At 41.9% G+C, this 461,373-nt stretch carries 334 protein-coding genes, 4 tRNA genes, 3 rRNA genes and 10 pseudogenes (2 of these 351 cut by a window edge); 168 read left to right on the top strand and 183 right to left on the bottom strand.

Features of this window, described 5'->3' with window-relative positions; all coding sequences use genetic code 11:
• From J5A56_RS07420 to J5A56_RS07445, 6 genes are all read left to right on the top strand, one after another.
• Window positions 1–430 carry the 3' portion of a YitT family protein gene (locus J5A56_RS07420; RefSeq protein ID WP_021670580.1) on the top strand. It extends 557 nt beyond the left edge of the window, so only the last 430 of its 987 coding nucleotides appear in the window; the start codon falls outside the window, past its left edge; the stop codon is at window positions 428–430.
• Window positions 431–597: 167 nt separating this feature from the next.
• Window positions 598–1,182: a non-canonical purine NTP diphosphatase gene (locus tag J5A56_RS07425; protein ID WP_021670581.1), complete on the top strand. Its 585-nt coding sequence runs from the start codon at window positions 598–600 to the stop codon at window positions 1,180–1,182.
• 334 nt (window positions 1,183–1,516) lie between these two features.
• Window positions 1,517–2,425 (top strand): glycosyltransferase family 2 protein, encoded by a 909-nt coding sequence (locus tag J5A56_RS07430; RefSeq protein WP_036918472.1) that lies wholly within the window; start codon window positions 1,517–1,519, stop codon window positions 2,423–2,425.
• A complete protein-coding gene (locus tag J5A56_RS07435; RefSeq protein WP_021670584.1) occupies window positions 2,422–4,446 on the top strand; it encodes a hypothetical protein in 2,025 nt (674 codons plus the stop codon). The genes J5A56_RS07430 and J5A56_RS07435 overlap by 4 nt, the downstream gene beginning before the upstream one ends.
• Before the next feature lie 8 nt (window positions 4,447–4,454).
• On the top strand, window positions 4,455–5,849 hold the full coding sequence (locus J5A56_RS07440; protein ID WP_021670585.1) for a hypothetical protein: 1,395 nt from the start codon (window positions 4,455–4,457) through the stop codon (window positions 5,847–5,849).
• On the top strand, window positions 5,846–6,853 hold the full coding sequence (locus tag J5A56_RS07445) for an acyltransferase family protein (protein ID WP_021670586.1): 1,008 nt from the start codon (window positions 5,846–5,848) through the stop codon (window positions 6,851–6,853). The genes J5A56_RS07440 and J5A56_RS07445 overlap by 4 nt, the downstream gene beginning before the upstream one ends.
• Before the next feature lie 67 nt (window positions 6,854–6,920).
• Here J5A56_RS07445 and J5A56_RS07450 read toward each other — a convergent pair whose 3' ends face one another.
• From J5A56_RS07450 to polA, 5 genes and pseudogenes are all read right to left on the bottom strand, one after another.
• Window positions 6,921–7,859, bottom strand: coding sequence for a glycosyltransferase family 2 protein (locus J5A56_RS07450; RefSeq protein ID WP_021670587.1), 939 nt, complete (start codon window positions 7,857–7,859; stop codon window positions 6,921–6,923).
• A complete protein-coding gene (locus J5A56_RS07455; RefSeq protein WP_021670588.1) occupies window positions 7,852–8,058 on the bottom strand; it encodes a hypothetical protein in 207 nt (68 codons plus the stop codon). The genes J5A56_RS07450 and J5A56_RS07455 overlap by 8 nt, the downstream gene beginning before the upstream one ends.
• A gap of 442 nt (window positions 8,059–8,500) precedes the next feature.
• A pseudogene (locus tag J5A56_RS07460) lies at window positions 8,501–10,545 on the bottom strand (Ig-like domain-containing protein).
• Between the two features lie 75 nt (window positions 10,546–10,620).
• Complete coding sequence (locus tag J5A56_RS07465) at window positions 10,621–12,132, bottom strand: GH3 auxin-responsive promoter family protein (protein WP_021670590.1); 1,512 nt, start codon at window positions 12,130–12,132, stop codon at window positions 10,621–10,623.
• Window positions 12,133–12,669: 537 nt separating this feature from the next.
• Window positions 12,670–15,432 carry a DNA polymerase I gene (gene polA, locus J5A56_RS07470; RefSeq protein WP_021670591.1) on the bottom strand — a complete coding sequence of 921 codons (2,763 nt, stop codon included), beginning with the start codon at window positions 15,430–15,432 and terminating at the stop codon, window positions 12,670–12,672.
• A 93-nt stretch (window positions 15,433–15,525) separates the two neighbouring features.
• On the opposite strand from polA, the gene J5A56_RS07475 reads away from it, so the two are divergent.
• Window positions 15,526–16,506: a polyprenyl synthetase family protein gene (locus J5A56_RS07475; RefSeq protein ID WP_021670592.1), complete on the top strand. Its 981-nt coding sequence runs from the start codon at window positions 15,526–15,528 to the stop codon at window positions 16,504–16,506.
• 715 nt (window positions 16,507–17,221) lie between these two features.
• Here the strand turns inward: J5A56_RS07475 and deoC are convergent.
• From deoC to J5A56_RS13500, 8 genes and pseudogenes are all read right to left on the bottom strand, one after another.
• Window positions 17,222–18,169: a deoxyribose-phosphate aldolase gene (gene deoC, locus J5A56_RS07480; RefSeq protein WP_021670593.1), complete on the bottom strand. Its 948-nt coding sequence runs from the start codon at window positions 18,167–18,169 to the stop codon at window positions 17,222–17,224.
• Between the two features lie 200 nt (window positions 18,170–18,369).
• A pseudogene (locus tag J5A56_RS07485) lies at window positions 18,370–18,692 on the bottom strand (nucleotide pyrophosphohydrolase).
• A gap of 129 nt (window positions 18,693–18,821) precedes the next feature.
• On the bottom strand, window positions 18,822–19,274 hold the full coding sequence (dtd, locus tag J5A56_RS07490) for a D-aminoacyl-tRNA deacylase (RefSeq protein ID WP_021670595.1): 453 nt from the start codon (window positions 19,272–19,274) through the stop codon (window positions 18,822–18,824).
• 31 nt (window positions 19,275–19,305) lie between these two features.
• The gene (uvrC, locus tag J5A56_RS07495; RefSeq protein WP_036918478.1) at window positions 19,306–21,141 is read right to left on the bottom strand and encodes an excinuclease ABC subunit UvrC; all 1,836 of its coding nucleotides are present in this window, start codon (window positions 21,139–21,141) and stop codon (window positions 19,306–19,308) included.
• Between the two features lie 304 nt (window positions 21,142–21,445).
• Window positions 21,446–21,976, bottom strand: a complete 531-nt coding sequence (locus J5A56_RS07500; protein WP_021670597.1) for an adenine phosphoribosyltransferase — start codon at window positions 21,974–21,976, stop codon at window positions 21,446–21,448.
• Window positions 21,977–22,093: 117 nt separating this feature from the next.
• Entirely contained in the window at window positions 22,094–23,965 is a 1,872-nt protein-coding gene (mnmG, locus tag J5A56_RS07505) for a tRNA uridine-5-carboxymethylaminomethyl(34) synthesis enzyme MnmG (protein WP_021670598.1), read from the bottom strand.
• Between the two features lie 276 nt (window positions 23,966–24,241).
• On the bottom strand, window positions 24,242–24,742 hold the full coding sequence (locus J5A56_RS13495) for a transporter (RefSeq protein ID WP_231370782.1): 501 nt from the start codon (window positions 24,740–24,742) through the stop codon (window positions 24,242–24,244).
• Complete coding sequence (locus tag J5A56_RS13500; RefSeq protein WP_021670600.1) at window positions 24,693–24,983, bottom strand: hypothetical protein; 291 nt, start codon at window positions 24,981–24,983, stop codon at window positions 24,693–24,695. Before J5A56_RS13500 ends, J5A56_RS13495 begins: the two co-directional genes overlap by 50 nt.
• Before the next feature lie 493 nt (window positions 24,984–25,476).
• On the opposite strand from J5A56_RS13500, the gene J5A56_RS07515 reads away from it, so the two are divergent.
• Window positions 25,477–26,706 carry an MFS transporter gene (locus J5A56_RS07515; RefSeq protein ID WP_021670601.1) on the top strand — a complete coding sequence of 410 codons (1,230 nt, stop codon included), beginning with the start codon at window positions 25,477–25,479 and terminating at the stop codon, window positions 26,704–26,706.
• 310 nt (window positions 26,707–27,016) lie between these two features.
• The gene (locus tag J5A56_RS07520) at window positions 27,017–29,602 is read left to right on the top strand and encodes a beta-N-acetylglucosaminidase domain-containing protein (protein WP_021670602.1); all 2,586 of its coding nucleotides are present in this window, start codon (window positions 27,017–27,019) and stop codon (window positions 29,600–29,602) included.
• A 158-nt stretch (window positions 29,603–29,760) separates the two neighbouring features.
• Here J5A56_RS07520 and J5A56_RS07525 read toward each other — a convergent pair whose 3' ends face one another.
• Window positions 29,761–30,309, bottom strand: coding sequence for a hypothetical protein (locus J5A56_RS07525; protein WP_021670603.1), 549 nt, complete (start codon window positions 30,307–30,309; stop codon window positions 29,761–29,763).
• 532 nt (window positions 30,310–30,841) lie between these two features.
• Between J5A56_RS07525 and J5A56_RS07530 the strand changes: the two genes are divergently transcribed.
• Complete coding sequence (locus tag J5A56_RS07530; RefSeq protein ID WP_211815584.1) at window positions 30,842–32,722, top strand: IS1634 family transposase; 1,881 nt, start codon at window positions 30,842–30,844, stop codon at window positions 32,720–32,722.
• A 378-nt stretch (window positions 32,723–33,100) separates the two neighbouring features.
• Here J5A56_RS07530 and J5A56_RS07535 read toward each other — a convergent pair whose 3' ends face one another.
• The 3 genes from J5A56_RS07535 to J5A56_RS07545 form a co-directional block, all read right to left on the bottom strand.
• Window positions 33,101–33,619, bottom strand: a complete 519-nt coding sequence (locus tag J5A56_RS07535; RefSeq protein WP_021672447.1) for a TIGR00730 family Rossman fold protein — start codon at window positions 33,617–33,619, stop codon at window positions 33,101–33,103.
• Between the two features lie 12 nt (window positions 33,620–33,631).
• Window positions 33,632–34,822 carry an FprA family A-type flavoprotein gene (locus tag J5A56_RS07540; RefSeq protein WP_021672448.1) on the bottom strand — a complete coding sequence of 397 codons (1,191 nt, stop codon included), beginning with the start codon at window positions 34,820–34,822 and terminating at the stop codon, window positions 33,632–33,634.
• Window positions 34,823–34,903: 81 nt separating this feature from the next.
• On the bottom strand, window positions 34,904–35,842 hold the full coding sequence (locus tag J5A56_RS07545) for a carbohydrate kinase family protein (protein ID WP_036920142.1): 939 nt from the start codon (window positions 35,840–35,842) through the stop codon (window positions 34,904–34,906).
• 140 nt (window positions 35,843–35,982) lie between these two features.
• Between J5A56_RS07545 and J5A56_RS07550 the strand changes: the two genes are divergently transcribed.
• Window positions 35,983–37,224: a M16 family metallopeptidase gene (locus tag J5A56_RS07550; protein WP_021672450.1), complete on the top strand. Its 1,242-nt coding sequence runs from the start codon at window positions 35,983–35,985 to the stop codon at window positions 37,222–37,224.
• Between the two features lie 110 nt (window positions 37,225–37,334).
• A complete protein-coding gene (locus J5A56_RS07555) occupies window positions 37,335–38,606 on the top strand; it encodes an NAD(P)/FAD-dependent oxidoreductase (protein WP_021672451.1) in 1,272 nt (423 codons plus the stop codon).
• A gap of 783 nt (window positions 38,607–39,389) precedes the next feature.
• Here the strand turns inward: J5A56_RS07555 and J5A56_RS07560 are convergent.
• The 7 genes from J5A56_RS07560 to pnp all read right to left on the bottom strand — a co-directional run bounded on the left by J5A56_RS07560 (window position 39,390) and on the right by pnp (window position 49,810).
• On the bottom strand, window positions 39,390–41,528 hold the full coding sequence (locus J5A56_RS07560; RefSeq protein ID WP_021672452.1) for a glycoside hydrolase family 97 protein: 2,139 nt from the start codon (window positions 41,526–41,528) through the stop codon (window positions 39,390–39,392).
• 764 nt (window positions 41,529–42,292) lie between these two features.
• The gene (locus tag J5A56_RS07565) at window positions 42,293–42,754 is read right to left on the bottom strand and encodes a copper resistance protein NlpE N-terminal domain-containing protein (protein ID WP_036920164.1); all 462 of its coding nucleotides are present in this window, start codon (window positions 42,752–42,754) and stop codon (window positions 42,293–42,295) included.
• A gap of 113 nt (window positions 42,755–42,867) precedes the next feature.
• A complete protein-coding gene (locus tag J5A56_RS07570) occupies window positions 42,868–43,347 on the bottom strand; it encodes a DUF4625 domain-containing protein (RefSeq protein WP_021672456.1) in 480 nt (159 codons plus the stop codon).
• Window positions 43,348–43,530: 183 nt separating this feature from the next.
• Window positions 43,531–44,268, bottom strand: a complete 738-nt coding sequence (locus J5A56_RS07575; RefSeq protein ID WP_021672457.1) for a DUF4625 domain-containing protein — start codon at window positions 44,266–44,268, stop codon at window positions 43,531–43,533.
• A 196-nt stretch (window positions 44,269–44,464) separates the two neighbouring features.
• On the bottom strand, window positions 44,465–46,621 hold the full coding sequence (locus J5A56_RS07580; protein WP_036920144.1) for a TonB-dependent receptor: 2,157 nt from the start codon (window positions 46,619–46,621) through the stop codon (window positions 44,465–44,467).
• A gap of 324 nt (window positions 46,622–46,945) precedes the next feature.
• Complete coding sequence (locus J5A56_RS07585) at window positions 46,946–47,284, bottom strand: hypothetical protein (protein WP_021672459.1); 339 nt, start codon at window positions 47,282–47,284, stop codon at window positions 46,946–46,948.
• 270 nt (window positions 47,285–47,554) lie between these two features.
• Window positions 47,555–49,810: a polyribonucleotide nucleotidyltransferase gene (gene pnp, locus J5A56_RS07590; protein ID WP_021672461.1), complete on the bottom strand. Its 2,256-nt coding sequence runs from the start codon at window positions 49,808–49,810 to the stop codon at window positions 47,555–47,557.
• 1,368 nt (window positions 49,811–51,178) lie between these two features.
• Here pnp and J5A56_RS07595 point away from each other — a divergent pair.
• A complete protein-coding gene (locus J5A56_RS07595; protein WP_021672462.1) occupies window positions 51,179–53,101 on the top strand; it encodes a DEAD/DEAH box helicase in 1,923 nt (640 codons plus the stop codon).
• A 783-nt stretch (window positions 53,102–53,884) separates the two neighbouring features.
• Here J5A56_RS07595 and J5A56_RS07600 read toward each other — a convergent pair.
• From J5A56_RS07600 to J5A56_RS07610, 3 genes are all read right to left on the bottom strand, one after another.
• Complete coding sequence (locus J5A56_RS07600) at window positions 53,885–56,008, bottom strand: S46 family peptidase (RefSeq protein ID WP_021672464.1); 2,124 nt, start codon at window positions 56,006–56,008, stop codon at window positions 53,885–53,887.
• Window positions 56,009–56,037: 29 nt separating this feature from the next.
• A complete protein-coding gene (locus J5A56_RS07605) occupies window positions 56,038–57,489 on the bottom strand; it encodes an oligosaccharide flippase family protein (RefSeq protein WP_021672465.1) in 1,452 nt (483 codons plus the stop codon).
• A gap of 90 nt (window positions 57,490–57,579) precedes the next feature.
• Window positions 57,580–58,806, bottom strand: a complete 1,227-nt coding sequence (locus J5A56_RS07610; RefSeq protein WP_021672466.1) for a nucleoside recognition domain-containing protein — start codon at window positions 58,804–58,806, stop codon at window positions 57,580–57,582.
• Window positions 58,807–59,232: 426 nt separating this feature from the next.
• On the opposite strand from J5A56_RS07610, the gene J5A56_RS07615 reads away from it, so the two are divergent.
• Entirely contained in the window at window positions 59,233–59,667 is a 435-nt protein-coding gene (locus tag J5A56_RS07615) for a hypothetical protein (RefSeq protein WP_021672467.1), read from the top strand.
• Between the two features lie 463 nt (window positions 59,668–60,130).
• On the opposite strand, the gene J5A56_RS07620 is transcribed toward J5A56_RS07615, so the two are convergent.
• From J5A56_RS07620 to J5A56_RS07645, 6 genes are all read right to left on the bottom strand, one after another.
• The gene (locus J5A56_RS07620) at window positions 60,131–61,147 is read right to left on the bottom strand and encodes a M28 family peptidase (RefSeq protein ID WP_036920146.1); all 1,017 of its coding nucleotides are present in this window, start codon (window positions 61,145–61,147) and stop codon (window positions 60,131–60,133) included.
• A 65-nt stretch (window positions 61,148–61,212) separates the two neighbouring features.
• Window positions 61,213–63,075 (bottom strand): gamma-glutamyl-gamma-aminobutyrate hydrolase family protein, encoded by a 1,863-nt coding sequence (locus J5A56_RS07625; RefSeq protein ID WP_021672469.1) that lies wholly within the window; start codon window positions 63,073–63,075, stop codon window positions 61,213–61,215.
• A 40-nt stretch (window positions 63,076–63,115) separates the two neighbouring features.
• Window positions 63,116–63,583, bottom strand: coding sequence for an Lrp/AsnC family transcriptional regulator (locus J5A56_RS07630; RefSeq protein WP_021672470.1), 468 nt, complete (start codon window positions 63,581–63,583; stop codon window positions 63,116–63,118).
• A gap of 170 nt (window positions 63,584–63,753) precedes the next feature.
• Window positions 63,754–64,755, bottom strand: coding sequence for an FKBP-type peptidyl-prolyl cis-trans isomerase (locus J5A56_RS07635; RefSeq protein ID WP_021672471.1), 1,002 nt, complete (start codon window positions 64,753–64,755; stop codon window positions 63,754–63,756).
• Between the two features lie 295 nt (window positions 64,756–65,050).
• On the bottom strand, window positions 65,051–65,956 hold the full coding sequence (locus J5A56_RS07640) for an FKBP-type peptidyl-prolyl cis-trans isomerase (protein ID WP_021672472.1): 906 nt from the start codon (window positions 65,954–65,956) through the stop codon (window positions 65,051–65,053).
• Window positions 65,957–66,046: 90 nt separating this feature from the next.
• Complete coding sequence (locus J5A56_RS07645; protein ID WP_021672473.1) at window positions 66,047–66,652, bottom strand: FKBP-type peptidyl-prolyl cis-trans isomerase; 606 nt, start codon at window positions 66,650–66,652, stop codon at window positions 66,047–66,049.
• Window positions 66,653–66,907: 255 nt separating this feature from the next.
• On the opposite strand from J5A56_RS07645, the gene J5A56_RS07650 reads away from it, so the two are divergent.
• Both J5A56_RS07650 and J5A56_RS07655 read left to right on the top strand, forming a co-directional pair.
• Window positions 66,908–67,600, top strand: a complete 693-nt coding sequence (locus tag J5A56_RS07650; protein WP_021672474.1) for an SIR2 family NAD-dependent protein deacylase — start codon at window positions 66,908–66,910, stop codon at window positions 67,598–67,600.
• 135 nt (window positions 67,601–67,735) lie between these two features.
• Window positions 67,736–68,350 (top strand): glutathione peroxidase, encoded by a 615-nt coding sequence (locus J5A56_RS07655; RefSeq protein WP_036920166.1) that lies wholly within the window; start codon window positions 67,736–67,738, stop codon window positions 68,348–68,350.
• Between the two features lie 117 nt (window positions 68,351–68,467).
• On the opposite strand, the gene J5A56_RS07660 is transcribed toward J5A56_RS07655, so the two are convergent.
• Window positions 68,468–69,403: a YitT family protein gene (locus J5A56_RS07660; protein ID WP_021672476.1), complete on the bottom strand. Its 936-nt coding sequence runs from the start codon at window positions 69,401–69,403 to the stop codon at window positions 68,468–68,470.
• 260 nt (window positions 69,404–69,663) lie between these two features.
• On the opposite strand from J5A56_RS07660, the gene ruvB reads away from it, so the two are divergent.
• Complete coding sequence (ruvB, locus tag J5A56_RS07665; RefSeq protein WP_021672478.1) at window positions 69,664–70,698, top strand: Holliday junction branch migration DNA helicase RuvB; 1,035 nt, start codon at window positions 69,664–69,666, stop codon at window positions 70,696–70,698.
• Between the two features lie 523 nt (window positions 70,699–71,221).
• The gene (locus J5A56_RS07670; protein WP_021672479.1) at window positions 71,222–72,247 is read left to right on the top strand and encodes an acyltransferase family protein; all 1,026 of its coding nucleotides are present in this window, start codon (window positions 71,222–71,224) and stop codon (window positions 72,245–72,247) included.
• 90 nt (window positions 72,248–72,337) lie between these two features.
• Here J5A56_RS07670 and yfcE read toward each other — a convergent pair whose 3' ends face one another.
• Window positions 72,338–72,877 (bottom strand): phosphodiesterase, encoded by a 540-nt coding sequence (gene yfcE / locus J5A56_RS07675; protein ID WP_021672480.1) that lies wholly within the window; start codon window positions 72,875–72,877, stop codon window positions 72,338–72,340.
• A gap of 359 nt (window positions 72,878–73,236) precedes the next feature.
• On the opposite strand from yfcE, the gene J5A56_RS07680 reads away from it, so the two are divergent.
• The 4 genes from J5A56_RS07680 (at window position 73,237) to J5A56_RS07695 (ending at window position 79,847) form a co-directional block, all read left to right on the top strand.
• The gene (locus J5A56_RS07680; protein ID WP_036920168.1) at window positions 73,237–76,425 is read left to right on the top strand and encodes a SusC/RagA family TonB-linked outer membrane protein; all 3,189 of its coding nucleotides are present in this window, start codon (window positions 73,237–73,239) and stop codon (window positions 76,423–76,425) included.
• 29 nt (window positions 76,426–76,454) lie between these two features.
• Complete coding sequence (locus tag J5A56_RS07685) at window positions 76,455–78,215, top strand: RagB/SusD family nutrient uptake outer membrane protein (protein WP_021672482.1); 1,761 nt, start codon at window positions 76,455–76,457, stop codon at window positions 78,213–78,215.
• Between the two features lie 100 nt (window positions 78,216–78,315).
• Entirely contained in the window at window positions 78,316–79,245 is a 930-nt protein-coding gene (locus J5A56_RS07690) for a DUF7017 domain-containing protein (RefSeq protein ID WP_036920170.1), read from the top strand.
• Window positions 79,246–79,313: 68 nt separating this feature from the next.
• Window positions 79,314–79,847 carry a hypothetical protein gene (locus J5A56_RS07695; protein WP_021672484.1) on the top strand — a complete coding sequence of 178 codons (534 nt, stop codon included), beginning with the start codon at window positions 79,314–79,316 and terminating at the stop codon, window positions 79,845–79,847.
• A 609-nt stretch (window positions 79,848–80,456) separates the two neighbouring features.
• On the opposite strand, the gene aspA is transcribed toward J5A56_RS07695, so the two are convergent.
• Complete coding sequence (gene aspA / locus J5A56_RS07700; protein ID WP_021672485.1) at window positions 80,457–81,869, bottom strand: aspartate ammonia-lyase; 1,413 nt, start codon at window positions 81,867–81,869, stop codon at window positions 80,457–80,459.
• A 118-nt stretch (window positions 81,870–81,987) separates the two neighbouring features.
• Window positions 81,988–83,193: a porin gene (locus J5A56_RS07705; RefSeq protein WP_021672486.1), complete on the bottom strand. Its 1,206-nt coding sequence runs from the start codon at window positions 83,191–83,193 to the stop codon at window positions 81,988–81,990.
• Window positions 83,194–83,748: 555 nt separating this feature from the next.
• Here J5A56_RS07705 and J5A56_RS07710 point away from each other — a divergent pair.
• Window positions 83,749–84,384, top strand: a complete 636-nt coding sequence (locus tag J5A56_RS07710) for a DUF4294 domain-containing protein (protein WP_021672487.1) — start codon at window positions 83,749–83,751, stop codon at window positions 84,382–84,384.
• A gap of 279 nt (window positions 84,385–84,663) precedes the next feature.
• Here J5A56_RS07710 and J5A56_RS07715 read toward each other — a convergent pair whose 3' ends face one another.
• The 3 genes from J5A56_RS07715 to dapB form a co-directional block, all read right to left on the bottom strand.
• The gene (locus tag J5A56_RS07715) at window positions 84,664–85,359 is read right to left on the bottom strand and encodes a WbqC family protein (protein ID WP_021672488.1); all 696 of its coding nucleotides are present in this window, start codon (window positions 85,357–85,359) and stop codon (window positions 84,664–84,666) included.
• A gap of 125 nt (window positions 85,360–85,484) precedes the next feature.
• Window positions 85,485–87,014 carry a signal peptidase I gene (gene lepB / locus J5A56_RS07720; protein ID WP_021672489.1) on the bottom strand — a complete coding sequence of 510 codons (1,530 nt, stop codon included), beginning with the start codon at window positions 87,012–87,014 and terminating at the stop codon, window positions 85,485–85,487.
• Between the two features lie 161 nt (window positions 87,015–87,175).
• Window positions 87,176–87,931: a 4-hydroxy-tetrahydrodipicolinate reductase gene (gene dapB / locus J5A56_RS07725; RefSeq protein WP_021672490.1), complete on the bottom strand. Its 756-nt coding sequence runs from the start codon at window positions 87,929–87,931 to the stop codon at window positions 87,176–87,178.
• Between the two features lie 364 nt (window positions 87,932–88,295).
• Here dapB and J5A56_RS07730 point away from each other — a divergent pair, with 364 nt between their 5' ends.
• The 12 genes from J5A56_RS07730 (at window position 88,296) to ybeY (ending at window position 95,622) form a co-directional block, all read left to right on the top strand.
• Entirely contained in the window at window positions 88,296–89,606 is a 1,311-nt protein-coding gene (locus J5A56_RS07730; protein ID WP_021672491.1) for a DUF2851 family protein, read from the top strand.
• Window positions 89,607–89,687: 81 nt separating this feature from the next.
• Complete coding sequence (locus J5A56_RS07735) at window positions 89,688–90,095, top strand: acyl-CoA thioesterase (protein ID WP_021672492.1); 408 nt, start codon at window positions 89,688–89,690, stop codon at window positions 90,093–90,095.
• Window positions 90,096–90,168: 73 nt separating this feature from the next.
• Window positions 90,169–91,287 (top strand): DNA-processing protein DprA, encoded by a 1,119-nt coding sequence (gene dprA / locus J5A56_RS07740; protein ID WP_021672493.1) that lies wholly within the window; start codon window positions 90,169–90,171, stop codon window positions 91,285–91,287.
• A gap of 172 nt (window positions 91,288–91,459) precedes the next feature.
• Window positions 91,460–91,972 carry a DUF4252 domain-containing protein gene (locus J5A56_RS07745; protein ID WP_021672494.1) on the top strand — a complete coding sequence of 171 codons (513 nt, stop codon included), beginning with the start codon at window positions 91,460–91,462 and terminating at the stop codon, window positions 91,970–91,972.
• 13 nt (window positions 91,973–91,985) lie between these two features.
• A complete protein-coding gene (locus J5A56_RS07750; protein ID WP_021672495.1) occupies window positions 91,986–92,474 on the top strand; it encodes a DUF4252 domain-containing protein in 489 nt (162 codons plus the stop codon).
• 61 nt (window positions 92,475–92,535) lie between these two features.
• Complete coding sequence (locus J5A56_RS07755) at window positions 92,536–93,045, top strand: RNA polymerase sigma factor (protein ID WP_021672496.1); 510 nt, start codon at window positions 92,536–92,538, stop codon at window positions 93,043–93,045.
• Entirely contained in the window at window positions 93,032–93,514 is a 483-nt protein-coding gene (locus J5A56_RS07760; protein WP_021672497.1) for a hypothetical protein, read from the top strand. Before J5A56_RS07755 ends, J5A56_RS07760 begins: the two co-directional genes overlap by 14 nt.
• Before the next feature lie 3 nt (window positions 93,515–93,517).
• Window positions 93,518–93,976 (top strand): DUF4252 domain-containing protein, encoded by a 459-nt coding sequence (locus J5A56_RS07765; protein ID WP_021672498.1) that lies wholly within the window; start codon window positions 93,518–93,520, stop codon window positions 93,974–93,976.
• A 66-nt stretch (window positions 93,977–94,042) separates the two neighbouring features.
• On the top strand, window positions 94,043–94,291 hold the full coding sequence (locus tag J5A56_RS07770) for a hypothetical protein (protein WP_021672499.1): 249 nt from the start codon (window positions 94,043–94,045) through the stop codon (window positions 94,289–94,291).
• Complete coding sequence (locus J5A56_RS07775) at window positions 94,288–94,701, top strand: type II toxin-antitoxin system VapC family toxin (RefSeq protein ID WP_021672500.1); 414 nt, start codon at window positions 94,288–94,290, stop codon at window positions 94,699–94,701. Before J5A56_RS07770 ends, J5A56_RS07775 begins: the two co-directional genes overlap by 4 nt.
• Entirely contained in the window at window positions 94,698–95,144 is a 447-nt protein-coding gene (gene coaD, locus J5A56_RS07780) for a pantetheine-phosphate adenylyltransferase (protein WP_021672501.1), read from the top strand. Before J5A56_RS07775 ends, coaD begins: the two co-directional genes overlap by 4 nt.
• A 46-nt stretch (window positions 95,145–95,190) precedes the next feature.
• The gene (ybeY, locus tag J5A56_RS07785) at window positions 95,191–95,622 is read left to right on the top strand and encodes an rRNA maturation RNase YbeY (RefSeq protein ID WP_021672502.1); all 432 of its coding nucleotides are present in this window, start codon (window positions 95,191–95,193) and stop codon (window positions 95,620–95,622) included.
• Between the two features lie 325 nt (window positions 95,623–95,947).
• Here the strand turns inward: ybeY and J5A56_RS07790 are convergent, their stop codons facing one another.
• Complete coding sequence (locus J5A56_RS07790; protein WP_021672505.1) at window positions 95,948–96,139, bottom strand: hypothetical protein; 192 nt, start codon at window positions 96,137–96,139, stop codon at window positions 95,948–95,950.
• A 14-nt stretch (window positions 96,140–96,153) separates the two neighbouring features.
• On the bottom strand, window positions 96,154–99,786 hold the full coding sequence (locus tag J5A56_RS07795; RefSeq protein WP_231370824.1) for a hypothetical protein: 3,633 nt from the start codon (window positions 99,784–99,786) through the stop codon (window positions 96,154–96,156).
• A 1,381-nt stretch (window positions 99,787–101,167) separates the two neighbouring features.
• Here J5A56_RS07795 and J5A56_RS07800 point away from each other — a divergent pair.
• Genes J5A56_RS07800 through J5A56_RS07810 form a run of 3 tightly spaced genes read left to right on the top strand, consistent with a single transcriptional unit; the run spans window position 101,168 to window position 104,310 of the window.
• Window positions 101,168–102,088, top strand: a complete 921-nt coding sequence (locus tag J5A56_RS07800) for a helix-turn-helix transcriptional regulator (protein WP_231370825.1) — start codon at window positions 101,168–101,170, stop codon at window positions 102,086–102,088.
• A 9-nt stretch (window positions 102,089–102,097) separates the two neighbouring features.
• Window positions 102,098–103,219 carry a helix-turn-helix domain-containing protein gene (locus tag J5A56_RS07805; protein WP_021672509.1) on the top strand — a complete coding sequence of 374 codons (1,122 nt, stop codon included), beginning with the start codon at window positions 102,098–102,100 and terminating at the stop codon, window positions 103,217–103,219.
• Window positions 103,216–104,310 (top strand): helix-turn-helix domain-containing protein, encoded by a 1,095-nt coding sequence (locus J5A56_RS07810; RefSeq protein WP_021672510.1) that lies wholly within the window; start codon window positions 103,216–103,218, stop codon window positions 104,308–104,310. The genes J5A56_RS07805 and J5A56_RS07810 overlap by 4 nt, the downstream gene beginning before the upstream one ends.
• Before the next feature lie 655 nt (window positions 104,311–104,965).
• Here the strand turns inward: J5A56_RS07810 and J5A56_RS07815 are convergent.
• Window positions 104,966–107,545, bottom strand: coding sequence for a TonB-dependent receptor (locus tag J5A56_RS07815; RefSeq protein WP_021672511.1), 2,580 nt, complete (start codon window positions 107,543–107,545; stop codon window positions 104,966–104,968).
• A gap of 4 nt (window positions 107,546–107,549) precedes the next feature.
• Window positions 107,550–108,410, bottom strand: a complete 861-nt coding sequence (locus J5A56_RS07820; protein WP_021672512.1) for a GLPGLI family protein — start codon at window positions 108,408–108,410, stop codon at window positions 107,550–107,552.
• A 669-nt stretch (window positions 108,411–109,079) separates the two neighbouring features.
• Between J5A56_RS07820 and J5A56_RS07825 the strand changes: the two genes are divergently transcribed.
• From J5A56_RS07825 to J5A56_RS07850, 6 genes are all read left to right on the top strand, one after another.
• On the top strand, window positions 109,080–110,279 hold the full coding sequence (locus J5A56_RS07825) for a serine/threonine protein kinase (protein WP_021672513.1): 1,200 nt from the start codon (window positions 109,080–109,082) through the stop codon (window positions 110,277–110,279).
• Between the two features lie 251 nt (window positions 110,280–110,530).
• Window positions 110,531–111,262, top strand: coding sequence for a M15 family metallopeptidase (locus J5A56_RS07830; RefSeq protein WP_021672515.1), 732 nt, complete (start codon window positions 110,531–110,533; stop codon window positions 111,260–111,262).
• Window positions 111,263–111,387: 125 nt separating this feature from the next.
• Window positions 111,388–112,707: a class I SAM-dependent methyltransferase gene (locus J5A56_RS07835; protein ID WP_021672516.1), complete on the top strand. Its 1,320-nt coding sequence runs from the start codon at window positions 111,388–111,390 to the stop codon at window positions 112,705–112,707.
• Window positions 112,708–113,034: 327 nt separating this feature from the next.
• The gene (locus J5A56_RS07840) at window positions 113,035–114,183 is read left to right on the top strand and encodes a hypothetical protein (protein WP_021672517.1); all 1,149 of its coding nucleotides are present in this window, start codon (window positions 113,035–113,037) and stop codon (window positions 114,181–114,183) included.
• Window positions 114,184–114,325: 142 nt separating this feature from the next.
• Entirely contained in the window at window positions 114,326–116,287 is a 1,962-nt protein-coding gene (locus J5A56_RS07845) for a DNA topoisomerase IV subunit B (RefSeq protein WP_036920159.1), read from the top strand.
• Between the two features lie 317 nt (window positions 116,288–116,604).
• Window positions 116,605–118,173 carry a S41 family peptidase gene (locus J5A56_RS07850; protein WP_021672519.1) on the top strand — a complete coding sequence of 523 codons (1,569 nt, stop codon included), beginning with the start codon at window positions 116,605–116,607 and terminating at the stop codon, window positions 118,171–118,173.
• Between the two features lie 769 nt (window positions 118,174–118,942).
• Here J5A56_RS07850 and J5A56_RS07855 read toward each other — a convergent pair.
• The 4 genes from J5A56_RS07855 to J5A56_RS07870 form a co-directional block, all read right to left on the bottom strand.
• On the bottom strand, window positions 118,943–119,701 hold the full coding sequence (locus J5A56_RS07855; RefSeq protein ID WP_021672520.1) for a succinate dehydrogenase/fumarate reductase iron-sulfur subunit: 759 nt from the start codon (window positions 119,699–119,701) through the stop codon (window positions 118,943–118,945).
• A gap of 47 nt (window positions 119,702–119,748) precedes the next feature.
• Window positions 119,749–120,102, bottom strand: coding sequence for a four helix bundle protein (locus J5A56_RS07860; protein ID WP_021672521.1), 354 nt, complete (start codon window positions 120,100–120,102; stop codon window positions 119,749–119,751).
• 111 nt (window positions 120,103–120,213) lie between these two features.
• On the bottom strand, window positions 120,214–122,196 hold the full coding sequence (locus tag J5A56_RS07865; RefSeq protein WP_021672522.1) for a fumarate reductase/succinate dehydrogenase flavoprotein subunit: 1,983 nt from the start codon (window positions 122,194–122,196) through the stop codon (window positions 120,214–120,216).
• A gap of 38 nt (window positions 122,197–122,234) precedes the next feature.
• Window positions 122,235–122,921, bottom strand: coding sequence for a succinate dehydrogenase cytochrome B subunit, b558 family (locus J5A56_RS07870; protein WP_021672523.1), 687 nt, complete (start codon window positions 122,919–122,921; stop codon window positions 122,235–122,237).
• Between the two features lie 1,239 nt (window positions 122,922–124,160).
• Here J5A56_RS07870 and J5A56_RS07875 point away from each other — a divergent pair.
• Complete coding sequence (locus J5A56_RS07875) at window positions 124,161–125,315, top strand: TlpA disulfide reductase family protein (protein ID WP_021672525.1); 1,155 nt, start codon at window positions 124,161–124,163, stop codon at window positions 125,313–125,315.
• Between the two features lie 157 nt (window positions 125,316–125,472).
• Here the strand turns inward: J5A56_RS07875 and J5A56_RS07880 are convergent, their stop codons facing one another.
• From J5A56_RS07880 to rplM, 13 genes are all read right to left on the bottom strand, one after another.
• Window positions 125,473–126,561: a DNA/RNA non-specific endonuclease gene (locus tag J5A56_RS07880; RefSeq protein WP_021672526.1), complete on the bottom strand. Its 1,089-nt coding sequence runs from the start codon at window positions 126,559–126,561 to the stop codon at window positions 125,473–125,475.
• Window positions 126,562–126,574: 13 nt separating this feature from the next.
• Complete coding sequence (locus J5A56_RS07885; RefSeq protein ID WP_021672527.1) at window positions 126,575–126,781, bottom strand: hypothetical protein; 207 nt, start codon at window positions 126,779–126,781, stop codon at window positions 126,575–126,577.
• A 16-nt stretch (window positions 126,782–126,797) separates the two neighbouring features.
• Complete coding sequence (locus J5A56_RS07890) at window positions 126,798–128,126, bottom strand: hypothetical protein (protein WP_021672528.1); 1,329 nt, start codon at window positions 128,124–128,126, stop codon at window positions 126,798–126,800.
• A gap of 71 nt (window positions 128,127–128,197) precedes the next feature.
• On the bottom strand, window positions 128,198–129,655 hold the full coding sequence (locus J5A56_RS07895; protein ID WP_211815557.1) for an IS4 family transposase: 1,458 nt from the start codon (window positions 129,653–129,655) through the stop codon (window positions 128,198–128,200).
• A gap of 109 nt (window positions 129,656–129,764) precedes the next feature.
• The gene (locus tag J5A56_RS07900) at window positions 129,765–130,226 is read right to left on the bottom strand and encodes a hypothetical protein (protein ID WP_021671646.1); all 462 of its coding nucleotides are present in this window, start codon (window positions 130,224–130,226) and stop codon (window positions 129,765–129,767) included.
• Window positions 130,227–130,558: 332 nt separating this feature from the next.
• Entirely contained in the window at window positions 130,559–131,062 is a 504-nt protein-coding gene (ispF, locus tag J5A56_RS07905) for a 2-C-methyl-D-erythritol 2,4-cyclodiphosphate synthase (protein ID WP_036919571.1), read from the bottom strand.
• Window positions 131,063–131,250: 188 nt separating this feature from the next.
• Window positions 131,251–132,417 (bottom strand): type IX secretion system outer membrane channel protein PorV, encoded by a 1,167-nt coding sequence (gene porV / locus J5A56_RS07910; protein ID WP_021671644.1) that lies wholly within the window; start codon window positions 132,415–132,417, stop codon window positions 131,251–131,253.
• 60 nt (window positions 132,418–132,477) lie between these two features.
• Window positions 132,478–136,077: a type IX secretion system sortase PorU gene (porU, locus tag J5A56_RS07915; protein WP_021671643.1), complete on the bottom strand. Its 3,600-nt coding sequence runs from the start codon at window positions 136,075–136,077 to the stop codon at window positions 132,478–132,480.
• An 82-nt stretch (window positions 136,078–136,159) separates the two neighbouring features.
• Window positions 136,160–136,777 carry a fumarylacetoacetate hydrolase family protein gene (locus J5A56_RS07920; RefSeq protein ID WP_021671642.1) on the bottom strand — a complete coding sequence of 206 codons (618 nt, stop codon included), beginning with the start codon at window positions 136,775–136,777 and terminating at the stop codon, window positions 136,160–136,162.
• Between the two features lie 143 nt (window positions 136,778–136,920).
• A complete protein-coding gene (tsf, locus tag J5A56_RS07925) occupies window positions 136,921–137,919 on the bottom strand; it encodes a translation elongation factor Ts (RefSeq protein ID WP_021671641.1) in 999 nt (332 codons plus the stop codon).
• A gap of 124 nt (window positions 137,920–138,043) precedes the next feature.
• Window positions 138,044–138,859, bottom strand: a complete 816-nt coding sequence (gene rpsB, locus J5A56_RS07930; RefSeq protein WP_021671640.1) for a 30S ribosomal protein S2 — start codon at window positions 138,857–138,859, stop codon at window positions 138,044–138,046.
• Window positions 138,860–139,145: 286 nt separating this feature from the next.
• Window positions 139,146–139,532 carry a 30S ribosomal protein S9 gene (gene rpsI / locus J5A56_RS07935; protein WP_021671639.1) on the bottom strand — a complete coding sequence of 129 codons (387 nt, stop codon included), beginning with the start codon at window positions 139,530–139,532 and terminating at the stop codon, window positions 139,146–139,148.
• Between the two features lie 11 nt (window positions 139,533–139,543).
• Entirely contained in the window at window positions 139,544–140,008 is a 465-nt protein-coding gene (gene rplM, locus J5A56_RS07940) for a 50S ribosomal protein L13 (protein WP_021671638.1), read from the bottom strand.
• Window positions 140,009–140,532: 524 nt separating this feature from the next.
• Between rplM and J5A56_RS07945 the strand changes: the two genes are divergently transcribed.
• From J5A56_RS07945 to J5A56_RS07970, 6 genes are all read left to right on the top strand, one after another.
• Window positions 140,533–141,630, top strand: a complete 1,098-nt coding sequence (locus tag J5A56_RS07945) for a lactonase family protein (RefSeq protein ID WP_021671637.1) — start codon at window positions 140,533–140,535, stop codon at window positions 141,628–141,630.
• A gap of 628 nt (window positions 141,631–142,258) precedes the next feature.
• Window positions 142,259–144,898 carry a substrate-binding domain-containing protein gene (locus J5A56_RS07950; RefSeq protein ID WP_036919563.1) on the top strand — a complete coding sequence of 880 codons (2,640 nt, stop codon included), beginning with the start codon at window positions 142,259–142,261 and terminating at the stop codon, window positions 144,896–144,898.
• A 195-nt stretch (window positions 144,899–145,093) separates the two neighbouring features.
• On the top strand, window positions 145,094–147,406 hold the full coding sequence (locus J5A56_RS07955) for a TonB-dependent receptor (RefSeq protein WP_021671635.1): 2,313 nt from the start codon (window positions 145,094–145,096) through the stop codon (window positions 147,404–147,406).
• Between the two features lie 305 nt (window positions 147,407–147,711).
• Complete coding sequence (locus tag J5A56_RS07960; RefSeq protein WP_036919560.1) at window positions 147,712–149,607, top strand: GH32 C-terminal domain-containing protein; 1,896 nt, start codon at window positions 147,712–147,714, stop codon at window positions 149,605–149,607.
• Window positions 149,608–149,919: 312 nt separating this feature from the next.
• Window positions 149,920–151,080 (top strand): MFS transporter, encoded by a 1,161-nt coding sequence (locus J5A56_RS07965; protein ID WP_021671633.1) that lies wholly within the window; start codon window positions 149,920–149,922, stop codon window positions 151,078–151,080.
• 7 nt (window positions 151,081–151,087) lie between these two features.
• Window positions 151,088–151,969: a carbohydrate kinase family protein gene (locus J5A56_RS07970; RefSeq protein ID WP_021671632.1), complete on the top strand. Its 882-nt coding sequence runs from the start codon at window positions 151,088–151,090 to the stop codon at window positions 151,967–151,969.
• A 372-nt stretch (window positions 151,970–152,341) separates the two neighbouring features.
• Here the strand turns inward: J5A56_RS07970 and J5A56_RS07975 are convergent, their stop codons facing one another.
• Window positions 152,342–152,560, bottom strand: a complete 219-nt coding sequence (locus J5A56_RS07975) for a hypothetical protein (RefSeq protein WP_036919556.1) — start codon at window positions 152,558–152,560, stop codon at window positions 152,342–152,344.
• Window positions 152,561–152,576: 16 nt separating this feature from the next.
• The gene (locus J5A56_RS07980) at window positions 152,577–154,541 is read right to left on the bottom strand and encodes a leucine-rich repeat domain-containing protein (protein ID WP_021671630.1); all 1,965 of its coding nucleotides are present in this window, start codon (window positions 154,539–154,541) and stop codon (window positions 152,577–152,579) included.
• A gap of 402 nt (window positions 154,542–154,943) precedes the next feature.
• Between J5A56_RS07980 and J5A56_RS07985 the strand changes: the two genes are divergently transcribed.
• Window positions 154,944–156,485 (top strand): arylsulfatase, encoded by a 1,542-nt coding sequence (locus tag J5A56_RS07985; RefSeq protein ID WP_021671629.1) that lies wholly within the window; start codon window positions 154,944–154,946, stop codon window positions 156,483–156,485.
• Between the two features lie 30 nt (window positions 156,486–156,515).
• Window positions 156,516–158,195, top strand: coding sequence for a sulfatase family protein (locus J5A56_RS07990; protein ID WP_021671628.1), 1,680 nt, complete (start codon window positions 156,516–156,518; stop codon window positions 158,193–158,195).
• Between the two features lie 479 nt (window positions 158,196–158,674).
• Here J5A56_RS07990 and J5A56_RS07995 read toward each other — a convergent pair whose 3' ends face one another.
• Window positions 158,675–159,499 (bottom strand): alpha/beta hydrolase, encoded by an 825-nt coding sequence (locus J5A56_RS07995; protein ID WP_021671626.1) that lies wholly within the window; start codon window positions 159,497–159,499, stop codon window positions 158,675–158,677.
• 324 nt (window positions 159,500–159,823) lie between these two features.
• Here J5A56_RS07995 and J5A56_RS08000 point away from each other — a divergent pair, with 324 nt between their 5' ends.
• The 9 genes from J5A56_RS08000 to J5A56_RS08040 all read left to right on the top strand — a co-directional run bounded on the left by J5A56_RS08000 (window position 159,824) and on the right by J5A56_RS08040 (window position 170,108).
• Complete coding sequence (locus tag J5A56_RS08000) at window positions 159,824–160,360, top strand: NUDIX domain-containing protein (RefSeq protein WP_021671625.1); 537 nt, start codon at window positions 159,824–159,826, stop codon at window positions 160,358–160,360.
• A 78-nt stretch (window positions 160,361–160,438) separates the two neighbouring features.
• Complete coding sequence (gene topA, locus J5A56_RS08005; RefSeq protein WP_021671624.1) at window positions 160,439–162,775, top strand: type I DNA topoisomerase; 2,337 nt, start codon at window positions 160,439–160,441, stop codon at window positions 162,773–162,775.
• A 94-nt stretch (window positions 162,776–162,869) separates the two neighbouring features.
• Window positions 162,870–163,445 carry a shikimate kinase gene (locus J5A56_RS08010; RefSeq protein ID WP_081691277.1) on the top strand — a complete coding sequence of 192 codons (576 nt, stop codon included), beginning with the start codon at window positions 162,870–162,872 and terminating at the stop codon, window positions 163,443–163,445.
• A gap of 88 nt (window positions 163,446–163,533) precedes the next feature.
• Window positions 163,534–165,426, top strand: coding sequence for a biosynthetic arginine decarboxylase (gene speA / locus J5A56_RS08015; protein ID WP_021671622.1), 1,893 nt, complete (start codon window positions 163,534–163,536; stop codon window positions 165,424–165,426).
• Between the two features lie 487 nt (window positions 165,427–165,913).
• A complete protein-coding gene (locus tag J5A56_RS08020) occupies window positions 165,914–166,426 on the top strand; it encodes an RNA polymerase sigma factor (protein ID WP_021671620.1) in 513 nt (170 codons plus the stop codon).
• Window positions 166,416–166,895: a hypothetical protein gene (locus J5A56_RS08025; protein ID WP_021671619.1), complete on the top strand. Its 480-nt coding sequence runs from the start codon at window positions 166,416–166,418 to the stop codon at window positions 166,893–166,895. Before J5A56_RS08020 ends, J5A56_RS08025 begins: the two co-directional genes overlap by 11 nt.
• Window positions 166,896–167,455: 560 nt before the next feature.
• Window positions 167,456–168,730: a glycosyltransferase family 4 protein gene (locus J5A56_RS08030; protein WP_021671617.1), complete on the top strand. Its 1,275-nt coding sequence runs from the start codon at window positions 167,456–167,458 to the stop codon at window positions 168,728–168,730.
• Window positions 168,727–169,506, top strand: a complete 780-nt coding sequence (locus J5A56_RS08035) for a glycosyltransferase family 2 protein (protein WP_021671616.1) — start codon at window positions 168,727–168,729, stop codon at window positions 169,504–169,506. The genes J5A56_RS08030 and J5A56_RS08035 overlap by 4 nt, the downstream gene beginning before the upstream one ends.
• A 158-nt stretch (window positions 169,507–169,664) precedes the next feature.
• Window positions 169,665–170,108, top strand: coding sequence for a hypothetical protein (locus J5A56_RS08040; RefSeq protein WP_021671615.1), 444 nt, complete (start codon window positions 169,665–169,667; stop codon window positions 170,106–170,108).
• A gap of 253 nt (window positions 170,109–170,361) precedes the next feature.
• Here J5A56_RS08040 and J5A56_RS08045 read toward each other — a convergent pair whose 3' ends face one another.
• Window positions 170,362–172,242 (bottom strand): IS1634 family transposase, encoded by a 1,881-nt coding sequence (locus J5A56_RS08045; protein ID WP_211815511.1) that lies wholly within the window; start codon window positions 172,240–172,242, stop codon window positions 170,362–170,364.
• Window positions 172,243–172,573: 331 nt separating this feature from the next.
• Between J5A56_RS08045 and J5A56_RS08050 the strand changes: the two genes are divergently transcribed.
• Window positions 172,574–173,791 carry an anaerobic sulfatase-maturation protein gene (locus J5A56_RS08050; RefSeq protein ID WP_021671162.1) on the top strand — a complete coding sequence of 406 codons (1,218 nt, stop codon included), beginning with the start codon at window positions 172,574–172,576 and terminating at the stop codon, window positions 173,789–173,791.
• A gap of 130 nt (window positions 173,792–173,921) precedes the next feature.
• On the opposite strand, the gene J5A56_RS08055 is transcribed toward J5A56_RS08050, so the two are convergent.
• The 4 genes and pseudogenes from J5A56_RS08055 to J5A56_RS08070 all read right to left on the bottom strand — a co-directional run bounded on the left by J5A56_RS08055 (window position 173,922) and on the right by J5A56_RS08070 (window position 179,101).
• Window positions 173,922–174,926 carry a peptidoglycan DD-metalloendopeptidase family protein gene (locus J5A56_RS08055; RefSeq protein ID WP_021671163.1) on the bottom strand — a complete coding sequence of 335 codons (1,005 nt, stop codon included), beginning with the start codon at window positions 174,924–174,926 and terminating at the stop codon, window positions 173,922–173,924.
• A gap of 275 nt (window positions 174,927–175,201) precedes the next feature.
• Window positions 175,202–177,298, bottom strand: a complete 2,097-nt coding sequence (gene recG / locus J5A56_RS08060; RefSeq protein ID WP_021671164.1) for an ATP-dependent DNA helicase RecG — start codon at window positions 177,296–177,298, stop codon at window positions 175,202–175,204.
• A gap of 519 nt (window positions 177,299–177,817) precedes the next feature.
• Window positions 177,818–178,452: pseudogene (locus J5A56_RS08065) on the bottom strand (2-C-methyl-D-erythritol 4-phosphate cytidylyltransferase).
• A gap of 79 nt (window positions 178,453–178,531) precedes the next feature.
• On the bottom strand, window positions 178,532–179,101 hold the full coding sequence (locus tag J5A56_RS08070; RefSeq protein ID WP_021671166.1) for a DJ-1 family glyoxalase III: 570 nt from the start codon (window positions 179,099–179,101) through the stop codon (window positions 178,532–178,534).
• Between the two features lie 134 nt (window positions 179,102–179,235).
• Here J5A56_RS08070 and J5A56_RS08075 point away from each other — a divergent pair, with 134 nt between their 5' ends.
• From J5A56_RS08075 to J5A56_RS08100, 6 genes are all read left to right on the top strand, one after another.
• The gene (locus J5A56_RS08075) at window positions 179,236–180,126 is read left to right on the top strand and encodes an NAD kinase (protein ID WP_021671167.1); all 891 of its coding nucleotides are present in this window, start codon (window positions 179,236–179,238) and stop codon (window positions 180,124–180,126) included.
• 147 nt (window positions 180,127–180,273) lie between these two features.
• On the top strand, window positions 180,274–181,953 hold the full coding sequence (locus J5A56_RS08080) for an ABC transporter ATP-binding protein (protein WP_021671168.1): 1,680 nt from the start codon (window positions 180,274–180,276) through the stop codon (window positions 181,951–181,953).
• 128 nt (window positions 181,954–182,081) lie between these two features.
• Window positions 182,082–183,011: a redoxin domain-containing protein gene (locus tag J5A56_RS08085; protein ID WP_021671169.1), complete on the top strand. Its 930-nt coding sequence runs from the start codon at window positions 182,082–182,084 to the stop codon at window positions 183,009–183,011.
• A 378-nt stretch (window positions 183,012–183,389) separates the two neighbouring features.
• A complete protein-coding gene (locus J5A56_RS08090; protein ID WP_021671170.1) occupies window positions 183,390–183,887 on the top strand; it encodes a hypothetical protein in 498 nt (165 codons plus the stop codon).
• A 307-nt stretch (window positions 183,888–184,194) separates the two neighbouring features.
• Entirely contained in the window at window positions 184,195–185,643 is a 1,449-nt protein-coding gene (locus J5A56_RS08095) for a hypothetical protein (protein WP_036919124.1), read from the top strand.
• A 13-nt stretch (window positions 185,644–185,656) separates the two neighbouring features.
• Window positions 185,657–186,184, top strand: coding sequence for a DUF6646 family protein (locus tag J5A56_RS08100; RefSeq protein WP_036919128.1), 528 nt, complete (start codon window positions 185,657–185,659; stop codon window positions 186,182–186,184).
• Window positions 186,185–186,286: 102 nt separating this feature from the next.
• Here J5A56_RS08100 and J5A56_RS08105 read toward each other — a convergent pair whose 3' ends face one another.
• The 5 genes from J5A56_RS08105 to J5A56_RS08125 form a co-directional block, all read right to left on the bottom strand.
• Entirely contained in the window at window positions 186,287–188,266 is a 1,980-nt protein-coding gene (locus tag J5A56_RS08105; protein WP_021671173.1) for a glycoside hydrolase family 13 protein, read from the bottom strand.
• 151 nt (window positions 188,267–188,417) lie between these two features.
• Window positions 188,418–190,331 (bottom strand): type I pullulanase, encoded by a 1,914-nt coding sequence (gene pulA, locus J5A56_RS08110; protein ID WP_021671174.1) that lies wholly within the window; start codon window positions 190,329–190,331, stop codon window positions 188,418–188,420.
• A 205-nt stretch (window positions 190,332–190,536) separates the two neighbouring features.
• Window positions 190,537–193,230, bottom strand: coding sequence for a 4-alpha-glucanotransferase (locus tag J5A56_RS08115; RefSeq protein ID WP_021671176.1), 2,694 nt, complete (start codon window positions 193,228–193,230; stop codon window positions 190,537–190,539).
• A 703-nt stretch (window positions 193,231–193,933) separates the two neighbouring features.
• Entirely contained in the window at window positions 193,934–195,268 is a 1,335-nt protein-coding gene (locus J5A56_RS08120) for an SLC45 family MFS transporter (RefSeq protein ID WP_021671178.1), read from the bottom strand.
• Window positions 195,269–195,436: 168 nt separating this feature from the next.
• Window positions 195,437–196,462, bottom strand: coding sequence for a LacI family DNA-binding transcriptional regulator (locus J5A56_RS08125; RefSeq protein ID WP_021671179.1), 1,026 nt, complete (start codon window positions 196,460–196,462; stop codon window positions 195,437–195,439).
• Between the two features lie 281 nt (window positions 196,463–196,743).
• Between J5A56_RS08125 and J5A56_RS08130 the strand changes: the two genes are divergently transcribed.
• The 6 genes from J5A56_RS08130 (at window position 196,744) to J5A56_RS08155 (ending at window position 207,103) form a co-directional block, all read left to right on the top strand.
• On the top strand, window positions 196,744–199,809 hold the full coding sequence (locus J5A56_RS08130) for a SusC/RagA family TonB-linked outer membrane protein (RefSeq protein WP_021671180.1): 3,066 nt from the start codon (window positions 196,744–196,746) through the stop codon (window positions 199,807–199,809).
• A gap of 21 nt (window positions 199,810–199,830) precedes the next feature.
• The gene (locus J5A56_RS08135; RefSeq protein WP_021671181.1) at window positions 199,831–201,459 is read left to right on the top strand and encodes a RagB/SusD family nutrient uptake outer membrane protein; all 1,629 of its coding nucleotides are present in this window, start codon (window positions 199,831–199,833) and stop codon (window positions 201,457–201,459) included.
• Window positions 201,460–201,738: 279 nt separating this feature from the next.
• On the top strand, window positions 201,739–202,920 hold the full coding sequence (locus J5A56_RS08140; protein WP_021671182.1) for a SusE domain-containing protein: 1,182 nt from the start codon (window positions 201,739–201,741) through the stop codon (window positions 202,918–202,920).
• An 82-nt stretch (window positions 202,921–203,002) separates the two neighbouring features.
• Window positions 203,003–204,010, top strand: a complete 1,008-nt coding sequence (locus J5A56_RS08145) for an Outer membrane protein SusF domain-containing protein (RefSeq protein WP_036919174.1) — start codon at window positions 203,003–203,005, stop codon at window positions 204,008–204,010.
• A gap of 285 nt (window positions 204,011–204,295) precedes the next feature.
• Complete coding sequence (locus tag J5A56_RS08150) at window positions 204,296–206,344, top strand: alpha-amylase family glycosyl hydrolase (RefSeq protein WP_021671184.1); 2,049 nt, start codon at window positions 204,296–204,298, stop codon at window positions 206,342–206,344.
• Window positions 206,345–206,734: 390 nt separating this feature from the next.
• Window positions 206,735–207,103, top strand: coding sequence for a desulfoferrodoxin family protein (locus J5A56_RS08155; protein WP_021671186.1), 369 nt, complete (start codon window positions 206,735–206,737; stop codon window positions 207,101–207,103).
• A 716-nt stretch (window positions 207,104–207,819) separates the two neighbouring features.
• Here the strand turns inward: J5A56_RS08155 and J5A56_RS08160 are convergent.
• The gene (locus J5A56_RS08160) at window positions 207,820–209,373 is read right to left on the bottom strand and encodes a thiol-activated cytolysin family protein (RefSeq protein ID WP_021671188.1); all 1,554 of its coding nucleotides are present in this window, start codon (window positions 209,371–209,373) and stop codon (window positions 207,820–207,822) included.
• Between the two features lie 648 nt (window positions 209,374–210,021).
• Window positions 210,022–210,095 (bottom strand) — tRNA-Asn (locus J5A56_RS08165).
• 195 nt (window positions 210,096–210,290) lie between these two features.
• Between J5A56_RS08165 and J5A56_RS08170 the strand changes: the two genes are divergently transcribed.
• The 11 genes from J5A56_RS08170 to J5A56_RS08220 all read left to right on the top strand — a co-directional run bounded on the left by J5A56_RS08170 (window position 210,291) and on the right by J5A56_RS08220 (window position 223,834).
• Complete coding sequence (locus J5A56_RS08170; RefSeq protein WP_021671189.1) at window positions 210,291–212,039, top strand: S41 family peptidase; 1,749 nt, start codon at window positions 210,291–210,293, stop codon at window positions 212,037–212,039.
• 526 nt (window positions 212,040–212,565) lie between these two features.
• Window positions 212,566–212,793 (top strand): hypothetical protein, encoded by a 228-nt coding sequence (locus tag J5A56_RS08175; protein ID WP_021671191.1) that lies wholly within the window; start codon window positions 212,566–212,568, stop codon window positions 212,791–212,793.
• Between the two features lie 129 nt (window positions 212,794–212,922).
• Window positions 212,923–213,285: a DUF2335 domain-containing protein gene (locus J5A56_RS08180; protein ID WP_021671192.1), complete on the top strand. Its 363-nt coding sequence runs from the start codon at window positions 212,923–212,925 to the stop codon at window positions 213,283–213,285.
• Window positions 213,286–213,441: 156 nt separating this feature from the next.
• The gene (gene rimP / locus J5A56_RS08185; RefSeq protein ID WP_021671193.1) at window positions 213,442–213,909 is read left to right on the top strand and encodes a ribosome assembly cofactor RimP; all 468 of its coding nucleotides are present in this window, start codon (window positions 213,442–213,444) and stop codon (window positions 213,907–213,909) included.
• A 4-nt stretch (window positions 213,910–213,913) separates the two neighbouring features.
• The gene (gene nusA, locus J5A56_RS08190; protein WP_021671194.1) at window positions 213,914–215,179 is read left to right on the top strand and encodes a transcription termination factor NusA; all 1,266 of its coding nucleotides are present in this window, start codon (window positions 213,914–213,916) and stop codon (window positions 215,177–215,179) included.
• A gap of 136 nt (window positions 215,180–215,315) precedes the next feature.
• Window positions 215,316–218,168, top strand: coding sequence for a translation initiation factor IF-2 (gene infB / locus J5A56_RS08195; protein ID WP_036919133.1), 2,853 nt, complete (start codon window positions 215,316–215,318; stop codon window positions 218,166–218,168).
• A gap of 340 nt (window positions 218,169–218,508) precedes the next feature.
• Entirely contained in the window at window positions 218,509–219,954 is a 1,446-nt protein-coding gene (gene sufB / locus J5A56_RS08200) for a Fe-S cluster assembly protein SufB (protein WP_021671196.1), read from the top strand.
• 63 nt (window positions 219,955–220,017) lie between these two features.
• Window positions 220,018–220,377 carry a hypothetical protein gene (locus J5A56_RS08205; protein WP_249112161.1) on the top strand — a complete coding sequence of 120 codons (360 nt, stop codon included), beginning with the start codon at window positions 220,018–220,020 and terminating at the stop codon, window positions 220,375–220,377.
• Between the two features lie 12 nt (window positions 220,378–220,389).
• Complete coding sequence (sufC, locus tag J5A56_RS08210; RefSeq protein ID WP_021671198.1) at window positions 220,390–221,148, top strand: Fe-S cluster assembly ATPase SufC; 759 nt, start codon at window positions 220,390–220,392, stop codon at window positions 221,146–221,148.
• A 64-nt stretch (window positions 221,149–221,212) separates the two neighbouring features.
• Window positions 221,213–222,556 (top strand): Fe-S cluster assembly protein SufD, encoded by a 1,344-nt coding sequence (gene sufD / locus J5A56_RS08215; RefSeq protein ID WP_021671199.1) that lies wholly within the window; start codon window positions 221,213–221,215, stop codon window positions 222,554–222,556.
• Window positions 222,557–222,616: 60 nt separating this feature from the next.
• A complete protein-coding gene (locus tag J5A56_RS08220) occupies window positions 222,617–223,834 on the top strand; it encodes an aminotransferase class V-fold PLP-dependent enzyme (RefSeq protein ID WP_021671200.1) in 1,218 nt (405 codons plus the stop codon).
• A gap of 83 nt (window positions 223,835–223,917) precedes the next feature.
• Here the strand turns inward: J5A56_RS08220 and J5A56_RS08225 are convergent, their stop codons facing one another.
• Window positions 223,918–224,199 (bottom strand): hypothetical protein, encoded by a 282-nt coding sequence (locus tag J5A56_RS08225; RefSeq protein WP_021671201.1) that lies wholly within the window; start codon window positions 224,197–224,199, stop codon window positions 223,918–223,920.
• 169 nt (window positions 224,200–224,368) lie between these two features.
• On the opposite strand from J5A56_RS08225, the gene J5A56_RS08230 reads away from it, so the two are divergent.
• The 6 genes from J5A56_RS08230 to J5A56_RS08255 all read left to right on the top strand — a co-directional run bounded on the left by J5A56_RS08230 (window position 224,369) and on the right by J5A56_RS08255 (window position 234,318).
• Window positions 224,369–224,971: a ribonuclease HII gene (locus J5A56_RS08230; protein ID WP_021671202.1), complete on the top strand. Its 603-nt coding sequence runs from the start codon at window positions 224,369–224,371 to the stop codon at window positions 224,969–224,971.
• A gap of 851 nt (window positions 224,972–225,822) precedes the next feature.
• On the top strand, window positions 225,823–229,098 hold the full coding sequence (locus J5A56_RS08235) for a SusC/RagA family TonB-linked outer membrane protein (protein WP_021671203.1): 3,276 nt from the start codon (window positions 225,823–225,825) through the stop codon (window positions 229,096–229,098).
• A gap of 47 nt (window positions 229,099–229,145) precedes the next feature.
• Entirely contained in the window at window positions 229,146–230,813 is a 1,668-nt protein-coding gene (locus tag J5A56_RS08240; protein WP_021671204.1) for a RagB/SusD family nutrient uptake outer membrane protein, read from the top strand.
• 30 nt (window positions 230,814–230,843) lie between these two features.
• The gene (locus J5A56_RS08245) at window positions 230,844–231,599 is read left to right on the top strand and encodes a hypothetical protein (RefSeq protein WP_021671205.1); all 756 of its coding nucleotides are present in this window, start codon (window positions 230,844–230,846) and stop codon (window positions 231,597–231,599) included.
• A gap of 514 nt (window positions 231,600–232,113) precedes the next feature.
• On the top strand, window positions 232,114–233,025 hold the full coding sequence (locus J5A56_RS08250; protein ID WP_021671206.1) for a helix-turn-helix transcriptional regulator: 912 nt from the start codon (window positions 232,114–232,116) through the stop codon (window positions 233,023–233,025).
• Between the two features lie 105 nt (window positions 233,026–233,130).
• Window positions 233,131–234,318, top strand: coding sequence for an SGNH/GDSL hydrolase family protein (locus J5A56_RS08255; RefSeq protein WP_021671207.1), 1,188 nt, complete (start codon window positions 233,131–233,133; stop codon window positions 234,316–234,318).
• A 121-nt stretch (window positions 234,319–234,439) separates the two neighbouring features.
• On the opposite strand, the gene J5A56_RS08260 is transcribed toward J5A56_RS08255, so the two are convergent.
• A complete protein-coding gene (locus J5A56_RS08260) occupies window positions 234,440–236,629 on the bottom strand; it encodes an alpha-galactosidase (RefSeq protein ID WP_021671208.1) in 2,190 nt (729 codons plus the stop codon).
• Between the two features lie 60 nt (window positions 236,630–236,689).
• Window positions 236,690–237,916 carry a hypothetical protein gene (locus J5A56_RS08265; protein WP_021671209.1) on the bottom strand — a complete coding sequence of 409 codons (1,227 nt, stop codon included), beginning with the start codon at window positions 237,914–237,916 and terminating at the stop codon, window positions 236,690–236,692.
• A gap of 409 nt (window positions 237,917–238,325) precedes the next feature.
• Here J5A56_RS08265 and J5A56_RS08270 point away from each other — a divergent pair, with 409 nt between their 5' ends.
• From J5A56_RS08270 to J5A56_RS08305, 8 genes are all read left to right on the top strand, one after another.
• Window positions 238,326–238,790: an energy transducer TonB gene (locus tag J5A56_RS08270; protein WP_021671211.1), complete on the top strand. Its 465-nt coding sequence runs from the start codon at window positions 238,326–238,328 to the stop codon at window positions 238,788–238,790.
• 12 nt (window positions 238,791–238,802) lie between these two features.
• On the top strand, window positions 238,803–239,285 hold the full coding sequence (locus tag J5A56_RS08275; RefSeq protein ID WP_021671212.1) for an energy transducer TonB: 483 nt from the start codon (window positions 238,803–238,805) through the stop codon (window positions 239,283–239,285).
• Window positions 239,286–239,668: 383 nt separating this feature from the next.
• Entirely contained in the window at window positions 239,669–240,022 is a 354-nt protein-coding gene (locus J5A56_RS13930; protein WP_363236809.1) for an energy transducer TonB, read from the top strand.
• Between the two features lie 306 nt (window positions 240,023–240,328).
• Window positions 240,329–241,846, top strand: coding sequence for a 2,3-bisphosphoglycerate-independent phosphoglycerate mutase (gene gpmI / locus J5A56_RS08285; RefSeq protein WP_021671215.1), 1,518 nt, complete (start codon window positions 240,329–240,331; stop codon window positions 241,844–241,846).
• Between the two features lie 148 nt (window positions 241,847–241,994).
• Window positions 241,995–242,300, top strand: coding sequence for a hypothetical protein (locus J5A56_RS08290; RefSeq protein WP_021671216.1), 306 nt, complete (start codon window positions 241,995–241,997; stop codon window positions 242,298–242,300).
• 163 nt (window positions 242,301–242,463) lie between these two features.
• Entirely contained in the window at window positions 242,464–243,129 is a 666-nt protein-coding gene (locus J5A56_RS08295; RefSeq protein ID WP_021671217.1) for a uracil-DNA glycosylase, read from the top strand.
• A 15-nt stretch (window positions 243,130–243,144) separates the two neighbouring features.
• Window positions 243,145–243,846 carry a uracil-DNA glycosylase gene (gene ung / locus J5A56_RS08300; RefSeq protein ID WP_021671218.1) on the top strand — a complete coding sequence of 234 codons (702 nt, stop codon included), beginning with the start codon at window positions 243,145–243,147 and terminating at the stop codon, window positions 243,844–243,846.
• 296 nt (window positions 243,847–244,142) lie between these two features.
• Complete coding sequence (locus J5A56_RS08305) at window positions 244,143–244,733, top strand: DUF3109 family protein (protein WP_021671219.1); 591 nt, start codon at window positions 244,143–244,145, stop codon at window positions 244,731–244,733.
• A gap of 52 nt (window positions 244,734–244,785) precedes the next feature.
• Here the strand turns inward: J5A56_RS08305 and J5A56_RS08310 are convergent, their stop codons facing one another.
• The 3 genes from J5A56_RS08310 to rpsT form a co-directional block, all read right to left on the bottom strand.
• On the bottom strand, window positions 244,786–245,670 hold the full coding sequence (locus J5A56_RS08310; RefSeq protein WP_021671220.1) for a helix-turn-helix domain-containing protein: 885 nt from the start codon (window positions 245,668–245,670) through the stop codon (window positions 244,786–244,788).
• Window positions 245,671–245,886: 216 nt separating this feature from the next.
• On the bottom strand, window positions 245,887–247,860 hold the full coding sequence (gyrB, locus tag J5A56_RS08315; protein ID WP_021671221.1) for a DNA topoisomerase (ATP-hydrolyzing) subunit B: 1,974 nt from the start codon (window positions 247,858–247,860) through the stop codon (window positions 245,887–245,889).
• Between the two features lie 340 nt (window positions 247,861–248,200).
• Window positions 248,201–248,455, bottom strand: coding sequence for a 30S ribosomal protein S20 (gene rpsT / locus J5A56_RS08320; protein ID WP_021671222.1), 255 nt, complete (start codon window positions 248,453–248,455; stop codon window positions 248,201–248,203).
• Between the two features lie 210 nt (window positions 248,456–248,665).
• Between rpsT and recO the strand changes: the two genes are divergently transcribed.
• The 3 genes from recO (at window position 248,666) to J5A56_RS08335 (ending at window position 251,347) form a co-directional block, all read left to right on the top strand.
• On the top strand, window positions 248,666–249,391 hold the full coding sequence (gene recO, locus J5A56_RS08325) for a DNA repair protein RecO (RefSeq protein WP_021671223.1): 726 nt from the start codon (window positions 248,666–248,668) through the stop codon (window positions 249,389–249,391).
• 133 nt (window positions 249,392–249,524) lie between these two features.
• Complete coding sequence (locus J5A56_RS08330) at window positions 249,525–250,571, top strand: YeiH family protein (protein WP_021671224.1); 1,047 nt, start codon at window positions 249,525–249,527, stop codon at window positions 250,569–250,571.
• Window positions 250,572–250,855: 284 nt separating this feature from the next.
• A complete protein-coding gene (locus J5A56_RS08335) occupies window positions 250,856–251,347 on the top strand; it encodes a hypothetical protein (RefSeq protein ID WP_021671225.1) in 492 nt (163 codons plus the stop codon).
• Between the two features lie 424 nt (window positions 251,348–251,771).
• Here the strand turns inward: J5A56_RS08335 and J5A56_RS08340 are convergent, their stop codons facing one another.
• The 14 genes and pseudogenes from J5A56_RS08340 to mraZ all read right to left on the bottom strand — a co-directional run bounded on the left by J5A56_RS08340 (window position 251,772) and on the right by mraZ (window position 269,911).
• Entirely contained in the window at window positions 251,772–252,452 is a 681-nt protein-coding gene (locus J5A56_RS08340) for a DUF4468 domain-containing protein (RefSeq protein ID WP_036919186.1), read from the bottom strand.
• Window positions 252,453–253,465: 1,013 nt separating this feature from the next.
• Window positions 253,466–254,791, bottom strand: coding sequence for a cell division protein FtsZ (ftsZ, locus tag J5A56_RS08345; RefSeq protein WP_021671228.1), 1,326 nt, complete (start codon window positions 254,789–254,791; stop codon window positions 253,466–253,468).
• 59 nt (window positions 254,792–254,850) lie between these two features.
• Window positions 254,851–256,302, bottom strand: a complete 1,452-nt coding sequence (gene ftsA, locus J5A56_RS08350; protein ID WP_021671229.1) for a cell division protein FtsA — start codon at window positions 256,300–256,302, stop codon at window positions 254,851–254,853.
• 51 nt (window positions 256,303–256,353) lie between these two features.
• Window positions 256,354–257,290 (bottom strand): annotated as a pseudogene (locus tag J5A56_RS08355) (cell division protein FtsQ).
• Between the two features lie 43 nt (window positions 257,291–257,333).
• Complete coding sequence (gene murC, locus J5A56_RS08360) at window positions 257,334–258,710, bottom strand: UDP-N-acetylmuramate--L-alanine ligase (protein WP_021671231.1); 1,377 nt, start codon at window positions 258,708–258,710, stop codon at window positions 257,334–257,336.
• Window positions 258,711–258,799: 89 nt separating this feature from the next.
• Entirely contained in the window at window positions 258,800–259,906 is a 1,107-nt protein-coding gene (gene murG / locus J5A56_RS08365) for an undecaprenyldiphospho-muramoylpentapeptide beta-N-acetylglucosaminyltransferase (protein ID WP_036919147.1), read from the bottom strand.
• An 84-nt stretch (window positions 259,907–259,990) separates the two neighbouring features.
• The gene (locus J5A56_RS08370; RefSeq protein WP_021671233.1) at window positions 259,991–261,277 is read right to left on the bottom strand and encodes an FtsW/RodA/SpoVE family cell cycle protein; all 1,287 of its coding nucleotides are present in this window, start codon (window positions 261,275–261,277) and stop codon (window positions 259,991–259,993) included.
• Between the two features lie 75 nt (window positions 261,278–261,352).
• On the bottom strand, window positions 261,353–262,687 hold the full coding sequence (gene murD, locus J5A56_RS08375) for a UDP-N-acetylmuramoyl-L-alanine--D-glutamate ligase (RefSeq protein WP_211815597.1): 1,335 nt from the start codon (window positions 262,685–262,687) through the stop codon (window positions 261,353–261,355).
• Window positions 262,688–262,856: 169 nt separating this feature from the next.
• Complete coding sequence (locus J5A56_RS08380) at window positions 262,857–264,128, bottom strand: phospho-N-acetylmuramoyl-pentapeptide-transferase (RefSeq protein WP_036919150.1); 1,272 nt, start codon at window positions 264,126–264,128, stop codon at window positions 262,857–262,859.
• Window positions 264,129–264,186: 58 nt separating this feature from the next.
• Window positions 264,187–265,644 carry a UDP-N-acetylmuramoyl-L-alanyl-D-glutamate--2,6-diaminopimelate ligase gene (locus tag J5A56_RS08385; RefSeq protein ID WP_021671236.1) on the bottom strand — a complete coding sequence of 486 codons (1,458 nt, stop codon included), beginning with the start codon at window positions 265,642–265,644 and terminating at the stop codon, window positions 264,187–264,189.
• Between the two features lie 65 nt (window positions 265,645–265,709).
• Window positions 265,710–267,869: a penicillin-binding protein gene (locus J5A56_RS08390; RefSeq protein WP_021671237.1), complete on the bottom strand. Its 2,160-nt coding sequence runs from the start codon at window positions 267,867–267,869 to the stop codon at window positions 265,710–265,712.
• A gap of 3 nt (window positions 267,870–267,872) precedes the next feature.
• Window positions 267,873–268,466 (bottom strand): FtsL-like putative cell division protein, encoded by a 594-nt coding sequence (locus tag J5A56_RS13760; protein ID WP_021671238.1) that lies wholly within the window; start codon window positions 268,464–268,466, stop codon window positions 267,873–267,875.
• Window positions 268,467–269,402 (bottom strand): annotated as a pseudogene (gene rsmH, locus J5A56_RS08395) (16S rRNA (cytosine(1402)-N(4))-methyltransferase RsmH); the annotation flags it as partial.
• Between the two features lie 23 nt (window positions 269,403–269,425).
• Entirely contained in the window at window positions 269,426–269,911 is a 486-nt protein-coding gene (gene mraZ, locus J5A56_RS08400; protein WP_021671240.1) for a division/cell wall cluster transcriptional repressor MraZ, read from the bottom strand.
• A 746-nt stretch (window positions 269,912–270,657) separates the two neighbouring features.
• On the opposite strand from mraZ, the gene J5A56_RS08405 reads away from it, so the two are divergent.
• The 3 genes from J5A56_RS08405 to J5A56_RS08415 all read left to right on the top strand — a co-directional run bounded on the left by J5A56_RS08405 (window position 270,658) and on the right by J5A56_RS08415 (window position 274,998).
• Window positions 270,658–271,485, top strand: coding sequence for an acyltransferase (locus tag J5A56_RS08405; RefSeq protein WP_021671241.1), 828 nt, complete (start codon window positions 270,658–270,660; stop codon window positions 271,483–271,485).
• A gap of 80 nt (window positions 271,486–271,565) precedes the next feature.
• Window positions 271,566–272,564 carry a GNAT family N-acetyltransferase gene (locus tag J5A56_RS08410; protein ID WP_021671242.1) on the top strand — a complete coding sequence of 333 codons (999 nt, stop codon included), beginning with the start codon at window positions 271,566–271,568 and terminating at the stop codon, window positions 272,562–272,564.
• A gap of 244 nt (window positions 272,565–272,808) precedes the next feature.
• Window positions 272,809–274,998 (top strand): glutamine synthetase III, encoded by a 2,190-nt coding sequence (locus J5A56_RS08415; protein ID WP_021671243.1) that lies wholly within the window; start codon window positions 272,809–272,811, stop codon window positions 274,996–274,998.
• 1,074 nt (window positions 274,999–276,072) lie between these two features.
• Here the strand turns inward: J5A56_RS08415 and J5A56_RS08420 are convergent.
• The 5 genes from J5A56_RS08420 to J5A56_RS08440 form a co-directional block, all read right to left on the bottom strand.
• Entirely contained in the window at window positions 276,073–277,173 is a 1,101-nt protein-coding gene (locus tag J5A56_RS08420) for a helix-turn-helix domain-containing protein (protein ID WP_021671244.1), read from the bottom strand.
• 225 nt (window positions 277,174–277,398) lie between these two features.
• Window positions 277,399–279,555, bottom strand: coding sequence for a helix-turn-helix domain-containing protein (locus J5A56_RS08425; RefSeq protein ID WP_021671245.1), 2,157 nt, complete (start codon window positions 279,553–279,555; stop codon window positions 277,399–277,401).
• A 792-nt stretch (window positions 279,556–280,347) separates the two neighbouring features.
• The gene (locus J5A56_RS08430) at window positions 280,348–281,259 is read right to left on the bottom strand and encodes a TIGR02757 family protein (protein ID WP_021671246.1); all 912 of its coding nucleotides are present in this window, start codon (window positions 281,257–281,259) and stop codon (window positions 280,348–280,350) included.
• 129 nt (window positions 281,260–281,388) lie between these two features.
• Window positions 281,389–281,844 (bottom strand): thioredoxin-dependent thiol peroxidase, encoded by a 456-nt coding sequence (gene bcp / locus J5A56_RS08435; protein ID WP_021671247.1) that lies wholly within the window; start codon window positions 281,842–281,844, stop codon window positions 281,389–281,391.
• Window positions 281,845–282,989: 1,145 nt separating this feature from the next.
• Entirely contained in the window at window positions 282,990–285,017 is a 2,028-nt protein-coding gene (locus J5A56_RS08440; protein ID WP_021671249.1) for a M13 family metallopeptidase, read from the bottom strand.
• A gap of 765 nt (window positions 285,018–285,782) precedes the next feature.
• Here J5A56_RS08440 and J5A56_RS08445 point away from each other — a divergent pair.
• Window positions 285,783–286,958 (top strand): ATP-binding protein, encoded by a 1,176-nt coding sequence (locus J5A56_RS08445; protein ID WP_021671251.1) that lies wholly within the window; start codon window positions 285,783–285,785, stop codon window positions 286,956–286,958.
• 138 nt (window positions 286,959–287,096) lie between these two features.
• Here J5A56_RS08445 and J5A56_RS08450 read toward each other — a convergent pair whose 3' ends face one another.
• The 5 genes from J5A56_RS08450 to J5A56_RS08465 all read right to left on the bottom strand — a co-directional run bounded on the left by J5A56_RS08450 (window position 287,097) and on the right by J5A56_RS08465 (window position 292,748).
• A complete protein-coding gene (locus J5A56_RS08450; protein ID WP_349251579.1) occupies window positions 287,097–288,992 on the bottom strand; it encodes a DUF2339 domain-containing protein in 1,896 nt (631 codons plus the stop codon).
• Window positions 288,950–289,483 carry a hypothetical protein gene (locus tag J5A56_RS13510; protein ID WP_249112163.1) on the bottom strand — a complete coding sequence of 178 codons (534 nt, stop codon included), beginning with the start codon at window positions 289,481–289,483 and terminating at the stop codon, window positions 288,950–288,952. Before J5A56_RS13510 ends, J5A56_RS08450 begins: the two co-directional genes overlap by 43 nt.
• 518 nt (window positions 289,484–290,001) lie before the next feature.
• Entirely contained in the window at window positions 290,002–291,051 is a 1,050-nt protein-coding gene (locus tag J5A56_RS08455) for an NAD-dependent epimerase/dehydratase family protein (RefSeq protein ID WP_036919192.1), read from the bottom strand.
• 88 nt (window positions 291,052–291,139) lie between these two features.
• On the bottom strand, window positions 291,140–291,874 hold the full coding sequence (locus J5A56_RS08460; protein WP_036919157.1) for an IspD/TarI family cytidylyltransferase: 735 nt from the start codon (window positions 291,872–291,874) through the stop codon (window positions 291,140–291,142).
• A 43-nt stretch (window positions 291,875–291,917) separates the two neighbouring features.
• Complete coding sequence (locus J5A56_RS08465) at window positions 291,918–292,748, bottom strand: LicD family protein (RefSeq protein ID WP_021671255.1); 831 nt, start codon at window positions 292,746–292,748, stop codon at window positions 291,918–291,920.
• A 338-nt stretch (window positions 292,749–293,086) separates the two neighbouring features.
• Between J5A56_RS08465 and J5A56_RS08470 the strand changes: the two genes are divergently transcribed.
• The 4 genes from J5A56_RS08470 to J5A56_RS08485 all read left to right on the top strand — a co-directional run bounded on the left by J5A56_RS08470 (window position 293,087) and on the right by J5A56_RS08485 (window position 296,746).
• Complete coding sequence (locus tag J5A56_RS08470) at window positions 293,087–293,656, top strand: hypothetical protein (protein ID WP_249112165.1); 570 nt, start codon at window positions 293,087–293,089, stop codon at window positions 293,654–293,656.
• 178 nt (window positions 293,657–293,834) lie between these two features.
• A complete protein-coding gene (locus J5A56_RS08475) occupies window positions 293,835–295,277 on the top strand; it encodes a lipopolysaccharide biosynthesis protein (RefSeq protein WP_021671257.1) in 1,443 nt (480 codons plus the stop codon).
• A gap of 60 nt (window positions 295,278–295,337) precedes the next feature.
• A complete protein-coding gene (locus J5A56_RS08480; RefSeq protein ID WP_021671258.1) occupies window positions 295,338–295,895 on the top strand; it encodes a serine acetyltransferase in 558 nt (185 codons plus the stop codon).
• Window positions 295,896–295,924: 29 nt separating this feature from the next.
• Window positions 295,925–296,746: a glycosyltransferase family 2 protein gene (locus J5A56_RS08485; protein ID WP_021671259.1), complete on the top strand. Its 822-nt coding sequence runs from the start codon at window positions 295,925–295,927 to the stop codon at window positions 296,744–296,746.
• A 101-nt stretch (window positions 296,747–296,847) separates the two neighbouring features.
• Here J5A56_RS08485 and J5A56_RS08490 read toward each other — a convergent pair whose 3' ends face one another.
• From J5A56_RS08490 to J5A56_RS08540, 11 genes are all read right to left on the bottom strand, one after another.
• Window positions 296,848–298,212, bottom strand: coding sequence for a DUF6080 domain-containing protein (locus J5A56_RS08490; protein ID WP_021671260.1), 1,365 nt, complete (start codon window positions 298,210–298,212; stop codon window positions 296,848–296,850).
• An 8-nt stretch (window positions 298,213–298,220) separates the two neighbouring features.
• On the bottom strand, window positions 298,221–299,573 hold the full coding sequence (locus J5A56_RS08495; RefSeq protein WP_021671261.1) for a DUF6080 domain-containing protein: 1,353 nt from the start codon (window positions 299,571–299,573) through the stop codon (window positions 298,221–298,223).
• A gap of 382 nt (window positions 299,574–299,955) precedes the next feature.
• Entirely contained in the window at window positions 299,956–300,345 is a 390-nt protein-coding gene (locus J5A56_RS08500) for a GtrA family protein (RefSeq protein ID WP_021671263.1), read from the bottom strand.
• An 8-nt stretch (window positions 300,346–300,353) separates the two neighbouring features.
• Window positions 300,354–300,953, bottom strand: a complete 600-nt coding sequence (locus J5A56_RS08505) for an HAD family hydrolase (protein WP_021671264.1) — start codon at window positions 300,951–300,953, stop codon at window positions 300,354–300,356.
• A gap of 3 nt (window positions 300,954–300,956) precedes the next feature.
• Window positions 300,957–301,847: a decaprenyl-phosphate phosphoribosyltransferase gene (locus J5A56_RS08510; RefSeq protein WP_021671265.1), complete on the bottom strand. Its 891-nt coding sequence runs from the start codon at window positions 301,845–301,847 to the stop codon at window positions 300,957–300,959.
• Window positions 301,844–302,869 (bottom strand): acyltransferase family protein, encoded by a 1,026-nt coding sequence (locus tag J5A56_RS08515; protein ID WP_021671266.1) that lies wholly within the window; start codon window positions 302,867–302,869, stop codon window positions 301,844–301,846. Before J5A56_RS08515 ends, J5A56_RS08510 begins: the two co-directional genes overlap by 4 nt.
• Before the next feature lie 36 nt (window positions 302,870–302,905).
• Window positions 302,906–303,991, bottom strand: coding sequence for an acyltransferase family protein (locus J5A56_RS08520; RefSeq protein WP_036919164.1), 1,086 nt, complete (start codon window positions 303,989–303,991; stop codon window positions 302,906–302,908).
• A 170-nt stretch (window positions 303,992–304,161) separates the two neighbouring features.
• Entirely contained in the window at window positions 304,162–306,015 is a 1,854-nt protein-coding gene (locus J5A56_RS08525) for a phosphoethanolamine transferase (protein ID WP_021671268.1), read from the bottom strand.
• 333 nt (window positions 306,016–306,348) lie between these two features.
• Window positions 306,349–306,975, bottom strand: a complete 627-nt coding sequence (nadD, locus tag J5A56_RS08530) for a nicotinate (nicotinamide) nucleotide adenylyltransferase (RefSeq protein ID WP_021671270.1) — start codon at window positions 306,973–306,975, stop codon at window positions 306,349–306,351.
• A gap of 165 nt (window positions 306,976–307,140) precedes the next feature.
• Window positions 307,141–308,244 carry a guanylate kinase gene (gene gmk / locus J5A56_RS08535; protein WP_021671271.1) on the bottom strand — a complete coding sequence of 368 codons (1,104 nt, stop codon included), beginning with the start codon at window positions 308,242–308,244 and terminating at the stop codon, window positions 307,141–307,143.
• Window positions 308,245–308,425: 181 nt separating this feature from the next.
• Complete coding sequence (locus J5A56_RS08540; RefSeq protein WP_036919170.1) at window positions 308,426–309,304, bottom strand: YicC/YloC family endoribonuclease; 879 nt, start codon at window positions 309,302–309,304, stop codon at window positions 308,426–308,428.
• Between the two features lie 90 nt (window positions 309,305–309,394).
• Between J5A56_RS08540 and tsaB the strand changes: the two genes are divergently transcribed.
• The 6 genes from tsaB (at window position 309,395) to rseP (ending at window position 315,415) form a co-directional block, all read left to right on the top strand.
• The gene (gene tsaB / locus J5A56_RS08545) at window positions 309,395–310,087 is read left to right on the top strand and encodes a tRNA (adenosine(37)-N6)-threonylcarbamoyltransferase complex dimerization subunit type 1 TsaB (RefSeq protein WP_021671273.1); all 693 of its coding nucleotides are present in this window, start codon (window positions 309,395–309,397) and stop codon (window positions 310,085–310,087) included.
• Between the two features lie 56 nt (window positions 310,088–310,143).
• Window positions 310,144–310,743, top strand: a complete 600-nt coding sequence (locus J5A56_RS08550; RefSeq protein ID WP_021671274.1) for a DUF4290 domain-containing protein — start codon at window positions 310,144–310,146, stop codon at window positions 310,741–310,743.
• Between the two features lie 11 nt (window positions 310,744–310,754).
• Window positions 310,755–312,068: a UDP-N-acetylglucosamine 1-carboxyvinyltransferase gene (gene murA / locus J5A56_RS08555; protein ID WP_021671275.1), complete on the top strand. Its 1,314-nt coding sequence runs from the start codon at window positions 310,755–310,757 to the stop codon at window positions 312,066–312,068.
• Window positions 312,069–312,295: 227 nt separating this feature from the next.
• Window positions 312,296–312,817: a ribosome maturation factor RimM gene (gene rimM / locus J5A56_RS08560; protein ID WP_021671276.1), complete on the top strand. Its 522-nt coding sequence runs from the start codon at window positions 312,296–312,298 to the stop codon at window positions 312,815–312,817.
• 25 nt (window positions 312,818–312,842) lie between these two features.
• Window positions 312,843–314,000, top strand: coding sequence for a 1-deoxy-D-xylulose-5-phosphate reductoisomerase (locus J5A56_RS08565; protein WP_021671277.1), 1,158 nt, complete (start codon window positions 312,843–312,845; stop codon window positions 313,998–314,000).
• Between the two features lie 14 nt (window positions 314,001–314,014).
• Complete coding sequence (rseP, locus tag J5A56_RS08570; protein ID WP_021671278.1) at window positions 314,015–315,415, top strand: RIP metalloprotease RseP; 1,401 nt, start codon at window positions 314,015–314,017, stop codon at window positions 315,413–315,415.
• A 286-nt stretch (window positions 315,416–315,701) separates the two neighbouring features.
• On the opposite strand, the gene J5A56_RS08575 is transcribed toward rseP, so the two are convergent.
• From J5A56_RS08575 to purL, 3 genes are all read right to left on the bottom strand, one after another.
• Window positions 315,702–316,277, bottom strand: coding sequence for a chromate transporter (locus J5A56_RS08575; RefSeq protein WP_021671279.1), 576 nt, complete (start codon window positions 316,275–316,277; stop codon window positions 315,702–315,704).
• A 203-nt stretch (window positions 316,278–316,480) separates the two neighbouring features.
• On the bottom strand, window positions 316,481–317,095 hold the full coding sequence (locus J5A56_RS08585) for a chromate transporter (protein WP_036919198.1): 615 nt from the start codon (window positions 317,093–317,095) through the stop codon (window positions 316,481–316,483).
• 169 nt (window positions 317,096–317,264) lie between these two features.
• Window positions 317,265–321,011, bottom strand: coding sequence for a phosphoribosylformylglycinamidine synthase (purL, locus tag J5A56_RS08590; RefSeq protein ID WP_021671281.1), 3,747 nt, complete (start codon window positions 321,009–321,011; stop codon window positions 317,265–317,267).
• Between the two features lie 932 nt (window positions 321,012–321,943).
• On the opposite strand from purL, the gene J5A56_RS08595 reads away from it, so the two are divergent.
• The 11 genes from J5A56_RS08595 to J5A56_RS08645 all read left to right on the top strand — a co-directional run bounded on the left by J5A56_RS08595 (window position 321,944) and on the right by J5A56_RS08645 (window position 334,369).
• Window positions 321,944–323,128, top strand: coding sequence for a hypothetical protein (locus J5A56_RS08595; protein ID WP_211815585.1), 1,185 nt, complete (start codon window positions 321,944–321,946; stop codon window positions 323,126–323,128).
• A gap of 29 nt (window positions 323,129–323,157) precedes the next feature.
• On the top strand, window positions 323,158–323,553 hold the full coding sequence (locus tag J5A56_RS08600; protein ID WP_211815586.1) for a hypothetical protein: 396 nt from the start codon (window positions 323,158–323,160) through the stop codon (window positions 323,551–323,553).
• 307 nt (window positions 323,554–323,860) lie between these two features.
• Window positions 323,861–325,471 carry a leucine-rich repeat domain-containing protein gene (locus J5A56_RS08605; RefSeq protein ID WP_211815587.1) on the top strand — a complete coding sequence of 537 codons (1,611 nt, stop codon included), beginning with the start codon at window positions 323,861–323,863 and terminating at the stop codon, window positions 325,469–325,471.
• A gap of 402 nt (window positions 325,472–325,873) precedes the next feature.
• The gene (locus tag J5A56_RS08610) at window positions 325,874–326,734 is read left to right on the top strand and encodes an OmpA family protein (RefSeq protein ID WP_021673061.1); all 861 of its coding nucleotides are present in this window, start codon (window positions 325,874–325,876) and stop codon (window positions 326,732–326,734) included.
• Window positions 326,735–327,513: 779 nt separating this feature from the next.
• A 16S ribosomal RNA gene (locus J5A56_RS08615) occupies window positions 327,514–329,044 on the top strand.
• A 203-nt stretch (window positions 329,045–329,247) separates the two neighbouring features.
• Window positions 329,248–329,321 (top strand) — tRNA-Ile (locus tag J5A56_RS08620).
• Window positions 329,322–329,384: 63 nt separating this feature from the next.
• Window positions 329,385–329,458: transfer RNA gene (locus J5A56_RS08625), tRNA-Ala, on the top strand.
• Window positions 329,459–329,648: 190 nt separating this feature from the next.
• Window positions 329,649–332,550: ribosomal RNA gene (locus tag J5A56_RS08630) — 23S ribosomal RNA — on the top strand.
• Between the two features lie 216 nt (window positions 332,551–332,766).
• Window positions 332,767–332,879, top strand: a 5S ribosomal RNA gene (gene rrf, locus J5A56_RS08635).
• The 16S, 23S and 5S rRNA genes sit together here with 2 tRNA genes alongside, the layout of an rRNA operon.
• A gap of 174 nt (window positions 332,880–333,053) precedes the next feature.
• Window positions 333,054–333,452, top strand: a complete 399-nt coding sequence (locus tag J5A56_RS08640) for an ISAon1 family transposase N-terminal region protein (protein WP_021671329.1) — start codon at window positions 333,054–333,056, stop codon at window positions 333,450–333,452.
• Between the two features lie 8 nt (window positions 333,453–333,460).
• Window positions 333,461–334,369 (top strand): ISAon1 family transposase, encoded by a 909-nt coding sequence (locus tag J5A56_RS08645; RefSeq protein ID WP_432757719.1) that lies wholly within the window; start codon window positions 333,461–333,463, stop codon window positions 334,367–334,369.
• A 288-nt stretch (window positions 334,370–334,657) separates the two neighbouring features.
• On the opposite strand, the gene trpS is transcribed toward J5A56_RS08645, so the two are convergent.
• From trpS to gltX, 4 genes are read right to left on the bottom strand one after another with little or no spacing between them, the layout of a single operon-like run.
• A complete protein-coding gene (gene trpS / locus J5A56_RS08650) occupies window positions 334,658–335,746 on the bottom strand; it encodes a tryptophan--tRNA ligase (RefSeq protein ID WP_036919283.1) in 1,089 nt (362 codons plus the stop codon).
• Window positions 335,747–335,783: 37 nt separating this feature from the next.
• The gene (locus J5A56_RS08655) at window positions 335,784–336,272 is read right to left on the bottom strand and encodes a hypothetical protein (RefSeq protein ID WP_021671332.1); all 489 of its coding nucleotides are present in this window, start codon (window positions 336,270–336,272) and stop codon (window positions 335,784–335,786) included.
• Window positions 336,269–337,504, bottom strand: a complete 1,236-nt coding sequence (locus J5A56_RS08660; RefSeq protein ID WP_021671333.1) for a 3-deoxy-D-manno-octulosonic acid transferase — start codon at window positions 337,502–337,504, stop codon at window positions 336,269–336,271. The genes J5A56_RS08655 and J5A56_RS08660 overlap by 4 nt, the downstream gene beginning before the upstream one ends.
• Window positions 337,505–337,537: 33 nt before the next feature.
• On the bottom strand, window positions 337,538–339,055 hold the full coding sequence (gltX, locus tag J5A56_RS08665; RefSeq protein ID WP_036919286.1) for a glutamate--tRNA ligase: 1,518 nt from the start codon (window positions 339,053–339,055) through the stop codon (window positions 337,538–337,540).
• 142 nt (window positions 339,056–339,197) lie between these two features.
• Between gltX and J5A56_RS08670 the strand changes: the two genes are divergently transcribed.
• From J5A56_RS08670 to J5A56_RS08680, 3 genes are all read left to right on the top strand, one after another.
• Window positions 339,198–341,249, top strand: coding sequence for an HD family phosphohydrolase (locus J5A56_RS08670; protein WP_021671335.1), 2,052 nt, complete (start codon window positions 339,198–339,200; stop codon window positions 341,247–341,249).
• 628 nt (window positions 341,250–341,877) lie between these two features.
• Entirely contained in the window at window positions 341,878–343,563 is a 1,686-nt protein-coding gene (locus J5A56_RS08675; protein ID WP_036919289.1) for a membrane protein, read from the top strand.
• Between the two features lie 394 nt (window positions 343,564–343,957).
• Window positions 343,958–344,371: a hypothetical protein gene (locus J5A56_RS08680; RefSeq protein ID WP_231370797.1), complete on the top strand. Its 414-nt coding sequence runs from the start codon at window positions 343,958–343,960 to the stop codon at window positions 344,369–344,371.
• A 364-nt stretch (window positions 344,372–344,735) separates the two neighbouring features.
• Here the strand turns inward: J5A56_RS08680 and priA are convergent, their stop codons facing one another.
• On the bottom strand, window positions 344,736–347,042 hold the full coding sequence (priA, locus tag J5A56_RS08685) for a replication restart helicase PriA (protein ID WP_021671339.1): 2,307 nt from the start codon (window positions 347,040–347,042) through the stop codon (window positions 344,736–344,738).
• Between the two features lie 283 nt (window positions 347,043–347,325).
• On the opposite strand from priA, the gene J5A56_RS08690 reads away from it, so the two are divergent.
• The gene (locus J5A56_RS08690; protein ID WP_021671872.1) at window positions 347,326–348,987 is read left to right on the top strand and encodes an IS1182 family transposase; all 1,662 of its coding nucleotides are present in this window, start codon (window positions 347,326–347,328) and stop codon (window positions 348,985–348,987) included.
• A 105-nt stretch (window positions 348,988–349,092) separates the two neighbouring features.
• Here the strand turns inward: J5A56_RS08690 and J5A56_RS08695 are convergent, their stop codons facing one another.
• From J5A56_RS08695 to J5A56_RS08735, 9 genes and pseudogenes are all read right to left on the bottom strand, one after another.
• Window positions 349,093–349,722: a porin family protein gene (locus J5A56_RS08695; protein ID WP_036919858.1), complete on the bottom strand. Its 630-nt coding sequence runs from the start codon at window positions 349,720–349,722 to the stop codon at window positions 349,093–349,095.
• A gap of 259 nt (window positions 349,723–349,981) precedes the next feature.
• Entirely contained in the window at window positions 349,982–351,025 is a 1,044-nt protein-coding gene (gldN, locus tag J5A56_RS08700) for a gliding motility protein GldN (RefSeq protein WP_021671870.1), read from the bottom strand.
• Between the two features lie 118 nt (window positions 351,026–351,143).
• Complete coding sequence (gene gldM, locus J5A56_RS08705) at window positions 351,144–352,733, bottom strand: gliding motility protein GldM (RefSeq protein ID WP_021671869.1); 1,590 nt, start codon at window positions 352,731–352,733, stop codon at window positions 351,144–351,146.
• 63 nt (window positions 352,734–352,796) lie between these two features.
• Window positions 352,797–353,594: a gliding motility protein GldL gene (gene gldL, locus J5A56_RS08710; RefSeq protein WP_021671868.1), complete on the bottom strand. Its 798-nt coding sequence runs from the start codon at window positions 353,592–353,594 to the stop codon at window positions 352,797–352,799.
• Window positions 353,595–355,076 carry an SUMF1/EgtB/PvdO family nonheme iron enzyme gene (locus J5A56_RS08715; protein WP_211815589.1) on the bottom strand — a complete coding sequence of 494 codons (1,482 nt, stop codon included), beginning with the start codon at window positions 355,074–355,076 and terminating at the stop codon, window positions 353,595–353,597. It abuts the gene before it with no gap.
• Window positions 355,077–355,085: 9 nt separating this feature from the next.
• Window positions 355,086–356,024 (bottom strand): PorP/SprF family type IX secretion system membrane protein, encoded by a 939-nt coding sequence (locus J5A56_RS08720; protein WP_036919844.1) that lies wholly within the window; start codon window positions 356,022–356,024, stop codon window positions 355,086–355,088.
• 577 nt (window positions 356,025–356,601) lie between these two features.
• Window positions 356,602–356,823: a DUF2795 domain-containing protein gene (locus J5A56_RS08725; RefSeq protein WP_004337463.1), complete on the bottom strand. Its 222-nt coding sequence runs from the start codon at window positions 356,821–356,823 to the stop codon at window positions 356,602–356,604.
• 52 nt (window positions 356,824–356,875) lie between these two features.
• A pseudogene (locus tag J5A56_RS08730) lies at window positions 356,876–357,450 on the bottom strand (cob(I)yrinic acid a,c-diamide adenosyltransferase).
• 37 nt (window positions 357,451–357,487) lie between these two features.
• A complete protein-coding gene (locus J5A56_RS08735) occupies window positions 357,488–358,096 on the bottom strand; it encodes a hypothetical protein (protein ID WP_021671862.1) in 609 nt (202 codons plus the stop codon).
• A 356-nt stretch (window positions 358,097–358,452) separates the two neighbouring features.
• Here J5A56_RS08735 and J5A56_RS08740 point away from each other — a divergent pair, with 356 nt between their 5' ends.
• From J5A56_RS08740 to J5A56_RS08760, 5 genes are all read left to right on the top strand, one after another.
• A complete protein-coding gene (locus J5A56_RS08740) occupies window positions 358,453–358,764 on the top strand; it encodes a T9SS type A sorting domain-containing protein (RefSeq protein ID WP_021671861.1) in 312 nt (103 codons plus the stop codon).
• A gap of 43 nt (window positions 358,765–358,807) precedes the next feature.
• Window positions 358,808–359,356 (top strand): RNA polymerase sigma factor, encoded by a 549-nt coding sequence (locus J5A56_RS08745; protein ID WP_021671860.1) that lies wholly within the window; start codon window positions 358,808–358,810, stop codon window positions 359,354–359,356.
• A 67-nt stretch (window positions 359,357–359,423) separates the two neighbouring features.
• Window positions 359,424–359,816, top strand: a complete 393-nt coding sequence (locus J5A56_RS08750; protein WP_021671859.1) for a hypothetical protein — start codon at window positions 359,424–359,426, stop codon at window positions 359,814–359,816.
• 19 nt (window positions 359,817–359,835) lie between these two features.
• The gene (locus J5A56_RS08755; protein ID WP_036919856.1) at window positions 359,836–360,261 is read left to right on the top strand and encodes a hypothetical protein; all 426 of its coding nucleotides are present in this window, start codon (window positions 359,836–359,838) and stop codon (window positions 360,259–360,261) included.
• A gap of 303 nt (window positions 360,262–360,564) precedes the next feature.
• Window positions 360,565–362,085 (top strand): glycoside hydrolase family 10 protein, encoded by a 1,521-nt coding sequence (locus J5A56_RS08760; protein WP_021671857.1) that lies wholly within the window; start codon window positions 360,565–360,567, stop codon window positions 362,083–362,085.
• An 88-nt stretch (window positions 362,086–362,173) separates the two neighbouring features.
• Here the strand turns inward: J5A56_RS08760 and J5A56_RS08765 are convergent, their stop codons facing one another.
• The 3 genes from J5A56_RS08765 to J5A56_RS08775 form a co-directional block, all read right to left on the bottom strand.
• Window positions 362,174–363,286, bottom strand: a complete 1,113-nt coding sequence (locus tag J5A56_RS08765) for a glycosyl transferase (RefSeq protein WP_036919839.1) — start codon at window positions 363,284–363,286, stop codon at window positions 362,174–362,176.
• Window positions 363,287–363,978: 692 nt separating this feature from the next.
• The gene (locus J5A56_RS08770; protein WP_021671853.1) at window positions 363,979–364,965 is read right to left on the bottom strand and encodes a glycosyltransferase family 2 protein; all 987 of its coding nucleotides are present in this window, start codon (window positions 364,963–364,965) and stop codon (window positions 363,979–363,981) included.
• Window positions 364,914–365,810: a glycosyltransferase family 2 protein gene (locus tag J5A56_RS08775; protein ID WP_021671852.1), complete on the bottom strand. Its 897-nt coding sequence runs from the start codon at window positions 365,808–365,810 to the stop codon at window positions 364,914–364,916. Before J5A56_RS08775 ends, J5A56_RS08770 begins: the two co-directional genes overlap by 52 nt.
• A gap of 56 nt (window positions 365,811–365,866) precedes the next feature.
• On the opposite strand from J5A56_RS08775, the gene J5A56_RS08780 reads away from it, so the two are divergent.
• Entirely contained in the window at window positions 365,867–367,372 is a 1,506-nt protein-coding gene (locus J5A56_RS08780) for an oligosaccharide flippase family protein (RefSeq protein ID WP_036919851.1), read from the top strand.
• Window positions 367,359–368,339, top strand: coding sequence for a glycosyltransferase family 2 protein (locus tag J5A56_RS08785; RefSeq protein WP_021671850.1), 981 nt, complete (start codon window positions 367,359–367,361; stop codon window positions 368,337–368,339). Before J5A56_RS08780 ends, J5A56_RS08785 begins: the two co-directional genes overlap by 14 nt.
• Before the next feature lie 372 nt (window positions 368,340–368,711).
• Here J5A56_RS08785 and J5A56_RS08790 read toward each other — a convergent pair whose 3' ends face one another.
• On the bottom strand, window positions 368,712–369,275 hold the full coding sequence (locus J5A56_RS08790; protein WP_021671849.1) for a pilus assembly protein N-terminal domain-containing protein: 564 nt from the start codon (window positions 369,273–369,275) through the stop codon (window positions 368,712–368,714).
• Between the two features lie 912 nt (window positions 369,276–370,187).
• Here J5A56_RS08790 and J5A56_RS08795 point away from each other — a divergent pair.
• The 15 genes from J5A56_RS08795 (at window position 370,188) to J5A56_RS08865 (ending at window position 389,042) form a co-directional block, all read left to right on the top strand.
• Entirely contained in the window at window positions 370,188–370,781 is a 594-nt protein-coding gene (locus J5A56_RS08795) for a TetR/AcrR family transcriptional regulator (protein ID WP_036919847.1), read from the top strand.
• 7 nt (window positions 370,782–370,788) lie between these two features.
• Window positions 370,789–373,203, top strand: a complete 2,415-nt coding sequence (locus tag J5A56_RS08800) for a TonB-dependent receptor (protein ID WP_021671846.1) — start codon at window positions 370,789–370,791, stop codon at window positions 373,201–373,203.
• Window positions 373,204–373,229: 26 nt separating this feature from the next.
• Complete coding sequence (locus tag J5A56_RS08805) at window positions 373,230–374,420, top strand: YncE family protein (RefSeq protein ID WP_021671845.1); 1,191 nt, start codon at window positions 373,230–373,232, stop codon at window positions 374,418–374,420.
• A gap of 330 nt (window positions 374,421–374,750) precedes the next feature.
• Complete coding sequence (pfkA, locus tag J5A56_RS08810) at window positions 374,751–375,728, top strand: 6-phosphofructokinase (protein ID WP_013265475.1); 978 nt, start codon at window positions 374,751–374,753, stop codon at window positions 375,726–375,728.
• 62 nt (window positions 375,729–375,790) lie between these two features.
• Window positions 375,791–377,314 (top strand): F0F1 ATP synthase subunit beta, encoded by a 1,524-nt coding sequence (gene atpD, locus J5A56_RS08815; RefSeq protein WP_021671844.1) that lies wholly within the window; start codon window positions 375,791–375,793, stop codon window positions 377,312–377,314.
• A 39-nt stretch (window positions 377,315–377,353) separates the two neighbouring features.
• Window positions 377,354–377,593: a F0F1 ATP synthase subunit epsilon gene (locus tag J5A56_RS08820; RefSeq protein WP_004360672.1), complete on the top strand. Its 240-nt coding sequence runs from the start codon at window positions 377,354–377,356 to the stop codon at window positions 377,591–377,593.
• Window positions 377,594–377,623: 30 nt separating this feature from the next.
• On the top strand, window positions 377,624–378,034 hold the full coding sequence (locus J5A56_RS08825; protein WP_004360674.1) for a hypothetical protein: 411 nt from the start codon (window positions 377,624–377,626) through the stop codon (window positions 378,032–378,034).
• A gap of 3 nt (window positions 378,035–378,037) precedes the next feature.
• A complete protein-coding gene (atpB, locus tag J5A56_RS08830; RefSeq protein WP_021671843.1) occupies window positions 378,038–379,135 on the top strand; it encodes a F0F1 ATP synthase subunit A in 1,098 nt (365 codons plus the stop codon).
• Window positions 379,136–379,220: 85 nt separating this feature from the next.
• Window positions 379,221–379,460, top strand: coding sequence for an ATP synthase F0 subunit C (atpE, locus tag J5A56_RS08835; protein ID WP_004360677.1), 240 nt, complete (start codon window positions 379,221–379,223; stop codon window positions 379,458–379,460).
• Between the two features lie 52 nt (window positions 379,461–379,512).
• Entirely contained in the window at window positions 379,513–380,025 is a 513-nt protein-coding gene (gene atpF / locus J5A56_RS08840; RefSeq protein WP_004360679.1) for a F0F1 ATP synthase subunit B, read from the top strand.
• A gap of 6 nt (window positions 380,026–380,031) precedes the next feature.
• Entirely contained in the window at window positions 380,032–380,568 is a 537-nt protein-coding gene (locus J5A56_RS08845) for a F0F1 ATP synthase subunit delta (protein ID WP_004360681.1), read from the top strand.
• Between the two features lie 13 nt (window positions 380,569–380,581).
• Window positions 380,582–382,165 carry a F0F1 ATP synthase subunit alpha gene (gene atpA / locus J5A56_RS08850; protein WP_004360683.1) on the top strand — a complete coding sequence of 528 codons (1,584 nt, stop codon included), beginning with the start codon at window positions 380,582–380,584 and terminating at the stop codon, window positions 382,163–382,165.
• A gap of 12 nt (window positions 382,166–382,177) precedes the next feature.
• Window positions 382,178–383,155, top strand: a complete 978-nt coding sequence (locus J5A56_RS08855) for a F0F1 ATP synthase subunit gamma (protein WP_021671842.1) — start codon at window positions 382,178–382,180, stop codon at window positions 383,153–383,155.
• Between the two features lie 298 nt (window positions 383,156–383,453).
• Window positions 383,454–387,485, top strand: a complete 4,032-nt coding sequence (locus J5A56_RS08860) for a glycoside hydrolase family 2 TIM barrel-domain containing protein (protein WP_021671841.1) — start codon at window positions 383,454–383,456, stop codon at window positions 387,483–387,485.
• 294 nt (window positions 387,486–387,779) lie between these two features.
• Window positions 387,780–389,042, top strand: coding sequence for an ATP-binding protein (locus tag J5A56_RS08865; protein WP_021671840.1), 1,263 nt, complete (start codon window positions 387,780–387,782; stop codon window positions 389,040–389,042).
• A gap of 189 nt (window positions 389,043–389,231) precedes the next feature.
• On the opposite strand, the gene J5A56_RS08870 is transcribed toward J5A56_RS08865, so the two are convergent.
• Window positions 389,232–389,543, bottom strand: a complete 312-nt coding sequence (locus J5A56_RS08870; protein ID WP_021671839.1) for a hypothetical protein — start codon at window positions 389,541–389,543, stop codon at window positions 389,232–389,234.
• Window positions 389,537–389,989, bottom strand: a complete 453-nt coding sequence (locus tag J5A56_RS08875) for a cupin domain-containing protein (protein ID WP_021671838.1) — start codon at window positions 389,987–389,989, stop codon at window positions 389,537–389,539. Before J5A56_RS08875 ends, J5A56_RS08870 begins: the two co-directional genes overlap by 7 nt.
• Before the next feature lie 229 nt (window positions 389,990–390,218).
• Between J5A56_RS08875 and J5A56_RS08880 the strand changes: the two genes are divergently transcribed.
• From J5A56_RS08880 to J5A56_RS08890, 3 genes are all read left to right on the top strand, one after another.
• Window positions 390,219–390,587, top strand: a complete 369-nt coding sequence (locus J5A56_RS08880; RefSeq protein WP_021671837.1) for a winged helix-turn-helix transcriptional regulator — start codon at window positions 390,219–390,221, stop codon at window positions 390,585–390,587.
• Window positions 390,588–391,134: 547 nt separating this feature from the next.
• Complete coding sequence (locus J5A56_RS08885) at window positions 391,135–393,015, top strand: IS1634 family transposase (RefSeq protein ID WP_211815591.1); 1,881 nt, start codon at window positions 391,135–391,137, stop codon at window positions 393,013–393,015.
• A 170-nt stretch (window positions 393,016–393,185) separates the two neighbouring features.
• Complete coding sequence (locus tag J5A56_RS08890; protein ID WP_021670915.1) at window positions 393,186–393,926, top strand: hypothetical protein; 741 nt, start codon at window positions 393,186–393,188, stop codon at window positions 393,924–393,926.
• 240 nt (window positions 393,927–394,166) lie between these two features.
• On the opposite strand, the gene J5A56_RS08895 is transcribed toward J5A56_RS08890, so the two are convergent.
• From J5A56_RS08895 to J5A56_RS08910, 4 genes are all read right to left on the bottom strand, one after another.
• Entirely contained in the window at window positions 394,167–395,075 is a 909-nt protein-coding gene (locus tag J5A56_RS08895; protein ID WP_021670916.1) for a hypothetical protein, read from the bottom strand.
• Window positions 395,076–396,017, bottom strand: a complete 942-nt coding sequence (locus tag J5A56_RS08900; RefSeq protein WP_021670917.1) for a DUF6175 family protein — start codon at window positions 396,015–396,017, stop codon at window positions 395,076–395,078.
• A gap of 124 nt (window positions 396,018–396,141) precedes the next feature.
• A complete protein-coding gene (locus J5A56_RS08905) occupies window positions 396,142–396,639 on the bottom strand; it encodes a hypothetical protein (protein WP_021670918.1) in 498 nt (165 codons plus the stop codon).
• 131 nt (window positions 396,640–396,770) lie between these two features.
• Entirely contained in the window at window positions 396,771–398,129 is a 1,359-nt protein-coding gene (locus J5A56_RS08910; RefSeq protein WP_021670919.1) for a hypothetical protein, read from the bottom strand.
• Between the two features lie 374 nt (window positions 398,130–398,503).
• Between J5A56_RS08910 and J5A56_RS08915 the strand changes: the two are divergent.
• Window positions 398,504–399,957: pseudogene (locus J5A56_RS08915) on the top strand (IS4 family transposase).
• Between the two features lie 294 nt (window positions 399,958–400,251).
• Here J5A56_RS08915 and rmuC read toward each other — a convergent pair.
• The 5 genes and pseudogenes from rmuC to J5A56_RS08940 form a co-directional block, all read right to left on the bottom strand.
• Window positions 400,252–401,583, bottom strand: a complete 1,332-nt coding sequence (rmuC, locus tag J5A56_RS08920; RefSeq protein WP_021670923.1) for a DNA recombination protein RmuC — start codon at window positions 401,581–401,583, stop codon at window positions 400,252–400,254.
• 126 nt (window positions 401,584–401,709) lie between these two features.
• Window positions 401,710–402,090 (bottom strand): GxxExxY protein, encoded by a 381-nt coding sequence (locus J5A56_RS08925; RefSeq protein ID WP_021670924.1) that lies wholly within the window; start codon window positions 402,088–402,090, stop codon window positions 401,710–401,712.
• Window positions 402,091–402,271: 181 nt separating this feature from the next.
• The gene (locus tag J5A56_RS08930; RefSeq protein WP_021670925.1) at window positions 402,272–404,752 is read right to left on the bottom strand and encodes a bifunctional UDP-N-acetylmuramoyl-tripeptide:D-alanyl-D-alanine ligase/alanine racemase; all 2,481 of its coding nucleotides are present in this window, start codon (window positions 404,750–404,752) and stop codon (window positions 402,272–402,274) included.
• Between the two features lie 83 nt (window positions 404,753–404,835).
• Window positions 404,836–405,266: pseudogene (locus tag J5A56_RS08935) on the bottom strand (Fur family transcriptional regulator).
• Between the two features lie 11 nt (window positions 405,267–405,277).
• The gene (locus tag J5A56_RS08940; protein WP_021670927.1) at window positions 405,278–406,090 is read right to left on the bottom strand and encodes a GSCFA domain-containing protein; all 813 of its coding nucleotides are present in this window, start codon (window positions 406,088–406,090) and stop codon (window positions 405,278–405,280) included.
• Between the two features lie 110 nt (window positions 406,091–406,200).
• Here J5A56_RS08940 and J5A56_RS08945 point away from each other — a divergent pair, with 110 nt between their 5' ends.
• Window positions 406,201–406,626 carry an NUDIX domain-containing protein gene (locus J5A56_RS08945; protein ID WP_021670928.1) on the top strand — a complete coding sequence of 142 codons (426 nt, stop codon included), beginning with the start codon at window positions 406,201–406,203 and terminating at the stop codon, window positions 406,624–406,626.
• Window positions 406,627–407,930: 1,304 nt separating this feature from the next.
• On the opposite strand, the gene J5A56_RS08950 is transcribed toward J5A56_RS08945, so the two are convergent.
• Together J5A56_RS08950 and J5A56_RS08955 are read right to left on the bottom strand one after the other, a co-directional pair.
• Window positions 407,931–410,138, bottom strand: coding sequence for a sodium-translocating pyrophosphatase (locus tag J5A56_RS08950; protein ID WP_021670931.1), 2,208 nt, complete (start codon window positions 410,136–410,138; stop codon window positions 407,931–407,933).
• Window positions 410,139–410,898: 760 nt separating this feature from the next.
• Window positions 410,899–411,630 (bottom strand): nitroreductase family protein, encoded by a 732-nt coding sequence (locus J5A56_RS08955; protein ID WP_021670932.1) that lies wholly within the window; start codon window positions 411,628–411,630, stop codon window positions 410,899–410,901.
• A gap of 96 nt (window positions 411,631–411,726) precedes the next feature.
• Between J5A56_RS08955 and J5A56_RS08960 the strand changes: the two genes are divergently transcribed.
• From J5A56_RS08960 to dnaA, 5 genes are all read left to right on the top strand, one after another.
• Window positions 411,727–414,327, top strand: a complete 2,601-nt coding sequence (locus J5A56_RS08960; RefSeq protein WP_021670933.1) for an adenosylcobalamin-dependent ribonucleoside-diphosphate reductase — start codon at window positions 411,727–411,729, stop codon at window positions 414,325–414,327.
• Window positions 414,328–414,399: 72 nt separating this feature from the next.
• Window positions 414,400–414,783 carry a dihydroneopterin aldolase gene (folB, locus tag J5A56_RS08965; protein ID WP_036918857.1) on the top strand — a complete coding sequence of 128 codons (384 nt, stop codon included), beginning with the start codon at window positions 414,400–414,402 and terminating at the stop codon, window positions 414,781–414,783.
• A gap of 52 nt (window positions 414,784–414,835) precedes the next feature.
• Window positions 414,836–416,167 carry an N-acetylmuramoyl-L-alanine amidase family protein gene (locus J5A56_RS08970; protein WP_036918859.1) on the top strand — a complete coding sequence of 444 codons (1,332 nt, stop codon included), beginning with the start codon at window positions 414,836–414,838 and terminating at the stop codon, window positions 416,165–416,167.
• Between the two features lie 11 nt (window positions 416,168–416,178).
• Window positions 416,179–417,159: an MlaD family protein gene (locus tag J5A56_RS08975; RefSeq protein WP_021670936.1), complete on the top strand. Its 981-nt coding sequence runs from the start codon at window positions 416,179–416,181 to the stop codon at window positions 417,157–417,159.
• Between the two features lie 373 nt (window positions 417,160–417,532).
• A complete protein-coding gene (dnaA, locus tag J5A56_RS08980) occupies window positions 417,533–418,939 on the top strand; it encodes a chromosomal replication initiator protein DnaA (protein WP_021670938.1) in 1,407 nt (468 codons plus the stop codon).
• A gap of 393 nt (window positions 418,940–419,332) precedes the next feature.
• Here dnaA and J5A56_RS08985 read toward each other — a convergent pair whose 3' ends face one another.
• Both J5A56_RS08985 and J5A56_RS08990 read right to left on the bottom strand, forming a co-directional pair.
• Entirely contained in the window at window positions 419,333–419,782 is a 450-nt protein-coding gene (locus J5A56_RS08985) for a lipocalin-like domain-containing protein (RefSeq protein WP_021670940.1), read from the bottom strand.
• Between the two features lie 32 nt (window positions 419,783–419,814).
• Window positions 419,815–421,410: a capsule assembly Wzi family protein gene (locus J5A56_RS08990; RefSeq protein WP_036918864.1), complete on the bottom strand. Its 1,596-nt coding sequence runs from the start codon at window positions 421,408–421,410 to the stop codon at window positions 419,815–419,817.
• Between the two features lie 273 nt (window positions 421,411–421,683).
• Here J5A56_RS08990 and J5A56_RS08995 point away from each other — a divergent pair, with 273 nt between their 5' ends.
• From J5A56_RS08995 to J5A56_RS09005, 3 genes are all read left to right on the top strand, one after another.
• A complete protein-coding gene (locus tag J5A56_RS08995) occupies window positions 421,684–421,857 on the top strand; it encodes a hypothetical protein (RefSeq protein WP_155945333.1) in 174 nt (57 codons plus the stop codon).
• A gap of 215 nt (window positions 421,858–422,072) precedes the next feature.
• Window positions 422,073–423,014 carry an HAD-IA family hydrolase gene (locus J5A56_RS09000; protein ID WP_021670944.1) on the top strand — a complete coding sequence of 314 codons (942 nt, stop codon included), beginning with the start codon at window positions 422,073–422,075 and terminating at the stop codon, window positions 423,012–423,014.
• A gap of 102 nt (window positions 423,015–423,116) precedes the next feature.
• Window positions 423,117–423,189: transfer RNA gene (locus J5A56_RS09005), tRNA-Met, on the top strand.
• Window positions 423,190–423,365: 176 nt separating this feature from the next.
• On the opposite strand, the gene tnpC is transcribed toward J5A56_RS09005, so the two are convergent.
• The 10 genes from tnpC to J5A56_RS09055 all read right to left on the bottom strand — a co-directional run bounded on the left by tnpC (window position 423,366) and on the right by J5A56_RS09055 (window position 438,974).
• Complete coding sequence (gene tnpC, locus J5A56_RS09010; RefSeq protein WP_249112168.1) at window positions 423,366–425,045, bottom strand: IS66 family transposase; 1,680 nt, start codon at window positions 425,043–425,045, stop codon at window positions 423,366–423,368.
• A gap of 63 nt (window positions 425,046–425,108) precedes the next feature.
• The gene (gene tnpB, locus J5A56_RS09015; protein ID WP_211807225.1) at window positions 425,109–425,453 is read right to left on the bottom strand and encodes an IS66 family insertion sequence element accessory protein TnpB; all 345 of its coding nucleotides are present in this window, start codon (window positions 425,451–425,453) and stop codon (window positions 425,109–425,111) included.
• 317 nt (window positions 425,454–425,770) lie between these two features.
• Window positions 425,771–427,384, bottom strand: a complete 1,614-nt coding sequence (locus J5A56_RS09020; protein ID WP_021670751.1) for a RagB/SusD family nutrient uptake outer membrane protein — start codon at window positions 427,382–427,384, stop codon at window positions 425,771–425,773.
• Window positions 427,385–427,406: 22 nt separating this feature from the next.
• Window positions 427,407–430,523, bottom strand: coding sequence for a SusC/RagA family TonB-linked outer membrane protein (locus J5A56_RS09025; RefSeq protein WP_369751782.1), 3,117 nt, complete (start codon window positions 430,521–430,523; stop codon window positions 427,407–427,409).
• Window positions 430,524–431,541: 1,018 nt separating this feature from the next.
• Entirely contained in the window at window positions 431,542–431,988 is a 447-nt protein-coding gene (gene rpiB, locus J5A56_RS09030; protein ID WP_036918666.1) for a ribose 5-phosphate isomerase B, read from the bottom strand.
• A gap of 64 nt (window positions 431,989–432,052) precedes the next feature.
• The gene (locus J5A56_RS09035; protein WP_021670747.1) at window positions 432,053–434,068 is read right to left on the bottom strand and encodes a transketolase family protein; all 2,016 of its coding nucleotides are present in this window, start codon (window positions 434,066–434,068) and stop codon (window positions 432,053–432,055) included.
• Window positions 434,069–434,431: 363 nt separating this feature from the next.
• Window positions 434,432–435,100: an NUDIX hydrolase gene (locus J5A56_RS09040; protein WP_021670745.1), complete on the bottom strand. Its 669-nt coding sequence runs from the start codon at window positions 435,098–435,100 to the stop codon at window positions 434,432–434,434.
• Between the two features lie 201 nt (window positions 435,101–435,301).
• Window positions 435,302–436,462, bottom strand: a complete 1,161-nt coding sequence (galK, locus tag J5A56_RS09045) for a galactokinase (RefSeq protein ID WP_036918662.1) — start codon at window positions 436,460–436,462, stop codon at window positions 435,302–435,304.
• A gap of 90 nt (window positions 436,463–436,552) precedes the next feature.
• Window positions 436,553–437,836 (bottom strand): MFS transporter, encoded by a 1,284-nt coding sequence (locus tag J5A56_RS09050; RefSeq protein WP_021670743.1) that lies wholly within the window; start codon window positions 437,834–437,836, stop codon window positions 436,553–436,555.
• A gap of 46 nt (window positions 437,837–437,882) precedes the next feature.
• Complete coding sequence (locus tag J5A56_RS09055; protein WP_021670742.1) at window positions 437,883–438,974, bottom strand: aldose epimerase family protein; 1,092 nt, start codon at window positions 438,972–438,974, stop codon at window positions 437,883–437,885.
• A gap of 1,145 nt (window positions 438,975–440,119) precedes the next feature.
• Here J5A56_RS09055 and J5A56_RS09060 point away from each other — a divergent pair.
• Window positions 440,120–440,989 (top strand): hypothetical protein, encoded by an 870-nt coding sequence (locus J5A56_RS09060; protein WP_036919869.1) that lies wholly within the window; start codon window positions 440,120–440,122, stop codon window positions 440,987–440,989.
• A 262-nt stretch (window positions 440,990–441,251) separates the two neighbouring features.
• Here J5A56_RS09060 and J5A56_RS09065 read toward each other — a convergent pair whose 3' ends face one another.
• The 20 genes and pseudogenes from J5A56_RS09065 to J5A56_RS09160 form a co-directional block, all read right to left on the bottom strand.
• Entirely contained in the window at window positions 441,252–442,556 is a 1,305-nt protein-coding gene (locus J5A56_RS09065) for a class I adenylate-forming enzyme family protein (RefSeq protein ID WP_021671878.1), read from the bottom strand.
• Entirely contained in the window at window positions 442,546–442,776 is a 231-nt protein-coding gene (locus tag J5A56_RS09070) for an acyl carrier protein (RefSeq protein WP_021671879.1), read from the bottom strand. Before J5A56_RS09070 ends, J5A56_RS09065 begins: the two co-directional genes overlap by 11 nt.
• 295 nt (window positions 442,777–443,071) lie before the next feature.
• A pseudogene (locus J5A56_RS09075) lies at window positions 443,072–446,595 on the bottom strand (1-acyl-sn-glycerol-3-phosphate acyltransferase).
• 1 nt (window position 446,596) lies between these two features.
• Window positions 446,597–447,721, bottom strand: coding sequence for a 1-acyl-sn-glycerol-3-phosphate acyltransferase (locus tag J5A56_RS09080; RefSeq protein WP_021671882.1), 1,125 nt, complete (start codon window positions 447,719–447,721; stop codon window positions 446,597–446,599).
• Window positions 447,722–447,854: 133 nt separating this feature from the next.
• On the bottom strand, window positions 447,855–448,724 hold the full coding sequence (locus J5A56_RS09085) for an alpha/beta hydrolase (protein WP_036919871.1): 870 nt from the start codon (window positions 448,722–448,724) through the stop codon (window positions 447,855–447,857).
• Window positions 448,721–450,219 (bottom strand): annotated as a pseudogene (locus J5A56_RS09090) (phytoene desaturase family protein). The gene J5A56_RS09085 and the pseudogene J5A56_RS09090 overlap by 4 nt, the downstream one beginning before the upstream one ends.
• Window positions 450,216–451,718 (bottom strand): phytoene desaturase family protein, encoded by a 1,503-nt coding sequence (locus tag J5A56_RS09095; protein ID WP_021671885.1) that lies wholly within the window; start codon window positions 451,716–451,718, stop codon window positions 450,216–450,218. Before J5A56_RS09095 ends, J5A56_RS09090 begins: the two are co-directional and overlap by 4 nt.
• Entirely contained in the window at window positions 451,715–453,205 is a 1,491-nt protein-coding gene (locus J5A56_RS09100; protein ID WP_021671886.1) for a glycosyltransferase, read from the bottom strand. Before J5A56_RS09100 ends, J5A56_RS09095 begins: the two co-directional genes overlap by 4 nt.
• Entirely contained in the window at window positions 453,202–453,597 is a 396-nt protein-coding gene (locus J5A56_RS09105) for a hypothetical protein (protein WP_021671887.1), read from the bottom strand. The genes J5A56_RS09100 and J5A56_RS09105 overlap by 4 nt, the downstream gene beginning before the upstream one ends.
• A complete protein-coding gene (locus J5A56_RS09110) occupies window positions 453,581–454,060 on the bottom strand; it encodes a hypothetical protein (RefSeq protein WP_021671888.1) in 480 nt (159 codons plus the stop codon). Before J5A56_RS09110 ends, J5A56_RS09105 begins: the two co-directional genes overlap by 17 nt.
• Window positions 454,035–454,658 carry a LolA family protein gene (locus J5A56_RS09115; protein WP_021671889.1) on the bottom strand — a complete coding sequence of 208 codons (624 nt, stop codon included), beginning with the start codon at window positions 454,656–454,658 and terminating at the stop codon, window positions 454,035–454,037. Before J5A56_RS09115 ends, J5A56_RS09110 begins: the two co-directional genes overlap by 26 nt.
• Before the next feature lie 13 nt (window positions 454,659–454,671).
• The gene (locus tag J5A56_RS09120) at window positions 454,672–455,025 is read right to left on the bottom strand and encodes an EamA family transporter (protein ID WP_021671890.1); all 354 of its coding nucleotides are present in this window, start codon (window positions 455,023–455,025) and stop codon (window positions 454,672–454,674) included.
• A complete protein-coding gene (locus tag J5A56_RS09125; protein WP_036919901.1) occupies window positions 455,013–456,797 on the bottom strand; it encodes a beta-ketoacyl-[acyl-carrier-protein] synthase family protein in 1,785 nt (594 codons plus the stop codon). Before J5A56_RS09125 ends, J5A56_RS09120 begins: the two co-directional genes overlap by 13 nt.
• A gap of 30 nt (window positions 456,798–456,827) precedes the next feature.
• Window positions 456,828–457,097, bottom strand: a complete 270-nt coding sequence (locus J5A56_RS09130) for a phosphopantetheine-binding protein (protein ID WP_255326127.1) — start codon at window positions 457,095–457,097, stop codon at window positions 456,828–456,830.
• A 38-nt stretch (window positions 457,098–457,135) separates the two neighbouring features.
• Window positions 457,136–458,854: a beta-ketoacyl synthase N-terminal-like domain-containing protein gene (locus J5A56_RS09135; protein ID WP_021671893.1), complete on the bottom strand. Its 1,719-nt coding sequence runs from the start codon at window positions 458,852–458,854 to the stop codon at window positions 457,136–457,138.
• 29 nt (window positions 458,855–458,883) lie between these two features.
• Entirely contained in the window at window positions 458,884–459,309 is a 426-nt protein-coding gene (locus J5A56_RS09140) for an acyl-CoA thioesterase (protein ID WP_021671894.1), read from the bottom strand.
• 27 nt (window positions 459,310–459,336) lie between these two features.
• Window positions 459,337–459,831 (bottom strand): hypothetical protein, encoded by a 495-nt coding sequence (locus tag J5A56_RS09145; protein ID WP_021671895.1) that lies wholly within the window; start codon window positions 459,829–459,831, stop codon window positions 459,337–459,339.
• Entirely contained in the window at window positions 459,815–460,654 is an 840-nt protein-coding gene (locus J5A56_RS09150; RefSeq protein WP_021671896.1) for a hypothetical protein, read from the bottom strand. The genes J5A56_RS09145 and J5A56_RS09150 overlap by 17 nt, the downstream gene beginning before the upstream one ends.
• A 22-nt stretch (window positions 460,655–460,676) precedes the next feature.
• Window positions 460,677–460,919, bottom strand: a complete 243-nt coding sequence (locus J5A56_RS09155) for an acyl carrier protein (RefSeq protein WP_021671897.1) — start codon at window positions 460,917–460,919, stop codon at window positions 460,677–460,679.
• A 20-nt stretch (window positions 460,920–460,939) separates the two neighbouring features.
• Window positions 460,940–461,373 carry the 3' end of a methyltransferase gene (locus J5A56_RS09160; RefSeq protein WP_021671898.1) on the bottom strand. It continues 661 nt past the right edge of the window, so the window shows 434 of its 1,095 coding nt (coding positions 662–1,095); its start codon lies beyond the right edge, outside the window; its stop codon occupies window positions 460,940–460,942.

The following is a 461,373-nucleotide window of genomic DNA, read 5'->3' on the forward strand; positions in this document are numbered from 1 at the left end:
TATCATGGAACGCTTGCATAAGATGGTCTTTGGTTACTGTACGATGTTCATTGAGTGTTTTATGTTAGACCACGTGATGAATATGAGACGTGAGTCAGTACAGTTCATGATCTTCTCTTGGAAACATGAGGAAATAGCCAATGCCATTGTTGAAGAGACCGACCATGCACTGACTATCCTTGATGGACACGGCTGGTACACGGGCAATGAGATGAAAGTTATCTGCTTGTTAGCTAAGCGTAACGAGAGTAAGACTATCTTCCGCATCATTAAGATGGTTGACCCTACCGCCTTTGTGAGTCAAAGTTCGGTGATTGGTGTCTATGGTGAAGGCTTTGATCAGATAAAGATTAAAGCTAAAAAGGAGATGAAAAAGCAGGAAAAGAAGCTGGCGGAAGCTATGAATATGCCTGCGAATGAACAGAAATAAATAGGCTGTAGAGCTGTGTTCCAGCCGCTAATTAGCAGGGACGCACGGCTCGTGTGCCCACTGGCGATAAGCTTTTAAGGACATACGAACCGTGCGTTCTTGTTGTAGGAATAGTGCTTAGGGCTTTCAAACATGGCTTTTTAGCATTCTAAAAACGTTTTATAGAGATGAAAATAGTATTCGCAACAAATAATAAACATAAGCTCGAGGAAATCAAGGACATCCTTGGAAAGGACTTTGAAATCGTTTCTTTGGCTGAGATTGGTTGTCATGAGGATATCCCTGAGACTGGGGCAACACTGGAGGAGAATGCACGTCAGAAGTCTTCTTACGTCGTTGAATACTACAATCAGAACTGTTTTGCTGACGATACAGGACTTGAAGTGGAGGCACTCGGTGGTGAGCCGGGGGTGCGTTCGGCACGTTATGCGGAGGGAACTGACCACGATAGCGAGGCTAATATGCGTAAGCTCTTGGCAAACTTAGAAGGTCAAAGCAATCGCAAGGCATGTTTCCGTACCGTTATCTCCCTTATCATTGATGGTGAAGAGCATCAGTTTGAGGGTAAAGTAGAGGGTAGAATTGCTACAGAGAAGCATGGTACAGAGGGCTTCGGATACGACCCTATCTTCATTCCAGAGGGCTATGACAAGAGCTTTGCAGAGCTTGGTGAGGAGATAAAGAACCAGATTTCCCATCGTGCAAGAGCTGTGAAGAAGTTGTCGGAATACTTGGGAAGACTGAAAGGATAAAAGAGTAAAAAGGTTAAAGGGGCTTTTTAATAGAGAAAGAGGTAATAAAGTAAAAGCGTTAAAGCCCTCTTTTCAACTTTAATAAATACTCTTTTCCGAATTATTTTCATGAAAATAAATATTTCTTTTCATGAAGAAAAATATTTCTTTTCACGAAAAAAAGAATTTCTTTTCATGAAAATAATTTGAAGAAAGTAGCCCCCCAATACTGCCAGTACGCTGATATAATGACTGAAAAGGGCTGTGTTAACCAGCTTGATAAGCATAAGTTTAAAGCAAAGTAGCTTACTTGTTGCCTGTTTGACATAAAGAATATAACTATTTAATATCTGCTATGTTGTCTATTCTTCTTCCTGTTTATAACTGCAGTTGTGTAGCTTTGGTGACAGAGTTACAGCGGCAGTGCGTGGAATGTAAGGCAGACTTTGAAATCATAGTGGCTGATGATGGCTCGTTATCGGGTGCTATTGGTATGAATACAGCTTGTCAGCATCTTATAGATGAGAACAAGGTAATTGAGCATTTGAAGGGTGTTCGTTATATTGTCAGAGAGAAGAACGTCGGGCGTTCGGCTATTCGCAACTTCCTTGTGTCGCAGTCGAAGGGGGAAAAGATACTCTTTATTGATGGCGATTTGTCCTTGGATAATCCTTCTTTTATTCACAACTATCTGCAAACAGAAGCAGATGTAGTGGTGGGAGGAATCGCCATTGGGGGTAATCCAGACCGTTGGAAAGGTAATCTCAGATACCGTTATGAACGACAAAGTGAGGTTATCAACACTGTTGAGAGCCGTCAAAGTCAGCCTTATCAGCACTTAGCAACGAATCTACTTGTGCGCCGTTCTGTTTTAGGAGAGCAGCCCTACGATGAGAACATTAGCCATTATGGTTATGAAGATGTACTCTTGGGTAAGCGTTTCCAGCAGCAACAAGTTGTTGTAAAGCATATAGATAACCCCGTACTTTTCTGTGATTTTGAGGACAACTCCAGTTACCTTGCCAAGACAGAAGAAGCTTTGCGCACTCTATTTGCCTTCAGAAAGGAGCTGAAAGGCTACTCTCGTTTGCTTGATAAAGCTGAACAGATTGAGCGTTTACACCTCTCTCCCCTCTTTGTAATCGCCTATAAGCTACTATCTTCTCCTATAAAGAATTGCCTCTTAGGCAATAAACCGATAGTTTTTTGGTTTAATGTGTATAAACTGTTGTATTATTTACATTACACAAAGAACGCTATATGACAATTAAAAGATATTTCCTATCGTTGATTCTATTGCTTTCTGTTGTTGCCTCTACCCTTGCTGGTGGTGTTGGAACATGGAAGAATTATCTTGCTTACAGTGATGTACAATGGGTTGAAGAAGGAGGTAACAAGTTGTATGTACTTGCTTCCAATAGCCTTTATACCTATAACAAGAACGATCAAAGTATAAAGACCTACGATAAAGTCAATGGTTTGAGCGATTCGGATATCCGTTTCATTGCTTGGAATAAGACAGTTCGTCGGTTGGTTATCCTCTATTCGAATAATAATATCGACCTGCTGGACGATAGAGGTAATGTAACAAATGTGCCAGATTACTATTTAAAGACAACAATGGCAGACAAAACCGTCAATGGTATTGATATGTCTGGCGTCTATTGTTATCTCTCTACAGTTTTTGGACTTGTAAAACTCAATGTTGCTAAAGCAGAGATAAGCGATAGTTATAACCTCTCTTTCCCTGTTAATTATAGCTATATTGAGGGCGGTTATATCTATGCTGCCAGCCAAAGTAACGGACTATATCGTGCTGCGTTGTCTGCTAATCTCCTCGATAGAAACAATTGGACGAGCGTTGGAACTTATGTAGAGCGTCCAAGAACAGCCGATGCAGCTCTATTGGCACAGGCTAAAACGCTTAATCCTGGCGGTCCAAAACGCAACACCTTTGTGTGGACTACCTTCCTTAATAACCGTCTTTATGGTACCGGAGGGAACTTTAACCCTACTGCTAATAACTGGGAAAATCCAGGCATTGTACAGGTGTTAGAGGGTGATGATTGGGACTTCTTTGAAGACAATCTTTCTACTCGTACGGGTTATCCTTATATAGGAACAAAGGCGGTAGCAATAGATCCTCGCAATAGCAATCATGTGTATGTAGGAGCACGAACAGGTCTCTATGAGTTTATGTCTGGTAAGATGGTAGCCTCCTATAACAAGGATAATAGTATCCTTCAAGGAGCCATAGACAGAGGCAGAGAATTAGGTAATGATTATGTACTTGTCTATGGATTGGCATACGATAGAGAGGGTAACCTATGGGTACTCAATAACCAAACGAAGAAAGAAAACCTTATTCGTGTGTCGAAAGATGGGCAGATGACATCCTTTAGTAAGCCTGAACTGATGAAAGATGGTGTAGGACTCTCAGGCTTGTCACAGATGCGTTTGGACAGTCGTGACCTCCTTTGGTTTTGTAATGACCACTGGATTCAGCCGGGATTGTTCTCTTATGACCCTAAGAACGATAAACTTAACGCCTATACTCGCTTTGTGAATGAGGATGGTTCTAATGTAGATATTACCGCTGTTCACTGCTGGGCAGAGGACTTAGACCATAATATTTGGGTGGGAACAACGGCTGGTCCGATGCTTCTTCAGCGAACTCAAATGAACGAACAGGAGAACTATCGTTTTGTACAAGTTAAGGTTCCGCGTAACGATGGAACCAATCTTGCAGACTATCTTCTCGCTGGTCTTGATATTACTGCTATGGCAGTTGATGGCGGAGGGCGCAAGTGGTTTGGTACAAAGGGCAATGGTGTCTACCTAATTAGTGCGGATAATATGAAACAGTTGCAGCACTTTGTCACCACTAACAGTCACCTATTGTCGAACAACATTCAGTCTATCTCTATCAATCATGCCACTGGTGAGGTGTTCTTTGCTACTGACAAAGGACTCTGTTCATATATGAGTGATGCCACAAAGGCAGTAGATTCGCCTAATGATGAGACCACATACGCTTATCCAAATCCTGTAAAACCGGGTTATACAGGACCTATTACGATTGTTGGTTTATCGCTGAATGTCAATGTGAAGATTGTAACAACAAATGGAGTTCTTGTCGCTGAAGGTACCAGCAATGGTGGTACTTTCGTTTGGAATGGCAAGGATAAGAACGGAAAACGTGTTGCATCAGGCGTTTATATGGTACAGACTGCCGATGAAAACGGTGATAATGGCACGGTTTGTAAGGTTGCTGTAGTTAATTAATTGAGACTATGAAGACAGAGGTATGGCGTAATCCAATCTTTTGGATACTACTAACAGCTCCGTTGGCACTGCTGTTACTGTGTCAACTTCAGCCTACCTTTGATGATTGGACCTACTATACCGTACCACAGACAGAGCCTCTTACGCTTCAAAATCTGCTTCCAGACGGCAATTACTGGCGCCCTTTTGATGTACTCTTCGGTCATCTTCTCGGAATTAATTACCGACTTTTTCCCTTCTTAAACCATCTTTTTATCCTATTAGGACATATCCTGAATACATTGTTGGTCTATAAGATTCTGCAATGGTTCAGGGTAAGTACGTTGTCACGTAACCTATCTGTCGTTTTCTTTTATTTGTCGTCAGGCACTTTGGGAACGGTCTTGAATATTGATTCCCTGAACCAAATCTATTCGCTTTTATGGGGACTTCTTGCCCTATATAGCTACATTAGCCTGTCTGGATATCGAAAGTTTATACTGTGGTTGTTATGCTCTTTGCTATCAGTCTTTGCCAAAGAGTCAGGCTACATTTGGTTTGTTTGCCCGCCATTTATAGTATGGAGTATAGGAAAAGAACGTTTTAACCATGTTTTAAAGCACCTTCTTTGTGGATGTTCGTTGTTTGTTCTCTATCTTGTTTTCCGTATTCTACTGACAGACAGCTTCCATCTTGAGCATAACGTCTATATGGATTTCACCCTAACACGACTGCTACGCAATCTCGCTTTATTATTGGGAATGACCTTCTACCCTATCGATTACGCCAGTCTTATCCATCCACAGCACCGCCACCTTGCTGTTGTTGTTATCACAGGGCTTCTTCCCCTACCCTTTCTTTGGCTTCTACTGCGTTCCTATAGGTTGCAGAAACCGTTTTTGATATTGCTTTTATCCTTTTTTGTTGGGGCTTTTGTCAATCTTATGACAGTCTTCACATTGATGCATTGTTATGCAGTTTTGCCCTTTGTGACACTGATGATTGCCCTACTTTGTGAACGTATAAAGAATAAACGAGTACTGATAGCTTCGGCATTGCTTTATCTTTTGACGGCTACCTTCACCCTACTCCATCACGCTTACGCTTCTTTTCTATCGGGGAAAGTGGGCGAACAGATGGCAAAGAATATCGTCAGTCAATGCGACCGACCTGTTAATAAAGTAATGTTGATACACTTAGATAAAGGCGAAACGAAGTATTCTTCTTTCTGGGTGATCCCTTTTGAGGCTTTCGGATGGGGTTATTCCGTTCTACAACAGACAGGCTATCAATGGCCTAAGACCATTCTTAACGAAGAAATAACAGATAGCAATCAGTTGAAATCCTTGCTTCCAAAGGCAGAGAAAGCCGGCTGTGATGGTGTATGGTATGCTGACGGCGAACAAGTAAAACGTATAAAATGAAGCAAAAGATAGCTGAAATATCCTTTCTCCATGTGTTTGCTATCCTTTTGGTAGTCATAGGACACTCCTTCTTTCAGATGGAGAGTCCGATTGTTGATTGGATTTATCAGTTCCACGTACCCCTTTTCTTCTTCGTATCCGGCTATCTTTTTAATGTATCAGTAAAGGGAAAACAGATACAACCTCATATCTTCCTACGTCATAAAGCAGTGCGGCTATTACTCCCCTACTTTGCTTTGAGTACGCTGCTCTTTGTTCCAAAGGTTCTATTATCGCAGTTTATGGTACGTCCGATACATACTAATTGGGGTGAGTATGTGTCGATGCTTATCTATCCTTACCGTAATGTAAATGGCTCCTATTGGTTTCTGCCCACCTTGTTCTTGCTTTTCGTATTTGCAGTGATAGTCCTTTTTCTTTCACAGCGAGTACAACGTAGAATGTCCTTTACTATTTCCAGCCTTTTACTCTTCCTACTTGCTTTGTCAAATATTCTCCTTCCTTTTTCCCATGATACGCTTTTCAATATCATTGGTGCAATCCATTACGCCTTTTACTTTGCCTTAGGTTATTTCGTGTTCAACTTTCGTTTGATGCGCTTTCTCGATAAGGAGAAAACAATTCTTTTAGTTTTTCTATTTACGTTATCTATATCTTTTATCGGTCTATACGTAAATAAAAGTCCTCTGATGAGTTTATTCTTTGCTGTGGATGGTATTCTTATGTCAGTTGCTTTGGCGCGCTTATACGTAATTTATGGGCTTCATTTTTTCCATCACCTCTCCCCTGCTTCTTATACTATCTATCTTTATCATGGAATCTTTCAGGCATTAAGTATTCAAATACTGATGCGCTTTACCCATTTCAGTACTGTTTTTTATATGTTTCTCGCAATTCTAACAGGTGTTTATGGTCCTTTCTTCATCTATAAGCTGCTTTACAGCTATCGTAACAGCCGATTGAGACGATGCTTGGCAATGATTTCTGGGTTTAAAATCTCATAGCAGAAAGCTGCCGATGTTGTCTTATATTGGAAATGACAAATCTTGATATGGGATACTCTCCTACCCTTTATCCTCCCCTATGTATCTGTTTTGAGAACTGGGTGTACAATCGGCGGAACCTGCGATTAAGTAGGAATAGAAAAAGTTTCTGTTTGGTTGTGAAGGTAATACCTTCTTTTTTCATATCTGCTTGAAGTCCAGTATAAAACGGATGTTGAACCCATTTCTTACGAGGCTCACACAAAGAAACTGCCAAGAGATTGGCTATTCGGTCCGTAATGGTATCTGTAAGAAACTCTTCTTGTAGTTCGATTGGTATAGCTTTCATACGTAAGCTGTTGAGTAGATGGCAATAAGCAGCTGTCCAATGGTAGTTATGGCTCGTATGTTCAGTCCCTTTACGGTAGAGGTTTTCCTTAATGATAGCAACAGGTCGTTCTGTATGGAAAATCATCCGCAGCCAATAAATATAGTCTTCGCCCATCTCTAACTCCTTGGGTAGGTCGAAAACAGACGGGGTGAGTAATTCCTTTCTGAACAGACTGCCCCAAGGAACGCCAATCGTACCTTCTGCGAGCACCGTAAGATGTTGGAAAGTATGAATATCTATAGTCTCGCTTTCTTGAATAGGGAGAGACTGTCCGTTACCAAAGATAATATCTGTTTCGTTGTCAATACGTTCTGAAAAACGTGAAAGTGCATAAGGTTCCAGTTCGTCATCAGCGTCAACGAAAGTTATCCACTCGCCTTTTGCTATCTTTACACCCTCGTATCTGGCGGCTGTCCGACCTTTGTTCTGTTGGTGAATGATGGTAACGTTAGCGTGACTGGTGTATTCATCGCAGATAACGCCACTTTTGTCAGGGCTACCATCGTCCACTAAAATCAACTCAAACTCTGGATAAGATTGTTTTAAAACACTTTGTACACATGCACGAAGTGTGTCTTCTGCGTTATAAACTGGTATGATTACAGAAATCAAATGAAGAGTCTTTTCTTTATCCATAGTTCATGTAATTTCCTACAAAGATAGTTCTTTTTGCATAAAAAACATTGTTTTCATGTATTTTTTTCCTTTCATCTTCTATCTCTACAAGTCCTTTTCTTTTGTCTATTTCCCATCCTTTTGAATTGTGTTTATCTTCTGTTTTATTAGGTATAAGCCTTTGATAACATTTATAACCACCATTTCCGAAGGTTCTCAATCTTACTTTCGAGTATGAAAAGAATGTTTTGTAGAATCATATGATAGTATCTTTACAACCCTTTTTTGTCAACAAGTAAGACCCTTTTCAATCATCTTTTGTATTCCACTCATATCTCCGCACCATTGGTGTTAAGCCTCCGCACATATTGTGCGAAGCCTCCACACGATTGGTGCTAAGCCTCCGCACGATGTGTAGTTATCAATAACAGATGAACAAAAGAGGGTAAATGAGGTTTATAGTTATCATTATCTTAGGACAAAATAAGGTACGAATGAAGAGTATATAGGGAGGTTTGTTATATCGGACAATAATAAATTGAGGTAACGAAAACGCCCTCGTCAATCCTAATCCTTAATATGGTAGGGGATAGACGAGAGCGTTTATCGTATTGATAGTCTTTTCTAAGGCTATGCGCCTTGCGTTTTACTTCTTTTCGTTTCTACTTACCAAGGTTGAGGAAGTCGGTAGGTAGTGGAATGTCAAGACTGCGAGCGCGTTCGGCATTACGTCTCTTTATCTTGCGTTGTGCATCAGCTTTTTGCTTTGTTATGGCTGCTGGCTTCTGCTTGTAGAGTGGGAGTTGACGTGGATTCCATGTTCCCTGCACATCACGTTTTGCCTTACACTCGATAGCCTTCGGGTAATAATACACGGCTTCGGGCTGTCGTTGGGTTGCATAATCACCCGTATCCCACTTCCCATTGTCGTTCTCGTCAACGATAAGTCGGAGGTAGTAGTTGCCTGGCTTTACGTAGTGGAAGGTTGCTTGGTTGTTCTTTGCGTACACTTCTTTCACTGGTTTGTCGCTTTCATTGAGTAATTGCAGCAGACAGTTCTTGCCAGTCATATTCTGTAAAGTCATCGTCAGCGTACTATATTCGTCCATTGATGGGATGCGGATACCCTGCTTATACTTTGCAGAAACCTTACCATAGATGTCTGTAAAGGCTGCAGAATCGACCTCAAGACTGTATTCATGTCCCGGATCCCACGTACTCACCAGCTTCAAAGAACGAGGTTTCCCGGTTCAGCACCAAACGTATACTTCGCTCGATACCATAGTGAGTCTATCTTTTCATAGAGATGTATCTTGGAGGTATCTGTCTTAGCAATTGGGGTAGGGAGTTCGAATATTGGGTTTTGGTCAGGATCCATTTGCGAAGAAACATTGTATCTGACTTCCAAAGGAGTGACAGGCATCTCCGTTTCGAAGTCTTTTCCACGTTCTTTAGCCTTCTCCTGCTTCTTTTTCCATTTGTCGTATTCCTCTTGCTGTTGCTTTAAACGCTTTGCGTATGGTACCTTTGAGAGTATTTCCAGCGTATCTGTTTTAGGGACGAGATTACCCATACTGTCCGTCATGTTATAAATCATCTGCATACGCAGTGTGTCTTGGTTGATGAGGGCAGTATCACGAAGCCAATAAATGATAGTGTCTTGATTCAGACTTGGCTCTGTTATGAACGCATCTTTAGCGTTGAAATTGAGTCCTTTTATCTGTGGAAGGTCGGCATCACCATAGCTAAAGAAGAGCGTAAAGTGATTAGGATTCTTGCGTTCAGACTTTAGGAAGAAACGGTCTGTCTGCGTAGCTGTAAAGGAATTCAGTACCACATCATCTGGGAGGAAGTGGGTGTAAGGCACCTGTTTGATATCCTTGATATGCAAGGAGTCAATCCATAGCGTGTCTTGTCGTATGTCTGGCTTCCATGACGGCATGATGATTTCGGGCGTGAAAGCCAACTTCTCGCTCTTCTGATTGTACATATAGTTACCGTCCATGTCCTGTAGTGCATAGATACGATAGTCACCCTTGGCAACACCTCGTATGCTGAAATGACCACGACTGTCGGTGCGTGAGACACGAAGCATAGGTTGTTTCTGGAAAGCTGTATCGTTCTGATTGCTGTAAAGACCCACGAGAATACCCTTTACTGGCTCTAAATTCTCAGCTTCTAATACATAACCAGCTACTTCAAGTGTATCAATATGGTCGCCAGTAGAGAAACTGTAGGTGTAGTTTCCTAATGGGTTACCTTCGTTGTTGTCAGTGATAGCATCAGAGAAGTCAATTGTATAGGTCGTATTTGGTTGCAACTTGTCTTGCAAAGTCACTGTAATGCGCTTACCTGTGGCTTTGATTTCAGGGGCTTCAATCTGTGGGGGAGAGACGACAACCTTCTCTGATGCGTTCTCTAACTTTATGAATTCGCTGAAATAGATATTAACCTTCTTGCTGTTTACATCTGTTGCTCGCTCAGAAGGAGAGGCTGCTAACACTTTTGGGGGAGTCTCATCATACCATCCACCATCTGGTTGTCCCATCTTTGCACAGGACACAAGGAGGAAAAGCAATAGGGAAGAAAGATAAAACGGTAAGGCATTTGATTGGTAAAACGCCGAAAGGCAATAGCTAACCTTAGCTAAAAAGTCATCCTTTCCTCCCATTACTCCTTGGCAATATCTTTGTCTTATCTTCTTCATATCGCTGTTTTACTTTTTTACTCTTTTACTTTTTGATCCTTTAGAAGTGTTTTGTTCTTTTCCCGTCTTCCGTTTTTACTGGTTCATACTCAGCAATTCTTCAAGGTTGTTACGGCTGTTTGAAAGGCGTGGAATCTTGTGTTGACCACCGAGTTTTCCCTTAATCTTAAGCCAGTCGTTGAAAAGATTCTTGCGTGCAACGATGATTTCGAGGGGCTGAAGGGTAATGTCATGGAAGCGTTTTGCCTCATAGTCAGAGTTGACTTCTTGCAGTTTGTCATCGAAGACTTTAGCAAACTCCTCAAGTGAAGATGGTTCCTTTGCAAACTCAATGAGCCACTGATGACGACACTTAGCCTTTGCATCCATATACATTGGGGCTGCGGTGTAGTCAGATATCTGTGCACCAGTAGCCTTGCAGGCAGCATCAAGTCCCTTTTCGGCATTGTCCATAATTAGCTCCTCACCAAAGGCATTGATGAAGTATTTGGTTCTACCCGTGATAACAAACTTATAAGGATTGGTCGAAGTGAATTGTACTGTGTCGCCAATCTCATATCTCCAAAGTCCGCAAGCAGTACTGATAAGCATCGCATAGTTGCGACCGATCTCTACGCCTGACAATGGAACGATGTTTGGATGTTCGCTCTCAAATTCGTCCATAGGTAGGAATTCGTAGAAGACTCCATAGTCGAGCATGAGTGACATACTGCTGTCTGTCGGGTCGTCTTGTATTCCAAAGAAGCCCTCAGAAGCGTTGTAAGTCTCCATATAATTCATTCCCTGCTTGGTGATGAGCTGTTCATACTGCTCGCGATAAGGCGTAAAGGGAATACCACCGTGGAAGAATACCTCCAGATTAGGCCATACCTCCTCCAAATGTTTCTTACCACTTAGTTCCATTACACGCACCAATACAGAGAGCATCCATGATGGAACACCCGATATATTAGTGATATTCTGGTTCAGTGTTTCGTGTGCAATTCGATCGCGTTTTACCTCAAAGTCGCTCAGAAGAGCAGTCTCTTTCTTAGGTACACGGCACAAGTTTACGAGTGGATTGATATTCTCGATGAGGATGGCACTAAGGTCACCAACAAGCGAGTTATACAAATTATAATTCGGAGAATGGCTACCACCTAAGATGAGGCCTTTGCCATTGAAGAGGCGACTTTCAGGATGATTGCTAAGGTAGTAGGCGATAACGTCCTTTCCACCTTGATAATGAATTGTCTGCAATCCCTCGTGAGAAATAGGAATAAACTTACTCTTATCGTTGGTTGTACCTGATGATTTAGCATACCATCTTACCTGTCCCGGCCACAGAATATTACGTTCTCCGTGACGCATACGATCGATGTCGCTCTTTAGTTCTTCGTAGGTATTGACAGGTATGTTCTGTACAAAATCCTCATATGACTTAATCGTTGAGAATAGGTGTTTACGACCATATTCGGTGTCTTTTGCCCGCTCAACGAGGTATTGCATGACTTCCCGCTGGATAGTCTCTCCATCCGTGACGTAGCGCTCAAGCTCCCTGCGGCGCGGCTGGAAGTACAATTTGTTTACTATCTTAGTAAGACTCATTCAAATTTCTCTGGTTGATTAAATTGCAAAATTACGCCAAAAAAGCTAAATGAATAACCTTTTTCTATATTTTAACACTGCTTCTAAGCCGTTGAAAAGCCTGATATCAGTATTCTCTACATGATAAATGAGGGTGTTTTATGTCCCTCTCTCAATATCTATTTTCAACTCTTTTCTAAATTATTTTCATGAAAATAAATATTTCTTGTCGTGAAAATAAATATTTCTTTTCATGAAAATAATTCTTTTTCTTCATGAAAATATTTCGGTGAGAAGGGTAGGGTAGTTGTTTACTCATACTTTTTACTAACTTTGCAGCTCATTTCTTCGATTTCTATTTGCCGTTATTAGCCTCTTTATTTATGCTTTATAAAGTTGGAATCTACCCCCGTTTTCATACTCTTTATTTAATTATAGTCTATTTAATATTAAATTATAGTCTATAAATTAATTACCAGTAGATTTTCTATCTATCCTTATCCCTCTTTTATTTGCACTCCCCTCCCTTCGGAGGGGTAGGGGGAGGCTTCTTCTTTTTTAATGTGCTTCCAACCAGTTCTTACCCCATCCAGCATCAGCTGTCAAAGGAACATTCAGCGGATAGGCATTCTGCATCTCCTCAATAACAATGCGTTCCACCTGTTCGCGCTCCTCTGGATAGACAGAGAAGTTAAGTTCGTCATGCACTTGAAGAATCATCTTAGAGCGGATACCTTCTTTCTTGAAGCGTTCCCAGATACGAACCATTGCCACCTTGATAATATCAGCCTCTGTTCCTTGTATCGGAGCATTGATAGCATTACGCTCAGCAAAACCGCGCACAGTGGCGTTACGGCTGTTGATATCAGCGAGATAGCGGCGGCGATGGAAGAGTGTTTCTGCGTAACCCTTGGCTCTTGCCTCCTCTTTCGCTTGTTCCATGTAGGCTTGTACCTTAGGGAAGGTACGGAAATAGCCTTCTATCAGCTCTTTTGCCTCACTATTTGGAATGTCCATGCGCTGGGCAAGTCCGTAGGTAGTAATACCATATATAATACCGAAATTGGCTTGTTTAGCCTTCTTTCGCTGCGCATCAGTCACCTTATCTATATCCTCATGCCATATCTTTGCAGCTGTTGCACGGTGGATATCATGACCTTCACGGAACGCCTCCATCATGTTCTCATCTTCAGAGAGGTGTGCCATAATACGTAACTCTATCTGACTATAATCTGCAGAGAAGAACAAGCAGCCCTCTTCTGGTATGAAGCACTTACGTATCTCCTTGCCATCATCCGTACGCACAGGGATATTCTGCAGGTTAGGGTCACTCGAAGAGAGTCGACCAGTGGCTGTCAGTGCCTGATTAAACGATGTGTGGATATGTCCTGTACGTGGATTAATCAGCTTTGGAAGAGCATCGATATAGGTACTGAGAAGCTTTTTCATACCTCTGTAATTGAGTATGTTACGTACGATAGGATTCTTGCTTTCAAGGCTTTGCAATACCTCCTCGCTCGTAACATATTGTCCTGTCTTCGTCTTCTTAGGCTTATCAAGAATCTGCATTTTGCCAAAGAGGATATCACCCACTTGTTTTGGACTTGATATATTGAATTCTTCTCCTGCCTCTTTGTATATTTCCTGTTCGTATTGTTTCATACGCTCAGTGAATATCTTTGACGTATCTTGCAGTGCTTCAGTGTCTAAGCACACACCATTTAGCTCCATATCAGCTAATACACGCACCAAAGGCATCTCAATATTCCAGAAGAGTTCTTCCACTCCAAGCTCCTTCAAACGTGGCTCAAGTACGTTTTTCAGACGTAAGGTGATGTCAGCATCCTCGGCAGCATACTCATAGATATCAGTAGGGGAGAGGTCGCGCATATTCTTCTGCTTCTTTCCCTTAGGACCAAGCAGTTCTTCAATGTGGATTGTTTGATAGCCGAGTAAGGTTTCAGCCATGTAGTCCATATTATGATGTAACTCTGGCTGAATGAGGTAGTGAGCAATCATTGTGTCGAACATCTTACCTTGTAGCGTTACGCCATATCTGCTCAACACTTCGTAATCATATTTTATGTTCTGCCCAATTTTCATTATTTTGTCGCTTTCGTACAATGGTTTGAAAATTTGGACATATTTGATCGCCTCCTCATTGTTGGCAGGGATGGGAACATAAAAAGCCTTGTTTTCTTCGACAGAGAAGCTCAAACCAACCAATTCAGCACTAATTGCATCCGTGGAAGTGGTTTCTGTATCTATACTTACGTACTCTTTTGTAATAAAAAAGTCATAAAGTTTGTGTAATTCCTCCTCATTCTCAACGAGTTTGTATTCATGTTGGGTCGTTTTTATGCTCTCAAATTTCGCATTTTTCGGCTCATCTGACTCGTTGGTCGCGTTTTCTGCAAATAAATCAAGCTGATTATTGTCTGTTTTTGGTTTTACTTCACTTTTGTTAAGAAACTTGTTAATAAGTGTCTTAAACTCTAATTCTTCAAATATCGCACGCAATTTGGTTTCGTCAGGTTCCTCAATTTTGAGTTCATCTAATTCAAGATTCATTGGAACATCTGTTCGAATCGTTGCGAGGAACTTTGACATTTTAATATCTTCAACGGCATTCTCAACTTTCTCTCGTAGTTTACCTTTTATCTCTTCAGTGTGTTGAAGCATGTTATCAATGGAGCCAAACTGATTGATTAGTTTGGCAGCCGTCTTCTCACCAACACCGGGACAACCGGGAAAGTTATCTGCTGAGTCGCCCATCAATGCCAAAAGATCGATGACTTGGGCTGGGGTAGGGATACCATATTTTGCTTCTACTTCCTTTTCTCCTAATGTTTCGTAGCCGCCTCCAAAGCGAGGACGATACATAAAGACGTTTGGACCAATCAGCTGACCATAGTCTTTGTCAGGTGTAAGCATAAAAGTATCGATTCCATCGGCACCAAAGCGCGTTGCTACTGTACCGATAATATCGTCTGCTTCGAAGCCATCTACCTGCAAAATTGGAATGCGCATAGCCTCAAGTACTTGCTTGATAAGCGGCACAGAAAGCTTGATATCTTCTGGTGTTTCCTCGCGTTGTGCCTTATATTCAGGGAATACGTCATGACGAAAAGTCTTTCCATGATCGAAAGCAACGCCAATATGTGTAGGCTTCTCCTTTGTAAGCACCTCGTTCAGTGTGTTGCAAAAGCCCATAACAGCAGACGTATTGAGTCCTTTAGAGTTGATTCGTGGACTTTTGATGAATGCGTAGTATGAACGATAGATGAGCGCATAAGCGTCAATAAGGAAGAGTTTTGCCATATCTAATTATTCTATTTTTAGCTGTAAAATTACTAATTTTCTTCCATAATCTCCGATAAAATGAGTAAATTTGTATCAAATTTATAGTCAATAATGGATACTCTTTCACTCATAAAACAACCGATTGAGACAGAATTAGTCGATTTCATCGACCTTTTTAATCATGCTCTTGACCACGAAGACGGCTTGTTGCGTACGGTTTTGAATCATATCAAGCAGCGAGCTGGAAAGCGTATGCGCCCTATTCTTATCCTCTTGATGGCTAAGAACTTCGGTAAAGTCTCTCAGGCAACACAACATGCCGCTGTCGGACTGGAGCTTTTACATACTGCTTCACTTGTTCACGATGATGTCGTTGACGAGGCGGATGCACGAAGAGGACAGGCGAGTGTGAATGCTGACTATGATAATAAGGTAGCGGTTTTGGTGGGTGATTACGTGCTTTCAACTGCTTTGCTTCATGTTAGTTACACTCATTCTGAGGTTATTGTACGCTGTTTGGCAGAATTAGGTCGTACTTTGAGTGATGGTGAGATTCTCCAGTTATCAAATATCCAAAGTAAGGAAATTAACGAAGAGGTATATTATAAGATTATCGAACGTAAGACAGCTGCGCTTTTTGAATCATGTGCTGCTATTGGCGCAGAGTCGGCTAATGCAAATGAAGAGGAGGTTGAAGCAGCAAGACTCTTTGGTAAAAATCTCGGAATTGTATTCCAGATTCGTGATGATATTTTTGATTATTACGACTCTGAGGCAGAGATTGGTAAGCCGACGGGCAATGATATGGCTGAAGGAAAACTTACTTTGCCAATTATTTATGCGTTGAATTCGACGAAAAATGAAGAAATGCTTGCTCTTGCTCATAAGGTGAAGGCGCATGAGGTGACACGCGAAGAAATCGATAAATTGGTTGAATTTGCTAAGGTTAGCGGTGGTATAGAATATGCGGAACGCCGTATGTGGGACTTCCACGCTGAAGCGCAGACTTTCCTTGATAAGTATGTTAAGGATGAAAGCATCCGTTCTTCTCTCCAGACTTACCTTGATTATGTAATTAAAAGGAAGAAGTAATTACGTTAAAACATTTCTAAAAATGCCCTTTTCATCGTAAGATTGATTAATTCTTATGGTGATAATAACAGTTTCTCTTTATGATGATGGGTTATACATCTCATAAAGGGAAATTCTTTTTATGCCTTTTATTGTGTTATTGTATGCCTAAGTCGTGCATTGGTATTCGTATATATGATACGTGTTAAGGCTTAACACCAATGGTGTGGAGGCTTAGCACGTGTTGTGCGGAGGCTTAGCACTTATTTTATTATGGGTGTTTTATTCTACAATATGCTACTTGCAGATAGTTACATGTACTTATAATGATGTTATTTGACCATATGTAAATTTTGATAAAGTTGTTAAGTGAATATTTTATGTTTTATCTTATGTGTTTTACTAATTGTTCATGTGGGTAAAAGAGATTTTTACTTGTATTTGTTTAGCTCATATTTGTTTTTTTTCTTCGTGTTTGTTTTATATTAGTAAATGCTTTTTTTGATCTCTTTTAATGATTTGTTTTTATAATATAGTCTATATATAGTTGTATAATAGTCTATATTATGAGATTTGCTTATATTTATCTTCTTTTGCAAGTATGTCTTAAAGTTGAATTATTTCATGTACAGATACTATAAAGGGACATACAACATGTATGCCCCTTATTAGTTTATTCTTGTTTCATTTTATCACCATCAGCATTTTTATTTTATGCTGATGGTGATTGAAAAGTTTAGAAGAATTTGGTCTCTGTACCAATGATTTCACTTAGCAAGAGGTTGGTAAGACGGCTGGTACCCATACGGAACCAGTAGTTTGTGAGCCATTTCTCGCCTAAAACCTCCTTAACAATGGTATAGTAGATTACTGCATCCATTACAGTATTGATGCCGCCAGCAGGTTTTAAACCAATCTGAATACCTGTCTTTTCATAGTATTCCTTGATAGCCTGGCACATAACATAGACAGATTCTGGAGTTGCGCTAATCTTTTCTTTACCTGTACTTGTCTTAATATAGTCAGCACCTGCGTACATAGAGAGTAGGGAAGCGGTTTTTATTGCACTTGCACTGCCAAGATCGCCCGTCTCAAGGATGACCTTCATAGGTACATCACTACATACCTGCTTTAGCTCGTTAATGGTGTCGCAAACCCCTTCATAGTCACCTGAAAGGAACTTACCCACTGGCATAACGATGTCTATATGGGTTGCTCCGTCCTTAATTGCGAGTGCTGTTTCAATTGTTTTTACCTCTAAGAAGGTCTGAGATGAAGGAAAGTTGCCCGTTACGTTTGTAATGTCAACGCCGTCAACTTCAAGGCTGTCCGCCATTAGTTTGGTGAAACAAGGATAGGCGCAGAGGGCTGCAACGTGTGGTAAATCAGGATACTCGCTGTCAAATCGGTTTACTTTCTCGACCATTTCAAGAACCTTTTCTTCGGTGTCTGTTGTGCTAAGTGTAGTTAGCTCAACGCTACCTAAGAGAAATTTCTTCACTTCAAGATTGTCGTTTTCTGATACTTTCTCTGCAATAATCTTTGTTACGGCAGCCTTAACTTCCTCATCAGTGATGTTGAGGTTGTACTGTGATAATGCTTGTTCGTACTCGCTCTTTTCAACGATTCCAACGCGTTTTTGCGCTTGAATGTCCTTTGATACTGTGTCTTTAATTGTTCCCATGATTTGTTTTAATTATATTGTTTGTTATTGTTTACATATTAAGTAAGGGTGGGGGAGAAGCACTTTTTTGTTTGAAGCACTTTTTCTTGTCCTTCTCTCAGTTTGAATCATAGCTTTATTGATTTTGAATTTAGTCTTACTTTTCTCCTCAAAAAGCCTGCGTTTTGTAATTATAGTCTATTTTGTTTGATTAAATAGGCTTATTTTAATTTCGGATTGTTTCTATGTCTATTTTTGTCACGCTTAGTTTTCTTGTCAAAACTCTTTTGTAGTTCGTCTGTAAGATTGACTCCAGTTTGGTTGGCAAGACAGAGTAGAACCCACAGGACATCAGCCATTTCTTCTCCTAAGTTGGGCTTTTCACCTTCTTTAAAGCTCTGGTCTCCATATGTGCGAGCTATCACACGAGCCAATTCGCCTACTTCTTCTGTGAGACATGCCATATTGGTTAGCTCGCTGAAGTAGCGCACTCCATATTCTTTTACCCATTGTCAACGGCTTGTTGTGCTTCTTCTATTGTCATATTTTGTATTTTACTTAATTTGTCTAATTGTGTAATATTATCGATTTCATCGTTGTTTTTATGGCATATCATATCTCCATTTGCTCATTTTCGTTCTGCACAGGAAGTGGAATTAGTAGCTTGTAGATTCTACTCCTTGTTTTTCGTGTCCATACAAATGGTGACAGGACCATTGTTTAGTAGTTCTACTTTCATGTCAGCACCAAACTCTCCTGTTTCTATTGGTTTACCCATAGCATCGCTTAAAGCATCACAGAAGTGATTGTAAAGAGGAATAGAAAGCTCGTGTGGAGCTGCATGAATCCAACTTGGACGGTTTCCTTTCTTGTAGCTTGCCATAAGTGTGAACTGTGAAACAACAAGAATGTCACCATTAACATCCATGATGCTACGGTTCATTACGCCCATTTCATCATCGAAAATGCGTAGAGTAATAATCTTCTTTACCAACCAGTTAATATCTTCTTCAGTATCGTCTTTACCAATACCGAGCAAGATTAGATAACCATTTCCTATGGAGGACTTCATTTGTTTATTGATAGTAACAGAAGCCTGGCTAACACGTTGAATTACTATTCTCATATCGCAAATATACAATTTTTATTTTGATTATCTACTTTTCTGTGTGGAAAAAATTAAAGATGATGGTAGCTTTGCTTGTTCCCACTATCTTTGTAAGTTCTTGTACATCAGTTTCTTTTATTCTCTTTACGCTTTTCAATGCCTTCAACAGTGCATCCTTTGTCTTTGGTCCAATTCCTTTTATGTTATCTAACTCGCTGTTTAGCTGTGATTTAGAACGTTTGTCTCGATGAAAAGAAATAGCAAAACGATGCACTTCGTCCTGTATTTGGGTTAGGACTTTGAAGAGCTCGCCCTTGATGTCGAGTGCTATTGTCTGCTGAGGGAAGCCGAACAGGAGTTCGTTTGTGCGGTGACGGTCGTCTTTGGCGAGTCCTGCAATAGGAATGTTGAGGTGGAGCTCGTCTTCAATGACCTCTCTCACAACCTCCATTTGCCCCTTTCCACCGTCGGTAATGATGAGATCGGGTAGGGTAGTTCCTTCTTCTTGCATACGACTGTAACGGCGTCTTACAACCTCTTGCATGGACGCATAGTCATCAGGACCTACCACTGTCTTGATGTTGTATTTGCGATAATCCTTCTTAGAAGGTTTCATTCCTTTATATACTATGCAACCAGCGACAGCGTCAGAACCTGAGATATTCGAGTTGTCGAAGCACTCTATGTGATAAGGGAGCTTCGATAACTTCAGCTTATCTTGGAGTTCTCGCATTAAACGCGTCTGTTTTTGCTCAGGATTTAGCTTTTCTGTCTGTTTTAATCGGTCGAACTTATATTGCTTAGCATTCATCTCAGAGAGTTCCAACAGATGATGCTTATCTCCACGTTGTGGTATGAAGAATTCTGCACCTTTTATTTTAAAGTCAAGTTCAAAAGGTACGATAATTTCTTTTGCGGTACTTTTAAAGCGTTCACGTATCTCTGGAATAGCCTCATTTAGTAACTCTTCATCGGATTCATCGAGCTTTCTTTTGTATTCATAAGTAAAGCTTTGATTGATTGCACCATTAGTTACATGGATATAGTTAATAAACGCATTCTTTCTTGTATCATCACTTACAATAGTGAAAACATCAACATCTGTAATCGTATGGCTTACGATTTCGCTCTTTGCTGCGAAGTTATCGAGGGCTAAATAACGTTGTTTACATAATTCCGCTTCCTCAAATCGCAATTCCTCCGCATATTTCTCCATTTCTTGTTTTAGGAGTTTCTGTACATCACGTGTATTTCCTTTTAATACTTCCCGTGCTTGTTTGATAGCTTCTTGATAATCTTCATAACTCTGTTTATTTATACACGGTGCTCCACAGTTATGTAAATGGTATTCTAAGCAAGGTTTATACTTACCCTGTTCGATACCTTCTTTCGTAATAGGGAAGCGACAAGTGCGCGGTTTATATACCTTCTTTATAATATCAAGAATCGCATACATACTTCCAATATGGCTATATGGACCATAAAACGAACCAAAACGTTTGTTGATAGTACGTGTTTTGAATATACGTGGGAAATACTCATTCGTTACGCAAATACTTGGGTAAGTCTTACCATCTTTGAGCAATACGTTGTATTTAGGTTTATATTGCTTGATAAGTTGGTTCTCTATTAGAAGTGCATCTTCTTCTGTTTTGACCACAGAATATGAAATATCATGAATCTTAGAAACCAACACCTTTGTTTTGAATCGGTCTACTTCTTTATGGAAATAGGACGACACACGGCGCTTAAGGTTCTTCGCCTTACCCACATAGATGATTGTTTTCTCATTATCATAGAACTGATAGGTGCCTGGCTTCTCTGGCATATTGAGAACAATGTTCTTAAGGTAGGCTATTCGCTTCAAGTTTTCTTCTTTATTCATTTTGCGTAACTCCTTTGTATAAAGGGCTTTTAAAGCGTTTTGTTTCACGTGGAACACGAACGGTGCTTCACGTTGGCACATAAGGTGCTTCACGTTGGCACATATGGTGCTAAGGCTTGGCACGATAGTTAGTGACCAAATCTTGGTGTCGTAGTGACGGTTTACAAGCCTCGATGATGTACTTTTAAAGAAAAGAGGAGCGACCCTTTGTGTGGGTTACTCCTCTTCTTTTTATTTTCATTTCGTTTCCTCTTTTCCATATAAAAAGGGTGGGGAGGAAAGATTTTTGTTACAGTCTTGCTGGTTAGAATTGGAGTAAAGAAGTAATTTCAATATCCTTATCGAACTGGTCACGACTGTTAGGAAATTCCGAATGGAGTTCGATAATGAAGTTACAATACACCTTTTTAGGATTGAACTTCTTAACAAGGTCACATGCAGCTTTCATCGTTCCACCAGTTGCAAGGAGGTCATCATGGAGCAAAACAACGTCGTTCTCGTTGATAGCATCCTTGTGAATCTCAATAGTGTCTACGCCATATTCCTTCTGATAACTTTCTTGAATGGTCTCACAAGGAAGCTTACCTGGTTTACGGCAAAGTACGATACCAGCACCCAAACGAGTGGCAACGGCAGAGGACATGACGAAGCCACGACTCTCAATACCAACAATCTTAGTTACACCCTTGTCTTTGTAAAGTTCAACCATTTCGTCAGTAATTTCCTGAAGTGCTTCAGGTGACTTGAATAGGGTTGTCACATCACGGAAGTTAACTCCTTTAATAGGCCAATCTGGGATACATCTCAGGTTGTCTAATAATAGTTTTTTGTTCATTTTCAGCTTGTTATGTAATTTTGTTTTAATCTATTGTTTCACGTGAAACGAGGTGCTTTTGAATTTCTGAAACAGCCTTTTTTGTTCACATTTTAGGTCTCTTCAAATCTAAGAAAGTTATCTTCCCATGAGGACAAGCAGCACATTAATGTCACTTGGACTCACTCCAGGAATGCGACTTGCCTGTGCGAGCGTCTCTGGTTGAATCTGTTCTAACTTCTGTCGACACTCTGTTGAGAGGTCGTGCAGCTCACTGTAATTGAAGTGTCCTTTGATTTTAATATCCTCAAGACGACGCATCTTTTCAGCGAATACACGCTCTCGGTCGATATAGCCTTTGTATTTTAGCTTGATTTCAGCTGCTTCAGCAATCTCTTCTTTGCGGTTAGGCGAAGCCTCAATCGCCTCTTTAAGGCTTGGAATAACAGCTGAAAGATTCTCGAAGTTAACCTGTGGACGTGCAACAAGGTCAACTATCTTCGTTGTTCCCTTGATAGGAGATGTACCCAAATGCTCCAAGAAACCGTTTACAACATCAGGCTTAACCGAAGTGTTGTTGCAGAAATCAAGAATACGGTTGATATTCTCCTTCTTTTGCATCCACCAGTCGTAGCGCTCCCTTTTGGCTATACCTATATTATAAGCACGCTCCGTCAGTCGTGCATCTGCATCATCTTGGCGCAAGAGAATACGGTATTCCGCACGCGAAGTAAACATACGGTAAGGCTCATCAACACCCTTCGTTGTAAGGTCATCAATCAACACACCGATATAACTTTCGTCTCTGTTCATTACAAAAGGCTCTTTGCCAGCACAGAGTAGGGCAGCATTAATACCCGCCACTAAGCCTTGTCCGCCCGCTTCTTCGTATCCCGTTGTACCATTTACCTGCCCAGCAAAGAACAAACCCTCGATGACTTTCGACTCCAACGACTGCTTTAGCTGTGTTGGATCAAAGTAGTCATACTCGATAGCATAGCCAGGGCGATAGATTTTAGCGTCACGCAGGGCAGGAATCTTATGTATAGCATCCAACTGTACCTCCCAAGGCATACTTGAAGAAAAGCCATTCAGATACATTTCATTTGTTTCTACGCCCTCTGGTTCGAGGAAGAGTGGGTGGCTATTCTTGTCAGGGAAGGTGACGAGTTTCGTCTCAATCGAAGGGCAGTAGCGTGGACCTGTACTCTGAATCTGCCCATTGAATAGGGGAGAGTCAGCCACTCCACGTCGCAACACCTCATGTGCTTCCGCGTTCGTGTTACACGTCCAGCAAGGCAACTGTGGTAGATGGCGATGCGGACCATAGAAAGAGAACTGATGATAGTCCGTCTCTCCCGGTTGAGGTTCCATCTCATCAAAGTGGACCGAACGGCGGTCAATGCGCACAGGCGTACCCGTCTTCATGCGATCAGCACGAATACCATGGCGCGTAATGCTCTCTGTAAAGTTGTGAACAGCAGGCTCTGCGCATCGTCCACCCTCCACCTTTCGCTTACCGATATGCATCAGTCCGTTGAGGAAGGTTCCCGCAGTGATAACCACTGTACGTGCGTAGATGTCAATACCCCATATCGTTTTGATACCCAATACCTTACTATTCTCTACTAACAATTCGTCAGCTTGATCCTGAAAGATGTCAAGGTTATCCGTATGGTCGAGTATTGTGCGCCATTCCCAGATAAATCTGCCACGGTCGCACTGCGCTCGTGGACTCCAAACAGCAGGTCCCTTTGAGCGGTTCAGCATACGAAACTGAATCGCTGTAGCATCGGTTACTAATCCCATGTACCCCCCAAGAGCATCTATCTCTCTGACTATCTGTCCCTTAGCTATACCTCCAACGGCAGGGTTACAGCTCATCTGACCGATTTTATTCATATCCATTGTTACCAAACAAGTGTTTGCACCCATGTTGGCAGCTGCTGTAGCAGCCTCACAACCTGCGTGTCCACCGCCGATAACAAGTACATCATACTTGAATTTCATCGTCTTTTTACAAAAGTATAGGGGCACAATACCCCTAATTTATAACGATACAAAATTAAGAAATAAAATCGAATTATACCTATATAATAGATAGAAAAGTGGTTCTTCCGTTAAATGCGTAGAGTGTTAATAGAATGAGATTAATCCACATACATGGTATGATTACCCCCAATGAGATGGTTTTACAAAGGGGGATAAACAACATGATAAATGTAATTAGGTGAGACATATTTAACGGAAGAACTAAAAGAGTTCCTCTCTCAATTTCCCTTTCTTTTAGTTCAGTAGCCACGCAATGCCCAAACCAATATTACTATATCGTGAGAACTCGTTGAAAGATATGTCGTAGAAAGTGTTTAAGTGCAGTCGTGGTGAAACCTTATAATCCACTCCGACTTCACTCATAAAGTTGAAGTGGCTGTCTTGTCCTGGTTTAGCCCAATCGTCCTGTCGTTTTGAGTTATATCTATTATAGCTCTCAACGAAGAAACTCCATTTCTCTGATGGTTGATAAGTGAGGTTAGCACCAAAGAAAAGGTCAGGACTCTCAGTGTCTCCGTTCCATTCTCCTCCCAAGTCATAGCCTAAGGTGAACTTACTACTCAGCTCGTTCTCGAACAAGAGGTGAGCTTGAAAGCCCAAATGCTTGGGCAGATAGTGTGCGTTACTACCGCCAGGGATGAGCATCGTACCCATAAAAGTAACCTTAGGAAGTATCTTCCCACCCTCATAAACCTTGATTTTCGTACCAATAGCGGCATTCGCAATACCCCCCAAAATTCCCTTCAGGCGTATGAGTTATACATTCATCAATCTGTAGTCTTACCTCTGCTTGTGGATTCAGTCCAAGACGAAACATAGATGTATTGATTGTGAAAGTACGTGCGTGTTCACCGTTTCTTTTGTCCCATTCAAGTCCGATACCCGTTTCCCAGTCAATCTTTCCTTGTGGCATAATCCCGACACCTGTCGTAGCACCAGGGGCATCTGGCGAATAATCTTCAGTGTCTTGTGCCATTGAATGAACGGAAACGAACGTAAGGAAAGATAGGCAAAAAGTTCTCCTTAAACCACTTCTAAGATAGGCTATCATAGTCTTCTTACTTGTTGATAATGTTTTAGTTTGTTTTATTGTGGATTACAGTCCCTTATCCGTAATATTATCTTTTTACGCTCATCTTCAAATAGGGGAATGTCATATCAGCTACAAAGATACGCATTAATCGTTTGAAAAAGCGTATTTTATGGTTAAAGTCTTCTTTATCTGCCAAAACCAATGGCGTTTTGCTATCTTTTTTACGACTAATAGCTATCCATTCTGTCCCTTTCTATCATCGTACTGATACTCCGCACATATTGTGCTAACGGCTCGCACGTGTGGTGCGGAGGCTCCACACCCTATAAAGAGAGACTTGTGTCAATAGATGAAATTCAACTTGTAAAAAGCAGTTGATGCTTCATAGTTATACAAGTTTGCATTCTTTGTTTATGAAGATAATATGTACCTTTGCATGTTCGGAGATAAAAACAGACCAATGAAGCTAAGTAATAAGATAGAAGAAGGAAACGAGGAACGTACAGCCTTAGGCATTCTGCTCACGATAAGTTTTTGTCATCTGTTAGATGACACAATGCATTCGATGCTCCCAGCAATTTATCCGATGTTGAAAGATGAGTTTGGATTATCCTTCTTTCAAGTCGGAATCATAACGTTGGTACTACAGTTAACCTCTTCCATCATCCAACCCTTCGTCGGACTTTATGCTGATAAGCATCATGGTTGGTGGCAGTTGCCTGTGAGTATGGTGTTCACGCTTATAGGAATCTTTATGCTTTCGTATGCCGATAGTTTCCTCGTCATCTTATTATCTGTATCATTGTTCGGATTAGGCTCTTCTATTTTCCATCCGCAGGGGTCGCAAGTAGCACAGCAAGCCTCTGGTGGTCGCAATGGTTTAGCACAAAGTATTTTCCAGGTAGGAGGCAATGGCGGCTTTGCAGCAGGACCATTGTTTGCAGCCCTGATAGTGATACCAGTCGGCTTGAGTGGTGTACGCTGGTTTGCGTTTATAGCCCTTCTTTTAGCCGTTATACTGATTTATATAGGAAAATGGCATGTAAAACAATTAAAGGTCGTTCGTAAACGGAGTAGGGCAAGATGGACAACAGCAAAGGCATATACACGTAATCAGATTTATGGATTTGTATTTATCCTCTTCGTATTGATGTTCTCCAAGAACTTTTATACAGAGAGTATGGTTAGCTATTTCACCTTCTTTCTGATAGAGAAGTTTGGGGTATCTATTCAAACTTCCCAACTCTGCCTATTTGTTTTCTTAGCAGCAGAAGTTGTCGGAACCCTTCTTGGAGGCTGGATAGGCGACCGCTACGGACGTAAATACGTGATATGGTTCTCTATCTTTGGGGCAGCACCCTTCACAATCATGCTCCCATATGTGGGTAGTCTTGTTGGAACAATCATCTTGTCAGCCATCATCGGACTCATTATAGCATCAGCCTTTTCAGCAATATTGGTTTATGCAACCGACCTCATGCCTAATCATGTAGGTACGATAGCCGGAATCTTCTATGGACTTTCATTTGGTCTTGGTGGACTTGGAAGTACCTTCTTCGGTTGGTTAGCCGATCAGACGAGTATTCTCTTTGTCTTTAAAGTAAGCACATTACTCCCATTGTTAGGTATTATAGCCGTCTATTTGCCAAAGATGAAGCGTGAGTAAGCTGCATGTTTGCTTAGCCTTCGCTTTTAATAAATTCACTTTGGCAACAATGTGAGGGCTATCTTAGGCAATGAAAAAAGCAAAGAATAGTTTGGAAAGGCTATAGTTAGAGGTTCATTCTTTAGCTAAAGAAATCCCTATTCTTTGCTTTTTGCTATCAGTTAATGGGTGAAATTCATTTTAATTCCTTATCTTTGCAAGTAGAATCCCTTTTCTTTAGAAAGGGAAGCAATCATATTACTATTTAATCCTCGGCTTGTTTAATACGAAAGTATATGGGCAGGTCGGATACCAAATATTAAAAACCTACATGAAACAAAAGAAACTTTTAGTGACCTTCGCTTTGGGCATGTGTGCCCTTACGGCAGCTCATGCACAGGATAATGACTTCGATTTAGGCAGTCAGCGTTCGGAAGTGCAGTTAGTTAATCCTGTTCCTGGTAAGAAGATTGACCATCAGGGACTCGTTATTAATCCTACACCACGTTACGTGAAACTGACAGGTGAGGGAACAGTAGACATCAGTGGTGGTGTTAAACTTGACCAACCGCAGCCTGCTCGTAAGCAGAGTTGGGACTATTGGACTGACCTGAACTTCCTTTCTCGTGCTGATAAGGGTCTTCCAATGAAGATACAATTAGTAAAGATACCAGTGGTTATGGATAAGAATGGTCAGAGTGGTGCTACTGCTGACGGTGCCTACACACTGAAAATTACTAAGAAGGGAATCACACTTCAGGCTGCTAATGACTTAGGAGTGTTCTATGGCATACAGACTTTGCGCCAGATTATGGAGAATCCATCCGTAGAAGGCGGTAAGAAACTTCCTTGTTTGGAAATCAATGATGCACCGGTATTTGCCTATCGTGGTGTTGTTGAGGGCTTCTATGGTACACCATGGTCACACGCTGTGCGCCTTTCGTTGATTGACTTCTACGGTAAGTACAAGATGAATACTTATATCTATGGACCAAAGGACGACCCTTATCACAGTTCTCCTAACTGGCGTCTGCCTTATCCAGAGAATGAGATGAAGGACATCAAGGAACTTGTTGCAGCCTGCAAGAAGAACCGTGTAGACTTCGTTTGGGCTATTCATCCAGGTAAGGATATCAAGTGGAACGAGGAAGACTATCAGAATCTTATGCACAAACTTGACCTCATGTATCAAGCTGGTGTGAAGTCATTTGCTATCTTCTTTGATGATATTTCAGGCGAGGGAACCAACCCTAACCGACAAGTTGAGTTGTTGAATCGTTTGACAAAGGAGTTTGTAAAGGCGAAGGGCGACGTTGCTCCGCTGATTATTTGTCCTACAGACTATTCTAAGTTGTGGGCAAAGGCAGACGAGAACGGACCATTGAGCATCTATGGTAAGACCCTCGACCCATCTGTACGTGTGTTCTGGACAGGCGATGTTGTTTGTAGCGATGTGACAAAGAGTACACTCGATTGGGTCGACAGTCGCATCAAGCGTCCTGCTTTCTTCTGGTGGAACTATGCCGTAACAGACTATGTTCGCAACCTTGTATTGCAAGGCCCTGTTTATGGTTTAGATACATCACTCACCGAGAAGGATATGTGTGGACTCGTCAGCAACCCAATGGAGCATGGAGAAGCTTCAAAACTCTCTCTCTATAGTGTAGCTGATTATACATGGAATCCATCTGATTATAACCCAATCGACAGTTGGGAACGTGGCTTGGAAGTAATGATGCCACGTGCAAAGGGTGCTTACCGCACCTTTGCTATCCATTCTGCCGACACAGAGACAGGCTATCGTCGTGACGAATCTTGGGAAACAGAGACCTTCCGTTTAGCTGAATATACAAAGGAAAAGCGTGATAAACTCTATCAGGAGTTTGAACGTGTGGCTAAAGCACCTGCTGAGATTGAGGCTGGTTGCACTGATAATCTCTTGATAAAGGAGCTAAAACCTTGGCTGACAGAGTTTGCTAAGTTAGGCGAACGTGGTAAGAATGCTATCGAATTGATGGACCTCTATCGTAGTGGTGATAACTTGAAGTTCTGGAGTAAGTATGTTAAGAGCCGTATGTCTGCGGAAGATAAGAAAGCTTACGAGGCTCATAAGTCGGGTACTATGAAGTTACAGCCATTCTATGACTTCGCTATGGACGACCTCGGTGATGCCTTCTATGAGAAGCTTTCAGGCGAAAAGGCATTCACACTACGTGGTATCGGTTCTTATAAGAATCTTAAAACTACCCAAGCTGGTTTGATGTTCGATGGCGACAGCATAACACATTACACCTCTGGTGAAGCTCAGAAGGCTGGTGACTGGATGGGTGTTGCCCTCCCTGAACCAATGGCAGTACGTGAGGTGCATATCCTTCAGGGACGTAACTCTACTGATGATTGCGACTTCTACGACCATGCAGCACTTGAATATTCTGTTGACGGCAAGACATGGAATACCATGTTGGGCGACATGAAGAACCAATATGATATCCTTTGGCAGGGCGAACCAGTGCAAGCACGTTATATTCGTTTGCGTCGTCTCGACTCAGACCGTAAGAACTGGGCTTCTATTCGTTCGTTCGTAGTGGTACCTGCTGGTGCAGCTTCGCTTGAGTTTGAGAATTCTAAGGCTGGAGCAAGCGATGTTCTTCTTGCGTTCGATCATCAGCCTGGTACATCTTTCAAGAATACAGGTGCTGTTTCATTCGAGGTTCCAAATGGTATGACTTCTTACACCTTCATGCTTTCATTGCCAGAGGGCGGTTCTGTCCGCGTTTGCCAGTATGATAAGCGTAACAAGCTAAAGGCTGAATTCACTTCTAATAAGCCTTTCTTCACTGTTGATATGGCAAAGAAAGTAACGCGTATGGAGCTGATTGGCAATGCAGAAGTATTTGAGATTATTCCGAAGAAGTAAGTTGTTGGTTGACGAGTTGACGAGTCTACAAGTAGACAAGTTGCTTGTTAAAAGACAACAATAAATAGAAATAGGGACAAACGATGGCGTTTGTCCCTATTGTTTGTGATATGGTTGAGTGAATGATAAACTGAGAAATAAGACGATTAAGACTGAATTCATTTCTTTACGTTAAAGGTTAACACTGAACCTTTCTTCAAGGTAACTGTGCGATTGGAATTGTCACTAAACATAGGAATGTCCTTGGTGCAAGTCAAAGTTAGGATTTCTCCAGTCTTAGTCTTCTTATATTGATGCTTCAAGTTTTTGATATGTGAATCACAGGCACCATAAAAATCGTTTATATGATAATCTTCTTTATTGATAGTCAGACATAATACGTCAGCATAAGCATAGGTACTGTATTGTACGCTTACGCCGTTAAAATGAGCGTTATAAATCTTAAAGAATTTGTCGCATACGTCATCTTCGTCAGGTTTAACAGTGAAGAAGTATGCTTCTGGAGCTTTACCCTTGACGGCGATTGTCTTGCCCACAACGATATGGAGGTTGGCATAAGCGTCCATAGGTAGACGCTTTTTGGTTCCACATTTGTTGAACATTGAATTCAAAAAAGCTGGTTTGCTCTTGTAGTCCAAGTTGTTATCTTGTGCGTTGGCAGCTATGCAGGACAATGTAAGTAATAAGCTTAAAATAATCTTTTTCATTGCTTAATTCTTTAATGCTGATACATTCATTCATTAGAATTCTGTGAATGTTTGAATTCAATAAATGTTTTTTTTGTTTTTGTTTGTGAATAATAGCTGTTTTGTTGCTGTTCTTGTAAAGTAACATTGATATTGCTGCAAATGTAGATAATAGTTTTTAAATAAACAAACGTTGGATAGATTTTAGATAGGTTGACTTAGTTTTCGGTACTTTCTAACAACAAGTTGCCTCCACTTTGGTAACATTCTACAAGGTGTTTAGCCCTCCGCACCATTGGTGTTAACGCTCCGCACTATTGGTGCTTACCAATCGCACGGCATGTGCTAGGTAACAATACATCGACTTAAGACGGGAAGAAAGGGTCTTAACCCAAGTTTAACTGGCAAAAATATTTTTCATAAATATTCGGGATGTTTTGTGTAGTATCAATTTTATAAATGATTGATAATCAAGCATAGGGTATTGTAACGAGGTGTAAAATCCGATTTGTAGGACACCGTCATATCAAAATTATTTTGTTACTTTGCACTCATGCACGCAAATGTACAGACACGATTCAACCCTGCAACAGGCGACATGGCTCCTTATTATCGCATCAAGGAGTCATATCGTGACGTGCAGGGTCATGTACATTCGCTAATTTTGTTGAACATCGGTTTTGAACCTTCACTTACTGCCGTACAGGTTCGAAAAATTGCATACGCACTTACCGAACGCTTCAAAAACAGAAGTACACCCTCGCTTTTCAAGGAACATCTTGACGGACTTACTCCTATTGAACAGGCAAAGGCTGACGAATGGTGGAGCCGTATGGAGAAAGAAGGTGGAATCGATAGGTTTAACAAGGAAGAGCAGAAGTCGCTGAGAAAATATGAGAACTACGTTGACCTTGAGACGGCAAAATATACTGACGCAAGGAATGTCGGTGCTGAGTGGCTCTGCAAGCAGACGATAGACAAGCTGCAATTAGAGGGTTTCCTGCGCAGAAATGGCTGGACGGAGAATACGATACACACGGCTTTGTCAGCATTGATAGTTCGCACAGTATATGCAGTTTCTGAACGTTCGTCTTATTATTATTTGCGCGATAACTCAGCTGCTGGTGAACTTTATAGTGGAGTTCCTGGCTGGACACCAGGAATCAATTCTCTGTATAAAGTCACTGACAAATTATATGAACTAAAGGAACAGTTAGAGCGTCATCTGTGCAACGTTACTGACGACCTCTTTAAGATAGACAACAAGTTGATGCTCTTCGACTTAACCAACTTCTATTTCGAGGGCAGCAAGCGTAACAGCAACAAGGCCAAGTTCGGCCGGTCAAAAGAAAAACGCTCTGACTGTAAGCTACTTGTACTTGCACTATGTATCAATAAAGAAGGTTTTATACGTTATTCTTCTATCTTGGAGGGTAATACAGCAGACCCCAAGTCTCTGCCCGATATGATTGACACGCTGGCAAAGAGGAAGCCATCACGGACAAAGGATACGCTCGTTGTCATGGATGCAGGTGTTGCCACGGAAGAGAACTTGGAGCTGATTAAAAGAAAAGGTTACAATTATCTCTGCGTATCTCGTACGAAAATGAAGGACTATACACTCAGTGATGATAACAGGAGTGTTACGGTAATGGATGCCCGTCGGCAGAAGATAACGCTGAAAGAGGTTAAGACAGAGGATGACAAGGATTATTATCTCGAAATAACATCTCCTTCGAAAGCTATGACAGAGTCGTCCATGAACAGGGTCTGGAGAGAGCGTTTTGAGATGGAACTGCAGAGAATAAACGATGGAATCTCCAAGAAAGGTGGAACGAAAACCTTTGAAAAGGTTGTTGAACGTACAGGACGTGCCATACAGAAGTACCCATCTATAGCGAAGTTCTATCAGATGAGCTACATAAAAGATGAGAAGAAACCCAAGCAGATGCTGCGCATAGACTGGGAGATAAAAGACCTCTCGGCAATGGAATCTGGTCACGGAGTATACTTCCTTCGCAGCAATGTCAGGGCACTTGATGAGCGCGTGACATGGGAATACTACAATCTCATTCGTGAGATAGAATGCACGAACAGGCAACTAAAGAATGATCTCAACCTCCGTCCTATCTATCATCAGAAAGATGAGAGAAGCGACGCACACCTCTTCTTCGGTTTATTAGCCTATTGGGTGGTAAACACCATCCGTTGTCAATTAAAACGAGAAGGAGAATCCTGTTACTGGACCGAGATTGTACGACGTATGAGCACCCAGAAGCTCGTCACAACAAAAGGGAAGAATCCATTAGGTGAGAACATCGAGATGCGCCAATGTAGTAGTCCTTCGAAGCAAGCAAAACAGATATACGATAAGCTGAACTTAAAACACTCACCATACAAAAAGAATAAAATTTGTAGGACACAGAGCCCATAAGAAAAACGAGGAAAGTACGGTCACTGCAAGAAATAGGCGAAAGTGGGGGTTAAACTTGGGTTAATGACAAATAGTAATACGCTAATGCTTAACTAATATGGGAATGGTTTACCAGACAGTGCTAATCTTTTTATTCCACTTTACTGATGAATTAAAATTATGATACAACGCTGAAAGTTTTCGTTTAATTTTCGTGGTATGTGCAACTTCTATTTTCGCATTCTTACTTGCTTTGTAGACTAAGTGGAGTGTAAAATAGCCGTAAGGTATTGTAAACGTATTCATTTTTGTTGTAGAATATGAAATGAACACGTTTATTGCCTATTATTGCTTTCTTTTGTATTATAAAGTATCTGTAAAATAAATTTTGAAAAATGATTATCTATTAAAGTCGTCGATACTCTTTATCTCTATATAATCGTGGTATTCACCACGTATCATACCTTTTTGCTGGTGGTCATTTAGTAGGGTTATTAGACTATCCCAAAAACCTTTTACATTGCAGAGTGTGACCTTCTTGTGGTGATAACCAATAGTAGCAGCTGATGCAACAGTAAAGACTTCGTCAATTGTTCCAATACCTCCAGGTAGTGCATAGAACTCATCAGAACGTTCCATCATGATTGCTTTACGATCCGATAGGTCTTCACAAGGGATTTCTACGTCAACATAATCACTCACCCTGCGTCCTTCTTCCATAATGCGAGGAATGACTCCGACAGTGCGTCCGCCTGCTTCATGCACCGCCTTACCGATACATTCCATCAGACCGCTATTGCCCCCACCATAGACAAGGGTGTGACCATTCGCCCCAATCCATCGTCCCAACACTTCCGCAGCACGGAAGTAGTCGGGATCAATGTTATTGTTTGCCGAACAAAATACTGCTATATTCATTCTGTTCTATTACTATTCTCCTAAGAGTTTAGCTGCCATTTCGCGTCCTAAGCGGTTGCACTCTTCTTTAATCTCAGGAGTGAGTGCCTGTTTCATCTCTACAGGTTCGCCTACCTTCTCGAAGTGGAGGTGATTTTCATTCCATTCACCGATGGCTGCAACAGCTTTTGAAGCCCATGAATAAGAACCGAACCAACCAATAAGGTGATTCTTGATATCGCGGTTAGCAACCTCCTGCAAGAGTACATCCATCTCATGATAGAGTCCTGCATTATAAGTAGGAGCACCAACAATCAAGCCGCGGAAGCGGAAGATGTCCTGGAGAATATAACTATGATGAGTCTTAGAAACGTTGTATAGGCGGATGTTCTTTACACCAGCAAGAGACGCTGAACGTGCAATCTGTTCTGCCATACGCTCAGTATTGCCATACATTGTACCATAGCAAATAACCAAACCTGGCTCTGTCTCATACTTAGACATACGGTCGTAGAGTCCAACAACCTTGTCAACATACTTGTGCCATACTGGTCCATGAGTAGAGCAGATATAGTCGATATGGATACCAGCAAGCTTCTTCAATGCGTTCTGAACAGGTGTTCCGTACTTCCCAACAATGTTAGAATAGTAACGAACCATCTCCAACCAGCACCAATCTGTATCAATTTCCTGATCGATGAATCCGCCATTTAATGCACCAAAACAGCCGAAAGCATCGCCTGTAAAGAGGTGAGAAAGCTCGCCTTTACAAAGTGTCATCATCGTTTCTGGCCAGTGAACCATTGGAGTCATAAAGAACTGCAGGGTATGATTACCTAAACTCAACTCTTCGCCATTTTTGACTTCGATAGTATTCTCCTTAACGCCATAGAAACCAGACATCATATCAAAGGTCTTCTTATTGCCAAGAACCTGAATGTTAGGATAATATTTACGGAGCAAGGCAAGTGAACCAGAGTGGTCAGGCTCCATGTGATTGATGACCAGGTAATCAATCTGTCGGTCACCCAACACCTCACGTAGTTTCTCTATAAATTGTGTAAAGAAGTCAACTTCAACTGTATCGATAAGGCAAACCTTCTCATCGTCAATAAGATAAGAATTATAGCTAACGCCATTAGGCAGCGGCCATAATCCCTCAAAGAGGTTCTTGTTACGGTCGTTAACTCCTACGTAATAAACTTTATCAGCAATTTCTATCATTTTATTTTTATTTTTTTAGTTTCTTTTTAAAGCTAATTGGGCTTATTAGGCTAATTGGGCTTATTAGGTAAATAAGACTAATTATAAAGCCCCCTCTTTCATCTTCTCACCAAACTCTTTGCTTACATAGTTGAAGATGTCCTTGCAGCAATCTGCAGAAAACGCCAACGCATAGTGGATGAGTTTATCCCACTGCTCCTCTGACAAACCTTTTTCGAGATCAGCGTGAGTAATTCCGTACTTCAACATACCGAAGATGAAACCAGCATTAAAGTTGTCACCAGCACCTATTGTACTGACAACATCTGTGTCAAGTACTGGATATGACTTCTTTATTTCCTTTCCACAGCGCACTTCTACAGGCTGACTACCCTGCGTATAGATGAATTGCTTACAATAGAAGGATATCTCTGCATTATAAACCTTGTCAGCATCTTCCTTCTTGTATATTGTAGCAAAGTCCTCGTGACTTCCACGAACGATATCAGCATAATCAAGGTTCTCAATTAGATTAGGCGTAATCCTGATAACCTCATCCTTATGCGCAGGACGGAAATTAACATCATAGTAGATGATTGCGCCATGTGAACGAGCATAGTCAAGCAGCCCTACTACTTGCGGACGAATTACTGGATTCACCGCATAGAAGGAACTAAAAAGCACGATATCATCGGGTTGTATATCAGGAAAGGTAAATTCTAACTGGTCGTGAGGATGATCTTTATAGAAGATATATTCAGCATCATTCTTCTCATTGAGAAAAGCCAATGAAACAGGTGATTTAGAGTCAGGAAAGGTTGAAACATTGTCAGCATTCACACCATTGTTCTTTAAGAAATCAATAATATATTTCCCGACATGGTCATTACCAGCTTCTGATATGAACGACGCATTGACACCGCAGCGTCCTAATGAAGTAATAGCATTAAAGGTAGAACCTCCTGGAACTGCCTCAACTGGTTTATTATCCTTAAAGATGATGTCTAAAACGGTTTCACCTATACCTATAACTTTTCGCATTTTATTGTGAATTATGTTGTGTCTCACTTTAGTTGTGCAAATGTACTGAAATTTAGGCGTATTACAAAATGAAATGAGTTCTTTTTTCTTTTCCATTAAAGTCTATTACTTTTCATTCTTTTTTCTTAATTTTGCACTCTATGACAAGATATCAAACTGCAGTTTTAGAGAATGGACTACGTATCATAGCCCTTCCAACGACCTCACCAGTGGTCTATTGTGGCTATCAAGTCAACGTCGGGACAGCCAACGAACTACCTAACGAGGAAGGGATAGCTCATTTCTGTGAGCACGTTACTTTTAAGGGTACCACTCGGCGCACGGCAATAGATGTAATCCAATGTCTTGAACAAGTGGGTGGTGACCTCAATGCTTTTACAACAAAGACCGATACGGTTTATTATTCAGTCATTCTGAAGGACCATCTCCCACGTGCGATAGACCTTCTGACGGATATTGTTTTCCATAGCACCTACCCACAAAAGGAGATTAACAAAGAGGTGGAAGTAATCTGTGACGAGATAGAATCTTATAACGATAGCCCAGCAGAATTGATTTATGACGAATTTGAGAATATCATCTTCCGAGGACATCCTTTAGGGCATAGTATTCTTGGCACAGCAGAACGTGTTAGAAACTTCACTACAAAGGATGCACTCCGCTTCACTCAGAAATACTATAACCCGATGAATTCGGTGTTTTTTGTTTATGGAGATATAGGTTTCGACCATCTCATTAGCCTATTAGAGAAAGAAAACAACTCAAAGGTAAAGATGAAAGGTGAAACCGAAAAGCCTGTAGAAACAGCCCTTCCTCCATTGAAAGAATATCAGCCTCAAATAGTAAAGATTGACAAACAAACCCATCAGGCTCACGTAATGATTGGTAATCGTGCTTACAGTATCCACGACAAACGACGTATGGCACTCTACTTGCTCAATAACATCTTAGGCGGACCAGGGATGAGTGCCCGCCTCAACCTTGCACTGCGCGAACGTAGAGGACTTGTTTATACGGTAGACAGTTCAATGGTAAGCTATCCTTCAACAGGTATTTGGGGAATTTACTTTGGCTGTGATGCTGATGATTTAGACGAATGTATGCAACTTGTACGTGTTGAACTCGACCGTTTCATGTCCGTTCCTTTGACGGCTGACGAGTTATCAGTAGCCAAGCAACAGATAAAAGGACAGATCGGCATAGCTTGTGATAACCGTGAAAACCTCGCATTAGACTTTGGTAAAGGTTTCCTACACTATGGTTGGAAGAAAGATATCACTGCACTTTATCGCAATATTGATGCCATTACGGCTGAAGAGATACAAGCGGTTGCTGGCGAACTCTTCCCAGAAGAGCGACTTACAAAGTTGATTTACATATAATTGACATTGCTCTTTTCGTTTAGAAAAGTGCTTTTGGCACGATTATTTCTATAACAGTCAATAGAGACTAACATACAAACGTATAACAAATAATAAAGATAGATAGGATAATGAAAGCGAACATTGAACGCACAGAAAAAAAGAGAATCGTCATCGTTGGTGGTGGACTGGGAGGCATAGAATTGGCTTTCAAGTTAGTAGGTGGTGATTATCAAGTTGTATTGGTTGATAAAAACAACTATCACCAGTTCCCTCCACTAATTTATCAGGTTGCATCAGGTGGTCTTGAACCGAGTAGTATCTCCTTTCCTTTCCGTCGACTATTCCAGGGACGGAAGGATTTCTTCTTCCGTATGGCAGAGGTAAAGTCGGTGGATTCGGTTAAAAAGACCATCAACACGACGGTAGGCGAGATTGAATACGACTATCTTGTATTGGCTTTTGGTGCAAAGACAAACTTCTTCGGCAACAAGGACATTGAGGCTACCACACTCCCGATGAAATCGGTCAGTGAGGCAATGCGACTCCGTAACACCATTCTGCGTAATTTAGAACTTGCGCTGACAGAGGAAGACCCAGTACGCAAACAAGCCTTGATGAATATTGTCGTTGTAGGAGGTGGTGCATCAGGCGTGGAGATTTCTGGTGCTGTGGCTGAGATGAAGAAGAATATCATAGCCCGTGATTACCCTGACCTTGACTCTTCACAAATGCATATCTATCTTGTGAATGCAGGCGACCGCCTTCTTGCGAGTATGGACCCTATTTCGTCAAAGCGTGCAGAACGCGACCTAAAAGAGTTACACGTACATATCCGCCAACCACAGTTTGCAACAGAATATAAAGATGGTATACTGAAGACAAGTGCTGGCTTGGAGATTCCTTCACAGACGGTTATATGGGTGAGTGGTATTTGTGCAAACGCTATCGAAGGTCTTCCTGCGGAGAGCATCGGACATGGAGGTAGACTGCTGACCGACCGCTTCTGTCGGGTGAAAGGCGTTAAAGATATCTATGCTATTGGCGATTTGAGTCTTGTTGAAGGCGATGAAGAATACCCACTCGGTCATCCACAGTTGGCACAAGTAGCAATGCAGCAGGCAAAGACCGTTGCAAAGAACTTCAAAGCCATTTCTAAAGGTAAGGAATCAAAGCCTTTTAGATATAAGAATCTCGGTGTAATGGCAACAATTGGGCGCAACCATGCTGTTGCAGAAATCTCTGGAAAGAAGTTCGGTGGCTTCCCAGCTTGGGCACTGTGGCTCGTTGTTCACCTTCGTTCTATCCTCGGCGTGAAGAACAAGACGTTTATTCTGCTCAACTGGGTATGGAACTATATTAATTATAAGCAGAGTCTGCGTTTGATACTGAAAGCAAAATAAATTAGCTGTCCCCCCACAAGCGAACAGTCTCTACGCTCCTCCTCTATTGGTTTGTGTATATTCGCCAATAGAGGAGTTGCATTTAATAGACTAAAATAGACTATTATTATTTTATTTACAGTCTAATTACACTTCAATCAATCACTTTCCGTCATTTACTTCACCATCAACTTTACACTTACATATCAAAAGCATTAAGACCTAAAATACGCTGATAATAATTTGAAAAATCATTACACTTTCTCAAGAAAAAGTCCTATAAAAACAGTCCCCAGTAAGCATAAATAGCAAATTTGCAACTAACACGTTATCAATAAGTTACAAGAGACTCTTGCAAAAGGTGCTTAATTAGACTTCAAAAGGGCGTTAGTAAGGGTCTTAAAGGGCATCTTTTGCAAGCCAATTGGGCATCTTTTCAAAGTCAAAAGAGCGTATATAGGTTTTATGTGGTACGAAAATATTTTACATATTCTAATCGAAAAAGGAGCAAATTACTTTTAGAAAATACAAAACCTTATTATGAATAGATAGGAAGTTGTCAGTCTTTTCAGTTCACTTGTCTTTTTGTTTATCCTCCGATACGTCTATCATTAATTAAAAAGAACATTTTATATCTGTTATAAGCCTATAAAAGTAGGTACAACGCTTCATAGCAAGGACAAAAAGACCGCAGAGAATCGTAAGCTACTATTCAGCGGATATAACCCTCTGACATTATGAGCCGTTACGCTTCTCTGCGGTATTATATCTTATTTTTAGCTAATACCAATAAAAAAAACTAATTTAAAGTGCTTTCAAGCTGATGGCAAAACCACCTCCGCGAACCTGCTGGAGCTTGAGGACATCGCCCTTCTTGACAGTACGCTTCGTAATGGTATATCCCTTTGGATTCTTTTCGTAATCGGCATCCTTAGCGTCAGCATAGATGGTTGCCTCATACTTACGACCCTTGTCGAGGAAGTCGAGTTTGAGAACACTGAGGTGTGGTGCAATACCAGTCTTTCCACCAACAAACCAGTTATTAGTACCCTTTGCCTTACGCGCAACAGTCACGTAGCGTGCTGGTTCCGCCTCAAGATAACGGCTATCATCCCAGTCGCAAGCTACATCCTTAATGAATTGGAAAGCATCGTTATACTTTTGATAGTTCTCTGGAAGGTCGGCTGCCATCTGAAGTGGGCTATACATGGTTAGATAGAGTGCCAACTGTCCAACGAGAGTTGTGTGTACATAGCTCTTATTATCACACCATGTTGAGAGCTGAGTCTCAAGAATACCAGGGGTATAATCCATTGGTCCGCCCTGAAGACGAGTAAATGGAAGGATAACAGTGTGGTTAGGATCACTACCACCGAATGCTTCATACTCTGTTCCACGTGCTGACTCATTACCAACAAGGTTAGGCCATGTACGACAAAGGCCTGTAGGGCGAGTTGCTTCATGACCGTTTACCATGATGTGATGCTTAGCAGCTTCTTTGACAACGTGCAGATAGTGATTGTTCATTGACTGTGAATAATGGTGGTCGCCACGTGGAATAATATCGCCAACATAGCCTGTCTTCACCGCATCATAACCATATTTATTCATCAATTGGAAGGCTTTTTCCATGTGACGCTCATAATTTTGGGTGCTTGAGGAAGTCTCATGGTGCATCATCAACTTCACTCCCTTAGAGTGAGCATACTCATTCAAGCCTTTAATATCAAAGTCAGGATAAGGGGTAACGAAGTCGAATACGTAGTTCTTCCAATGACCAAACCAGTCTTCCCAACCAATATTCCAACCCTCAACCAACACCTGGTCTAAGCCGTTTGCAGCTGCAAAGTCGATGTATTTCTTCACGTTAGCAGTGTTGGCTGCGTGACGTCCGTTTGGTTTTGCATGTGCATAATCTGTCTCACCAAGCTTAACAGAACTGAACTCATCCGTATAAGCCCAAGACTTAGCACCAGCAATCATCTCCCACCAAACACCACAGTACTTTGTCGGATGAATCCATGAGGTATCTTCAATCTTACATGGTTCGTTGAGATTGAGGATGAGATTATTGGCAAGCATATCACGTGCATCATCGCTCACCATCACCGTACGCCAAGGTGTTTCGCAAGGCGTCTGCATGAAACCCTTTAAACCTGTAGCATCAGGAGTAAGCCATGACTCAAAGGTCATTGTTTTGTCGTCAAGATTTAGGTGCATTGTAGCATAGTTTGCACATGCTGCTTCATGAATGTTAATGTAAAGGCCATCAGTAGACTTCATCTGCAAAGAAGTTTGTACACCAGTATCTGAGAATACAGCAACTGATGAGTTATCCCAGTTTACAGCATCATGGAAACGCTTGCGAATCTCAGAAAGCTTTGACTCCTGTGTTTCCTGCTCTTGTGTATCATAGTCTCCAGGAAGCCACCATGCGGTGTGATCGCCTGCCATAGCAAACTGGGTATGTTCCTCCTTTATAATAAAGTAGTTCAGTTCTGGCTGCTGTGGGAATTCATAACGAAGCCCCATTCCATCGTCATAAACACGGAAACGGATAACAATGTTACGCTTGCTGCTTGGCTGATTGAGGTCTACTTCCAATTCGTTATAATGGTTACGAATGGTGGCAGTTTCACCCCAAACAGGTTTCCAAGTCTCATCGAAAGTTGTTGTCTTGGTACCTGTCTTCTCGAAACCGTCCATAAGGCTGGTTTCTTCCATGCCTTTGCTGGCATGTTTGTTCTTGGCCAATTCCAAACCCAAGTGCGAAGGCTTTACAACAGCCTTACCCTTATAAATCATCTCATAAGTAGGAATACCGTTTCCCGTTAGTGAGAAAGACACGGCAATATTACCATTCGGAGACTTTACAGTCTGTCCGTTGGCAACGCTTGCCCATCCCATTAGTAGCCCAATAAGAGCAATATTAGTTTTCTTCATTGTTTTGTTAAAGTATAATATGGTTATTATTTTATGCCTAAAGATTATCAGCGTTAATATTCTCTTTCATGCAAAGATAACAAAAAGCGTAAAAGACTATCCAATAGTAGCAAAAAAATAGATTACGACTTTCTATCAGTAAATAAAGACTTGAGTGATGGGTGTTGGGTGATAATGATTACTTGTGTTGGGTGTTGGGTGTTGGGCGTTGGGTGTTGGGTGTTGGGTGTTGAATATTGGGTGTTGAATATTGGGTGTTGAATATTGGGTGTTGAATATTGGGTGATAATGTTTACCTATGTACGCTCTCTTTCTGTGTGTGGGGGGTATTATATCGGAGACTTACTTTATCGCTCCAGATATCAGGAGGACCAGAAAAGAAATTATACCAATTAGCTGATTCGTTTTACTGTGTAATCCATAAATTTAATTTTCCTGTCACTCCTATCATTTACAGCTAACACTTAACTTATTGTATTACAGCAAGATGTGCGAAATGTTAAAAATGACAGCAACATAAAACAAAACTTTATGTTGTTATATGTGATAATATCTTTCTTATTTGGGACTATTATTCCAAAGATTAGAAGGGTTTTTTATAATTTGCTTTTAGTGTACCTATTTCCACAACTTTTACTTATTGGGTAGATATCAATGCGTACGAATGCTTATAGAAGATTACTATCATAAACGCAAAAAGGACTTGCACAAGGCATATAAACCTTGGCAAGCCTCTTTATATTCATGTTTTTTACAGATTCTCCTTACTTCAACTTCAAGTCGTAGTTCATATCCTTTGTATTAACTGCTGGCTCCTCGAAGTCAGAGTTAACAAGACGAAGTGTAGAATCGTTTACTACGAGGAAGTTGGTCTTATTATCCTTACCCAACTCGAACTGGTAGTAGGTATTCTTCTTACCCTTAACGTCCTTCTCTACAACCTGATATTTACCTGTATAGTTGTAAACAGTGTCAGCCTCAGTATCTGACTTCATGTAAGACTCAGAAACGCTGAAACCATTTGTAGAATCCTTTGCCAAAGCAACACGATACTTGATACCAGCAACGTCAGCTGCAGGTGTCAAACCCTCGTAAACGGCAGAGTCACCTGCTACAGCTGAATCCTGTACTGCTGAATCTGCTCCCTCGTTGTTTGCAGTAGTCTTGCCATTATTACAAGCTACCATAGCTGCACAAGCAGCTACCATAAACATAATTTTTTTCATAATCATTTTAGTTTTATATGTAAACTCTTATTTAACTCTCAAGGTGCAAAGTTATTGCATTTAATTTAAAAAAGAAGAATGTTTTAACCTTTATTTTCCTTTATGGATAAGATTTATTTAATCTTTATAGCCATTGCACGTATCTGTTGATTTCCCGTTTGGTCTGTAACACGTATAACGAAGTGATAATCACCTGGTTCAGCAGTAGCAGGAATTTTTATCTCTTGACTTGCATCGTATGCTTTACTACCACTTGGGATTGAGAAGTCCTTGTTATAATAGAATGCATTCTTTGTAGCTTCTTTCTTTTGGTCTAACTCACATGATTGTCCCTGTGTGCCATGTGTGTGGTGGTCAAAGTTGTTATGTATCTCAAGATTATAGTTCCCTAATTCTTGATTGTCAGTGAATCGATAGCGGAAAGAGATACTTTCACCGCGATTATAGACTTGGCAATCTACTGGGTTGGCTGTGATACCCTCGTCAGTGATAACAGGTTTCGCTGTATCTTTTACAGTGTCATCGTTACTTGAACAAGCAACTGCTCCAAATAGAACTATGGCGGTTGTTAAACTGAATAAGATTTTTTTCATAATCTATGCTATATTGCTTATTTTTGTGGTTATCTATTTTTTGTGTCTCATCTTTCGTCACTTGAGAGCTACCTTTCTGTAAAGAGAATCACCAGTCAGTCTCTTACATAGGCTTATATAAGCTGAACTGATGAGGAAATCCTCTTACAGAAAGGAAGTGATGTTTATCAAAATAAGAACTACTTATTTGATAACGAAGCCTTCAATCTCCTCAGTCGTTTCGAGACCCTTGCTATCCTTCACAGTGAAGTGGATATCATAGTTACCAGCCTTGCACTCTGCTGGGATAGTAATCTCCTTTGTGAAAGTAATGTTACCATTCTTACCCTTGTAGTCTTTTACCTCTACTTCATATTCCTTATCTCCATGGAACTCTATCTCTATCTCGTTAACAGGAGATGTTGTTACGATGTTGGCGGTGAAAGTAACCTTACCGTTGGCTGTTCCTGACATAGAATTTACCTTCAAGTTAGTTATCTTTGGTGCATTAGGGTTTACGACAACTTTCTTCAAAGTGACCTTGCTATTGACAGACTTTACGCTTCCCTCGGCATTGGTAACTGTAATGGTGCAAGTGTAATTACCCTCTGCAAGTGTTGAAGGGAGGTCGAGATGCTCGTGGAAAGTGGTGTTGAGCACGCCAACATACTTACTACTGTTATAAGCCTTTTCAACCTTATTGTTTGCATCTTTGATAAGTGAGACGGTAATAGCTTTAATCTTAGAGCTTGACTTAATCTTACACTCCAAGTGGATGTCGTGACCAATCTTGCCAAGTTTACTGTTGTCGTGACCAATCTCTACATTCTCAAAAACGATGTTACCATTAGTTGGAGATTCATTGTCATCACTGCATGAGGTGAGTGACATTGTGAACATGCTCAGAAGTGCCATAGCACCCAATAAAAGTTTCTTTTTCATTGTGTAAAATGTTTTAAGTAAGGCTTTCGCCTTGGTTATTTATCTCTATTGTTTATCTCTTTTTTTGTTTTTAGAAAGGATGGCATGGGGACAGTGTGTTGTTGATTCCTGCCCACCATGCTCATCCCATCAACGTCTCAGATTAGTGTGTTTGATCAAGCTTTTATATCTGTTTCTTTACTGAAGTCCTTATTTATCAGAACTCAAAGGTAGCCATTAGCGCAACGTTGCGTCCTGGTTCTGGCACATCAATGAGTCGGTAGTAGCTCGTATGGTCGTAATATCTACGATTGAGGAGGTTTTCTGCATTGAGACTCAGACGTAAAATTCTGTCACCAAAGGCAAAATCTTTACCCGCAGTAAGGTTCAACGTGTAGTAACCAGGTGTTGGGTTCTCTGGCGGAACAATGTTGTTTTGTCTACCTGTGACGTGCAAGTTCATTGCTACAAAGCCTTCGTTGCCAACGTTCTTACTATTGAAGTGATAGCGAAGGGTAGCATCTGCCGACCAAGGAGTAGAGAATGGAAGTGTATAACCTTTCTTTTCACCTGACAGCTGTTCGGCATAGAGATATTCACCCTTGAACTCTGTGTCCAATGATGGCAATATTTTCCAATCTGCTTGCAACTCAAACCCATAGCGGATAACTCGACTCTGTGTATAATAGTACCATTGCAGCCCCTCATAATAGTTTGGTGTCGGGTTCATATAGATGTAGTTTGGGAAATAGTTAAGGTATGGGTCAAACTGAACCGTAAACCTATCATTACCCCAATGAATACCAGCATCCACTTGATAAGACTCTTCGGGATTGAGGTTTGGATTTCCCTTCTCGTATCGGAAGATATGATAATTGACACCATCTGTACCCAACTCCTTTGGAATAGGCACACGGAAGCTTTTGCCAACGTTTGCCTTCAGAATCCAATTACCCGTAGCATAGTTGATACCAGCCGACCACGTGAGACTATTGAACGAACGATGGAGGTCTTGTGAACGTTCTTTATAAATCGAATCGGTAGCACTGACGGGTGTCTTAAACCAATCCGTATAATTGTGGATATTAGTTTTTACGTGATCATAACGCACACCAGCATTTATAATCAGATCTTTCTTGATGGTGAAACGATCAAAAGCATAGGCACCGAAAGATGTTGTTTCAAAGTCTGGAATGATAAAACCCCATCCTGCACGGTGGTTATGCTGATATTCACCATTGAGTCCTGCCGATAGTCTGTGTCGTTCATTCAAATCGAATCGCGTCATAAGATTTGCCGTGTAAGTATCTTTCTTGAACTCACGCTCCAGTGTATTCGGTGGTGTTGGCATATAACCATGCGCTATGGGTTCAGTAAGTTCCTTACGATGGTTGTTCTGATAGGCAAGATTTGCTTCTAAAGAAAGCTTTCCCTGTTGGTAAACCGTATGGCTCATTACCTTCAAATGATTCACACTTTGGTAAGGTAAGTCGATGTCACGACGTGATTTATCATAGTCAATGCTCGACAGTCTCACCTCTAATCCGTGCGCATTAGCAAAGAAGCCACTCTTTGTGTAGGCATCTGTTAACTTGAGCTCGGTATGAAAGTTAGTTCCTTTATAACCAAGTGTCACACTTCCATCACGTTCAAAACCTGCCGTATTACGGAGACGCTTATCTTTGAGTGGTATGTCGTAAGAGAAGTATTGAATACTATTCGTTGGCACTTTATAGTCGGCATAGTCTATGAGTGTCGTATTTAACTTCCAATAGAAGCCTCTGTTGATACCCTGCAAACGAGTAGACAGACCGATTGACTCGTTATTTGTACGCCCAAAGAGTGACACTTCTCCTTGAAAATTTTTCGTCGGAATGTAGTTACCGTAGAGATTGATGACACCACCGATAGCATCAGAACCATAGAGTAAGGCTGCTGGACCTTTGACAACGTCAATGTGGTCGATGGCAAACTGGTCTATTTCCAGTCCGTGATCGTCACCCCACTGCTGTCCTTCATGCTTAATGCCATCCTCTGTAACAACCATACGATTGAAGCCCAGGCCACGTATTGTAGGCTTTGATTGTCCTGATCCAATGTTCATTGCCTTCACACCAGGGATGCCACTAAGGCTCTGCATCAAACTTCCAGAGAAGTTATCCTGCAGAAATTCTTTGCCAATACTGATGGTATTGACCGATGAACTCATCTGAATGTCTTTCTGTCTATTGCCCAATACGGTCACATCCTGCATAACAATACTACTGTCTACGTCAGCAACCAACGGTGTTGAAGTGCCTTTTGACAAGTGATTGTCTGCAAATGCAGCCATGCACACAGGAGAAAGAACAAAAGCTAATAAAGCTTTATTCATTTCCAAATGTTGTTGAATATTGATAAAATGATGGAATATTAGCCCAATGTCATACTTACGTAAAAGCATGTATAACAAGGCTGAAATGAGCGCATTGACGACATAAAGAGGATTTGCTTGTGAGATTTTATTAACCTCTAAATACAGCTTTCGGCTATTACTGCCAAAGCCAATAAGACGCAATTATCCTCTAATTGTGTCTGCGTTAGGGACTGTATCCTTATAATATTATTGAGATTACGGGATTAAGATTATTTTCAAAAACACCCCAAAACCTCTCAGACGCATAAAGAATACGCCAAAGTATATAGATACAACCTCTCTTTAAAATCTTGTAGGAGGTGCCCTAAGGCTGATGACTTCCACTTCTGGACGTACATATTTCGTTACGCAAGCAACGAAGAGGAAGCCGAGGAAAATGATAACTACACCATCCAACTGGATGTTAGTAGCTTTCATGTAATTGAAAAAGGTAAAATGACAAATCTGACAACCTTCAACATCATGGCTCTGACTGTGTTGACCAGTTGTTTGATGACTTGCTGCAAGCTCAGCCTCAACCTGACATACATGCACAGATTTAACCACCATCGGCAACATGAATAGTGCCAACAGCAGCCATGCAATAAGCATCTGTCTTGTATTTTGGTTTCGCTTTGCCATTTAAAGCCTTTAATATTATTCGGCAAAGATATTTATTATTTTGTTACAAAGCAAATAATAAGTTTTTCTTTTTATCATTATTAACAATAGAATAAACTAATAAATAATTAAAATTACCGCTATAAGGCTTTGTTGAAAATGCTAATTATCTTTTTATAAAGGTCTTTAATCCACCATTATTTTATACAATACTTATCCTTTTCAGAAATAGAAAACCCCCATCAAACCATGTCATGGTTCGATGGGGGCGTATTGCGTTATCTAAAAAGATTAATCGTTGTGCTCGGAGTCATTGTGCTCACGACGTGGACGACGCTCATCAAAACGACGCTCACCGTCACGACGTGGACGACGATCACCGCGTGGACGGCGCTGTGGTTCAACATAACCCTCTGGCTTCTCAAGCAATACGCGGCGTGAAAGCTTGTACTTACCAGTCTTAGGATCGATGTCGAGGAGCTTTACCTTCAGCTTATCGCCTTCCTTGATACCTGCCTCTTCAACAGTCTCAAGGCGCTTCCAATCGATTTCTGAGATGTGGAGCAAGCCGTCCTTACCCGGTAGAATCTCTACGAAGCAGCCGTATGGCATAATTGAACGTACTGTACCCTCGTAAACCTCACCAATCTCTGGAACGGCAACGATTGCCTTAATCTTACCAAGGGCAGCATCGATTGAATCCTTGTTAGGGGCAGAAACCTGTACCTTACCAACACCATCAGTCTCCTCGATAGTGATAGTAGCACCTGTTTCTTCCTGCATCTGCTGGATAATCTTACCACCAGGACCGATAACAGCACCAATGAACTCCTTAGGAATCTCCAACTGAACGATACGTGGAACCTGTGGTTTCATCTCAGCACGTGGCTCAGAGATAGTCTCAGTCATGATGCCAAGGATATGCTCACGAGCTGCCTTTGCCTGCATAAGCGCCTTCTCAAGAATCTCGAATGACAGACCGTCACACTTGATATCCATCTGAGTTGCGGTCAAACCGTCCTTAGTACCAGTTGTCTTGAAGTCCATATCGCCCAAGTGGTCCTCATCACCGAGGATATCACTCAACACTGCATACTTATCTTCTCCTGGGTTCTTAATAAGACCCATTGCGATACCTGATACTGGCTTCTTCATTGGAACACCTGCATCCATCAATGCGAGTGTACCTGCACAAACTGTTGCCATAGAAGAAGAACCATTAGACTCAAGAATCTGACTTACCAAACGAACAGTGTAAGGGAAGTCAGCAGGAATCTGACCCTTCAAACCACGCCATGCAAGGTGACCATGACCAATCTCGCGACGCCCTACACCACGCTGAGCCTTAGCCTCACCTGTACAGAATGGAGGGAAGTTATAGTGAAGGAGGAAGCGCTGGTAGCTCTTCTCCAAAACGTTATCAACCATCTTCTCGTCCATCTTTGTACCGAGAGTACAAGTAGAGAGAGACATTGTCTCACCACGCTGGAAGAGAGAACTTCCGTGTGGCATTGGTAATGTATCAATCTCGCACCAGATAGGGCGAATCTCATCTGTTGCACGACCGTCCATACGCTTGCCCGTATCAAGTACGCTACGGCGCATAGAGTCACGCTGAACATCAGCAAAGTAACGGTCAATAAGAGTGTGTTTTTCTTCGAGGTCGTCTTCTGAAAGGTCTGTGTGAGCTGCGTCATAAGCCTCGATGAAATCAGACTTAATCTTGTCATAGGTCTCCTCACGGTGCTTCTTATCATCATCACCGCTCTGAGCCTGAGCGTAGCAAGCGTCGTATGTAGCCTTACGAAGTTCCTCACGCAACTCCTCATCATTGACTTCATCTTCGTAGGTACGCTTAACATCTGTACCGCAAGCCTTTGAAAGTTCTTCCTGCATTTCACACATAGGTTTAATTGCCTCATGTGCAGCCTTCAAAGCACCGATAAGATCCTGCTCAGTAACCTCGTCCATCTCACCCTCTACCATCATGATATTGTCCTTGGTAGCACCAACCATGAGGTCCATATCAGCTTCCTTCATCTGTGGGAATGTTGGGTTGATAACGTACTCGCCGTTAACACGTGCAACACGAACCTCTGAAGTAGTATGCTCGATTGGAATATCTGAAGCTGCAAGCGCTGCAGAAGCTGCCAAACCAGCAAGTGCATCAGGCTGATCAACGCCGTCAGCTGACAGCAACATTACCTGTACATAAACTTCACAGTGATAATCTGATGGGAAAAGTGGACGAAGAACACGGTCCACAAGGCGTGATGTAAGGATTTCGTCGTCATTGGCTTTGCCTTCGCGCTTGGTGAAACCACCAGGGAAACGACCTGCGGCAGCATACTGCTCGCGATAATCAACTTGCAAAGGCATGAAGTCTGTTCCCGGAACTGCCTCTTTAGCTGCACAAACAGTAGCGAGAAGTACAGTGTTACCCATGCGGAGAACTGCTGCACCATCAGCCTGCTTTGCAACCTTTCCGGTTTCAATTGAGATGGTTCTTCCATCTGGCAATTGAACTGTTTTCGTAATTACGTTCATCTAAAATTTTAAAATACTTATTGTTTTGACCAACATCTTTGGGAACCAAAAGCGGTAACTTTAGGTAGGCTCGAATGCCTTGACGTTTACCTTCTCACGCGTCCCGAAAAAATTAATCCGTGCAAATTTACCTATTATATATGTAACACCCAAATAAAAACGAATTTATTTTAGGTCTGCTAATTATCAGATGTTAAATCGCTTAACTTGCTATTCATTTCCTTTTAATATACTCTTACTATTTTTGTGGTTCCTTTTCCGTAAAATGTAGGATGCGCTTCGTATAGTCTTAATGGAAGAACTGGAGTTACTCATCAAACAAAAACATAGCTAAGACGTTCAACTAACTATTCTATGGTCATCTTCTGCCATAGAAAACTCCTTCAGTTTAATACTTCAAAATCACAAACAAGGCGCAGAAAAATCATTACAAAACTTCAAGTAAAAAAGCTATAAATAACGACAAAAATACGAATAAGAGGCAGACTTATAACCGACAGAAAATCAATTGGTTATAAAACAGCAAAGTAAGAGGTGCTTAATTGGACTTCAAAAGGGCGTTAGTAAGGGTCTTAAAGGGCACCTTTTGCAAGTCAATTAAGCGTCTTTAAGAAGCCAAAAGAGCATGTGTTGGTTTTGAGCCACATGAAAATAATTTACATGCAACCATAAAGTGAGAATAAGATATTTGAAGATTACGGATAGCGATAATATCGAATTGCATATTATCTTGCAGTTTTTCCATTTGTAAAACCATCTAATTTGAGCATATCCACACCACGCCAATGCGTAAGCTTTGACACTATTTCCAATCCATGCATTTAACAGAAGCCGCCTCTTTACATATAGAATAAAAGAAGAAAGGCTTCGCATCACTGCGAAGCCTTTCGTTTAACATCAGACTTACTCACGTAAATCATGTGTCCTTGTACTAACTCAAATAATTAACTTTAATAACGACTATTTTTCTATTTGACAATGCAAAGTTACAAAAAAATACATAAAAAAAGATGTAATTCGAGATTATTCAATGACACTTTTAGACTTTATAACAATACAAGTGTTTTCATAATATATTTTTAATAGCTTGTGATAAAATACTTTAATCTATCAACTTTTTTTTAGATTTCTCATCTACTCATCCACCCAATATCCTTTCTTTTTCTTCCATTCCATTGATTTATAAAGGGTTTTATTTGCTCATCTCAACTTCTTAACGTACCTTTGCAGCCAATTAAAGGTAACATACCACCTGAGAGTCTGCGTACTGACTGGTTGAAGCCCGTCGCAGGCAAGTGTCTTTTTAGTGGGTTCGTTTGGTGGTGAGCTTACCTTTTATATAGGATAATAAAAAATAAACAAACGAATTTGAAGACATTTGAAGAGTTAGGTGTGAGCGAAGAGATTCGTCGCGCCATTAGTGAGCTTGGATTTGAAAATCCAATGCCTGTACAAGAAGAAGTAATCCCTTATTTACTTGGTAATCGTAACGACGTCATCGCACTGGCACAGACCGGTACGGGTAAGACGGCTGCATTCGGTCTGCCTTTGCTGCAACGTATTGACACAAGCAGCAAGGAAACACAGGCGGTTGTGCTTAGTCCTACGCGTGAACTTTGCTTGCAGATTGCCGATGACTTGAAGGAATTTAGTAAGTATATCCCTCATCTGCACATCGCAGCTGTCTATGGTGGTGCATCTATTGATACACAGATTCGCCAGTTGCGCCATGGTGTACAGATTATCGTGGCTACACCGGGTCGACTGATTGACCTTATGCACCGTGGAAAGGCTTGTCTTGACAAGGTTAGAAACGTTGTTTTGGACGAGGCTGACGAGATGCTTAACATGGGGTTCCAAGAGAGTATCACCGAGATTTTGACTGGTGTGCCTGAAGACCGTAACACATTGTTGTTCTCGGCTACGATGAGTCGTGACGTTGAGCGCGTTGCAAAGGGTTATCTACACGACTATAAAGAGATTGTTGTGGGCAGCCGTAACGAGGGTGCTGAGAGTGTAAACCATATCTATTATATGGTGAATGCACGCGACAAGTACCTTGCTTTGAAGCGATTGGTTGACTTCTATCCAAAGATTTATGCAATTGTGTTCTGTCGTACAAAGATTGAGACGCAGGAGATTGCCGATAAGTTGATTAAGGACGGATACAATGCTGAGGCGTTGCATGGCGACCTCTCACAGCAGCAGCGTGACCTTACGATGCAGAAGTTCCGCTCACATCTTACACAAATTCTCGTGGCAACAGACGTTGCAGCACGTGGATTAGATGTGAACGACTTGACACACGTTATCAACTATGGTCTGCCTGATGATATTGAGAACTATACCCACCGCTCTGGCCGTACAGGTCGTGCAGGCAAGAAGGGTACTTCTATCTCGATTATCCACTCACGTGAGAAATATAAGGTACGTAATATTGAACGCGAAATCAGTAAAGAGTTTGTTGACGGAACACTGCCTTCACCAGAGGAAATCTGCAAGAAGCAGCTGTTTAAGACAATGGATGACATTCTGAAGACAGACGTTGATGAGGACCAGATTGCTCCTTACATGAAGGATATCAACCGCCAATTTGAGTATATCGATAAGGAGATTGTCATTAAGAAGATTGTAACTGCAACCTTCGGTCGCTTCCTTGAGTATTATAAGAATGCTCAAGAGATTGAGAAGCCATCATCACGTAATTCTCGTGAGGACAGCCGTGGCACAAGAGGTGAAGGCAGAGGAAGCCGCAGCCGTGGTCCACGTAAGGCGGAGAGTGGCTACAAGCGACTCTTTATCAACCTCGGTAAGGCAGATGGTTTTTATCCGGGCGAGGTAATGCAGTTCATCAATAAGAATGTACATGGTAAGCAGGCAGTAGGACATATCGACCTCCTTGCTAAGCAGAGCTACATCGAAGTGCCAGAGCAGGATGCACAGAAGGTGATGCAGTCACTGGACGGTGCAACCTACAAAGGCCGTAAGGTACGTTGTAACGATGCCGAAGAAGGTGGTCATGGTCGCTCGTCTAATGGTCGTTCAGCAGGTGGCAACGGTCGCTCTGCAGGTGGACGTGGTGGTTACGGAAGCCGTGGCGAGGGACGTCAGGAGTCTCGTGAGCGCAAGGGGCGTGGTCGTCGTCAGTATGATGACAATCCTTTTGGCGGACAGCATAAGTTCAAGAAAGATGATTGGAAAGAACTTATGAAGGGTGGTCCTGCTAAGTTGAAAGGCGATGAACCAGACTTCTCTGAGGAAGGTTGGGCAAGACGCAGACCAAAGAAGTAAAAGACCCCTCCCCGACCCTCCCCAAAGGGGAGGGAGACTTAGCGCATAACGTTGGAGAGACTTTCGATAAATAGGCTATACATTGATAATCTTTCGTATAGGTCATTGCTCCATTTATGAAGGGTATTAGGCATCCGCACCATCCGTGCGAAGCATTAGCACCATTCGTGCGGAGCATCAGCACGAGTAGTGCGGAGCCTCAACACGATAGCTAAAAGGGGAAAGAGAGAAGGCTATTACCGGTATCGTATATCGTAAGGTATCACCCATATGAAAGCAGTTTCTCAGTTTACCAGCAATAACTATGTACAAAATCATAGCCAGTTTATACCGTTTTAATATGAGAGGGGCTAACAGAAGCATTCCTTATTTTGCTACCTTGACAAACCTTCTCGCACTGTTTACACTTTGTTTCTTTATAATAATTGTTTTATTAAATATGCAGAGTGTATTAAAATTTTGGCATACAGGCTCAAAATCAGGGGATTACCTAATAGGTGCAGTTATTGTCGTTCCCTTATACCTCTTAATGTTTCGTATGTTTCCCGAACGAAAGATGAAAGAACGAGAGGCATTACTGACAAAGAAAGAATATCAACTGGGACTATTCTGTTATGTTTTGTTGCTAATAATATTAATGATTATCCTTTTCTCTATTATCTAAAAAAGATATTAGATGCTTGTTGTAAAAGTCAATAAATACACTTATAGATACACCTTCACAAAATAAAAGAGGTACGTTCATTCTTGAACATACCTCTTTTAATATATTAAGAGTAACTCTTACTGTGGGTTAATTTCCTTCAAAAGGCGGTCAGCATGACCCCACTTATCCATCAAGTAAAGGACGAAACGGATGTCAACACCAATACAACGTGCGAGCTTACGATCGAAGTTGATGTCGCTTGAAAGGCTATCCCAGTTGCCGTCGAAAGCAAGACCAATAAGGCGACCCTTACCATCGAACATTGGAGAACCTGAGTTACCACCAGTGATATCATTGTTGGTAAGGAAGCAAAGTTGCATCTTACCAGTTGTCTTATCAGCATAACGACCGAAGTCCTTAGCACTCATAAGTTCCATCATGATAGGCTCTACCTTGTAATCTTCAAGTTTCTTACCCTTCTTCATCTTCTCAACAATACTCTCTGCTGTGGTGTAGTAGTTGCTATCGAAACCACCAATCATATAGCCACCCACCTGTCCATAAGACATACGCATGGTGAAATTGGCATCACTATAATGTGGCATATCCATCTCCATCTGCACCTTTGCCTCGCAGAGTTTCTTCTCTTCCTGCTCGATAGCAGCAAGTTTTTCTGCATAGCTGGTCATAACTTCCTGATAAACCATTACGAGCTGTATACCAAGTTGGATACCCGGGTCCTCAAAAGTCTTCTCATTATTAAAGAACTTGTAGTCCTTAGTGAGCAGATTACTCTTTGAATAGAGCCAGTCAGTGTACTTCTTATAGTTGTTACCGAACTTTGTCTTGATGAGTTTGAACTCCTCTGGCAGATATTGAGCAGGTACGTGTGCGGCATAGTTCTTCAACATAGCGGCTGTCATCTCCTTATCAAGCGCAATATTCCAGTCGCTGCTATTGTCCTTAAACTGCATGTATTGCTTTGCTGAATCATCCTTATCTCCCTGTGGTTCGATTGCACCACGAGTGATATCAATAGCTCTCTGAACAAACTCTGACACCTTCCAGAATGACTCGTTCCAGTAAGCCTGAGCCAAAGCAACGTCATTGCTCTCTTTATAAAGGTTGGCCAACTTAGCAAAGTCAACATTTACAGTTGGGTCCTTCACTGTCTTCTCATCCAACCATCTTTGTATCTTAGCCTCATATTCAGCCTTCTGACGAATCAAACCGATGGAATCGATACATTTATTCATACCAATAGAGTTCTTCCAGTAGTTAGCTGATGTAACATACTTGTTCTCATATTGGAGGCGAGTCTTACCGTTCTTGTCCATATACTTCTTCATAAGAGCGAGCTTGATGTCGCGAGCCTGCACACGAACGGTGTTCTCTATATCTCTACGCTGCTGTATACCGTATGACGACAAGTAACGACTTGTAGAACCCGGATAGCCAATTGTCATCGCAAAATCCTTGTCCTTGTAGCCCTGAAGACTTACAGGAGCCCAGTTTTCTGGCTGATAAGGCACATTATCCTTTGAATAAGCAGCTGGTCCGTTGGTCTTAGGGTCGGCATAGATACGGAAAACAGAGAAGTCACTTGTTTGTCGTGGCCACATCCAGTTGTCTGTTTCTCCACCAAACTTACCCATACTCTTTGGAACAGTAAATACCAAACGAACATCTTGGAAGTCCTGATAAGTAGTTGCATAGTACTTATTTCCCTCATAGAAAGCATCTACACTGATATGCAATGTCTTATCAATCGCCTTAATAGAGTCGGTCAAATGATTTGTAAGAGAATCAATGATAGCCTCTGTCTGTTCAGCATTCTTACCTGCAATAAGCTTATTAACGCGAGGAGTAATATCCTCTTGTTTCTTCATGAAAGACACGAACAAATCCTTGCTTGGTAGTTCCTCTGCATAGCTTTTTGCATAGAAACCATCCTTCATGTAGTCGTGTTCAACGGTTGAAAGGGCATTAATTGCACCGAATCCACAGTGGTGGTTGGTGAAAACAAGACCTTTCGGTGACACAACAACACCTGAGCAGAAGCCAGAAAAGTTGATAACAGAATTGCTAATAGCGTTAGGTGCGCCGTAAAGCATGTTACGTGGCAACTGGAATCCTTCGGCTACCATTTGTTCATAGACGGCATCTGGCAAGTTGTAGAGCGTCCACATACCTTCGTCGGCATGCATGGATGTACTACCCAATGCGAGAAGTCCGGCTATAAGTAAAGTCGATTTCTTCATAATGATATTATTGATTAAATGATACTTGTTTATTTCTTTGCAAACCGACTGCGTAATTTTTGCAGCGGAAAGTCGTGATAAAGCACGTGAGCTATAAAGAGAATAATCACCAATGTATTGATTCCCAAGGCTGCAGGAACGGGCAGATTAGCGTTAGTATAGCTGATGATAGCAAAGAAGAGACCAGCTATCAGCAGATAGACAAAGATACTCTTCAATGGATAGTCTATCGGATACTTACGCTGACCAACAATATATGACAGCACCATTGCCGTAGCATTACCCAAGAAACCTGCCCAAGCGCAGGCAATATAACCGTATTTCGGCACGAAAATGACGTTGATTCCGATGATTACAGCACATCCAATCCCTGAGAAGTAAGCTCCCCAAATCGTCTTATCGATGAGCTTATACCAGAAACTTAGATTGAAATAAACACCTGTCATAATACCACCAGCCATCACAATAGGTACAACTTTCAGTCCTACCCAGTAGTCACGACCGATGATATGGCGCAAAATATCCATATAACCCATTACGACAAGGAAGGCAAGAAGCGTAAAGATAATAAAGAATTTCATAGCTCTTGCATAGGTTTCTTTGTTGTCTTTGTCGCGTGCCTTACCAAAGACGAATGGCTCGTAGGCGTAACGGAAAGCCTGCGTAATCATTGACATAATCATTGCTATCTTACTTGCAGCACCAAAGATACCCAATTGTGCGTGTGCATCGCTGTCCTTATAGACATAAGGGAAGATGATATAACCTGCCGTCTGGTTGAGAATTCCCGCAATACCCAGAATGAGAATAGGCCAAGAATACGACAACATCTTCTTTGCTAAAGGCACATCAAGTAGCTTACCTCCTGAGAAGAAGCCGTCTTTCAACTCTTTCCTGAAACAGAAAGTGATAGTTGTTGTACATACAAGGTTGATATAGAAGGCATAACCTACCTCATGTCCGTCAAGGATAAGATAGTAAACAAGATTCAAAGCGATGTTCAAAGCGATGAATAATAGTTTAAAGGCAGCAAACTTAATCGGGCGCTTCTTGTATCGTAGATAGGCAAAAGGGATAGCCTGAAAGGCATCAATTGCCACTGTGATAGCCATCACCCAAATATAAGAAGGGTGTTCGGAATAACCCATAAAGTTACTGATAGGCTGCAAAAAGACAAAGACCATCGCTATAAATAGCAGTGAGGAAAGGCCTACCATAGACAAGGTTGTCGAATAAACCTTCTTCGAATCTTGGTCAGTCTTATTGACATAACGGAAGAAAGTGGTCTCCATTCCGTAGGTCAGAATAACCAATAGCAATGCAGTATAGGCGTAGATGTTTGTGATAACACCATAACCACCGCTCGCTGCACTAATCTTAGCAGTATAGAGGGGTACAAGAAGGTAATTAAGAAACCTTCCGATGATACTGCTCATTCCGTAGATGGCAGTGTCTTTTGCAAGTGATTTTAAATTTGCCATTGTTGTTTTGTAGTTTAGCTTATTTGCCTTATTAGGCTAATAAGGCTTATAGGGCTAATAGCCCAACAGTTTAATAGACTCAATTATCTCCTAAAAGAAAATATAGCATATAGCAATTGCGGCGATTACACCTGCCAAGTCGGCTAACAATCCACATGCCAATGCGTGGCGAGTATATCTCACGCTGATGCTTCCAAAGTAAACTGCTAAAACGTAGAAAGTGGTATCTGTTGAACCTTGGAAGACACAGCTCAATCTGCCAACGAATGAGTCTGGACCATAGTTCTTCATGGCTTCTAACATTAAGCCACGTGCACCGCTACCCGAAAGAGGCTTCATAAAGGCGGTTGGGAGTGCTCCTACAAAGTCAGTATTCAGTCCACACTGTTCTACACACCACTTAACTCCCTGTATCAAGAGGTCCATTGCGCCCGATGCACGGAACACTCCTACAGCCACAAGGATAGCAACCAAGTAAGGAATAATGCGTACAGCGGTCTGGAATCCATCTTTTGCACCTTCGATGAAAGCATCATAAACATTCACTTTCTTCAGTAAACCTGCACCGATGAAAAGGACAATAATCGACATAAGAATGAGGTTTGAGGCAACAGATGTCACCGTTCCCATCGTCTCCTTATCCATTTGTCCGAAGCCCCAAATAACCAATCCAATAAAACCTATCAGTCCCACAAGCCCTGCAAGTAGTGTGGGTTGGAAGATATTGATACGCTGCCAACCTGCTGTAAGGATGATTCCGGCAAGTGTTGCGACTGTGGTTGCAAGCAAGATAGGGATAAATACGTCCGTAGGTTGCACTGCTCCGTAAGAGCTTCGGAAAGCAAGAATCGTCGTAGGGATAATGGTCAAGCCCGAAGTATTCAGTACAAGGAACATTATCATCGGGTTAGTTGCCGTGTCTTTCTTTGTGTTCAGCTCTTGCATCTGCGCCATTGCCTTCAGTCCTGTAGGAGTAGCTGCATTGTCAAGTCCTAACATATTAGATGCAATATTCATAAAGATAGAACCCATTACAGGGTGATTCTTTGGAATATCAGGGAACAGTTTCGTGAAAAAAGGGCTGAGCATACGTGCAAGAACATTGACAACACCAGCCTTTTCACCAATCTTCATGATGCCCAACCATAATGCCAACACTCCAGTCAAGCCCAATGATGTTTCAAAAGCAGTCTTAGATGAATCAAAAGTAGAATCAACCATTTTCTGAAATATCGTCGTATCACCCATCAACAGAGAGATAATACCAAAGATGAATGAGATCAAGAAGAATCCTATCCAAATATAGTTCAGTGCCATTTATCGTTTTTTATAACTGTTTTAATATGTCTGTAATGTATCAGAAGTGGGGACAGACAGCCCCACAAAGGCACCATTCATTCCCAATGCAAAGATAAACATTTCTGTGTGAACGTACGCCATAATAAACTAAAAAGATGTTTTTAGCCTCCGCGTTTCCAACTCTTTTGTTGCAAATAGCCTGTATGTTATTTTCCAAAGACATTTCTAAACAACTTTTATTACGCCTTGTTTTTGGATGTTTTATCGATGATTTAAACGGTTTACATATACGATTTAATCTTTTTAACATACGTAATTGTGTATATGTTGTATGAAGTCTTTATCTTTGCAAATACCTTTTTGGAATAGAATTTTATCTATTTCCGATTACTTTTATTACATAATTAGTCACTTTGCGAATAAAGATAGTAACAGCAAGACTATATGGGTATATTCGATTTCTTTAAGAAGAATAAGCGTAAGGCTCAGCAAAACGAACAATGTCTCACAGATGTAGATGAGGCAGGGGAGGCTGACTTATGGGCAGAGGCTTATGTGGCAGAGCCTCAATGTTATGAAAAAGAGGGACACGAAAAGCTTTTGAATTTTGTTATAACAGAGGGAGTTAATACCATTCTACCAATGTATCCCAATGAGTTATACAAAAGCGAAGAAGATAATTTCTCTGACATTCGACTTACGTTTGTAAGTACGACAAAGAAAGGAGAGGTTATTGACTTACCTTTCTTTCACTGTGTACCCGCCTTATCCAACTATGCTGTAGAGATTAGAGAACCAAACGTCTTAATTAGAGGACTGAATGCTGCGGAAATGGGCTTACTTATCTCTGGCGTAAAACAGTCGTTAAAGCGTATCTAAACGTCTGAAATAGAATTCACAATATCAATCCAAATAAATTCCGATTATGGCTGCAAGGTTATCTGCCCATAATCGGAATTTACTGTTTTATCTACTTAAAATTCCCCATTTCGTCGACTGCACACTTCTTAATGTGAGTATTACAACTTCTTTCTGACAACAAGTTGATAACAATTCAGCCTACTATTGAAAGGGATTTAACACTCAACACGAATGGTGTTTACCAACAGCACCACTGGTGCTAAGCATCAACACATCGGCTCAAAGTGGTAAAAAGCATTCATTATTGTCACCAAAAATAATATAAAGAAAGACATAATACCTCCTTTATCTGAGCTAACCACAAGCCCTTTACCATTTATCACCTACTTATCTTTATCATCTACAAAGATAATCACTCCCCTCTCCACTCGGAGAGGGGTTGGGGGTGAGGCTTTAGAGGAAATGCTGTAAGGCTTTTTTTTTACAGCGTATACAATACCTGTATGACGGTCTGACCAACTGCCTGCAGCGTATTCTTGTCGATATGTTCCATAGTGTCATTGACTGTATGCCATGTTGGACCAAAAGAACTTTGCTGACAATCAGGATAGTAAGGGATGATATCAATCGTAGGAATACCTGCAAACTGGTTTACTGGCACATGGTCATCGGTAACCATTCCACCGATAGCATCAGGGAAGTAAGAGCCAAATCCTGCTGCTTTTGCAGCTTCCCACACACGATTTACGACATCAGAAGCGAACTGCACAGACATTCCTTCACGATAGAATTGTGCACCTTCGCCACCTACCATATCTAACAAAATACCGAATTCAGGCTTAACAGCTGTCGGGAAGTTCTTTGCATAGTATTGTGCACCCAATGCCCAAGAGTCGTCAGCATTCGGATATCGAGTCTCCCAACGTGGTACTCCCCAGTCTTCTGCATCAAAGCAAACGAAGTCAACACCCACAGTGAACTTCTTATCAGCCTGCAACTGACGTGCTAACTCAAGCATCACAGCCACACCACTGGCACCATCATTCGCTGCCATAACAGGTTTCTTGTGATTAGTAGAGTCGGGATCATTATCCGCCCAAGGACGGCTATCCCAGTGCGCACAGATTAGGATGCGCTTCTTTGCGTTTGGATTAAAGTGTGCGATGATGTTTGTTGATTTCAATATCGTACCATCATAGGCTTTTAGGTCAGCCTTCTGTTCCTGCACCTCACAACCATATTCCTTGAATTTATCTACTATCCACTTGCCACATTTCTCATGTGCTGTTGAGTTCATCACACGTGGTCCGAAGTCACATTGTGTCGCTGTGAAAGCATAGGCAGAGTCAGCATCAAACGTAGGACCAACAGGCTTTGCTGTAGCAACAGTATCAGCACTATTATCAGCGTTACTTGCTTTCCCCTTACAGCCATAGGCTACAGTTGCGAGGGATGCTGCCAAGAGGCAGCCGAAAAAGAGTTTTATATTCGTTTTCATCGTTGATTGTTTTCTAATTCTTTCCCATTCCATCTTAAGAAATAGGTGAGATCTCCTCAGTCTATTTACTTTCTAACACTCTGAACCTGTGCCATTACACGCAGCCAGTTACCTCCCCATATCTTTTCAATATCTCGTTCGCTATACTTGCGACGTAAAAGATGAAGGGTGAAATTAATCATCTCGCTGGCATCAGCCATACCACGTACAGTGCCATCACCATCGAAGTCGGTACCGATACCAACATGGTCAACACCCATAACATTGATAGCATGCTCCAAATGGTTAATAGCATCCATAACAGTAGCCTCACTACCCTTCTTCAAGAAGCCTTGGAACATTGTGATATGTGCCACACCACCCTTCTTTGCTAACGCTCGCATCTGATCGTCAGTAAGGTTACGAGGGACATCACAGAGTGCTTTACTATTAGAATGACTACATACTATTGGCATCGTACTGAGCTCCAACGCATCATAAAAACTTTTCTCTCCGCCATGACTCAAGTCAATCATAATACCATTACGGTTCATCTCCTTGATAACCTCTTCACCAAACTTACTTACGCCACCGTGGGTATTGCAGCCTCGTGCAGAGTCACAGATGTCGTTATCTCCATTGTGACAAAGGGTTATATAGGTCACACCACGCTGTGCAAAGTGCTTAACATTCTCAAGTTTATGCTCCAAAGCAAGACCATTCTCAATGGCAAACATGATACTCTTACGCCCCTTACGCTTGTCTTCATAAAGGTCGGAAGGCGTACGAGCAATACTGATATAGCGTTGATTTTGCTTCACAATTTCCTCGATTTTATCGAAGATAAGGTCGGCATATACAGCTGGTGAGAGATGATTCAAGGTCTCAACGAGATGCGGATTAAAGCGTTTCAAACCTTCAATATCAATCTTTGACGAGAAAGACTCACCAATCTTCGGTTGTGGAAGATAGGCAGCCATCGTCACAGCGTCCTGTCTTCCGTCCGTCATCTTATGAAGATCGTATAGAATACGTGGGTCGCGCTGATCAAACTTGACACCTTGTGGGAAGAACATTGGCGTGTCACAATGTGTATCGAGGGTCAATATGCGCTGATGGAGCTGCTTAGCAAGATAAAAGTTATTAGACTGTCCTACCAGCCATTGGAAGAGTTTTCCTCCTTCCTCACCCATACACTCCGGATGCCATTGCACTCCCATAATAGGCTTAAAATCATTGCTTTCGATGGCTTCAATAACGCCATCTGGCGAAAGAGCAGTCACACGGAAACGCTTTCCAGGGTCTTTGACGGCTTGATGATGGAAGCTGTTGACCATCAAACGTTCTTCCTTATAGAGCGCATAGAGGACAGACGACTTTGAAACGGTCACGCTATGGGTGGCTTCACTACGTTCAGCATCCTGTGAATGCTTCAGTGTTGCAGCACGAAAGGTAGTTATCGTCTTGTCTTTGCTCAGTTTCTTCTCAACTGTTTCATCCTCCCTGATATAATCTTCATAGATATCTTGCTGTACCTTTCCATCCAAAGCGACAGCCAACGTCTGTATACCTCGGCAAATACCAAGGATAGGCAGCTGACGATTAAATGCCAAACGCGTTATCATCAGTTCGGGTAAATCACGCTCAGCATTGATATTATGGAGTTTAATAGAAGGTTCCTCTCCAGCCCAGAGAGGGTTGATATCAGCACCACCCGTAAGGAGAAGACCGTCAAGATGGTCAAGGGTGTTAATAAGCACATCCTTATCAGCCACAGGTGGAACAAGCATTGGGATTCCACCCGCTGCTACTACCTGCTTATAATAGACATCCCTTATCGCAGCATCACCGTCTATATAATTGGTAGTGATACCAATTATAGGCTTACGTTTAGCCTCAGGGAAGGTTTCATACACCTTATTAAGATGCGCCTGAAGATCGTATTGCATTCTTATTCTTCTTTGAAAGGTCGGTTTATCGTTGACTATTTTAAAGCGATTCCTCTATTATAGGAATCTCACGTTTGATACTCTGTTCAAGAGAAATGAGAGTCTCAGTTGATACCACACCAGAGATACCTTGTAACTGGTTGTTAAGGAGGTCCATCAATTGCTCATTGTCTTTTGCATAAAGTTTCACAAGCATAGTATAAGGACCCGTTGTAAAGTGACACTCTACCACCTCTGGGATAGAACTGATACGCTCAACGACCTTCTTATACATTGAGCCACGCTCAAGATTAAGACCTATATAGGTACAGGTTGTATAGCCTAAACTCTTAGGATTAACGTCAAAACCACTGCCCGTAATAACGCTATTCTCTATCAAATGTTGCACACGTTGATGGATAGCAGCCCGTGATACACCACACTGAGCAGCCACATCCTTAAAAGGCATACGGGCATTCTGGGAGAGAATACCTAATATCTTTTTATCTAATTTGTCTACTTTTTCCATTTTTTATGGTCCTATATTATTATGTGTTATACTATTTAATACTTGATTTGATGGCAAGCAAAAGTAGGGAATAAATATGGAACAAGCAACAAAATGACATAAAAAATGCGCCACTTGGGCGCATTTTGTTTTTATTTTAAGCAAGAGAACAGTATTTCACGACTTTCTCCTTACTTTTTTACATTCTTCTTTGCTTTCTGAGCAGGCATTTTTTTAGCAGGAACAAGCTTTGCAGCATCTACGACCTTTGTCTCCTTTTCAGGTGCAGCCTCAATACCCTTCAACTCAAGCGTGAAGATAAGCGTTGAGAACGGACCGATATCACGACCTGCGCCACGCTCACCGTAAGCGAGATGCTGTGGGATAACAATCTCCCACTTTGAGCCAACAGGCATCATTTGCAGTGCCTCTGTCCAACCTTTGATAAGTCCACCAACATTGAAAGTATCAAATTCTACGCCGTGACGTGAAGTTGCATCGAAAACCTTTCCATCAATAGTCTTTCCCTCATAGATAACCTGTACACGGTCAGACTCTTTTGGCATAGGACCATCGCCCTTCTTAATGATGCGATACTGAAGACCATCAGAAAGGGTTACAACACCCTCCTTCTTCTTATTCTCCTCCAAGTAAGCCTCATTCTTAGCCTTTATCTCAGCATCTTTCTTTGCTTTCAGCTCTACTTCCTTCTTCTCAAAGATTTGCTCAGCATCTGCTTGCTTGAGGAAAGTAGTATCCTTTGCTAAAGCTGCGATAAAGCCCTTATAGAGCAAGTCAGCGTTGATGGGTGACGAGGTACCCTCGAACTTAGCAGTGATATTTGGTAACATCGTCTTTTCTACCTGTGAACTGATAACCAGTCCTGCAACATAAGCAGCAAAGGCAGAGTCCTTACGGTTTTTAATACCTTCACGCAAGCCTCGTAGGAAGTCAGGCATCTGCGCCTCTTTAACACCAAACTGATTAGCAAGGTATTCGTTCAAACCACGTGTCATAGACATACCTGCTGCATAACTCAATGTGTCAGAAGCTGAAGCCAATACTACTGAACTTTCTTTACATTCTAATGGACACTTCGAAATCTGCTTTCTGTTCTTCTTACTCTGCGCACTTGCTGCATTGAAGACTGAACCTACTGCAATGAGCAGTGCCAGCATTATTACTTTCTTCATTGTTTTGTCGTTTTAAAAGAAATGGTTTTTCTAAATTAAAAAGGGTGTAGATTCGATGAGTTCTAAGCCATAAGCTGTATGTATGCGTCTTCCTTTCCTATAAGACAAGAACGTCATTACTGAATTATTCTCATGAAATAAAATGTTATCTTCATGAGAATAAATATTTATTTTCACGATAAAAAATATTTCTTTTCATGAAAAGAATTCGTCAAACATCGTGAAAGTTGGATGTAATAGGTGCTCTTCCCTATAAGAAAGGAAGGCTCATCGAATCTTTATTAAGTCCTAATCATTACATACCTGGATGACCCTGAGGCATAGCTGGAGTACCCTGTGGCGCCTTCTCAATGCCGAGCAACTCAACAGTAAATATGAGTGTTGAGAATGGCTTGAGGTCTGGACTTGGCTGCTCAGCTCCGTAACCTGCGCTATAAGGAATAGTAATCTCCCACTTAGCACCAACAGGCATCTTTGTCAAAGCCTCTGTGAAACCTGGGATAACACCACCTACAGGCATAGTTGCATCATTACGCTGATCGAAAACCTTACCATCAATCGTCTTACCTACATAGTTAATCTTAACAACATCAGAAGCCTTTGGTGTAGCACCAGAGCCAGCCTTCAGCTCCTTTACCTGTACTCCCTTACCAAGAGTCTTTACACCTTCCTTCTTAGCGTTGGCAGCCATGTAAGCATCACTCTTCTTCTTATTAGCACCATAAGTCTTCTCAGCAGCCTTCATCTGAATAGCCTTTGCGGTCTTCTGCTCAACTTCACGAGCCTGCTCAACAGTCATCTTCTGACCTTTACCCTTTGCACTTGCAGCGAAACCAGAGAGGAAGTTATTCAAAGAAATGGTCTTTGTAGAGTCTTCACCGAAGATTTGACGATTGATCTGATTTTTAATGATCATGTTCATCTGCATACCAACGCCAATACCTGCATTGTAAGCAGCACGCTTCTTATCATCAGCATTCTGCGCACCATCGTTCATACCTTTGATAAACTCATCAATGTAAGCTGTATCAATCTGCATCTGCTGGAGATACTGCTTTACACTCTGACCCTGATCAACGCCGAAAGCATAGCTCAAAGAGTCAACATCAGACTTCAAATCCTCCTTTGGAGCTGAATTACCACAAGCTGTGAAGCCTGCAGCTACAATAGCCATAGCGGCTAATAAATACGTTTTCTTCATTATTTTAATTGTTTAGTTTCTTAAGCAATACTATTAGAATAGGCGATGATAGACGTTTGTCATGGTCTAAAACCGCCTACACTTGTTTCTTTACTTTACCTCAATCAACTCTACGTCGAAGACAAGAGCTGCGAATGGAGGTATCTGTGCACCCGCACCGCGCTCACCATATGCAAGCTTATAAGGGATGAAGAAGCGATACTTAGCACCTTCCTGCATGAACTGAACACCCTCCGTCCAACCTGGGATAACCTGATTCAAGCCGAATGTAGCTGGCTGATTGCGCTGATAAGAACTGTCAAAAACAGTACCATCAATCAGTGTTCCTTCATAATGACATACTACTTTGTCTGTTGCAGAAGGCTTCTTACCATTGCCCTCTTTCAACACCTGATACTGCAAACCTGATGGCAAGGTTACAACACCCTCCTTCTTGCCATTCTCTGCAAGGAAAGCCTCACCAGCAACCTTTGCTGCCTTACCAGCCTCAGCGGCAGCAGCCTGCTGCTTAGCTTCCTGCTCTTGGAAGAAGTTTTGTACGAGTGTCTGGGCTTCTGCATTGTCAACTTTCAGTTCTGAACCTGAAATAACATCCTTGATAGCCTGTGCGAAGTCGTCAATATTCAGTTCCTTTGCGCCCATTCCTGCGAGCTGTGAACCGATACCGATTCCCAGTGCGTAGCTTAATTTGTCCATTATCGTTCTTAAAATTATTAATAATTAATGTGCAAAGATACTATTTTTAAGGTATAGTTTTGCAATAATCGAATTAAAATTACTAAATTTGTCAGAGAGAATGGGGGAATACGATGCAAGTTAAAGGCACAAATAAAAATAAAAGTTAGAAAGATAGTATTTCTTTTGTCCTAAATTTCGATAGTAAATATTTGGAGAGAAAAGCCCTTTACTTCATCAACCTCCTTCAAACCTCAACTCATAAAAGCAAGACGTATGAAGAAAATCGTATTCTTAACAGGTGCTGGAATGTCCGTGGAGAGTGGCTTCAAGACCTTTCGCGGCAATGATGGATTATGGGAGGATTATCCTGTTGAACAGGTAGCAACGCACGAAGGCTGGGTAGCCAACCCCACACTCGTCAACAACTTCTATAACAACCTACGTAAAAAGCTCTATGCAGCCAAGCCTAACGAGGGTCATCGCCTTATCAAGGAACTCGAGAAAGACTATGACGTAACGGTGATTACGCAAAATGTTGACGACCTTCACGAGAAAGCAGGGTCCTCAAAGGTGGTTCATTTACACGGAGAATTGACAAAGGTGTGCTCGAGTAAGTTACCCTATGATAATCGATACATACAGCAACTGACTGAAGATAATTGCGAAGTTGCCCCTGGAGCACGTGCTGGAGACGGCAGTCTACTTCGCCCTTTTATTGTCTTTTTCGGCGAATCAGTCCCCATGATAGAACCTGCTGCTGAGGCAGTGGCACAAGCTGACATCCTTGTTATCATCGGGACATCGTTAGTTGTCTATCCTGCTGCAGGTCTTGTGCAATACACCCGACCAGGAACTCCTATCTATCTGATTGACCCAGACGATACACCTGCATATGCTTCGGGACGATTAACCCATATCAAAAAGGGGGCAAGCGAAGGTATGAAGGAACTGATGAAACAATTGTAACAATTTGCAAACAGCGTGTACACTCACAAATAATGCACTGAATTATAAACAACTTAGAATAAATAAGTCACAAAACGTTTATATGCTTCATTCGCTTGAAGTAAAAAACGACTGTGGATATCAATGATTAAAAAAATGAAGAAACTATTTTCACTCCTCTTCTTAGCCCTTATGGCACTGCCTACTATGGCTCAGAAGAACATCTACAAGTTTAGTGTAAAAGATGGTAATGAGCATACCGTCAAGTTGAAAGACTATAAGGGTAAGGTGTTACTCATCGTCAATACAGCGACAAAATGTGGATTTACGCCACAGTATGAGGCATTACAAAAACTCTATGAGACCTACAAGAATCAAGGTTTTGTTGTTCTTGACTTCCCTTGCAATCAGTTTGGTGCACAGGCTCCAGGCTCATTTCGTGATATTCATACATTCTGTACGGGTAACTATGGGACTACTTTCCCACAGTTTGCAAAGGTTAATGTCAATGGGCGTAACGAGTCACCGCTTTACACCTATCTGAAAGCGCAACAGCCATTCAAGGGTTTTGACATGAATAACAACATCGGTAAATTTCTGGATGAGAAGTTTCGTGCGGAGAATCCAGACTATGCTAAGGATCCAAGTATCAAATGGAACTTCACAAAGTTTCTCATTGATCGACAAGGACACGTCATCGACCGCTTTGAGCCAACAGCTGACATAAAAGACGTTGAGGCTGGTATCAAGGCTGCGCTGAAGATGAAATAGAAACTAATAGAGCTATTAGCCTTATTGGGTTAATGAGCCTAATTAGGCTAATAAGCCTAATAAAAACAAAGTAAATCTGGCTGACATGCAACCACGTATCAGCCAGATTTGCTTTATTTATTCATTAGGGAGTTTAGTCATATTCTGCTTATTCTTGTTAGAAGATTTCTTCTTCACCTTAAACTTATCAAAGCCCTTACCAAACACACCCATTACCTGACTCTGCGTTACGAAAGCATCTGGGTCGATGTCATCAATCATTCGATAAACGTAGGATGCCTCACGCTGGCGTGTTACAACAATAACTATCTTGATGTTACTACCAGAATAATACCCCTTTGCATCAATAATGGTACTGGTACGATGTGGTTGATCCTTTGATATCATTTCACAAATCTCTTTGTAACGCTCGGAAATGATGAGGAACTGTACCGAACGGCGACTCGAACTGATAACTTGATCAAGCACAAAGGAGGTGATAATCAAGTTTACATAACCATAAATCACCATCTCCCAGCTGTGAAGAACAAGGTAACTACCTGTTACAATAGTCATATCGACTAATAAGATAACACGTCCAAGAGAGATATCACGATATTTGTTGACAATTGCAGCAACGATGTCTGAGCCACCAGAGCTACCATTATAAGACAGTCCGAAAGCTAAACCAACACCACAAAACGCCGCACCAATGATTGTCGCCATGAAAGGTTGGTCATGTAAGAGACCTGGATGAGGGAAATAAGTACCCATAACCCTTGTGATAATCGTCAGCATCATTACACCATAGATAGTGCGGATACAGAATTTCAAACCTAAAATTTTCAAAGCAACTGCTAAGAGAATAGCATTTAGGATGAAATAAGTGGTGCTGACAGAAATTCCTTGTCCCCAATTCAAAATGGAAGCTAAACCCGCTACGCCACCATTACCAATGTGATTAGGAAGGAGGAAAACCATCCAACCGATACCGTAGGAAAGCATACCTACAGCTATCATCACATAGTCTAAAACTTCCCGATAAAGGACTTTCTTATTAATTTTGTTAATCATATATTTAAGGATATGAGTGAATGATGCTACAAATTTAGATAAAATTTCCGAAACAAAGCACTTGCACAGAAAAAATAGAGTACCTTTGCAAAAAATAATATTTTTACTTGAGGATGTAGAAGAAGAACCTCACACAACAATTCGTAGGGAAGCACAACCGATGTATCCATAAAAGACTGCTTTTCACGGATATATCGATAATGCAACAATACTTTTTCTACGTCCTTATGCACTTGCATCTTTTGCAATAAATTAGCTATATGCCAGAAGATTTTGATATACACGAAGAGAGGCTAAACTCCGTTGAGAAGGATTTCGAGAATGCCCTACGACCGTTGAAATTTGACGATTTCAGCGGACAGCAGAAGGTTGTTGAAAATCTCAGCGTTTTTGTTGAAGCCGCTAAATTTCGTGGTGAACCGCTCGACCACACCCTCTTGCACGGTCCTCCTGGACTGGGCAAGACGACATTGAGCAATATCATTGCCAACGAATTGGGCGTAGGTTTCAAGATTACCTCTGGTCCTGTGCTTGACAAGCCAGGCGATCTTGCAGGTATTCTCACGTCCTTAGAGCCTAATGACGTTTTGTTCATTGACGAGATACACCGCCTTTCTCCTGTCGTAGAAGAGTATCTTTACTCTGCTATGGAGGACTATCGTATCGATATTATGATTGATAAAGGACCGTCAGCACGGTCTATCCAAATAGACCTCAACCCTTTTACACTTGTTGGCGCAACGACACGAAGCGGACTGCTAACAGCCCCTCTCCGTGCTCGTTTTGGTATCAATCTCCATTTGGAGTATTATGATCCAGAGACATTAAATCGTATCATCAAGCGTTCGGCAGCCCTATTGAAAGTGCCTATTATGAATGAAGCAGCTGAAGAGATTGCACGTCGTTCGCGTGGTACGCCACGTATCTGTAACTCTCTGCTCCGCCGTGTACGCGACTTTGCGCAGGTGAAGGGTAATGGTACTATCACTCCCGAAATCGCCTTGATGTCATTGCAATCACTGAACATAGATAAATATGGTTTGGACGAGATAGACAACAAGATTCTGCTTACCATCATCGATAAGTTTCGTGGTGGACCAGTGGGAGTTTCAACCATTGCTACTGCCATTGGCGAGGATTCTGGTACGGTGGAAGAGGTTTATGAGCCATTCCTTATCATGGAAGGTTTCATTAAACGAACCCCTCGCGGACGTGTAGCAACACGACTTGCTTACGAACATCTCGGGCGTAACACTTATCAAGAGAATGCATTTCAACCGGGATTATTCGATTAAAAGATACTCCATTGCACAAGTTCATACGGAACGGATGCAATGGAGTTTCTTATTCCTCCAAAGCAGTAGCAACACATTGATACACTCTTCTAAACACTGCCAACAAGTGTAATCATAATTATGAATTGCGAATTATGAACTATGAATTATGTATATATCACAATAGAATTAGTCCTCAACACATGTGTTGCTCATCCTCCGCACAATAGGTGCTCACCCTCCGCACCACACGTGTTAAGCACTCGCACCATACCTGTAGAGTATCAAAAAAACTACGAACGATGGTGAACAGTCTCACCACATAGTATAAGTTAAGAGCTTATGTCATTCTATTTCGCTGGCATGTTTATACTTACACAATTTTAATTCGCTCATTTTATTAGTCACAATTAGATTTTTTCTTTATCTATTATCATCTATCCACTGTTATGCAAATCATTCTTTATGGGAAAACAAAGTGATTGCACGCTTTTTAGATACGCTTACCTTTGCAATATCCTGCTAATTTCCTAACTTTGTCGTCATGATTATTCAAATGCATAAATCCAAACCAAGAATAGACGAGCTTGACTTTCTTAAGTTCGTCTTCATTACGTTGATGATTGCTTTCCACTTGGTTTATATCGGTGACACCTATCCCATTGCCAAGCGTTTAGTATATACCTTTCACATGCCGGGCTTCCTCTTGGTGTCTGGTTATTTGTTTAATGTGAATAAGTCGTGGACTGCTTTTGGAAAATCAATGCTTTGGATATTCGTGCCTTATGCTATAATGGAAAGCGGCTACACCGTCATGGCATCACTATTGCCTATCCGTGAGCACATTGAGCATCTGACAATAAGGGTACTCGCTGACCACATCTTTCTGCATCCGATGGGACCTTATTGGTACTTGCATACATTAATAATTTGTGGTAGCTGTTATTATATCGCTTTCAAGAAACCGGAAGGACGCTTCTCGTCAGTTATAAAACACAAGAGACCACTATTGCCCGTCACGCTGTTGCGTTGGGAAAATCAGGTGTTATTGGGTAGATTTTGTCTTTTTGCTTTGTTTCTTCTATTACTTTCTTACGGCTGTGGATTTCTCTCCATAGCCAATGCATCCTACTTTCTTGTAGGTGCTATTGTGCGTCAAGCAGTGGGGGATTTTCGTCTGGCTTTCCCTGCCCGATGGTGGACATTAGGTCTTTTAGTGGTGTGGTGTATCGACAGGTCACATTATGACAAGGCCTCTTTTGCTGGTGCTTGTTTGGTATTCTTAGTGATGGGTTCACTGTTATGGATTTATCAGTTAGGTATTCCTCAGTCATTACGTAAGTACTTTCTCTTTATCGGGCGTAATACTTTACCTCTATTACTCTTCTCCCCAATCTTCACGATACTTGCCAAATACTATCAGCCTTTGCTACTTCGTGTTGAACCAACGGGAATGTTTTTTATGGTCGTTAGCGTTATCCTTGCCATTGCTGGCTCATATGGAGTGACGTGGTTGATGGATGTTATGGGACTATCAAGGCTATTCTTTGGAAAGAAAGGACTGATATAAGGAGGGGAATAGGTGGTTATTGTTTATTAGCTTAATTGGTCTTATTAGCCTTATTAGCCCAATAAGGCTAATAAGGCTAATAAGTTTTTCCTAAATTCTCTCCTGCTTCAGCGGTGTTCCGTCAAGGGAATAAGCTGTGAAGACACCATGCTCATAGGTCATGAAAGTGGCAACATTCCCACCTTTGGGAAAGGTAATAGAGCCAAGATTGCAGACAAGCGTACCCTCTTGCTGGGTAAGTTCCCAAAGATGAGTATGCCCATAAACAATCGCATCAATATCCCCTTTTGGCATTGAGGACTTATTATAAATATGCCCGTGCGTCAAGAAAAGTTTTCGTCCTTCATCAACCAGCATTATATAGTCTGACATCATTGGGAAATCAAGCAGCATCTGGTCAACTTCTGCATCACAGTTTCCACGTACGGCTAAAATGTTTTTAGCACGTTTGTTCAATGCCTCCACAATTCCCTTAGCATCTATCCCTTCTGGGATAGAGTTGCGTGGTCCATAATTTAGTATGTCTCCAAGTACACAAAGCATATCGCAATGCTCACGATCATAGAATTGTAGTACCTTCTCCAATGCTGGCAAACATCCGTGTATGTCTGATACCAATAGATATTTCATATCACTTTGAATTATTGTTTCTTTGGCAAAGGTAATGTTATTTTCTCATATAACCTTTTAATTTAAGACCTACTAACAAATTGTTGGTTGTCAGTAGGACTGAGTCTCTATAATAATAGGTGTAAAAAAAGGATATTATTTAGAGAATTACTAATATTCAACCGACAATATAAAAGAAGGTTGTCAGGATGCTGTTATATTCTTGTATTATAAACACTTACACGCATAAATGATAGTAAATGTTATTTTTTTAATTATTATCGCGATTTTATTTGATTATTTGAAACTTTTGGTTATATTTGCGACATAAATATCTATTACAGACAACCTTACTTGATAATAACATTATGACCAACCTTGTGAATATGAAAAGAATCTTTTTATCTATCCTATTTATGCTGTCTGCACTTGTCAGCTTTTCCCAACAGGTCTTCACCGCCAAGGGTGTTGTTGTAGACGAGACTGGAGAAACCATTATTGGTGCAACCGTAAAAATAATCGGTGACAGCAAGCTGATAACAGCAACTGATACAGAAGGAAACTTCACACTTGCCAAAGTTAAAGAAGGATCTAAGTTAGAAGTTTCTTATGTCGGTATGAAGACCTTCGTTGGTGTTGCTAAGCCAACAATGAAGATTACGCTGATTAATGACAACTCCGCTTTGGATGAAGTCGTTGTGACAGCCTTCGGTGAACAGAAACGTTCTGCGTTTACGGGTTCTGCTGCCATTGTGGACTCTAAGAAGATTGAACATAAGCAAGTCAATAACGTAATGAGTAGTTTGAAAGGTGAAGCCGCTGGTGTTCAGATTGTTGATAACAGTGGAGAGCCTGGAGCCACACCTGCAATTCGTGTACGTGGATTTAGTAGTATTAGTGCGGGACAAAGTCCATTGATTATTGTGGATGGTGCACCTTACGATGGTGGATGGAATAATCTTAATCCTGCCGATGTTGCTTCTGTGACAGTCCTGAAAGATGCGTCTTCAACTGCACTTTACGGAGCACGAGGAGCCAACGGTGTTATCATGGTGACGACAAAACATGCGCAAGTGGGCAATGCCCATATCTCTGTTGACATGAGATGGGGTGCTAATAGTCGTATTAAACGAGATTATGAAACTATCAAAGACCCTAAACTCTACTATGAAACTTACTACAAGGCACTTTACAACTATCAGTTGAATGGACTCGGTCTTACCCCTTCTCAAGCTGTTGCAGCAGCCAATGAGCAACTCGTTTCACCTGGTTCAGCAGGTGGATTGGGCTATCCAATATTTACAGTTCCAAATGGAGAACAGCTGATTGGTGCTGATGGTCGTATGAATCCACATGCCACATTGGGACGTGTCATAGAACATAATGGTAAACAATATACTATCTTACCAGACGATTGGCAGAGTCTTGGCTTCCGTACAGGATTGCGTAAAGAGTACGACCTTAACCTCACAGGTGGTAGTGATAAGATGCAATACTATCTTTCTTTGGGTTATCTGAGCAATGAAGGTGTTGCTTATAATTCTGACTTTGACCGTATCACCGTGCGTGCCAAAGCTGATTATGAGGCAAAGAAATGGTTGAAAGTAGGTACGAATATGAATTTTGCTCGTTCTAAATACAATGTCATTCCATCGGATGGTAGTGGTCTTTTCTATCAGCTCAATACCGTGGCACCTATCTATCCTGCCTTTATTCGTGATGGGCAAGGCAACATCATGACGGATGATAACGGACAGATGTATGACTATGGTAATGGTTCTGTTATTGGACTTAGACGTCCTATCCTACCAAATATCAACCCGCTACAAGAGAATACATTGAATACAAACAGTTCTCAGGTTAATATGTATTCACTCTATGGCTATGCGAATATTATGCCACTTGAAGGACTGAAGATTACGCTTAATGGAACTGTTACAACCAACAACTCACGTGGGACAGAGACCAAACAACCTTTCTATGGATATAGTCATACGGCTTACCCAACTGGTTTCGTGTCACGTACAAGCGACCAAACCTACTCTTATAACTTCCAACAACTCATTAATTACAACCACGACTTCGGGCATCACCACATGGAATTGCTCTTTGGTCACGAGTTCTATCGTTATAGATATGAGAACCTGTGGGGAAATAAGGTTGGTATGGCATCCTACTTTACCAATCAAACGTTGTCTGGTGCTATAAAGATGGACAGCACGGGAGAGACAAATAATAGCGAATATGAGTCTGAGGGATATTTCTTCCGTAGTCAGTATGATTATGACCAGAAGTATTTTGGAAGTCTTTCTTACCGTCGTGACGCTTCCAGCTGCTTCGATCCAGACCACCGTTGGGGTAACTTCTATTCCTTCGGAGGTGCATGGACGATCACGAAGGAGAAGTTTATGAAGCCTTTCCGTTGGTTGAATATGTTGAAACTGAAAGCATCCTTCGGTCAGCAAGGTAACGATAAAATTGGTGATTTTCACTATATTGACACCTATACCATCGTGAATACGAACAACAAGGTGGGCTTGGTATTGTCTGAAAAGGGTAACCCTAACATTACTTGGGAGACCAACAACAACTTCAATGCAGGTTTCGATTTTGAATTGTTAAATAGCCGTTTACGCGGAAGCATAGAATACTTCTATAAGAAGACTACTGATATGCTCTGCTTCGTCTTTGCTCCTTACTCTGCGGGTTACAAAGGAATGTACGACAATATCGGTGATATGGTGAACAAGGGTGTCGAGATTGACCTCTCTGCAACAGTCTTAAAGACTAAGAATATATCATGGGATGTCAACGTTAACGCAACTACTTATAAGAATGAAATCATTAAACTGGCTGCTCCGCTCAAAGCTGATCTCGTTGTAGATGGGCATCCAGGATATAGTAGCGGTGATAAACTCTATGCGGAGGGACTTCCTATTTATAATTGGTATATACCTCGTTATGCTGGTGTGTCAGATAAAGGAAAATCATTATGGTACTATACGGATGCGGATGGCACACTGAAGACAACAGATGTCTATGGTAATGCGTCTTACTATTCATGCGGTGATCCACATCCAGATGTCTATGGTGGCTTCGGAACAACACTCTATGCATACGGTTTCGACTTCTCAATCTCCTTTGCTTACTCATTAGGAGGACTGTCTTACGACTATGGTTATGCTGGAACAATGAATGTACCATCTGGCACCTTAGGAGGAGCTTCAATCCATAAAGATGTCCTCAATGCATGGTCAGCTGACAATCCAACCAGCAATATCCCTCGTTGGCAATATGATGACCCAAGTGTCAGCTCTCAATCTGACCGTTTCTTGATCAGTGGCAGCTATCTAACCCTGCAGAATATCAACTTTGGATACACCCTACCTAAGCTATGGGTAAGCAAGATTGGATTAGAGAGTGTACGCATCTATATGGCTGCTGACAATGTTTACTTCTGGAGTAAGCGTAAGGGCTTCGACCCACGTGGTTCTTTCTCTGGTGATAGTAGTACTACTATTTACAGCCCAGCGAGAACTGTCTCTGGTGGTATTAAATTAACATTCTAATCTTCTTCTTACATTAATCGTACATAATTATGAAACACTTTATATCAATTCGCAACATACTGTTAGCATTCATTGCAACAAGCTTTGGTTTTGCTTCTTGTATGGATACCATACAACCATCAGATGTTTTGACTTCTGACCAAGTTAAGAAGATACCTTCCTCTCAAGAAGGATTGATTAATGGTATTCTTTCTTATATGATTACCTTTGACTCATGGAACTCTGGTGACCCTCTAAACGATTGGGGTTATCCTTGTCAGATGTTTTATAGGGAAATATTAGGTAGTGATATCCCTGTTTACAGCAGCAACTACAGCTATTGGACAACAGTTGAAAGCGGTGTAAACACCCGTTTCAACGCTTATTATACCTATCGTTTCTACTACGATTTCATTGCTACCTGCAACAATTTGGCAAGTGTCGTAGACCCTGCTACCGCCTCCGCAACCTCCAAGAACTATTTAGGTATAGCCCTTACTTATCGTGCAATGGCTTATCTTGACATAGCTCGTCAGTTTGAATTCAAGAAGACTGGCATTGCAAGTTTGGACGACAAGGCGACAAAAGATGGAATATGGGGACTCACCGTTCCTATCGTTACCGAGAAGACTACGAAGGAGATGCAACGCCACAATCCACGTGCTCCATTCTATAAGATGTACCGCTTTATTCTTACTGACCTCAACCATGCCGAGGAGTATCTCACTGATTATACACGTACTGACAAGACCTTGCCTAACCTTAGTGTGGTCTATGGACTCAAGGCACGCCTTTGGCTTGAAATGGCAAGTCGCTTCGATCAGAGCAGTAGTGACCTTAATGCAGCCATTGCAGCAGAAGACTCTGCAAGCATTGAGTATGATAAGTTAGGAATAACAACGGCTCGTGAGTGCTATGAGAAGGCGCGCACCTATGCTCGCAAGGCTATCAATGGTTACAGTCCTGTCACTGAAACACAATGGCATAGCACACAAGACGGATTTAATAGGGACAATCAAGCATGGATGTGGAAGTTAGCTTATACAACACGTGAGCAAATCAGTTATATCTATTACACCTTTACCAGTACTGTGACATCAGAAACCACGTGGGGACTTGCTGGTACATACAATGCTACACGTATGATAGGTAGTGCTCTATATGACAAGATGCCGCAAGGTGACTGGCGTCGCTACTCTTGGATTGACCCTGATGCTGCGGGTACACATGAGGGGTATGAGAAATATGACTCTATCACGATTGGCACCAAGAAGGAAAGGTTGACCCTCTTAGATGAGGAAGCCTGGAAACAGTTGCCAGCCTATGCTAACATCAAGTTCCGTCCTGCAAAGGGTAATATCTCCGACAGCTACGAGGGACAATTTATCAGTCTTCCATTGATGCGTATGGAGGAAATGAAGTTTATCGACTTTGAAGCAACAGCCCACCTTGATGGTGTTGCAGCAGGTGTTACGGTGCTGAAAGATTTTATAAACACTTATCGTTACACTGACAACTCCTATCAGGCAGCCAATGCAACCACAATGGAAGATTTTATAAAAGAATTGATGGTACAGAAACGCATAGAGTTCTGGGGCGAAGGAATCACTTACTTCGACTACAAGCGTCTTGCTCTTCAGGTTCGTAGAAAAGACAACACCAACTATGAAGCTTCTGCCCGAATCAATTCAAAGGAAGGTTATGTATGCCCATGGATGAACTTCTTCATCCTTGAATATGAGACCCACAACAATGTGGCATGTAAACCAAACCCTGATACATCAGGCAGTTTGACTGTTACAAATCAGTAATAACTGATGTTGAGAAGGAAAGTTGTTAAATAAAAAGCAGATGCTAAAAGACGAACCCGTAGTTTCGGCTTTAGCGTCTGCTTTCTCTAATTTTAGAAGGATGGAGATAAGAGATATCTTTAAGCTTCGTAAGGAAGGACGAACGGAGGAGGCATACGCTGCCATTCTGCCAATGTACGCTGTGCACAAGGGGCATTATACTACAATAGCTATGTTCTGGGTGGGCGTAGACATGATGAAACTACGCTATCAACAACGTCAGTTAGAAGAAGCCTATAAGATATTCAGGAGTTTGCTGAGGCTCTATCCTACAATGGACGACAAAGACCTTAAGGGGCAGAGTGCCTTAATGCGTGCAGCCTTATTAGTCTTCGATCATCATCCGGGATTCTCCATGCTTGACTTTATCACACAATGGGGTATCACCCGATTGACTGACGAAGACTGGACCATAGAGCAAGGGAATGGTTATCCCATCCCCTCAATAGGAATGCGTATCGTTGGAAAAGTTTTCAAGGAAGTGGAGAGTAAGCCTACGGTTGACATGGCGCTAAAAGCTGCTCCGATATTAGCAGAGGCGCTGAAGCATAGCCCTTACAATATGCAGAACCAACGTTACAAAGCAATGGTTTATCGGATTATGGGTAAAAAGGATAAGGCTATCAATATTTACCTACACCTAATCAAGAATCATCGACAATCCTATCTCTTCCACGAATTATCAACACTCATTGATGACGAGCGCTACAAGATTGCACTTCTCTGTAAAGCTATCTCCGCACAACGAGAGGAAAAGTTCCGCCAACGTATGCGTTTCACCCTTGCAGGCTTACTTTTTGGAAAAGACAAAGCCCGTGCCCGCTACGAATTAGATAAATGTATTGCCACACGCAAGCAGTTAGGCTACTCCATTACGTGGGAGATGCAGAACCTCATAGCAAGTTTAGAAGAGGTTATTCCCGTAACTGATGCCGAGGAAAAGAGCTTTTATAGAGAGCAAGAAGTGATAATAAAAGAGCTCGCAAGGTAATATTTTTACATATCTAACTATTTTTCTTATCTTTGTAGCACATTTTATTGAATACTGAAATCTACCTTATGAAACATTTATTTCTATCAGCCTTAATACTTATGGGACTGACATCATGCCAGATTGTAGGCTTAACTTCTGGCTATTCTCATCTATCGGATACACAAAAGAAGAGAGTTATAACGCTTGAAGAAAACATTGATGATATTCATGACTTCTCAAAAGTATACAAAATCAGTCTTAATCAGGTAAAACAATATATCGAAACACACGATAAAGTACTGCTATATGATTATACTCCTTTCTGTCATTCTACCTATTGTGTGTCGCCTGCAGCCTTAGTATCTCAATGCAAAGACAAGGGAATTAACGTCCTTGTCATCTCGAATATATATGATGACATTTTCAAACAAAAGCATACTACGTTCCCTATGCTGATGATTGATACAAAGCAGTTCCCGACTAAATGGAGGGCAAAATACCTTAAACAATTCTATTTTCCCTTGACCGGACACACAGACAAAGAACTAAACTACGCAAGTTATCATTACTTTGAGAAAGGGAAATATATCAAGAGTTACAAGAACTCAAATGATATTTGATTTTCCTATCATGGTAGAATATAACCTCCGCAATCTCTGAATCCGTGTGGAATTTACAGAAAAACACAAAGAAATATATTGACAAAACATTCTAAGAAGAGGTGGAAAAATGGCTTAAAAACGACTTGTTTTAATACCTTCGTAAGTTGCTTGTTATCAAATAGTTGCAAAAGGGGATTTCGAAAGGTGCTTAACAAGGCTTCAAAAGGGCATTAGTTAGACTTCAAAAGGGCATCTTTTGCAAGCCAATTGGGCGTTATTTGCAAGCCATTTGATGGTCATTATAAAACCAACATGAGAAAAATTCGGACAAAACCAATGATGCTAAACTTCACAATATAGGATAATGAAAAGAGAGATTCTCTACGTCTACTTCATTTTTTTTAGCATGAAAAATCATCAAAGCATATCTATCAGAGGAAAAGGAACTATCACACACTGTGATTTCAGGCTGTAAAGAACATCTTGTCAGTGGGATATTTGGCTACTTCCACAGCCTCCATAAAACGAAAGATGCCGTATCCAACGTGTGAATACAGCATCTTCATTATTGTTAGTATGCGAAAAGCAGCTTTGTACTGTCAATCAATATGAATATTAAAAGGCTTTTTACTTAACTTTTTCCTCTGGTGCAAGCATGTGCTCTGGTGACAAGATAGCATCGAGTTTCTCCTTTGAGAGTAGCTTGTGTTCAAGTACAAGGTCGTAAACAGAGCCACCTGTTGCAAGAGCTTCCTTGGCAATCTTCGTACTGTTCTTGTAACCTATGTATGGATTAAGTGCTGTCACGATACCGATAGAGTGCTTAACCATCTCAAGACAGCGTTCCTTATTCACCGTGATACCATCTATACACTTCTCACGCAGCGTGTCCATAGCGTTTGGCAACCAAGTAAGGTCCTCAATAAGACACTCTGTGATGATTGGTTCCATCACGTTTAGCTGCAACTGTCCAGCCTCAGCAGCAATCATAACAGCTGTGTCATTGCCGATAACCTTGAAGCAAGTCTGATTCGTTACCTCTGGGATAACAGGGTTCACCTTACCCGGCATGATGCTTGAACCTGGTGCCATTGGTGGCAGGTTGATTTCATTCAGACCACAACGAGGACCAGATGCCAACAGACGAAGGTCGTTACAAATCTTAGAAAGCTTAACAGCTAAACGCTTCAGCGCACTTGAATAGCTTACGTAAGCACCTGTATCAGGCGTTGCCTCAACAAGGTCGGCACCTGCCACGAACTCCATTCCTGTCAGTTCGCTGAGCTTCTCTGCGCAAATCTTTGGGAAGCCAGGAGCAGCATTCAAGCCCGTTCCGATAGCTGTTCCACCCATATTGATTTCATGCAGTAGGGCAGCATTACGATTAAGGTTGGCAATCTCCTCCTCCAAAGTATTGGCAAAAGCATTAAACTCCTGTCCACTTGTCATAGGTACAGCGTCCTGCAACTGCGTACGACCCATCTTAATGACATGCTTGAACTCCTCACCTTTTCTGCGGAATGCAGCAATCAGTTCGCTCAGAGAACCCACAAGTTTCTTGTTCAGAAGGATAAGTGTCAGGCGAATGGTGGTAGGGTAGACATCATTCGTTGACTGACCGCAGTTAGCATGGTCGTTAGGGGAACAGTACTGGAACTCACCTTTCTTATGACCCATTATCTCACAAGCGCGATTGGCAATCACCTCATTGGCATTCATATTGACAGATGTGCCTGCGCCTCCTTGTACCATATCAGTTACAAAGTTCTCATGCATCTTGCCATCAATAATCTCACGACATGCTTGCGCCATTGCATCAGCCACCTCATCACTGATTTCACCGAGCTGACGGTTGGTTTCTACGGCAGCTAATTTAACGTAAGCAATCGCGACAACATAGTCAGGGTAGTCACACATGCGCTTGCGTGAGATGTGATAGTTGTTGATAGCACGCTGTGTCTGTACACCATAATAAGCCTCCTCTGGAACACGAAGCTCACCTAAGAGGTCGCTTTCTACACGAAATTTCTTTTCTTCCATGATTTTATTTTTATAAAGTTAGCGTTGCTCTCTTTCACTAACGGGAAGAGAATGATTTGTTTCTTTTTATTTATTTGAATATTCTTCAGGACCTTTCTCTCTCTCTTCTTTCCTCCTTTTAATAAGCTTTAATTCTGTACATAAAGCCTAATTCGATGCGATTAGTATTATACTTATCCAAGCCGACACCGTCCTTATAGGTTACTTTCTTGCCGACATATGCTAAGAAGACACGAAGGTCTTGGCTTTTAACAGGATAATACTCCACACTTCCTACATATCCATAGCTCTTACGATAGTTCTTGAAACGTTCAATCTTACTGACACTTGCTGTTTCATACATTCCTTTTAACATCAGATTCCAGTGAGGAACAAATTGCCAATTGAGCTTTGTTACAAAGGTGTTATAATGTATATCGCTCATCCATACATTACCAGTATATCCAGAGAATGAACTCCCCAATTCGTTTGTCGCTATGCCCAAACGGTCGACTCCATCGTTTTGAGCCATATAATCAAAGTAACATTGCAGTCTGTCTAACTGCAGTTTCTGTCCCAAAATGAGAATACGACTGTACTTATGTTTCGCCTCTCCTTGTACTCCCCACGACCAACGCGTATGCAATCTATTGTCCAAAAAACTACCATTCCAGTTCAAGCAATAAGCAAGTGGGTTGCGTGGCTTCTCTAATAGTCTACTATTCGTGCCGTCACCCTCGATGGATACAGCATTATTACCATATACCTCGCTGAATTTTTCATTGTGAGAATTGGTAATACCGAGTATTAACTCCTGTGAAGGAACAGGTTTATACACGACTGTAAGACCTGTCATATAACAATCCATAGAGCCTGTCATATCAGAAAATTGATAGATATAGACAGGGTTCTCGTCCACTTCAAAACCGCCAAGGCTCTGACATACCTTTCCAGCTTCAAGGTGGAACTTATCAGAGAACTTATAACCAATCATCATAATATCAGTTGCCTTGGCAAGATTATCCCCACTCCTTGCATCAGTCGAATTGTTTAGACGATGACACAAACGATAGTAGAGTTTGTCAGTTAAATTGCCTTTGATTTCAAGACGAAAGTGCTTATTTGTGAAACCTGTGTTCCACTGGTGTGCTGCGTCAGATGTTACCCGAGCTGCGGAAGCATAGTTAATGTAGACATTGAACATGTCGTTGCTCTTCTTTAGATGTGCTACCTCTTCTGCAAGCGACTTAAACCGACCGTCATCGGTGCCATAACCGTGGTTGTCCTGTGCATTTGCTCCTAAAGATAGGACAAATAAACAGGTACACAACAGCGTCTTTTTCATCTCAATATATGTTTTATTACGTTCTTTTTAAGGATAAACTCTAATGATAATATAGACTTATACGGTCCGCAGTCACACTCACAAAACTTCGTGTAGCAGGAAAATCTAAATAACACTGCAATAACTAAGGTTATAAACCTATTCCGTGAGCCTTGTATTCTGCGTAATGGTTTATATCACAAAAGTAGAAAAAATATTGATAGCTTTTACAAATCTGGTAAATAAAAACACGGCGTTTAACTTTCTTTAGTATCATATCGAAAGTGTAAAGAGTATGTATCTTAAAAGAAATAGGGATTAAAGTGACATTATGACAAGTAAAATAATAGAATCATCTCATGCAAATACGACAAAAACCCTAAATCCAAACCCTATCACATAATCCCAAATCGCCCCAAAATATGTATACTAATCGATAATAGTATTGTTGTAATAAGTCGATAAGTAGTTGGAAATGATAAATTATTATTAAAATCCTAACACACCTCAGAAATAATCGCTACTTTTGCAAGAAGTAAATTGCACCTTGCGAAAGGGCTGTGTAACAAAACTGTTATGAGTAAACGATTGCTTTTCTTACTTGGTACGCTACTGTTGCTTTCTACTGCTGCGACTGCACAAGATCATATCAATCCTGAAGATCGTGTGGTAGATATGGACTCACCTACATTTGTGCCTATGGTTCATATAGGCAAGGCAAAGGTGGGAGCTGACAGCATTCAGTATGTCAAGACAAGTAAGGTTTACATTTTCCCACCCCTCGAATTCAAGAATAAGTCGCAGGAAACAGCTTACTATCGATTGGTTTACAACATCAAGAAAGTGCTGCCAATAGCCAAGGAATGTCATCAGATTATTTTGGAGACGGGTGCTTATCTTGAGACAATCCCAAGCAAGAAAGAACGTGACGAGCACATGAAGAAGGTGGAGAAAGAAATATGGAACACCTATAAACCTCGTATGAAGAAGCTGACGTTCACACAAGGTAAGCTACTCATTAAGCTCATTGACCGTGAGTGTAATTCAACCTCTTACGAACTTGTACAAGCCTTCCTTGGTCCTGTGCGTGCTGGTTTTTATCAAGCCTTTGCGTGGGCTTTCGGTAGTAGTTTGAAGAAACGATATGATCCCAATGGAGCAGACCGGCTCGTAGAGCGCATTGTCTTGCAGGTTGAGGCTGGACAGTTATAAACCTATCTCCTTTCTATTTTGTTTTAAGAAGGTACAAAGTAAAAGGCTGAAAAGGCTAAATAAAAAAGGCGTATAGCTGTTCTAAAACAACAACTCTACGCCTTTTTCGAATTATTTTCATGAAAATAAATATTTTTCTTCATGAAAATAAATATTTCTTTTCACGTAAATAATTTCTTTTTTTCATGAAAAGAATTCGTAGGAGATACCTTTGAAGGGACTGACAAGAAAGATAAAAAGAGAGTATTACAGCTTGAAAAGCACCATATTTACGGCATCTTACAAGTATAAAACACTTTCATTACCCTCGTTGAAAAGCAAGTCAAGGATACTAAGGTTGGGCAGGAAGCCAAACTTCTGTTGATAAACTTGATAGTAACGACGAGGAATAAAGTCGGTATCGACACCTGGATGCTTCGGACGAATTATCTCTCTGAAATCAACAGTTCCATTGGGAATATCTTTTTGATAGACATCTGTACGGCGTATACAAGGTATAATGTCAATAAGTTCGCACATTTTTAGCATTATCTCCCAGTTAAAATCATAGAGATACTTCCATTTCCGCTCGAAGAATGGGCGTATATCGTCCTCATAATACTCGAAGAACGGACTCTCACCATAAGACGACAACAGAGCATTCCAGTGCTGATGGCGCCAATTATCGTGGTCGCTGATACGCACATCCTTCATCGGACACTTCGTATTCTCAAACTTCTCAACTGGAATAGAGAGTATCTGTGGACCATTCGCAGAAGCGATTACACAACGATTACGATAGGTTTGCTTAACAAAATTATCGTGTTGCTCTATCAGACAGCTGTCATAGCGATTCAGTTTCTGATACCATTGAATGGGCGCAAAGTAAGCAGAGGAGAGCAAGACCTCCCCAAGCCCCTCCGAAGGAGGGGATGTTAAGTTACCGATATTGCTATTGTTTGAACTGACTATGTTGTTTTTATCAGAATATGCCATAACAGTTTTACGTATAATATGATTGAACGATGACAAAAAAAGGAGGGGATGTGTAACGTTTACCAAACACAGGTAACTTGCACATCCCCTCCTTTGGAGGGACTTGGGGAGGTCCTTTGAGGCACCTACTTTATATTATCCACCCAGTTAAACAGTCTGTGCCAGCGGATTCCTCTAAAGCCCTTACGGTCTGGATCGCTTGACCACCAGATGAATATTGGCTTACCTACGATGTGATCCTCTGGTACAAAGCCCCAAAAACGGCTGTCGGCAGAGTTATGACGGTTATCACCCATCATCCAATAATAGTCCATCTTAAAGGTGTAGCTATTAGATAGTTTACCGTTGATATATATCTTTCCGTTCTTAACCTGCAAGTCGTTGTTCTCATAAACCTTGATACAACGCTCATAAACAGGAAGATTCTCTAATGTCAACTTAATTGACTTGCCCTTCGCTGGAATCCAAATAGGACCATAGTTATCGCGTGTCCAGCCAGTAAAACCATTGAGTGGATAATACGGACCAGAGTAGAGATCTCTATCTGTTACCGGACGGATAGACTGTACAAGACCCTGACGCTTCAGCTCAGCAACGGCTCGTTTTGTCAATGGCATATAACCATCATAAGCCAGAATATCCTTATTAAGCACCTTACCTTGGCTCAAGTCATATCCTTTCAGACGACTGAGCGTCTGTACATCCTCATCACTGATTTCTAAATCCTTACGAAGTTCGTCGTAACGTTCTCCAATGAAATCAGAAACAGAGATGTTTTTAAACTTAACAAAATAGGTATATTCGACTTTCTCTGGCTCTTTATTTGCCTTTCCGTCAATATAAACAATCTTGTCCTTAATCTGCAAGGTCTGTCCAGGAAGACCTACACAACGCTTCACATAGTTCTCACGACGGTCAGTAGGACGCCAATCTAAAGGTCCGAAAGTACCTGCATTTCTAACGATATAAGCTTTACCCGTAGCGTATGCCTTATCAAAGAAAGCACGTTGCTGGAGTATATTCATCGTTGAGAGATTGATATTTGGATTCTGTTGTGCGAGGAAGTTCGTACCCATTGTATAGACATCATGATAGTAATCATTACCCTGATAAGCTGGTTCACTCATGATAGTATCACCTGCAGGAAAGTTGAATACAACGATATCATTGAGCTGTACCTTACCCAAACCCTTCACACGACGGTAGTCCCAATGTGGCCAAGAGATGTAGCTCTTAGTATTAATAATAGGCAAGGTGTGCTGTGTCAGTGGCATTGTCAATGGTGTCTCAGGAATACGAGGACCATAGCTTACCTTCGACACAAAGAGGTAATCGCCCGTGAGGAGTGACTTCTCAAGGGAAGAAGAAGGGATAACGTAGTTCTGGAAGAAGAAAAGATTGATGAAATACACTGCTACCAATGCGAATACCAGTGCATCTACCCATCCCATAACAAAGCGGATAGGTCCTTCAGAATCCTTCCACCACTGCCAACGAATCTTCTTTGTGATATACACATCAAAGATAAATGGAACTACTAACAATCCCAACCAACTCTTTACCCAGAACAGGAAAAGGAGGTAGAGAACAAGAACACAAATAAACTTTGCCCATTGCTTCTTTGGATTCAGGGCTGCTTTTTCTTTATCAATCATGATGGTGATAGGTGATGGGTGGTGAGTGATGGGTGGTGATGAAATGTTGGAAGCTCAAATATTAGATAATGAGATATATGAAGGTGCATGATAAATAACTATTAGTTTTGAAAACTATCAGTAATCATCAATACCCAACACCTACCACTCAACACCCAAGATTAAAACTTAAATAAATCGCTTGTTGTGAGCAAACCGGTGTGGTCTTTGGTATATTCAGCTGCTAAGACAGCACCGAGAGCAAAGCCCTTACGGTTGTGGGCATCGTGAGTAATGGTTATCTTGTCAGCCTCTGAGTCATAACTGATGCTATGAATGCCTGGCACTTCATCTCGACGAATTGAGGCGATAGGCAACTCGTTAGGGGCAACATCATTGCTACCAGATTCCGTACCATCGGCAGCATGCTGGAAGCCTTTAACCCACTTGTCTTTGCGGTCGAGGTCATTGATTATCTCTTCTGCAAGGGTAATAGCTGTACCAGATGGTGCATCGAGTTTGTGGACGTGATGTACTTCCTCCATCTCAACGTTATACTGTGGGAAACCATTCATTATCTTTGCTAAGTAACGATTGACAGCAGAGAAAATAGCAACGCCAAGAGAGAAGTTACTTGCCCAAAACAAAGTCTGACCACCTTCTGTACACATACGTTCAACCTCAGCCTTATGCTCCTGCATCCAGCCAGTAGAGCCACTGACAACCTTCACATTATGCGCAAAGGCACGCTTATAATTGGCAAAGGCAGCCGTAGGATTTGTAAATTCAATGGCTACATCAGCCGATGCGAATGCGGGAGAATCAAAGTCCTCTATATTGTCAACATCAATAATACTTACGATTTCGTGACCACGCTCAAGGGCTATCTTTTCTATCATGTGCCCCATCTTGCCATAGCCGATTAATGCTATTTTCATAATTAATCTGAATTAAAACAATGCAAAGGTAGCTGATTTGCTGCATAAAACAAAATAAGTTCACGTATTTTTAAGTAAGGTACAGACAAGTTAGGAATTGTCTTTAACCATCAGAGTAAGGGCAAAATTGAAGCTATCTCCTCATTTTCTCTTGACGTGCGGATGCCCTGCACATCTCGTGCGGATGCTTAACACCGATGGCGTTGGTGCTAAACACCGCTGCTATGAGTGCTAAACTTCACTGCTGATGAGTGCTAAGAAATGAGTAACTATGGTAGAAAATAATAAGAAAATACGTAGGTAAGGTGTCTGATTTTATTAAATTCTTTGTATATTTGCGTATTGTTACAAACCAAGATCTATTATGGAACAACTCATCCACTACGTATGGAAGCATAAAATGTTTCCATTGACGGGACTCAAAACTACTGACGGACAGGAAGTAGAAGTCATTGACCCTGGGCTACATAATCACAACGCTGGTCCCGACTTCTTCAATGCAAAAGTAAAGATTGGAGGAACGCTGTGGGTGGGTAATGTGGAGATACACGACCGTGCGTCGGACTGGTTTCTGCACCGACACGACCACGACCCGAACTATAACAATGTTATCCTGCACGTGGCAGAGTCTATTGACGTTGATGTCAAGACAAGGCAGGGCGATTATCCGCCACAAATGCGGTTGCAAGTTCCTACGGCTGTGCGTGCGCATTACGAAGAACTGCTCACAACGGATGAATATCCGGCTTGTTATCGCATCATTCCAAACCTATCAAACCTGATGGTTCACTCGTGGATGAGTGCCTTGCAGACAGAACGGTTAGAACAGAAAACAGAGGCGATAACGCAACGTGTGAAAGATTGTGACGGGTCTTGGGAAGCGGCTTACTTCGTAACGCTTGCTCGTAACTATGGTTTCGGCATCAATGGCGATGCCTTTGAGACATGGGCAAAGCTGATTTCTCTGCAAAGTATAGCTCATCATCGGGACAATCTTATGCAGATTGAAGCCTTTTTCTTAGGGCAGGCAGGATTGTTGGAAACGACTGCTATCCCCGAGCGATACCAGCAGCAGGCACTGAACGACAGCTATTTCACAACGCTGAAAAGCGAATATCAGTACCTCGCACATAAGTTTGGATTACAACAAATGGATGCCACTCAATGGAGGTTTCTTCGACTTCGACCGCAGAACTTTCCGCATATTCGCATCGCACAACTCGCTCGGCTCTACTATGAACAGCGAGCTGGATTGTCACAGTTGTTGGAATGTGAGACGGTGAAGCAGGTGCGTGAACTGTTGGCAACACAGGTAACACGCTACTGGGAGACGCATTATGTCTTTGGAGAAGAGAGTGCAAAGAGTGGAAAGAAACTGTCTGCTGCATCCCTAAATCTGCAGATTATTAACACTGTTGCGCCCATTCTTTTCGCCTATGGGAAGCATAAGAACGCTGAGAAGTTATGTGAACGTGCTTTCGATTTCCTTGATGCACTGAAAGCTGAGAATAATCACATCGTAAGGATGTGGAAAGAAGTGGGGCTAATGGTTGATACAGCGGGTGATTCGCAGGCACTCATACAGCTTAAAAAAGCGTATTGTGACCGAAAAGACTGTCTCCGTTGCAGGATAGGATATGAATATCTAAAGGGGAGTTCATTATTAAAGGGTTAGGGAAATTGGGCTAATAAGCCTAATGGGGCATATAAGGCTAATAGGCCTAATATGCCCAATAAAAGCCTAAAAAAATAGATTATGGAAAAGAAGAAATATATTTTTGAGACAAGAATGGAGGTTCGCGACTACGAGTGCGATATCCAAGGTATTGTAAACAATGCAAACTATCTGCATTACACTGAACACACACGCCATAGATTTCTAAAGTCGTTGGGTGTGAGCTTTGCGGATTTACACAACAAAGGAGTTGATGCTGTTGTTGCACGTATGCAACTCACATATAAAGTGCCGCTGACCTGTGATGATGAGATTATCTCACGCATGGGATTGAAGAAGCAGGGACTACGCTGGGTATTCAACCACGATCTCTTCCGTGCCAGTGACGAACAGCTCTGTTTCCACGCAGATGTTGACCTTGTCACGCTCATCAATGGTAGGTTAGGCAATAGCAAGGAATATGACGATGCCTTTGCTGCTGTATTATAAAAGTCCACACACTCCCTAATACTCCTCCTCTTTTGGAGGAGCTTGGGAGCGGCTACTTATCACAATCTACACTATGGAATCCTTAAACGCAATCTTACTTACCCGACTTACTCGTTTTAACCTCAGCGAATTGGCTGAACTTTACAAACGAGCAGGCTCTGCCACAGCCGTCATAGAACACAAACGAGATATCAGAGAGATTCTTCCAGAATCCTCAACGCATCTGGTACAAGCACTAAGAGATGTTGATAACCTCAGAGAGTGGGCTGAAAAAGAGTTAGAATACGACCAACTGCATCATATTGAGCCTATCTCTATGAATGATGAACGCTATCCGCAGCGGCTCAAAGAGTGTATAGATGCACCTATTCTTCTTTATTATCTCGGGAATGCTGACCTCAACAGTCGACACGTTATCAATATTATCGGTACACGACACTGCACCACCTACGGACAAGATATTATCCGCTCGTTTGTCAGAGAACTGAAAGCACTTTGCCCCGATGTGCTCATCTTCAGCGGATTGGCTTATGGAGTAGACATCCATGCACACCGAGCTGCATTAGAAAATGACTTTGAAACCGTAGGTGTATTGGCACACGGACTTGACGATATCTATCCACGTGGACACAGAGATACGGCACTAAGGATGATTGAACAAGGTGGATTGCTGACGGAGTATGCCACGCATACTCAGCCCATTGCACGCAACTTCGTACAGCGCAACCGCATTGTAGCGGGTTGTGCAGATGCAACAATCCTTGTAGAGTCAGCCGCTAAGGGTGGAGGACTTATCACTTGCAGCATCGCTCGCAGCTATGCACGAGAGGTATTTGCCTTTCCTGGTTCTGTACATTCTGATTATAGCGAGGGGTGTAATAATCTTATTCGTGACAATGGGGCTGCCCTCATCACGTCAGCAACTGATTTTGTGAAAGCAATGAGATGGGATGATGATGTCAAATTGGAGCAGGCGCAAGAACGAGGAATTGAACGAACGCTTTTCCCTGATTTGTCTTCTGAAGAAGAAGCGATTGTCCGTGTGCTCACCAAGAATAATGATTTACAGATAAATCTCTTATCCATTCAAGCAAACATCCCCATTTCACGACTCACAGGACTCCTATTCGCATTAGAAATGAAAGGAGTCATCAGGGCTATGGCAGGAGGCTGTTATCACCTTTTAGCATAGTGTCTTAAAAGATTAGGAACACCGAGAGAAATCATAAAAGAATTGTATAGTAAAATTATAAAAATAATCTTTTGTAGAAAAAACAGCATTCTTTGCCACAAACATTTTTCTTTTTACGTCTCTATAGATGTAAACAATTACGGATTTATCAACCTAATTAAACATCAAGACAATGAAAACAACAATTTTTACTATCGCATTCGCTGTAGCTGTACTATGCTCAAGCTGCACCGTAAAAGCCAACCCAAAGAGTCTCATCATGCAGCCTACGAATGATGAGGTAGAATCTATTTTCAAAGAGTTTAAGAGTGGAGATAACGTCACTTACGTCAACTTGCCAAAGACACTCATAAAGCTTGGACTGAAGGCTGCCAACGACGAGACTGCTAATGCACTCGCTAAGCAAATCGACGAATTGCAAATTTTAACCTTCGAGGAGGCTGACCAAAAGACAAAAGACGGCTTATACAACCGCATTAGTAAGCTGGAATCAAAGGGATATGAGCCTATGATAAAGACAAATGAGGACGGCGAAAAGGTCAGAATATTCATTAAGGGCAACGAGAAGGAAGTGCAGAGCCTTGTTATCTTCGCCATGGACAAAGAAGACTGTTCACTCATCAATATCGTAGGACATATCAATCCTTCTAACATTGATGACATCGTAAAGTCACAGACAACGTAAACAAGGACAATACATGAAAAGGATTCTTATTTTATTTGTCTTTGCTATTAGCGTATTAGGGGCTTCGGCGCAAAACGTAGAAGCGCTATTCAGACAATACAAAAGTGAGAAGAATGTGGAATATGTACACATTCCACGTTTTATAATGTCAATGGCTAAGATGCTTACAAAAGCAGAGCAGGAAGATATTAAGGCGTTAAAAGCAATCTCTTCTATTCGGGTTCTTAATTTGGAAGAATGTTCTCCAATCGTTAGACAGAACTTTCAAAAGACACTTCAGACTTTTCAACCGACAGGATTTACACCAATTATCTTCAACAAGGAGTCTGATGAGACCAATTATATCTACGTAAAAGAAAGGAAGGGATATATCCGTGAACTGCTAATTCTTTCTGCTAACAAGCAAGATGGAACTATTGTCCATATTAAAGGCAGGATAAAACCCGACGAGGTGAACACTGTTGTAAAACAGAATGCAAAGAAGAAACTGAAAGAACTATAAGGTGTATTGCGATTTATCACGTACACTATAGTTTATTATTTTCCACAGCACACATCTACTTATGCAAGCAAGCGAATTCAAACAACTATTCCTACCCTGCCATCGGAAACTCTTTTCGGTGGCATATAGGCTGATGGGGAACGCTCAAGCTGCTGAGGATATGGTGCAAGAGACCTTCTTAAAACTTTGGATGCAACGTGATAAGATTGAAAGGATTGACAATCCTGAGGCTTATAGCATCACGGTGCTGCGCCGACTATTCTATGACAGAATGAGGACAGGGCATCTACAAGAAGTCGACAAAGATGTGGGAAGTTTACAGGTCACTTCTTCGCAGAATATCAGTAGACAATTAGAGACTGCCGACGAATACCAACGAGTAAGACTGTTGATTTCCCATTTGCCCGAGCCGCAAGGAAGAATCATGTTAATGCGTGATGTTGAAGACCGCAGTTTTGAGGAAATCAGCATCGAAACAGGGTTTTCGGAGGTGAATGTAAGAAGTATTCTCAGCCGTGCCAGAAAGAAGATTAGAGAACAAATAAAAGCAATGAGATATGATAAAGACTGAAGATATAAAGTGCTTGCTTGCCCGATACTACGATGGACTGACCACCGAAGAGGAGGAGAACACGTTGCGTACTTACTTCAATAGCAAAGACATTGATGCTAATTTGAAGGAGGAAAGTATCTTCTTCACAGCTCTCCAGTCTTCTGATTGTCCTACACCAGCAGGAATGGAAGAACGACTTAATCGTCAGATTAGCCAGTGGAACACCTTAGAAGTCACTACTCGCCGCACGATAAGGCATATCAACCTTCGCTGGGTAGTAGGGATAGCAGCCAGTCTGTTGCTCCTCTTCGCTGCGGGAGCTATTGTTTACCAAAACGAGAAAAAATCCCCACAGGCAGAACAGGACACATATGCTAACACAACTGATGCCTATGCTGAAACCTCACGAGCACTGTTGAAATTCTCAAAGTCAATAAACAAGGGGATTGATGCTGCTGAAAACATCACTAATAAAACAAAGGATTAGATCATGAAGAGAATTATTTTAACGCTTTGTATGACTATGATAGCCTGTATAACGGCATTCGCTCAGAAAGCATTGTTCGATAAATACAGCGAAACAGATGGTGTCTCTACCGTCTACATATCGCGTAATATGATGCGTATGATGGGCAATGTGAGGGCGGGCAACAAGGATATCAGTAAGATTGCCAGCCGTCTGGATTATCTAAAGATACTCTCCTGTGAACGTCCTTCTCTGATTCCTTCTATCAAGAAGTCTGCCCAAAGTATCTTCAACCAACAAAAGTATTCAATTGTAATGCAGGTCAATGAAGGGGGCGAACATACTACTATCTACGAGCGGCATTACCCCAATGGAAAGAATGAGTTTACCCTACTTGCCATAGAACGCAACGAGATAACAATTATCAACCTGCTTGGTAATATCTCGTTACAGGATATTCAAGGAATAGCTGGTGGGAAATAATCCCCCAGCTTTTTTGGTTATATAATAGAAATGAAGTACTTTTGCATAAAATAAGGAGGTATAATTATGAATAGGACCATAAATATTCCAAGTGCAGACAACGCCTTCTTGGAGATGTTAGCACAAAAGATGGGATGGACTATAAGTCAAATCAACTCTCATACAGAGAAGTATAAAAAGCCAGACTTGAACACACCAGAGAAAAGGAAAAAAGCAATAGAGTTGCTTCAATCCATCGCTGGTAAACTGCCAAACAGTCATTTAGAAAGCTGGAAACAAGCAAAAGAAGAGTATCTAAGAACAAAACACTTATGAGAATCTTCTTAGATACCAATATCCTCATAGATCTTCTTGAGGCAAGAGGTGAGTTCACACAGAATGCACTGAAAGTAGCAAGTATGGTTATTAACAATGGAGACGAACTTTTGCTGAGTGACCTATCAGTTGTAAATGCTTGTTATATCGAAAGAAAATCCTTAGGAAATAGGGGCTTTATAGCAATATTCTCTGCTATTAGAGATTGCTTTGAAATTATCGGTATGGGAGCACCTGCGATAGATTCTGCAATCACTGCTAATTGGAATGATTTTGAAGATGCAATGCAATACTTTGCTGCTCTTAATGCAAATGCTGATATCATTGTCACAAGAAACAAGAAAGATTTTGCTACCAGTGAGATAAGTGTTGTAACTCCTTTGGAATATATAGAAGGTAAAATCAAATGAAAATAGGTATATTCGTAGGAAGCTTTGATCCGTTCACAATAGGTCACGATTCTATTATACGCCGTGCACTGCCCCTCTTTGACAAGGTGGTGATCGGTGTTGGTGTCAACGAGCGGAAGAAGTGTATGCTCAGTGCGGGAGAACGAACCGAGCGCATAGCACGACTCTATGCTGATGAGCCAAAGATAGAGGTCAAGGCATACAGCGACCTCACCATAGACTTTGCACGAAGAGAGGGAGCCGAATATATCATTAAGGGAGTACGCAGCGTGAAAGACTTTGAATACGAGCGCGAACAAGCCGATATCAACCGACGCTTAAGTTCTATTGAAACCATCTTCTTTTATGCTGAGCCACAATTGGAGTGTATCTGTTCAAGCATTGTGAGGGAGCTGAAACATTTTGGAAGAGATATCACAGAGTTCCTACCTAAGGGATATTAACTATTAGACGAAAGCTCACAGACTCATTGATAAAATAAAAGACACGATGATAACATATAGTGCTGAAGGCGTTAAGATGCCAAAATTTAAGAAACGAGAGATTTCTCGTTGGATTAAAGCAGTTGCTGCAACCTATGGAAGAAAGGTTGGAGAGATTGGTTATATGTTCGTAGATGATGAGAAGATTCTCGAAGTAAACAACGAGTATTTAGGACATGATTACTACACGGACATCATTACTTTCGATTATGATGAGGGCGATGTGCTTAATGGCGACCTTGTTATCTCACTTGATACAGTCCGTACAAATGCTGAACTATTCAAGAAATCATACGATGATGAGCTAAACCGAGTAATCATTCATGGCATCCTTCACCTCTGTGGTATCAACGACAAAGGACCTGGAGAACGTGAGATTATGGAAGAGAATGAGAATAAAGCGCTCGCCTTGCTCAAGGAGATGTGCGGTCGTCCATAATCAATGCTCTACAAGTTTCGATATGAAGTAAGCCAAAATCGTTGCATCATAGAAAAGTGTTGATGATTAGTAGCATTCCATTCAAACATTATTTTTTTGAATGGAATTATAATTTCAAAACACCTTACTGGACGACTTGGATTCAAGAGTACCTGAACAAACATAATGTGCGGAACTTTGATACGAGAGTATCATTGTTCCGCACAACTGTTTTCTTTATTTCTCACGAAAGTAATTATCTGCTTTCGTGAGAAAAACTTGATAAAGATGTCCTTTTGCAGTAGAGAAGAATATGGTAATACTTTTCAGAACTACTATTGGTTCATCATTCTTCCCAAACACCTTTTACCTTTTTCCAAGGTGGATTGAAAGATATGTCATCTTCATACTCGTCATACATAAAAGGATTCTCTTTGCTATCTGCATGGTCGTTGCTACTGCCACTACCTGCCGTAATGAGAAGTTCGGGCGTTACCAAGACTTCCCATATCTTGGGTGGAATATATGTTCTTTTCATGATTTTTCTTTCTTTTAGTTTACAATAACCTTTGTTCCGTTAATAATATAGAGACCTGCTGGTAGTGTCATCATTCTACTTTCACCAGCATTGAGTGTTACAGTTTCAACTTTCATGCCATTTGCATTGTAGACGTTGAAATGTGCAGGCTTAGTAGCTGTTGCTGTGATGTATCCCTTGCCTGTCTGGACAACAAGGTCTGCCTCACGGGTGAGTTCGGTGATGCCTGTTGTCCCCCAGTCTACATCGTCCGTAATTACATCAAAGCCAATCAACTCCTTACTTCCCTGACTACTTCTGTTATAGAGATAGTAAGCACGGAAAGGATAAACATAAACATACGGATATGATGGAAGGAGATTTCTTGAACTGAGGAACATATTCCCTGAGAAGTAGAATACATTAGCAGTCTGTCTGTCTATCGTCTTACCAGCATAAGAGCCAAAGTTGCTGAAGTTATAAGAAGTTCCAGCAATTGTTCCTGTAGCTTTTTCTCCAGGGTAAGTGTACTTAGGATTATCCAGTGTTGCCTTGGTAGCCATTACGTCTGAACCATATTGTGTAGCAATAAAAGAGATATTTCCGTCTTCTGGAGCATTAATAACCTCAACCATATAAGGAATATTAGCCTCGGTACTATTACCTCCTACAAGGTCGAATTTAGCTGAAGCATAATAATTTTTAGACGAAGTAGTCTCTTCATTCTCCAAACCTAAACAGTTTGTTGGGCGCATCTTTGTAACTTTGAACGAGCACCCGTCTGCTGTTGTGTTGGTATGTACACCATTCTCAAGAGAGAGAGTAAATGGAAGGATGATAGAAGCATGAGCAACCTTACCATTCTTAGGGATGGTTATCTCTCGTTTGTAAGTTGCATAGTTCTCGTTAGGAACGGTAATCTTGTACGGTGCATAGAACGGCTGGCGGTCAGTAATGACAATGTTCTTGCAAGCACGGAAGTCACCACTCTTTGTCTTCTGAATATAGTTGTCCTCATTGTAGCTTGAACGCTCGGGGAAGTAGATCAGACAGTTCGGGTTCAGTTCCGACTTCATTTCATCCATTTTAGTCTTTTCTGGAATATGAATAGAATAAAGGTCGGTATAGTCGAGGTAAAGCACTTCCTTGCCAGTAGCTTTCACATTTGGAGCTTCGAGTGCCTCAACGAGTGCCTGACGCATCATAGGAACTGTCAGATATGCATTGCCCGTAGGAATCTTTACTCCAGTTTCAGCATCAAGTGCAACAAACTTACCACCGTACATTGGCTTATCAGAGTCAGCTCCATCAAGGTTGTAGCAGGTGTTGTCGTAGAGTTTGGTTAACTCACATTTAGCCTTATAATCCTTAACGATAAGACTGATATCCATCAGGTAGTAGGCATAGTAGCGATGTTCCAACGCCGTAGTTGGTGCTATATTCCAGCGTGTCTCGTCTCCCGTGAAGAGATAACACTCCTTGGAGTTATTGATGGCAATCTCAATGTCCTCTGTAAAGGTTCCGCCTTGTGACTTGTAAAGTGACTCAGAGTAAGGGTACTCCTCCAATGTCGTTTGCGTCGCACCAGGATTATCATTGTTCAGATTATCAATATTGCTGTACTTGAATGGTTTGTTACCACACATCTTACTGCTAATCTTGTCGCCAGAAACTTCATTACCTGTGGTTGTGTACTGCTTTCCATCACCATAAGTGTTGTAATAATCGGACTTGACAAAGTAATAGCGTGCATGACGTGTAGATGTACCTTTGGGATAGGTGTCATCTCCATACTTGCTGAATAGATTCTCAAATGTGAACTTACATTTCTGAGTGTCACCCATAAAGTCCTTTGGTACATAGAAGAGGAACTTTCCACCAGAAACTTGGAAGTCGTTGGAGGTAAACTGCTGCATCAAGGTAGGACCATTGGCCTTCAATGAATGGCAGATGATGTCTATAGAGTTTACAAATGGGTTCAAAGCCTCAAGTGTCAGCTCAAAGGTAACAAGTGCCTTTGCTTCTTCAGTCAATCCTGATACTTCAAACTTGATGGCATCGTTGTTCAAGTTAGATACCACGATGGAACCTTCAGCCCCCTCGGTTACCTTTACCTCTTGGTAAGGAACGTTTTTGTCCGTTCCATAGACCTTCAAAGTGTAAGGTGAAGGCTTGAAAGCAGGATTGATGGCAGTTCCATTTGCTGTCGTCAGCTTAGCAGTATTTCCGTTATTAGTTTGCAGCTGAGCAACCTCATCCTTACTTGGCATAGAGAGGTAATAAGTATTTTTTTGTATCTGACTCGTTATAGTGTTTCCGCTCTTCTCGAAACTTGAAGCCTTTGTGACATCTTTTGTTGAATAAAGAAGATATTTTCTACCTGAAGGATAAATGTACAGGTATTTTTCTCCACTATATAGTTTGCCACTATTTTCACCCGTCATTTTCCAGACTACTGGTCTGTTTTCCAGCCAATTCCCATCTGTCTGGAGATAGTATGTCCTTTTTTTCCAAAAACCTTCTGTTGCCGTAATATAAAAACCATCATCATAATTCTCATTGATTTCACCAGCAGGTGTACCATAGTGATATTTAACCGTAGCCTTTGTAATTCGATAGCCCAAAGGAATATCAGTACCTTCCTGTGACTTGGTCGAAGTAGGTGTCTCAATGTAATAGGTGTTATTACCTACAGCATAATACAGCTTTCCGCCATTGCGAAGTGCCTGAATGTCTCCAGCTCCAGCTGCAGCAGGTAGTTTCTTGTCTGCCGTTACAGCATTCTTCTGGTAGAGATGATTACTTGCCATAAGCTCCCTGACGTTACGATAGTCATAACTGAAATAGGTTACACCACTCTTCACGTTTGGCTTGATAATACCCAGGTCCAGTTTGCTTGTAGCGAAAGGAACATCAACCATATTGACTCCATTCTTGATAATCATAGAAGGAGAACCTGGTGCTACGTTTGCTTGGAAAGGTCCTTCAGCTGTAAAGTAAAGCTCACAGTACTTTATGGTTGCACCATAGAAATTATCCCTTTCCCTCCAGAAGTAGAAGTAAAGGTTATTTCCCATATCGTTTTCACCCTTGCTGGTGCGAGCAATAACATACTCCTTGGAATCTTCATTGTACGCCCCCATATTATCTGTTTGGGCTTTCGGGGAATTGATGTCGAAATTACGATCCGTTTCATACATTATCTTCCTCATACCAGAAATCGGCATGGTGTTGACTGTCTTATTGTTGATGTTGTTCAGCAGTACGATACGGTAGCCTGTAAAACGAAAACCTTTAGGAAGCGAAATGTTCATACTGGTCGTGACGGTCTTTCCTCCCATTAAAACATACTTACCCTGACTCTTATCCAGACTGATGTTTCCAGCAGGGTCTTTCAGCTGTCCACCTTCTACCAAATCCTTTTTATCAGAAACGGTAAGGGTCAGCGGTAACTGGTTATGACGCCACAGAGAACTCCAACCATGCTCGAATCCGATTTCGATGTCATAGGTGTATCCTGCCACCAGCTTTCCAGAATTGGGACTGATGGTCACGTTCTGTGCTTTTGAAACTGTAAAAGAGGTAAGCATTACCAATAATAATGCCAAGTGCTGAAGCACATTCAGCCTTCGTCCTCTTTCCTTTAATAATAAGGATAATTTCTCCATAATAACTTGAATTAAGTTTATAATTGTGTATTTTGCTCTCATTATATATATCTTTCATGTTGATATATTCATATTGTAGTTTTTTAGATTACGTTTGATTTTACAAATATATAGCTTCGATTTAAAACATCCAAAAACCTTTACAAGCAATCTCCTTTCCCCTAATGTTTAATATATCCAAATACATTTCTTTACGCTTATTCAATCAGCTTTGAAATTAAAAAAACGAATTTGAAACATACAAAAGGTACAAAATAACGTTACAATGAGTACAAAACACTGACAGATGAGGCTGTTTTCTACAATGTCATAGCAAGTTATTGGTTGGTGCTTTAAAAACATATTATAGCCTCAATGCAGTAGTATTGTTCTATATCGTAAATGTATGGTTTACGAAAAAGTCTGTCACATTGACTGTAGTCTATATATTGGTAATCATTACCCATACTCTGTAATAGTGGATAACCACAGAGATACACCTCGCTCGTAGCCAACCATGGTCAAGTTGTAGATAACTGTTTTACCAACAAATGATAATGAGGAGAGTATGTTTTTTGCTCAGTAAGAAAAGGTAAGGAAAATGGTACACAAAAAGCTAATTATAAAAAAGTCCTTCCAAAGTATGGAATGATAAGTATTCCCAGATAAGAAAGATATTATCACGTGAAAATACAAGAATAGTTTTATTTCATTTTGCTGTCACTTTTAACACTTCGTATATCTTGCTGTAATATAACAAGTTAAGCATCTATTACAAATGACAGAAATGACAGGAGTTTAAGTTTATGGATTGCTCTGTAAAACGAAATCAGCTAATCGATATAGATACTCTTTTTTTTTACCATTAAATCTACATTATTATTCTGTCGTTATTCATCCATCTACAACGAGGTGCGCAACCTGCTAACGATTTTTCAACAAACTGGTTGACAAAAAGGAAATCATCAGCATAATGATAGCTAATGGGAAAACAACTCAACATCTTACTTCTGTAAATCTCTGATGAACGAACTGATGTGGGTTAAAGGCAAACTCCATCTTAAAAAGTAAAACAAATCAACAGAACTCATGGTTTAATTACTTTTTTTTGCTAAATTTGCCAAACCATAAGAAAAGATGGTAAGATACACAATGTTCATCTCTACTTAACAATAGCTTTTAATCAAAGTTCATGGATTATTCTCTCTTATATTCATTAGGTTGTTTTTCTTACATCCTTTCATCCATTTTTTTCGCAGTAATCAGATGGGGACATGTGTGCCATCCTTATCAGAAACATTCCGCCAGTTTCTTTCCAGCAAGGATAATGTCCCTTTATTTCTTTCCTTTTTCCATCCTCATGCTACCTTATGTATTCCATCCTTTGAATACTGAAGCATGGATGCTGGTAAAAAATTATGGTATCCTCATCATTCCGACAGCGTGGATACTGATGCTTTACAAATACTTTGATGCCTCTGCCTATAAGCGTAAGAAACATAGAATGAGGCTCATTGCTTCTGTACCGATGTTTATTGTCCTGTTGCAGTTCCTTTTGACAGTCATTCCTGGGGAAATCTCAGAGCAGCAGATTTTGCAGATAACCATCATCAGTATAGTAATAGGTATTATTTTATTTGCTTACCTCGTATATTTGTCGTTCTGGCTCGGCCGGAAGATAAATGAAACAAACCAGGATAACTATTCCAACGAGGAAGAGTTCCCTGTGCATCTTGCCTCTCACTTCATCTGGCAACCCTTAGTTTACACATCGGCTTACTGGGTAATAATCTTCACTGACAGCCGCCTAATGAGGGTTGGTGTCGACTTTCTGCTCACAGGGTGGAATATGTGGCTGCTCCTTGCTGTCCTTCATCCTGGACACATCAGCAAAGATACCATGCAGAAATTAGACAGTATAATATCGCAATATATCCGAAGAAAGAACCTTGTACCGCTGTTTGATAACCTCATTGAAGAAGAAAAAGACAGACTAAGCAGTGAATGTATAAAAAGAATTAAGGCAGACATTCTTGAAATCATAGAACAGAAGAAAGGCTTTCTCAATCCTCATCTGACGCTTGCCTCTGTTGCCTCTCAAACGGATTATGGTCGTACTTACGTCTCAAAGGTTTTCAAACAGGAGTTCGGAGGCTTCTACAACTATATCAACCGACTGCGCCTGGGTTATGCTGCCCGCTATGCACAGGAGCATCCCGAAGCCAATCAGGACGAAATAGCTCGCCATTCAGGGTTCAACAGTCGTGTAAGTCAATGGAGGGCGGCTGAAAGATTGGCAAAGAACGAAGAGTCAAACATCTAACGCAATGCAATGAATCAGTCTGCAAATTTCTTGTGTAATCTACTGTTTGTTGAATGGACCACACTTGTTACCTTTGGTCTGTGCCTGCTTGCGCTCCGAAAACATGAGAAATCCACTTACTACATCTACACCCGTTCACGCTATTTGCTCGGTACAAACTTCTTGATTTTCTCCTTAGAACCTTTCTTTTACTGGCTGGATGAGACTGGCATATACAATGTACCCCACACTGAAATCATAGCTTTAAGCCTGTATATTGTCGTTGCAGTTCTACTATCCATGACTTACATCCCGTTCGTCCAGCCTGATTACATCAGTCGTAGACGCATAATCTGTGATGCTGTCCTTACTGTTCTGAGCCTGATTTTACTCTATACAGGAACCATTGCGGGGGGATTGTTCGGTTTCGTAAGCCGCATGGTGGTGACAATGGCACTCTTTGTTGCCATCTATCTCTTCGGACTTCGCTTCTATAGTTATTACCGACGGGCACAACAGAAAATCGACAATTTCTATGCCGATGACTTCAGGCAGTCCATTGCCTGGCTTTCACGTTCCGTTACACTGACCATTACCTTAGGTCTTACGAGCTGCTTTACACCATTCTTTCCGCACTGGCTTGTAGCCATTCACAAGACACTCTGCTTCTTTTCTGCCATCTACATGTTCCTGTCATTCATCAACTATATGCTCAATACCGACTTTATTGCACTGACAATCGGACTGCCACAAGAAAACGGACGGCTCAATAGAAGTACCATCCTGCAGCTGCAACGGCGCACCAAACGATGGCAGGAAACGTCCGCTGCGCTGACAAAAAACATCACTATCAACGATGTTTCACGACAGTTGGGCACTAATCGCACATATCTCTCCCTTTACCTTAACACCTATCTGAATACGTCTTTTAAGGAATGGATAGGAAGTATCCGCCTTAAACATGCAAAGATGATGTTAGCTTCCAATACACAGACGAATATGGAACAGCTGGCGGATGCAACAGGGTTCACGTCAGCATCAGCTTTTAGCCATTACTTCAAGGCACACGAAGGACTCTCACCCAAACAGTGGCGTAGACAAAACGAATATAGAGCAACTGGTCAAAACAGTGGAAAGGAGGAAGCACAATGAACCATCTGTCTTTTGATAGCATCTATAACTACATATTGCTTTATCTGACAGTCATGTTTGGCATATTTGCATTGAGCCTGATTGCCACTTCTTTCCCTCGTCACCGTGCTTACAGACGCTATCGGCAAGCACGCTATGCCATCGTCACAGGACTGTTGCTTACCTCGGCTATCTGCTTCTGCCACTGGTTCTTTCATCTCAGAGAGCTATCAGCCTACTATGCTGCGGCACTGAACTTAGGCGCACTATACATCAGTCTGTTTCTTTTCATCATGGCATTCATATCCATTATACGCGAAGAAAATGTCAAATCAAAGCACGTGGAGCGCAACATCATCCCATCCATTGCCAGTATCATTGCCTTGTGGGGAGGAGGATTTGGCAACAGAACCGTCCGCATAGTAGTAGTAGCTGTTGTCGGCATCATATTCATTGTTGAGACAAGCAGGCTCTGCCTCGTGCTCAGAAAGGCACTCAACAAATACATAAGAACACGGGAGCAGGATCAACAGTCCTCTGCCAATGCTTTTAATCAGTGGATACAACGCTCAATGTACTGGGGTATCGCCACAGGAATGATGGGGATAGTCGTCATTCTGGTCGACAAGAAAGTTGCAATCTTGCTATTACTGGTATTTGCAGTCTTCTTCTGTTATTTCTTTGTATCTATTCTCAACTATGCGATGTACTTTGAGAAAGAAACGCTGATGCAGCAGTCATCTCCCCTGTCTACCTTACAAAAGAAGAGCAGAAAAATAGAAAACGACATCAGAAAATGGATAAATGAAAAGCAATACACGAAGAGTAAGCTTACGCTTAATGATGTGGCACACCAGCTGCACACCAACCGTACCTATCTCTCGCAATACATCAACACGGAACTGAACATGCCTTTTGGAAACTGGCTGTCACAACTCCGCCTGGATGAAGCTAAACGGATGCTTGTCGCGAACCCTTCGCTGAGCATCAGTGAAGCTGCCCTGGCATGCGGATTCTCCTCAATAAGCAATTTTTCCCATCTGTTTACAGAGCTTGAAGGGATGACGCCGCAACAATGGAGAAGCTCACGGAGGAATAAGGGGCAGCTGTAACCTATAAGGATAATCGTACTTGAACTATATATAAGTTGACATTATAAAGTCCACGATGCAATAGAGAATGAACGAGAAGATAGTCTTGGGAATAGAAGAAGTTTCTGTTTTTGTATAAAAAAACACCATGCAGGAAAAGTGTAAACTTCAAATATGATTAAGATAATATAGTAACAACAAATATTAAAAGTAAGTTTTTAAACCTGTCAATCAAAGGTAAAAATAAGACTGAAAGTAGTCAATCAAAATCATTAAACTACACCTATTACGAATTATTTTCATGAAGAAAAATGTTTTTTTCATGAAAATAAATATTTCCACTCGTGAAAATAAATATTTTTCTTCATGAAAATAATTCGCAAAAGTACTTGTCTTGTCGCAGGCAGGACATAGAGAATAAGTGAAAATTGATATGCTTTTCAGCCTTTAAAGACGGAGTTTCTAAGTGCGCCAGGATATCGTTTAGAATATGACATAATAGCTTTTAGGACATAGCAACATAAGAACACAGATTGGAGAGTAACAAGGTCTGAAGCTACGAATCGAAGTATAGAAGATTCAGGGATGAGGTGTAATCTGAGTCAATATCTGTAAGTAAGGGTGTCATTTTATTCTCTTTGGGAAATTGAAGGAGGGGATGTAGGTGCTGATGTTATTAGAATCTTAGCTGTAAGCTGAGGAGTATTTCACGCCCTCGTAAGGGCAGGAATGTGTTGAAAGTATTGATTCCTACGTTCTGCGTAATGCTGTAAGATTTGCTGTTTAGCAGGTTTGTCCCCGATAACCTCAGTTCCCATACATTATTTATCTTGTAGTTGAAGTCACCATCCAGAAGTCCACAGGTATGATAATGTCCATCTGTAATCTCATTTGTAAGATTATAGAACTTCATTTTCAATTCCATTTTCTTTGTCGGAAAGAGATAAATAGAGAGATTGGTTGTATAGGATGAAAGAACATCCAACTTCATAATACTACTTCGTTCCCAGTAGTATTTAGCTGTAAAAGCTGCCGACAGGCGCATCCATGAAAGTTTCTGGAAGCTTGTGGTGAGCGTTCCAAAAGCGTTGTGAGAATGGTTATTGACCATAACACCCGATTGCGAAACAAGATAACTACCTCTGTTATATGTTGCATCAACCTTTAAGGACAAACCTATGGGGATGAAAGTCTTGTCCATCATAGCACTTATAGTCGTGTTATGCCGGTGGTTATTGCCTCTTACCCACGTCATAATTGTCATTGAGTCGTTGTATTCATAGTGGCTGTAAGCCTCGCTTCTTGTATCAGAATAGACAAGCGAAAGGTTTGCAAAGAGCATTGTTGCGAGGTTACGATAGCGGATATGGAACGATGTGTGCAGGTAGGTGGACTTGTAGATGTCATTTCCTGTTACCTGTATATTCCTATATCCCTCTCTTAAAGGTTTCAAGGTATAGAAGTCAAGAGAGTTGTCGTCTGCAGAGAATGATGATGAGAAGTTCAGCGTAAGTGTACTTGTCAGTACTTGTTGCAGTGTCAAATAGGGCTTAAATGCAATGAAGTTACGCACAGACAGCTTGTTTTCCTTCTTTGAAAGGCTTATTCTTGTCCATTCTATGGGGAGTCCAAAGGTTACGTAGCTTTGCTTTTTGTATTTCCACGTGTAGCCCGGTTCGCCTTGTAACTTGAATGTACGATGATAGATATCATCTTGATAATTGTACGAGTTATTCCTGTAGTAAGCCTGTAAGGATATGTCCAAATCATTTCCGAGTGTAGGGATAGAAGTCGTGATAACGTTGCGAGTCATAGTTGACCGTGTTGCAAAGGGTTCTGTAACATTATATAGTGGTAAGGAATCAGAAGCTGTTACCAGTTCTTCGCTACGATTAACGTATCTAACGAGTGAGCGAACTTGCAACATACTCTTTCCTAATTTGAAAGAAGAAGACAGATAATTCTTAATATAAGATGGCTTTATGCGTGTTTGTTCGGTAATTCCAATGCCGTTTGTTACGACTTGATTCTCGTTCGTCAGCCGTCCGAAAGAGTACTTAAGTTCGTCAGAAATGAACCTATGAGTACTGTTTTCTTCATACTTCAGTGATGGTACGATGCGAAATGTGCGCTGCTTCATCCATTCTGTGGTTTCCAACGTGGTGGGCGTAAATCCTCCGTAAAGGTTTGCTGTCGACTGGTTATATCCAGCGTGATCCTTATAAAAAAGAATGTTGCTGCGCAGTGTTACGTCTTTCGACAATGTAATGATATTATTAAAACCTGCACTATAAGACTTGTTCTGCAGATATCTTTCCTGTGGAAGCGCCTCCTGACTTATGTTTTCAGACAGAACACCCTGCGGAAGCGGCTCGTATGCATCCAGATTATAGACATCAATATGTTCTTTAGTTTCCTTTGAAAGGTCTTTTCCTGTGTTACTCATCTTAGCAGAAACAAGTATTTGCGAATGTTTCATCACCTGTGTGAGGAATAGCTGGTTGTCCCAAACACTTGGTTTTATGCCTAAACCACCTGTAATCTCCCCAAAGGGACGAGCCTTGTGGTTCTTGTCGAGCCTGATGTTTAGGGCAGCAGACTCTGATGGTTTGCGCCCTTGCATCATCTTCACAGGTTGGTGATTCTCCAAAACTTCGACATTACGCACCGCATTGATAGGCATATTGCGGCTTGCCTGTGTATAGTTGTTGCCCATCAAGTCCTGTCCTTCAATATAAAACCGGTTGATAGCACGACCTTGATAAGACACCGAACCGTTTTCAGCAACCTTGATTCCCGGTAGTTTCTTGAGCACATCTTCTAAATGACGGTCGCCCTTCTGTAGAAACGAACCGACGTTGTAGACCAGTGTGTCACCTTGTTTCCTTATAGGAGAGAGTTTTACAACGACTTCTTTTAGTTCAACTTGCTTAGGGGATAGTAGGATGATAGTCGGCTGCTTTTCCGCCTGACGGATGTCAGCAACGCCTATTTTCTGTTTACCGTAACCTATGAGTGTGAACATCAGTACATCCTCTTGGTGTGCTGTGAGGTTAAGGCAACCCTTTCTGTCAGCAATCTTATAACTCAGCATCTTGCCCTTTGAGTTTACAACACGGCACATCACATCTGCTAACGGTTGGAGGCTGGCAGAGTCCCTAACCTCAATCGTCAGTTTTACCAGAGCTTCATCCTGCTGTGCAAAGAGGGTAAAGCAAGTGGAAACGAGGTAGAGTAAAAGAAATATCCGTCGCAAGATGTTATTCTAATTCTATCGGATTGTAAGGCTTTGCGTTAACTGTTGCTGCAACATCAGCCGATACAGTAATGCTTCCATCTCCTGTCAAGGCTTTTACTGGGTCAGCACAATAGTTCTTATACATTTGTCTGACAGCTTTTCGGGTACTCTTGGTCACGGCACTTTTATCGTACATATAAATAGGAGCATAGTCCTTTACTTTCTGTAATCCAGTTAGAGTGAAAGAAAAATTGTCCTCTGTGTCCTGCACTTTAAAGATGAGTCCGGGTAGTCCACAGAACTTATAGGGTCCGTAAGGCAGTTCTACTTCAGGTGCATACCAAGCTATGTAATCACGCCCGAAGAGCCTTGTTTTTGCCTTCTGACACTGATATCCAGCAATAGTACTATCTCCTTGCAGTAATTCCCATTTTAGTTGAGGAGCATCTTCTTCGTATTGATATCTTTGAAGTCCTCCTGCCTTACATTGGATAAACTCTTTTTTTGTCTCTCTATTCAGCAGGATGAGTTCTTGAAATCCTATGCTTTTTAAAGCTCCGATAAGTTTAGGACCCGATGAAGTTACTTGGGATTCTCCTTTTGATATAGATGCGGAGATGGAGTCGAAAGTAAGTTGTCCATAGTCGATGAACATATTGTACAGCTTACCTATCCTTAGAATTGTGTTTGCCGTACGTTTAGCATTTGGATACTTTGCGTCTTTAGCATACTTGTATTCATAGACTATCTGGTATTGTGCAGATTCATATTGCACAGTTTTAGTCGAATCCCATCGCCCTTCTAATTTAGAGAAGTCCAGTGTTTGGGCAGATAGACAAGTCGTGTTGACGAGAAGAATAAGTAATATTATGTTTTTCTTCATTTTGATTGGTTTTTAAGTTTGAACATTTTGAGAAAGATTCAAAGTCTGTTATTTTATAAAGTTGTTTTATTGTTTGTCCTACAAAGTGTCTTTTCTTCTAATTCTTATTGCTGCAAATATATAAAATTATCGGGCATTTATCAAGTCTATTTCTATTTTTTCATACTTTAATGTTTAATATTGTCGTTTGCTAAAACTTAAACAACATATTCCTTATACTGAATCTCTTTTCGATAGATAGTATTGTGTTGTCTTTGTAAAAGTAAGCCTCCTAACCAAGTAAGATTTGTTTTCTTATGGTAGTATAGTCCTTTTTAAGCCATAAATTACCCGTACACCAGTAATATATTACAAGGGTGTTAGCCCTCCGCACCATTGGTGCTTACCGTCAACACCACACGTGCTGAGCAACAGCACATGGGCATAAGATGGGAAAAGAGAATCCTGATAGTACTTATAAGAAAATATATAAGACACAAATGAATAACTTATATATGGAAAGTGTTTACCAGTAGGACTAATTTATTAATTACGATTAAGTTTCTTTATCCGTAAAATGAGAAGAATTATAATAAGGCATTTTAAGTTCTTCTTTTCTGTCTTATCTCGTTTTTTTTTACTACTTTTGTACACAAAAGACGTAAAGTTAATTAAAACCTACGAATATTAATGAGTGAGAACAAACTTTCCACTAACGAACAGGCACAGACTGCCGATGCTCCTGTAAAGGCCAGTTATACTGAATATAAGGTTATCCCATCGCAGGGATATTGTATGATTGTGAAGTGTCGCAAGGGCGACCAGATAGTCGTATTGAAGACTCTGAAGGAAGAATACCGTGAGCGTGTATTGCTTCGTAATGCCTTGAAGCGCGAGTTCAAGCAGTGTCAGCGGCTCAATCATTCGGGTATTGTACGCTATCAAGGCTTGGTAGAGGTTGATGGTTACGGACTTTGCATTGAGGAAGAGTATGTAGAAGGACGTACTTTACAGGCTTATCTCAAGGAAAATCATACAGATGACGAGAAAGTTGGTATCGTTAATCAGATTGCCGATGCATTGCGTTATGCTCATCAGCAGGGTATTACTCATCGTAATATTAAGCCCTCAAACGTACTTATTACAAAGCAGGGTGACTATGTAAAACTCATTGATTTCAGTGTTCTTTCACCTGAAGATGTGAAGCCTACAGCTGATACAACGCGCTTTATGGCACCAGAGTTGAAAGACCAGACGATGGCAGCCGACGGTACAGCTGATATCTATTCGCTTGGTACCATAATGAAGGTGATGGGACTGACATTGGCTTACAGTGAGGTTATCAAGCGTTGCTGTGCGTTTAAGAGAAGCGATCGTTATAGCAATATTGACGAACTCTTTGGCGATTTGAACCATGAAGGTTCATCATTTAGTATGCCAAAGATAGGTAAGGGCACCGTTGTGTTAGGTTTGATTATCGCTGTTATTGTCGGAGTTGGTGCATTGCTTTATAACTATGGCGGTGCATTGGTTGATCAAGTCGGTAAGATAGATGTGTCATCTGTCTTTAAATCTGATGCCGAAACAGCTCCAGAAGATACTATGAGGGTTAATGTAGCAGAGCAGGCTGATAGCCTTTCTACTGAAGCTGAGGCTCCTGCAACTGGTAAGCTTGCCTTTATGAATAAGATGAAGCCAGCCCTTTATAAGGACCTTGACGATATCTTCGAGAAGAATTCTGCTGATAGAGCACAGCTGACGAAAGCTATCAAAACTTACTATCGTGGGCTGATTCATGCTAACGACACACTCGATAATGAGCAGCGTGCTGAGGTAGACCGCGTATTTGGCGATTACGTAAAGCAGAAGAAGGCAGCATTAAATCAATAAGATACAGACACGGCAGAGGTAAGAGCTAAGTCACGTTGACGTGATGTTTGCTCTACTCGGAAGTAGTGTTTATAGAAGGCTGGGGCAGAGGCTGTGCTTTCTTTCAGAACCTTGAGAGGACATGAGAGGAAGACAGTGTCTGCCCTTGTTAGCTTTCGTATGTAGGTATGTGTTTTGTTGTCGACAAATGAATGATAACTACTGTAGCTATAATCCATGAATAGCTGTAGGATATATAATAAACAAAAAGAATGAAACGAATCTTTTATATGCTCTTTGTAGCCTCGCTGTTTGTTAGTAGCGTACAGGCACAGATGCCAACAGAGAGTCGTCGGCAGGCTGCTGGTCGGTCCATGGAACAACAGGGACTGGTTAATATTAAGCATGTGGACCCTTCTATCAAGGTGGCTTTGATGTATGCACGTACGGATAACTTCTGTAATCGTGTACTCTATCATGACCTACGTGATGCCTACGTGCTGCCCGCTTGTGCTGATGCATTACGTAAGGCACAGGCTGAGTTGAAGCGTCGTCGACCCGATTTAAGCCTGTGTATCTTTGATGCTACACGACCAATGAGCGTGCAGCAAACGATGTGGGATGCTGTGAAAGATACGCCAAAATACTTCTATGTGTCTAATCCTGCCCACGGAGGTGGTATGCACAACTATGGGATGGCTGTAGACATTAGTATCTGTAAAGCATCTTGGAACGATGCAACATGGCGTGATGGTGCTACGAGCTGTTCGATTGATACGATACCAATGGGTGTGAAAGTCGACCACATGGGTATAGCCAGTCATATTGATAAGGAGGCTGACCTCGTCTCTCGTCGTCTTATTTCTCGTGAGGCATTAGCCAACCGCCGACTTCTTCGTGAGGTGATGAGTGCTGCTGGTTTCATGCCTCTGCGTATCGAGTGGTGGCACTTCAACCTTTGTACAAGAGCTTGGGCAAAGAAGAATTTGAGGGTGGTGAGGTAAAAAAAGAAGCCTCACCCCCGCCCCTCTCCAAATGGAGAGGGGAGTGATTACCGACTTTGCTACAGTATTAGCATGGTAAGAATAAAATTCTAAGGACTATTAAGGCAATGCAAATATAGGATTAGATGAAGCAAAAAAACGATATAAGTCATTCAGAACTACTACTGCCAAGATATGTGCGGGACGTTCTAAGCGAACATAACATTTCACTCCCCTCTCCACTCGGAGAGGGGTTGGGGGTGAGGCTTCTTGCTCTCCAATCCCACCGCTACCCTGATATTGATATGCCCTTCCTCCTTGACCAGCTTTCTGGATGGCAGACAGCACGCACGAAACTGCCGTCGTGGGCAGCGAATGAGGATATCATCTACCCACCGCATCTATCAATGGAACAGTGTTCAAGTGAGCAGACAGCGGAGTATAAGGCACGACTTGTTACACGTCTCGTTGGGACAGGTACTTCTGTTTCTTCCAGTCTTTGTGACCTCACAGGTGGCTTTGGCGTTGATTTCTCGTTTACGGCACGTGCTTTTGAACGTGCAATCTACGTCGAACAGCAGGAGAAGTTATGTGCGTTAGCACGTCATAACTTCCATGCTTTAGGCTTAACACAAGCCGAAGTGGTCAATGATGATGGTACAGTCTATCTCCATCAGCTTGACCATGTGGCTGTGTTATTCCTCGATCCTGCCCGCCGTAATGAGCAAGGAGGTAAGACAGTGCTGATAAATGATTGTTCACCTGATGTTTTGGCGTTGGAAGAAGAATTCTTAGAGAAGGCTGATACGATTGTTATAAAGCTGTCACCAATGCTTGATTGGCATCGTGCTGTGGACGAACTCAATCATTTGGGCGATGTTGTTCGAGAGGTTCACATTGTTTCTGTACGCAATGAATGTAAGGAGTTGCTGCTTGTTTTGCAGAAGAATAAAGGTATAACAGAGGATAAAATGGCTGTGGAAAAAGCCATACAAGTGTTCTGCGTGAATGATGATTGCATTGTCTCTTATTCCCTTAATGAGGCTTTATGTACGTCACAGCGCATCGGATCGACTCTTCCAGTGTGTGGTCAATACCTCTATGAACCTAATGCTTCCTTGATGAAGGCAGGTTGCTTTGCACTACTCACAACTCGTTATCCACTTTCAGCATTAAGTTTGAATTCTCACCTTTTTGTCTCTGACGAGGTTATTGATGATTTCCCAGGGCGAAGGTTCGAGATAACAGCGGTTTCATCGTTCAATAAGAAGGAACTACGACGTAGTCTTTCAGGGATAGAAAAAGCCAATCTTGCTGTGCGTAACTTCCCCATGAACGTTGCCGATTTGCGCAAACGATTAAAGATAAAGGAAGGGGGAGAGGTCTACCTCTTTGCAACCACAGATACAGAAAGCAATCACCTGCTTTTCGTTTGCAAGAAAACAGCGATACTAACAAAAAAGTAGAAGGTGTCATGAGATATTATCTATCATTATAATAAATGATTATTGTGGTTTTAGTGAATGCTTAGGAACTATTTAATAAATGATGTTTTGCAAGTATGTTAAGCATAAACTGGAGTTGTCTTAATGATAAACACATATGGTGCGGATGGTTAGCACGAGTGGTGCGGATGCTTAGCACATATGGTGCGGATGCCTAACACGAGTCCTTATGACTGAGTAGCAGGATAGTAATAGTCAATAAAAAGGAGCGTAAATTTGCCAATCTACCTTTTTTTTAGTACTTTTGCATGTTTAAGATTAGGAAAATAACGAATTTTAAAATACTAAATGTCATCAGTTCAGATAAAGAGAGTCGAAACGAAGAAAGACTTAAAGGATTTCATTGAGTTTCATTATGATCTCTATGAGGGCGATCAGTATGATGCCCCAAACCTCTATAGCGATGAGTTGAAAACGCTGTCAAGAGACAAGAATGCTGCTTTTGACTTCTGCGAAGCTGAGTATTTCCTCGCCTTGAAAGAGGGGAAAGTGGTGGGTCGTGTGGCTGCCATCATCAATAATAAGGCAAACGAGAAATGGGAGAAGAAAGATGTTCGCTTCGGTTGGATAGACTTCATTGACGATATAGAAGTGTCAAAAGCTCTGTTGAAGGCTGTTGAAGACTACGGCAAAGAGAAGGGCATGACCTCTATTGTTGGTCCACTTGGCTTCACAGATATGGACCCAGAAGGTATGTTGACATGGGGCTTTGATCAGCTCGGTACAATGGCAACTATCTATAACTACGATTATTATCCAAAGCACATGGAGAAACTTGGTGGCTGGGAGAAGGATAATGACTATGTAGAATACCGTCTTGATGTTCCAGAAACAGCGCCAGAGAAATATACGAAAATTGCTGAAATGGTAGAGAATCGTTATAATCTACGTATTCGTAAGTTGACTAAGAAGGATATTTTCGAAGGAGGTTATGGCAAGAAACTATTCGACTTAATCAATGTGACTTACTCGCATTTGTACGGATTTTCTGAATTGACTGAACGCCAGATAAACCAGTACGTCAATATGTATTTCCCATTTGCCGACCTTGATCTCATTACAGTTATAGAGGATGGCAATAAAGATAACCAGTTAGTTGGTCTTGCTATTACCATACCATCGTTGACACGTGCCTTGCAAAAATGTCATCGTGGACGTCTTTTCCCATTTGGATGGTGGCATATTCTACGTGCAATAAAGTTCCATAAAACAGATGTCGTAGACCTTCTTTTGATAGGTGTTCTTCCGGAGTACCGTGCAAAGGGAGCGAATGCACTTGTCTTTGCTGACCTCATCCCACGCTATGTGAAATATGGCTTTAAGTGGGGTGAGACACATGTAGAGATGGAGACCAACGAAAATGTACAGAGTCAGTGGGGTCCATTAGACCCAATTATGCACAAGAAGCGCAGATGCTACAGGAAAGCTATTGGGTGATAGGTGTTGAGTGTTGGGTGGCGAGAATATCTATATTACGTGTTATTCTCCTATTTAACACCTACACTCTAACTGTTAATCATTTTGTATCACCTATCAATTAACACCTATCACTCTCAAATTAACACCCAACACCCAACACATGGACAAGTCATCAACACCCAACACCCAACACCCAACACCCGTATCTTACACCGACGATAATATCCGACACCTATCGGATATGGAGCATGTGCGTACCCGTCCGGGCATGTATATTGGTCGTTTGGGTGATGGTAAGTTGCCAGAAGATGGTATTTATGTACTCCTGAAGGAGGTCATTGATAACTCTATTGACGAGTTTAAGATGAATGCCGGCGACCGTATTGAGATTGATGTGGAGGATAATCTGCGTGTTAGCGTGCGTGACTATGGTCGTGGTATTCCGCAAGGTAAGCTCGTTGAGGCTGTATCAGTACTGAATACAGGTGGTAAGTATGACTCTAAGGCGTTCAAGAAGAGTGTCGGACTGAATGGTGTCGGTGTGAAGGCAGTCAATGCACTTAGCTCTCACTTCGAGGTGAAGAGCTTCCGTGACGGTAAGGTACGTGAGCTTTCGTTTGAGAAAGGTAACATCCAGAGCGACAAAACGAAGAAGTCTGCGGATGAGAATGGCACTTACATATACTTTGAACCAGATGCAACTCTCTTCAAGAATTATAGCTTCCATGATGATATCGTGGAGGAGATGCTCCGTAACTACACCTATCTGAACACGGGATTGACGATTATGTACAATGGTCGTCGTATACTTAGTCGACATGGTTTGAAGGACCTTTTGACTGATAATATGACTGTTGACCCATTGTATCCTATCGTTCACATGAAGGGAGAGGATATTGAGATAGCTTTCACTCATACCAACCAATATGGCGAAGAGTACTATTCCTTCGTGAATGGACAGCACACAACGCAGGGTGGTACACATCAGACAGCTTTCAAGGAGCATATTGCCAAGACGATAAAAGAGTTCTTTGGTAAGTATGAGTATGGGGATATTCGTAACGGATTGGTGGCTGCCATTGCTGTAAACGTTGAAGAACCAGTGTTTGAATCACAAACAAAGATTAAGTTGGGTTCTACACAGATGTCGCCTGATGGTGAGTCTATCAATAAGTATGTGGGCGACTTTATCAAGACAAACGTTGACAACTACCTTCATATTCATAAAGAAGACTTCACCGATATACTTGAGAATAAAATCAAGGAGACCGAGCGAGAACGCAAGGCGATGGCTGGTGTTACGAAGTTAGCACGTGAACGTGCAAAGAAAGCTAACCTCCATAACCGCAAGTTGCGTGACTGTCGTGTACACTATTGTGACGTAAAAAACAATCGAAAAGAAGAGAGTTCAATCTTTATTACAGAGGGTGATTCAGCCAGCGGAAGCATCACCAAGAGTCGTGATGTGAACACACAGGCTGTCTTCTCATTGCGCGGTAAACCACTAAACTGCTTTGGCTTGACAAAGAAGGTGGTGTATGAGAATGAAGAGTTTAACCTCCTTCAAGCAGCACTCGATATAGAGGACGGACTCGATTCACTGCGTTATAACAAGGTGATTGTGGCAACGGATGCCGATGTTGACGGTATGCACATCCGCTTGCTCATTATAACTTTCTTCTTACAGTTCTTCCCAGAGCTGATTAAGAAAGGACACGTATATGTTCTTCAGACACCGCTCTTCCGTGTTCGTAACCGTCGCACAAAGATAAAGAACAAGGAAGTTATTGCTGAAGCGGATGCTCGTCGTGCAAAAGGGGAGAAGAACGATTTTATCACACGCTACTGCTACTCTGAGGAGGAGCGAATAGCAGCTATCACTGAGCTCGGTCCAGACCCAGAAATCACCCGATTCAAGGGACTTGGTGAGATTTCACCTGATGAATTTGCCCATTTCATCGGTCCAGATATGCGTTTGGAACAGGTTACCTTGCATAAGAATGACCAAGTAGCCAAACTCTTGGAGTATTATATGGGTAAGAACACGATGGAACGTCAGAACTTTATTATTGACAACCTTGTGATTGAAGAGGATTTGCCAGAAGAGCAATTAGAGATGTAAAGGAGGTTCTCATCATATGGATTTTCTATCATTGATTATCCAAAGAACTGTTGACAGGGACTTTCAAATCAGTCGTCTGATTTTTAAAAACACTCGACTATTTTTTCAAATCAGTCGAGTGTTCTATTAAAGGAGTATAGAGTTCTATCAGAATAATCAGTCTGTACGTTACGCAATTGTCACAAACAGGATATTAAACAAGCAATATCAGTCAATAAATTCAACGAGATAGAAGGGCAAACGAAGGGACTCAAATGACAGTCTCATGCGTTGTCTTTCAAAGAAAACAGAGTTTCATTAAAATACAATATTAGTCTATGAAAAGGTATATCTATCTTTCACTCCTTTGTCTCTTTAGCTTTTTACCATTGTCAGCACAGCTGAAGAACGACTCACCCTTGCGTAAGTTGCAGTTAGCAGAGATGGCTATTACCAACTTCTATGTGGACTCTGTGAACGAACAGAAGTTGGCGGAGGATGCTATCAGGGGTATGCTTGAGAAGCTCGACCCACATTCTACCTACACCGACGCAAAAGAGACCAAGGCGATGAACGAACCGCTGCAGGGCGATTTTGAGGGTATTGGCGTGCAGTTCAATATGATTGAGGACACACTTGTCGTAATCCAGCCTGTTGTCAACGGACCGTCTCAGAAGGTGGGTATCCTTGCTGGCGACCGTATCATCAGTGTGAACGACTCTGCAATCGCTGGTGTTAAGATGGCACGTATCGACATTATGAAGAAGCTGCGTGGCAAGAAAGGCACGAAGGTGAAGTTGGGCATCGTGCGCCGTGGCGTAAAAGATGTACTGACTTTTATTGTTACACGTGCTAAAATACCTGTTCATACAATCAATGCTTCCTATATGATTCGTCCTAACGTGGGTTATATTCGCATAGAAAGCTTTGGAATGAAGACCCATGACGAGTTTATGACGGCTGTTGACTCATTGAAGAAGAAAGGAATGAAAACCCTACTTCTCGACCTGCAGGACAATGGCGGCGGCTATCTCCAGTCTGCCGTCCAGATTTCCAATGAGTTTCTTAAGAACAACGATATGATAGTCTACACAGAAGGACGTCGTTCTCGCCGACAGAACTTCAAGGCAGTTGGCAATGGACGTTTGCAGGATGTGAAGGTCTATGTATTGGTGAACGAACTTTCAGCTTCGGCTGCAGAGATTGTCACTGGTGCTATTCAAGATAATGACCGTGGAACTGTTGTTGGTCGTAGAACCTTTGGTAAGGGACTTGTACAACGTCCGCTCGACCTTCCTGATGGTAGTATGATTCGACTGACCATCGCCCATTACTACACGCCAAGCGGTCGTTGTATTCAAAAGCCTTACAAGAAGGGTGACCTGAAGGACTACGAGATGGATATTGAAAAACGCTTCAAGCACGGCGAGCTGACCAATCCTGACAGCATTCAGTTCTCTGATTCTTTGAAGTATTATACTATCCGTAAACATCGAGTTGTCTATGGTGGCGGAGGCATTATGCCTGATTACTTCGTTCCACTTGACACTGCAAAGTTTACTCGTTACCATCGTATGCTGTCTACAAAAAGTATTATCATTAATGCATATTTGAAGTATGTCGATGCGAACCGCAAGGTATTGAAGGCGCAATACAGCTCGTTTGACGCATTCAATAAGGATTATGTGATACCACAATCATTGCTCAATGAAATCGTGGCAGAGGGAAAGAAAGAGAAGATAGAACCGAAGGATGAAGCCGAACTGAAGGCTACACTGCCTCACATTGCTGTACAACTGAAGTCGCTTGTTGCCCGTGACCTATGGGACATGAACGAATACTTCCGTATATGGAATGCACAGAGTGACATCGTCAACAAGGCTGTGGAACTTGCAACGGGCAAGTAACAAGGCCGTAAAATCCTAACAACAGAGAACTGTATAGACATACAGGGGCGTACGATTCGTGTGTTCGCAAAGAATGTACAAAGGCGGACAGACGACGCATGCGCCCTTTCTTTGTCTCTGAAAGCGTCATTCATAGCTTGTTAGATATCAATTTATAGAACTCCCTCTATAACCCTCACAAACTTAAGCAAGTAGATAGACAAAATCGGCTCTATAACGAATCGTGTGGGTTGTTTGAGCCGATTAGAATAATATCTGTTGTATTCATAGAAAGAAGTTATTTGTTCAGTTTAGTTTTAGCGTTTTACTCTTTAGCCAACGAAATAGGATGTTTTAAGGTATTAATTCATACTATGTTTATGAATGTTTACCATCATTTGCTGCGGTGCGGATACTCTGCACATGTGGTGCGGAGGGTTAGCACATATGGTGCGGAGGGTTAACACCACATGTGCGGAGGGTAAAATTCACTATGATATAAGGATGATAGGGGATGAGTTGTGAGCAAAATGTTGTAGTACTAAGAATAAACAGGAGGTGTGTAGAAGCTTGTTTAACTCAAACTCCTTTATACTTGTAGATTAATTCGTCTTCATCTGTTCAGCCATAAAGCCATTAAACATAGGAACGCTGGCAAGGAAAAACTATTTACTCACACGATTCGTTATAGAACCAAAAAATCCCATAACTCCTATACAGAGCTATGGGATTTCCTATTTTAAGGATAAGCATGGCAGTAGACTTAATAATCACTGCCAATTGCTCATGACTAATCAGCAAACTTTGCCTTGATGAACTCACGGTTCAAACGAGCGATGTTAGCAATCTTCTCGTTCTTTGGACAAACAGCCTCGCAAGCACGTGTGTTAGTACAGTTACCGAAGCCGACCTCGTCCATCTTAGCAACCATTGCCTTAGCACGCTTAGCAGCCTCAGGCTTACCCTGTGGCAAGAGAGCTAACTGACTTACCTTAGATGAAACGAAGAGCATAGCAGAACCATTCTTACATGCAGCAACACAAGCGCCACAACCAATACATGTTGCGCAGTCCATTGCCTCATCAGCATTGTCTTTAGAGATAAGAATAGCGTTAGCATCCTGTGCCTGACCGGTACGGATTGTTGTGTAACCACCAGCCTGAATAATCTTATCGAAGGCTGTACGGTCTACCATACAGTCCTTGATAACTGGGAAACCAGCTGAACGCCATGGCTCAACAGTGATAACATCACCATCGTTGAAACGACGCATATAAAGCTGACAGGTTGTTGCACCACGCTCAGTCTTACCATGTGGAGTACCGTTGATATAGAGTGAGCACATACCGCAGATACCCTCGCGGCAGTCGTGGTCGAAGACGAAAGGCTCGTCACCAGCTTCGATAAGTTCCTCGTTGAGGATATCGAGCATCTCAAGGAATGAGGTATCGTCTGGGATGTTCTTCATCTCATGTGTATCGAAATGACCCTGATCCTGTGGACCATTCTGCTTCCAATACTTAATTGTGAATGATATATTTCTTGCCATTTTGTTTGTTTTTAGTTGACAAGTAAACAAGTTGTGAAGTAAACAAGTTATTTGTTCAGAGACTTAATCAATGATGTCAGCATTCTGATGATGGTTTGAACATCGTTGCAAAGCTGTTGAGCAAGTTCTGTATGAAGAAACTCTAAGTCCTTTGAAAGAATTAATTGAGTTTCTAACTCACACGCAGAACCCAATGCTATACTGAGGAAATTCTCAGTCTCACGTGTATGGAGTCTGCCATAGCCTTCTGCTATATTGGAAGGGATTGAAACGACTGCTCTCCGCATTTGTGAAGTGAGTCCGAAGACTTCTTCCCGAGGAAATTTCTTTGTCGCCTTATAGACGTTCAAGACAAGTACCATTGCTTTCTGCCAGACGAGTAAATCCTTGTGCGTTGTCATACATTAAACTTGTACTATGACTTCTTGCTTATATTGTCTGCATTTTATATTAATGTTTTTGAGATGGAACAAGCCGACAACTTGTCAACTTGTTCACTATCAACTCGTCAACTAGTTTTTATAGTTACGTGTTTGTACCTTGATTGCCTCATACTCGAGAGGTTCTTTGATAAGCTCTGGGGTCTTAGTGTCATCACCCTGATACTCCCAGCAGCCAACATAGAAGAAGTTCTCGTCGTCACGCTTAGCTTCACCTTCCTCTGTTTGGTGCTCCTCACGGAAGTGACCACCACAACTCTCCTCACGATGTAATGCATCATAAGCTACGAGCTCACCCATAAGGATAAAGTCTCTGAGGTGGATAGCCTTATCAAGCTCGATGTTCAGACCTTCTTTCTTACCAGGAATGAAGAGGTTAGTGTTGAATTCCTCGCGAAGAGCCTTCAACTGCTTGAGACCTTCCTCAAGACCTTCCTTGGTACGACCCATACCAACATACTCCCACATGATATGTCCAAGCTCCTTGTGGATTGAGTCTACAGAACGCTTACCCTGGATACCCATCAAGCGGTCAGTCTCTGCCATAACACCTTTTTCTGCCTCCTCAAACTCTGGACGATCGGTTGAAATCTTGCCCCAAAGTGCCTGATCAGCGAGATAGTTCTGAATAGTATATGGCAACACGAAGTAACCATCAGCAAGACCCTGCATCAAAGCAGAAGCACCAAGACGGTTAGCACCGTGGTCAGAGAAGTTACACTCACCGATTGAGAACAAACCTGGAATGGTTGTCATCAACTCGTAATCAACCCAGATACCACCCATTGTGTAGTGGATAGCAGGGAAGATCATCATTGGGTTGTAGTACTTCACGCCGTTAATCTCATTAGCAAGCTCGCCTGGGTTAACGTCTGTAATCTCCTCATACATATCGAAAAGGTTACCATAACGCTGAAGAATTGTATCGATACCAAGGCGGTTGATTGACTCAGAGAAGTCGAGGAACACGGCAAGACCAGTGTTGTTAACACCGAAACCATGGTCGCAACGCTCCTTAGCAGCACGTGAAGCCACGTCACGAGGTACGAGGTTACCGAATGCTGGGTAACGACGCTCCAGGTAGTAGTCGCGGTCCTCCTCTGGAATATCCGACCCCTTCTTTGTTCCTGCCTGCAATGCCTTAGCATCTTCCAGCTTCTTAGGAACCCAGATACGGCCATCATTACGCAGAGACTCTGACATAAGGGTCAGCTTAGACTGCTTATCACCGTGTACAGGAATACAAGTTGGGTGAATCTGAACGTAAGATGGGTTAGCCATATAAGCACCCTTACGGTAGCACTGGATAGCTGCTGTACAGTTACAACCCATAGCGTTGGTTGAAAGGAAGTATGCGTTACCATAACCACCAGTAGCGATAACAACAGCATTAGCTGTGAAACGCTCCAGTTTACCAGTCACAAGGTTCTTAGCAATGATACCACGAGCGTGACCGTCAACGATAACTACGTCCTCCATCTCATAACGAGTATAGAGCTTTACCTTACCTGTAGCAACCTGTGCACTCAATGAAGAGTAAGCACCAAGCAACAACTGCTGACCAGTCTGACCCTTTGCATAGAAAGTACGGCTTACCTGTGCACCACCGAAAGAACGGTTAGCAAGCATACCACCATACTCACGTGCGAATGGAACTCCTTGTGCAACGCACTGGTCGATGATGTCGTTTGACACCTCAGCAAGACGATAAACGTTAGCTTCACGAGCACGATAGTCACCACCCTTTACTGTATCGTAGAAAAGACGGTAAACTGAGTCACCATCATTCTGATAGTTCTTTGCAGCATTGATACCACCCTGTGCAGCGATAGAGTGTGCACGACGTGGTGAGTCTTGGATGCAGAAGTTATATACGTTGAAGCCCATCTCACCGAGAGAAGCGGCAGCACTGGCACCAGCCAGACCTGTACCAACAACGATAACATCCAGTTTCAGTTTATTCTTTGGGTTAACCAAACGCTGATGTGCCTTGTAGTTCGTCCACTTTTCGGCTACAGGACCTGCTGGTATTTTGGAATCTAATATCTTTGTCATGATTGTTTTTGAATTAAATTTTCAACTTAGATACTTAATTATGCAGCACAGCAAAGGCTTGGTGCACAATGGAAAGCAAATGCAAGCACTACAATAAGGAAGCCAAGCATCAACAGCGTAACATAGATGTTACCAATAGTCTTCCAACGGTTGAACCACACCTTACCGTTAAGACCGACTGTCTGCAAAGCACTCCAGAAACCGTGAGAGAGGTGGAACCACAATGCGGCAATCCAAATAACGTAGAGCACTACATAAACAGGATTAGCGAATGTGTACTTGATGTAAGCAAAACCATTAGCTGGATGGAAAGGTACATCAATATGAGCAAGCTCTGCAAACATCATGTTGTACCAGAAGTTGAAGAAGTGAAGTCCAAGACCGAGCAGCACGATGAGACCGAGAACGAGCATGTTCTGACTTGCCCACTCTACTGCTACAGGCTTCTCTGTAACAGCATAACGATTGTCACCACGTGCACGGCGGTTCTGTGCTGTAAGGATAAACGCATAAACGATGTGACAAACTGCCAATGCACCAAGGCCAGCCGTAGCTGCTACTGCATACCAGTTAGCACCCAACAGCGCACAAATCATGTTGTAAGCGTCTCCTGAGAAGAGTGCAACAAGATTCATACAGCAGTGGAACGTCATGAATAGGATCAGCGCCATACCCGTAACGGACATAATCACCTTTCTACCAATAGATGAATTGATTAACCACATAAATGTTTTGTTTTAAATATTTAAACTGTTAGAATTATTATTCCAAAATAGACCATACGACAAAAGGGCTAAGCTCTGTCTTCCATCAAAATAATTTCCTAAAAAATAATACCAAGATATTAGTATATGCACACTCCAAATGCGTTGCAAATATACTAAATTTTAATGATTTATCAAAGTATTTTAATCAAAATGTCTGGTATTTAGACTTAAAATAAGGAGACTCTACCTATCCTAATAAATGAGGATAAAATTTGAAGCCACCTTAATCCTCTAACACTAAATACTGTAAGTGACTCAAGTACCTGAAAAATAAAGTGTTCATTCATCTTTATACATGAAACTTTGAAGTTTGAAGTTTGAACTTTGAACCTGGAACATTGAACTTGGAAGAAATATATCTCAATTTCTCTTTGTGTCAGATCCACCTCTCCAATATAACTTTTATCTCGGTGTAATCCGCTTCTGTGTACCAAAATAGAAGGCTACTTTATCATCTCCAATTCCTGAAGAGAAAATCGCAACAATCACAACAATCACAACCACAATAAGGATTTTGCACGCCTTTCTACATTATATTAATGCATAGACGCTTGTTGTATAATGTCGATTTTTAATACGAAAAAACTTTACATAAACTCGATAAAATGTCTATATTTACAGTCTAAAATATAAGAAAAAAGCGGTTTTGTAACTAACATAAAGTCAATTAGTTACAAACTCACTTTTAAAAGGTGCTTAATTGGATGCCAAAAGGGCGTTAGTAAGAGTCTTAAAGGGCACCTTTTCGAAGTCAATTGGGCGTCTTTTTGAAGCCAAAAGACCATATGTTGGTTTTAATGCGTGTGAAAATATTTTACATATCCATGGGTTAGCAAAGAAGTATTTTGATTTTTTGAAACGAAAAAATGATTATGAATAGATTAGGGAACTGCATGCTTCCAGTTTTCTTTAGCTTGTTGTTTATTCTTTTGCTGTGACCATCTGACATTACATGGTCATACATCATGATAGCATATAAGACCATGTCATCAATCTACTTATTTAACGGAAAATCCTTTAAAAAGATATTGGAAAACGATGGTTAGCGGTTAATGCGTTATCCTTTTAATGATGGAAGAACGTTTCAGATAAGTATTATGAATTTGATAATATTTGACGATATTTGCTTTGCAGTTTTCTCAATTTACGTTACCTTTGCACGAAACATAAATCAAAAACGTAAATATCTATTAAATAATGAAGTATAAAATCGGTAACATTTTAGTAGCAGGCATTGCGATTGTAGGACTTGCTGTATTGGCAAGTTGTACGGGAGAAAAGTTCCATGTGATAGGTTCTATTGCAAATGCAAAGGATTCTTTACTCTATTTTGAACATAATGGACTTGATGGTTTCTCAACTGTTGACTCTGTAAAACTCGATGAGAAGGGCGCTTTTTCATTCTCTGGTGATAAGGCTGATAATCCTGAGTTCTATCGTCTTCGTATTGCTGGACAGATTATTAATATCGGTATCGATTCTACTGAGACGGTTGATGTAAAGGCTACTTATCCACAGATGGCTACCGATTACACGGTGAAGGGTTCTTATGAAAACGAAAAGATCAAAGAGTTAGCACTGAAACAGATTGACCTACAAGCTCGTTGTCAGTCTATCTTTGCAGAGCGTCCTGACCTTGCTGACTCAATTATCACCGTGTTGATGAATGACTACAAGCAGGATGTATCACGCAACTATATCTTTAAGGAGCCTATGCGTGCTTATAGTTACTTTGCTTTGTTCCAGTATATCGTTATTGGTAATCAGGCACATTTAATCTTTGACCCATCTCGCGACGTGGCTGATAATAAGGTGTTCGGTGCTGTTGCAACGAGTTGGGATACTTATTATCCTGATTCAAAACGTACGCAGAACCTACATAATATTACTATTAAGGGTATGAAGGATGAACGTATTGTAAAGGCACAGAATCAACCCGTAGAGTTGGAAGCGAAAGAGTTGGGTGTCGTTGACCTTCCTTTGCGTGATAATCGTGGTGTAGAACGACATCTGACTGATTTGAAAGGTAAGGTCGTTTTACTCGACTTCCATGTCTTCGCTGCAAAAGGTTCTACGGAATATATCATGCAGCTGCGTGACCTTTATAATAAGTACCATGACCGTGGATTAGAGATCTATATGGTTTCATTGGATGACAATGCCCATTTCTGGAAGGAGCAGGTGGCTAATCTCCCTTGGATTAATGTTTATGACGATAGGGGTATCAGTCAGGCTTACACGGCTCCTGCACAGACAGTCCCAATCATTTACCTCATAGATCGTGGTAATAACATAGTGAAGAACCCTTCACAGATTCAGAATCTTGGAGAGGAAATAGAGAAGCTGCTGTAAAAGTTGAGGCTTCTACGAATATGTCAAAACTTAATTAGTCCGTTTATATCGTATAAATCGAATATAAGGCATAATAAAAGAGGGATGCGCATCACATCCCTCTTTTATTTTAATGATTAACCAAATTCTAATACGAAAGTCTGTTCTTTCTATATTATTAATTCCAGAAGTTGTCGTCTAACTTTTCTTCTACAGCCTGTTCTATATCGTCTTCAAGGTTGCAGAAGAAGTCAATGCCAATACGGTGCTGAAGCTCTTTTATAGTAATAAATTCGGTCTTACTTTTTTTATAGTGAGGAGACCAAATACCGAGGGCGCGATAGGTTTTTGTTTTTTTGTCGTAGGCAAGCAGTGCCATATAGAAGAATTTAGGTACGATGCCAGGGAACTTAGGTACAACAGACTTGCCCTCTTTCTCTGCCATTTCTATTAAATCAGTTTGCTTACAGATATACTCTTCTTTATCGATAGTAGCCCCTTTCACAACATAGAGCGTATCACATTTGCCAGCCCATATACGTACCTTATCTTCAAGTATCTGCCATACACCACCATTGTGTCCTTGTATTTGAGGTTGCATGTTACTTAAATAGAATGTTTGGACATTCTGTTCGGTTGAGTAACGTCTGTCATTTGATGGGCAAAGGTGTCCACGAGTAAAACCACTTCCTGAATAGTCTTTGAGAGAAGTCTGTTCGTTCTCAGGGATGTCTGGATCTGGTTTAAACTTATTATGTCGTGGGGCATTTTTCTGTAGGAGAATATCATACATTTGATAACAAGACCAACGGTTTGCTTTAAGATTAACATCCCACTCTAATGAGTAGTTAACCAATCTTCCTCGTGCTCCTTCCGTGGTATAATGGGTAACTTCGTAGGTTTTATTTGTACCTTGATAAAAACGCGGGAACTCCAAGCGCCATCCCTCAGGATTCCTTTTTAAGTCATCCTCCGTATTACGATTGGCATTCTTGTTTGTTGGGTCTGGCGTTGGGGTAGGAGTGGAGTCCTCGGTTATTGTATATTCAATCTGAGAAAAGAGGAAGTCCTTCGAAACCGTTTCATTTTTAGGATAGATTTTGATACCAACTCCTTTAATTATTCGAGTACTATCAATGGTTTCACCCATGATGTAGGTATGTACTTCGCCACGTTTAGTAGTGATGGTAATTGTCTGTTTCTTGTTTTGTGCTGTAGCTGCTGCGCTAAGGAAGAATAATATCAAAATAAAAATATTCTTTTTCATATTTAATCATCTTTTAGTTTAGGTTGTTATTATTGTCTGTACTCCATAGATTAGGCTTTGCGCATCCGCTTTCCCAAGTATTACCAGAACCGTGATCTTGATCTGTATTTATTTTTGTTCCACTCTGGTTTACATCCTTTCTATTACTGTTCATAATAAAGTTGGTAGTCTCAGATTGGATATTAATGATAGTAGGATAAATATAGTTCTTTTTCTTCATAATAATGTATTCTTTATTAGTTTATGATTAGTTTATGTCCATTCGCAATATAGATTCCCTTTGGCAGGTTATTAATACTATTGCCCATGTACTGCCCATTGAGGTTATACACCTTATTTTGAGTTGGCGTTGAAAATACTTCCCTATTATTAATACCTGTCGTTTCACCAAAGAAGGCTATTTTGGCTCCAGTTGTGGCTGGTACGCGGTAAAAGGCACGTAATCCCTTTAGGAGATTAGCCTTATTATCTGAACTCGATGGATAGTAAAGGTTACCATTTTTGGCAAGAAAGCGTTCTGTCTTGTTGAGGGCAAGTTTTGTTGGCTTGTAGGTTGCCACAAAGCAGAATTGTCCATCGTCTGATTTGATTGTCTGTGCTTCTGTCGCTTTGAGTTTCACTCCCTCAAAGGTTGGGTTCTCTATGTCCCATTTAACAATATAAGGGATACCTGCTTCAATTCTGTTCTGTTCATTTTCAAATATCATGGTGCTACCTTCAACGTTTCCTGTGAACTTAGCAATTTCAACACCTTTCAAATAATTGTCTTCTATATCGAAAGGGATGGAAAAGGTGTTCCAATGTGTTGCAGAGAGTGTACGCTTCAGGCGAACAGCGGCATCTATGATGTCATTTTGAGGTGATACAAATCCCTTTTCATCATCAATGACGAAGACAACTGCGCGCTGCCCATTTTGATACATTGGGTTGATTTCATGCTTTGCACCATTAGGTATTGCAATACCTGCAAGGTCAATAATAGCTCCGTTATAAGGCTTTGTATATTTATCTTTGCTGGCAGTACTGTTGAAACGATTGTTAATGACAATTCCCTCTTGTGTGGTGAGTTGCTCGTTAGTGATACTTAGATTCTTTAAAAGAACCCAATCAGCGATACTATTGGTATATTCAGTAGCTTCTATTTCTTTAGGCTGTACCTCTTTCTCTGTTACAGGGGCTGCAATGATAAGATATGCTGTGTTAGTCTTACCACTGATAGCCTTAAAATGTGGAACTCCATTCTCTAATACATATTCACCAGTAATTTGTCCTGCTAAATGTTGATTGCATGCAAAGGGGATATTTGGTTTGATACCGTAAAAGCATACAGCTCCAGTGTTGTCACGTATGTATGCCTCCTGTGTGTCGCCAGTACCATAAACATGGAGTACACGAGCCATACTACCATTATTGCCATCGGTGAAGCTGAGTGTAGCATAGCTTCCGCTTTCTAAGGCTTTAAGTTCTTTGATGCTCTTTACCTTGGCAATAGGCTTTGCTGGCTTCGCACTTGAATAGGTGATTCTTATGGTTTTGATATAATTAGCTTTACTAAAGTTTCCCACCCCTCTATTTTATGGGTATTTCAACCAAACTGCTTTGCGAATACCCATGAATGTGAGCCGTTAACACTTGTCTAAAATATGTTTACGGTTGTGAGCTTTTCTTGTTGCCTGTCTTCCAATGCTTTGACCATAATCTCAAAGTTGTTCCGCATTTCTGAGTCGGTGACTATTAACTGCCCTATCTCACTAACAGAGAACCCAAGAACGTCACAAAGAGTAGCAAGCAACCTCTCTATGCACTTCAGCACACGATGCCATAACGTAAGTGCCATGACATCTTCTTCCATGTCAGCAAACAATTCACCCATGGTCTCATACTTTGACATCCGTTTTTCTAACGACATCACGATATATGTAATGTAGCAGAGCGTTGCATCAGCAATCTGACCATCAAAGTCTCTCCCCATGTATGAGCCGAGTCCGAGATGTCCCTTTGTCTCCTTGTTGACCACTTCAATGTTCCATCGTATCTGGTATAACTCGAAGGCACGCACAAAGCTTATCGATAGATCCGTACTAAGCATGATATTCCAAGTCTGTCGACGTCCATATCTAATCAGGTATATCCTGACTGGTATATTCCCCAAACAACCCCTCAACTCAATGTACTGACACTTGTACTTTCGGCAGCATTTGGTACGTCTTGCATACATTGCTACGAGCTCAGCGGCATTGTGTCGCTTATTCTCCACAAAGTACTTTGTCTTTCCCATCTTTGCAAGACCAATGTAGTGTATAGCTCCGTTGCCTACTCTCCTGATTTCCTCAATGAACTTCTCGCAGGCAAACCAACTATCCGCCAAGGCATAATGGGGATGAATACCACTCTTCCACATGCGCTGGAGCATCCTTATGGCTGAGTCCATCTTGCTCATACCGCACTCTTGATTCCGCTCATACGCTGGGCTCTCTTTCATGCGTCTCTTGGAGAATCTGCTGCGGAGTGCCTTCTTGCCAAGTCCACCGTCCCCTTTCTTTCCTAATTCCTCATGGATGGAGAAGTCGAACGGCAGAGAGGACTTACCATCGAAGAACAGGCACAAAAGAAGCTTGTAGCCTAGGACATAGTTCATTCGCACATGGTCAAAAACCTTGGTGATATGCTCAAACTTCTTACCAGTCTTTTCCAAGGTTGTATCGTCAAATATGACACAGGAGTTTTCGCTCTCTGTCTGAATGCCATTCTTCCGGAGAATGCATTCAAAACGAAGAACAGTATAGCTAAGCAAACGACGCCAATTCATTGTCTGCCTGATCATCATACGATAATAGCAGTTCTTTCCAGTGGTGAGAAGATGGTAGAAATTCTTCTTGTATATGGAGTGTATCGTCTCACCATTAATACGGAAAAGACAAAGGGAAAGAATCAGTTGAACAGCGGAGATACCATCGTGTTTCTCCAAAGAAAGCCTACAGAGTAGACGTCCAAGACCAAATTTTGAGAAAAGTGAGAGAATATCGCTATTCATCTTACTTTTAACACTTAAAAGCTTGGATATCTCGCTTAAATTGTCTAATTTTGCATCCATAACAGTTACTCTTTAATTTATTGATAATCAATGTAATAAAGCACTACAAAGTTACCAATAATTATTGAGAAACTGTTATTTTAAGCCAACTTTTTGAGGGTGGGAGACTTTAGTTAGCTTTATTAGCTGTAAAGGTTACTGACTCTGTGGGTATACCATTGTCAGTCCATTCAACTCCATTAATTTTTCCTGTGTTACATTTGCTTTCCAATGTTCCTGTAAAAGCAATGTTTGTAATCTGCTGTCCAGTTGGTACTGTGAAAGTAATGCTACCACCATTTTTGTAGAAACGCAGGTCGGTTTGATCTCCAACTCTCCATATGCGAGTTGCTGTTTTTGCACTTGTGCATCTCATAGTAACTTTATTGATAGAGTATTCTCTATCTTCTAAGTTAGTACTTCTTTTCTTTTCATTTTCCTTACCCTTACCCTCACCTTTTTCAGGTTTATTAATTCCTAATGCATTGAGTCCTTCGTCAGAAGAAAAATCAAAAGTAACAGTGTCTGCAAGTACCCGCAATGGCGATATTAAAACAAACGTTAGTACTAAAATGTGTAAAAAATGTTTCATGCTTTTTGTATAAATAGTATATTGGTTTTTGTTGTCGTATATGAGGTAAAGTATATATTTTAGGTTTATATGTTTGGTCTGCAAAGTTAATACTTTTTTTACACATATAGATCAAATGAAGTAGAATGTTTCATTGTGTAATAGATTTTGCACATGATAGGGTAGAATATGATACCTACTATTGCATGAAATGAAAAAAGGGACACATACCGTGTCCCTTTTTTCATTTAACAACCAATGTCGTTATATATTGTTCTGTTCAAGCACTGATAATTGATCAGTCCTTATGTAGATTCTCTATGTAGAATATTCTGCATTACGTTTTTGTACGCTTATTCCTTCACAATCATGCAGACTGCGTATGCAGCCATACCTTCTTCACGTCCAACGAAACCCATATGTTCAGAAGTAGTAGCTTTAATAGATACGGCATCAATGTCACAGCCGATAATCTCTGCCAGACATTCGCACATAGCAGGGATATGTGGGTTTATCTTTGGGCGTTCTGCACATACGGTTGCATCAATGTTTCCTACACGATAGCCCTTTGTTGCCAAGAGGTCAATGGTCTTGCGAAGAATGACCTTTGAGTCCATATCGAGCGTATCAGCAGAGGTGTCGGGGAAATGATAACCAATATCGCGCATATTAGCAGCACCGAGTAGGGCATCACAGATAGCGTGAATGAGTACGTCAGCATCACTGTGTCCAAGGAGTCCAAGGGTATGCTCAATTTTGATACCACCTAAATATAGGTCACGTCCTTCAACGAGTTTGTGTACGTCGTATCCCATTCCGACACGGAAAGATGGGATGGATAGGGTAGAATTGCTCATAATAATGGGGACCTTCCCAGGCTCTTCTAAGGTAGAGGATGTTTTATGCAGGGGATAGGTTCTTATTGGTTTATATTAAAAGTCTTATAATACTTATGTAAAGAAGATTACTATCAAGAATTTGGCTAATGGTAGTAATTACTCCCCTCCCTTTGGGGGAGGGGTTGGGGGAGGGGCCAGTTGTTTGTTTACCTTCTCTTAAACAGATCCTTGATACCATCCATATCAAATGTGAGAGAGAAGCGGAGGGTTTGATCAAGTGGATTGTTTTTGGCGGTTGCGATGACATATCCAGCGTCAAGAGCGAAGACATTCATCTTAAAACCTGCACCCACGGTGAAGTACTTACGGTTACCTTTGTTCTCGCTTTCGTGATGATAACCAGCACGGAGTGAGAACTTATCGTTATAGGTGTATTCTGCACCTAAGCTCCACTGTATCTCCTGTAACTCCTCTGAAGCACCATTAGGCGCATCACCGAAGCTCTTGAAGATACCAGAGATAGACGATACGTCATAGTATTCCTTCTGAAGGCGGTTATCATAATCAACCTGTGATTCGTCTGCCTTGCGCTTTGGATAGGTAGGAACCAGCAACTTATTGGCATCAGCAGCAATGGTAAAACGGTTGAACTCATCGATAGGTATCATCAACGATGCACCTAAACGAAGGTTGGTTGGAATGAACTCAGAACGATTGTCACCACCGAAAGTAATCTTTGAACCGATGTTAGAGATATTCATACCTAAACCTAACTGGCACTCACGCTCACCAATATTGATATAGTTCTGATAATAGCAAGACAAGTCGGCAGCAAAGGCAGAACCCGGTGCGGTATCATCTGTATAATTATAAGTAAGGTCAGAGTAAATCCAACGTACTGCTGCACCCAAAGAGAAATGCTCACTTAACATCAGAGAGTAGGCAACGTCCATAGACATCTCGTAAGGGTTAATGGTCATATTAGACCCATCAGTCATCTGTACTTCACCCAAAGAGAAGTAACGCATAGAAGCTGAGACAGCACTATAGTCACCAATGCGATAGTAACCAGCAAGGTAAGCTAAGTCAATGTCGCTCACTAATTGGCGAAGCCAAGGGGTATAGTTCAGTGACACACCTGCACGCGAGATGTTAAAAGGATATTTGGCAGGGTTCCAATACTGTGAGTTCACATCTGGATCAGTTGCTGCACCAACGTCACCCATACCTGCAGCACGTGCATCAGGGGCGATAGTCTGTGAGGTTACTGATGTGTTGACTGGGTTAAAGATATCCTTCTTCTCCTGCGCAAAAGTGGTTGATGAAGCAAGAATGGTCAGTGAGAAGATGGCAATTCGAAGCTTATTAATCATTCTGTTTTAATTGGGTTGCTTGTTAATTGTTTCTATATGGATTGAAACGTTCTTCTTCTGTTATTTATTGTCTAATATAATCAGTTTCTTAGCTTTCGACACCTTTGTAGCACCATTGCTACTGAGGCGTACTCGATAGAGGTAAACACCTGTTTTGAGTTTTGCCCCATTCTCAACGGTAAGGTCCCAGTTGGCGGTGATAGCATTGCCCGATGCAACAGCTGTTTCGCTACGATGCCACAATAGTCGACCGCTCATATCGAATACTTCAATGTCAATATCGACATCTGAACCAATGTAGTTGTGAGTAACGATGAAGGTCGTTTCTGTCTTAGCAGGGTTCTTAGAGGCGTTGACACTATATATTTCTGGTGCCAGTCCCTTGACAACTTTAAACTGAAGAGTTACGGTCGAAGGGTTGTTCTGTATGTCCCACGCACGGAATTGAAGGGTGTGAGGACCCTCTGAAAGTTCAGGTAGGCTGAAGCCTGTTGTTCCTGAAGTATAGCTACCGAAGTCATATCGGAAGTTGTCGTTCAAGATATAGGTCTGTGTCATCTTACCATCGATGGTAAGCTGCATGTCATGTCCAATTCCATTGCCTGACGCATTGATACCATCCTTATCTGTTATCTGTGCAAAGAAGTAAGGAGTACTGTTTACTTCACCACCATTGATAAAAGAAGGAGAATTGAGATAAGCATAGATAGATGGACCGATAGAATCGTTATAAACAATCTCAGAGCCATCAATCGTGAAGCCTTCTTCATGTCCTTGTGCCATGAGGGTATGGCTGTCGTTGATTGCCGATAGGTTCATCAAACCTGTACCTGCGGCATAGTTGATGTCACGTGGTACAGCAAAGGTGAATGTAAACTCACCATTCTTGATACTGTCTGTACCATTGTATAGCACTTTCTGTCGATCGTAATATTGGAACGCACTTGCGGATGTATCCTCTTGCTTCTTACATGTAATAAGCTCTTTTGTATCACGTACGGTAGCTGTGAGTAATCCTTTGAAGTCGGTTTGTTTGCTACCATTCTTTGTTATGTATCCTTTGACAGTAACAACGGAGCCTCCTTTGAGTGTAACAGAACCTGTTGTACTTGGTGTTTGTCCATTGATAGTCTCGACTTTGACCTCTAATGTAGGGAGATTCAATGCGAGTGCAGGGTCACCCAATAGCGCATATTGCAGTTTATTAGGTGTGAGGTCGCTGTTAGAGTTTATCAACTCACATTTTGCTAAACGTTGTGCTTCACCCAACGTTGTTGGTTTTCCATTGGTAAAACTCAGTACATGTTTTAGGAAAGCTGTGTTGATAGCCTTGTTATAGTATGCATATACCGTACGTGTGGTACCCCAGAAAGCAACGGAGCCACCCTTTTTGTTCAACATAGCTGCTTCGCCGATAGTTGGAATAGTACCATCGTACGGCATGATGTCACAGCTGGCTGTAATCCAAAGTGGGAGATTGGTATTGGTAAAGTTGGCAAAGTCGGTGAGGCGGAGCACTGCTTCATGTGAAATCTGGTCTTCCTTTCCATGTCCAGCATAATCCATGATCAGTGCGCCTTGTGCCTGTTGTTGCCTAATGATAGCACTTACTTCAGGATAGCTATTACCAGTAGCAGAGGAGGTGCGTGTGTAAGCATCCCACATGACTTTCTTTACCTGATAGCTTGGATAAAGTCCCATGATGGTTTCAGCTGTCTCATTGACATCGTGCATGTGGAGATTATTGTTACCATCATCGCCCATGAACATAATCACATTCTCCCAACTACCACCATTCATGTTCTCTGCATAGTTGATAGTTTTATCAACTAATATCTTTGCATCAGATATATCAGTAACGGGGAAGCGTCCGACTCCAAGGTCTTCTTTGTCACGTCTTAGTAAGTTTCCACCTTCACCATCGTCCATCAATGTAAACCAACCGTCATTGATATAGCAGTCGGTCTCACTAAATGAGTTCTCGCTTTCGTATGCAAGGAGATAGTCGTCTGGGTTAAGGTTACGGCATGCACTGGTTACCATACGGTTATCCCATACGCAATCACCAAAGAGTAAGAGCGACTGTGGGAGGTTTGTAGTGTTAGCACGATCGTAAAGCATCTTCATGTAACGACGATAAGCCATAGCATCAGGAGTTCCACTTGAAAATTCGTTATAGAGTTCGTCTGCTGGAACGATGCGTACGGAGATATTGTCATGTGAGCGATGGAAGTCTGCTAAGCGTTCTGCCTGCTTCAATAATTTCTGGCTTGTAGGTATGATAATAACCATATTGACAGGCTCGTGAGCATGAAGGTCCTGATTGGTTATGTTATAAACATACTCTGGAGCTGGGAAAGAAGCTTTCAAAGACGGAGCTGGAGCAGGGGTTGGGTAGGTCATAATGAGGTAGTCAAGGCGTGCTGGACCACCTGATGTCGTCGTTAGTTTGATGCTGTCAACAGCATGGAGGGTGTTGAGCGTATAAGTTCTAACCTCTTCATAACCTTTATCGAAAGATTCTTGAGGTGTGATTCTAATGTCGCCAAGACGCTGACCATTAGCTTCTACCTTTACAATAGAAGTATAAGTACCTGTTGTGACTGCTACTGTTAGTTTTGCACTTGTAGCACGCGCTTTGTTGGCTAAGGTGAAAACTTTCCCTTCATTTAGTTTCAAAGGTGTCTCTTCAAAGAGGTTTCGTCCTCCATGATACCAACTGAAATTATCCACTTCATGCAGACTGTGATAGTCATCAGCTGATGGATAGAAGCTATTGAGGAAGGTGGTGCTGTCTGTAATAACAGCTGGTGTGCTATTATTATCCTCTGTCAGGAAATAATAACCAAAGTTAGAGTAGGGGTTACGGATTCTCTTTACCGACGTATTACTTTCCCAACTAACAGGACCACGAGCATAGAAGAGCCGTCTACCATTGCTTTTATAGGTAGGAACTTCCTGCAGGTCATCATGGGTTTTGATGTAATCATCTGTCAATATTTCATTCTGTAGGTTTCCACCATACCCATAGATTTTCACGTTATCAATGTTAGAAAAGCCCGCTCGACGGATAAGCTCATAGGTTAATTGATAAACTCCATTGGCGGGAACACGTATCTTTGCCCATTTACCATTGGCAAGAATGGAATGATCAGCATAGCGATTAGATGTAGTTGACGCTGAAACACCTCCAGCTCGGGTCTCAACACCTTTTAGCTTTTTTGTCGTTGTCTTCTTAGGATGTGAGCTAAGGGCTATCATAAAACTGACGAGAAATTGTTTCTTTCCACTGCGTTGAACGATTGGCGTCAGAGAAATTTCTAAGACACCACGCTTGCGTTCTACAGTCATCTGTTGATGTATCTCAGGCAGTGTTGGTGGAACGATACTTGTTAATGCGTTGTAGCGTTCAATGTCCGCCTTACTCATATCAATGAACTCTGGGTAGCGTATCTCCAATTCATAGGTTGAATCAGCATACTGCTCTCCAACAGGAATAGCATAGTGAAACTGTGGCAATAATGAGTCTATTGTCACATCTTTAACTGTTAGATTGAAAAATCTTTGCTGTTGAGCTGATAGTTTTATACAACCCAAGAGAAGCATTAAGCAGAGTATTGCTGAACGTTTCTTCATCAGCTTGTTTATTCCTTTTGTCATTCTGTTTGTATATTCCTCTTTTCTTTAAAGCTATTGCCAGTTATTCCCTCTATTCGGTTTGTTCATTTGAGCTTCGGAGTGTTTATTTACAATTGAAGTCGAGGACCTTTCTCTCTTCGATATATCCTTCTAAGTGATCATTGATATGTACGGGTCCACAATCTGATGGGCAACCTGTATAGATGATGTCGCCTGTCTTTAGCGTGAAGTAGCGACTAATGTAACTGATGATTTCATCTATTTTAAATAGCATATCACTCGTACATCCTTCTTGAACGGTCTGCCCATTGATGTCAAGATGGAAACGGAGTCTTTGCACATCAAGGAATTTGTCCTTTAACACCCATTCGCCTAAAGCTGCCGAACCATCAAAACCTTTGCAGAGCTCCCACGGTAGACCTTGTGCTCTTAGTTTTTGCTGTAACTCGCGTGCTGTGAAGTCGATGCCTACGGTCACGGCATCATAGTATCTATGGGCGAAACGTTCAGAGATAGTCTTTCCCAATCGACAGATACGCACGACGAGTTCTGTTTCATATTCAATCGTTCCCAAGTCATCGGGAATGAAAAATGGTTTCTTATCTTTCAGTAGGGCAGAGTCTGCCTTAGTGAAGATAATCGGACCTTCCAGTGTAGATAACGTTTCGTTTAGCGATTTATTATGTTTGGCATAATTCATGCCGACTGCAAAGATTTTCATTGTCAATGGGGATTGAGATTTATTGGGCTTATTAGCCTAATTGGACTAATTAGACTAATAAGCCAGTCTATTAAAAAAAGAGTTGCAGGCGCCTAATGGCTTTCCTGCAACTCCCATATCTTTCTTCTTAAGAAGCTCTGTGATTACTCTGCAGAGAGTGTGAAGCGCTTGTAAGCAACAATCTTAAGATCCTTGCTCTGAGCCTTAAGCCACTCGTTAACGCTCTGCTTGTCGCCATCACCGAACTGGAACTCCTGATCAACGAGACAGCTCTCCTTGAAGAACTTGTTCAGACGACCCTTAGCGATGTTCTGAATCATATCCTCATTGAGGTTTGCAGCCTTCTCAGCAGCAACAGTGTTACGGATTTCGATAGCCTTGTCAGCCTCCTCACGAGTCAACCAACCTTTCTTGATGTTAGACTCGATGTGGTCTTCACTGTCAACGAGGTTAGGATTGATGCCTGCCTTCTTGATTGCAGCAACAACAGCCTTCTCAATCTGCTCTTCCTTAGTCTTTTCAACAGCAACCTTGAACTCCTCGTCCTTAACAGACTGTGGAACAGAACTCTCGTCGAGAGCTACTGGCTTCATAGCTGCAACCTGCATAGCTACCTTGTGACCAGCCTCTTCGTTGTTCTCGTTGAGCTGAACCATAGTAGCGAGAGTATGCTTGTTCATGTGGTCATAAACAGATACATTCTCACCCTCAAGGAAGTTGTAGCCATCGAGTTCCATCTTCTCACCAGTAACACCAGAACGCTGCTGAACAGCAGTAGCAGCATCCTCACCGTTAGCGAGCTTAAGAGCCTTAACCTCATCAAGGCTCTGGCACTTGTTAGCAACAGCAGCGTCCAGAATCTCCTGAACGAGGGCAATGAAGTCCTGACCGTTAGCAACGAAGTCTGTCTCACACTTAATAGCAACCATAGCAGCAAAGCCATCAACCTGCTTTACGAGTACACAACCGTTTGATGTCTCACGGTCAGAACGCTTTGCAGCAATAGCCAAACCACGCTCACGGAGCAGTTCCTTTGCCTTGTCAAAATCGCCATCAGCCTCAGTGAGAGCTTTCTTTACGTCAGCCAGACCAGCGCCAGTCATAGCGCGGAGCTTCTTGATATCTTCAATAGATACAGCCATTTTTTGTTTTCCTTTCTAATATTATTAAATATTGTGGGCGTTGATGAGGGATAATAAACTTCATGTATTATAAATAATATAGAAGCTCATTAACACTCACCAGCGCCCACTATGTTTCATTTAATTACTCAGCAGCTGGTGCCTCGTTCTCATCCTTTGGAGCTACTTCAGCCTTGCGAGCAGCGCGCTTTGGCTTTGCTTCAGCGGCCTCTTCAGCCTGCTCTGCAGCAGCCTTCTCGTCAGCCTTCTCAGCCTTACGCTCCTCAAGACCCTCTGCGATAGCATTGCAGCAAGCAGAGAGGATAGCCTCTACTGAATCCTTTGCGTCATCATTTGCTGGGATGACGTAATCGATGTGCTTAGGGTCAGAGTTGGTATCAACGATACCGAATACAGGAATACCGAGACGGTTAGCCTCCTTAACAGCGATGTGCTCCTTCATTACGTCTACAACGAAGAGTGCAGATGGCAGACGAGTCAAGTCAGAGATAGAACCGAGGTTCTTCTCGAGCTTAGCACGCTGACGTGAAATCTGCAAAAGCTCACGCTTAGAGAGGTTAGAGAATGTTCCGTCGTTCATCAACTTATCGATATTTGTCATTTTCTTCACAGCCTTACGGATAGTTGGGAAGTTGGTCAGCATACCGCCAGCCCAACGCTCGTTTACGTATGGCATGTTAACAGCTGAAGCCTTCTCAGCTACAACTTCCTTAGCTTGTTTTTTAGTAGCGACGAACAGAATCTTCTTACCACTCTTAGCAATACCCTTGAGTGCTTCTGCAGCCTCGTCAATCTTAGCTACAGTCTTGTGAAGATCGATGATGTGGATACCATTGCGCTCCATGAAGATGTAAGGAGCCATAGCTGGGTTCCACTTGCGACGGAGGTGGCCAAAGTGGCATCCTGCCTCCAATAACTGGTCAAAATTTGTTCTTGACATGTTGTTTGATTTACTTGTTTACTTTCTTTTCAATTCTTTCTTGGCGAATAAGCTTCGCCAGGCTTGTTAGAATCAACCGATGGGTAGTCCCCCGATAAGGAATCGCATCAGTTTAGATACTAAACCTTTTCCTTTACCTTTGAACTTTGAGGTTTGAACTTTAGCCTTTCAGCTTTTACCTTTGAGCTTTAACTTTTTTCTTTCTGTTTTGCTTTGTTCTTTTACCGAACAAAGCATATCATAAAGTTCAAAGTTCAATATTCAAAGTTCAATGACAAAGAAAGTATTAACGCTTACTGAACTGGAAGTGAGCACGAGCCTTTGGCTGACCTGGCTTCTTACGCTCAACAGTACGACTGTCGCGTGTCAGGAATCCGTGATCCTTCAGGTTCTTCTTGTCTTCAGCATTAACCTTAACCAATGCACGAGCGATAGCAAGACGCAGTGCCTGGCTCTGACCAGTAAAGCCGCCACCATCGAGGTTGGCCTTAATGTCATACTGACCTTCTACACCGAGCAACTGCAGTGGCTGCTTAACCACGTACTGCAGGATAGCTGATGGGAAGAATTCAGTTAAATCTTTCTTGTTGATAGTGATCTTGCCGGTGCCCTCTGAGAGGTAAACACGCGCTACTGCGCTCTTACGGCGACCAATTGCATTAATTACTTCCATCTTTCTCCTTATTATTTATACTGGTTAATATCAATTGCCTTTGGCTTCTGTGCCTCAAGACCGTTGAGCTCTGTACCTTCGATAACGTGGAGGTTATCCAAGAGATGACGACCTAAAGGACCCTTTGGTAACATACCCTTAACGGCATGACGAATCATCTTGTCGATACCATTCTTACGAGTACGAAGCTGGGCAGGAGTGTTAAAACGCTGACCACCTGGGTAACCAGTATAACGTGTGTAAACCTTATCAGTCTCCTTCTTGCCAGAGAATACAACCTTAGCTGCATTGATAATGATTACATTGTCACCACAATCTACATGTGGGGTAAAAGTTGGCTTGTACTTTCCGCGAAGAAGCTTAGCTACTTTAGAGCAAAGGCGACCTACAACCTGATCGCTTGCGTCAATAACGACCCACTCTTTCTTAGCTGTTTCCTTGTTTACGGAAATAGTCTTGTAACTTAAAGTGTCCATTCAAAAAAATTAATAATTTTACTACTAAAAAACGTTTTCTGTTTCTACGACTGTGCTTTTCCTAACCATGTTGCCCGGCCAAAGACAACACTATTAACACGCATCGTATGGGGTTCTAAGAATTCCCCCTTTAATAATCGGACTGCAAAGGTACTTATTTTCAACCTTATATAATAATGTTAGCTTGTTTAAGTGTATGATTTTTAGGTTTATTTAACATAAATCCATCTATCTTTGTCTTCCGTTCCTGTCTTAGTTCTTCTGTTACTCTGTCTTCCTATATTCTGTCTTAGTTCTTCTGTTACTCTGTCTTCTCTTACCCTGTCTTCAATTGTTTGTAAAAACTTAAAAATGCGGCGAGGAAGTCAAAAATGGTAAAAAAGACAGCGTGTTATGATTGTTTTATTTATTTTTGTACGACTATATGCCTCTTTTATGTCTTGAAAGAATGACGTAAGTCAGTCGGTTATTATTATAAATAGGTGAAACATAGAACATACATTAATATAACAGATTAAACAAAGATGAAATTAAAATCTATTTTCTTAGGTGTGACTTTAGCCTGCAGTTCTGTCCTCGGCTTTGCCGACAATAACATTAAAATGGTTGTTGGAACCTATACCGATGCAGGCGGTCAAGGATTATACTCTTTTTCTTTCGACCAGTCAACAGGCAAAGCTACTGGTATTAGCTCTCTGAATGTAAATAATCCTTCTTATCTTACTTTCAGCAAAGATGGTCGTCATATTTATGCTGTTAGCGAGAAGAACAATGCAACGGCTGTACTCAATTGCATTGGTTTTGACCCTATTAAGGGTACTTTTGCTTTTAAGAATTCACAGTTGACCAATGGTGGTGATCCTTGTTATGTTGATACCAATGGCAAGATTGCGCTCACAGCTAACTACTCTGGTGGTACTATCTCTGTGTTCCCAATCCTCAAGAACGGAACACTTGATAAGTCTTTGTTGCAGATAGGCAGTAAGAAGGGTGGTCCTAACCGTACACGTCAGAATACCCCTCATGCACATTGTGTCATCTTTGCACCTGATGGTAATATTCTTACAACCGACTTTAGTGGCGATCGTATTCTTTGCTTCTCTTACAACAAGCGTGATAAGAAGTTAGAGGATCATGGCATTGCAGCACACGTAAAGGCTGGCTCTGGTCCACGTCATCTTGTTTTCTCTCCTAATGGCAAGTATGCTTACCTCATGAGCGAGTTGTCTGGTAAGGTGACGGTCTTCTCTTATAAGGATGGTAAATTAAAGGAGTTACAGACAATCGCTGCTGATTATGCACATGCACATGGTGGTGCTGATATCCATGTAAGCCCTGATGGTGAGTTCGTTTATGCAAGTACACGACTGAAGGGTGATGGTATCACCATCTTCCGTGTAAATGACAATGGCACCTTGACGCGTGTTGGGGCACAGCACACAGGAAAGCATCCACGTAACTTTGCTATTACTCCAAATGGTAAGTACCTCCTCGTTGCCTGCCGTGATGATAACGAGATACAGGTTTACTCACGTGATAAGAGTACTGGGTTGCTTCAAAATACCAATCAGGATATTATTCTTAGCCATCCTGTTTGTGTGAAGTTCTATCCAGAGAAATAGATTCTTTAGGAGTTAAAGGGTTAAGGATTGAAAGGGAGTTAAGGCAATACTTGATTCCCTTTTATTGGAGTTAAGGGGTTAAGGAGTGAAAGGGATTTAAGACAATACTTGATTCCCTTTTGTTGGAGTTAAGGATTGAAAGGGATTTAAGACACACTTGTTTGCTTTCTTTCTGCTTTCCAATGCTTGAAAGTATTTGTCTCGAAGCCTCGGACGGTTGTCCCGAAGCGTCCGGACACATTGTCCGAAGCCTTCGGATAGTTGTTCCGAAACGTTCGGACACTTTGTTCGGAGCATCCGGACGTTTAATTTAGTTGATGAATTGACGAGTTAGACAAGCTTACAAATTGACAAGTTAATGAGTTTGCCGAGTTAACAATTTGCTTGTTTTGAAGACAGAGTAACAAGCAAATTATTCCCAATACTCCCCCTTCTCTGCGGGAGAGAGGGCTGGGGGAGGCTTTAATGAGCCTAATAGGTTTAACGATTTCCTGTATTTAAAGGCATTAAATATCCATTTGTCGTCTTTTTTACGCTCATAATTACTTGTCTATTACTTGCAGATACAAAAGAAAGAATGTATCTTTGCTGTGGTAAAGAAGTATTTTACATAACCTTTTTAATTATTATGCAGATAAGACAATGGCTATATGTTATTCTTTTTATAGTTGTGTTTTCAGCCTGTTCGGATAACAACACAAAGAAGTATGTCATTGGTGTCTCTCAATGTTCTGAAGATATCTGGCGCGATAAACTTAACAACGAACTTGTGATGAGTACCTATCAGCATGACAATGTGAAGCTGAATTTTGCTTCTGCTAATGATAATGACAAATTACAGAAACAACAGATTGACCAGTTTATAAAGGAAAGAGTCAATCTTCTTATTGTATCACCCAATCAGATTCATACCATTTCATCGGTCATAGACAAGGCATATGATGCTGGTATTCCCGTAATCCTTTTTGATCGTAAGACAGATTCCGAGAAGTACACAGCTTTTATTGGAGCCGATAACTATGAGGCTGGGCACGAGATGGGACAGTTCATTGCACGCCAACTCAATGGCAAGGGAAACGTTGTAGAGATAGGCGGACTAAAGGGTTCTTCGCCTGCTATTGAGCGTGACCGTGGCTTTAGGGATGCACTGAAGACTTATCCCGATATTCAGGTTGTCAATCATCGTTATGCTGACTGGCTGCAGAATAGTGGCGAAGCCGTTATGGACAGTATGCTCAAGCAGGACATGAAGATTGATTATGTCTTTGCACAGAATGATCGTATGGCTATCGGTGCGCTGCAAGCGGCAGAGAGGAATGGGATGAAGAGTATAAAGTTTGTTGGTATTGATGCCCTTCCCGGTCCAGGTGGTGGTATGGAGAGCGTGCGCGACGGCAGACTGATGGCTTCCTATATCTATCCAACCCGTGGTGACCTCGTTATGCAACTGGCATTGAATATCTTAGAGAAGAAGTCTTACAAGCGTGATAACTATCTGAAAGGTACACTCGTAACGGGCAATAATGCTAATGCCCTCCTCCTTCAGAACGAGGAAATCATGAAGCAAACAGCACGACTTAAGTCGTTGCATGGAGAGATAGATAATTATCTGGCTCAGTACAACCATCAGAAAGTTTACCTCCTTCTCTTCAGCATCATCGTCTTGCTGCTTGTGGGTATCATGATTTACGTCTATCGAACTGTTGTTGCACGCCATCGGATAGAAGAGGAAACCGTTGCAGCCAAGCTACAGTTCTTTACTAATATCAGTCATGAGCTACGTACACCGCTTACACTGATAGCTGAACCTGTGAACTATATCATTCATGATGATAACCTCAATTCACAACAACGAAGTATGCTTCACATTATACAACGTAATGTAGTTGTTCTGACACAATTGGTTAGTGAGATACTGGATTTTCGTAAAGTGCAGAATGGTAAGATGGAACTTCGCCTCTCCGACTTTAATCTTACGGAAAATATGAAACAATGGATTATGCTCTTCAGCGCCTCTGCGCAGAAGAAGCATATAACTATCAGTATGGAAGCTCCTGATACTATCTTGCTCAGAGCAGACCAAGATAAGATAGAGCGTATCTGCTATAATCTTCTTAGTAATGCTCTAAAATATACGTCTGAAGGTGGAAAAATCTCTCTGCAAGCTATAAAGAAAGACGAACGAGTTATAATTAGTGTGGCAGACAGTGGTTGTGGTATTTCTAACAACGAACTTCCCTATATCTTCGATCGTTTTTATCAAGCTAAGAATGCTGGTCGTGGAACAGGTATCGGATTGGCTATCGTGAAGGCTTTCACAGAATTGCATCACGGAGTAGTAAGTGCTACAAGTGTGGAGGGTAAAGGCAGTACCTTCAGTATTAATATTCCTGTTAGGCAGGAAGGAACAGTAAGTAAGCAGCCGACAGAGAAGGTTGAGCAACTGGTTGAACCTTCAGCAATAAAAGAAATTCCTAATCAAGCTCGACATATTGATGAACTTGTACAGCCCCATCAGACTGACAAACCAGAGGTTTTAATCATTGATGATAATATTGATATCCGCACTTATTTAAGGTCAGTTCTATCTGAAAAGTATAATGTAAGTGAAGCTTCTGATGGAAAAGTTGGTTTGGAGCTTGCAAGGAAAATAGTCCCTGATATAGTGTTGTCGGACATTATGATGCCTGTGATGGATGGATTAGAGTTTTGTCAACAGCTGAAAACAGACAAAGCCATCAGTCATATTCCCGTCATTTTGCTAACAGCACGTAGCTTAGATGAGCAACGTGCCGAAGGTTATGAGCATGGTGCAGATGCCTATATTTCGAAACCTTTCTCACTTCGTTTACTTCTCTCGCGTATTGATAATCTTATAGAAAGTAGGAAGAAGTTGAATCAAACATGGTCAAAAGGTGTTGAGGACGATGAAATCGGTAATTTGTCGAATGAAATTGATAAGTCTTTTCTCAAGCAATTGCGAAAGATTATACAAGAAAACCTTTCCAATAGTGATTTAAGTGTAGAGCAAATTGGCGATGAAATCGGGCTTTCTCGTGTACAACTCTATCGAAAAGTAAAGGCTCTTACGGGATATTCTCCTGTTGAAATGCTCCGTAAAGCCCGCCTCATGCGTGCCCGTCATCTGCTCCAGACAACCGATAAATCGGTGTCAGAGGTGGCGTATGCTGTAGGTTTCTCTACCCCAAGTTACTTTTCAAAGTGTTATAAGGAGGAGTTTGACTTGCAGCCCGCACAGGAACGATAACGACCATATATCAGCCACATATAACAAAACGTTCACAGGATAGAACGAATGTTTCGCAGACACAATATTTGCAGTCTATGAACGAATTTTACGTCACACTATTAGTTTATCATTGTAATTTTGCACCGTAGTTAGTTACCTAAAAGGAAAAAGAGACTGCAACTTAGAATATTCACATTACTAAACAATTTAATTATGGTCAACTTTTATCATCTTTCATTACGCTTAGGTGCGTTATTGTTAGCCACCTTGCCTGCTTTCTCTATTGTCAGTGCTCAGGATGACAACAGTAACAAGAAGGATAACGGGAATAAGGAAGAGAGCAATCGTAACGTGATGTTGAACGCTGCCAGTGCCAACGGTCCACGTGAGATACAGATTGGTCTGCCTTCTGCTGATGTCAATGTGCTTGAGAATGGTTTGCCGGTTACCTATGCAACCAATCCCCGCAGCGTCAATTCTCTTTGGCGTGGCGATGCCAGTCTGAGTCATCAAGGATTGCTTAAGATTGCTGAAACTGCCATTACAACTGGCAATATCGGTTATGCTGTCAACTCTTTCACGCAGTTGGGACAGGATGGTTTTCACGGAACACTTAACTACAAGACCAATCATTTCGGCTTGCAGGAAATGTCGTTGAACCTGAATGGTTCGTTCGGAAAAGGCTGGTATTATAGCGGAAGCATGTATCAGGACAGCGATCCCGGTACGTTCAAAATCAAGAGTTCGCAAAACCAGGACCGCACACAGATTTACAAGGCTGCCATCACGAAGCGTTATGCTGGTAATAAAGGCGAGCTTGCGGCTATGTATAGTTATAGTAACAGCCATCCTGTCTACACCTACGCCACACAGTCGGCACCGTTTATCTATGTCGGTGACGGTAGCGTGAAGGAATATGGCGGCTTCAAGCTCGGTACGACATCCTATCTGCCAGTGGATGCGAACATTACCTATCGGGATATGCGTGACGGTCAGTTGAAGAGTATTTCTCTCTATGATGCCATCGCCAATCGCAGCAGTCAGATTTCATTGATGAACAACTACGATTTTGGTAATGGACTCTCTTGGAAGGCAATGGCACGCTTTGATCATGGTCATGCAGCTTTGGTTTATCAGACTCCGATGTCGCTGATTAACACGAAGGCACCAGGTTTCATCAATAATTATATGCAGTATGGCATTGATGGAAGTCAGTCGCTTTATAATGGTGAGTATGTCCAGACCCGAATGTCTTGTCTGAACTCTGGTGATATCAACGAGTTCCTTTTCACTTCAGAGCTTTCAAAGAAGTTTCGCAAATCAACACTGCGTGTAGGTGTCAACGAATGGTACTATCATATTGATTATACATCTAATACAACAATGTATGATCAGAGCGTCCCTTCTGATGGAAGCTATCCTGTACGACTCTATGATGCTGGTAAGCGCACGTCTTTCTTCTATGATTATAACAAGAATGCATCTGAGTTCTATCGTGGACATGAGAATAAGACAGCCCTTTACTTTACCCATGACTGGGATGTTCTCCCACAGTTGAATCTCTACTACGGTGCTCGTGTTGAACTTCAGAAGCTCAAGGGTGAGAACCTTGCTGTGAAGAATGCAGCTGGTGATTACGTCGGACGATTTACCGATTACCATCTCGGTGCTACCGCTGCTGATGGCACGAAGATAATTCCTGTGCCATTGGATTACAGCTGGTTCAACTATGACCTCGCCCTTGCTGCAACCTATAAGGTGAACAACCATTTTGGACTGACGGGTGATTTCACCTATATCGTTCAGCATCCGAAGTTCGAGGCATTCTCTCCAGCGACACTCCCTAACACTGACAAGATTTCCGTTCCTCTTGGTCGTGTAGGTTTTTACTATAACAACGCATGGGTGAGCCTTACCTCCCTCTTCTCTTACATCTCAAAGACCAACAACAACTCTACGCTTAATCTTCAGCACGGAAGCGAGATTATGGCTGCGCCACTTACTTACGATATACAGACCATCGGCTGGACTACTGACGTGGTTGCTCATCCTGTAAAGGGACTTGACGTTCACTTCCTCTTCACCTATCAGCGTCCTACCTACAAGAAGTATGAAACTTCGGTTACCTTCGCTGACGGATATGTCGGCAGTATCAATGCTACTGGCAACATCGTAGCTGAAATTCCAAGAGTACTCATCGAGTTTGACCCGAGTTACATGGTTACGAAAGATATCAAGCTATGGACCAGTTTCCGTTATTTCAGCAAGACCTACGCCAATATTAACGATGCCTACTATTTCAATGGACACTGGGAAACATTCGGAGGTGTGAACTGGCAGGTTAACAAGCGATTGGCTTTAGGCTGTACGGTAGTGAACTTCCTTAACCAGACAGGTGCGAAAGGTAGTATTGCCGGTGCAGAACTTATCACGAAGAATGAAGCTAAGAACATTAAAAACCAGTTGATGACAGGTAGTTATCTACGTCCATTCACCGTTGAGTTCACTGCTTCTATCAAGTTCTAAGATATATAACCAACGATGCTCCAGGGTTGTTCAAATTATTATCAGGCTGTGGTGACGTTATTACCAAGCACTGGTAACATGCTTACAAAGCGTTTGTAGTGTGTGTACAAAGCGTTTGTAGTGTGTGTACAAAGCGTTTGTAATATAGTTATCAAATGCTGGGAATATATGAATAATCAGTTGGTGGCAGATAAATTGTTGGCATCTAATATTCAAGAACATATCAGAAATAAGAGCAAAATATTATCCGGCATGTTCCATAAGTTCCAAATTCTGACTGGAACATGCCATAACTAAAAATAGCTATGAACAGAAGAAATACGATCCTATGTGCTACATTGACAGTACTTTCACTGTCAGTCACTGCACAGACAATGAAGATTACACGTGCTGGTGATACCACCATCGTGAAGATTGAGAAGTCCCCACAGTATCTCATCCTTCCTGTTGAGGAAGAGAAGGACGAGGCACAGGTGCTCCTCGACAACGGAAAAGCTACCGATACATGGATGGATGTACGACTGGCACAAGGGAAAACCGATTATTATGTACCTTTCAAGCTCAATAAAGGCAGAACTTCTGTCGTTAAGATTCTCAACCTGAAGGCTGATGCACTGGCACTCAAGAAGGGACAGATGAAACTTTCAAACGTTTGGGATGTGACCAATACCGACTTCTATCGTCCTTCTTATCATCACACTCCTTCGTATGGCTGGATGAACGACCCTAACGGTATGTTCTACAAGGATGGCGTCTATCACCTCTGCTATCAGTATAATCCATACGGTTCAAAGTGGGGTAACATGCACTGGGGGCATGCCATCAGCCGTGACCTCATCCATTGGAAAGAGGTGGAACCGACGATTGCACGTGACCCGATGGGACATATCTTCTCAGGAAGTGCAGTTATTGACAAGGACGGTACAGCGAATTATGGTAAGGATGCCATTGTTGCCCTCTATACATCAGCCAGTGACAAAAACGGTCAGATACAGTGCATGGCGTATAGTACCGATGGCGGTTACACCTTCCATAAGTATTCCGGGAATCCAGTCCTTACTCCTTTTGACGGACTCAAGGACTTCCGTGACCCGAAAGTGTTCTGGTATGCTCCGTTGAAGAAGTGGTATATGATTGTTTCAGCCGACAAGGAGATGCGTTTCTATTCGTCACCTAACCTGCGGGATTGGACTTATGTCAGTGCTTTCGGTCAGGGATATGGTGCACAGCCTAACCAGTTTGAATGTCCAGATTTCTTCCAGTTACCTGTTGACGGAAATCCTAACAAGAAGAAATGGGTGATGATTGTCAACATAAATCCGGGCTGTCTCTTCGGTGGAAGTGCTACGGAATACTTCATTGGTGACTTCGATGGGAAGAACTTTGTCTGCGACAGTAAGCCTTCTATTGCTAAATTCCTCGATTATGGCAAGGACCATTATGCCACTGTAACCTTCTCTGGTGTCCAAGACCGTGTACTGGGTATTGCGTGGATGAGCAACTGGCAGTATGCCAATGTTACTCCTATCCGCCAGTATCGTGGTGCCAACACTCTCCCACGTGAGTTCAAGCTCTTTACTGGCAAGGACGGACAGATTTATATGTCGTCCAATGTCGTACCCGAAGTTGCCGGACTGAGAAAGACTTTCAAACGTCTGCCTGACTTGGTCATTACGCAGGGGAAGGATTCAAAGAATCTCTCCTCCAGCAAGGAGAATGCCTTTGAAATGGAGATGGATGTGACTCCCAGTGATGCTGCCAAGACTGGTTTCATCCTCTACAATGAAAAGGGTGAGAAGGTAGACATCTATTTCGATATGAAGGCTGGCAGGCTTGTCATGGACCGAACCGAGAGTGGTAGGACCAAATTTGGTGAGAAGGCTGAAGCCCATAAGATAGAAAAGGAATTCGACCTGCACGAACACCGTGAGATTAAGGAGCCGTTCCGCAAGTTGAATTCTGTCAACTATAAGAACGACTTTGCACTCGGCACATGGGCTCCATTGAGTCTCTGCGACTCAAAGACCTATCATCTGGATGTCTTTGTTGACAAGTGTTCAATTGAGATTTTCGTCAATGGCGGTCGTATTGCAATGACTAATCTTGTGTTCCCGACGCAGCCATACACATCTGTCAAGTTCTACTCTGATGGCAACAAGGCCGCTTACAGGAATATAAAGGTGAGTGAGCTGAGGCTGTAATTTGCTGATTTTCTGCTGCGTTGAGGCTTTGGTACTGTCGGGAAGATGACTATGGTCAACCTTGTCTTCCTCCCCAGTCCCTGCAACAAGATTTTTGCAAAGGGACTGTAATGGGAAGACTCGTGCAGTGAAGAGGTGAGTAACGCCGCATAAGGGAATGTAACATCTCGTTCATTTGTCGCAAGAAAATCTCTTTGGGAGACATTTGTTGCGATAAATGAACGGAAAGTAATAGTTGTTTTCATTGCTAAATCATAACTTTGCAATCGAAATCAAGACAATCACTTACGCAAAACTAAAAATTTAAAGATTATGTCGAAAACCAATAAACTCACACTACTGCCCGTAATGCTTTGCTTTTTTGCAATGGGCTTTGTTGACTTAGTGGGTATTGCCTCCAACTACGTAAAGAACGACTTGCAGCTGTCGGATTCTACAGCCAATGTCTTTCCATCCCTTGTTTTCTTCTGGTTTCTTATCTTCTCCGTACCAACAGGTATGTTGATGAATAAGATAGGACGTAAGAAGACGGTACTTATAAGTCTTGTCGTCACCTTATTCTCTCTTCTCTTGCCAATTTTCGGCGAGTCATACGGCTTAATGCTCGTATCGTTTTCATTGCTTGGAATAGGCAATGCATTGATGCAAACATCGTTGAATCCGCTGGTTTCAACGGTTATGAAAGGTGGTAACTTGGCTTCAACACTTACCTTTGGACAGTTTGTTAAGGCTATCGCTTCATTTATGGCACCTTACTTTGCTATATGGGGAGCGCAGGCAAGTATTCCTGCCTTTGGTCTCGGATGGCGCATTCTCTTCCCAATTTATTTGATTATTGGTACCCTTGCAACCCTTCTGCTCTTCTCAACACCTATTGAAGAAGAACCAATCGAGGGCAAGGCAAGCTCTTTCGGAGAGTGTCTTAGCCTGTTGGGTAAACCTATTGTTTTGCTCAGCTTCTTAGGTATTATGTGCCACGTAGGTATTGATGTAGGAACAAACACCACGGCGCCAAAGATACTGATGGAGCGTTTAGGTATGTCATTGAATGATGCAGCCTTTGCAACTTCTCTCTACTTTATCTTCCGTACCATCGGATGTCTGACTGGCTCTTTCTTCCTTCGTGTAATGAATAACAAGCTATTCTTTATTATTTCGGTTACGATGATGGCGCTTTCAATGTGTGGAATGGCTGTAGGAACGTCAAAGACCGTACTTTTTGTAGCGATTGCTCTTGTAGGTTATGGTAACAGCAACGTTTTCTCAATGGTCTTTGCACGTGCTTTACAGAGTGTTCCCGACAAGCAGAACGAGGTGAGCGGACTGATGATTATGGGACTTTTCGGTGGTACAATCTTCCCACTCTTGATGGGTTTTGCCAGCGATGGATTCGGTCAGGTGGGTGCTGTTGTCGTAATGGCAGTGGGCGTACTCTACCTCTTTTCTTATATTCCAAAGATGAATAATAAATAATACAGATATGAAACAGTTAATCGTTGGCCTCGGAGAGGCATTGTGGGATTGTCTTCCTGAAGGTAGAAAGTTGGGTGGTGCACCTGCAAACTTTGCTTATCATACAGGACAGTTTGGACATGACTCGTTGGCTATTAGTGCTGTCGGAAATGATGCCTTGCGTAAGGAAACACTCGATGAATTCGATAAAAAAGGCGTAAAATACTTGATGCCGGAGGTGGATTATCAGACAGGAACGGTGCAGGTGGAACTCGACAGTGAAGGTATACCTACTTATGACATCAAAGAGGGTGTAGCTTGGGATAACATACCGTTTACTCCTGAGATTGAAGAAGCAGCCAAGAACTGTCGTGCGGTATGCTTTGGTTCACTCGCACAGCGTAGTAGTGTAAGCCGCCAGACAATACAGAAATTCCTCGAAACAACGCCAAAGGATTGTCTCAAGATATTTGATATCAATCTTCGTCAGAACTTCTATACAAAGGAGGTTATCACCACGTCGCTCCAGCATGCCAATATCCTCAAGATTAATGATGAGGAACTTGTTACTATCGGTCGTCTTTTCGGTTATCCGGGTCTTGATATCGAGAATAAGTGTTGGTTGCTTTTAGGAAAGTACAATCTTGATATGCTTGTGCTGACTTGTGGTGTCAACGGTTCGTATGTCTTTGCGCCAAACCTCAAGTCGTTCCAAGAAACACCATCGGTTGAGGTTGCTGATACCGTTGGTGCAGGTGATTCCTTTACGGGTGCTTTCACTTCTGCCATCCTTGCGGGTATGCCTCTTCCAGATGCTCATAAGTTAGCAGTGGATGTTAGTGCGTATGTCTGCACGCAGAATGGTGCTATGCCAAAGCTTCCAAAGAAACTACTGGATAGAATTAAGTAAGCTGTGCCTTATCTCTAAACCCTATGCTGTTTTAGGGGTGGGGCAATAAACTTATATTATAATTTTCTCAATAGGTTTTAGGAATAAAGATTTCAGGATGATTTTTAGCTTGAATTAATTGTAGAAAGTTTCTCTTTCTTCGATTAATTCAGGCTTTTTTGTGTTTTTTCCGTTGTGTTGTTACCCTCATAGGATGTACTCCTCTTGCCTCCTTGACCGCCTCCTTTCGAATTATTTTCATGAAAATAATTCGAAAGGAGTGTCAGGTTGTAGCTGTTTTTGTTGGAAATATATAATAAAAAATGGGATAGTATCAGCATGAAGCAGATGCAATCCCATTTGATAAGTTAATCAACAGTAAAGAAGCTGGTTTTAATCTTCCCAGATATTAGTTGTGTGTTGCTCGGTGAAAGGGTTTTCCTTACTTCCTGCAATGCCGGGACCACCTGTATCAATATCTTCTTGATTCTTTTCATTTGGACTACCTGCACCTCCAATACTTGCTGAGTCATTTGTTTTGCTGTTACATATAAACTTCTCAGTAATAACGGCATGAATATCCGTCATTGGCTTTATATATTTTGTTTTCATTATGACTTTTCTTTGTTTAACGAACGATGTACTTCTTTCCATTAACGATGTAAACTCCCTGTGGCAATGCTTTCAGATTAATTGTGCCCTGCTGTACGAGCTGTCCCGTAATGGTATAGACCTTTCCCTGCTGCATGTCGCGTACAGCTGGCATAACAGGAAGCGTGTCAATAGCAGTCGTCTGCCCGTCAATGCTTTCTAAATAATAGCTGACTGATGGCTTCGCATTCGCACCATTGTCCTTATTCATCAGGATGCAAGCTGTGTAAGGAGTCCATGTTCCGCTGTTAGATGCTATCCACTTGTAAAAACCATTCTTATAGGTGCTCTCATTATCGTCTGAATAGTAATAATAAGAATACTGCTGCAGGTGCTTGTTCTTGTCATAATTACCAATAAAAGTATAGGTGACGCCATCAGCAGTATTTACAACCTTTTGAGCATCCAAGCTTTCCTTTTTCTCTTCTTGTTTCTTGATACCCACGATGGTTGTTTTCACACCCGTCTGCGTTCCCTTGTGCAGGGAAGGGTGAATCATGTAAGGATGGTGAGCCTTTGTCTCTGTTACAGGGTTCTTAAACTTCAGTGTGATAATCTTGTCACGATTAGACTTTGTGACAATGTCTACATCAGAGAACTCTACCACTTCAACTTTTGAACCGTATGCACTCTTGAGTTGCTGGGCTGTCATGTCAAACGGCAGACACATTGTGTACCACTTGCCGTCTACACGTTTGTCGTCATCCCATGTGTCATCTTTTTTGTTCTCACCAACCAAGGCGAAGTTCTTCCAGCCTGCATAGTCACCATGTTGTACAGTGTATTTTCCAACTTCCTTAGTAGGCCAAATTTCACCATTCTCTGCCAGCATACTGTTAGTTGAACCGCCAAGAGTGCGTGAATGCTCGTTTACATAGTCGTTTTTAGCTTCTTTGGGGTAATGCAGCATTGCCAGGGGTGTGTTGGAACCATCCGCTTTTTTGTAAAACTCTCGTTTCAAAGGAGTGGTGTTACTTTGATTCGTGTAACTGAATGATGCGGAGGCTTGCTCATAAAAAGCCTGATTTTCCGCCTTTGTATTTTTACCTAACACATAGACATCTGTAAGTGCTTTGTTGTTTTGGAAAGCGTGTGCCTCAATTTTCTCGACACTTGCAGGAATTGTAATTGTCTTCAGTTTCTCGCACACGAAAGCATTTTTCTCAATTACCTTCAGCGTGTTAGGCAGGTGGATAGCTTCAATTGCTGCGCCAGAGAATGCACCATCACGGATATATTCAACTCCTTCTGGCAACACAATATCCTTTAAGGCTGAACAGCCAGTGAAAGCCTGGGTACCAATTTCTTTCCAACCATAGCCAAAGTCAACAGATGTGAGATCTGTACAACCTGCAAATGCTTGTTGCTCTATTTTGCTGTTGCCATTAGGGTTAACTTCACCAAGTTTAATAGTCTTTAGGGATTGTGGAAACGCCTGAACGCCTACATCTACGCTGCGTTCTGCATTGTCAGGAATGATTACATTTTCTATTTTGCATGAACCATAATTAAGGCAAGCTTGTGGTATCTCTTTAGTTGTACGAGGGAAGGTGATAGTCTTCAGCTTGTCCATATACTTTAGATTGATCAGTTTGCTGTCATTCGTTAAGTTTGCGAACTCAAGATCGAGTGTGTTTAAGTTGGGGAAGTTGTTTTCAATCTCGGCCATACCACAAATACGCTCTAAGTCCTCATTGCTCATAGTTACTCCAGTTTTGGTTACAACTTTCAGCTTCGTGGTAGTCAGATAATCTTTTATTAGATCTGATGGCGTGTACTTGGCATATTCTCCTGATACTGGTGTGAACTCATTGTTAATGTCGCCAGATGCTTCGAGCGTGAAGACCACCGTCCCGTCAGTTTCTTGGGTTACAGTTAGCTTTGCCCATGTTGCCTGCAATGTAATGATTGACAGAGCCAACATTAAGATTAATCTTTTCATTTCTTTTTGTCTGTTTTTTTATATTTATAAGTAATTTAGATCCAATAAATTATTCCGCAAGTTTCGGCATGAAACTGCAGATTGTTGTTGTTTGATTGAATGTTTGCTGCGAATAGTCGCTTGAAATAAATTTGTAATATGTTCAATTTTCTGCAAAAGTATAATTATTGTTTAACACTTCGAGTTTTACCCCCCCCATATTTAATATAACTTAATATAAATTGACTTTAATTTTAATAAAAGTGATAAAAGGTAACAATAAGTCTTTTGAAAAGCCAACAAGAGGCACATTCTGATTTGCGTTTTCATTTTTTTATGTAAGTTTGCAGACCCGTAGACATTACTACACGATGAAATCGGGAAAGACAAACACCAAGAACCTAAAGTATAACATATCATTATATGAAACCAAACCTAACAAAGACACTCCTGCCCATAGCAGCATTGGCATGTGGTCAAACTCAGGCAGTGGCACAGAAAAACCAGCAACGTCCTAACATCATCTACATTATGTGCGATGATATGGGCTATGGCGACCTTGGTTGCTATGGACAGCAGTATATTCTTACACCGAATATTGACCGTATGGCAAAGGAGGGTATGCGTTTTACACAAGCTTATGCGGGTGCACCAGTGAGTGCTCCATCGCGTGCCTGCTTTATGACAGGACAACATTCTGGACATACGGAAGTACGAGGAAACAAGGAATATTGGGCACCAAGTAAGCCTATCTATTATGGGAAAAACCGCGATTTCAGCGTTGTTGGTCAGCATCCATACGACTCAGAGCATGTTATCCTACCTGAAATCATGAAAGACAATGGCTACCGTACGGGTATGTTCGGTAAGTGGGCTGGTGGTTATGAAGGCTCTAAGTCAACGCCTGATAATCGTGGGGTGGATGAGTTTTATGGTTATATCTGTCAGTTCCAAGCACATCTTTATTATCCAAACTTCCTCAATGAATACAACAGGGAGCGTGGAGACAGTGCGGTTAAACGTGTAGTAATGCAGAATAATATTGATTATCCGATGTTTGGAGAGCAGTATGCACAGCGCAAAGACTATTCCGCCGATCTCATCCATCAGCGTGCTATGAACTGGTTGAAGCGACAAAGCAAGGACAAACCGTTCTTTGGAGTATTCACTTATACGCTTCCTCATGCAGAACTTGCACAGCCTAACGACTCGCTTTTAGCTTTCTACAAGAAGAAGTTCTTTGAAGATAAGACATGGGGAGGGCAGGAAGGCTCACGTTACAACGCTGTTGTGCATACACACGCACAGTTTGCTGCAATGATAACTCGCCTTGATGCTTATGTCGGAGAAATCCTCCGTGCGCTGGATGAGCAGGGACTTGCTGAGAACACGCTCGTTATCTTTACCAGTGATAATGGTCCTCATGAGGAGGGTGGAGCAGACCCTGCCTTCTTCAACCGTGATGGTAAGCTACGAGGACTTAAACGCCAGTGCTATGAAGGAGGTATTCGTATTCCGTTTATTGCTCGATGGAAGGGACGTATTAAGGAGGATGTGACCAGCGATTTGCCATTTGCTTTCTACGACTTGATGCCAACCTTCTGTGACGTGGCAGGTATTCGCAACTTTCCAAAACGCTATGTCAATAAGAAAAAGACTGTCGATTACTTCGATGGAATCTCTATTTTCCCAACCTTGATGAGCGATGAAAAGGCACAAAAGAAGCATCCGCACCTTTACTGGGAGTTTGCTGAAACCAACCAGATTGCCGTGCGTATGGGTGATTGGAAACTGATTGTTATCCGTGGTGTACCGCATCTTTATAATCTTGCAACAGACTTGCACGAAGATAAGGACATTGCAAAAGAGCACCCAGAGATAGTTGATCAGATGGTAAAGATTATTTATCAAGAGCATGTTGACAATCCTCTGTTCCCGATCACAATGCCGAAAGGAAGGGAGTAATAAGACACAAACATCTAAAAACCATTCTATATGAATCAGAACATTGCAAAAGCTATCTTGCCATTGGCAGCACTGTCGTGTGCTCAAGGTAAGATGCTTGCACAGGACGCGGCACGTCCTAACATCCTTTACATTATGTGTGACGACCATGCTATGCAGGCAATTAGTGCATACGGTAGTCCTATCTCGAAGTTAGCTCCTACACCAAACATCGATCGTTTGGCACAGCGTGGAATGCTTTTCCGCAACTGTTTCGTGGAGAACTCATTGTCAACGCCAAGTCGTGCCTGCTTGATGACAGGACTTTATAGCCATCAGAACGGGCAAAGACAGTTGGCGGAAGGTATTGATACGACAAAGACTTTTGTCCCAGAGCTGATGCAGAAGGCGGGCTATGAGACTGGTATCGTGGGTAAATGGCACATGATGTGTCGCCCGAAGGGCTTCAATTACTATTATATCCTCGATGGTCAGGGAAAGTACTATAATCCAAATTTCTGCACAACAGGCAACTACGGCAAGTATAAACAGGAGATGGGGTATGCAACAACACTGACCACACAGCATGCGATAGAGTTTCTTGACCATCGACAGAAGGATAAGCCTTTCTGCTTGTATGTGCATCATAAGGCACCACATCGCAACTGGTTTGCTGAACCAAAGCATATTGGAATGTATGATGGGGTAGAGTTCCCATTGCCAAAAACCTTCTGGGATAACTATGAGAACCGTGGTTCGGCTGCCAGAACACAGAAGATGAATATTGAAAAGGATATGGAGTTAATCTTAGACTTCAAAATCCCTGAACTCCTCGATACGTCAGATGTAGAGAGTATGTCGTCTTATTCTGGTTTGATGGGTGAACTTGGACGTATGACACCAGCACAAAGAATGGCATGGGATAAGTATTATATGCCAAGAAACCGCCGTTTCATCGAGGCTAAGCTGTCTGGTAAGGAGCTTGCAGTATGGAAGTATCAGAATTATATTCGTGACTATATGTCTGTCATTGCTTCGGTAGATGAGAGCGTAGGACAGCTGCTGGATTATCTTGAAGCACATAACTTAGATAAGAATACAGTTGTTATCTATACCTCTGATCAGGGCTTCTATATGGGAGAGCACGGGTGGTTTGATAAGCGTTTCATGTACGAGGAGTCTTTCCATACACCACTTATCATCAGCTATCCGGGTCATATAAAGGCTGGAAGTGAGAATACGGAAATGGTACAGAACATCGACTTTGCACCAACTTTCCTTGCTTATGCTGGTGTAGAGCAGCCTAAGGAGATGACTGGTAAGCCTCTGCAGCCATTGTTTGCAGGTGAGAAGCCAAAGAACTGGCGCAAGGATTTGTATTATCACTATTACGACTATCCTACCTATCATCTTGTTCGTAAGCACGATGGTGTACGTACTGACCGCTATAAGCTTATCTATTTCTATGGTAAAGGTGGTATGCGTGCTGTGGAGGAGAATAAGTACCAGAATATTGCAGGTACAAGCGAGAATAACTGCTTGCGTTATCTCTATGCAACAAACTACTTTAATGAGGATCCTGACGTAAGTTACTATGAACTTTATGACCTGCAGAATGACCCAGATGAGTTGAATAACATCTACGGCAAGAAAGGTACAGAGAAGGTTACAAAGCAGTTGATGAAACGCCTAAACGATTATCGTAAGGAACTGAAAGTAGATGAATATTAATGTTCTGTAAACTCTTATAGTTTCGGAGTTATAGAATATAAAGACCTTATAGAGAGTCAAGTCAATTCTTTCCTTGGAAAAGATAAAGGGATAGAGTGACTTGACTCTCTTTTTTTATATATTGATGTTGGAGGAGGTTGTGTATCTACTTTTATTGCCGTGTCATAGCAATAACGGTATATAAAGTCTGTGAATGCACTCATTCTAATGGTGATTAGCCTTCATTTTAGTCGTAAATTATTGGGAGAGTAATGCTCCGCACCAATGGTGTTGATGCCTAACACGAATTGTGCTAACGCCAAACACCAATGGTGCGGAGTATGAATACAGCGATTATTTATCACCTTTAGATAAGAAAGGAAAGACAAGAAAAAGGGATACACAGCCTGTGTATCCCTTTGTTATATTGTGTATAATCCATTCAAATTCTAATGAATCGAATTGCGTTTATCTCATTGATGGATAAGGTTAGAATAGGTTTAGAAACTCTTCAACCATGCTTTCAGGTCCATCATCATTTCCTCATGGTAGCGGAAGCCAATCTTACTGCCCCAACCATGGCCACCACCAGGGTAAACGTGGAGAGACCCACGAACGTCATTGCGGTACAACTCTGTGTAGAAGTTTACACCATTAGCTGGTGGAACAGTATCGTCGTCGTCGCTGAGTGCAATGAAAGTGCGTGGAGTCACACGGCTTACGTTCATGTCAGCACTGTATTTCTTCTCGTCACGCTTGCTTGGACTCTTGCCAAGGAAGTTCTGACGGCTTTTGTCATGACCATAACCTTCCATCATTGAGATAACTGGATAGAAGAGAATTTGGAAGTTAGGCTTTGCCTCACCCTGACTTCTTGTTGCGATAGTTGCAGCGAGGTGGCCACCAGCAGAGAAGCCCATGATACCTACGTCGTTACGGTTAATCTTCCAACTTGTAGCATTCAAACGTACAAGTTTCATGGCTTGTTCAGCATCTGAAATAGGAACTTCAGGCTGACCATGTGGCATACGATACTTCAATACGATGGCTGCAATACCCTGATTTTGAAAGAATTCTCCCCAGTCGTAGCCCTCTTTCTCCATAGAAAGTGTCTCGTAAGCACCGCCAGGACAGATGACTACGGCACGACCAGTAGCTTGTTTTTCCATAGGAAGAAATACACGAACCTTTGCTGAGTCGCTTTCATCACCATTGCTGTAAGGTGGACGACCATTATAGAGTTTAACATCAAAGACGCTCTGAGCAGACATTGCCATAGTGGCTGTTGCTAAGCCGATTACGAGGAAAAGTTTTCTTAAATTCATTCTATACTCTGTTTATTTGTTTGTTCGTTTATCCTCTCTCCTTCCCAACGATTTTATCTTGGAAAGTTGATTTACTGAAAACACACGTTACAGTAAAAGAAGAGAAGTAAAACGTAAGATTTTGAATGTATAGTTGCAAAGTTAACAAAAAGATACGATTTCAATAGTAGATGTTTAGAGTTTTTAGTATATTTGCAGACAGAAATAATAAAAGGTATAGAGCATAAACGAATTTTAATAAATTCGTGTTACTGTTAACAACTTCCTTTTGCTTAGTTACTTAAAGAGCAACATCAATAAACATGAACTATATACAATCTCAAAATGCACGTATTAGAAAAATTTCGGTATTGCCCCGTATGTGGAAGTAAGCACTTTGTTGAACAGAATGAAAAGAGCAAACGTTGTGAGAGTTGTGGCTTTGAGTATTTCTTAAACCCAAGTTCGGCTGTTGCGGCATTTATTCTGAATGAACAGGGAGAACTACTGGTGACACGTAGAAAGTTCGACCCAGGACGTGGGACGTTGGACCTTCCTGGCGGTTTCTGTGATATTGATGAAACGATTGGTGAGGCATTGGTACGTGAGGTGAAGGAGGAAACCAACCTTGTCATTAAGGAGAAACATTATTTCTGTTCATTGCCAAATAAGTATCGTTACAGTGATTTTGATATCCCTACATTGGATGCCTTTTTTATTTGCAAGGTAGAGGATGAAACTGTTCTCAAGGCTGCTGACGATGTAGAAGAGGCTATATGGCTACCATTGACAGAGGTTCATACAGAGCAGTTTGGTCTCCGTTCTATTCGTCAGGCACTATATGATTTCCTGCAAATGGAGTTGGAAAACTTAAAAAAGTAGAAATTTTGCCTATTATATAAGGTGTAAGCAAAAAGTTTAAGTACTTTTGCGTCCTTGGAAAAATGTACAAGATTGATTATGCAAGAAAACTTGGTAATAGTAGAGAGCCCGGCAAAGGCTAAGACCATTGAGAAGTTCCTTGGTAAGGATTATAAGGTGATGTCATCTTATGGGCATATCCGTGACTTGAAAAAAAAGGAACTTAGCATTGACCTCGACACGTTAAATCCTGACTACGAAATCCCTGATGAGAAGAAGAAAGTGGTCAGTGAACTGAAGAAGAGTGCAAAAGCTGCCCAGAAGATTTGGTTGGCTTCCGATGAAGACCGCGAAGGGGAGGCTATCAGTTGGCACCTTTGCGAGGTGTTGGGATTGGATGAAGAGAAGACAAATCGTATTGTTTTCCATGAGATAACCAAGCCAGCGATATTGAAAGCTATCGAGACACCACGTCGTTTGGATATGAATCTTGTAAATGCACAACAGGCTCGTCGTGTTCTTGACCGATTGGTTGGCTTTCGTCTTTCACCTGTCTTGTGGCGCAAGGTGAAACCAGCGTTGAGTGCAGGACGTGTACAGAGCGTTGCCGTTAGATTGATTGTAGAACGCGAACGTGAGATACAGAACTTCAATTCAGAGCCTTACTATCGCTTGAATGCAGTCTTCGCTGTTACAAGTGAGGACGGTTCAAAGAATGAAGTGAAGGCAGAGTTGAGCAAGCGTTTCAAGACACATGAGGAAGCATTAGCGTTCCTTGAACTGTGTAAGACTTCAAAATTCAAGGTTTCATCGATTGCTAAGAAGCCTTTGAGGCGTACTCCAGCTCCTCCATTTACCACCTCAACCCTCCAGCAGGAAGCTGCGCGAAAGCTCGGATTTACCGTAAGTCAGACGATGATGGTTGCCCAGCGACTATATGAGGCTGGTCGTATCACCTATATGCGTACCGATAGTGTGAATCTCTCTACGTTGGCTATCAATAACTGTAAGGCTGAGATTGAGCAACTCTATGGTGAGAATTATGGTAAGGTAAGAAAGTATCAGACACATAGCAAGGGTGCTCAAGAAGCGCACGAGGCTATCCGTCCTACTTATATCGACAACGTTTCTATCGAAGGAACAAGTCAGGAAAAGCGTTTATACGACCTTATTTGGAAGCGTACTATTGCTTCACAGATGGCTGATGCACAGATAGAGAAGACCACAGTAAACATATCTCTTGAGTCTGAAGATGGTAAGAGCATCACTGATTTGCAGTTTATTGCGAATGGAGAAGTTGTTGCTTTTGAAGGCTTCTTGAAGGTATATCACGAATCAACTGACGATGATGAAAACAGCGAGGAGTTCTCACATGCACTGCCAGTAATGCATGAAGGTGAGGAATTGGAGCGTCGTGAAATTGTATCAACAGAGCGTTATTCACAAGGTCCTAACCGTTACACGGAAGCAAGTCTTGTACGTAAACTTGAAGAACTCGGTATTGGTCGTCCATCAACTTACGCCCCAACGATTTCAACGATTCAGCAGCGTGAATATGTGCAGAAAGGTGATCGTAAGGGTGAAGAGCGCAAGTATGTTATTGATTCATTGCTTGGATTGAAGATTACATCCAAGACTAAGAAGGAAATGGCTGGTGCTGATAAGGGTAAACTTATTCCAACTGACATCGGTATCGTAGTAAACGACTTCCTTATGAATAACTTCCCTGATATCATGGACTACAACTTCACCGCTAAGGTTGAGCAGGAGTTTGATAAGATTGCAGAGGGAAAAGCAGAGTGGAATAAGGAGATGAAAGCCTTCTATCAGGGCTTTGAACCTGAGGTGGAGAAGGTCATGAATGCTCGTTCTGAACATAAAGCAGGTGAACGTGAACTGGGTATTGACCCAGCAACAGGCAAACCTGTATTTGTAAAGATTGGTCGTTTCGGTCCAGTGGTACAGATTGGTAGTGCTGATGATGAGGACAAACCACGTTTCTCACAACTTCCTTCTGATAAGAGTATGGAGACAATCACGCTTGATGAGGCTTTGGAGTTGTTTAAGTTGCCACGCAATCTTGGTCAGTTTGAGGGTACAGATGTCATAATTGGTGCAGGTCGTTTTGGTCCTTACGTGCTTCACGATAAGAAGTATACATCGCTGCCAAAGGAGGAAGACCCACTCACCATCAGTCTTGATGCAGCTATCAATCTTATTCAGAAGAAGCGTTTGCAAGATGCACAACGTCACTTGAAGACTTTCGAGGAAGATGCTAAGATGGAGGTGATGAATGGTCGTTACGGTCCTTATATTGCCTATGATGGCAAGAACTACCGTATGCCAAAGGCGCTTCATGAGAAGGCTGCAGAACTTACATACGAACAGTGTATGGACATCGTAAAGAATGCTCCAGAGCCTAAGCGTAAGAAGTAATTGAAGATAGACTCACCTATAAGGGAAAGGAAGACATCCACCACATAGCCTGATAACGACAGACTATAGGGTGGATGATAAATATAACGTGAGTATGACAGAACATACAGAAGAATACAAACTGCTTCGCATTATTCTCATCGGCTATATGGGATCTGGAAAGACGACTGTTGGTCGGGCTTTAGCAAAGGAGTTGAATATTCCGTTCTACGACTTAGACTGGTACATAGAGAGCCGAATGCGCAAGACGGTGAAGCAAATCTTCGATGAAAAGGGAGAAGACGGCTTCCGTATGATTGAACAGTCAATGCTTCACGAGGTGGCTGAATTTGAGAATGTTATTATCTCTTGTGGTGGTGGAACTCCTTGTTTCTTTGATAACATGGAGTATATGAATGGACAGGCAGAGACGGTTTATTTGAAAGCAGAGATAGATGTTCTTTACAAGCATCTGCTAATGGGAAAGTCTGTAAGACCCCTTTTGCTTAACAAAACACCTGACGAAGTAAACCTGTTTATTCGCGAACAACTGAAGCATCGTGAATCTTTCTATATAAAGGCAAAGCACGTTCTTGATGTGAGTCTTATGGATAGTTACGACAAAATACAGATTTCGGTTAATCAACTTTGCCAACTATTAAAGTTGAATAAAGCCAATAGTTTGAAATAAAATAGCTATTAATAGATAGTTAGAAACCAAATGCTCAAAGCAAATAATTGATTAATTCAAGATTATATATAGGGACAGAAGAAGAGAAATGAAAAAGTGGACGATTGAAGATTCTCAAGAGTTGTACAACATCTCTGGATGGGGTACATCTTACTTTGGTATTAACAATGCAGGTGACGTATATGTAACGCCTTGTAAGGACAACACAGAGATTGACTTGCGTGATGTTATGGACGAACTCGCTCTGCGCGATGTGACACCTCCAGTGTTGCTCCGTTTCCCAGATATTCTCGATAATCGTATTGAGAAAACATCCTCTTGCTTTGAAAAGGCAAAGAAAGAGTATGACTTCAAAGCAGAGAACTTCATCATCTATCCTATTAAGGTAAACCAGATGCAGCCAGTGGTTGAGGAGATTATCTCTCATGGACGTAAGTTTAACTTAGGTCTGGAAGCTGGTTCAAAGCCTGAGTTGCACGCTGTGATTGCCGTACAGTGTCAGAGCGATTCACTTATTATCTGTAACGGATATAAGGATCAGAGCTATATCGAATTGGCTTTGTTAGCACAGAAGATGGGTAAGCGTATCTTCATTGTTGTTGAGAAACTCAATGAAATCGACCTTATTGCACGTGCTGCAAAGAAGTTGAATGTAAAGCCAAACCTTGGTATTCGCATCAAACTTGCTTCAAGTGGTTCTGGTAAGTGGGCTGACAGTGGCGGCGATGCTTCTAAGTTTGGTCTTACTTCTTCTGAACTCTTGCAGGCTTTAGAGACGCTTGATAACAAGGGATTGCACGATTGTTTGCATCTTATCCACTTCCATATTGGTTCACAGATTACGAAGATTCGTCGTATTCAGACAGCTCTCAATGAGGCTGCACAGTATTATGTGAACCTCAGAAAGATGGGTTATAATGTTGACTTTGTAGACTGCGGAGGTGGTTTAGGTGTCGACTATGATGGCACTCGCTCTGCAAGTAGCGAGAGCTCTGTCAACTATAGTATTCAAGAATATGTCAACGACTGCGTTTACACCTTTGTTGATGCAGCCAATAAGAACGATATTCCACATCCAAACATTATCACCGAGAGCGGTAGAAGTCTTTCTGCTCACCATTCTGTCCTTGTGATTGATGTGCTTGAAACAGCTTCTCTGCCTGAAATGTCAGAAGACTTTGAAGCAAAGGATACAGACCATCAGTTGGTAAAAGACCTCTATGATATATGGGACAACCTTGATGCTCGTAATATGTTAGAGGACTGGCACGATGCAGAACAGATTCGTGAGGAAGCCTTAGAGTTGTTCTCTCATGGTTTGGTTGACCTGAAGACACGTGCTGAGATTGAGGCGATGTATTGGAGTGTATGCCATGAAATCAACAATCTGGCAAAGAATATGAAGCACGTTCCAGACGAGTTGCGCAATATGGACAAACTTCTTGCAGATAAATACTTCTGTAACTTCTCACTCTTCCAGTCGCTTCCAGATAGCTGGGCGATTGATCAACTCTTCCCAGTAATGCCAATTCAGCGACTCAATGAGCGTCCATCACGTAATGCTACCTTGCAGGATATTACCTGTGATAGCGATGGTAAGATTTCAAACTTCGTAGCAATGGGTCGTAGTAGTCATGTTCTGCCAATCCATACACTGAAGAAGAACGAGCCTTACTACCTCGGTGTTTTCCTCGTTGGTGCTTATCAAGAAATCTTAGGTGATATGCACAATCTCTTCGGAGATACCAATGCGGTACATATTTCGGTGAAGGATGGTCGCTATCATATTGATCAGATTTTTGATGGTGAGACCGTAGAAGAGGTTTTGGAGTACGTACAGTATAATCCAAAGAAGCTTGTTCGCCAGCTTGAGATTTGGGTAACAAAGAGTGTTAAGCAGGGTAAGATTTCACTTGAAGAGGGTAAAGAATTCCTCAGTAACTACCGCAGCGGACTCTATGGTTACACCTATTTGGAGTAAACCGTAACCCTTTTGAATAAGAAGATTGACCGTAAGGGACAATAAATAACATCATTGACAATCTGTAGGGATGCATAGCTTGTGCGTCAACCTTGAATATTTCGTATCGGGCGCACGAATTGTGCGTCCCTACGTTTATTAATATAGTGAGTCAAAAGGTGATGTTAAAAAAGATTGGTAAGGATGTCCGTCCTATGAGTTTATACTCGCTCTTAGTCGTAACAGCATACTCTTATCGAATTATTTTCATGAAAATAATTCTTTTTCTTCATGAAAATAAATATTTCTTTTCATGAAAATAATTCTTTTTCTTCGTGAAGATAATTCGTGATAAAGGTTCTTTAATCGGATAAAAAGCCAAGTAGTAAAGCTGTTTAGGGCAGCATAATTAGAAGAATAAAGGTCTTAATGAAAGTTAAATAATAAGGTTTTCGCCTCATCCTTGTAACTTTTCCTCGTAGATAAACGTCATTTAAACAGAGAGAAGATGAAGAAAGTCAGTTTTCGTAACGATGTGTTGCCGATGAAGAATGAACTCTTTCGGCTTGCACTGCGTATCACGCTCAATAGAGCTGAGGCCGAGGACATCGTTCAGGATACGCTGATAAAGGTTTGGAACCGGCGATATGAGTGGGAAAATATCGATTCTATCGAAGCGTTTAGCCTCACTTTATGTCGAAACCTATCGCTTGACCGCATCAGGAAGAAAGAGAATAACAATGATTCTTTGGAAGATGTGAAAATTGCTGAGCCTTTCGCTTCATCGAATCCTCAAGACCGAATGATTGAGAAAGACAAGATTAATCTCGTAAAACAGATTGTAGACGGTCTTCCTGAGAAACAACGAAGCTGTATGCAGCTAAGAGATTTTGAAGGAAAGTCATACAAAGAGATTGCTGAAGTTCTCGAAATCAGCGAAGAGCAAGTGAAGATTAATATCTTTAGAGCTCGACAGACGGTCAAACAACAATATTTGAAATTAGACAATTATGGATTATAAGTACATCGAACAACTATTGGAACGTTACTGGCGTTGTGAGACTTCTCTTCAAGAAGAGAAAATCTTGCGTATGTTCTTCTCACAGGAGGATATCCCAGCTACGTTGCTTCCTTATCGTAATCTGTTCGTTTATGAGCAGAACGAAAAGGATATGGATATCTTGGGCGATGACTTTGACCAGAGAATTCTCGGAATGGTACAGAAAGACGAACCTGTAAAGGCACGCGTGATAACAATGCGCCATCGTCTTATGCCACTCTTCAAGGCAGCCGCTGTTGTAGCTATTTTCCTCACCTTAGGTAATGCAATGCAGGTTGCTTTCTCTGATGACGACACTCATCAGGTTAGTCCAAGCACCGCTGCTGTTGAGCATTCTCAAGAGGGACCATCTGTTGCTAAGGCCGACTCAGCAGTGAGCGACACCTTGCAACATAAGATGCAGTTACCTGTGTCAACCATTACAAAGTAAGACAATTTCTATGCTTTCTCTATAAAATAATCATTTTAAGTAAAACAACTCGAGGCTGTGAAGTCTCAATTCTCTCAAATTTTTCATAACATACTAACGTGGAAGAGCCGATACTCATTGCGAGCGTCGGCTCTTCTTATGATAGAACCCACTGTTTTGAATTCATAATTCAAGGCTCAATGTTCAAAGTTCAAAGAAAAACGCCGAGACTCTCAACGAGCTTCGGCGTTATTAGTATGTTTAACTAAGAAATCTTTTTAAAATGAAAGGGAACCTCACGGCCTCCTTTGTCATCCCAGATTAAATCGTTAAACTTTTACCTTAATAAAATAACTAAAAACCTAAATCTATTACTACTAACCTAAACAATCTATTAACCTTTTGACAATGCAAAGGTAGAATGTTTTCTGGTCTTATACAATATTTCTGTAATCTTTTACTATATACTTGCCTTTTTCTTGATACATATCAACTCTTTGTGTACGCAAACAATCATTATTTGCTTACTTTTCTTGGCTTTTTATCTGTTTTCTTGTAACTTTGCTGCAAATGATATATCAATGAGAATACTGATTGTAAATACCAGTGAGAAAACAGGTGGGGCTGCTGTTGCAGCCAACCGGCTCAAAGATGCTCTGAATAACAACGGAGTTAAGGCGAAGATGTTAGTACGTGATAAGTTAACAGATGATATCACCGTGGCAAGTCTTGGGCATGAGTGGAGGAATCAGTGGCACCTATTATGGGAGCGCTTCTGTGTGTATTGGAATCTTCACTTCTCTCGTAACCATCTTTTTGAAATTGATATAGCAAACTCTGGAGCTGATATTACTAAGCTACGTGAATTCAAGGAAGCAGACATTGTTCATCTTTCATGGATTAATCAAGGTATGCTTTCATTGAAAAGTATCAAGAAGATTTTATGTTCGGGTAAACCTGTCGTATGGACAATGCATGATCTTTGGCCAGCATCTGGTATTTGTCATTATGCGCATGGGTGCCATCGTTATGAAAATGGTTGCGGTAATTGCCCGTTATTACCTGGTGGAGGCAGTCCGAATGATTTGTCTGCAAAGGTGTGGAGACGTAAGAAGAGCGTCTACCACCATGGTAATATGTGGTTTGTTACTTGTAGTCATTGGCTCGCTCGACAAGCAAAAATGAGTGGACTTTTGCGCGATATTAGCGTTAGAAGTATTCCTAATCCTATTGACACACATCTCTTTGAACCACAAGACAAACAAGCGGCTCGCAAGCGATTGCGCCTTCCAGAGGATAAACGGCTGGTACTCTTTGTTTCTCAACGTGTGACAGATCAGCGTAAGGGTATGGATTATTTCGTTGAAGCTATCGAAAAAATGGTTGCTGAATATCCCGAAATGAAGGAGAATACAGGTATCGCTATTCTTGGGGGACACGCTGAAGAACTGGAAGGAAAACTTGCTTTGCCAGTTCATCCTATCGGTTATGTGAGCGACCAACAACAAATTCGTGATGTTTATAATGCCGCTAATGTCTTTGTGCTTCCATCACTTGAAGACAACCTTCCTAATACGATTATGGAGGCAATGGCTTGTGGCGTACCTTGTGTAGGCTTCAAAGTTGGAGGAATACCAGAGATGATAGACCATGGTAAGAATGGTTATGTTGCGACAGAACGTAATGCCGACGACCTCGCAAAAGGTATACACTGGGTACTTGATGAGGGTGATTTTGCAGCCCTTTCTGCGGACGCTGTGGGAAAAGTACAGCGTAGTTATTCACAACGAAGTGTTGCGATGCAATATCTTGAAGTATATAATGAGGCACTTGCCTATAAGAATTTCCGATTATGATCACATTTTCAGTAGTCACTATAACCTATAATGCAGCTTCGGTTCTGCAGCCGACACTTGACAGTGTGCTCATGCAGGACTATCCTCATGTGGAGCATATCATCATTGATGGAGCTTCAACAGATGATACATTAAAGATTGCTAAAGCCTATCAGAAGCAGTCTGATGAGGCTGAGAACGAGCATGTCGTACGTATTCAAAGCGAACCAGATGATGGACTTTATGATGCAATGAATAAAGGTTTACAGCAAGCAACAGGCGATTATATTGTTTTTCTGAATGCTGGTGACCGTTTTCCTGAGCCTGACACGTTGGACAAGGTGGTGCTTGCAGCGGTTGTTGGGGATGGTGAGCAGCGTCCAGCTGTCCTCTTTGGTGACACGGATATCATTGATGAAAAGGGCAACTTTCTTTGCCATCGCCGGCTCAGTCCGTCTGAACGACTCACTTGGCGTTCTTTTCGTTATGGTATGTTGGTATGCCACCAGTCGTTCTATGCTCGCTTAGATATAGCCCGTTCGCTCCTCTATGATACCTCTTATCGTTATTCGGCAGACGTTGATTGGTGTATTCGTGTGATGAAAGAGGGCGAACGTCAGCAACTCCTTCTGCGTAATGTCCATGCTGTTATTGCAAATTATGTGCAAGAAGGGCAAACAACGCTTCATCATAAGGAGTCGCTCCGTGAGCGTTTTGATGTCATGCGCAGGCATTATGGACTGGTTCAAACGTTATTGCTCCACGTATGGTTTGCGATACGTAGCGTGATAAAGTAAGACAAGTTCTTGGACTTAAATGCCCTTAATACGTCCTATTGATTGTTAAGGATAGCAATTTTTGCATTAATTAGTCGTTCTCTTTAATAGGTAGTATCAATTTGGGTATGTATAGATAGCCTATAAACATTCCCTTTCACCTAATTAAATGTACGAAAATGGAAAGAATTAGAATTAAAATGTTAGTTGCTTTGTTGTTGCTGTGCCTCTCGATATCAGCGCAGACAGAGTATAGTGGTATTGCTGGAGCCTCACCAAGAATGGTTAAAGCGAATAAACAGGCTGCAGCTAAGCTGGCTAATCGTAGTACGAAGGCGGGTACTTCGTCAACTGCAACAAAGCCTAAGAGTTCATACGATAGTAATGTGAATAGTAATAATTCAACCTATGCACCGCTGCCAGATAATGATAGGTCAGGTGAGTCGGAGGTAAAAGATGGTTTTAAGACTTTCTCACGTGGTATGGGTAAAGTTATTAAGCGTGAAACAAAGTCAGTAGGAGAAGCTGCTCGTAAGATTGGTGCTGACGGTAAAAAGTTTTTCAAGAAACTTGGTAAAGGAATCTCCGACTCCTTTAAATCAGATAGTACAACATCCAAGTAGAATTTCGTTTCATACTATATAATGTGTGTTCCAAGACTAAGACCATTATTGGCAGTAGTCTTGGAACATTCTTTTTTGTATCTGTTCTCTCGTAAACAACTTCTTGTTTAGATTAATCATTGTGTCATTCGATATCTGATTATACGCTTCTTGCTCCCAACTAATTGTCTTTAACGATTGTGCAGATGCCTAACCCAAGTTTAACCCCCACTTTCGCCTATTTCTTGCAGTGACCGTACTTTCCTCGTTTTTCTTATGGGTTCTGTGTCCTACAAATTTTATTCTTTTTGTATGGTGAGTGTTTTAAGTTCAACTTATCGTATATCTGTTTTGCTTGCTTCGAAGGACTACTACATTGGCGCATCTCGATGTTCTCTCCTAATGGATTCTTCCCTTTTGTTGTGACGAGCTTCTGGGTGCTCATACGTCGTACAATCTCGGTCCAGTAACAGGATTCTCCTTCTCGTTTTAATTGACAACGGATGGTGTTTACCACCCAATAGGCTAATAAACCGAAGAAGAGGTGTGCGTCGCTTCTCTCATCTTTCTGATGATAGATAGGACGGAGGTTGAGATCATTCTTTAGTTGCCTGTTCGTGCATTCTATCTCACGAATGAGATTGTAGTATTCCCATGTCACGCGCTCATCAAGTGTCCTGACATTGCTGCGGAGGAAGTATATTCCGTGACCAGATTCCATTGCGGAGAGGTCTTTTATCTCCCAGTCTATGCGCAGCATCTGCTTGGGTTTCTTCTCATCTTTTATGTAGCTTATCTGATAGAACTTCGCTATAGATGGGTACTTCTGTATGGCACGTCCTGTACGTTCAACAACCTTTTCATAGGTTTTCGTTCCACCTTTCTTAGAGATTCCATCGTTTATTCTCTGCAGTTCCATCTCAAAACGCTCTCTCCAGACCCTGTTCATGGACGACTCTGTCATAGCTTTCGAAGGAGATGTTATTTCGAGATAATAATCCTTGTCATCCTCTGTCTTAACCTCTTTCAGCGTTATCTTCTGCCGACGGGCATCCATTACCGTAACACTCCTGTTATCATCACTGAGCGTATAGTCCTTCATTTTCGTACGAGATACGCAGAGATAATTGTAACCTTTTCTTTTAATCAGCTCCAAGTTCTCTTCCGTGGCAACACCTGCATCCATGACAACGAGCGTATCCTTTGTCCGTGATGGATTCTTCTTTGCCAGCGTGTCAATCATATCGGGCAGAGACTTGGGGTCTGCTGTATTACCCTCCAAGATAGAAGAATAACGTATAAAACCTTCTTTATTGATACATAGTGCAAGTACAAGTAGCTTACAGTCAGAGCGTTTTTCTTTTGACCGACCGAACTTAGCCTTGTCGCTGTTACGCTTACTGCCCTCGAAATAGAAGTTGGTTAAGTCGAAGAGCATCAACTTGTTGTCTATATTAAAGAGATCGTCAGTAACGTTGCACAGATGACGCTCTAACTGTTCCTTTAGTTCATATAATTTGTCAGTGACTTTATACAGAGAATTGATTCCTGGTGTCCAGCCAGGAACTCCACTATAAAGTTCACCAGCAGCTGAGTTATCGCGCAAATAATAATAAGACGAACGTTCAGAAACTGCATATACTGTGCGAACAATCAATGCTGACAAAGCCGTGCGGATCGTATTCTCCGTCCAGCCGTTTCTGCGCAGGAAACCCTCTAATTGCAGTTTGTCTATCGTCTGCTTGCAGAGCCACTCAGCACCGACATTCCTTGCGTCAGTATATTTTGCCGTCTCAAGGTCAACGTAGTTCTCATATTTTCTCAGCGACTTCTGCTCTTCCTTGTTAAACCTATCGATTCCACCTTCTTGCTCCATACGGCTCCACCATTCGTCAGCCTTTGCCTGTTCAATAGGAGTAAGTCCGTCAAGATGTTCCTTGAAAAGCGAGGGTGTACTTCTGTTTTTGAAGCGTTCGGTAAGTGCGTATGCAATTTTTCGAACCTGTACGGCAGTAAGTGAAGGTTCAAACCCGATGTTCAACAGAATTAGCGAATGTACATGACCCTGCACGTCACGATATGACTCCTTAATGCGATAATAAGGAGCCATGTCGCCTGTTGCAGGGTTGAATCGTGTCTGTACATTTGCGTGCATGAGTGCAAAGTAACAAAATAATTTTGATATGACGGTGTCCTACAATTCGGATTTTACTCCTCGTTACAATACCCTATGCTTGATTATCAATCATTTATAAAATTGATACTACACAAAACATCCCGAATATTTATGAAAAATATTTTTGCCAGTTAAACTTGGGCTAACACGAGTGGTGCGGACGGTATGCACCAATGGTGTGGAGGGTATATTGGTTTATTAGTTGTCTTAACATCTTATGAAATCTATTGTTAGTGGCGTAACAAGTCATTTGTAATGTTTTGCCATTAGTAAATAATTGACTACCTTTGTCAGCCGAAACAAGATTATAATGAATACCATAGTTCCTTTTAGTCATCCCATGTATATCATGCTGAAGCCTGCTGGTTCGCTTTGTAACCTGAGGTGTAAGTATTGTTATTATTTGGAGAAGAGTAAGCTATATGATGATAATAAGAATCATGTAATCACCGATGCTTTACTTGAGAAGTTCATTAAGGAATACATTGAGGCACAGACAACGCCGCAGGTACTCTTCACATGGCATGGAGGTGAGACTCTGATGCGACCTATATCTTTCTATCGTCGTGCTTTGGAGCTGCAGCGTTATTATGCGCGTGGTCGCCAGATAGACAATAGTATTCAGACGAATGGCATTCTCTTAAACGATGAGTGGTGTCGCTTCTTTAAAGAGAACAACTTCCTTGTGGGTGTGTCTATTGATGGACCACAGGAGTTCCATGATGAGTATCGTCGCAATGCAATGGGTAAACCATCCTTCCATCAGGTGATGAAAGGTATTAATTTCTTGAATAAGCATGGGGTAGAGTGGAACGCACTTGCCGTTGTCAACGACTTCAATGCAGACTATCCATTGGATTTCTATCACTTCTTTAAAAAGATTGGTTGCCGTTATATTCAGTTTACTCCTATCGTTGAGCGAATCGTTAATCGCAATGATGGATTGACCTTAGCACCTGGTATGCAAGAGGGTGGGGAGCTTACCGACTTCTCTGTTACTGCTGAGCAATGGGGTAATTTCCTCTGTACTATCTTTGATGAGTGGGTGCATCAGGATGTAGGTGAATATTACATACAGCTTTTTGATGCTACTTTAGCCAACTGGGTTGGTGTTGCACCGGGTATTTGTACGATGGCTAAGGAGTGTGGACATGCGGGTGTAATGGAATACAACGGCGATGTTTATTCTTGTGATCACTTCGTTTATCCAGAGTATAAACTTGGAAACCTATCTCGTCATACCATCTATGAGATGATGAATTGTGACCGACAAAAGGAGTTTTCCAAGATGAAGTATAAGCTTCTTCCGCAGCAGTGTAAGGAATGTAAGTATCAGTTTGCTTGTCATGGAGAATGTCCTAAGAATCGTTTTATTCGCGATCGTTATGGCTATCCTGGGCTTAACTATCTCTGCAAGGGCTATTATCAGTTTTTTGATCACGTTGCACCTTACATGGATTTTATGAAGAATGAGTTGGAGAATCAACGTCCACCCGCTAATGTAATGAACCAAGTGTTTGGGAAGTGATTTCTATCTTTGCTCACAAAAGTATGTATTTATACCCTTTCTCTTTGCTCTTATGGAGGAAAGGGATATGAACGAAAACGGCTCCGATAGACGATGTCCATCGGAGCTGTTCGTATAATGTATTGAAAGTTTACTTCGTAATCGAGAGGAGTTGTCCTTCTGACACACGAGTCAGTTTGCCTATACGGTTCTGGCGGCATAACTGCTCTACTGAAATACCATGCTGTCGAGCTATCGTCTCTAACGTCTCACCATTAGCAACCTTGTGATAGAAGATCTTTCCATTGTCTGCAGTCGGTTCAGTGCGAGGCGTATGGTTTGAGAAATCTGTGTTATAGTTTCTCTCTTTACGTGGGCTATAGCTCTGATTGCCTTTACCTTGAATGTTCTCACGAGAGTAACCAAGGCTTGATGAAGTACCACGATCTGCCGTTGCACGCTCAGACTCCTGTGCTACAGTGCTGCGACGGTAGACATAGTAGTCGCCAGTAACATCTTGATTAGCAAAGTCGAAGAAGAGTGCAGGGTTCAATGCTACACCTGCCAAACGAGTCTCGAAATGGAGGTGAGAACCTGTTGAACGCCCCGTATTACCACCCAATCCGATAGGCTGACCAGCACGTACAGTTTGATTTGGACTAACTATTTGCTTTGAAAGGTGACCATAGATGGTCTCAAGACCATTGTTATGGCGGATAACAATATACTTACCATATCCGTTTGCATCATATTTTACAACACGCACCTTACCTGAGAAGGCTGCCCGAATGGTATCGCCGATATACACCTTGATATCCAATCCTTGGTGACGACGACCCCAACGGCGTCCGAAGTTACTTGTGATAACACGGCTTGGTGTTGGCATATGAAAACCACGAAGATCAATTTTATATACATCAGGGAGGTTGCCTCCACGATGTGCATAGTTGTTATTCCAATCGTTATAGAGTTCTGATGAAGGCTCTTCTATTTCTTCTGCTTCGCGAAGACGATTGATAACCATTGTGTCTAATGCCTTAGCACGACGGTCAATAGGTGCTTGGCGGGCAAGCAGGTCTTGTGCATTTGCTGAATGGGCTGTCAAGGTTAAGAGAGATGTTAGCGCAAAAGTCCTAACTATTTTCTTAAAAGTCATAATTAAGTTATTTTATTTCAAACTCTGATGCCTTATAGGCACGGGACCGATTTTCATGCCCCTTTCTAACGGCTAAATTGCCAATGAACTTCATTAAAGTACGCAATTTCTTACCGAAAGACTTTGCAAAGATAACGAAAAAAAATCGTATAAATTGCTCATTTGCAATTTTTTTAGCCTGTTTAACAATGAGATAGCATGGTTTTTTGTCTCCGCATGATTTATGTCAAGTCGCTAAAATAGGGCGTTTGAAGCCGATTTTGTAGTGTTGTTTACTATGAAATTGCAGCCCAGTTTATATTAGTCTTTCTTAACGCTTTTAGCCTATCCCATAGCAAGTTATATTCCATTTTTTGACAAGTAGGGTCGTCGTCAATGATTTTTTGAGCTTCTTCTCTTGCTAATTGTACGATTTGACCATCACGAGCAATGTCGGCTATTTTGAGGTCGAAGGCTATACCACTTTGCTGTGTACCCTCCAAATCACCAGGACCACGAAGCTTTAAGTCGGCTTCTGCTATCTCAAATCCATCGTTCGTATCGCACATAATATCAATACGTTTTCTTGTTTCCTTGCTGAGCTTATGGTTGGTAACAAGGATACAATAACTTTGTTCAGCACCACGACCTACACGACCGCGCAACTGATGGAGTTGAGAAAGACCAAAACGCTGGGCATCGAGGATAACCATCACACTGGCATTAGGAACGTTCACACCTACTTCTATTACCGTCGTGGCAACGAGTATCTGTGTTTGTCCATTGACAAACTTCTGCATCTCAACCTCTTTTTCCTTATCTTTCATCTTTCCATGTATCTTACTCAACTGAAATTCAGGGAAGATGTTTTGCATAGTTTCAAAGCCGTCTTCGAGGTTTTTGAGATCCATACGTTCACTTTCCTTGATGAGTGGATAGACAATGTACACTTGACGTCCCAATTTTATCTGTTGTCGGATACCACTATAAAGACTTGCCATCTGGTCATCATATTTATGGATTGTCTGTATTGGCTTACGTCCTGGTGGCAATTCGTCAATAACAGAAACATCTAAATCACCATAAATCGTCATTGCAAGGGTGCGAGGTATAGGCGTAGCGGTCATTACCAACACGTGTGGAGGGTTCTCGCTCTTGCTCCATAACTTGGCACGTTGCTCCACACCGAATCGGTGTTGTTCGTCGATAACAGCCATGCCAAGGTGCTGAAACTGCACTTTTTCCTCTATGATGGCGTGCGTTCCTACGACAATATTGATAGAGCCATCAATGAGTCCGTCTAAAACTTCTTTTCGTTTCTTACTTTTCACAATTCCCGTAAGCAGTTCTATGCGTAGGTTCATTCCTCTAAGAAAATCTTTGATAGTTTGTAGATGTTGCTCAGCAAGAATCTCCGTTGGTGCCATCATACAAGCCTGATAGCCGTTGTCAATGGCAATAAGCATTGACATCAGGGCGACAAGGGTCTTACCAGAGCCGACATCTCCCTGTAACAAGCGATTCATCTGTCGACCACTTGCCATGTCGGCACGTATCTCGTGCATCACTCTTTTTTGTGCTCCAGTGAGCTCAAAGGGTAGGTTCTGGGAATAAAACCAGTTGAATTGTGCTCCAATTCTGTTGAAGATATACCCTCGATATTTGCGACGATGGTCGCTGGCATAGCGTAGAATGTTCAACTGAACATAGAAGAGTTCCTCAAATTTTAGGCGTACACGAGCACGCTGGGTATCATCCACCGACTTCGGGTAATGAATCTTGCGCATAGCAGCATCACGTGAGATGAGGTGCAAATGGGTGGTTATGAAAGGGGGAAGTGTTTCTTCTAAAGGTTCGTTGAGCTTACTAATGAGCATCTTCGTTAGCTTCTCCATGGCACGTGATGTGATGCCAGCCTTCTTCATTCTTTCTGTTGTTACATAGAAAGGTTGCATACCCATATCGTTGAGTTGCAACTGAGATGCATCGTCAATGTCAGGATGTGTAAACTGAAATCTGCCATTAAAGAAAGTTGGTTTTCCAAAGATGATATACTCTTTGTTTACCTTGTAGTTCTGATAGATATACTTTGAACCATTAAACCATACGATGTCACAAACACCGTGTCCATCAGTGAAGTGGGCAATGATACGTTTCTTTCGTTTTCCCATCTCAGCTTCTTCAAAGCTGAGTATTCTTCCTTTGATTTGCACAAACGGCATATCCTGTGAAAGTTCTGAGATAAGATATAGCTTTGTTCGGTCAACATATTTGTAGGGGAAGTATTCTAACAGGTCACGATAGGTGTGAATTCCAAGCTCTTTGCCCAGAATCTCCTTGCGATGTGGTCCTACACCTGGTAAATACATTATGTCTTGCGATAGTATATCCATTAGTTTAATTTAGAATTCATAATTCAGAATTCATAATTATGATTACTGATGTTGCTGTTTTATAATTCAAAATTTTAATTATGATTACTGATGTTGCTGTTTTAGAAAACATATAACGAGATAGACTCGTTCACTTCCTCACTTGTTTCCGACCTTCTTTTAGCTTGCGGCGGTGTGTAAATAAAGACGTTCTTCAGCTTTCTTATTTGCGTTAGAATTTGTCTATTACGAATTATTTTCATGAAAAGAAATATTTATTGTCATGAAGATAAATAATTATTTGCATGAAAATAATTTCTTTTTTACGTGAAAATAATTCGGAAAGAACGCCCTTTACACTTCTTATTCCTATGTTCTACACTGCTTAGGTGTACTGTTAATCAGCAATAAACACCATCTTTATTTTCCCATCTTTAGTTCTTCTCATCCAATAAACCCATCAAAAACAGTAATCATAATTATAAATTCTAAATTATGAATTCTGATTTAACAATGGTAATCATAATTATGAATTGTGAATTATGAATTATGAATTACCAGAACTTCTGCCACTTTCAAGTCGAAAGGGGTTGTGATTTTGATATTTTCACGATTCCCTTCTACCATTGTTACTGCTTGTCCGAGTCGCTCAACAACGCTTGCATCATCGGTGAAATCGGCACTTTCTTTTGTTCGTAAGCCTTTTTGATGAGTTGGATATCAAAGACTTGCGGCGTTTGCACAGTTTTATAGTCGCTACGTTGTACGTTTCGCCCGCTTGGAGAGTCACCGGTAAAACGGAGGGTATCCGTAACAGGTAATACAGGGATGACAGCTTTTGAAGTCTCGGCAGTATCAAAACAACGTGCAATGGTCTCGCAGGAGACAAAAGGACGTACCCCATCGTGGATGCCGACAAGTCCGACAGTCTCAGTAGGAATCATCGAAATGCCGTTTTTGCACGATTGGAAGCGGCTTGCACCACCATCTGCCAATTGATATTCCTCATTGAAATGATACTGCTTACATAGCTCCTGCCAATAAGTTTGTTGCTCTTTTGGTAAGACAAGAATGACTTTCAAATCCTTATCGTAGGCATGGAAGCGGCTGATAGTATGCATGAGGACAGGTTTTCCACCCACAGGAAGAAACTGTTTTGGGATGTCTGCCCCCATTCTCAATCCTTTTCCACCAGCGACGATGATGGCATATTTTGATGTTTTATAAGTCACTGTTCTGATGTATAAATACTGTTTAGGAATTTAGAAGTTGGTCGTAAATCATTCCCTTCTGTATCTCTTCCACCTTCTCTGCTGGTAAGAAATAGCTTAGAAGCTTGTATCCGTATGGGAAACAAGCGGCAGGACCAGCACCAGTTGTTACGTTTCCATCTTCCTGAACGAGGGCTCCTGTGTATTCAGCGTCCTCACCTAAATAGCTTTCCATACCTGGATAGATGGTTGCTTTCTTACCTTTTAGCAGACCAACAGAAGCCAAGACCAATGGAGCAGCACAGATAGCAGCAACATGTTTGCCCTTCTCAAACTGCTCTTTGAGTGCTTTACGTACGCCTTCGTGCTCGTTCAAGTTCTTTGAACCAGGCATACCGCCAGGCAACATCAGCAAGTCAGCATCAGAGAAATCGGTTATGTTCTCAAAAAGGAGGTCGGCTTTAACCACCACACCATGTGATGATTCAACGAGATTACTCCCTGTAATACTAACCATCTTAACCTCTACGCCCCCACGTCGTAGGATATCAACAGGTGCCAATGCCTCAACTTCTTCAAAGCCATTAGCGAGAAACTCATATACCTTAGCCATAATTATTTTGTTTTTAAGTAATAAATCCAATAAAAATCTTTAATTTTGCAAATGAATAGTGTCTGCAAATATACTAATTATTCGTGGTATCGTGTGGCTTGTAAGACTAAAAGAATTTAAAAAGACACGTTTTTATGGCAGAAAAGAAACTTAGTTTTGCTATTTTTGGCAATACTTCTAAAGCTCTTGACACGCCTCAGATTGTTGATATTTTAGACTATCTGGTAGGGCGTGAGGCTGATATATACATCGAACAGATCTTCTATCATACTCTACTAAAAGAACTGAAAAATGATTTTTCAATAGCAGCTGTATTTGAGAGAGGAAACTTCGATGTCGATTACGTTATTTCCTTAGGTGGTGATGGTACCTTTCTAAAAGCTGCAAGTAGGGTTGGCGCAAAGCAAATACCAATCATTGGCGTGAATATGGGACGATTAGGTTTCCTTGCAAATGTGACCTCAGAGGAGGTTAAAGGCGTGCTTGATAGTGTCTTTGAGGGGAAATATGAGATTGAGGAACGTGCTGTTATCCAGCTTGAAGCGGATGGGGCTGTTCTTGAAAATTGTCCTTTTGCCTTGAATGATATTGCGATTTTGAAACGCGATAATGCTGCGATGATATCCATTAAGGCGAGTGTTAATGGTGAATACTTAGTGACTTACTTAGCTGACGGTCTCGTTATCAGTACGCCAACAGGTTCAACAGCTTACTCATTATCAGTTGGTGGTCCGATTATCGTACCCCAATCAGGTATTTTAAGTATGACTCCTGTTGCTCCACATAGCCTAAATATTCGTCCGATTGTCATCAATGATGAGGCTGAGATAAAGTTGGAGGTGCAGAGCCGAAGCCACAATTTCCTTGCAGCAGTGGATGGAAGGTCAGAAAAACTCAGTGAGGGAGTAACGCTAACAATCAAGAAAGCACCACATAAGGTGCGCATCGTGAAAGCCTATGGACAGCGTTTCTTCTCCACACTACGCGAGAAATTGATGTGGGGAGCTGATACACGCCAGTTTTAGGAAGGCTGGTTGTTTGCGAGAAAGGCAGTGATAGGCTTTTCATTCAGCCTCGTTTTTCTATCTTTCCTAGGAACCCTAGGAGTCATAGCTATTCTAGAATATCTGGCAATCCAAGGCCTTCAATAATAATAAATATAAGAGAAAATAATGCTAAACAAGATAAAGAAACTCTTTCAAATCCCTGAAACGCATTACACAAGTAAGGAGATATTCCGCTGGTTGTGGATCGCCTGGCGTGGTAATCGTAAACAGGCAGTATTGAATGCTTTAATAGGTGTTCTCAGTGTTGTAGTTTCTTTGGCAACGGTTTGGGCTGTTCAGCATGCCATTGATGTGGCTTCTCATGCCAAAGAGGGTAGTATCTATACGGCAGTGAGCATCATGGGGGCTTTGATACTCTGTGATTTTGCATTGAATATAGCCTCTGTGTGGGTAAGAAACCTACTGGGTATCAAGGCTCAGAACCGTATGCAACAGCGAATGCTCGACCGTATTCTGCGTTCAGAGTGGAACGGCAAGGAGCGGCATCATAGTGGTGACGTATTAAATCGATTGGAGTTTGATGTTGCCAATGTGGTAAGTTTCCTTACAGAAACGATACCAAGTTCCATCTCAACATTGGCAATGTTCCTCGGAGCTTTCTTCTATTTGTTATCGATGGATTGGCGACTTGCCATTATCATTGTCGTTATGATTCCTCTGTTTGTCCTCATTAGTAAGGTTTATGTACGTCAGATGAGACGCCTGACACGTGAGGTCCGCAACTCTGACTCAAAGGTGCAGAGTGTGTTACAAGAAACAATTCAACATCGAATGCTCATTAAGATACTTGAAAGTGACGAGATGATTGTGGGGAAGTTAGAGGGCACACAACGCGAATTGCGCCGTAAGGTAGTGCGTAAAACGAAGTTCTCTGTTTTCTCTAACCTCGTCTTGAACTTTGGTTTTGCCTTTGGTTATCTTGTTGCTTTTACGTGGGCAGCCCTTCGCATGTCGGCTCATTCGCTGACTTTTGGTGGTATGACAGCTTTCTTACAGTTGGTAAATAAGATTCAGAATCCTGCTCGTCAATTAACTAAATTAGTACCTGCTTTTGTCTCAGTCTTCACTGCTGCCGAGCGATTGATGGAGTTAGAGGAGAATCCTTTAGAGGAACAAGGCGAGCCGATAGAACTCGCTGGTCCTTGTGGTATTCGTCTGAATCACGTCGACTATCGTTATGATGATGGAGAACGAGAAATCTTAAAGAACCTTGACTTCGACTTCTATCCAGGCTCTTGTACTGCTATTCTTGGCGAGACTGGTGCTGGAAAGACCACGCTTGTGCGTATGTTGCTTGCCTTGTTGAAGCCTAATAAGGGCTCAGTAGAGATTTACAATGAAAAGGAAAGCAAGGAGTTGACACCGCTGATGCGTACCAATTTTGTCTATGTTCCTCAAGGTAACACGCTCCTTAGCGGTACAATCCGTGAAAACTTACTACTCGGTAAGGTCGATGCAACGGAAGAAGAGATGATTGCTGTACTTAAGAAGAGTTGTGCTGACTTTGTTTTCCACTTACCTTTGGGACTTGATACGCTTTGTTCAGAGCAGGGAGGAGGACTCAGTGAGGGACAGGCACAACGTATTGCCATAGCCCGTTCGCTGTTGCGTGACCGTAATATTATGATATTTGATGAGGCTACGTCAGCTCTCGATCCGCAGACAGAACGTGAACTTTTGAAGAATATACTCTCCAATCACGATAAAACGGTGATTTTTATTACCCATCGTCCAGCTGTTGTTGACTATTGTGACCAGACGTTGACCATAGAAAAAATACAATAATGTATTTGCGTTATTCAAAATAAGGTCGTATATTTGCAACATGACTGAAAACTGAAAGGAGACCTAAAAACTGCAAATTCCAGTCTTATTAGTGGAAGAAAGATAAAGAAAATAGAATAAAATTAGATATGAAAAGAATTCTTTTAGCTGTTGTCAGTGTATTTCTTATGTCCGCATCAGTGGCTTTTGCACAGACAACAAACGTTGAACAAACTAAGGATTTAGATGCTAAGTATGCCACAAATATGCTGAAGCCAGGCACACGTGCGCCTGAGTTTAAGTTGAAGACATACGATGCTAAGGAAATAAAGTTGAGTCAATATCGTGGTAGTTACGTAGTATTGGACTTCTGGGCAAGCTGGTGTCCAGACTGTCGTCGTGATATTCCTGCAATGAAAGCCCTTTACGAGCAGTTCCGTGACTATGGGGTACAGTTTATTGGAATCTCTTTTGATACCGACCGTGAGGTCTGGGCAAAGACCTATTGGGGCAAATACCAGATGTACTGGACACAGGTCAGCGAACTAAAGAAGTTCAGAAAGAATACTGTTATCGATAAGTTGTATAAGATTGATTGGATTCCTTCAATGTATCTCGTTGACCCAGATGGCAAGATTGTCATGGGAACAGTGGAGATTGACAAACTGAAAGCAAAGTTAGAATCGCTTCCACTTGCCCCACAGGTAAGTAAAACGGAGGTGCTTCCTACCTTTGACGGTGGCGAAGAGGCTATTAAGAACTATTTTGCACAGAGTCAGCGTCGCAGCATTCAGTCATTCCGTTCAAAGGTACAGGCTGAGATGACCGTTGTTTTCAATGTTGAGATGGATGGCACTGTAACTGGTGCTCGTGTCGTTGAGGTAAAGAACGTGAAGGGTACAAGCAAGCACTTCATGAAGATGGATGCTGAAAAACAGAAGCGGGTGTTGGCTAATTGTGTTGAATACTATAAAGAGCAGGCTGTCCGTCTTACTAACAATATGCCTAAGTGGAACCCTGCTACGCAGAATGGTCGCCCTGTAAAGAGTAAGACAACTGTAAATGTTGTCTTCCAGTAACAGACGGATTAGACAACAATTAGGTTCTAAATAAGATGTACAAGGCTGTCCTAACGAGGGCAGCCTTGTGCTTTCTTAGTTCTTGAAAGCCGCTCTTTTTGATTCTACTTCAGTCTCATCTTTTATCGTGTTAGTACTCCGCACCATTGGTGCTAACCCTCCGCACGCTATGTGCTAAGCACTAACACGTATAGAAAAGATGGGTAAGACGAACTTTTGTTGACCAATGTTTGGGAACAAGAATATTAATGCTTACCTTTGTGAAAGGTATATAAAGGAATGGTTATGGTCGATAGTCGCGTTGTTTTACTGTGTCTTGCATTTCGATATAGTTAGTAGGATCGCTTGATAACGGTTGACTTTCTTATTTTTAGAGGGATGAATAAGTTATTATGGTTATGTGGAATAATTGCCTTTGCAGTCATCAGTTGTTCAGAAGGTAATCGAGGTAGTGGCAAGGAAAAGGATGCACTCAGAGCGTATGACTCCGTTCTTATTGAACGTGAACCAGGCTTTAGTAGACATCTTACGGAGGTTTATTGGATGTTATATAAGGATGGTACTGTAACGGAATGTACGCGATCTGTATTTGTATCTGACGATGGTAAAGACACTGTTAGAACTGTTCGTTTTAGTGACGCCAATGGTCGTCGAGTGCAATATCTTATTGATGATATATATGTCAAGGGTACTGCAAAGGACATTGTGGCTGTAGAAGATAACAACCATTGCAGTGATTTGGGTGGTCTATACATCTATTTCTATTATCCAGGAAAGACGGTTCAATATCAATATGACTGGGGACGGACCGGAGTAAAATACTCCTCCGAGTTCAAAAAACTCATGAATCTGTTAAAAGCGCATGATGCTGAATAGGGAGAAAGAGATATAAAAGCAGCGAGAAGAGCGTTAGGACTTTCTCATTGTTGTGTCTATATACGAGTTATGCATCCTCTTTATGATCAGTTGGTTATCTTAATTAGGATGAAAATAACTGGAGAAGAAGAACTTTTCTTTGATTTATTTGTGATTATCCAATAGAAAATGTACTTTTGTGTTTAGCAAGTTAACGAATTAAAAGGAGGAAGAGGAGTGCCTAAAATGATATAGTGTAAACGAATTTTTTGATAATTCTGAACGATAAAGACAATTTTAATCATTAAATATTAACGATAAAGTAATTATGAGAACTCTGCTATTATGTGTTATTGCGTTGTGCTCTCAGGTGATGAGTATGACTGCCCAAGTGACAGGAAGAATAGAGTATCCTCACCGTGCTGACTATGAAGACCAGGTAGTGTTACCTGTGGATGACAAAGGGCTGGTCATTCAGTCGTTTGCTAAGGACAGCAAGGAGGGTAAGCGTTATTTTAAGACAGAATTTTATTCAACCGCAATGAAATTGATAAGTACCGATTCAATACTTATTGATAAGGGTATGTATTTTTATTCAGATGTGGTTGAGAGTGGTGTGCTTTATACTGTTTTGCGTCAGAAGGATGGTTCGTTTATGATTGTTGCTTTCAATCCTGTAACTCATAAAATAACCACAACGGATGGTGAATACACTCGTAAAGGGTCGATGAGAAATCTCGTTATAGCGAATGGCTCAGTCGTTTTCAGTTCAACACAGAAGAAATTAGACCGCATTGGTATCATCGATTTGAAGACAGGTAATTGCCGATTTACCGATATCCACTTCCCAAAAGTGAAGGATAAGAATATCTTTGTTCTTGAAAATACCGTGATAGACAATACAATCTATGCGTTGGTAGGAGTAGAGACCGACGTCTATCTGCTTCGTCTGGATATGCAAGGCAATCAGTTAGGTGCAAACAATCTTACAGCTGATGTTGCCGAACGTATCATCTCGGCATCAGTCTCAAAGGCTGGAAACAAGTTCTTTGTTACAGGAACTTACTCAAAGTCGAAGAAAGGTGGGGCGGAAGGTATCTTCTTCTCAGAGCTGAAAGACGATAGATTTAATAATATTAAGTTCTACAACTTTTTGAAGCTAAAGAACTTTACGGAGTACATGAGCGACCGTAAGCAGGCAAAGATTGAACGTAAAAAAGAAAAGGCTGAGAAGGCTGGTAAGGAATATTCGCTGAAGTATCTGATGGCTTCTCACCGCATTATGACGGATGGTAAGGATTATTTCTACCTTGGTGAGGCTTATTATCCTGTTTATTATACAACTTGGATTGGTAATACGGCGGTGACAACCTTTGCTGGTTATAACTATACGCACGCTGTTCTTGCAAAGTTTGATGCAGAAGGCAATCTGCTTTGGGATGAATGCTTCCCAATGGAGCCACGTATAATGCCGATGTATGTGAAGCGTTTTGTGTCAGCAAGTCTGAAGGGAAAGAATGTCAACCTGCTCTTTGCTGATAAGAACCGACTGGTTTCAAAACTCTTCAGAAATGCTGATGGGAATGTTATTCAGGACCGTACATCGGAGATTATGGAGACAGATAACGATGACGAGGATGTAAAGAAGATGCGTTATTCCAACTCTCAGCACTGGTATGGCGATAACTTCCTTGTCTATGGAACGCAGGTGGTGAAGAATTCTAAGACGGGTGAGCGCCGTAAAGTGTTTGCTATTACAAAGTACACAATTAAGTAAAGGAGCTGTGAAGATGATGAAGTATGTAGAGAAACGCTGTTTCTACCAGTGCCTTCTGCTGTTTGTCTGCCTGCTTTGCGTTCCCCGTAGCGCACAGGCACAGGCGTGGGACGGAGAAGGTGATGTGAAAGTTTATGGCGGTTATGCCAATGTCGGGGGTAAGTCGGGCTTTGAGTTGGGAACTGATTATGCGCTCAGTGATTTTGTTTCTTTAGGTGGTCAGATAACTTATGTCTCCGTCAAAAAGCATGATGATGGGCATAATAGTTTCCTGGTGGGCTATGACCTCAGCCTTATGGGTAATTATCATTGGGCGGAAGTGCTGAAGCTGCCATCCGTATTAGATATCTACACGGGTGCTTCTGTCGGTTTGCGAACAGGTGGTTTGCAGGCTGGTGTGCGTTATAACTTCAGTGAGACATTCGGACTCTATGGGCAGGTGCGGCAAAACCTCTTCAAAACCTTTGGTGATGACGAGGATTATGGACCTATCTATCAAGGGAAGACTGCCCTCTCTTTGGGTATGACCATCACATTCTGATTTAGTGAATAGAAACAACAAAGGCTATCGGGTGTTTCGATAGCCTTTGTTGTTTTGTGTAAAGTATATGTTACGCTTTGAGCGTAAAGTCAAAGCGTTGACTTAAAAGCTGAGTACCATTGCTTGGCGTTGTACCAATGGAATCTTCTTTGTGAGGTCTATGGTAGCACCTGTGAGGACATCAGTTGCCGTGGTGTGTGAGCCTATCACCTCGGCATAGCGAGCTACGTCGACTTGGTTATCAGCCTTCTTGCCATTGAGGATGGTGAGGACAGTCTTGCCGTTATGTTGACGTGCAAGAACGTAAACACCATGTTGAGGAATGAATTGTGTCTGAGAACCATTGATGATTACATCGTTGTTCTGTCGCCAATGGAGGAGACGGCTGGTCCAATCAAACATAGCATTCTCAGCTTTGGTACGACCTTCACGTGTGAACTTATTAACCTTGTCGCTGGGGAAACCACCCGGGAAGTCCTGACGTACATTGCCATCGGTCTTCTCCTTTGTACCGTTCATCAGAATCTCTGTACCATAGTAGAGCTGTGGAATACGCTTCATTGTCAGCAAGAGGGCATATGCCTGCTTCAATGCTGTTGAGTCCTTGCCATTGCCAAGGAATCGGTCTGTATCGTGATTCTCGACGAATGCCATCACAGAAGATGGGTCTGTATAGAGATAATCATAACAGAGAGAGTTGTAAATGCGGTTCCAGCCCTTCCACCAATCATCTGTTTCCTCGTTCTTTGCCTGTGAAAGACGGTCGAAGAAGGCGAAGTCCATTACTGTTTTTAGATAGCTGTTGACTTCAGATAGTTTGCTGTCTTTCTGCCAAGCTGCCGTATAAGCAGGTTCTGTTACCCATGTTTCGCCAACGGTGTTGAAGTTAGGATATTCCTTATTGAGCACCTTCATCCAGTCAGCCATGGCTTGTCGGTCTGCGTAAGGATAAGTATCCATACGGATTCCATCGATACCTACGGTCTCAATCCACCAAATAGAGTTCTGAATCAGATACTTGATAACGTGTGGATTGCGCTGGTTGAGGTCGGGCATTGACGATACAAACCACCCGTCAACGGTCTCAGCCATATCCACCTTGCTGGCGTATGGGTCGAGAACTGGGGTGAGCTTGTAGCTCGTTTGCAGCGCATAGTTAGGGCTATTAAACCAGTCTTTTGATGGATAGTCTTTAATTGTCTTGCCGTTTTCATCAACACGTGTGCCCTTAGCCCAAGGATGATAGTCACCGCAATGGTTGAAAATCATATCCATTACCACCTTTAGCCCCTTCTTATGACATTCGTCAATGAGTGCCTTGTACTCTTCATTGGTACCGAAGCGAGGATCAACACGATAGTAGTCGGTTGTGGCGTAGCCGTGATAGGTGCTGTATTTGCCATCGTCAGCAGGGCGGTCATTCTCTAATACTGGCGTAAACCAGAGGGCAGTAACACCAAGGTCGGTGAAGTAATCGAGGTGCTGGCGGAGTCCTTCGAGGTCACCACCATGTCGAAGACTTGGCTCGTTACGATTGCAGAGTTGGTCTTCCATTCCTTTGATTATGTCGTTCTTTGGATTACCGTTAGCGAAACGGTCGGGCATCAGCATATAAAGAACATCTGAGATGTCGAAGCCTTTACGCTCTGCTCCAGCCATCTCACGCTCCTTTAGTTGGAATTTCTTCGTTGTCTTTTTACCATTCTTATTAGCGAAAGTAAGGGTTATATCACCCGCTTTTGCTCCTTTTAAGTTGAGATATACAAGGAGGTAATTAGGTGAATCGAGACGTACGAGCGAATCAATTTTTACGTTGGGATAGTCTGTTGTTACGTCCGCAAACTTGATATCCTTGCCATATACCATTAGCTGTAACGTTGGGTCTTGCATATCAGCAAACCAGTTGGTTGGGTCAATGCGTGTTACGTTGGGAGTAGCTGTGCGGTTATTGGCTTTCTTTTGAGTTGCCGTACTATTCTGAGCGGTCATAGGGCTTGATACAAGAAGTAAGAATAAAAGAATCTTCCAAGTCTTTTGAAAGAGAGGAAGATTAGGTTCGTTCGTTAGTTGTCTGCGGTTCATTTTAGGTAATTTGTTCTGCTGTGGTATTGGGCTTATTAGCCTTATTAGTCTAATAGGGTCAATAAGTCCAATATCCTTAACAGCTATTAATAATCTGCTGAATGTCCCATATCCCTCTTCTTAAGTAAGGAGTAAGGGGGAAAACAATCCTTTAATCGTGTAGGATAAGGGCTGACTGTCCGTCAACCATTATCTCTCCACCTTCCATCTTGCCTAATCCAGCTTCATTTACTTCACCATTTGCACATACGATGGTGTACTGTCCCTTAGGGATGTTGACCGTGCGAAGCTCCTTGTTAGCATTGAGGATAACGTAGATATTCTCCCACTTGTCGCCACCAGCGTGGTCTTTCAGACGGAAAGCAACCAAACAGTCCTGTACAGGAAGGAACTCAAGATGCTTCCGAACGAGGTCGGCTTTGCCCAATCGGAAGGCTGGATGAGCCTTGCGGAGGTTGATGAGTCCACTGTAATAGTTGAATACCTGTGGATAAGTCTTGAGGTTATTCCAATCAAGATGGTTGATACTGTCAGGTGAATTAAATGAGTTATGCACGCCTTTCTTGTTACGAAGCATCTCCTCACCAGCGAGCATAAAGGGTACACCCTGTGATGTGAACACGGCTGTCTGGGCAAGAAGATTCAGACGAATCAGCTCATTCTCGTCGTATTCTGTCTCTGGAATAGATGCTTTCAGGCGGTCAACAAGACACATATCATCGTGACAACTGACGTAAGCAATCATCTGTGTAGGCTCAAGGGCATAAGGTTTCTTAGAGTAATTTACCTTGGAATAGTCTACTTGTGGATGATTAATCATACCTGCAATACTCGCCTTTAAACTCTCTTCCAAGCCTTTAACACCACCAAGAAAACCAGGCTTATGGTCGTCAGAGAATGGTCCACGCAATGCGTCACGGATGTCATCAGAGAAGGCTGCGATGCCTGGCATCTGTGGAATGGCTGCTTTCATCGCCAATTTCTCATGAGGATAAGCACAGTTACCAGCACTCCATCCCTCGCCATAGACAAATATCTCTGGGTCGATTGCATTGAGTTCACGACGGATATCGTTCATCGTCTGAATGTCATGTACCCCCATAAGGTCTACACGGAAACCATCAATGTGATACTCATTTACCCAATATTTCATTGACTCCAACATATAATCGTGCATCAGAGGATGCTCACTTGCAGTCTCATTGCCACATCCTGTGCCGTTTGATGGTGTGCCATCAGCATTATATCGGTAGTAAACCTTAGGATAAGTGCGCTCAAAGTTGCTATTTGCAAGGTCGAAAGTGTGATTGTAAACAACGTCAAGTATAACCCTTATACCCGCCTTGTGCAATGCCTGTACCATCTGCTTGAATTCCATGATGCGACGTGTTGGCAGATCCGCATCATACGAATAGCTACCTTCTGGTACGTTATAGTTCAGTGGGTCATATCCCCAATTATACTGTGGTACGTCTGGCTTGGATTCATCTACTGATGCGAAGTCGAATGAAGGGAGGATATGAACAGCGTTGATACCCAACTTCTTTAAGTGATTAATAGCCTTCTGTTCTGTCAGGGCAAGGTATTTGCCCTTGTGCATTAAGCTGGATGAAGGGTCAATAGAGAAGTCACGATGATGCAGTTCGTAGATGATAAGGTCTGCCGGACTCTTGGTTGGAACACGACGATCGTTCTCCCAGCCTGTTGGGTTGGTTTCCTTCATGTCGATAACGGCACCACGACCGCCATTACAGCCAACCGCTTTGGCAAAGACACCGGGTGTCTCACCGTGTCCGATATCGAAAGTATAAAACTTACCTTTGAGGTCTCCCTTCACAGTGACAGTCCAAGTGTTGTCACCACTTGGTGTAAGTTTCACCTTCTTGTAGGCTTTTCCACCTCGTCCTGCATCATAAAGGCGGAGCGTTGGTTTAGAGGGAGCATTGAGACGGAAGGTTGTCTCACTTGGAGAATAGGACATCTCGTTGAATCGCTGCTGTGCAGCAACATTCTGTGAGAGTATGAAAGCAGCAACAGATGCTGCAAGCTTATATTTTATTTTCATTGGGTGATGGGTGTTAGGTGTTGGGTGTTGAATGTTGGGTGATGATGAATTGGGTGATAGGTGTTGGGTGTTGAGTGTTGAATAATGGGTGATGATGATTTGAGTGATGATGAATGGGGTGATAGGTGTTGGGTGTTAGGTGTTGAATATTAGGTGATGATGGACAGTTATAAGAAATAATAATATCCATCATCACCTATTCTTGTTATCGACCAGCCTGATAGAGGAGGTCTGTTATCTGTTCGTTGAAAGCCTTATTCTTCATCAAGTCTTCAATGCCAACGTGCATACGGTAACGCCAATAATGCTTTGGATTAGCTGGGACATTGATTCGCTCAGCGTTAGGATCAGGCAAACGGAGTTCCTCATCAATACTCATCCAGTCCTGAATACCAAGGATACAGAGCAAACTTGGCGATGTCAGGTGACGGCTTATGATGTCTCTTGCCAACCAGCCTGGCAGTGGGTGAGGTGCTGGACCGCCACGATGTAACGTGTTATTGAAGTAATCTTGCGTGCGTCCCCAGTCTTCATCCCACCACTGACGTAGTGTTGGCATATCGTGTGTTGAGATGGTGCAGACACTGCGGTAAGGGTTTTCACCAAGATTACTAAAGCGTACTTTCGGGTCTTTTGGCATACTCTGAATTTCAAGACTAAGGATGCGTAGTTCGTTCATTACCCATGCAACGCAATCAGGAACCATTCCCAAGTCCTCGGCACAGACAAGCATACGAGTTGCATTCACCAACTTCGGTAACTTCTTCATTGCTTCCTGATACCAGAACTGGTTGTTGCGACGATAATAGTAATCGTTGTAGAGCTTGTTGAATATAGCCTTATCGCTATCGTAAAGACTCTCGTAAATGAAGTCGAACTGTACACAGATACGTGGATGGAAGCGGTTTGGGTCCTTATGGTCACGAACGAAGAGAACGTTACTAATCAATGCGTAAAGTCCGTCGCGCAACCAGATGTCAACATCAGAGTTCTTACCAGCAAATGCTTTCTCAACCTTTCGCTGTGTATCATACTCTGGACGCATCTTGTATCTATCGCCCCATACGTGTTCAACATACTTCTGTCTTATCTCATCAGCGTGTTCACGGAAGATGCGGTCGAGCACCCAATCGGCGATAAATGGTTCTGTAAAGAGTTCCTCTTGCCAGTGTAAACCGTAGCCTTCAATCTCCTCACGGCTCATACCGAGTGAAGGTGAGAACTGACCGAGTAATCCATGTACTGAGTGAATAGGAATCTCCCAGATACGGAAGAAGCCAAGAACATGGTCAATACGGTAAGCATCAAAGTACTTAGCCATATTCTGGAAGCGGTTAATCCACCACTGGCAACCATTCTTTATCATCTCATCCCAGTTGTATGTAGGGAAGCCCCAGTTCTGACCATTTATCGAGAAGTCATCAGGTGGAGCACCTGCCTGACCGTTAAGGTTGAAGTAACGTGGTTCTGTCCATACGTCACAGCCATAGCGGTTGACACCGATAGGAATATCACCTTTAAGGATAATCTTATGTGCCTGTGCATATTCGTGCACTGCTTTTAGCTGAGTACTCAGCACAAACTGTACATAATAGAAGAAGGCAACCTCCTTGTAAGCCTTGTCCTTAGGGGTAGATAAAGCCTTGCGGTCAGCCTCATTCCATTGCTTGTGGTCTGACCAGTGGGAGAAGTCGGCTGTTCCGAACTTGTCTCTCATATATGAATATTGTGCATATGGTACAAGCCAACTCTCTGTTTCAGCAAAGAATGATTTGAAAGCACTACTTTCGAGCACCTTCTCACCTTCCTGTTCAAACAGCAGGCGGAGGTATTCTGTCTTTGCATCGTTCACACGCTCATAGTCAATCTGTGGCAGTGAGTTAAGGTCTTTGCGCAGTTTCTCAAATTTCTCAGCCTGCTTCTTGTCTTTCAAAGCTGGTAATGCCGTAAGGTCAACATACTGTGGGTGAAGGGCAAAGATTGAGATGCAACTATATGGATAAGAGTCTGTCCAAGTGTGCGTGATAGTTGTGTCGTTGATAGGGAGAATTTGTAACGCACGCTGGTTGGTCATACTCACCCAGTCAACCATCTTCTTTAAGTCGCCAAAGTCGCCGATACCGAAGCTCGTCTCCGTACGAAGCGAGAAAACTGGTACCAAAGTTCCGGCAATACGAACGGCTGGGAGTGGAAAAGCTGCCTCTGCCAACTCATATACGACTACGTCGCTTTCATCCATTGTTGGCAATACCAATGTGCGGTTGTTACTATATTCCCATACAAGATGCTCATTACTATCGTTGCTCTTAATGAAGAATTTCAGCTCAAGTTGGTCACCAACAAGTTTTGTAGCATCTAAGGTATAGCTCCACTCATTGATATTGTGCTGCACCATCTTCAATGCCTTTTTTACGTTCCAAGCACCTAATGCAGGCTCAGCACCTACAAGATAAAGATCATCTGAAGCAGCTAACTGTGGCGCACGAACCTTTAACGTTACAGCTTTGTTATAGTTGTTGAGCTTATCCTTGATCAACTTCTTGCCAGCAACACAATCCGTGATGGCAGAAGTATAGAGGTAAGCGTTATCAGGAATATCACTCCAATGGTCGTAAACACAATAATTCAGACTGCGTTCTGTATCAAAGTCCAATCGATGATTGATTACACCCCATTCTTTTCGCTGTTCGGTATCGCCACAGAGAATGCTGTAGAAATACTCGATATGCGTTCCTGGCTTTGCTTCTTTCTTCACTTCCACCTCCCAGTGGTAGCCATCGGCAGTGCGCATCCTATACTGTGAGGCCTCTATAGCCCCGTTATGTTGACCCGTAATAATGTTCAGGACAAGGTCTTGTCCATAATAGGTCTGATAGTCTATGTGAAACTGTATATTCATAGAGTTGGGTTAGTTATTTTTCGTCAAAGTTAAGAATATTAATCAAAAAAAGCAATACCCTTTTACATGATTTATATCAATTTTTGCGCAATCGTTTGCATGATAATGCATTGGGGATAGCATATGGCTAATAAACTATTGCCTTATAAGTATAAATAAAACCTACTTTGCACTGCTTTCTAACGATATTTCACTTGCGTGTCAGTGCTCTGCACCAATGGTGTTAGGCGTCCGCACCATTGGTGTTGGGCATGGGCACAGTTGTTAGAAATGGTAAATGGGCTATGGGATTGGGGTTATAAGGTCTATTTATACACCTTTGCTTCATCTCTAAAAGACTGCCTTTATCATTGTTTTATCTTGATGAAATAGCTTTAAAGCAGGTGTGTTGTAGACCTGAAGGCGTACTAAGAAGATGGAGAAGACATTTTTATGTTTTTTATTTATAACCGTTTTGTACTTGTAGTTTCCCTCTTTTACAGACTGCATCCAGAAGATAGTGTGCTAAAAGTAAGTCTTCTATATAATATGATACACAGAGAAAGGCAAGACTTATCTCTCCAAATCCTTGAAGCCCTAAGGTAAGTCCATAACTGGTTGTATGCTTTCTTTTTACAAAAATGGAAAAAGATAGAAGGAAAAGGTGCGCTAAAACACTTTTTAGCGCACCTTTAAATTCAGAGAGATTATAAAAAAGTTATCGTTACCCTTGTTCTGCAGGGCGATGAACCTTGATGATTCCAACGGATAAAGCTCCGAGGAAGAGGGAAACGCCTGCTACAATCATCATATTACTTTGTACGGAACCAACCAGGTGAAGTATCACTCCACCAATAGCAGCAGCGACAATCTGCGGAATACAGATGGTTCCGTTGAAAAGTCCGAGATAAGTTCCCATGTGTCCATAACCCTCAAGTGCATTGGTCACTAAGGTGAATGGCATTGCCAATATAGCTGCCCAAGCGCATCCGATGAGGAGGAATGGGATGAACATAACATACTGGTTGTGTACGAAAGCTGCGAGGACAAAGCCTATTGCACCTAAGATAAGCGAGAATGCGTATGCCAGTTTTGCGTTCTTAAACTGTGGAAGAACCATTGCCCAGAGCACTGAGCCGATAGCTTGTACAGCAAAGAGAATACCTACCCAGTTGCCTGCTTCTTGATAACCCTTTGTCATAGTTGCATCATGTGCAAGCATATCTACACCCCAGCAGTTAGCTGCAACGGTTCCGTTGGTGTAGGTCCACATATACATAAAGGCGAACCAGCTAAAGAATTGTACCAAACCCACTTTCCAAAATGTAGATGGTGCATTCTTCAAGAGGGTAAATGGATTTGTCTTTGAGTTTTCCTCTTTGTTCTTTACACTATGGTATTCTGCATACTCCTTTGGTGGCATTTCCTTTACCTTAGCTGTGGTATAGATGACACAAAGGATGAGGATGGCTGCACCGATGTAGAAAGAATAGACTACAGAGTCAGGAACGACACCTGAAGGTGCTTGATTGGAAATACCTAAGAAGGTGAAGAAGAATGGGAATACATAACCTGCGATAGAGCCTGCATTGCAGAGGAAGCTCTGAATAGAGTAGGCGAGTGTCTTCTGCTTTTCGTTGACCATGTCGCCCACTAACATCTTAAAGGGTTGCATTGCCATATTGATACTTGTGTCAAGGAACATCAAGGAGATGAGTCCAAACACCATAGCCGTTGAGACTGCCATACCAAAAGAACCAGCATTTGGCAGTAGACACATTACGAGAACGGCAACGGCAGCACCGACGAAGAGATAAGGGACGCGGCGTCCGAAGCGTGTCCACGTCATGTCAGAGAGCGAGCCGACAATCGGCTGTACAACGATACCCATCAGCGGAGGGAGTATCCAGAAGTAACTAAGGTTATGAGGGTCGGCACCTAAGGTCGCAAAAATGCGAGAAATGTTAGCACTTTGCAGAGCGTATGCAATCTGTACTCCGAAGAATCCGAAGCTGAGGTTCCAAAGTTGCCAGAAGCTTAAGTTAGGTTTTTGTTTCATTATTATGTTAGTTTTTGAGCTCCTTAAGTCCCTCTGAAGGGGAAGTACGAAGCTTGTGTTGTTTTTATCTTTTTGAAGAGGGGACTGTTGGACTTATTGGGTTAATCAGGCTCATAAGCCCAATTTTGTCCTCAGCACTCCCCTCCTTTGGAGGGGTTGGGGGAGGTTTCACCTTGTAGTCCCCCTAATAATCAGTTTTGTTCTCACTACACGTTTCTCTACTCTGTTCTTAGGTAATTTTCCTTCTACCTGATCAATGAGGATGCTTGCAGCTTCTTCGCCCACACGTGTACCCCGTTGTTCAACTGTTGTTAACATGGGGTCGCAAGCGATGGCACGCTGTCCGTTAGTGAAACCGCAGATAGAGACGTCTTCTGGCACACGAAACCCTAATCGTTTGCAGGAATAGAGAATACCGATAGCCGTGTCGTCGTTGACGGCAAAGAAGGCATCTGGTGGCTCGAGAAGACGCATCACGTCAGGAGTGATAGTTTCAGCATCCGTTCTGTTGTCGCAGTTCTTTATCAGTTGCTCGTCAGGGTGTATACCATTCTTCAGTAAGGCATCACGATATCCGTTGTAACGGTTCTTTCCGATTTCCATTGTTAGCAATGTGCCGTAATAGGCAATACGCTTACACCCTGTATTAATGAGGTGTGTGACGGCAGCAAAGGCCCCTCTATAATCATCAACAACTACTCGACTGGCATTTACACCCGTACTGATGCGATCGTAGAATACCAAAGGTACACCTTTATCTATGAGTGTTTGGAAATGATTGTATTTAGTAGTATTCTTGGCTTGAGAGACAATGATGCCACAGACCTTACTCTCTGAGAATGTTTGACAGATTTTTACTTCGTTCTCATAGTTCTCCCGACTCTGTGCAACCATAATCCGATAGCCACGTAAGGATGCTTCTTCTTCGATCCCTGAAAGGATGGATGAGAAATAGAAGTGCTCAAATTGCGGAATGATAACACCGATAATCTTAATCGGCTGTACCTTACTTTTGCGCAGGCTCTCTGCAATAATATTAGGAAAGAAGTTATGTTCACGTGCGTACCTTTTTATCTCTTCACGTTTTTCGGCAGAGATACGAGGACTATCTTTGAGTGCACGAGAGACGGTAGCGACGGAAACACCAAGCTCTCGTGCTATATCTTTCATTGTTATGTCGGTTGAGTCACTCATGCGATTTAGCCTTGTTTTTAGTCTGCCATTTGTTTTATATCGCAAATATACATATTTTTTATAAATTCTTTGACCTATGTCAATTTATTTATTTTATATTTGTATGCGCAATCGTTTGCATTGTTTTTGTAGTGGTTTTAAAGCGAAAAAAGCATAAAGTAGCTTAATATCAACTATCTTTGCAGCAGAAAAGCCTATGAAATGGCTATTAACCTAATTTTTTGATCAAACTAAACGATATTACTTTAATCAATTTATAAATTACTTTAACAATAAAAAAGATGAAGCAGGTAAAATGTAAATTTCCTGTTAGGATATTGACTCTGTTGTTGGGTCTATTCCTTTCAGTTAGTGCCTTTGCACAGTCTACGATTACTGGACAGGTGAAGGATGCTACTGGCGAGCCAGTCATTGGTGCTTCTGTCCTTATCAATGGGACATCGAATGGTACTGTGACCGACCTTGATGGTAACTTCTCTGTCAATGTACAGCCGGGTGCTACTTTGACAATCTCTTACATTGGTTTCCAGAAACAACAGGTTGCTGCAACCAATGGTATGGTAATTACACTTCAGGAAGACCAAGCACAGCAGATGAATGAGGTTGTTGTTATTGGTTATGGTGCTGTTAAGAAGAGTGACCTTACGGGTTCTGTGACAGCCTTGAAACCAGATAGCAAGAACAAGGGTCTTGTTGTTAATGCGCAGGATATGCTTGCTGGTAAGGTTGCCGGTGTGAGTGTGACAAGCGATGGTGGTACTCCGGGTGGTGGTTCTAATATCCGTATCCGTGGTGGTTCTTCTCTGAATGCATCTAACAATCCACTGATTGTTATTGATGGTGTGGCTATGGACCAGACAGGTGTCAAGGGTGTAAGTAACCCATTGTCTCTTGTAAACCCACAGGATATTGAGTCTTTCAACGTTTTGAAGGATGCTTCTGCTACTGCAATCTATGGTTCTCGTGGTTCAAATGGTGTTATCATCATTACAACCAAAAAGGGACGTCGTGGTTTACAGGTTTCTTATAATGGTAGCTTTACTGTTAGTAGAAATTCTAAGAATCTTGATGTGTTGTCTGCTGATGAGTATCGTAGCCTTATTGCAAAGAAGTTTGGAACAGATCTCTATACACTCGACTCAAATGGTAATAAGGTTCCAACAGCTTATTCACGTCTTGGTAATGCTAACACTAACTGGCAGAACGAAATCTTCCGTACAGCGCTTAGCCATGACCACAACGTAGCTGTTTCTGGTCAGGTTGGTGACTGGTTGCCTTATCGTGTTAGTGCAGGCTACACAAATCAGCAGGGTATCATTAAGACTTCTAACTTTGAGCGTTTCACTGGAGCATTGACATTGAACCCTTCTTTCTTGAATGACCACTTGAAGATTACATTGAATGCTAAGGGTATGTGGACAAAGAACCGCTATGCTGATGGTGAGGCTATTAAAGCTGCACGTCAGTTTGATCCAACACAGCCAGTCTATGCGTCTGGTTATGACAACTTCGGTGGCTACTATCAGTGGCTTGATGATGGTACAGCTCTCAATGATAGAAACTGGCCAAAGACCTATTATAATCTGGCTACAAAGAACCCAGTGTCTATTCTTAACCTAAAGAACGACCGTGCTATCAGCCGTGACTTCCTCGGAAGTGCAGACTTCGATTATAAGGTACATGGTTTTGAAGATCTCCGACTCCACGTTACAGCAGGTATTGATATTGCTAAGGGACGTCAAGTAACAGATGTAGAACCTACTTCTCCACAGGCAATCTATTATGGTTCTTACGGATGGGAATCACAGTTGAAGCGTAACATGCAGCTTTCTGCTTATGCTCAATACTACCACGACTTCAATGATAAGGCAAAGAATCACTTTGATATCATGGCTGGTTATGAGTGGGCACACTTCTGGCACAACACCCATAACTCTTACTGGAGCTACTATCCAAAGACAAATAACAATACAGCTCTTGCTGGTACAGAACGCAACCGTACCTATTATGACTATGCGACAGAGAACTACCTCGTATCATTCTTCAGTCGTGCAAACTGGTCTTTGATGGATGGTCGTTATATGGTAACAGCAACTGTACGTAATGACGGTTCTTCACGTTTTAAGGAGCATTGGGCTACATTCCCATCATTTGCTTTCGCATGGCGTGTCAATGAAGAGAACCTTTTCAAGAAGATTGACTGGTTGTCAGACTTGAAACTTCGTCTTAGCTGGGGTATGACTGGTCAGCAGGAAGGTATCGGTGACTATAATTACTTCGCTATATACGAAATGAACACAGGTAATGAATCTACCTATCCAACTGCTGGTAATGGTTCTTTGGCTCGTCCAAAGGCATACGATCCAAACTTGAAGTGGGAAACAACTACCTCTTATAACGTAGGACTTGATTGGGGTATTCTCAAGCAGCGCCTCACAGGTAGCGTTGATTGGTACTACCGTAAGACCACCGACTTGCTCAATAGTGCAACCGTACCTGCAGGTTCTAACTTCCGTAATCAGGTAATGAGTAACATCGGATCTATGTATAATATGGGTGTTGAAACAAGTCTCCACTGGTTGGCAGTGAACGCTAAGGACTTCAACTGGACAATGGATTACAACTTCACCTATAACTATAATAAGATTACTAACCTTAATGGTGGTAACGACCCAGACTACTTCGTACCTACAGGTGGTATCTCTGCTGGTACAGGTGGTAACATTCAGGCACAGCACGTAGGCAATGCTGTTAACTCTTTCCACGTATTCCAGCAGGCATATGACAAGAACGGCAAGCCATTGGAGGGTGTAGTTGTTGACCGCAACGGCGATGGTAAGATTACCGATGCAGATAAGTACTACTACAAGGCACCTGCAGCACCTGTAACGATGGGCTTTGCTTCTCGTTTCGAGTATCGCAACTGGGATCTTGGTTTCGCACTCCGTGCAAGTCTTGGTAACTATGTTTACAATGATGCTTTTGCAAGCACTTCTAACATGTCAAACTCAGAAATCTATGTAAAGAGCAAGTTCCTTGTGAACCGTCCAACAGATGTAGTGGCAGACAACTGGTCGTCAACAGAGACTACATCTACACAGACAGACTATTGGGTACAGAATGCTTCTTTCTTGAAAATGGATAATGTAACCTTGGGTTATAGCTTCGCAAATCTTCTCAAGCAGGGTTCATGGAATGGTATCACTGGTCGTATTTATGGAACTGTGAATAATGTGTTCTGCCTTACTAAGTATAAGGGTCTCGATCCAGAGGTATTCAATGGTATTGACAATAACCTCTACCCACGTCCAATCTCATTCATCTTGGGTTTGAACTTGAATTTCTAAATCTATAAAAGAGTAAAGACAATGAATACAAAATTCAAATATATATTCTCTGCAGCAGCACTTCTGCTGTCAGTAGGGCTTACCTCTTGTACAGGTGATTTGGATGTAACACCAATTGATCCAAACCTTAATACAAAGGATAATACATCGCCAGAAAGTTCACTCAATAAGTGCTATGCTCATATTGCTATGGCTGGTAATGGTGGAGCTAACGGTGATAGTGATGTTGATGGTATTGACGGCGGAACCAGTGGTTACGTGCGTCAGTTGTTCAACTCACAGGAATTGACCACTGATGAGGCTATCTGCGCATGGGGTGATGAGGGTATCTCCAACATGAACTTCAATACTTATGATGCTTCACACCCAATGTTGAAGGGTTTCTATTACCGTCTCTATGTTGGTATAACTTATTGTAACCAGTATCTTGCAGACTTTGGTGACTATAATGCAACGATGTCAGCGGAGGTTCGTTTCATTCGTGCTTTGAATTATTATTACCTCTTGGACGGATGGGGCAATGTTCCTTTCACAACAGCTATCTCATCTGATAAGCCTGCTCGTATTAAGCGTGCCGACCTCTACAAATGGCTTGTTGACGAGTTGAAGAACGAGGTTGAGCCTAAACTGAACGACCCAGCACCAAAGACTTCAGCTACTACTGGCTATGGTCGTGTTGATAAGGCTGCTGCTTGGATGCTCTTAGCTCGTCTTTATTTGAATGCTGAGGTTTATACAGGTACTGCTGATTGGGCTGATGCTAAGACTTACGCAAAGAAGGTTATCGATTCTCCTTACAAGCTCTATACAACCAAGAAGGGACAGTGGAGTGCTTATCAGCAGCTTTTCATGGGCGATAATGGTGAGAATGGTGCTTCTGTTGAGGCTGTCTTCCCAATCCTTCAGGATGGTTTGAAGACTACTTCTTACGGTACAACGCTCTACCTCATGGCTGGTTCTAACGACAACAGCGAGCATATCAAGAGTGCTACTGTTGCTGGTAATAATACAACTGGTGGTTGGGCTGGTAACCGTATGCGTCCAGACCTCGTACTAAAGTTCTTCCCAAATAACGATGCTCCTAATGTTGCTGCATACGCTATGCCAGCAGCAGCTGATGACGATCGTGCCCTCTTCGATGGTGAAGGTCGTAATGTAAGCAATGGTGACGATGAGAAGGGTGTAAAGGTATTTACTAACGGATTCTCTGTTTGTAAGTTTAATAACTTCAAGACAGACGGAACTGCAGGTCACAATGCACTCTTCCCAGATGCTGACTTCTTCCTTATGCGTGCTGCTGAGGCTTACTTAATGTATGCTGAGGCTGATGCACGTCAGAACAATGGAACAACAACAGCACAGGGTACTGCTTATATCAATGCGCTCCGCACTCGTGCTAATGCAACTACTCAGACCGCTTACTCTCTCCGTCAGATCTGTGACGAGTGGAGCCGTGAGTTCTACTTTGAAGGCTTGCGTCGTACAACACTTATCCGTTTCGGTTACTTCGGTGGTAATGTTAATTACAACTGGAACTGGAAGGGTGGTGTGAAGAGTGGCCGTAACTTCGACTCTCACCTCAATCTCTTCCCAATTCCGACAAGTGATATGGTTGCTAATAGCAACTTGATTCAGAATACTGGGTATTAATTAAGGTGTTGTCAATGGCTGAAAAGTCTGATGAAAACTGAGATTGAACCTCTCAGAAATCATCAACGGCAAATTCTTTTCATGAAAATAAATATTTTTCTTCGTGAAAATAAATATTTCTCGTCATGAAAATAATTATTTCTTTTCATGAAAAGAATTCACCGACAAGACTTCAACATGACCTATTTCATGGTTAACAAAGACGTTCTTGGGACTTGAAAGGCATTGAAAAGACGTACTACTGAATAATAGAAATAAAACGATTAAAGAATAATCAATATGAAATCAATAATTAAGTCATCGTTGCTGTTGTGTGCAGGTGTGGCATTGTTCTCTGCCTGCGACAAGGACTTGGACAACAACCCAGTTCTTCAGTCACCTAAGACATTCGTTCTGAATACACCAGCTTACGCTGCACAAACAATAGATTTGAAGGTTGCTGAGAGCCTGAAGTTCACATGGTCGCAGCCTGAATATGGTTTCCCTGTAGCCGCTGAATATGGTATGCAGTTCTCAACTACCAATACTTGGACAAAGTCTGTTGATGCTGTCGTTGATATGGATGCTGAGCGTGGTAATTATGCAGCTGTTGGTTCTCCAACAGGTACTGCTTCTACCTCTGTTTCAGCAGCCGACCTCGCTACCGCTATTCAGAAGATGGAGCGTTATGAGGAAACAACAGTTCCTGCAACACAGAACCTCTATGCACGTGTTTACTCATTAGTAAATGGTGATACAATCTACTCTAACCCTGTAAAGATGAGTGTGGCTCCTTATTACATAGAGCTCTCTGATGCTCCTGTAGAGACTTGGTACCTCATCGGTGGTTCATTCGGTGACGGCTCTTGGGGTAATAGTCAGGTTGTACCATTATTGCCAATGGAGGGTCAGGAGTATGACAAGAAGACTGGTAAGGGTGTTATCTCTTGGACTGGTTATCTGTCAACTGCAGGCTTTAAGTTGAAGAAGAACCCAGAGAATTGGGATGCTGGTCAGGTTGGACAGGGTTCAAACTTTGGTGATTTTGTTTATAATGATGGTGGTTCTTCTGATATCAAGGTACCGACAGCCGGCTACTATACAATCACCTTCGATACCAAGAATACGAAGCTGAAGATAGAGAAGTACACGGGTGCTACACCTACTGTTTATAACTCTATGGCTCTGCCTGGCAAGCATGATGGCTGGAACGTTGCCGGCGGTACATCACTGGCTGCCCAGACTACGGTTGTTGAGAACCACGACTGGAAGACTACTGTAACCTTCGCAGAGAAGTCTACAGGTGCTGATGGTGAGGGCTGTAAGTTCGCAGCTAATGGTACTTGGGATGTAAACTGGGGTTCTGAAGCATTCCCATATGGTGTTGCAACTAAGGGTGGCAAGAACGTTCGCAATGGTAAGGGTACTTACATTGTTTACTTCAATGACATCACTGGTCAGTACTCTTTCGTAAAGCAGTAATTTATTAAAGATGATAATAGAGGGTGTGTCAGCAGGCACAACCAGTATGACACACCCTTATCACATAACAAGAAGAATCGAAATGAAGAAATTATTAATCATGGCAAGTGCCGCATTGCTCCTTGCTTCTTGCGGTAGCGATGAATATGAAGCATGGTCTGCTCCACAGAGTAACAGCGCAGAGACTGCCAGTACGGTGACGTTGACTGTAGGTGAAGCATCAGCCATTGACTTCAATACGGTGACAGCTGACTCTGTCCAGCTGTTTGTTCCGAAGGTGGTTTCAACACATCCTGTTGCTTCTCAGTCGTTGACCGCTTTGCTTACTTATAACGGCAAGACGGCAACACTCAATGCAAGTGAGAGCGGTAAGGTGAAGAGTACAGAACTTGTTTCTGCCGTAGAGAACCTTTATGGCAAGAATGGCGACCTACATAAGGTGGCTGTGACTGTGACGGACAAGGTGAAGCTGGTTCGTGGTGAGGGCTTCAGCCTTACACAGAATGTTACTGCAAGTGTGACCTGTGTTGCACCAGCTTTCACACAGTATCTTTACATGTCAGGCGATGCTAACGGCTGGTCGTTCAGCAATCCGCTTTATAGCGCAGCTGGTGACGGCAAGTACACTGGCTTTATGTATCTCAACCAGAATGGCTTTAAGTTCGCAACCCAGCAGGACTGGAACGGTACTGACTATGGTACAGGTCTCGTAGAGAAAGGTAGCAACATCGTGATGACTGAGCCAGCAGGATTCTATAAGGTAGATGTTGACCTCACATCACAGGCGCTTACCTACACAGCTATTAGTCGTGTTGGTGTTATTGGTTCTGCAACAGCAGGTGGCTGGAGCAGCGATCAGGCAATGACCTACAATGCTACTGAGAAGTGTTGGGAGATTAAGGGCATCACATTGACCGCTGGTGAGATGAAGTTCCGCGCTAACAATGATTGGGTATTAGACTGGGGTGGCTCATTGACTGATATTACTTTCAAGGGTGGTAACATCAATGTTGCAGCTGGTAAGTATAATATTAAACTCTATCTCTTGTGTGATACGAAGTCGCACTGTACAATGGAGACAGCTCCTTAATTACTTGAATTTAGATAAAATGATAAGAGTGTGCCGATATGATGTCGACACACTCTTTCTTTTTATAGTATATTTGAAAGGTAGGTATAGTTAGTAAGGGCTAATTTTTGGGGGGTAAAAGTGCAAACGATTGCATTATAAAATATGTAGGTACACAATTGTTTGCAGGTCTTGTGTTTGTTTAATTGTTATCTTTGTAATCATAGACAGTAAAAGACTAAAAAAGAAATCTATATGAAACGTATTTTGACAAGTTTATGTACACTTTTTGTGTGCTTGAGTACCATGTCACAGGGTTGGCCTGCTGGTTATGGTGGCGTAATGCTACAGAGTTTTTATTGGGATTCGTTCGATGCTTCCCAGTGGACAGTATTGGAGAAGAAAGCTGATGACTTCTCTGGATACTTCGATCTTGTATGGGTTCCACAGAGTGGTAAGGCTGCTGCAACAAAGTCAATGGGCTATGATCCGCTCTATTACTTCAATCAGAACTCTACTTTTGGTACGGAAGCAGAGTTGAGGAGTATGATAACTACCTTTAAAAACAAGCAGATTGGTACGATTGCCGATGTGGTTATCAATCACCATGGAACGAATAATGGGTGGTTTGGTTTCCCTGCAGAAGTGTACAAGGGAGTGACTTATCAGAACCTTTCTACGGATGTTTGTGCTGATGATGACGGTGGAGCAGCTGCCACAGAAGCAAGAAGAACAGGCACTCAACTTAGTCAGAACAATGACGATGGAGAAGGTTGGGGCGGTATGCGTGACCTTGATCATAAGAGTACAAACGTTCAGAACATAGTGAAGGCATACGAAAACTATTTGCTTAACGACCTTGGTTATGCTGGTTTCCGTTATGATATGGTGAAGGGATTTGCTGCTTCTCATGTTGGTAACTATAATACAGCGGCTAACGTTACTTACTCTGTTGGCGAGTATTGGGACGGCAATGCGAATACTGTAAAGGGGTGGATTGATGCTACTGGTAAGAAGAGTGCAGCCTTCGACTTTGCTTTCCGCTATGCTGTTCGTGATGCTATCAATCAGAATAATTGGAGTGTGCTTAACGAATCGAGAACTACGGGAATCAATGTTGATAATGGTGCTTATAAGCAGTATGCCGTGACCTTCGTTGAAAACCACGATGTTCAAGACAGGGGAACGACGAGCGGTTATACCCCAGACCCTATCCGTAAAGATACGTTAGCAGCCAATGCTTATCTCTTGGCAATGCCTGGAACACCTTGTGTTTTCTATACTCATTACCTCGCTTATCCAAAGGAAATAAAGGCAATGATTGATGCCCGCAAGTTAGCTGGTGTGACGAATACGAGCAGTTATCAGAACTATCGCTCTTCTACTGGCTATTATGCGAATGTTGTTACGGGTACAAATGGTAAGTTGTTGGTAGTTGTAGGTACTAATGCCAACCAGTTGGTAGTTCCTACTTCACGTTATACAAAGCTCTTGAGTGGTTATCACTATGCTTACTATCTTGCTAAAGATGCCGAGACAGTTTGGATTGATAAGGCGAGTGGAGCGTATGAAGGTGAGAACTTAAAGGTTAAACTAACAGCCGTGTCTACCAATGCGGAGGCTAAACTTGTTTATACTACAGATGGCAATACGCCAACGGCAAGTAGCACGCAGGTGGCTTCTGGAACGGAGATAACGCTTCCTGAGGGCGAAAAAACCTTGAAAGTGGCATTGTTGGCAGGTGGTGTTATGGGTAAGATTATCACTCGTAGCTATAAGGTTACGGCTCCTGTCCCTTACACGCCAGAGACGATTCGTGTCTATGTGAATACTGATCAGGTGGGTTGGAACTCATACGTGAACTATCATTCATGGGGTGGTACGCATACAGCAACGTCATGGCCCGGCGATAAGGTTACTTCAAAGACAACCGCGAATGGTAAGACATGGTTTTATAAGGACTATACGCTCACAAAAGCTGATGACTATGTAAACTTTGTGTTTAGTATTGGTAGCGTATCAAATGCCAGTGCCAATCAGACTGTGGACATTGAAAGAGTGAAGAAAACGTCTTACTTTGAAGTCTCATCAACAAAGGAAAACGGTAAATATACTATCAACAATGTAACGGAAACGGTAACGGGCATTGAGGGAGCTGAGGCTGATGCTCAGCAGAGTAAATCCGACAAGCATTACTATACGCTCTCTGGTCAGCGACTCACTGGTAAACCTACGCAACGTGGAGTTTATATCCATGCAGGTAAGAAGATTGTTGTGAAATGGGTAAAGCAATCAGATAAAAATAAAAAAGTATACGCTCTCATACGTACTCTCTTTTATTTAGATTCGTATTGAGCTTAAGAAAGTAAGTCTTCTTATTACATTAAGGAGGCTTACTTTTTGTTTTTATACCCCTTTCTAACGTCATGTTATGCTTAATTATACGATGAGTTGTGTGGTATTCAGCCCTCCGCACATTATGTGCTCATTGTTAGCACCATTGGTGTTTACCAACAGCACCATTGGTGTTAGGCATCATAACAATGGTAAAAGATGGTGGAATAGGGTGTAGTAAACAAAGCTTTTCGAATGAAATTAGGTAAGAAGATTCGTAATTGATAAGCAACTATTATAGCAAACGGAGTCTTAAAGAATGTAAAACTTGTAATATTTACAAGAAGAAAGTTTGTTTCTTTCGGAAATTAGATATATCTTTGCAGACATAACATTAAGAAATAATTTATTATGGCAAAAAGAAACGAGTTATATAAGTGTACAGAGTGTGGTCACATCGTTGAAGTATTGGTAGGCGGTGAGTGTGGAGTAGGAAAGATGGAGCACGTAGTTGAAAATACTACTGACGCTGCAACAGAGAAGCACGTGCCAGTTGTTGAGAAGATTGAAGGTGGCTACCGTGTAACCGTAGGTGAGGTTGAGCACCCGATGACTGAGGCTCACTCTATCCTTTGGATTGAGTTGGTAACCAATAACAACGAGGTCCTCCGTAAGTATCTCGATCCGACAGACCATCCGGTAGCTGAGTTCAAGACTGATGCAACTGAGGTTTATGCACGTGAGTACTGCAACCTCCATGGTCTTTGGCGTTCAAAATAAGAACAGAATTTCAAACTGACATATAATAATTATTATGGGTGCATGTGTCTCCTTGAGCAGGATTCCATGTGCCCTTTTCTGTTTTCATCCTATTTTTTTGATGCTTTTCTCCTTGGCAAAAAATATATCTTTAGCACGCCAGCTGTTTCCCCATCTTCTCCAATACACCGACATTATCAAATTCTTTTCACGATGAAAAATATTTATTTTCATGAAAATAAATATTTCTGTTCATGAAGAAAAATATTTCTTTTCATGAAAAGAAATTATAACTTGACATCTATAAGAACTGTTTTGCTGTGTTTTTTCTGTCTTATGAGCTACTCTTTTTACTTTCAATCGTTGTACCTTTGTCTTACTCCCTACTTTTCTGATCTACCTATTCATGAAGTTTGAGAGCCTGTAGGAAGGATAGATGATGGCGAAAATTCTTTTTATAATAAAGAAAAAGATAAAAGAGCCGATGAGTTCTCACGACAGTAATGTGTCCTTTCTTTTTTCAGGGGTATTTCATAAAAGGGTATGAAGAAAAGGAAAAAAATAAAAGAACCTGGCGTTTTGCCAGATTCTTTTCAAAGAGAAAACAATGAATGAATGTAAAACCTTAGGTGGGAAAATGTATATACATCCATATCCCCGCAGCGGTTTTTATGGTCTTTCATTCAGTTTGGTTACAGACTGCTGATGTTTTGACAGCAGTCTGTATGGAAGATAGTTTACTTGTGAAACTTCAGATTCTCTATTCCGAAGGTCAATGTCACTTCTCCTGTCGTGTCACGTAGGTTCAGAGGATTCTTCGCTGTGTCGTAAAGTTTGTTTACGCCTCCTTGTCCCAGTTTCTTTCCTTCTCTCACCAGGGTCTCGAACAGAGGAACTTCAAAGGTGTATTTTTCCTTGAAACCATCACTCCTTTTTCCTCTTTCAAATACGACAAGGATCTTTTCTCCGCTTTTGTAGTTCGGGAAATTGTGGCGTATGCGTCTGCTCCAACGGTCGAAGAAGAATTCTGTCCGCTGCTTAGCATCATCACCAAACTGTATGAAGCCTCTTCCTGCATCGAGTTTCTGACCTGACAATGATTTCAGTTCGTCCAAAACAATCAGGTCGAAGCTGATATGTGAGAACTCACCTGCATAAGGGTCATTCTTGGTGTATTTGGAATAAATTACCGTCTTGAATGTACGGTTGGTTCCGAGTTCCTTCAGCTTGTAGGCAATCGGAGCACCGGGATTTTCAGTACTCAGGCGTGCACCTTCGCCGATGAACTTCTTAACATCCTCCAGATTGATGGCTGCCAGCGCACCAAGTTTGGCATCACCACCAAGGACACGTCCCTTGATAGTTGACTCTTTCAGCAGGTCCTGGTATGCAGCCTCTGCATTTGCGCCAATCTTTCCGCCCAGCACAGACGCTTGTAGCTTTGCTTCAGCCTCTTTCTTTGTCATGTTCGTCTCAATACCCAAGAGGAGAATTCGTCCGTATTTTACAGAAGAAACAAATAACGGCTTCTCGTTTCCAAACTCTTTCTTGTAATCAAATTCCTTGGAAAAAAGGTCGGATGGCTTTTTAGGAAGGTCAATGCTAAGCTCATAGAATACCTGCTGCACTTTCACAAGAAAACGGTTCTTTTCCTTGTCAAAGCTGAAGCCTGCACTTGCCTCCACAGTGTTAGCAGCACCCTTGTAGTTGCCGCCCATTGCCATTTTGAGGTGTGCTTTGTCGTAAACTTCCTCAATTGAATAGGTGAGGTTGGCTGCAGGAGCATTGAAGCCACGGCTAAGTAACTCGTTGATTCCTTTTCTCACGCCAGAAAGGGTGGGGTTCTCTATCCTGACTGTTGGGTCAGAACTGCCAGGAAGATCAGTGGAAAGGACCATCGGAGCACGTTCTGCCTCAATAGGGTCGTACTCTCCTTCAATCACACTCTTCGCCCGAAGCAGTGCGCCTGGATAGAAAACGTTTTTATCATCTGAGAAGAGAAGCTGTTCCTCAAACTCTTTTGCCTGCTCGTAGAATTCCTTTGTAGCTCCTGCTCTTGTACTTGCAAGTGGAGATATGAGAGAGATTGTCTTCGCTTCACTGGCTTTTCTCTCAGAGAAAGGTTCTATCTGCTTTACCGAAGGCATGGAATGAACATACGAATTGATTGCTGTTGGGAAAGCTCCATTTCCCGTGTTTGTTCCCAAATCTCCATCTTTGTCATTGGTGCATGCGCCCAAGAGGATGGGAAGCATAAGCATTAGTTCTTTTCTTAACTTTAATTTTTTCATTTTGTTTGTTGATTAGTTGAGAGTTATACTTCTATATTATTAATTGTATGTTTTACGTTATTAAATGCGTTTTTTGAAGAACCTTGCCTCGAGGTTAGCGTAATTAAATTTCTTTAACATAACTCATTCTGGTACACGTAAGTGATGTTTGTCTTTTTTTGAAGTATTAAAACAAGGTTAAGATGGACCAAAAGGCTGTGCTATAAGTATGTGAAAGTTGGCTGTTAACAGCTCCTTTATTCCGTTACTTACAGGTAGATGTAAATCCTTTTCATGCATATTGAAATCAATACATGGTCTTTTGGCTTTGAAAAGACGCCCTGTTAGGGTTCAAAAGATGCTCTTTTGGCGTGTTACTAACGCCCTTTTGAAGTCCGATTAAGCACCTTTTCTTGCACGACGTTATAACTGGCTGATTTTCTGTTGGTTGTAAACTTGCTTTTTATAGGTGTCTTTGTCTTTGTTTATAGGCGTTTTGTTTAAAGATATGTAAGGTTTTTTGAAGTCTTATCGGCATCTTGAAATATAAGAAAAACAGATTCCCTGTATCAGAAGCTGAGGATAAAATAAGCAGTTGGGTTTGTTCTGTGTTGGAGTTTCTTGGGTATGAAAACAAAAAAGGAATTACTTTCGTAATTCCTTTTGATGCGCTCCAGGATGGGCTTGAACCAACGACCCCCTGATTAACAGTCAGGTGCTCTAACCAACTGAGCTACTGAAGCAGTTGTATTGCTTATTTCTTGTAAGCGGTTGCAAAGGTACTATGTTTCTTTGAACCCACCAAATGTTTTTGAAGAAAATTTCAATAAAATCGTGATTTTCTTTATTTTCATGCTTTTGAAGACCTGTTTTCCATTATAATAATGTACTTTTGTCCCGTTATAAGAACATTAAACAATAAACGGATATAATATATAATGAGAAATTTTTTTTTGGCTTTCGGACTCTGGGCACTTACTTTTAGCGGGTCTGTTATGGCACAAAGCACTGCTGAAAAGGAACATAACTTTAAGGTAGCAAAGAATCTTGAGACTTTTTCGGCTATTTACAAGTATCTTGATCTGATGTATGTTGATAGCCTCAACGCTGATGAAGTTATCGGAACAGGTATCAATTACATGCTTCGTTCGCTCGATCCTTACACGGTTTATTATCCAGAGGAGAAGGTAAAAGACCTCGACATGATGATTTCGGGTAAGTATGCAGGTGTTGGTGCATTGATTCGTTATAATTTCTTATTGAAGAATACGGTGATTGATGAGCCATACGAGAATATGCCTGCAGCGGAAGTTGGCTTGAAGAAGGGTGATGTTATTCTTGCTATTGGTGACTCGTCGATGGTAGGTAAGGATGTTTCGTTTGTCAGCAATCATCTTCGTGGTGATGCTGGTACCACCTTTATCTTGACTATTCAGCGCCCATCAACGAATAAGAAGATGAAATTTAAGATTACTCGCCGTGCTATTCAGCTCCCTGCAGTGCCATATTATGGTGTACAGGATGGTGGAGTAGGCTATTTGAATCTCAACTCTTTCACAACAGGATGTGCAAAGGATGTTCGACGTGCATTTCTTGATATGAAGAAACAGGGTATTACCTCGCTTGTCTTCGACCTCCGTAACAATGGTGGTGGTAGCTTGCAGGAAGCAGTAAACATCGTAAATATGTTTGTACCGAAAGGTATTACGCTCGTGAAGACGGTGGGTAAGATGGAGCGTGCGAACAATGAATATAAGACAACCGTTGAACCAATCGACACCCTCATGCCTATCGTTGTGCTGGTAAATGATGAGTCGGCGAGTGCCAGTGAGATTACCAGTGGTAGCTTGCAAGACCTCGATCGTGCTGTCGTTCTCGGTACACGTACTTACGGAAAGGGACTCGTGCAGGTTTCAATGGATCTTCCATATAATGCAAACTTAAAGCTTACGTCAAGCAAGTATTATATTCCAAGTGGACGTTGTATTCAGGCTATCAACTATAAGCATGCTAATGGTGGATATACTGAGCATGTACCTGATTCGCTGACACGTGTTTTCCGTACGGCAAACGGTCGTGAAGTGCGCGATGGTGGTGGTATTAAGCCTGATGTAGAGGTACGTCCTGACTCTCTTCCAAACATTGCTTTCTATCTTGCTTCCTCTGGTCGCGATTCAACGGAGGTGATGTGGAACTGGGAGTTGCAGTATTTGAAGAAGCATCCATCAATTGGTCCTGCAAAGAGTTTTATTATTTCAGATGCTGATTTTGAAGACTTCAAGCAGGCGGTATTGAAGAGTGGCTTCAAGTATGACCGCGAAAGTAAGAAATATTTGGAAAACCTTGTGAAGTTAGCTAAGTTTGAAGGCTATTATGACGATGCAAAACCAGAGTTTGAAGCTTTGGAGAAAAAGCTGAATCATAATCTTGCTAAAGACCTTGATTATAACAAGCAGGCACTGAAGAAATTGCTGACAAGCGATCTCGTTTCTGCTTATTACTATCAGAAAGGTTCGTTAGAGAATAGTCTGCAGTTTGATAAGCAGTGGAAAAAGGCTGTGGAGATTCTGAAAAACCCTGTAGAGTATAAGAAGCTCCTGCAACCTGTTGTAAGTCAGACATTAGTTAAGCTTGAGCCTGCTGTCAATGTAGCTGTTGATAACAAGAGAAAAACAAAGGCGAAATAAAGGGAACATTATAGAATGATTAAGGCTTATAGGTTTGTTTGGAACCTATAAGCCTTATTTTATTAATATGGTTTCGGTTTTATGTTAGTGCAGCCTTGTTATCATTTCTCAGTTTTTCTATTGTCGTGTTAGTACTCAGCACGTGTGGTGCTGTTGGTAAACACCATTGGTGTTGAGGGTTAAATACGATACAGTATATAGTTGAATGGAGAGTAATTTACTGTGAAAAAAGTGTTGTAAAACCAAAGATAAATGGGATGTATTTAGCTGTTTGAATGTTCAAAGAGTACGATTGTCGAATTATTTTCATGAAAAAAAATATTTTTGTTCGTGAAGAAAAATATTTCTCTTCGTGAAAATAAATATTTATGTTCTCGAAAGGATTTTGATTTTGGTAAGCTTCTTCGGGCTAATGAAAATGGTGTTTTTCTTCTTATAATACGAAAAATAATTACGTGAAGGCTTGGAATTCTCGAATAAAATATGTAAATTCGTAGCATGTTCATATAATAACATCATTGTCGTTATGAAACTTATAAAGAAAAAAGAACAGAAGAAAGTTGCCACATCGGTCTTATTTTCAGAAAGACCAACGATGCGGTCTGGTTTCTTGTCTGTGATTGGTGTTATGTCAAGGAGGCGCTTTGAACGCTATCTGCACGGAAACGACTTTGAAGATTTGCAGCGAGATACAAGGCTTATAGCAAATGATATGAATGCTGTTTTAAGACGGTTAAATTATGGAAAACGATAAACGGGAAAAGACTAAACAAAACGTGTCCACGTTGCCTACGAATGAAGAGTTATCAGAAGAATAACCGATATCAATAAAATTCTTGAAACCTTAGAACCAGAACAACGCACCAAGATAGAAAGTGCATTTATGGCATTAGAAACGGAACACACTTTTTGTGGTCCTTTGCCTGCTCCTGAAGATTTTAAGGCTTATGGAAAGGTTATTCCTGATGCTCCAGAACGTATTTTATGTTTGATGGAACAGCAGGTGGAACATCGAATAAGCACAGAAAGAAATATCGTAACAAGTGGATTAAAAGAAAGCCGAAGAGGGCAATGGATGGGGTGTTCTATTGTTATAATTCTTATTGGCTTGTCGAGTCTGTTAGCTCTTTATGGTCATGATGTAACAGCTGGATTTATGATAACGGCAGGTATAGGTTTAGCTGTGGTTTTTGTGCTAAAGCAAAACCCGCATGCAAATGAACAAGATGAAGTGGAAAAAGAATGAGTTGTTGGACTTGTCTTTTATTCCGATTAAATCAATTGTAAGCTGATAAAAAAGCCGTAAAACATTTGGTGTGTGGCGAAAATATTCGTAACTTTGCAAACGTTCAGAGGAATGAGGGGCTTTCAATAGTCCCTCATTTTTCATATTAAAACGCTTATGATAGATAAAAACGTTGTAAAAAGTCTCGTTGACGAGTGGCTGGAAGGTAAGGAATACTTCCTGGTTGACATTCAAATCAGTTCTGACGATAAGATTGTCGTTGAGATTGACCATGCCGATGGTGTGTGGATTGAAGATTGTGTAGAGTTGAGCAAGTATATCGAAGATCATCTTTCTCGAGATGAGGAAGATTACGAACTTGAGGTAGGTTCTGCAGGATTAGGTCAGCCGTTCAAGGTTCCTCAACAGTATCAGAACTTCATTGGAAAGGAAGTTGAGGTGCTTGGTAAGGACGGAAAGAAAGTCAAAGGCGTATTGAAGAGCGTTGATGGTAACGACTTTGTTGTGGCTGTCAATGAGAAAGTACAAGTGGAGGGTAAGAAGCGTCCTGTAAAGATGGATGTAGACCATGCGTACAAGATGGATGAAGTAAAATATACAAAATACATAATTAGTTTCAAGTAAAGCTATGGCAGCAAGAAAAATAGAAGAAGAACGTCCGAATATGATCGAGACCTTCAAGGAGTTTAAAGACACCAAGAGCATCGATCGTACTACATTGGTGAGCGTTTTGGAGGAGAGCTTCCGTAATGTTCTCGCTAAGATTTTTGGTAGTGACGAAAACTTCGACGTGATTGTAAACCCTGATAAGGGCGACTTCGAGATACATCGTAACCGTGTGGTTGTGGCTGATGGCGAGGTTGAAGATGAGAATAAGCAGATTTGTCTTACAGATGCACGTAAGATAGAGTCTGACTATGAAGTTGGTGAGGATGTTAGTGAGGATGTAGACTTTAATAAGTTCGGTCGTCGTGCAATCTTAAACCTTCGTCAGACTTTGGCTTCTAAAATTCTTGAGTTGGAGCATGATTCTTTGTATAACAAGTATAAGGATCGCGTTGGTCAGATTATCTCTGGTGAGGTTTATCAGACTTGGAAGCGTGAGGTTCTTCTTGTTGACGATGAGAACAACGAGCTGATTCTCCCTAAGGGTGAGCAGATTCCACGTGATCAGTATCGTAAGGGTGAGACTGTTCGTGCAGTGATCCATCGTGTTGACAACGAGAATAACAATCCTAAGATTATTCTTTCACGTACAGCTCCTGAGTTCCTTGAGCGTCTGCTTGAGGCTGAAGTACCTGAAATCAACGATGGTTTGATAGCTATTCGTAAGATTGCGCGTATGCCGGGAGAGCGTGCTAAGATTGCTGTTGAGAGCTTTGATGAGCGTATCGACCCAGTTGGAGCTTGTGTGGGTGTACGTGGTAGCCGTGTTCATGGTATCGTACGTGAACTTTGCAACGAGAACCTCGACGTTATCAACTGGACAGCAAATACTAAACTCTTTATTCAGCGTGCGCTGGCTCCTGCAAAGGTAAGCAGCCTTACTGTTGATGAGGAGAATAAGAAGGCTGAGGTTTACTTGCAGCCAGAGGAGGTAAGTCTTGCTATTGGTCGTGGCGGTATGAATATTAAGTTGGCAAGTATGCTAACAGGTTATACTATCGACGTGTTCCGTGAGCTTGACGATCAGAATGCAGAGGAGGATATCTACTTGGATGAGTTCTCTGATGAAATTGATCAGTGGGTTATCGATGCCATTAAGGGTATCGGACTCGATACGGCACGTCAGGTACTCAATGCTCCACGAGATATGCTGATTGAAAAGGCAGACTTGGAAGAAGAGACTGTCGATAGCGTGTTGAATGTATTGAAATCAGAGTTTGAAAAGTAAAAGGTGATTGGTTGGTGGGTGATGGTTGTTGACTGAAAGCTAACGGGTGTGACTATTCAGCAACTCCATGTTCGGAACCCCTCTCTACCAAAAAGGAATATCAACAACCAACACCCAACACCGAAAAATAAAGTTAATGAGCATCAGATTAAACAAAGCAATTCGAGAATTGAATATAGGACTCCAAACGGCAGTGGAGTTCTTAGAGAAGAAGCCAGAGTTAGGTGAGGTAAAAAATGAGCTTAACTTCAAGCTAAGCGAGGGGCAGTATAAGGCTCTCGTAGATGCCTTCAATAATGACAAGGAGGTAAAGAAGGACGCAGCGAAGCTCTTACAGAAGAAGACAAAGGAAAGGAAAAGTCCTGCAGAACATAAGAGCGAGACTGTGATGAAGACAGAACGTCAGCAGTTTAAGCCAGTTGGAAAGATAGACCTTGATCAGCTGAATAAACCAGCTGCAAAGAAAGCTGTTGCTCCTGCTGAGAAGAAAGAAACTCCAGTTGCAGCTGCCGTTAAACCTGCAGAGGAGAAGAAGAAGGTAGAGAAGCATGAAGCAAATAAGAAGTATGCAACAAGTAACGAACAGGTTAAGTCCGTAGCTCCAAAGGTTGAGAAGCCTGTTGAGAAAAAGACTGAGCCTGCAAAGAAAGAAACTCCAGCTGTCGAAGTAAAGGCAGAAACGAAGGTTGAGACGAAGCCTGCTGCAGCTAATACAACAACAGAATCCACTGCAGTTGAGGAAAAGAAAGACAATGGTTTGTTCATGACCAAGAACGAGAAGAAAATCTTGAATACTCCTAAGGTGAATGTCTTGGGTAAGATAGACCTCAGCACACTGAACCAGAGTACTCGCCCTAAGAAGAAGAGTAAGGAGGAACGCCGTAAAGAACGTGAAGAGAAGGCTGGTCAGGGCAATGGTCAGGGCAAGAAGAAACGAGTTCGTATTAATAAGGAACGCGTTGATATCAATGCTGCCGCTAATCAGCAGCAGAACCAGAATGGTAAGAAAAATAATAATAACAATGGCGGTGGCAACAAGAATGCGGGTAAGAAGAACCGCAATCGTAATCAGAAGCCTTTAGAGGTAGATGATGAGGCTGTAGCACGCCAGGTAAAGGAGACACTTGCTCGTTTGACAAGCAAGAGTCAGAATAAGAAGGGTGCTAAATACCGTAAGGAAAAGCGTGATGCTGTTCAGGAGCGTCTGAACGCAGAAGCTAAGGCAGAGCGCAAGGAAAGTAAGATATTGAAGCTGACAGAGTTTGTTACTGTTTCTGAGTTGGCAACAATGATGAATGTCCCAGTAACGAATGTTATCTCTACTTTGATGTCTGTTGGTATCATGGTGTCTATCAATCAGCGTTTGGATGCTGAGACCATTAACCTCGTTGCTGATGAGTTCGGTTTCAAGACAGAGTATGTAAGTGCTGAAGTACAAGAGGCAGTTAGTGAAGAAGTGGATGATGAGAACGATCTCATCTCACGTGCTCCAATCGTTACAGTCATGGGTCACGTTGACCATGGAAAGACATCTTTGCTCGACCATATCCGTAACACGAATGTGATTGCTGGTGAGGCTGGTGGTATTACTCAGCACATCGGTGCTTATGGTGTGACATTGGAGAATGGTCGTAAGGTTACCTTGCTCGATACTCCGGGTCATGAGGCGTTTACCGCTATGCGTGCTCGTGGTGCGCAGGTTACCGATATTGTGATTATCATTATCGCAGCTGATGACTCCGTGATGCCTACCACCAAGGAGGCTATTGCGCATGCACAGGCTGCAGGTGTACCAATGGTATTTGCAATCAATAAGATTGATAAGCCAGGAGCTAATCCTGATAAGATTCGTGAGGACTTGTCACAGATGAATCTGCTCGTTGAAGAGTGGGGTGGTAAGTATCAGTGTCAGGAAATAAGTGCTAAGAAGGGAGTTGGAGTAAACGACCTTCTTGACAAAGTGTTGCTTGAGGCTGATATGCTTGACCTTAAGGCAAACCCTAACCGTAAGGCAACAGGTACAATTATTGAGTCATCACTTGATAAGGGACGTGGTTATGTAAGTACGGTTCTCGTATCTAATGGTACGTTGAAGGTTGGTGATAACGTTATCGCTGGTACTTCATGGGGTCGTATTAAGGCGATGTTCAATGAGCGTAATCAACGTATTGAAAGTGCAGGACCAGCAGAGCCAGCTATAATCCTTGGTTTGAATGGTGCACCAACAGCTGGTGATACCTTCCACGTGATGGAGACTGAGCAGGAAGCACGTGAGATTGCTAACAAGCGTGAACAGTTGCAGCGTGAGCAAGGCTTGCGTACACAGACTCGTCTGACATTGTCTGATATCTCTCACCGAATTGCTCGTGGTGAGTTCCATGAGATGAATATCATTGTGAAGGGTGATACTGATGGCTCTATTGAGGCATTGTCTGACTCATTCATCAAGCTGTCTACGGATAAGGTTAACGTGAACGTTATCAGTAAGGCTGTAGGTCAGATTTCAGAGAACGATGTTATGTTGGCATCAGCTTCTGATGCTGTCATCGTCGGCTTCCAGGTTCGTCCTTCTGCTGATGCACGCCGCTTGGCTGACCGCGAAGGTGTTGAAATCAACACTTACTCTGTCATCTACGATGCTATTGACGACGTGAAGTCTACAATGGTTGGTATGCTTGACAAGGTGAAGAAGGAGATTGTTACAGGTCAGTTTGAGGTTAAGCAGGTCTTCAAGATTTCCAAAGTTGGTACCGTCGCTGGTGGTATCGTTACTGAAGGTAAGGTTCATAGCAAGGATAAGGGTCGCATAGTTCGTGATGGTATCGTTGTTCATACTGCTCCTATTGATGCACTGAAGCGTTATAAAGATGACGTGAAGGAAGTTGCGGCAGGACTTGAATGTGGTATTTCACTTGTCAATTACAATGATTTACAGGTAGGTGATATCATTGAAACCTTCACGGAGATTGAGGTTGAACAGAAATTGTAATAATATAAAAAACCGTCTTTTCTCCAATAAAGGAGTAAAGACGGTTTTTTCTTTATGGTAACAAATGTTGCCATTGCTCTTTGTGGCATACATCTTGTATGTTCACAGATTGTATATAAGTATTGAGAATAGAGATGGTGGAAACTGAAAACTTATTGTTGGATGAATAAGAACGATAAGTTTAAGTGAATTAAACAATAGGTATTGGAAGGGTAAATAGCATATTTGAATGGGCTAAAGGTTATAGATAAAAGATATACAGTAAATGAACGTATTATCTCTAAGTCCTCTAACCCTTCTAATGACTAAGCTACCTCCTTCTCTTTAATCCCAAAAACAAATGTCTGAGAACAAGAATAATGAATTTGTAAAGAAGGTCGCAGAGCAGAAGTATGAGTTTGGCTTTACGACTGATGTACATACGGAGGTCATTCCGAAAGGTCTGAACGAGGATGTCGTTCGACTTATTTCGCAGAAGAAAGGGGAACCAGATTGGCTTCTCGATTTTCGTTTGAAGGCTTTCCGTTACTGGCAGACACTTCCCATACCAACTTGGGGACACTTAACTTTGCCAGAGTTGCACCTTCAGGATATCTCCTATTATGCTGATCCGTTGGCGAAGAAGCCTAAGAATAAGGAGATTGATCCAGAGTTAGCAAAGACTTTTGATAAGTTAGGTATTCCATTGGAAGAACGTCTTGCATTGAGTGGTACGGCTGTTGATGCCATTATGGACTCAGTATCTGTGAAGACAACCTTTAAGAAGCAGTTGGCTGAGAAGGGAATCATCTTTTGCTCTATCGGTGAAGCCGTTCAGGAACATCCCGACTTGGTACGTAAGTATCTTGGAAGTGTTGTTCCTTATCGTGATAATTATTCTGCAGCGCTTAACTCTGCGGTGTTTAGTGACGGCTCTTTTGTGTATATACCGAAAGGAGTTCGTTGCCCGATGGAACTTAGTTCATACTTCCGTATCAATGCAATCAATACGGGTCAGTTTGAACGTACGTTGATTGTGGCTGATGATGATTCTTATGTTAGCTATCTTGAGGGCTGTACAGCTCCTATGCGTGATGAGAATCAGCTTCATGCAGCAGTAGTTGAAATCGTTGTATTGGACAATGCTGAGGTGAAGTATTCTACTGTTCAGAACTGGTATCCCGGTGATGAGAATGGTAAGGGTGGTGTGTTGAACCTTGTTACAAAGCGTGGTGAACTACGCGGTGTAAACTCTAAGCTGTCATGGACACAGGTAGAGACAGGTTCGGCTATCACATGGAAGTATCCTTCTTGTATCTTGAAGGGTGACAACTCGCAAGCAGAGTTCTACTCTGTTGCCGTAACAAACAACTATCAAGAGGCTGATACTGGTACGAAGATGATACACATGGGTAAGAATACCAAGAGCACAATTATCTCTAAGGGTATCTCTGCTGGTCATAGCCAGAACTCTTATCGTGGTCTGGTTCGTGCAACAGCGAATGCCGAGAATGCCCGCAACTATTCAAGTTGTGACTCTCTTCTCTTAGGTTCAGACTGTGGTGCTCATACCTTCCCTTATATGGATATCCATAATGATACGGCTATTGTTGAGCATGAAGCTACTACTTCTAAGATTAGCGAAGATCAGCTCTTCTATTGCAATCAGCGTGGAATTCCAACAGAAGATGCCGTTGGTTTGATAGTCAATGGTTATGCTAAGGACGTACTCAATAAACTTCCAATGGAGTTTGCTGTTGAGGCACAGAAACTACTTTCAGTAACGTTGGAAGGAACAGTGGGGTAATATAACTAAACACGGAATATGCGAAGGGTCATACTGATTATGTCTGGCTTGCTGCTTACAACAATGCTTCAAGCCCAGTCATGGCAACCAAAGCCGTGGCAGAAGTATCTTATTGGCGAACAAGTAAAAAAGGAGTCAATAAGCAGTTGTCAATCGGTAATGGGTAACGTTGTTGCACCAACGCCTTATGAGCCTCGTCTCTTTCGCACAGTAACGAGTTCAAGTTTTATAAAGGATATTCCTCCTTATAAGAAGAAGTCGAAATCTTTCTTTGGTAACAACGATACTTCGCGGTCATTGGCAGATGAGCGTTATGAACGAGAGAAAGCAGAGAGAATAGCTTGTGGTGACTATTCCACTTCTGATTTTATAGTGGATATGGTGTTTGATTTAATTGATACCTTTCTTTTCAAAAATAAGTAAAACAAAAGTAATATGTTAGAAGTAAGAAACCTGCATGCAACCATCGCAGGTAAAGAAATATTAAGAGGCATCAACCTCACAATTAAGGATGGTGAGATTCATGCTATTATGGGTCCTAATGGTTCTGGTAAGTCTACGCTTAGCGCAGTACTTACGGGTAATCCTCTCTACGAGGTAACTGATGGTATGGCATTGTTTAATGGCAAGAATCTCTTGGAGATGAAGCCAGAGGAGCGTTCTCATGAAGGACTCTTCTTGTCTTTCCAGTATCCAGTGGAGATACCTGGTGTAAGTATGACCAACTTTATGAAGGCAGCCATTAATGCAAAGCGCGCTTATGAAGGGTTAGAGCCGATGAAGGCTGCAGAGTTTATGGCACTTATGCGTGAGAAGCGTCAGTTGGTTGGGATGGATTCAAACCTCTCTCGCCGTAGTGTAAATGAAGGCTTCTCTGGTGGTGAGAAGAAACGCAACGAGATTTTCCAAATGGCAATGTTAGAGCCAAAGCTCAGTATTCTTGATGAAACAGACTCTGGGCTTGACGTTGATGCTATGCGTATCGTAGCTGAGGGCGTAAACAAGATGCACAATGAAACGACATCAGCTATTGTCATTACGCACTATGAGCGACTACTCGATATGATTAAGCCTGATGTTATCCATGTGCTTTATAAGGGTCGTATCGTGAAGACAGCAGGTCCAGAGCTTGCTAAGGAGATTGAGCAACGTGGTTACGATTGGATTAAGGAAGAAGTTGAGGCTGAGGATTAATCGGTGGCATGAGAGTTGTCTTAGCCTCGAATTCTTTAGGTAAAACCTCCAAAAAGAAATTACAATGCAAAGCGAAAAACAATATATAGACCTCTACTTAGAGGCGCAGCAACTTATCAAGCAACATGCTGCACCTGTTCTCAATGAGGTACGCGATAAGGCTTTTGAGGACTTCCGCCGTCAGGGCCTTCCAACCAAAAAGGTGGAACGCTATAAGTACACGGATATACAAAAGCTCTTTGAACCAGATTATGGATTGAATCTCAACCGTCTTGAGATTCCCGTTAATCCTTATGAGACTTTCAAGTGTGATGTGCCCAATCTCAGCACTTCTCTTTACTTCATAGTCAATGACCAGTTCTATACGAAAGCCCTTCCTAACGTAAAACTCAATGAGGGCGTTATCGTTGATAGCCTAAATCATGTGGCTATGAAGCAGCCAGAAATGATAAAGAAGTATTATGGTAAGTTGGCTAATACGGAGAAAGATGCAGTAACAGCACTTAACACGATGTTGGCACAGGATGGTCTCTTTATCTATGTTCCTAAGCATGTGCAGCTCGATCGTACGGTCCAGATTATAAATATCCTCCGTTCTGATGTCGATTTAATGGTTAATCGTCGTGTGTTGATTGTGCTGGAAGAAGGTGCTAAGGCACAATTTCTATTCTGTGATCACGCTGCTGACGATCAGAATTTCCTTGCAACGCAAGTGATAGAAGCCTTCGTTGGTGATAATGCAAGTCTTGAGTTGAATTGTATGGAAGAGACGCATGCAAAGAATGTACGAGTGTCGAATGTCTACATCGAACAGCAACGCAATTCACGCGTAAGTCACAATGTCATAACATTGCACAATGGTGTTACTCGTAATATGCTCGACCTTGTGTTTAAGGGAGAGGGTAGCGAGTGCTTCTGTAATGGTTGTGTGATAGCTGATAAGAATCAGCATGTTGATAACAATACGCTTATTGACCATCAGGTACCTCATTGCACAAGTACCGAACTTTATAAGTATGTGCTTGACGAGAATGCTGTTGGTGCTTTTGCTGGTCGTGTTCTTGTCCGCAAGGGTTCACAGAAGACCCTTTCACAGATGAACAATCGCAACCTCTGCGCCAGCAAGGCAGCTCGTATGTTTACCCAGCCAATGCTTGAGATTTATGCTGATGATGTTCAGTGTAATCATGGGTCAACCGTTGGTCAGTTGAATGATGCAGCACTCTTCTATATGCAGCAGCGTGGTATTGATAAGAAAGAAGCAAAGCTCCTCCTTGAGTTTGCCTTCATTAATGAGGTAATCGACAAGATGGAACTTGAGCCACTGCGCGATCGTCTCCACCATTTAGTAGAGAAGCGTTTCCGTGGTGAGCTTGATAAATGTGAAGGTTGCACGTTGTGTAAGTAATTTGGTATTGGGCTAATAAGCCTTATTAGCCCAATTAGCCTTATTAGCCCAATAAAAAGGATGTACGATATAAACAAAGTTAGGGAAGATTTCCCAATTATCTCTCGCACCGTTTATGGCAAACCATTGGTTTATCTCGATAATGGTGCAACCACGCAGAAACCTCTCTGTGTGTTGGATGCAATGCGGGAGGAATACCTCAATGTAAATGCCAATGTGCATCGTGGTGTACATTGGATGTCACAACAAGCAACCGATTTGCATGAGGCTGCTCGAGAGACGGTGCGAAAGTTTATCAATGCTCGTTCAACAACAGAGATAGTCTTCACACGTGGTACAACAGAAAGTTTGAATCTTGTCGCATCAAGTTTTGTGGAAGGCTGTATGAAGGAAGGGGATGAGGTCATTGTCTCAACGATGGAACATCACTCAAACATTGTTCCTTGGCAGTTGCAAGAACAACGCAAAGGTATTGTACTAAAAGTCATACCTATGACCGATGAGGGTAAACTCAAGCTTGAGGCGTATGAGAATCTCTTCACCGAACGTACCAAACTTGTTAGCGTAACGCAGGTAAGTAACGTTCTTGGAACAATCAACCCAGTGAAAGAGATGACTCGTGTTGCCCACGAGCATGGTGTGCCCGTAGTTGTGGATGGTGCACAAAGCGTTCCTCACTTTGCTGTTGATGTTCAAGACCTCGATTGCGATTTCCTTGCTTTCAGTGGTCATAAGGTGTATGGTCCGACAGGCGTGGGTGTTCTTTATGGTAAGGAAGAGTGGCTTGACAAGCTACCACCATATCAGGGAGGTGGTGAAATGATAGAACGTGTTAGCTTTGAGAAGACTACCTTCGAGCGTCCTCCGCTGAAGTTCGAGGCAGGAACCCCTGATTATATTGCTACACACGGACTTGCTACAACCCTTGAATATGTGTCGTCTTTAGGTATGGATAATGTCCTCGCCCACGAACAAGACCTAACGCGTTATGCGCTTCAGCAGCTTCGTGAGATAGAGGGAATGCATATCTATGGACATACTGATGATAGCGGAGATGCCGTTATTAGCTTCAATGTTAGAGATATTCATCACATGGATCTTGGTACATTGCTTGACCAGTTAGGTGTTGCCGTTCGCACTGGTCATCATTGCGCCCAGCCTTTAATGGACCGTCTCGGTATTTTGGGTACTGTTCGTGCTTCCTTCGGTCTATATAACACACGTGAAGAAGTAGATGCTTTGGTTGCAGGTATCAAGCGTGTTGCAATGATGTTTTAAGGAAAGAAGTAAATGATAACAGGCGTTTGTATGCGTTTAATTACGCTTATGAATGCCTGTTTTGCAAGGTGTACAGTTCCTTCTTATCCTTTCTTACACTTGTAAAAGCTGAAAGCAAACCAAGTAAGGCAAACTCCCTGCAATAGCATTGAAGAAACAATAGGAACAACGGTTAAGATAAAAGCCAACTGTGCCTGCGTCATATACGAAGCTTGCTTGCTACTCACCTCCCGTTCAAGGACGGCACTGTAATATTTACGTAACCACTCCATTGGAGTTTGGAACCATACTGCGACCTCTTTGAAGAAACGACTAAGCTCGTTATATGATGTGTTACGCTCTGTGAGAATCATTTCCTTTTTCATATTCTTTTTGCTTTAATTGTTTGCTATATATAAATAAGGTGTAAAATCCATCATTGGTTTACGTATGCAAATATAATTGCGCGTTGTGCAGAATATGTTCACTTTGTAAAAATTGTTTGTTATATAAACTTAAAACAAAAGGTTCTTTAACGTTTAAAGCTAATTACTTATGCTGAAAAGTCATTATTATGAAGACCTCATGGAGGCTGGTTGCGATGAAGCGGGCAGGGGATGTCTTGCTGGAAGTGTTTATGCAGCAGCCGTTATTTTACCGCCCGACTATCAGAATGAGTTGTTAAACGACTCTAAGAAACTTACTGCCAAGAAACGTTATGCACTTCGTGAGGAGATTGAACGAGATGCTATAGCGTGGGCTGTGGGTATCGTTACCCCAGAAGAGATTGATAAGATTAATATTCTCAATGCTTCTTTTCTTGCCATGCATCGTGCTTTGGATCAGTTGAAAGTGCGTCCACAAGCGGTTATAGTTGATGGAAACCGTTTCACGCCTTATCAGAATCTACCTTTCACAACCATTGTCAAAGGTGATGGGAAGTATCTCTCTATTGCAGCAGCCTCTATCCTCGCCAAGACTTATCGTGATGATTATATGCTTTCTTTAGCAGAAGAATACCCGCAATATGACTGGCAATCAAATATGGGCTATCCAACAAAGAATCATCGCCAGGCAATTCGTCAATATGGTATCACTTCTTACCATCGTAAAAGTTATAACCTTTTGGGGGATGGACAGCTCTCTTTTGACTTCTAAGTATTTATTTTTAGTTCTTATTTTCAGAAGAACCGTGTAAAAGGGATGAAGATTATTTCTTGTCTAATGTCTAAAAACGCTTTTAGTAGTTTGAAAAATTATTACATAATTTAAAGGTAGAGACCTGTGAAAATAGCTCAAAATAGCTGTAAAAATCAGGTTTGTAACTAACATAAAATCAGATATTTACAAGAGCTCTCTGCAAAAGGTGCTTAGTTGGGCTTCAAAAGGGCGTTAGTAAGGCTTCAAAAGGGCATCTTTTGAAAGCCAATTGGGCATCTTTACGAAGCCCAAAGACCGTATATAGATTTCAAGGAGTGCGAAAAGACTTTACACAATGTTGGGGAACAAGTGAATAAGTAGACAAGTGAATAAGTTGATATGGTACTTGTAAGAAGAAATAGGACCTTCTGTCTCTGTTTCTATGTGTAGCTATATTTTTTGTTGATTCTATTTTCTCAGAAATGGCAAACCAGCATTTCCAACAAGCTGGGAAGTTTGGTAATTTGAGTTGAGTTCTATTAATTCCTGTGAAAATTAATAGAACCTACTTTAAGTTTTAATAGGGAATGAAAACATTATGCTTACAATATGGTGTTTTTAGTACCATTATACGTAATAATTAATTTATTTTCATGCAATAATGTATCGTTTCTTTAAAACCAAATGCTAATAAATGTGAAAATATTCTTTTTATGCTCATTTCAATTTGGAACTTTAAAAAGGGTATACTATCTTTGTAAAGTGTTAAGAAGATTATCTACCATGATAGTGAATTTTGTAATACCTTACGTTTTAATAGTTTGGTCCTGAAATAGTTTGTTTATTATATTAATTTAAAGAGAGAATTTATGGAAAAAAGACTAATGATGTTTTTAGTCGGCCTATTCCTTAGTTTAGGAACTGCGCTGGCGCAAACAGAGATTAGCGGAACTGTAATCTCCTCGGAAGATGGGCTGCCTGTTGTCGGTGCATCCATCCTTGTGGTAGGTACACAGACAGGTACAGCAACTGACATAGACGGACATTTCTCTATGTCTGCAAAGGCTGGGTCTAAAATTATGGTTTCCTACATTGGTATGAAAACACAGACGTTGACAGCTAAGGCGAACATGAAGATTACACTTGATCCAGACGGTAAGGTAATGGATGAGGTGATGGTTGTTGCCTTCGGTACACAGACAAAGGCTTCTTTTGCAGGTTCTGCTGCTGTTGTAAACTCTGGTGATTTGAAAAAGAAGATTACTACCAATGTGGCTGATGCTCTTGTAGGATCGGTTCCTGGCTTGCAGATGACTGGTGGGTCTGGTGCCCCAGGTGCTGATAACGCTGACATCCATATCCGCGGTATCGCTTCCCTCTATGCTTCAACCGATCCGTTGATTATCGTTGACGGTGCTCCTTACCCGGCTTCTTTGAGTAATATCCCACAGGATGATATCGAAAGTGTTACAGTTTTGAAGGATGCTTCTTCAGCTGCACTTTATGGTGCACGTGGTGCTGCCGGTGTTATCCTTATCACAACAAAGAAAGGAAAAGGAAAAGCAAATATCAATGTTGAGACAAAGTGGGGTGTCACCAGCCGTAGTATTCAGGATTATGATGTGTTCAAGGATCCAGGTGAGTTCATGGAGGCTTACTATTCTCAGTTCTACAATTATGCTTTCTACAAGCAGGGCATGTCTCATGAACAGGCTAATAAATGGGCTAATGATAACATGATAGAGAATCCGAGCTTTGGCTTGCAGTATAATCCATATACGCTTCCTGCTGGTGAAAATCTTATAGGACTTGATGGTAAACTCAATCCAAAGGCTACCCTCGGTCGTGCTTATGAGTATAATGGTACAAAGTATTACATTCAGCCTGACAACTGGAAAGATGAGGCTTATCGTAAGGGATTCCGTCATGAGTATAATGTTAATGTGAGTGGTGGTGATTCTAAGATGAGCTACTATTCAAGCGTTGGTTATATGAAAGAGAAAGGAGTCTTGGAAAACTCTGCGTTTGAACGCTTCACGGCACGTCTCAAGGCTGACTATCAGGCTACTGACTGGCTCCACCTTATGGCAAATGCAGGCTATGTGCACTCCGACCGTGAATCAAATCCTAATCTGAGCAATACAAGTTCGAGCTCGGCCAATCTCGGTTATTTCACACAGTACATCGCTCCGATCTATCCTGTTTATGTACGCACGTTGGATGCTGACGGCAACCCGGTCATTGCGACAGACAAGTACGGTCATCCGCGATACGACTTCGGTGTGCCGGCAACCAACTATCCGGGCATGGGAGCAAGACCGTTCCTCAGCACAGGTAACCCGCTCGGCTCAAACAGATACAACAAACAGAATACGATTCTTGACCAGTTGCAGGGACAGTTCAACTTTGATGTTACGTTTACTCCGTGGTTGAAGTTCAATTCAACGAACTCTATCACCCTTCTCCTGACACGCTACTCCTTCTATGAGAATCCTTTCATCGGAGCTGCTGCTGCCGACAAGGGACGTATTACCAAGGATGCCGGTCTCAGCTACCGTTGGAACTATGTACAGACTTTGACTGTGCATAAGGCTTTCGGCTTGCACGATGTTCAGTTGATGCTGGGCCATGAATGGTACAAGTCTAATTACAACTATCTGGATGCCATGGCGCGTGGCGGTTTCTCACCTGCCATCAAGGAAATCAATGCGTTTGCTGACCGTTATGACAGCCATTCATACAGAACGATTTACAATGTAGAAGGTTATTTCGCAAACCTGCTCTATAACTTTGACCAGAAGTATTTTGCACAGGCTTCTTACCGTCGTGACGCTTCCAGCCGCTTTGCAAAAGACAACCGCTGGGGCGACTTCTGGAGCATCGGTGGTGCATGGATCATCAGCAAGGAAAACTTCTTCCAGAACCTGAATGCCAAGTGGGTTGACAACCTGAAGGTCAAGGCTTCTGTCGGTCAGCAGGGTAATGACGGTATCCCAGACTTCAACTATGTTGACAGATATGAGTTGATACGGGGTGAGAAAGCCATGCTGCCGACATTCAGATACATCGGTAACCCGGATATTACCTGGGAGACGACAACCAACTTCAACGTCGGTCTGGAGTTCGCACTCTTCCAAAGCCGTTTGAATGGTGAGCTCAACTTCTATACCAAGAAGACAACCGACATGCTCTTCTTGTTAGGTGTACCTGAAAGTGTTGGTCAGACTTCCTATTATGGAAACATCGGTGATATTCGCAATACGGGTGTTGAATTTACGGTCAGTGGCGACATCATACGTACCAAGAATGTGGTATGGAGTGCATCGGCAAACATCTCTCACAACCGTGCAAAGGCTTTGAAACTTGACCCTACTAAGATTGCACAGTATGGTGGTTTCTCACAGGCTGATGTGGCAAACGGATTCAATATACCGATGTGGTATGCTGAAGGAGGTTCTCTCTACAATGGCATGATGCCTGATTATGCTGGCGTGAACGAAAAGGGACAGCCTCTCTATTGGGTAGATGAGGATATCTATAGGGATTTCAAGGCTGGTAAGTTGTCAAATAGTAGTAAGCCTGGTTCTAAGCACTCTTTTACAACAACTGACTGGAGTGAGGCTACGAACTATACTCACGAGATGTTACCAGTAGCCAATGGTGGTTTCACAACTACATTGAGAGTTTATGACTTCGACTTTAATGCTACGTTTGATTATCAGCTTGGTGGTCAGATCTATGACTTTGGATATGCAGGATTGATGAGTAATGTCAGAACAAAGGGTGATGGTTCTAACCTGTCTAAGGATGTACTGAAGGCTTGGACACCGAACAATACTTCCAGTGATATTCCACGCTTTATGTACACTGACCCAGACTTGACAGCACAGTCAACTCGCTTCCTTACAAGTGCAAAGTATCTTAACTTCCAGTCATTTACTGTTGGTTATAGTGTTCCGACAAAACTGGCTCGTAAGCTGATGTTGAGCAAGATTCGTCTTTATATTCAGGGACAGAACCTGTGCTTCTGGTCTGCTCGCAAGGGACTTGATCCTCGATTCAGCTTCCAGGGTACATCTCATTCAGGTGTTAACTCTTATGCACCTGTACGCACAGTTATGGGTGGTTTGCAGTTGTCATTCTAATAAATGATTGGCAATACCATTTTTAATAATAATAAACAGATATGACAATGAATAAAATATTTTCAACAATCATTCTGGCAGCTTTAGGTACTTCGATGCTTACAAGTTGTATCGAGGAGGTTGAACCGCAGAGTGGTGTGGTTTCACTGGGTCAGGTTACAAAAGCACCAGGCTCTTTTGATAATATGGTTGACGCACTGACAAAAAATATCACAGGTAAGAGGACATACACTCCAACTAGGAATAACGTATGGGATTTCGGTTATACATCGTTTTTCCTTACACGTGACGTTGAAGGGCAGGATATTGTCCCGGCGGGTAATAATCATTTTTCAGCTTGGTATAGCAATGTCAAGTACCTCTCTCCTGCTTATGCTATTACGCAGTTTCCATGGCGTTGCTACTATAAGTGGATAGATAACTGTAATAAGGTTGTCAAGGGTGCTGAGGCTTCAGGCTACAAAGAGCCGGATGAGGCACGAAAGCCGGGTGTGGGCATTGCTTACACAATGCGTGCCATGTTCTATCTGGATTTGGTCCGCATGTATGCAGCAAAGCCTTATTCCGTAGATCCAAAGGCACTCACAACCATTAAGTCTGATGAGTTGCGTACGTTGGAGGAAGCTACTCATAGTGAGCGTATGACTTGGAGCGAGGCCTTTGATTTCATCTTGAAGGATCTTGATGCTGCCGAGAAGTATCTGGCCAATTACAAGAGAGCGGACAAGTACACACCTGATGTAAGTGTTGTTTATGGTCTCAAGGCACGTACTTACCTTGAGATGCAGGATTGGGCAAATGCGGAGAAGTATGCCAAGCTGGCGCAGCAGGGCTACACGATGATGAGTGAAAACGAGTATCTGAGCCGCGACAACGGTTTCAATACGCCTAACAGCTCATGGATGTTTGCTACGCAGTTCCTGCCTACCGATCCCAACATTAAGGAAAATGACGGTGATGACTCTTGGGGCTCTGTAATGATCATGGAAGGTGGTTTTGATGGTGGTTACGCTTCTGCTTATGGCGGTGTAATGGCTATTGACAAGCATCTTTATTCTACGATTCCTGCAACGGACTTCCGCCGCAAGTGTTGGGTTGACTTTAGCCTTGATGGCATGAACAAGGAGAATGCTCTCAATGAGTTAAAGAACTACTCTAATTACCCGGATCGTGTCTATAAGTCGGGTAGGGAATACTCTAAATATGGTCTTGGCGGCTTGTCTCTGAAGTTCCGTAATGTGGCAGGCAAGGCTGATGTCAAGTATGATGCCTGGTGTGTGTCTGTTCCTTTGATGCGTGTCGAGGAAATGAAACTCATTGAGGCAGAGGCAGCAGGCATGCAGGATGAGGCGCGTGGAAAAGCATTGTTGGAAGCATTTGCCAAAACACGTGACCCTCAGTATGAATATGGTAAGCATACTGATGCCTATTATAATACGAGCACCTCTCTTTTCCAGAATGAAGTGTGGTGGCAGCGTCGTGTAGAACTTTGGGGTGAAGGGTTTGCCACTTTCGACATCAAGCGTCTCAACAAGGGAATCATCCGCAGTTATGCCGGCACGAACCATCTGGAGAATGCCCGTTGGAACACCAAGGAACTGCCTAACTGGATGGTATGGGCATTTGTAGGAACAGAGTCTGACAACAACGGTGGTTTGACGCATAATCCAGACCCTGTTCAGCCAGCTGAAGACTCTGAACCGTACCCGTTCTAAGTGAATTGTTGAATATTAAAGCAAAAGGTTATGAAGAAATATATGAAAAGTTTACTGTTGCTCGCACTTACAGCCCTGGTTTTCACGGGCTGTAAGGAGGAGTATGGTACCGACCCCGGACATGACGGAACTCCTGTTGCTACAGTTTATAAGTACACTGCTGGGAAAGGTTACAATCCTGACAACGACTGTCTTTTCCGTATTGCCACCAATGCAGCCGTTGGAGAGGTCTATTATCTGTCTGAATTGAAGTCTGCCAAAGAGGAACGTAAGATGACTGAGGCACAGTATAGTGACTATGTTGTTGCGAATGGTACGAAGGTAGATGTCAAGGCTTCTGATTATAAGGACGTGTATGTTACTGACTTGCATGGTGCTTATGCGATAACAGTTGTAGCCGTAAATGGTGGACAGAAGACATCTCAGTCAATTGAATTTATGGGGCTTAGCTACAAGCCTTTAGGTTCTTTCCCATACGTCTCGGAGATGTTTGGTAATATGGGTGAGGTTGAGGTTGAGTATTCTGAAATAGGAAATCGTTACCGCATCAAGAATCTTTGGGCTGAGGGACATGGGTTCTCATTCAGTCCTGATGGTTCTAAGGCGACTGTTTATCCGTCTTCTATGGAGACTGGTTATGTTCATCCGAAGTACGGTCTGGTGTCTGCTGCTGACCAAGGCAGTAGCTATGATGAAGCAACGAAGACTTTTACTTTCAAATTTGAGTTTACGGTTGCCGCTGGTTCATTTGGCGTAAAGCTTGAAAAACTTACTTTGAAGAAGTAGTCAGAAAGAACTTCCTGTAATTTAAATATGGCTCTCTGCACAGGCTCATACCTGTTCAGGGAGTCTTTTTTGATTGCAGGGGAAGATTGTCTGCAAGAGGTTAATGATTGGGGAAAAGCAGACTTTTTTGTCACGCCTCGTGAATAACTAATAGGTAAGTCAAAATCTTGATTTCGTTGCTAATTTATGCAATAATATCTGTGTAATTTTGGATTACATACCTTTTTGGTGTTAATTAACTGTAAAAACATGGATTTTATTTTGAAAAACGATATTTATTGTGTATATTTGTATTAAGCAGAAGCATATGGTCAGGGACAGATTCGAAAGGTCGTGTACCACTCCAAGGTTGCTTTTCAATGACCTTATTTTTATGGTTTTAATAATCTTGTGTTCAGTTCTACAGTTCCCTTTTTGTTTTTGTAGGCTTTAGCGCTTCAAATCTTTTTCATTTTGTGGGCAATTAATTCGACTCTTTTCCGTTACGTCTTATAAAGGTTACAGCATCTTGACAATGAGATTTGAAAAACTAAAGAAGCAGTTGGAGCTGTTGATTCTTCTGTCCGATGGACGTAACTATTCGATTGAGGAGTTGTGTGAAAAGATGGAGTTGTCACGCAGGAATTTCTATTATCTGCTTGACTTCATCAAGCATGCTGGTTTCATCGTGTTCAAGAATCAGGGCTGTTATCATATTGACCGTCGTTCTCCTTTCTTTACTCAGTTGCTCCAAGCTATTCAGTTCACAGATAAGGATGTGAAGACTATTCATAGTGTGTTGACAATGGCTGGCAATGATAGTGAGATGGTGAACCAGCTAAGGCAAAAGTTAGAGAGTATTTATAATTTCTCTGTGTCAGCTGATTCACCTATTCGTCGACAGATGGATAACAATATGAAATTATTGCAGATTGCAATGGCAGAGAAGAAGACAGTTTGTTTGAAGGGTTATTCGAGTCCACATAGCCACACAACGAAAGATCGTTTTGTAGAACCTTTTCTTTTCTTACACAATAACGAGGATGTTCGTTGTTATGAGTTGGTGTCGAAACAGAACAAAACATTCAAGATTTCGCGAATGATGGTCGTGGAGATATTAGATACACCATGGCTTCATGAAGACAAGCATAGGCAAGTTTTTACGGATATCTTTATGTTTAGTAGTGAAGAACGACATCGTGTGAAACTGCGGTTAGGGCAGTTGTCGCATAATCTTTTTAATGAGGAATATCCGCAGGGGGTACATTATGTCACACCGTATGAAGATGGTTCGTGGCTTTTAGATATAGAAGTATGTGATTATCGTGGTTTGGGACGCTTTGTTCTTGGACTTTACAAGGATATTGAAATTATTGAGGGGGATGGTTTTAAGGCATATATGAAGGAAGAAATAAAGAACCTTACTGCCTCACTAAATTTCTTATAGTAAGGTGATTGGTAGATTAAGGAGGATACAGTGAATTTTTAATAGTAGGTTTTTGTAATAGTTTTCTCTTTTTTGAAAAGTTCAATTTACTTATAATTCAGGACAATGACAATACGTAAGTTTTTATTCGTTTTATCGTTTTTTATCGTTTTCAGTGCGCATGCACAACAGGAACGATGGGTAGGAACATGGGCCTGTGCGCCACAAACAGTTGATAAGGGATTTATGCCTTATAACAATCAGATGACGAATCGTTCTGTTCGACAGGTTGTAAAAGTGAGCATTGGTGGTAGTGCTATCCGTCTGCAATTAAGCAATGAACTGTCGTCAGAACCTGTTGAGATTACCAGTGTTTATGTTGCAAAGGCTGAGGAGGGTGCAGAGATACAGAAGAATTCCGCAAGGTATCTTCAGTTTAGTGGTAAGCGTCAGGTTACGATTCCTGCTGGTAAAGCTGTTTTTTCAGATGCATTAAAGTTTGATTTACTGCCTTTGGAACGTCTGTCAATTACCATCAATTACCTTAAAGCACCTAAGAAACCTACCGTTCACATGGGTTCACGCACCACCTCTTATATATTGCGAGGAGTAACGAATGCTAATACTGACTTCTCAACAGCTTTTAAAGAAGATCATTGGTTTAATATTTCTGCCATTGACGTTCTTGATGCTAATGCTTCCAGTGTTGCCATTTTAGGAAATAGTATTACTGATGGTAAGGGATGTGTAACAAATGCTCAGGATCGTTGGCCTGATTTTATGTCTGCTGTACTGAATGGAGAGAATGGTTCGGATATGCAAAAAACGGGTGTCTTGAACCTTGGGATAGGTAATAACCGCATTCTTTCAGTAGGTTTAGGAGCGCCTGGGAAGGAACGTTTTGATCGAGACATACTTGGACAAAGAGGTCTGCGGGCGGTTATTATCTTTGAAGCAATAAATGATATCGGAACGTCAACTAACCCAAATGAGACTGCTCGTCAACTGATAGAAGCCTATCAGGTAATGATACGAAAGGCTCGACAGCGTGGATTGAAAGTTTATATGGGTACGATAACTCCGTTCAAAGGCTGTAAAAATTATTATACTCCTGCACGTGATGCTGCTCGTAAGCAGGTGAATGAATGGATAAGGACAAATAAAGAAATCGACGGTTTTATCGATTTTGATGCCCTTATGCGTGATCCTTCTACCCCAGATCAGTTACGTAAAGAATGGCAAATTGGTGATTGGTTGCATCCTAATCCTGCTGGATATAAGCAGATGGGAGAATATGCAGCAAAGAAGATATAATCTCCCTTCCCTCCCTTTCTTTAGGGAGGGATAGTTAAATATTGGCGAAAGTAAGGGCAGTATCCTTTATACAGAGTAGTTCTTTTCTTACTTTACTAAAACCATCTTAGCGTGTTGGGGACTATTCTGCAGTTAATTCAAGAACTCTACTTGAACCTTCTTCTGCAGAAAGAACCATCAGACCCACCTTCATCAAATAATCACCCGTGTATCTTTGTTCATTACACTGTAAGGAAGAAGTTGAGTTAGGTATGAGGTTGATTTCCTTTACGAAGTAAGTTCGGTTGGTGTCTAACCCTTGGAGGCGTACGGTCTGTTGTGGTTCTGAGTAACGTGGATGCAAGTCGTAAGCGAAAAGGACAGCCTTCGACTTATCTTGTGATACATAATTAACAGATATGTGTTGAGTCTCGTATGGAGAAACAAGACGATAGAGCTCACCATCAAGGATAACATTTTTGAGGCGATTCCAGTTTGCTACCGCTTCCTGCGTAAACTTATAATCCTCCGGTTTCATCGTCTTGAGGTCAATGTCAAAGCCAAGTTTACACATACTTGCTACGTCGGTTCGGAACTTAACACTCGTACGTCTGTTCCAATTGGTGACGTGTGATGCCAGTGCTTTTGATGGGAAGAATTTAGACATACTATATTGTATGTAGAGTCGTTCGTATGGGTCGGTATCGTCAGAAGGCCAGAATTCTCCATAATACTTCAATGCCTGATAATCACAGCGACCACCACCACCAGAACAAAGCATCATCTCAAGTTTTGGGTATTTTGCCTGAATACGGTCGAGTACCTTGTAAAGACCACGTACATACTCGATATAGAGGTTGCCTTGATTTGCCTTTTGATAAGGTGAATAGATATTGGTAATAGCACTGTTGCAATCCCATTTAAAGTAAGCAATATTCGGATTCTCCGTCATCAGACGGTCTACGACGTTGAAGACATAGTCCTGCACCTCTGGATTAGATAGGTCGAGTACTAATTGATGACGATAATAATACGTCTCACGATTAGGCTGTTCAATCACCCAATTCTTATGCTTCTCGTATAGTTCACTCTTTGGATTGACCATTTCTGGTTCAATCCAGATTCCAAATTTTACTCCAGCTTCCTCTGCTGCTTTGGTTAAGGCAGGAATACCACTGGGTAGTTTTGTGCGTGTTGGTTCCCAATCGCCTAATCCAGCACGGTCGTCTTTACGTGGGTATTTGTTAGCAAACCAGCCATCGTCTAAGAGGAACATGTCAACACCTAAGTCTTTGGCATCCTTCATCAGCTGTGCCAGTTTCTTTTGGTTGAAGTCAAAGGCAGTGTTTTCCCAGTTGTTGAGGAGGGTCATACGGTCTCCTTCACCGTTCCAGAGCTGATATTTGCGTGCCCAGTTTTGAAGATTGCGACTTGCCTGACCTGTTCCGCTCTCGCTCAGCGTGAAGATAAACTCTGGTGTCTTGAATGTTTCGCCAGCTTTTAATTTGTAGTTTGATGCGTAAGAGTTGATAGCTGGGATGACACGAAGACAGTTAACATTGTCTATCTCAAAGGTAAAACTGAAATTTCCAGTCCATCCAATTGTACCTAACATCACCCGTCCCTGGCTCTCTTGTGCGGGTTGGTCGAAACCAAGTTCAAAGAAAGGCTCGCTCTGTTCGGCCGCTCGTGTGCCGAGTTTCGTGTCCACAATCTTTTTGCCGAACTGTAACTGTTGTACGGCAGGTTGTCCCTCACTTGCCCAATCGCCGTGGTAGTTGGTAAGAAAATACTTTGAATTATTGAAGTAGAATATGCCACTTGCATATCGCCAAAGTGTGATAGGCGATTTCTCGTTGTGCTTTATCTCGCTCCATGTCTTGATGACATTCTCCTTACTATATGCCACGTAGTGGAGAGTTACTTGCACGGCATATTTGTCGTCAGCTAACTGTATAATGGTTTCTGTTCCACCCGGAATGGCTTTCTGTGAGCTACTTTGGTAATATAAATAGGTTGTTTGGTTACCGTCAGCATGCGTAATTGCTAATGCTGGTTCAAACATGTCCTCGCCACCCGAACCTGGATAAGCCTCACGTCCACGTATGCTATAGCCGCCATCTGAGCCAGGATAGATGTTCCAAGTGAAGTGATTGAAGTCTGCTGTACTGTTCAGTTTCTCGCCTAAGTATACCTGATAGAGTCGGTTCTTTGGTGAAACCTGTAAAATGAGGTCAATGTTATCCGTGTTAATGCGGATGAATAGCTTGTCGGCTGCTCCTATGCTGAGACTAAGGAGGGTGCAGACGATGAGTAATAATAGCTTTTTCATCTGTGTATTGTTTATGTTATTATTATTTTCAATCCTTATGTGGTAGCTCTTATCATGTGTTTATAAAAGAGTTTTATCTTCTATTACGCTATCTATATCGGTTTCAGGAAGTGTCTCTTGTGACTGTTCCATCTTCTTTTTCATTCTGCTTTTAATCGACCTTAAGGCTTGTGAAGTACAGCAGAAGGCGTTGGCTTTCTGCTCATCTGTCATCCCATTATGTTCCATTATATAGTAGAAAGTCTCCTTTGGTGTGAAGGCATAGCGGGGATTATTGAGGATATAAGCAAGCTCATAATCAAAGTTTGGCATAATGGTGTTGATTGCTTGTTGCTCTCGTTTGCCCATCTGTGAGATGTTCCCACCTTTTAGGATGATGTAGAGTGATTCTATTCCCAACTTTATTTGTTCGATGGAATCGGCTGTTTTTGTGTCTCCATTATGATTAGGTACTTTCTTTCTTAGTTGTTCTAATTCATAGAGTTTTTGGTCAACTTCAGTTTTCATCTCGTCGATGGTTGCATCTTTCCGTCGAAGCATCTGCTGGATATTCTGTTCAGTTTCCTCTTGTTGTTTGCGATAGGCATGTAGTTGTTGGCGCATATGATGGCGAAACCAAACCACAATACTGGCTGTAAGGAGTATAAGAAAGATAGCAAGATAAGCGATATAGAGTTGTAATTGTAGGGCTTTACGCTGTGCGATAGCTACTTCATAGCGGTCTTGTATCTGTATAATCTCGATATCTTTCTCCGGTGAAACCGATAAAATTTGATGTTTTTCGATGCGTGTTCGTAGTTCTTCGATTTTCTGTTCCTGCTCTTTTCGTATGCGTGGCTTAAAAGTTTCTGCCTTCTTGACATAATGCAAAGCAGAATCACGCTGTCCCATTTGATTGAAGACAGAGGCTTTGCCAAGGTAAATATCCGTCAGTCTGTGGCTTTTCTTACTGTCATTAGCATATCGAGTAGTATGGTTGAAGTAGTCAAGAGCTAATTTGTAAGCACCATTTTGTGCATTCAAGAGGGCAATACGATAGTATGTAGCAAACTTCAAAGAGTCTTCTGTTACGTTGAAAAGGTGTTTTTCTGCAGATTTTAGCTGGTACATCGCATTCTTTGTGTCATGCTTAGTCATAAAGAAAGCAGCACTATCGAGCCTCATTCGAGTAATACCATCGTCTGTTGCGGGATAGTTAGGCAGTTTTCTTTGATTGCATGAAAGCAATGCCAAGATGCTAATCAGTAGTAAAATCGGCTTTTTCTTCATATTTGCAAAGATACACATTCTACTGCGTATTGCCAAATTAGGCTGGGAGGAAAGGGAGTGAAAAGCTATCTTAAAGCTCCGGAAAATGCGAAAATGAGGGAATATTTATAAACTTTATTGTGTCAAAGAAATGATGATGTTAATTATAAGTAACTGATAATCAAGTGTTATGTTGTGGCGTGTGTGTCAATCCTAATGGTGCTATTGCATTGCTTTATATTCTTCTTTACCTTTGCATTGACAATAAGTTCCAATATATGTCATCTGCAAATCATAAACCTGCGGCGGCGTGATTGCGTTTAAGCGTTGGCGCAGGTTTTAATTTAAGAATGTTCGAAAGACTCTTCAAAGTGAGGAGTTTGTTTATAATAATCTCTCGAAAGGCTGCGTTTAGTAGCTGTAAAGGAGAATAAAATAAAAGGTTTATATGATGAAACGAATATTGTTTGCAATATCACTTAGTATCTGTATGGCAGGAACTGTTAATACCCAACAGGAGAAGATGTCGATGAAACCTTATGAAAATGAGGTTCAAAAAGATGCAATCGATACCTTGAAAGTGAAAAAAGAAATGCCCGAGAAGATTATCTGTTGTTTTCCTCCAATGCCATCTTTCCCAGGTAATATCCAACAATTCCTCCGTACTCACCTTGTATGGCCAGCCGGTCGTAAGAACAAGAACGTTGAAGGGAGGGTGATTGTCAAGTTCTATATAGACCGCGACGGTAGCTGTTCTCAATTTAAGGTCCTCCGTTCGTTGAATTCATCTTTCGATGCTGAGGCATTAAGAGTATTGAAGTTAATGCCAAAATGGAATATGAGCTCTATGGAAGGAAATGGTACTTGGTATGTCTTGCCAGTTTCTTTTAAGAAACAAAAGGTTCAACAATAAAAGTCTACGGTTATGATGAAGAAACTGTTGTTAGTTCTGTTTTTAAGTTTTGTAGTCGTTAGTAATATCAATGCACAGAAGCTGAAAAGAACGATGAAACCGAAAGAAAAGGAGCAAATCGAGCGTCCTTATTGTACAGAACCGCCTTATAATCCTTGTAATGACACATTGAATGTGGACACCTTAGGTGCAAAGATGTTTGAAACTGTTGAGGGATTGAAACCTTCGTTTCCAGGTGATCTCTTTGAATTCATCGCAGCACATCTCCAGTATCCTCCTGAATTGGCAGAAAGCACAGTGTCAGGTAGAGTCATTATAAAGTTTTTTGTGACTCCTTCTGGTCGTTGTTGTCTGTTTAGGGTTATTCGTTCCGTAGACCCATACCTTGACCGAGAGGCACTTAGAGTACTCAAGCTTATGCCTGCATGGAAGTGGGAAAGAAGACCGAAGCAAGGAGTTTGGCAGCTTGTACCCGTCACTTTCAGATTATTATAAGCCTAAGTTGCTCATGTTGTCCTTACTTTTTGTAAGCCGTTTTATCGTTATCAATATCGCTATTAACCCTTAGCACATTTGGTGTTGACCCTTAACACACTTCGTGTTGAGGCTTAACACCACATGTGCGGAGTATCAATACATCGGTTAAGAACAAGCAATGAGGGTGTGAAAGTTATTGTCATAGAAGATAGTAAAGGTGCTAATAATTCACTAAAATGGAGCGTATTCATCGGCGTTTTTATTTATATAGCAAGGAAACGAACTTTTAAACGTATATAATTATTATGAATAAGTTTTTGATTATATTCTTTTTATATTTAATGACTGTGGGTAATATTCATGCTACGAACAGTAGCCAAATGAAATTCCAACAGAAAAACATGTGTAATACGAGGGCTATTACCTTACCAGATAAGTCTAAAAAGGCTCGGCAAGACACCGTTTTTGTCCTAAAAGAATTCCCATTCTTTCCTGGCAATTTTAATGAGTTCATCTTTTCTAACTTCCATTATCCACCATCTTTAATGGAAAATTGTATACAGGGGAGGGTGGTAGTAAGGTTCTGTGTTAACCCAAAAGGAAGGTGTGATCACTTTTCTATTGTGCGTTCTGTCGACCCATTGATTGATAAGGAAGTTCTACGTGTTTTAAAGTTAATGCCAAAATGGAAATGGAGGGTTAGTCCGAAGAAATGTTTGTGGATGGTAAAGGTTGTAGAATTTCAGTTGAGATAAGAAGTGATAATCGTTTAATCGGCTGTCTTGTTTTGAGATATAGATATTTATGTGAGGAGATAAATCCACGTTGTAGAAGATAATACCGATGAAATCGGCATAATTGAAAGTCTAATGTTAAGCAAGACTATGTTTTTAAGTAATCCAGTGTAGGTTAGGACGAAACAATACTTAAGAATCTATAAGTTTCTATCTTAAAATTCCAATGGCTTTTTGCACCCATCTTATTCTTTTATCGTACCTTTGCAGTAACAATGATAATAATAGGTAATAAACGAAGATAATAACAAAAATAAAGGAATAATTATGGCAAAGAAAGCTTTATTGATGATCCTTGATGGATGGGGTAACGGTAAGCATGGCAAGGGTGATGTAATCTATAACACACCAACTCCATACTTAGATTATTTGAATGCTGTTAGTGCACACTCTGAGTTGCAGGCTTCAGGTGAAGATGTAGGACTTCCAGATGGTCAGATGGGTAACTCTGAGGTTGGTCACTTGAATATAGGTGCAGGTCGTATTGTTTATCAGGACCTCGTTAAGATTAACAAAGCTTGTCAGAGCGGTGACATCTTGAAGAACCAAGGTATTATTGATGCATATAGCTATGCACAGAAGAATGGTAAGAAACTTCACTTGATGGGTCTGACCTCTACGGGTGGTGTTCACTCTTCACTTGATCACCTGTTCAAGTTTATCGAGATTGGTAAGGAGTATAACCTTAAGGACGTTTACGTTCATTGTTTTATGGACGGACGTGATACAGACCCAAAGAGTGGCGCAGGCTTCATTGCTGACATTCAGAAGGTATGCGATGCAAATGACGCACATATCGCTTCAGTGGTTGGTCGTTTCTATGCAATGGATCGTGACAAGCGTTGGAATCGTGTGAAAGAAGCATACGATTTGCTTGTTGAAGGCAAGGGTGTACAGGCTACTGACATGGTTAAGGCCGTTGAGGCAAGCTATGCAGAAGGCGTGACAGACGAGTTTATCAAGCCTATTTCAAACTCTTCCGTGAATGGTAAGATTGAAGAGGGTGATGTTGTCATCTTCATCAACTTCCGTAATGACCGTGCGAAGGAGTTGACATCTGTGCTCACACAGCAGGATATGCCAGAGGAAGGAATGCATACCATTAAGGGCTTGCAGTTCTATTGTATGACTCCATACGATGCAACCTTCAAGAACGTAAATATCCTCTTCCCTAAGGAGAATGTGATGGATACGTTAGGTGAATACCTCAGTAGACTCGGTAAGAGACAGCTTCATACAGCAGAGACTGAGAAGTATGCACACGTAACCTTCTTCTTTAATGGTGGTCGTGAGGAGCCTTATGAGGGTGAAGACCGTATCTTAGTCGCTTCTCCAAAAGTGGCAACCTACGACTTGAAGCCAGAGATGAGTGCCTTCGAGGTGAAGGATAAGCTTGTTGGGGCTATCAACACACAGGAGTATGACTTTATTGTTGTGAACTTTGCTAACGGTGATATGGTAGGTCATACAGGTGTTTACAATGCGATAGCAAAGGCTGTATGGGCTGTTGACCATTGTGTTAAGGAGGTTGTTGAGGCTGCTAAGGCTAACGATTATGAGGTAATCATCATCGCTGACCACGGTAATGCCGACAACGCTATCAACGAGGATGGAACTCCAAACACTGCTCACTCACTCAACCCAGTACCATTCATCTATGTTACAAACAACAATTCTGCAACAGTAAAGAATGGTCGTTTGGCTGATGTTGCTCCTTCTATCCTTCATATTATGGGCTTAGAACAGCCAGCTGATATGACAGGTGAGAATCTTATAAATGATTAAACAGATTTTAATAAATCTAAAATAATTAAATCCCAAGCGCATTTCTTGCATTTGGGATTTCTTTTTTCATTACCTTTGCGTCCATAAGGATTTATATCCTTTCCGAGTTTTATAAGTATTAATGTGTAATTTTAAACAGTAAAAGATTATGGATTTTAAGAAAATAGCATTATCATTTGTAGTAGCATTTAGCGTATGTTCACTCAGTGTTCAGGCACAGAGTCAATGCTCAAAGAAGTGTGATAAGGCTCCAAATGAGCAGGTAGAAAAGCAAGGAAAACAATGTGCAAAGGATGGCAAGACCTGTGATAAGCAGGCTGGTAATGTTTGTTGTAAGAAGCAGGGGAAGGCTTGTGAAAAGTCTGGTAAGGCTTGTGATAAGTCAAAGAAAGACTGCAAGAAGGCACAGGCAGGTAGCTGCTGCAAGAAGCAGGCTCAGCCAAAGAAGAAGTAATAGTTTAGCTTTAAAAATAAGAAAGTCGTGTCGAAAGGCGCGACTTTTTTGTTGGTATCAGAACTTTATCGTACTTTTGTAGTAACAAAACTGCATGTAGTAAGATGCGATAAGTTATAACTTTGCTTTATTCTTATCGTGTTAGCAGATAACAATCATAGCTATGGGTGTAAAGATAGAACCTTCGTGGGAACAACAATTGCGTGATGAGTTTGGTAAACCTTATTTCCAACGGTTGACTGAACAAGTGAGACAAGAGTATGCACACTACGCTTGTTTTCCACCTGGTAGGCTGATTTTTAATGCTTTTAATCTCTGCCCTTTCGATAAGGTAAAGGTTGTGATTATAGGACAAGATCCTTATCATGAGCCAGGACAGGCGATGGGGTTGAGTTTCTCTGTGCCTGAGGGTGTACAGCTTCCACCGTCATTGCAGAATATCTATAAGGAGATTGCTGCTGATTTGGGTACGCCTATTCATCAGTCTGGTGACCTTACAAGATGGGCAGAACAGGGAGTTCTTCTATTGAATGCTACACTTACCGTCCGCGCACATATAGCTAATAGTCATCAGCCATTAGGGTGGGGAATCTTTACCGATGCTGCTATTAAGGCACTCAGCGATGGACGTGAGAATTTAGTCTTTATGCTTTGGGGCGGTTTTGCGCGTAGTAAGAAGGCACTGGTTGACCAGCAGCGACACTGTGTCATTGAGAGCGTACACCCTTCGCCACTCTCTGCTAACCGTGGGGGATGGTTTGGACAGCATCAGTTCTCACGTTGTAATGCCTACTTAACCTCTTGTGGGCTTCAGCCTATTGAGTGGTAGTTTTAATCAATAGCAATGGAATGGATTTTAGAAGAATCGTGGCGTGAAAAGCTGAAGGATGAACTGGATAAACCCTATTACAGGGAATTGATGGAAAAGGTGCAAGAGGAGTATAAGAATGAGACTTGCTATCCGCCAAAAGATAAGATTTTCAATGCCCTAAATCTTTGCCCTTTTGATAAGGTAAAGGTTGTTATTATGGGGCAGGACCCTTATTTCCATTCAGGTCAGGCTATGGGGCTGAGCTTTTCCGTGCCTGAAGGCATACATCTTCCGCCTTCGTTGCAGACTCTATATAGGGCACTCGGGATTAGTCTTGATGCCTCTGATAAGCCTTTGGGAGATCTTACGCGTTGGGTTGAGCAAGGAGTATTGTTGTTGAATACGACATTGACTGTGCGTAAGGATAAACCTAACAGCCATCGGAAATACAAGTGGTGGCGTTTTACAGATGCTGTTATCAGGGCATTGGATGCTGAGCGTGAGCATATCGTCTTTATCTTATGGGGACGTATAGCACAGCGTAAGGAACGATTGGTTCACGTAGAAAATGACAGGCACATGGTATTGAAGGCGATACACCCTTCCCCTTTGGCTGTCCGCCGCAAAGGAGAATGGGATGGAAAAGAACATTTCACGTGCTGCAACAAGTATTTAAATGAGCATGGAATTGCACCTATCGACTGGATGGTTGTGAGTGAACAAGTTGACGAGTGAATAAGTTTATGAGTTTTCGAGTTGTTTGCTTTAAAGAGTATAAGGCGTATTTGTCTTGTAAGGCTTATAGGACTAAGATAGTTTGTTTACCTAATTAAAGCCTTAAAATAAGGTTAGAAGGGAATTATCTTCGTGAAGAAAAATATTTATTTTCATGAAAGAAATATTTATTTTCACGAGAAAAAAGATTTTTCTTCATGAAAATAATTTGGAGAAAGGCTCTGAGTTAATGAATAAAGGCAGTTGATAGTACTGCAAATGACTGTTGAAAATGAAATAATTTAGCGTTAAGAAAGATGGGTAATACTTATGATCATATTTTCATGGTTGGAGATGTGCTTGTCTCACCAGATATAATTAATGTAAAGTTTTGCTGCGACCTTGATAAGTGTCATGGTCAATGCTGTATTGAGGGAGATGCTGGTGCACCCGTGACATTGGACGAGACGATGGAGATAGAGAATGTTCTCGATACTGTTTGGGGTGATTTGTCGGCCTCTGGACAAGCCGTTATCGACAAGCAGGGCGTTGCTTATACCGATGAAGAAGGTGAATTGGTGACGAGTATCGTTGGCGGTAAGGACTGTGTCTTCACTTGTTATGAGAACGGATGTTGTCTTTGTGCATTGGAACGTTCCTATCGCAATGGTAAGACTGGTTTTGTAAAGCCTATCTCGTGTTCGTTGTATCCAATTCGTGTGAAAGACTTTGGGAATGGCACTTGTGGTATCAATTATCATCGCTGGCGCATCTGTGCTGATGCACGAAAAAAAGGAGAAGAACTAAATTTTCCCCTTTATAAGTTTTTGAAGGAACCCCTTACGCGTAGATTTGGTAAGGAGTGGTATGATGAGTTGTGCGAAGTAGCTGACCAGTTGTTGGGGTGATTAGGCTATTAGGCCAATTAGCCTAATAAGGCTAATAAGCCTAATAGTCTCGTTAGCTTTTCCTAAACTTCGAGGGACTCATACCCACATGTTCCTTAAAGTATTTACCCATAAAGCTCTGATTAGCGAAGTTTAGTTCGTCAGCAATCTGTTTGATACTCATCGTACTATTTCTTAGCATGACACGCAACTCACGTGTAACGTAGGAGTCAATCCAGTCGCTTGGTGTACGTCTGCTGACTGTACGCACTGTCTCAGAGAGATATTTTGATGTGATACACAGTTGTTGTGCATACCAACTAACACGTCGTTCCGTTCGATAGTTCTTCTCCACAGTTTGTATGAAGTCGCGGAAGATGACCTCAGCACGTGTCTGTGCTTCATCTCCTACTTGTTGGAAGCGATAGATGATATTACTCATATCGATGATTAGTGCCTTTAACATCGTCATCACCAACTCACGACGGAAGCGGTGCCCAATATCAATAATCTTCTCTTTGATATGTTCTATATCTTTTTCTAAGGCCTTAGCCTGATTGTCATCAAGATGGAAGACTGGATGTGTACGAGCAAAAAGGAAGAGAGCAGAAAGCTCGTGAACTCCGCTTACGATGTTCTGAAAGAAATCATACGACATGATGAGCGCAATACCTTTGCAGTCACGTGAAAGCATATAATCGGCAACAACTTGTTCTTCGCTGATGATAATGACATCCCCTGCACTTACCTCGTGCATCTTTGTGTCAACGGTATATTGTGCATTGCCGCTGGTACAGAGCGCAAGGAAGAGCGACTTCATGCGAGAAGGGCTGTTTGGAAGTGGTACTTTCGTGATATCCTCGAAGAGAATAAGGTCGTTGTCTATGTATTTTCCTTCAGGATATACGACCTTTGCTTGGGCTACATTAACTTCAAGGAGTCTTATCTTTTTGTTCATTTTCCAGTTGTTTTGAAGTTGCAAATATACTCATTTATTTCTTTTTTCGAAAAGCTTATGTGTGAAAAAGGACAATTTTAGTGGGGGTATATATGATAATAGGCCGTAATAGATGATAATTAGAGTAAAACAAAAACTCCCTTTCTTTCAAAAAGAGAAAGGGAGTTAACTTTATTTTATCAGCTTTATAAACTGTTTTAATTAGCTTCAATTAGCTTATGCATCAATGTTAGCGTAGGTTGCATTCTTCTCGATGAACTCACGGCGAGGCTCAACATCGTCGCCCATCAGCATAGAGAAAATCTCATCAGCATCAGCAGCATTCTCGATAGTTACCTGTTTCAAGAGTCGTGTCTTAGGATCCATAGTCGTTTCCCAAAGCTGCTCTGGGTTCATCTCACCAAGACCTTTGTAACGCTGTGTATGGATAGCCTTAGCATCTTCGATACCATTTGCATACTTGTCGATAAAAGCTTGGCGCTGCTGCTCAGTGTAACAGTACTCGCTAATCTTCTTGTAAGTACACTTGTAGAGTGGAGGTGTAGCGATATATAGATGTCCCTGCTCGATAACCTTCGGCATGTAACGATAGAAGAGTGTCATAATCAGTGTGTCGATGTGAGAACCATCAACATCGGCATCGGTCATGATGATAATCTTGTCATAACGAAGTTTATCCGTGTTTGCCTCAAAGTCGCCTTCATCTTCCACACCGAAGCGTACACCGATAGACTGAATGATATTCATAACAGACTCTGCCTCGAATACACGATGGCGTTGTACCTTCTCTACGTTCAGAATCTTACCACGGAGAGGAAGAATAGCCTGTGTATAACGGTCACGTCCCTGCTTAGCTGAACCACCCGCTGAATCACCCTCGACGAGGAAGATTTCGCAGTCCTTAGGGTCCTTGTTAGAACAGTCAGCCAGCTTGCCGGGCAAACCACCGCCACTCATCACGTTCTTACGCTGTACGCTTTCACGTGCCTTACGAGCTGCAACACGAGCTGTAGCAGCAAGAATAACCTTGTTACAGATCATCTTGGCCTCGTTAGGATGTTCCTCGAGATAATCTGTCAGCGCCTCACCAACAGCCTGCTGTACGGCACCAGAAACCTCGCTGTTACCCAATTTCGTCTTTGTCTGACCCTCAAACTGTGGCTCTGCTACCTTGATTGAGATGACAGCTGTCAAGCCTTCGCGGAAGTCTTCACCAGCAATCTCAATCTTAGCTTTCTCCAACTGCTTAGAGATCTGTGGGTCATTGTCAGCGTATGTCTTCAATGTACGAGTCAATGCAGCACGGAATCCTTGCAAGTGAGTACCACCCTCGATAGTGTTGATATTGTTAACGTATGAGTGGATGTTCTCTGTATAATCAGTGTTGTACATCACAGCCACTTCGATAGGAATATTCTGTTTCTCAGTCTTGAGGTAGATAACATCATCGAAGAGATGCTGACGATGGCGGTCAACGTAACGAACGAACTCCTTCAAACCATCCTTAGCGTGGAAAACCTCAGTATGTGTCTTACCTGTTTCAGGGTCTGGGCGAAGGTCAGAAAGCGTAATCTTAATACCAGCATTCAGATAAGCCAACTCGCGCATACGACGTGCTACGATTGCCCATTGGAAAACTGTTGTAGTAAAGATCTCTGGGTCTGGCCAGAATTGCTGACGTGTACCAGTTTTATCTGTCTCACCAACAACCTTTACAGGGTAGAGAGGTTTACCCTTCTCATATTCCTGCTGGTAGATTTTACCATTACGGAACACCTGTGACTTCATGTGTGATGAAAGTGCATTTACACAACTTACACCCACACCGTGCAGACCACCGCTGACTTTATACGAACCCTTGTCGAACTTACCACCAGCGTGGAGAACGGTCATAACAACCTCAAGGGCACTCTTGTGGAGCTTCTCGTGCATGTCAACAGGGATACCACGACCATCATCCTCAACGGTGATGGAGTTGTCCTCGTTGATTGTAACTTCAATGTTCTGACAGTAGCCAGCCATTGCTTCGTCGATAGAGTTGTCGACGGTCTCGTTAATCAAGTGGTGAAGTCCCTTTTCACTGATGTCACCAATGTACATAGCAGGACGCTTACGTACTGCCTCCAAGCCTTCTAAGACCTGAATGTTACTGGCGGAGTAATTATTCTCGTTTTCTGGATTTTCTGCCATTTTCTTTCGATTGTTCTTATAGTATGCAAAGATACACTTTTTCCTTTATATGAGGAAATAAAAACCTGCAAAAAACGCAAAAGAAAGCATATCAAATTGTTGTTTTATGCAGATATGTTTCTTATTCTTTTCTTCTCAGAATTAGCTTACTATGATTCGTATGAAGTAGGAGTGTTTGTTCGCTTTTCCTAAAGTACGTAGCGTTTGTTAGCTTTCGTATAAATGTCGTTATGTATAGTGGAATCTTAATTTTAGTCGGGAGTGGTTAAAACAGAAAAAGCCATAACCCTCTCGGATTATAGCTCTGTTATTCTTTTCAGCTATGACTGAAAGTATTCTTTTATCCCAAAGCCGCTATGTGCTTGCAGAGAGCAGACTTCAAGTTAGCTGCCTTGTTCTGGTGGATAACGTTGGTCTTAGCCAACTTGTCCAACATCTTCTGTACAACAGGATAGAGCTTAACAGCCTCTTCCTTATCCGTCATGCTACGCAACTTGCGAACAGCGTTACGCATAGTCTTAGCATAATATCTGTTGTGCAAGGTTCTAACCTTGTCCTGACGGATTCTCTTCAATGATGATTTGTGATTTGCCATCTTTGTTTCTTCTTTTATTTTTATTAGTAGTCCCTAGCAGAGTCGAACTGCTCTTTAGAGAATGAAAATCTCTCGTCCTAACCGATAGACGAAGGGACCATAGTTAGTTTTGCGGGTGCAAAGGTAGCCTATTTATTTTAATCAGCCAAACTTTTTGCTAATAAATTTCTGTAAGAGGCTGTATTTTTGTATTTTTGCATTGGTTTTTATATGATTTTAAAGTCAAAAGCAATTGTATTGCGTTCTCTGAAGTTTGGTGACTCATCGCTAATAATTGATATGTTTACCGAATTGGAGGGTCGTATTTCTTTTATAACGCGCATTCCTAAGACGGCGAAAGGGAAGATCAAGAAGCAGTATTTTCAACCACTGACCTTGCTCGACCTTGAATTCGACTATCGTCCGCAAACTTCTTTGCAGCGTATAAAGGATGTACGTATCCTTCGTCCTTATGGCTCTATACCATTCGAACCAGTGAAATCGGCTATCCTTCTCTTCCTTTCTGAGTTCCTTTATTATGTTACGCGTGGTGAGCAACAGAATGTTCACCTATATAATTATGTAAGCGCAAGTATGGAATGGTTGGACGAGGCTGAGCGTGGCTATGCCAACTTTCATCTTGTCTTTATGATGCGCCTAAGTCGTTTCATTGGTTTCTTCCCTAATCTTGATGCTTATCAGGAGGGTGCTTGCTTTGATCTTCGCAATGCAACCTTTACTGAGCGTGTGCCCCTTCATTCTGATTATTTGTTACCAACAGATGCTGCGGGGATAAACACACTTATTCGTATGGACTATGAAAATATGCATCTCTTCCGTCTTTCTCGCAACGATCGTAACCGAATCTCTGATATCGTATTGCATTACTATCGCATTCATGTACCTGATATGCCTGAATTGAAGAGTTTTCATGTGCTGCGTGAGTTGTTTAGTTAAGGTGCTTTAAGGTGTGTGGTGGAAATTTATTGTGATAATAACCTGCGATTAGTATTTTGTTGCATGTTTTTTTAGTACTTTTGTAGACTTGGAGCATTGTGTTTCCGACTTTATCAATATATAATATATTTTTATGAAGTTAACAGAACAGCGTAGTAGTATGCTTCATGGTGTACTGCTGATTACTTTGTTTGCTTGTGCAGCATTCTATATCGGTGATATGGGATGGGTGAAAGCACTTTCGTTGAGTCCGATGGTCGTTGGTATCATCTTGGGTATGCTTTATGCCAATAGCCTTCGCAATAATCTTCCTGAAACGTGGGTGCCGGGTATTGCCTTTTGTGCGAAACGTGTGTTGCGCTTTGGTATTATCCTTTATGGCTTTCGTCTGACCTTTCAAGACGTGGTGGCTGTGGGTTTCCCTGCAATAGTTGTGGATGCAATTATCGTATGCGGAACGATACTATTAGGTGTTTTGGTGGGGAGACTCTTGAAGATGGATCGTAGCATAGCACTTTTGACGGCTTGTGGAAGTGGTATCTGTGGAGCTGCAGCGGTGTTAGGTGTCGACGGAGCTATTCGTCCGAAGCCTTATAAGACTGCCGTGGCTGTGGCAACAGTGGTAATCTTTGGCACACTATCAATGTTCCTTTATCCTATTCTTTATCGGGCTGGAGTCTTTGACTTGAGACCAGACGCTATGGGAATCTATGCGGGTTCAACGATTCACGAGGTGGCTCATGTTGTCGGTGCAGGTAATGCAATGGGGGCGGCAGTTAGCAATTCTGCGATTATCGTTAAGATGATTCGTGTAATGATGTTAGTACCAGTCTTATTGGTTATCGCTTTCTTTGTGGCAAAGGATGTTGCTGGACGAGAGCAAGAAGCAGGTAAAAGTAGTAAAATAAACATTCCTTGGTTTGCTATTCTCTTCCTTCTTGTCATCGGTTTCAACTCCTTGAACTTACTTCCAAAGGATTTTGTAGACATTATCAATACCTTTGATACTTTCCTTCTAACAATGGCAATGTCAGCCTTAGGTGCAGAGACGAGTATAGATAAGTTTAAGAAAGCAGGTTTTAAGCCTTTCCTTTTGGCTGCAATCCTATGGTGCTGGCTAATTGCTGGAGGTTATTGTCTGGCAAAGTATTTGGTGCCTATGCTGGGTGTTGGGTGTTAAATGCTGGGTGTTAGGTGTTGAATTTTGGTGTTGATGATGTGTAAATGCTTATTTGCGTGTTGCGTGTTGAATGTTAGGCGTTGATGAAGTGCGCATCTGAGGGAACATGTTTTTTATTTGAGTGTTGGGTGTTGAATGTTAGGTGTTGATGAAGTGCGCATTCGAGAGAACATGTTTGTCTTAGGTGTTTGCTTTGGATTGATTAATATTTAGGACTATGTGAGGAGCGTATTTGTGGCGGTCTACGATACAATCCATAGACATAACATCGTAAATAAGATAGAATGAAGGAACTATTTAGTAAGGCGAAGTTAGGTAAGTTGCGTAATTTCCTTTGGGTGCTATTGATAATAGGATGTAAGGTTATCTATCTTCAATTTATAGTGGTGCCATTTTATGATATTGGACTCTTTATTGTTGTTACGGTTGTGGCAGTCCTATATGATAAGTTGATAGCATCGAAGGGCTTTGATGCTATAGCCAATAACGCATGTATTTGTTGGGCAGTAGTTGGGCTCGCTCTGATGTTAAGATCGTATTATCTGCCAGAAAAGATTTACAAAGTACCATTAAATGGTTTTTCAACTCATAGAGTAGATCATATTTTTTTTAGATTTAAGGGGAGAGCTTTTAAACGTCCTTTCTCACTTACTGACTATGACCTTTCAGATATTTGCAATCGTTATGATGTAGAACTGTATCTAAAAGAGCCACTTCCAACGGTCTATTATATTTCTGGAATCAGTCTTTGTAAGAAAGAAAACGTGTCTAAATAGGAGAAGACTTGCCGTCTTCCATGAGTGTGCGAAGGCTTAGCACGTTATGTGCGGACGCTTAGCACAAGTGGTGCGGAGGCTAAATTAGAATGCATATAAGAGTAAAGGGGTTTATAGAGGGACTTCCTTTCTCCCAAAGGGAAGGGGCTATTCTGTAAGCATTCCAAATTAGCCGTCTTACCACTTCACGAATAATAGGATGTGTCAAAATGCAAATTAATAACTTGACAACTTTCAATCTATAAGTAGGATTCTTCTAAAGGTAAAGAAAAGGCCATTTCTCTACTCAAAACCGAGTATAGAAATGGTCTTTCTTTATTGGATTGTTTCAAATTGTAAGATTATCAAAATGGTATTTACATTTTGACATACCCTCTTGATAATGTAAGTTTTACTGCTATTAAATCGTAATTTTTCTTTTTGACTACCAATTATCGTTTTCGTTGCCTGCTACGCCATGCTTGACCGCTTCTTCAATCTTGTCCATAATTACATTGGAGTAAGCATGAGCCATGACAAGTGCTTTTGCTGAAGTCTTCTTGTGGCTGTCTTTTTCTGTAAATGGAAAGCATTGTTCAATAGGCCAATTCTCTTCTGTTAAAGTCGCACGAGAGCCACCCATCCCACCGAGGAAACCTCCTCCAATCTTTTTGTCTACTTTGTAGAAAGGTATAGTGTAAGTTATTCTCACCTTTCCATCTTTGATGTCAGTCTTTATAATTGGTGTCAGATTTACTGTATATGAATTTGCTCCTCCTGTATGTGAAGCAATGGCATCAACATTTCCCTTAGCAATAATTACACCTGCTTCTTTGTCATTTAATTGAATAACAGATTTTCCGCTTCCAAAAGTATTACTGTACCAGTAATTTAGGATGACGTATAGTTGTGTCTTTGTCTTTTCTGGTGCCTCAATAACTTGCGTATAAGTTAGTGCTTTGTTTTTGTCTAATTGTAACTGGCTTGTAAGGCTTTTTGCAGCATCATACCACTTTTCGCCATACTTTTCCTTGGCATATTTTTCCAACTCTTCTGCCCTCATTATTTGGGCATTTACTCCGATAGCCAATAAAAGCATAACGGCACATAAAAACAGTTTTTTCATCTTTATTTGAATTAAATTAAGTAAAATCCCATCTCTCCTGTGCCAATAAAAAAAGGCGCAGGTCTTCTCCATACGCCTCACGGTTCACCACAAACCACAACTGTATATAGGAAAACCTGCACCTGTATGATGCAAGGTCCCAATAACAGTTGTTTTGCTCTGTTCTCATGTGGTGATTGTGAGGCTATTGAGCAAAAAGTATTGTGTCCATTAAAGAACACGTTGCAAAAATAGTAAAAATATCTTAAAGGAACAACAATAATATCATCTTTCTTTCAGTAAGGTAAAATAAAGTTTGTAGTAAGAACTATAAAGACTGAACTTCTTTTGTAGTCCAGTCTTTTTTATGATTTTTCCGTTAAATGCGTAGATTGTTAATAGAATGAGATTAATCCACATACGTGGTATGCTTACCTCCAATTAGATGGTTTTATAAAGGGGGATAAACTCCATGATAAACGTATTAGGTGCGATGTCTATCTGTCTTCTACAAGCAACGTATTCTCTTATTAGTTAGAGTTTGTAAACTATTTTCATGCTCTTCAAAACCAATACATGCTCTTTTGGCTTCTAAAAGATGCCTAATTGGCTTGCAAAAGGTGCCCTTTAAGCCCCTTACTAACGCCCTTATGAAGTCCAATTAAGCACCTTTTATTTTGCCACTTGGTAACTAATTGATTCTCTGTTGATTGCAAACCTGCTTCTTATATGTGTGTTTGGCGTTAGTTATAGATGTTTTCTTTGAAATTATGTAATTATTTTTCAAACCATTATCTATAGATTTTCGAAGTCTAAAAAGAAATGATTTTCAATGTCAGAGGATGATAAAAGGACAGAAAGTTGACTGTCTTGCCATGGTTTTTATTTAATGAGTAGCTATGGTTCTTCCGTTAAAGCAATACGAAAAGCATCCACATATTTAACGGAAGAGCCTTTCTTACCCTTTTGTCTTGCAAAAAAAAAAGGCTGAACTTCTTTTGGAGTTCAGCCTTTTCTTATTTTTGATATAACTATTATACGAAGCTAATAACGCCTTCGACAGCGTCTTCTTTGTTTTCGTTATCTTCATTATCTTGCTCAGGATTACTGATACGCTTGATGTCTTTAATCATCTGCTTGGTACGCTTATAGGTTGGTGTGTTCTCTACAGCAAGGATAACATCCTCGTTGTCGAGTTCATCTGCAGTAAAGCGATAGATGTGTGGACGATGCTTGTATTGTGAGTTATTATTGTCTTTGTAGAAACGGTCACGACGGTCACGACGCTCTGCTGCTTTCTCCTCTTCCTCTGCTTGGCGTGCAGCATCTTCCTGTGTCTGTTTCTTGATATGGCTACCCATACCGTCAACATCCTCGATTCCAAAGCCCGTTGCAAGGATAGTTACCTTCACCTTCTTGTCAAGTTCTGGGTCAATAGCAAGTCCCCATTTCAACTCGAAGTCAGCACTGAAGTGGTTCATGAACTCTGTAACATCACCCATTTCTTCCATTGTCAGACCAGGGTTGTCCTTATCGTCGCTGTTGAAGTTGATAGAGAGCAGAATCTTCTTTGATTTATAGACATCGTTATCGTTAAGTAAAGGAGAGTTGAGTGCGTCCTCAATCGCCTGCTTTACACGACCTTCACCCTCACCGTAACCAGTTGACATGATAGCCACGCCACCATCCTTGAGGACTGTCTTTACATCGTTGAAGTCGAGGTTCATAATACCATGAACGGTGATAATCTCTGCAATACTCTTGGCAGCAACGCTCAGTGTGTCGTCAGCCTTACGGAAACCATTGAGCAAGCTCAGTTCGGGATAGATTTCACGCAGACGTTCGTTGTTGATAACGAGTAGGGCATCGACATGCTTTGCCATTTCTTCAACGCCATCTAATGCTTGGTCAATCTTCTTTGCTCCCTCAAAGCGGAAAGGAATCGTAACGATACCCACGGTGAGAATGCCTAACTCCTTGCTGACACGTGCAATGACAGGTGCTGCACCAGTACCCGTACCGCCACCCATACCAGCGGTGATAAATGCCATTTTCGTACCATCATTGAGCATATGCTTGATATCCTCAATAGTGTCTTCTGCCGCCTGACGTGCACGTTCGGGACGGTTTCCAGCTCCTAAACCTTCCTTACCTAATTGCAGATGAACAGGTACAGGAGAGTCGTTAAGTGCTTGTGCGTCCGTGTTACAGAGTACGAAGGTTACATCGTGGATACCCTCTTTATACATATGGTTTACGGCGTTACCACCACCACCACCGACACCAATGACCTTGATGATGCTATCAGCAACATCGCCTTCACCGAAGTCTAATATATCTATTTTATTGTTGTCTGCCATAACAGTATGTTGTCTATGTTTATTTCCTATGTTTCTTTCTGTGCGCAATTGTAGGATGGTTATTCTTCATCCTCAGAAATGATTGTTTTTCCAAAATCTTTTATTTTACGTGAGAATTTGTTCCAGAAGCTATTGCGACGCTTCTCTTCTTCAAGTTCGCGTTCTCTTGCTTCCTCTTCTTCACGCTGTTTGCGTTCCTCTTCTTCGCGCTTGCGTCGTTCAGCCTCCGCTTTCTTTTTCTCTTCAGGAGTAGGTACAATACCTTGTCCTTGTCTTGTGTTAGACGTTGGGGTGTAGGGTTGTTCGACAGGAGTTGCTACAGTAATATTCTCATTGTTGAAGAGATTGTTTTGTGTTGGATTATATTCAGCACCAGCACAATTCATATCGCCTTTGGCAAGCAGGCCGAGGATAGTGTTCATATCACCATGCTTAGCTGTGATATCAGCGTTGCTGGATGAAATAGTGTGTGTGACGAAGTTTGCTTTACGAATCTTGTCGACATGTGTGGTGTTACGAATACAGCGTTCAATGTTCTTTAAGTTCATACCTCCACCGGTGAGGATGATACCACCAAGAAGTTTGTCAGCATATTCTGATGGTACTTGATACCATACATTCTCTACAATCTCGCTAATACGTGCTTCAACGATTTCGATGAACTTACGACTCTCCACTGTGCGTTCTGCATCAATAGAGTATTTCATAGTATTATCGATATCATTGTTCTCAGTGAAGGCAGAACCATACTTGAGTTTCATAGCCTCGGCATCCTTCTCTTCCATCTGAAGGCTGGCAATATCCTTTGTAATATTATTGCCACCTAATGGGATGACAGCCAAGTGGCGGAGGATATTCTTGTAATATACAGAAACTGTTGTTGTATCAGCACCGAAGTCAACCAACACACAACCACCACGTTTCTCAGCCTCACTCAATACGGCATCAGCCAAGGCTAAAGGTGCAAGATACATCTCGGCAATAGCAATACCCGACTTCTCAAAGCAGTTGTTGAGGTTCTCATAGAAAGCCTTACGCCATAAGATATTGAGGAAGTTACCCTCAAGACGAGTAGCTTTAATACCTACAGGGTCAAGAGAAAATTGGTTATCAACCTTATACTCCTGTGTGACAGCATCAAGAATCTCCTGATCAGGATAAGTCATATTGCGGTTGGCATCCATTAACTCATTAATCATCTCTGAGGTAATGATGGTATCGGTAGGTAAATCCTTAACAATAACGTTGCGAACGCTTCGTATAGACTGTCCCCCCACGCCTACATAAACCTGAGAGATTTCATACTTCAGTTGTTTCCTTAGTTTGTTGATGATGCCAGTGAGGCACTGTCCGGTCTTGTCAATGTTATAGACGACACCTTTGCGAATGCACTGTGTAGCGTCTTCCTTTACAACGGCAAGCACGGAGATACTGCCGTCAAGATTCTTTTTGCCAGCGATTCCTGTAATCTTTGATGAGCCTAATTCAATGGCTACTATGAACTCTGCCATATTCGTTAAGTATTATGTTGCTTATTTTATATTCTCTAAATTGATAGTTGCTTATTCCGTAAGCTCAGCTGTGGCATCTTCTTGTCGTTTAACTTCCTTACGGGCTTTTTCTCTCTCCTCCTCTTCTGTACGTTGTATGTCATCTACTTGTTCCGACTTAGCTTTCTTAAGCAGTGCTTCTTCCTCAGCTTTTTCAGTTTTCTCATCACGTTTCTTACAGATGATTTGGTTGTCGAATTCTATGTCGATGTAAGAGTATTGTTCCATCCAGCTTGAGAAAGACCATATCGATAGAATTTCTCTAAGCGTGACAACTTCTTTGTTACAAAGATGTTGATGTCATGTTTCCGCTTCCATGGTCCATTGTTCCTTGGAAGATACCCTATGAAGATGATTTGATTACCAACGCGTGGCACTAACTCTATACCTTTGTCAGGTAAGACATTAATCTGTTCTATCTGGTTCAGCCATAGTGGTGATGCACTGATAGCTTTGGCAAGCGGAGCAATGTAAAGACGTGCAAAGTTATTATCTATATTACCTGTTGCGATGATTAAGTCACTTGTATACTTCGAGTTGGGAAGTATTCCTCCGTTATCATCAAGATAGTAGTCAGCACCGTTGCTACTCTTGATGCGGATAATCGGCATACGTTGAGTAATATAGATATTGATTTGTCCATCTTTTGTTTTGTAACACTGGGCAGTATTGACGAATGGTCCCACTTTAAGTGCCTCCTCAATGTTGCGAGGATTGACATCAGATATCTTTTATTGAGGGGGTAGAGGTGGACTTTCTCTAATATCTGTTTGATTTCGTTTGCGGTAAGGAAGCCTGCATTATTAGAGTCAGATATGTTGATGTTCACTTGGGTGCACAACAATTTACTCTCATCTGGGTTATTCCATGAGGTAACTGCCAAGATGAGATAAATAGTCAGTAGAATATCCAGCGTAGTGATAATTATCTTTTTCCACCTAATGTGCATATCTTCTCTTTTTTCGCTTTAAGCGTTTTAGCTTTCTTACTACTTACTTCTTATTGAGTATCTCTGCAATCTCTGGTACGTAATTATCAAGATTACCAGCACCCAATACTACAAGTACGTCAAAGTCTCTTGACTTAACAAAGTCTAAGACATCGTCCTTCTGAATCATCTGCTTCTCAACGTTAGGTTTGAGATTATCGTAGATGAGCGAACTTGTAACGCCTGGGATAGGCTCTTCTCGAGCAGGATAAATCTCAGTCAACACCACTTCATCGAAATGACTAAGTGCATCAGCGAACTCCTTATAGAAGTCACGTGTTCGTGTATAGAGGTGTGGCTGGAAGATTGCTGTAACTTTTCTGTCAGCATAAAGTTCTTTTAAGCTCTTCGCACTCTGCAGAATCTCCTTTGGATGATGTGCATAGTCGGAAAGGAATACATGGCGGTCATTCTTTATCTTAAAGTCGAAACGACGGTCAACACCCTTGTATGTCTTCATACCATTGCGAAGCTCTTCTGCCGTACAGCCATTGAGTTGTGCCATTGCCATTGCTGAGATAGCATTTTCGATGTTGATAGGAATTGGTTGACCAAGCTCCACATCCTTGATGTTCTCGATAGGAGAAATGAAATCGAAGGTAATTGTTCCGTTTTCAATTCGTACATTCTCTGCATGGAAGTCGCCTTCATCACGGCTATACTCATAGATTCTTACACCTTCTTGTACGTTTGGTTCCATCTCTAATCCTTTACGGATAATAAGTACACCACCTGGTTTGATGAGTTCTGTATAGTGACGGAAACTCTCAAGGTAAGCCTCTTTTGTGCCGTAGATGTCCAAGTGATCAGGGTCAGTAGAGGTGATAACGCTCATCCAAGGGCGTAGCCAATGGAAAGAACGGTCGAACTCATCAGCCTCAATCACAACAAAGTCGCTGTGGTCAGAGAGGATATAGTTCGTGCCATAGTTCTTAGAGATACCTCCAAGGAAGGCGTTACAATCCAAATGGCTCTGATGCATAAGATGTGCGCACATTGTAGAAGTCGTAGTCTTTCCGTGTGTTCCAGCAAAGCAAAGACCCTTATGCGTTCGGGTGAGTGTGCCGAGAACCTGTGCACGTTTCTGAATCTCAAAGCCATTCTCTTGGAAATAAACCAGTTCTGCGTGGTTAGAAGGGATTGCAGGAGTGTAAACAACCAATGTTGAAGATGGTTCTTTACACGCAGCAGGGATAAGTTGAACATTCTCTTCATAGTGAATATTCATTCCTTCTTTCTCCAAAGTGTGAGTAAGTTCAGATGGAGTCTTGTCATAACCTGCTACTATCAATCCTTTATGAAGGAAATAGCGAGCAATAGCGCTCATACCGATGCCACCTGCACCTACGAAGTAAACTGATTTAATATCATTGAGTTCCATGTGTTATATATTCTTTTTCTTTCTATTATTTTGGGATAGAACCATGTTCTACGACAGTCTCTTTAAACCCTATCTGTTGTAAGATAGCTTTATCCCTTAATGAGTTTGATTACCTCGTCAGCAATAATCTCAGCAGAGTTCCTCAACCCCATCTTCTTTACATTCTCACTTAGACTTGTTAGCTTTTCGTCATTTCCGATGGTTTCGAGGGCGAGCTTTATCAAGGAGTTAGGTGCATCAACATCCTTTACGCAGAGAGCAGCATCTTTGTTGACCAATGCCATTGCGTTTTTCGTCTGATGGTCTTCTGCCACGTTTGGACTTGGAACCAAGATAACAGGTTTTCCAATAAGTTGGAATTCGCTGATAGAGCTTGCACCAGCACGACTGATAACGAGGTCAGCAGCTTTATATGCGGCTCCCATATCGCTGATAAAGTCCATTATCTTTAAGTTTGGAAGTTCCTTCCCTTTCATGGAATCCAATATCTGTTGATGATAGAACTTACCCGTTTGCCATATGAATTGAACGTCTGACTGCTTGATTAAATCAAGGTGTTCGATGACAGAACGATTGATTGTTCTTGCTCCAAGGCTACCACCAACGAGGAGAATGGTCTTTTTGTTAGGCTCCAAACCGAAGCTCTCACGTGCCGCTTCAACAGAGAGTGGAGTAGAAAGAACGTTCTGTCGAACAGGGTTACCCGTCATAATAATCTTATCAGCAGGGAAGAAACGTTCCATACCTTCGTAAGCAACGCAAATCTTCTTCACGCGCTTTGACAACAGTTTGTTTGTGACACCTGCGTAAGAATTTTGTTCTTGGATGAGACAAGGGATTCCCATCTTTGCACACTCATAGAGCGTTGCACCGCTGGCATAACCACCAACACCCACAGCAACCTGTGGCTTGAAGTCTTTTATAATCTGGCGAGCCATGCGAAGACTCTTCCATAGTTTGTAAAGTACTTCAATGTTCTTTAGCTTATTGGCACGATTGAAACCTTTGATAGGTAGACCTTTGATCTCATAACCAGCCGCAGGAACACGTTGCATCTCCATACGTCCATCAGCACCAACAAAGAGAATCTTTGCTTCTGGGTGCTTAGCCTTGATGGCATTGGCAATTGAAACAGCAGGGAAGATGTGTCCTCCTGTGCCGCCACCGCTGATGATAATTCTTAATTCCTTGTCCATTTGCATCTTCTTTATAACCTACAAAGGTAATCATTTTTTTGTCTTCTTTCAACTTTCAGCTTCCTTTTTATTCTTCTCTGTAAATTAGGCTGTTACGTGTGAAAGTTTCTGTGAAGGCATCTTGTCTTCTTTCTTCTTCTTTGCCGAACGACTTACGCTGAGTATAACGCCTATATAGACGCAGTTAATGATGGTCGACGTACCACCTTTACTGATAAGTGGGAGTGGTTGTCCTGTGACAGGTGCTAAACCAACGGCAACTAACATGTTGAATAAAGCCTGTGTAACCAGGAGGAAGGCGATACCCATAGCGAGGAAAGCAGGGAAAGAATTTTCACACCGGTTGGCTATAATTCCAGTTCTGAACAGAAGGATAATATATAGGAGTGCCACAAAGATGGCTCCTTCGATACCTCCTTCTTCAATGATAATCGCATAGATAAAATCAGAGAAAGCCTGTGAAAGGAAGTCTCTTTCATTTGAATTTCCTGGTCCTTTACCAAAGACATCAGAAGAAGCAATTGCAATGTTTGCATGTGCTACCTGTGCATCTTTATCTAAGTCGTAGTCTTTTGGTGCAACGTATTCGTTGTTAAAGAACTTTTTAATACGTGCCTTCCATGTGTCAGCACGGTGTAGTGTTTTGCCAATGAAACCTGGTGATTCCTCCTGCCGTACAGCATTTGTTTGTTCAGTAAGATGTTGTTTGGCTGATATCTCATCGTCAACTTTCTTGTCATCTCCTACTAACATTACCATGGATAATACAACAACACCAATCAAGGCGATGACGCCTATCAAACGTCCTAATTGTTTGATAGGAACTCTTCCCACCAGCATCATTAGAAATACAGTTAATCCGATGAGCATTGCTGTGGAAAGGTTCTCAAAGAGAATCAGGAAAATCATGGCACTGGATAAAAGCATGATGTATTTGAACGCTTTTCGGTCTGCTCCATGTTCAGTTTGCATTGCGCTAAGTATCTGTGCTATCGCTAATACCAATGCACCTTTCCCTAACTCTGAAGGTTGGAACTGAATACCTGCAAAACTAATCCAACGACTTGCTCCATTCGTACTTTGTCCTGCCACAAGTACCCAGATAAGCATTAGAAAGGACATGACAAGTATGATAGGTGTGATGAGTTTGAAGTATCGACATTTGATGTTCAGTACAACAACCATCAAGGCAATCCCCACAATAAGGATGCTACAATGGTAGATGATAGGACTCCAGTAGTTTCCTCCAGTATACGACAGTGAACTTGAGGCTGAGTATACCTCAATAATACTGATGACACAGAGGAAGAAAAATATCATCCAGATTACCTTGTCTCCTTTGAATATATTACTGAGTGATTTATTCTTCATTGTTTTTTTGTTCCTTATGGGATTTATTAGCCCAATTAGCCCAATTTTAGTCTTATTAGCCCAATTAGCCTCTTCCTACAAAGCTCTTACATAATTCTTAAACTGCTCGCCACGGTCCTCCATATTCTTGAAAAGGTCGAAACTTGCGCAGCATGGACTTAAGAGAACTGTGTCGCCAGGTTTGGCTAACTCTGCACATGCAGCAACACAATCCTTCATTGAGTGAGTGTCACGGATAGGGATGCCAAGCCCGTCAAAGTTGTCATGGAGCTTCTTGTTGTCTGCACCAAGATAAACAATACCTGTACACTTCTGTTTAACTAAGTCCTTAATGCTATCGTAGTCGTTTCCCTTGTCTTTTCCGCCAATGATGAGGATGGTTGGTGTACGCATGCTTTCAAGTGCATACCAGCATGCATCAACATTCGTAGCTTTTGAGTCGTTGATGTATTGTACACCAGCAACTTTGCATACCTTTTCAAGTCTGTGCTCAACACCAGGGAAATCGCTTAGGCTCTTGCGAATGCTTTCTTTCTTAATACCGCTGATGTTTGAAGCGATACCTGCTGCCAAAGAGTTGTAGATGTTGTGACGACCAGTGAGCGAAAGGTCCTCCTGCTCCATGTTGAATGGTTCTGGTTGCTCAATCGTGTATTCACCTTCTTCGATGTAACCAATGCTACCATTCTCTTTCAGTTCCGAGAAAGGATAGCATACAGCATGTACGTCATACTTCTCAAGTTCTTTCTTAATAACAGGGTCATCGTTCCAATAGATGAAGCTATCCTCCTTGGTTTGGTTCTGAATGATACGCATTTTTGCATCTGCGTAATTCTCAAACTTATAGTCATAACGATCCAAATGGTCAGGAGTGATATTAAGAAGGATGGCTATGTTAGCACGGAAGTCGTACATATTGTCCAGCTGGAAGCTGCTCAGCTCGATAATGTAATACTCGTGTGGATCTTCTGCAACTTGCAAGGCAAGACTGTTTCCTATGTTTCCTGCCAATCCTGCATCGTAGCCAGCATCCTTGAAGATGTGATAGATGAGACTTGTTGTAGTAGTCTTACCGTTACTTCCTGTAATACATATCATTTTGGAATTGGTATATCGCCCTGCGAACTCAATCTCACTGATGATATGTGTGCCCTGTGCAATGAGCTTCTGAACCATCGGAGCTTCTTTAGGAATACCAGGACTCTTGATAATTTCATCAGCATTGAGAATCTTCTCTTCCGTGTGCTGTCCCTCTTCCCACTCTATACCACGGTCATCAAGCATCTTCTTATACTTGTCCTTAATGGCTGACATGTCAGAAACAAAGACATCGAAGCCCTCTTTCTTTGCCAATACGGCTGCACCGGCACCACTCTCACCAGCACCAAGTATTACTATTCTTTCATATATCTTTCCTTTCTCTTGCTTATGTAATGTTTTTGTTTGCTGGCTGCTTACCTCTCTTCGAGTAAACGGTTACTCGTCTTTCTGGTAGTACTCAGCTGTGTGGTGTTTTGCATGAACACCAATTGTGCGAACGCCCCGCACATATCGTGCTAAGACCTCGCACGCCTCGTGTTTATCTTATCTTAAGTGTGATGATAGTCATTGCTGCGAGGATAATGGTTACGATGATAAATCGTAAGGTAATCTTACTCTCATGCACTGCACCGTGTGGTTTCTTCAATAGATACTTACATTCAGGGTCAAGTTGACTATCCTGTGTTCGGAAGTTGTCATGTATTGGTGTTCGCTTGAAGATACGTTGCTTAACGCCTTTATGCTTTCCTAATTTGTAGTACCAAACTTGTACGATAACACTTAAGCTCTCAACAAAGAATACTCCACAGAGAATAGGGAGTAATAATTCTTTATGAATAATGATAGCACCTACTGCAATGATACCACCGATTGTAAGACTTCCCGTGTCGCCCATGAACACTTGTGCAGGATAAGTATTGTACCAGAGAAATCCTATCAATGCTCCGATGAATGCCATGAAGAATACAACTAATTCCTCCGAGCCTGGTATATACATGATGTTTAGATAGGCAGCATATTGTATATGACTACTTACATAGGCCAATATACCCAATACGACACCTATGACAGCGGAGTTGCCAGCACACATGCCGTCCATTCCGTCATTAAGATTCGCACCATTAGATACAGCCGTGACAACGAAGATTGTCATAAGGACAAACAGAATCCAGCCGCCAGCAGTCTTGTACTTACCTAAGAAACCTACAATTTCTGAATAATCAAGATTATGTGATTTTACAAATGGTATGGTCGTCTTCAGGGTCTTCACAGCTTTTGCTTCATGTTTGATGACGACTTCCTTCCCATTCTGATTGGCTACCTCAAGGTTCAAGTTGGCTTTGACATCTGGAGATGCCCAAAGAACCAAGCCAACGATAAGTCCGATGGTTACTTGTCCGATAATCTTATATTTACCCTTCAGTCCTTCCTTATCGTGCTTGAAAATCTTAATGAAGTCATCCATTCCGCCGAGGAAACCCAACCAAATGGTAGTGACAATCATCAGGAGCAGATAGATATTACGTAATCTACCTAACAAGACAACTGGAATCAAAAGGGCAACGATGATGATAATACCACCCATTGATGGCACACCAATCTTTTTGACACCAAATGGGTCAATCTGTGCATCTCGTTGTACCTCTGTAATCTGCTTTTTCTTGAGGTATTTGATAAACCGTTCTCCAAACCATGCAGAGATAACCAGTGCCAATATCATTGCTAAGATAGAACGGAAACTGATGTAGCCCCACAGGTGTGAGCCACTAATGCCGAACTGGTCAAGCCAACGGAAGATATAGTATAACATGTTATTTCTTTTTTATATTGTTCTTACGATTGGGGATAGCATATCTATTTTATATAGATTACTTGATACCAAAGATTTCACGGATAACCTCATGGTCATCAAAATGGTGCTTTACACCATTTATTTCTTGATAGTTCTCATGTCCCTTACCCGCAACAAGGATTACGTCGCCCTTCTGTGCCATCATTGCTGCGGTGCGAATGGCTTCCTTACGGTCAGTGATGGTGAGAACCTTCTTGCGCTGTGTTGTATCAAGTCCGGCAAGCATATCATCGATAATTGCCTGTGGCTCTTCATCACGTGGATTATCACTTGTAAGGATAACCGTATCGCTTTGCTTAACAGCTTCCTGTGCCATTAAAGGACGCTTGCCCTTATCACGATGTCCACCAGCACCACAAACTGTAATAACACGACCGCCCTTGTTGTCAAGTACGTCATGAATAGCAGAGAGAACATTCTCTAATGCGTCAGGTGTATGTGCGTAGTCAACAACGGCTGTGAATCCTTCTGGCGATTGGATTGGCTCTAATCGTCCGTTGACACTCTTCAGTGTGCTCAATGCAATGAGAATTTCTTCAGGCTTTTTACCTAACATGATTGCCGTGCCATATACAGCAAGTAGATTGCTCACATTGAACTTACCAATGAACTGAACGCCTACCTCTTTGCCGTTAATCTCGAGGTACATACCCTCAAAATGGCACTCTAAAATCTTTGCACGGAAGTCTGCCATACGCTTGATAGAGTAGGTTTTGATTGTAGCCTTGCAGTTCTGGACCATCACCATACCGTTCTTATCATCGGCATTGGTGATTGCAAAAGCATTCTTAGAGAGTCCATCGAAGAACATCTTCTTTGCATTGCGATAGTTCTCGAAGGTCTTGTGATAGTCGAGGTGGTCACGTGTAAGGTTTGTGAAGATACCACCAACAAACTCTAAACCACCGATACGGTGCTGTTGAATAGCATGGCTTGAACATTCCATAAAGGCATATTCGCAACCAGCTTTAACCATCTTCGCAAGAAGACAATTCAGCTCTATTGGGTCAGGAGTAGTGTGACTTGCTGGAACTTCCTCATCATTAATATAGTTGCATACGGTAGAGAGTAAACCTACCTTGTATCCAAATTCACGGAACATTCTATATAATAAGGTTGCGACAGTAGTCTTACCATTTGTTCCTGTTACACCAACGAGTCTCAATTTGCGCGAAGGTTCTCCATAGAACATCGTGGCAACCTTGCCCGCCTCTTCTTCTGTTGAAGCTACTTGAACGTATGTTACTTTTTCATTCAGGACCTCAGGCATGTCTTCAAGTAAGATAGCTACGGCACCTAATTCAATTGCCTTATTGATAAACTTATGTCCATCAACCTGTGTTCCTTTCATTGCGATGAACAGATGGCCGTCCTTAATCTTACGACTATCAATGTTCACATCTTTAATCTCAACGTCTATATTACCCTGGCTGGCAATCACCTTGACGTTTTTGAGTAATTCGCTTAACTTCATATCTTTGTTCTATTCTTGTTCTTTATTATTTAAGAAACGGTTTTTTATCTTTGTAAGGAGAATGTTTATCCGAACCTGAGTTCGCATCTCATTCCCTTTTTAACCTTTTCTCCAGGCGTAACACTTTGTTGTATAACTCGACCTCTACCTGTGATAACCACTTTGACTCCATGTTTCTCCATCAAGTAGACAGCATCACGTGCTCCCATTCCGTGGACATCTGGCACAATATCTGATTTTGGAACTCGTTCCTTTTGGAAGGTTATTGATTTTCCTTTTTCTAATATGTTTCCCCATATAGGATTGCCGAAAGGATAGGCTCCATTCCAACCATTGGTAATATTGAAACCGAGCGCATTGAGCACATAGTCGGTTGCAAGCAGGTTACCAGTCTTTGCTGTCGGTATAGTGTGTGATGAAGAATCACGTGCGTCAGTAACATTTAACTTCAGATTTTGTGCCATAATTCCTTCTGCAATGTGATGGAATACAACGCCACTCATACCACCTCCTGATGCTGGTAGTCCAGTCTTTTGTATGCAGACAATACAGCTATAACGTGGTTTGTTAGCTGGGAAGAAGCCTGCAAAGCTGAGGAGATAACTGGTTCCTCCGCTTTTGTAGCCTAAAGCTCCCTTTGACATCTGAGCAGTACCCGTCTTTCCCGCAACAAGGAATTTGTCAGAGCCTGCTTTCTTGCCAAGTCCTTCCGATACAACTTCCGTCAGAATACGTGTGATTTCTGTTATTGTATTCTCTTTTGCAATGCGTTCCTTTATAACCTGTGGGGGATTGTTATAGATGACTTTTCCATCTTTTACAATTTGTTTCACAAAGCGAGGGCGCATCATTTTACCTTTGTTAGCGATAGCATTATAGAAGGTAAGGGTTGATATTGGCGGTATCTGCGTTTCATAGCCAATACTCATCCATGGAAGAGCAGTGGCACTCCAATTCACATATTGACCACGACTATTCTTGCGTGGCATGCGAATCTTTGCAGGAGAATAACCAACGATAGGAATGTGTAAGTCTGCTGCGAGCCCCAAATCATATATTCCCTGAACGAACTTCTCTGGGTTCTTGTGATAGTACGTGTCAATGATACGGCTAACACCGATGTTTGAACTGTACTTTAAGGTCCAAGGTAACGTTAGCGTTCCATATCCGCCACGTGTCCAGTTATGGTCCTTCATGTCTCGTCCATACATATTCCATACACCACTTCCAGTCTGTACGGTGTACATTGTGTCTACGACCCCATCATCGAGAGCAGTCATGATAGAAGCTGTCTTGAATACAGAACCAGGTTCTAATAGGTCGCTCACAGCATGATTCTTGACCTCTCTATATTCTCCATCACTACATTTATCTAAATTGACAATAGCCTTCACGTCACCAGTAGCAACTTCCATCACAATGGCGACACCTACGTTACCATTTACAGTAGGGTCTTTTAGCTCATCTAAGAGCGCACGTTCAGCCAAGTCTTGCATGCTAACGTCAATGGTTGTTATGATATCGGCACCATCAATTGGCGGTGTGTCAGTGATATCAAGGAACTTGTTACGAACCTTGCGACGGTGAATAATACCATTTGTACCACGGAGGATAGAATCGTATGACAGCTCTAAACCACAACGAGCAGTGTCCTTTGCGCCGAACATATCACCAATCGTTCGCTGTGCAAGTGAGCCGAACGGGCGCCGGCGTGCATTGAACTCATCCCAATGGAATCCACTTCTATATTTTGAAAGGTGGAAAATGGGGAGACTCTGTATTTCCTTGAATGTGTTATAGTCAATACGTTCGTTCCATATTGCCCAGTGCTTGCTTTCCTTATGATAACCTTCCATGAGATGCTGTTTGAAATATGCAGCTGACTTCTCTGGGAAGATGTCGTTTAATCCTTTGCTGATATAGTTAATGCTATCAATAAAAGCGGTGTCATTTCCTGCCTTTTTGAGCGCATTGAAGTCCATATATACCTTAAACTCTGGTAAAGAGCTTGCCATGAGCTGCCCATTACAACTGAGGATGTTACCTCTGGTTGGCTTAACACTCACACTATCTTTCTTCTGAGAAGCGGCAACCTCCATCCAGTAAGCTCTACCTGCAGTCATGGTGTAGATAGTCTTACCTATAACAGCTACAGCTATAAGCGACATTACTATCGCTATGCCACTGTATCGGGGTATTATCTTGTTATTATCAAACTTGCTCATATCCTATTTCTCGGGTACATCTATAATATAAGGTGGACGGTCTGACATCTTTAGCACACTGTCCTTTCTTGTTTTTAAGATTTCAAGTATATGACTCTCACGTGTCTTCTCGGTGAGTTGGCTACTACTTGATAGTGCACGATACTTAGCGTCTTCTAATTCATTATTTAGCTTATCAATTTCAATGAGGTACTTCTGCACACTGTATCGATTTGATATGTAGACGATGGTGAAAATTACGATAGTAATCATCAGCCAGATGTTGTTGCGAAAGAATCGTGCTGAGAGAATATCACCACCCAAAATCTTTCTAAGGGTGAAGTTTGATGATTGTGGTTGCTCGTCTTCGCGGGCTTGTTCCTCAATAGCAGCTTTTATCTTTCTTACTTCTGCCTCTTCTTCTATTCTCTTCTCTTCCTCTTCCGTTAGTGGCGTCGCAGCTTCGTCATTGGCAGTTGCTTGTGGTGTGTCTTCAACAGCCTCTGCCATTATGAGTTGTTTTGTGACGTTTGTACTCTCTTCAGTGAAAACTGTTTGGTCTTCAGTGAGAGGATGCTCCGTCAGCATTGGGCTCTTCTTGTCGTTCTCGTCATTCATTGCTTTCTTTTCTGCTATTCTTAGTTTTGCACTTCGGCTTCGTGGGTTGCGTTCTTGTTCGTCGTTACTTGCAGTGATAACTTTATTGTTGACTAATCGGAACGGCGTTTCTATTCGTCCGAAGAAGTCTTGCTTCACTTTACCCTCTATATTTCCTGACTTCATGATGTTCTTTACCATTCTGTCTTCTAAGGAGTGGTAAGTGATAACCGATAGTCTACCGCCAGGACGTAGTAATTCGGTGGCAGCCATAAGCATCTCTTTTAGAGCATCCATCTCATGGTTTACTTCGATGCGAAGCGCTTGAAACATTTTTGCCATGTCTTTCTTTTCGCGTGCTCGTTGAAAGAATGGTTCAATGGGTGCCAGTAAATCGTTAGTCGTTTTATATGTTTTCTGTTCTCTTGCCTTAACGATGGCTGAAGCGATACGACGCGACTGCTTCATTTCTCCATAGAGATAGAGTATGTCTGCCAGTCGTTCTTCATCGTAGTTGTTGAGTATGTCTGCAGCAGTCATTCCTGCTCTTTTGTTCATTCTCATGTCGAGGGGAGCATCGAAACGGAAAGAAAATCCACGGGTCTCGTCATCGAAGTGATGGCTACTAACTCCAAGGTCAGCAAGTAATCCGTCTATGTATTCTATGCCGTAATAGCGCATCCAGTTCTTCAAGTATCTGAAATTGGAGCGAACGAAAGTGAAACGACCTACCTGTTCCTCACTTAAGTTCATACGGTCGATGTTCTGTTCGGCGTCAGCATCTTGATCGAAGCTGTACAGATGACTGTCTGCTTCTAAGCGAGAAAGAATCTCTCGGCTATGACCTCCGCCTCCGAAAGTTGCATCCACGTATACACCGTTGGCATGTAGGTTCAAACCTTCAATGCTTTCGTTGAGGAGTACTGGGATGTGGTAACATTCTGCGGTCTTAATCATGCTGTTGACTCTTTTGTGGTTGCTTATTCGTTGCTCTGTGATGTGGCGTCAAGCCAAAAGGCTTCTTCCATTCCCATGGTTTCTTCCATAGCTTTGCTGAATTCTTCGGCTGACATGAATGGCTCGCTGTCTTCTCGTTTTGCCCAAATCTCAATGCAATCGTCCATCCCTGTAAATCTAATCTGCTGGTCAATATTGGCCATTTTTAGATATCGTTTTGGAATTAGGAAGCGACCATTGCCGTCCAGTGTAATCATTTCTACATCGGTGACATACTGACGATAAATCATCTGGTCACGCCGACTCCATTGACTCAAGCGTTTGCGAAGAGCATCCATACGTTCGTTCCATACCGATTCTGGGTAGAGAACCAGACATGGTTCAAAGATATCTTTGCGCAATATCAGTGAGTCTTCGCCCGATGCGTTGAGCACCTTGCGGAAGACGGCTGGTAGGAAAGCTCTTCCTTTTGCGTCTGTTTTTGCTTCGATATTCCCTAAGAATCTCATGTCTATTTTTTATAAAGCTGTATTTGGCTTCAAAGTTACACATTTTTCCCCACATATCCCCACTATGCTCCACTATATTTTGTTAACGACTTCTTTTTTACGAATGTTAACACTCTGAGGGTTGTTTGTTCCCTCTTAAAAACTGGTTAAAATGATGTTCTTGTTTTCTGCTCTTAATTGGTGGTGTGAAAAGGATGATTTATGGTTTTGAAATATGTTTACAAATATTGATCCAAAAATGCTTTATTTTAACCCTAAAAACGCTATTTTGGATATCTTTGTAAGTGTTTGTAAATCAAGTGTTTGTAAAGAAGCGCGGGAAAGGATGCTTAATTCGACCCTTAAAGGGCGTTAGTAACACTTCAAAAGGGCATCTTTAAGAGGTCAATTAAGCCTTAATTCGAGTGCTATTGAGCCTTAGTAAATTTTGAAGTTGTGAAATATATTTACAAAGGTGGTTTGAAATAGAGGCAAAAACTTTCATCTTTTCTTCCTGATTTCTTCGGTAGATTAAAGACTTTATTTGTGTTTTAATTCTGATGATTGGTCTGTTTTAGATCTCTTTATGTAAAGTGGGGGAATGTAAAGAGAGTGGGACGTGATTTGTCTTTTGAGTTTTTATATCATCTGTTAAGTAAATTGTTGATTTGATTTTTTTCTATTCAAACCTATATTTTTTGCAAAAAAAGAGAGCTATTCCAAATCGTTTCGTTATTTTTGCACTTTGTTAGGAGAGAATTGAGCACATGAGTATAGGAATAGAGAAAACGATAGACATTGACAAGATTCTGAAAGATAAGATGGGAACGAAAGCAAGATTTGTCCCTTCTTTTGCCGTCAATTGGCTAAAACGTATCCTTCATGAAGACGAGGTAAATCAGTTTCTTTGGGATAGTCGTGGTTTGACAGGGACGGAGTGGCTCAATGAGTGTATACACTATCTTGATATGACATTGCAGATTGAAGGTTTGGAAAACCTTCCTGATAAGGATGATGGTAAGCTCTATACCTTTGTTTCAAATCATCCTCTTGGTGGACAGGATGGAGTTGCATTGGGATCTATTATCGGCAAACATTATGATGGTAAGTTTCGCTATTTGGTTAATGATTTATTGCTGAACCTCCCGGGCTTAAAACCAGTAAGTATTGGTATCAATAAAACGGGAAAACAGAGTCGTGATTTCCCTCGAATGGTTGAGGCTGGATTTAAAAGTGATAATCATATTTTGATGTTCCCAGCTGGATTGAACAGTCGTAAAATTGCGGGAAAGATTCATGATTTAGAATGGAAAAAAACGTTTATCACAAAGAGTGTGGAGTATCAGCGAGATGTTGTTCCAATCTTCTTTGGTGGACGCAATTCTGATCGCTTCTATCGTATCGCCCATTTCAGTGATAAATATGTCAAGAAAGTGAATATAGCTATGCTCTTCCTCGTTGATGAGATGTATAAGAATATTGGGAAGACATTCCGTGTTGTGATAGGAAAGCCAATCCCTTGGCAAACATTTGATAAGAGTCGTACATCGATGGAATGGGCAAAATATGTTGAAGATTTGGTTTATAAGCTATAACCGTTTGAGTTATTAACGATAGAACAAAGAGGCAAACCAAGCGATAAGATATAGAGAAAGAAAAAGATTTGATAGAATATATGGAAGAAGAAATCATCCAACCCATTAGCAAGGAACTGCTCAAAAGCGAGTTGACTCCTGAACGGATGCTTCGTATGACTAACAAAAGTCACAATGAGATATATGTTGTGACCGCTAAAACAGCACCAAACGTCATGAAGGAGATTGGACGTTTGCGCGAGATAGCTTTCCGTTCGGCAGGAGGTGGTACGGGCAAATCGATGGATATCGATGAGTTCGACACGATGGAGAATTGTTGCAGACAATTGATTGTATGGAATCCTGAAGCTGAGGAGATTATTGGTGGTTATCGTTATATCTTTGGTAGTGAGTGGAAGATAGGGAAGAATGGTCAGCCTGTGGTAGCAACAAGTCACATGTTTCATTTCTCAGATAAGTTCATGAGAGAGTATGCTCCTTACACAGTAGAGTTGGGACGTTCGTTTGTTTCATTGGATTATCAGAATGTTCGTAAGAATTCTAAGAGTATCTTTGCACTGGATAATCTTTGGGATGGACTTGGAGCGTTGACGGTTCTATATCCTGAATGCAAGTATTTTTTCGGTAAGATGACGATGTACCCTTCTTATATCCGCCGGGGAAGGGATATGATTCTTTACTTTTTGAAGAAGTATTTTGATGATAAGGATAACCTTATAATCCCGATTAAACCGTTGAAAATTGATACTCCAACGACAGAGTTGGATGCACTCTTTCAAGGAAATGGCTTCAAGGAAGACTATAGGATATTAAATCGTGAGATACGTGAGCTGGGATATAATATCCCTCCTTTGGTGAATGCTTATATGAACCTTTCTCCAACCATGAAACTCTTTGGTACAGCGATCAACTATGGGTTTGGTGATGTTGAAGAAACGGGAATCCTCATTGCTGTTGATGAGATTTTTGAAGAGAAACGTATTCGTCATATTGAGAGCTTTGTAGATGAACATCCTGAAGCTCTGAAGATTACAAGTGGTGCTAACAATGTTATTTACAAGGAAAAAGAATTGCAATAAATCATTAGGATAAAATAATAAAAGAAAAGGCAGATAATCTTGTGTTATACGGATTACCTGCCTTTTCTTTTATTATTTTTGGTATCGAAAGGGATACATATCCAACAAAAAACAACTTATTGCCTTAACCTATATCTAAATTTTATTTAATCATTTATATAGAGAATAATATCCTTAAATACTTTGCCAGATAATCCGAAAATAATTAATTTTGCATTCGGAACTTTCATTAAAGGTAAATAATATGGCAAATTTAAGATTCGGAGCTGTCGAGGAAGCATTTAAGAAACGCCCTTTAGAAGTCAAAACACCAACAGAACGTCCAGAGCACTTCTATGGTAAATACGTCTTCAACCGTGCGAGAATGTACAAGTATCTCCCTGTGGATGTGTACCAAAAACTGATAGACGTCATTGACAACGGCACACGATTAGACCGTTCTATCGCAGACGCAGTAGCACAAGGCATGAAGAAATGGGCAGAGGAACATGGCGCAACTCACTACACTCACTGGTTTCAACCCCTTACAGAAGGAACAGCAGAGAAACATGATGCCTTCGTTGAACATGATGGTAAAGGGGGAATGATTGAAGAATTCTCAGGAAAACTACTTGTTCAGCAGGAACCTGATGCCAGCTCTTTCCCTAATGGAGGAATCCGTAACACCTTTGAAGCACGAGGCTATTCAGCTTGGGACCCTACAAGTCCTGTATTCATCATCGAAGACACACTTTGTATTCCTACAATATTTATATCTTATACAGGAGAAGCACTTGACTACAAAGCCCCACTATTAAAATCACTCCACGCTGTAAACGTCACAGCAACTAAAGTTTGCCAATACTTTTATCAAGATGTAAAACAGGTTCACACCAATCTTGGCTGGGAACAAGAATACTTCCTTGTAGACGAGGATTTGTACTTTGCACGCCCTGACCTTATGCTTACTGGGCGCACACTGATGGGGCATGATTCTGCAAAGAACCAGCAGATGGACGACCATTACTTCGGAACCATCCCTGAACGCGTGCAAGCATTTATGAAGGATCTTGAGATACAAGCACTCGAATTGGGCATACCTTGTAAGACCCGTCACAATGAGGTAGCACCAGGTCAGTTTGAATTAGCTCCGATCTTTGAAGAGTGTAACCTTGCAGTAGACCATAATATGCTACTGATGTCACTTATGAAGAAGGTTGCCCACAAACATCGCTTCCGTGTCCTTCTACATGAGAAGCCTTTTGCTGGCGTTAATGGTTCTGGTAAACACAATAACTGGAGCCTTAGCACAGATAATGGAATTCTCCTCCATGCTGCAGGAAAGACATTCAACGATAACCTCCGTTTCGTCGTCTTTATCGTAGAAACATTGATGGCTGTCTATAAGCATAATGGGCTTTTGAAAGCATCCGTGATGAGTGCTACGAACGATCATCGCCTTGGAGCAAACGAAGCCCCACCTGCTATCATCTCATCTTTTCTCGGAAGACAAATCAGCGATCTTCTTGAACATATAGAGAAGTCTGATAAAGAAAATATCTTCAACCTTAGTGGAAAGACTGGTTTGCGGATGGATATCCCTGAGATTCCAGAATTACTTATCGATAACACCGACCGTAATCGCACATCACCATTTGCCTTTACTGGTAACCGCTTTGAGTTCCGTGCTGTTGGTTCTGAAGCCAACTGCGCATCAGCAATGATAGTCCTCAACACCGCTATGGCTGAAGCCTTGCAGAACTTCAGTGAGCGAGTGGACACATTGGTTGCGAAAGGAGAAGACCAAACATCAGCTATCATAGATGTTCTTCGTGAAGATATCAAGACCTGTAAGCCTATTCACTTCGATGGAAACGGATATTCTGAAAGCTGGAAGGAGGAAGCAAAGAGGCGTGGACTCGATTGTGAATCAAACTGTCCAAAGTGTTTCGATCGCTACCTTGACGAAGATGCTATTAAGATGTTTGAGTCGATGAACGTGATGAAACGCAATGAATTGGAGGCACGCAACGAGGTAAAATGGGAGATATACACTAAGAAGATTCAAATTGAAGCACGCGTCATGGGCGATTTGGCGATGAATCACATAATCCCTGTAGCAACTCACTACCAAAGTCAGTTAGCGAAGAATGTGCAGAATATGGTCAATATCTTCGGAGATGTAGAAGGTAAACAGCTCAGCGAACGAAACATTAAGATTATACGTGAAATTGCTGAACGCACCAATATCATCGAGGCAGGTGTTGAAGAACTTGTCAATGCACGCAAGCAAGCCAACAAAATTGAAAGTCAACGTGAAAAAGCAATCGCTTATCACGACACAATAGCTCCTAAGATGGAAGAAATACGCTATCAGATTGATAAGTTAGAGTTGGTCGTCAGCGATGAGTTATGGACACTTCCTAAATATAGAGAACTGCTCTTCATCAGATAATAAACTACGATTTCATCGATATAAAATACTTGTTTCTTCTTCGCATTAGAAGTAAAGAGAAGCAAAAGAATTGACTCTGTAGGAAATGATGGTGGAATTATTTAATTGATATTTTTACTTTCATTTGTATCATGGAATAAAATTGGCTCTTCAAGTATTCGAGGGGGATGAGTTTTGTTTCGTGATTTTAGAACTTTAAAGAATGGGCACACGGAGTCACAGCACGAACAGAGGTTTGTTAAATACAAAGTCATCGTGGGCAAAGAGACACTGCTGTGATGTGGCTTTTAACTCCGTGATCTCCCTTACTCTGTGTGCCATATTCTGTGTGTCATATCATGTCAGGAGGCTTACTTTCATCACTTCATATCTCGGAAGAATCAGCAAAGTATTTATATCAATTAGCCGATTTCGTTTTACCGAGTATTCCATAAACTAAATTTCCTGTCATTCCTGTCATTAGTAGTAGACGCTTAACTTGTTATATTACAGTAAGATAAGTAAAATGTTAAAAGTGACAGCAGCTTAAAACAAAACTATTCTTGTATTTTGTGTAATAATATCTGTCTTATTTGGGAATACTTATAATCCCAAACTTTGGAAGGCTTTTTATAATTAGCTTTTTGCATACCTATTTCCTCACCTTTTTCCTACTGTACCCTCGACATATGACAAAGATAATCAATAGAACCCCCACCTTAAGAGTAATTCTTTATAAAAAGAAAAAGTGTATATCTGCTCACGCAGACATACACTCAGCCACTTAACTAAATAACTCAAAAAATTATTTGACTCAAAAATCATTAGGCTATCTTCTCACGAGGACCATCCTAATTAGTTTAATTTGACTATTAACTTACTAATAACTATTTAAACGTAATTTGATTGCTACTCAAGAAATATCTTTAATTGACTTTACAAAGATAGTTATTTTTTGAAAAAATGATATTGTTGCAAACAAATTATATTTGTTATAAGTCATTTTTTTTATTATAACTACCTTTTTTGTCTTTCTTAATTGTCAAATTCCCCCGATTTCATCGATTGACATTTGTTTTTAGAGGAATCCTCTTGTTAATCCTCTTTTGTGTCGCTAAGATTCTTTCTGTAAATGGTTGGAGCCACTCCAAATCTCTTTTTGAAGGCTTTACTCATTGCTGCAAGGTCGTTGTAGCCACACTCGTAGGCTATCTCTGATATGTTTTTGTTATCGTTTGTGAGTAACTCACGACAATGGAGCATACGACATTCGCTTTGCCATGACAGAAAAGTCTTGCTGGCAAACTCATAGATATAATAGGAAAGAGCCGCGGTTGGTATTCCAATAGACGCTGCAGCCTTTTCCATTGTAAGCTCATTATCAGCCAATGGGAATGGTTCTTGATGGAGCCATTGGTTTATCTTCTCTTTAATCGAGTTGCCTTTGTTATAGTTTTTTGATTCTAAAATCATAATGTGTTTGTGCTGATTCACACAGAAACGTGTGGTTGCAATGACGGCTAAAATAATACCGATCTTTAATAAGGCATGGAAGATTACAGAGGGCACAAGCTGCCCAATGGTTATCATTGTTAGGAGTAATCCTATACTAAAATATATGGTGTTGCGTCTCTCTACACCTCTAATGTCTCCATTTTCTTCGATGACTTGTTGCTTGTATTTACGTTGTTGTTTTACAATTTCTGCAATCATCAAACTTTTACATAGGATAATTCCCGCTGAAAAGGTAATGCGCATCAATGCTTGTATAGGCATTGAATGCTTGAGTTCGGCTATTAGCTGATTGTAATTCTGAAAGTGATATATCTCTCCGTTCAGTGCGAACATAATCTGTGGAATAAGGAGTGATAATGGGAACAGGTTATAAAACAATAATGCATACTTGTTTTTGTAGAGCTTTCCATTACTGAATGTCGTACAAGTAATGAGGAAAGACTCCCAAAGAAGATACAAAGATAATATTGAAGGAACGCATAATATCTCGGTTTCATCGCTTTTATTCCGTAAAAAATGACAGCAAAGATATAAAAGAAGTAGACTGTAGTCCAGTATGATAATTCTACGCTTAAACACGAGCGGACTACTCGGAGACTTCCAATATATCATTGCAATGATGGCAAAGCATATAGCCGAAGCAATAATAGCTGCCAATGAGGTCGCATAACTTAGTATCATGATATATTTGTGTTGTTGTCTATTACAAAGATAATTAAATGCTCTCAGTAACCTTGTTAGTTTTTGTTTGTTAAGGTTTGTACTGGGATTTTCTGTTATATGAAAACGTTCCAAAGGTTATTTTATTTCATGGGATCTTTATTTTTGAGTATTTTAGATAGTTTTATTATCTTAAATTGCAGGAAAACTCCACTTTTATAGGGTTGAAAAGGTTTTCTTTTGTTTTTAAGTTATCATTGTCTTCATTATTAATCGTATGTCATTATAGGTTATGTCAGAAGGGCATAATTCTTTAATAGGAGTCATCCCGTTCTCTATTCCGACTGCTTTAATTATTCGTTTGATGATGTTGATTTTCTTTTCTTCTATTACTTCTTCAATCTTTATTTCTCCATTTAGGATATAAGGTACAAGGTGTCCTTGAATTGTTCCTTGTGTCAACCCACGCTCTTGAGCAATCTCCTCAACGTTTTTTCCTGCTTTGAAAAGGGCATAAGTATGTTCATAAGTGCTTATCTTTTTTTCTTTCGTCTTCTCTTTCTCTTCTTTTCTCCTTCTTCTTTTTCTCTCGGTTTCATCGGAAATATTATTGAGAATTGCCTTCTGTTTTGCCGTGAGATAGGTTGTGATAGAGAAGCCATCTTCTATTATGTCTTCCAGTAAGTCGTGCTTTGCCTGATAGGTCTGCTTAAGTTCTGTGTAAGCGTTGTCGAAGCGTTTATTTCCAATCTTATTGTTGCTCTGCACCTCCTTGGTTAATTCTATCATTCGACTGAATATTTCAGTTAACTCACTATGGAAGTAAAGTGCCCCTTTCTTTATTCTCTCCTTGAAGTCCTCTTGGTGAAGTTGGTCAGTAGTCATCTTTCTGATAAGATTTTCCCATTTCATCGATACATTTATGATGCGCGTCTCTAAGTCAGTAAGCGCCATCTTGTGGAGTGCATTGATTTTTGTGTATTTGAAGAAGAACTCTGATAGGACCTTAAATAGAGCGTTTTCATAGGTTTTAATCTCATTGAAGTTGAATAATTCAATGAGTAGTTGTCGATGATATTCCTCTTTTAGCATGGGTAATGCAGAGATACTCTTTCCTGCTTCTTCTGTTTGATGCGAGATGTACTCGCTGACCCGATTGTCATTTATAATCGCAGTCTTACCAATAGGTGAAGCCAAAACCAGTCCTTCTAAGGTTTTACATCGACTCAAGGCAACGTATACCTGCCCTGAAGCGAAGGAGGATTGAGCATCTATAATGGCGTGCTCAAAGGTTAGTCCTTGGCTTTTATGTATGGTGATTGCCCACGCCAAACGTAGTGGATATTGTTTGAAAGTTCCCTGTACCTTGGCTTCAATTTGTTTTGTCTTTTCGTTCAGGGTATATTTTGTGTTCTCCCATGTCTCAACTTCAACCTCAAAGTCCTCTTCATCTCCTGGGCAAAGAACTGATATCTTCTCGTTATCAACATGCGTAATGTGTCCGATTCGTCCGTTATAGTATCGTCCGTTGTTATCATTACGGATAAACATTACCTGCGCACCAACTTTCAGTGTGAGGTTGAAGTCTGTCGGATAGTTATATTCTGGGAAGTTTCCTTCAGTTTCCGCACTGAAGGTATAGGCTTTTGCAGGGAGGTTTCGGAGTTGGTCTTCGTTATAACTCTCTGCCATCCTGTTGTGTGTTGTCAGTCGGATGTAATCGCTTCCCTCTTTAGGTTGGAAGGTCGGATCGTATCGTTCGTTGAGTCGTTGAAGGTCTTCTACTGAAGTTTTCCCCTCTCTTATGTTATTAAGTAAGGTGATAAATGTTTCGTCTTGTTGTCGATAGACGTGCGTCAACTCAATCGTAACATAGTTGATACTACGTAATGCTTTCGACCCAAAGAAGTAAGGCGTATCGTAATAGCTCTTTAACAGTTCTTCTTCCTGAGGAGTTACAACGGGTGTGAGCTGTTGTAAGTCACCAATCATCAGTAGTTGTACGCCACCGAAAGGTTTGTTTGGCTCTCGAAAACGACGTAGAACAGAGTCTATGGCATCTAAGACATCAGCTCGCACCATACTAATCTCATCAATAATAAGCAAATCAAGAGTACGCATAATCTTGCGTTTCTCTTTGCTATAATCAAATCGGTTCTTGATGTTAGTGTTTGGTACGAAGGGAGATAGTGGCAACTGGAAGAAGGAATGGATTGTCATGCCGCCTGCGTTAATAGCAGCTACGCCAGTTGGTGCAACAATAATATTTCGTTTATTGCTGCGTTCCTTGAGTGTGCGAAGGAAGGTCGTTTTCCCTGTACCAGCCTTTCCTGTGAGAAAAATACTTATCCCTGTGTGTTCTACAAAGTCCCACGCATTGCGTAATTCTTGGTTTTTCTCCATTCTTATGTGTAATTTTGCTTGCGGCAGACAAAGTTAATTCAAATATTTGAGAAAAACAAATGATATTCATTTGATCTATATCAGTTGGCTTGACTCATAGTAATAAAAATGTGTATTATTAACATCATTGCTAATATATTTTGCCCAATTTTTTATTTATGCTTAACTTTGCACTCGTAATAAAGGATAACATATATATAAACGAGGGGACAGTGGTGCCCCCATTAAAGGTAAAAAGATTATGATTTCAGTAGTATTATCAGCTGTTGTAGTAGCAGCATTAGTAGCAAAGGCAGTTAGTTTGAATAAGCATATCACTGCCTAATTTTAGAAAGTAATTTAGAAATTTGAGAGTAGTAATAGTTTCCCGACTTCGTTTTGAGCGGAGTTGGGAATTTTTATGTTCGACTTTTCAAAGCCCCTTGTTTTGTTTGTAAGGTTTTTATTTCGGTTTTAAGAAATACTATTTGTATATGTTTGGTGCGAAATAACTTTACAGAAAGAGTGTGAAAAAGCGTGGTTACTTAATGAAAAATACTCAAATTTTGTTCCTTTGTAACTCGTTTATAATCAGTGTAATACAAAGATAGTTTGTAAAGGGTGCTTAGTAAGGGTTCAAAGGGGCGTTAGTAAGGGTTCAAAAGGGCATCTTTTAGAAGCCAATTAAGGGTTAATTTGTGTCTAAGTAAGCCTCTTTGATTTTTCAAGATTTGAATTTTTATTACAAAAGTAGTAAAAGAAGCAAGCCCTTTCTCTAACATTTATGTCGTTTATGAAAGTGGGAGATTTGTGCTATTTCTGATTTACTCCATAACCAAAGAGAGCAAAGTCGGCTTTTAATGGGTCGTCTGGGAAAAATTCTAAAAGTTTATCCGTAAGCTTTCTGGCAACCGACATGGAAGCTGTTTTGCTCGTAATAAGACCTAATTGAAGCGATTGTTGTATGACGTGGGTGTCAAGTGGAATGATGAGCGAGCGTTGATGGATGAAGTCAGACCATATACCAAGGTCTATGGAAGAGTCTTTGCGAACCATCCATCGCAAAAACATACAGACACGTTTGCAGCTTGATGTAGTGCTTTTAGGTACAATTCCTATCGCTTCATGCTTTAGGAAGTAGTCGCAAATAGCTTCAATAGCAATAATTGCATCCGTTTGTGGCTTCTCATTATTCAGATTAGCATAGTTGCGAATGTAATTTTCCATATCTCCATACTCTTTATACATCGTTTGTAGTGCATGGAGAAGATTACGTATCATAGCATTGGTATATAACCGATAAAAACATTGGTCATTATCGGGAATATCCAGAGCGTATCTTCCTGTTCTTATCCATTCGTAGGGTTCACTTCGTGAACAATCGAGAAGATATTGTATGCGTGGTAAAAAGACTTGTCGTGAACCATAGCTGAGACAAGAAGCAATGAAAGCTATTGTTTCTTGATTTCTCTTCCCAATAACTTGGTGCATAAACCATGAAGGGTCGCCATTGAGAAAAGAAGTGGTCTCGTATTTGTTGGCAAGGGTAAGGAGTCTTTTTCGCAAAGACTTCACTTCCGTATCTTTATAAAAAGACCTCACTGGCACTTTCTCTCCTGTTGAGGAGGGAAGTGGTTGGTGAGGTTTCTTTGTTTTCTTAAGATTTTTGCTGTTAATGCTTTTAATCTTTGCTTTCTTATTACTTATGTTTTGGAGTTTAGACATAGCTGCTGTGTTTCTGTTATCACATTTCTTTTTGTAGAGAACTGTTTTTTACCCTTTTGTTATTACTGTTCTCTAATCTATGAGAACGTGTTTTCGTTTGTTCGTTACTATGTCTTTATGTAGCAAGAATTAGTTTTCTGCAAGAATCTGTGCAGCGTGATCCTTTGTCTTAATCTGCTTTGGACCGATGATTCGCTCAATGACCCCGTCTTCGTTGATGATGAAAGTAGTGCGGAAAGTCCCCATGTAGGTACGACCATACATTTTCTTTTCACCATAAACACCGAATTCTTTAACAAGTTTAAGATTGGTATCAGCAATGATAGGGAAAGGAAGATTGTTCTTTTCGATAAACTTTTTGTGTGACTTCTCATCTTGAATACTTACTCCGATGATGACATAACCCTTTTCTATTAGTTCATGATAGTTGTCACGGAGGTTGCAAGCCTGTGCTGTACACCCTGCTGTTAAGTCTTTCGGATAGAAATAAAGTGCAATTTTTTTGCCCTTATAATCGCTCAACTTAATTTCTTTCCCATCCTGGTCAGTACCCAAAATTTCTGGTGCTTTATCTCCTACGTTCATAATTCTTTCTGTTTTAAGTGATGATTTATCTGTACGCAAAGATACTGAAAAGAAATGAAAAGGTTACAGATTTGGATGATAAAGATTCTATAAATTAGGTTTTCTGTCATGAATAGCATGAGGTATGAGATGTTTATTAAGGTAAAAGGAAGATGGTTTCGGGGGGGGAGATATAAAAAAGGTGTGGGATCTCATCTCACGATGAAATCCCACTGGTAACTAAAAATATCCCATAAAAAATAGGATTTTGGTAGTTATTCCTTTTTATATGAATCCGAAAAGATTCTATATGTCTGTTTCTTTTTCTGACATTTTGTTCGTCGGAAGTTAGATAAAACTTATGGTGTATGCCTTTACTTTCATCTGCTTCTTTTAGAACAATATCTTTATCTCATATCTCTTTGGGAATAGAGGATGTCATTTTGTAAGGTAACTTGTTTCTGTTAAATAACTTAAACTACGATTTTTATTGTAATACTCTCGCACTCCTCTTAATGCTCTGTAATGTATATCTTGCGCTGTTACGCAAAACTTTTTACTATTTTATCCACATTTAAAATTATTATTGGGTGCAAATATACAATATTTTATTGAATTAATAGATAAATAATACTATTTCTTATCAAGAATATGGAATTTAAGAAAATTATTATGTTTGCTTCCTTATTCGTTAATTTATTACAAAATACTTTCTTGTCTTGATTCTACATTGCTATAACATGTCTGATATTTTGGCTCTATGCATCTCTTTGTTTGTTGAATATTTTCTTGTTTTGGGTGCTACAATCAGAGGTCTTATCGCTCTTCTAACATAAGGATACAAGCTTAAAATTATTCTGATTTTCTTTTCATTATTCTTCTCTTTTGCCCTTTGAAAACATGTTTGTAGAGATTTCTTAATTCTGTCATTGATTTAGTTTTATAGGGGATAGATGTGTTTGAAATTTGTTTAATAAAATCAGTATTGTCACAAGAGGATAGAACTCATAGGATGAAGGTATGCAAAAGCATAAAGGAAGTGTACCTTTTTGAGAGATACACTTCCTTTATGGTTATTCTTCAAAGTCGTGATTATTTATCAGACGACTGTGATGATATGATGTTAATATGCCATATCAAGTGATATGGGTACTATAACGACTCTCTTACCAAATGTGTGCGCGACCCTGCTGAGGAACGAAGAGCTTGTCACCTTCTTTGATATCGAAAGCCTTGTACCAGTTGTCAATCATTGGCAGAGCTGCATTTACGCGGCTAATACTTGGCGAGTGAACGTCTGAGTTGACGATGTAAGCAACAAACTGAGGAGCAACATTGCTTGCCCATACACGTCCCCACGCAAGGAAGAAACGCTGTGCAGGAGTGAAGCCGTCCATGTCGTTGAGTGGCTTTATTTTCATACTGTTCTCAAGTGCACGAAAAGCAATATTCAAACCTCCGTTGTCTCCGATGTTTTCACCGAGTGTCTTCTCGCCGTTAACATACAAGCCAGGGATTACTTCCTGTTTGTTAAACCAGTCTACAAGTACCTTTGTTCGAGCGTCATAGTTCTTCTTGTCCTCTTCTGTCCACCAGTTTTTCATGTTGCCATTTTTATCAAACTGGCAGCCTTGATCGTCAAAGCCGTGGCTCATCTCGTGACCGATAACGGCACCAATAGCACCATAGTTGGCTGCGTCGTCAACCGTTGGGTCGAAGAATGGAGGCTGTAGAATAGCTGCTGGGAAGTTTATACTGTTAGTTGTTGGGTCATAGTAAGCATTAACCGTCTGTGGTGTCATGTGCCATTCCTTCTTATCAACAGGCTTGCCCCATCGTTTTGCAATGCGGTATTTCATTGCAGCTTCTTGCACACCTTTTACGTTGTCGAACAAAGATTTTGCATCATCAATGACGAAGACACTATCCATATTCTGCCATTTGTCAGGATAGCCAATCTTAATGTCGAATGCTTGCAACTTTTCTATGGCCTTTTTCTTTGTTGCAGCAGTCATCCATGTGTTCTCTTCAATGCGCTGTGCAAAAGCATCTTGGAGGTTCTTTACCAATGTAATCATACGTTGCTTGCTGCTCTCAGGGAAGTATTTCTGTACGTAGAGCTTACCTACAGCCTCACCCATGATACCCTGTACGAAAGACAAAGCACGCTTCCAACGTGGCTGTTGCTGCTGAACACCGTATGCCACCTTGGTATATTCAAAGTTACGATCAGAGAAGTTATCAGACAACATACCTGCAGAACTTGAGATAACAGCAAGTTCCATGTAGGCTTTCAATGCGTCTAACGGAGCTGTAGCAAGTATCTTCTCAACTTCATGTACAGGCTCTGGCTGTCCAACATCTACCTTTCCACCGTTATTTGGATAGCCGGAAGCCTTCAAAAGGTAGTTCCAATCGACACCAGGATATTTTTTCAAGAGTTGCTCCCAAGTCATTGGGTGATAGTTAGCTTGTGGGTCGCGTGACTTTACTTGGTCATAGCTAACCTTTGCAATCTGGTTCTCAATAGAGAAAGCAGCCTCCATCTTCTTCTTAGCAGTTGCAGCATCGTTACCAACCATCTTGAACAAATCATTGTTCAAGCTCTTATATGCTGCTATAACAGCCTTCTGTTGGTCGTTAGGCTTTGTGTAATATTCTGGGTCAAGACCAAGACCACCTTGTGAGATACCAATGATATAACGGTCAGAGTTCATCGCATCTACTGTCATACCAAAGCCAACAGGGAAGGTGCCATAGCCTTTCACGTCGAGGTCATACATCAGTTTGATGAGTTCCTTACGATTCTTCGCTGCACGAATCTTAGCCAACACTGGCTTAATAGGGGTATATCCCTCACGGTTGCGGCGTACGCTATCCATGTAAAGGTTGTAGATAGAAGCAATCTTCTGTGCTACAGTGCCTTTCGTTTGTGGTTTCTTAGCATAATCCTCAACCATTTCACGGATGCGTTTCTTGTTCAATTCTTCCAAATCAACAAAGGCACCGTTCATTGGATGCTCCTTGTCAAGCGGATGGCTCTTCAACCAGTTACCTGCAGCATACTCATAGAAGTTCTCACCGGGCTTCACGTTAAAGTCCATGTTGTTGGGGTCTACACCCGACTTCAGTCCCTGTGCCATAGCTGATGTAGCTATGAATGAGGCTGCAAAAAGTAAGATTTTTGCTTTCATGTGCTTATTATTTTATGTGTTAAATATATACTTTTCTGCCATTTAATGATACTTCTTCTCACCTTAAAGGTGTCATTAAGACGTTACTTGTCTTAGAAATTATCTTATTACAAAGGTAAATAAAAAAGACCAATGTTATTCTATTAGTCGTTTTTTTTACTGAAGAACTACATTAGCGGTGTGTTTTTTTAATTCTTTTAACATGCTCCGTCGGTAATTTTCTATGTCTTTAAACTTCTAAAAGAACTGCTTTGTATGTTGTGACTATCTGTTACTGTAATAGTATTCTCTTGTATGTGAAACTTCTTTAGTCTCATATCGGTTAGTTTGTTTTGGTAGTATAGCTTGTTTCTATCAATAAGTTGAACTCATTTTGATAAGTTATTGTAATGTGTTTAGTACTCCGCACCAATGGTGCGGACGCCAAACACCATTGGTGCGAACCATCAGCACGACATGTGCGGAGTACTCGCACATGGTTTGAAGATGGGAAGAAAGGAGCATCAAGGTTATTATAATGATGATAATAAGAGGTTAATAGCTAATCAATATATGGAAAAAACTCACCAGAGTGCAGTACTCATAAGCATTCTTTTAGGCTATGTATTATTTCAATTGCACTGTGGATAGTGCAGAAATCGTTGTGATATGCACTGTGGATAGTGCATTGTTTAATACAAATTGCACTGCGTGTAGTGCAATTTATTGATAATTTTGCACTATGGTTAGTGCATTTTTTGTATCTTTGTAGCAAAAAGAAGAGCTATGGATATTAGTTTAATACAATTTATGAAGGAAAGGGTAGAGTACACCTCTACCACTTTTCATCGTTATTTATATAATCGTATAGATTGGGGAAGACAGATGTTAGGACTGGTTGGTCCACGTGGTGTCGGTAAGACAACGATGTTTCTACAATATATAAAGGAGCATCAGTCTGATCAGAATATGCTTTATGTATCAGCTGATTATGTCTATTTTTCATCTCACACACTTATTGAATTAGCAGATGAATTCAGTAGGGAAGGAGGAGAATATCTCTTTATTGATGAGATTCATAAGTACTCAGGTTGGGCACAAGAACTAAAGCAAATATATGATACTCATGTTGATTTGAAAGTTGCTTTTACTGGTTCGTCGGTTCTTGATATAATACAAGGAGAGGCAGACCTTAGCCGTCGTGCTCCAGTTTATCATTTGCAGGGGCTTTCTTTCAGAGAGTATCTGGAGATGTTTAAGGGCATTGTTGTCCCAACTTATATTTTAGAAGATATTCTTCAACATCGCGTGGAACTCCCAAAAGGCCTGGAGCGTCCATTACCTTTGTTTAAAGAATATTTGCGCCATGGGTATTATCCATTTGGAGATGACGTCGAATTTATAATGCTATTAAACCAAAGTGTCAATCTTACAATGGAGGTTGATATTCCACAGTTTGCAAATATGACGCTTTCAACAAGTCGTAAGCTAAAGAAGTTGCTTGCTATAGTTTCTCGTAGTGTACCTTTTAAGCCTGTTATGGATTCTTTAGCAACAATGGTGGGAGTGAGCAGGAATGTACTTCCAGATTACTTCTTATATATGGAAAAGGCTGGGATTATTAGTCAACTACGAGATGCTACTGGTGGCATAAGAGGATTAGGTAAGGTTGATAAGGTTTATCTTGATAATCCTAATTTAGCTTATATCTTAGCTGGTAGTGAAGCTAATATCGGGAATATAAGGGAGACCTTCTTCTATAATCAGTTGAGAGTACATAATGACATTATAGTTTCTCGTATCTCAGACTTTGAGATTAATGGTGTAACCTTTGAAGTCGGAGGAAAGAGTAAGGGGCAGAAACAGATAGTTGAAGCTAAGAAGGGGTATGTAGTAAAAGATGATATCGAGATTGGTACAAGTAATATCATACCTCTTTGGATGTTTGGATTGAATTATTAAGAACGGTATCTCTCCTATATATAATAGGTAAGAAACACAAATATTATACCAATACAATCGCCCTCATCAGTCCAAGATAAAAATGAAGTTTGGACTGATGAGGGCGATTGTTGTTATGTTAATGTCTGATGTTGAGGCTTACTCCTGTTCTTGTTCCTTCTCATTGAAGAGAGCATCTTTAAGCTTCTGATAGAGGAATGAGAGGATAAGGAGAATGGCTCCAAGGCTGATGAAGACAATAATCTTACCAAGAGCAGGCATTGCCCATACGTCATTGAGAATGAGTTTGCCAATGATAATACCGAATTCTGCCAAGCTAACAATACGAATCTCCTTACTGTGGTAACGCATACCGATACACATCAAGATGAAGGCTGCAATACCTAATGACAAAGAGAAGGCGGTACTGAAGTTTACTTCATTGAAAGTAATCAGCAATAAACGCGTCAATGTAAGCCACATCAGTGTTGATATGATGGAGTATTCTGTATGTAAGTTTCGCTGATTAGAGGTTACAAGGAGTTGCCCACGCATACAATATGCCATATAAGCGATTGTTACGAGTGCCATTAACCATCTCAGTAAGAGTCCTTCTGGGGCGGTGTAATTCCATACAGTCATAGCAAATAAGATTCCTGCAAGATAGAGGCTAATCTCGTATGCCAACTTGTTTTCACTTATTTTGAAGCGTTTGCGCAAGATAAGTGCTCCTCCTAAGAGCATTATGTTTGCTGTAAGTAGAGATGCATACTCTGATATTGGTTGCTCAAGATGGAAGTGGAAGTTGTCTCTGAAGGCAAGGAACAGAATGCTGAAACCCAAAGCATAGGCAATAGCATTGTATGGAGTGTAAGCGATTAGACGTCTCATATCACTGAATAGTTCCTTATTAAATTGCATAATGACAGCTACAACAAAGTAGGCTATACTAACAAACGTTGTCACAAAGAAGGCACCATTGAAGAATAAACTGTCTCCTGTATCATGGATGAAGGTGTCAGTTGTTCTGTAGTATGCCAATGCTCCCAATGTTAGGAGTAATAATACTGCTGAAGCCAACTCGTAGATTCTGTTTTTCTCCTTTGTGAAGAGCCACAAAAGAAGTACTGACTCAGCTGCCCATACCATAAGAACATTGGTTGCGCTGAACAGAATTGGAATACCCATAGTGGCGAATGTGACCGCAAGTCCTAACATAAGGTTGCGCAGTGTGTCTTGTCCTTCGACGCGGAATCGCAAATAAAGGTGTATTGCCAGGTTGACAGCAGCGATGAAGAAAGCTAAGTAAGCTGTCGTATCAGATGATGCCTCGAAGTGTTGTAAGAGGAAATCGCCATAAATAAGATACATGAAGCTATTAGCTGTGATGATACCCAATAGTCCAAGTCTGGTATTTTCACCATACTGTGTGCGCAGAATAAAGACAACAGGCAATAGGAAGATGACGTAGAATAATGTCGCAAAAGCAAATAGGGTAGGATAAGTTGTGCCAGCTTCACTATCAGAGAATGATCCTAATGCTGTTGTTCCCCATAATATTATATAGGTGAAAGCGAAGGAAACCATAGGTAGTATTGCCCATTTCTTATACATTGCAAGGCAGAACATACCAATGTTCAATATGGTAATATAAATCTGTAGGCTAATGATACTACTTGAGTCTGTGCTAATAATGAAAGGTGCAATAAAGCCACCAATGAGTGCTGTGACTGCCAATTCCTTCCTATCGTATAGGACGGAGACTGCCGACATGAAGATAGTTGTGACGCATAGGATTACGAATGCCATCGTGTGAGAGAATAAGTCATAGTAATGGAAGGCGATGGCTGTAATCAAATAGTAGATACCAAAGGCACCACCTGCTAACAGTGAACTGAAAGTATGGTAGCGTTTGTGTAATCGTTCAGCCAGTACTAACATACCTGCACCGACAGCATAACCCATTAACGTACGTGCTGTCTCATTAATCCAGTTCTGGTCGATAGCATATTTTACGAAGAAACCGATACCAATAATAAAGATGAGAATACCAATCTTGCCAAAAGATTCTCACCGATATATTTCTCAAAGTTGGTTTCAGAAGTGGCATATTCTTCTATTTCCTCCTCTTCCTCCATAGCCATTGCAGGCTCTTCCTGCTCTTCTTCTACAGGTTCTTCAATGGTTTCTGGGGTTTCTTCCTCAACTTCAGGAATCGTATCCTTTGTCTCTTGAATAGGAATTTCTACAATAGAAGGTCTGATATCCTCATTGTGTACAATAGGAATTTCTATAGTTTCTGGTGTCTCTTGTAGCTCAGGTAGTTCGTTTTCACCCGTAGTCTCTGTTTCTTCAGCCTTTTCGGTTGTTGGCATTTCGTCCTTTATTGGCTGTTGCCACCAGTTAGGGTTAGGAGTAACAGTTTCAGACTGAACTTCCTTCGGAGTTTCTGTAATCTTCTCCTGATGTTGCTCAACATTCTCTTTTGGCTTTGTTTCTGTTGCTAATTCAGCTTGTTTATGTATTTCACGCAGTATCTTTTCCATAATAACTTGCTGCGTAGAAAGCTCAAAACTGACGTTGTTTAGTGTATTACTTATGTTGTTAAGCTTGGATATAAGATAAAAGAATCCCCATAGTGATACCGCAAATACGACGAGAACAAAAAAGGATAGAAATTCATATTCCATATTTTTAAGGATTTAGTTTTGGGTGTAAAGATAATAATAATGTGTTAAAATGACGAATGTTAACCAACAATAATACTTATTTCTTTTGTTTTTAAGGGTGGAAGACGTTGTTCTTTAAGGTTGCTTTTGATATTGTCAAGTAATTATTTTCATGAAAGAAAAGAATTATTTTCACGAACATAAATATTTTTCTTCATGAAAAGAAATATTTTTTTTCATGAAAATAATTCCCCTCCTGATTATATCAAAGAAGTGTAAACGGTGGTAAATGGCCTTCTTTTAAGTGGTTGGGTTGAGGCTTGATAGTTATGTGTTCCAACCTTAAACTTAATGTTTTAAGCGTATTGAGATAGTTTTATCTTTATGTAAGAAGCTTAGCTTTCTGTTTCCTTCATAGCGTCTATTAAACGACTGAACATTTCTTTTAATCCATATTCTGCCTTCCAACCTAACTGGTTGATACGCTTTGTGTCAAGTCGTAACTTTGTTGTTGGTGGATAACCCATTCCTTCTTGCAGCTGTATGACAACTTTTACGTGCTTAGGATTGAAGTTTCCTGCTACGAATTTTGCTATATTACGGATAGAGATATATGTTTCGCTGTTGGCTACATTATATGCCTCACCATTCTCTCCACGTAACAATAGATAGAGCATCGCACTGACCGCATCTATTGTGTAGCAATAGCTGTGACAGCCTTCACCCTTGGTATGTAGAATGATGTCGTTATTATTAATGACACTTCTTGCAAACTGGGCAAAGACACGATTGTCGTTTTTACCGACTCCTGCACCGAATGTCTGTGCCAATCGTGCTACTTTTACAGGAACTCCATATTCGACAGCATAATTATGGCACAAACCTTCAGCCGCTCTCTTTGCCAAAGGATAACAGCTTCGTGTAGCCATTGGATCAAGATATCCCTGCTTTTGCTCGGTAAGTGACTCCTTGTCGTCAGTAACAGAGCCATAAATCTCCATCGTTGAAGCAAAAACAAGTGATTCTACTTTTGCCTCCTGCGCATAGGTAAGGATGTTCTGCATACCAAAATATATCGTATTCATCGTTTCAACGGGTTTCTCGATAAAACCCTTTGAGGCTGTCGGAGCAGCAAAATGAACGATGTAATCGATGTTTTTTGAAGGTTTGAAAGTTGCCATTGAGGAAAAGTCATAAGCATAATAGCTTAATGCTTCCCCTTCTTTGCCAAACATCTCTGTTGCCTTTTCGATGTTTCTTACAACTGCAATGACGTGCAGATTGATACCTTTCTCTGTTGATAATGCCAAAAGGCAACGCACCATACAGGAGCCTAATAGACCCGTTGCACCTGTTATGGCAATGGTCTTGTTTCTCAGTTCTTCTGCTAATGCAAACTTTTCAACAAAATTCTTGATATCTTCTTTTAGTATCTTACTGTTCATCATCTCAAAGTTATATAAACGACGGTCCTTTAATTATTTTCTTTTCTGTAATAGGAAGGCTTCATCCTATTGGATGAAAGAACGAGACTTATAAACCAAATATTTGCTGATCTTCGTGTACCTTTACCATAGCACGTAATACAAAGAAGTCCGTTGGGGTTGTAATCTTAATGTTTTCCATTGGTCCAATGATGGTCCCAAGTTTATAACCATAATGGCTCATCATCGTACAAGAGTCGATGAAATCGGATTTTTCTTCCTCTAAGGAGCGTCGATGTGCACTGATAATATCCGATAAGCGAAAACTTTGTGGGGCACGTGCAATGAGTGAGTCTGCACGTGATGGAATCTCTAATGAGCCATCTGCTTGCTTCACAATAAGCGTTTCTGTTGCAGGAATGCAGGTGATACAACTTCCAACCTCTTCTACTTTCTTGATGTTATCCGTAATCGTCTCCTCTGTGATAAGCGGTCGAACGCCATCATGGATGAGGACTGTTGTGTTCTCATTGTTAATATTCTGACTTTGAGCATAAGCCTCTGCAGCACATAGTCCTTTGTAGATAGATTCCTGTCCTGACTTTCCTCCCGGAACGATCTTTACTACTTTGTTAATTTCAAACTTGCGAAGTTGCTTTTCAAGGAATGGAATCCAACTCTCAATGCACGCTACAACGATAGCATCTATGTTCGGATGATTGTCGAATAACTCCAAGGTATAGATGATGATAGGTTTCCCATTAAGGTCAAGAAACTGCTTAGGACGCGACTTTGTGTGCATTCTTAGTCCTGATCCGCCTGCAAAGATTACTGCTATGTTCATAATTTTAATTTGGGATTTAAAGGGGTTGAAAGGATTCCTCTTACTACTTAAAGACGACATCTACCTTATGTCTGTCACGCTTATCCCTTGGAGGTAGGTTCATATAGTTCCCGTAGGCGATGCGACAGAACTCATCAACGTCTGCAGGACCTTCAAAAGTATAGCCCTCAAAAACGATATCTTTGTGTGGTATCATACAGCGACGTGGGTGCTGTTCATAGAACCAAGCACCATATGAGTGCATCCAGAGGTCTGGCTTTCCAAAGATTTTGCCGAAAAAGCGGAACGTAGGAAAGACGATGTTGTGCAAAAGGTTATAGCTCGTCTGTGCTAAATGGGGGTGCTGACCTGCTAATTTTGCATTCACATTCACCGATAGTTTTGCAGCAAAACGTTGTAGCCAAGGAATCATATTACCCTCGTATGGAAAGATGTCAACATGTAGACCTCTGTATTTCTGTGCTTCGTGTATTCTTCGGTCAATACTGCCTTGGCTTTCGTGGCTACGGTTTTCACTTTTCAAATCGCGTAAACATGCCCACTCTTTATAGAAGCCAGGGTCGGTATCATTGTCTTGTAACACATATTGTGGGTGAGGATGTGCTTTCAGATAGTCGCATAAGCGTTTGAAATCCTTATGGCTAACTACCATATCTATGTCATCATCCCAAGGAATAAAGCCCCCATGACGTACAGCTCCTAACACATTACCGCCATCAAGACGGCAGGGAATGCCTATCTTTTTAGCAGCCTCCTGCAGGTAGATAGCCATGTCAAGCAGTCTCAACTGTGCTTTTCTGAGCACAGAACCGTCTGGGTTATATTCCTGTCGGAGACTTTCTTGTGTCTCTCCTGTATTGAAAGTTTCAATCATTTTCCGTTAATATACTTGTTGCAAAGATAATAAAAGATTATGACTTCACCTTCTGTCTCTATAAAAACTTATGTTTTGATTTCATGATTCGAGCTAATATACTTATCTTTGCGGAGGTAATTTGGTGCTTACTTGATTGCTGTTAGTGTTGGTGCTTGCCCTCCGCACGAGTGGTGTTTATGCTTCGCACGAATGGTGTTTGCCCTCCGCACCACATGTGCGGAGTAATTACACACTAATTAAAAACGGTAAGTGAGGTTGTTACTGATTGTATAAAATATAGAAAGAGATTACTCTTATCATAGGAAATGTTGAGTGGAAAGCATAAGATTTATTGGATGGTTAGAAAACTATTAAGTAGCTTATTGTGGCTTGAGATAGTATGGGTGGTATTCAATTGCGTATCACCTTGGAGGTTATGGAGTGATGCGGATATCATAATTGTCTGCACTTTACCTTGGATAGTGCTTTTCTTTCTTATCCGCTATATCAAGCGGAGGTGGAAGGAAGAGGGTAATGCCGCTATAGGTTGTTTGTATACCATGTTATGGGTGACCATTCCTTTCATTATCATTGCGCAACTACTCTTTGGTTGGTTGTGGAACTTAAAAAATGATTCAACCAAGATAACGTTTGAAGACGATAAGTATCAGGTAACAATTATTAAGGCGCTATTCGCAACACAGATGGATAAGATGCAGATTATGGAACACTGTGGTCCATTCTATCATGAAGTCTATTTCAGTGAACTCCATGATATTGATACGAATAAGTTAAAAAGTACATCAGCTATTGAAGACTTTCTTAAGGAGCAAGAGAGAAAAAATAGCTATCGGATAGTTTCTTTACTATTCCAAAGTATGTGGGATTTGGCTTTTCCAAAGAAAAGCGTTACATTTGCATGTTAGATAGATTATGCCTAATAGTGTGGGAAAGGGGAATAATATCTTTCTTTTCTCTATCTGCGATAACGAGTACTTTCATGAAGGGAACCTTATTTGTCAGAAGGCAACTGACCTCTTTTTAAGATAGAATATACTTTGAGGAGGAGATAAGAAACAACGTATCATAGAGATACAAAAGCTAATGGAAAAAGAAACACTCAAGGAGAAAACAGCCAAAGGACTCTTTTGGGGTGCATTGAACAATGGTACAATGCAGCTGTTGAATATTGTCATTGGAATATTTTTGGCACGTTTACTCACACCAGCCGACTATGGATTGGTGGGAATGTTGGCTGTGTTTACAGCGATTGCGGGTGCCTTGCAGGAAAGTGGATTTACTGCAGCACTTGCCAATATGGAGCGTCCAACGGATAATGATTATAACTCTGTCTTTTGGTTTAGTGCTATAATGGGTTGGATTTCATATACAACCCTCTTCTTTTCAGCTCCTTTGATTGCAGCTTTCTTTCATCATCCAGAGCTTATCAGTCTATCCCGTTTCGTCTTTGCATCATTGCTCTTTTCGTCATTAGGTACGGCTCCTGCAGCTTATCTTTTCAAAAATATGATGGTTAAAGAGACTGCTTTGCTGCGCATCACATGCCTTTTTATTTCGGGTGTGGTAGGAATTATCTTAGCATTAAAGGGTTATGCTTATTGGAGTTTGGCTTGGCAGCAAGTGCTTTATATCAGTCTTACGAGTCTGTGGCGTTTCTTTATTATTCCTTGGCGACCCTCTTTTCGCATCGACTTTACCCCTGTAAAGAAGATGTTTTCCTTTAGTTATAAGATTCTTGTGACGACGATTGTCAATACAATTAGTCAGAATATTCTAACCTTTATCTTCGGTCGTTTATATTCTGCAAAGGTAGTGGGAAACTTCTCTCAAGCCTTCAAGTGGGATACGATGGCAAGCACCTTTGTGTCTGGAACGGTGTCGCAGGTAGCGCAACCAGTGCTTGTTGAGGTGAATAAAGACCCAGAAAGGCAGGTGAATGTGTTCCGTAAGATGCTTCGTTTTACGGCATTCTTAGTCTTTCCAGCTATGTTCGGATTGGCGATGATATCGCACGAATTTATCATTCTTCTTATATCAGATAAATGGATAGAGAGCATTCCTTTGCTACGAATCCTCTGTATTAGCGGTGCTTTTTTACCATTTTATACGATGTATCAGAACCTTATCATTAGTCGTGGAAAGTCTGTTGTCTATATGTGGTGTACAGTAGCTTTGATTATCGCACAGATTGGTTTTGTTATTATCTGTTATCGAGAAGGAGTCGTCTTTATGGTTAGCGTATATACTCTTGTGACCGTCTTGTGGCTCTTTGTATGGCAATTCTTTGCAGGAAAGGAAACGGGGTTGCGCCTTTTTGATGTTCTGAAGGATATTAGTCCTTACCTTTTAGCTTCAGTAGCTGTGATGGTTGTTGTTTATTTCGCAACCTCTTTTATTCATAACCTCCTTTTACTGTTGATAGTAAGAATCCTTATCGCGGCTGTTCTTTACTTCTTTATCATGAAGTGGGCAGGCTCACAAATACTCGTGGAATGTATGAATTATCTGCGTCGCCGTAAGCAATAGAGGAAAAGGAGTACTTGGAATATTAAGGAATAAGTTGTATATTTGCATAAAAAAGAGAAGATGAACCCATTTGTTCAAGGTGTAATACTTACCGTCTCCTCGCTGAGATTGATACCACATATCCTACTGTACAAGTTGTATAGTGAGCAGATTGATGATGATCTCCTACAAGTGCAGGACCGAAAGCGAGGCGTGCGTAACTTTGTGAAGGTCATGACGCGCGAGCGTACCTTCCGTAATCTTTTCTATTATAGGATAGGTGAATACATGGCAACGCCTATTAAATGGCTGTGTCCGGGTGAACGAACACTGAATATTTGGTGCCCTTCTATTGGCAAAGGCGCTCACTTTGAACATAACTATGCGACCTATCTGAATGCTGAAAGTATTGGTAAGAACTTCTATTGTCTTCAATTAGTAACCTTAGGAACAGGGCATCATGAAGGACAAGAAGGTCGCCCTGTCATTGGCGATAATGTGAAGATAATGACAGGAGCAACGGTCTTCGGACCTATTCGCATTGGTAACAATGTGACGATAGGGGCAGGAGCCGTAGTCTTTAAGGATGTACCTGACGGCTGTACCGTTGTCGGTAACCCTGCAAGAATAGTAAAATAGCTATAAATGAAGTTGATAATAACAAGATAATGGAATACCCAAAGATAACAGTTGTAACACCATCCTACAATCAAGGACAGTTCATCGAAGCAACGATACAATCAGTAATCGGACAGCAATATCCTAACTTGGAGTATCTTGTTTGTGATGGTGGTTCTACCGATGAAACCGTGGAAATATTGAAGAGGTACTCTGATAAGATTACATGGTGGTGTAGTGAGAAGGACAAGGGACAAAGCGATGCTATCAATAAAGGTATGCGTAGGGCAACGGGTGATATTGTCTGCTGGATAAATAGTGATGATGTACTACTTCCAGGAACATTACATACCGTCGCAAAGTTCTATCATGACCATCCTGATACGGACTTTGCCAATGGCTATACGGTCGAAATAGACAAGGAAGGAAAGATTATCAACTTTACGCATATCGTAATGAATCACTTCTTCTTCCGCCATGGTTGCTATAATATATCGCAACCGGGAATGTTCTGGAAACGTGAGATATTCGATAGAATCGGCTATATTGATGAGTCTTTCCATGCTAAGATGGATGTGGAATGGCTGATAAGAGTTTATGAAGCAGGACTAAAAGTAAGACGTATTAACCGCAACCTCGGTGCTATTCGTATCTATCCTGATACCAAGACGGCACAGGGAGGAAGCATTTGGATACGAGATACGGACGCACTTCGTGAGATGTATCATGGTAAGTATTTACCTGAAAATGGCAAGTTATACCGTCCTTTCTTCAAACTCTACAAGATTTTAGATGGTTGTATGTTCCGTAATGCCATGAGGAAATGGCAATATTGTGGGAAACCTGTAACGGCTTATAAAGAGAATCTTTAACAACGACCTGCTCTTGAATGAACTAAGAGAAGGTCTGAACAAACAAAAACGACTTCCCTAAAGCATAAGGAAGTCGTTTTTGTTTGTTTATGCGGAAGGTTTCAATGTGGTGCAACAAAGCCTCGTAACATATAAGGAATGATGAGGCTAAGGTTATATACCATTAAAGCAAGGCTCATTGTGGCGATAAGTAGTCTTGCACCTATCAGCACACGTCTTCGTTTGATGCACTTAAATAAGTAAGTAATTGCTATTGGAATAACGAACAACCAGTGTGCACCCATGATATAAACCTCGATAATACCGAAGCCAAGAATGATATGTAAGAAGATGTCTGTGGCAAACCAAGCCATACATAATTGTAGGAATTTATCCTTTCTACCTGCGATGATTCCGCCTAAAAATAAAAGTATTATCAATCCTTCGGCTATGTAATTGAGTACACAACTATATCTGACGATGATTGGACGTGACTTATTTACATCCTCTAATACATGTTCTTGGTGAAGTTGTATGCTTTCTCCGAAGAGGTTCTCTATGATAGCATCAGTTCTCGAACTTGATAAGTCGGTCCATTCAAAAAATCTGTTGTTTGCCACTTGCGTTCCAGTACGGCTCTTCATAAATTCATGTTGCTTCTCATACTTGGCTGCAAACTTCTGATCTTTCTTTAATTTCTTTTCCTTTACCCTTGCTTGTAGTTTGGCATCTGGCTCAACGAAGGTTGACTGTTGGTACGCATAGATAGCGAACAATGCGCCAAGAGGGAGGATAAAACTTACAAGGATGTGCTTAATACGGAAGGTACGCTTGTCATTGACAAATAAATCTGCTAAACCAATCTTTGCGATGTTAGTAAAAGTAATACCTGTTGCAAAGAAGGATAAAAGCATCGTCTGCCATGCTTTCATGCGTCCTTTCTCTCGTTTCATCGCTCTTCCTGCAAGGTATAGCGTCATCGTTAGGAAGAAAAGAGAGAAGACGAAATGGTCGGGTACAAACGATGTCAGGAGGATGGAGGCGAAAGAAAAGAAGAAAACCGTCAGTAATAGAGCATCTTTCTTTCTTAACTTTTGCACTTCTGTAAAGATACGATAGATGAAAAGACAACTGTAGGTGGCGGCGAGCACATTCAAGAAAGCCTCGATGAATATGGCATAATTCCTACCTGTAAGATCCATTAGCCAGTGGTTGAGGAGATAGAAGGGATAGAAAAATGTTGGTAGCAAGGGATGACGATAGAGCTGATAATAAATCTTCCATCGTGACATTGTCATATAGGAAAGGTTATCAAAGCCCGAAACGGTGTAATGGTCGAAGAATAATCCCCAGAAACCAAGGTTACCTCCTCTGGTAAACAAACCATAGTTATAGGCTATCATAAGCCAGTTTAGTGCCGCAAAAGCTAAGAATGCTGTCAGGCATAGCTGTCTTTCATCTCGTTTTATAGCAAAGATATTTCGCATAACGTCTCTTATAAGTTTAGTAGATAGTTAGCTGTTAAGCCTCCGTTGTAAGTCCAAAGGAAGATGGTAATCACTAATAGTAACCCTCGCAGCATTTGGCGGTATCTGTGAGATAGTCCTTTCATAAGATAACCATGGGCTATCGGGATAATGAAAACCCACCCTGACGCCATGATATAAACCTCTGTAATACCAAAACCCAAAATGAGATGCAAGGTTATATCGCAGGCAAACCACGCTAACAACATTTGGAAGAAGTGCTTTCGACAACCGAAAAATATTCCAACGAAAAAGAGCACGACCACGACAGCTTCTATCACGTAGTTGATTATCCAGTTATAGGCGATGAAGACAGGTCGGTCCCAGGCTACATCTTTCAGTAGATAACGCTGGTGTAACTGAATAGATTCGCCAAAGAAGTTCTCTACCAATGTCTTTGAACGGGGTGTTGATCCGTCAAGCCAATCAAGCATTGATCCCTTTGACATGGTTTGTCCTAAATGATTCTTCTGCCAAGCATTACGTTTTTTATAGAATTCTTCAACTCCTTTAGGGTCTTTTTGTTTTTTTACTTTCTCTATGTTGCTAATGACAGCCTTCTGGGGAACTTCCAAAAGGTAGTATTGTGACTGCTGAATTCCAATTAATAAGAAGGCTGGAAGGATGATTCCAATACTGATATACTTCCATGTAAAGAACCTTTTTCGATTCGTAAATAGCCCTGCAAGATATATCTTTGCTCCATTCGAGGTAGCCATTCCCGCTGTGAAAAAGGTTAGGAAGAATGACTGCCATGCTGTCAATAATTCTCCTTTCTTCATCTTTTTACCGCAGATGTATAATGCCATTAAAAGGAACATCATTGATACGATGAAATGATCGGGAACCATTGATGGTATAAGGATATGTCCGAAAGAAAAGAGTAGGAGGGTGAGAAGGGTTGCGTCAAACTGTTTTAATCCCATCACTTCACGGAAGATACGATAGGCAAATATCGCTGCGTAGAAAGCAGAGAATACGATAATTGTTGCCATGAAGCACACGGCAAAGTTATATCCAAAGATTTCTATGAGCCAATGGTTCAATAGGTAAAGTGGATAAAGGAAGGTGAGATATAGCGGATGACGTGAAGTTACAAAGTGAATTCGCATTCCTGAAATGGTTATCCAAGACCAGTTGTCATAGCCTGACATACGGAAATTCTTGGTAAAGATACTCCAGAAACCGCCATGTGCGCCCATTGTATAAACATGATAATGACTGGTGATGAGCAATATATTGAATGTGAGGAAAACAGCCAACATAATAAATGCTAACCAGCGTTCCTCTTTCTTTACCTTGAATATATTGAATATGTGCATTGAGTAGCTTTAATTAATTGCTGCAAAGGTACAAATTAAAGCAGATTAAACAAAGGAAATAAGAAGAAGAACAGCGCAGCAAGGAAAAGGTAGGGAAATAAGTATACAAAAAACAAATATCTAAGATTTCTTCCAAACGTTGGCATAATAAATACTCCCAATGTGAAAGATATTATTACATAAAACACAAGATTAGTTTTGATTTTATGTTGCTGTCATTTTTAACATTTGACGCATCTCTCTGTAATGTAGCAAGTTAAGCCCCTACTACAACTGACAGGAATGATAGCAAATTATTTTTATTGGTATTCAACACCCATTCACCCATCACCAATATAGACAAATCATCAACACCCATCATCCAACACCCATCACCCAAACATTACTTCTTACGTAAGAAAAAACGCACTAAAAGGAAGTTGATCGGTACACAGATAGCGAACATAGGAATCAATGCTATCTGCTTGCTGAAGCCTAACCAAAGGAAGAGCTTTAGGCAACCACTCTGTAAGAGATAGTTGATGATATGTGAAAAGACAAACCCTGCTCCTCGTTTCGTTGTTGACTTTACACGGAAAGTGTAATGGGTAGATGCGATATAGTTGAATGTAAAGCTAATGAGATAAGCAATAGTATTTGCAAAAAGAGGCTGTAACCAGTAAATCAGTAGCAGGTAAGTGGCATATTGAATGGCCGCCGCAGATGATCCAACGATGATGAAACGTACGATTTCACCGAACTTATTCTTGTCTTTTATCCCATTTCTTAGCATTTTATTCCTTATTTTCTGAAAGGTTTGTAATAGCCTTTGTCGGCAAAGTCAAGTAGTTCTTTATCGCCTCTACTGTCACCGAAAGCTATTAAGTCGTAGGCTTCTCGATGTGGATAAAGTGCTGTTAGGCGGTTTACTTTCTCTTGTCCGTAGCAGTTCTTGGTGGTAAATCGTCCTGTTAGGCTACCTTCCTTAGTTTCAATTTGAGTTCCTAATATCTGTATCTTTTTGTCGGTTTCATCGAAAAAAGGTCGTACCCAGTTGTCGATACTTGCACTGATGATGAGTACTGTTGCGTGCTCCTCTTCAATAGCCTTCCTTACTTTTTCTACTCCAGCAGGGCGAAGCAGATGTTTGTTTTGCTGTGCAAAACGTGTGCAGAGTGCGTTGAAAGCGTCATTTTTTACGCCTTTGAAGAAGTATGAGAATATCTTCTGTTTTACTTTCCCATTAGAATAAAGGTGTAACTTCATCAGGATAAGTAGGGGAGAAAAGAGTAGAAAGCCCAAAAGCATCTGTCCACTTCCTTTTGCAAAGCGGATAAATTCAAGGAGAGTGTCCTTAGTAGTCAGTGTGCCATCGAAGTCGAAAGCATATATCTTTCTCATGCCCTATTGGATATTCTTAAGTACGTAAATAATGAAGAGGAATGTCAAACCAAAGGCTAAGACGGTGAGTTGCATAAAGCGATCGTGTATCATCACCTTCGTTGGGTCACCACTTTTCTTGTCAACTACTGAAATCTGAATATAACGCAACAGTCCTAAGAGTACGAAAACACTGGTTAGATAAAGGTAATCTGTATGAAAGTTCTGAATTGTTTCAGGACTCATGGTGTACATAATGTAACACACGAGGGTTACACTTGCTGTTATCGTGATAGCCTGATTGATGAAGGTGAGGTTATAACGAATCGTGTTTTGGCGTGGTGCGTGCCCTGTCTCATTCATTCTCACTACGTCATCACGTCGTTTTGCAAACGATAAGAAGAGCATTAGCAAGAATGTCATGAGCACAATCCACTTACTCAGTTGTATGTTTGTTGCATATCCTCCTGCAAGAATACGAAGTACAAATCCGAAAGCAACGATACACACGTCGATGATCGCATAGCGTTTTAGTCGTAGGCAATAGGCAATGTTTAATAACCAGTAGAAGAGTATCACGCTGGCCGTTTCAACTTGGTGGGAAGGTAACAAAAACGTCGAAGTCATCGATAAGATGAACATCAATCCCATCAAGATATAACCTTGTACGATGCTTACCGCACCTGATGCCAACGGACGGTTGCGTTTTACAGGATGTTGGCGGTCATCGTTGATATCTATAATGTCATTGAGACAGTAGATTGAAGAGGCTGTTAGACTAAACGCAAGGGTTGTAATCAGTCCTGCATAAACGGCATTCCACCGTAGCAATGCTCCTCCGAAGAATACTGGGAGAAGAACAATGAGGTTCTTTATCCACTGATGTGGGCGAATTAACTGTATGAGATTTCTCATTTTATCCTTTTCTCTATGGGGGTTATGACTCGTTCAAGTATCGTGTGTAGAAGCCATGCTAAAACCAGTGTGGTGACAGTTGTTACTAAGAAAGTAGTCCAGTAAGACCAGTTGTATTTCTCCACATAGTCCAAAACAAAGTGTGCATGAATTAGATACGCTTCTAAACTTAATGCCCCAATGAACTTGAACGCTTTGTTTATCACCTTTGGCGTTCTCCGGAAGACACGGTTCAGAAGGAGTATCGTTGTAATGGTAAGAGGGATATAGAGCATTCTTTCGAGGAAGAGTGGGAAATGTCCGTGCTTTTCTTGTTCGAGGAAAATGCTTGCTGCGAGCGCCATTATGAACATTAACCATATCATCCAGATGGATGTTCCATCCATTGTCTCCTTTCGTTTCACCGCTGCCGCAATGTTGATTCCAATGAAGAAGATAGGTATACGACTCCAAAATATCTCCAAATGACCTAATGCGTTATGGATGGGCGTGACATACTGTACAAGGATACACCACATAATCATCATCACAGGTAGCCATCGATAAATCGGATGCTTGATGATAAGGTTCATATAAAACGGACTAACAAGATAGAGAAAGATGATGGCAGGGATATACCAGAACGTTAACTCGTCGTGTAGCCAGAAGTCCCAGTTTATTGTTATATCACCGATGAGATCGATGAAACTCGTGCTTTGTCCGCTATGTCCTACGAGGTCAGGGCAGAGATAATCTGGGATATAATATAGACAAGCTATGATGAACCATGCCGGATAAATACGTAAGAGACGGCGGATATAAAAATGTCGAAATGAAGGAGTCTTGGTCCATGAGAACCAGAGTCCCATACCGCTAAGGAAAAGGAAGATGTCTACACCAATATTCCCCATCCTTCTTAATCCGAAGAATAGGTCTTCTCTTGGCAAACTGACATGAAAGAGGATGACGAAGAGCATGGCTGCTCCCATCAATTCACCACGATAGCGGCTTATGTTAGCTAATTCGATGTCTTTTATCTTCATTTTGATGCGATGAAATCGTATGTTTTAATATTTTCTTTATTTCAGTTTGGGACTCGGAATCTTCTTCATTAACTCCTTAAATAACCATGCTAAGCAGAGCGAAGCAATGATGTATAGAAGAAGTCCTGTCCAATAATCGCCTTCTTTAGAGATAGGGATAAATATCTTCCTTGTGATAGGGTGACAGATAAAGAGGGCTGCTGAAATGCTGCCAACCCATGACAGAATGTTCATTAACGATAGGTTTTTACAATCAATAATTGCTTCTAAGCGACTTAAAAGCTTCACGAATGTAATGGAAGCGATGCAGACAGCGAGAGGCACAAAATACCATGTCAGATAGCTGAAGCTCATCAATACAATCGCAAACACTGACAGGATAAAGGCGACAAGGTTAGTTGCTGTACTCCATGGGCACACGTATCTTGCGTAAAGCAGACCAGCACCGAAGGGTAACATTCCACCGACAAAGTTGTATCTCCATCTGTTCAAAGCATCACTTTCTGGGTCACAAGCTATTTGAATAGCAAAGCATAGGACTATCAATGTCATATTCCATGCCCAATGACGGTGATAAAGCAGTAGTCGATAGACGATATATAGCTGAATCATAAGTCCAAAGAACCAGTATGGGCCTGGCCAAATAATGTCGTCAGGGTGGGGAAGAAGATTGTTGAAAAGTCCCATTTGTCCGATAATGTCCATCACCTTGTAATGATGCTGATCTATGGTCATAGCGTCAACCATTGTAAAAGCAACGAAGCCGACAATCATCATGCGGAAGAGTTTCAGCCAATGGTATTTGATGAAACCGAAGAGCGGGAGTTTTCTTTCTGTGTACTGATTGTTAGTAGGAGTTACAATAGCTCTCTTTTCATACTTCATTGTCAAGCCATAAGCTGACAGAAAGAGGAATACGGGTACACCATAGTGCCCAAAGAAAGATAGTATGTGAAAGAAGAAAAGTTCATTCCATGAACCTTGGAGCACCTGATAAAGTCCGTCTACATTACGTTGGAAGTATTGATATTCGTTCTCTTTCACCACTGGTCGCAGCCAATGGCAGTAGTTATGCAGGAAGATGCCAATGATAGCAAGTCCACGCAATGCGTTACATTCCATCCTTGTAAGTGTTTCTTCACTATTCTTTCCCGATGAAAAGGACGAAATTTTGTTTTTTTTAGAGCTAAATATCTTATCGAACATTGTCTTTTTTTATCTTATAATCTAATATTCTTTTTGAGTACTTCGGATTGAAATGCGATTGAAGAGGTTGCGTTTTAATTGAACTCTTATTTTCTTTTAAGGGTTGTTTCCTTTTCAGAAGGGCGGATAAGTTTATCGTAATCGGTTGTGTTCTTGAGTATTCTTGGTCGATTTTCGTTGTATTGTGGACTAAGAATATTATACTCAGCATGATAATCTTTTGTATGAATACCTGCCAAATAAAGTAGCATGTGCGGTAGGGCATCGGTCATAAAACGTCGTTTCTTGGCACCGATGATTTCATGGAAAATCTCTGGATGATTAGTGACATACTTGTGGGAACAGTAGACCCAGAATGGGATTTCAAACTCATAGTGTGCCAAATCATAGTCAATGGCTGCTGAGTGTTTACGACAGATGAAGCCTCGATTACCCTCATAGCACTCTTCACCATGATCAGGCATATAGATAATGATAGCATCTTTATTCTCGAAACGACTGATAATAGCATCAACGATCGAGTCATTATATAGGACAGCATTGTCATAATCAGCCAACATTTGTCGTTGTTTCCCGTCAAGATCTGCACGTTTCTTCGCATAATCTTCTGCCTTAAAGTGGCGACGGTCGCTCGGGAAACGTTGTTTATATTTAACATGCTGTCCGAGCAGATGGAAGATAATGAGATTGTGATTGGTATTGTGTTCTTGCTGATTTTTATCGTAATCATCGAGCAAACCACGATCAAATCGATATAATTGAGTGTTTCGGGAATCGAACATTGCCTCCGAAAGTTCTGGATGATTCAAGAAGAATCCACCGCTAAAATCATATACAGCCTGCTTAGCCTTTGGCAAGAACTGATTGGTAATGAAGGTTACATGATAGCCTGCTTTGCGGAATAATGAAGGAAAGAGAGGATAGTCACACCAGTCGCCTTTTTGTCCAACAACGTGTAGGGAAAAGACATTCTTAAAGACGAAGCTCGTCAGATTCCACGGTGCTACGACATCCTTAAACGGTATAAGCAAACCAGACTTTTCACGCTTAATCTGTCGTGGAGTTGTCGGCATGAAATAACCATACTGTTGCGAATGGTGCTTCCCATAGCTTTCACCGATGATAAGGACAATATTTGGCGATTTGAAGGAACAGCTATCTACACTCATCTTGTCTTTTGCTTCGATGAGTCGGTCGATTTGTTGCGATGCCAACTCGTTGGAGAAGATACTGAAGGCAAGTCGGTAAACGGGTAAATAGAACTGTGTGCAGTCATCTGTTGTTAGTTCATGTTCCACAGAACCGATGGTGTCTAAAGAGAACATCTGTACCATTTCTTTCTTGTTATGGGCTGAGGCTTCTATCGCCCATCCAAGAATTACGATACAAATACCACCAAGGATGTAATAGCTGTGGTTGATGATTTGCTTGACGATCGTGATTCTGTAGCTGATAGCTGGTGGCAGTTTTACCTTCTTTAGAAATGTTGTTAGGATATGAATAAGCATAACAAGCAGTAGTAATCCTACACTTGAGAGGATAAGGTCGGAGGTAAAATAGCTGCTGAAAAACTCGCTTGCCTCACGCTCATCCGTCTCGCCGACAAGTAGGAGCATTGACGGATTGAGTGTTGATTGGAACTTTACCCAACAGAAGAGGTCAATAAGACTTGTTCCGTAAGCGATGATATACAAAAAAGCACGAATCCAACGGCGAATCTTTAGAGGTATCAGCGATAGAATGATACAGATGATATAAAGGTCAAGGAATAACTCTAACCAAAGATTACTATATACAGCAGCATGGGGGTTGTTGGTAGGCAACTCCGCATACGATACTAATATACCGATAAGGTACATAAAGAAAAAGAATGAGGCGTTGTCCTTAATAGGCTGATATGCCTTATTCAATAAGCTGACTGCGTATTTAGCAAAATTCATGTAGGCGTATTTATTTACTTGCAAAGTTAACACTATTTTTAAGATAAGTCAAAGCTTAGGGGTAAAATAATACAATCTGAGTAGGTAAGTGCCTTTTCGTCCGTTTTCTGTTATCAACCGCACATGTCGTGCTAAGCCTCCGCACGTCTGGTATTAAGCCTCCGCACGAAGCGTGTTGGGCATATGCACAAGCATAGAAGATGACATAAGTGATTGCTGAAGTGTATAAGTAATGTTGTAAGTTACGAATGATTGGCTGTGTAATGAAGGTTTATGAAGTCGACCAATCATTTTCTTTGCTGAAAGCTATTTGTGTTCAGTAGGTGTTATGGCTTAATAAAGTCGTTGGATATCATTTAAAATCTCTTCAGGTACGAGTTTACTTATATCTTCGCCTTGCTCTACTCGTTGGCGGACGTCGGTGCTACTGACATCGATGAGTGGGGTTTGGAGTAGGCTAACGTTTGTGGGGAGGGTAGATTTATCTATTTCTTGACCACGTCGTGGATAAACAACGATCTTGTAATTAGAAAGGATGTCTTCTGCATGATACCATCGGTCGAAAGCTGCCCAGTTGTCTCCACCAACGAGAAGGGTGAAGCGATGAGTAGGGTAGTTATGGCTGAGATGTTGTAGCGTGTTCCAAGTATAAGAAGGCTTCGGAAGTTGGAACTCATAGTCTGAAGCCCTGAAATGTGGGTTGTCGGCTATTGCTTTGCGCACTAATTCTAATCGAAGGTGGTCAGCTAAGAGCTGCTGATTTACTTTGAATGGGTTTTGAGGTGACACAAAAAACCATACCTCGTTTAAGTTTTCTTTCTCAAGGAAAGCCTTTGCAAGGGCAATATGTCCGTTATGGATAGGGTTGAAAGAACCTCCAAAGATGCCAATGGAAGCCTCCCCCAACCCCTCCGAAGGGAGGGGAGTGCTAATAGTGGTGAAATGAGATGATGGTTTCATGACGGTGTTTTGAGGCTTTAACTGTTCTGTTATGGGCTGATGGCTACAGTATATTATATGTCAGAACAACTATGGAGGATCTAAACTATATAACAAATACTCCCTTCTTATTCTTCTTGTTGGATTGAGGCTCCCCTCCCTTCGGAGGGGTTGGGGGAGGCTTCTTTATCTTTCTAAAAATGCCTTCACTACCTTATAAGTCTCTTGCTTTGCTTTCTCAAGGTCGTCATTGACGATAATCTTGTCGAACTTCTCTGCAAAGGTGAGTTCTTCTGAAGCCTTGGCAAGGCGGCTTTCAATTGCCTCCGCACTGTCTGTTTGTCTGCCAACAAGGCGGCGACGGAGTTCTTCTACTGATGGGGGCTGGATGAAAAGACTTAAAGCACGGTCACCATAATACTTTTTGATGTTGCAGCCTCCTTTCACATCCACATCAAAAATAACGTTCTGTCCTGCTGCTGACTGGCTCTCTACCTGTGCTTTCAATGTGCCATAGTAACGGTTCTCATAAACCTCTTCATACTCAAGAAACTCACCTTTTGCAATCTTCTCCTTAAACTGTTCAGGTGAAAGGAAGATATATTCTACACCATTCTGCTCTGTACCGCGTGGCGCACGAGTAGTACAACTTATAGAGAAAGCCAACTTTAATTCTGGATGTTCCTGCATCAACCACTGTACGATGGTACTTTTACCAGAGCCAGAAGGTGCGGAGAGGATGAGTAACCTCCCCCCACCCCTCCGAAGGAGGGGAGTGCCTAACGGACAGTCGTGGGACGTGTTAGGAACCGATGTGATGTTAGAAGTGTCTTCCTGTATCTTAGCTGCTGGTGTTATATTAGCAGATTGGTTTTCAGATGAAAGCTTGTTCATAGCTGTTTTTATTTTGTTTAATACTTTATCGAGATTTTGAAGGACTTCCTCGTTAGAGAACCTTATGATATGAAAGCCAAAATGTTGAAGGTAAGCATCTCGTTCTCTATCGCTTAATTGCTGTTCTTCTGCGAGGTGATAATCTCCGTCAACTTCTATTATAAGATTTAATGAAAGACATACGAAGTCAGGGATATAATCATAGACAGGATGTTGTCGGCGAAAACGTACACCTAATTGTTTTCCTCTCAAGTGCTCCCACAAAAGTTCTTCTGCTTTAGTAGGATGCTTCCTGTTATATTTTGCATTTTGACAAAGTAGCTGATAGGTAGAAGTGTCATTCGTATGATAATGAAGGCTTCCGAAATAACGATGTCCCTTATCTTCTTTCTCCATAGCGTCAACTTAATAAGTTTGCAGGTCTTTTATAATTATGAAAGAAACTTTTTGTTATGAGTATCGGTACTATCTACTGTTATCATAATGGAGTTTTGTCCTTGTTAATGTTTTATTTATAATTTCTGCAAACTATACCCCGTTAGGTACTCCCCTCCTTCGGAGGGGTTGGGGGAGGTCCTTACAACGCATTCAAAACCTGTTCCTTAATCTGCTCCAACTCGTCTTTCATCTTAACGACGATGTTCTGCATCTCTGCTTGATTGCTCTTAGAACCAGTAGTATTGATTTCACGTCCCATTTCTTGAGCGATGAAACCGAGCTTTTTGCCAACCCCGTGACCATTTTCTTTCATTGTCTCTTTGAAGTATTTGAGGTGATTGGTCAGTCGTTGTTTCTCCTCATTGATGTCAAGTTTCTCGATGTAATATATCAGTTCCTGCTCAAGGCGGTTCTTGTCATAGTCGACCTCAGGAATTAGTTTGAGACCATCAATGATTCTTTCTCTAATCTTTGGTACACGATTCTTCTCGTAAGGTTCAATGCTTTGAAGGAGATTGGCGATGTTGTCAATCTTCTCTGTAAACTTCTTCTGCAGTGCAGCACCTTCTTGTTTACGGAAGTCGATGAGTTTTTCAAGAGCCTCGTTGATAGCTTGTTGTGCTACTTTCCATTCTTCCTCATCCAAAACCTCAACTTCAGTTTTTGTTGTTACGTCAGGTAGGCGGAGAAGTGTTGTAAACCAATCCTCTGGTTCTGGGATACCAGTGGATGCAGAGATGGCTTTGATTTGTTTATAATAGTTTTCTACAAGAGCAGTGTTGATAGGAGTTGCATCAACAGTTGACTCCTTTTCAACCCATAAGGAGAAGTCAACTTTACCACGTTCCAACTTCTGTGCGAGCAGACGACGGATTTCCATTTCCTTTTCTCTGTAGAGGGGTGCGATGCGTGCTGAGAGGTCGAGCGACTTACTATTAAGTGATTTCACCTCAACGTTGATTTTCTTTTCCTTGTAGGCTACAACAGCTTTGCCATAGCCTGTCATTGATAGTATCATGAGCTTTTCGCGTTAATTTTCTGCAAATGTACAAAAAATGTGGAATAAAAAGAGTATATTTGCAAGTTATTTAGAACATAATTGATTTTTATGTCTTGTATATTAAATATTGATACGAGTACAAATGTGTGCTCTGTTGCAGTTAGTCAGGATGGAACTTGTATTTTCGATAAGCAAGATACACTCGATCCTAAGCATAGAGAAAAGTTAGGAACATTTGTAGACGAGGCACTTGCCTTTATAGATAAGAATGAATTACCATTGGATGCAGTGGCAGTTAGTAGTGGTCCGGGGTCATACACTGGTCTGCGAGTTGGTGTATCCATGGCAAAGGGAATCTGCTATGGACGTGGCGTAAAGATGTTGGCAGTACCTACGTTAGAACTGTTGGCAGTGCCAGTATTGCTTCATCATGAGGAAATAGAGGAGAATGCACTTCTCATTCCAATGATTGATGCGCGCCGTATGGAAGTTTATTCTGCTGTGTATGATCGTGCTTTGAAGGAAGTGCGTGGCATTCAGGCAGATGTAGTCGATGAGAACACCTACAAGGAATATCTTGATCGTGGTCCTGTTTATTTCTTTGGAAATGGTGCAGAGAAGTGTATGGAGACGATTAATCATCCTAATGCGCACCTAATTAAGGGTGTTGATGCTTTGGCTAAGAATATGTTTCCATTGGCAGAGAAGCGTATTGCGCAAGAGAAGTTTGAGGATGTTGCTTACTTCGTTCCATTCTATCTCAAGGACTTTGTTGCTAAGGAGGCAAAGCCATTGCTGTAATTCACATCCATAAGAAGGCTTGTCATCATCACTTAAAACGTAACATTCATCATTCAATGAATATAGAAGGATTAGATTATAACACACAGCGAGAACGACTCATACTGCCACAGTATGGGCGAGAGATACAAAACATGGTAGACTATGCTGTCGGGCTTCCTACAAAGGAGGAGCGTCAGCGGTGTGCGGAAACTATTATTTCCATTATGGATAGGATGAATGCACAGAATCGTGGGAATTATGACCACATGGAGAAACTATGGGATCATCTGGCATTAATGGCTAACTTTGAGTTGGATATTGACTATCCTTGTGATGTGTCAGAGGCTTTGAGGATAGCTACTAAGCCAGAACCAATGAGTTATCCGATGTCACATATTCCTGTGAGACACTATGGACATCTGCTATTTGAAGCCTTTGACGAGTTGAAGGTGATGGAACCAGGTTCTCGTCGGGATGCTTTCGTGCGTTCAGTAGCTAATCAGATGAAACGTAGTCTGATGCAATGGGGGCATGGAACTTGCGATGATGAGAAGATAGCTTCGGACCTTGCCCGATATACAGATGGTAAGATTCAACTTGACCTTGATACTTTCAAGTTTGAGAAAATTAATGCGAAGGAGTTTGTTCAATCTCGTAATAAGAGGAAAAAGTAAAATAACGACACATGGAATCCTTTATCATAGAAGGTGGACATCGGCTGAGTGGCACGATTGCTCCACAAGGTGCAAAGAATGAAGCCTTGGAGGTGATTTGCGCAACCCTGTTGACAACAGAAGAAGTTATCATTCGCAATGTTCCTGATATCCTTGATGTGAACAATCTCATCAAGCTTTTACAAGATATTGGTGTGAAGGTAAAGAAGCTTGCTCCTAATGAGTTCTCTTTCCAAGCAGACGAGGTAAACCTTGACTATTTGGCAAGTAACGACTTTGTAAAGAAATGTTCTTCTTTGCGAGGTAGTGTATTGATGATAGGTCCATTGTTAGGTCGTTTTGGTAAGGCTACTATTGCTAAGCCGGGTGGTGACAAGATTGGTCGCCGTCGTTTGGATACTCATTTCCTTGGTTTCAAGAATCTTGGTGCGCATTTCGGGCGTGTTGAGGACCGTGATGTATATGAGATACAAGCTGATAAACTTGTGGGAACTTATATGCTTTTGGATGAAGCATCTGTTACGGGTACTGCCAATATTATCATGGCAGCAGTGTTAGCTGAAGGAACAACCACGATATACAATGCTGCTTGTGAGCCTTATATCCAGCAACTTTGCAAGATGCTCAATACAATGGGTGCTAAGATTAGCGGTATTGCCAGCAACTTGTTAACGATTGAGGGTGTAAAGGAGTTGCATGCAGCTGAGCATAGAATCTTACCTGATATGATTGAGGTAGGCTCTTTCATTGGTATTGCTGCGATGATAGGTGATGGCGTTCGTATTAAAAACGTGTCTGTACCTAATTTGGGATTGATTCTTGATACCTTCCGTCGACTCGGTATACAGATAATCGAAGATGGTGATGACCTCATTATTCCACGTCAGGATCACTATGTGATAGATTCTTTCATTGATGGAACGATTATGACCATCAGTGATGCGCCATGGCCGGGATTGACACCAGACCTTATTTCAGTGCTTCTTGTAGTTGCTACGCAGGCACAGGGTAGTGTGCTCTTCCATCAGAAGATGTTTGAGAGCCGTCTGTTCTTCGTGGATAAACTCATTGACATGGGTGCACAGATAATCCTCTGTGATCCCCACCGTGCCGTAGTTGTTGGTCATGATAACGCCAAGAAACTTCGTGCGGGTCGTATGTCAAGCCCTGATATTCGTGCAGGTATAGCACTACTTATCGCAGCACTGACCGCACAGGGAACAAGTCGTATTGACAACATTGCCCAGATTGACCGCGGATATGAGAACATAGAAGGACGTCTGAATGCTCTTGGAGCAAAGATTCAGCGAGCAGAAATATGTTAGTCTCATCGTATCTAAAACCGCACTTTGAAAGCGTGTGTTGTAGGTTTTAGATGAATAGGGTTGACCTATTCTCGAAAAAGGGTTGACGTTTTCTTGCAAAAAGGTTGACCTTTTTTCTCAAAAGGGTTGACAGTTTTGAACAAAAGGGTCGACCGTTTTATTGAAAAAAAAATTTGGTACTGAAATAAGCTATAGTTTTATCAGCACTGCTGAGATAAGATAAAAAGATGATAAAGAAGGAAGAAGTCTATAAGATTGGACGCATCGGGAAGCCGCATGGCGTACACGGAGAGTTGCAGTTGCAGTTCTCCGATGACGTTTTTGATGTGGTAGATGCCGATTACCTGATATTGGACATTGACGGAATCCTCGTTCCTTTCTTTATGGAGGAATATCGATTCCGTTCTGACGAGGTAGCCCTGATGAAGTTCTGTGACATTGATAGCGATGCACAAGCACGCGAACTGACAGGATGTATTGTCTATTTCCCACGTAAGTTGGCAGAAGAAGGGACGGATGATGTGTCATGGGCGCAGATTGTCGGTTATTCCTTGATAGATGAAGCAACAAATAATGTGATTGGCAAGATTGTTGCTGTAGATGAAACAACTGTCAATACGCTCTTTGAGGTGAGTACACCTGAAGGCGAGGAAATACTCATTCCTGCCAGTGATGAACTTATTGTTGCGACAGACATAGCGTCAAAGACGATTACGATGCGAATTCCATCAGGACTACTTGACCTCTGATTCGCAGTATAAACTAAAAGAATTAATGAAACAACAAATCTGTATATTAGGCTCAACAGGTAGCATTGGTACGCAAGCCCTTGATGTTATCAGTCAGCATTCAGACCTCTATGAGGCTTATGCACTCACTGCTAATCATCGTTGGAAGGAACTTGCTGAGCAGGCTCGTCGTTTTAATCCTGCTGCGGTTGTCATTGCTGATGAGGCTTATTATGAACCTTTGAAGCAAGAGTTGGCTGATATGCCTGATGTAAAGGTATATGCAGGTAGCAAAGCTTTGGAGGACATCGTTGAGTCACCATCAATAGATATGGTACTTACAGCGATGGTTGGCTATTCGGGTCTTGCTCCAACAATCCATGCTATCAAAGCAAAGAAGAAGATATGTTTGGCAAACAAGGAGACACTTGTCGTAGCTGGCGAGTTGATTCTTCAGTTGGCTCAGCAGTATCATGTGCCGATCCTGCCTGTGGACAGCGAGCATAGTGCTATCTTCCAGAGTTTAGTTGGTGAGGATGCAAACGAGATTGAGAAGATTCTTCTCACTTGTTCAGGCGGTCCTTTCCGCACTTTTAGCCACGAACAGTTGAAGAGTGTTACAGCAGCCGATGCCCTAAAACACCCAACATGGGATATGGGAGCAAAGATTACTATCGATTCCGCATCTTTGATGAACAAGGGTTTCGAAGTGATAGAAGCTAAGTGGCTCTTCGGTGTTCCTGCTGATAAGATACAAGTGTTGGTTCATCCACAGTCTATCGTTCACAGTGCAGTACAGTTCTGTGATGGTGGTGTGAAAGCACAGTTGGGTGTTCCTGATATGAGATTACCTATCCAATATGCCTTTTCATTCCCACAACGTCTATCGTTAGGCGGCGATAGGTTAGATCTTTTCCGTCAGCCATTAGAGTTCTTTGAGCCTGATGTGGAGAAGTTTAAGTGTCTTGCAATGGCATACGAAGCTATTAACAAGGGTGGCAATATGCCTTGTATTGTCAATGCAGCCAACGAGATTGTCAATGAAGGCTTCCGTAAGGGTGCTTGTAGTTTCTTGGCAATGGGCGACATCATTGAGAAGGCAATGCAAACTGTTGCTTTTGATAGCAATCCAGATTATGATGTATATGTGCAGACGGATGCTGAGGCACGTCGTGTAGCACTTGAGATTATGAACAATAAATAACGAATAGATAAATAATGGAAACATTTCTGATCAGATTGCTCCAGTTCATTCTGGCAATCTCTCTGCTTGTCCTGCTGCATGAAGGCGGACACATGTTCTTTGCGAAGCTTTTTGGCGTTCGCGTTGAGAAGTTCTTCGTATTCTTCGATGTGGGCATCGGTAAGTGGAAAGGTAAACTCTTCAGTTGGAAGCCTAAGAAAGACGATACGGAATATGGTATGGGTTGGCTGCCACTTGGTGGCTACTGTAAGATATCTGGTATGATTGATGAAAGCTTCGATACAGACCAAATGAAGCAGGAACCACAACCATGGGAATTCCGTACAAAGCCAGCTTGGCAACGCCTTTTGATTATGATAGGTGGTGTATTGGTCAACTTTGTCCTCGCCCTCTTCATTTATTCCATGATCATGTTTACATGGGGTGACAGCTATTTTAAGGTGTCTGACATGAGTATGGGTATGCGTTTCAATGCTGAGGCTAAGGCTTTAGGTTTCAAAGACCATGACGTGATGTTGAGAACAGACCAAGGGGCTTTCCGTGAGTATGCGAATGTGAATGGCGATTTCTTCCGTCAGATAGCACAGGCAAAGCGTGTAGACGTATTGCGTAATGGCAAGAAGCATAGTATTACTCTGTCAGGTGATATGGATATGCTCTCAATGATTAAGACTCGTCCTTTGTTTGCGGAGCCTTTTATTCCTGCACAAGTTGACAGCGTGTTGGGTGATACTCCAGCTGCCAAAGCTGGTATTAAAGCTGGCGATGTCATTAAGTCTATCAATGGGAAGCCTATTGAGACATGGTCAGATATGAACTATCAGACTGGTGTGTTGAGTGATGTCTTAGCGGTGAAGAATAGACATAAAGATTCTCTTTCTGTTCGCTCTGTTGTATTGACAGTTCAGCATAAGGGCGTAGAAAAGCTCGACACGATGAAACTCATGTTGACACCAGACTTGAAGTTGGGCGTTCTGCAGGCTACATTGGCTACTTATTATAAGCCAGTAGAGGAGAAGTACACTTTCTTTGAGAGTTTCCCTGCAGGTATTAAGCATGGTTGGAACGTTCTGCGTGGTTATGTTGGTAACTTCCGTTACCTTGCTTCGGCAGATGGTGCTAAGAGTATTGGCGGCTTCGGAGCTATCGGTAGTCTCTTCCCCCCATTCTGGGATTGGTATATGTTCTGGTCGATGACAGCTTTCTTAAGTATCATGCTTGCTTTCATGAACATCCTCCCTATCCCTGCTTTGGATGGTGGTCACGTCGTATTCCTTCTCTATGAGATAATTACTCGTCGTAAACCTTCTGAGAAGTTTATGGTACGTGCAGAATATGTTGGTATCACAATTCTTATCCTTCTTATGATATTTGCAAACCTCAACGATATACTTCGTTGGTTGCATATTATGTAAGATAAGGAATTGTTTTTAATGGTATAAGCCTTTACAAGGGCTTTAATAAGGAATCACGCAACACCTGCATTTGCAAGTATTGCGTGATTTTGTTTATTGTAGGTTGTATAATGCTTTTTAATTTATAAGGCTGTACAACTCTTTTCTACCATATACTATATGGTGTTAGGGCTCCGCACGATTGGTGCTCAGTAATAACACAGTGCGTGTTGGGCAACAACACAATGGTGAAAGATGGGTAAACACTCCCCTTTCTGTGGGAGAAGACCAGTGGAAGAGGGCTTTCTTAATAAAGCAGTATCAGTCCTGCAAAGGCAGCATAACATATCATGCGGATAGGATTAATCTTTAACCACATCGTACCGACAAAGGTTGCAGCAAAGAGGAACAAGCTAATCCAAAACTGCCAAGGGTTAATGCTTGGTGCTGAGAAATTCTCCGCATTACATAATAATAAGGTAGCCGCAGCCAACAGACCCACCACAACTGGGCGCAGACCAGCAAAGACTGACTGTACCACAGGTGTATTCATATACTTGAGGAACATTTTACTGATAAGAATCATCATTATTACTGATGGGAGTACAAGGGCTATGGTCGCGGTGAGACTACCCAATACTGCCATTCCTGCGCCAAAGCCTGCATTATGTACAGCGGTATAACCGCAATAGGTAGCAGAGTTGATGCCAATAGGTCCGGGTGTCATCTGTGATACAGCAACAATGTTGGTAAACTCTGCAGAGCTAAGCCAATGATGGTTCACAACCGTTTCTGTTTGTATCAGTGATAACATTCCATATCCTCCACCGAATCCAAAGAGTCCGATGATAAAGAAAGTGTAGAAAAGTTCTAAGTATATCATATTATTTTTCTATTGTTCGTTTGTTGTTTCTTTTCCACGATATATCTCGTTAGGCTCCCTCCTTCGGAAACTTCGTGAGTTGTTTCTTTCCCGAAATATACCCCATTAAGCTCTACCCTTTGAAAGTTTCGTTTGCTGTTTCTTTTTCGAAATATATCCCGTTAGGATCTCCCCTCCTTCGGAGGGGCTGGGGGAGGTCTTTCTTACTCCGTTGGTTTTATAAACTTTCCATAAAGGAATCCACCCAATCCTGCAGCAATAATGACATAGACGGGATTGACACCTAACAGCCAAATGGCAACGGCTGTGACAATAGGAATCCAACAGTTTGCCAATGATATTTTTGCACTCTTAGCCAACGTAAAGGTTGGTGCTGCAATCAAAGCCACTACGGCAGGGCGTATTCCACGGAACATTGCGGCCACCCAAGGGATGTCCATAAACTGATGGAAGAAGAGGGCGATGCCGAGAATGATAAGGAAAGAGGGAAGGATAACGCCCAAGCAGGTACAAATCGCCCCCGGTGTCTTCCGCATCTTATAGCCAACAAAGACACTGATATTAGCCGCAAAGACACCCGGACAGCTTTGTGCGACAGCTATCAGGTCAACGAATTGGTCTTCAGGAATCCACTTTTTCTTCACTACGACCTCATTTTGAATGATTGATATCATAGCATAGCCACCCCCAAGTGTAAAAGCTCCAATCTTAAAGAAGGTTTTGAAAGCTTCCCAGTAGAAGTTTTTGGGTGATGGGGGTTGGGGGTTGAGTGTTGGGGGTTGGGGGTTGGGTGTTGATGAATAGTTTTGTTTGTACACTGTGACTGGTTTTTTGTGGTGAGATGAATATGGGATAAGTACAGATACCCCCATCTGTTCACATATACCTTTTAGGTAATATAACTCAGATGAGGGTGTCTCTTGTGTTGTCTTTATATATTAAAGGTGTGCTAATATGCTTCACCTTTAAGTAGGGAGAAGCAAGTTCTTAGAGCTTGCTTTCAACCCACTTGCGAGCATTTACAAATGCCTCAATCCATGGTGTAACCTCGTCCTGACGACGCTCACGTGGATAGTAAGCCTGCTGCCATGGGAAGATAGCGCGCTCCAAGTGTGGCATCATTGCAAGGTGGCGACCGTCTGCAGAGCAGATACCTGCTACATTATAGTCAGAGCCGTTAGGGTTGCCTGGATATTCAGCGTAGTTGTATTTAGCGATGATATTGTACTTATCTTCTGCCTCTGGGAGGTAGAAACGACCCTCACCGTGTGCTACCCAGATACCGAGTTTGTTACCGCTCAAAGAACCGAACATTACACTATTGTTCTGTGGAATGGTCAAGTTCAAGAATGAACTCTCAAACTTCTTGCTGGTATTGTGGCAGAGGTGAGCACGATGCTTGTGCTCTGGATTGATAAGGTTCAACTCAACCATCAACTGACAACCGTTACAGATACCCAATGAAAGTGTATCTTTGCGTGCATAGAAGCGGTCAAGTGCCTGCTTAGCCTTTGGGTTATAGAGGAAAGCACCAGCCCATCCCTTTGCAGAACCAAGTACGTCTGAGTTAGAGAAGCCACCGCAGAAGACAATCATATTTACTTCTTCCAAAGTCTCACGACCAGTGATAAGGTCGGTCATCATGACGTCTTTCACCTCAAAGCCTGCCAAATAGAGTGCGTAAGCCATCTCACGCTCACCATTGGTACCCTTCTCACGAATGATAGCTGCCTTTGGTGTTTGGTGATGGGTGTTAGGTGTTGAAGTCTTCCAACGGTCTGCATCGAGTTCGTACTGCTGGAGAGTACCTGTAAAGTCTGCATTAAACTTCATCTCGATTGGCTGCTTCTTATAGTTCTGGCAACGCTTCTTAGCCATGCCGTTCATACTCTGTTTGCGGTCGAGCAGATAAGATGTCTTATACCATGTCTCGCGCAATGCATCAATATCGAACGCTGCCTTCCAGTCGCCATCAGCAATACTGAGCGTGCGTTTGTCAGGACTTGGTATACCGATACGAGCAAAGCCGATGCAGTTCTCTGTCAAGAACTCTTTGACTTCTTCCTTATGTTCATCAGCAACCTGGATAACAACACCTGGATTCTCTGCAAAAAGCTTCTTGATTACATCATCACCCTTGATATCGTGGAGGTTGATATGCAAACCACCTTCTGTATTAGCAAAGGTCATCTCAAGCAGTGTTGTAATCAAACCACCTGCAGAAATGTCGTGTCCAGCAAGTATCCATCCACGGCGAATCATCTCCTGTACGGTATCGAAACAGTCGCAGAAGTACTGTGGTTCTTTTACGGTTGGAACGTCACTACCAATCTTTCCAAGGCTCTGTGCAAAGGCTGAACCACCTAAACGCTGCTCGTCAAAACTGAAGTCGATATGATAGAGGCGTGTGTTCTTATCATTCACAAGTACTGGAGAAACGACCTGACGCACGTCGCTCACTTCACCACCACTGGTAACAATGACGGTTCCTGGAGAGATAATCTTATCTCCATTAGGATATTGCTGGGTCAGAGATAGTGAATCCTTACCTGTTGGAACGTTCACACCGATAGCGCAGCAGAAGTCTGACAAAGCCTTAACCGCACTATAAAGACGAGCATCTTCACCCTTCTGTGAGCGACAAGGCCACATCCAGTTGGCTGAAAGACTCAGGCTATCCATGCCGTCTGCCAATGGCGCCCATACGATGTTGGTCAATGATTCAGCTACGGAAAGGACAGAGCCTGCCTCTGGTGATGCGAGTCCTGCCTGTGGAGCGTGACCGAGTGCGGTTGCGATACCCTTATGACCACGATAGTCTAAGGCTACAACACCACAGTCTGAGAGTGGCAATTGAATCTCACCCTGACACTGCTGACGAGCAACCTTACCTGTTACGGAGCGGTCAACCTTATTCGTCAGCCAGTCTTTACATGCCACAGCTTCTAACTGAAGCACACGCTGGAGGTATTCCTCCACCTTATTTATACTATAAGAAACATTCTCATATTTACGCTCAATGGTCTCATCCTTCATAATAGTCTTTGGAGAATGACCGAACATCTGAGCTACGTCTAAGTCGAATGGTTTTACGCCATCGCCCTGTACAAATGTGAAGTGGGCGTCACCTGTTGTCTCACCAACAACATACATTGGAGCACGTTCACGCTCGGCAATCTTCTTCACGTGGTCAAGATGCTTCTCGTCGATGAGCAAGCCCATGCGCTCTTGTGACTCGTTGGCAATGATTTCCTTGGCACTCAATGTCTTGTCACCGATAGGCAACTGTGACATATCAATCTTGCCACCACATTCTTCAACAAGCTCACTCAAACAATTTAGGTGTCCTGCAGAACCGTGGTCGTGGATAGAAACAACTGGGTTGTTGTCTTCTTCTACCAATGCACGTACGAGGTTATAGGCACGTTTCTGCATCTCTGGGTTAGCACGCTGTATGGCATTCAACTCGATACCATTTGAATAACGACCCGTATCAACTGATGATACAGAACCGCCACCAAGTCCGATGCGGTAGTTATCGCCACCAACGACAACTACCTTGTTACCAGCCTGTGGCTCACCCTTCAGACAGTCGCGCTTAGCACCATAACCTACACCACCAGCAAGCATAATCACCTTGTCGTAAGCATACTTCTCACCATTCTCTTGATGCTCAAATGTGAGTAGTGAACCAGTAATTAAAGGCTGACCAAACTTATTACCGAAATCACTTGCACCATTAGATGCCTTGATCAGAATCTGCTCTGGAGTCTGATAGAGCCACTGACGAACAGGAAGGATGTCTTCCCAATCACGTAGGGCTGGAGTTGTTCCGTCATCTTCTGTCAGACGAGGGTAAGCGGTCATATATACTGCTGTTCCTGCAATGGGCCATGAACCAACGCCACCACCCATACGGTCACGAATCTCACCACCCGTACCTGTTGCTGCTCCATTGAATGGCTCAACGGTAGTAGGGAAGTTGTGGGTCTCGGCTTTCAGAGAGATAACACTCTCGATAGGCTTCACACGGAAATAGTCGGATGTGCTCTGGTTTGCTGGTGCAAACTGCTCAATCTCTGGACCTTGTGCGAAAGCTACGTTATCTTTATAAGCTGAAAGAATCTTACCGGGATTCTCTTTCGTTGTCTTCTTGATGAGGCTGAAGAGACTGCTCTCCATCACTTTACCGTCAATGACGAACTCACCACCGAAGATCTTATGGCGGCAATGCTCAGAGTTAATCTGTGCGAAACCGAAGATTTCAGAGTCGGTGAGTGATCGGCCGTTCTGCTTCTCAATCTTATGGAGATACTCCATCTCCTCAGGTGAGAGTGCTAAGCCTTCCTCTTCGTTGAACTTCTCTAAGTCCTCTACACGCTTGATAGGCTCTGGCTCGTGGTTGACAGTGAAGATAGTCTGGTCCAGACCATCATACATACGCTGCAACATTGGGTCATAATCAGCCTCTTTGCTGCTTACAGGGAAGTACTCCTCTATACGCAAAATGCCGTCAAGACTCATATTCTGAGTAATCTCGACGGCATTCGTACTCCAAGGAGTAATCATCTCACGGCGTGGTCCCACATAGTAGCCCTGCAGCGTCTCTTCGTTCTGCAAGTAGGTGGCATCGCCATAGAGCCAACAAAGTTCGTTGATTTCCGCGTCGGATAATGCATGATTGACTTCTGTGGCAATCACGCTTTTGGACTGAGTTCTGAAGAAAAGAATCATAGTCTGTATATAAAATTTGGTGTTACTTCTGTTTGCAAAGATACGATATTCTTTGGATATACTGCCCTTTTGTCCAGTGTTTTTTAGTCTTCTTAGGTATTATAAATCTTCAAGCTCTATTTTGTTTGGAATTATGCTGTTGAAGTCGTAGTGGGAATTAAGGGCGAACCTTATTTTTGCGTAACTATGAAGCTACTTTCCTTATCTTTCTGATGTGTATTTCTAATGGTTTTCCAAGTCACTTTCCCCGTTGTAAAAACTCTTTTAGGCATAGCTTATTCAGCAGCTTTTCTATAGTTAAAAGTACTCTTCTGCCCTTTCATCAAGGTGTGGATTAGACCCCATCGAACAGCTGTCGCGAATTTCTTTTCATGAAGATAATTATTTTTTTTCATGAAGAAAAATATTTCTTTTCATGAAAATAATTTCTTTCTTTCGTGAAAATAATTCTGTACTTTAATGATTTTGGTTGACTCCTTTTGGTCTTTTTTACTAATTGTAGACTGGTCTAAAACTTATTTAGTAGTAGTTGTTGATACTATGTCTTTATTTCTGTAATTGTGTATCATAATATATTGTAGAACATGGCTATATAAGATGTTATTTTACCATCTTCAACGTTACTTCTTTTTGAAATAACACCTTGTTGTGGTTTGATATATTTTTTTTCTAATACATTTTAGTAATCAAAATGATACGTAATAAAAAATAATTTTCAAAATATTAGGTTTTTCAAATTTAATTTATATCTTTGCCATGTTTGTTGTTGGAATTTGCCGCTTGACTTAACTTAGTAGTACTGTGTGTGCATTCTACAACACGATGAAATATAGGTAACTAATCGTTACTCTTCTTTTTTTGAAATATTGTGAGCTAAATAAAATAGAACTGTTTTACGTCAAATATTTATTAACCTAATGATGTTGAAAATAATGAATGCAAGATTACTTAAAGTTTTGTTTGTACTTTTGGTTTGTTGTTCATCTTTACATGTGAAGTCTGAACCTATTGTTAAATTTAAACCCAAAAGTGATAAAGTTGTTTTTCGTTATAGTGGATCAAATGTTAAAATAACGGGTGCTGAGAAAGAAAAGGACTACAAAGGATATACTATTTACAAAACTACTCCTGGAGTAGATGTTGTATTGACTGGTGATTTGAGATCATTTAATTGTGATTCTCCTATTATTTTAGGAGAAAGAATATCTTATCTTGAAATAAGGGATTGTCCAAATTTGTCCGAAGTAATTTGTTCTAACAATTTTATGTCAGATTTAATTATAGAGAATTGCCCTAAGTTGAGGTGGCTTCAGATATGTAAGAATCAACTTAGGGGTGAAGTCTTTGACCGTTTAGCTTCCTCTCTTCCACAATGTGAAAATGGTGTATTCAGATTTTTGAACCCATATTCTGGTTATAGAGGTGATGAACCTGTTTATGCGTATGAGAATAATTACATGACTGACGAGCAGGTACAAAAATTCCGTGATCGGGGTTGGGCACCAATGATATACGCATTTTATGACAAGAGGAAATGGGTTGATTACTCTGAGTTATATACTGTGTATACATGGGATGAGGTAGAATTTAAAACAAATATGGCACCAGGGACAGAGTTTGAAATCGGATTCCAGACTGTTTGTGCTCCATCGTATTTTGAAATGAATAATGTAACGTGTGCCGATTTAAGTAAACTTAATGCGGGTATACCCTCGAAACTGAAGTATACAGGAACTGGTGGCAGTTTTTCAGTGAAGGGAATCGTTATTAGAGGTATAACGATTAAGTCGGATGCTGAAATAACTTCTATTTCATGTTCAAATCCAGCTAATTTATATTATTTAACCTGTAACAATCAACCACTTAGTTCTATTGATTTAAGTAAGTATGAAAATTTGGAAAACTTGACTTTGAAATATAATTTTTTACAGGAGCTTGATCTCTCTAAACTCCCTAAACTTTACAACTTGACTTGTACTGGTAATTTGTTGACAGAGCTTGATGTTCGGAATAATCCAGACCTGTATTTCTTAAAGTGTGATGACAATATGATTACTTCTCTTGATATTTCTCAAAATAAAAGTTGGGTATGCTTAATGTTTCTCATAATAACCTAACTGAGCTGGATATTTCAAATAATCCGCGTTTGGAAGAAATTGGAATTGCTGTGAATAATATCAAGCGTGAGAAGATGGATGAAATTGTAAACCACTTAGTGCAGGCTCCTACAGGTAAAAAAAGATACCTCTATCCGTATGATACTCGATATGCGTCACAAGGATTCCCCGAGGGCAATGAGTGTAGTAAAGAAAGTATGAAGAAGGCTAAGGATTTAGGTTGGTTTGTGTTTACATTCAATGATAAGGGAAAGCGAATAGAGTTTGAAGGTACTGACATTGTCAATAGTATTGATATGATACAGGATGAGTCAGACACTATAGCAGAGATATACGATTTGCAAGGTAGACGTCGTGCGTCAATGGCTCGTGGTGTGAATATTGTAAAAATGAAAAATGGGGAAGTGCGTAAAGTTGTAAAATAAGGTTCTTCCAAAATATGGAGCGATAAAGTAAGCCTACTACATAATAAAGCACACAGAGAAACTCTAAGTTTCTTGCTACAGACCTAGAGTTTCTCTGTGTGACATTTTCAAATTTAATTTATATCTTTGCCATGTTTGTTGTTGGAATTTGCTGCTTGACTTAGTAGTACTATGGTGTGTGCGTTCTGCAACGCGATGAAAGAAGGGATAATTAATCGTTACTCTTCTATTTTTTGAAATATTGTGAGCTAAATAAAATAGAACTGTTTTACGTCAAATATTTATTAACCTAATGATGTTGAAAATAATGAATGCAAGATTACTTAAAGTTTTGTTTGTACTTTTGGTTTGTTGTTCATCTTTACATGTGAAGGCTGAACCTATTGTTAAATTTAAACCCAAAAGTGATAAAGTTGTTTTTCGTTATAGTGGATCAAATGTTAAAATAACGGGTGCTGAGAAAGAAAAGGACTACAAAGGATATACTATTTACAAAACTACTCCTGGAGTAGATGTTGTACTGACTGGTGATTTGAGTTCTTTTAATTGTAATTCTCCTTATGTTATAGGAGAAAGAATATCTTACCTTGAAATAAGGGATTGTCCACTTTTGTCCGAAGTTAATTGTGGCAATAATTTCATTTCAGACTTGGTTATAGAGAATTGTCCTAAGTTGAGGTGGCTTGAACTTTCAAAGAATCTGCTTAGAGGTGAAGTTTTTGACCGGTTGGCTTCTTCTCTTCCACAATGTAAACAAGGTGAGTTGAGGTTTTTGAAACCAAATACAGGTTATAGAGGCAAGGCGTCATATTATACGTATGAGAATAATTACATGACCGATGAACAGATACAGAAGTTCCGTGATCGGGGCTGGACGCCAAAGATATTTACATATCAAGCTGGTGACAAATGGGTTGATTATTCTGAGTTATACACAGCGTATAAATGGGAAGAGATAGAATTCAAAACAAACATGGCGCCAGGTACGGAGTTTGAAATAGAAATACAGACAGGCACTGCTCCTTCGTATTTTGAGCTGAAGAATTTAACGTGTTCTAATTTGTATATGCTTAATGCCCCCGTGCCCTTGAAAATGAAGTATACCGGAACTGATGGGAAATTCTCTGTGAGAGGAATTTGTATCTCAGGCTTCGAAATTGGCACCGAAGCAGAGATTACGGACTTTTCGTGTTCAAATCCCGCCAGCATGATCTATATTTCCTGTAACAATCAGGCGCTTTCATCCATTGATTTAAGTAAGTATGAAAATTTGAAAGACTTGACTTTGAAATATAACTTTTTACAGGAACTTGACCTTTCCCAACTCCCTAAACTCTACAACTTGACTTGTACTGGTAATTTGTTGACAAGACTTGATGTTAGGAATAATCCAGACCTGCATTTCTTAAAGTGTGATGACAATATGATTACTTCTCTTGATATTTCTCAAAATAAAAAGTTGGGTATGCTTAATGTTTCTCATAATAACCTAACTGAGCTGGATATTTCAAATAATCCGCGTTTGGAAGAAATTGGAATTGCTGTGAATAATATCAAGCGTGAGAAGATGGATGAAATTGTAAACCACTTAGTGCAGGCTCCTACAGGTAAAAAAAGATACCTCTATCCGTATGATACTCGATATGCGTCACAAGGATTCCCCGAGGGCAATGAGTGTAGTAAAGAAAGTATGAAGAAGGCTAAGGATTTAGGTTGGTTTGTGTTTACATTCAATGATAAGGGAAAGCGAATAGAGTTTGAAGGTACTGACATTGCCAATAGTATTGATTTTGTAAAGGATGAAGCTGATTCTATAACAGAAATCTATGATTTACAAGGACGACGTCGTGCGTCAATGGCTCGTGGTGTGAATATTGTAAAAATGAAAAATGGGAAAGTGCGTAAAGTCATAAAATAATAGAATTATTATTTCACGTGTTTTTAAAGGGGGCATAAGGTTGGAGTTATTCTCTGGTCTATCTTATGCCTCCCCCTTAAATGACTTGTAAATAGAGATTTCTTTTATTTTGTCTTCCAATAGTTTATTCTGTATAATTTCATCAAAAAGTTCCATTAATTGTAAGTTTCAGGTTAAAAATGTCTAAACTCATTATACAACTATTTGTTTTACACGTCTTTATAATATCTTTGCAATAGATATACCGCATTCTGTGAAATGAGGTTAGTTTTGTGTACCTGTTTGCGTCGTTTTTATATAATAATGTGAGCGGGTTTCAAAACAGTAGAACTGACTTCTTTTTACGTTATGTTAGGAAGAATCTATTACAAGTAGAATAATAACCAAAATAAAATAGTAAATATGAAAAAGAGTCTTTTTATCGTAGCTTTGGCGTTGGGTACACTTGCATTTAGCAGTTGTGCCAGCAAGAAGGATTTGGAGAATTGTCGTACAGAGAATAATCAGTTAACGGCAGATTATCAGAATGCTAAGGAAACGATTGCAGCCAATAACGCACGTATCAAGAGCTTGGAGGATCAGTTGGCTCAGGCAAGAGAGAGTGCTGCTGCGTTGCAGGGTAGTCTTGATAACAGTTTGAGAAATGCCAATTCAAACAATATCAACATTTCTAAACTTGTTGATCAGATTAACGAGAGTAATCAGTATATCCGTCACTTGGTTGAGGTGAAGTCTAAGAGTGATTCTTTGAATATGGTGTTGACAAACAATCTTACTCGTTCTTTGAGCCGTGAGGAGTTGAAGGAGGTTGATGTACAGGTTCTGAAGGGTGTTGTTTATATCTCTTTGGCTGATAACATGCTTTATAAGAGTGGTTCTTATGAGGTGAATGATCGTGCTGAGCAGACATTGAGCAAGATTGCTAAGATTATCACTGATTATAAAGATTATGATGTCCTGATTGAGGGTAATACTGATAATGTGCCTATCAATACATCTGCTGACAAGATGAAGAATATCCGTAACAACTGGGATCTCTCTTGTTTGCGTGCGGCTTCTGTTGCACAGTATCTGCAGGATCGCTTCGGTGTAAATCCTAAGCGTTTGACTGCTGGTGGTCGTGGTGAGTATAACCCACTTGCTACTAATGATACTGAGTTGGGTAAGCAGCGTAACCGTCGTACACAGATTATCATTACTCCAAAGCTTGATCAGTTCATGGATCTCATTGGTGAGGCTCCAGAGACAAAGGCTGCAAAGTAATATGTAAATGAGTATAAGCTTTCTGTTCTTGATGTTTCAGTGAATGATTTATTTACAGTATTGATAGAGTAAGAATCGCTGAAATTTATAAATCTGTATCTTGTCTATACCATCTTGACAAGATACAGATTTTGGTTTTTATATGTCCAAAGGGAATAATTGCGGATCTTACATTTAAGATTTTGGTGCATTGATTGCTCTTGGACACATATATAATAATGTGTATTGAGACTATTTTAGCGAAGTCTATAATATATTTTGCGTTTAAAGGAGGCTTTTGTGTTATGAGTCTTTGATGTGGCTTGCCCTCTTTTTATAGGGTAGGGTTAATTATAATGGTGTTCTGGTTGGTTTTTTAATTGATTTGTATCAATATTGTGGGTTAATTTTAAGTTTTTTGAAAAATAATTCTCAAAACATTTGGTGGGAAAAGAAATTCTCTATACCTTTGCACTCGCTTTACAAAACTCGCCACCTGGCGCTTTGACTAAAGCGATAAAGAAAGAGTTCTTTGAAAAGATTTACATAAACAGAGAAGTAGTACAAGAAGCGTTTGTTTGATTTTATATCAAATAGATGGGTAAAAGAAACGAACCGATCAATTCCTTGTTCTTGCTTTTGAGGCACTGCCTCAAAATTTAAGTTCAAGCGAAAAGGTGCTTTTTAAACTTAAATTCTAAGGATAAGCGTTCTGAAACAGAGATTACTCGGTGACGTGTTTGGGAGTGGTGGTATTCATTACCACCTATCACCCCTCATTCATCACCAACACATATTTTACAATGGAGAGTTTGATCCTGGCTCAGGATGAACGCTAGCTACAGGCTTAACACATGCAAGTCGAGGGGAAACGGCATTGAGTGCTTGCACTCTTTGGACGTCGACCGGCGTACGGGTGAGTAACGCGTATCCAACCTTCCCATTACTGTGGGATAACCTGCCGAAAGGCAGACTAATACCGCATGGTCTTCGATGACGGCATCAGATTTGAAGTAAAGATTTATCGGTAATGGATGGGGATGCGTCTGATTAGCTTGTTGGCGGGGTAACGGCCCACCAAGGCGACGATCAGTAGGGGTTCTGAGAGGAAGGTCCCCCACATTGGAACTGAGACACGGTCCAAACTCCTACGGGAGGCAGCAGTGAGGAATATTGGTCAATGGACGTAAGTCTGAACCAGCCAAGTAGCGTGCAGGATGACGGCCCTATGGGTTGTAAACTGCTTTTGTATGGGGATAAAGTCAGTCACGTGTGATTGTTTGCAGGTACCATACGAATAAGGACCGGCTAATTCCGTGCCAGCAGCCGCGGTAATACGGAAGGTCCAGGCGTTATCCGGATTTATTGGGTTTAAAGGGAGCGTAGGCCGGAGATTAAGTGTGTTGTGAAATGTAGACGCTCAACGTCTGACTTGCAGCGCATACTGGTTTCCTTGAGTACGCACAACGTTGGCGGAATTCGTCGTGTAGCGGTGAAATGCTTAGATATGACGAAGAACTCCGATTGCGAAGGCAGCTGACGGGAGCGCAACTGACGCTTAAGCTCGAAGGTGCGGGTATCAAACAGGATTAGATACCCTGGTAGTCCGCACAGTAAACGATGGATGCCCGCTGTTGGTACCTGGTATCAGCGGCTAAGCGAAAGCATTAAGCATCCCACCTGGGGAGTACGCCGGCAACGGTGAAACTCAAAGGAATTGACGGGGGCCCGCACAAGCGGAGGAACATGTGGTTTAATTCGATGATACGCGAGGAACCTTACCCGGGCTTGAATTGCAGAGGAAGTATTTAGAGATAATGACGCCCTTCGGGGTCTCTGTGAAGGTGCTGCATGGTTGTCGTCAGCTCGTGCCGTGAGGTGTCGGCTTAAGTGCCATAACGAGCGCAACCCTTCTCTTCAGTTGCCATCAGGTAATGCTGGGCACTCTGGAGACACTGCCACCGTAAGGTGTGAGGAAGGTGGGGATGACGTCAAATCAGCACGGCCCTTACGTCCGGGGCTACACACGTGTTACAATGGCCGGTACAGAGGGACGGTGTAATGCAAATTGCATCCAATCTTGAAAGCCGGTCCCAGTTCGGACTGGGGTCTGCAACCCGACCCCACGAAGCTGGATTCGCTAGTAATCGCGCATCAGCCATGGCGCGGTGAATACGTTCCCGGGCCTTGTACACACCGCCCGTCAAGCCATGAAAGCCGGGGGTGCCTGAAGTCCGTGACCGCAAGGATCGGCCTAGGGCAAAACTGGTGATTGGGGCTAAGTCGTAACAAGGTAGCCGTACCGGAAGGTGCGGCTGGAACACCTCCTTTCTGGAGAGAATGTTTATCAATTTGACGAGTAACGCGTTTACAAGTGAACAAGTTTACATGTAGACGAGTTGACAAGTTAATAGAATAGAAAAAAGAAGTTAAATAGAACCTTGGTTCGTTTTCCTTCTTGTACTCACTGAAACTGTTTTAAGAATAAGAGAAAGGAAGTCTGGCAAAAGATGCCGCAGAGTTTCTTCCAACTCAGTCCTATAGCTCAGTTGGTTAGAGCGCCACACTGATAATGTGGAGGTCGGCAGTTCAAGTCTGCCTGGGACTACACATCGGCGCTAAGTCCTTGTGAACTGGGTTAAATTAGACTAAGACAATTTCTCTATCCCTTGGGGGATTAGCTCAGTTGGCTAGAGCACCTGCTTTGCAAGCAGGGGGTCAACGGTTCGAATCCGTTATTCTCCACTTTGCTGTTTTTTACAGCATACGATCTTTGACATATTGACACAAGCAAGACTGTAAAGTAGAACTATTCTTTCTTTAAATGGAAGAATTAGCATTCTAATTATTGAAGTTTTAAACTTCAAAATCTTTAGAATCACACAACAGCTGAAAGTATGAGCTACATTCTCTGTAAGGAATTACAGAGAAGGCGAAGAAAGTAAGAAAGGGCGCATGGCGGATGCCTTGGCTCACGGAGGCGATGAAGGACGTGATAAGCTGCGATAAGCCTTGGGTAGGTGCAAATAACCTTTGATCCAAGGATTTCCGAATGGGACAACCCATCAGGTTGAAGACCTGTTATCACTACAAATGTAGTGAGGCTAACGAAGGGAACTGAAACATCTTAGTACCTTTAGGAAGAGAAAATAAATAATGATTCCCCTAGTAGTGGCGAGCGAACGGGGAAAAGCCCAAACCTGCTTTGTGGCAACGCTTAGCAGGGGTTGTAGGACCACGCTGTCGTACTTAGATTGTGAGGAGAATGTTCTGGAAAGAACAATCATAGAGGGTGATAATCCCGTACCCGAAGCATGACGAGACGTAGTGGTATCCTGAGTAACGCGGAACACGTGAAATTCTGCGCGAATCCGCCGGGACCATCCGGTAAGGCTAAATACTCCCGTGAGACCGATAGTGAACGAGTACTGTGAAGGAAAGGTGAAAAGCACTCCTATTAGGAGAGTGAAATAGTTCCTGAAACCATGCGCCTACAAGCGGTCGGAGCCGCGTAAGCGGTGACGGCGTGCCTTTTGCATAATGAACCTACGAGTTACCATGTCTGGCAAGGATAAGTGTCATGAGACATGCATCCGCAGTGAAAGCGAGCCTGAATAGGGCGTCAAGTCAGATGGGGTAGACGCGAAACCAAGTGATCTACACTTGCCCAGGTTGAAGTCCGGGTAACACCGGATGGAGGACCGCACGGATAAGCGTTGAAAAGCTTCCCGATGAGGTGAGTGTAGGAGTGAAAGGCCAATCAAACTTGGAGATAGCTCGTACTCCCCGAAAGGCATTTAGGTGCCGCGTGCGATGATCTCCATAAGAGGTAGAGCGACCGATAGGTCAAGAGGGCTTCACCGCCTATCGAGACCTGACGAACTCCGAATGCTTATGGACTGCAATCGTGCAGTAAGGGGGCGGGTGCTAAGGTCCGTCCCCGAGAGGAGAAGAATCCAGACCGCCGTCTAAGGTCCCGAAATTCTGTCTAAGTTAGTCTAACGAAGTCTGGTCCCCGTGACAGCTAGGATGTTGGCTTGGAAGCAGCCATTCATTCAAAGAGTGCGTAACAGCTCACTAGTCGAGGGTCCGGGCATGGATAATAATCGGGTATAAGTCAGATACCGAAGGCGCGGGATAGTAATGTATATTAAAAGTATCGGTAGGGGAGCATTCCATCGACGTTGAATGGTGAAGGTAACTGATCCTGGAGTTTATGGAAAAGCAAATGTAGGTATAAGTAACGATAAAAAGGGTGAGATTCCCTTTCGCCGAAAGACCGAGGTTTCCCGGGCGATGCCAATCAGCCCGGGGTTAGTCGGGTCCTAAGTCTCAGCCGAATGGCGAAGGCGATGGCAGATGCGGTTAATATTCCGCAACTCGTATGTTCAGTGATGTGGAGACGGAGCAGTGACACTGCCGCGCCCTGACGGAATAGGGCGTTTAAGTGTGTAGGTTATGATAGTGGCAGGCAAATCCACCACTTGAGCTGAACCACGAAAGTACAACACTTCCTTCGGGAAGAGTTGAGTGCAGGTAATCATACTTCCGAGAAAATCCGCTAAACTTAATGTTCATACGACCCGTACCGCAAACGGACACACGTGGTCGGGTAGAATATACTAAGGCGTTGAGAGATTCATGGTTAAGGAACTAGGCAAATTGACCCCGTAACTTCGGGATAAGGGGTCCTCATAGCAATATGAGGCGCAGAGAATCGGTCCAGGCAACTGTTTAACAAAAACACAGGGCTGTGCAAACTCGAAAGATGAGGTATACAGCCTGACACCTGCCCGGTGCCGGAAGGTTAAGAGGAGATGTCACCAGCAATGGGAAGCATTGAATTGAAGCCCCGGTAAACGGCGGCCGTAACTATAACGGTCCTAAGGTAGCGAAATTCCTTGTCGGGTAAGTTCCGACCTGCACGAATGGTGTAATGATCTGGACGCTGTCTCAACCATGAGCTCAGTGAAATTGTAGTATCGGTGAAGATGCCGATTACCCGCGATGGGACGAAAAGACCCCGTGAACCTTTACTACAGCTTAGCATTGACCTTGGTCATCCGATGTGTAGGATAGGCCGGAGGCTTTGAAGCGGGTGCGCCAGCATTCGTGGAGCCATCCTTGAAATACGGCCCTTTGGCTGTCTGAGGTCTAACACGCAGATAGCGTGGACACTGCTTGGTGGGTAGTTTGACTGGGGTGGTCGCCTCCAAAAGCGTAACGGAGGCTTCCAAAGGTGCCCTCGGGCCGATTGGTAACCGGCCTTATAGAGTGCAATGGCATAAGGGCGCTTGACTGGGAGGCAGACATGCCGAGCAGGCAGGAAACTGGGGCATAGTGATCCGGCGGACGTGTATGGAAACTCCGTCGCTCAAAGGATAAAAGGTACTCCGGGGATAACAGGCTGATCCCCCCCAAGAGCTCATATCGACGGGGTGGTTTGGCACCTCGATGTCGGCTCGTCACATCCTGGGGCTGGAGAAGGTCCCAAGGGTTGGGCTGTTCGCCCATTAAAGTGGCACGCGAGCTGGGTTCAGAACGTCGTGAGACAGTTCGGTCTCTATCTATCGTGGGCGTTGGAGTTTTGCGTGGTGCTGACACTAGTACGAGAGGACCGTGTTGGACAGACCTCCGGTTTACCAGTTGTGCCGCCAGGTGCACCGCTGGGTATCTGAGTCTGGATTGGATAAGCGCTGAAAGCATCTAAGTGCGAAGCCAGCCGCAAGATTAGAACTCCTCATAAGGGTCGTCATAGACGATGACGTTGATAGGGTGTAGGTGTAAAGACGGTGACGTCAAAGCCGAGCACTACTAATTGCCCGAAACTTTCTTCGGGTCTCCCGCCTCCGTTAGTGGAGTGCGGGGACCGGTGACTCAGACTTTGAGCTGTGTATTCTTCTAAAGGAAGAAGAAAAGTTCTAATATGTTTTGCTTGTGGAAATACGTCACCTTATACGGCTGACAGACGAGTCTTTGTTATCAAAAGATGAGTGACAAACAAAACGAACTATGATATCAAAGAAAACAAGACATGTCAGTTGAAAGTTATATCAGGTGGTTATTGCGACGGGGTCCCACCTCTTCCCATTCCGAACAGAGAAGTTAAGCCCGCTTGCGCCGATGGTACTGCAATGCAATGCGGGAGAGTAGGTAGCCGCCTTCTTTTACGAGAGCCCTGAAGAGAAATCTTCGGGGCTTTTTTGTGTTTTTAGCCTGATTAGCCTAATGGGGTTTATAGGGCTAATAATGGGTCCTAAAACCGGGTCAGTTCTAAAACCCAGTTGCAAGCCTACTCTCTTAAGCGCATAATTTCATAAGTATTTATTACCTTTGCATCATGAAGACTCACCAATTATTATGTTGCATCTTTCCAGATGTACTTGCGGACTACTTTGATGTGGTCGATATTCAAGAGAGTGTTTCGCAGTTTGACTTTTGGCTTGACGAGCGTAACTTTATGGAAAAGTCAGACCATAAGTTAGGCACTGTAAGCAGTTATGGTTTTACCAGCGAGCGTATTATTCAGGACTTCCCCCTTCGTGGCAAAGCAGTTTACCTCCATGTTCGCCGTCGCAAGTGGCGTGACAGTTCCAACGGAGAGATATTTACTTATTCATATGATGATTTGACGGCTGAGGGCAGTAAACTATCTCCCGAGTTCGTTTCTTTTTTTAAAAGAATAGAATTGAGTCCACTGCAGAGAGCATCGCAAGCATTGGTGCACACTATGGCGTAAATGGCAAGCTGCTATCCACACAGTACAAGGAATATTTCAGTGATTATCGTAGCTGGGCTCAGTTGGATCATGCTCAAGACTGGCTGTTGTTCGAAGATAATATAGGAGAGAGTCTAAGTATTGATGAGACCTGTCTAAGTAGTGGCGAGGTTTATACTTTCCTAACCAACAAGGCGGGAAAGGGCAGAAATGGAACTGTAGTGGCTGTGGTTAAAGGGACCAAAGCAGAGGACGTCATTCAGATTGTCAAGAAGATAGACCTGTCTAAACGAAAGACTGTTAAGGAGATAACACTCGATTTGTCATCTTCGATGATGCGTATAGCCCGCTCTGTTTTTCCCAAAGCACTTATTACCAATGATAGGTTTCATGTTCAGAAATTATATTATGATGCTCTGGATGACATGCGTATCGCTTACCGATGGATGGCAAGAGATAAAGAGAACGAGGAGATAAAAGAAGCTAAAAGTAAGGGTAAGGAATATATACCATTTAGATACAGCAATGGTGACACGCGTAAGCAGTTGCTCGCCAGAGCAAAGTTCATATTGACCAAGCATAAGACCAAGTGGACTGAAGCACAGAAAGGTAGGGCACAGATCATCTTTGAACATTATCCGACACTGAAAAAGGCATATGAGCTGGCTATGAAACTTACCGATATTTATAACATCAAGAGCATCAAGGATGTTGCAAGGCTGAAGCTGGCTAAATGGTTTAATGAGGTTGAAGAATTAGGAGTGGACAATTTCTACACGGTGATTGACACGTTTGAGAATCATTATCAAACCATACTCAATTTCTTTGTAAACAGAGCTACAAATGCAAATGCTGAGTCATTCAATGCTAAAGTTAAGGCATTTAGGGCACAGTTCAAGGGAGTGACAGATATTCCTTTCTTTTATATAGGCTTATGAAATTATGCGCTTAAGAGAATAGGCTTGCAACTGGGTTTTAGGGGACAGTAGATATTCAGTGGGGATACGCATATAGTTTAGTAAGCCTAAAAAGAAAGAAACTTTTAGGTTCAGTAGAAAAGATGTGTGGAATTTTTCTTAATTAATATATTTTTCTTCCATAATACAAAGGAAAGAAAAATATTTTTGAGCAGCAAAAAGTTATGAAGTAAGAAAAAAAACAGTCTCATTTCCTCTATAGAAAGAAGAAATAAGACTGCTCTATAAATCTAAGGTTGAGGGATAGACTTATTTCTGTCTGAATCGCTCTGCCTGACTTTGAATTAATTCTTTATCCTCAAAGTAGTTGATCTGCATAGCTGCACGTACCTCATCCATTGTCTTAGCAGCTGTTTCACGTGCTTTCAATGAACCTTTCTTAAGGATATTATAAATCTCTGGGATATCCTGCTCGTACTCATGACGACGTGCACGGATTGGGTCCAGCATCTTGTTCAGTACGTTATTTAAAAGCTTTTTGCACTTCATATCACCAATACCCCCAGCAGTATAAGCTGCTTTCAACTCATCAAGATTATGAAACTCTGGCCAGAATTCCGCAAAATCTTCATCGGTTGAGAAAGCATCGAGGTAAGTGAACACAGCGTTACCCTCTATATGACCTGGATCAGAAACATTTAGGTGAGTAGGATCAGTGTACATTGTCTTCACCTTCTTCCATACAGTATCAGCATCGTCAGAGAGATAGATGCAGTTACCAAGACTCTTACTCATCTTCTCCTTACCATCTGTACCTGGCAAACGACGTGCTGTTGCGTTCTCTGGTAACATGATAGCTGGTTCAACGAGTACTGGCGCATAAATCTGATTGAAGCGACGTACAAGTTCACGTGTCAACTCCAGCATTGGTTCCTGGTCCTCACCTGCTGGCACTGTGGTAGCTTTGAAGGCTGCAATGTCAGCAGCCTGAGAGACCGGATAAGCGAAGAAGCCCATTGGGATGTTAGCTTCAAAGTTGCGCATCTTTATCTCTGTCTTCACTGTTGGGTTACGCTGAACGCGACTTACGCTAACAAGATTCATCAAGAAAGTAGTCAACTCTGCAATTTCAGGAATCTGACTCTGTATGTAAAGTGTACATTTCTCTGGGCTCAAGCCAGCAGAAAGGTAATCTAAAGCCACCTCGATGATATTCTGACGAATCTTCTCTGGATTGTCAGCATTATCTGTCAACGCCTGTACGTCTGCCATAAAGACAAACATCTTATCGTAGTCTCCGAGGTTCTGAAGTTCCACACGACGACGGAGTGACCCCACGTAGTGTCCTAAGTGAAGTTTACCTGTTGGACGGTCACCCGTCAAAATAATCTTTCCCATATATTTTTTCTTATTTCTTATCCGTACAAAGCATAGCTTACTCCTCATGCGGAAGAGCCTCTACCGTATCCGCCGGTTCCTCTGGAGCTTCTTCAACGTGCTCTTTCTCCTCTGGGACAGTTTGAACAGGAGCTGACACCACCGTATCAACAGATGGTTCAGGTTCCATCTGAACAGGGGTTTCATAAGGAATTGTATCGTTAGGAATTGAGTCAGTTACAGGTGTCTTGGGTGAGGAAGAACCAAACATAAAATAAGCCCCTACGCCACCAGCCAATAAAAGTAAGCCAATGACAACACCCCACAGAATAGCATGACTACTCTTCTTTGGCATTGTTTCCTGTGGCTGCTGTATCTGCTGACCATAAGAAACAGGCTGCTCATACTGCTGACCAGCACTTACCAAAGGTAATGTTATCTCCATTAATCCATGGCAATGAGGGCAATTACACTCGATTGTCTGTCCTTCTTCTGCCTCAACGATAAACTGAGTACCACAGTTATCACATGTTATCTGATATTTCATAACTTTACGTTGCTTAGAACTTTATTTGTTGCACCTGCCAAACTTGCAACATAGGCACCTGCCATACTACCACATGTCGCACGGAACTCTTCGTCTTCAGCAAAGTGATTCATCAATAAACTGAAACTCTCAAGGTCGAAGACTTCATAACCTCCACCTTCACGCAAGAGTCCTTGTGCCTCTGCGAAATGCTTATTGTTTGGACCAAAAAGTACTGGCATATCCCATACTGCTGCTTCGAGAACATTGTGAATACCAACTCCGAAGCCACCTCCTACATAGGCTACATCACCATAATGATAGATAGATGACAGCAAACCAAAGCAATCAATAATGAGGACATCTGCATCAGCAACATTCTCTTCATTTGCCTGCGTGTAGCGTACCACCTTCTTATCCTTAATCAACGAGAGGATTGTTTTTAGATGCTCTTCCCCTATAACGTGCGGTGCAATGATGAGTTTCCAGTCCTTATGTTCATTAAAGTACTTAATGAAGATTTCCTCATCAGGCTGCCATGAAGAGCCTGCTACAAAGACTTTCTTTCTATCAGACGCATCTATATTGACGAATTTCTCAACCAACGGAAGTCGTTTACTTGCTTCCTTGATTTGTAACACACGATCAAAACGAGTATCGCCCACAACCATTGCATCTGTGATACCTATCTTACTTAAAAGGCTCTTGCTCTCTTCGTTCTGTACAAAGAAACGGCTAAAGCATTTCAAGACACGTCCGTAGCCACGACCATACCACTTAAAGAAGATTTGATCAGGACGGAAAATGCTTGACACACTATAAACAGGTACACCACGATGCTGTAGGATATGCAGGTAATTATACCAAAACTCATACTTGATGAAGAACGCCATAACAGGACGAACAGCACGTAGAAATCTACGTGCATTACCTACCGTGTCAATTGGAAGATAGGTGATGATGTCTGCACCCTCATAATTCTTTCTCACTTCATAACCAGAAGGAGAAAAGAAAGTAAGCAGAATCTTGTATTGCGGATAGTCTTTTCGTATCTGCTCTATCAAAGGACGACCTTGTTCAAATTCGCCCAATGAAGCCGCATGAAACCAAACGTATTTAGCGTCTGGCTCCACCTTTTCACGCAAGATTCTCACAGCCTCCTGCTCGCCTCTCCACATCTTACGCAGCTTCTCATTGAAAAGACCGCCCAAAGAGATGCCAACCTGGATGGCATACATTATTACATTATACATATTCGGCTCAGTTAAATTAGCCTTTCAAGATGCTTATCCTAACACCTCAATAGCCTTGCGCATACGCTTCAAAGTTTCCTCCTTGCCAAGGAAGGCAGATATATCGAACATTCCAGGACCTTTACCAATACCAACGAGGGAGAGTCGGAATGCATTCATGATATCACCAAGTTTATAGCCTTTATCCTCTACCCACTTCATGACAACAGGTTCCTGACCTTCAATACTGAAATCGTCAATTCCTTCCAAGACATCGGCAAGCTCGCTCATCTGCTGTGCAGAGTAGTCTTTCCAACGCTTCTTAACAGTCTTTTCGTCGTAACTTGTAGGTGCAATGAAGAAGAAAGAGCACAAATCCCAAAGTTCCTTTACAAAGTCCACACGGTCTTTCATCATGTGTACAACTTGTGTCACCTGCTCCATAGTAGCCTCAACACCATTGTTAGCAACAATCGGTGCAAAGAGTTGTGCTATCTCATCATCTGACTTGCGAAGGATGTATTCGTGGTTGAACCAAATACCCTTCTTATAATCAAACTTAGCTCCACTCTTTGAACATTTAGTGATGTCGAACGCTTCCACAAGTTCTTCAAGAGAAAATAGCTCTTGCTCTGTACCTGGATTCCAACCCAAAAGTGCCAAGAAGTTGACTACAGCCTCTGGGAAATAGCCACTCTCACGATAACCAGAGCTTATCTCACCTGTCTTAGGGTCGTGCCACTCCAATGGGAAAACTGGGAAACCGAGACGATCACCATCACGCTTACTGAGCTTACCCTTACCCTCTGGCTTCAGTAACAACGGCAAATGAGCAAAGCGGGGCATACTTTCTTCCCAACCAAAAGCACGATAAAGTAATACGTGCAGCGGTGCACTTGGCAACCATTCCTCACCACGAATAACGTGAGAGATTTCCATCAAGTGATCATCAACAATATTTGCAAGGTGATAAGTTGGTAATTCGTCAGCACTCTTAAACAATACCTTATCATCGAGGATGTCGCTCTTGATGCATACATCACCACGAATCATATCCTTGATATGAATCTCTTCACCTGGTTCTATCTTGAAACGGACAACATACTGCTGCCCATCTTCTATTAGACTCTCGACCTCCTCCTTTGACATTGTCAAAGAATTACGCATTTGCAAACGAGTGTGTGCATCGTATTGGAAGTTTTCAATCTCTTGACGTTTCGCATCCAGCTCCTCTGGTGTATCGAAAGCAATGTACGCCTTACCAGCCTCCAAAAGCTGGTTAACATATTTTTTGTAAATATCACGACGTTCGCTCTGACGATAAGGACCATGTTCGCCACCAAAGCTAACACCCTCGTCAAACTTAATGCCTAACCAATGAAAAGAGTCAAGGATATATTCCTCTGCTCCAGGCACAAAACGATTAGAGTCAGTATCCTCAATACGGAAGATAAGTTTGCCGCCATGCTGACGGGCGAAAAGGTAGTTATACAAAGCAGTACGCACACCACCAATATGCAAAGCACCCGTAGGACTTGGGGCAAAACGTACTCTCACATTTCTTTCTGCCATTGTCTTAAATATTATATTTTCCTGCAAAATTAATGCTTTTTTTTGACTATACGCCATATTTTTAGTATTTTCGCAAGTTGTTAGAGGATTAACACAACATGATACAACAAGTTGTTATAACATTTACGAAACAAGATATAAGATGATAAGATTCAAAAATATTAGCAACCCTTATTGGCGAAATATGGTTTCAAGAACCGTTTTGGTCATTGTGGCTGTAGTTCTGATAGTACTTTTCCTACCACGTACACAAGGTAAGCTCTTCCATTATGATGAGGGTAAGCCATGGATGTATGGGCAGCTGATTGCTAAGTTCGACTTCCCTATCTTCAAGACGGAGGCTGCTCTAAAGATAGAGAAAGATTCTATCACCAAGCATTTTCAGCCTTATTATAATATCAATCAAGCCGTTGAGCAGAAGAAGATTGAACAGTTTAAGCAGGCATATAAAAATGGAATACCTGGCTTGTCGCAGGACTATGTGGATGCAATTGCTCATCGACTGCATGAGATTTATGAAGCTGGTATCATTGACCCACAACAGTATTCCACGCTTGCCAAAGACAGTAATAGCCTTATCCGTGTCGTAACAGGTAAGCAAGCTGTGAGTGTCCCAATTAACAAGACCTACTCAACCCTTGGTGCCTACGAACAACTTTTCATGGACCCATTGCTTGGCCCGAAGCGTTCTTTGCTCCAGCAATGCAACCTGAATGAATATATTGAGGCAAATCTTGTTTATGATAAAGACCGTAGCGAGACGGAGATGAACGATATGCTCAGCCTTATTCCTCAAGCCTCAGGAATGGTCTTAGAGGGACAGCGCATCATTGATCGTGGCGACATCGTTGATGCTAAGACCTATCGTGTCTTAAACTCGTTTGAACAGGCGATGGAAAAACGTAAGGCTTCTGAGGACGAGATAACCTCCACCTTTATCGGGCAGACAATTTACGTGCTGATTTTCATCTGCCTTTTCACTCTCTATCTGGCACTCTTCCGAAAAGATTATTTCAATAAACCACGTTCCATTTCCTTGCTCTATGTGATGATAGTCATCTATCCTATCCTCACATCCTTGATGATGGAGCATAACATACTGAGTGTCTATATCCTTCCATTCAGCATGGCACCAATATTCTTCCGTGTGTTTATGGACTCACGTACAGCTTTTATCGGACACATTACAATGGTACTTCTCTGTGCTGTTGCCGTGAAATATCAGTATGAGTTTATAATTGTACAGATTGTGGCTGGTCTTGTTGCTATCTACTCCTTGCGTGAACTATCAAAGAGAAGTCAGATATTCCTCACTGCCCTCCTTGTTACTATCAGTTCAGCAGCTGTCTACCTCTCTCTTCAACTCATTCAAGCTGATGACCTGTCGAAGCTCGACCAAACTATGTATTACCATTTTGCGGTCAATGGTTTCTTCCTACTCTTTACCTATCCACTGATGTTAGTTATCGAGAAGACTTTCGGCTTCGTGTCTACCGTAACGATGTTTGAACTTTCGAACACCAATAATGAATTGCTTCGTCGACTCAGTGAGGTTGCCCCTGGTACTTTCCAACACTCTATCACCGTAGGTAATCTTGCCACAGAGATTGCAAGCAGGATTGGTGCTAAAAGTCAGTTAGTACGTACAGGTGCACTTTATCATGATATAGGGAAGATGTTAAACCCAGCATTCTTCACCGAAAATCAAGCGGGCATCAATCCACATGACAAGCTAAACGACCTTGAGAGTGCACGTATCATCATTAGCCATGTAACGGAAGGTCTGAAACTTGCTGAGAAATACAACCTCCCTCGCGAGATTAAGGAGTTCATTACTACTCATCATGGTACTGGACTTGCAAAGTATTTTTACATACATTATAAGAACGAGCATCCTGATGAAGAAGTCAATGAAGACCTCTTCCGTTATCCTGGTCCTAACCCTTTCACACGTGAACAGGCTATCCTTATGATGAGCGATACCGTTGAAGCTGCATCACGTTCTCTTCAAGAATACACAGAAGAGAGTATCAGCGAACTGGTCAATAGATTGATTGATGGACAAGTTGCTGACGGCAATTTCACCGACTGCCCAATCACTTTTCGTGACATTACAGCAGCCAAGACCGTTCTTATCGAACGCCTGAAGTCAATGTATCATACACGTATTCAGTATCCACAACTGAAGACTTAGGGAAGCATCCCCCCTTCACCTTCTCCGATTCTAAGCAAGGGATGGAATATCGAGATACCCCAGCAAGTTACTATTGCCGTAACTCACTGGGGTGTCTTTTTCTTATCCTTATTCTCAGCTTCCTCTCTTCCTACTCTATATCCTTTTACTTAACACAGTATTGAATTGAGATATACAGCCCACTTATCAGAAAAATTTAACACTTGGCTGTAAACCCCTTTTCTAACAATAAGCAAGCTCCACCTTCGTGCTACGTTTACTTGGTAGACAGCCTCGGCACACGTTGTGCTTACCGTCAACACCAAGCGTGCGAGGCATAAACACATTATCTAAAGCGTGAAATAAAAGTTCCTCTTTATGCTAATATTAAATTGAATAGAGCGGTTCCTACCATTGTTATCTTATGTTGTAATATGCCAATTACTAAGTTGTATGGAAAATGTTTAGCAAATACCATAAACACTTTATTACTGAAAAATTACATTTAAACGACCTTTTTACTTCTGAATTATCCCTGCACAATTTAACCAAAAGTGAGAAAAAGAAAGTGAAAATTTGGAAGTTTAGAACAATATTCATAACTTTGCAACCAAATTTCATAAGTTTTATATACACTTACAAATTAAAAATGAAATATCAGAAGACTGTCCTTGCAGTAGCTTTGCTCGCAATGACAACAACAACACAAGCTGGAGGATTGCTTACAAACACCAATCAGAACATCGCTTTCAACCGCAACTTTGCACGTGTAGGTGCAATTGGTATTGATGGAGTTTACTTTAACCCTGCTGGTGTAGCATTCCTTGATCAAGGTTTTCATCTCTCTCTTAACTTCCAGAACGTATATCAGACACGTGAGATAACATCTGCTTTCAGCGTGCCTGCATTTGCTAACACCCCTTACGAGTATCCTTTCAAACTGAATGGTGGCAACCCAACTGACGGAAGTAAGACCTATATTGGTAAGGCTTCTGTGCCAATTCTCCCTTCATTTCAGGTGGCATACAACAAAGACAAGTGGAGTTTCCAAGCAGGATTTGGTTTGACAGGTGGCGGTGGTAAGGCAGCTTTCAACGAGGGCTTGCCAAGCTTTGAGCGTTCTGTTTCACTCCTTCCTGCACTCATCAACCAGCAGTTGCCAACGTTCTCAGCACTTCTCGGACAGACAGAGACAGCAGCTACTTCTTATAGTATGCAGAGCTATATGAGCGGTCAGCAGTATAACTTCGGACTCCAGCTCGGTGTTGCTTATAAGATTAACGAGAATCTCTCTGTATTTGGTGGTGCTCGTTTCAATTATATCTATAACAGATACGAGGGTAATATAACCAACATTTCAGCAAATGTAGGTGGAAACAACCAGAACCTCTACGACTACTTCGACTCAAAGGTAAAAGCTTTGAACGAAAAAGCAAGTGCATTGCAGGCACAAGCTGTTGCTGCACAGACGCAAGCTGCGGCCTTACAAGCACAAGCAAATGCTACAACTGACCCTACTGCAAAGGCTCAACTTCTGGCGGCAGCAGCACAGTATGCAGCGGGTGCACAGAAAGCAAGCGAAGGGGCAAAGCTCGTTAGCGCAGGTGCTGACAAACTGAACAGTAGCAAAGAACTTGTAAAAGACCGCTATGTAGAAGTGTCTCAGCGTGGATGGGGTATCACTCCAATCCTTGGTATTGACTACCGAACAGGCAAGTGGAACTTTGCTGCACGCTATGAGTTCACTACTAAGTTTAATATTGAGAACAACACTAAGCGCGACGACACCAAGCGTTATGAGAATGGAGTGAACACACCTAACGATATTCCTGGTATTCTTGCTCTCGGTGCACAGTATGAAGTACTGAAGAACCTTCGCGTTATGGCTGGTTATAACCACTATTTCGATAAGGATGCACGTATGGATAATAACAAGCAGCGATATCTTAAGCACAACACACAGGAGTTTCTTGCTGGTGTTGAGTGGGACATCAACCCCTCAGTAACCGTCAGCGCAGGTGGTCAGCGTACGCTTTACGGTCTTGGTGATGGTAAATATCTGACCGACCTTAGCTTCGTAACAAGTAGTTATAGCTTCGGCATTGGCGCAAAGATTAAGGTTGCAAAGAATGCGCACCTCAATGTTGCTTATTTCTTCACAAACTATTCCAACTTCAAGAAGGAATACAACGATGCTATCGTAGTTGGCAAGGAACAGGTGAAACAGCCAGATGGTTCTGTAACAATACAGCCTAAGACCATTGCAACCCAGAATACCGACATCTTCACTCGCACCAATAAGGTACTCGGTGTAGGACTTGATATTGATTTCTAAGCCACAATAAATCTACCGTTTTCCATAACTAATACCATTAAGAGGCAGTCAGAGTGAGTCTGGCTGCCTCTATTCTTCTATTATTTTATTCATAATTACTTGTCGTTTTCAGCTAATATTCATATGTTTGTAGCAGAAAGGAATAAGTTTATGGGGACAACAATATCAACGCTTGCTTCAAAGATTGCTTGTAAGCAGGCATACCAAGAGAAAAGAAATTAGAAAACTTGCAACGGATTGCAAGATACTTATCTGCCGAAGAGAGAGAGGTTCTCTTCAGTGGGAATGGATTTGTACGTGTACCAAAAGAGGAAGCCGAGAGAATGAAGATTGATGCTTGCCTCAATACTTAAATATCTACAAAATGAACCTGAGTTATTATCCTTACAGATTTGTGAAGAAAATAGATGAGCCTTGGGATAGACCTCAAGGCTTTTTACTTTATAAGCTTTTGTATTCGTTTAAGTCCTATAAAAGTCATCAGACTTATTGGGTGTGGGTAGAGGTTTATTCACAACATTTTTATGCCGTCAAGTTCCATCTAAAAGCACATAGAGATAGTGACAAGAAATATAATATCTTGACGGGACTTAACAAGCCCAAAGAATGTATACAAACTTGCATGGCTATTATGAAAGAGGTTTCTGGGAAAGACGATAAAGCATCTTTCGGTTTTATTGGTGCTAACTCTATTGGAGAGACTGAACTTAAAACAAAAAGTTTCCGAGTATATAGTAGGTATATGCAGACCTACTTTAACTCAGAAGAGTTTGAAATCATTATAACCTCACGAAGAGTGCGTATTTGATAATATGTAAACAGCAATTAAAAGATAATCCCAACCTCATCAACGACATCATTGAAGGGTTTAAAGAACTATACCCCTACTCTGACTAACATCCATTTTAAACCTATTAATATATGAGATAAAAGATGCTTCTCATACCTTATCTTATTTGAAAAACATGCTTTAAAAGCGGGCAAACAACGTTTTAGAAAGGACTAACACAAGTTCCAATCCTACCCTAACAACAAACTCCACTCATTTATTTCCATGAGCAAAAAGAATTATTTTCATGAAAAGAAATATTTATTTTCACGATGAAAAATATTTTTCTTCATGAGAATAATTTGGAGAATAAAACTTTAGAAAGGAGATCAGTAACTAACTACTAAAGTGGATCAATATCATAATAAACTTGAAGAGCACCATATCTCTTGTCCTTCAACATAGCCTCCAAAGCACCACGAAGATACTGGCGAACACGTGGATAATCAATACTATTCTCCAACTTTAGCATAATTTTACGGATATTCAGTGTCTTCACACGTGCCACTGTTGGTTTATCAGGACCGAGCACACGGTCACCAAAGATTTCACGGAGCCTACTACCCAACTCTAAACCTGCAGAGTTCACCGTATCCTCATCCCTATGCTTCAGATAGACATAGACAAGGCGATAGAATGGAGGATAATGAAAATCACGCCTTTCGATTAGCAAATCGGCATAGAACGACTTATAATCGTTACGTACTACCTGCTGAATGACGGGTAATTCTGGACTCTTCGTTTGTAAGATTACCAGTCCCTGCCGTCCTTTTCTACCTGCACGACCGCTCACCTGACTCATCATCATGAACGACTGTTCGTAGGCACGGAAGTCGGGATAGTTCAACATTGAGTCTGCATTGAGGATTCCAACGACTGAGACCCTATCAAAGTCAAGTCCCTTTGAAATCATCTGTGTACCTATCAGAAGATTACTCTTCCCCGTTGAGAAGTCGTTAATCAAACGCTCATAGGCATTGCGTGTACGTGTTGTATCAAGGTCCATACGAGCTACACGAGCCTCAGGAAAGATATAACGGATTTCATCTTCAATCTTCTCTGTTCCATATCCTCGACCACGGATATCCTCACTTTCACAACAAGGACAGACCTCTGGAACCTTTATCGTATAGCCGCAATAGTGACAGGAGAGGTAGTTCATATTCTTGTGATACGTCAACGACACGTCACAGTTAGGACACTTCGGTACCCAACCACATTGTCTACACTCCACCATTGGCGCAAAACCACGTCGATTCTGAAATAAGATTACCTGCTCACCATGCCCCAAGGCTTCACGAACGGCAACAAGAAGACGTGGAGAGAAAGGTCCTGTCATCATCTTCCGACGATAAAGATCCTTTATATCTACAATTTCTATTTGGGGTAATTGAATATCTTTATAGCGTCGTGTTAGCTCTACAAGTCCATACTTACCCTGCTTTGCATTGTAATAGCTTTCCATTGAGGGCGTCGCCGTACCCAAAAGCGTCTTAGCGTCAGGATACATCTGCGCCAACATTATCGCCACTGATCGTGCATGGTATCGTGGCGCAGGGTCTTGTTGCTTGAAGCTCTGCTCATGTTCCTCGTCAATAATGACAAGACCCAATCGTTGGAATGGGAGAAAAACAGCACTTCGAGCACCCAAAATAACATCGTAGGGCGTATTTTGCAATTGCTTTTGCCAAATCTCCACACGCTCTGCATCACTATATTTACTGTGATAAATCCCTAAACGATTGCCAAAAACAGCCTTCAAACGCTCTGTTATCTGCACCGTAAGCGCTATCTCTGGCAAGAGATACAGCACCTGCTTATGTTCATTAAGCGCTTTCTGAATAAGGTGAATATAGATTTCAGTCTTTCCTGAAGAAGTCACTCCGTGCAGCAATGTCACTTTATGCCCCATCATCTGCAGGAGAATCTGATTATAAGCTTCTGTTTGCGCCTCATTTAGAGGTTTTATATTCTCTGGATGGGGTGGCATGTTATGATTCAGTCTACCAACTTCCTTCTCGTAGGTAACTAAAATTTTCCTATCTTGTAATGCGCGAATGACTCCAACTGTAGCATGAGACACATTCATCAACTCCTCCCTTGTCACTTCACGTAACACCGTTTTGGGCTTAATTTCTTCGATTTCATCAACACCAGCCAATTGCAAATAAGTCATCAGAACTTCCACTTGTTTCGTAGCACGCTTCATGGAATCAATCATAAGCGAGAGCGTCTGTTCATGACGAAAGCTATCAGCTAAACGGATATAAAGTTCTGTCCGAGGACGATAACCATACTCCTCTTTCAGTCCTGATGGTAGTGCCGCTTTATAGACATCACCAATAGGCGACATATAGTAATCGGAAATCCAATGCCAGAGCTTTAATTGTTGTGGGAGAAGCACGGGTACGTCATCAAGTACATCTATAATATTCTTATAGGTAATCTTCTTCCCATCAGCAGTAAGACTTCCCGATGGATTCGGAATATTTACAGGATAATCCGCAACGACACCTACATATTTCTTACTCTTCCCTAATGGTACAGACACACGTACGCCAGCAGTGACCCGAGATGCCATAGCATCGGGTACAGCATACGTGAAATAGCCCTCAAGAGGAAGGGGTAAGATTATATTTGCGTAAGTCATTATATACAGTTCGTCATCTATCAGTTAATGCAAGCTATACTGTGAATCATAATTGGTTTGAATACAAAGTTACAAAGAAAGATGGAAATACGCAATGAAGGAACGAGCCAATAATACGAATCTACATCAGAAACAGAGTTAATAGAAAGTTTGAATACATAAAAAAGAGGGTGTGTCAAAATGTACACATCCTCTTTTTTATGCACAAAGCCCCGACTTTCTCAAGCCAGGGCTTTGCTATTTCCTAAAGTTTTTGTACCTTTAGGCATAAAAAAATCTCATTATGACAAAAGTACACTTTCGTTCTTACATACACAAGAAAATGATTCTTTTTCCTCAAAGAATCGATAAGGATATCGCAGAAGATGACCCTGTTCGTCTTTTAGACGCCTTGGTTGATAACCTTATGCTGGATAAAGTCTACAGTCTTTATAAGCCCAGTGGTCGCAAGCCGTATCATCCACAAATGATGCTCAAGGTGATTCTTTATGCCTATATGAATAATATCTATTCCTGCCGTCGTATAGAGTCGCTTCTCAAGCGTGACATTCATTTCATCTATCTGGCAGGATATGAGCAGCCTGACTTTATTACCATCAATCGTTTTCGTAATCGTGTGAAAAAGGAAATCAACAATATCTTCACACAAGTCGTATTATTACTTGCAGACAAAGGTCTGATAAGCCTTGACGTTGAATATATTGACGGTACAAAGATAGAATCGAAAGCCAACAAGTATACCTTCGTTTGGAAAAGAACCGTGGAAAAGAACCGCACCAAGTTGCAGGAACAAATACGCACACTCTTGCTTCAGGTTGACGATGTCATTGCGCAGGATAATGCCGCTAAGAAAGAAGGTATTGAGTTCACTGCAGCTCTGCTTGATGAGATATCCGAAGAATTGAACAAGTCTTTGGAATCAATCCCTGAACCTAAGACAAAAGAAGAAAAGCAGGCTGTTAGAACCAAGAAAAAACAGCTTAAGGAGCTTGAGAAGAAACGTAATAAACTCCAAGAGTATGACCAACACCTTGAGATAATGGGAGAAAGAAACTCTTATAGCAAGACCGACCCTGATGCCACGTTTATGCACATGAAGGAGGATGCTATGCGCAACGGACAGACTAAGCCAGGATATAATCTACAGATAGCAACTGAGAACCAGTTTATCACCGACTTTGCACTCTATGCTAACCGTACAGATACGCTTACACTTCCCTCTTTCTTGGAGTCCTTCAACTCACGCTACCATCGCTATGCAAAGACAGTCGTAGCCGATTCGGGATATGGCTCCGAGGAAAATTATCTGTTCATGGACGTACATAATATGGAAGCCTATGTGAAGTATAACTACTTCCATAAAGAACAGCGTCCACGCTATACACCTAACCCCTTCAGTCCTGCAAGCCTTTACTATAATAAGGAACAGGATTTCTACGTCTGCCCAATGGGGCAGCACATGAGGCGTATAGGCATGAAGCGTTCCCTAACCTCTAATGGATTCGTTACTTACAGCGTACGTTATCAGGCAGAACGCTGTGAGGGCTGTCCGTTGAGAGGTTTATGCTTCAAGGCAAGAGGAAACAGAATTATAGAAGTAAACCACCAACTACAGCAATATAAACAAAAAGCACGGGAACTACTGACCTCTAAAGAAGGTATCAAGCATCGAGGACGAAGGTGCATAGAACCTGAAGCTGTTTTTGGACAAACAAAATATAATAAAGCTTACAAGAGATTTAGACATTTTGGAAAAGACAAGGTCAATATGGACTTTGCCTTCTTTGCCATTGCCTTTAATATAGGAAAAATGTGCAGAAAAACTAATCTCAAGGAACTAAAAGCCATTATGGAGGTACTTTTAGTCACCGTCAGGTGCTTTATACAAGTTTATATAGGCTATTTAAGTCCCAACAAATCATTTTATATGAAATTAGCAGCATAGCTGAAGTAAATAATGAATTATGTGGTAGACAAGGTAAAGGGGGGAGTAAAAAGAGGATGTGTCCATTTTGACACACCCTCTTTCTAATATTAAGTATAATACATTTTAGAAGAAATAAGCTAAGCCTAACTGCCATGAGCTGTTATGGCTGTCTTTTTTCTTTAAAGCCGAAGTTGCTGTATCTGTAGTCGTCTTCCATGTCACATCACCTGTCTTACCACAAGCAATATTGTAGTTAGCACTTACTTGCAGGTGCTTAAACGCTGTCACACCAAAGCCAAGGTTCACACTAAAGTTACTATTCTTCAGTGCATAGGTACTCTTCATATTCCAGTCATATTCCTTTTCACCAACATTAAAAGCAATCTGAGGACCACCAAAGAAAAAGATATTAGCCATACTACCTAAACCGATAGAATAACGTGCATTTATAGGAATGGATATTTGCTGCTGCTTTACAGTCTGTGTCTCAGATGCATATTCAAGCTTGGCTGAACGCATGTCATAGAGAACAGAAGCATCCATGCCTAATCCAACAACGGGTAAAGTGAATTTCACTGTTGGACCAAAGAACCACCCTACTTGGTTAGTCTTGTCGAATACATCACTTGTAAAACTAAACTCACTCACATTTAGTCCCGCCTTTACACCAAACTTCAGTGGTTCATCAGCATGGACTGGAACGGAGACAAGAAATGATAGGGCTAATAAAGCCAATGAAATAATTTTCTTCATAACCATAAGTGTTAATGATAAAAGAACTAAAAACTCTTCCGATAGTATGAACACAGGTGTCTCACACGTCCGAAAGTTGACTCAAAATAGAAATACTATTCGAGCGTCTCTATACATCAATCGTATCTGTATGACTTATTATTGCCCTATTAGAATTAATTAAGGTTGGTTCTATAAATTTCCTTTAATGAAATTTTCTCTACAATTCATTAAAGGAAGATTACGTTGAGGAACCTACAGAACCAACCTTAAAAGAATATTAATGACGTTCGCGGCGAACCGTAACACGTGCTGGAGATACTCCAGCACTTCCACTATTAGATGAACGACGTGAGCGACTAACGCTGCCTGATGATGGACTTGTACGACGAGTACGTCCTATCTTCTTTGGTGCTTTCTCAGCCTTTTTAGCCGCAGAGATACTATCAAGGCTATCTTGACGAGCTGGGTCGCCATAGATTGTCTTCTCAAATGCAATCAACTCACGTTCTATCTTCTTCTGTTCAGCAGCCATTGCTGAGTCGTTAGGACAGTATTGTGCGAGGGTTTTACCCAACATATTGGTTGTCTTGTAAATCTTTCCTTTATAGAGGTTCATTGTGAAATAATCATCAACACTCATCGTTGCAGCATTATTCAGATTACTTGTCATAATGGTTTGCTTCGCAAGGAAAGGAGCCAAATCATCGTAACGAACCCAGAAAAGAGGGTATTTCACTTCGCCATCTCCAAAGTCGTCTTCACGATACATTATCGGACAGAGGGCTACAACCTTACGATGAAAGGTTGCTGTTCCCTGATCATAATAAGCACTCTCTTTGAGATAGTAGCCTTTAACCTCTCCGGAAGGGATGTCACTGTTATCAAGACGAATACCATGATCAGTGCGCTCGTAGAAGATGTGATAGTTATCAAGGAACTGTAACGGCTTTACTCGTGCAGAATCCGTGAAGATCTCATTTCCATCCATACGATAGTTGTAGGCTGCAACACCACCACGATTAGGTCCACTCATCATCAACTTGAAGATGTAGGTAAAGAGATTCATCTGTGAACCTACTGGCTCAGTAGGGTAGTACAACCCTGCGTTCGCATCGTCAGTAAGTTTCAGTTCACGATAGATGTCACGTCGCCAAACAACATCTTCCCCCATCGGGGCAGTTGTTGGGAAGGATATCTGCGCACGTGTAGAAATCGTATTAGCAGGCGACTGACGCTGTTGCTGGTTACGACGTGCAGCAGGCTGTGCACTTACAGTAAGTGCCAAGCAGGCTGTGCAGACTATGAGAAATATCTTTTTCATTATTCTTTTGTTTGTTCTTTACTAAAAGAGATGCTGTGATATAGTGTTTTATAAGTAGATATAGTATCAAGACTATCTATCAACTTGTCAACCCGTAAACTTGTCAACTCGTCTACTACTACCTCACAATAACCTCCATATTTCTTCCATTGAGCGTTCGAGTAGTACCATCAGGTCCATGAACGACAACGTTAGTGATGTAGAATCGCTTGTTACGACTCAACTGTCGGAACTGTTCCTTCTGTTGTGGAGAGAACGAAGCACCATTACTTGCCAACGGAACGGCGTTACCCATATTGTCAAAGAAGACAACACGGAAGCTGGTCACGTTGAAAGGAATATCAAGTAAGCCGTCATCAATAGCAGCCTGAATACCCGGAGCCGACATAAGAGCAGCCTTTGAAAGCGTTCCACTCTTAAATCTATCAGCACCCATAGCGATATATGGCGATGGATCCGGCAATTTTCTCACACGGAACTTATACTCTCCTATCTTACGACCCTTCGCAGATACAGAGATAGTCACAGGCTGACCAACTGCCGATGGACGTGCAATGAAATGACCGCCACCCCTTGATACGAGTGAACCACCAGACATTGTAGCCTGCACATCACTCTGAGAAGTATTAGGAATACTAATGGTGATTGGGTTGTCAAAGCCTGCATAGAGTACATTCATCAAGTCTGCAGCAATTGTAGCCATTCCATCGAATGGTGGAACTTTCTGCATTCCTTGAGGATTGATATACTCTTTTGGTTGAGGACCGCCCGTTACCCAATAGTCTTGTGAGAAGTTTCTACGCAAAACATTACCCGACAAGTCTTTAATAAGAATATATCCACTCAAGTTATGTTTACCCGGAGCACCCGCCTTAACAGTTATCTGATTGCCCTTAATAAGTTGTCCATTAACAAAGACTTGTGGCTGCTGTGTAGAGTCAACAGCACCCATAAACATCTGGGCAGTCATTGTCTCACCTGGATAAAGGCGTGTCTGACTTGGCACGACGAATGCTTGTAGCTTGTTGACACGTATGTCTTTCAAGCCTACATTAGCTACCAAGGTATGCAAGACCTCACCTTCTGCATAGCGAACGTCGCTCTGCAACTTCGAGAGAAGTGTTACCGCTGCTGCAACAGGCATATTCTCAAACATATACTCTTCCCAGTTCTTACCCATAGAATGCTTAGGTACCGTTGTAGAAAGATTACTCTCGATAAGTTTCTTCTGTCGAGGGTCTGTAACAAACTGTAAAATACGTGCTCGATAGTTATTGATAGCCTCATAAAGCTTATGTCCCTGCCCATTAGCTGGGTTCAACATAATATAGCTGGCAGCCTCAATATTATCCTTTCCTTCGATATTTAAAGGGTCACCTTTCTCACCATCAGCCTCACGAACGATGGCAACTTTCAGCGATTGTGCATAGTTATAGAGAGAATCACTCATCTCTCTGACCGTTGATGCCATCACAAACCACTGTTTTACCTTCTGTGGGTTCTTGCGCATCATTTGGTCGAGTTCGCCAAAGATAGCTTCATTTTCCTTGGATGAATTTCCCGTTGTACGGTTCAAGCTCTCTTCAACAACAGAGAAGCCATTGAGTACCTCTGTGGAGATATTCAATGCCAACATTGCCATGAGGACGATATACATAAGATTAATCATCTTCTGGCGAGGGGAAATCTTTCTCTTCTTAATAGCCATTAATTCTATTATTTGTAGTGGGAAGATGCTGATAACAGACTTCTTCCCAACCTTATTTCATCATTACAAGCTTTCAGGAGCAGACTGCTGAGGAGCTGCACCCGGTGCTGCCACACGCATATTAACAGTCATTGCCTCAATCATTCGAGCGTAGATACTATTGAGTTGCTCAATTTGTTGCGCCATCTTACGAGTCTGGTCATTAATCTGGTCAATGGTACCAATCTGCTGGCTGGCACTCTTAAGCTGCATTTCGTAAACCTTAGCAATACCAGTGAGGGTACGATTAAGGTTCTCCATCTCTTCGCTATCACGTGTCAATCGCTGACTCTGGTCATTCACCTTACCCAGCATCTCCGTTAGATTCTGCAATGCTGATACGTAGTTTGTCTGCGCCTCAACCATCTCTGGCGTTTGCTGTTGCGCATCAGCGATAGCCTTACTCTGCTGACCAACAACGGCTGCAGCGATATCATTAGCTGAAGGCATTGCCTGCTGAACGCTCTGTGCGATACTCTCCGCTGCAGCATACTGTGGCTGTGGCGCAGCAACAGGGCGCTCTACAACTTCCTCCTTACCCTCAAGATACTCCTCTGTAACATGTGTTGGGAGTTCACGACCATCGTCTGTCTTGTCAAACGGACGGTCGAACGCAGAGAGGAAGAACACGATAACCTCAGTACCCATACCAAAGTAAAGCATAATATTAGCTCCCGGCAAGTGGGTCAACTTAAACAAAGCTCCAAGAATAACCACCGAAGCACCCCAACTATAACCATAGTTCAGGAACGTCTGTCCAGGAACACTATCCATCCACTTCTGCAGATGGTATATAAGATTGTATTTACTGTACTGTGTCATTTATCTTCTCTTTTTCTTACTGCTTTTCTTATTCTCTTTAGCTGCCTCACTTGAAGAACTTGCAAGACTACGAACACAACGGAAACCGATGTAGCTACGTGGTTGGTTCTGATACTCCCAAGTACGCCAAGCACTGCGGATATAGCTCTCTGGATCCTTCCAGCTACCACCACGAACACTCTTCTTCTTCAAGCGATATGGGTCTTCTTTGGCTGCTTTATAGTCCAATTGAGGATTGAGGTCATTCATCGCATCAACTCCAGCCTCCGTATAAATGGTACTTGTCCACTCGGCAACATTACCTGCCATATCGTACAAACCATTAGAGTTTGTGCCATAGATACCCACCTTACTCGTAATCAAATTACCGTCTTTGGTATAGTTTCCACGGTCTGGCTTAAAGTTTGCAAAGAAACATCCGTTACCATTCTTCACGTTTTGATTGTCCCAAGGGAACTCATCCTGATTCTTTCCACGAGCAGCATACTCCCACTCTGCCTCAGTCGGGAGGCGATAACGCTGTACGTAGCGTGCCTCTCTACCCAAGCCTTTGAGCAAATACTCTGTACGCCAAGCACAGAAAGCATTAGCTTGCTCCCATGTAACACCTACTACAGGGTAGTTATTATAAGTTGGATTACTAAAGTAATTACGGAGATAAATCTCGTTGTCTGAATTACGAAAATCATTCACCCAACAAGTCGTATCAGGATAGATATTAACGATGTAAGTATTGAGGAAGTCCCAAGGACCTGTCAACGGACGATTGATAGTCTCGTTATGAATAACGCCGTTTTCATCGACATAAGCAGTGTCTTTTGATATCATCACCACCTCATTAGGATCCACTGTGATATCAGTATTCAAGTTACGCTCCTGTGGATTCAAACGATTGCGACGAAGAGCAGCAGAGGTATAATCGTAAATCTCATAACGATAATTCAACTGTCTACCATCAATACTCTTCTCACCCGTAACAGGATTGGTCACATAAAGGCTCTCGAAAGCACGCTGTTCATCCTCATTAGGCTTACGAGGAAGTCGCTTATTCCAATCCAAACGAGGTGTAATAGGATCACCATTCTTGTCCTCTGTAATCATATAGCTTTCATCACCACCGTATGCAGGGTCAGCCAATCGGGTACGAATAATTGAATCGCGAACCCACTCAACGAACTGCTTGTACTCCGAATTGGTCACCTCCGTTTCATCCATCCAGAATCCATCAACAGAGATGTCCTTTACTGGAGTTTTCTTACCCCATAAGGAGTCCTGCTTTTCCAAACCCATTCTCAACCAGCCACGCTTGACAAGTGTCATGCCGTAAGGGGCTGGTTCGCGGAAGGTTCGACCTCCACCAACGCCAGTAACCTCACCGCCACGACCTGACGAAGCGGTTGACTTACCAGCGAAACAGCCTGTCAATGTTCCCAAGACGAGTGCACCAAGACAAATGGCAACTATACTTTTCTTCATTTTCATTATATCTTTCTATAGAAATCTTACGCTTTTATGTTTGTTCCTGCCTTTCTTCTGCAGGTTAATATCGGTTTGATAGCTGACAAACAGCCCATGACTACCATTCTTGAAAGCCGCCGTACCAGTGTACATCTCATAGCTATAGCCCACATTGATTCCGTGGAAAGTTCCACCAACATAGGCTGTAACAGAATTTGTTGGGCTATAGGAGACACCTCCATAAAGTACTTTCTTCTCGTGAGTATAGACCAATCGAGCTGTAATATCAGTTCGATAGTTCACACCATCATAACGTGCCAGAACAGAAGTCGGTATAGTAAGAAACGGATTTCGCAATTTAATATTGTATCCACCTGTTAAATAATATGTACGTTTTATCTGTAACTCATTGGTTTCACCTAACTCTACTAAGGGCGCATTGAGATGCTGAACAGATGCTCCAACATACCAATTCTTATGTGTATAATAGATACCTGTTCCTAAATCAAGTCCGTGTCCATTAACTTCTCCCTGTGCTAAAGCAGGGTCGCTCCCCTCCTCTGGATCTAACTTAGAACCATCTAATTTTTCAAAAAGCATACCCACCTGAACACCAGCAGATATCATTCCGCCCCAAAGATCCTTACGGAAAGCATATTGTCCTGCAACACGCTGATGAACAAAGGCTCCTAACTTATCATTTAGAATAGAAACTCCTACTCCATGATATTGCTTCATGAAATAGACAGGCATATCTGCTCCTACGTAGAAAGTATTCGGGTTGTGTTCGTAGCCTGCAAAGTCGAGGGCGTAAGCACCCACAACATTCAGCTTATTGTCTTTTCCTACTGTGGCTGGATTAAACGATGGCTCCATCGCCCAGTAGTGACTATAAGACGGATCATACTGTGCCTTGACAGAACTTCCTATCAGACAAACAAGTGAAGATATGAGTATTAAACGTTTAAACACGATTCTATAACGCACAGAAGAACGGATTATTGCTTTCTAACATATAAATATTAAAGAGGATGTAAATATGTATAAAGGAAACCCTCTGATGAGAGAGTATACATACTTATGCCTTTCTACATTCTATATATAGGATATAACACACACACACCTGATGTTTGTAAATAAAATTCACAAGTCGATTTTTTATTGATGCTTAATAGTGCTTGAACTAAGGCTTAATTGGCTTGCAAAAGATGCCCTTTTGAGGTCTTACTAACGCCCTTTTGAAGTCCAAGTAAGCACCTCTTGCAATTCAGTTTTGTAATCTCTTGATTATAAGATAGTTGCAAAAGGTTCAAAAATAGTGTTTTTTCAACGAAAAACTGACGATAAAGACATCTCTTTTGTAATAAAATTTCTAATCAAACAATCTCATGTTTTATCTCTATCTGGGTTTGTATTCGGAGAGATTAAAGACCCAATTACACATTATATACGATAAATGAATATTGTATGAACAGTAACTTAGACTTTAGCTGCACACTACTGAAAACAAAAAAGAGATTGTACCAGCCTGATACAACCTCTTCTCTATTTAATATTCGTCTTCATTCCACAAGAAATCGTCCTTTGAAGGATAGTCAGGCCAGATATCCTCGATACTATCATAGACATCCCCTTCATCTTCAATCTCCTGAAGATTCTCAAGAACCTCAAGTGGTGCACCTGATCGCATTGCATAATCAATCAGCTCATCTTTTGTTGCAGGCCATGGAGCATCTTCCAGCTTAGAGGCCAATTCAAGTGTCCAATACATATTCTTATTTTTTTACATGTTTCTTAGTGCGTGCAAAAGTAATATTTATTTCTTATCTGCAAGTATTTTCCATGTTTTTTCACCCGTACCACTATCATAATTCAAATAACGTGACAAAATGAAGAAATAATCTGATAGTCTGTTGACAAAAACTAAAGTTTCAGGAGAAAGAGTTGTCACATGGGATAATGTAACTACACGACGTTCTGCACGACGACAAATCGTACGACAAACATGGCTTTGCGCCGCAGAAAGAATACCACCTGGCAAAATAAAATGGTGTTGTAATGGAAGTTGAGCAGATAAGTCATCAATATTAGCTTCTATCTTTCTGGTTAAGCTCTGAGTATTAATAAGGTCTTCTGCTTTTATCCCAGCACGCGCAAGTTCGCCACCAATGACAAATAAATTTTCTTGAATTTCAATTAAGAGATTTGTAGCTTTAGCAACAGGAGGTACGATATTTTTAGAGGAGTCTGCTTGTAACATTGAAAGCAATAAACCTATATTTGCATTCAACTCATCTAACGTTCCGTATGCTTCTATACGCATGTCGTCTTTTGATAAGCGACTTCCATCACATAAGGAGGTCATACCATTGTCACCAGCTTTCGTATATATCTTCATAATAGCATTACATTTAGGAAATTAAAATCTTCTGTTTTCAGAAATTCACCACGTAAGATTGCTTCACCATCTCTTTATTGAGGAATACTATTCCACAATAGTATAAATCAAAGCTGACCCCTGTGCGTGAATCTGAAACAAGTTCTGACCAATAGGTTTCTGTTTCCTTATTACGTTTAATGTTTTCTATGATTAAGACACACGATGAAGAAAGATGTGCTAATGCCTTATCAACGAGTGAGCGATAATTCTCAATGAGCGGTACACGTACAATACTATGCTCACCGACATTGCTAAATAATTGAAGTAGTTCTTCTTCTGTACTCTCTTTTGTTACCTTATTATATAGGGTCTTCTGGCAACCAGCATCTACATAAATCTTATTACATGAAGACTTCGGGTGACAATCCACAAATGTGTGGGGTTGCTGATAATTAGCTAATCGGAAATAAAGTTTACACAGCTTACGAGTTTTCTTATCAATTCCATACACCTGATCATCAAGTTGCTCATACTTATAATAAGGATAATGCTCATTCACCACATAACGAATAAAACGATATGCCCAAGGCGACTGTACGCCAAATCCTCTGGAGTAGCGCACACGTCTCAACCAAACTATAAACCGCTTAATAAAGTATATCATGATAAATTTATGTGGTTGACAAAGTTAATATTTTTTTTCTTTATTAGGAAAAATAGAAGTAAAAATCAACACCTAAGCATCATATAAACCCATGAATAGATAAAAGTGTATTGACTAATTTGTAATAGTATAACTCACGTAAAGAATGGCAAATGCTTGAAATACGATTATAGTCGTTTGATAAATAATACACTTGTTCTTATATCACTTTGTGTCATCTTATATGCAACTTGTCCACCTGTTGACTTGTTAACTAAACTATTAATTTATATTAAATCTTAATAGTGTCAGGCAATAAAATAAGTAGTTGTGTTCTTAAATTTGTTATCTTTGTAGCTAACATAAAAGTATAGTCTATGATAAAAAATATATTTACTCCTTTCCTTTTCACATTACTGCTATCAGTAGGCTTCACCACTCCAGTGCAGGCACGTGTAGCAATTGATTTGATTGACATTGATATGCAGACGATTTCAATTTCAGTTGTGGGTAACACATTGCATGTTGTAGGTGCTGAAGACGAACAGTTGGCAGTGTATAATGTGACAGGTGTGCGTGTGATGAGCGTGAAGGTTGATGGTAGCGATAGGCACTATACACTTAACTTACCGAAGGGATGTTATATTGTCAAGGTGGGTAATGTGGTTCGCAAGGTTTCTATTCGTTAAGGAGCTTTCTGCTCTTGATATGTCAAGCCTTTTCTAAAGAGTAGTGACTCCCCTTGATGAAGCTGAAGTGATTCGCCAGTTGGCGAGTCCAAAAGGAAGACAGAAGGTTTTCCCCATGATCGTTGACCAATACAGCCCGTCGTTGTATTGGAAAATTCGTAGTATTGTTCTTACTCATGATGATGCCGATGACGTGTTGCAAAACACGTTCCTCAAGGCATGGAAGAGTCTTCCGACCTTTCAAGGGAAAGCGAAACTATCCACTTGGCTCTATCGTATTGCTATCAACGAGTCTCTCGACTTCCTTCGTCATCAAAAGATGGCAACGCTGTCCAGTGCCGATGCCGACCTCTCAGTGGCAAATCGGTTGATGGCGGATGACTACTTCGATGGTGACAAGAGTCAGGCGTTGTTGCAGGAAGCCATTGCGAGCTTGCCCGATGTGCAGCGCACGGTGTTTACCCTTCGTTATTATGATGAGATGAAGTATTCGGAGATGAGCGAGGTGTTAGGGACCAGTGAAGGAGCGCTCAAAGCCTCTTATCACATTGCCGTTCAGAAGATTACTGACTACGTGAAGCGGTATGAATAATATTTCACATTGATAATTAAACCATTCAACCTTTCTGCGGTCTAAGTTATATCAAAGAAAAAACTTTATGGAATCAATGAATCATTTACAGAAGGAATATGGCACTCAGCGTCCTTTCACAGTTCCAGAGAATTACTTCTCTGAACTGTCTTCCCGTGTGATGGCTCAGATACCAGCAGAGGAGCAGAACGAAAAGATTGTAACGATGAATCCGCATCACGCCTCGCTGCGTTATCTGCGTCCGTTGGTGGCTGCGGTGATGACGATTGGTATCGTGCTGATAGCCTTTCTTACCTTTCATAACTTTGATGCTTCGAAGGGGAAAGATGTCGATGTGCGCAATGGTGTAGCGGAGCATAGCAGGAGTCAGTCGACTTCATCAGGCGATGATTTCGACCGTGCAGCAGATTATTTTATGATTGATGAGGGCGATATGTATGCTTCGTTGGCGAGTGAATAATAATAATGTAGGAGAAGGAATGAAGAACAAAAGAATAATCTTATTGCTCTGTGTTTGCTTCAGTGCACTTTTTTTGCACGCACAGGGGAGGGTTGACTTTAATAAGTTAAAGGTAGAGGCACACCGTTTTATGGTGCAAGAGGCTGGCTTGAATGCGCAAGAGGCAGCACGATTTTTCCCTATCTATGACGAGATGAGGAGTAAGCAGCGTGGTTATTTCGATAGACTGCGTGCCATCCATAGTGCCAAACCGTCGTCAGAACGTGAGGCGCTTAACATGATTGAGCGGACTGATGCCTACGAGATACAATTAAAGCAGATAGAACAGCGTTATCATAAGGAAATGTTAAAGACGATCTCTGCCACCAAACTGCTACGGGTCTTAGAGGCTGAACGCCGCTTCCACCGTCAAATGTTTAGGAAGATGGCAGGGAGGAGGAGGTAAAACCTCACCCCCCAACCCCCTCTCCGAGAGAGAGGGAGTGCTGGAAACGGTTTGCTTGGGAATCACAGAAAGGTTTTCTCTTACTGAGAGAGGAGCGGTATCACACATAAAAACTTTCCTAATTGTTAGGGATATCTGCATAAAACCTTCTTTAATTGATAGGAGTATTGTGTATAATACTTTCCAAACTGATAGGGGTATCACGCATTCCACTCCCCTCCCTTTGGGGGAGGGGTAAGGAGGAGGGACCAGTTGTGCTGGGTGTGCTGCTATGTTTGTTTTGCATATAACTAAATTATAATAATGAGACAACTTCATTCTCTATTGAGATTATTAATTGCCGCAGTGCTTTTCATTGGGGCGGGTAATGCCGTGTATGGACAAGTCCCAGCAAGAAAACGAGAGTTTCGTGGTGCGTGGATTCAGTGTGTGAACGGACAGTTCCAAGGGATCGGAACACAGGAGATGCAGCGTACGTTGCGTTATCAATTGGACGAGTTGCAGAAAGATGGTGTGAATGCTATCATCTTTCAGGTGCGTGCCGAGTGTGATGCTCTTTATCCAAGTAAGTATGAGCCGTGGAGTAAGTTCCTCACGGGTCGACAGGGTACACCTCCTTCACCTTACTGGGATCCATTGCAGTGGATGATTACCGAGTGCCATAACCGTGGTATGGAACTCCATGCGTGGATTAACCCTTATCGTGCTAAGACAAAGAATACCACACAGTTGGCTACGAACCACATTGCGGTAACAAATCCTTCTCGTATCTTCTTATACGATGGGCTTTACATCCTCAACCCTGCATTGCCAGAGAATTGCAACTACATCTGTGCGGTGGTGGATGATATTGTAAGCCGATATGACATTGATGGATTGCATATTGACGATTATTTCTATCCTTATCCTGCTGCAGGACAGACCATCCCTGACCAAGCTTACTTTCAACGTGACAGACGTGGATTTACCAATATCAACGATTGGAGACGTAATAATGTAGACCTCTTTATCAAGCAGTTGGGCGAGTCTATTCGTCGTCGTAAGCCTTGGGTGAAGTTTGGTGTTTCTCCTTTCGGTATCTATCGCAATCAGAAGAGCGATCCGCAACATGGTAGTCGTACAAATGGTTTGCAGAACTATGACGACCTCTATGCTGACGTGTTGAAGTGGGTTAACAATGGTTGGATAGACTATTGTGTGCCACAGATCTATTGGGAGATTGGCAATCGTGCAGCTGATTATAAGGAACTCATCGGCTGGTGGAATTGTTATGCTGGCAATCGTCCGTTGTATATTGGTGAGGATGTACTTCGCACGGTGAAGTATGCTGACCCACAGAACCCTAACTCAAATCAGCTTCTAGCGAAACGTCGTCTGCATCAGCAGTGTCAGAACGTGAGCGGTACGGTGTTGTGGTATGCTAAATCGGTGGTTGATAATCCTGGCAACTATGGTACACTCCTTCGCACAAACTACTGGCGTTATCCAGCTTTGCAGCCTTTGATGCCATTCATTGACGATGATGCGCCATCAAAGCCAAAGAGGGTGAAGGCAAAGCAGGATAGTGATGGTTATTATTATCTGACATGGAAGGCTCCTAAGGGAGAAGGTTGGAAGGATGCTCCTTATCGTTATATCGTTTATCGTTTCTATGCTGGTGAGCCAATCAATCTCGATGATCCATCAAAGATTGTGGGGATGCCTTACGGCAATAAGCTACGTCTTAATTATAAAGACGGCAGTACAAAATACGTCTATGTCGTTACTGCTCTTGACCGAATGAGTAACGAGAGTCATGGTAAAAAGAAAAAAGTGAAGCTTTAGGCTTCACTTTTTTATTGGAATTATTAGCCTAATAGCACCAATTATCCCAATTGTTATTAGCCTTATTAACCCAATTAGTCCAATAGGGCTAATCATTCTTCTTGCTTAATAGCCCCCGATAAAGTTCCTCATACTGGTGGGCAACCTTGATATACTCATGATGCTTGCGTACATATTCATAGCTTTCGCGGCGCAGTTGAGGAATGAGAGAAAGGTTATTGACGAGGCGGGTAAGCTCTGCAACACAGCTTTCGTAAGTCGGGAGGACGTTGATGATGGGTTGGAGTGTGGACTCGTTGATAATTTCATAGTTCTCTGGTTCACCACCACCGATACAGATAATACCATGCGCCATCGCTTCAAGGGGATTCATCGAGGGCGTATAGCTGTAGAGTTGGTCCATGATAGCATCCGAACCGAGCATCGTTCGCACGTATTCGTCAAAGGGTAGACCATTAACAACAGTGAGGTTGAGACGGTCGAGGTATTGTTTTTTCACTGTTTCTGCGGCTCTCAGCATGATATCAGTCCCTTTATATACCGATCGACTCTTACTGATTCCAATAAAAAGATTCAGCTTCTCGGGTGTTTCATCGGGTATGATAGGCGGCTCACCAACAATGATAGGGAAGGGGATGAAGGTTGTTTTCTTAGGGAAATACGGCTCATAACAGCACCAATACTCGTAGAGTCCTGTCACGATAGCATCGCATTGCCCCGCCATCAGTCGGTTCAGACGACCTTTTTCCGTATCAATCCAATCCTTTCTCTCGACTATCGCCTCCTTATTTTGGCGCAGTTCCTTACCGATATTGAAGTCGCTGTAACGCAGTGGCATCGTCGTTGAGCAGGTGTTTACCCAATAGTAATCCATTCCGAAACCACAGAGAACAACCTTTTTATTATGCTTTTTCAGATAATGAAAGAGTGGAAAGAGCCGTTCCGCCTTCAATTCAAAGAACATTGGATTGATGAATTGTACAATGTCATAGCCTCGCAAACGGGGCAGTAGGGTATAAATCTTAGCCATTAAAAGCATGCCACCCAGCTTTCCCGACCGTCTGGAAACATCAATATCACGTGGGTAATTCTTCCAAAAATCCCCATTCGACACCACTGTTACCGTATGTCCAAGTTCACGCAAGCCTCGTGCCAGCGTGTTATGTACGTTGCTATATTCGCCTAAGAGAAGGATATTCATGTGTCTTTTGTAATTCATAATTCACTTCGTACAATTCATAATTCATAATTCATAATTCACAATTCATAATTATGATTACCGAGTTTGCTACTGTCATGGTTATCACGTTCTAAAGCGCCATGTTTAGGAGTACCTTTTAAACCATAGTATATGTTTTTTTTAGGTCGATCGTTTTGATATTCTTCATTTTTTGTCCCTCCTCTCAGTCTTTTAACTTCTCTGTATTTCATGGCAAAGGTAACTTATAAATTACATTTATACAAGTTTTATGGGTTGTTTTCTCCGTTGCTCCCTGCACCGACGGTGTCTCTGTGGGCTACGTTTCAATAAAAAGCTCTCCGTAAACTCCGTGTCTCCGTGTGAAATTTAAATCCAATAGGATAAGAAATATATTGACAAAATATTCGATGAAAAGACGGAGAAAAAGACTAAAAACAAGCCGTTTCAACACCCTTGTAAGTGTTTTGCTATCAAGTAGTTGCAAAGGTGATTCCCAAAAGGTGCTTAATAGGACTTCAAAAGGGCGTTAGTAAGAGGCTTAAAGGGCATCTATTGCAAGTCAATTAGCCGTCTTTTAGAAGCCAAAAGAGCATGTATTGGTTTTGAACTACATGAAAATAGTTTACAATAATCAGTTGATAAGGGAATGAGCTATTCGTAGATGATAGATAGATACCGTATCTATTTGCGTTTTATCTCTTGTTTAGCCTTAACAGCATTATCAAAGTCTTACGCCCGAAACTGCTGTTTGTCATTCTTCTGAACCACTTATACTTACTTGTATAGTCCTTATCAGGCAGGGGGAAAAGCCCATGTCGGGACAGACGTTGCAGCACGTGATTGAGATGAGTCTCATCATGTGTCAGCATCATAACGTTGTATATGTGGTCCATTGTCAGTTGGGCGATGCGTCGTTCCATTGCAATACGCTCTTTGACAGGGAGATAGTCGACCCGCTCTTTCAAACGATAGATTACTTGTTCGGCATCGGATAGACGATGGATGTGCCAACGTTTGTCACGATTATGCATGATAGAGTTCTCCCGTTTGCGATAGTAATAAGCCTTGTTTTTCGTTGTATAAAGGTTGTCTACCCGCAACATAATCTGTGGCGTAAAAGCTTCGTCCTCGTGAAGTACGCCCTTTGGAAAACGCAGGTCGTGCAGAATCTCCTTACGGAAAAGGTAGGCACACACGCTACCACACAGGTTATGGTGCGTCATATACTCCGTTCCGCTTATCGGACCCTCCGCATCAGCAATTGGTTTTGCGGTTTTCTTATCAGTTGACTGGAACAAAATCATATCCGTTTCGCGGTATCTGATGATGTCCAAACACTGCTCGTAAGGACTTGTTAGCAGGAGGTCGTCGCCATCAATAAACTGGATAAAGCTTCCCTCAGCCAACGCTATACCCATGTTTCGTGCCTGTCCTAACCCCTGATTAGGCTGACGTACGTAGACAATATTCGATGAAAGGGTAAGCAATTCGTTGATAGGTGAATACTCTGCACCATCATCTACGACGATAATCTGGCGTTCCGTCTCGTTCAGACTCAATGCCAAGATACTGCTGATACACTCCTTTAGCATATCAACAGGCTCGCTATAGTAAGTAATGATAAAGCTTACAAGGGGCTTATCTTCCTTATTTTGTGAATAAACTGGTTGAGTTGACATAAGCGTTTTAATCCTATTAAGTGGAGAATAAAGAGTTTCAAGGTTCCTTTATAGGGCAGAACGGGTAGGATAGGGGCAGCGTGAGTAGCCTCGTAGACATCTATTTGAATATTAACCAATGCCTGATAATACGCAGGTGTCAGTTCGCCCCATAGCTTGAGGTGCTTTAGATGCGCCTCCAATAAGTCGTTCAATTCTTTTCCGCAAGCCTGAGCGGTAATGCCTTTATCGTTCTGACAATAATAATACAGTCCCGCAGACGTTGTTGCCACTACCTTTGCCCGCTGTAACAAGAAAGGATAAGTATAGACATCTTCAAAGACTTTACCCGATGGGAAGCGGATATCCGTAAAGAGTTCGCGACGATAAAGCTTGTTCCAAGCATAGGTGTGTAGGTGACCTCCGTCCAGCCAATAGTCACGGATAGAACTGATGGTTGTATCAGAGAAAGTCAGCAGTCGTTGCTTCGTCGTACTTCCATAAAAGAGCAGGGCTGGATATTCAAGAATATCATAGTCGGGATGTTCTGCTAATACAGCCAACTGCGCCGCATATGTGCCCTTGCTAACAAAGTCGTCAGAGTCGACAAAGGTGAGATAATCCCCCATTGCCACTTCTATTCCTGCATTTCTTGCTGCCGAAAGACCGCTGTTTTCTTGTCGGATAAGTTTACAATTCGCTCTCCCTACCGTCATTTCTTCCGCTATCTTCCCAGAGGAATCCGTCGACCCATCATCAATGAGCACCACCTCCATCGTCTCATCTACCTGCGCCAACACGCTATCCAAACATCGCTGGAGTGCGTCTTCAACGTTATAGATGGGGATAATGATAGATAGTCTCATGTAATAATTGTTTGATGCAAAAATAATAAAAACTTTTAAATCCGTTAGATAATATGATGAAAAAAGCCTCTAATCCTGACAGCTATCTGCATATCTTGAAGTACATCAGCCTCTTTGGTGGTGTACAGGTGCTTAATGTGCTGATTGGTATCGTTCGCAACAAGTTTGTTGCAATGCTGCTCGGACCGCAGGGAGTAGGACTTATCTCGCTTTTTAATTCCACAACTAAGCTCATCAGCGACTCTACAAACTTTGGTATATCTATGAGTGCAGTGCGCAATATATCAGAGGATTACGATAAGAATGATGAGAAGAAACTGACAGAAGACATTGCCGTTGTGCGTTCATGGAGTCTGCTTGCAGCCTTGTTGGGATTTTTTGTTTGCATCTTTCTCAGTCCGTTGCTTAGCCGTTACACTTTTTCGTGGGACGGTCACACGCTTCATTTCATCCTTCTTTCCCCTTGTGTGGCATTGACAGCCTTGGCAGGAGGCGAGTTTGCGATTCTTAAAGGCGTTCGTAAGTTGCGTGCGTTAGCTGCTATTTCTGTTTATAATGTGTTGGCAGCCTTAGTCTTAACCGTTCCCCTTTATTATTTCTTCGGTAATTCCGCTATTGTTCCTTCGTTGGTATTGATGGCATTGGTGCAGTTGATATTGACGATAGTCGTTTCTTTTCGCCTATATCCTTTCCGTGTCTCTTTCCAAAAGGCATTTTTAGGTAAGGGATGGGACATGATTCGATTGGGTACAGCCTTTGTCTTTGCCGGAGTTTTGGGCTCTGGTGCAGAACTGATTATACGCAGTTACCTTAATAATGTTGCTGAGATTGAGACCGTTGGTTTCTATAATTCAGCCTTTATGATGACGATGGTTTATGCAGGAATGATCTTCTCAGCGATGGAGACCGACTACTTTCCACGTCTCTCTGGAGCAAACAATTTGAAGTTTACTTTTAATCAGATTGTCAACCGACAGATAGAAGTGACACTCCTTCTCATCTCTCCTTTGCTGACTTTCTTCCTCTTATTCCTGCCCCAGCTGATTCTTTTCCTTTATTCCGATAAGTTCCTTCCAGCCCTCAGCATGGCGCAAGTGTTGGTATTAGCGATGTATATCCGTGCTATTCGGCTCCCTGTAGAGTATATTTCTTTAGCAAAGGGCGACTCAAAATCCTATCTACTCTTAGAGGGATTGTATGATATTTTCTTTGTTGCACTCGTGCTTCTTGGCTTTTGGAAGTGGGGACTCTTCGGTGCGGGATTAGGCATAGCAGGAGCTGGTCTGCTCAATCTTGTCTGTGTCTATGGCTATGCTTACGCTCGTTATGGTTATCGTCTGTCCTCATCAGTGATGCGCTATGCCGCAATTCATTTCTCAATCGGACTCCTTGTGCTTCTTTGTGTGCGTTCTGATGACGAGTGGATGCGGTGGGGCGTAGCCAGTTTGTTATGCGTTGTCAGTACGATAGTTTCTCTCCGTGTGATGAAAGCGAAGTCGGGACTATGGAATGCCTTAGTAAGTAAAGTGAAGAATAAGTTTGTTCGCCATGCCAAAGATTAGTATACTTGTAGCCGTTTATAACACAGCAGCTTACCTACCGCAGTGCCTTGATTCGCTGTTGTCGCAAACCTTGAAAGATATTGAGGTTATCTGTGTCGATGATGCATCTACGGATAACTCTTTGGCTCTTCTGCATCAGTATGCTGAAAAGGACAATCGCGTCAAAGTCTTTGCCCTAAAGGAGAATAGCGGACAAGCACATACTCGGAATGTGGGATTGTCTCATGCCACAGGCGATTATATCGGCTTTGTGGATAGTGATGACTGGCTCAGTCAAGATGCTTTGGAGAAGGTATGTGAATCGTTCCGAGACGATGTTGATAGTGTCTTGTTTCGTCTGCTTTATGCTTATACAGACGGAAGTATGAAGGATTATCAGATGTCACCTTTTACTACGATGACTGGTGATGAGGCTTTTCGGGCGAGTCTTACTTGGCAGATTCATGGCTGTTATGTTGTGCGCAATGCCATTCATAAGGCGCACCCTTACGATGAGTCGCAACGAGCATACAGCGATGATAATACCACACGTATTCATTATTATTATTCACGTAAGGTGGCTTTTTGTGAGGGTGTTTATTATTATCGACAGCACACTTCTTCCACAACACATAACATCAGTGTTCGCCGTTTCGACTTTCTCTTAGCGAACGAGAGTATGCGTCGTCAGCTTCTTTCTTTGGGTGCATCAGAGGAGACCCTCCGTTGTTTCGAGACGGTGAGATGGCTCAACTTGGTGGGTGTTTATATGTTTTATTATCTCCATCGTAATGAACTCTCTGAAGCTGACTGCCAGCATGGCTTATCCGTCATGCATCATGTTTGGCAAACTATCAATTTAAAACAAGTAAGCCCTTCTATCAAAAGAAAATTCGGTTATATACCCCTCCGCTTCTCGTGGTCCCTTTTCCGTTTGCAGGAAGAGTTGTACTTTTGGTTGAGAGGGATTGTAGGTAGAAATAAATAGCCTTACTCCAGTCTCTTTCCTAACCAATAGTCATTGATTAAAAGGAACAATGAAGATGGTGGGAAGTCACTCTTACAACATTATGCTTTAGGTGGGTTCTATTAATTACCACCGAAATAAAATTATTAAATCATGGGTTCCTCGCTCAGTCGTTATGCTCGCATAACTTATCAATTTGCCCTCGAAGATAGTCTTGAAATATGACAATGCAAATTAATAGAACCCACCTTAATGGAAAAAGACCATTTCAAAACCCGTTATCGAGTAAAGAAATGGTCTTTTACTTGTTAAGAGACTTTAAATATACTTACAAATAGAAAGGTGTCAGTTTTTTTTGCATTTTGCTACACTCTAATCCTGTGTAGTGCTTTTTTATTTTACAGTTACGGTTATTGTACCAGCCAACTTGTTCTTGTCAAGTACGTTAACAGTTGTTGTCCCTGCCTTCACGCCCTTGATGGAAATCTTAGCATCCTTAACAGTAGCAGTTGCAATCTTGGGATCTTTCGAGGTAACCATATATGGAGCCTTACCTGTTTTGATGTTAACATCTTCCATCTTACCAACGGCAATATTTACGCTTGTCTTGTCAAAGGCAAGTGGTGTAACTACATTGACAGAGATGGTACCGAAGTGCTTGTTCTTATCGGTAACAGTAATGGATGCCTTGCCCTCTTTAACTCCTGTAACGGTCAGGATATTCTTGTTAATCTTTGCGGTGGCAACCTTTTCGTCAGTAGACTTAACAGTGAAAGGTTGTGTTCCATTACCAATAGTTACGTTTGCAGAGGCACTGGGAGCCACATTAACTTTAGTAGTACTGAACTTCAGACCAGTGTTTTTGTCACCATTGTCATCACTGCAAGATGCGAGAGTTACTGTACCAAGGCAGAGAGCTGCCATCACCATTGTTTTGAAAATACTTTTCATTTCCATTGTTTTAGTTTTGGGTTTATATTAAGTTGAAAATATTCTTTTTATCGAATTGATTTCGCTTATTTAAAAGCAATATTCTAAATATCTTGCCTCGCATAAGAATAAATTTTTGTTAAAAGTGTTTGATGCTATAAATAATACTATTGGATGAGAAGATTTTTTTCTTCTGTCCATTTGTGTGTTCAGTGAGATAATGGTTTACCCTTTGAGCATTATCTTTTTTACCATTTTACCTTTTCACCTTTCTTTCTCTCCTTTCCATTTTCATTTACCATTCTTCTTTGTAAAGAAAATTCAGGTCTTAAAAATCTAAAGATGCTCATTTGACTTCTTAAAGACGCCCTTCTGGCTTGCAAAAGATGCCCTTTAAGCCTCTTACTAACGCCCTTTTGAAGTCTTACTAACGCCCTTTTGAAAGCCATCCTTGCAACTACTTGAAAGAAAGAGGGTTACGATGATGTTTAAAATACTTGTTTTTAGTCTTTTATTCCACCTTTTTTCTTGCTATTTTGTAACAATATTTCATAACGTTGTGCGGATGAATTTTCTCATAGAGGGCACAGATTTACGGTGATATGATATTGTTTCCTAACAGCTTTTATTTTCTTATCGGCATCTTGTCTGTCTTTGTAACTTGACGTAGCCCGCTACGCCTGCGCCTAAAAGACAAACAAGCTGCTCGATGATAAAACAAAATATGTTCAGGCTCTAATAATCGATTTGGGTTAAAATACCTATTAGTAAGTATTGACAAGATGGAAATCTTTGCCTATCTTTGCAGCAAAAATCGACAGAATGGAGAAACGATTAGTATGCCATAGAACGTCAAGTGGAAGAAAGCGTATTGCAGGTTGAATGCAATACGCTTTTTTTTATGAACAAAACAAAACATTGTCCGTTAATAAGATAATAATGAAAACATTAAAAGAAGATGTGCGGAGTAGGATTGTTATGGCTGCCCGCAGTGAATTTGTTAAGTGTGGATATAGAAAGACATCGATGCGTACAATCTCGGCTAAGTCTGGTGTTGTGCTGGGGAATATATATAATTATTTTAAGACAAAGGACGATATCTTATGTGCTGTCCTGCATCCGCTACTCTCTGCGATAGGCGAACGAATGGCGTCGCATAGTAAGGGTGAACACGAAGAAAAGCACCTTGATTTCTCCTCACAACGGCAGAAGAATTTTCTAAAGGAAATGCTTCGTATCATTTTCTTATATAAGGAAGAACTGAGACTACTGCTCTTTGAGTCGCAGGGTACCTCCTTGGAGAATTTCCGTGAGAACTTTATCGACGAACAAGTGGCGATAAGTAAAACTTACATGGAGCAGGTGGGGACGAGAGTGTCGCCTCTCTTCTTTCGTATCAGCGCCTCTACATGGGTGACCATCATCGGTGAGATTGTGATGAACCCCGACCTTCGGAAGGAGGAAGTGAGGCAGGCTTTGGCCGAATATATATGCTATAATACGGCAGGGTGGCAAGAACTCATAAAACAATAAGTTAAGTATGAAGAGATTAATTCTTATTACAATGTTATGTCTGTGCCCTCTGCTCGTGGCGGCTCAACGGCTGTTAAGGGGTAAGATAGTGGAGAAAGAGACGTCGACTCCTATCTGTGGAGCGTGCATAGCAGTTAAAGGAACGAAGCAGAAGGTGCTCTCTGACAGGACAGGCGGTTATGAGCTGACGATTACCGCAGCGGGTGCCTATACGATAGAGGTGTCGGCAGTAGGCTACAAACGGCTTAGGGAGGTCGTTGCGGCGGGTGGTGATGTGACAAGAGACTACTATCTTGAACCCTCATCGACCTCGTTGCGTGAGGTTGTCGTGTGGAGTTCGGCACAGAGTGCAGAGATAAACCAGATACGACAAAGCCCTATGGCCGTGACAGTTGTGGATGGTGCGAAACTGAGAGGACGGTCGAGTAGCATTGAGGAGATACTGACGAGGACATCAGGAATTAAGGTTCGGAAGGCAGGTGGACTGGGGAGTGCGTCGCGCATCTCGGTTCATGGCTTAGAAGGGAAGCGTGTGGCGGTGTATATTGATGGGTTCCCACTGAACAGTCCTGACGGGTCCTTTGATATTAATGACATCCCGATAGATGTCATCAAGTATATCGAGGTATATAAAGGGATTGTTCCTGCGGAGTATGGCGGAGATGGCTTAGGAGGCGCTATCAATATCGTCACGCGAGAAGACGAGTGCGACTTGGTGGGCTTCACACAAGAACTGGCATCCTTTGGGACGGTGAAGACACTCGTAAGTGGACAAAAGCTCTTTAGCCGACCGGGGGTATTATTTAACGTGGCCTTCTTTAAGAATAAGTCGAAAAACGACTATATGATGTCGTGGCCAGTGTTCGAGACCAATCTGCCTGCATCGGCATATAGAAAGGTGAGACGTAGGAACGACTATTACGAAGCCAATTTTTATCATGTTGGGTTAGGGTTTAGGAAACTTTACTTTGATAAGTTCGACTTAGAATGTGCCTTTTATCAGAACAAGAAGGGAATACAGGCGCTTAATTTCGACGCTCGTCATGCCTATACAAAAGGGATAAATATCATGCCAAACCTCGTGTTGGAGAAACAAGACTTCCTCGTTAAAGGATTAGATATGAAGTACACTATCGTCACTCCCATTATCCGCTCGAATATGACAGACACCGCCACTACGAGGAGACAGTGGGACGGAACAGTCACACAAGCCGTAGGAGAGACGGACGACAATCTTTTTAACGAGTCGCATGATCGGCAGTTTGAAGTGCGGAGTAAGTTTAACTTGAAATATACACGGGGTCGGCACACTCTTAATCTCAATGACCAATACGCCTACTCGGCTTATACTCCTAAGGACGAAGGCATGAAAGACTATCTTGGCTTTGACCCCAGTGCCTATCCAAGTAGGATGACTGCTAACAACATCGGCCTCAGTCATCTGTTTGTCTCGGCTAATCATCGGTTTCAAAACGCATTGACAATCAGCATATACTACCTTAATTCAAAGATATACAGAACCAGTGACGCGCTGGCGAAAGGGCAGGCAACAGACGAGTTAGCACCGAAGCAGACCCGTGTGGAACGGGCGTATTATGGATTCAGTGAGGGCTTCAGCTATGAACTGTGGAAGGATGTGCGGGCGAAACTGTCGTTCTCGCATAATGTGAGGATACCTGATACGGGCGAACTCTTTGGCAATGGGATAAGCATCAAACCGTCGGTGAACCTGCAGCCAGAGGTGGGGAATAATCTGAACCTTGGCTTTATCGTCGATAGAAGAGGACTATGTGGACTCATGAGGGTACAGTGGGAGACGAATTTCTACTATATGATGATGAAGAACATGATAAGACTCTTCCCTGCTGACACACGTTCTATCTATACGAACTTAGGGAAGACAAGGACCATCGGAATGGACACTGACGTGAAAGTGGACGTCACACGCAATGTCTATCTCTACTTTAATCTGACCTTACAGGATATCCGAGACAGGCAAAGATGGTTTAATGACGAACAAGGAACGAGCAACCCTACCTATAATAAGCACGTCCCTAACATCCCTGCCTTTTACTATAACTATGGCATGGAGTACCATGCAGAGGGCTTGATAGGGCGCCGAGAGCTGTCGAGAGTATATATTGACGTGTCGCATGTGGGTGAGTTTGACTGGGGGTGGCAGATGAGTACACTCACAGAGGAGCGTAGGAAATGGCGTATCCCATCCAATGATATCTTTACGATAGGCCTCCAACAGTCTTTATGGCATAATAATATGTCACTGAGCCTTGAGTTAGAAAACGTCTTCAACAAGGAGAACTACATGGAATTTAAGATGCCTCTACCCGGAAGAACATTAAAGGCAAAACTACGCTTCAACCTGTTCAGAGACAAACTGGCAGGTGGGGCAATGAGCTTATAATTATTAACTTCTTTAATCAAAACACAATGAAACATTATTTCTTAGCCGCAGCTATCATGCTGCTAACGACCGTCGGACTACTATCTTGCGACAAAGACTCACCTGACACACCGCCTGCACCGGCAAAGACGGAGATGGGTTTCGTCCATAGTGTTAACATCGGAGACAATACATACGTAAGTGTTTTCAAAGACATGAACGTTGGCTCGCTCAATACCGATAATGCGCTGGTGATGCCGAAGGGTGCTTTTTCCTTCGTATATAAGGGGAAAGTGTATATAACCGACACCGAACACATCTATAAATATGCCCAGAAAGAGGGAAAGTTAGTGCAGGAGGGGAATACTATCCTACTCCCAAGTGGGGCTGCAGCAATGTACATCACCTTTGCTTCCGACCATAAGGCATACGTCTCTTGTCATGGGTTAGGAAAGGTAATCATCATCAATCCTACCACAATGGAGAAGGTTGGAGAGATTGATTTGGCGGAGTACTCCTTGGGGAAAGCCGCTGGTGACAATAATCCTGAGCCTGCCGCATCTGTCATAAGAGACGGAATACTCTACGTGGCACTTAGTCAGATGAAGTCTACATACGTCTGTGAAGCAGGGGCTTACGTGGCTTTGATTGACACAAAAACCGATAAACCTATCAAAGTCGTTAGTGATCCTCGTGTCTCAATGGCCTCTGGTGAGTCGCCAGCTGGCGACCCTTTCATCGATGAGAAGGGTGATATCTATTTTTATTGTGTAGCGATGTTTGGCTATCAGCCTGGTGTCAAGGAGGGATTTCTGCGTATTAAGAAAGGTCAGACAGACTTTGATAAATCCTACTGCTTCACCCTTGCGGATGTTAACTTAGTGGGTGTCAAAGGTAATAAGACGTCGTATGCGTACGTGAAGGTGTATGGCGGCAACGGAAAGGTGTATGCTTACCTCAACATACCAGGTGCTGCAAGCAATCCACCAGACTATGTCCACGATAAATGCTTCCAACCTTTCGAGATTAATCTCTACAATAAGAGCTGTACAAAGTTGGACCTCTCTGCCACAGCTGGGTGGGCTGCAACCCTCTGTAAGTCGGGTAATGACATCATCTTCGGTATGTCCACCGACCAAGGTATGGGCTATTCCGTCTATCATCCAGCCACTGCCACCTACGAGATCCTCAAGGTAAAAACCTCTGGTGCACCATATGCAGTGCATGAGTTGAGGTAGTTTGTGTACATATCGAATCCACAGAAAGAGTAGTAGTCCCTTCCCTTGAGGGTGTCTCAATTTTGATATACCCTCAAGGGAAGGGACTGCTTGGTGGTTGCTGGTGGCTCTTTGTGTGATTGGGAGGAGATATACCTTCTTCCCCTTTTCTGATTTAACCCAAATCGGTTGTTAGGAAACAATACCATAGTAATAAGAACGATATATATTGTGGTTTAATGACCGATTTGGGTTTAATTCCAATTTTTTTCCTTATCAACTTTGCTTTTGTACTTTTTATTTGTTATCTTTGCGCTTAGATTTAATAAAAAAAGAGTTCTAAGACTATATATGGGCAAAATAAAGACAATAGGTATTCTGACCTCTGGCGGTGACGCCCCTGGAATGAATGCAGCAATACGTGCTGTGACCAGAGCTGGCATCTATAATGGTTTTGAAATCAAAGGTGTCTATCGTGGTTATGAGGGATTGATTACGGATGACATTAAGCCTTTTACCACTGAGAATGTTAGCGGTATTATCGGTCAGGGCGGTACAATACTCAAGACGGCACGCTCAAAAGGTTTTAAAACGATGGAAGGACGTCAGCAGGCATACGATAACCTTGTCAAGGAGGGTATTGATGCGCTGGTTGTCATTGGTGGTAATGGCTCGTTGACGGGTGCGATGATGTTTGCACAGGAGTTTGATTTCTGTTGCATCGGTCTGCCAGGTACGATAGATAATGACCTCTATGGTACGGACAGCACCATCGGTTATGACACGACGATGAACACAATTATGGAGTGTGTCGACCGTATTCGTGATACCGCCCAGAGCCACGAGCGCATCTTCTTTGTAGAGGTGATGGGACGTGATGCTGGTTTCCTTGCACAGAACTCGGCTATTGCGAGTGGTGCAGAGGCAGCGATTATTCCAGAAGACTCTACTAACGTCGACCAGTTGGGTCGCTTCATGGAACGTGGTATTCGTAAGTCTAAGAGAAGTTGTATCGTCATTGTCTCTGAGAGCCCTAAGTGTGGAGCTATGTATTATGCTGACCGTGTACGCAAGGAGTTCCCTGATTATGACGTACGTGTGTCAATTCTTGGCCACTTGCAGCGTGGTGGTCGCCCTTCAGCACGCGACCGTATCCTTGCAAGTAGTACGGGTGTTGGTGCTATTGAGGCCATTATGCAGGGACAACGTAATATTATGGTAGGTGTTAGAAACAATGAGGTGGTTTATGTTCCATTGTCTGAGGCAATCCGTTCAGATAAGCCTTTCGACAAGAAACTTATTAAGGTTCTCGACGAGTTGAGCATCTAAGAGGGGTCTTTCCACCTTATTTATATATAGAGGAAATAATAATAAAAACAACAAAGATATTTATGTCACAGATTAATGGGCGCATCTCCCAGATTATCGGTCCAGTTATCGATGTCTACTTTGATACTAAGGGAGAGAATCCTGAGAAGGTTCTGCCAAAGATTCATGATGCCCTACGCGTAAAACGTGCGAATGGGCAGGATTTGATTATCGAGGTACAGCAGCATATTGGTGAAGACACCGTGCGCTGTGTGGCTATGGATAATACGGATGGTCTGCAGCGTAACCTTGAGGTTGTGCCAACAGGCAGTCCTATCGTTATGCCAGCTGGTGACCAGATTAAGGGTCGTATGATGAACGTTATCGGTCAGCCTATCGATGGTATGGAGGCACTGAGTATGGAAGGTGCTTATCCTATCCACCGCGAGGCGCCAAAGTTTGAAGACCTCTCTACGCATAAGGAGATGCTTCAGACCGGTATTAAGGTCATCGACTTGCTTGAGCCTTATATGAAGGGTGGTAAGATTGGTCTCTTTGGTGGTGCCGGTGTAGGTAAGACGGTGCTTATCATGGAGTTGATTAACAACATCGCTAAGGGTCACAATGGTTACTCTGTATTTGCCGGTGTAGGTGAACGTACACGTGAGGGTAATGACTTGATTCGCGATATGTTGGAGTCAGGTGTTATCCGTTATGGTGAGAAGTTCCGCAAGGCAATGGATGAAGGCAAGTGGGACCTTTCGCTTGTTGATCAGGAAGAATTGCAGAAGTCGCAGGCAACACTTGTCTATGGACAGATGAATGAGCCACCAGGGGCACGTGCATCAGTGGCACTCTCTGGTCTGACCGTTGCTGAGGAGTTCCGCGATCACGGAGGTAAGAATGGTGAGGCAGCAGATATCATGTTCTTCATCGATAACATCTTCCGTTTCACGCAGGCTGGTTCTGAGGTATCAGCGTTGTTGGGTCGTATGCCATCAGCCGTAGGTTATCAGCCTACTTTGGCAAGTGAGATGGGTGCGATGCAGGAGCGTATTACTTCTACAAAGCATGGTTCAATTACTTCAGTACAGGCGGTTTACGTGCCTGCTGACGACTTGACCGACCCTGCTCCAGCTACTACCTTTACCCACTTGGATGCAACAACAGAGTTGAGCCGTAAGATTACCGAGCTTGGTATCTATCCTGCGGTAGATCCATTGGGTAGTACCTCACGTATTCTTGACCCACTGATTGTTGGTAAGGACCACTATGAGTGTGCGCAGAGAGTAAAGCAGTTGCTTCAGCACTATAACGAATTGCAGGATATCATTGCCATCTTGGGTATGGACGAGTTGTCAGACGAGGATAAGTTGGTTGTGAACCGCGCTCGTCGTGTACAGCGTTTCCTCTCTCAGCCATTTACTGTTGCTGAGCAGTTCACTGGTGTTAAGGGTGTTATGGTGCCAATCGAGGAAACCATCAAGGGCTTCAACGCTATCTTGAATGGTGAGGTTGACGACCTCCCAGAGCAGGCGTTCTTGAACGTTGGTACGATAGAGGATGTCAAGGAGAAGGCTAAGCGTCTTTTGGAGGCTACTAAGTAATCATCTTCTTGCATAAACTGAATAATAATTGAATTGTCTATGTTGACACTTAGAATAGTTTCTCCCGAAAGGATTGTCTTTACAGGCGAGGTGGATAGTGTGCTGGTTCCTGGTACAGTGGGACCATTTGAGATTCTCAATAATCACGCGCCTATCATCTCTACACTCGTTGAAGGCAAGGTAGCTTACAGCGTAAAAGGTGATACTAAGGAACTTCATATCGTTGGCGGATTCGTTGAGGTGAAGAAGAACTTGGTCAGTCTTTGCGTAGAAATCTAAAAGATATAACCGACAGACAGCTGAATACGGATGATGGATGTTAACAAAGTGTATAAGAAGTACTATAAGAATAACTTGTGGATTATCGCAGGTCTTTATCTTATTGGCTTATTCGTTGTGCAGCTAACGCAGCAAACGGCTTATATCAATTTGCTGACTATCAGTGCTGTTTACTCACTTATCACCTCTTCCATCTATGGAGGAGCATGGAAAGCGATAGCCAGTCAGTCGCCCACGGTTATGAATAACTTCTATCTTGCGGGCTCTGGTTTTCGCATGCTGTTGGCATTCTTGACTGTTGTCGTTTATGCAATGGTGGTGAAAGAACGCGCAATGGTAATCGGCTTTGTCGTTATCTTTATGATATTCTATCTTGTGCTGTTGGCATTCGATACCGTCTATTTTTACAAAGTGGAAAAGAACAATAAAATTAATAATTAACGAATGAAATATCTCAAGCATCTGATTTGTATGGTGATGATGCTCTTCCTGCTTCTGCCTGGTGCTGCCGCATCAGAGAGTAAAGGGGAGGGTGTTAACCTGCAGGAGATATTGTGGGGACATATTAAGGACTCATACGAGTGGCATGTAACCAATATCGGTGATAAGCCAATCATCATCAACCTGCCAGTCATTGTGAAGACATCAAATGGTTGGTACACGGGTTGTGCTGAGGACTTTGCTGAAGAGCCGTTAGAAGAAGGTCCACATGCGGGCTATCGTCCTTGTAAAAACAACCCAGACCTATTCATTGCAACGAAGGGGAACTACGAACGTCGCATCGTTGAGTTGCAGAAGGACGGCACAGAAGTGCGCCCTCTTGACCTCTCTATCACGAAGTCGGTGTGTGTACTCTTCATTGATGCCATCATTCTCTTACTGTGTATCTTGATTCCAGCACGCTGGTGTCGTCGCCATAAGGTTACCGATAAGGCACCAAAAGGCTTCACTGGTCTGATGCATATGTTTGTGATGTATGTCTATGATGAGGTTATTAAACCGACATTAGGTAAGGACTCAGAGAAGTATGCACCTTATCTTCTGACGTGTTTCTTCTTCATCTTCGTGGCTAATGTCATGGGTATTGTGCCATTCCCACCAGGAGGTGGTAACCTTACGGGTAATATAACCATCACTTTCTTCTTGGCTATTTGTACGTTCTTAGTAACCAATTTCTCAGGAACAAAGCATTATTGGAAAGATATCTTTTGGCCAGACGTACCCGCATGGTTGAAAGTTCCAGTGCCTTTGATGCCTGTGATAGAGATATTTGGTATCTTCACAAAACCTTTCGCATTGATGGTTCGTCTTTTTGCCAATATGATGGCAGGACATGCTATTGCGCTGGCTTTAACCTGTATCATCTTCATCATGGCAACGATGGGTGTTGTCCTAAGTTCTTCCATGACGATTGTGAGTGTGGGTATGAGTATCTTCATGATGCTTTTGGAGATTTTGGTTAGCTTTATTCAAGCTCTGGTCTTCACGATGTTGAGTGCTGTGTTTATCTCTTTGGCACGTGTTCATGAGGCAGAAGGATAAGAAGGAGTGAAGGAGGTAAATACTTCTCATCCCCCTATTAATAGATAAGAAATAAAAAATAATTAATAATTAAAAGAAAGAAACTATGTTGACATCATTGTTATTAGCAGCAGAAACTGCAAAGTTAGGCGCCGCTATCGGTGCAGGTATCGCAGCCGTAGGCGCAGGTCTTGGTATAGGTCGTATCGGTGGTCAGGCTATGGACGCTATGGCTCGCCAGCCAGAGAAGATCGGTGAGCTTCGTTCTGCTATGATTATTGCAGCCGCATTGGTTGAGGGTGTTGCCTTCTTCGCTGCAATTATCGCTCTCCTCTGTGTATTCTAAACTACTCAGAGAATTATTAAACAAATTGGTAAGAAAAGTAATTTAGCAGCTTATGTCATTATTATTGCCAGATAGTGGCTTACTCTTTTGGATGACCCTCGTCTTCTTAGTGGTCTTCTTCATCTTATGGAAGTGGGGATTCCCTTCTATCATTAAGATGGTGAACGAGCGCAAGGAGTATATTGACGAGAGTCTTGCAAAGGCAGAAGAAGCCAACTTGAGGCTTGCCAACATTCAGAAACAAGGTGAGGATCTGCTTATGGAGGCACGTGAGAAACAGGCGCAAATCCTTAGAGAGGCGTCTGAGACACGTGACACCATAGTCGGACAGGCACAGGAGAAAGCACGCGACGAGAGTGCTCGCATCCTTTCTGAAGCCAAGGCAGAGATTGAAAGTCAGAAGCAGGCTGCCATCCGCGACATCCGTTCGCAGGTTGCAGAGCTTTCTGTGCAGATTGCCGAGAAGATTCTGCATAAGGAACTGGCTACTTCTGCCGAGCAAACTCAGCTTATCAACAGCTTATTGGATGAAGTTGCTTCTTCTAACGGAACAGAAAGTAAATAATCGCTTATGAATACAGGTGTAATATCGGTTCGCTATGCTCGTGCGCTATTGAAGTCTGCCTGTGAGCAAGGTATCGAGGACAAGGTGTATGCTATTATGCAAACACTTGCCCAGAATTACCTTCAGGTGCCCGAACTCCGCATGACGATTGAAAGCCCGATGCTTCCGAAGGACAAGAAGCGCAAGCTATTGGAAGTAGCCTGTGGCGACGACTGTCCTGAGCTTGTTGGTAATTTCCTTTCCCTTGTCTTGAAGGGTGATAGAGAGGAGTTGCTACAGCTTATGGCGAATGACTATGTCGCTCTGTATCGTAAGCAGAAGAACATCATTCGCGGAAAGGTCATCACAGCCTCGCCTGTCTCTTCCCAGACGGAAGACAAGATGAAAGCACTGGTACAATCCAGAGCACAGGGAACCGTTGAGTTCAACACTGAGGTTGACCCTTCACTCATAGGTGGCTTTATTCTTGAGTACGATACTTACAGAATGGACGCCAGCGTGAAGAGCAAACTGAATGCTATCCTCACACAATTAAAAAAGTAATTAGATTAATAACATGTCAGATAAAATTAAACCAAGTGAGGTGTCTGAGATTCTTTTGAAAGAACTTCAAGGCATCAACTCTGAGGAGAAGTTTGATGAAGTCGGTAGCGTACTGACCGTCAGCGACGGTGTAGCACGTGTCTATGGTCTTCGCAATGCTGAAGCCAACGAGTTGCTTGAATTTGAGAATGGCACCATGGCTATTGTCATGAACTTGGAGGAAGACAATGTAGGTTGTGTCCTTCTTGGTCCTACTGAAGGTATCAAGGAAGGTCAGAGCGTGAAGCGTACACACCGTATTGCCTCTATCCGTGTCAATGACAACTTCTTGGGACGTGTAGTCAATCCGCTTGGAGAGGCTATCGATGGTAAGGGTGAAATCGACTTGACTGACTCTTTCGAAATGCCATTGGACCGTAAGGCGCCAGGTGTTATCTATCGTCAGCCAGTGAAGGAACCACTCCAGACGGGTCTGAAGGCTGTTGACTCAATGATTCCTATCGGTCGTGGTCAGCGTGAGCTTATCATTGGTGACCGCCAGACAGGTAAGACAGCCATTGCCGTTGATGCTATCATCAATCAGAAGAGCTTCTACGAGCAGGGTAATCCTGTTTATTGTATCTATGTTGCCATCGGTCAGAAAGCTTCTACCGTTGCTACATTGGTACAGAACCTCAAGGAGCATGGCGCAATGCCTTATACAATTATCGTAAGTGCTACAGCGGCTGATCCTGCTGCTATGCAGTATTATGCTCCATTTGCCGGTGCTGCCATTGGTGAGTACTTCCGCGATCGTGGCTACTCAGCCCTCGTTATCTACGATGACTTGTCAAAGCAGGCTGTTGCCTATCGTGAGGTATCATTGATTCTCCGTCGTCCTTCAGGTCGTGAGGCTTATCCGGGTGACGTCTTCTATCTCCACTCTCGTCTGCTTGAGCGCGCTGCACGTATCAACAACCAGCAGGAGATTGCAGAGAAGATGAACGACCTCCCAGAGTGTATGAAGGGCTATGTACGTGGTGGTGGTTCACTCACTGCATTGCCTATCATTGAGACACAGGCAGGTGACGTGTCAGCCTACATCCCTACTAACGTGATTTCCATTACCGATGGTCAGATTTATCTTGAGTCAGACCTCTTCAATCAGGGCTTCCGTCCAGCTATTAACGTAGGTATCTCCGTATCTCGTGTAGGTGGTTCAGCACAGGTTAAGAGTATGAAGAAGGTAGCTGGTACGTTGAAGATTGATATGGCACAGTATCGTGAGTTGGAGGCATTCTCTAAGTTCTCATCAGATATGGACAAGGTCACAGCGATGACCCTCGACCGTGGACGTAAGAACAACCAGTTACTTATCCAGCCACAGTACAGTCCAATGCCTGTGGGTGAGCAGATTGCTATCCTCTACTGCGGTGTACACGGCTTGATGCGCGACGTACCTGTTGAGCAGGTTCGCCAGTGCCAGGACCAGTTCCTCGACACTATGCGCACTGCTCATGCCGATGTCATCATCGATTTGGCTGCTGGTAACCTCGAAGACACTTCTATCAAGGTAATCGAAGAAGTCATGGGCAATATTGCCGGACAATATAAATAAAGACAATACAGAATGGCATCCTTAAAGGAAATCAAGACTCGTATAGCCAGTGTTCAGAGTACTCGTAAGATTACGAGTGCGATGAAGATGGTTGCGTCGAGTAAGTTACACCATGCCCAGAATGCCATCGAGAGTATGCTTCCATACGCGGCTATGCTCGAACACATTCTTAAGGCTTTCCTTGTCTCTACGCCCGATACGGATACTCCGTTTGACGAGCAGAGACCGGTGAAACGTGTTGCCTTACTCGTGTTCTCCTCAAACAGTTCTCTCTGTGGTGGATTCAATGCGAATGTCATCAAGCTGATGCAGCATACGATAGACGAATATCATGCGCAGGGCTTGACCGACAAGGATATTGTCATCTATCCTGTAGGACGAAAAGTGTATGAATCAGCAAAAAAGCATGGGTATACCTGTGTATATCCTTATCCGTTGCTTGCTGATAAACCAAATTTTGAGGAGTGTCGCAATATTGCCATGGAGTTAAGCCAGAAATGGTTGAAGGGCGAGTTTGATAAGGTGGAGATTATCTACCATCATTTCAAGAGTGTAGGAAGCCAGATTCTCCAACGTAAGAATTTCCTTCCAATTGACCTTGAGGAAGAAGTCAATGCCGACTCTACGCGCGATCTTTCATCAAATATCGCAACGAAGGCTGCACAGGAATATCTCAAGAGGAAAGGACAGTCTGGAACACAGAAGTCTAATAATGAGGCTGTTGTTCCTCTGAATGATAACTTCATCATTGAGCCAGACCTGCGCACAGTCTTGACAACATTGGTACCGAAACTGCTGAATCACATGGTTTACACTGCCCTTTTAGACAGTAATGCCTCTGAGCATGCAGCGCGAATGGTTGCTATGCAGACCGCAACAGATAATGCTGACGACCTGCTTCGTGGACTCAACTTGCAGTATAACAAGTCGCGTCAGGCAGCCATCACGTCTGAGTTGCTCGATATTGTTGGCGGTACGGTGAATAATTAATGAGCTGCCCTTTGTGGCAGTGAAGAGTCTAAAAACAGGGACAAGCGAGGCTTGTCCCTGTTTTTGGTTATTGGGTTTATTGGGTCAATTGGACTAATAAGGCTAATTGAGGCATTCTCCCTTAGCCTTGTCAATAATACCCTTTTTCCTATTGGTTATTTGTTTTTTTTTATTAACTTTGCCTACGTTGAGAAAACATGTGGGACTTGTTGGCTGGGTAACAGTCCCATAGTGTCTTTAATCCAGTCATGAAGAAGGCTTTTAAAGCACGACAGAAGAAGAATAAAACCTAACTATTATGTATAAGCAATTACTATTCGGTTTACTATTATCGTCATTAACAGCAGCACCGATACACGCTGATGACCATCCTATGGGAGGTTATCTCTTCGGTCAGGCTACAGCACCAACGGGTGATGAGTGGCAGTCACCCAGTGCATTGGGTTATAACAAGCTGCCAGCGCATGCGTTGTTTTCTTCTTTCTCGTCAGTTGGCGAGGCAAGAAAGGTATTGCCAGAGTTTGCAAAGGACTATCTTTCTCTTAACGGAGAATGGCATTTTCACTTCTCAAAGAACCCTGATGAACGTCCAAAAGACTTCTTCACAAAGGGTTATGATGACAGCAAGTGGGACCGTCTGCAGGTGCCAGTAAGCTGGAATATGGCAGGTGTTCAGAAAGATGGAACACTGAAGTATGGTGTGCCAATCTATGTGAATCAGTGGGTTATCTTCAAATATAACATCGAGCCGGGTGACTGGAAGAAGGGTGTTATGCGTGAACCGCCAAAAAACTACACCACTTACGAATATCGTAACGAAGTGGGTTCGTTCAGAAGAAGCTTTGATATCCCAGCAACTTGGGACGGCAAGGAAGTCTATCTCAACTTTGATGGTGTAGACTCATTCTTCTATTTGTGGATCAACGGTCGTTACGTGGGCTTCTCAAAGAACTCACGCAATACGGCACAATTCGATATTACCCCTTATATCACTAAGGGCAAGAACGAGGTGGCAGTAGAGGTTTATCGCTCGTCAGACGGTAGTTTCCTTGAGGCACAGGATATGTTCCGCTTGCCAGGTATCTTCCGTAGCGTGAACGTAACAGCAACTCCGAAGGTACACGTTGCTGACGTGAAGGCAATCCCTTCATTCGCTGATGGTAAGGGTACTGTCGATCTCAATACAACATTGCAGAACCTCACAACCAAGAATGCAAAAGACTTGCACCTTCGTTGGAGCATCTATAAGAACAGACTCTTTGCTGATGACAACGAGTTAGTGGCAACCTTCGAAGATGCGAAGGCAAAGACCACTTGTAGCAGCAACGGACAGACTAACGTTCGTCAGACACTTACCGTGAACAATGCGGTAGCATGGACAGCAGAAGAGCCAAATGTTTATGTTCTCGTTGGTGAGTTGATGCAAGGAAAGAAGGTAGTTGAAACGATAAGTTTCCAAACTGGTTTCCGTACAGTTGAGATTAAGGATACACCTGCAAGTCAGGACGAGTTCGGTTTGGCTGGAAGATATTACTATATCAATGGTAAACCAGTGAAACTCAAGGGTGTTAACCGCCACGATACCAACCCATTGACGGGTAAGGTTATCTCTCGTGAGCAGATGGAACGTGAGATTATGCTGATGAAGCGTGCGAATATCAACCACGTGCGTACCTCTCACTATCCTAACGACCCTTACTTCTATTATCTCTGCAACAAGTATGGTATCTACTTGGAGAGCGAAGCAAACATCGAGAGTCATGAGTACTTCTATGGCAAGGCATCGCTTTCTCACGTGCCAGAGTTCCAAGCAGCACACGTTGATCGTGTGATGGCAATGACTCGTCAGTTGGTTAACCATCCTTCAATCGTTATTTGGAGTTTGGGTAATGAGGCTGGACCTGGTCATAACTTCGTTGTAGCCTACGACTCTTTGAAGGCTTACGATGCTTCAAGACCAGTACAGTATGAGCGCAACAACGACATCGTAGACATGGGTTCTAACCAGTATCCAAGTATTGCATGGACACGTGATGCGGTGAAGGGAAAGATGGGTATTAAGTATCCTTTCCATATCTCAGAGTATGCCCATTCGATGGGTAACGCTGTTGGTAACCTCGTTGACTATTGGGAGGCAATGGAGTCTACTAACTTCTTCATGGGTGGTGCTATCTGGGACTGGATTGACCAGAGTATGTACAACTACACAAAGGACGGCAAGCGTTACCTCGCTTATGGTGGTGACTTCGGTGATACGCCTAACGATGGACAGTTTGTTATGAATGGTATTATCTTCGGTGATGAGACTCCAAAGCCACAGTATTATGAGGTGAAGAAGGTGTATCAGTATATTGGTACAAGTTGGAAGGACGCTAAGACAGCTACTTTGGATGTATTCAATAAGAACTACTACTCTGATGACCTCAGTGGTTATGCAATGTCTTACAGCCTGACCGCTGATGGTGTAACCGTTAAGAAGGGCGACCTTGAGCTTGGTAGTGTACCAGCAAGAAGTCATAAGAGCATTATAATTGCAGGACTCAACGAGGGTCTTGACCCAAATAAGGAGTACCTCCTCCACATTACCTATCGCCTCAAGCATGACATGCCATGGGCAAAGGCAGGATATGTTCAGGCTGAAGAGCAGTTACCTGTACAGGTAGCAGCGGTTCGTCCAGCTATCGCTGCAGCAGGTAAGGTGAATATGTCTGCCGTAAAGGACAATAAGATAGTCTTCTCTGGCAAGACCTTCACAACGACATTCGACCTCACAAAGGGTACGATTTATAACCTTCAGTACGATGATAAGACTATCATTGCAGATGGTTGTGGACCAGAGTTGAACGCTTTCCGTGCATGGGTTAACAATGACAACTGGGCTTACGAAGCATGGTATGCAAATGGTTTGAACAACCTGCAGCATAAGTGTACTAACTATACAACCCACGCAAATACTGACGGTTCTGTTTCTGTTGTATTCAATGTTGAGTCACAGGCACCTTATGGTTATCGCCTTGAGGGTGGTAATGCCAACTGGAAGAAGCTCATCGAATACAAGGAAAAGCCATTCGGTAAGGACGACTTCCGCTTTAATACGCAGGTGGTTTATACCATCTTCCCTGACGGTAGCATCGAGAGCGAGAGCGCAATAACAAGCAATAAGCCTAATCTCACACTCGCTAAGTTAGGTTATACAGTTCGTGTTCCTAAGGCACTCAACCTGTTGAATTACTATGGTCGTGGTATGGTTGACAACTACCCAGACCGTAAGACAGGTCAGATGATTGGTATCTATGAGCAGCAGGAAGTTGAGGATGAATTCGTTGCCTTCCCTAAACCACAGGATACTGGTAACCATCAGGATACTCGTTGGCTCTCTCTTACAGGTAATAATGGCAACGATGCCCTCTATGGAGCTATCTTCGTGGCAAAGGATAAGATGAGTTTCTCTGCACTTCCTTGGTCGGATAACACCATCGCAATGGCTAACCACCCACACGAATTACCTCAGAGCGAATATACTTATTTGCACCTTGACATGGCAATCACTGGTCTTGGTGGTAATAGTTGTGGACAGGGGGGGCCGTTACTGCGCGATCGTGTCATGGCAACGCCACACACCTTCGGTTATATGATTCGTCCTATGAACTCTGTTAAGACTACTGACCTCGTTAGCAATGCGAATGTAAGTCTTAACGGTGCTACACCACTTACTATCATCCGTGATGGTGAGGGCAATGTGACAATCAATGCAAACGGTGCGAAGGGTGATATCTATTATCGTGTTAATGGCAACAAGAAAGCAGTGAAGTACACTGGTTCTGTAAGCTTGCGCGACGGTGGTACAATCTCAGCTTGGGCAAAGGAGAATGATTGGCTCGTAGCTTCTCAGACCTTCTCACGCATCGAGAGCATTCCATTGTCAGTAGTCTTCGCTTCAAGTCAGGAGAGTGGTGAGGGTGATGCAAGTCATCTTACTGACGGCAATCCAAGCAGCTACTGGCACACAATGTACTCTGTTACTGTGGCTAACCACCCACACTGGGTTGACTTCGACTGTGGTGGCATGAAGACTATCAAGGGCTTCACCTACCTTCCACGTCAGGACAGCAACAATGGTAACATCAAGAAGTACAGCATTCAGGTTAGCAACGACGGCAAGACATGGGGCAAGGCTGTTGCTGAGGGTGAGTTTGAGAACAACAGAAAGGAAAAGACTATCCTTCTCACCACACCAGTTAAGACTCGCTTCGTTCGTCTGACAGCGCTCAGTGAGCAGAGTGGTCAGGACTTCGCAACAGGTGCTGAGTTCAAGGTATTGGAGAAGTAAATAGCTTATTATAGTCATTTGATAAATTAAAAGATAGGGAATCACAATTTGTCATTCCCTATCTTTTTTGTGTTCTCATAATCTGTCCGTGACTTGCCATCACATTATTTACATTCACTATTCGTTCTATGTTAGCTGAATAGTATATGAAGTGTTTCAATTAATTGAATAAACAAAGCGGATTCTTCGCTTTTGTAAATCAGAATTATTTTTGAATAGATTTGCTTTTGTATCAATAATTAATTATATTTGTAGTCGACAAAAATGCGGATAGGTGCAAAAATATAGAACGGTATGGAAATAAGACGTGATGCATTACTCAAACGATTGATAGATTTGAGACATAATGGAATGATTAAGGTCATTACTGGTATGAGGAGATCAGGCAAATCATACCTTCTCTTTAAGTTATTTTCAGAGGCTTTAAAAACCGAAGGAGTGAATGACGAACACATTGTTATGGTCAATCTTGAGGATCGCAGAAACAAAGTGTTAAGGGACCCTGATAGGTTACTTGAATATATAGATAGTAGATTAAAAGATAGTCAGATGCACTATATTTTACTTGATGAAGTCCAACTTGTTAGCGATTTTGAAGATGTGCTTAATTCATACTTGCAAGTAAAGAATGCTGATCTATATGTTACGGGGTCTAATGCTCGTTTTCTGTCCAAGGATATAATAACAGAATTTCGAGGTCGTGGTTTGGAGATTAAAGTACATCCCCTTTCCTTTCTTGAAATACGTAATGCAAAGCCGAATGAGCCAATTGAGAATCTTTGGATAGAGTATATGACTTATGGTGGGTTGCCACAGGTAGTCACAATGGCTTCTATGCAAGAGAAAGTAGACTATTTACAAAGTTTGTTTAAGCATACATATTTAAAGGATATAAAAGAACGATATGATATCAAACTGGATGGTGATCTTGAAGAACTGATAAGTACGTTAGCTTCTACTGTGGGTGGTTTGACTAACCCAAGGAAGCTTGCAGACACTTTCCGAACAGTAAAGAAAAGTACGATAAGTCAAGATACCATCAAAGTTTATTTAGACTACTTGCAAGATGCATTTATTATAGAACGTGCGTTACGTTATGATATCAAGGGTAAACGTTATATAGATACGCCTTCCAAGTTTTATTTTGAAGACTTAGGACTGAGAAATGCTCTACTTAACTTTCGTCAAGTAGAAAGAACTCACTTGATGGAAAATGCTATTTATAACGAATTACGTGCTCGTGGGATGTCTGTGGATGTAGGTGAGGTTATTTGGAACACTAAGGATGAAGAAGGGAAGAAGATTAGAAAGACACTTGAAGTAGACTTTGTTTGTAACCAAGGTTATAAGAGAACTTATATTCAATCAGCTTTCAGCATTCCTGATGATACGAAACGTGACCAAGAATTACAATCACTTAGAAGAATAGATGATTCGTTTCAGAAAATTGTTATAATGGGTGATCATAGCCCTCGTTATCAGAATGAAGATGGTATCTTATTTATTGATATCTATGATTTCTTAATGGATAAGGGTTCTATAAATAGTGCTGGTTGATAAATGATAGGAAGTATATTAAGCATATAGCTATAGCGCTTTTGTTATCCTGTATATTCAAAGGGTTGGTCTTTTAGTTAATAGACTATATTCATATAACAAAAAAAGAGTGGAAGAAACAGTGTTTTCTTTCACTCTTTTTATTTGCCAAAGTAAAGTCTGTTGGTAGAATCCACGTCCCATTTCGTTCTATTTATTATTTGTTGTAGATGGGAAAAGATTCTTTTCACACCAAGTGATGAGGGTTGAGACGAGTGGATAGAGTTCCTTCCCGATGGTTGAAAGGCTGTATAGCTTGTTGCTTTCAATGATAATCTTGTCTTCTTTCAATACTTTTAGCGAGGCGGAAAGAGGACAGTCGGGGAACTCTTGACTTAACGCTTCGTAGCTCGTCCAGCCTTTCCTGCCTAATTCTTGGATAAGGCAAAGCGTGTCCGGAACGCATATCCTTGCAAGGACATTACGTATCGGACACGTTGGGAAGAATGGGTCAATTACCATTTTAGTTCATCGTTCAGTATCACGCCATCGTTCATAGGTGCATCTTCCTCAGCAAAGCTGTTAGCTTTATACTGAATGCAGAGCATCAATAGTTCGTCATTGCCAGTGTTCTTCAATGCACGCTTGCCCTCTGGAGCCACACGGATAATACTACCTTCTGTCACTGGGAAGACCTCGCCATCAACCTGATATTCACCTTCACCTTTGAGGATAAAATAAAGTTCCTCGTGTGTCTTGTGTGTATGAAGGAAACCACTGTCCTGTCCGGGAACGAGGGTCTGGAATGAAATTTCGCTACCTGTTGCTTGCAGTGCCTGACCAGCGAATACCTTACCCGGAATCTCAATCTCTCCAAGTGGGAGCACATAGTCCTTGATATCACAGAGTTTACCTACGTTTACTGCTGTAAACTTCTTACCGTTCTTGATCGTTTCAATTGTTTTCATAATTCTTTTTGTTTTATTGATTTGTTTGTTTTGATGATGCAAAGGTATTGACTTTCAGGTTATTCCACAAGTAGGCACGCAAATGTCAGCCAGTTACCTTGAGGTAAGTAATGCTGATAATAAAGCACTTAATAGGTACGTGTTTTACATAGTTTAACACTAAAAGATACGAGCCTTAGCTTATAATAGTTACTTTTGTGCAGTAATATGACTTAAAGAATTTATAAGTATGAATAGAAATGAAATAAGAGATGCCCTCTATCCAGATTGTCCTATACGTAATGTACTGTCAAGAGTAGGAGACAAGTGGTCAATGTTGGTGCTTTTTACATTAGAAAACAATAATAGCCAACGCTTTAAGGAACTGCAACGTAATATACCTGACATCTCTCAAAAGATGCTTACAGCAACGCTGAAGACGTTGGAGGGCGATGGACTCGTCAGTCGTGAGGTCTTTTCTGAGATACCACCCCGCGTTGAATATTCGCTTACAGAGAAAGGGAAAAGTCTTCTGCCGCTTATCGACAACCTCCTTTCATGGGCAAGTGAGAATATGGAAGATATCATTGAGTCGAGAAAACAGTATCTGTTGAAGTAGGTTTTTTAGAGTGTTTAACGGTCAACAATTCAACTGTTAGCAACCCTCTTTGTAAAGACTTTTCTTATACTCGATTTTTATTAAGGCTTAATTACGTTCGAAAAAACGCCCAATTAGCTTTGAAAAGATGCCCTTTTGAGGTCTTACTAACTCCCTTTTGAAGCCTTATTAAGCACCTTTTGTAATACAGTCTTGTAACTATTTGACAAATAAAGACTTACAATGGGGCTAAAATCACTTGTTGTTACCCCCTTTTGTAGGATTTTCGTTGGATATTTTGTAATAATATTTCCATAACCATTGGTCTTTGATTTGATGCCATTCTCTCACAGAATGAATACACAGATAAATAGAATTAAAGACCATATAAATTATTAATATTAACCCAAGTTTAACTGGCAAAAATATTTTTCATAAATATTCGGGATGTTTTGTGTAGTATCAATTTTATAAATGATTGATAATCAAGCATAGGGTATTGTAACGAGGTGTAAAATCCGAATTGTAGGACACCGTCATATCAAAATTATTTTGTTACTTTGCACTCATGCACGCAAATGTACAGACACGATTCAACCCTGCAACAGGCGACATGGCTCCTTATTATCGCATCAAGGAGTCATATCGTGACGTGCAGGGTCATGTACATTCGCTAATTTTGTTGAACATCGGTTTTGAACCTTCACTTACTGCCGTACAGGTTCGAAAAATTGCATACGCACTTACCGAACGCTTCAAAAACAGAAGTACACCCTCGCTTTTCAAGGAACATCTTGACGGACTTACTCCTATTGAACAGGCAAAGGCTGACGAATGGTGGAGCCGTATGGAGCAAGAAGGTGGAATCGATAGGTTTAACAAGGAAGAGCAGAAGTCGCTGAGAAAATATGAGAACTACGTTGACCTTGAGACGGCAAAATATACTGACGCAAGGAATGTCGGTGCTGAGTGGCTCTGCAAGCAGACGATAGACAAACTGCAATTAGAGGGTTTCCTGCGCAGAAACGGCTGGACGGAGAATACGATCCGCACGGCTTTGTCAGCATTGATTGTTCGCACAGTATATGCAGTTTCTGAACGTTCGTCTTATTATTATTTGCGCGATAACTCAGCTGCTGGTGAACTTTATAGTGGAGTTCCTGGCTGGACACCAGGAATCAATTCTCTGTATAAAGTCACTGACAAATTATATGAACTAAAGGAACAGTTAGAGCGTCATCTGTGCAACGTTACTGACGATCTCTTTAATATAGACAACAAGTTGATGCTCTTCGACTTAACCAACTTCTATTTCGAGGGCAGTAAGCGTAACAGCGACAAGGCTAAGTTCGGTCGGTCAAAAGAAAAACGCTCTGACTGTAAGCTACTTGTACTTGCACTATGTATCAATAAAGAAGGTTTTATACGTTATTCTTCTATCTTGGAGGGTAATACAGCAGACCCCAAGTCTCTGCCCGATATGATTGACACGCTGGCAAAGAAGAATCCATCACGGACAAAGGATACGCTCGTTGTCATGGATGCAGGTGTTGCCACGGAAGAGAACTTGGAGCTGATTAAAAGAAAAGGTTACAATTATCTCTGCGTATCTCGTACGAAAATGAAGGACTATACGCTCAGTGATGATAACAGGAGTGTTACGGTAATGGATGCCCGTCGGCAGAAGATAACGCTGAAAGAGGTTAAGACAGAGGATGACAAGGATTATTATCTCGAAATAACATCTCCTTCGAAAGCTATGACAGAGTCGTCCATGAACAGGGTCTGGAGAGAGCGTTTTGAGATGGAACTGCAGAGAATAAACGATGGAATCTCTAAGAAAGGTGGAACGAAAACCTATGAAAAGGTTGTTGAACGTACAGGACGTGCCATACAGAAGTACCCATCTATAGCGAAGTTCTATCAGATAAGCTACATAAAAGATGAGAAGAAACCCAAGCAGATGCTGCGCATAGACTGGGAGATAAAAGACCTCTCCGCAATGGAATCTGGTCACGGAATATACTTCCTCCGCAGCAATGTCAGGACACTTGATGAGCGCGTGACATGGGAATACTACAATCTCATTCGTGAGATAGAATGCACGAACAGGCAACTAAAGAATGATCTCAACCTCCGTCCTATCTATCATCAGAAAGATGAGAGAAGCGACGCACACCTCTTCTTCGGTTTATTAGCCTATTGGGTGGTAAACACCATCCGTTGTCAATTAAAACGAGAAGGAGAATCCTGTTACTGGACCGAGATTGTACGACGTATGAGCACCCAGAAGCTCGTCACAACAAAAGGGAAGAATCCATTAGGTGAGAACATCGAGATGCGCCAATGTAGTAATCCTTCGAAGCAAGCAAAACAGATATACGATAAGCTGAACTTAAAACACTCACCATACAAAAAGAATAAAATTTGTAGGACACAGAGTCCATAAGAAAAACGAGGAAAGTACGGTGATTGCAAGAAATAGGCGAAAGTAGGGGTTAAACTTGGGTTAAGGTAACCAACTTCCAGAACAAGGTTTATGAGTTCACCAACGAGACTTTAGGTTGGAAGCCAACCGAATGAACTGGTACATCTTATTCTACTCCACGTACTGTAAAGGTGAAGGTTGAGCAGACACAGGCTAACAATGGTGTTAAGCAGCATGCAATAATTACCATTACGCAGAACCCTGGTCTTATAAAGAAGAACGGTACAACAACGTTCTACCAGTGGGGTCGCAATAATGCTTTCCCAGGTACAGATGCAGCACTCCCACAGGGAAGTATTGTCAAGGGAAATGACCAGATTCACATAAATAACAAGATTCAGTATCCAAATTACTTCTTCACAACTAATTTTGTAAATGGTAAGATTACTCAAACCGACGGCTTGACAAAATTCCATTACTTCTATAACCTCTGGTCAATGAATAATATCCGACGTGGTGATTATGATGCAGCAAACGACATTGAAGTTGTTAAGACTATTTACGACCCATGTCCAGTGGGTTTCAACGTTCCAACCGATGGAGCTTTCTCTGGCTTCACTACAAATGGAAAGAATAAGGGCACAATGAATGTAAATGGAACTAACGTCAAGGCTACCTATGACATAAATTCAGGACATCTCTTCTGGACGAATAGTAGCAAGACTGAAACTATTTATTTCCCCGCTTCAGGCTTTAGGCATGCAGAGAATGATAAGATTAAGGAAGCAAACAGCTATGGTGATTATTGGTCTGCTGATCCACAAGACTACAACAACGGTTGTGTAATGGGCTTCAGCTATAACGAGGTTTATCCTCTTTTCCTCAACATTCGTACCTACGGCTTCGCTGTACGTCCTGTTGCTGAGAAATAATATAAAGGCTAAATAGCAAGCAGCGCAACGCTGTATTCATTATAGTTTACTTGATTAGGCTGTGTCAAAGTAGGAGTAATCCTATTTTGATACAGCCTTTTTCGTTGTATGAAGGAATCTTTGGTAATTTATAATTATAATGAAAGTATATGTTTGCTGAGTAGCAGTGACTTTATTATTCTAACAAGAGAAAGAGAATAACTCCGTAGATGAAGTTCATACTACTAAGTCAATAAGATTCTACCACCAGCCATATATTTTATAGACCACTTTTGGACGACTCTTAGCATATGCTACAGCAATATTTTCTATGGCTTTGATACGCATCTTCTCCATATTAACTTGCTGCATCCACTCTCTATCAGCGACCTTAATATTACGATCTTTTATCTCTTTGATAAAAGCTTGTACTTGGCCATAACAAGAAGCTGATGGAGAAATTTCACTTAGAAGTTCCATAACAGCAATAGCGTTTTCTGCTGTTGGATCAGCTGCCCATAATGCCTTTGCTTGAGAGAGCGCCTTCTGTGCATTGCTGTTGATACTCTGCTTATATAGTGAATTAAGCATACTGTTAGCAGCAGCAAAATGTACACATTCTTGTGGAACAAGCGATAATTCATAGATTGCTTCGTCGTAACTGCCAGCACTTGCAAGCGACTTAGCTCTCATGAGAATGTTTTTGCCGTTGGTATTGTAATAGCTTACAATTTTACCTTTGGAACTAGCGATCAGTCTTTGCAACGCAGGTGAATTATAGTTTAACTTCTGCAATCCATAGAGAATTGCACGTTCTTCAGTTTGCCCAACCCCTTTGAGTTCAAAGGTCTCTGCTCCATAGCAAATACCCGATTCTCCATCTCCGATTGCGAAATGTGCTTGAATATTGTAGACAACCTGCATAGGTGCAGACGAAACGATTTCTTTATCTAATACATCAAACTTAGCAGCCAATATAAATCGAGAATCTCCAAACTTACTTAACACGTTATTAGCAGCAAGCAACGTACGTAGTTTATTCTCAAGAACAGAGTTAGTCCTTTCGCTTGTTCCCTGAACATCACTGATAACGTATGGAGTAAGATGTATTTGTGCCACTGTAGCCAACGAACACAAAGCAAGTAAGAGTAGAATACAAATCTTTTTCATTTATTTACCTCCTATGATTATCGTAGCCTGTCCTAAGCCACGCATGAGTAATTTGTTTGGTATTCCATTGGAATCGAGTATTTTTGACAACTTACGAGCCCATGTTCTTGTATCTAAGGCTTTCGACGTTCCTTCAGCATAAAGTGGTATTCTCACTTGGTCGAAGTTCATCATAGTTTCAGTGGCGTCACTGAGCGAGTATACACCATTTACCGTGTTGTCTGCAACCCAATCCTCTATAATCTCGTTTAACTCCTTTCCTCCGAACTCTGTTTCAAGGTCCTTACCATAGTCAGACCATACTTTAATGTTTAAGGTAACCTCTCTTCCTTTTACCTCCATATCAGTAAAGTGCTTCATTAGACCACTATTGAACTTTTCAATACCACCAACAGCGGCTTCCTGCAACATAACAGCTAATTCTCCAGTCATACTCGGTTCGCTAGTACCTGTGGTAGACCCAATTTGTTTATTGGTATATGCGTCCAAAGCTCTAAGGTTATAAGTAACACTTTTTCTCGGGCCTGTATAATTCGTCTTCCAGTAAAGTTCCAGAATAATATCACTCTTAGCTACCCTTTTCAGCTTATCAAGTGGTGTTTCTGCTACTGCAGAACCACTTTTACTCGTTGTTGCCATATCTTCAGCAGAAGATGTAGCAACCGACTTAACCGACTGTTCCATGTCTACCAATTCAAAGCCACGTTCCTGCATTAAGTCGCCAATAGTAGTGATGACAACCTTCAGTTCACCACTATTCTGAAAAGCAGCCTCATAGTTGGGAACAACAGCCGTTTTGCCTATATTATCCATTTGTACAACAAAGCCATTTTCGTTGCACCATAAATCACTGGGAACAACCATCAGCTTAGGTTTCTTCGCCTGCCCGAATGCTAACACACACATTGCGGAAAGAACCATCGTTATAAAGATTTTTTTCATAATCTTATCATTAAGACATTTATATACAGCCTTTAACTTTTATCAGTCTATATACTGAAAGTTATCAGTTGTAGTATGTCATTTAACATTTCAATATCTAATTGTGAGTTACAGCAAACCTCACTTAAAACAGAAAATCTAATCGTTTAATAATATTATCATTTTCTAATCTCTTGCGCAAGGCATCATAGCTAATTAAGACTACCATTCCGATTTTATATTCTCGTTTGGAAACCTTTATTAAATCCTGTGCACTGATAGCCCCATTATTAGTTAACTGAACATACTGGAGGTATTCGCCAGACGAGAAGAATTTGTCAAAGTACTCTTTATGACTTGCATACCCTTCAGGTACGAGCGCCTTACGTCCCTTATCTGCAGAAAGATTGTTAGCAGCAGCATAGCCTTTGAATAATACGCCATGAATTGCCATTTCCATGCAGTGCTTACGTGTAATCTTCTCTCTTTTACCATAACTCCAAACTTTCACAAGGCATGATCCACCTTCGGCAGCCACACGACCCTCAAACGATTCGATCTCATAAAGATATTCTTTTTTGTCTTGTGCAATTGCGACGAAACAGAATAGTAAGCATAATGCGAATAAGATAAACTTCTTCATTGTATATCAATCATTAACCATTAAACATTTCTCCTCTCGTAACCTATTTTAAGTAATATTTCCCAAAGGTAATCTGCCTATTTAAACAAGACAAGATTACCTATGGTCTTCTGTGTAAAAGAGTTATACTGTTACTTAACCTGACGGATGAGCATACCATCCATTAACTTTTTACCATTACCAGAGAAGTAGGTACATTGCAAGCTACTATCTTCAGTTTTCTCTTCAGAAGCATCTTCTGCAGCACCTTCAATCTTTTCGTTTGCGCCAGCTCGGTTATCCCAAACCTTTCCCTTTAAAGCAGCAATAGAACCTACCTTTTTGTAGTCCATTTTACCTTCTTTATCCATTGTCTGCTCAAAAACGTCAAACTTAGTACCATTCTTTACACCTTCTTTCATACCGATGTAAGCGAAAATATTGCCAGCCTCGTCAATATGCAATGGCGCACTTGTCTTGAATTGCTCATATTTCTTCTGCAACTTCAAGATAGAACCATCCGTTGCACGTACCGTTGCACGATTTATCAGCTTTGCATCCGCATCTGCTTTGAAAGATAGTTTCATCGTAGCTGGTGCGTAATCCCAAGTTTTACCTACATATTTAAGTTTGCAATTACCACTATTTAAGAAGTCTGCAGGGTTTGCCTCCCAGTATTTTGTTTCAAATTCAGTTTGGATATCCTTATCCCATGATAATTGGAATAAATAACTTGTGGTCTTCACGAAATAACCTTTCAACGCCATTGATGCAACGCTCGTAGCCAACTGCGTATATCCACCAATCGCACTTCCTAATACTCCAGTACTTGCTGCAGCATTAATAATTTCAAGAATTTCCTCAGCACTTAGGTAAGAATAACGAGTCACCATAACAAAGGTTTGTGGGATAAGTTCTGCAGATGCATTGTCCATTATCTTACTCTTACCACCCTTAGAGAGTTCAGCTGCCACCATTTCTTCTTGGCTAGCATTCTGTAATCCTCGTGTCTTGATAAGTTCATAGTTAAAATGATTGGTCTTTCCATCATAGCCATACCATTTTGCTACCAACTTATTAGCAACATTCTCCTGTTCAAAATACTTTAAGATACGAGCAACCATTTCTGCATCAGAAAGTTTTCCTTTCTTTGCATCGTCACTGCTACTTTCACCACCAACTAATCCCTTAGAAAGTGACTTAAACATTCCTCCTACCTTACTCTTTCCTTTTACGTTTGTAGCCTCGATAACCTTAACTTCATCTTCTGATACATCAATTTTCTTTATATTGATAATACGCTCAGAAAGATTGTGATCATTGTACTTGTCGGGGATCGGCATTGCCAAGAACGCATTTTGTACTATGTCGCCAGCTGCACCATCAATGTGTTCATCTGGTACCATAATCGTGTACAAAGAGCTACGACGATACTTTACTTCTTTCACTTTGTCTGCAGCCCAGGTAATTGTTGTAGCTGATAACAATAGTAATACTAATACTTTTCTCATTTCAGATTTTTAAGTTTATAATAAAGATAAATACAGTTTCTAAGTCTGCGTTTTGTCAATAATTCATCAAGTTGTTACGAAGATTCTCCAATATTAGACAATTACTTTTGAATAATAACAAAAATTGGCATTATCTCGTTACTTTTTGCAAAAATAAAATAACTTTTTATTTTGTTCTTGTTATTTGTGTTAATAAAGCATAATTCGATAGAAAAAAATTATTTATTAGATACCTTATAGGCGTTATTACCTTATTATATTACTAAAGTTTCCCACCCAAATAAATAGATAGAAAAATAACAGTTTGTCGAATTTTCTTTGTAAATTAGTAATCGCTAAAGAACTGACTTTAAAGACAAGACAACAAAACTGTTATGGAAGCAAAAATAGGGAAAATAAATGAGTTGTCCAAACTTTTGAGTGTTAAAACTCGAATGAGTGATGATTTATTTCATCTTTTTGGCAAGTTTGGCATTGGTCACCTGTTATCTCGCCTTTCATTGGAGAAACAGGACGGAGTTTCGGCTTCGGAGTTGATTCTTTCTCTTTGCCTCTTCCGCATTGTGGGAGAGAGCATCAACCGTATATGCAAACATAAGATATATGAGCTTTCAAATCATGGTAAGAACTGTTTCTATCGGATGATGATTCGCCCGCAGATGGATTGGAGACAATTGATGAACCACTTTGCCCTGCGTTATATGTGCCTATTGCGTAAGTATGGCGAAGCTCCTCTATCAGATACCACTACATGTTTCATTATAGATGACACAGTGCTTGAGAAGAGTGGCGTGAGGATGGAGGGTATCAGTCGTGTTTTCGACCATGTGAAAAGCAGATGTGTATTGGGCTACAAGCTGTTACTTTGTGCCTTCTTTGACGGCAAGACAACCATACCCTTTGATTTTTCACTGCATCAAGAAAAGGGGAAGCAAGGCAACTGCGGGCTGACAAGACAGCAACGTAGAAAGGCATATCACACCAAGAGGAATACCGGCAATCCTGATTATAAGCGCTTTCAAGAGTGTAAGATGTCTAAGTAGAAGTCGCCATGGATATGCTTCGTCGTGGATGGAAGATGGGCTTGCATGCGAAGTATGTGATTACCGATAGTTGGTTCACTTGCGAGCAACTTATGGTATGTGTTAGAAGCATAGGTAAAGGGGCAATGCACTTTGTCGGACTTGCAAAAATGGGAAAGACGAAATACACCGTGTCAGGTAGGAAGAAAAATGCTGCAGAACTCATTGCTACCTATGAACGCGAACGAGGAAAGAACTGTCGTAAGTATAGATGTCGATATATTCAGCTCAACGGCAACTTAGAAAATATACCTATTAGAAATTTCCTCATCAAGTATGGTAGAAACTCCGCATGGAACGTCCTGCTCACCACGGATACTACGATGTCTTTCGTAAAAGCCTTTGAAGTGTATCAGATCAGATGGAACATAGAGGTGATGAACAAGGAAACCAAGCAGTATCTCGGATTAGGTGGTTATCAAGGTTGCAGCTTCAATGGTCAGATAGCCGACGCAACGCTGTGTTACCTTACATATACCGTCATGGCTTTGGAAAAGAGGTTCACAGAATATCAAACCATGGGCAAACTCTTTTCGGACATGGAGGACAATCTCATGGCACTCACGTTATGGAAGCGAGTTCTTGCTTGTATCGAACGCATTCTTCGCATTTTAGGAGAAACACTTGGAATAACGCCCCAACACCTTATGGCTACAATCAGCGGAAACGACAAAGAGATGAGCAAAATCCTTGTAATGGCTGAAGCGTTGGAAAAATGGGACGAAGTATATGGATACACTGCATAACTTCTGTTAGGCATGTGTTAAAAGTCAATGGATATGGGGGAAGACAGACAAAGGAAAATGAGAAAAGTTAGTGTTTTAAGGGGTAGGAAACTTTAGTAAATTAAAAAAGGACATCTTGAAGTGAAGAGAAAGGAACTGTTGTAAAGAGCGGTAGTATAATTATAATTCCTGTCATTTCTGTCATTTACAGTCTCTATGTAAGTGGTTGGTTTACAAAGAGTTTATGATAAATGTTAAAAGTGACGGCAAAATGAATTTAAGAGTTATGTTATAATTAGTATCCTTATAGAATTATCACAAGTTCTCTGGAATCTGCTTCTTCGGACTAATACCTAATGTTTTCAGACCTTCTAAGCGGCGGACGATGTTGCCCTTTCCTTCGTTTAGCTGACCCTTTGCCTTATTAAAGTCTTGCTGTAGACGTTCGATATTTGTACCAATCTTTACGAAAGTCTCTGCAAAGGTGACGAACTTATCGAAGAGTTCGTTAGACTGGTAGAGGATTTCCTCTACATTCTTTGTCATACGGAAGTTCTGCCACATCGTGTGTGTCAGCTGTAAAGCCATGAGCAAGTTACTTGGACTCAGAATGATAATATGCTTGCGATAAGCGTATTGCAGGATGGAAGGGTCAACCTTCAAGGCAGCAGAATAGCCACTTTCGTAAGGAACGAACATCAGCACAAAACCGATACACCCTGGTACAAGTTTCTCGTAGTTCTTAGCCGACAGCTCGTCGACATGCTTTTTGATAGAAGCAATGTGTTCCTTCATATAGTGTTCACGCTCCGTAGCATCTTCTTCTCTGATAGCCGCCTGATAAGCCGTTAGTGAAACCTTCGCATCAATCACGGCACGTTCCTCGTTTGGGAAGACAATGACGGCATCTGGTCGGAAGTTATTACCATCCTTATCTTTGTAGTTCTCTTGTAGAAAATACTGTTGACCCTGAATGAGGCCGCAGTCTTCCAGTGTCTTATCGAGAATCATCTCACCCCAATCGCCTTGCATCTTAGAGTCGCCTTTAAGGGCTTGTGTGAGTGAAGCAGCATCATTACCAATACGTTCCGTCTGTTCACGCAATTCCTTTACAGCCCGTTCTTGATTCTCACGCATTGCTTTGATAGTCATTTCCTGCTCTGCATGAAGGCGTTTCATCGCCTCTTCGAAGGTTGTTTTTATCTCCGTTTTATTGGCAGTATTCTCTTTACTGTTGTTTGTAACCGTCTGATTAAAAGTCTCTAAACGTTCTTTTAGCGGCGAGAGTAGGGCGTCCAAGCGTTCTTTGTCAGCCGTATTCATCTTCTCCCGACTCTCATCTAACATCTGAGTAGCCATATTGCGCACCTCTTCTTGCAGGAGTCGGTTCTTCGCCTCAGCCTGCTTCTGGAGTTCGTTGCGTAGCTGTTCGCCATGCTTTCGTTCTGCTTCTACCTGCTGCTGGGCATTCTCTTTTACTACCGCAATACGTTCGTCAACATTCTTTCGTTCTGTTTCAAGTTGACTGCGGAGTACAGCCAGTTCCTCACCAGCCTTCTTCTGCTCTAATGTTGATTTGTTCTTCATCCATAGCAGCATAATGCTTGCGCCGATGATGATGCCGAGAAATAAATATATTATTACCATTTTTCCCTTTTTCTATTATATTTTTCTCACAGAATACACAGATGAACAGACTTTACAGAACTTCTACACAGAGCCCTGACGGGCATAGATTGCACAGAGTTCTAACGATATGGATGTCTGCAAATATTATCTATATCCATTGATAACTCTATGGATATTATGTTTAATATCAGCAGTTTGAAAGTTTACGAGTAGTCCAATGTACAGATTGGATAGTCTCAGATAGGTTAGGAGTTGTTTATAGTGCGTGTCCAACAATTCTTTTACAGCCTTTAATTCTACAATAATTTGACCTTCTACCAATAGATCTAATCTTAAATCATTAGCTAATTGTTTACCCTCATAAAATATAGGAACATGCACCTGACGCTCTACTTTTAGTCCATTCATCTCTAATTGATAGGCTAAAGCTTCCTCATAGACAGATTCTAGTAAGCCTGGTCCCAGTGCCGCATAGACTTTGTATATTGCTCCTATAATATTATAGGTGATGTTATTTTCTTGCATAGTAGATTAGGTTGTATTGGTTGTAGACGGAAAGTCTATATTGAGTGTTGTGGTAGCTTCTGTGCTATCCATGCCCGTCAGGGCTCTGTGTAGAAGTTCTGTAAAGTCTGTTTATCTGTGTATTCTGTGAGAGAATGAAAGTTATTATGTCCCTCCCTAAGTGGGGAGGGATCTTTCTTTTTTAATCTTGGAAGTAAACTCTCTTCACACGGTTGCTGATAGTCGTCAGAACCTCGTATGGGATGGTGCCGAGCGTATCGCTGAGGACGGTCACTGGGAGGTGGTCGCCGAAGATTTCAACACTGTCGCCTTCCTTACAATCAATGCCTGTTACGTCAATCATAGCTACGTCCATACAGATGTTACCGACATACTCTGCCTTCTGACCATTTACCAAACAATAGCAGTTGCGGTTACCAAGATGGCGGTTCAAGCCGTCAGCATAACCGATTGGTATAGCTGCAATCACGCTATCGTGGTCGATGGTTCCCTTGCGAGAGTAGCCCACTGTCTCGCCAGCAGGTACGTGGCGTAACTGAAGAATCGTCGTCTTCAGCGTTGACACATTGTTGATAATCTTGTTTGTGCGAGGGTTAATACCATAGAGTCCTAAGCCCAGTCGACACATATCCAACTGACGTTCAGGGAAGTGTTCGATGCCCGAAGAGTTGTCCATGTGGCGGATAATCTTATGTTTGAAAGCCGCTTGCAGCTTCTTGCTACCCTCATCGAAGAGTTCAAACTGACGAGCAGAGAACGCGTCGAAGCTGTCAGCATCTGAGCCAACGAAGTGTGAGAAGACCGAACGAGGGATGATAGCGCTCTGATGTTTCAGTCTGTCGATAAGCTCATCCATATCCTTCTCAGGGTCGAAGCCTAAGCGGTGCATACCCGTATCGAGTTTTATATGAACAGGGAAACCCGTGATACCCTCTTTCTGTGCCGCCTTCACGAGCGCATCCAAGAGTCGGAAGCTATAAACCTCTGGCTCAAGGTCGTAGTCGAAGAGCGTCTTGAAAGAACTCATCTCCGGGTTCATAATCATGATATTGCTTGTGATACCATTCTTACGGAGCGTCACACCCTCGTCAGCAACGGCCACAGCAAGATAGTCAACACGATGCTCCTGCAGGGTCTTGGCAATCTCTACGGCACCTGCCCCGTAGGCATCAGCCTTAATCATACAAACCAATTTCGTCTCTGCCTTGAGGAAGGAGCGATACCAATTGAGGTTGTCGACAACAGCATTGAGGTTTACCTCCAATACCGTCTCATGCACCTTCTTCACCAAGAGCTCTGTCAGATGGTCGAAACCAAACTGTCGTGCGCCTTTTAATAAGATAACCTCATCGTGCAGATGTGCGAAGACATCGCTGTGGATAAAGGCGTTGACCGTAGCGAAGAAATGCTTTTCACCCAAATGCTTAAAGGCAGAACGCTGCGACAAGAGTCCTTCACCGATACCGATGAACTTCTCAACGCCACGTTTCTCGCATAGGAACGCCACCTTGTTATACAGGTCTTTATCCGTGTCACCACTCTGTAGGATATCGCTCAAAATCAGTGTACGACGACGTCCCATGTGGTCAGGGCGACGGTTCATGAAGTCGAGCGCTATGTCGAGTGAGTTGAAATCAGAGTTGTAAGAATCGTTGATAAGCGTACAACCATGTTGTCCTTCCTTCACCTCCAAGCGCATAGCGACAGGCTCTAATTGAGCCATTCGCTCAGCGAGGGCAGCTGGCGTGACGCCAAGATGGAGTGCGACGACGGCGCAGGTGATAGAGTTCTCAACACTGGCATCATCGATGAAAGGCAGTTTATATTGTCCTTCAATCTTCCCTTCCCAAACGTAGGTGATGGTTGTCTCAATGGCTTGCTTCTCAATGGCTTCGACATAGAAAGCCGCCTCCGGCTTCTTTACCGACCAGTCGAGCTTCAGTCCCTTATAATCATATTCGTTCAGACACTTTGTAAACACTTCTTCATCAGCCGAAAAGACTATCGCCTTCGTGTCATGGAAGAGTTTTATCTTCTCATGACATTTCGCTTCTATGGATGGGAAATTCTCTTGATGAGCAGTGCCCAATGTGGTGAAGACACCGATGGTTGGTTGGATGATATCGTGCAAAGCCATCATCTCGCCCGGCAGACTGATGCCTGCTTCAAAGACACCAATCTGTGTGTTCTCATTTAATAGTAAGACAGACAGCGGAACACCAATCTGGGAATTATAGCTACGAGGTGAACGTGTGACGACCATCTGCGGAGAAAGCAACTGATAGAGCCACTCTTTGACCATCGTCTTACCATTAGAACCTGTGATTCCCACAATCGGAATCAGGTATTCGTCACGATGGCGTTCGGCCAATCGTTGTAGTGCCTCCAGCGAACCAACGACTTTCAAGAAGTTTGATTCAGGATAGCGTGTAGCCCATCCTTCAGGAACCACCTCCACGACAAAGTTTCTCACACCCCTTGCATAGAGTTCTGGGATATAATTATGTCCATCGTTACGCTCAGATTTAAGCGCAAAGAACAATGTCTCTTCGGGGAAACACAGCGACCGACTGTCTGTAAGTACAAAACTAATGTTTGCATCTTTATCACCATAACGGCGTGCACCAATGAGCGTCGTTACTTTTTCAATAGTATAATTCATTACTACTAAATTGTTTTATATCTTATGCAAAGGTAGTGAAAAGTCTTAATACTGCGTCTTATCCTTCCTATTTTTTCGTCATATTATGTAAGATAATATCGGCGAGAACATTTCGGACATAAGCCTTTATCATATAGTTTATAGACAACTGTTTGTAACCTGATGGTAATTCTACCTGTGGCGCAGGTATTTCCCCAAGGCAAAAGGTGTGTTGGCAATGCTCACAATAAAAGTGAACATGCATGTCGTCGTCGTCTTTCTCATCATGGCTAAAACAAAGCTCATAACGTACTACATCATTACCATCTTCAATTTGATGTACTAAGTGGTGATCCTTGAAGAGGAGTAGGGTTCGGAATATGCTCGACTTATCTATTGTTTGGATTTTTGATTCAAGTTCCTTTATAGAGATCGGGTAGTCAAGTCTGGCTAAGGTACGTGCAATGAGGATGCGGTTGGCAGTTAATCTAATTTCGTGTGCCTTCAACAGATTTTCAATATCTTTGTCATTCATTACTTCCATAGTTATAAATTCAATTCTATATTAGGATATTTTAGTTTTAATAATCTTGCTTTTTCTTTTGTTCGTTTTATGAAATCCTGATAAGCTGCTGCCTCTGGATGAAACGGGCGATGTGCTAATCCCTCTTTGATAGGTCGCCATACATCAAGAAACCGTTTGGCTTCAGCAGAGAAGCAGGTGGCTACAAGCTGTTCCCATATATAGGCAACAGCCTGCTCGTTAGGGTGCAGCATGTCTGCTTTGTAAAAACGATAGTCGCGCAGTTCGTCATTAATAATCTCGTAGGCTGGGAAATAGTAAATCTTTTTAGTGTCTTCTTTCACCAACTTGTCGGCAGCCAACAACAGCATCGCCTTTGACAGCTGACTTTCGTGGTAGCCATATTTGGCATAGCGGATAGGGCTGACGGTGAGGATAATGTTAACCTTCGGATTTGCTTGTCGCAAGAGGGCGATAGCCTCATGCAGAGCATCGGCACACTCCTCAGTCGTTAGCTCACGCTCTTCAAACTCTCGTTGTGGACGTTTCTGGCAGTTGTCAACGATCTCGCCTGTAGCTCGCTCCACGTAGACATGGTTGGTTCCCAATGTGAATACGGCTGTGTCAAAGACGTGATTTGCCATCTTTTTTACCGTATGTAACACTGACACAGGGTTATACATCACACCGAAGGGATTTACCACGGCACGGAATTTCTCTTCTTTAAATCGTTTGCCAATATTATCGGCAAAGCACGACCCAACGAAAAGAATCCGTTCACAAGGCTCCAACTCAAATGTCGGATGGGGGATGTTGACAATTGTTCTAAATTCCATAAGATCACAAAGGTAAGAAAAATCATAGAGAAAATCAATCTGTAAAGAATATTTTTCATACTTTTGCCAATGAAAAAAACTCTTAACATATTCTACATATATATTACAAAATGTACACATACCAATATCCGCACCCAGCCGTAACGGCTGACTGTCTTGTCTTTGTGCACACGGAAGAGGGAATGAAACTGTTGTTGATACAGCGAAAGAATGAGCCTTGTAAGGGGAAATGGGCTTTCCCTGGTGGTTTTATGGAAATCAATGAGACAACCCTTGAGGCTGCTCGGCGTGAACTGAAAGAAGAAACAGGACTGATGGTTGATGACCTGATTCGTGTTGGTGTCTTTGATGCTATCGACCGTGATCCACGCGAACGAATCATTACCGTGGCTTATTACACGATACTCGATAAGTTCGTAGAGGTCAGGGGGTTGGACGACGCAGCACAAGCAAGGTGGTTCCCTTTGACCGACCTGCCCGCCTTAGCCTTCGACCACGATGAGATACTCCGGGAGACGATGAGGCTGATAGGGTAGTTGATGATGGGTTATCAAAGATAGCAAAACGACTTCTGAAAGGAAGTCTAATGGTAGCGTGCAACTTTGCGAAAATGCGGAGCTGCCTGCGTTCTTGTGTTTAGAGGTCGGTTCTATCAATTATCTTTGTCATATTCCGATGCCATCTCCCAAGGCAATTTGCTATTGAATGAGGGTATTTGCAGGTATAATACCAATGCGAACAGGCGTTTTGAGCCTGATAGCATCCGAAAGATGATAAAACGTAAGCTATGATTTCATGATTTTATTACGGTGGTAATCAACAGTCGCCACCTATATTATTTCTCTTTTGTAGATTTAGACTGCTTGAGTAATCTGTAGGTCCCCCACGTACTAAAAATCACAAGTTGAATAATAGCAATTGAGAACTTAAAATCTGTTCCTAACAACAGCAATGCGTTCCCAACAACGTAGAGCGATAAAATCAAGATTGTTCTTTTCATATTAATCCGATTTTAATTGTTTAGATTCTGTTTGCAAATATAACATAAGTCGTTGAATGCACCAAATGTCTTGTTTATTTTTTCTTTCTAAGTCATGAAATAGAACTCCGGTCATCTTCTATATTCCGCCCGATGTTGATGTTGTTGGGTTCTGAAAAATTATTACAAAATTTCAAATGAGACCTTATTAAAACTGCTAAAAACATGCGCAAAAAGCGTGTTTACAACTAATTGGTAATCAATCGATTACAAACGACTTTGTAAAGGGTGCTTAATTCGACTTCAAAAGGGCGTTAGTAAGATCTTAAAAGGGCATCTTTAACAACCCCCAAGACCGTCTTTTCAATGCTAAAAGATGGTGTTTTGAAATTGGGGTTGTGAAATAAATTTACATTATTGCATCCATAAAGGGTCTTTATACGTTCAGGTTTAGTAATCCGTATCGATAGCAAGATGGTTGTTTGTTGTCAGCAAACAAAACATTCATCTTTATTTTACTACGAATGAGACGAATTACGCAAATGAGTTAGACAGAATGTACATAATGAACATATTATGCAATGTTCATAATGAATCGGTTCCACCGATGAATGTACAGGCTTTTTGATTGAAGGTTAATTGATAAATCGAGCATATGCTTGATAAAAAAACATGTACATTACAAGACTCTGTTCATTTTGTACATTCTGTCTTTAACAGAGTTGTAAGGTAAAGCCTTTTCGTCTTCTTATAACACAACTATTTATTTTCACGAAAAGGAAATGGTTCTGTCAGGATGAGAAATATTCCTTTTCGTGAAAATAAATAATTGTTGTTGTGATAGTAATTCTGAGATTGCAGTTATAAGAACGCAACGGTGAGACCAGCCATCACGATGCTGACCATACTCATCAGTTTGATAAGGATGTTAAGCGAAGGACCAGAGGTGTCTTTGAATGGGTCGCCAACGGTGTCACCCACAATCGTAGCTTTATGAGCGTCAGAGCCTTTACCACCATGGTTGCCCTCTTCAACAAACTTCTTGGCATTGTCCCATGCACCACCTGCATTCGACATGAAGACGGCAAGGGTGAAGCCTGCTGCTAAACCACCTACTAACAAGCCCAATACGCCTGCCACACCAAGTAAAAGACCTACGATGACGGGGATGATGATAGCCAATAAAGATGGGATAATCATCTCGTGTTGAGCACTCTGTGTACTGATTTCTACACACCGTCCATAGTCTGGTGTGCCTGTTCCTTCTAATATTTCTTTAATCTCACGGAACTGACGGCGCACCTCTGCCACCATCTTACCAGCTGCTCTACCCACGGCACCCATCGTAAGACCACAGAAGAGGAAGGCGGCCATAGCTCCGATGAACGCACCGACAAGTACCTTTGGATTCATTAGGTTTACCTGGAAGAAGTTCATGAAGTCTGGTATCGTAGCCTTGGTAGCATCGATGGTCTCGCCTGCAACATTGGTCATCTGTGTACCAACACGTGCCATGGCAATCTTGATTTCTTCGATGTAAGAAGCCAACAGTGCCAATGCTGTCAGTGCAGCCGAACCAATAGCAAAACCCTTACCCGTTGCCGCTGTGGTGTTACCCAAGGCATCGAGGGCATCCGTACGTTGGCGCACTTCCGCTCCTAACTCGCTCATCTCAGCGTTTCCGCCAGCATTGTCGGCAATCGGTCCGTAAGCATCTGTTGCCAAGGTGATACCCAAGGTTGAGAGCATACCCACAGCAGCGATGCCGATACCATATAGTCCGTGCTGGATAGACAGTGCTGACATCGACATATCAAAACCGTTGGCACAGAGATAACTCAGCATAATTGCGATGGAAATAGCGAGGACAGGAACACAGGTAGAAATCATGCCTGTACCTATACCTTTTATAATAACTGTTGCTGAACCCGTTTGACTTGCCTCAGAAATCGCTTTTGTTGGTGTGTAACTCTGTGAAGTATAGTACTCTGTAGCCTGACCAATGATAACACCTGCTGCCAAACCAGCAATCACAGAGAAGCTAACACCGAGCCAATTCTCCAAGCCTAAGAGGTAGAGAATCAAGAAACTGGCAGCTGCAATGAGTACGGCAGCTGTGTTCGTACCAAGTCCTAAGGCGTGGAGGAGACCCTGCATCGTTGCCCCCTCCTTCGTTCTTACCAAGAAGATACCAAATAAACTCAAGAAAACACCCATGGCTGCGATGAGCATTGGGGCGATGACGGCACGCAACTGCATGTCACCTGCTGAGGCTGCAAAGGCGGTTGCGCCTAAGGCTGCAGTTGAAAGAATCGAACCACAATAGCTCTCGTATAGGTCGGCACCCATACCCGCCACGTCGCCCACGTTATCGCCTACGTTATCGGCAATCGTTGCAGGGTTGCGTGGATCGTCTTCAGGGATGTTGGCTTCCACCTTACCCACAAGGTCGGCACCGACGTCAGCAGCCTTCGTATAGATACCACCACCGACACGAGCAAACAAAGCCTGTGTAGATGCGCCCATGCCGAAGGTCAACATCGTTGTCGTGATAGTGATGAGCATTTCGCTCGTCGTCATTTTGTCAGAATAGAACCAAGTGAGGACAATGAACCAAATGGCGATGTCTAACAATCCTAATCCTACGACAACTAATCCCATGACAGCACCCGAACGGAAGGCTATCTTGAGTCCATCGTTAAGTCCCTTACGTGCTGCGTTGGCTGTTCTTGCACTGGCGTAGGTCGCAGTTTTCATTCCGAAGAAGCCTGCAAGACCGGAGAAGAAACCGCCTGTCAGGAAGGCAAAAGGTACCCATTCATTCTGCGCATTGAAACCATAAGCCATGATTGCGAAGACAATAGCAAGGACAACAAAGACAATCAAGACGACTTTGTACTGCTGTTTCAGGTAAGCCATTGCACCACGTCGTACGTATTCCGCAATCTCAACCATACGTGGCGTGCCTTCTTCGGCTTTCATCATAGACTTAAAAAAATACCATGCCATAGCCAGCGCACACACTGATGCGATGGGTATGAGCCAAAAAACCTGTGGAATGTGTTCCATAATTCAATATGTTTAGGTTGTGTAATGTATTGATTGTAATATGTCGCAAATATATAAAAAAATATTGATAGGCAAAGAGAAATGAGAAAAAAAACTCACCCTCGCTCCTCTCCGATTGGAGAGGGGAGAGTAAAATGTACTGTTTGCTGGAGGTTAGAGAATAGATATACAAAAATATATCGAAAGATAGCCCCTTTATAATAATAAAGAAAGAGTTAGGTTTTTAAAATATTGGCTCTATAACGAATCGTGTGGGTTGTTTGACCCAATTAGAATAATATCTGCTGTATTCATAGAAAGAAGTTATTTATTCAGTTGTTTTACTCTTTAGTCAACGGAATAGGATGTTTTAAGGTCTTAATCCATACTATGTTTGTGAATGTTTACCATCATTTGCTGTCGTGCGGATGTTTAGCACATGTGGTGCGGATGCTTAGCACATATGGTGTGGAGGCTTAACACCACATGTGCGGAGGCTTAAATTCACTATGCTATATGGATAACAGGGGATGAAATGTGAGAAAAACGTTGTAATACTAAGAATAAACAGGAGGTATGTAGAAGTTTGATTAGCTCAAACTCCTTATATTTGTATATTAATCCGTCTTCTTCTGTTCAGCATAAAGCCATTAAGCATAGGGACGCTGGCAAGAAAAAACTATTTACCCACACGATTCGTTATAGAACCAATATATACGAACATATAAGGGTATCTCGCTTTTCACTCCCCCTCTCCAATTGGGGAGGGGCGGGGGTGAGGCTACCATTGCTTTTTCAACGTCTCCAACAACTCCTTCGATATAGCCTCATTCGCCTCCTTCGTGTAACGTAGGTCGGTAAAGACTTGTGCGAGGGTCTCTTTGTTGTTGATTTCAACGAAGTGTTTGTTTTCAGGCAGCTGCTCCTTTGGTGTATAGAAAGCATTGATGCGGTCGGGTGTGTAGTCGTTGTAAGTTTCGTTGTGGATGATGCTATCGATAGGTAGACGGTCAACGAGGGGAGGGTCTTCAGCAGGCCAACCGAGCGTGATGGTAGCGACAGGCATTACAAGGCGAGGAAGCTGTAATACTTCAATAATCGTCTTAGAGTTGTAGATGGTTGTTCCCAAGAAGCAAGTTCCCAAGCCTTCTTCTTCTGCAAGGTTGCAGAAAGTCTGACAATAGAGCAGCGCATCTGTAGTAGCATTGAGGAACGATAGGAGGTTGTCGTAGCCAGGTGTTGCCTTACGGTTCTCCGCCCAGAGAGTTGTACGACGGAAGTCTGCGCAGAAAGTTAGTACTACGGGTGCACCCTCCACCATCGGCTGATTGAAATGAGCAGGTGCGAGTTGCGCCTTCTTTTTCGCATTACGTGTGATGATAACCGAATAAAGCTGCAGGTTTCCCATTGTTGGTGTACGTTCAGCTTTCTCCAATAAAGTCCTTAATAAAGGCTCAGATACATCTTTGTTGGTGTATTTTCTTATAGTCTTTCTTGTATTGATGGTTTCCATTTTAGATAATTTTGATGCTACAAAGTTAAGTAAATGTTTTCTATTTTGGAAAACAATTCGTAACTTCGCAGTCGAAAAAATTCTAAAACGACAATAATGGAAACCAACCAAACCTACTCATTTGATGAAGCCTATCAGGCAACTTTAGCCTATTTCGGTGGCGATGAACTTGCTGCTCGTGTGTGGGTCAACAAGTATGCGATGAAGGACAGCTTTGGAAATATCTACGAGAAATCGCCAGAACAGATGCATTGGCGCATTGCTAATGAGATTGCTCGTATTGAGAAAAATTATAAAAATCCATTGACGGCACAGGAGGTGTTCGAGCTCTTGGACCATTTCCGATATATTATTCCAGCTGGTAGTCCGATGACAGGTATTGGTAATAACTATCAGGTAGCCTCCCTCTCCAACTGTTTCGTCATCGGTTTGGAAGGTAATGCCGATTCCTATGGTGCCATTATGCGCATTGACGAAGAGCAGGTACAGCTGATGAAGCGTCGTGGTGGCGTGGGGCACGATCTAAGTCATATCCGCCCGAAAGGGTCACCAGTGAATAATTCTGCCCTGACCTCAACAGGACTTGTTCCTTTTATGGAGCGTTATTCCAACAGTACACGTGAGGTTGCGCAGGACGGTCGTCGTGGTGCTTTGATGCTTTCCGTAAGTATCAAGCATCCTGATTCAGAGGCTTTCATTGATGCCAAGATGGAAGAAGGAAAGGTGACGGGTGCCAACGTATCGGTGAAGATTACAGATGAGTTCATGCAGGCTATCGTTGAGGATAAGAAATATGTGCAGCAGTTCCCTATCGATAGCAATAACCCAAGTGTTACAAAGGAGGTTTCTGCGAAAGAATTATGGGGAAAGATAGTACACAATGCGTGGAAGAGTGCCGAGCCAGGTGTTTTGTTCTGGGATACGATTATCCGTGAGAGCATCCCTGACTGTTATGCAGACCTTGGCTTCCAGACTGTCTCAACCAACCCTTGTGGTGAGATTCCGCTCTGTCCTTACGACAGTTGTCGACTCCTTTCGTTGAATCTCTATTCCTATGTTATCGATCCGTTCACCGATCATGCCCGCTTCGATATGGAATTATTCAAGCGTCATGCACAACTCGCACAGCGTTTGATGGACGACATCATTGACCTTGAGATGGAGAAAATCGACCTCATCATGTCGAAGATAAAGGCGGATCCTCAGGATGATGAGGTGAAGCATGCAGAGTATCATCTTTGGGAGAAGATAAAGAAAAAGAGCTGCCAGGGTCGTCGTACGGGTGTTGGTATCACCGCTGAAGGCGATATGATTGCCGCCATGGGCTTACGTTATGGTACACAGGAAGCAACCGACTTCTCGGTAGGAATTCATCGTACATTGGCGTTGAACGCTTATCGCTCATCGGTGACTATGGCGCAGGAGCGTGGAGCTTTCGAGATTTATGATGCGAAACGTGAAGAGAAAAATCCGTTTATCCTTCGTTTGAAGGAGGCTGATGGTCAGCTTTATGAGGATATGAAGAAGTATGGTCGTCGAAATATCGCCTGTCTGACGATTGCACCAACGGGTACGACATCGCTGATGACACAGACGACTTCGGGTATCGAACCCGTCTTCATGCCTGTCTATAAGCGTCGTCGTAAGGTTAATCCAAATGATGCTGATGTACACGTAGACTTCGTCGATGAGGTGGGCGATTCTTTTGAAGAGTACATTGTTTACCACCGTAAGTTCTTGACTTGGATGGAGGTGAACGGAATTGACACGCAGAAGAAATACAGTCAAGAAGAGATTGATGCGCTTGTGAAGCGTTCACCTTATTATAAAGCAACGGCCAACGACGTTGATTGGCTGATGAAGGTGCGCATGCAGGGCGAGATTCAGAAGTGGGTTGACCATTCTATCTCTGTGACAGTGAACCTTCCTAACCAAGTTGATGAGGAGTTGGTCAATAAACTCTATGTGGAGGCGTGGCGCAGTGGCTGTAAGGGTTGTACTATCTATCGTGATGGTAGTCGTTCGGGTGTGATGATTTCTGTGTCTAAGAAGGATAAGAAGAAGGATGAAAAACCTGTTGATGAGGAGAAGATAAAAGACCTAAACTCAGCAGAGGAGCACCACGAACATCTCAGTAACCGCCCACAAGTGATTGAGGTTCGTCCAAAAGAATTGGAATGTGACGTTGTTCGTTTCCAAAATAATAAAGAGAAATGGGTGGCTTTCGTTGGCTTGTTAGACGGTTATCCTTACGAAATCTTTACTGGTTTGCAGGATGATGAAGAGGGGATTGCGCTTCCAAAGAGCGTCACGAAGGGTAAGATTATCAAGCAGACAGCTGAGGATGGAAGTCATCGTTACGACTTCCAGTTCGAGAATAAGCGTGGTTACAAGACTACTGTTGAAGGCTTGTCAGAGAAGTTCAATCCAGAGTATTGGAACTATGCGAAGCTGATCTCAGGTGTGCTTCGTTATCGTATGCCAATCGATCACGTCATCAAACTTGTTGGCTCGCTACAATTGAAGAATGAAAGTATCAATACCTGGAAGAATGGTGTTGAGCGAGCTTTGAAGAAATACGTTAGTGATGGTACGAGTGCGTCAGGCTTGAAATGTCCTGTTTGTGGTCAAGAGACCCTTGTTTATCAGGAAGGCTGTCTAATCTGTACCAACTGTGGAGCTTCACGTTGTGGCTAAATGATTATCAGGAAGATAGTAATAAAACAGAGGGCAGGTCGCTCGTCTTGCTCTCGCTTCTCTTAACGAATGATGAAATTAATGACAAGTTACATACTCCTGCAAGGTCTCCACTTTCATGCTCGTATTGGAGTAGGGGAGCAGGAACGTGTTGTTGGTAACGAGTATGTTGTCGACCTGCGGATAGGTTATCCATTTACAAAGGCAATGGAGAGCGATGATGTCGCCGACACATTGAACTATGCAGAGGTGTTTCATGTCATTAGGGAGGTAATGAAACAACCTGCCCGCCTCTTAGAGTCAGTTGCTGGCTCCATTGTAGAAGTCTTGTGTGTGGCTTTTCCAACGATAAGTAGTATCGACTTAAAGCTCGTGAAACTAAATCCACCAATGGGTGCAGATAGTGACGGAGCAGGCGTGGAATTACACTTAATAAATGATAAAACCAAAGATTAGAGTCTTGATTTCCCAACGAAAAGTCGTATCTTTGTCCTTTAAATGCTTAAGTATGTTAAAAAAAATACCGCTTCTCTTTGTTTTCTTAGTCTTGTCAGTAGGATTGTCATGGGCTTCAGATGGACGTTTCACACTGGTGATTGATGCCGGTCATGGTGGTCGTGATGTCGGTGCTATTGGGGCAATATCAAGAGAGAAGGATATCAACTTGAATGTAGCTTTGGCCTTTGGTCGTTATGTAGAGCAGAATATGCCTGACGTAAATGTCATTTACACGCGTAAGAATGATGTCTTCATCCCTTTGCATCAACGTGCTGATATCGCCAATAAAGCAAAGGCCGACCTCTTTATCTCTGTGCATACAAACTCTGTGGCATCGGGTCGTTATGTCAAAGGCTTTCAGGTCTATACCTTAGGTATGCACCGTGCGAAAGACAACCTTGATGTTGCGATGCGTGAGAATGGCGTTATCTCGATGGAGAAAGGCTATCAGCAGACTTATCAGGGCTTCGATCCAAAGTCGTCAGAGAGTTATATCATGTTTGAATTCATGCAGAACTCAAATATGGAGCGGAGCGTTGAACTGGCACGAATGATACAGAACTCGGTCTGTTCTTCTGCCGGACGTGTTGATAAGGGGGTTCACCAGGCTGGTTTCCTCGTGCTACGTGAGAGTTATATGCCGAGCTGCCTGATAGAGTTAGGCTTTATCACGGCAGCCGATGAGGAGGAGTTTCTGAACTCTCCAGCAGGTATTGATGCGATGGCAAAAGGTATTTATAATGCTTTTGTTCAATATAAGAATAAGTATGACAACCGTATCGTCGTTCCTTATCGTCCTGCTGAAAACAAACGTATCGTCGTTGACCACGTTATTCCAGCGGCACCAACAGATAATCCACGCTCTGTTGTGCCTGTTGAAAGACCTCGTTCAACGGCTCCTGTAAAGAGAAATCGTTCAACTGTTCCTGTGGAGCAGCCTCGCTCTTCAGTACCAGCACCGAAGCCTCGCCCAATGAATAAGGTACAAGAAGCGAAGAAAAGAATATCAGATGCTATTCGAGAACTGCTCCCTTGTAATGACTCACAAACTCAATCTCAAAATAGTCAGCCTGTATTTAAGGTGCAGATACTTGCTTCTAATCGACAGTTGCGGTCGGGTAGTGAAATGTTTCGTGGGCGTACAGATATTGATTGTGTGAAGGAAGGAAACTTCTATAAATATACGATAGGGTCCAGTACGAATTACAATGAGATAGCCCGACTACGCAGTAAGCTGTTGAAAGACTTCCCACAGTCATTCATTATTGCCTACAAAGGTGGTGCTCGTATGGATGTTAATCAGGCAATAACAGAGTTTCTTAAGAATAAAAAGAATAAGTAAATAAAACGGATATGAAGAAAGTTTTTACTCCACAAGTTAAGATTGCAGTTGTCGCTATACTTGCAATTATTGTGTTGTTCTTTGGAATGGAGTTCTTAAAGGGCTTGTCACTCTTTTCGAACGATGCACATTATAAAATTAAGTTCAATGACATCACGGGCTTGTCTAAATCTACTCCAGTTTACGCACGTGGTTTCAAGGTGGGTATAGTTAGGAATATTGATTATGATTATGACAAGTTGGGCGAGTTGATTACTGTCGATATTGATGTTGATAGAACACTGAGAATTCCAGAAGGAAGTACCGCTGAGATTATTAGCGATATCATGGGGAATGTGAAAGTCGAACTAAAATTTGCCAAGAATGCCCAAATATTGAAGGAAAACGGATGGATCGACGGAAGTATCAACGATGGTACCTTAGGTGATATAAAGAGTATGGTACCTTCCTTCCAGAAGATGTTGCCAAAGGTGGATAGCATTCTTGGTAGTGTAAATGCTCTTCTTGCTGACCCAGCTTTAAAAAGTTCTTTACATAATATAGACAAGATTACTACTGACCTCACTACTTCAACCCATGAGTTAAATACCTTGTTGGCGCAGGTTAACGGCTCTCTCCCTCCTGTGATGGCGAAGGCAGGTAAGGCGATGGATAATGCCAACGGTGTGATGGTCAATGCCAATAGAGGTATTACGGAAGCTCGTGGAGCGATTCGTGGAGCAAATACGATGATGGCAACGCTTAATAATAAGGTGGACGGACTGGATGTAGAGGGAACATTGGCTAAGGTTAATTCAACTTTAGACAATATGCAGGCATTCACAGCTAAGTTGAACAGCAACGAGGGTACGATAGGCTTAATGCTAAATGACGCCTCTTTGTACAATAATCTTAATAGTACAATGCGTTCTGCAGATAGTCTTTTGATAAATCTTAAAGCACATCCTAAGCGTTATGTTCACTTCTCTCTCTTTGGAAGAAAAGATAAGTAATTTAAATATTGTCTAAATAAAACGTACGATGTTTCACACACAGGGAAAGTGTCTTGAAGCCGTTTGAATATCAGCTTCTTTACGCTTTCCCTGCATTTGTTTCACTTCTTAGGCTGAATAGGGCATAAGTTAGGTTAAACAGATTGTTTTTCAGACACTTACAATTACGCAACCGAGTGTAAACGTAGGATAATAAGATGGTTGGTGCAAAGTCCACAGATATAGCACTTTACAAACTCTCTATTGTCTGATATATAATCTTACAGATAGTTATCTTTGTAAATAAATTACTATCTTTGCACTATCAGATAAATCAGAGATAGACGGCTTGCCACTATTTCGAGAAAGACATAGATATTATAGACAACCAATTATGAACGTCAGTCCTAAAAATCTTTGGGATAGTTGCCTCCAGCTCATAAAGGAGAATGTGACCGAGCAGCAATTTGATACTTGGTTTCGCCCGATTGTATTACAATCTTACAAACCGGCATCCAAGACATTGTTAGTTCAGGTCCCAAGCCAATTCGTTTATGAGTATTTGGAAGGACATTACGTAGACTTGCTGCGTAAGGTGTTGACGCGTGTCTTCGGACAAGGTGTTCAACTGACGTATCGCGTAATGGTTGACCAGGAAAACCATCTCTCGCAGGACTTAGAGCAGGATACCGTTGAAGATATTTCTTCACAACGTCCTACTGCTCGTGCCAATCAAAGCCCTACGGTGCTGGATACGGTGCCACAGGACCTTGATTCACAGCTCGACCCTCATAAGTCATTCAGCAACTATGTTGAAGGCGACAGTAACAAACTTCCTCGTTCTATCGGTCTTTCTATCGCAGAACATCCTAACACAACACAGTTTAACCCAATGTTCATCTATGGACCATCGGGCTGTGGTAAGACCCACCTCGTCAACGCCATCGGATTAAGAGCAAAGCAACTCTATCCTCAAAAGCGTGTGTTATACGTTTCTGCACGACTCTTCCAAGTACAGTACACTGATTCTGTACGACAAAACACTACCAACGATTTTATCAATTTCTATCAGACAATTGATATTCTCATTGTCGATGATATCCAGGAATGGGTTACAGCAACGAAGACGCAAGACACTTTCTTCCATATCTTTAACCACCTGTTCCGTAATGGAAAACGAATCATCTTAGCCAGCGACCGACCACCTGTCGACCTCAAGGGGATGAACGACCGTCTGCTGACACGTTTCTCTTGCGGATTGATAGCAGAGTTAGAAAAGCCTAACGTACAGCTTTGTGTGGACATCCTTCATAGTAAAATCAAGCGGGATGGACTTAATATCCCAGAGGATGTCGTACGTTTCATCGCTGAGACTGCTAATGGTAGCGTACGTGACCTGCAGGGCGTTATCAACTCTCTCTTGGCTTACAGCGTTGTTTACAATAGTAATATTGATATGCGATTGGCTGAACGAGTTATCAAACGAGCCGTGAAGGTTGATGACGAACCGCTGACCATTGATGATATTGTGGACAAGGTTTGTGCACATTTTAATGTTACGATGACGGCAGTCAACTCTCGTTCGCGTAAGAAAGACATTGTAATGGCACGACAGGTGAGTATGTATATGGCACAGAAATATACTAAGATGCCTGCAAGCCGTATCGGAAAACTCGTTGGTAATCGTGACCACAGCACCGTAATCCACAGTTGCTCTAAAATTGAAGACCGACTGAAAGTTGACAAGGGATTTCATGCTGAGATTGCAAGTATTGAAAACTCGTTTAAGTTAAAAGCATAAGGTATTAGTTTGAAAGTCTGTCGCATGGTTGTGGCAGGCTTTTTTACTATCTCAATTCTTGATTTCTCTCCTGATAATATCTCATCTTCTTGCTCTGAAATATATTTACAAAATATGTGGCCAAAATCTCCTCAAAGGCTCTAAATAGTACTGAAGGAAGTGCCGCTGTAACTTGCATGTAATCAATAATTTACAAGGTTGTGTTTCAAAAGGTGCTTAGTAAGGGGCCTAAAGGGCGTTAGTAAGGTCCTTAAAGAGCATCTTTTGCAAGCCAATTGGGCGTCTTTTTAAAGCTAAAAGAGCATGTTTTAAATTTGATCTTGTGAAAAATAATTACATTTTTGATGTAGGTTGATGTCTTTTGAGTGTTAAGACTGATGTAATTGCCTTTGTTTAAAACTTATCAAAGTAGAGTCTAACACTATCATCATTCAATATCATCTTTCGTCTGTCTAACTTTTCAATACGGAACACTGGCGTAAGGCTTTTGATTCCATAGAGTCCCAAGGTTGATTCATAAGCAGTCAACGGACGGTCACCATTCTCACGATCATATTGATAGGGAGATGTCAATGTTAGTTGGTTATCGCCAATACGAAAGCGATAGAGATAACTGTTGTGCATACCCGTTTTATCGTCCATCTGTAATAGTTTCGCCTGAAAAGACCAGAAGATAACCTGCTCACTCAAGTCTTCACTCGCAACGGTTGTTATCGATTCTATCTTCACAAGATGCCACATTCCCTCCATTTTGCCTGCATCGTTATCTGTTTCCAGCGAACAAGAGACGAAGAGGAGTGCCAGCAATGGTAGGACTAAGGATAATATATTTATTCGTTTCATTTTCAATTCTTTATATATTCTTAATCAAGAGGTTACCGCTTTCCCAATAAACCATGTTTTGTGATTGTTAACTGCATACCGTAGTTGTTGCCACGTAGGATAGAACCAAAGTCGGCACCGATGCCCATGCGCATATCAACACCTCTCATCCACGTTGGAATTTTCTGTCCCTGTAGTGTGTAAGTAGCCTCTCCCATCAAACTCAGGTTATGTCGTCTCTTCGTATAAGGCTTCTCGTAGGTTCCCAACCCCTCCTGCCATGTGCCAAGGAAACGCCACTTAAAACGCTCTGTGGGATGACCGCCTAAGCCTAAATGGAGTGCAACAAAGCGGTTATCCTCAAAGAAGATAGAGCCATCCTCATTGTAAATAGGTGAACGATAGAGCGGATTTCCCATCGCCTGTCCCCAATGCTGATAACCTGGAAGAATATAATGGTTATAGTAGTTGTCTTTTCCACCGATATGGTCGGCTATCGTCATCGTATGGTCATGGTATATCGGACCACTCTGATACTTTGTGTAAAGATATTCAAAAACAAAGGTGTTCAGCCAATTGTCAGGTTTATAACGATATTCGAAACCTAACATCCAGTCTTTGAAATCATAGAGCAGATAACGCCGCTGTTTCTTCTTCTGCCACTCACTTCCCTCACCATAACCATCATAGTCAAGTTGAAGCATGGCTGAATGGTCCTCAAAGAATTTATCAGCATAGAGTGAAAAGCCATGCCAGTCGCCATCATAGTTGACACGCATCACCCAGCTACCTAACTGGTCGCCCTGCACATTCTGGTAGGTTGTCTCACCATTATCAGCACCACCGGGGAGAAAGGCGTGCCAAAAGTCGCGCAATCCTCGTCCATTTTCTGAGATATTCATACCGCCATGTCCGTCAGGGAGGTAGGATGTGCCACCGAAGATGCTAACCATCTCTAATCCCATTTCAAGCGACCACGGACAGAATACCTCTTCATTTCCCACTTTCAGATAGCCTGCTTTAGAGTGATAGAGTGCACGATCCGTATATTTCGACTGCTTAGCGGTGAAGTCATGCTGCCAATTCTGGTCGGTCATCATGCCGTAAGCAATGTGACCTTTTAAGTGTAACCAGCCATTCGCAAACGGCAACGTCCAATAGTCTGAGAGTGCCAATCGAACTTGTGGGATAGGACGGGCGTTGATCCCTAATGTTTGTGAGCCTGAGCTGAGCTCGTTGTCCTTCAACTGCATCGGCTCTTCCTTTGCTCCAATGGTCAGTGTTCCATGCAACCATCGTCCTTCAACGTATGCCTGCTGGATGACAGCCTTACTGGTGTAATTGATTGGTAACGCAAGGTCTAAGCCATAACCTAAGCCGAACTTCCGTCCCTCGTCCGTCCTCAATGGGCGTTCTATCCCACCACGCACGTAGCCATTCACTGTTTCCAACGAACTAAGTCCATATTTATTGGCATTGAGCCAAAGCGGGGTTCTGCCCTTTGAAAGGCTCCCCTGCATTTCCACCTTATATTCTAAGCCTTTGAAAGGCTGCAACCTTGACGTGTCGCGTCGTACAGGTTCTTGATATTGAGCCTGTATTGTCGATGTTGTCAACAAGATAAGTAAGGTTGAAAATAACTTCTTCATCATCATAAAGTTAAAAACAGCTACAAAGATAATAAAATTAGTTTAATAATACAGCCTTTTTCCTTGAACTATTAGATGTTTATTGTACAAATAGGATTTGATACGCACATGTCAGATGTAGCTATTCAGTAGTATTGGACATCTAATAGTTTCTCCTCCAAAATCTTGTAAACGGTTATAATGAAGTGTTTTTTCTTGCATGTTTAAAATAATCTTCGTATCTTTACACCTGTGAAAGGGCAAGTTGCGGAGATATCAAATGGATTACAAGGCATGACAAAAGAGATGTGGCTGATGCGGGAGGCTATCAATCAGCAGCATGGAGAGAAAGTTAAATTGAATCATAGTATAGAAGATTTAAATCTGCAAATCTGCAAGAAAGATAAGGAAAACGAGAAGTTGTGGGAACGCTTGTTTAAGTCTGAAAACCCTGATCAAGAATTCTAACAATAGCAGCACACCAGCAAGCAAGGAACGTATGAAAAATGAAATTGTTATTAGAACGAAGCTTCTTTGTGTGTCATGTGATAAGATGACGAGAGAACAAAAGGGGAATGATGTATACAACTTGTTTTATTCTTTCACGTCAGACGAGGTAATTGATGATATACCTTGTGTCTACCTGTTATCAATGAATAATATTATTAAAGCTGAGTGTAGAAATGTCAGTTAAAAGTAAACTCCAAAATCTATCTTTTCGTACAGGTGCCATCGTACTCATGATGTGCATTCCTTTTTATTTCCTTTCTTTCGTGCAAGTTTTTTTTCCTGTGTCAACAGCGATGAAAGGCATACTGTTCACTGTTTTCTTCGGACTGGCAAAGAGTTTCCAGTATGGCGGTATTGCTATCCTTGGTACGGAAGGCTACAAGCGAGTGAAGGGTTATTTTAAACGTAAAAAACATGTGAAGGGTGATATGCAGGAGGTCGGTAACGACGAAAATCCTCGTTATTGTCCTGATCTTTTCTCTAACCCGAAGATTCTTTCCGGTATTCGTCTTGTCATTTTCGACTTTGATGGGACACTTGGCGACTCTCAAAAGTTGATTACTGACACGATGCTTGCAACGATAGAGAAGTTGAATCTCCCAAAGCGAAGTCGTGAGGAATGTGCTCGAACGATAGGTTTACCTCTAAAGAAATGCTTCACGTCTATTATCCCGATGACTGACGAGCAGGCTGAGGAATGCGTCAAGGTGTATAGCGACATCTTTAATGTGAAGAATGTTCCAGGTGCTGTTAAGCCTTTCTCTGGTGTCATTGGAATGCTTCAACGCCTCTCATCACAAGGTGTTGCGATGTCAATAGCAAGTAGTCGCAGTCATCACTCTCTTGCCTTGCTTGTAGAGGATTTGGGACTATCGAAGTATATTACATATCTGATTGGTGCAGACGATGTTGTTAATAAGAAACCAGCAGCCGAAGCAGTACTTGCCACCTTGGCTCATTTTGATGTCAAAGCTCACGAAACCCTTGTTGTTGGTGATACTGAGTTTGATATTCTCATGGGGCGAAATGCTGGTACACATACCTGTGGAGTTACCTATGGTAATGGTAGCAGAGAGAGTTTAGAAGCAGTAGAAGCGGAATGGATAGTTTGTTAAATAATGTATATTTTCTTGGTGGTTTCGTAATTAATTTCTACCTTTGCACACGCAATTCAGAAATGTACTTTGGTTCATAGATGAGTTGGTCTTAATTAATATCGCGGGTTGGAGCAGTTGGTAGCTCGCCAGGCTCATAACCTGGAGGTCGCATGTTCGAGTCCTGCACCCGCAACTCTCAGCTTAGAAATACTTAGTAATAAGTTTTCTAAGCTTTTGTTTTCTATATCAGTGTAAAGAGGACTGACCCCTTTCAATTCGTGCCATTCGTAGTTCGTAAGCATCCAAAATTCGCCGTCTTGTCACTTCACAAAAAACCTTATATGACTGGCTTCATATAAGGGTTCTATGCTATTTATAGTTTATGGGTAGCAGTTTAATCAATTCCTCATCCTCCATGTCCAGCAAGGGTTTTGCTAATACCTGCCTTAACCACACATTAGGTTCTATCTTTGCTTCCCTACAACATGCCATGAACGTATAGAAGATGGCATTGTTTTCGGCTCCTTCGTTGTTGCCACAGAACAGATAGTTTTTCCTTCCCAATGTAATGGGTCTGATGGCTTGCTCCATAAGATTGTTGTCTATATTGAAACGCCCATCTTGTACGTATCGGCTGATGCGTATCCATACGGCGAAAGCATAACGCAGAGCTTTCTCCATAGCTTCGCCAGGGAGATACTCCTTGTGTACCTCCTTCATATATGCTTCAAGAGCCTTTAATATAGGATATGCTTTGGATTTTCTTTCAGCCTGAATCTCTTCGTAGCTGGCGTTACTGTGTTTTAAGTTTGCTTCTAACTCGTAGAGTACGGCGATCATCTTAACGATATGGGCGGCATTCTTGTCATTTGTCGATAAATGCTCGAACTTTCGCCGGACATGTGCCATACATCCCAAGAGCTCTATGCCTTGAACGTTTTCAAATCTGCTGTAAGCTTCATACCCATCGGATTGTATAGCACCATGATAGCCTTTGAAGAGTTCGTCGGGTACGGCTCCAGATCGTGAACCTTCCTTCCAATGAAAGAAGACCCCTCGGCAGTGCAGCGCATCTCTTACTCCCCACAGATAACCCTTGCGAGTCTTACCCTTACGGTCGGCAACTTGTACGCTTGTCTCATCAACTTGCAAGTAGGGACTCTGTAAAATCAACTTTGCTTGGAGTTTATATAGAGGATATAAAGCGTTAGCTGTGCTGTGAACCCAGCTGTTTATGGTAGAGGTTGGGATGTTGATGCCATACTCTTTCCATCTGGTGCTTTGTCTATACTCTGGCAAATGATAGACAAACTTTCCTGTGATAATCTCAGCCAGCAGAGAGGCATCGGCAAAACAATCCACAGCTTGCTTCTGTAAAGGAGCTTCCAGTATGTCAATCTTTGCATCCGTGGGTTTTGCATCTTTCAAACGGCAGACGATGCGGTCTTCAACCTTAACATAAAAGCTTGAGGGACGTAAGCACAAGTGTTCTGTCTTATCGTGACCGATGATAACCATACGGTTTTCATCATAACCGTCTGGATAAATCTCAGTAACCACACGCTCTATATCCTTAGGAACATAAGAGGCATATGGCTTGCCTTTTCTCGTAGAACGAGCGTTGCGGCTTGCTTCCCTGCGCTGCTTAGCTTGCTTCTCTACTTCCTTGATGATAGTTGGTATTTCCCCCGAAAGTTGTTTACCTTCTTTTGCCCAATCTTTATCAAAGAACGAACCTGCCCAGCCGTTGGGACTCTCAGGTAAACGCTTTTCGCTACGTCTACCGAATACCATACGCTCAAGTTCAAGAATACGTTGAGATTTTCTTGCTAACTCTGCATCCTTTTGCTTAAGTTCTGCATCCTTTTGCTTAATCTCAACATCCTTAACCTTGATCTCTGCGTCCTTTTGCTTAAGTTCAACATTCTTGCTCTTAAGTTCTACATCCTTACTTTTAAGCTCCATGTCTTTCTGCTCAAGGAGATTTATAAAATCTTCTCGAGTTAAAAAATGATAGTTAGACGCAGTCTTATTGTTGGATGTATTCATCAGAAAACCAGTTATTTATATGATACAAAGGTACGAAAAATATCTGGATTTTGCAAGAAATTTCTAAGGTTTATTGTAACGTTTCCTTCGATAACAATGAGGATTTATACCTTCTATATAAAGGACCAATTCATCCCATCGAAGTTCATAAAATCCCTTGGTTTGCTGCATGATTTTACCACTTAAACAACCCTGTGCCATCTGCTTGTGGTATACGACAAAACCACATCGTTCCCAATGAAGCAGCTTGATACGATTGCGAGAACGATTATAGAACACATAAACACAACCATCAGATGGGTTAAAATCATTACCACGGACGAATTGACATAATCGAAGCATCCCCTGGCGCATATCCACAGGAGAACAACAAACCCGATAAACATTTGTTTCATTCAGTGCAAACATCTTTTTTGTGCAAAGGTAGCAACAATGCTGCATCCACAAAAGACGGCTAATTTTGGATGCTTACCGTAGTTCTGTACATTCATACGTAGTATTTACTTTGTTGATATACAATAAAAAATGGGAAGAAATAAAAGACTTATTACATTCTTTTATTTCTTCCCATTTACTCTTTATAAAGCTTCAAGCCTCGTAATAGATTATCATATTCCTATAAACACTTCATTGAGATATAGCAAAACTCAATCCCAATCCAATTAAATCATAGGGATATCGCAGTATCTACTCCCCCTCCCTATTGGGTCGAGGCTGTTTTATATTTACTTCGCATACCCAGGGTTCTGCTCCAACTTAGGATTGTCAGAGATGTTCCACTGTGGGATAGGTAAATATCTGTTGAAGGTTTGGAAGGTACGATCCTCAACCTTACTGGTACCACTGACCACGGCACGCATTGTTGGGTCGGTAACGGCAGTGTTAACAGTACCTGTGATGCGGTTTAACGGACCATTCAATACCGTTTCAGCTACCATCTTACCATTGCTTGTCCAACGTAAGATATCGGCACGACGGAGGCCTTCACCAGCGAACTCTGAGCCACGCTCGCGACGAATCAACTCACGAAGCTTGTCCTTAGTGTTATACTTTGTCTGGTCAACGGCAGGCATACCAACGCGGGTACGTACCTTGTTAATCATTGTATAGACATTTGCTGAAGGACCGTTCAACTCGTTCTCAGCCTCTGCCCATGTCAAGAGTACCTCTGCGTAGCGGAAGACGATAGGGCAAGCCTCTGTATCCCATACGTCAGCATACTGGCTCATTGGGTCTAAGTACTTACGCCATGTGAGCGCAGTCTTAGATGAGTTGGCAGCATTAGTTGGGTAGTTAGGATTCTTCTTACCATTGACATTCTCGTCGAGGGTATTGAAGATAGAACCTTCCCAATCGCAACCAGGATAGAGAATCGTCATTGCCATACGTGGGTCACGACCATGGAAAGGATGCGTTGCATCATAACCAGAACCCGCCTCAGTGATAGTCATACCATTACTCATCTCATAGTTGTCGACACAGTTCTGTGTTGGAACAACTGATGACCAACCACCATCGCCATTGTTATACAACTGTCCGATAGTGCCCAATGGGCGAGTACCGCTCTTATACTGTACGGCAAGGATGATTTCTTTTGAGTCAACACCAGCCAACTTAAAGAGGTTGGTATAGTCAGAATCAAGTTCATACTTACCCAAGTCGATGATAGCCTGAGCAGCATCCTTCGCCTTCTGATAGTCGCCCCAGTAGAGGGCAGCACGCATCTTCATAGCCAAGGCAGCACCCTTTGCGATACGTCCGCGTGCAGCAGGAGACGTATTGATATCAGCAATCGCCTCATCAAGGTCTTTGAACACTAAATCCTTCACTTCTTGCTCCGTATTACGTGGCACGCGTGCCTCCTGAGCACTGGTGAAAGGCTTAACGATTGGCACACCACCATAGAGGAAACCCATGCGGAAATAGTTATAAGCACGGATAGCCTTCACCTGCGCAACGAGGTCTTTCTTTACTGCATCGCTGCTGAAGACACACTTATCAACATTCTCAAGGAAGGTGTTACATCTACCAATGATGGTATAGTCGTAGAACGACCAGCCCGGAGACGATGGTGAGAGCGAACCATTACCGATATTGGTAAAGCCTTCCCAAGGGAAGTTGTTGTACGCAAAGTCAGAGCCAGCGTCCCAATAGAGCAAGGCTGCACCTTCTTCCCAACCATCATAACAGCCCACAAGGAACTTCTCAGCATCGTCGCCCGTCTTCCATGTTGTAGCTGGCGACATTGCATCTTTCGGCACAGTGGTAAGGTAGTCATTACAAGATGTGAGCGCAAGAGCAGCCACACCTGCTAATATATATGTTCTTACTGTTTTCATAATGTATATCGGGTATTTACGGTTAGAATGTGATATTGATACCGATAGAATGTGAACGCAGCAATGGATAAGATGATCCACGCTCGCTGGTTACTTCTGGGTCAATATTGAATGGCAATGCATCGAAGGTAAGGAGGTTTTCACCTGCATAGTAGATACGTACCTTCTCAAGATGAATTGCTTTGAGTGCACTCTTTGGAAGGGTGTAACCCAACTGCAAAGTCTTCAAACGCAAGTAAGCTGTGTTCCACAACCAGAAGGTTGACATAGCACGAGTCATGTCACTTGGGCTGTTTCCTGTCTCGAATACGCGAGGCAACTTAGCATTGTGATTATCCTCTGTCCATGATTCTTTCCACAGTGTTGAAGGGTGGCTGGCATCACCAGAGAACTCACCAAGTACCTCACGGTTGTAGATATGAGATACAGCACCAACACCCTGCCAAATCATAGAGAGGTCTACGTTCTTCCATGTTGCACCAAGGTTGAAGCCGTAAGTAATTGCTGGGATATCCGTGTGGTCGGTGTAGATGCGATCCTTTGAATCGAGCTTACCATCACCGTTTGTATCCTCATAGATAAGGTCACCCGCCATGAACTTACGTCCGAATGGGTTGCCATACTTCGCTGTGTAGTCGTCAGCCTCCTGCTGTGAGTTGAAGAACTTACCTGTTGCCTTGTACATATAATAGCTTCTGTACTGCTGACCGACAGCTGTACGGCGGTTGCGGTCATCCTTATCTTCAATATATTCGGTTCCCTCACCCAAGTAGAGAATCTTATTCTTGTTGTAAGCGAAGTTCGCACCGACATTGATTGTCCAATCCTTGTTCAACTGCTTTGCGTAAGCCAATGAAAGCTCAACACCCTGATTGCGCAATGCACCGATATTATCCTTGTAAGCACCGAGTGCAAACTCTGCAGGAGCAGACACGTTCATGATAATACCCGTAGTCTTGCGGTTATAGTAATCCAACGAACCAGTCAGACCACCGAAGAGGGTAAAGTCAAGACCAACGCCCCATGTAGTAGAACGCTCCCAAGAGATTGTCTCAAGGTGATAGCTACCCTGATAGTAACCCGGAGTGAGCTGTCCACCAAATGGATACTTCGCATTGAGGTTGTAAGTGTTCATCCAAGGATAGTAATCGCTCAAAGCATCCTGATTACCCAACTGACCCCATGATGCACGCAACTTCAAGTTGTTCAACCATGACTTTGAACTCTCCATGAATGGTTCCTCAGAGATACGCCATGCAGCAGAGAATGATGGGAAGAAGCCCCAGCGATGACCCTCAGCAAAGCGTGAAGAAGCATCAGAACGGAAGTTTGCCTCAAAGAGGTAACGACCAGCATAGTCGTAGTTCAGACGACCGAAGTAAGACACCATTGACAGCTCGCGAGTGTTACCAGCGTTCTGCTGTGTCGAAGCATCACCAGCGTTCATATCAGTAAGATCATTGTTAGGGAAGTTCTTACGATACATCCAATCTGGCAGATACTTAAAGCGTTCAGTATGCCAACCGAGCATAGCCTTGAAGTTATGCTTCGCAAATGACTTGTCATAGTTCAGGAACGCATCGAAGGTTGTGCGGTGCCAGTCATAATGAGCAATCTCCAACTTGTTAGGGTCAGAGGCCTTATTAGGGTTATATTGAATAAACTTCTGGAAGTAAGAGTAACGCTGTGAGTTATCAACGTAAGCCCCTTGGAGTGTCAGTTTCAAATCCTTGATAATCTGATAATCAAGACCAATCATACCCGTAAAGTTACGGTTATTGCGGTTTACGGTCATACCAGACTCCAACCAAGCCATTGGGTTACCATCAGAAACGGTTCCATAAGTACCATCTTCATACTTATAAACAATCCAAGGCGCGATGATATTCAGCTGACGAATAATCTGATCGCTACTTCCACCAGCGTATGCACTACTTGCATCGCGATAGTTGTTTTGGATATAAGAGAGGTTAAGATGGGCAGTGATGCGCTTTGACAACACCATGTCAAGATTCGCACGACCATTAAACTGCTCACGACCTGCATTAGGAAGAATACTGCTCTGCTTGAGATAACCAGCAGAAGCAAGATACTTCACATACTCATTACCACCTGTAATGTTCACATTATGGCGGTTTTGCCAAGCTGTCTTGAATGCAAGATCATACCAGTCGGTATTAGGATAGTTGTAAGGGTCAGAGCCGTCACGGAACTTCTTAATTGCTTCATCAGAGAAACGTGGAGCCTTACCACTACGCTCCAATGCCTTATTATAGTAGTAAGCGGCATCGGCAGAATTCATCCTTTCCATCAAGGCTGTTGCATTCTGAATACCAAAATAACCTGAATAGCTAACCTTTGGCGCACCGTTCTGCCCTCGTTTTGTAGTTACCAGAATCACACCGTTAGATGCTTTTGAACCATAGATGGCTGCTGAAGAAGCATCCTTTAGGACAGAGATACTCGCAATATCCTCTGGGTCGAGCGAGTTCAGTGTTCCTGCTTCAACACCATCAATCAAAATGTATGGCGTAGCTGAGTTCAATGTTCCCACACCACGCACAAGAATCGTACCATTATCAAGACCCGGCGCACCGTCAGCTCCTGTCACCGTGATACCCGGAAGCAAGCCCTGCAAGCCTGAAGACACGTTAGAGATAGGACGGTTTTCAAGCGCCTTGCTATCAAGCTGTGCAACAGAACCAGAGAGGTTTGCCTTCTTCTGCGTACCATAACCGACAACGACAACCTCGCTCAAGGCGCTGTTCTCATCTTTCAGAGTAATGTTATAGTTCGTCACACCACTTCTCACCATGACACTTTGAGTAGCGAAACCAACATAACTAATCTTCAACTCCGTACCCGGAGCGACAGAGACTGAGAAGCGACCGTCCATGTCGGTCACCCCTACTGGAGTACCATTTGCCAGTATAGAAGCACCAATGACAGGGTCGCCATTAGCATCTTTCACTACGCCATTGATACTCTGCTTTTGCTGCTGAACACTCATACTTGTGTTCGCATCCACATTGGCTAATACTGGGGATGGTGCAAATGCCATCAACCCAAGTGCAAAGGAGAAAGCTAAGCGACCACTAACAAATGGTGGGTGCTTTCTGCGGTTCTGACTTACTTTCATAAAATTAGACATATATTCTATTGATTTAGGTTTTGTGCTACAAATATAGTCGTTTATACAATAAATACCAAAAGAAAAGTTGTTTTTTTTCAATATGAAGTATTGTTCACGCACACAGCTAATCTTTAGTTCAGAATTATTCTCTCACAGAACTCACAGATGAATAGATATAACAGAGACCTAAAGATCATTGATACCACAGAAGCCCCACCCCTAATCCCTCCCCAGTAGGAAGGGGCGTAATTACCAAGATACCCCTATTGGTTTGCAAACCTTTAGTTGATGAATAAGCTACTTGTTATGTAGTTCGTATCTTCATAAGCAAATTATCCCCAGCAAATCCCCCTCTCTGGAGGAAGGGGATGGGGTAGGGACTCTGTGTTATCCAATACCGTCAGGTCTCTGTGCGTTACGTTAGCAAAAAAGAATTCTGTTTCATCTGTGAGTTCTGTGAGAAAACATATACAATTCATAATTCACAATTTACAATTCTGAATTATGATTACCACCGAAGGAAAAGTTAAAAGGCTTTGGGAAAAGTAAAAAAGTAAAAACGTTAAAGCTAAGAAGTTCAAACTTCTATCTCCAAAGTTTAAAGGGAAAAGTATTGTCAGATAAGAGAAAAAATATTACAGATAACGACGGAAAGTTTTGTTTTATGTTGCTGTCATTTTTAACATTTCACATATCTTACTGTAGCATAACAAGTTAAGTGACGGTTTAATATGACAGGAATGACAGGAAATAAAAACTGATACAGAAATAAGAGATTGATCTATAAAAAGGCAAAAGGTGTCCAGACGGATTGCTGAACACCTTAATTTATTCTTTTTTTAATAGAGCTCGCCTAAATCCTAACTTGTGAGGAATAAAATGTGCGAGATGAATATGCATAGAACATATAACTCGGCAATCTGCCAACTCGTAATAACTCGTTAGCTTGTAACAACCTGTCAACTTGTAATAGCTTGTTAACTCGTCAACTTGTCAACTTGCATATTCCCCTTGTAGGCTTCTATTAGCCGTGCTGAACAGGAATTTTCTTAACGCGACGTTCGTGTCTTCCGCCCTCAAAACTTGCTTTGAAGAAGGCGTCAAGAATCTTTTCAGCGGTCTTATTATCTATAAATCTGCCAGGGAGGACAATGACGTTTGCATCATTATGTTGACGAATCAACTCTGCTACATCCTTGTTCCATACCAAACCAGCACGTACACCTTGATGCTTGTTGAGTGTGATAGCCATACCCTCACCGCTACCACAGATAGCAATACCAGGATAAACTTCACCACTTTCAATGGCTTCAGCCAATGGGTGAGCATAATCAGGATAGTCGCAGCTCAAATCACTATTACAGCCAAAATCCTTATATGCATACTTGTGTTCTTCCAAATACTGGATCACGAATTGCTTTAATGGATAGCCTGCGTGGTCGCAGGCAACTCCTACTGTCTTAATTTCCATAAGCTGTTTAGGTATTATGACCCCCCTCATTCGATGCCGGACTTAGGGGTGTCTGGTTAAACGTTTATGCTAAAAATGCTTTTACTTGTTTGTAAACATTCTCTGGAGTAAAGCCTAACTTCTCATCGAGAACTTTAAAAGGTGCTGAGAAGCCGAAGCTGTTGAGACCATAGACCTTACCATTGGCACCCACTAAACCTTCGAGGGTTACTGGGAGACCTGCCGTAAGACCGAAAATCTTAGCATCTCTTGGCAGAATCTGCTCCTGATATTCCTTACTCTGACGACGGAATAGTCCCTCTGATGGTGCGCTAACAACACGTACCTTCACTCCATCTTTGCGTAACAACTCAGCTCCATCAACGCAGGTAGAGACCTCAGAACCACTTGCAACGAGGATGACATCATACTGTTCGTCAGAACCTGGTACGATATAAGCACCCTTTCGTGTCTGCTGATAGTCAGTGCCCTTTGGCAAACTCTTTACATTCTGACGTGAGAAGATGAGAGCTGTTGGGGTATCCATATTCTCCATTGCCATCTGCCAGCAAACCGTTGCAGCATCGCTATCAGCTGGACGAAGTACACGAACAGAATCCTGTCCAAGATGATTTTGTAACTTCTCCATCAAGCGTATCTGTGCTTCTTGTTCTACAGGCTCGTGGGTTGGGCCGTCTTCACCTACACGGAAAGCGTCGTGACTCCATACGAACTTAACAGGCGTGCGCATGAGGGCAGCCATGCGAACAGCTGGTTTCATATAGTCAGAGAAGACGAAGAAAGTTCCCATTGCGGTGATGACACCACCATGGAGCATCATACCGATACACATACATGCCATTGCCAACTCGCTAACACCTGCTTGGAAGAAGGCACCGCTGAAGTCGTCACGTGTGAGTGCATGTGTTTTGTTGAGGAAGCCATCTGTCTTATCAGAGTTGCTAAGGTCGGCTGATGATACAATCATGTTAGGAACTTGTTCAGCAAGAACACCGAGACAAGCTGCAGAACCATTACGCGTTGGGATGTCACGCTTCTGTATAAGCCCACTCCAGTCAATCTTTGGAGCCTTGCCAGAGAACCACTCACGCATCTGTGCTGCCTTCTCAGGATTTTCTTTCTCCCAAGCTGCTTCAGCTGCATGACGCTCTGCAACAATCTTTCTGAGTTCTGCAGCACGGTCATCATAGAGTTTCTGTACGTCTGGAAAAATCTTGAATGGATCATTAATATCTCCCCCAAGATTCTTTACTGTATTTGTGTAGGCATCACCACCCAATGGTGCACCATGAGTCTTAATGCTATGCTCGTAGTTACTACCGTCTGCCTGCAACGCTCCTTTACCCATAATGGTCTCACCAATGATAAGCGTAGGGCGATGCTCTTCCTTGTTAGCAGCAATGAGTGCTTCGCGAATAGCGTCAGGATCGTTGCCATCAATCTCCAATACATTCCAATTCCATGCCCGATACTTCATTGCTGTATCTTCAGACATCACAACTCCACACTCAGTAGAAAGCTGAATGTCATTAGAATCGTAGAACATAATGAAGTTATTAAGTCCCAGGTTTCCTGCTAATCGACCGACTTCCGCACTGATACCTTCTTGGATGCCACCATCAGAGATGTAAGCATAGATCTTATGCTGCATCATTGTGTTACCAAGGCGTGCCGCAAGAAACTTCTCTGCTACAGCCGCACCAGCAGCGTAAGCATGACCTTGCCCAAGTGGACCAGAAGAGTTTTCGATACCATGTGCGATGTCTCTTTCAGGATGTCCAGGAGTTATTGACCCCCACTGACGGAATTGTTTAATATCATCAATCGTGAACTTTCTCTGAAGGGTCAATGCTGCGTAAAGCATTGGAGACATGTGACCTGGGTCAAGGTAGAATCGGTCACGTCCTGCCCACTCAGGTTGTTCTGGGTCAAAGACGAGAAATTCAGAGAATAGGATGTTAATAAAGTCCGCACCACCCATAGCTCCACCAGGGTGTCCTGATTTAGCTTTTTCAACCATTGACACTGCGAGAATTCTAATGTTATCCGCTGCTCTGTCCATTAATTTCTTGTCATTCATAAATAGATAGGATTTTTAAATTATAATGCAAATATAAAGATAAATATGGAGACCTCAAAATAATGTACTTACTATTTTGAATAAATTACTCAAAAAGATGAAGGTGAAAGGTTTCTATGGGTCAGATGGGTTGTTGAGAGAAGTCGTGTGAATACTTGACACCATTGGTGCAGAGGCTCAGCACCAATGGTGTTAGGTACCAACACGTCATTAAATAATGCAGAATGAAGACTCACTTTGTGGTAAGAACTATCATAAAAGAGGGTATATCAGAATGTCCGTTGATAACGTTTTACATTCGATACGCCCTCTTTGAGTAGTGGTTTTAGTAAAAACTTATACCATTAGCCTTACTATGAATAGTTATAGTGAGGCATCATTATATATTTCTTTGTTGATACGATACAATGCAGCACCACGCTTGCTTGTAATCTTATCAATGTGCGTTGTCTTCTCAATGAAATCGATTTGTTTGATACGTTTGCGGAAGTTACGTTTATCAATTTCAATGCCCAAGATTGCCTCATGCACATTCTGAAGCTGTGTCAATGTGAAGAGCTCTGGCAGAAGATTAAAACCGAGTGGGTCTTTATTGATGAGTTTACGGAGTTGGCTTAAAGCGATGTGTACCATCTCTATGTGGTCACCATATAACTCTGGTAAGTTATTGATATCAACCCATTGCAAGTTGTTTTCCTCTAATAATTTATGGTCATAGTCAGAGACATTGATAAGTGCACAATAGGCAATTGAGATGACACGATCACCTGGGTCACGGTCGATCTCACCGAAGGCTCCCACCTGTCGCATATAAATATCATTGATACCCGTACATTGGAAGAGTACTCTGTTAGCAGCTTCTTTTAAGCTCTCGTCTTCTCGAACGAATCCGCCATAGAGAGATAACTTACCGCTGTATGGTTCTACTTTACGTTTACCAACGAGTAATTGAAGTTTCTTGTTTTCGAACCCCAGTACGATGCAGTCGACCGATACCAAGTGTTTGGGTTCTCCTTTGTAGTATTTATTCATGTTGTATAGGTTTATATTAGAGATGTAAAAACATTATTGTCCTTTGGTTGCGTAGTAATATTTTTTGTATAAGAGTTTAAAGGTTATACTTATGTTTATATTTATTATCTTTAGTGAGGGCTGAGATTCTTATACAGAATTCAGCCCTTATACTAATTCAATACTATTGAAAGGGAGACCTCATTGGATGTCATTCTTTTCTTAGCAAACCTTGTGAGAACCGTCACTGATAACGACAGGATAAATCTCAGGAGCATGACCATACTTTGCTTTGAACTTCTCTGTCACGTCAGCAATGAACTTGTCATACAAATCGTCCTTAATGAGGTTGATGGTACAGCCACCAAAGCCGCCACCCATGATGCGCGAACCAGTCACGCCATCTTCCTTAGCAATGTCGTTGAGGAAGTCAAGCTCTTCGCAGCTTACCTCATACTCTTTGCTAAGTCCGTAATGCGTTTCGTACATCATCTTTCCAACGGTCTCGTAGTCGCCAGCATTGAGTGCATCACAGACAGCGAGAACACGTTCCTTCTCACCGAGAACGAAGTGCGCACGCTTATAGTCCTCAGCACTTACCTTGTCCTTAACAGCCTCTAATTCTTCCTCATTGACATCACGCAATGTCTCGAATTTCTTGTCTGGGAACTGCTTCGCAACAGCTTCAACAACGTTCTCACAGCTTCTGCGGCGGTCGTTATACGGGCTTCCAACGAGTTCGTGCTTAACCTTTGAATTGACGAGAGCGAGCTTGTAACCCTGTGGATTGAATGGGAAGTACTCGAACTCACGGCTACGGCAGTCAAGACGCATCAGCTTACCTTTCTGACCGAAGACACTTGCGAACTGGTCCATAATACCACAGTTTACACCGATATACTTATGTTCTGTTGCCTGACCAGCGAGAACGATGTCCCACTTTGAAATCTTATTATCAGCAAATAAGTCGTTCAATGCACATCCGAAACAACTCTCCATAGCAGCAGAAGAGCTCATACCTGCACCGAGAGGTACGTCACCTGCAAAGGCAATGTTGAAACCCTTTACGTCAACACCAAGTGCCTTAAACTCCTGAACCATACCATAAATGAAGCGTGCCCATGTAGCGCGTGGACCCTCTGGGTCATCAACTTTGAACTCTACACGGTCCTTGAGGTCGATAGAGTAGCACATAACAGTGTTTGTACCATTAGGACGAACCTCTGCCATAATGCCCTTGTCTACTGCACCTGGGAATACGAAGCCCCCATTATAATCGGTATGCTCGCCAATGAGATTGATACGACCTGGTGAAAAATAAATGTTTCCTGTCTTGCCGTCGAAGTGCTTAATAAAACGACTTCTTACGAATTCTATGTCCATGTTAGTAATTCTTTGAATAATTGTTATTATATAAAGGTAATATCTCAATATAATGGCAAGCATAGTGCCTGCCATTATAAAGATGTCTGTTTAAGCTTTCTTTGAAGGATGAGAGCCAATCAATGCGTAGAAGAGCATGTAGGCAAGCATTGCTACAATCAGCCAGTAGCTCTGGATGTCGCCAACCTTGGTAGCCATAAGGTTCTGAATCAATGGCATTACACCACCACCCACAACCATAGTCATGAAGAGACCAGAAGCTGTTGCAGTGTATTTTCCGAGACCTTCTGTTGCGAGGTTGAAGATAACACCCCACATCACTGATGTACAAATACCGCAAAGGATGATGAGTAATACCTTTGTTGGAACCTCTGCCTGAATCAAAGTGCTCTCTGCAATGTTAGGAATTGTAAGGCTCATCTTACTTGCCTCTGGCATGAAGATTGCCACAATAAGAAGTAACAGGGCGACAGCTGATGTCACTGTTAGCTGTGTACGTGAAGAAACCTTACCACTGATGAAAGCACTAACGAAGCGACCAACGAGCATCAACAACCAGTAGATACCTGCGATAAGACCTGCTATGGCAGCACTACCGAGCACTCCGCCTTCTGCAACGGGCTGGCTAAGATAGAACAGAAGCTGTCCTGGAATACCCACCTCAATACCTACGTAGAAGAAGATGGCAATGATACCAAGTACCAATTGGCGATAACCCAAGGCACCCTTGATACCACCTACAACGTCAGACTTCTCTGTCTCTGGCTCTGTCAACTGTGTGAACCATACGATAATGAAAGATGCTGCAAAGATTACCAAAGCGATGAGCAACAATGGAGATACGACCTTGAGCGATGTACTCTTAGTGATTTCGCCAATCATAGAGCCGGCAACCATTGGCGTCAATGTAGCTGCGAGTGAGTTCAATGATGCACCTGTCTGGATAAGCTGATTACCACGGTTACCACCCCCACCAAGAAGGTTCAACATTGGGTTTACTACTGTATTCAAGATACAAACACAGAAACCACAGACGAAGGCACCGAGCAGGTAAACAACGTATGTGCTGATTTCGTTGCCGTCCATTGTACTTGATACGTATTGAATGCCAATACCAAAGAAACCAAGTGCCAATGCGATCAGTGCAGTCTTCTTGTACCCATACTTTGTAATCATCATACCAGCAGGAATACCCATGAAGAGGTAAGCTGCAAAGTTCATCATGTTACCCATCATACCTGCCCACTCATAGTGCTGTTTCCATATTGTACCGAATGGTGCCGCCATATTGGTAACGAAGGAGATCATCGCAAACAGGAACATCATGGTGATAATCGCCACCAAGGTTCCTTTCTTGTTAGTTTGTTTTTCCATTGTTGTATTTCAGTTTTTATTTATTATTCTTACTTAATCGCAGTCGTTATTTCTCCACACCGAACTTATAAATAGTCTTCTGTGTGTACTCCTTACCTGGTTCCAAGATGACTGAAGGAAAGTAAGGATGGTTAGGACTGTCAGGGAAGTGCTGTGCCTCGAAGCAGATAGCACTGCGACGTGGGAAGGTTGCACCATGCTGCCCCTTGTAGCCGTCAGCCCAGTTATGGGTATAAACCTGAACACCTGGTTCTGTGGTATATACTTCCATTGTTCTTCCACTCTTTGGTTCTTTAATACGTGCAGCGAATGAGAGTTCGCCCTCTTCCTTCTTATTTAGGACGAAGCAGTGGTCATAACCCGCACCATTCTTGATCTGCTCGTGGTCAGCATCAATATCCTGACCTACGGCTTTTGGCTCACGGAAGTCGAATGGAGTTCCTGCTACCTTCAAAATCTCGCCCGTTGGAATTGATGTCTCGTCAATAGGGATGTAGAAGTCAGCATTAATCTGGCACTCTAAGTCGTCAATCGTCGGTGTTGGATTAGCAATACCTGCCAAAGAGAAGAATCCATGACTGGTAAGATTGATGATCGTCTTCTTATTTGTCTTTGCTGAATATTTGATGATAAGCTCGTCATCATCAGAGAATGAATAAGCTACCCAAACGTCAACCTCGCCCGTGTACCCTTCTTCGCCGTATGAAGAGGTATATTTCAATACAACGGCGTGGTCGTTAACCTGTACAGCATCCCATACCTTTGCATTAAAGCCTTTCTTACCTCCGTGCAAAGAGTTAGGACCGTTATTAATAGCGAGTTTATATTCCTTTCCGTTCAACTGGAAACGTCCTTTAGCAATACGATTGCCATAACGACCAATAAGGGTTGAAAGGTAAGGCTCTGGTGAGCTGATAACCTCTTGTATATTATCATGTCCTTGAATGACATTTGCCAAGTTTCCTTCTTTATCAGGAACCATAATTGCAACAATAGCACCACCGTAGTTAGTGACTGCAACTTCATTGCCCTTGGCATTTCTGAGTACATAGAGATCGGTTTTCTTACCATCTATTATAGTCTGGAAGTCCTCTTTCTTCAGACCACACACATAGTGTGTCTCTTCGGCATTTACCATGATGTTCTGTTTTTAGTTACTATTTCAAGACCTGCAAAGTAAATAAAAATAAACGAAAACTGCAAACTTAACTTTGAAAATAATACGATATGGTGTGTTAAAAACAATTAACACAACAATACCTTTAACTCAATTCAGTCATTGGAAATATACTGAAAAACAGCCTATCCTTCCCTCAGCCTACTCCGTAGGGAAAGACTGCCTGGGAGGTCTTGCTGTACTATCAATGATCTTTAGATCTCTGGGGATTTCGTTAAACAAAAGAAATCTATTCTTCTACTTTATCGAAGTTCTGTGTAAAAATAAACGGCTCTATAACGAATTGTGTAGGTTGTTTGCCCCGATTAGAATAATATCTGTTGTATCCATAAAAAGAAGTTATTGGCTCAGTTTAGTTTTACTCTTTAACACTTTAGCCAATGGAAAAGGATGTTTTAAGGTCTTATTTCATACAATATTCGTGAATGTTTACCATCATTTGCTGTGGTGCTGATACTCTGCACATGTGGTGCGGGCGCTTAGCACATATGGTGCGGAGGGTTAACACCACATGTGCGGAGGGTAAAATTCACCATGATATAAGGATGACAGGGGATGAATTGTGAGCAAAATGTTGTAATACTAAGAATACGCAGGAGGTGTGTAGAAGTTTGTTTAGCTCAAATTCCTTTATACTTTGTAGATTAATTCGTCTTCATCTGTTCAGCCATAAAGCCATTAAACATAGGAACGCTGGCAAGGAAAAACTATTTACCCACACGATTCGTTATAGAACCAAATAAACTTAATTCATAATTACCATTGCTTGCCATGGTTTATCACCACAAGCACCTGTAAACTTGTCTACTAAAGAATCGGCTACTATCTAAGAATATTGGGGAACAAAGATGATGCTATAACAAAAAAACATCTAAATAGCAATATGTAATAAAGTGTTGTTTTACAATGTATTATGCTTATAAACAAAAGAATTTTAGCACCGTACTAAGTCACTCAACCCTGATGTTTAGGGTTTTCCCCCTCCTATATAGGGGAAATCCTTTTCACATGTTTATTTTTCTTTGTTCCTTTGCAACATGAAAGTTAGGAAATGCGCTTCAAAGCAGAACCAAAACTTGATAAAAACATAATAAAAGGTAACGATTATGAGAAAGATAGTACTAACCCTCATCGCATCGCTCATGGTATATGGCGCATCAACAAGCGCAATGAGTTATGAGCAAGCTCGAGTACAAGCACTCTTTCTAACGGATAAGATGGCTTACGAGCTGAATCTGACTGAGGCACAATATGAGGCAGCCTACGAGATCAATTTGGATTACCTCATGAGTGTCAACACAGTAGACGACCTCTACGGAATGTATTGGTCACATCGCAATGTAGATTTAAGCTATATCCTCTATGATTGGCAATATCGTGCATACGTTGAAGCAGCATATTTCTACCGTCCATTGAGATGGGATTCAGGGTACTGGAGATTTGGCGTTTATGCCCGCTACCCACGTCGTGACTACTATTACTTTGGACAACCAAGCTTCTATAATGTCTACAATGGCGCACATAGTTGGCGAATGAATGGCGGAAGAAGTTGGTATAACGGGAGAGAACTTTTCTATGGAAGAGATTATAATTCTCGATACGGTATGAGAGACAGCTACTTACGAGGCGATTACAATAGAGGAGGAAGCTACTATTATAATAATGGTCCGACCTATCAGAACGACCGCTATCGCAGCTTCGGCAACCAGCAACGCGGCAACTTCGATGGACCACGTAATTACCAATATTACGCACCGCGAGAGAGTTCTACTCGTACAACAGTTACTCAACCGAATTACGGGAATAACTTTGGAGGGAGTAGAAGTTACGGTAGCGCAACAAGAAGCTATGAGCCAAGTCGCTCATTCAGCGCCCCAAGCAACAGCTTTGGTGGAGGTGGCGCAACATTCGGTGGTAGTCGCTCAGGTGGAAGTAATAACTCAAACGGAGGAAGTTCCTTCGGAGGACATAGATAACGACATTAAGATATAATAAAGAGACATTGATTCAATCAGGTTTAAATACTAAGCACTAAGGTTTTAAAAGATAAAAGATTAGAGGAATTAAGGTATAAAAGATTGTTTAGCAGTTAGCAAACCTTTGAGTAAAACTGCATTCAGACCAAATTAGAGATGTAACAAAGAGAGTTATTTAAATGAAGGAGAGGGGTTTCACGTGAGTGAAGTTCCTCTTCGCCCTTTATATTTTTGAGGGAATCTACAATGCATTCTTTTCAGCTTAGACAGCATAGAACTTACGATCAATCTTACCGTTAAAGGTGCGCTGTATGACCTCAACCTCGCCATAAAGCACAGGAATCTTATAAGTTTCAAGCCTATCTTTTAAGAAAAGTATCAACTTCTTTTTATCATAACCATTATGTGGCACAACTAATAACTTCAATACGGTACCCACTACAGGATGGTTTGCTGAAATGCAGATGCAATCTTTCACTGTTGGAAAAGCCAATGCAACCTCCTCTACTTCGGATGGAGCGACCTTATAACCCCCTACGTTTATAGTGTCATCTCCCCTCCCTAACAAACAAAGTCGACCTTTTTCATCAATCCGTCCTAAGTCTGCCGTCCTTATCACTCCGTCTTTCAGAACGTTTCTCGTAGCTTCTTCATCGTTCCAGTAGCCTGTCATCAACGTCTTTCCCTTACAAGCCACATAGCCATCAGCAGTTATAAAAAACGAGGAATGCTTCATCTTGTGTCCCACACAGCCAGCAAGACTCGCACCGTCGTTATAATCATAGGTAGAGATGATACCTGTCTCTGTAGAAGCATACGTGTTATAAAGTCGACTATGAGGTAACAGCTCACAGAATAGCTTCATATCTGTGGCCGCCAAAGGTGCTGCGCCAGTCTCAACGAAGTCAATCTTATCAGCTACGGCTATCAGCTCTTTCTTCCATAGGGTAATGAGTATTCGAATGGCAGCAGGAACAAGAAAGGTTGCGACCTTATTCGGCGCATCATCAATCGCTGTAAAGAAAGCCTTTATGTCTTTCATTCCATCGATGACGTGAATCGTTCCGCCCACGTAGATAGTAGGGTAAACTTTCGAAAGACTACCGATATGATTGAGAGGACCATTAATAATAAACGTTACATCGTGACTGAACCCTTGCGACAAAACAAGGTTCTCCGCATTGGCCATGATGGTTTGGTGACTTATCATAACAGCCTTGGCATTCCCCGTTGTACCTGTAGTAAACAGGATGTCAGCCACTTCTTCAGGTACTATCCCCTGTTCTAAAGTTTCTGCATAATCGTTTAATTTCTTAGCCGGAATGTCTTTATGCAAAGGAACTGCCACCGCACCGGTCAAGTGAAGCGCAAAGTAAGTAATGAAGAAGTCGACGGTGGGATATGCAACAATAGGAATCAGGCACCCTCTTATGTCCCCCATAGAGTCCGCCTTATCCTTTATCGCCTGATACAGTTGCCGATAGGTCAGACTTTTTTCTCCACAGACAAGAGCCACCTTGTCAGGATACAAAGCAGCATTCTTACGCAACTTATCTTCAATCACCATCCTTATTAAGTTTCTGCTTAACTAATTCAACCAAGCTGTCGAGCGTCTTGAAGTTCTTTGGTGTCACATCAGTGCGATTCAGTTCGATGCCATACATATCGGAGAGAACCATCAGGATAGTTGTTATCCCAAGAGAGTCAAGCTCCTGAAAGAGAAAGTCGGAATCTAAATCGACAATTGGTAGTACTTCTTCTAATTTCTTACGAATATCTTCTTTCATATTATCTTGTTGTTGTTTTTATTTGAATAAACGTGGGAGAAAGTCCAATAGAAACCTGCGCCTGTTCACCCAGCTATGTCCTCCAGAAGTCACATTATAGGTGTACTTACAGCCTAAGTTGGACAGCTTTGAAATCCACTATACCCGACTTCTTGTTGACATAACGGAAAAGCTGTATTATGATTCTCCAGAACAGGCATTGTCCTATTTGTCGTCTGCTGCGCTGTTGCCACCGTGGAAAGGAGACAGCTCATGATGATAGATTCTATATATTTCTTCATACTCGCATTCCTTATTATAAAGAAAAGACCTTCGCCTCAGGGTATTTTTCTTTATCAATATCCATATTATCGATTACTTCCAAGTTATCAACTATATCCTTCGCACAATAAGTCAGCATAGACGCTATGTTCTCATCCTGTTCAAACACGAACACTTGAGTGCTTCTATGTACTAAGGCATAGAGTAAGGCGAACTCACCGTAGCCACTGTTTTTGACGATAACAACAGGATGAACATCTTCTGTATCTATCCACTTCGCGTAGTTATCATTGTGTTTCAAGTTCTTACATATGTTACGATAGCTATCAACCCCCTTATAACGGTAGCGATCCTTGACAAGAGAAACATAATAAGCTGCCGTCTCAAGCTCCCTTGTCAACGCCTTATACTCGCGTTTATAGAAGTCGTAGACCAGAGAAGTAAGCTCGTTATAGGACTGTTGTCCCTCTACACTAATGCGCTTATATACTTTTATCGTAATGTTCCCAGGGAACACCTGAAAGCTATTCCTTGGAAGAACCACGTTAAGCCCATGAATGATAACAGGGAGGATGTCTAACTGATAACGTTCAGCCAACAGGAAGGCGCCCTTGTGGAAGCGACAGATAGAAGAATTGTCATTACGTTTTCCCTCTGGGAAGATGACAAAGCTGTAGCCTCGTTCTATGTACTTCTTTATCAGTTCATCGTCAATCGAGTCCTTACCAGCTAAGGTTATGAAACCATTCCATTTGTAGATGTGCCGGATAACAGGGTTATAACTCACCTTCTCATTTGATATGAGGATGGTCTTTGGACTCATCGCCATAAAGACGGCAGCATCCAACATTGACTGATGATTGCTGACAATGATTGAAGAAGATGCCAGCGTGTTCTCTGTCAAACCTTCTATACGGAACTTCACGTATGGTATATGACGTAAGTCAAACAAGAACAAACGCTGCTGATAACGACGCAACCACGCTCGTTTTCTCTCTGAGAAAGGTAATAATTCTAACAAGATAAAACCTAAAACATAGACTGTAAACAGTTGGATAAAGAATACAATGGCACACAACCCCATAACAACAAGGTTCTTAATTGACAGCGGACGAACCCTGTACTTATCGCCCGACTTCACTAAGAAGTTGAAGATCAAAGGAGGGAAGATATAGGCCATCAACACCACAGAGAACATTCCTGCTATTGTCACCTCAGCCAAAGAATGCAATGCCGGATGACGAGCAACGATTAAGGTTCCGATACCTATAAACATTATCAAGGCTGAGATGATGATAGAATGCTTGTAAGATGCGAGCATCCTACGCCGATAAGCATACTCATACATCGAACCTTCTGTCATAAATATCGTATAATCGTCGCCTTGTCCGAATATAAACGTTGCTAAAATGATGTTGACAATATTGAACTCCATTCCAAACAAAGCCATTATACCCAATATCCAAATCCAACTCACTGCCATAGGAATAAAGGAGAGAAGGGCCAATTCAAGATTACCAAACGACAGCCAAAGGAAGAAGAAAACGATCAATCCACATGCCAATCCTATGTAATTGAAGTCGTTAGACAGGTGGTTGGCGATAGCACTGTTCATACTCTGGATATCAAAGCTGAAACCGTCCTTCTCTGATAGGGCTTCTTTTACCTTCTGGACATTCTTGTTATTGACCGAAAGGATGTTGACTACATTATATTGCTTGCCCACACTATCGACGCTGATGTTACCTGCAAAGAGCGAGCGTGTCAGGTCATTGAAATAAGAGGCAGGCTGCGGTTGATAGTTTCTGCCTAACAAGTCATAATACTCATCAAAGCTGTCGGCAGCAAAACCTTCCCTCTGCATAGCTGAGCGAAGCGTTGTTGTGAGTTTCTCCCTGTTTTTCCTTACAAAGTTATTCCATCGTTTTAGCCTGTGCTTCTGCTCGGAGGTAGACACGAGGAACTGACTGCAGGAACTGTAATCATGTACCAACTTCTCCTTCACTAACCTCTCCAACATTGGCTGTATACGCTGACTCTTGTCCAATGCACCATCCATCGTTGAATCAGTCGTAACAGCATATACCTTTTGGTAATCTCCGTTCTCCGTCATCATCTTCTGGAAATATGCCATATCAGCCTTCTGATCATCCGTCATATAGTTGATATTCGACATATTGGCATCGAACTTTGTTTGGAAACTGAAGTATCCAAAGACTATCGTTAGCACTATTACAACCCCTACAAACACGGGCTTGTTTTCCAAAGAGATATCACTCACCTTATCCAAGAAGGTATGCTTCACCTCCTTTGTTTCCTTCGTGATATGTGGAAGATAAACCAATACGAAGAGAATGGTTCCTATCAGCAAGAAAGAACTAAACAAGCCAAGGTCGCGCAAAGCAAAAGATTGCAGCGGGACAAGGGATAAGAAAGCACCAACCGTCGTCACATTACCCACCAAGAGGGGTGCGACGATCTCTCGCAAAGCTTTCTTCCTCTTAGGAGTATGCGACAAATGGGCTATGAAATGTAGCGGATAGTTCACGGCAATACCCAAGATTACCGAGCTTATACCAATGACAATGATTGAAACACTATTATGGAACAAAGCTAATCCACCCATAGCAAAGAGCCAACCCCACCCTATGGAGAGGATAATCAGCAATATATTGCGGACACTCCGTAAGGTGAAAAGCAACAAAGCCATGATAAGTACCACAGCAATGATGACCGAAAGGATGCTGTCTGACTTTATCTGCGATGCGTTACCGACGGCGATGACTGGTCCACCGATAATATGAACATCTATATTCTTACTGTTTGCAACAGCCTTACTACCACACGTCTGTAGGAGTTCAATCAGCTTTGTGTTGTTCTCCGTCTCACTTGCGCCATACGGAGAGTCTATCATCACGATAGCTTTCTGCATATCAGGAGAGAAGATATGCCCCGCATACAGTTCATACTTCAAATCTGTATCCGTCCGTTGCAATAGCTGAACGACGGGTGTAAAAAGGTTGAGTGGGTCGCGTTGTATATTCTCAGAGAGGATATCTCCAGCAGGGAACATCAGCAACTGCTTGTCATGTTGCAATTGCTTTACTACATAGTCAGGTTGCTGAAGCGCCTTCTCCATCCGGACATAGTCCTTCTCTGTCAGGAAATAAGGGATATTCTGATACACAAAGCTCGTCACCTTCGACATCTTTCAAGGTCGATCTGAGACATTATATATGGTATTTTCTTTGCCGTATCAGCACGCTGCATCTCATCAACGAAGGAGTCTATACAACCCACCATAGCGTCGGGATCGGTTTTAGTGGTATCCCGATACTGGAAAATAGCAAAAATCTTATTTGCTCCTGATATATCCTGATAAACCTTTAAGGCATTATGATGGTTACTGTCAACAGGCAGAAAGTCTGCAATATCCTCCTTATAACCGAGTCGGAGTACTGAGACAACCAGTAATAGAGTAACTATCATAAATGAAAGCACAGCGACCAGCTTGTGTGCCTTCATATAATCATACAAACGCAGAATTGGTTCCGTCATCCTATTTATTAATTACTGGATTCGAATAAATCCCTAAAAAGATATCCTTTAGTTTCTCTATATCACATGTATCATATTTCTCTAATTGCTGAAGATTGTCCATAAAGGCTTTCTTCTCCTCCTCCGTGTAACAATCCTTATACTTTGTTGTACCGTAACGTAGGTCATAGGCAATATAATTGTTAGGGTATAGACGATAAGCCGTATTAATCCGATTGTCTAAAAGATGCGCTACATGCTTATGATATTCGTTGTTTGTGGCATCTTCAAACTTTGTCAGCTCGGCATGAGAAATCGGTTCGCAAAGCTCAAAATGTACTCTTCCCTTCTGCTGAATAAGTCCTGTGAGAATGCTGTTAAGGTCTTCTCCAGGTTTCTTTGTGTACTTTGAAAACTGTGACTCATAGAGTTCAAGCGTCTTCAAGATGTCACAGGGTTCCCACTCATAAGACACGGCAATGGGAACAACATGCAACTGGTCAATGGCCTTGATTTTATCCTCTGGGCACGACATACAAAACATCTTAATGATTCCCTGATCAGTAACATCATTGCCGTCCTTGGTCCTACCGTTGCGTTGCGCAATCCAAACAGACTGCCCTTTGTCCGTGATAACATAACGGATATAATCCGACAATTTCTTAGAACTACGGTAGAAATCCTTAACATTATTACCTGGACGCTCCACCTTGAACATCTTGTTGCACTTCCCGATATCTATGACCAACTGATTCATCATCAAGTTAGCACCGAAGGTTATCTCCGTGGTATCGAAATCCTTGGTAACAAAGTAGTACTGAAGCAAGCTCGAATCTAACATAATATCACGATGATTGGACACGAAGAGATAGTGTTCATCAGGGTTCAGCTTGTCAAGTCCCGAACAAGTAAATGAAGTAATGCTGTTCTCTATCACTCGCTGATTGACCATACGCATCGTTTCCGTTTGGAATTCGCGTACTGTCTTATAGTTTGCGATACGCTCACGAACAGTCTCCAAAGGTTCGTCAGGATAAACATACGACGCCAGAAATGGGAATGAAGAACTAAAGGCTATGCGCTGCATTGCCGCTGGAATTTCTTCGACATTATAAGGTCTGATATCATCAAATTGACTTGTCTCCATTACTGTTTATACTTTATTATTCATATTAATATTATCAATTCAAATCGTAGTCTGCCAAAGCTGAATTTCAAGTAACGCCCAATTGAAATACACGTAAGGCTTGATTGCTTTTTTCGTGAGCTTACGTCTATTTTCAAGGGGTATCCTCGAGTTTGTGAAACCAGGACAGAAACTCCTTTTTCCATTGCCGACACTCAGCCGTACCTTTACGCTCTGAAGCTCCGAAACCATGTCCACCCGTCTGATATTGAATGTAACGATGAGGAACCTTCTGGCTTGTCAGGGCTGAATCAAGTAACTCTGAATTCTGATACTTCACGATAGGGTCATCCTTACAGTTGACGAGGAATACGGGAGGACAGTCCGTTGGCACGTGCCGTTCAAGGGAAAGAAGATCACGAAGAGCTCTATTCTTCATCCGACTGTCGCCCAAGAGTGCCCTGCGTGAACGCTTATGTACACAGGACTCGACCATAGTAACAACAGGGTAGATGGGTACCATGAAATAAGGACGTTCTGCCTTTGGTAGCAATTCGGCGGCCGACATCACTAAATGGCCACCAGCGGAGAAACCCATTGCAGCCACCCGCGCTGTGTCAATGCCGTAGTCTTCGGCGTACGCCTTGACATAACGCATCGCCTGTTGGAGGTCGTTTAAGGCATCGGGATAGCGAACACCTCTAAAAACATACCGATAAGGGAAGAGAAAAGCCCCCACTCCAGCTGTACGATAGTGCAAGACAAAGGCTGATATTCCGTTCTGCTGCAACCATTGACCCACAGCCTTACCTTCATTTTGCATGTCGTGCCACAGGTAACTACCACCAGGGCAGACGATAACAGCGACATTCTGTTTCCCCGCTGCCAGATAAGGCGTCAGCTGAACAGTCTTCCTTACCTTCGTCCCCTCCCATATGTTGATGTGGGCTGACTTCTGCTGCGCCATGACAAACAAGCAGGATAGACTCAAACAGAACAATAGCAGGTAACGTTTTTTACTCATTTCACACATTCATTTATTCTGTTCAAGATATAATTTTGTCCCAAGATAGCTTCAACAGTATTGATAGCTGTAAGCGGAACGCCACAAAATCCTGGCAGTCCGTTGTTCTGACCTGTCAACAGAAGATTGTCAACTTTCGTCACCACAGGTACCTGTGATAAGGCTATATTCTTATAGTCTTTACTAAATCCGAACATAGAACCCTCCTTACTACCATAATAGTCACGGATTGTCAAGGGTGACGCTGTATTGATCTTATCAACACAGGCACTGAATCCTGGATGCAACTCTTCAATGAGTGCCAACAGGTCACGAGCTTTCTCCTCCTTCCATACTTCGTAATCTGCGCCACGCTTTCCCACTTCTGTCTCTTCCCACTTCGCAACTTCGTCATAAAGCATCGGGATTGTAACTAACGCCTTGTCAGCATATTCGCCCTGCTGCTCATCGGGAGGTGTCATAAAGAGAAATCCTAACGGCCAAATCTTGTTATGCTGACCGAAGTTCCAAATATCGACGTATCTCGTCATAAAATACTCCGAATGATTGATGTAAGGGAAGGTACCAGGCTTCAACTTGATATAAACCGAGAAAGCAGAATAACTATTCGGAATACTGTTAAGCCTCGTTCGATAGGCTTTTGGGAAGCTATTTTCAGGCATTAACCTCAGCAAAGAACAAGGATGTATTGCTGAGATATAGTAGTCTGCCTGATAGGTATTGCCTTTCTTTGTCCGCACGTAATCAACGTGTCGGTTGTTGACTTCTACCCACTCAACGCCTTCGTTAGTATGTACCTTGCCGCCAGCTGATTCTATGACAGAAGTCAAAAGGTCAGTGAACTTGTCGCTACCTCCTGCAAAGCGACTTGCCCCCTGCATATAAAGTCGACTGATGATAGCATGGATATAAGCTGGTGTTTCGTCACTCCTTCCACCATAGAGTGGATTCATATAAGCCACGACACTGCGTAGCTTCGGGTCTTGAATATACTTTGCTATAAAGGAGTCTGCCGCTATAGTGAACTCTTCCGAATGGATAGGAAACATCTCGGTAGACGGCTGAAGATGGAAGAGCTTGATATCGTCTGTCATCCGATAGATGGCGTCCGCATAGGCTTGCAAGGCTTCACGCTGATTAGGGAAATACGCAGAAAGCGAACTTACAAAACCGTCCTTTCCTTTTTGATATGGTAAGTTGCCTTGTCTTCAGCGAAATACAATCTGTCTGTACAGTCATCATCAACGTTCACCAACTCCACCTTATCAATAATTCCCAAGTACTGACAGATGCGATAGATGTTACCACCTGGCTGCATACCACCAATGACGTGCATGCCAGTATCATACGTCTTACCAAAGCGGTTGAAGGTCTGAAGACCACCACCTGCCGTCACATTCTTCTCAAGGACCGTTACTTTAAAGCCTTCCTTTGCTAAGATCCCCCCTGTAAACAGTCCGCCTAAGCCTCCACCTATAATCACTGCTGTCTTCATTTGTTGGCCTCCTTTATCTGTTCATATATCTTCTTTGCTGTCAACAGCTCGCTACAGGTGACGATAGCACCTACTAATACGCCCAACATACCATGTGAATTAATATTCTGTCCAGTAAGATAGAGATTGGGAACCTTCGTCCTCTGTGGTACTCTGCAAGCACTCCCTAAATGAATGTCACGAACATTACCGTACATTGAGCCACCTTCTGTACCCGTATAATCAAGGTAGGTAAGTGGGGTAGAGGTGTAATAGGCTTGGATTTGTGAACGTATATTAGGGAAATGTTGTTCCAACACATCCAACAGTTTCTCAGCCTTCCTCTTCTTAAATTCTTCGTAGTCCTTACCTCGTCTGCCTACCTTTGTTCCCTTCCACTGTTCTACTTCCGACATCTGCATATAGGAGAGAATGACGCCTGTTGAGGCATATTGTGAGTCGTTCTCAGGACAAAAGTGCATATAGAGGAAACCTTTCGGCCAATCTTCTTCTGTGTAATGCTCGCAGTTCCACGGGCTTGTCCCTTGATAACCATAATAATTATAGTTGAGATAAGGCACCGTATTCTCCTTGAAGTGTAGATAGACAGAGAAGCCGCCAACCGTTTGTGGAATGTTATTGATGCGTTTTCTGAAAGCAGGACGGATAAGTTTCGTATCCAAGAGTTCCAGTGTTCGTATCGGATGGGCGTCAGATATGATAATATCACAAGGCATCAACGTGTCGCCGTTTACCTCCACACCAACAGCATGGGTATCATCACAGACTATCTTCGTTACCTTTTTCCGTGTCAGCACCTCTCCACCATATCGGTTAATGGTATGAATCAAAGCTATTGCTATCTTATCACTCCCCCCTTTGATACGATAAGAACTTTGGCTATAGAAGTCCATTATAAAGGCATGTGTTGAGAAGGGAGTTTTGTCTTTTTCAGCTGCATAAAGCGGGAGATTGCCAACCAGCACCTCTGCTAATACAGGGTCGGTGATTAGCTCGTCAATCACATCACTGATGGAGCGCAATTGATACTCCATATTTAGGGCTGTGTCAGACTCCGCACACTTAAGAGAATGGAGCGAGGATGCATTAGCAATCTCTTCGATGAGGTCGCAATACTTCTCAAGATTGGCTTTTTGATCTGGGAAATAGCCACTCATCTTCTCTATGAAAGCCGCTCTACTGTTGGCAAACTCATATCGCTTGCCCTCCAACACGACGACATCATAGCCATCGGTGTTAAGCTGGGAAAGCGTCACTTCCTTGTCAATCTCCAAGTATCTCATCAGCTTGTACAATGTCTGTCCTGGTGCAGCGCTACCGATAAAGTGCATACCTGTCTCGAACTTAGCACCTCGACGCGTGAAACACTGCAGGCATCCTCCAGCCTGATTGCTCTGTTCCAACACGGTAACATCATATCCATTTTTTGCGAGAATAGCTCCTGTTGACAGTCCACCCAGTCCGCTGCCGATAATGATAACTTTCTTCTGCTTTGTCATTGTTCCATTTTATTTGCTATCTCTTCATACTTCTCTTTATAATGTCGACGCATCGTAGAAGCCTGTTGCTTCAGGTCGCCCATCGCCGAGAGTTTCTTCTGCGTCAAAGGCTTATCTACTTCTATAAAGAATGCCCCCTTATGCAGATGGTAACCCGTCTTGGGAAGTATCTTCCCTGGACCATAGAGATACATCGGAAGAATTTCTAATCCAAACTCTTTTGCGATGTAGAAGGCACCCTGATGGAACCGTCCAATCTTGCAATCCTTAGAGCGTGTGCCTTCTGGATAGACTGCTATACTGTAACCTCGGTCGATTAATGAGCGGAGATGAGGCATAATACTCTCTATTCCTTCTTTGACTGGTAGATACTCAGCGTTGCGGATGAGTGAACCATAGAAGGGATTGTTCCATACCCAAGCTTTCGTAAGGAAGATTATCTTCGGTGTAAACACCAATTGACACATCAAATCAAGGTGCGACTGATGGTTACAGATAATGATGCGGGGCTTGTTGAAATCTACTCCTTCTGCTACCTTCGATAGAAACTTTGTCCCTGGAATGCCATGGTGTATCATCACAAATCGTGAGGCGAAGTAAATGAGTTGATGTAGACGATACCGCTTCTTCTCGGTCATCTTGCCGACCTTCGTATATATCCATACAAACGGAGTAAAGACAACTAAGGTAAAAAAGAGGAAGAACAACAAGGAATAAACAGTCTGTAAGCATGACGTCAAGAAACGCCATAAACGAAGAGGTAGCCCATAAACAATCGCCAAGAAACAGAGAACCGTATTCAAAACGCTGATACGAGCAAAGTCTTTCGTGGGACGGAAATGGCTCACACGCTCCTCACGAGGAGGATAATAGACCTGTACTGAGATAGGAATAATCTTAACGCCATGCCAAGAAGCGAAGACAAGGAGCTCCAACTCTGCCTCATAACGAGAGGTTAGAAACGACAGACCATACAGTTTGTGTAAGGGATAAAGGCGATAACCTGTCTGCGTATCGTCCAACGCTTTACCTGTTTGTACATAAAACCAGAAGTTTGAGAACTTATTAGCGAACGAACTTCCTTTAGAACGGCACACGCCATCTAACTGTCGGCTACCGACAATCAATGCGTGTGGATGCTTTTGATTTGCCTTCAGGAAAAGTGAAATGTTTTCTGGATAATGCTGTCCGTCACCATCAAGGGTGATCGCATAAGAGAACCCTTTGTCTAAAGCCTTCCTAAAACCTACTTTCAAAGCGTACCCCTTCCCCTTATTCTGGGGATATGAAACGAGGGTGATATTGTCGATATCGTGCAGTATATCCATCGTATCATCCGTACAACCATCGGCAACAACAATGACATCATCACAGTAGAGAAGACTTTTCTCCACCACTGCCTTGATTGTCTTGTCGTTGTTATAAGTCGGAATGACAACACAAATACGCCTGCTTCTTAACGTCTTTTTCAGCTCTTCGTTCATCATCCGACATGCATAATTAGAGAGATCTTCGCCATAGGCTTTTCTTCAGAGAGAACAACCACCTGTGCTTCAATGGTCTTCTCCGCTTCTGACTGTTCAAGTTTCTTTATCTGATAGGTGATTTGCTGATGCTCTTTCGGCGAGATAATGGAGAGGAATTTGACATTCTTCACCTTCGTTATCTCTAAATGATGAGCGACGGCAGTCTGTTCCGTCAGCAACTCTTCTATGAGTTCCTTAGCCATCTGAACGATACAAACGCCCGGAGTGATGGGTTCACCAGGGAAGTGGGCTTGGTATATAGCACAAGAGGGGATTAGTTTAATGGTGTAACTGACCATCAAACCAACTCCCTCTTTGCTGACTATCGTATATAGATTATTCTTCAGTTCCATCTGCTTCTCCTTCTATTGTGTTTCCTCCAGTCTTATCCTCCATCCTCGAGAACTTATAGCTGATATGGTATTTCTCATCCTTATAAGTAGAAATTCCACGCATCAGATTCTCCATAACGCATCGTAAGTCGTTTCTCAAGACGCGACGGATATACCACTTGTCAAGCATGGCAATGACCTGTTCCAACTTTATTTTCTTCTTCTGGGGGTTATAAGTGAATTCAAGTGCGGTTATACCGAACTCATTGAACAAGACGCCACGATAGACATCCGCCTCCCTTACCAGTACAGAGATCCCACTGAGATAACCCTTTGACATCTCTATTGTTGTGGCATACCTTGTCTTACAACCTATGCTGTCTTGCAAAGGAAGTTGATCGACAGTACCTACGTCATCCGCCTTCACCGTGGCAGCAAAGATGGAAAACAGGAGAAAACTAATTAACAATAAATGTCTTTGCATTAATAGGGCTGTTTACTTTCACATGCTTCATCTCAATAACCGTACGGTCACCACGCTTCTCAATAAGCTCTACCTTGGCAACCATCGCCTGTTGTCGATTGAAATGAAGAATAATCTTCTGGAACATTTGCTGCAGCTGTTTCTGCTGCGGAATGAGTGTTGCGACATACTCTGATGAGGTAGCCGAAAGGCTTACCTTGAAATCACGTTTGTCATTGAGTGCCTTACCCACAACACTGTTCATCATGATACGAGCTATTTCCTTAAAGAACTTACTCTGGTTGACATTGATGACGTCGCTACGACTTCCCTTACTGATAAGAACCTTTGAACCGTTCAAGACAAAGGCATAAGAATAAGGTGAGGTATACTCCCAACGCAGCTTATCACTCTGCTGATAATACATCTTACCAGTAGACACCATCTTGTCATTGAGCATACGAAGATATTTCGTTTGTGCGAAATCACACTGCATCGTCTTCATACTTGCTGCTACAGACTCTATCTGAAGTCTTATCTTTGCCTCATTGTCGCCCTGCGCTGAAACAGTCAATGTCACAACACACAAAGCGAAGCATACTAATAATAACTTTTTCATATTTCTTCTGTTTTTATTTTGCTATCATACAACAACCAACTATGATAAGTATCACTCCACACCACTTCAATACGGACACTGACTCATGGAAAAAGAGGATTGCGGCCAAGAGTCCAAACACATAGCTTAAGCTGATCATTGGATAAGCAACGCTCAAGGGATAGTGCTTGACAATATACATCCATAGAATAGAACTTGAGCCGAAGAATAAACCGCTACAAGCAAACTGCCAATTAAGAAGCAGGCTCCCCCAGAACTGGCGTGTCCACCCAAAAGGCAACATCTTTTGAAGGGCAAACTTCAGAAAGACTTGTCCGCCGGCTAAAAGCGTACTCTGTATAACGGATAGAAGGACTACTCTCCACATGACAATACCATCGCTATTGAATGAATGAAAGGAAGCTCTTCAGCTCCATCACGCTTCAAGAGAGAATTGAAAAGATGTGTACTCTCATCATGACAGCCTACAAGTACTGTCCTTGCTTTCCCTTCTTTTATGAGCATCTCTGCGTCACGAACTGCCCACGAAAGTGAATCCTTCCCCTGCGTATAGGTAACGTTATATCCATGACATTGTGTCTTAATGGCAATATTGCTACCAATGGTATTATGCGTACTCTGCATAAAATAGGTTGGTTTCAACATCGACTCACCTTCATCCTTCATCTGATTCAATAATAGCTCACTGTATTCCAGGCAACCATACATCGTTCCTGTGATGATTGCATCAGGCTTTTCAATACCAGCCGCTGCCAAGGCTTCCATAGAAGAGAGGAGTGAACTCTTCATAATTTTTCCCATCCGACGAGCCTCTAAAGGCTTGACATACTTACGGATGCCATCGAGTTCTTCCACAGTAGTTATCTCTACACGTGAGCGTATTATAACCTCTTTCTCATCATGAGAAGCCTCAGTAGCATCGTTATTTGTAGGATGAAGAGAGAACAACAAGGCTGAATCATTACCACCAAAGCCGAATGAATTACAAAGAACATGCGCTAACGTAATATGCTCAACGCCAAGTGTTGGCGTAATCCCTTTCTCCATCTGATGCTCCCAACCAAGATTGGTAGGTACGAAATGGTGTTGCATTGCCAAGATACAGATGACGGCCTCAATACTTCCAGACGCACTTGTAGTATGTCCTGTGAAGGATTTTGTACTTGACACTAATGGCATATGAGCACCGAAAAGGCGCTGCAAAGAAACGCTCTCACTCTGATCGTTATTGGGTGTCCCAGTACCATGCGCATTAACGTATTGTATCTCTTTGGGGCTGACATGCGCCATCACTAAGGCTTCCTTCATAGCAAGATAAGCCCCTTCACCATCTTCAGAGGATGCTGTCTGATGGAAGGCGTCACAGGCATTACCATATCCCGTAAGGTAAACATGGGGTTTTACACCTCGTTTTGAGGCCATCTCTTCAGACTCCAGAACGATGTAGGCTGCCCCTTCTCCTAAGTTCAAGCCTGCACGCGTAGCATCAAATGGACGACAACGTTGATGGTCCAGAATCATCAATGAGTTAAAACCATTGAGATGGAAACGTGATAACGATTCTGTTCCACCAGCCACAACGATGTCTGCATAACCGTTTTTCAGTAGTCTTGCACCGAAGATAATTGCGTTAGCTGCCGATGAACATGCTGTTGACAGGGTCGTTGCTTCAGTAAAGATTCCGAAGTGTTCGCCCATGATATTTGTGCTGCTCCCACAATCATGATGCAGCAAGAACGCTAAGTCGCTATCCTCATTGAGCTCGTTGAAGCAGAGTTCTGTAATATCCATACCTCCTACGGTCGTACCAGAGACGAGCACTATACGCAACGCTTCGCCTTTCTCCTTCCGTGACAGGACGTCAGCAATATTGATATGAGCATTGTCCAAGGCTTGTTGAATGGCAATGATACCCATCAAAGCCGTACGACTCATCATCTGGGATGAGGGAATACCAATCATCTCCTTCATCTGTTCATTTGACAAGTCTACCTCTCCCACAACCAACTCATGATGATTTGATTGGAGATACTTCATCATACCAATACCACTTTGCTTCTTAAGCAGAGACGCTAAGACCTCCTGTTTGTTCAAGCCAATGGCAGAGACTATCCCTTCTCCTGTTACTGCTATATTCATCTTACCACGCATTACATAAAAGACGTAGCCTTACTTCTTTCTATTCTTACTGACATAATCAGCAATGGCAGCCACGTTTGTGAAAATCTTTTTGCCTTCTGCTGGGTTATCCAGTTTAATACCGTATTTCTTCTCTAAGAGAACTATCAACTCTAAAGCATCAATTGAATCTAAACCCAAGCCGTCACCGAAGAGTGCTTCATGCTCATCAATATCCTCTGGGGTCATCTCTTCAAGATTTAATGCCTTAATGATCTCTTCTTTTAGCTCTTTAATTAACTCTTCCATTGTAATGTTTATTTTATTACGATTGAATCTTTTGTTTACTTTATTATTCCTTAATTGGAACTGACTATGTATAAGTCTGCTTCAAAATGCTCACTGTCTTTGTAGTCGAGCCATCCTGTTAACAAACTCTTCGTTTGCTTGTCGATAAAAGCAGTCTCTATGATGTCCTGCATCTGTTGCTCATCTCTCTGCGTAAGAATATAGAAAGATGTCTCACCATGGTAACCATTGCGAATGGCAATCTCTCCTGTAACGATATTCGGCAGCGTATAGACAAAGATAGAAGGACTTGGAAAATATTTATCTTTATCGGCTATTGATGCTAAATAACGTTTGTCAGAAGCGATAGAAGAAGTGTGATTAAAGAGCATGATTGCTCGTTTACTATCCAACTTCTCATCTCCTTCTGATACTGCTTTCTCTGCTTGCAACAACAATTCTGACGCAACAAAGCCCAAACGGCAAAGTCCATCCATCTTATAATACTTTGGATAATCACCGATCATCTGCTTATAGAGAGTCGTCAGCAAGCTTTTTCCCTCTTGTTCGTTATTGCTCAAAATGGGTTTACCATTTAACCACGCTCCCTCTGGATTGATATAAACACGGTAAGGCATAACCTTCGGAGTGTTTCGGAGCGCTTCCTCCTTTGACTCACATCCCTCCTCAAGAGGTTTCTCAACTGAGGCTGCATAGAGCGTAGCATTGCACCCTCCAAAGCCAGACAGCATCTTGACGAATGCCGTCTTATCAGTCTGACAATGCTTAGAACTCATCCTCACCCTGCCTGACACGCCTAACTCCTCATACCCTCTCGTCCCCAAGATGATATGGTCGTCGACAGACTTCATACAGAGAATTGTCTCAAAGATTCCTGCTGCTCCAAGCGTATGTCCTATATATCCTTTCAAGGCATTGACCAGAACATCTACGAGCTCTGTATGCTGAAGGGCTACTGATTCCATCTGGTCATTAAAGAGGGTAGCTGTTCCATGGGCATTGATAAAGGCAAGTTCATCCTTATTGATTCCTGCCATCGTCTGTCGCAAGGCATCTGATAAGCCTTCTGCCGTCTTAGATGGCGCACTGATGTGGAATGCATCATTCTTTATATATCCCTCTCCAAGTTGCCATATATGTTTCCGAGGCGTACTCGCTGACGGGTTAGGACATTTACGACTGAGCACGACGGTAGCAGCAGCCTCACCTAAATTCAGTCCTTGTCTCTCTATATCGAAAGGGCGGCAAGCCTCAAACGACATAGCATTCAACGACTGAAAACCAGATATAATAAATTTACCTGGCGTATCAGCACCACAGACTACTGCATAGTCATACTTTCCCAACTCTAATAAACGAGCGGCCAAAATCATTGCTGCTGAACCCGATATACAAGCATTGCACACAACAATAGGACGTGTTCTGAAACCCAAGCGAGTTGCAATGCGCTGTGCTGTTTCTCCAAGATATAAATTATGCTCCTCTGTCTTGCCGAGCTTCTCTACTGCACCTTTGGTCGAACTGAGGATGAATACCACACGTTTATCCGTTGCATCAAGACCTGATGCACGAAGGGCTTTGTTTACAGAACTGAATACTAACTCCTCAAAGTCTGATGACAACAAGGAAGCCATAAACCCCTCTGGTACCCCATCCGTCATGGGAGCATAGCGACGAATCGCTGAGTTACCAGCCTTTACGGTCTGATAGTTCTCTTCAGACGTCGTTCCTAAGGGAGATATAATATTATCAGCTAAAACATAAACCATCTTTCTTTAGATTCTTTCACTACGAACAATCAACCTTCTACCTGTCCCCAACGCTCTTTCCATTGCTGATAGAAAGGCGGATTATCCCATACCAATTGGTAATCAAGGTCCATAAATACCTGTACGGAACTTCCTGTGGCTATCAGACTATCATCTTCTATGTCATGAATCTCATAATCGAAGACAATCTTGGCTGCCTCGGTAGGACGATAGATAATATCTATTCGCGGTGTCATCCCATATTTGATTGGCTTCTTATAATGAAAGGAAAGGTCAACCAATGGTGCATAATAGCCGTGAGCAAAGAAGCCCATATACTCCAATCCATACTTCTCACCGAACGCCTCTCGGGCGTCTTCAAAGTAAAGAGGGTAAGAGCCATGCCAAACCACGTTCATAGAATCAACCTCACTGAAGCGGATCGCAAACTCCTTTGACGCTTTCAATTCTTTCATTCTCTATATAGCTTTTTGTTATTCTGCTTAAGCATTCTGCTCTCTGACAGCGATCTTCATCTCTGATTTTACCAAAACTTTCTCGCCACAGGTGACAACTGCGTCAACCAAGGTCATTCCGAAGACTTCCTCTCTTACTTCCACACGTGTCGTTATCACGTCTCCTACCCGAGGTCGTTCGATAACTTCAAAGTTGCGCACAGCCCCAATAAAACCTAACTGAACACCTTTCTTAAGAATATATTTATTGACAAAACCGATACGGGCAGCACACGTCTGTGCTATATTTTCCATCAGTCCTGAAGGTGAGAAATATCCGTCATCCACGAAGATATTGCTCTCTCTCACTTCCATTTCCGTAATTATCAATAGCTTATCGAAATGTACGAGCGAGCCTATCATAACAAAAGGATCTTGCTGTGGCAACAACTCATGCACATCTATCTTACGTAACCTCTCTTCAGAAAAGTTCTCTTCCTCAGTATTCACCATATTGTCTATCATATTATGTCCAGAAGTCATAGAAATTAAACCACTGTAAAGGATACTGGCGAACCTTACGCTCGAGCTCTTTCACATAACTGTCAGTTAACTGCTGCATCTGCTCTTTACGTGAAGCCTGCTTGTCGTAACTGAGTCGTTTCACATATACCTTATAGCATTTGGCCGATACCTTCATCACGTTGACAGCAAGGACATCCTGCTTTTTCAATGTTGCAACGGAGATAGGACCAGCTGGGAAACGGGCCTCAGCACCTAAGAGCTTATGGGTTACCGACTTCGCAGAGCCAATGACTCTATCGGCTGGTATACTCACAATCTCGTTGTTGTCAAGTGCTTCATTAACCCAAAAGAGATGACTCATATCCTCCAAAACAGGAATCATACGGATATTATTATGCACCAATACCTCCTGTCTTCCCTTCGTCACCGTGGCTTTCTCACCACCAAAGACCAAGGCATTGAATCGCTTCGTCTTTGAGATCAGCGAGTAACCAGCTACCTCATAGCAGCCGATATGGGAACTGAAGATCATAAATCCCTTCGTCTCTGCTTCTAACTGTTCGAAAGATTCGTAACCTTCTATCTCAATATTGAATTGCTTACCAGCAAAAACTGCGAAGCGGTCGATTACAATCTGACTGAACAAACAGTGATTAAGATAAGTACTCCATGCTGCACGCAGGCGTCCAAAACCTTGACGATGACGAAAATAACGGTAAGCTGTTGTTCGACTATGGTTGGTATTCAGCAACAGACAGATGGGGATAACAAAGAGCGTTGTGAACGCATAGAGTAATCTCACGTCCATCCAACGCAACGATGCTATCAGCCATCTATGCATCCAGCTACTGCCAAACGTTGTATTAGCCAACCTTACTTTCTATATAATCGCAGAACTGTGACAAGGTTACTACACCTTTCATCTCCTCTGGCTTAATCTTAAAGCCGAAATTCTTCTCTACAATAACAACGATATCTACAAAGTCCAAACTGTCAATACCAAGGTCATCCTTTAACTTTGCGTCTGGTGCAATGTTATCTTCTTCAATTTCCAAATCCTCGATGAGGAAGTTTCTTACTTTCTCTTCAATTTCTTTTCTTTCCATTATTTGCTTTACTTAATAAATTATTTCAGTTTTACTTCTAATATTGTATGTCCCTGTCCTATCTCGTCATGCGTCGCAACAACCTTCAACCCTGCTCGATCTATCTGTTTGAACATATCGTCAGAGTGATACATCTTACTGTTACCATTGGCCATTACCGTGAAATAGACACTTGTCATCGTCAGACAGAGAGAGGCTGGCTCATACTTCTGTCTGTCCCAGAAGGTCTCCATGATATATAAGCTCGTTTCTGCCGTCATCACCTTAGCGGCACGAACAAGAATACTAAAGATTTCTTCTTCTGAGAAACAGTCGAGGAACTGACTCATCCAGATGGCATCCCAATGCCCTTCTGGCAGTTTGTTATCCCTATCGAGGATATTCGTCGGGAAGCCTCCTATGCGGTCGGCCCCATCTTTCCCTGCGATGTTCTTTTGCATCATTCCAATCTGTC

Source organism: Prevotella melaninogenica (assembly GCF_018128065.1).
GTDB lineage: Bacteria > Bacteroidota > Bacteroidia > Bacteroidales > Bacteroidaceae > Prevotella.

Excerpts from the sequence above, each read along its gene's own strand:
- J5A56_RS07425 (WP_021670581.1), top strand. The coding sequence starts at position 598 with ATGAAAATAGTATTCGCAACAAATAATAAACATAAGCTCGAGGAAATC.
- J5A56_RS07430 (WP_036918472.1), top strand. The coding sequence starts at position 1,517 with ATGTTGTCTATTCTTCTTCCTGTTTATAACTGCAGTTGTGTAGCTTTG.
- J5A56_RS07435 (WP_021670584.1), top strand. The coding sequence starts at position 2,422 with ATGACAATTAAAAGATATTTCCTATCGTTGATTCTATTGCTTTCTGTT.
- J5A56_RS07440 (WP_021670585.1), top strand. The coding sequence starts at position 4,455 with ATGAAGACAGAGGTATGGCGTAATCCAATCTTTTGGATACTACTAACA.
- J5A56_RS07445 (WP_021670586.1), top strand. The coding sequence starts at position 5,846 with ATGAAGCAAAAGATAGCTGAAATATCCTTTCTCCATGTGTTTGCTATC.
- J5A56_RS07450 (WP_021670587.1), bottom strand. The coding sequence starts at position 7,859 with ATGGATAAAGAAAAGACTCTTCATTTGATTTCTGTAATCATACCAGTT.
- J5A56_RS07465 (WP_021670590.1), bottom strand. The coding sequence starts at position 12,132 with ATGAGTCTTACTAAGATAGTAAACAAATTGTACTTCCAGCCGCGCCGC.
- polA (WP_021670591.1), bottom strand. The coding sequence starts at position 15,432 with ATGGCAAAACTCTTCCTTATTGACGCTTATGCGCTCATCTATCGTTCA.
- J5A56_RS07475 (WP_021670592.1), top strand. The coding sequence starts at position 15,526 with ATGGATACTCTTTCACTCATAAAACAACCGATTGAGACAGAATTAGTC.
- deoC (WP_021670593.1), bottom strand. The coding sequence starts at position 18,169 with ATGGGAACAATTAAAGACACAGTATCAAAGGACATTCAAGCGCAAAAA.
- dtd (WP_021670595.1), bottom strand. The coding sequence starts at position 19,274 with ATGAGAATAGTAATTCAACGTGTTAGCCAGGCTTCTGTTACTATCAAT.
- uvrC (WP_036918478.1), bottom strand. The coding sequence starts at position 21,141 with ATGAATAAAGAAGAAAACTTGAAGCGAATAGCCTACCTTAAGAACATT.
- J5A56_RS07500 (WP_021670597.1), bottom strand. The coding sequence starts at position 21,976 with ATGAACAAAAAACTATTATTAGACAACCTGAGATGTATCCCAGATTGG.
- mnmG (WP_021670598.1), bottom strand. The coding sequence starts at position 23,965 with ATGAAATTCAAGTATGATGTACTTGTTATCGGCGGTGGACACGCAGGT.
- J5A56_RS13500 (WP_021670600.1), bottom strand. The coding sequence starts at position 24,983 with ATGGCACAAGACACTGAAGATTATTCGCCAGATGCCCCTGGTGCTACG.
- J5A56_RS07515 (WP_021670601.1), top strand. The coding sequence starts at position 25,477 with ATGTTCGGAGATAAAAACAGACCAATGAAGCTAAGTAATAAGATAGAA.
- J5A56_RS07520 (WP_021670602.1), top strand. The coding sequence starts at position 27,017 with ATGAAACAAAAGAAACTTTTAGTGACCTTCGCTTTGGGCATGTGTGCC.
- J5A56_RS07525 (WP_021670603.1), bottom strand. The coding sequence starts at position 30,309 with ATGAAAAAGATTATTTTAAGCTTATTACTTACATTGTCCTGCATAGCT.
- J5A56_RS07530 (WP_211815584.1), top strand. The coding sequence starts at position 30,842 with ATGCACGCAAATGTACAGACACGATTCAACCCTGCAACAGGCGACATG.
- J5A56_RS07535 (WP_021672447.1), bottom strand. The coding sequence starts at position 33,619 with ATGAATATAGCAGTATTTTGTTCGGCAAACAATAACATTGATCCCGAC.
- J5A56_RS07540 (WP_021672448.1), bottom strand. The coding sequence starts at position 34,822 with ATGATAGAAATTGCTGATAAAGTTTATTACGTAGGAGTTAACGACCGT.
- J5A56_RS07545 (WP_036920142.1), bottom strand. The coding sequence starts at position 35,842 with ATGCGAAAAGTTATAGGTATAGGTGAAACCGTTTTAGACATCATCTTT.
- J5A56_RS07550 (WP_021672450.1), top strand. The coding sequence starts at position 35,983 with ATGACAAGATATCAAACTGCAGTTTTAGAGAATGGACTACGTATCATA.
- J5A56_RS07555 (WP_021672451.1), top strand. The coding sequence starts at position 37,335 with ATGAAAGCGAACATTGAACGCACAGAAAAAAAGAGAATCGTCATCGTT.
- J5A56_RS07560 (WP_021672452.1), bottom strand. The coding sequence starts at position 41,528 with ATGAAGAAAACTAATATTGCTCTTATTGGGCTACTAATGGGATGGGCA.
- J5A56_RS07565 (WP_036920164.1), bottom strand. The coding sequence starts at position 42,754 with ATGAAAAAAATTATGTTTATGGTAGCTGCTTGTGCAGCTATGGTAGCT.
- J5A56_RS07570 (WP_021672456.1), bottom strand. The coding sequence starts at position 43,347 with ATGAAAAAAATCTTATTCAGTTTAACAACCGCCATAGTTCTATTTGGA.
- J5A56_RS07575 (WP_021672457.1), bottom strand. The coding sequence starts at position 44,268 with ATGAAAAAGAAACTTTTATTGGGTGCTATGGCACTTCTGAGCATGTTC.
- J5A56_RS07580 (WP_036920144.1), bottom strand. The coding sequence starts at position 46,621 with ATGAATAAAGCTTTATTAGCTTTTGTTCTTTCTCCTGTGTGCATGGCT.
- J5A56_RS07585 (WP_021672459.1), bottom strand. The coding sequence starts at position 47,284 with ATGGCAAAGCGAAACCAAAATACAAGACAGATGCTTATTGCATGGCTG.
- pnp (WP_021672461.1), bottom strand. The coding sequence starts at position 49,810 with ATGAACGTAATTACGAAAACAGTTCAATTGCCAGATGGAAGAACCATC.
- J5A56_RS07600 (WP_021672464.1), bottom strand. The coding sequence starts at position 56,008 with ATGAAGAAATCGACTTTACTTATAGCCGGACTTCTCGCATTGGGTAGT.
- J5A56_RS07605 (WP_021672465.1), bottom strand. The coding sequence starts at position 57,489 with ATGGCAAATTTAAAATCACTTGCAAAAGACACTGCCATCTACGGAATG.
- J5A56_RS07610 (WP_021672466.1), bottom strand. The coding sequence starts at position 58,806 with ATGGCACTGAACTATATTTGGATAGGATTCTTCTTGATCTCATTCATC.
- J5A56_RS07615 (WP_021672467.1), top strand. The coding sequence starts at position 59,233 with ATGGGTATATTCGATTTCTTTAAGAAGAATAAGCGTAAGGCTCAGCAA.
- J5A56_RS07620 (WP_036920146.1), bottom strand. The coding sequence starts at position 61,147 with ATGAAAACGAATATAAAACTCTTTTTCGGCTGCCTCTTGGCAGCATCC.
- J5A56_RS07625 (WP_021672469.1), bottom strand. The coding sequence starts at position 63,075 with ATGCAATACGATCTTCAGGCGCATCTTAATAAGGTGTATGAAACCTTC.
- J5A56_RS07630 (WP_021672470.1), bottom strand. The coding sequence starts at position 63,583 with ATGGAAAAAGTAGACAAATTAGATAAAAAGATATTAGGTATTCTCTCC.
- J5A56_RS07635 (WP_021672471.1), bottom strand. The coding sequence starts at position 64,755 with ATGAAGAAAGTAATAATGCTGGCACTGCTCATTGCAGTAGGTTCAGTC.
- J5A56_RS07640 (WP_021672472.1), bottom strand. The coding sequence starts at position 65,956 with ATGAAGAAAACGTATTTATTAGCCGCTATGGCTATTGTAGCTGCAGGC.
- J5A56_RS07645 (WP_021672473.1), bottom strand. The coding sequence starts at position 66,652 with ATGGACAAATTAAGCTACGCACTGGGAATCGGTATCGGTTCACAGCTC.
- J5A56_RS07650 (WP_021672474.1), top strand. The coding sequence starts at position 66,908 with ATGAAGAAAATCGTATTCTTAACAGGTGCTGGAATGTCCGTGGAGAGT.
- J5A56_RS07655 (WP_036920166.1), top strand. The coding sequence starts at position 67,736 with ATGAAGAAACTATTTTCACTCCTCTTCTTAGCCCTTATGGCACTGCCT.
- J5A56_RS07660 (WP_021672476.1), bottom strand. The coding sequence starts at position 69,403 with ATGATTAACAAAATTAATAAGAAAGTCCTTTATCGGGAAGTTTTAGAC.
- ruvB (WP_021672478.1), top strand. The coding sequence starts at position 69,664 with ATGCCAGAAGATTTTGATATACACGAAGAGAGGCTAAACTCCGTTGAG.
- J5A56_RS07670 (WP_021672479.1), top strand. The coding sequence starts at position 71,222 with ATGATTATTCAAATGCATAAATCCAAACCAAGAATAGACGAGCTTGAC.
- yfcE (WP_021672480.1), bottom strand. The coding sequence starts at position 72,877 with ATGAAATATCTATTGGTATCAGACATACACGGATGTTTGCCAGCATTG.
- J5A56_RS07685 (WP_021672482.1), top strand. The coding sequence starts at position 76,455 with ATGAAACACTTTATATCAATTCGCAACATACTGTTAGCATTCATTGCA.
- J5A56_RS07690 (WP_036920170.1), top strand. The coding sequence starts at position 78,316 with ATGGAGATAAGAGATATCTTTAAGCTTCGTAAGGAAGGACGAACGGAG.
- J5A56_RS07695 (WP_021672484.1), top strand. The coding sequence starts at position 79,314 with ATGAAACATTTATTTCTATCAGCCTTAATACTTATGGGACTGACATCA.
- aspA (WP_021672485.1), bottom strand. The coding sequence starts at position 81,869 with ATGGAAGAAAAGAAATTTCGTGTAGAAAGCGACCTCTTAGGTGAGCTT.
- J5A56_RS07705 (WP_021672486.1), bottom strand. The coding sequence starts at position 83,193 with ATGAAAAAGACGCTGTTGTGTACCTGTTTATTTGTCCTATCTTTAGGA.
- J5A56_RS07710 (WP_021672487.1), top strand. The coding sequence starts at position 83,749 with ATGAGTAAACGATTGCTTTTCTTACTTGGTACGCTACTGTTGCTTTCT.
- J5A56_RS07715 (WP_021672488.1), bottom strand. The coding sequence starts at position 85,359 with ATGGCATATTCTGATAAAAACAACATAGTCAGTTCAAACAATAGCAAT.
- lepB (WP_021672489.1), bottom strand. The coding sequence starts at position 87,014 with ATGATTGATAAAGAAAAAGCAGCCCTGAATCCAAAGAAGCAATGGGCA.
- dapB (WP_021672490.1), bottom strand. The coding sequence starts at position 87,931 with ATGAAAATAGCATTAATCGGCTATGGCAAGATGGGGCACATGATAGAA.
- J5A56_RS07730 (WP_021672491.1), top strand. The coding sequence starts at position 88,296 with ATGGAACAACTCATCCACTACGTATGGAAGCATAAAATGTTTCCATTG.
- J5A56_RS07735 (WP_021672492.1), top strand. The coding sequence starts at position 89,688 with ATGGAAAAGAAGAAATATATTTTTGAGACAAGAATGGAGGTTCGCGAC.
- dprA (WP_021672493.1), top strand. The coding sequence starts at position 90,169 with ATGGAATCCTTAAACGCAATCTTACTTACCCGACTTACTCGTTTTAAC.
- J5A56_RS07745 (WP_021672494.1), top strand. The coding sequence starts at position 91,460 with ATGAAAACAACAATTTTTACTATCGCATTCGCTGTAGCTGTACTATGC.
- J5A56_RS07750 (WP_021672495.1), top strand. The coding sequence starts at position 91,986 with ATGAAAAGGATTCTTATTTTATTTGTCTTTGCTATTAGCGTATTAGGG.
- J5A56_RS07755 (WP_021672496.1), top strand. The coding sequence starts at position 92,536 with ATGCAAGCAAGCGAATTCAAACAACTATTCCTACCCTGCCATCGGAAA.
- J5A56_RS07760 (WP_021672497.1), top strand. The coding sequence starts at position 93,032 with ATGATAAAGACTGAAGATATAAAGTGCTTGCTTGCCCGATACTACGAT.
- J5A56_RS07765 (WP_021672498.1), top strand. The coding sequence starts at position 93,518 with ATGAAGAGAATTATTTTAACGCTTTGTATGACTATGATAGCCTGTATA.
- J5A56_RS07770 (WP_021672499.1), top strand. The coding sequence starts at position 94,043 with ATGAATAGGACCATAAATATTCCAAGTGCAGACAACGCCTTCTTGGAG.
- J5A56_RS07775 (WP_021672500.1), top strand. The coding sequence starts at position 94,288 with ATGAGAATCTTCTTAGATACCAATATCCTCATAGATCTTCTTGAGGCA.
- coaD (WP_021672501.1), top strand. The coding sequence starts at position 94,698 with ATGAAAATAGGTATATTCGTAGGAAGCTTTGATCCGTTCACAATAGGT.
- ybeY (WP_021672502.1), top strand. The coding sequence starts at position 95,191 with ATGATAACATATAGTGCTGAAGGCGTTAAGATGCCAAAATTTAAGAAA.
- J5A56_RS07790 (WP_021672505.1), bottom strand. The coding sequence starts at position 96,139 with ATGAAAAGAACATATATTCCACCCAAGATATGGGAAGTCTTGGTAACG.
- J5A56_RS07795 (WP_231370824.1), bottom strand. The coding sequence starts at position 99,786 with ATGGAGAAATTATCCTTATTATTAAAGGAAAGAGGACGAAGGCTGAAT.
- J5A56_RS07800 (WP_231370825.1), top strand. The coding sequence starts at position 101,168 with ATGCTGGTAAAAAATTATGGTATCCTCATCATTCCGACAGCGTGGATA.
- J5A56_RS07805 (WP_021672509.1), top strand. The coding sequence starts at position 102,098 with ATGAATCAGTCTGCAAATTTCTTGTGTAATCTACTGTTTGTTGAATGG.
- J5A56_RS07810 (WP_021672510.1), top strand. The coding sequence starts at position 103,216 with ATGAACCATCTGTCTTTTGATAGCATCTATAACTACATATTGCTTTAT.
- J5A56_RS07820 (WP_021672512.1), bottom strand. The coding sequence starts at position 108,410 with ATGAAGAAAAACATAATATTACTTATTCTTCTCGTCAACACGACTTGT.
- J5A56_RS07825 (WP_021672513.1), top strand. The coding sequence starts at position 109,080 with ATGAGTGAGAACAAACTTTCCACTAACGAACAGGCACAGACTGCCGAT.
- J5A56_RS07830 (WP_021672515.1), top strand. The coding sequence starts at position 110,531 with ATGAAACGAATCTTTTATATGCTCTTTGTAGCCTCGCTGTTTGTTAGT.
- J5A56_RS07835 (WP_021672516.1), top strand. The coding sequence starts at position 111,388 with ATGAAGCAAAAAAACGATATAAGTCATTCAGAACTACTACTGCCAAGA.
- J5A56_RS07840 (WP_021672517.1), top strand. The coding sequence starts at position 113,035 with ATGTCATCAGTTCAGATAAAGAGAGTCGAAACGAAGAAAGACTTAAAG.
- J5A56_RS07845 (WP_036920159.1), top strand. The coding sequence starts at position 114,326 with ATGGACAAGTCATCAACACCCAACACCCAACACCCAACACCCGTATCT.
- J5A56_RS07850 (WP_021672519.1), top strand. The coding sequence starts at position 116,605 with ATGAAAAGGTATATCTATCTTTCACTCCTTTGTCTCTTTAGCTTTTTA.
- J5A56_RS07855 (WP_021672520.1), bottom strand. The coding sequence starts at position 119,701 with ATGGCAAGAAATATATCATTCACAATTAAGTATTGGAAGCAGAATGGT.
- J5A56_RS07860 (WP_021672521.1), bottom strand. The coding sequence starts at position 120,102 with ATGACAACGCACAAGGATTTACTCGTCTGGCAGAAAGCAATGGTACTT.
- J5A56_RS07865 (WP_021672522.1), bottom strand. The coding sequence starts at position 122,196 with ATGACAAAGATATTAGATTCCAAAATACCAGCAGGTCCTGTAGCCGAA.
- J5A56_RS07870 (WP_021672523.1), bottom strand. The coding sequence starts at position 122,921 with ATGTGGTTAATCAATTCATCTATTGGTAGAAAGGTGATTATGTCCGTT.
- J5A56_RS07875 (WP_021672525.1), top strand. The coding sequence starts at position 124,161 with ATGAAGTATAAAATCGGTAACATTTTAGTAGCAGGCATTGCGATTGTA.
- J5A56_RS07880 (WP_021672526.1), bottom strand. The coding sequence starts at position 126,561 with ATGAAAAAGAATATTTTTATTTTGATATTATTCTTCCTTAGCGCAGCA.
- J5A56_RS07885 (WP_021672527.1), bottom strand. The coding sequence starts at position 126,781 with ATGAAGAAAAAGAACTATATTTATCCTACTATCATTAATATCCAATCT.
- J5A56_RS07895 (WP_211815557.1), bottom strand. The coding sequence starts at position 129,655 with ATGGATGCAAAATTAGACAATTTAAGCGAGATATCCAAGCTTTTAAGT.
- J5A56_RS07900 (WP_021671646.1), bottom strand. The coding sequence starts at position 130,226 with ATGAAACATTTTTTACACATTTTAGTACTAACGTTTGTTTTAATATCG.
- ispF (WP_036919571.1), bottom strand. The coding sequence starts at position 131,062 with ATGAGCAATTCTACCCTATCCATCCCATCTTTCCGTGTCGGAATGGGA.
- porV (WP_021671644.1), bottom strand. The coding sequence starts at position 132,417 with ATGATTAATAAGCTTCGAATTGCCATCTTCTCACTGACCATTCTTGCT.
- porU (WP_021671643.1), bottom strand. The coding sequence starts at position 136,077 with ATGACAAAAGGAATAAACAAGCTGATGAAGAAACGTTCAGCAATACTC.
- J5A56_RS07920 (WP_021671642.1), bottom strand. The coding sequence starts at position 136,777 with ATGAAAATCTTTGCAGTCGGCATGAATTATGCCAAACATAATAAATCG.
- tsf (WP_021671641.1), bottom strand. The coding sequence starts at position 137,919 with ATGGCTGTATCTATTGAAGATATCAAGAAGCTCCGCGCTATGACTGGC.
- rpsB (WP_021671640.1), bottom strand. The coding sequence starts at position 138,859 with ATGTCAAGAACAAATTTTGACCAGTTATTGGAGGCAGGATGCCACTTT.
- rpsI (WP_021671639.1), bottom strand. The coding sequence starts at position 139,532 with ATGGAAGTAATTAATGCAATTGGTCGCCGTAAGAGCGCAGTAGCGCGT.
- rplM (WP_021671638.1), bottom strand. The coding sequence starts at position 140,008 with ATGGACACTTTAAGTTACAAGACTATTTCCGTAAACAAGGAAACAGCT.
- J5A56_RS07945 (WP_021671637.1), top strand. The coding sequence starts at position 140,533 with ATGAAATTAAAATCTATTTTCTTAGGTGTGACTTTAGCCTGCAGTTCT.
- J5A56_RS07950 (WP_036919563.1), top strand. The coding sequence starts at position 142,259 with ATGCAGATAAGACAATGGCTATATGTTATTCTTTTTATAGTTGTGTTT.
- J5A56_RS07955 (WP_021671635.1), top strand. The coding sequence starts at position 145,094 with ATGGTCAACTTTTATCATCTTTCATTACGCTTAGGTGCGTTATTGTTA.
- J5A56_RS07960 (WP_036919560.1), top strand. The coding sequence starts at position 147,712 with ATGAACAGAAGAAATACGATCCTATGTGCTACATTGACAGTACTTTCA.
- J5A56_RS07965 (WP_021671633.1), top strand. The coding sequence starts at position 149,920 with ATGTCGAAAACCAATAAACTCACACTACTGCCCGTAATGCTTTGCTTT.
- J5A56_RS07970 (WP_021671632.1), top strand. The coding sequence starts at position 151,088 with ATGAAACAGTTAATCGTTGGCCTCGGAGAGGCATTGTGGGATTGTCTT.
- J5A56_RS07975 (WP_036919556.1), bottom strand. The coding sequence starts at position 152,560 with ATGAAAACAAAATATATAAAGCCAATGACGGATATTCATGCCGTTATT.
- J5A56_RS07980 (WP_021671630.1), bottom strand. The coding sequence starts at position 154,541 with ATGAAAAGATTAATCTTAATGTTGGCTCTGTCAATCATTACATTGCAG.
- J5A56_RS07985 (WP_021671629.1), top strand. The coding sequence starts at position 154,944 with ATGAAACCAAACCTAACAAAGACACTCCTGCCCATAGCAGCATTGGCA.
- J5A56_RS07990 (WP_021671628.1), top strand. The coding sequence starts at position 156,516 with ATGAATCAGAACATTGCAAAAGCTATCTTGCCATTGGCAGCACTGTCG.
- J5A56_RS07995 (WP_021671626.1), bottom strand. The coding sequence starts at position 159,499 with ATGAATTTAAGAAAACTTTTCCTCGTAATCGGCTTAGCAACAGCCACT.
- J5A56_RS08000 (WP_021671625.1), top strand. The coding sequence starts at position 159,824 with ATGCACGTATTAGAAAAATTTCGGTATTGCCCCGTATGTGGAAGTAAG.
- topA (WP_021671624.1), top strand. The coding sequence starts at position 160,439 with ATGCAAGAAAACTTGGTAATAGTAGAGAGCCCGGCAAAGGCTAAGACC.
- J5A56_RS08010 (WP_081691277.1), top strand. The coding sequence starts at position 162,870 with ATGACAGAACATACAGAAGAATACAAACTGCTTCGCATTATTCTCATC.
- speA (WP_021671622.1), top strand. The coding sequence starts at position 163,534 with ATGAAAAAGTGGACGATTGAAGATTCTCAAGAGTTGTACAACATCTCT.
- J5A56_RS08020 (WP_021671620.1), top strand. The coding sequence starts at position 165,914 with ATGAAGAAAGTCAGTTTTCGTAACGATGTGTTGCCGATGAAGAATGAA.
- J5A56_RS08025 (WP_021671619.1), top strand. The coding sequence starts at position 166,416 with ATGGATTATAAGTACATCGAACAACTATTGGAACGTTACTGGCGTTGT.
- J5A56_RS08030 (WP_021671617.1), top strand. The coding sequence starts at position 167,456 with ATGAGAATACTGATTGTAAATACCAGTGAGAAAACAGGTGGGGCTGCT.
- J5A56_RS08035 (WP_021671616.1), top strand. The coding sequence starts at position 168,727 with ATGATCACATTTTCAGTAGTCACTATAACCTATAATGCAGCTTCGGTT.
- J5A56_RS08040 (WP_021671615.1), top strand. The coding sequence starts at position 169,665 with ATGGAAAGAATTAGAATTAAAATGTTAGTTGCTTTGTTGTTGCTGTGC.
- J5A56_RS08045 (WP_211815511.1), bottom strand. The coding sequence starts at position 172,242 with ATGCACGCAAATGTACAGACACGATTCAACCCTGCAACAGGCGACATG.
- J5A56_RS08050 (WP_021671162.1), top strand. The coding sequence starts at position 172,574 with ATGAATACCATAGTTCCTTTTAGTCATCCCATGTATATCATGCTGAAG.
- J5A56_RS08055 (WP_021671163.1), bottom strand. The coding sequence starts at position 174,926 with ATGACTTTTAAGAAAATAGTTAGGACTTTTGCGCTAACATCTCTCTTA.
- recG (WP_021671164.1), bottom strand. The coding sequence starts at position 177,298 with ATGGATATACTATCGCAAGACATAATGTATTTACCAGGTGTAGGACCA.
- J5A56_RS08070 (WP_021671166.1), bottom strand. The coding sequence starts at position 179,101 with ATGGCTAAGGTATATGAGTTTCTCGCTAATGGCTTTGAAGAAGTTGAG.
- J5A56_RS08075 (WP_021671167.1), top strand. The coding sequence starts at position 179,236 with ATGGCAGAAAAGAAACTTAGTTTTGCTATTTTTGGCAATACTTCTAAA.
- J5A56_RS08080 (WP_021671168.1), top strand. The coding sequence starts at position 180,274 with ATGCTAAACAAGATAAAGAAACTCTTTCAAATCCCTGAAACGCATTAC.
- J5A56_RS08085 (WP_021671169.1), top strand. The coding sequence starts at position 182,082 with ATGAAAAGAATTCTTTTAGCTGTTGTCAGTGTATTTCTTATGTCCGCA.
- J5A56_RS08090 (WP_021671170.1), top strand. The coding sequence starts at position 183,390 with ATGAATAAGTTATTATGGTTATGTGGAATAATTGCCTTTGCAGTCATC.
- J5A56_RS08095 (WP_036919124.1), top strand. The coding sequence starts at position 184,195 with ATGAGAACTCTGCTATTATGTGTTATTGCGTTGTGCTCTCAGGTGATG.
- J5A56_RS08100 (WP_036919128.1), top strand. The coding sequence starts at position 185,657 with ATGATGAAGTATGTAGAGAAACGCTGTTTCTACCAGTGCCTTCTGCTG.
- J5A56_RS08105 (WP_021671173.1), bottom strand. The coding sequence starts at position 188,266 with ATGAACCGCAGACAACTAACGAACGAACCTAATCTTCCTCTCTTTCAA.
- pulA (WP_021671174.1), bottom strand. The coding sequence starts at position 190,331 with ATGAAAATAAAATATAAGCTTGCAGCATCTGTTGCTGCTTTCATACTC.
- J5A56_RS08115 (WP_021671176.1), bottom strand. The coding sequence starts at position 193,230 with ATGAATATACAGTTTCACATAGACTATCAGACCTATTATGGACAAGAC.
- J5A56_RS08120 (WP_021671178.1), bottom strand. The coding sequence starts at position 195,268 with ATGAAACAAAAACCTAACTTAAGCTTCTGGCAACTTTGGAACCTCAGC.
- J5A56_RS08125 (WP_021671179.1), bottom strand. The coding sequence starts at position 196,462 with ATGAGTGACTCAACCGACATAACAATGAAAGATATAGCACGAGAGCTT.
- J5A56_RS08130 (WP_021671180.1), top strand. The coding sequence starts at position 196,744 with ATGAAGCAGGTAAAATGTAAATTTCCTGTTAGGATATTGACTCTGTTG.
- J5A56_RS08135 (WP_021671181.1), top strand. The coding sequence starts at position 199,831 with ATGAATACAAAATTCAAATATATATTCTCTGCAGCAGCACTTCTGCTG.
- J5A56_RS08140 (WP_021671182.1), top strand. The coding sequence starts at position 201,739 with ATGAAATCAATAATTAAGTCATCGTTGCTGTTGTGTGCAGGTGTGGCA.
- J5A56_RS08145 (WP_036919174.1), top strand. The coding sequence starts at position 203,003 with ATGAAGAAATTATTAATCATGGCAAGTGCCGCATTGCTCCTTGCTTCT.
- J5A56_RS08150 (WP_021671184.1), top strand. The coding sequence starts at position 204,296 with ATGTCACAGGGTTGGCCTGCTGGTTATGGTGGCGTAATGCTACAGAGT.
- J5A56_RS08155 (WP_021671186.1), top strand. The coding sequence starts at position 206,735 with ATGGCAAAAAGAAACGAGTTATATAAGTGTACAGAGTGTGGTCACATC.
- J5A56_RS08160 (WP_021671188.1), bottom strand. The coding sequence starts at position 209,373 with ATGAAAAAATTAAAGTTAAGAAAAGAACTAATGCTTATGCTTCCCATC.
- J5A56_RS08170 (WP_021671189.1), top strand. The coding sequence starts at position 210,291 with ATGAGAAATTTTTTTTTGGCTTTCGGACTCTGGGCACTTACTTTTAGC.
- J5A56_RS08175 (WP_021671191.1), top strand. The coding sequence starts at position 212,566 with ATGAAACTTATAAAGAAAAAAGAACAGAAGAAAGTTGCCACATCGGTC.
- J5A56_RS08180 (WP_021671192.1), top strand. The coding sequence starts at position 212,923 with ATGGCATTAGAAACGGAACACACTTTTTGTGGTCCTTTGCCTGCTCCT.
- rimP (WP_021671193.1), top strand. The coding sequence starts at position 213,442 with ATGATAGATAAAAACGTTGTAAAAAGTCTCGTTGACGAGTGGCTGGAA.
- nusA (WP_021671194.1), top strand. The coding sequence starts at position 213,914 with ATGGCAGCAAGAAAAATAGAAGAAGAACGTCCGAATATGATCGAGACC.
- infB (WP_036919133.1), top strand. The coding sequence starts at position 215,316 with ATGAGCATCAGATTAAACAAAGCAATTCGAGAATTGAATATAGGACTC.
- sufB (WP_021671196.1), top strand. The coding sequence starts at position 218,509 with ATGTCTGAGAACAAGAATAATGAATTTGTAAAGAAGGTCGCAGAGCAG.
- J5A56_RS08205 (WP_249112161.1), top strand. The coding sequence starts at position 220,018 with ATGCTTCAAGCCCAGTCATGGCAACCAAAGCCGTGGCAGAAGTATCTT.
- sufC (WP_021671198.1), top strand. The coding sequence starts at position 220,390 with ATGTTAGAAGTAAGAAACCTGCATGCAACCATCGCAGGTAAAGAAATA.
- sufD (WP_021671199.1), top strand. The coding sequence starts at position 221,213 with ATGCAAAGCGAAAAACAATATATAGACCTCTACTTAGAGGCGCAGCAA.
- J5A56_RS08220 (WP_021671200.1), top strand. The coding sequence starts at position 222,617 with ATGTACGATATAAACAAAGTTAGGGAAGATTTCCCAATTATCTCTCGC.
- J5A56_RS08225 (WP_021671201.1), bottom strand. The coding sequence starts at position 224,199 with ATGAAAAAGGAAATGATTCTCACAGAGCGTAACACATCATATAACGAG.
- J5A56_RS08230 (WP_021671202.1), top strand. The coding sequence starts at position 224,369 with ATGCTGAAAAGTCATTATTATGAAGACCTCATGGAGGCTGGTTGCGAT.
- J5A56_RS08235 (WP_021671203.1), top strand. The coding sequence starts at position 225,823 with ATGGAAAAAAGACTAATGATGTTTTTAGTCGGCCTATTCCTTAGTTTA.
- J5A56_RS08240 (WP_021671204.1), top strand. The coding sequence starts at position 229,146 with ATGAATAAAATATTTTCAACAATCATTCTGGCAGCTTTAGGTACTTCG.
- J5A56_RS08245 (WP_021671205.1), top strand. The coding sequence starts at position 230,844 with ATGAAGAAATATATGAAAAGTTTACTGTTGCTCGCACTTACAGCCCTG.
- J5A56_RS08250 (WP_021671206.1), top strand. The coding sequence starts at position 232,114 with ATGAGATTTGAAAAACTAAAGAAGCAGTTGGAGCTGTTGATTCTTCTG.
- J5A56_RS08255 (WP_021671207.1), top strand. The coding sequence starts at position 233,131 with ATGACAATACGTAAGTTTTTATTCGTTTTATCGTTTTTTATCGTTTTC.
- J5A56_RS08260 (WP_021671208.1), bottom strand. The coding sequence starts at position 236,629 with ATGAAAAAGCTATTATTACTCATCGTCTGCACCCTCCTTAGTCTCAGC.
- J5A56_RS08265 (WP_021671209.1), bottom strand. The coding sequence starts at position 237,916 with ATGTGTATCTTTGCAAATATGAAGAAAAAGCCGATTTTACTACTGATT.
- J5A56_RS08270 (WP_021671211.1), top strand. The coding sequence starts at position 238,326 with ATGATGAAACGAATATTGTTTGCAATATCACTTAGTATCTGTATGGCA.
- J5A56_RS08275 (WP_021671212.1), top strand. The coding sequence starts at position 238,803 with ATGATGAAGAAACTGTTGTTAGTTCTGTTTTTAAGTTTTGTAGTCGTT.
- J5A56_RS13930 (WP_363236809.1), top strand. The coding sequence starts at position 239,669 with ATGTGTAATACGAGGGCTATTACCTTACCAGATAAGTCTAAAAAGGCT.
- gpmI (WP_021671215.1), top strand. The coding sequence starts at position 240,329 with ATGGCAAAGAAAGCTTTATTGATGATCCTTGATGGATGGGGTAACGGT.
- J5A56_RS08290 (WP_021671216.1), top strand. The coding sequence starts at position 241,995 with ATGGATTTTAAGAAAATAGCATTATCATTTGTAGTAGCATTTAGCGTA.
- J5A56_RS08295 (WP_021671217.1), top strand. The coding sequence starts at position 242,464 with ATGGGTGTAAAGATAGAACCTTCGTGGGAACAACAATTGCGTGATGAG.
- ung (WP_021671218.1), top strand. The coding sequence starts at position 243,145 with ATGGAATGGATTTTAGAAGAATCGTGGCGTGAAAAGCTGAAGGATGAA.
- J5A56_RS08305 (WP_021671219.1), top strand. The coding sequence starts at position 244,143 with ATGGGTAATACTTATGATCATATTTTCATGGTTGGAGATGTGCTTGTC.
- J5A56_RS08310 (WP_021671220.1), bottom strand. The coding sequence starts at position 245,670 with ATGAACAAAAAGATAAGACTCCTTGAAGTTAATGTAGCCCAAGCAAAG.
- gyrB (WP_021671221.1), bottom strand. The coding sequence starts at position 247,860 with ATGGCAGAAAATCCAGAAAACGAGAATAATTACTCCGCCAGTAACATT.
- rpsT (WP_021671222.1), bottom strand. The coding sequence starts at position 248,455 with ATGGCAAATCACAAATCATCATTGAAGAGAATCCGTCAGGACAAGGTT.
- recO (WP_021671223.1), top strand. The coding sequence starts at position 248,666 with ATGATTTTAAAGTCAAAAGCAATTGTATTGCGTTCTCTGAAGTTTGGT.
- J5A56_RS08330 (WP_021671224.1), top strand. The coding sequence starts at position 249,525 with ATGAAGTTAACAGAACAGCGTAGTAGTATGCTTCATGGTGTACTGCTG.
- J5A56_RS08335 (WP_021671225.1), top strand. The coding sequence starts at position 250,856 with ATGAAGGAACTATTTAGTAAGGCGAAGTTAGGTAAGTTGCGTAATTTC.
- J5A56_RS08340 (WP_036919186.1), bottom strand. The coding sequence starts at position 252,452 with ATGAAAAAACTGTTTTTATGTGCCGTTATGCTTTTATTGGCTATCGGA.
- ftsZ (WP_021671228.1), bottom strand. The coding sequence starts at position 254,791 with ATGGCAGACAACAATAAAATAGATATATTAGACTTCGGTGAAGGCGAT.
- ftsA (WP_021671229.1), bottom strand. The coding sequence starts at position 256,302 with ATGGCAGAGTTCATAGTAGCCATTGAATTAGGCTCATCAAAGATTACA.
- murC (WP_021671231.1), bottom strand. The coding sequence starts at position 258,710 with ATGGAACTCAATGATATTAAATCAGTTTACTTCGTAGGTGCAGGTGGC.
- murG (WP_036919147.1), bottom strand. The coding sequence starts at position 259,906 with ATGGACAAGGAATTAAGAATTATCATCAGCGGTGGCGGCACAGGAGGA.
- J5A56_RS08370 (WP_021671233.1), bottom strand. The coding sequence starts at position 261,277 with ATGAAGAATAAATCACTCAGTAATATATTCAAAGGAGACAAGGTAATC.
- J5A56_RS08380 (WP_036919150.1), bottom strand. The coding sequence starts at position 264,128 with ATGTTATACTATATCTTCCGTTGGCTTGACCAGTTCGGCATTAGTGGC.
- J5A56_RS08385 (WP_021671236.1), bottom strand. The coding sequence starts at position 265,644 with ATGAAGTTAAGCGAATTACTCAAAAACGTCAAGGTGATTGCCAGCCAG.
- J5A56_RS08390 (WP_021671237.1), bottom strand. The coding sequence starts at position 267,869 with ATGAGCAAGTTTGATAATAACAAGATAATACCCCGATACAGTGGCATA.
- J5A56_RS13760 (WP_021671238.1), bottom strand. The coding sequence starts at position 268,466 with ATGAATGACGAGAACGACAAGAAGAGCCCAATGCTGACGGAGCATCCT.
- mraZ (WP_021671240.1), bottom strand. The coding sequence starts at position 269,911 with ATGAGATTCTTAGGGAATATCGAAGCAAAAACAGACGCAAAAGGAAGA.
- J5A56_RS08405 (WP_021671241.1), top strand. The coding sequence starts at position 270,658 with ATGAGTATAGGAATAGAGAAAACGATAGACATTGACAAGATTCTGAAA.
- J5A56_RS08410 (WP_021671242.1), top strand. The coding sequence starts at position 271,566 with ATGGAAGAAGAAATCATCCAACCCATTAGCAAGGAACTGCTCAAAAGC.
- J5A56_RS08415 (WP_021671243.1), top strand. The coding sequence starts at position 272,809 with ATGGCAAATTTAAGATTCGGAGCTGTCGAGGAAGCATTTAAGAAACGC.
- J5A56_RS08420 (WP_021671244.1), bottom strand. The coding sequence starts at position 277,173 with ATGATACTAAGTTATGCGACCTCATTGGCAGCTATTATTGCTTCGGCT.
- J5A56_RS08425 (WP_021671245.1), bottom strand. The coding sequence starts at position 279,555 with ATGGAGAAAAACCAAGAATTACGCAATGCGTGGGACTTTGTAGAACAC.
- J5A56_RS08430 (WP_021671246.1), bottom strand. The coding sequence starts at position 281,259 with ATGTCTAAACTCCAAAACATAAGTAATAAGAAAGCAAAGATTAAAAGC.
- bcp (WP_021671247.1), bottom strand. The coding sequence starts at position 281,844 with ATGAACGTAGGAGATAAAGCACCAGAAATTTTGGGTACTGACCAGGAT.
- J5A56_RS08440 (WP_021671249.1), bottom strand. The coding sequence starts at position 285,017 with ATGAAAGCAAAAATCTTACTTTTTGCAGCCTCATTCATAGCTACATCA.
- J5A56_RS08445 (WP_021671251.1), top strand. The coding sequence starts at position 285,783 with ATGGATATTAGTTTAATACAATTTATGAAGGAAAGGGTAGAGTACACC.
- J5A56_RS13510 (WP_249112163.1), bottom strand. The coding sequence starts at position 289,483 with ATGGAAAAGATACTGCGTGAAATACATAAACAAGCTGAATTAGCAACA.
- J5A56_RS08455 (WP_036919192.1), bottom strand. The coding sequence starts at position 291,051 with ATGAACAGTAAGATACTAAAAGAAGATATCAAGAATTTTGTTGAAAAG.
- J5A56_RS08460 (WP_036919157.1), bottom strand. The coding sequence starts at position 291,874 with ATGAACATAGCAGTAATCTTTGCAGGCGGATCAGGACTAAGAATGCAC.
- J5A56_RS08465 (WP_021671255.1), bottom strand. The coding sequence starts at position 292,748 with ATGATTGAAACTTTCAATACAGGAGAGACACAAGAAAGTCTCCGACAG.
- J5A56_RS08470 (WP_249112165.1), top strand. The coding sequence starts at position 293,087 with ATGGTTAGAAAACTATTAAGTAGCTTATTGTGGCTTGAGATAGTATGG.
- J5A56_RS08475 (WP_021671257.1), top strand. The coding sequence starts at position 293,835 with ATGGAAAAAGAAACACTCAAGGAGAAAACAGCCAAAGGACTCTTTTGG.
- J5A56_RS08480 (WP_021671258.1), top strand. The coding sequence starts at position 295,338 with ATGAACCCATTTGTTCAAGGTGTAATACTTACCGTCTCCTCGCTGAGA.
- J5A56_RS08485 (WP_021671259.1), top strand. The coding sequence starts at position 295,925 with ATGGAATACCCAAAGATAACAGTTGTAACACCATCCTACAATCAAGGA.
- J5A56_RS08490 (WP_021671260.1), bottom strand. The coding sequence starts at position 298,212 with ATGCGAAATATCTTTGCTATAAAACGAGATGAAAGACAGCTATGCCTG.
- J5A56_RS08495 (WP_021671261.1), bottom strand. The coding sequence starts at position 299,573 with ATGCACATATTCAATATATTCAAGGTAAAGAAAGAGGAACGCTGGTTA.
- J5A56_RS08500 (WP_021671263.1), bottom strand. The coding sequence starts at position 300,345 with ATGCTAAGAAATGGGATAAAAGACAAGAATAAGTTCGGTGAAATCGTA.
- J5A56_RS08505 (WP_021671264.1), bottom strand. The coding sequence starts at position 300,953 with ATGAGAAAGATATATGCTTTCGACTTCGATGGCACACTGACTACTAAG.
- J5A56_RS08510 (WP_021671265.1), bottom strand. The coding sequence starts at position 301,847 with ATGAGAAATCTCATACAGTTAATTCGCCCACATCAGTGGATAAAGAAC.
- J5A56_RS08515 (WP_021671266.1), bottom strand. The coding sequence starts at position 302,869 with ATGAAGATAAAAGACATCGAATTAGCTAACATAAGCCGCTATCGTGGT.
- J5A56_RS08520 (WP_036919164.1), bottom strand. The coding sequence starts at position 303,991 with ATGGAATGTAACGCATTGCGTGGACTTGCTATCATTGGCATCTTCCTG.
- J5A56_RS08525 (WP_021671268.1), bottom strand. The coding sequence starts at position 306,015 with ATGAATTTTGCTAAATACGCAGTCAGCTTATTGAATAAGGCATATCAG.
- nadD (WP_021671270.1), bottom strand. The coding sequence starts at position 306,975 with ATGAAACCATCATCTCATTTCACCACTATTAGCACTCCCCTCCCTTCG.
- gmk (WP_021671271.1), bottom strand. The coding sequence starts at position 308,244 with ATGGAGAAAGAAGATAAGGGACATCGTTATTTCGGAAGCCTTCATTAT.
- J5A56_RS08540 (WP_036919170.1), bottom strand. The coding sequence starts at position 309,304 with ATGATACTATCAATGACAGGCTATGGCAAAGCTGTTGTAGCCTACAAG.
- tsaB (WP_021671273.1), top strand. The coding sequence starts at position 309,395 with ATGTCTTGTATATTAAATATTGATACGAGTACAAATGTGTGCTCTGTT.
- J5A56_RS08550 (WP_021671274.1), top strand. The coding sequence starts at position 310,144 with ATGAATATAGAAGGATTAGATTATAACACACAGCGAGAACGACTCATA.
- murA (WP_021671275.1), top strand. The coding sequence starts at position 310,755 with ATGGAATCCTTTATCATAGAAGGTGGACATCGGCTGAGTGGCACGATT.
- rimM (WP_021671276.1), top strand. The coding sequence starts at position 312,296 with ATGATAAAGAAGGAAGAAGTCTATAAGATTGGACGCATCGGGAAGCCG.
- J5A56_RS08565 (WP_021671277.1), top strand. The coding sequence starts at position 312,843 with ATGAAACAACAAATCTGTATATTAGGCTCAACAGGTAGCATTGGTACG.
- rseP (WP_021671278.1), top strand. The coding sequence starts at position 314,015 with ATGGAAACATTTCTGATCAGATTGCTCCAGTTCATTCTGGCAATCTCT.
- J5A56_RS08575 (WP_021671279.1), bottom strand. The coding sequence starts at position 316,277 with ATGATATACTTAGAACTTTTCTACACTTTCTTTATCATCGGACTCTTT.
- purL (WP_021671281.1), bottom strand. The coding sequence starts at position 321,011 with ATGATTCTTTTCTTCAGAACTCAGTCCAAAAGCGTGATTGCCACAGAA.
- J5A56_RS08595 (WP_211815585.1), top strand. The coding sequence starts at position 321,944 with ATGAATGCAAGATTACTTAAAGTTTTGTTTGTACTTTTGGTTTGTTGT.
- J5A56_RS08605 (WP_211815587.1), top strand. The coding sequence starts at position 323,861 with ATGAATGCAAGATTACTTAAAGTTTTGTTTGTACTTTTGGTTTGTTGT.
- J5A56_RS08610 (WP_021673061.1), top strand. The coding sequence starts at position 325,874 with ATGAAAAAGAGTCTTTTTATCGTAGCTTTGGCGTTGGGTACACTTGCA.
- J5A56_RS08640 (WP_021671329.1), top strand. The coding sequence starts at position 333,054 with ATGAAGACTCACCAATTATTATGTTGCATCTTTCCAGATGTACTTGCG.
- trpS (WP_036919283.1), bottom strand. The coding sequence starts at position 335,746 with ATGGGAAAGATTATTTTGACGGGTGACCGTCCAACAGGTAAACTTCAC.
- J5A56_RS08655 (WP_021671332.1), bottom strand. The coding sequence starts at position 336,272 with ATGAAATATCAGATAACATGTGATAACTGTGGTACTCAGTTTATCGTT.
- J5A56_RS08660 (WP_021671333.1), bottom strand. The coding sequence starts at position 337,504 with ATGTATAATGTAATAATGTATGCCATCCAGGTTGGCATCTCTTTGGGC.
- gltX (WP_036919286.1), bottom strand. The coding sequence starts at position 339,055 with ATGGCAGAAAGAAATGTGAGAGTACGTTTTGCCCCAAGTCCTACGGGT.
- J5A56_RS08670 (WP_021671335.1), top strand. The coding sequence starts at position 339,198 with ATGATAAGATTCAAAAATATTAGCAACCCTTATTGGCGAAATATGGTT.
- J5A56_RS08675 (WP_036919289.1), top strand. The coding sequence starts at position 341,878 with ATGAAATATCAGAAGACTGTCCTTGCAGTAGCTTTGCTCGCAATGACA.
- priA (WP_021671339.1), bottom strand. The coding sequence starts at position 347,042 with ATGACTTACGCAAATATAATCTTACCCCTTCCTCTTGAGGGCTATTTC.
- J5A56_RS08690 (WP_021671872.1), top strand. The coding sequence starts at position 347,326 with ATGACAAAAGTACACTTTCGTTCTTACATACACAAGAAAATGATTCTT.
- J5A56_RS08695 (WP_036919858.1), bottom strand. The coding sequence starts at position 349,722 with ATGAAGAAAATTATTTCATTGGCTTTATTAGCCCTATCATTTCTTGTC.
- gldN (WP_021671870.1), bottom strand. The coding sequence starts at position 351,025 with ATGAAAAAGATATTTCTCATAGTCTGCACAGCCTGCTTGGCACTTACT.
- gldM (WP_021671869.1), bottom strand. The coding sequence starts at position 352,733 with ATGGCTATTAAGAAGAGAAAGATTTCCCCTCGCCAGAAGATGATTAAT.
- gldL (WP_021671868.1), bottom strand. The coding sequence starts at position 353,594 with ATGACACAGTACAGTAAATACAATCTTATATACCATCTGCAGAAGTGG.
- J5A56_RS08715 (WP_211815589.1), bottom strand. The coding sequence starts at position 355,076 with ATGAAAATGAAGAAAAGTATAGTTGCCATTTGTCTTGGTGCACTCGTC.
- J5A56_RS08725 (WP_004337463.1), bottom strand. The coding sequence starts at position 356,823 with ATGTATTGGACACTTGAATTGGCCTCTAAGCTGGAAGATGCTCCATGG.
- J5A56_RS08735 (WP_021671862.1), bottom strand. The coding sequence starts at position 358,096 with ATGATATACTTTATTAAGCGGTTTATAGTTTGGTTGAGACGTGTGCGC.
- J5A56_RS08740 (WP_021671861.1), top strand. The coding sequence starts at position 358,453 with ATGATAAAAAATATATTTACTCCTTTCCTTTTCACATTACTGCTATCA.
- J5A56_RS08750 (WP_021671859.1), top strand. The coding sequence starts at position 359,424 with ATGGAATCAATGAATCATTTACAGAAGGAATATGGCACTCAGCGTCCT.
- J5A56_RS08755 (WP_036919856.1), top strand. The coding sequence starts at position 359,836 with ATGAAGAACAAAAGAATAATCTTATTGCTCTGTGTTTGCTTCAGTGCA.
- J5A56_RS08760 (WP_021671857.1), top strand. The coding sequence starts at position 360,565 with ATGAGACAACTTCATTCTCTATTGAGATTATTAATTGCCGCAGTGCTT.
- J5A56_RS08765 (WP_036919839.1), bottom strand. The coding sequence starts at position 363,286 with ATGAATATCCTTCTCTTAGGCGAATATAGCAACGTACATAACACGCTG.
- J5A56_RS08770 (WP_021671853.1), bottom strand. The coding sequence starts at position 364,965 with ATGTCAACTCAACCAGTTTATTCACAAAATAAGGAAGATAAGCCCCTT.
- J5A56_RS08775 (WP_021671852.1), bottom strand. The coding sequence starts at position 365,810 with ATGAGACTATCTATCATTATCCCCATCTATAACGTTGAAGACGCACTC.
- J5A56_RS08780 (WP_036919851.1), top strand. The coding sequence starts at position 365,867 with ATGAAAAAAGCCTCTAATCCTGACAGCTATCTGCATATCTTGAAGTAC.
- J5A56_RS08785 (WP_021671850.1), top strand. The coding sequence starts at position 367,359 with ATGCCAAAGATTAGTATACTTGTAGCCGTTTATAACACAGCAGCTTAC.
- J5A56_RS08790 (WP_021671849.1), bottom strand. The coding sequence starts at position 369,275 with ATGGAAATGAAAAGTATTTTCAAAACAATGGTGATGGCAGCTCTCTGC.
- J5A56_RS08795 (WP_036919847.1), top strand. The coding sequence starts at position 370,188 with ATGAAAACATTAAAAGAAGATGTGCGGAGTAGGATTGTTATGGCTGCC.
- J5A56_RS08800 (WP_021671846.1), top strand. The coding sequence starts at position 370,789 with ATGAAGAGATTAATTCTTATTACAATGTTATGTCTGTGCCCTCTGCTC.
- J5A56_RS08805 (WP_021671845.1), top strand. The coding sequence starts at position 373,230 with ATGAAACATTATTTCTTAGCCGCAGCTATCATGCTGCTAACGACCGTC.
- pfkA (WP_013265475.1), top strand. The coding sequence starts at position 374,751 with ATGGGCAAAATAAAGACAATAGGTATTCTGACCTCTGGCGGTGACGCC.
- atpD (WP_021671844.1), top strand. The coding sequence starts at position 375,791 with ATGTCACAGATTAATGGGCGCATCTCCCAGATTATCGGTCCAGTTATC.
- J5A56_RS08820 (WP_004360672.1), top strand. The coding sequence starts at position 377,354 with ATGTTGACACTTAGAATAGTTTCTCCCGAAAGGATTGTCTTTACAGGC.
- J5A56_RS08825 (WP_004360674.1), top strand. The coding sequence starts at position 377,624 with ATGATGGATGTTAACAAAGTGTATAAGAAGTACTATAAGAATAACTTG.
- atpB (WP_021671843.1), top strand. The coding sequence starts at position 378,038 with ATGAAATATCTCAAGCATCTGATTTGTATGGTGATGATGCTCTTCCTG.
- atpE (WP_004360677.1), top strand. The coding sequence starts at position 379,221 with ATGTTGACATCATTGTTATTAGCAGCAGAAACTGCAAAGTTAGGCGCC.
- atpF (WP_004360679.1), top strand. The coding sequence starts at position 379,513 with ATGTCATTATTATTGCCAGATAGTGGCTTACTCTTTTGGATGACCCTC.
- J5A56_RS08845 (WP_004360681.1), top strand. The coding sequence starts at position 380,032 with ATGAATACAGGTGTAATATCGGTTCGCTATGCTCGTGCGCTATTGAAG.
- atpA (WP_004360683.1), top strand. The coding sequence starts at position 380,582 with ATGTCAGATAAAATTAAACCAAGTGAGGTGTCTGAGATTCTTTTGAAA.
- J5A56_RS08855 (WP_021671842.1), top strand. The coding sequence starts at position 382,178 with ATGGCATCCTTAAAGGAAATCAAGACTCGTATAGCCAGTGTTCAGAGT.
- J5A56_RS08860 (WP_021671841.1), top strand. The coding sequence starts at position 383,454 with ATGTATAAGCAATTACTATTCGGTTTACTATTATCGTCATTAACAGCA.
- J5A56_RS08865 (WP_021671840.1), top strand. The coding sequence starts at position 387,780 with ATGGAAATAAGACGTGATGCATTACTCAAACGATTGATAGATTTGAGA.
- J5A56_RS08870 (WP_021671839.1), bottom strand. The coding sequence starts at position 389,543 with ATGGTAATTGACCCATTCTTCCCAACGTGTCCGATACGTAATGTCCTT.
- J5A56_RS08875 (WP_021671838.1), bottom strand. The coding sequence starts at position 389,989 with ATGAAAACAATTGAAACGATCAAGAACGGTAAGAAGTTTACAGCAGTA.
- J5A56_RS08880 (WP_021671837.1), top strand. The coding sequence starts at position 390,219 with ATGAATAGAAATGAAATAAGAGATGCCCTCTATCCAGATTGTCCTATA.
- J5A56_RS08885 (WP_211815591.1), top strand. The coding sequence starts at position 391,135 with ATGCACGCAAATGTACAGACACGATTCAACCCTGCAACAGGCGACATG.
- J5A56_RS08895 (WP_021670916.1), bottom strand. The coding sequence starts at position 395,075 with ATGAAAAAGATTTGTATTCTACTCTTACTTGCTTTGTGTTCGTTGGCT.
- J5A56_RS08900 (WP_021670917.1), bottom strand. The coding sequence starts at position 396,017 with ATGAAAAAAATCTTTATAACGATGGTTCTTTCCGCAATGTGTGTGTTA.
- J5A56_RS08905 (WP_021670918.1), bottom strand. The coding sequence starts at position 396,639 with ATGAAGAAGTTTATCTTATTCGCATTATGCTTACTATTCTGTTTCGTC.
- J5A56_RS08910 (WP_021670919.1), bottom strand. The coding sequence starts at position 398,129 with ATGAGAAAAGTATTAGTATTACTATTGTTATCAGCTACAACAATTACC.
- rmuC (WP_021670923.1), bottom strand. The coding sequence starts at position 401,583 with ATGGTAATAATATATTTATTTCTCGGCATCATCATCGGCGCAAGCATT.
- J5A56_RS08925 (WP_021670924.1), bottom strand. The coding sequence starts at position 402,090 with ATGCAAGAAAATAACATCACCTATAATATTATAGGAGCAATATACAAA.
- J5A56_RS08930 (WP_021670925.1), bottom strand. The coding sequence starts at position 404,752 with ATGAATTATACTATTGAAAAAGTAACGACGCTCATTGGTGCACGCCGT.
- J5A56_RS08940 (WP_021670927.1), bottom strand. The coding sequence starts at position 406,090 with ATGGAATTTAGAACAATTGTCAACATCCCCCATCCGACATTTGAGTTG.
- J5A56_RS08945 (WP_021670928.1), top strand. The coding sequence starts at position 406,201 with ATGTACACATACCAATATCCGCACCCAGCCGTAACGGCTGACTGTCTT.
- J5A56_RS08950 (WP_021670931.1), bottom strand. The coding sequence starts at position 410,138 with ATGGAACACATTCCACAGGTTTTTTGGCTCATACCCATCGCATCAGTG.
- J5A56_RS08955 (WP_021670932.1), bottom strand. The coding sequence starts at position 411,630 with ATGGAAACCATCAATACAAGAAAGACTATAAGAAAATACACCAACAAA.
- J5A56_RS08960 (WP_021670933.1), top strand. The coding sequence starts at position 411,727 with ATGGAAACCAACCAAACCTACTCATTTGATGAAGCCTATCAGGCAACT.
- folB (WP_036918857.1), top strand. The coding sequence starts at position 414,400 with ATGAAATTAATGACAAGTTACATACTCCTGCAAGGTCTCCACTTTCAT.
- J5A56_RS08970 (WP_036918859.1), top strand. The coding sequence starts at position 414,836 with ATGTTAAAAAAAATACCGCTTCTCTTTGTTTTCTTAGTCTTGTCAGTA.
- J5A56_RS08975 (WP_021670936.1), top strand. The coding sequence starts at position 416,179 with ATGAAGAAAGTTTTTACTCCACAAGTTAAGATTGCAGTTGTCGCTATA.
- dnaA (WP_021670938.1), top strand. The coding sequence starts at position 417,533 with ATGAACGTCAGTCCTAAAAATCTTTGGGATAGTTGCCTCCAGCTCATA.
- J5A56_RS08985 (WP_021670940.1), bottom strand. The coding sequence starts at position 419,782 with ATGAAACGAATAAATATATTATCCTTAGTCCTACCATTGCTGGCACTC.
- J5A56_RS08990 (WP_036918864.1), bottom strand. The coding sequence starts at position 421,410 with ATGAAGAAGTTATTTTCAACCTTACTTATCTTGTTGACAACATCGACA.
- J5A56_RS08995 (WP_155945333.1), top strand. The coding sequence starts at position 421,684 with ATGACAAAAGAGATGTGGCTGATGCGGGAGGCTATCAATCAGCAGCAT.
- J5A56_RS09000 (WP_021670944.1), top strand. The coding sequence starts at position 422,073 with ATGTCAGTTAAAAGTAAACTCCAAAATCTATCTTTTCGTACAGGTGCC.
- tnpC (WP_249112168.1), bottom strand. The coding sequence starts at position 425,045 with ATGAATACATCCAACAATAAGACTGCGTCTAACTATCATTTTTTAACT.
- tnpB (WP_211807225.1), bottom strand. The coding sequence starts at position 425,453 with ATGTTTGCACTGAATGAAACAAATGTTTATCGGGTTTGTTGTTCTCCT.
- J5A56_RS09020 (WP_021670751.1), bottom strand. The coding sequence starts at position 427,384 with ATGAAAACAGTAAGAACATATATATTAGCAGGTGTGGCTGCTCTTGCG.
- J5A56_RS09025 (WP_369751782.1), bottom strand. The coding sequence starts at position 430,523 with ATGAAAGTAAGTCAGAACCGCAGAAAGCACCCACCATTTGTTAGTGGT.
- rpiB (WP_036918666.1), bottom strand. The coding sequence starts at position 431,988 with ATGGAAATTAAGACAGTAGGAGTTGCCTGCGACCACGCAGGCTATCCA.
- J5A56_RS09035 (WP_021670747.1), bottom strand. The coding sequence starts at position 434,068 with ATGAATGACAAGAAATTAATGGACAGAGCAGCGGATAACATTAGAATT.
- J5A56_RS09040 (WP_021670745.1), bottom strand. The coding sequence starts at position 435,100 with ATGAATAAATACTACAAAGGAGAACCCAAACACTTGGTATCGGTCGAC.
- galK (WP_036918662.1), bottom strand. The coding sequence starts at position 436,462 with ATGGACATAGAATTCGTAAGAAGTCGTTTTATTAAGCACTTCGACGGC.
- J5A56_RS09050 (WP_021670743.1), bottom strand. The coding sequence starts at position 437,836 with ATGGAAAAACAAACTAACAAGAAAGGAACCTTGGTGGCGATTATCACC.
- J5A56_RS09055 (WP_021670742.1), bottom strand. The coding sequence starts at position 438,974 with ATGGTAAATGCCGAAGAGACACACTATGTGTGTGGTCTGAAGAAAGAG.
- J5A56_RS09060 (WP_036919869.1), top strand. The coding sequence starts at position 440,120 with ATGAGAAAGATAGTACTAACCCTCATCGCATCGCTCATGGTATATGGC.
- J5A56_RS09065 (WP_021671878.1), bottom strand. The coding sequence starts at position 442,556 with ATGGTGATTGAAGATAAGTTGCGTAAGAATGCTGCTTTGTATCCTGAC.
- J5A56_RS09070 (WP_021671879.1), bottom strand. The coding sequence starts at position 442,776 with ATGAAAGAAGATATTCGTAAGAAATTAGAAGAAGTACTACCAATTGTC.
- J5A56_RS09080 (WP_021671882.1), bottom strand. The coding sequence starts at position 447,721 with ATGGAGACAAGTCAATTTGATGATATCAGACCTTATAATGTCGAAGAA.
- J5A56_RS09085 (WP_036919871.1), bottom strand. The coding sequence starts at position 448,724 with ATGAGTAAAAAACGTTACCTGCTATTGTTCTGTTTGAGTCTATCCTGC.
- J5A56_RS09095 (WP_021671885.1), bottom strand. The coding sequence starts at position 451,718 with ATGACAAAGCAGAAGAAAGTTATCATTATCGGCAGCGGACTGGGTGGA.
- J5A56_RS09100 (WP_021671886.1), bottom strand. The coding sequence starts at position 453,205 with ATGATGAACGAAGAGCTGAAAAAGACGTTAAGAAGCAGGCGTATTTGT.
- J5A56_RS09105 (WP_021671887.1), bottom strand. The coding sequence starts at position 453,597 with ATGGAACTGAAGAATAATCTATATACGATAGTCAGCAAAGAGGGAGTT.
- J5A56_RS09110 (WP_021671888.1), bottom strand. The coding sequence starts at position 454,060 with ATGCAAAGACATTTATTGTTAATTAGTTTTCTCCTGTTTTCCATCTTT.
- J5A56_RS09115 (WP_021671889.1), bottom strand. The coding sequence starts at position 454,658 with ATGAAAAAGTTATTATTAGTATGCTTCGCTTTGTGTGTTGTGACATTG.
- J5A56_RS09120 (WP_021671890.1), bottom strand. The coding sequence starts at position 455,025 with ATGTGGAGAGTAGTCCTTCTATCCGTTATACAGAGTACGCTTTTAGCC.
- J5A56_RS09125 (WP_036919901.1), bottom strand. The coding sequence starts at position 456,797 with ATGAATATAGCAGTAACAGGAGAAGGGATAGTCTCTGCCATTGGCTTG.
- J5A56_RS09135 (WP_021671893.1), bottom strand. The coding sequence starts at position 458,854 with ATGGTTTATGTTTTAGCTGATAATATTATATCTCCCTTAGGAACGACG.
- J5A56_RS09140 (WP_021671894.1), bottom strand. The coding sequence starts at position 459,309 with ATGAAAGAATTGAAAGCGTCAAAGGAGTTTGCGATCCGCTTCAGTGAG.
- J5A56_RS09145 (WP_021671895.1), bottom strand. The coding sequence starts at position 459,831 with ATGACTTCTGGACATAATATGATAGACAATATGGTGAATACTGAGGAA.
- J5A56_RS09150 (WP_021671896.1), bottom strand. The coding sequence starts at position 460,654 with ATGCATAGATGGCTGATAGCATCGTTGCGTTGGATGGACGTGAGATTA.
- J5A56_RS09155 (WP_021671897.1), bottom strand. The coding sequence starts at position 460,919 with ATGGAAAGAAAAGAAATTGAAGAGAAAGTAAGAAACTTCCTCATCGAG.